At 54.2% G+C, this 461373-nt stretch carries 425 protein-coding genes, 3 tRNA genes, 11 pseudogenes and 1 other annotated feature (2 of these 440 running past the window's edge); of the genes and pseudogenes, 252 read left to right on the forward strand and 187 right to left on the reverse strand.

What is annotated here, in order from left to right:
• From P0H77_RS08775 to zapC, 5 genes are all read left to right on the forward strand, one after another.
• Positions 1-84, forward strand: the 3' portion of a protein-coding gene (locus tag P0H77_RS08775; RefSeq protein ID WP_276164509.1) for a glucosamine-6-phosphate deaminase. The gene continues 693 nt to the left of window position 1, outside the view; the window shows 84 of its 777 coding nt (coding positions 694-777); its start codon lies beyond the left edge, outside the window; the stop codon is at positions 82-84.
• Positions 77-1231 carry an amidohydrolase family protein gene (locus P0H77_RS08780; protein ID WP_276164510.1) on the forward strand — a complete coding sequence of 385 codons (1155 nt, stop codon included), beginning with the start codon at positions 77-79 and terminating at the stop codon, positions 1229-1231. Before P0H77_RS08775 ends, P0H77_RS08780 begins: the two co-directional genes overlap by 8 nt.
• A 51-nt stretch (positions 1232-1282) precedes the next feature.
• Positions 1283-2419 (forward strand): ROK family transcriptional regulator, encoded by a 1137-nt coding sequence (locus tag P0H77_RS08785; RefSeq protein ID WP_276164511.1) that lies wholly within the window; start codon positions 1283-1285, stop codon positions 2417-2419.
• A 165-nt stretch (positions 2420-2584) separates the two neighbouring features.
• Positions 2585-3595, forward strand: a complete 1011-nt coding sequence (gene pyrD / locus P0H77_RS08790; RefSeq protein ID WP_276164512.1) for a quinone-dependent dihydroorotate dehydrogenase — start codon at positions 2585-2587, stop codon at positions 3593-3595.
• A gap of 161 nt (positions 3596-3756) precedes the next feature.
• Positions 3757-4296, forward strand: coding sequence for a cell division protein ZapC (zapC, locus tag P0H77_RS08795; protein WP_276164513.1), 540 nt, complete (start codon positions 3757-3759; stop codon positions 4294-4296).
• Here zapC and P0H77_RS08800 read toward each other — a convergent pair.
• Positions 4293-5399, reverse strand: a complete 1107-nt coding sequence (locus tag P0H77_RS08800; protein ID WP_276164514.1) for a YcbX family protein — start codon at positions 5397-5399, stop codon at positions 4293-4295. The two genes, zapC and P0H77_RS08800, sit on opposite strands and share 4 nt — an antisense overlap.
• A gap of 99 nt (positions 5400-5498) precedes the next feature.
• On the opposite strand from P0H77_RS08800, the gene rlmKL reads away from it, so the two are divergent.
• From rlmKL to rmf, 6 genes are all read left to right on the forward strand, one after another.
• Positions 5499-7607 carry a bifunctional 23S rRNA (guanine(2069)-N(7))-methyltransferase RlmK/23S rRNA (guanine(2445)-N(2))-methyltransferase RlmL gene (gene rlmKL, locus P0H77_RS08805; protein WP_276164515.1) on the forward strand — a complete coding sequence of 703 codons (2109 nt, stop codon included), beginning with the start codon at positions 5499-5501 and terminating at the stop codon, positions 7605-7607.
• 12 nt (positions 7608-7619) lie between these two features.
• Positions 7620-9533 carry an ABC transporter ATP-binding protein gene (locus P0H77_RS08810; RefSeq protein ID WP_276164516.1) on the forward strand — a complete coding sequence of 638 codons (1914 nt, stop codon included), beginning with the start codon at positions 7620-7622 and terminating at the stop codon, positions 9531-9533.
• Between the two features lie 14 nt (positions 9534-9547).
• The gene (gene pqiA / locus P0H77_RS08815; RefSeq protein WP_276164517.1) at positions 9548-10804 is read left to right on the forward strand and encodes a membrane integrity-associated transporter subunit PqiA; all 1257 of its coding nucleotides are present in this window, start codon (positions 9548-9550) and stop codon (positions 10802-10804) included.
• Between the two features lies 1 nt (position 10805).
• On the forward strand, positions 10806-12446 hold the full coding sequence (gene pqiB, locus P0H77_RS08820; protein WP_276164518.1) for an intermembrane transport protein PqiB: 1641 nt from the start codon (positions 10806-10808) through the stop codon (positions 12444-12446).
• Positions 12443-13006 carry a membrane integrity-associated transporter subunit PqiC gene (gene pqiC, locus P0H77_RS08825; protein ID WP_276164519.1) on the forward strand — a complete coding sequence of 188 codons (564 nt, stop codon included), beginning with the start codon at positions 12443-12445 and terminating at the stop codon, positions 13004-13006. Before pqiB ends, pqiC begins: the two co-directional genes overlap by 4 nt.
• Positions 13007-13262: 256 nt before the next feature.
• Positions 13263-13430, forward strand: a complete 168-nt coding sequence (gene rmf / locus P0H77_RS08830; protein WP_103675379.1) for a ribosome modulation factor — start codon at positions 13263-13265, stop codon at positions 13428-13430.
• Between the two features lie 56 nt (positions 13431-13486).
• Here rmf and fabA read toward each other — a convergent pair whose 3' ends face one another.
• Positions 13487-14005 carry a bifunctional 3-hydroxydecanoyl-ACP dehydratase/trans-2-decenoyl-ACP isomerase gene (fabA, locus tag P0H77_RS08835; protein WP_276164520.1) on the reverse strand — a complete coding sequence of 173 codons (519 nt, stop codon included), beginning with the start codon at positions 14003-14005 and terminating at the stop codon, positions 13487-13489.
• A gap of 68 nt (positions 14006-14073) precedes the next feature.
• Positions 14074-15834 carry a Lon protease family protein gene (locus P0H77_RS08840; RefSeq protein ID WP_276164521.1) on the reverse strand — a complete coding sequence of 587 codons (1761 nt, stop codon included), beginning with the start codon at positions 15832-15834 and terminating at the stop codon, positions 14074-14076.
• 182 nt (positions 15835-16016) lie between these two features.
• Here P0H77_RS08840 and matP point away from each other — a divergent pair, with 182 nt between their 5' ends.
• Positions 16017-16469, forward strand: coding sequence for a macrodomain Ter protein MatP (matP, locus tag P0H77_RS08845; RefSeq protein ID WP_176920679.1), 453 nt, complete (start codon positions 16017-16019; stop codon positions 16467-16469).
• A 63-nt stretch (positions 16470-16532) separates the two neighbouring features.
• Here matP and ompA read toward each other — a convergent pair whose 3' ends face one another.
• On the reverse strand, positions 16533-17591 hold the full coding sequence (gene ompA, locus P0H77_RS08850; protein ID WP_276164522.1) for a porin OmpA: 1059 nt from the start codon (positions 17589-17591) through the stop codon (positions 16533-16535).
• A gap of 352 nt (positions 17592-17943) precedes the next feature.
• Positions 17944-18453 carry an SOS-induced cell division inhibitor SulA gene (gene sulA / locus P0H77_RS08855; protein ID WP_276164523.1) on the reverse strand — a complete coding sequence of 170 codons (510 nt, stop codon included), beginning with the start codon at positions 18451-18453 and terminating at the stop codon, positions 17944-17946.
• A 217-nt stretch (positions 18454-18670) separates the two neighbouring features.
• On the opposite strand from sulA, the gene P0H77_RS08860 reads away from it, so the two are divergent.
• Entirely contained in the window at positions 18671-19285 is a 615-nt protein-coding gene (locus P0H77_RS08860) for a TfoX/Sxy family DNA transformation protein (protein WP_276164524.1), read from the forward strand.
• Between the two features lie 198 nt (positions 19286-19483).
• Here P0H77_RS08860 and yccS read toward each other — a convergent pair whose 3' ends face one another.
• Positions 19484-21619 carry a YccS family putative transporter gene (gene yccS / locus P0H77_RS08865; RefSeq protein ID WP_276164525.1) on the reverse strand — a complete coding sequence of 712 codons (2136 nt, stop codon included), beginning with the start codon at positions 21617-21619 and terminating at the stop codon, positions 19484-19486.
• 222 nt (positions 21620-21841) lie between these two features.
• Here yccS and helD point away from each other — a divergent pair, with 222 nt between their 5' ends.
• Positions 21842-23896, forward strand: coding sequence for a DNA helicase IV (gene helD / locus P0H77_RS08870; RefSeq protein WP_276164526.1), 2055 nt, complete (start codon positions 21842-21844; stop codon positions 23894-23896).
• Positions 23897-23900: 4 nt separating this feature from the next.
• On the opposite strand, the gene mgsA is transcribed toward helD, so the two are convergent.
• Positions 23901-24359: a methylglyoxal synthase gene (mgsA, locus tag P0H77_RS08875; RefSeq protein ID WP_276164527.1), complete on the reverse strand. Its 459-nt coding sequence runs from the start codon at positions 24357-24359 to the stop codon at positions 23901-23903.
• A 176-nt stretch (positions 24360-24535) separates the two neighbouring features.
• Between mgsA and P0H77_RS08880 the strand changes: the two genes are divergently transcribed.
• Positions 24536-24949: a CoA-binding protein gene (locus P0H77_RS08880; protein WP_276164528.1), complete on the forward strand. Its 414-nt coding sequence runs from the start codon at positions 24536-24538 to the stop codon at positions 24947-24949.
• A 51-nt stretch (positions 24950-25000) separates the two neighbouring features.
• Here the strand turns inward: P0H77_RS08880 and hspQ are convergent, their stop codons facing one another.
• A complete protein-coding gene (gene hspQ, locus P0H77_RS08885) occupies positions 25001-25318 on the reverse strand; it encodes a heat shock protein HspQ (RefSeq protein ID WP_276164529.1) in 318 nt (105 codons plus the stop codon).
• A gap of 61 nt (positions 25319-25379) precedes the next feature.
• Complete coding sequence (gene rlmI, locus P0H77_RS08890) at positions 25380-26570, reverse strand: 23S rRNA (cytosine(1962)-C(5))-methyltransferase RlmI (RefSeq protein ID WP_276164530.1); 1191 nt, start codon at positions 26568-26570, stop codon at positions 25380-25382.
• A gap of 151 nt (positions 26571-26721) precedes the next feature.
• Here rlmI and yccX point away from each other — a divergent pair, with 151 nt between their 5' ends.
• Positions 26722-27015 (forward strand): acylphosphatase, encoded by a 294-nt coding sequence (yccX, locus tag P0H77_RS08895; RefSeq protein WP_194205641.1) that lies wholly within the window; start codon positions 26722-26724, stop codon positions 27013-27015.
• On the opposite strand, the gene tusE is transcribed toward yccX, so the two are convergent.
• Positions 27012-27341: a sulfurtransferase TusE gene (gene tusE / locus P0H77_RS08900; RefSeq protein ID WP_276165082.1), complete on the reverse strand. Its 330-nt coding sequence runs from the start codon at positions 27339-27341 to the stop codon at positions 27012-27014. The genes yccX and tusE overlap by 4 nt on opposite strands.
• A gap of 91 nt (positions 27342-27432) precedes the next feature.
• Positions 27433-28092: an FtsH protease modulator YccA gene (gene yccA, locus P0H77_RS08905; protein ID WP_103675364.1), complete on the reverse strand. Its 660-nt coding sequence runs from the start codon at positions 28090-28092 to the stop codon at positions 27433-27435.
• 271 nt (positions 28093-28363) lie between these two features.
• On the opposite strand from yccA, the gene P0H77_RS08910 reads away from it, so the two are divergent.
• Together P0H77_RS08910 and P0H77_RS08915 are read left to right on the forward strand one after the other, a co-directional pair.
• The gene (locus P0H77_RS08910; RefSeq protein WP_276164531.1) at positions 28364-29992 is read left to right on the forward strand and encodes an ABC transporter substrate-binding protein; all 1629 of its coding nucleotides are present in this window, start codon (positions 28364-28366) and stop codon (positions 29990-29992) included.
• 143 nt (positions 29993-30135) lie between these two features.
• Positions 30136-30223, forward strand: a tRNA-Ser gene (locus P0H77_RS08915).
• A gap of 66 nt (positions 30224-30289) precedes the next feature.
• On the opposite strand, the gene P0H77_RS08920 is transcribed toward P0H77_RS08915, so the two are convergent.
• Positions 30290-31267 (reverse strand): PDR/VanB family oxidoreductase, encoded by a 978-nt coding sequence (locus P0H77_RS08920; RefSeq protein WP_276164532.1) that lies wholly within the window; start codon positions 31265-31267, stop codon positions 30290-30292.
• A 12-nt stretch (positions 31268-31279) separates the two neighbouring features.
• Entirely contained in the window at positions 31280-32317 is a 1038-nt protein-coding gene (gene hpxD / locus P0H77_RS08925; RefSeq protein ID WP_276164533.1) for a molybdenum cofactor-independent xanthine hydroxylase subunit HpxD, read from the reverse strand.
• Positions 32318-32444: 127 nt separating this feature from the next.
• On the opposite strand from hpxD, the gene hpxR reads away from it, so the two are divergent.
• The gene (gene hpxR / locus P0H77_RS08930) at positions 32445-33368 is read left to right on the forward strand and encodes a LysR family hpxDE operon transcriptional regulator HpxR (protein ID WP_276164534.1); all 924 of its coding nucleotides are present in this window, start codon (positions 32445-32447) and stop codon (positions 33366-33368) included.
• Here the strand turns inward: hpxR and hpxO are convergent.
• On the reverse strand, positions 33360-34514 hold the full coding sequence (gene hpxO, locus P0H77_RS08935) for an FAD-dependent urate hydroxylase HpxO (RefSeq protein ID WP_276164535.1): 1155 nt from the start codon (positions 34512-34514) through the stop codon (positions 33360-33362). The genes hpxR and hpxO overlap by 9 nt on opposite strands.
• Before the next feature lie 283 nt (positions 34515-34797).
• On the opposite strand from hpxO, the gene P0H77_RS08940 reads away from it, so the two are divergent.
• From P0H77_RS08940 to uraH, 3 genes are read left to right on the forward strand one after another with little or no spacing between them, the layout of a single operon-like run.
• Positions 34798-36180 carry a nucleobase:cation symporter-2 family protein gene (locus tag P0H77_RS08940; RefSeq protein WP_276164536.1) on the forward strand — a complete coding sequence of 461 codons (1383 nt, stop codon included), beginning with the start codon at positions 34798-34800 and terminating at the stop codon, positions 36178-36180.
• Entirely contained in the window at positions 36158-36658 is a 501-nt protein-coding gene (uraD, locus tag P0H77_RS08945) for a 2-oxo-4-hydroxy-4-carboxy-5-ureidoimidazoline decarboxylase (protein ID WP_276165083.1), read from the forward strand. Before P0H77_RS08940 ends, uraD begins: the two co-directional genes overlap by 23 nt.
• Positions 36655-36978 carry a hydroxyisourate hydrolase gene (gene uraH / locus P0H77_RS08950; RefSeq protein WP_276164537.1) on the forward strand — a complete coding sequence of 108 codons (324 nt, stop codon included), beginning with the start codon at positions 36655-36657 and terminating at the stop codon, positions 36976-36978. Before uraD ends, uraH begins: the two co-directional genes overlap by 4 nt.
• Here uraH and guaD read toward each other — a convergent pair.
• Positions 36958-38283: a guanine deaminase gene (gene guaD, locus P0H77_RS08955; protein ID WP_276164538.1), complete on the reverse strand. Its 1326-nt coding sequence runs from the start codon at positions 38281-38283 to the stop codon at positions 36958-36960. The genes uraH and guaD overlap by 21 nt on opposite strands.
• Positions 38284-38384: 101 nt before the next feature.
• Complete coding sequence (locus tag P0H77_RS08960) at positions 38385-39881, reverse strand: NCS1 family nucleobase:cation symporter-1 (RefSeq protein WP_276164539.1); 1497 nt, start codon at positions 39879-39881, stop codon at positions 38385-38387.
• Between the two features lie 145 nt (positions 39882-40026).
• Between P0H77_RS08960 and P0H77_RS08965 the strand changes: the two genes are divergently transcribed.
• From P0H77_RS08965 to puuE, 3 genes are read left to right on the forward strand one after another with little or no spacing between them, the layout of a single operon-like run.
• Complete coding sequence (locus tag P0H77_RS08965) at positions 40027-40743, forward strand: GntR family transcriptional regulator (protein WP_276164540.1); 717 nt, start codon at positions 40027-40029, stop codon at positions 40741-40743.
• The gene (hpxA, locus tag P0H77_RS08970; RefSeq protein WP_276164541.1) at positions 40743-41486 is read left to right on the forward strand and encodes an allantoin racemase; all 744 of its coding nucleotides are present in this window, start codon (positions 40743-40745) and stop codon (positions 41484-41486) included. The genes P0H77_RS08965 and hpxA overlap by 1 nt, the downstream gene beginning before the upstream one ends.
• A 17-nt stretch (positions 41487-41503) precedes the next feature.
• Positions 41504-42436, forward strand: coding sequence for an allantoinase PuuE (gene puuE / locus P0H77_RS08975; protein WP_276164542.1), 933 nt, complete (start codon positions 41504-41506; stop codon positions 42434-42436).
• A 35-nt stretch (positions 42437-42471) separates the two neighbouring features.
• Here the strand turns inward: puuE and hpxZ are convergent, their stop codons facing one another.
• Genes hpxZ through hpxW form a run of 4 tightly spaced genes read right to left on the reverse strand, consistent with a single transcriptional unit; the run spans position 42472 to position 46030 of the window.
• Positions 42472-42858 carry an oxalurate catabolism protein HpxZ gene (gene hpxZ / locus P0H77_RS08980; protein WP_276164543.1) on the reverse strand — a complete coding sequence of 129 codons (387 nt, stop codon included), beginning with the start codon at positions 42856-42858 and terminating at the stop codon, positions 42472-42474.
• The gene (locus P0H77_RS08985) at positions 42855-44252 is read right to left on the reverse strand and encodes an AtzE family amidohydrolase (protein ID WP_276164544.1); all 1398 of its coding nucleotides are present in this window, start codon (positions 44250-44252) and stop codon (positions 42855-42857) included. The genes hpxZ and P0H77_RS08985 overlap by 4 nt, the downstream gene beginning before the upstream one ends.
• A complete protein-coding gene (hpxX, locus tag P0H77_RS08990) occupies positions 44249-44437 on the reverse strand; it encodes an oxalurate catabolism protein HpxX (RefSeq protein ID WP_276164545.1) in 189 nt (62 codons plus the stop codon). Before hpxX ends, P0H77_RS08985 begins: the two co-directional genes overlap by 4 nt.
• Before the next feature lie 9 nt (positions 44438-44446).
• Positions 44447-46030, reverse strand: a complete 1584-nt coding sequence (gene hpxW, locus P0H77_RS08995; RefSeq protein WP_276164546.1) for an oxamate amidohydrolase — start codon at positions 46028-46030, stop codon at positions 44447-44449.
• A 163-nt stretch (positions 46031-46193) separates the two neighbouring features.
• Between hpxW and hpxU the strand changes: the two genes are divergently transcribed.
• The 4 genes from hpxU (at position 46194) to P0H77_RS09015 (ending at position 51598) form a co-directional block, all read left to right on the forward strand.
• Positions 46194-47033, forward strand: a complete 840-nt coding sequence (gene hpxU, locus P0H77_RS09000; protein WP_276164547.1) for a MurR/RpiR family transcriptional regulator HpxU — start codon at positions 46194-46196, stop codon at positions 47031-47033.
• Positions 47034-47333: 300 nt separating this feature from the next.
• On the forward strand, positions 47334-48575 hold the full coding sequence (locus P0H77_RS09005) for an alanine--glyoxylate aminotransferase family protein (protein ID WP_276164548.1): 1242 nt from the start codon (positions 47334-47336) through the stop codon (positions 48573-48575).
• Complete coding sequence (gene hpxK, locus P0H77_RS09010; RefSeq protein ID WP_276164549.1) at positions 48572-49828, forward strand: allantoate amidohydrolase; 1257 nt, start codon at positions 48572-48574, stop codon at positions 49826-49828. Before P0H77_RS09005 ends, hpxK begins: the two co-directional genes overlap by 4 nt.
• Positions 49829-49987: 159 nt before the next feature.
• Positions 49988-51598: an FAD-NAD(P)-binding protein gene (locus P0H77_RS09015; protein WP_276164550.1), complete on the forward strand. Its 1611-nt coding sequence runs from the start codon at positions 49988-49990 to the stop codon at positions 51596-51598.
• A 21-nt stretch (positions 51599-51619) separates the two neighbouring features.
• Here P0H77_RS09015 and P0H77_RS09020 read toward each other — a convergent pair whose 3' ends face one another.
• Entirely contained in the window at positions 51620-52291 is a 672-nt protein-coding gene (locus P0H77_RS09020) for a metallophosphoesterase (protein WP_276165084.1), read from the reverse strand.
• 351 nt (positions 52292-52642) lie between these two features.
• Between P0H77_RS09020 and P0H77_RS09025 the strand changes: the two genes are divergently transcribed.
• The 9 genes and pseudogenes from P0H77_RS09025 (at position 52643) to P0H77_RS09065 (ending at position 68653) form a co-directional block, all read left to right on the forward strand.
• On the forward strand, positions 52643-54337 hold the full coding sequence (locus P0H77_RS09025) for a ShlB/FhaC/HecB family hemolysin secretion/activation protein (RefSeq protein ID WP_276164551.1): 1695 nt from the start codon (positions 52643-52645) through the stop codon (positions 54335-54337).
• Between the two features lie 10 nt (positions 54338-54347).
• Complete coding sequence (locus tag P0H77_RS09030) at positions 54348-54875, forward strand: toxin-activating lysine-acyltransferase (protein WP_276164552.1); 528 nt, start codon at positions 54348-54350, stop codon at positions 54873-54875.
• A 13-nt stretch (positions 54876-54888) separates the two neighbouring features.
• Positions 54889-63531: a hemagglutinin repeat-containing protein gene (locus tag P0H77_RS09035; protein WP_276164553.1), complete on the forward strand. Its 8643-nt coding sequence runs from the start codon at positions 54889-54891 to the stop codon at positions 63529-63531.
• Between the two features lies 1 nt (position 63532).
• The gene (locus P0H77_RS09040; protein ID WP_276164554.1) at positions 63533-63898 is read left to right on the forward strand and encodes a hypothetical protein; all 366 of its coding nucleotides are present in this window, start codon (positions 63533-63535) and stop codon (positions 63896-63898) included.
• A 277-nt stretch (positions 63899-64175) separates the two neighbouring features.
• Positions 64176-65417, forward strand: a complete 1242-nt coding sequence (agp, locus tag P0H77_RS09045; protein ID WP_276164555.1) for a bifunctional glucose-1-phosphatase/inositol phosphatase — start codon at positions 64176-64178, stop codon at positions 65415-65417.
• 546 nt (positions 65418-65963) lie between these two features.
• Positions 65964-66920, forward strand: a pseudogene (locus P0H77_RS09050) (ISAs1 family transposase); the annotation flags it as partial.
• 205 nt (positions 66921-67125) lie between these two features.
• Positions 67126-67509, forward strand: a complete 384-nt coding sequence (locus tag P0H77_RS09055) for a hypothetical protein (protein ID WP_276164556.1) — start codon at positions 67126-67128, stop codon at positions 67507-67509.
• A complete protein-coding gene (locus P0H77_RS09060) occupies positions 67469-68050 on the forward strand; it encodes a hypothetical protein (RefSeq protein WP_276164557.1) in 582 nt (193 codons plus the stop codon). The genes P0H77_RS09055 and P0H77_RS09060 overlap by 41 nt, the downstream gene beginning before the upstream one ends.
• 153 nt (positions 68051-68203) lie before the next feature.
• The gene (locus P0H77_RS09065; protein WP_276164558.1) at positions 68204-68653 is read left to right on the forward strand and encodes a hypothetical protein; all 450 of its coding nucleotides are present in this window, start codon (positions 68204-68206) and stop codon (positions 68651-68653) included.
• A 1151-nt stretch (positions 68654-69804) separates the two neighbouring features.
• Here the strand turns inward: P0H77_RS09065 and P0H77_RS09070 are convergent.
• On the reverse strand, positions 69805-70032 hold the full coding sequence (locus tag P0H77_RS09070) for a YccJ family protein (protein WP_176920730.1): 228 nt from the start codon (positions 70030-70032) through the stop codon (positions 69805-69807).
• A 20-nt stretch (positions 70033-70052) separates the two neighbouring features.
• On the reverse strand, positions 70053-70649 hold the full coding sequence (gene wrbA / locus P0H77_RS09075; RefSeq protein ID WP_276164559.1) for an NAD(P)H:quinone oxidoreductase: 597 nt from the start codon (positions 70647-70649) through the stop codon (positions 70053-70055).
• A 393-nt stretch (positions 70650-71042) separates the two neighbouring features.
• Here wrbA and P0H77_RS09080 point away from each other — a divergent pair, with 393 nt between their 5' ends.
• Positions 71043-71222, forward strand: coding sequence for a general stress protein (locus P0H77_RS09080; RefSeq protein ID WP_276164560.1), 180 nt, complete (start codon positions 71043-71045; stop codon positions 71220-71222).
• Between the two features lie 189 nt (positions 71223-71411).
• On the opposite strand, the gene P0H77_RS09085 is transcribed toward P0H77_RS09080, so the two are convergent.
• A complete protein-coding gene (locus P0H77_RS09085; protein WP_276164561.1) occupies positions 71412-71807 on the reverse strand; it encodes a lysozyme inhibitor LprI family protein in 396 nt (131 codons plus the stop codon).
• A 186-nt stretch (positions 71808-71993) separates the two neighbouring features.
• The gene (gene putA, locus P0H77_RS09090; protein WP_276164562.1) at positions 71994-75953 is read right to left on the reverse strand and encodes a trifunctional transcriptional regulator/proline dehydrogenase/L-glutamate gamma-semialdehyde dehydrogenase; all 3960 of its coding nucleotides are present in this window, start codon (positions 75951-75953) and stop codon (positions 71994-71996) included.
• 391 nt (positions 75954-76344) lie between these two features.
• On the opposite strand from putA, the gene putP reads away from it, so the two are divergent.
• From putP to phoH, 5 genes are all read left to right on the forward strand, one after another.
• On the forward strand, positions 76345-77850 hold the full coding sequence (gene putP / locus P0H77_RS09095) for a sodium/proline symporter PutP (protein WP_276164563.1): 1506 nt from the start codon (positions 76345-76347) through the stop codon (positions 77848-77850).
• A 215-nt stretch (positions 77851-78065) separates the two neighbouring features.
• A complete protein-coding gene (gene efeU / locus P0H77_RS09100) occupies positions 78066-78899 on the forward strand; it encodes an iron uptake transporter permease EfeU (protein ID WP_276164564.1) in 834 nt (277 codons plus the stop codon).
• Between the two features lie 49 nt (positions 78900-78948).
• A complete protein-coding gene (gene efeO, locus P0H77_RS09105) occupies positions 78949-80076 on the forward strand; it encodes an iron uptake system protein EfeO (protein ID WP_276164565.1) in 1128 nt (375 codons plus the stop codon).
• Between the two features lie 5 nt (positions 80077-80081).
• Positions 80082-81365: an iron uptake transporter deferrochelatase/peroxidase subunit gene (gene efeB, locus P0H77_RS09110; protein ID WP_276164566.1), complete on the forward strand. Its 1284-nt coding sequence runs from the start codon at positions 80082-80084 to the stop codon at positions 81363-81365.
• A 500-nt stretch (positions 81366-81865) separates the two neighbouring features.
• Positions 81866-82654: a phosphate starvation-inducible protein PhoH gene (gene phoH, locus P0H77_RS09115; RefSeq protein WP_176920739.1), complete on the forward strand. Its 789-nt coding sequence runs from the start codon at positions 81866-81868 to the stop codon at positions 82652-82654.
• Between the two features lie 225 nt (positions 82655-82879).
• On the opposite strand, the gene P0H77_RS09120 is transcribed toward phoH, so the two are convergent.
• Positions 82880-83782: a LysR family transcriptional regulator gene (locus P0H77_RS09120; protein WP_276165085.1), complete on the reverse strand. Its 903-nt coding sequence runs from the start codon at positions 83780-83782 to the stop codon at positions 82880-82882.
• Between the two features lie 90 nt (positions 83783-83872).
• Between P0H77_RS09120 and P0H77_RS09125 the strand changes: the two genes are divergently transcribed.
• Positions 83873-84889, forward strand: a complete 1017-nt coding sequence (locus P0H77_RS09125; protein ID WP_276164567.1) for an NADP-dependent oxidoreductase — start codon at positions 83873-83875, stop codon at positions 84887-84889.
• A gap of 207 nt (positions 84890-85096) precedes the next feature.
• Positions 85097-86044 carry a zinc-dependent alcohol dehydrogenase family protein gene (locus P0H77_RS09130; RefSeq protein WP_276164568.1) on the forward strand — a complete coding sequence of 316 codons (948 nt, stop codon included), beginning with the start codon at positions 85097-85099 and terminating at the stop codon, positions 86042-86044.
• Positions 86045-86208: 164 nt separating this feature from the next.
• Here the strand turns inward: P0H77_RS09130 and P0H77_RS09135 are convergent, their stop codons facing one another.
• From P0H77_RS09135 to P0H77_RS09145, 3 genes are all read right to left on the reverse strand, one after another.
• A complete protein-coding gene (locus tag P0H77_RS09135; RefSeq protein ID WP_276164569.1) occupies positions 86209-86991 on the reverse strand; it encodes a glycyl-radical enzyme activating protein in 783 nt (260 codons plus the stop codon).
• A 226-nt stretch (positions 86992-87217) separates the two neighbouring features.
• Entirely contained in the window at positions 87218-89500 is a 2283-nt protein-coding gene (locus P0H77_RS09140; RefSeq protein ID WP_276164570.1) for a pyruvate formate lyase family protein, read from the reverse strand.
• A gap of 350 nt (positions 89501-89850) precedes the next feature.
• Positions 89851-90537 carry a GntR family transcriptional regulator gene (locus P0H77_RS09145; protein WP_276164571.1) on the reverse strand — a complete coding sequence of 229 codons (687 nt, stop codon included), beginning with the start codon at positions 90535-90537 and terminating at the stop codon, positions 89851-89853.
• Positions 90538-91485: 948 nt separating this feature from the next.
• On the opposite strand from P0H77_RS09145, the gene P0H77_RS09150 reads away from it, so the two are divergent.
• Both P0H77_RS09150 and fruA read left to right on the forward strand, forming a co-directional pair.
• Complete coding sequence (locus P0H77_RS09150; protein WP_276164572.1) at positions 91486-92481, forward strand: tagatose 1,6-diphosphate aldolase; 996 nt, start codon at positions 91486-91488, stop codon at positions 92479-92481.
• A 416-nt stretch (positions 92482-92897) separates the two neighbouring features.
• Positions 92898-94271 (forward strand): annotated as a pseudogene (fruA, locus tag P0H77_RS09155) (PTS fructose transporter subunit IIBC); the annotation flags it as partial.
• A gap of 500 nt (positions 94272-94771) precedes the next feature.
• On the opposite strand, the gene P0H77_RS09160 reads toward fruA, so the two are convergent.
• From P0H77_RS09160 to P0H77_RS09170, 3 genes are all read right to left on the reverse strand, one after another.
• A tRNA-Ser gene (locus P0H77_RS09160) sits at positions 94772-94859 on the reverse strand.
• A 148-nt stretch (positions 94860-95007) separates the two neighbouring features.
• Complete coding sequence (locus P0H77_RS09165) at positions 95008-95685, reverse strand: isochorismatase family protein (RefSeq protein WP_276164573.1); 678 nt, start codon at positions 95683-95685, stop codon at positions 95008-95010.
• Between the two features lie 18 nt (positions 95686-95703).
• Complete coding sequence (locus tag P0H77_RS09170) at positions 95704-96564, reverse strand: pirin family protein (RefSeq protein WP_276164574.1); 861 nt, start codon at positions 96562-96564, stop codon at positions 95704-95706.
• 109 nt (positions 96565-96673) lie between these two features.
• Between P0H77_RS09170 and P0H77_RS09175 the strand changes: the two genes are divergently transcribed.
• The 4 genes from P0H77_RS09175 (at position 96674) to P0H77_RS09190 (ending at position 100690) form a co-directional block, all read left to right on the forward strand.
• Positions 96674-97585 carry a LysR family transcriptional regulator gene (locus P0H77_RS09175; protein WP_276164575.1) on the forward strand — a complete coding sequence of 304 codons (912 nt, stop codon included), beginning with the start codon at positions 96674-96676 and terminating at the stop codon, positions 97583-97585.
• Positions 97563-98114, forward strand: coding sequence for a thiol:disulfide interchange protein DsbG (gene dsbG, locus P0H77_RS09180; protein ID WP_276164576.1), 552 nt, complete (start codon positions 97563-97565; stop codon positions 98112-98114). Before P0H77_RS09175 ends, dsbG begins: the two co-directional genes overlap by 23 nt.
• A gap of 112 nt (positions 98115-98226) precedes the next feature.
• Complete coding sequence (gene uxuA, locus P0H77_RS09185; RefSeq protein ID WP_276164577.1) at positions 98227-99297, forward strand: mannonate dehydratase; 1071 nt, start codon at positions 98227-98229, stop codon at positions 99295-99297.
• Positions 99298-99355: 58 nt separating this feature from the next.
• Positions 99356-100690, forward strand: coding sequence for a gluconate:H+ symporter (locus tag P0H77_RS09190; RefSeq protein ID WP_276164578.1), 1335 nt, complete (start codon positions 99356-99358; stop codon positions 100688-100690).
• 245 nt (positions 100691-100935) lie between these two features.
• Here P0H77_RS09190 and P0H77_RS09195 read toward each other — a convergent pair.
• Positions 100936-101023, reverse strand: a tRNA-Ser gene (locus P0H77_RS09195).
• A gap of 264 nt (positions 101024-101287) precedes the next feature.
• Between P0H77_RS09195 and ghrA the strand changes: the two genes are divergently transcribed.
• The 7 genes from ghrA (at position 101288) to P0H77_RS09230 (ending at position 106865) form a co-directional block, all read left to right on the forward strand.
• The gene (ghrA, locus tag P0H77_RS09200; RefSeq protein WP_276164579.1) at positions 101288-102226 is read left to right on the forward strand and encodes a glyoxylate/hydroxypyruvate reductase GhrA; all 939 of its coding nucleotides are present in this window, start codon (positions 101288-101290) and stop codon (positions 102224-102226) included.
• Between the two features lie 84 nt (positions 102227-102310).
• Positions 102311-103048 carry a phosphatase gene (locus P0H77_RS09205; RefSeq protein ID WP_276164580.1) on the forward strand — a complete coding sequence of 246 codons (738 nt, stop codon included), beginning with the start codon at positions 102311-102313 and terminating at the stop codon, positions 103046-103048.
• A gap of 21 nt (positions 103049-103069) precedes the next feature.
• Positions 103070-103624 (forward strand): molecular chaperone, encoded by a 555-nt coding sequence (locus P0H77_RS09210; RefSeq protein WP_276164581.1) that lies wholly within the window; start codon positions 103070-103072, stop codon positions 103622-103624.
• 102 nt (positions 103625-103726) lie between these two features.
• Positions 103727-104209, forward strand: a complete 483-nt coding sequence (locus P0H77_RS09215; RefSeq protein ID WP_276164582.1) for a DUF1097 domain-containing protein — start codon at positions 103727-103729, stop codon at positions 104207-104209.
• A gap of 285 nt (positions 104210-104494) precedes the next feature.
• Positions 104495-104806 (forward strand): type 1 fimbrial protein, encoded by a 312-nt coding sequence (locus P0H77_RS09220; protein ID WP_276164583.1) that lies wholly within the window; start codon positions 104495-104497, stop codon positions 104804-104806.
• A gap of 96 nt (positions 104807-104902) precedes the next feature.
• Complete coding sequence (gene ymdB / locus P0H77_RS09225; RefSeq protein ID WP_276164584.1) at positions 104903-105445, forward strand: O-acetyl-ADP-ribose deacetylase; 543 nt, start codon at positions 104903-104905, stop codon at positions 105443-105445.
• Positions 105378-106865 carry a phospholipase D family protein gene (locus P0H77_RS09230; RefSeq protein WP_276164585.1) on the forward strand — a complete coding sequence of 496 codons (1488 nt, stop codon included), beginning with the start codon at positions 105378-105380 and terminating at the stop codon, positions 106863-106865. Before ymdB ends, P0H77_RS09230 begins: the two co-directional genes overlap by 68 nt.
• Positions 106866-106895: 30 nt before the next feature.
• Here the strand turns inward: P0H77_RS09230 and mdoC are convergent, their stop codons facing one another.
• On the reverse strand, positions 106896-108056 hold the full coding sequence (gene mdoC, locus P0H77_RS09235) for a glucans biosynthesis protein MdoC (RefSeq protein WP_276164586.1): 1161 nt from the start codon (positions 108054-108056) through the stop codon (positions 106896-106898).
• A 252-nt stretch (positions 108057-108308) separates the two neighbouring features.
• Between mdoC and mdoG the strand changes: the two genes are divergently transcribed.
• The 3 genes from mdoG to P0H77_RS09250 all read left to right on the forward strand — a co-directional run bounded on the left by mdoG (position 108309) and on the right by P0H77_RS09250 (position 112763).
• Entirely contained in the window at positions 108309-109862 is a 1554-nt protein-coding gene (gene mdoG, locus P0H77_RS09240; RefSeq protein ID WP_276164587.1) for a glucans biosynthesis protein MdoG, read from the forward strand.
• Positions 109855-112395, forward strand: a complete 2541-nt coding sequence (gene mdoH / locus P0H77_RS09245; protein ID WP_276164588.1) for a glucans biosynthesis glucosyltransferase MdoH — start codon at positions 109855-109857, stop codon at positions 112393-112395. The genes mdoG and mdoH overlap by 8 nt, the downstream gene beginning before the upstream one ends.
• 140 nt (positions 112396-112535) lie before the next feature.
• A complete protein-coding gene (locus tag P0H77_RS09250; RefSeq protein ID WP_276164589.1) occupies positions 112536-112763 on the forward strand; it encodes a YceK/YidQ family lipoprotein in 228 nt (75 codons plus the stop codon).
• Between the two features lie 30 nt (positions 112764-112793).
• On the opposite strand, the gene P0H77_RS09255 is transcribed toward P0H77_RS09250, so the two are convergent.
• From P0H77_RS09255 to P0H77_RS09265, 3 genes are all read right to left on the reverse strand, one after another.
• Positions 112794-113171: a MysB family protein gene (locus P0H77_RS09255; protein ID WP_276164590.1), complete on the reverse strand. Its 378-nt coding sequence runs from the start codon at positions 113169-113171 to the stop codon at positions 112794-112796.
• A 118-nt stretch (positions 113172-113289) separates the two neighbouring features.
• Positions 113290-114522 carry a multidrug efflux MFS transporter MdtG gene (gene mdtG, locus P0H77_RS09260; protein WP_276164591.1) on the reverse strand — a complete coding sequence of 411 codons (1233 nt, stop codon included), beginning with the start codon at positions 114520-114522 and terminating at the stop codon, positions 113290-113292.
• A gap of 195 nt (positions 114523-114717) precedes the next feature.
• Positions 114718-115638 carry a Kdo(2)-lipid IV(A) acyltransferase gene (locus P0H77_RS09265; RefSeq protein WP_276164592.1) on the reverse strand — a complete coding sequence of 307 codons (921 nt, stop codon included), beginning with the start codon at positions 115636-115638 and terminating at the stop codon, positions 114718-114720.
• Positions 115639-115859: 221 nt separating this feature from the next.
• Here P0H77_RS09265 and P0H77_RS09270 point away from each other — a divergent pair, with 221 nt between their 5' ends.
• The gene (locus P0H77_RS09270; protein ID WP_276164593.1) at positions 115860-116909 is read left to right on the forward strand and encodes a rhodanese-related sulfurtransferase; all 1050 of its coding nucleotides are present in this window, start codon (positions 115860-115862) and stop codon (positions 116907-116909) included.
• A 37-nt stretch (positions 116910-116946) separates the two neighbouring features.
• Here the strand turns inward: P0H77_RS09270 and P0H77_RS09275 are convergent, their stop codons facing one another.
• From P0H77_RS09275 to mdtH, 9 genes are all read right to left on the reverse strand, one after another.
• Positions 116947-117522, reverse strand: a complete 576-nt coding sequence (locus P0H77_RS09275) for a YceI family protein (RefSeq protein WP_276164594.1) — start codon at positions 117520-117522, stop codon at positions 116947-116949.
• A gap of 1 nt (position 117523) precedes the next feature.
• Positions 117524-118090: a cytochrome b gene (locus P0H77_RS09280; protein WP_276164595.1), complete on the reverse strand. Its 567-nt coding sequence runs from the start codon at positions 118088-118090 to the stop codon at positions 117524-117526.
• A 369-nt stretch (positions 118091-118459) separates the two neighbouring features.
• Positions 118460-119578 (reverse strand): N-methyl-L-tryptophan oxidase, encoded by a 1119-nt coding sequence (gene solA / locus P0H77_RS09285; protein WP_276164596.1) that lies wholly within the window; start codon positions 119576-119578, stop codon positions 118460-118462.
• Positions 119579-119703: 125 nt separating this feature from the next.
• Positions 119704-119958 (reverse strand): biofilm formation regulator BssS, encoded by a 255-nt coding sequence (bssS, locus tag P0H77_RS09290; RefSeq protein ID WP_194206110.1) that lies wholly within the window; start codon positions 119956-119958, stop codon positions 119704-119706.
• Between the two features lie 283 nt (positions 119959-120241).
• Positions 120242-120487: a DNA damage-inducible protein I gene (gene dinI, locus P0H77_RS09295; protein WP_176917812.1), complete on the reverse strand. Its 246-nt coding sequence runs from the start codon at positions 120485-120487 to the stop codon at positions 120242-120244.
• A gap of 71 nt (positions 120488-120558) precedes the next feature.
• A complete protein-coding gene (gene pyrC / locus P0H77_RS09300; RefSeq protein ID WP_276164597.1) occupies positions 120559-121605 on the reverse strand; it encodes a dihydroorotase in 1047 nt (348 codons plus the stop codon).
• A gap of 141 nt (positions 121606-121746) precedes the next feature.
• Complete coding sequence (locus P0H77_RS09305; RefSeq protein ID WP_276164598.1) at positions 121747-122307, reverse strand: lipoprotein; 561 nt, start codon at positions 122305-122307, stop codon at positions 121747-121749.
• Positions 122308-122429: 122 nt separating this feature from the next.
• Positions 122430-123077 (reverse strand): glutaredoxin 2, encoded by a 648-nt coding sequence (grxB, locus tag P0H77_RS09310; protein ID WP_276164599.1) that lies wholly within the window; start codon positions 123075-123077, stop codon positions 122430-122432.
• Positions 123078-123140: 63 nt separating this feature from the next.
• Positions 123141-124349: a multidrug efflux MFS transporter MdtH gene (mdtH, locus tag P0H77_RS09315; RefSeq protein WP_276164600.1), complete on the reverse strand. Its 1209-nt coding sequence runs from the start codon at positions 124347-124349 to the stop codon at positions 123141-123143.
• Positions 124350-124576: 227 nt separating this feature from the next.
• On the opposite strand from mdtH, the gene rimJ reads away from it, so the two are divergent.
• The 4 genes from rimJ (at position 124577) to murJ (ending at position 128393) form a co-directional block, all read left to right on the forward strand.
• Positions 124577-125161: a ribosomal protein S5-alanine N-acetyltransferase gene (gene rimJ, locus P0H77_RS09320; protein ID WP_276164601.1), complete on the forward strand. Its 585-nt coding sequence runs from the start codon at positions 124577-124579 to the stop codon at positions 125159-125161.
• A gap of 10 nt (positions 125162-125171) precedes the next feature.
• Positions 125172-125819, forward strand: coding sequence for a YceH family protein (locus tag P0H77_RS09325; RefSeq protein ID WP_276164602.1), 648 nt, complete (start codon positions 125172-125174; stop codon positions 125817-125819).
• 2 nt (positions 125820-125821) lie between these two features.
• A complete protein-coding gene (locus tag P0H77_RS09330; protein WP_276164603.1) occupies positions 125822-126748 on the forward strand; it encodes a Gfo/Idh/MocA family oxidoreductase in 927 nt (308 codons plus the stop codon).
• A gap of 109 nt (positions 126749-126857) precedes the next feature.
• Complete coding sequence (gene murJ / locus P0H77_RS09335) at positions 126858-128393, forward strand: murein biosynthesis integral membrane protein MurJ (RefSeq protein WP_276164604.1); 1536 nt, start codon at positions 126858-126860, stop codon at positions 128391-128393.
• Between the two features lie 42 nt (positions 128394-128435).
• Here murJ and flgN read toward each other — a convergent pair whose 3' ends face one another.
• The 3 genes from flgN to flgA form a co-directional block, all read right to left on the reverse strand.
• The gene (gene flgN, locus P0H77_RS09340) at positions 128436-128858 is read right to left on the reverse strand and encodes a flagella biosynthesis chaperone FlgN (RefSeq protein ID WP_276164605.1); all 423 of its coding nucleotides are present in this window, start codon (positions 128856-128858) and stop codon (positions 128436-128438) included.
• A 4-nt stretch (positions 128859-128862) separates the two neighbouring features.
• Positions 128863-129156, reverse strand: coding sequence for a flagellar biosynthesis anti-sigma factor FlgM (gene flgM / locus P0H77_RS09345; protein WP_276164606.1), 294 nt, complete (start codon positions 129154-129156; stop codon positions 128863-128865).
• A 90-nt stretch (positions 129157-129246) separates the two neighbouring features.
• Positions 129247-129906 (reverse strand): flagellar basal body P-ring formation chaperone FlgA, encoded by a 660-nt coding sequence (gene flgA, locus P0H77_RS09350; RefSeq protein WP_276164607.1) that lies wholly within the window; start codon positions 129904-129906, stop codon positions 129247-129249.
• A 157-nt stretch (positions 129907-130063) separates the two neighbouring features.
• Here flgA and flgB point away from each other — a divergent pair, with 157 nt between their 5' ends.
• The 11 genes from flgB to flgL all read left to right on the forward strand — a co-directional run bounded on the left by flgB (position 130064) and on the right by flgL (position 139934).
• A complete protein-coding gene (gene flgB / locus P0H77_RS09355; RefSeq protein ID WP_176917800.1) occupies positions 130064-130477 on the forward strand; it encodes a flagellar basal body rod protein FlgB in 414 nt (137 codons plus the stop codon).
• A gap of 3 nt (positions 130478-130480) precedes the next feature.
• On the forward strand, positions 130481-130885 hold the full coding sequence (gene flgC, locus P0H77_RS09360; protein WP_276164608.1) for a flagellar basal body rod protein FlgC: 405 nt from the start codon (positions 130481-130483) through the stop codon (positions 130883-130885).
• An 11-nt stretch (positions 130886-130896) separates the two neighbouring features.
• A complete protein-coding gene (flgD, locus tag P0H77_RS09365; protein ID WP_276164609.1) occupies positions 130897-131583 on the forward strand; it encodes a flagellar hook assembly protein FlgD in 687 nt (228 codons plus the stop codon).
• A 26-nt stretch (positions 131584-131609) separates the two neighbouring features.
• Positions 131610-132863 (forward strand): flagellar hook protein FlgE, encoded by a 1254-nt coding sequence (gene flgE, locus P0H77_RS09370; protein WP_276164610.1) that lies wholly within the window; start codon positions 131610-131612, stop codon positions 132861-132863.
• Between the two features lie 20 nt (positions 132864-132883).
• Positions 132884-133639: a flagellar basal body rod protein FlgF gene (locus P0H77_RS09375; RefSeq protein WP_194205740.1), complete on the forward strand. Its 756-nt coding sequence runs from the start codon at positions 132884-132886 to the stop codon at positions 133637-133639.
• A 13-nt stretch (positions 133640-133652) separates the two neighbouring features.
• Positions 133653-134435, forward strand: coding sequence for a flagellar basal-body rod protein FlgG (gene flgG / locus P0H77_RS09380; protein WP_276164611.1), 783 nt, complete (start codon positions 133653-133655; stop codon positions 134433-134435).
• A 55-nt stretch (positions 134436-134490) separates the two neighbouring features.
• Positions 134491-135189, forward strand: coding sequence for a flagellar basal body L-ring protein FlgH (locus P0H77_RS09385; RefSeq protein WP_176917794.1), 699 nt, complete (start codon positions 134491-134493; stop codon positions 135187-135189).
• Between the two features lie 11 nt (positions 135190-135200).
• Complete coding sequence (locus tag P0H77_RS09390; RefSeq protein ID WP_276164612.1) at positions 135201-136295, forward strand: flagellar basal body P-ring protein FlgI; 1095 nt, start codon at positions 135201-135203, stop codon at positions 136293-136295.
• Entirely contained in the window at positions 136295-137245 is a 951-nt protein-coding gene (gene flgJ / locus P0H77_RS09395) for a flagellar assembly peptidoglycan hydrolase FlgJ (protein ID WP_276164613.1), read from the forward strand. The genes P0H77_RS09390 and flgJ overlap by 1 nt, the downstream gene beginning before the upstream one ends.
• A 75-nt stretch (positions 137246-137320) precedes the next feature.
• Positions 137321-138967: a flagellar hook-associated protein FlgK gene (gene flgK, locus P0H77_RS09400; protein WP_276164614.1), complete on the forward strand. Its 1647-nt coding sequence runs from the start codon at positions 137321-137323 to the stop codon at positions 138965-138967.
• Between the two features lie 13 nt (positions 138968-138980).
• The gene (gene flgL, locus P0H77_RS09405) at positions 138981-139934 is read left to right on the forward strand and encodes a flagellar hook-associated protein FlgL (RefSeq protein WP_276164615.1); all 954 of its coding nucleotides are present in this window, start codon (positions 138981-138983) and stop codon (positions 139932-139934) included.
• Between the two features lie 330 nt (positions 139935-140264).
• Here flgL and rne read toward each other — a convergent pair whose 3' ends face one another.
• Entirely contained in the window at positions 140265-143585 is a 3321-nt protein-coding gene (rne, locus tag P0H77_RS09410; RefSeq protein WP_276164616.1) for a ribonuclease E, read from the reverse strand.
• 569 nt (positions 143586-144154) lie between these two features.
• On the opposite strand from rne, the gene rluC reads away from it, so the two are divergent.
• Positions 144155-145108, forward strand: coding sequence for a 23S rRNA pseudouridine(955/2504/2580) synthase RluC (gene rluC / locus P0H77_RS09415; protein ID WP_276165086.1), 954 nt, complete (start codon positions 144155-144157; stop codon positions 145106-145108).
• A gap of 170 nt (positions 145109-145278) precedes the next feature.
• Here rluC and P0H77_RS09420 read toward each other — a convergent pair whose 3' ends face one another.
• Positions 145279-145863 carry a nucleoside triphosphate pyrophosphatase gene (locus tag P0H77_RS09420; protein ID WP_276164617.1) on the reverse strand — a complete coding sequence of 195 codons (585 nt, stop codon included), beginning with the start codon at positions 145861-145863 and terminating at the stop codon, positions 145279-145281.
• Between the two features lie 143 nt (positions 145864-146006).
• Between P0H77_RS09420 and yceD the strand changes: the two genes are divergently transcribed.
• The 14 genes from yceD (at position 146007) to ptsG (ending at position 158451) form a co-directional block, all read left to right on the forward strand.
• Positions 146007-146528, forward strand: a complete 522-nt coding sequence (gene yceD, locus P0H77_RS09425; protein ID WP_276164618.1) for a 23S rRNA accumulation protein YceD — start codon at positions 146007-146009, stop codon at positions 146526-146528.
• Positions 146529-146579: 51 nt separating this feature from the next.
• The gene (rpmF, locus tag P0H77_RS09430) at positions 146580-146753 is read left to right on the forward strand and encodes a 50S ribosomal protein L32 (RefSeq protein WP_049840331.1); all 174 of its coding nucleotides are present in this window, start codon (positions 146580-146582) and stop codon (positions 146751-146753) included.
• Positions 146754-146883: 130 nt separating this feature from the next.
• Positions 146884-147918: a phosphate acyltransferase PlsX gene (plsX, locus tag P0H77_RS09435; RefSeq protein WP_276165087.1), complete on the forward strand. Its 1035-nt coding sequence runs from the start codon at positions 146884-146886 to the stop codon at positions 147916-147918.
• 6 nt (positions 147919-147924) lie between these two features.
• The gene (locus tag P0H77_RS09440; protein ID WP_276164619.1) at positions 147925-148878 is read left to right on the forward strand and encodes a beta-ketoacyl-ACP synthase III; all 954 of its coding nucleotides are present in this window, start codon (positions 147925-147927) and stop codon (positions 148876-148878) included.
• 14 nt (positions 148879-148892) lie between these two features.
• Positions 148893-149822: an ACP S-malonyltransferase gene (gene fabD / locus P0H77_RS09445; RefSeq protein ID WP_276164620.1), complete on the forward strand. Its 930-nt coding sequence runs from the start codon at positions 148893-148895 to the stop codon at positions 149820-149822.
• A gap of 13 nt (positions 149823-149835) precedes the next feature.
• Complete coding sequence (gene fabG / locus P0H77_RS09450) at positions 149836-150570, forward strand: 3-oxoacyl-ACP reductase FabG (protein ID WP_276164621.1); 735 nt, start codon at positions 149836-149838, stop codon at positions 150568-150570.
• A 210-nt stretch (positions 150571-150780) separates the two neighbouring features.
• Positions 150781-151017: an acyl carrier protein gene (gene acpP / locus P0H77_RS09455; RefSeq protein ID WP_000103754.1), complete on the forward strand. Its 237-nt coding sequence runs from the start codon at positions 150781-150783 to the stop codon at positions 151015-151017.
• 76 nt (positions 151018-151093) lie between these two features.
• Positions 151094-152335 (forward strand): beta-ketoacyl-ACP synthase II, encoded by a 1242-nt coding sequence (fabF, locus tag P0H77_RS09460; RefSeq protein ID WP_276164654.1) that lies wholly within the window; start codon positions 151094-151096, stop codon positions 152333-152335.
• 116 nt (positions 152336-152451) lie between these two features.
• Positions 152452-153267, forward strand: a complete 816-nt coding sequence (gene pabC / locus P0H77_RS09465) for an aminodeoxychorismate lyase (protein WP_276164655.1) — start codon at positions 152452-152454, stop codon at positions 153265-153267.
• A complete protein-coding gene (yceG, locus tag P0H77_RS09470) occupies positions 153264-154286 on the forward strand; it encodes a cell division protein YceG (protein ID WP_276164656.1) in 1023 nt (340 codons plus the stop codon). The genes pabC and yceG overlap by 4 nt, the downstream gene beginning before the upstream one ends.
• The gene (gene tmk, locus P0H77_RS09475; protein WP_276164657.1) at positions 154276-154917 is read left to right on the forward strand and encodes a dTMP kinase; all 642 of its coding nucleotides are present in this window, start codon (positions 154276-154278) and stop codon (positions 154915-154917) included. The genes yceG and tmk overlap by 11 nt, the downstream gene beginning before the upstream one ends.
• Positions 154914-155918: a DNA polymerase III subunit delta' gene (gene holB / locus P0H77_RS09480; RefSeq protein WP_276164658.1), complete on the forward strand. Its 1005-nt coding sequence runs from the start codon at positions 154914-154916 to the stop codon at positions 155916-155918. The genes tmk and holB overlap by 4 nt, the downstream gene beginning before the upstream one ends.
• A 10-nt stretch (positions 155919-155928) precedes the next feature.
• Positions 155929-156717, forward strand: coding sequence for a metal-dependent hydrolase (locus tag P0H77_RS09485; RefSeq protein ID WP_276164659.1), 789 nt, complete (start codon positions 155929-155931; stop codon positions 156715-156717).
• A 300-nt stretch (positions 156718-157017) separates the two neighbouring features.
• Entirely contained in the window at positions 157018-158451 is a 1434-nt protein-coding gene (ptsG, locus tag P0H77_RS09490; protein ID WP_276164660.1) for a PTS glucose transporter subunit IIBC, read from the forward strand.
• Positions 158452-158514: 63 nt separating this feature from the next.
• Here ptsG and P0H77_RS09495 read toward each other — a convergent pair whose 3' ends face one another.
• From P0H77_RS09495 to P0H77_RS09505, 3 genes are all read right to left on the reverse strand, one after another.
• Positions 158515-158943 (reverse strand): hypothetical protein, encoded by a 429-nt coding sequence (locus P0H77_RS09495; protein ID WP_276164661.1) that lies wholly within the window; start codon positions 158941-158943, stop codon positions 158515-158517.
• Positions 158944-159094: 151 nt separating this feature from the next.
• Positions 159095-161284 (reverse strand): ferric-rhodotorulic acid/ferric-coprogen receptor FhuE, encoded by a 2190-nt coding sequence (gene fhuE / locus P0H77_RS09500; RefSeq protein ID WP_276164662.1) that lies wholly within the window; start codon positions 161282-161284, stop codon positions 159095-159097.
• A 144-nt stretch (positions 161285-161428) separates the two neighbouring features.
• Positions 161429-161566, reverse strand: a complete 138-nt coding sequence (locus P0H77_RS09505; protein WP_276164663.1) for a hypothetical protein — start codon at positions 161564-161566, stop codon at positions 161429-161431.
• A gap of 64 nt (positions 161567-161630) precedes the next feature.
• On the opposite strand from P0H77_RS09505, the gene hinT reads away from it, so the two are divergent.
• The 8 genes from hinT (at position 161631) to P0H77_RS09545 (ending at position 167805) form a co-directional block, all read left to right on the forward strand.
• Entirely contained in the window at positions 161631-161987 is a 357-nt protein-coding gene (hinT, locus tag P0H77_RS09510) for a purine nucleoside phosphoramidase (RefSeq protein ID WP_276164664.1), read from the forward strand.
• Between the two features lie 5 nt (positions 161988-161992).
• Positions 161993-162370, forward strand: a complete 378-nt coding sequence (locus P0H77_RS09515) for a YcfL family protein (protein WP_276164665.1) — start codon at positions 161993-161995, stop codon at positions 162368-162370.
• 21 nt (positions 162371-162391) lie between these two features.
• On the forward strand, positions 162392-163039 hold the full coding sequence (lpoB, locus tag P0H77_RS09520; protein ID WP_276164666.1) for a penicillin-binding protein activator LpoB: 648 nt from the start codon (positions 162392-162394) through the stop codon (positions 163037-163039).
• A complete protein-coding gene (thiK, locus tag P0H77_RS09525; RefSeq protein WP_276164667.1) occupies positions 163020-163850 on the forward strand; it encodes a thiamine kinase in 831 nt (276 codons plus the stop codon). Before lpoB ends, thiK begins: the two co-directional genes overlap by 20 nt.
• 2 nt (positions 163851-163852) lie before the next feature.
• The gene (gene nagZ / locus P0H77_RS09530; RefSeq protein ID WP_276164668.1) at positions 163853-164878 is read left to right on the forward strand and encodes a beta-N-acetylhexosaminidase; all 1026 of its coding nucleotides are present in this window, start codon (positions 163853-163855) and stop codon (positions 164876-164878) included.
• 33 nt (positions 164879-164911) lie between these two features.
• On the forward strand, positions 164912-165454 hold the full coding sequence (gene ycfP / locus P0H77_RS09535; RefSeq protein WP_103678050.1) for an alpha/beta hydrolase YcfP: 543 nt from the start codon (positions 164912-164914) through the stop codon (positions 165452-165454).
• 235 nt (positions 165455-165689) lie between these two features.
• Complete coding sequence (locus P0H77_RS09540; protein WP_276164669.1) at positions 165690-166994, forward strand: NAD(P)/FAD-dependent oxidoreductase; 1305 nt, start codon at positions 165690-165692, stop codon at positions 166992-166994.
• Positions 166995-167265: 271 nt separating this feature from the next.
• A complete protein-coding gene (locus P0H77_RS09545) occupies positions 167266-167805 on the forward strand; it encodes a glycine zipper 2TM domain-containing protein (RefSeq protein ID WP_276164670.1) in 540 nt (179 codons plus the stop codon).
• A gap of 58 nt (positions 167806-167863) precedes the next feature.
• Here P0H77_RS09545 and P0H77_RS09550 read toward each other — a convergent pair whose 3' ends face one another.
• On the reverse strand, positions 167864-168499 hold the full coding sequence (locus P0H77_RS09550; RefSeq protein WP_276164671.1) for a TetR/AcrR family transcriptional regulator: 636 nt from the start codon (positions 168497-168499) through the stop codon (positions 167864-167866).
• A 238-nt stretch (positions 168500-168737) separates the two neighbouring features.
• On the opposite strand from P0H77_RS09550, the gene bhsA reads away from it, so the two are divergent.
• Positions 168738-168995, forward strand: coding sequence for a multiple stress resistance protein BhsA (bhsA, locus tag P0H77_RS09555; RefSeq protein ID WP_276164672.1), 258 nt, complete (start codon positions 168738-168740; stop codon positions 168993-168995).
• A gap of 70 nt (positions 168996-169065) precedes the next feature.
• Here bhsA and mfd read toward each other — a convergent pair whose 3' ends face one another.
• The gene (mfd, locus tag P0H77_RS09560; RefSeq protein ID WP_276164673.1) at positions 169066-172512 is read right to left on the reverse strand and encodes a transcription-repair coupling factor; all 3447 of its coding nucleotides are present in this window, start codon (positions 172510-172512) and stop codon (positions 169066-169068) included.
• A gap of 262 nt (positions 172513-172774) precedes the next feature.
• Here mfd and lolC point away from each other — a divergent pair, with 262 nt between their 5' ends.
• From lolC to cobB, 5 genes are read left to right on the forward strand one after another with little or no spacing between them, the layout of a single operon-like run.
• Positions 172775-173974, forward strand: coding sequence for a lipoprotein-releasing ABC transporter permease subunit LolC (gene lolC / locus P0H77_RS09565; RefSeq protein ID WP_276164674.1), 1200 nt, complete (start codon positions 172775-172777; stop codon positions 173972-173974).
• Positions 173967-174668, forward strand: coding sequence for a lipoprotein-releasing ABC transporter ATP-binding protein LolD (gene lolD / locus P0H77_RS09570; RefSeq protein WP_276164675.1), 702 nt, complete (start codon positions 173967-173969; stop codon positions 174666-174668). The genes lolC and lolD overlap by 8 nt, the downstream gene beginning before the upstream one ends.
• A complete protein-coding gene (gene lolE, locus P0H77_RS09575; protein ID WP_276164676.1) occupies positions 174668-175912 on the forward strand; it encodes a lipoprotein-releasing ABC transporter permease subunit LolE in 1245 nt (414 codons plus the stop codon). The genes lolD and lolE overlap by 1 nt, the downstream gene beginning before the upstream one ends.
• Before the next feature lie 17 nt (positions 175913-175929).
• Complete coding sequence (nagK, locus tag P0H77_RS09580) at positions 175930-176853, forward strand: N-acetylglucosamine kinase (RefSeq protein ID WP_276164677.1); 924 nt, start codon at positions 175930-175932, stop codon at positions 176851-176853.
• Positions 176854-176855: 2 nt separating this feature from the next.
• Positions 176856-177674, forward strand: a complete 819-nt coding sequence (gene cobB / locus P0H77_RS09585; protein WP_276164678.1) for a Sir2 family NAD+-dependent deacetylase — start codon at positions 176856-176858, stop codon at positions 177672-177674.
• A 41-nt stretch (positions 177675-177715) separates the two neighbouring features.
• Here cobB and potD read toward each other — a convergent pair whose 3' ends face one another.
• The 4 genes from potD to potA are packed head-to-tail and all read right to left on the reverse strand — an operon-like array spanning position 177716 to position 181517.
• Entirely contained in the window at positions 177716-178762 is a 1047-nt protein-coding gene (potD, locus tag P0H77_RS09590; protein WP_276164679.1) for a spermidine/putrescine ABC transporter substrate-binding protein PotD, read from the reverse strand.
• A gap of 1 nt (position 178763) precedes the next feature.
• Positions 178764-179543 (reverse strand): spermidine/putrescine ABC transporter permease PotC, encoded by a 780-nt coding sequence (gene potC, locus P0H77_RS09595; RefSeq protein ID WP_176917230.1) that lies wholly within the window; start codon positions 179541-179543, stop codon positions 178764-178766.
• On the reverse strand, positions 179540-180397 hold the full coding sequence (gene potB / locus P0H77_RS09600) for a spermidine/putrescine ABC transporter permease PotB (RefSeq protein WP_276164680.1): 858 nt from the start codon (positions 180395-180397) through the stop codon (positions 179540-179542). Before potB ends, potC begins: the two co-directional genes overlap by 4 nt.
• Positions 180381-181517: a spermidine/putrescine ABC transporter ATP-binding protein PotA gene (potA, locus tag P0H77_RS09605; protein ID WP_276164681.1), complete on the reverse strand. Its 1137-nt coding sequence runs from the start codon at positions 181515-181517 to the stop codon at positions 180381-180383. The genes potB and potA overlap by 17 nt, the downstream gene beginning before the upstream one ends.
• 254 nt (positions 181518-181771) lie before the next feature.
• On the opposite strand from potA, the gene pepT (P0H77_RS09610) reads away from it, so the two are divergent.
• Positions 181772-183010 carry a peptidase T gene (gene pepT, locus P0H77_RS09610; protein WP_276164682.1) on the forward strand — a complete coding sequence of 413 codons (1239 nt, stop codon included), beginning with the start codon at positions 181772-181774 and terminating at the stop codon, positions 183008-183010.
• Positions 183011-183143: 133 nt separating this feature from the next.
• Here pepT (P0H77_RS09610) and P0H77_RS09615 read toward each other — a convergent pair whose 3' ends face one another.
• The 8 genes from P0H77_RS09615 to rluE all read right to left on the reverse strand — a co-directional run bounded on the left by P0H77_RS09615 (position 183144) and on the right by rluE (position 190923).
• The gene (locus P0H77_RS09615; protein WP_276164683.1) at positions 183144-184265 is read right to left on the reverse strand and encodes a cupin domain-containing protein; all 1122 of its coding nucleotides are present in this window, start codon (positions 184263-184265) and stop codon (positions 183144-183146) included.
• Positions 184266-184352: 87 nt separating this feature from the next.
• Positions 184353-185819: a two-component system sensor histidine kinase PhoQ gene (gene phoQ / locus P0H77_RS09620; RefSeq protein WP_276164684.1), complete on the reverse strand. Its 1467-nt coding sequence runs from the start codon at positions 185817-185819 to the stop codon at positions 184353-184355.
• Entirely contained in the window at positions 185816-186490 is a 675-nt protein-coding gene (gene phoP / locus P0H77_RS09625) for a two-component system response regulator PhoP (RefSeq protein ID WP_276164685.1), read from the reverse strand. The genes phoQ and phoP overlap by 4 nt, the downstream gene beginning before the upstream one ends.
• Positions 186491-186599: 109 nt before the next feature.
• Complete coding sequence (gene purB, locus P0H77_RS09630) at positions 186600-187970, reverse strand: adenylosuccinate lyase (RefSeq protein ID WP_276164686.1); 1371 nt, start codon at positions 187968-187970, stop codon at positions 186600-186602.
• Between the two features lie 3 nt (positions 187971-187973).
• Positions 187974-188615 carry a high frequency lysogenization protein HflD gene (gene hflD / locus P0H77_RS09635; RefSeq protein WP_276164687.1) on the reverse strand — a complete coding sequence of 214 codons (642 nt, stop codon included), beginning with the start codon at positions 188613-188615 and terminating at the stop codon, positions 187974-187976.
• Between the two features lie 62 nt (positions 188616-188677).
• Entirely contained in the window at positions 188678-189778 is a 1101-nt protein-coding gene (gene mnmA / locus P0H77_RS09640) for a tRNA 2-thiouridine(34) synthase MnmA (RefSeq protein ID WP_276164688.1), read from the reverse strand.
• Between the two features lie 38 nt (positions 189779-189816).
• Positions 189817-190293: an NUDIX hydrolase gene (locus tag P0H77_RS09645; protein WP_276164689.1), complete on the reverse strand. Its 477-nt coding sequence runs from the start codon at positions 190291-190293 to the stop codon at positions 189817-189819.
• A gap of 12 nt (positions 190294-190305) precedes the next feature.
• Positions 190306-190923, reverse strand: a complete 618-nt coding sequence (gene rluE / locus P0H77_RS09650) for a 23S rRNA pseudouridine(2457) synthase RluE (RefSeq protein WP_276164690.1) — start codon at positions 190921-190923, stop codon at positions 190306-190308.
• A gap of 329 nt (positions 190924-191252) precedes the next feature.
• Between rluE and P0H77_RS09655 the strand changes: the two genes are divergently transcribed.
• The 3 genes from P0H77_RS09655 (at position 191253) to icd (ending at position 194027) form a co-directional block, all read left to right on the forward strand.
• Positions 191253-191696, forward strand: coding sequence for a hypothetical protein (locus P0H77_RS09655; RefSeq protein ID WP_276164691.1), 444 nt, complete (start codon positions 191253-191255; stop codon positions 191694-191696).
• Between the two features lie 4 nt (positions 191697-191700).
• Complete coding sequence (locus tag P0H77_RS09660) at positions 191701-192252, forward strand: hypothetical protein (protein ID WP_276164692.1); 552 nt, start codon at positions 191701-191703, stop codon at positions 192250-192252.
• Between the two features lie 524 nt (positions 192253-192776).
• A complete protein-coding gene (gene icd / locus P0H77_RS09665) occupies positions 192777-194027 on the forward strand; it encodes an NADP-dependent isocitrate dehydrogenase (protein WP_276164693.1) in 1251 nt (416 codons plus the stop codon).
• Positions 194028-194364: 337 nt separating this feature from the next.
• Here icd and P0H77_RS09670 read toward each other — a convergent pair whose 3' ends face one another.
• From P0H77_RS09670 to P0H77_RS09685, 4 genes are all read right to left on the reverse strand, one after another.
• Positions 194365-195480, reverse strand: coding sequence for a mechanosensitive ion channel family protein (locus P0H77_RS09670; RefSeq protein ID WP_276165088.1), 1116 nt, complete (start codon positions 195478-195480; stop codon positions 194365-194367).
• A 115-nt stretch (positions 195481-195595) separates the two neighbouring features.
• Entirely contained in the window at positions 195596-196318 is a 723-nt protein-coding gene (locus P0H77_RS09675) for a winged helix-turn-helix domain-containing protein (RefSeq protein ID WP_276164694.1), read from the reverse strand.
• Positions 196315-196707, reverse strand: a complete 393-nt coding sequence (locus P0H77_RS09680; RefSeq protein WP_276164695.1) for an amino acid-binding protein — start codon at positions 196705-196707, stop codon at positions 196315-196317. The genes P0H77_RS09675 and P0H77_RS09680 overlap by 4 nt, the downstream gene beginning before the upstream one ends.
• Positions 196700-197023 (reverse strand): antibiotic biosynthesis monooxygenase, encoded by a 324-nt coding sequence (locus P0H77_RS09685; protein ID WP_276164696.1) that lies wholly within the window; start codon positions 197021-197023, stop codon positions 196700-196702. The genes P0H77_RS09680 and P0H77_RS09685 overlap by 8 nt, the downstream gene beginning before the upstream one ends.
• 182 nt (positions 197024-197205) lie before the next feature.
• Here P0H77_RS09685 and P0H77_RS09690 point away from each other — a divergent pair, with 182 nt between their 5' ends.
• Both P0H77_RS09690 and P0H77_RS09695 read left to right on the forward strand, forming a co-directional pair.
• Positions 197206-197532, forward strand: a complete 327-nt coding sequence (locus tag P0H77_RS09690) for a four-helix bundle copper-binding protein (RefSeq protein WP_176918244.1) — start codon at positions 197206-197208, stop codon at positions 197530-197532.
• A 324-nt stretch (positions 197533-197856) separates the two neighbouring features.
• Positions 197857-198048, forward strand: coding sequence for a cold-shock protein (locus P0H77_RS09695; RefSeq protein ID WP_276165089.1), 192 nt, complete (start codon positions 197857-197859; stop codon positions 198046-198048).
• Positions 198049-198091: 43 nt separating this feature from the next.
• On the opposite strand, the gene iraM is transcribed toward P0H77_RS09695, so the two are convergent.
• Complete coding sequence (gene iraM / locus P0H77_RS09700; protein ID WP_276164697.1) at positions 198092-198430, reverse strand: anti-adapter protein IraM; 339 nt, start codon at positions 198428-198430, stop codon at positions 198092-198094.
• Positions 198431-199038: 608 nt separating this feature from the next.
• Here iraM and P0H77_RS09705 point away from each other — a divergent pair.
• Positions 199039-199272 carry a DUF333 domain-containing protein gene (locus P0H77_RS09705; protein WP_276164698.1) on the forward strand — a complete coding sequence of 78 codons (234 nt, stop codon included), beginning with the start codon at positions 199039-199041 and terminating at the stop codon, positions 199270-199272.
• Here P0H77_RS09705 and P0H77_RS09710 read toward each other — a convergent pair.
• Together P0H77_RS09710 and P0H77_RS09715 are read right to left on the reverse strand one after the other, a co-directional pair.
• Positions 199208-199603 (reverse strand): DUF488 family protein, encoded by a 396-nt coding sequence (locus P0H77_RS09710; protein ID WP_276164699.1) that lies wholly within the window; start codon positions 199601-199603, stop codon positions 199208-199210. The genes P0H77_RS09705 and P0H77_RS09710 overlap by 65 nt on opposite strands.
• Positions 199575-200099, reverse strand: coding sequence for a DUF523 domain-containing protein (locus P0H77_RS09715; protein WP_276165090.1), 525 nt, complete (start codon positions 200097-200099; stop codon positions 199575-199577). The genes P0H77_RS09710 and P0H77_RS09715 overlap by 29 nt, the downstream gene beginning before the upstream one ends.
• Before the next feature lie 174 nt (positions 200100-200273).
• Between P0H77_RS09715 and P0H77_RS09720 the strand changes: the two genes are divergently transcribed.
• Complete coding sequence (locus P0H77_RS09720) at positions 200274-200966, forward strand: CTP synthase (RefSeq protein ID WP_276164700.1); 693 nt, start codon at positions 200274-200276, stop codon at positions 200964-200966.
• Here the strand turns inward: P0H77_RS09720 and P0H77_RS09725 are convergent.
• On the reverse strand, positions 200963-202150 hold the full coding sequence (locus tag P0H77_RS09725) for a CynX/NimT family MFS transporter (protein ID WP_276164701.1): 1188 nt from the start codon (positions 202148-202150) through the stop codon (positions 200963-200965). The two genes, P0H77_RS09720 and P0H77_RS09725, sit on opposite strands and share 4 nt — an antisense overlap.
• A 63-nt stretch (positions 202151-202213) precedes the next feature.
• Positions 202214-202660, reverse strand: a complete 447-nt coding sequence (locus P0H77_RS09730; RefSeq protein ID WP_176918238.1) for a DUF441 domain-containing protein — start codon at positions 202658-202660, stop codon at positions 202214-202216.
• A 199-nt stretch (positions 202661-202859) separates the two neighbouring features.
• Between P0H77_RS09730 and P0H77_RS09735 the strand changes: the two genes are divergently transcribed.
• Complete coding sequence (locus P0H77_RS09735; RefSeq protein WP_276164702.1) at positions 202860-203630, forward strand: class I SAM-dependent methyltransferase; 771 nt, start codon at positions 202860-202862, stop codon at positions 203628-203630.
• A 31-nt stretch (positions 203631-203661) separates the two neighbouring features.
• Here the strand turns inward: P0H77_RS09735 and P0H77_RS09740 are convergent, their stop codons facing one another.
• Both P0H77_RS09740 and yeaG read right to left on the reverse strand, forming a co-directional pair.
• Positions 203662-204945, reverse strand: coding sequence for a YeaH/YhbH family protein (locus P0H77_RS09740; protein WP_276164703.1), 1284 nt, complete (start codon positions 204943-204945; stop codon positions 203662-203664).
• Positions 204946-205064: 119 nt separating this feature from the next.
• Complete coding sequence (gene yeaG / locus P0H77_RS09745; protein WP_176918235.1) at positions 205065-206999, reverse strand: protein kinase YeaG; 1935 nt, start codon at positions 206997-206999, stop codon at positions 205065-205067.
• 432 nt (positions 207000-207431) lie between these two features.
• Here yeaG and P0H77_RS09750 point away from each other — a divergent pair, with 432 nt between their 5' ends.
• Both P0H77_RS09750 and P0H77_RS09755 read left to right on the forward strand, forming a co-directional pair.
• Positions 207432-208181 carry a MipA/OmpV family protein gene (locus P0H77_RS09750; protein WP_276164704.1) on the forward strand — a complete coding sequence of 250 codons (750 nt, stop codon included), beginning with the start codon at positions 207432-207434 and terminating at the stop codon, positions 208179-208181.
• Between the two features lie 94 nt (positions 208182-208275).
• The gene (locus P0H77_RS09755; protein WP_276164705.1) at positions 208276-209127 is read left to right on the forward strand and encodes an aldo/keto reductase; all 852 of its coding nucleotides are present in this window, start codon (positions 208276-208278) and stop codon (positions 209125-209127) included.
• Positions 209128-209289: 162 nt separating this feature from the next.
• Here the strand turns inward: P0H77_RS09755 and P0H77_RS09760 are convergent, their stop codons facing one another.
• Together P0H77_RS09760 and gapA are read right to left on the reverse strand one after the other, a co-directional pair.
• Positions 209290-210174, reverse strand: coding sequence for a D-hexose-6-phosphate mutarotase (locus P0H77_RS09760; RefSeq protein WP_276164706.1), 885 nt, complete (start codon positions 210172-210174; stop codon positions 209290-209292).
• A gap of 76 nt (positions 210175-210250) precedes the next feature.
• Entirely contained in the window at positions 210251-211246 is a 996-nt protein-coding gene (gene gapA / locus P0H77_RS09765) for a glyceraldehyde-3-phosphate dehydrogenase (RefSeq protein ID WP_103677767.1), read from the reverse strand.
• 341 nt (positions 211247-211587) lie between these two features.
• Between gapA and msrB the strand changes: the two genes are divergently transcribed.
• Together msrB and P0H77_RS09775 are read left to right on the forward strand one after the other, a co-directional pair.
• Positions 211588-212001, forward strand: coding sequence for a peptide-methionine (R)-S-oxide reductase MsrB (gene msrB / locus P0H77_RS09770; protein ID WP_276164707.1), 414 nt, complete (start codon positions 211588-211590; stop codon positions 211999-212001).
• A gap of 42 nt (positions 212002-212043) precedes the next feature.
• Positions 212044-212319 carry a YeaC family protein gene (locus P0H77_RS09775; protein ID WP_276164708.1) on the forward strand — a complete coding sequence of 92 codons (276 nt, stop codon included), beginning with the start codon at positions 212044-212046 and terminating at the stop codon, positions 212317-212319.
• 57 nt (positions 212320-212376) lie between these two features.
• On the opposite strand, the gene yajD is transcribed toward P0H77_RS09775, so the two are convergent.
• The 4 genes from yajD to sppA form a co-directional block, all read right to left on the reverse strand.
• A complete protein-coding gene (gene yajD, locus P0H77_RS09780) occupies positions 212377-212721 on the reverse strand; it encodes an HNH nuclease YajD (RefSeq protein ID WP_276164709.1) in 345 nt (114 codons plus the stop codon).
• Between the two features lie 70 nt (positions 212722-212791).
• Positions 212792-213433 carry a bifunctional nicotinamidase/pyrazinamidase gene (pncA, locus tag P0H77_RS09785; RefSeq protein ID WP_276164710.1) on the reverse strand — a complete coding sequence of 214 codons (642 nt, stop codon included), beginning with the start codon at positions 213431-213433 and terminating at the stop codon, positions 212792-212794.
• 10 nt (positions 213434-213443) lie between these two features.
• The gene (ansA, locus tag P0H77_RS09790; protein ID WP_276164711.1) at positions 213444-214460 is read right to left on the reverse strand and encodes an asparaginase; all 1017 of its coding nucleotides are present in this window, start codon (positions 214458-214460) and stop codon (positions 213444-213446) included.
• Between the two features lie 53 nt (positions 214461-214513).
• Positions 214514-216367 carry a signal peptide peptidase SppA gene (gene sppA, locus P0H77_RS09795; protein ID WP_276164712.1) on the reverse strand — a complete coding sequence of 618 codons (1854 nt, stop codon included), beginning with the start codon at positions 216365-216367 and terminating at the stop codon, positions 214514-214516.
• A 166-nt stretch (positions 216368-216533) separates the two neighbouring features.
• Here sppA and P0H77_RS09800 point away from each other — a divergent pair, with 166 nt between their 5' ends.
• The 4 genes from P0H77_RS09800 to P0H77_RS09815 all read left to right on the forward strand — a co-directional run bounded on the left by P0H77_RS09800 (position 216534) and on the right by P0H77_RS09815 (position 221133).
• Positions 216534-217085, forward strand: a complete 552-nt coding sequence (locus tag P0H77_RS09800) for an NAD(P)H nitroreductase (RefSeq protein WP_276164713.1) — start codon at positions 216534-216536, stop codon at positions 217083-217085.
• A gap of 116 nt (positions 217086-217201) precedes the next feature.
• A complete protein-coding gene (selD, locus tag P0H77_RS09805; RefSeq protein WP_276164714.1) occupies positions 217202-218245 on the forward strand; it encodes a selenide, water dikinase SelD in 1044 nt (347 codons plus the stop codon).
• Positions 218246-218249: 4 nt separating this feature from the next.
• On the forward strand, positions 218250-220196 hold the full coding sequence (locus tag P0H77_RS09810; RefSeq protein WP_276164715.1) for a DNA topoisomerase III: 1947 nt from the start codon (positions 218250-218252) through the stop codon (positions 220194-220196).
• A 127-nt stretch (positions 220197-220323) separates the two neighbouring features.
• Positions 220324-221133, forward strand: a complete 810-nt coding sequence (locus P0H77_RS09815; RefSeq protein ID WP_276164716.1) for a hypothetical protein — start codon at positions 220324-220326, stop codon at positions 221131-221133.
• A gap of 39 nt (positions 221134-221172) precedes the next feature.
• Here P0H77_RS09815 and gdhA read toward each other — a convergent pair whose 3' ends face one another.
• Positions 221173-222516, reverse strand: coding sequence for an NADP-specific glutamate dehydrogenase (gene gdhA, locus P0H77_RS09820; RefSeq protein ID WP_194208477.1), 1344 nt, complete (start codon positions 222514-222516; stop codon positions 221173-221175).
• 224 nt (positions 222517-222740) lie between these two features.
• Between gdhA and P0H77_RS09825 the strand changes: the two genes are divergently transcribed.
• A complete protein-coding gene (locus tag P0H77_RS09825) occupies positions 222741-223016 on the forward strand; it encodes a YnjH family protein (protein ID WP_276164717.1) in 276 nt (91 codons plus the stop codon).
• Here P0H77_RS09825 and P0H77_RS09830 read toward each other — a convergent pair.
• Positions 222976-223389, reverse strand: a complete 414-nt coding sequence (locus P0H77_RS09830) for a pyrimidine (deoxy)nucleoside triphosphate diphosphatase (RefSeq protein ID WP_276164718.1) — start codon at positions 223387-223389, stop codon at positions 222976-222978. The genes P0H77_RS09825 and P0H77_RS09830 overlap by 41 nt on opposite strands.
• A gap of 78 nt (positions 223390-223467) precedes the next feature.
• Here P0H77_RS09830 and P0H77_RS09835 point away from each other — a divergent pair, with 78 nt between their 5' ends.
• Positions 223468-224037 (forward strand): carboxymuconolactone decarboxylase family protein, encoded by a 570-nt coding sequence (locus P0H77_RS09835; protein ID WP_276164719.1) that lies wholly within the window; start codon positions 223468-223470, stop codon positions 224035-224037.
• Positions 224030-224641, forward strand: coding sequence for a CDP-alcohol phosphatidyltransferase family protein (locus P0H77_RS09840; RefSeq protein WP_276164720.1), 612 nt, complete (start codon positions 224030-224032; stop codon positions 224639-224641). The genes P0H77_RS09835 and P0H77_RS09840 overlap by 8 nt, the downstream gene beginning before the upstream one ends.
• A gap of 42 nt (positions 224642-224683) precedes the next feature.
• Here the strand turns inward: P0H77_RS09840 and P0H77_RS09845 are convergent, their stop codons facing one another.
• From P0H77_RS09845 to xthA, 6 genes are all read right to left on the reverse strand, one after another.
• On the reverse strand, positions 224684-225982 hold the full coding sequence (locus tag P0H77_RS09845) for a rhodanese-like domain-containing protein (RefSeq protein WP_276164721.1): 1299 nt from the start codon (positions 225980-225982) through the stop codon (positions 224684-224686).
• Positions 225983-226069: 87 nt separating this feature from the next.
• Positions 226070-226702, reverse strand: coding sequence for an ATP-binding cassette domain-containing protein (locus tag P0H77_RS09850; RefSeq protein WP_276164722.1), 633 nt, complete (start codon positions 226700-226702; stop codon positions 226070-226072).
• The gene (locus P0H77_RS09855; protein ID WP_276164723.1) at positions 226703-228238 is read right to left on the reverse strand and encodes a thiamine ABC transporter permease; all 1536 of its coding nucleotides are present in this window, start codon (positions 228236-228238) and stop codon (positions 226703-226705) included.
• Positions 228211-229353 (reverse strand): ABC transporter substrate-binding protein, encoded by a 1143-nt coding sequence (locus P0H77_RS09860; RefSeq protein ID WP_276165091.1) that lies wholly within the window; start codon positions 229351-229353, stop codon positions 228211-228213. The genes P0H77_RS09855 and P0H77_RS09860 overlap by 28 nt, the downstream gene beginning before the upstream one ends.
• A 10-nt stretch (positions 229354-229363) precedes the next feature.
• Positions 229364-230044, reverse strand: a complete 681-nt coding sequence (locus tag P0H77_RS09865; RefSeq protein WP_276164724.1) for a TVP38/TMEM64 family protein — start codon at positions 230042-230044, stop codon at positions 229364-229366.
• A 15-nt stretch (positions 230045-230059) separates the two neighbouring features.
• The gene (gene xthA / locus P0H77_RS09870) at positions 230060-230866 is read right to left on the reverse strand and encodes an exodeoxyribonuclease III (protein ID WP_276164725.1); all 807 of its coding nucleotides are present in this window, start codon (positions 230864-230866) and stop codon (positions 230060-230062) included.
• A gap of 424 nt (positions 230867-231290) precedes the next feature.
• Here xthA and P0H77_RS09875 point away from each other — a divergent pair, with 424 nt between their 5' ends.
• The 7 genes from P0H77_RS09875 to ves all read left to right on the forward strand — a co-directional run bounded on the left by P0H77_RS09875 (position 231291) and on the right by ves (position 238972).
• Positions 231291-232511, forward strand: coding sequence for an aspartate aminotransferase family protein (locus P0H77_RS09875; protein WP_276164726.1), 1221 nt, complete (start codon positions 231291-231293; stop codon positions 232509-232511).
• Positions 232508-233542: an arginine N-succinyltransferase gene (gene astA / locus P0H77_RS09880; RefSeq protein ID WP_276164727.1), complete on the forward strand. Its 1035-nt coding sequence runs from the start codon at positions 232508-232510 to the stop codon at positions 233540-233542. Before P0H77_RS09875 ends, astA begins: the two co-directional genes overlap by 4 nt.
• Positions 233539-235017, forward strand: a complete 1479-nt coding sequence (gene astD, locus P0H77_RS09885) for a succinylglutamate-semialdehyde dehydrogenase (RefSeq protein WP_276164728.1) — start codon at positions 233539-233541, stop codon at positions 235015-235017. The genes astA and astD overlap by 4 nt, the downstream gene beginning before the upstream one ends.
• On the forward strand, positions 235014-236339 hold the full coding sequence (gene astB / locus P0H77_RS09890; protein ID WP_276164729.1) for an N-succinylarginine dihydrolase: 1326 nt from the start codon (positions 235014-235016) through the stop codon (positions 236337-236339). Before astD ends, astB begins: the two co-directional genes overlap by 4 nt.
• Positions 236340-236349: 10 nt before the next feature.
• Positions 236350-237318 (forward strand): succinylglutamate desuccinylase, encoded by a 969-nt coding sequence (astE, locus tag P0H77_RS09895; RefSeq protein ID WP_276164730.1) that lies wholly within the window; start codon positions 236350-236352, stop codon positions 237316-237318.
• A 327-nt stretch (positions 237319-237645) separates the two neighbouring features.
• The gene (gene spy / locus P0H77_RS09900) at positions 237646-238128 is read left to right on the forward strand and encodes an ATP-independent periplasmic protein-refolding chaperone Spy (protein ID WP_276164731.1); all 483 of its coding nucleotides are present in this window, start codon (positions 237646-237648) and stop codon (positions 238126-238128) included.
• A 286-nt stretch (positions 238129-238414) separates the two neighbouring features.
• Positions 238415-238972: an environmental stress-induced protein Ves gene (gene ves, locus P0H77_RS09905; RefSeq protein ID WP_276165092.1), complete on the forward strand. Its 558-nt coding sequence runs from the start codon at positions 238415-238417 to the stop codon at positions 238970-238972.
• Here ves and cho read toward each other — a convergent pair.
• Both cho and nadE read right to left on the reverse strand, forming a co-directional pair.
• Positions 238958-239827, reverse strand: a complete 870-nt coding sequence (gene cho, locus P0H77_RS09910) for an excinuclease Cho (protein WP_276164732.1) — start codon at positions 239825-239827, stop codon at positions 238958-238960. The two genes, ves and cho, sit on opposite strands and share 15 nt — an antisense overlap.
• A gap of 102 nt (positions 239828-239929) precedes the next feature.
• Positions 239930-240757, reverse strand: a complete 828-nt coding sequence (gene nadE / locus P0H77_RS09915) for an ammonia-dependent NAD(+) synthetase (protein ID WP_276164733.1) — start codon at positions 240755-240757, stop codon at positions 239930-239932.
• Between the two features lie 240 nt (positions 240758-240997).
• Between nadE and osmE the strand changes: the two genes are divergently transcribed.
• The 10 genes from osmE (at position 240998) to chbG (ending at position 250007) form a co-directional block, all read left to right on the forward strand.
• Positions 240998-241339, forward strand: coding sequence for an osmotically-inducible lipoprotein OsmE (osmE, locus tag P0H77_RS09920; RefSeq protein ID WP_103677743.1), 342 nt, complete (start codon positions 240998-241000; stop codon positions 241337-241339).
• Between the two features lie 287 nt (positions 241340-241626).
• Positions 241627-241947 (forward strand): PTS sugar transporter subunit IIB, encoded by a 321-nt coding sequence (locus P0H77_RS09925; protein WP_276164734.1) that lies wholly within the window; start codon positions 241627-241629, stop codon positions 241945-241947.
• An 80-nt stretch (positions 241948-242027) separates the two neighbouring features.
• Positions 242028-243386, forward strand: a complete 1359-nt coding sequence (gene chbC, locus P0H77_RS09930; protein WP_276164735.1) for a PTS N,N'-diacetylchitobiose transporter subunit IIC — start codon at positions 242028-242030, stop codon at positions 243384-243386.
• Positions 243387-243432: 46 nt separating this feature from the next.
• Positions 243433-244245, forward strand: a complete 813-nt coding sequence (gene chbR / locus P0H77_RS09935; protein ID WP_276164736.1) for a transcriptional regulator ChbR — start codon at positions 243433-243435, stop codon at positions 244243-244245.
• A gap of 512 nt (positions 244246-244757) precedes the next feature.
• Positions 244758-245135 carry a PTS sugar transporter subunit IIB gene (locus P0H77_RS09940; protein ID WP_276164737.1) on the forward strand — a complete coding sequence of 126 codons (378 nt, stop codon included), beginning with the start codon at positions 244758-244760 and terminating at the stop codon, positions 245133-245135.
• 24 nt (positions 245136-245159) lie between these two features.
• Positions 245160-246518, forward strand: coding sequence for a PTS N,N'-diacetylchitobiose transporter subunit IIC (gene chbC / locus P0H77_RS09945; protein ID WP_276164738.1), 1359 nt, complete (start codon positions 245160-245162; stop codon positions 246516-246518).
• 50 nt (positions 246519-246568) lie between these two features.
• Entirely contained in the window at positions 246569-246916 is a 348-nt protein-coding gene (gene chbA, locus P0H77_RS09950) for a PTS N,N'-diacetylchitobiose transporter subunit IIA (protein WP_276164739.1), read from the forward strand.
• 27 nt (positions 246917-246943) lie between these two features.
• Complete coding sequence (chbR, locus tag P0H77_RS09955; RefSeq protein ID WP_276164740.1) at positions 246944-247768, forward strand: transcriptional regulator ChbR; 825 nt, start codon at positions 246944-246946, stop codon at positions 247766-247768.
• A 111-nt stretch (positions 247769-247879) separates the two neighbouring features.
• Complete coding sequence (locus tag P0H77_RS09960; RefSeq protein WP_276164741.1) at positions 247880-249235, forward strand: 6-phospho-beta-glucosidase; 1356 nt, start codon at positions 247880-247882, stop codon at positions 249233-249235.
• A gap of 13 nt (positions 249236-249248) precedes the next feature.
• Positions 249249-250007 carry a chitin disaccharide deacetylase gene (gene chbG / locus P0H77_RS09965; RefSeq protein WP_276164742.1) on the forward strand — a complete coding sequence of 253 codons (759 nt, stop codon included), beginning with the start codon at positions 249249-249251 and terminating at the stop codon, positions 250005-250007.
• A gap of 224 nt (positions 250008-250231) precedes the next feature.
• Here chbG and katE read toward each other — a convergent pair whose 3' ends face one another.
• Entirely contained in the window at positions 250232-252490 is a 2259-nt protein-coding gene (katE, locus tag P0H77_RS09970; protein ID WP_276164743.1) for a catalase HPII, read from the reverse strand.
• Between the two features lie 195 nt (positions 252491-252685).
• Between katE and cedA the strand changes: the two genes are divergently transcribed.
• Positions 252686-252925 (forward strand): cell division activator CedA, encoded by a 240-nt coding sequence (gene cedA, locus P0H77_RS09975; RefSeq protein ID WP_276164744.1) that lies wholly within the window; start codon positions 252686-252688, stop codon positions 252923-252925.
• Between the two features lie 48 nt (positions 252926-252973).
• On the opposite strand, the gene P0H77_RS09980 is transcribed toward cedA, so the two are convergent.
• The 3 genes from P0H77_RS09980 to hxpB all read right to left on the reverse strand — a co-directional run bounded on the left by P0H77_RS09980 (position 252974) and on the right by hxpB (position 255900).
• Entirely contained in the window at positions 252974-254365 is a 1392-nt protein-coding gene (locus P0H77_RS09980) for an L-cystine transporter (protein ID WP_276164745.1), read from the reverse strand.
• A 136-nt stretch (positions 254366-254501) separates the two neighbouring features.
• A complete protein-coding gene (locus P0H77_RS09985; RefSeq protein WP_276165093.1) occupies positions 254502-255083 on the reverse strand; it encodes a metal-dependent hydrolase in 582 nt (193 codons plus the stop codon).
• Positions 255084-255231: 148 nt separating this feature from the next.
• The gene (gene hxpB / locus P0H77_RS09990) at positions 255232-255900 is read right to left on the reverse strand and encodes a hexitol phosphatase HxpB (protein ID WP_276164746.1); all 669 of its coding nucleotides are present in this window, start codon (positions 255898-255900) and stop codon (positions 255232-255234) included.
• Between the two features lie 149 nt (positions 255901-256049).
• Here hxpB and P0H77_RS09995 point away from each other — a divergent pair, with 149 nt between their 5' ends.
• Positions 256050-256586 (forward strand): YniB family protein, encoded by a 537-nt coding sequence (locus P0H77_RS09995; protein ID WP_276164747.1) that lies wholly within the window; start codon positions 256050-256052, stop codon positions 256584-256586.
• 33 nt (positions 256587-256619) lie between these two features.
• Here P0H77_RS09995 and yciA read toward each other — a convergent pair whose 3' ends face one another.
• The 3 genes from yciA to P0H77_RS10010 are packed head-to-tail and all read right to left on the reverse strand — an operon-like array spanning position 256620 to position 258395.
• Positions 256620-257018 (reverse strand): acyl-CoA thioester hydrolase YciA, encoded by a 399-nt coding sequence (yciA, locus tag P0H77_RS10000; protein ID WP_276164748.1) that lies wholly within the window; start codon positions 257016-257018, stop codon positions 256620-256622.
• A 49-nt stretch (positions 257019-257067) separates the two neighbouring features.
• The gene (locus tag P0H77_RS10005) at positions 257068-257607 is read right to left on the reverse strand and encodes a septation protein A (protein ID WP_276164749.1); all 540 of its coding nucleotides are present in this window, start codon (positions 257605-257607) and stop codon (positions 257068-257070) included.
• Positions 257608-257651: 44 nt separating this feature from the next.
• On the reverse strand, positions 257652-258395 hold the full coding sequence (locus P0H77_RS10010; RefSeq protein WP_276164750.1) for a YciC family protein: 744 nt from the start codon (positions 258393-258395) through the stop codon (positions 257652-257654).
• Positions 258396-258814: 419 nt separating this feature from the next.
• Here P0H77_RS10010 and ompW point away from each other — a divergent pair, with 419 nt between their 5' ends.
• A complete protein-coding gene (gene ompW / locus P0H77_RS10015) occupies positions 258815-259450 on the forward strand; it encodes an outer membrane protein OmpW (protein ID WP_276164751.1) in 636 nt (211 codons plus the stop codon).
• A 184-nt stretch (positions 259451-259634) separates the two neighbouring features.
• Entirely contained in the window at positions 259635-260267 is a 633-nt protein-coding gene (locus P0H77_RS10020; protein WP_276164752.1) for a hypothetical protein, read from the forward strand.
• Positions 260268-260548: 281 nt separating this feature from the next.
• On the opposite strand, the gene trpA is transcribed toward P0H77_RS10020, so the two are convergent.
• From trpA to P0H77_RS10045, 5 genes are read right to left on the reverse strand one after another with little or no spacing between them, the layout of a single operon-like run.
• Positions 260549-261358: a tryptophan synthase subunit alpha gene (gene trpA / locus P0H77_RS10025; RefSeq protein ID WP_276164753.1), complete on the reverse strand. Its 810-nt coding sequence runs from the start codon at positions 261356-261358 to the stop codon at positions 260549-260551.
• A complete protein-coding gene (trpB, locus tag P0H77_RS10030; protein WP_276165094.1) occupies positions 261358-262551 on the reverse strand; it encodes a tryptophan synthase subunit beta in 1194 nt (397 codons plus the stop codon). The genes trpA and trpB overlap by 1 nt, the downstream gene beginning before the upstream one ends.
• 10 nt (positions 262552-262561) lie before the next feature.
• Positions 262562-263920 (reverse strand): bifunctional indole-3-glycerol-phosphate synthase TrpC/phosphoribosylanthranilate isomerase TrpF, encoded by a 1359-nt coding sequence (gene trpCF, locus P0H77_RS10035; RefSeq protein WP_276165095.1) that lies wholly within the window; start codon positions 263918-263920, stop codon positions 262562-262564.
• 3 nt (positions 263921-263923) lie between these two features.
• Positions 263924-265519, reverse strand: coding sequence for a bifunctional anthranilate synthase glutamate amidotransferase component TrpG/anthranilate phosphoribosyltransferase TrpD (trpD, locus tag P0H77_RS10040; protein WP_176918189.1), 1596 nt, complete (start codon positions 265517-265519; stop codon positions 263924-263926).
• On the reverse strand, positions 265519-267081 hold the full coding sequence (locus tag P0H77_RS10045) for an anthranilate synthase component 1 (protein ID WP_276164754.1): 1563 nt from the start codon (positions 267079-267081) through the stop codon (positions 265519-265521). The genes trpD and P0H77_RS10045 overlap by 1 nt, the downstream gene beginning before the upstream one ends.
• 23 nt (positions 267082-267104) lie before the next feature.
• Positions 267105-267200 (reverse strand) — a sequence feature (Trp leader region).
• Positions 267201-267359: 159 nt separating this feature from the next.
• Between P0H77_RS10045 and rnm the strand changes: the two genes are divergently transcribed.
• The 3 genes from rnm (at position 267360) to rluB (ending at position 269834) form a co-directional block, all read left to right on the forward strand.
• Complete coding sequence (gene rnm / locus P0H77_RS10050; RefSeq protein ID WP_276164755.1) at positions 267360-268229, forward strand: RNase AM; 870 nt, start codon at positions 267360-267362, stop codon at positions 268227-268229.
• A gap of 9 nt (positions 268230-268238) precedes the next feature.
• On the forward strand, positions 268239-268859 hold the full coding sequence (locus P0H77_RS10055) for an L-threonylcarbamoyladenylate synthase (RefSeq protein ID WP_276164756.1): 621 nt from the start codon (positions 268239-268241) through the stop codon (positions 268857-268859).
• Positions 268860-268958: 99 nt separating this feature from the next.
• Complete coding sequence (rluB, locus tag P0H77_RS10060; protein WP_276164757.1) at positions 268959-269834, forward strand: 23S rRNA pseudouridine(2605) synthase RluB; 876 nt, start codon at positions 268959-268961, stop codon at positions 269832-269834.
• Between the two features lie 39 nt (positions 269835-269873).
• On the opposite strand, the gene cobO is transcribed toward rluB, so the two are convergent.
• Entirely contained in the window at positions 269874-270464 is a 591-nt protein-coding gene (gene cobO, locus P0H77_RS10065) for a cob(I)yrinic acid a,c-diamide adenosyltransferase (RefSeq protein WP_276164758.1), read from the reverse strand.
• Positions 270461-271222, reverse strand: a complete 762-nt coding sequence (locus P0H77_RS10070) for a YciK family oxidoreductase (protein ID WP_276164759.1) — start codon at positions 271220-271222, stop codon at positions 270461-270463. The genes cobO and P0H77_RS10070 overlap by 4 nt, the downstream gene beginning before the upstream one ends.
• Positions 271223-271454: 232 nt before the next feature.
• Here P0H77_RS10070 and sohB point away from each other — a divergent pair, with 232 nt between their 5' ends.
• Positions 271455-272501, forward strand: a complete 1047-nt coding sequence (gene sohB / locus P0H77_RS10075; RefSeq protein ID WP_276164760.1) for a protease SohB — start codon at positions 271455-271457, stop codon at positions 272499-272501.
• 43 nt (positions 272502-272544) lie between these two features.
• On the opposite strand, the gene P0H77_RS10080 is transcribed toward sohB, so the two are convergent.
• Positions 272545-272796, reverse strand: coding sequence for a YciN family protein (locus P0H77_RS10080; RefSeq protein ID WP_276164761.1), 252 nt, complete (start codon positions 272794-272796; stop codon positions 272545-272547).
• A 399-nt stretch (positions 272797-273195) separates the two neighbouring features.
• On the opposite strand from P0H77_RS10080, the gene topA reads away from it, so the two are divergent.
• The 5 genes from topA (at position 273196) to acnA (ending at position 280432) form a co-directional block, all read left to right on the forward strand.
• Entirely contained in the window at positions 273196-275793 is a 2598-nt protein-coding gene (gene topA / locus P0H77_RS10085; protein WP_276164762.1) for a type I DNA topoisomerase, read from the forward strand.
• 186 nt (positions 275794-275979) lie between these two features.
• On the forward strand, positions 275980-276954 hold the full coding sequence (cysB, locus tag P0H77_RS10090; RefSeq protein ID WP_276164763.1) for an HTH-type transcriptional regulator CysB: 975 nt from the start codon (positions 275980-275982) through the stop codon (positions 276952-276954).
• A 301-nt stretch (positions 276955-277255) separates the two neighbouring features.
• Positions 277256-277384, forward strand: coding sequence for a YmiA family putative membrane protein (locus P0H77_RS10095; RefSeq protein WP_276164764.1), 129 nt, complete (start codon positions 277256-277258; stop codon positions 277382-277384).
• A 109-nt stretch (positions 277385-277493) separates the two neighbouring features.
• Entirely contained in the window at positions 277494-277592 is a 99-nt protein-coding gene (gene ymiC / locus P0H77_RS10100) for a small membrane protein YmiC (protein ID WP_276164765.1), read from the forward strand.
• A gap of 164 nt (positions 277593-277756) precedes the next feature.
• Entirely contained in the window at positions 277757-280432 is a 2676-nt protein-coding gene (gene acnA, locus P0H77_RS10105) for an aconitate hydratase AcnA (protein ID WP_276164766.1), read from the forward strand.
• Between the two features lie 189 nt (positions 280433-280621).
• Here acnA and ribA read toward each other — a convergent pair whose 3' ends face one another.
• The gene (gene ribA, locus P0H77_RS10110; RefSeq protein WP_276164767.1) at positions 280622-281212 is read right to left on the reverse strand and encodes a GTP cyclohydrolase II; all 591 of its coding nucleotides are present in this window, start codon (positions 281210-281212) and stop codon (positions 280622-280624) included.
• Between the two features lie 181 nt (positions 281213-281393).
• Here ribA and pgpB point away from each other — a divergent pair, with 181 nt between their 5' ends.
• From pgpB to yciH, 5 genes are all read left to right on the forward strand, one after another.
• Entirely contained in the window at positions 281394-282158 is a 765-nt protein-coding gene (gene pgpB, locus P0H77_RS10115) for a phosphatidylglycerophosphatase B (RefSeq protein ID WP_276164768.1), read from the forward strand.
• A 151-nt stretch (positions 282159-282309) separates the two neighbouring features.
• Positions 282310-282615 carry a LapA family protein gene (locus P0H77_RS10120; protein ID WP_276164769.1) on the forward strand — a complete coding sequence of 102 codons (306 nt, stop codon included), beginning with the start codon at positions 282310-282312 and terminating at the stop codon, positions 282613-282615.
• A gap of 6 nt (positions 282616-282621) precedes the next feature.
• Complete coding sequence (lapB, locus tag P0H77_RS10125; protein WP_276164770.1) at positions 282622-283791, forward strand: lipopolysaccharide assembly protein LapB; 1170 nt, start codon at positions 282622-282624, stop codon at positions 283789-283791.
• Positions 283792-283970: 179 nt separating this feature from the next.
• Positions 283971-284708, forward strand: a complete 738-nt coding sequence (gene pyrF / locus P0H77_RS10130; protein ID WP_276165096.1) for an orotidine-5'-phosphate decarboxylase — start codon at positions 283971-283973, stop codon at positions 284706-284708.
• The gene (gene yciH, locus P0H77_RS10135; protein WP_276164771.1) at positions 284708-285037 is read left to right on the forward strand and encodes a stress response translation initiation inhibitor YciH; all 330 of its coding nucleotides are present in this window, start codon (positions 284708-284710) and stop codon (positions 285035-285037) included. Before pyrF ends, yciH begins: the two co-directional genes overlap by 1 nt.
• Before the next feature lie 87 nt (positions 285038-285124).
• Here yciH and osmB read toward each other — a convergent pair whose 3' ends face one another.
• The 7 genes from osmB to fabI all read right to left on the reverse strand — a co-directional run bounded on the left by osmB (position 285125) and on the right by fabI (position 292992).
• On the reverse strand, positions 285125-285343 hold the full coding sequence (gene osmB / locus P0H77_RS10140; protein WP_194208513.1) for an osmotically-inducible lipoprotein OsmB: 219 nt from the start codon (positions 285341-285343) through the stop codon (positions 285125-285127).
• Positions 285344-285597: 254 nt separating this feature from the next.
• Positions 285598-286347: a DNA-binding transcriptional regulator YciT gene (locus P0H77_RS10145; RefSeq protein WP_276164772.1), complete on the reverse strand. Its 750-nt coding sequence runs from the start codon at positions 286345-286347 to the stop codon at positions 285598-285600.
• A 50-nt stretch (positions 286348-286397) separates the two neighbouring features.
• Positions 286398-286580 (reverse strand): hypothetical protein, encoded by a 183-nt coding sequence (locus P0H77_RS10150; protein WP_276164773.1) that lies wholly within the window; start codon positions 286578-286580, stop codon positions 286398-286400.
• Positions 286581-286658: 78 nt separating this feature from the next.
• Positions 286659-288650 (reverse strand): cyclic di-GMP phosphodiesterase, encoded by a 1992-nt coding sequence (pdeR, locus tag P0H77_RS10155; RefSeq protein WP_276164774.1) that lies wholly within the window; start codon positions 288648-288650, stop codon positions 286659-286661.
• A 199-nt stretch (positions 288651-288849) separates the two neighbouring features.
• Positions 288850-290784 carry an exoribonuclease II gene (locus tag P0H77_RS10160; protein ID WP_276164775.1) on the reverse strand — a complete coding sequence of 645 codons (1935 nt, stop codon included), beginning with the start codon at positions 290782-290784 and terminating at the stop codon, positions 288850-288852.
• A 99-nt stretch (positions 290785-290883) separates the two neighbouring features.
• Entirely contained in the window at positions 290884-292020 is a 1137-nt protein-coding gene (locus P0H77_RS10165) for a carboxymuconolactone decarboxylase family protein (protein WP_276164776.1), read from the reverse strand.
• A 183-nt stretch (positions 292021-292203) separates the two neighbouring features.
• On the reverse strand, positions 292204-292992 hold the full coding sequence (gene fabI / locus P0H77_RS10170; RefSeq protein WP_276164777.1) for an enoyl-ACP reductase FabI: 789 nt from the start codon (positions 292990-292992) through the stop codon (positions 292204-292206).
• 314 nt (positions 292993-293306) lie between these two features.
• On the opposite strand from fabI, the gene P0H77_RS10175 reads away from it, so the two are divergent.
• A complete protein-coding gene (locus P0H77_RS10175) occupies positions 293307-295412 on the forward strand; it encodes an ADP-ribosylglycohydrolase family protein (protein ID WP_276164778.1) in 2106 nt (701 codons plus the stop codon).
• A gap of 193 nt (positions 295413-295605) precedes the next feature.
• Here the strand turns inward: P0H77_RS10175 and sapF are convergent, their stop codons facing one another.
• The 6 genes from sapF to pspF all read right to left on the reverse strand — a co-directional run bounded on the left by sapF (position 295606) and on the right by pspF (position 301978).
• On the reverse strand, positions 295606-296412 hold the full coding sequence (sapF, locus tag P0H77_RS10180) for a putrescine export ABC transporter ATP-binding protein SapF (RefSeq protein WP_276164779.1): 807 nt from the start codon (positions 296410-296412) through the stop codon (positions 295606-295608).
• Position 296413: 1 nt separating this feature from the next.
• Positions 296414-297406: a putrescine export ABC transporter ATP-binding protein SapD gene (gene sapD, locus P0H77_RS10185; protein WP_194208416.1), complete on the reverse strand. Its 993-nt coding sequence runs from the start codon at positions 297404-297406 to the stop codon at positions 296414-296416.
• Complete coding sequence (sapC, locus tag P0H77_RS10190) at positions 297406-298296, reverse strand: putrescine export ABC transporter permease SapC (protein ID WP_176918157.1); 891 nt, start codon at positions 298294-298296, stop codon at positions 297406-297408. Before sapC ends, sapD begins: the two co-directional genes overlap by 1 nt.
• Positions 298283-299248, reverse strand: a complete 966-nt coding sequence (gene sapB / locus P0H77_RS10195) for a putrescine export ABC transporter permease SapB (RefSeq protein WP_276164780.1) — start codon at positions 299246-299248, stop codon at positions 298283-298285. Before sapB ends, sapC begins: the two co-directional genes overlap by 14 nt.
• Entirely contained in the window at positions 299245-300891 is a 1647-nt protein-coding gene (gene sapA, locus P0H77_RS10200; protein ID WP_276164781.1) for an ABC transporter substrate-binding protein SapA, read from the reverse strand. The genes sapB and sapA overlap by 4 nt, the downstream gene beginning before the upstream one ends.
• A 112-nt stretch (positions 300892-301003) precedes the next feature.
• Positions 301004-301978, reverse strand: a complete 975-nt coding sequence (gene pspF / locus P0H77_RS10205) for a phage shock protein operon transcriptional activator (RefSeq protein ID WP_276164782.1) — start codon at positions 301976-301978, stop codon at positions 301004-301006.
• 173 nt (positions 301979-302151) lie between these two features.
• On the opposite strand from pspF, the gene pspA reads away from it, so the two are divergent.
• The 15 genes from pspA (at position 302152) to P0H77_RS10280 (ending at position 316551) form a co-directional block, all read left to right on the forward strand.
• Entirely contained in the window at positions 302152-302820 is a 669-nt protein-coding gene (gene pspA, locus P0H77_RS10210) for a phage shock protein PspA (RefSeq protein WP_276164783.1), read from the forward strand.
• Between the two features lie 52 nt (positions 302821-302872).
• Positions 302873-303097 (forward strand): envelope stress response membrane protein PspB, encoded by a 225-nt coding sequence (pspB, locus tag P0H77_RS10215; protein ID WP_276164784.1) that lies wholly within the window; start codon positions 302873-302875, stop codon positions 303095-303097.
• Positions 303097-303456: an envelope stress response membrane protein PspC gene (pspC, locus tag P0H77_RS10220; protein WP_276164785.1), complete on the forward strand. Its 360-nt coding sequence runs from the start codon at positions 303097-303099 to the stop codon at positions 303454-303456. Before pspB ends, pspC begins: the two co-directional genes overlap by 1 nt.
• 16 nt (positions 303457-303472) lie before the next feature.
• Complete coding sequence (gene pspD / locus P0H77_RS10225; RefSeq protein WP_276164786.1) at positions 303473-303709, forward strand: phage shock protein PspD; 237 nt, start codon at positions 303473-303475, stop codon at positions 303707-303709.
• Between the two features lie 184 nt (positions 303710-303893).
• Entirely contained in the window at positions 303894-305579 is a 1686-nt protein-coding gene (locus P0H77_RS10230) for a sugar phosphorylase (RefSeq protein WP_276164787.1), read from the forward strand.
• 11 nt (positions 305580-305590) lie between these two features.
• Positions 305591-306883 (forward strand): ABC transporter substrate-binding protein, encoded by a 1293-nt coding sequence (locus P0H77_RS10235; protein WP_276164788.1) that lies wholly within the window; start codon positions 305591-305593, stop codon positions 306881-306883.
• Positions 306884-306903: 20 nt separating this feature from the next.
• The gene (locus P0H77_RS10240; RefSeq protein WP_276164789.1) at positions 306904-307785 is read left to right on the forward strand and encodes a sugar ABC transporter permease; all 882 of its coding nucleotides are present in this window, start codon (positions 306904-306906) and stop codon (positions 307783-307785) included.
• The gene (locus P0H77_RS10245) at positions 307772-308614 is read left to right on the forward strand and encodes a carbohydrate ABC transporter permease (RefSeq protein WP_276164790.1); all 843 of its coding nucleotides are present in this window, start codon (positions 307772-307774) and stop codon (positions 308612-308614) included. Before P0H77_RS10240 ends, P0H77_RS10245 begins: the two co-directional genes overlap by 14 nt.
• 27 nt (positions 308615-308641) lie before the next feature.
• Positions 308642-309694, forward strand: a complete 1053-nt coding sequence (locus tag P0H77_RS10250) for a zinc-binding alcohol dehydrogenase (protein ID WP_276164791.1) — start codon at positions 308642-308644, stop codon at positions 309692-309694.
• Positions 309695-309712: 18 nt separating this feature from the next.
• Positions 309713-310501: a sugar phosphate isomerase/epimerase gene (locus tag P0H77_RS10255; RefSeq protein WP_276164792.1), complete on the forward strand. Its 789-nt coding sequence runs from the start codon at positions 309713-309715 to the stop codon at positions 310499-310501.
• A gap of 10 nt (positions 310502-310511) precedes the next feature.
• Positions 310512-311567, forward strand: coding sequence for a Gfo/Idh/MocA family oxidoreductase (locus P0H77_RS10260; protein ID WP_276164793.1), 1056 nt, complete (start codon positions 310512-310514; stop codon positions 311565-311567).
• Complete coding sequence (locus P0H77_RS10265; protein WP_276164794.1) at positions 311564-313849, forward strand: glycoside hydrolase family 65 protein; 2286 nt, start codon at positions 311564-311566, stop codon at positions 313847-313849. Before P0H77_RS10260 ends, P0H77_RS10265 begins: the two co-directional genes overlap by 4 nt.
• The gene (gene pgmB, locus P0H77_RS10270) at positions 313831-314493 is read left to right on the forward strand and encodes a beta-phosphoglucomutase (RefSeq protein ID WP_276164795.1); all 663 of its coding nucleotides are present in this window, start codon (positions 313831-313833) and stop codon (positions 314491-314493) included. Before P0H77_RS10265 ends, pgmB begins: the two co-directional genes overlap by 19 nt.
• A gap of 10 nt (positions 314494-314503) precedes the next feature.
• Complete coding sequence (locus P0H77_RS10275; RefSeq protein WP_276164796.1) at positions 314504-315589, forward strand: ABC transporter ATP-binding protein; 1086 nt, start codon at positions 314504-314506, stop codon at positions 315587-315589.
• Positions 315590-315648: 59 nt separating this feature from the next.
• Complete coding sequence (locus P0H77_RS10280; RefSeq protein WP_276164797.1) at positions 315649-316551, forward strand: OmpG family monomeric porin; 903 nt, start codon at positions 315649-315651, stop codon at positions 316549-316551.
• A gap of 40 nt (positions 316552-316591) precedes the next feature.
• Here P0H77_RS10280 and P0H77_RS10285 read toward each other — a convergent pair whose 3' ends face one another.
• The gene (locus P0H77_RS10285) at positions 316592-317602 is read right to left on the reverse strand and encodes a LacI family DNA-binding transcriptional regulator (RefSeq protein WP_276164798.1); all 1011 of its coding nucleotides are present in this window, start codon (positions 317600-317602) and stop codon (positions 316592-316594) included.
• Positions 317603-317759: 157 nt separating this feature from the next.
• Between P0H77_RS10285 and P0H77_RS10290 the strand changes: the two genes are divergently transcribed.
• The 3 genes from P0H77_RS10290 (at position 317760) to tyrR (ending at position 321890) form a co-directional block, all read left to right on the forward strand.
• Positions 317760-319157 carry a YcjX family protein gene (locus tag P0H77_RS10290; RefSeq protein WP_276164799.1) on the forward strand — a complete coding sequence of 466 codons (1398 nt, stop codon included), beginning with the start codon at positions 317760-317762 and terminating at the stop codon, positions 319155-319157.
• Positions 319154-320221: a YcjF family protein gene (locus P0H77_RS10295; protein WP_276164800.1), complete on the forward strand. Its 1068-nt coding sequence runs from the start codon at positions 319154-319156 to the stop codon at positions 320219-320221. The genes P0H77_RS10290 and P0H77_RS10295 overlap by 4 nt, the downstream gene beginning before the upstream one ends.
• A 127-nt stretch (positions 320222-320348) precedes the next feature.
• Positions 320349-321890, forward strand: coding sequence for a transcriptional regulator TyrR (tyrR, locus tag P0H77_RS10300; protein WP_276164801.1), 1542 nt, complete (start codon positions 320349-320351; stop codon positions 321888-321890).
• A 50-nt stretch (positions 321891-321940) separates the two neighbouring features.
• Here tyrR and tpx read toward each other — a convergent pair whose 3' ends face one another.
• Complete coding sequence (tpx, locus tag P0H77_RS10305) at positions 321941-322447, reverse strand: thiol peroxidase (protein WP_276164802.1); 507 nt, start codon at positions 322445-322447, stop codon at positions 321941-321943.
• 90 nt (positions 322448-322537) lie between these two features.
• On the opposite strand from tpx, the gene ycjG reads away from it, so the two are divergent.
• Positions 322538-323503 (forward strand): L-Ala-D/L-Glu epimerase, encoded by a 966-nt coding sequence (gene ycjG / locus P0H77_RS10310; RefSeq protein WP_276164803.1) that lies wholly within the window; start codon positions 322538-322540, stop codon positions 323501-323503.
• On the opposite strand, the gene mpaA is transcribed toward ycjG, so the two are convergent.
• On the reverse strand, positions 323494-324207 hold the full coding sequence (gene mpaA / locus P0H77_RS10315; protein ID WP_276164804.1) for a murein tripeptide amidase MpaA: 714 nt from the start codon (positions 324205-324207) through the stop codon (positions 323494-323496). The two genes, ycjG and mpaA, sit on opposite strands and share 10 nt — an antisense overlap.
• A gap of 138 nt (positions 324208-324345) precedes the next feature.
• On the opposite strand from mpaA, the gene P0H77_RS10320 reads away from it, so the two are divergent.
• Both P0H77_RS10320 and P0H77_RS10325 read left to right on the forward strand, forming a co-directional pair.
• Complete coding sequence (locus P0H77_RS10320) at positions 324346-325962, forward strand: peptide ABC transporter substrate-binding protein (protein ID WP_276164805.1); 1617 nt, start codon at positions 324346-324348, stop codon at positions 325960-325962.
• Positions 325963-326051: 89 nt separating this feature from the next.
• Positions 326052-326786, forward strand: a pseudogene (locus tag P0H77_RS10325) (LysR substrate-binding domain-containing protein); the annotation flags it as partial.
• Positions 326787-326810: 24 nt separating this feature from the next.
• Here the strand turns inward: P0H77_RS10325 and P0H77_RS10330 are convergent.
• Positions 326811-327800: an aldo/keto reductase gene (locus P0H77_RS10330; protein ID WP_276164806.1), complete on the reverse strand. Its 990-nt coding sequence runs from the start codon at positions 327798-327800 to the stop codon at positions 326811-326813.
• Positions 327801-327826: 26 nt separating this feature from the next.
• A complete protein-coding gene (locus P0H77_RS10335) occupies positions 327827-328678 on the reverse strand; it encodes an aldo/keto reductase (protein WP_276164807.1) in 852 nt (283 codons plus the stop codon).
• A 225-nt stretch (positions 328679-328903) separates the two neighbouring features.
• On the opposite strand from P0H77_RS10335, the gene P0H77_RS10340 reads away from it, so the two are divergent.
• On the forward strand, positions 328904-329644 hold the full coding sequence (locus tag P0H77_RS10340) for a GIY-YIG nuclease family protein (RefSeq protein WP_276164808.1): 741 nt from the start codon (positions 328904-328906) through the stop codon (positions 329642-329644).
• Positions 329645-329809: 165 nt separating this feature from the next.
• Here P0H77_RS10340 and P0H77_RS10345 read toward each other — a convergent pair whose 3' ends face one another.
• Positions 329810-330721, reverse strand: a complete 912-nt coding sequence (locus P0H77_RS10345) for a LysR family transcriptional regulator (RefSeq protein WP_276164809.1) — start codon at positions 330719-330721, stop codon at positions 329810-329812.
• A gap of 178 nt (positions 330722-330899) precedes the next feature.
• Between P0H77_RS10345 and P0H77_RS10350 the strand changes: the two genes are divergently transcribed.
• The 6 genes from P0H77_RS10350 to P0H77_RS10375 all read left to right on the forward strand — a co-directional run bounded on the left by P0H77_RS10350 (position 330900) and on the right by P0H77_RS10375 (position 335937).
• Positions 330900-331358: a cupin domain-containing protein gene (locus P0H77_RS10350; protein WP_276164810.1), complete on the forward strand. Its 459-nt coding sequence runs from the start codon at positions 330900-330902 to the stop codon at positions 331356-331358.
• Positions 331359-331370: 12 nt separating this feature from the next.
• The gene (locus P0H77_RS10355) at positions 331371-332147 is read left to right on the forward strand and encodes a carboxymuconolactone decarboxylase family protein (RefSeq protein ID WP_276164811.1); all 777 of its coding nucleotides are present in this window, start codon (positions 331371-331373) and stop codon (positions 332145-332147) included.
• A 22-nt stretch (positions 332148-332169) separates the two neighbouring features.
• Positions 332170-332907 (forward strand): SDR family oxidoreductase, encoded by a 738-nt coding sequence (locus P0H77_RS10360; RefSeq protein ID WP_004110842.1) that lies wholly within the window; start codon positions 332170-332172, stop codon positions 332905-332907.
• A 199-nt stretch (positions 332908-333106) separates the two neighbouring features.
• Complete coding sequence (locus P0H77_RS10365; RefSeq protein WP_276164812.1) at positions 333107-334315, forward strand: MFS transporter; 1209 nt, start codon at positions 333107-333109, stop codon at positions 334313-334315.
• A gap of 85 nt (positions 334316-334400) precedes the next feature.
• On the forward strand, positions 334401-335444 hold the full coding sequence (locus tag P0H77_RS10370; RefSeq protein WP_276165097.1) for an alpha/beta hydrolase: 1044 nt from the start codon (positions 334401-334403) through the stop codon (positions 335442-335444).
• A gap of 64 nt (positions 335445-335508) precedes the next feature.
• Complete coding sequence (locus tag P0H77_RS10375) at positions 335509-335937, forward strand: cyclophilin-like fold protein (RefSeq protein WP_276164813.1); 429 nt, start codon at positions 335509-335511, stop codon at positions 335935-335937.
• 170 nt (positions 335938-336107) lie between these two features.
• Here P0H77_RS10375 and P0H77_RS10380 read toward each other — a convergent pair whose 3' ends face one another.
• Complete coding sequence (locus P0H77_RS10380; protein WP_276164814.1) at positions 336108-336992, reverse strand: LysR family transcriptional regulator; 885 nt, start codon at positions 336990-336992, stop codon at positions 336108-336110.
• Positions 336993-337256: 264 nt separating this feature from the next.
• Here P0H77_RS10380 and P0H77_RS10385 point away from each other — a divergent pair, with 264 nt between their 5' ends.
• Positions 337257-338315: an alpha/beta hydrolase gene (locus P0H77_RS10385; protein WP_162872098.1), complete on the forward strand. Its 1059-nt coding sequence runs from the start codon at positions 337257-337259 to the stop codon at positions 338313-338315.
• 141 nt (positions 338316-338456) lie between these two features.
• Complete coding sequence (locus P0H77_RS10390; RefSeq protein WP_276165098.1) at positions 338457-339584, forward strand: MFS transporter; 1128 nt, start codon at positions 338457-338459, stop codon at positions 339582-339584.
• On the opposite strand, the gene P0H77_RS10395 is transcribed toward P0H77_RS10390, so the two are convergent.
• A complete protein-coding gene (locus tag P0H77_RS10395; protein WP_276164815.1) occupies positions 339581-340081 on the reverse strand; it encodes an Lrp/AsnC family transcriptional regulator in 501 nt (166 codons plus the stop codon). The genes P0H77_RS10390 and P0H77_RS10395 overlap by 4 nt on opposite strands.
• An 84-nt stretch (positions 340082-340165) precedes the next feature.
• Here P0H77_RS10395 and P0H77_RS10400 point away from each other — a divergent pair, with 84 nt between their 5' ends.
• Positions 340166-341338 carry an MFS transporter gene (locus P0H77_RS10400; RefSeq protein WP_276164816.1) on the forward strand — a complete coding sequence of 391 codons (1173 nt, stop codon included), beginning with the start codon at positions 340166-340168 and terminating at the stop codon, positions 341336-341338.
• 72 nt (positions 341339-341410) lie between these two features.
• On the opposite strand, the gene P0H77_RS10405 is transcribed toward P0H77_RS10400, so the two are convergent.
• The 6 genes and pseudogenes from P0H77_RS10405 to P0H77_RS10430 all read right to left on the reverse strand — a co-directional run.
• Positions 341411-342475 carry an alpha/beta fold hydrolase gene (locus tag P0H77_RS10405; RefSeq protein ID WP_276164817.1) on the reverse strand — a complete coding sequence of 355 codons (1065 nt, stop codon included), beginning with the start codon at positions 342473-342475 and terminating at the stop codon, positions 341411-341413.
• A gap of 23 nt (positions 342476-342498) precedes the next feature.
• Entirely contained in the window at positions 342499-343083 is a 585-nt protein-coding gene (locus tag P0H77_RS10410; RefSeq protein WP_276164818.1) for a flavodoxin, read from the reverse strand.
• A gap of 3 nt (positions 343084-343086) precedes the next feature.
• On the reverse strand, positions 343087-343854 hold the full coding sequence (locus tag P0H77_RS10415) for a carboxymuconolactone decarboxylase family protein (RefSeq protein WP_276164819.1): 768 nt from the start codon (positions 343852-343854) through the stop codon (positions 343087-343089).
• Complete coding sequence (locus P0H77_RS10420) at positions 343832-344155, reverse strand: cupin domain-containing protein (RefSeq protein WP_276164820.1); 324 nt, start codon at positions 344153-344155, stop codon at positions 343832-343834. The genes P0H77_RS10415 and P0H77_RS10420 overlap by 23 nt, the downstream gene beginning before the upstream one ends.
• Positions 344156-344219: 64 nt before the next feature.
• Positions 344220-345670: pseudogene (locus P0H77_RS10425) on the reverse strand (heavy metal sensor histidine kinase).
• A gap of 14 nt (positions 345671-345684) precedes the next feature.
• Positions 345685-345957 (reverse strand): annotated as a pseudogene (locus tag P0H77_RS10430) (winged helix-turn-helix domain-containing protein); the annotation flags it as partial.
• 64 nt (positions 345958-346021) lie between these two features.
• Here P0H77_RS10430 and P0H77_RS10435 point away from each other — a divergent pair.
• From P0H77_RS10435 to P0H77_RS10445, 3 genes are all read left to right on the forward strand, one after another.
• On the forward strand, positions 346022-346591 hold the full coding sequence (locus P0H77_RS10435; protein WP_276164821.1) for a hypothetical protein: 570 nt from the start codon (positions 346022-346024) through the stop codon (positions 346589-346591).
• Complete coding sequence (locus P0H77_RS10440; RefSeq protein ID WP_276164822.1) at positions 346560-347132, forward strand: hypothetical protein; 573 nt, start codon at positions 346560-346562, stop codon at positions 347130-347132. The genes P0H77_RS10435 and P0H77_RS10440 overlap by 32 nt, the downstream gene beginning before the upstream one ends.
• A 130-nt stretch (positions 347133-347262) precedes the next feature.
• Positions 347263-347646 carry a VOC family protein gene (locus tag P0H77_RS10445; protein ID WP_276164823.1) on the forward strand — a complete coding sequence of 128 codons (384 nt, stop codon included), beginning with the start codon at positions 347263-347265 and terminating at the stop codon, positions 347644-347646.
• 50 nt (positions 347647-347696) lie between these two features.
• On the opposite strand, the gene P0H77_RS10450 is transcribed toward P0H77_RS10445, so the two are convergent.
• From P0H77_RS10450 to P0H77_RS10465, 4 genes are all read right to left on the reverse strand, one after another.
• Positions 347697-348737, reverse strand: coding sequence for a YsnF/AvaK domain-containing protein (locus P0H77_RS10450; protein ID WP_276164824.1), 1041 nt, complete (start codon positions 348735-348737; stop codon positions 347697-347699).
• A gap of 38 nt (positions 348738-348775) precedes the next feature.
• Positions 348776-349186, reverse strand: a complete 411-nt coding sequence (locus P0H77_RS10455) for a YsnF/AvaK domain-containing protein (protein ID WP_276164825.1) — start codon at positions 349184-349186, stop codon at positions 348776-348778.
• Positions 349187-349624: 438 nt separating this feature from the next.
• The gene (locus P0H77_RS10460; protein WP_103676478.1) at positions 349625-349852 is read right to left on the reverse strand and encodes a YgdI/YgdR family lipoprotein; all 228 of its coding nucleotides are present in this window, start codon (positions 349850-349852) and stop codon (positions 349625-349627) included.
• Between the two features lie 160 nt (positions 349853-350012).
• Positions 350013-352142 carry an EAL domain-containing protein gene (locus P0H77_RS10465; RefSeq protein ID WP_276164826.1) on the reverse strand — a complete coding sequence of 710 codons (2130 nt, stop codon included), beginning with the start codon at positions 352140-352142 and terminating at the stop codon, positions 350013-350015.
• A gap of 368 nt (positions 352143-352510) precedes the next feature.
• On the opposite strand from P0H77_RS10465, the gene zntB reads away from it, so the two are divergent.
• The 3 genes from zntB to dbpA all read left to right on the forward strand — a co-directional run bounded on the left by zntB (position 352511) and on the right by dbpA (position 355354).
• Positions 352511-353494, forward strand: a complete 984-nt coding sequence (zntB, locus tag P0H77_RS10470) for a zinc transporter ZntB (protein ID WP_276164827.1) — start codon at positions 352511-352513, stop codon at positions 353492-353494.
• Between the two features lie 303 nt (positions 353495-353797).
• Positions 353798-353953 (forward strand): hypothetical protein, encoded by a 156-nt coding sequence (locus P0H77_RS10475; RefSeq protein WP_346429450.1) that lies wholly within the window; start codon positions 353798-353800, stop codon positions 353951-353953.
• Positions 353954-353980: 27 nt separating this feature from the next.
• Positions 353981-355354 carry an ATP-dependent RNA helicase DbpA gene (gene dbpA, locus P0H77_RS10480; RefSeq protein WP_276164828.1) on the forward strand — a complete coding sequence of 458 codons (1374 nt, stop codon included), beginning with the start codon at positions 353981-353983 and terminating at the stop codon, positions 355352-355354.
• Between the two features lie 46 nt (positions 355355-355400).
• On the opposite strand, the gene ttcA is transcribed toward dbpA, so the two are convergent.
• Positions 355401-356336 (reverse strand): tRNA 2-thiocytidine(32) synthetase TtcA, encoded by a 936-nt coding sequence (gene ttcA, locus P0H77_RS10485; RefSeq protein ID WP_276164829.1) that lies wholly within the window; start codon positions 356334-356336, stop codon positions 355401-355403.
• 52 nt (positions 356337-356388) lie between these two features.
• A pseudogene (locus P0H77_RS10490) lies at positions 356389-356487 on the reverse strand (hypothetical protein); the annotation flags it as partial.
• A 248-nt stretch (positions 356488-356735) separates the two neighbouring features.
• Between P0H77_RS10490 and P0H77_RS10495 the strand changes: the two are divergent.
• Positions 356736-357972, forward strand: a pseudogene (locus P0H77_RS10495) (IS110 family transposase).
• Positions 357973-358163: 191 nt separating this feature from the next.
• Positions 358164-358562, forward strand: coding sequence for a hypothetical protein (locus P0H77_RS10500; RefSeq protein WP_276164830.1), 399 nt, complete (start codon positions 358164-358166; stop codon positions 358560-358562).
• Positions 358563-359215: 653 nt separating this feature from the next.
• Here P0H77_RS10500 and P0H77_RS10505 read toward each other — a convergent pair.
• The 3 genes from P0H77_RS10505 to P0H77_RS10515 are packed head-to-tail and all read right to left on the reverse strand — an operon-like array spanning position 359216 to position 362320.
• A complete protein-coding gene (locus P0H77_RS10505) occupies positions 359216-360079 on the reverse strand; it encodes an HlyD family secretion protein (RefSeq protein WP_276164831.1) in 864 nt (287 codons plus the stop codon).
• Positions 360076-360291, reverse strand: a complete 216-nt coding sequence (locus P0H77_RS10510) for a DUF1656 domain-containing protein (protein ID WP_276164832.1) — start codon at positions 360289-360291, stop codon at positions 360076-360078. Before P0H77_RS10510 ends, P0H77_RS10505 begins: the two co-directional genes overlap by 4 nt.
• A complete protein-coding gene (locus P0H77_RS10515; protein ID WP_276164833.1) occupies positions 360281-362320 on the reverse strand; it encodes an FUSC family protein in 2040 nt (679 codons plus the stop codon). Before P0H77_RS10515 ends, P0H77_RS10510 begins: the two co-directional genes overlap by 11 nt.
• Positions 362321-362397: 77 nt before the next feature.
• Here P0H77_RS10515 and P0H77_RS10520 point away from each other — a divergent pair, with 77 nt between their 5' ends.
• Entirely contained in the window at positions 362398-363192 is a 795-nt protein-coding gene (locus tag P0H77_RS10520) for a helix-turn-helix transcriptional regulator (RefSeq protein WP_276164834.1), read from the forward strand.
• Between the two features lie 139 nt (positions 363193-363331).
• Here the strand turns inward: P0H77_RS10520 and P0H77_RS10525 are convergent, their stop codons facing one another.
• From P0H77_RS10525 to nifJ, 5 genes are all read right to left on the reverse strand, one after another.
• Entirely contained in the window at positions 363332-363661 is a 330-nt protein-coding gene (locus tag P0H77_RS10525) for a DUF2623 family protein (protein WP_276164835.1), read from the reverse strand.
• 118 nt (positions 363662-363779) lie between these two features.
• Positions 363780-364214, reverse strand: a complete 435-nt coding sequence (gene uspF, locus P0H77_RS10530; protein ID WP_276164836.1) for a universal stress protein UspF — start codon at positions 364212-364214, stop codon at positions 363780-363782.
• Positions 364215-364286: 72 nt separating this feature from the next.
• The gene (locus P0H77_RS10535) at positions 364287-364508 is read right to left on the reverse strand and encodes a KTSC domain-containing protein (protein WP_276165099.1); all 222 of its coding nucleotides are present in this window, start codon (positions 364506-364508) and stop codon (positions 364287-364289) included.
• Positions 364509-364646: 138 nt separating this feature from the next.
• The gene (gene ompC, locus P0H77_RS10540) at positions 364647-365759 is read right to left on the reverse strand and encodes a porin OmpC (RefSeq protein ID WP_276164837.1); all 1113 of its coding nucleotides are present in this window, start codon (positions 365757-365759) and stop codon (positions 364647-364649) included.
• Between the two features lie 351 nt (positions 365760-366110).
• On the reverse strand, positions 366111-369635 hold the full coding sequence (gene nifJ, locus P0H77_RS10545) for a pyruvate:ferredoxin (flavodoxin) oxidoreductase (RefSeq protein WP_276164838.1): 3525 nt from the start codon (positions 369633-369635) through the stop codon (positions 366111-366113).
• 296 nt (positions 369636-369931) lie between these two features.
• Here nifJ and P0H77_RS10550 point away from each other — a divergent pair, with 296 nt between their 5' ends.
• Positions 369932-370201 (forward strand): DUF333 domain-containing protein, encoded by a 270-nt coding sequence (locus P0H77_RS10550; RefSeq protein WP_276164839.1) that lies wholly within the window; start codon positions 369932-369934, stop codon positions 370199-370201.
• On the opposite strand, the gene hslJ is transcribed toward P0H77_RS10550, so the two are convergent.
• From hslJ to P0H77_RS10565, 3 genes are all read right to left on the reverse strand, one after another.
• Positions 370198-370635: a heat shock protein HslJ gene (gene hslJ / locus P0H77_RS10555; protein WP_276164840.1), complete on the reverse strand. Its 438-nt coding sequence runs from the start codon at positions 370633-370635 to the stop codon at positions 370198-370200. The genes P0H77_RS10550 and hslJ overlap by 4 nt on opposite strands.
• Before the next feature lie 228 nt (positions 370636-370863).
• Entirely contained in the window at positions 370864-371853 is a 990-nt protein-coding gene (locus P0H77_RS10560) for a 2-hydroxyacid dehydrogenase (RefSeq protein ID WP_276164841.1), read from the reverse strand.
• 149 nt (positions 371854-372002) lie between these two features.
• Positions 372003-373796, reverse strand: coding sequence for an EAL domain-containing protein (locus tag P0H77_RS10565; protein ID WP_276164842.1), 1794 nt, complete (start codon positions 373794-373796; stop codon positions 372003-372005).
• 280 nt (positions 373797-374076) lie between these two features.
• On the opposite strand from P0H77_RS10565, the gene P0H77_RS10570 reads away from it, so the two are divergent.
• From P0H77_RS10570 to P0H77_RS10615, 10 genes are read left to right on the forward strand one after another with little or no spacing between them, the layout of a single operon-like run.
• The gene (locus P0H77_RS10570) at positions 374077-376689 is read left to right on the forward strand and encodes a YdbH family protein (protein WP_276164843.1); all 2613 of its coding nucleotides are present in this window, start codon (positions 374077-374079) and stop codon (positions 376687-376689) included.
• Between the two features lie 8 nt (positions 376690-376697).
• Positions 376698-376889, forward strand: a complete 192-nt coding sequence (locus tag P0H77_RS10575) for a YnbE family lipoprotein (protein ID WP_276165100.1) — start codon at positions 376698-376700, stop codon at positions 376887-376889.
• A 7-nt stretch (positions 376890-376896) separates the two neighbouring features.
• Positions 376897-377220 (forward strand): YdbL family protein, encoded by a 324-nt coding sequence (locus P0H77_RS10580; RefSeq protein ID WP_276164844.1) that lies wholly within the window; start codon positions 376897-376899, stop codon positions 377218-377220.
• 45 nt (positions 377221-377265) lie between these two features.
• Positions 377266-377865 (forward strand): CDP-alcohol phosphatidyltransferase family protein, encoded by a 600-nt coding sequence (locus tag P0H77_RS10585; RefSeq protein WP_276165101.1) that lies wholly within the window; start codon positions 377266-377268, stop codon positions 377863-377865.
• Positions 377865-378782, forward strand: a complete 918-nt coding sequence (locus P0H77_RS10590; protein ID WP_276165102.1) for a phosphatidate cytidylyltransferase — start codon at positions 377865-377867, stop codon at positions 378780-378782. The genes P0H77_RS10585 and P0H77_RS10590 overlap by 1 nt, the downstream gene beginning before the upstream one ends.
• Before the next feature lie 4 nt (positions 378783-378786).
• Complete coding sequence (locus P0H77_RS10595; RefSeq protein WP_276164845.1) at positions 378787-379428, forward strand: lysophospholipid acyltransferase family protein; 642 nt, start codon at positions 378787-378789, stop codon at positions 379426-379428.
• Positions 379421-381178, forward strand: a complete 1758-nt coding sequence (locus tag P0H77_RS10600; protein WP_276164846.1) for a bifunctional alpha/beta hydrolase/class I SAM-dependent methyltransferase — start codon at positions 379421-379423, stop codon at positions 381176-381178. Before P0H77_RS10595 ends, P0H77_RS10600 begins: the two co-directional genes overlap by 8 nt.
• Entirely contained in the window at positions 381175-382452 is a 1278-nt protein-coding gene (locus tag P0H77_RS10605) for a phosphatase PAP2/dual specificity phosphatase family protein (RefSeq protein WP_276164847.1), read from the forward strand. Before P0H77_RS10600 ends, P0H77_RS10605 begins: the two co-directional genes overlap by 4 nt.
• Complete coding sequence (locus tag P0H77_RS10610) at positions 382428-382823, forward strand: hypothetical protein (protein ID WP_276164848.1); 396 nt, start codon at positions 382428-382430, stop codon at positions 382821-382823. Before P0H77_RS10605 ends, P0H77_RS10610 begins: the two co-directional genes overlap by 25 nt.
• 37 nt (positions 382824-382860) lie before the next feature.
• Positions 382861-383376, forward strand: coding sequence for a hypothetical protein (locus P0H77_RS10615; protein ID WP_276164849.1), 516 nt, complete (start codon positions 382861-382863; stop codon positions 383374-383376).
• A 59-nt stretch (positions 383377-383435) separates the two neighbouring features.
• On the opposite strand, the gene azoR is transcribed toward P0H77_RS10615, so the two are convergent.
• Entirely contained in the window at positions 383436-384041 is a 606-nt protein-coding gene (azoR, locus tag P0H77_RS10620; RefSeq protein WP_276164850.1) for an FMN-dependent NADH-azoreductase, read from the reverse strand.
• 200 nt (positions 384042-384241) lie between these two features.
• Here azoR and hrpA point away from each other — a divergent pair, with 200 nt between their 5' ends.
• A complete protein-coding gene (gene hrpA, locus P0H77_RS10625) occupies positions 384242-388144 on the forward strand; it encodes an ATP-dependent RNA helicase HrpA (protein WP_276165103.1) in 3903 nt (1300 codons plus the stop codon).
• Positions 388145-388207: 63 nt separating this feature from the next.
• Here the strand turns inward: hrpA and P0H77_RS10630 are convergent, their stop codons facing one another.
• From P0H77_RS10630 to P0H77_RS10640, 3 genes are read right to left on the reverse strand one after another with little or no spacing between them, the layout of a single operon-like run.
• Entirely contained in the window at positions 388208-389587 is a 1380-nt protein-coding gene (locus tag P0H77_RS10630) for an efflux transporter outer membrane subunit (RefSeq protein WP_276164851.1), read from the reverse strand.
• On the reverse strand, positions 389584-390666 hold the full coding sequence (locus tag P0H77_RS10635) for an HlyD family secretion protein (protein ID WP_276164852.1): 1083 nt from the start codon (positions 390664-390666) through the stop codon (positions 389584-389586). The genes P0H77_RS10630 and P0H77_RS10635 overlap by 4 nt, the downstream gene beginning before the upstream one ends.
• A gap of 19 nt (positions 390667-390685) precedes the next feature.
• Positions 390686-392332, reverse strand: coding sequence for an MFS transporter (locus tag P0H77_RS10640; protein ID WP_276165104.1), 1647 nt, complete (start codon positions 392330-392332; stop codon positions 390686-390688).
• 211 nt (positions 392333-392543) lie between these two features.
• On the opposite strand from P0H77_RS10640, the gene P0H77_RS10645 reads away from it, so the two are divergent.
• Together P0H77_RS10645 and aldA are read left to right on the forward strand one after the other, a co-directional pair.
• The gene (locus P0H77_RS10645; protein ID WP_276164853.1) at positions 392544-393332 is read left to right on the forward strand and encodes a YdcF family protein; all 789 of its coding nucleotides are present in this window, start codon (positions 392544-392546) and stop codon (positions 393330-393332) included.
• A gap of 163 nt (positions 393333-393495) precedes the next feature.
• Complete coding sequence (aldA, locus tag P0H77_RS10650) at positions 393496-394935, forward strand: aldehyde dehydrogenase (protein WP_276164854.1); 1440 nt, start codon at positions 393496-393498, stop codon at positions 394933-394935.
• A 158-nt stretch (positions 394936-395093) separates the two neighbouring features.
• On the opposite strand, the gene P0H77_RS10655 is transcribed toward aldA, so the two are convergent.
• On the reverse strand, positions 395094-396023 hold the full coding sequence (locus P0H77_RS10655) for an alpha/beta hydrolase (protein WP_276164855.1): 930 nt from the start codon (positions 396021-396023) through the stop codon (positions 395094-395096).
• Between the two features lie 189 nt (positions 396024-396212).
• On the opposite strand from P0H77_RS10655, the gene cybB reads away from it, so the two are divergent.
• The 3 genes from cybB to P0H77_RS10670 all read left to right on the forward strand — a co-directional run bounded on the left by cybB (position 396213) and on the right by P0H77_RS10670 (position 398531).
• Positions 396213-396743, forward strand: coding sequence for a cytochrome b561 (gene cybB / locus P0H77_RS10660; protein WP_276164856.1), 531 nt, complete (start codon positions 396213-396215; stop codon positions 396741-396743).
• 176 nt (positions 396744-396919) lie between these two features.
• Positions 396920-398221 (forward strand): MFS transporter, encoded by a 1302-nt coding sequence (locus P0H77_RS10665; RefSeq protein ID WP_276164857.1) that lies wholly within the window; start codon positions 396920-396922, stop codon positions 398219-398221.
• 109 nt (positions 398222-398330) lie between these two features.
• Positions 398331-398531: a hypothetical protein gene (locus P0H77_RS10670; RefSeq protein ID WP_276164858.1), complete on the forward strand. Its 201-nt coding sequence runs from the start codon at positions 398331-398333 to the stop codon at positions 398529-398531.
• A 102-nt stretch (positions 398532-398633) separates the two neighbouring features.
• On the opposite strand, the pseudogene P0H77_RS10675 reads toward P0H77_RS10670, so the two are convergent.
• The 5 genes and pseudogenes from P0H77_RS10675 to P0H77_RS10695 form a co-directional block, all read right to left on the reverse strand.
• A pseudogene (locus tag P0H77_RS10675) lies at positions 398634-398759 on the reverse strand (hypothetical protein); the annotation flags it as partial.
• 236 nt (positions 398760-398995) lie between these two features.
• Positions 398996-399448, reverse strand: coding sequence for a DUF3828 domain-containing protein (locus P0H77_RS10680; protein WP_276164859.1), 453 nt, complete (start codon positions 399446-399448; stop codon positions 398996-398998).
• 1 nt (position 399449) lies between these two features.
• Positions 399450-399812 (reverse strand): CHAP domain-containing protein, encoded by a 363-nt coding sequence (locus P0H77_RS10685; protein ID WP_276164860.1) that lies wholly within the window; start codon positions 399810-399812, stop codon positions 399450-399452.
• Positions 399813-400024: 212 nt separating this feature from the next.
• Positions 400025-400585: pseudogene (locus tag P0H77_RS10690) on the reverse strand (transposase domain-containing protein); the annotation flags it as partial.
• Between the two features lie 409 nt (positions 400586-400994).
• Positions 400995-401369 carry a terminase small subunit gene (locus tag P0H77_RS10695; protein WP_276164861.1) on the reverse strand — a complete coding sequence of 125 codons (375 nt, stop codon included), beginning with the start codon at positions 401367-401369 and terminating at the stop codon, positions 400995-400997.
• Here P0H77_RS10695 and P0H77_RS10700 point away from each other — a divergent pair.
• Positions 401348-401656: a KTSC domain-containing protein gene (locus tag P0H77_RS10700; RefSeq protein ID WP_276164862.1), complete on the forward strand. Its 309-nt coding sequence runs from the start codon at positions 401348-401350 to the stop codon at positions 401654-401656. The two genes, P0H77_RS10695 and P0H77_RS10700, sit on opposite strands and share 22 nt — an antisense overlap.
• A gap of 197 nt (positions 401657-401853) precedes the next feature.
• Here the strand turns inward: P0H77_RS10700 and P0H77_RS10705 are convergent, their stop codons facing one another.
• Entirely contained in the window at positions 401854-402339 is a 486-nt protein-coding gene (locus P0H77_RS10705) for a hypothetical protein (RefSeq protein ID WP_276164863.1), read from the reverse strand.
• Positions 402340-402674: 335 nt separating this feature from the next.
• On the opposite strand from P0H77_RS10705, the gene P0H77_RS10710 reads away from it, so the two are divergent.
• The 3 genes from P0H77_RS10710 to P0H77_RS10720 all read left to right on the forward strand — a co-directional run bounded on the left by P0H77_RS10710 (position 402675) and on the right by P0H77_RS10720 (position 405942).
• A complete protein-coding gene (locus P0H77_RS10710) occupies positions 402675-402950 on the forward strand; it encodes a metal/formaldehyde-sensitive transcriptional repressor (RefSeq protein ID WP_276164864.1) in 276 nt (91 codons plus the stop codon).
• Between the two features lie 32 nt (positions 402951-402982).
• Entirely contained in the window at positions 402983-404101 is a 1119-nt protein-coding gene (locus P0H77_RS10715) for an S-(hydroxymethyl)glutathione dehydrogenase/class III alcohol dehydrogenase (RefSeq protein WP_276164865.1), read from the forward strand.
• 152 nt (positions 404102-404253) lie between these two features.
• The gene (locus P0H77_RS10720; RefSeq protein WP_276164866.1) at positions 404254-405942 is read left to right on the forward strand and encodes a methyl-accepting chemotaxis protein; all 1689 of its coding nucleotides are present in this window, start codon (positions 404254-404256) and stop codon (positions 405940-405942) included.
• Between the two features lie 191 nt (positions 405943-406133).
• Here P0H77_RS10720 and P0H77_RS10725 read toward each other — a convergent pair whose 3' ends face one another.
• Positions 406134-407057, reverse strand: coding sequence for a LysR substrate-binding domain-containing protein (locus P0H77_RS10725; protein ID WP_276164867.1), 924 nt, complete (start codon positions 407055-407057; stop codon positions 406134-406136).
• Between the two features lie 323 nt (positions 407058-407380).
• Between P0H77_RS10725 and P0H77_RS10730 the strand changes: the two genes are divergently transcribed.
• The 3 genes from P0H77_RS10730 to rimL all read left to right on the forward strand — a co-directional run bounded on the left by P0H77_RS10730 (position 407381) and on the right by rimL (position 411244).
• On the forward strand, positions 407381-408724 hold the full coding sequence (locus tag P0H77_RS10730; protein WP_276164868.1) for a VOC family protein: 1344 nt from the start codon (positions 407381-407383) through the stop codon (positions 408722-408724).
• A 225-nt stretch (positions 408725-408949) separates the two neighbouring features.
• Positions 408950-410605 carry a glucan biosynthesis protein gene (locus P0H77_RS10735; RefSeq protein ID WP_276164869.1) on the forward strand — a complete coding sequence of 552 codons (1656 nt, stop codon included), beginning with the start codon at positions 408950-408952 and terminating at the stop codon, positions 410603-410605.
• Between the two features lie 72 nt (positions 410606-410677).
• Positions 410678-411244 carry a 50S ribosomal protein L7/L12-serine acetyltransferase gene (gene rimL, locus P0H77_RS10740; protein WP_276164870.1) on the forward strand — a complete coding sequence of 189 codons (567 nt, stop codon included), beginning with the start codon at positions 410678-410680 and terminating at the stop codon, positions 411242-411244.
• On the opposite strand, the gene ydcK is transcribed toward rimL, so the two are convergent.
• Positions 411236-412216: a YdcK family protein gene (ydcK, locus tag P0H77_RS10745; protein ID WP_276164871.1), complete on the reverse strand. Its 981-nt coding sequence runs from the start codon at positions 412214-412216 to the stop codon at positions 411236-411238. The genes rimL and ydcK overlap by 9 nt on opposite strands.
• 115 nt (positions 412217-412331) lie before the next feature.
• Between ydcK and tehB the strand changes: the two genes are divergently transcribed.
• On the forward strand, positions 412332-412928 hold the full coding sequence (tehB, locus tag P0H77_RS10750; RefSeq protein ID WP_276164872.1) for a tellurite resistance methyltransferase TehB: 597 nt from the start codon (positions 412332-412334) through the stop codon (positions 412926-412928).
• Here the strand turns inward: tehB and pepT (P0H77_RS10755) are convergent.
• Entirely contained in the window at positions 412925-414154 is a 1230-nt protein-coding gene (pepT, locus tag P0H77_RS10755; protein ID WP_276164873.1) for a peptidase T, read from the reverse strand. The genes tehB and pepT (P0H77_RS10755) overlap by 4 nt on opposite strands.
• 118 nt (positions 414155-414272) lie before the next feature.
• On the opposite strand from pepT (P0H77_RS10755), the gene P0H77_RS10760 reads away from it, so the two are divergent.
• Both P0H77_RS10760 and P0H77_RS10765 read left to right on the forward strand, forming a co-directional pair.
• Positions 414273-415865: an ABC transporter substrate-binding protein gene (locus tag P0H77_RS10760; RefSeq protein WP_276164874.1), complete on the forward strand. Its 1593-nt coding sequence runs from the start codon at positions 414273-414275 to the stop codon at positions 415863-415865.
• Positions 415866-416099: 234 nt separating this feature from the next.
• Positions 416100-416765: a DUF3313 domain-containing protein gene (locus P0H77_RS10765; protein ID WP_276164875.1), complete on the forward strand. Its 666-nt coding sequence runs from the start codon at positions 416100-416102 to the stop codon at positions 416763-416765.
• A gap of 42 nt (positions 416766-416807) precedes the next feature.
• Here P0H77_RS10765 and P0H77_RS10770 read toward each other — a convergent pair whose 3' ends face one another.
• A complete protein-coding gene (locus P0H77_RS10770) occupies positions 416808-417713 on the reverse strand; it encodes a DMT family transporter (protein WP_276164876.1) in 906 nt (301 codons plus the stop codon).
• 184 nt (positions 417714-417897) lie between these two features.
• Between P0H77_RS10770 and P0H77_RS10775 the strand changes: the two genes are divergently transcribed.
• Positions 417898-418770 carry an AraC family transcriptional regulator gene (locus tag P0H77_RS10775; protein WP_276164877.1) on the forward strand — a complete coding sequence of 291 codons (873 nt, stop codon included), beginning with the start codon at positions 417898-417900 and terminating at the stop codon, positions 418768-418770.
• Here the strand turns inward: P0H77_RS10775 and P0H77_RS10780 are convergent.
• Positions 418744-419916: a benzoate/H(+) symporter BenE family transporter gene (locus P0H77_RS10780; protein WP_276164878.1), complete on the reverse strand. Its 1173-nt coding sequence runs from the start codon at positions 419914-419916 to the stop codon at positions 418744-418746. The genes P0H77_RS10775 and P0H77_RS10780 overlap by 27 nt on opposite strands.
• A gap of 89 nt (positions 419917-420005) precedes the next feature.
• On the opposite strand from P0H77_RS10780, the gene P0H77_RS10785 reads away from it, so the two are divergent.
• Complete coding sequence (locus tag P0H77_RS10785) at positions 420006-420542, forward strand: XRE family transcriptional regulator (protein ID WP_276164879.1); 537 nt, start codon at positions 420006-420008, stop codon at positions 420540-420542.
• Between the two features lie 70 nt (positions 420543-420612).
• Positions 420613-422577 (forward strand): annotated as a pseudogene (locus P0H77_RS10790) (U32 family peptidase).
• A 145-nt stretch (positions 422578-422722) separates the two neighbouring features.
• Here the strand turns inward: P0H77_RS10790 and P0H77_RS10795 are convergent.
• The 3 genes from P0H77_RS10795 to P0H77_RS10805 are packed head-to-tail and all read right to left on the reverse strand — an operon-like array spanning position 422723 to position 425261.
• Positions 422723-422851, reverse strand: a complete 129-nt coding sequence (locus P0H77_RS10795) for a DUF2474 domain-containing protein (RefSeq protein WP_176920185.1) — start codon at positions 422849-422851, stop codon at positions 422723-422725.
• A complete protein-coding gene (cydB, locus tag P0H77_RS10800; RefSeq protein WP_276165105.1) occupies positions 422851-423861 on the reverse strand; it encodes a cytochrome d ubiquinol oxidase subunit II in 1011 nt (336 codons plus the stop codon). The genes P0H77_RS10795 and cydB overlap by 1 nt, the downstream gene beginning before the upstream one ends.
• A complete protein-coding gene (locus P0H77_RS10805) occupies positions 423861-425261 on the reverse strand; it encodes a cytochrome ubiquinol oxidase subunit I (protein WP_276164880.1) in 1401 nt (466 codons plus the stop codon). Before P0H77_RS10805 ends, cydB begins: the two co-directional genes overlap by 1 nt.
• A gap of 169 nt (positions 425262-425430) precedes the next feature.
• On the opposite strand from P0H77_RS10805, the gene P0H77_RS10810 reads away from it, so the two are divergent.
• From P0H77_RS10810 to P0H77_RS10825, 4 genes are all read left to right on the forward strand, one after another.
• Positions 425431-426840, forward strand: a complete 1410-nt coding sequence (locus P0H77_RS10810) for a PLP-dependent aminotransferase family protein (RefSeq protein WP_276164881.1) — start codon at positions 425431-425433, stop codon at positions 426838-426840.
• Between the two features lie 181 nt (positions 426841-427021).
• On the forward strand, positions 427022-428446 hold the full coding sequence (patD, locus tag P0H77_RS10815; protein WP_276164882.1) for an aminobutyraldehyde dehydrogenase: 1425 nt from the start codon (positions 427022-427024) through the stop codon (positions 428444-428446).
• 114 nt (positions 428447-428560) lie between these two features.
• Positions 428561-429079, forward strand: a complete 519-nt coding sequence (locus P0H77_RS10820; RefSeq protein WP_276164883.1) for a hypothetical protein — start codon at positions 428561-428563, stop codon at positions 429077-429079.
• 9 nt (positions 429080-429088) lie between these two features.
• Positions 429089-429535 carry a YetF domain-containing protein gene (locus tag P0H77_RS10825; protein WP_276164884.1) on the forward strand — a complete coding sequence of 149 codons (447 nt, stop codon included), beginning with the start codon at positions 429089-429091 and terminating at the stop codon, positions 429533-429535.
• Between the two features lie 59 nt (positions 429536-429594).
• Here P0H77_RS10825 and yncL read toward each other — a convergent pair whose 3' ends face one another.
• The gene (gene yncL, locus P0H77_RS10830; protein WP_072094343.1) at positions 429595-429690 is read right to left on the reverse strand and encodes a stress response membrane protein YncL; all 96 of its coding nucleotides are present in this window, start codon (positions 429688-429690) and stop codon (positions 429595-429597) included.
• Positions 429691-429881: 191 nt separating this feature from the next.
• Here yncL and P0H77_RS10835 point away from each other — a divergent pair, with 191 nt between their 5' ends.
• Positions 429882-430055 (forward strand): GhoT/OrtT family toxin, encoded by a 174-nt coding sequence (locus P0H77_RS10835; RefSeq protein WP_276164885.1) that lies wholly within the window; start codon positions 429882-429884, stop codon positions 430053-430055.
• A gap of 38 nt (positions 430056-430093) precedes the next feature.
• On the opposite strand, the gene P0H77_RS10840 is transcribed toward P0H77_RS10835, so the two are convergent.
• The 3 genes from P0H77_RS10840 to P0H77_RS10850 are packed head-to-tail and all read right to left on the reverse strand — an operon-like array spanning position 430094 to position 436480.
• A complete protein-coding gene (locus tag P0H77_RS10840; RefSeq protein ID WP_276164886.1) occupies positions 430094-432232 on the reverse strand; it encodes a virulence factor SrfC family protein in 2139 nt (712 codons plus the stop codon).
• A complete protein-coding gene (locus P0H77_RS10845) occupies positions 432229-435198 on the reverse strand; it encodes a virulence factor SrfB (RefSeq protein WP_276164887.1) in 2970 nt (989 codons plus the stop codon). Before P0H77_RS10845 ends, P0H77_RS10840 begins: the two co-directional genes overlap by 4 nt.
• Before the next feature lie 4 nt (positions 435199-435202).
• Complete coding sequence (locus P0H77_RS10850; protein WP_276164888.1) at positions 435203-436480, reverse strand: SrfA family protein; 1278 nt, start codon at positions 436478-436480, stop codon at positions 435203-435205.
• A 272-nt stretch (positions 436481-436752) separates the two neighbouring features.
• Here P0H77_RS10850 and P0H77_RS10855 point away from each other — a divergent pair, with 272 nt between their 5' ends.
• Together P0H77_RS10855 and P0H77_RS10860 are read left to right on the forward strand one after the other, a co-directional pair.
• Positions 436753-438351 (forward strand): ABC transporter substrate-binding protein, encoded by a 1599-nt coding sequence (locus P0H77_RS10855; protein ID WP_276164889.1) that lies wholly within the window; start codon positions 436753-436755, stop codon positions 438349-438351.
• Between the two features lie 15 nt (positions 438352-438366).
• Positions 438367-438600 (forward strand): DUF2526 family protein, encoded by a 234-nt coding sequence (locus tag P0H77_RS10860; protein ID WP_276164890.1) that lies wholly within the window; start codon positions 438367-438369, stop codon positions 438598-438600.
• A gap of 5 nt (positions 438601-438605) precedes the next feature.
• Here P0H77_RS10860 and P0H77_RS10865 read toward each other — a convergent pair whose 3' ends face one another.
• Together P0H77_RS10865 and P0H77_RS10870 are read right to left on the reverse strand one after the other, a co-directional pair.
• Positions 438606-439055 carry a DMT family transporter gene (locus P0H77_RS10865; protein ID WP_276164891.1) on the reverse strand — a complete coding sequence of 150 codons (450 nt, stop codon included), beginning with the start codon at positions 439053-439055 and terminating at the stop codon, positions 438606-438608.
• On the reverse strand, positions 439052-439570 hold the full coding sequence (locus P0H77_RS10870; RefSeq protein WP_276164892.1) for a GNAT family N-acetyltransferase: 519 nt from the start codon (positions 439568-439570) through the stop codon (positions 439052-439054). The genes P0H77_RS10865 and P0H77_RS10870 overlap by 4 nt, the downstream gene beginning before the upstream one ends.
• Before the next feature lie 97 nt (positions 439571-439667).
• Here P0H77_RS10870 and P0H77_RS10875 point away from each other — a divergent pair, with 97 nt between their 5' ends.
• The 3 genes from P0H77_RS10875 to P0H77_RS10885 all read left to right on the forward strand — a co-directional run bounded on the left by P0H77_RS10875 (position 439668) and on the right by P0H77_RS10885 (position 443428).
• Positions 439668-440243 (forward strand): XRE family transcriptional regulator, encoded by a 576-nt coding sequence (locus P0H77_RS10875; protein WP_276164893.1) that lies wholly within the window; start codon positions 439668-439670, stop codon positions 440241-440243.
• A gap of 65 nt (positions 440244-440308) precedes the next feature.
• Complete coding sequence (locus P0H77_RS10880) at positions 440309-441346, forward strand: NADP-dependent oxidoreductase (protein WP_276164894.1); 1038 nt, start codon at positions 440309-440311, stop codon at positions 441344-441346.
• A gap of 171 nt (positions 441347-441517) precedes the next feature.
• Positions 441518-443428: a methyl-accepting chemotaxis protein gene (locus P0H77_RS10885; protein WP_276164895.1), complete on the forward strand. Its 1911-nt coding sequence runs from the start codon at positions 441518-441520 to the stop codon at positions 443426-443428.
• A gap of 41 nt (positions 443429-443469) precedes the next feature.
• On the opposite strand, the gene pqqU is transcribed toward P0H77_RS10885, so the two are convergent.
• A complete protein-coding gene (gene pqqU / locus P0H77_RS10890) occupies positions 443470-445581 on the reverse strand; it encodes a TonB-dependent receptor PqqU (protein WP_276164896.1) in 2112 nt (703 codons plus the stop codon).
• A gap of 261 nt (positions 445582-445842) precedes the next feature.
• On the opposite strand from pqqU, the gene P0H77_RS10895 reads away from it, so the two are divergent.
• The gene (locus P0H77_RS10895) at positions 445843-446904 is read left to right on the forward strand and encodes a YncE family protein (RefSeq protein ID WP_276164897.1); all 1062 of its coding nucleotides are present in this window, start codon (positions 445843-445845) and stop codon (positions 446902-446904) included.
• Positions 446905-447057: 153 nt separating this feature from the next.
• Here P0H77_RS10895 and ansP read toward each other — a convergent pair whose 3' ends face one another.
• The 3 genes and pseudogenes from ansP to P0H77_RS10910 all read right to left on the reverse strand — a co-directional run bounded on the left by ansP (position 447058) and on the right by P0H77_RS10910 (position 450555).
• Entirely contained in the window at positions 447058-448521 is a 1464-nt protein-coding gene (gene ansP / locus P0H77_RS10900; protein ID WP_276164898.1) for an L-asparagine permease, read from the reverse strand.
• A 283-nt stretch (positions 448522-448804) separates the two neighbouring features.
• A pseudogene (locus P0H77_RS10905) lies at positions 448805-449176 on the reverse strand (MFS transporter); the annotation flags it as partial.
• A gap of 182 nt (positions 449177-449358) precedes the next feature.
• Positions 449359-450555, reverse strand: coding sequence for an L-talarate/galactarate dehydratase (locus tag P0H77_RS10910; protein WP_276164899.1), 1197 nt, complete (start codon positions 450553-450555; stop codon positions 449359-449361).
• Between the two features lie 315 nt (positions 450556-450870).
• Here P0H77_RS10910 and P0H77_RS10915 point away from each other — a divergent pair, with 315 nt between their 5' ends.
• From P0H77_RS10915 to nhoA, 6 genes are all read left to right on the forward strand, one after another.
• On the forward strand, positions 450871-451875 hold the full coding sequence (locus tag P0H77_RS10915; protein WP_276164900.1) for a LacI family DNA-binding transcriptional regulator: 1005 nt from the start codon (positions 450871-450873) through the stop codon (positions 451873-451875).
• A 60-nt stretch (positions 451876-451935) separates the two neighbouring features.
• Positions 451936-452163, forward strand: a complete 228-nt coding sequence (gene pptA, locus P0H77_RS10920; RefSeq protein WP_276164901.1) for a tautomerase PptA — start codon at positions 451936-451938, stop codon at positions 452161-452163.
• A gap of 335 nt (positions 452164-452498) precedes the next feature.
• A complete protein-coding gene (locus P0H77_RS10925; RefSeq protein ID WP_276164902.1) occupies positions 452499-453200 on the forward strand; it encodes an ABC transporter ATP-binding protein in 702 nt (233 codons plus the stop codon).
• Positions 453197-454165 carry an ABC transporter substrate-binding protein gene (locus P0H77_RS10930; protein WP_276164903.1) on the forward strand — a complete coding sequence of 323 codons (969 nt, stop codon included), beginning with the start codon at positions 453197-453199 and terminating at the stop codon, positions 454163-454165. The genes P0H77_RS10925 and P0H77_RS10930 overlap by 4 nt, the downstream gene beginning before the upstream one ends.
• 75 nt (positions 454166-454240) lie before the next feature.
• Positions 454241-455890 carry an iron ABC transporter permease gene (locus tag P0H77_RS10935; protein WP_276165106.1) on the forward strand — a complete coding sequence of 550 codons (1650 nt, stop codon included), beginning with the start codon at positions 454241-454243 and terminating at the stop codon, positions 455888-455890.
• A gap of 42 nt (positions 455891-455932) precedes the next feature.
• Positions 455933-456778, forward strand: coding sequence for an N-hydroxyarylamine O-acetyltransferase (gene nhoA, locus P0H77_RS10940; RefSeq protein ID WP_276164904.1), 846 nt, complete (start codon positions 455933-455935; stop codon positions 456776-456778).
• 56 nt (positions 456779-456834) lie between these two features.
• Here the strand turns inward: nhoA and nudI are convergent, their stop codons facing one another.
• Together nudI and P0H77_RS10950 are read right to left on the reverse strand one after the other, a co-directional pair.
• Positions 456835-457260 carry a nucleoside triphosphatase NudI gene (nudI, locus tag P0H77_RS10945; RefSeq protein ID WP_276164905.1) on the reverse strand — a complete coding sequence of 142 codons (426 nt, stop codon included), beginning with the start codon at positions 457258-457260 and terminating at the stop codon, positions 456835-456837.
• Between the two features lie 75 nt (positions 457261-457335).
• Positions 457336-457911: a TetR family transcriptional regulator gene (locus P0H77_RS10950; RefSeq protein ID WP_276164906.1), complete on the reverse strand. Its 576-nt coding sequence runs from the start codon at positions 457909-457911 to the stop codon at positions 457336-457338.
• Between the two features lie 124 nt (positions 457912-458035).
• On the opposite strand from P0H77_RS10950, the gene P0H77_RS10955 reads away from it, so the two are divergent.
• Positions 458036-459529, forward strand: a complete 1494-nt coding sequence (locus P0H77_RS10955) for a SmvA family efflux MFS transporter (RefSeq protein ID WP_276164907.1) — start codon at positions 458036-458038, stop codon at positions 459527-459529.
• Here the strand turns inward: P0H77_RS10955 and yddG are convergent.
• Complete coding sequence (gene yddG / locus P0H77_RS10960) at positions 459526-460407, reverse strand: aromatic amino acid DMT transporter YddG (protein WP_276164908.1); 882 nt, start codon at positions 460405-460407, stop codon at positions 459526-459528. The two genes, P0H77_RS10955 and yddG, sit on opposite strands and share 4 nt — an antisense overlap.
• A 224-nt stretch (positions 460408-460631) precedes the next feature.
• Between yddG and fdnG the strand changes: the two genes are divergently transcribed.
• Positions 460632-461373, forward strand: partial view of a formate dehydrogenase-N subunit alpha gene (fdnG, locus tag P0H77_RS10965; RefSeq protein WP_276164909.1) — the start only. 2306 nt of this gene lie beyond the right edge of the window; the window shows 742 of its 3048 coding nt (coding positions 1-742); it begins with the start codon at positions 460632-460634; the stop codon falls past the right edge of the window.

Here is a 461373-nt window from a genome sequence, read left to right on the forward strand (position 1 = left end):
TGCCCGGCGACGATCCTGCGCCGGCATCCCGACTGCACGCTATATACCGATGCCGATGCCTGTGCGGAGGTGACCGTTGACTAACGATGTATTGCATGCGCGTGATTACCGGACCTTACAACCGGTCGCCGTGAAAATCGCGCAGGGAAGAATCTGCGCTATCGAAGGTCTGGATACAGATGAGACCCTGCCCATTATTGCGCCCGGTCTGGTCGATCTTCAGGTCAACGGATTTCAGGGAATCGATTTTAATCATTACCCTTTTAGCGGCGAGCAGGTAGAGGAGGCTGTGCGTCTGCTGTGGCGTGAAGGGGTGACCAGCTGGCTACCGACGGTGATCACCACCGATGCACAAACCATTGGCAACGCCATGTGTGTGCTGGCCCAGGCCTGTGAGCAGCGGTCCGTGGTAGAAGAGGCGATAGCGGGTATTCATCTTGAAGGCCCGTTTTTGTCGCCGCAGGACGGGCCGCGGGGAGCTCACCCGTCCGGTGCCATTTGCGCGCCGGAATGCTCGCTATTTGACGAGTGGCAGCGCCGCGCGAACGGGCGAATTCGTCTGTTGACCCTTTCCCCGGAATGGCCGCAGGCCGCGGCGTTTATTCGCAACTATCAGCACAGCGGCGTTCGGTTTTCCATCGGCCATACCGCCGCCTCCCCGGCGCAAATTGATGAGGCGGTTGAGGCCGGAGCGCGTCTGTCTACGCACCTTGGCAACGGCGCGCATTTACAACTTCCGCGTCATCCGAATTATATCTGGCAGCAACTGGCAGACGATCGGCTGGCCTGTACCGTTATTGCCGATGGCGAACATCTGCCGGTGTCGGTATTGAAAGTATTTATGCGCGCTAAGGGAGAGCACATCATGCTGGTCAGCGATGTGACGCATTTTGCCGGGCTTGCGCCGGGAGAATATCAGGCCAATATTGGCGGACATGTCATTCTTCATCCTCACGGACGGCTGGCAATGCGCGATAACCCGCAGTTACTGGCTGGCTCGGCCCGTAGTCTGCTGGAAGGGGTTAATTTCCTGTTGACCTCAGCGCTTACCGATTTACCAACCGCGATAGAGATGGCTTCCGTTCGCCCGGCGCGGCAGCTTGGCTTACCGCAGCAGGCAGGGCTCAGCGTGGGCGCACCTGCCGATCTGATCACGCTTTTCAGGCGTTCCGACGGTGGCGTGACGCTGGCGGGGTGCTGGAAAAAAGGACAGAAAGTATGGGGTGACTAACTCAGCGCTGCTGATAGACTGGAAACATTACCGTACTAACTGAGTCCAGTCATGAAAGAAACAGGGAAAGGGCCGGCTATCCTGCGCATCAACAATGAAAAGCGAGTGATAGCCGCCCTGCGTCATCAGCAACTGACCTCCAGACAGGATCTTTCCCGCCAGCTCAGGCTGAGCAAAAACACCGTCTCGCTGATCGTTGACGATCTTATCGCGGCTGGCCTCGTTGAAGAGCGTGAACCCTTCTCCTCTTCCGTGGCCGGAAGGCGCAAAATCGGCATTGCGCTACGCCCGGAGCGGCGGTTAAGTGCGGGGATCATGGTTGAGCGGCAGCGCGTTCATCTGCGGGTATGCGATGCCTTTTCTCAGGTGCTTGAAGAACGGACCTGGCAAACGGAGACCGCCGATCCGGCGCGGTTGCTTGCTGAACTCGTCAGGCACTGTCAGCAGCTGACCCGCGACTACCCGGCTCTGATTGGTATTGCGCTTGGCTTCCCCGGGATTATCGATCCGCAGCGTGGCTGGATGCACCACTCTTCCCATCTTGGCTGGCAGGACGCCGATCTCTTCTCATCGTTGCAGCCCCAGGTTTCGGTACCGTTATTAATAATGAATAACGTCAAGGCGGCGGCGCTGCTGTCCGCCCGGCAGTTAAAATGCGATCCGACCGACAGCAATTTTTATTTGCGTATCGGCGAAGGTGTTGGTGGTGCGTTGGTTAAAGACGGAGAAATTTATACCGGCAGTAGCTGGACCGCCGGAGAGGTAGGGCATCTGGTTATCGATCCGCATGGCATCCGCTGCTCGTGTGGCCGTAGAGGATGCCTGGAAACGTTAATAAGTCAGCCAGCCATCCAGCAGCAGCTGGCAGTAAAAGCGCCCGGTCTTAGCTGGGAAAATCGTGCCAGCGCGCCTGATATTGTGAACGCGCTCATGGCGACCGCTGGCACCCATCTGGGACACGCGCTGGGGCAAATCATGCTGCTACTGAATCCCGGCGATATTGTGATCGACGGCCCCTGGAATCACCATGAAGGGTTTGTCGCCGCCGTGCGTCATAGCGCAAAGCAAAGCGCGCTGGACTTCACCCTGCAACGCACCCGCCTGCATTTTATTGAACAGCACGTTGACCCGGCCAATGGACTGGCGCTGGCGGTGCTGGAACAGCATGAGCGCGTTGATCCGCTTTAATATAGCGGGTGATCGCCCTAATACGCTTTCGAAAGGGGGGCGTGCGGCGTGAAAAGAAATCGTTTGCGTCTAAACGGTCCTTTTTTGCCGCAGGTCAATTCCCTTTCTCCTGAATATCACCCATAATACGCCCCCGGTTTGCACACCGGGAATCCAGGAGAGTTCATGTACTACCCCTTCGTTCGTAAAGCCCTTTTCCAGCTCGATCCAGAGCGCGCTCATGAATTTACCTTCCAGCAATTACGCCGCCTTTCAGGAACGCCCTTGGAAGCGCTGGTACGCCAGAAGGTACCGCAAAAGCCAGTGACCTGCATGGGATTGACGTTCAAAAATCCTCTCGGCCTGGCCGCCGGACTGGATAAGAACGGTGAATGCATTGATGCGCTGGGCGCAATGGGATTCGGCTCCGTTGAAATCGGTACGGTCACGCCGCTGCCTCAGCCAGGCAATGATAAGCCGCGGATCTTCCGGCTGGTGGAGGCCGAAGGTTTGATCAACCGTATGGGCTTTAATAATCTTGGTGTTGATAACCTGGTTGAGAACGTCAAAAGAGCGCATTTTGATGGTGTGCTGGGGATTAATATTGGCAAAAATAAAGATACGCCAGTCGAGCATGGTAAAGATGACTACCTGATTTGTATGGAAAAAGTCTATGCCTATGCCGGTTATATTGCGATTAATATTTCCTCGCCAAATACTCCCGGTCTGCGCACGCTACAATACGGTGAAGCGCTGGATGATTTATTAAGCGCGATAAAAAATAAACAAAATGAACTTCAGGGACGGCATCACAAATATGTTCCGATCGCGGTAAAGATCGCCCCGGATCTTTCTGTAGAGGAACTGATTCAGGTCGCCGATAGTTTATTACGCCATAATATTGATGGTGTTATTGCGACCAATACAACATTAGATCGTTCTCTGGTTCAGGGATTGAAACATTGTGATGAAAGCGGTGGTTTAAGCGGACGTCCATTACAGTTAAAAAGTACTGAAATTATCCATATGCTGTCGGCGGAATTAAAAGGACAATTGCCCATTATTGGCGTCGGCGGCATTGACTCGGTGATAGCGGCTCGGGAGAAGATGGCGGCGGGAGCATCGCTGGTGCAAATCTACTCCGGATTTATTTTTAAAGGTCCGCCGTTGATTAAAGACATCATTTCTCACATCTAATCCTGAATTTTGTGACCTGCCAGGGCTTTATTTTCAGCCCTGGTTGTTTTATATTCCCCTCTTGTTGCTTATTTATACGTTCTGGTCTTTTTTTATTGGAGCAACAATCGAAGCGGCAAAGGACGATGCCGAAATCAACATCTGAAGGGGACAGGAACATAATGCGTATTAAACCCGACGATAACTGGCGCTGGTATTTTGACGATGAGCACGATCGTATGATGCTCGATTTAGCGAACGGCATGCTTTTTCGCTCTCGCTTTGCCCGACGAATGCTGACGCCCGATGCCTTTGAATCCTCTGGCTTTTGTGTTGACGATGCCGCGCTTTATTTTTCCTTTGACGAGAAATGTCGCGACCTCGACCTCAAAAAAGAACATCGTGCCGAGCTGGTGCTTAACGCGCTGGTCGCCATCCGTTTCCTGAAACCTCAAATGCCGAAAAGCTGGCATTTCACCTCGCATTCCTCCCACTGGATGCCCACGATGGGCGATGCTGCCTGCGTATGGCTTAGCGATTCACTGGAGCAGGTTAATTTGCTGGTAGTTGAACCTGGCGATAATGCGACGTTGTGCCTGGTGGCGCAGCCCGGCGTGATGATTGCCGGACGTACGATGCAGTTAGGGGATGCAATAAAAGTGATGAATGACCGACTTCGTCAGGTCGACTGCGTCAGTCACTATCTGGAGCATGCCGTTTAATTTTGCAGGCGTAATGACGTTTTTGGCACACAGCTACAGCACAGGATGGTTCCGTCCTGAGCGATAGCCCCTTTCCTTAATTCGCTCACCTCGCCCTCGACCAGACGAATACGGCAGCTGCCACACAGTCCGGCACGGCAAGAGTAGGGCACGCGGATCCCCTGTTGTTCCAGTTGCTCAAGTAAAATCTGCTGATTATTACCGCTGAATTTTTGCCCCTGCCAGTCGATATCTACCACCGCATTGTCCTGCTGTTCAACGGCAATATTTTCAACGACGTCACCTGCGCCATACGATCTGGCCGGGCCGGTAGCCAGGACGGTTATCTCATCGCCCACCCGCACGACGCCGCTGTTGCGGGCAATCAGATTTTGGCCAAAGTCGACATCACCGTTGTCCGCCATACGGAACGTTTGCAGAGTCGCCAGCGGTTCACCGGAAGGATGTTTCTGGCCTCGTTCGGGGCTGACGGTAGTTAATACGCAACGGCTACAGGGTTTAACAATGTCAAAAATTACCTCGCCAATGCGAATCGTTTTCCACGTATCTTCTTCCCACGGTTGCGTGCCCGCCACCACCAGATTAGGGCGAAATTGTTCCATCTTCACCCCGGCAGAGCAGCGATTTTGCACATCGCGCAATGAGGCTTCACTGGTCAGCAGAAACGGAAAGCCATCGGCAAATGACAGCGGTACCGCGTCGAAGCGCTTAACGCGTCGCGTCGGCTCAGATCCCACCCAGCGCAACTGGACCTCACGGGCGAAAAAGCCCGAAAGCCAGCGGTTAATTTCCCCGGGGGCCACGAGTGCGGTAAAATGATTTCCCCATACTTCGGTGGGCTCGCCCTGGGCGGCAAAATCGGTAAAACGAACCAGCGCGCTGCTGCCATCCGGTGCGGTAAGATGAAGCCCGTTATGCAGAGGGGCAGGCGTAAAGCGAACCATCTGTGGATATTGACGGGCAGTAATGAACGTGCCATCAGGTTCAGTGATCATAAAGATCCGGTCAAATGCCAGGCCGCTGATATCCGCAAGGGCATGCGTCAGGCCAATGCCGCGCATGGATTTTACCGGATGAATGAAAAGTCTGGATAACGTGGCCACAACCTGCCCCTTATACGTGAAAATAAGCCCTCAACTTTATGACATAGCGTTGAGATTGGCTATAATGCGCAACAATTTTATTAGAGTAAAAGTGACGATATGAATTCTCTGTTTGCCAGTACGGCCCGTGGGCTGGAAGAGCTGTTAAAAACTGAACTGGAAGGACTTGGTGCGGTGAATTGCCAGGTGGTCCAGGGTGGTGTCCATTTTGAAGGGGACGCGCGGCTCTTATATCAAAGCCTGATGTGGAGTCGTCTGGCGTCGCGCATCATGATGCCGCTCGGAGAATGCAGCGTGTACAGCGATCTCGACCTTTACCTCGGCGTACAGGCGATCCCGTGGACTGAGATGTTCAACCCTGAGGCAACCTTCGCGGTTCATTTCAGCGGCCTCAACGACAGTATCCGCAATAGCCAGTACGGCGCGTTAAAAGTTAAAGATGCCATTGTTGACGCCTTTACCCGCAAAAATCTGCCGCGGCCAAATGTTGATCGTGAGTCTCCGGATCTGCGCATTAACGTCTGGCTGAACAAAGAAACGGCGCACATTTCCCTCGATCTGAGCGGTGAAGGCCTGCATCTGCGCGGCTATCGCGATCGTACCGGCATGGCTCCCATCAAAGAAAACCTTGCCGCCGCTATCGTGATGCGCTCCGGCTGGCAGCCAGGAACGCCGCTGCTGGATCCCATGTGTGGCTCGGGAACCCTGCTGATTGAAGCCGCTATGCTGGCGACCGATCGTGCGCCGGGTCTGCATCGCGGGCACTGGGGTTTTGGCGGCTGGGCGCAGCATGATGAGGCGCTGTGGAAAGAGGTGAAAGCCGAAGCGCAGACCCGCGCCCGTCAGGGGCTGGCCGACTATGGCTCACGTTTTTATGGCTCAGACGTTGATGGCAGAGTGATTGAACGTGCGCGCAGCAACGCCCGCCGCGCCGGCATTGGCGAGCTGATTACCTTCGAGGTGAAAGACGTCGCTCAGCTAACCAATCCGCTGCCAAAAGGGCCTTACGGCACGGTCATCAGCAACCCGCCTTACGGTGAGCGTCTGGAAAGCGAACCGGCGCTGATTGCCCTGCACAGCCTGCTGGGTCGGATCATGAAAAACCAGTTCGGCGGCTGGAATCTGTCGATGTTCAGCGCCTCGCCGGATCTGCTTAACTGCCTGCAACTGCGCGCCGATGGTCAGTTCAAAGCCAAAAACGGTCCGCTGGACTGCGTGCAGAAAAACTATCATCTCGCCGAAACCACCGCCGACAGTAAACCGGCTACGGTAGCGGAAGATTACGCTAACCGCTTGCGTAAAAACCTGAAGAAACTGGAAAAATGGGCGCGGCAGGAGGGGATTGAATGCTATCGCCTGTACGACGCCGACCTGCCGGAATATAACGTCGCGGTCGATCGCTACGGTGACTGGATCGTCATTCAGGAATATGCGCCGCCGAAAACCATCGATGAGCAAAAAGCGCGTCAGCGTCTGTTTGATATTATCGCGGCAACGATCGCCGTTCTTAATATGGCACCGAACAAACTGATCCTGAAAACCCGTGAACGGCAGAAAGGCAAAAATCAGTATCAAAAACTGAGCGAGAAGGGTGACTTCCTTGAAGTGAGCGAATATAACGCGAAGCTGTGGGTGAACCTGACCGACTATCTGGATACCGGACTGTTCCTCGATCACCGCATCGCCCGCCGGATGCTGGGGCAGATGAGCAAAGGGAAAGATTTCCTCAACCTCTTCTCCTATACCGGCAGCGCCAGCGTTCACGCCGGGCTGGGCGGCGCACGTTCAACCACCACCGTTGATATGTCACGTACCTATCTGGAGTGGGCCGAACGTAACCTGCGCCTGAACGGTCTTACCGGGCGTCAGCATCGCCTGATGCAGGCCGATGTCCTGGGCTGGCTGGCCGAAACCGATGAGCAATTCGATCTGATCTTTATCGATCCGCCGACGTTCTCTAACTCTAAACGGATGGAAGAAACCTTTGACGTACAGCGCGATCACCTGCGCCTGATGCGCGATCTCAAGCGCCTGCTGCGCAAAGGCGGCACCATCATGTTCTCTAACAACAAACGCAGTTTCCGCATGGATAACGACGGGCTGGCTGAACTGGGACTGAAAGCACAAGAAATCACCCAAAAAACGCTGTCGCAGGACTTTGCCCGCAATCGTCAGATCCACAACTGCTGGCTGATTACCGCCGCCTGAAAGGAAAAGTAAATGTCATTAATCAGTATGCACGGTGCCTGGCTGTCGTTTAGCGACTCGCCGCTGCTGGATAACGCAGAACTGCATATCGAGGATAACGAGCGTGTTTGTCTGGTTGGCCGTAATGGCGCAGGCAAATCCACCCTCATGAAAATTCTCAATCGCGAACAGGGGCTGGATGACGGCCGCATTATCTATGAGCAGGATCTGGTCGTAGCGCGTCTGCAACAGGATCCGCCGCGCAACGTGCAGGGCAGCGTCTATGATTTCGTTGCGGAAGGGATTGCAGAGCAGGCGGTGTATCTCAAGCGTTACCACGATATCTCGCATCTGGTCATGACCGATCCGAGCGATAAAAATTTGCACGAGCTGGCGAAAGTGCAGGAGCAGCTGGATCACCACGGCCTGTGGCAGCTTGAAAACCGCATTAATGAAGTGCTCGCGCAATTAGGCCTGGAGCCGGATACCGAACTGGCGGCGCTCTCCGGCGGCTGGCTGCGTAAAGCGGCGCTGGGACGGGCGCTGGTCAGCGCCCCGCGCGTTCTGCTGCTCGACGAGCCGACTAACCACCTGGATATTGAAACTATCGACTGGCTGGAAGGGTTTTTAAAATCCTTCAACGGCACGATTATCTTTATCTCGCACGACCGTTCCTTTATTCGCAATATGGCAACGCGCATTGTCGATCTCGATCGCGGCAAGCTGGTGACGTATCCGGGCAATTACGATCGGTACCTGCTGGATAAAGAAGAAGCGCTGCGCGTAGAAGAGTTACAGAATGCGGAGTTTGATCGCAAACTGGCGCAGGAAGAAGTGTGGATCCGTCAGGGTATCAAAGCGCGTCGTACCCGTAATGAAGGGCGCGTACGCGCGCTGAAAGCGATGCGTAACGAGCGCAGCGAACGCCGGGAAGTAATGGGCAGCGCGAAGATGCAGGTTGAAGAGGCCACCCGTTCCGGAAAAATTGTCTTTGAAATTGAGCATGCCAATTATCAGGTCGATGGCAAAGTGCTGGTAAACGATTTCTCGGCTCAGGTGCAGCGCAGCGACAAAATCGCCCTGATTGGGCCTAACGGCTGCGGTAAAACCACGCTGCTAAAACTGATGCTCGGTCAGCTTAAGGCGGGCAGTGGACGCATCCACGTCGGTACTAAACTTGAAGTGGCGTACTTTGACCAGCACCGGGCGGAACTCGATCCGGATAAAACGGTGATGGATAACCTCGCCGAAGGCAAACAGGAAGTGATGGTCAACGGTAAGCCGCGGCACGTACTGGGCTATCTTCAGGACTTCCTGTTCCATCCAAAACGGGCGATGACGCCGGTGCGGGCACTCTCCGGCGGGGAGCGTAACCGTCTGCTGCTGGCACGGTTATTCCTCAAACCCAGTAACTTATTGATCCTCGATGAACCGACCAACGACCTTGATGTCGAAACGCTGGAACTGCTGGAAGAGTTGATCGACGGCTATCAGGGCACGGTGCTGCTGGTAAGCCACGATCGCCAGTTTGTTGATAATACCGTGACGGAGTGCTGGATCTTCGAAGGTAACGGGAAGATTGGCTGCTACGTTGGCGGCTATCACGATGCGCGCGGTCAACAATCTCAGTCGCAGACCCAGGCACAAAAACCTGCTGCCAGTAGCAAAGCGCCGGAGCCCGCGGCGACAAAAGCGGAAAATGTTAAGCGCGGTGGTGCAAAGTTAAGCTATAACCTACAACGTGAACTGGAACAGCTGCCGCAGAAGCTGGAGAGTCTGGAGGCGGATCTGGAGTCGCTTCAGGCTCAGGTCGCTGACGCTACGTTCTTTAACCAGCCACACGATCATACGCAAAAAGTGCTGGCGGAGTTGGCCGCCGCTGAGCAGGCGCTGGAAGAGGCGTTTGAGCGCTGGGAATACCTGGAAGCGCTTAAAAACGGCGCATAACCCGAGGAACGAGTATGTGTGATAGCCATCATGCTGCGCGGCATATTTTGTGCCCGCAGTGTGATTTGCTGGTGGCCTTGCCGCCGCTGGAACACGGTCATAAAGCCACGTGCCCACGTTGCGAAACGACCCTGACGACCGAATGGTTTGCGCCACGGCAGCGTCCGACCGCCTACGCGTTGGTGGCGCTGTTCATGCTTCTGCTGTCAAACCTGTTCCCGTTCGTCAATATGAACGTGGCGGGCGTTAAAAGCGAAGTGACGCTGCTGGAGATCCCGCGCGTCATGTTCTCCGAAGATTATGCCAGCCTGGGGACATTTTTTATCGTCTTCGTTCAGTTAGTCCCCGCATTTTGTCTGATCACCATTTTACTGCTGGTGAATCGCCTTGAGATGCCGGAGCCCTTAAAGCGGCTGCTGGCACGGGTACTCTTTCAGCTTAAAAGCTGGGGGATGGCGGAGATTTTCCTCGCGGGCGTGCTGGTGAGCTTTGTTAAGCTGATGGCGTACGGCGATATTGGCATCGGCAGCAGTTTTATTCCGTGGTGCCTGTTTTGTATCGTCCAGCTGCGCGCGTTTCAGTGCGTGGATCGTCGCTGGCTGTGGGATGACATCGAACCGATGCCTGCCATTTCGCAACCGCTGACGCCAGGCGTCACCGGGATCCGTCAGGGGCTGCGTTCGTGCGCCTGCTGCACGGCTATTCTCCCTGCCGATCAAAAAACCTGCCCGCGTTGCCACACGCAGGGGCATGTGCGGCGCAAAAACAGTCTGCAATGGACGATGGCACTGCTGGTGACGTCCATCCTTCTCTATCTTCCGGCCAATATCCAGCCGATCATGATCACCGATTTGCTGGGTGACAAAATGCCATCCACTATTCTGGCCGGCGTCATCCTGCTGTGGAGTGAAGGATCTTATCCGGTCGCAGGGGTCATTTTCATCGCCAGTATTATGGTGCCAACCCTGAAAATGATCGCTATTGCATGGCTGTGCTGGGACGCCAAAGGGCATGGTCAGCGCGACCGGGAGAGAATGCACCTGATTTATGAAGTGGTGGAGTTCGTTGGCCGCTGGTCGATGATTGATGTATTTGTAATCGCAGTCCTCTCGGCGCTGGTGCGCATGGGCGGATTAATGAATATTTATCCTGCTATGGGCGCGCTCATGTTTGCGCTGGTGGTGATAATGACCATGTTCTCGGCAATGATCTTCGATCCCCGTTTGTCCTGGGATCGGGAGCCGGAAAGCAGCCATGAGGAATCATTATAAGATGGAAACAAAAAAGGGTGAGGCCCAGGTGAAGAAGGTGAAAAACTGGTCCCCGGTCTGGATATTTCCCATCGTTACTGCGCTGATTGGCGCATGGATCCTGTTTTATCACTACAGCCATCAGGGGCCAATGGTAACGCTTATCACCACCAATGCGGAAGGCATTGAAGGCGGTAAAACCACCATTAAAAGCCGCAGTGTTAACGTTGGCGTGGTAGAAAGCGCCACGCTGACCGACGATCTGACGCATGTTGAAATCAAAGCACGGCTTAACGCCGGTATGGAAAAACTGCTGCATAAAGACTCGGTCTTTTGGGTGGTGAAGCCGCAGGTCGATCGTGAAGGCATTAGCGGCCTCGGGACGCTTCTCTCCGGGGCTTACATCGAGCTTCAGCCGGGTAACAAGGGCAGCGAGCCGGAGAGCTATCAATTGCTGGACTCACCGCCGCTGGCACCGCCGGATGCGAAGGGGATCCGCGTCATTCTTGACAGTAAAAAAGCCGGACAACTCAGCCCCGGCGATCCGGTATTGTTCCGTGGCTACCGCGTCGGCTCGGTCGAGACCAGCACGTTCGATCCGCAGAAGCGCTCGATCAGCTATCAGCTGTTTATTAACGCGCCTAACGATCGTCTGGTGACCAGCAACGTTCGCTTCTGGAAAGACAGCGGGATCGCCGTCGATCTTAACTCCGCAGGTATGCGCGTCGAAATGGGCTCGCTGACCACGCTGTTTAGCGGCGGCGTAAGCTTTGACGTGCCGGAAGGACTGGAACTGGGACAGCCGGTGGCGGAGAAAAGCGAATTTAATCTCTACGACAGCCAGAAAAATATTCAGGAGTCGCTGTATACCGATCACATCGATTATCTGATGTTCTTTAAAGATTCGATTCGTGGCCTTCAGCCGGGCGCGCCGGTTGAATTCCGCGGTATCCGCCTGGGTACGGTGGGTGAAGTGCCGTTCTTTGTGCCGGGGTTACGCCAGGCGCTGAATAACGATTACCGCATCCCGGTACTGATCCGCATCGAACCCGAACGTCTGGCCAGCCAGCTTGGCGAAAATCCGGATGTGGCGGGACATCTGACGGATCTGCTTAAACGCGGTCTGCGCGGCTCGCTGAAAACCGGTAACCTGGTCACGGGCGCGCTGTATGTCGATATGGATTTCTATCCTAAAGCCACACCCGTTACCGGGATGCGTGAGTTTGGCGGTTATAAAGTCATTCCGACGGAAAGCGGTGGGCTGGCGCAAATCCAGCAGCGCCTGATGGATACGCTGGATAAGATCAACAGTCTGCCGCTTAATCCAATGCTTCAGCAGGCGACCAACACGCTTACCGAAAGTCAGGCAACGCTGCGCCGCCTGCAAACGACGCTGGATAACCTGAATAAGCTGACTGCCAGTCAATCCGCGCAGGAACTGCCGGCGGATATGCAGAAAACGCTGCGTGAACTCAATCGTAGTATGCAGGGCTTCCAGCCAGGCTCCGCCGCCTATAACAAAATGGTTTCGGATATGCAGCGTCTGGATCAGGTATTGCGTGAGCTACAGCCGGTACTGAAAACGCTGAACGATAAGAGCAACGCGCTGGTCTTTGAAGCGAAAAGTAAAAAAGATCCTGAGCCGAAGAGGGCAAAACAATGAAAAAGTGGCTGATGGTCATAATGGCACTGGCGTTAACCGCCTGCAGCAGCAGTGAGGAGAGCAAAACCTGGTATCAACTGCCTTCTTCACAGTTATTAACCCAGAGTGTTGCCAGTCAGGGAAATCGCCTGCTGTGGGTTGAGCAGGTCGCGGTGCCGGATTACCTCGCCGGAAACGGCGTGGTTTATCAGACCACCGATGTTCAATATGTTATCGCCACCAGTAATCTGTGGGCCAGCCCGCTGGATCAGCAACTGCGCACCACGCTGGTGGCGAATTTGAGTAATCAGCTTCCGGGATGGGTGGTTGCCTCACAACCGCTGGGCAGCGATCAGGACACGTTGAACGTGACGGTAACGGGCTTTCACGGCCGCTATGACGGGCATGTCATTGTCAGCGGCGAGTGGCTGTTAAACCACCAGGGGCAGATCATCAAGCGGCCATTCCACGTTGAACTGGCGCAACAAAAAGATGGTTATGACGAAATGGTGAAAATGCTGGCGCAGGCATGGGGACAGGAAGCGTCGGCTATTGCGAATGAGATCAAGCGTCTGCCATAAGTAAAATTAATACTCCTGAAACCGTACCGCGCGTTATGCCGGTGCGGTTTTTTTTTGCATTTATCTTCAATCCGTTACTGATCCTGAATCACCGATTTGTCTCAAAACCGCATTTGCATACCTTATAAATATGACATCGGTATGAAATTTGCGCATTGACGCTCAGCATTTTTCGCGGTATTCGTTAGACGTGATTGCGCGTTTAGTAATCACTGTTTTCTTTTCCACCAGACCAAAACGATGAGGGAAACGAGGCATGAAGAGACAAAAACGAGATCGCCTGGAACGGGCACACCAAAGAGGGTATCAGGCGGGTATTGCCGGACGCTCAAAAGAACTTTGCCCCTATCAGGCGCTGAATCAGAGGTCATACTGGCTTGGAGGCTGGCGAGAAGCCATGGAGGACAGGGCAGTTATCGCCTGATTCTGTCTCTTTAATAAAGAAACCTCCGCCGGGCGGAGGTTTCGCCTGCTAACCCATCAGAATGCTGATGTGTCCTGGAACAGACCCACTTTCAATTCTTTAGCAGTATAAATCAGGTGACCGTCAACCAGCACTTCGCCATCGGCAATGCCCATGACCAGGCGACGGTTTACGACGCGCTTGAAGTGAATACGGTAGGTCACTTTTTTCGCCGTCGGCAGGATCTGACCGGCAAATTTTACTTCACCAACGCCCAGCGCGCGGCCTTTGCCTTCACCGCCGAGCCAGCCAAGATAGAATCCTACCAGCTGCCACATCGCATCGAGGCCCAGACAGCCTGGCATCACCGGATCGCCAATAAAATGGCAGTCGAAGAACCACAGGTCCGGAGTAATGTCCAGCTCTGCTTCAACATACCCTTTGTCATAGTTGCCGCCCGTTTCCGTCATTTTCACGACGCGGTCCATCATCAGCATGTTTGGCGCCGGTAACTGCGGGCCTTTAGCACCAAACAGTTCTCCGCGACCAGAGGCAAGAAGGTCTTCTTTTGTATAGGATTCGCGTTTATCTACCATGTTCTCAGTAAGCCTTATTTTAGTGAAGCACGCAGGATAGCTAACACGTGTACGCTGAACAAGTCCGATCAGTTAGAACCAAAGCGGCTGAACCAGCGTAACGGCCAGGGATAGCGATGACGAGCATCCGGCTGATTGGCCTGTGCTATCCGCTCCTGAATTGTTTGCAACAGCGTGGTCTGCCCTTCACCATCCCACACCAGGCGGGTGAGCAGAGGCAGCGCATCGGTAACATCATCGACAGCCCAAATGAAAAATTGTTCCGCTTCCACGGCCTGTAATAACGTCTGCGTGAGGCTGAGGTGACGCACGTTGGCCGCCGGAATAATAACGCCCTGGCTACCCGTCAGGCCGCGCTGCTGGCAAATGGTGAAGAAGCCTTCAATTTTTTCATTCAGACCGCCAACCGGCTGGACGCGACCAAACTGGTCTACCGAACCGGTAATGGCGATACTTTGATTAATGGGCGCGCAGGACAGGGCGCTAATCAGCGCGCACAGTTCGGCCAGAGAGGCGCTGTCGCCATCGACCTCGCTGTATGATTGCTCGAATGTGAGCGATGCCGAGAAAGGAATTTGCTGGTCGAGCTCAAGCTCGGTCATCAAAAACGCCTGCATAATCATCATGCCTTTCGCATGAATGTTGCCGCCCAGTTCTGCCTTGCGCTCGATATCAGTGAATTCGCCATCGCCGACATGGACTACACAGCTAATACGCGAAGGTTCACCAAAGGCGCGCGGATGCCCCGGAAATTCAACCACCGACAGGGCGTTGATTTGACCGATCTGTTCACCTTCCGTTTCAATAAGGATTTGCTCAAGCAGGATTTCATCCTGAATGCGCTCGGCCAGGAAGCCTTCCCGCCATTCACGCTGGGCCAGCATTGCCTGAAGCTGTTCAGCCGTGAACGTCGGCTCTTCGGTAAAGGCAGCGGCTTCCCGCAGCTGGCGGGCAATCCACAGCGGACACAGTGGCAGCGTTTCCTGATCGCCGGTATACCTCACGGCTTCACGAATGAATATGGGCCAGGCATCAGCCGCCGGTTTCGGCAGCTGATAATAATCCGCCACCTGATAAATCCAGCGGCACCACCGCTGCATATCATCGGCATCCGCAATCTGGAAATTGTCTTCAAATTCGCTGTAGATGGCGTTGGCCGTCAGTTCCGGCTCCATCTCCTGAAAATCCGCCAGCGAGTCTCGCTCGCCGACCAGAATTACTTTTAAGCAGAGCGGCATAGGCGGTACGCTGACCGGCAGGGGACGTGACTCATCAAAGGCAACCCAGTCAAAGCGCTGGAGGGCGACAATCATTTTCAGACGCATCCACAGCAGAGGCTGGGCTAACAGCGTGCGCAGGGACACCATCAGTACACCGCCGTTTGCCTGATGAACCAGACCCGGATGCAGACTAACGTCGCCGTTAAACTGGCGCACGCAGCCAAAAAGCTGTTCAGCTTCAACCCAGTCGGCGCACACGATTTTTCCCGTCCCGGCAAAGTTGTCGTCCGGGGACTGCGCAGGATGTAGCGTAATATGGTGTCGATCAATCTGATAGCGAACACCGGTAAGTTGTTCTTCCGGCGGGCAGAGTTCACGGGCCGTCGCCGCCAGCAGATGCAGGTACTCGGTTTCTTCTGGCGCTTTCACCAGCATAAAAGGGGATACCGACAGCGGACGAAGTAACTGCTCAAGCGCATAGAGCAGACGGTCCTGGGTGCCGTTCAACAGCGTGTCGTCAACAGATGCGAAATCAGGCTGTGCAAACACATTCTGATAGCTTTCGGTATCAGGCGTAAGATCGCGCCAGGCAAGTTTATTTATGGTCAAAGTCGATTTTTTTAGTCAGATTCAAAGCGCGCGATTATACCGCATGCCGCAGGTGAGCACACGGATAATAGATAATCAACGTGCGGTTAAACTCATTTCGAATTTAGGGGGGCGATTTCTGCTCAGCACAACGCAAAAAAACTGTTATCCTGAATGAGTTACACGGTCACATTGAGATCGCAATGAAATATCAACAACTGGAAAATCTTGAGAGCGGCTGGAAGTGGAAATACCTGGTGAAAAAACACCGGGAGGGTGAGTTGATCACGCGTTATATTGAATCCAGCGCCGCCAGAGAAGCCGTCGATGTCTTGCTGAAGCTCGAAAATGAACCGGTTCAGGTAAACGACTGGATTGAGCAGCATATCAATCCGGATTTGTTGAACCGTATGAAGCAAACGATCCGCGCGCGGCGCAAGCGGCACTTTAATGCCGAGCATCAGCACACGCGTAAGAAATCTATCGATCTGGAGTTTGCCGTCTGGCAGCGTCTGGCGGGGCTGGCTCAGCGTCGGGGAAAAACGCTCTCCGAAACGATTGTGCAGCTGATTGAAGACGCGGAAAATAAAGAGAAGTATGCCACGCAAATGAGCAGCCTGAAGAGCGATCTTAAAGCGCTATTGGGTAAAGAATGAATGTTCACCCGGCGAAAGACATAAAAAAACCCCGCAGCGCGGGGTTTTTTATTGGACGATAACTTAAGCCTGCGGCTGAGTTACAACGTCTTTGATACCTTTAACTTCGATCTCAACGCGACGATCCGGTGCCAGGCAGTCGATCAGCGCAGCACGAGCTTTCACGTTGTCACAGGTGTTGCCGGTAACCGGGTTAGATTCGCCCATACCACGTGCGGAGATCTTGTTGGACGGGATACCTTTAGAGATCAGGTAGTCAACAACAGACTGAGCACGTTTCTCGGACAGACCCTGGTTGTAAGCGTCAGAACCGATACGGTCGGTGAAGCCCAGAACCACAACGGAACCGTCTTTCGGATCCAGGTTGCTCAGCTGGGTGTACATCTGATCCAGCGCCTGCTGACCTTCCGGTTTCAGGGTAGCTTTGTTGAAGTTGAACAGAACGTCAGACTTCAGAGTGAAGTGTTTGGTCTGTACTTCAGGAGCCGGAGCCGGAGCCGGTGCAACTACCGGTGCAGCATCTTCCTGCTGGCCAAAGCGGTAGGAAACACCTACGCTCAGCAGGCCGTTGTCCGGACGAGTACCAACGGTGTTAGCGTCGCCGATGTTGTTGGTCCACTGGTATTCCAGACGGGTAGCAACATCACGAGTAACAGCCCACTCCAGACCACCAGCAAATACCGGAGAAACGCCAGTATCGTGATCTTTGAAGGTGTCGCCGCTTACGCGAGACTGAGCTTTAGCATCTGCACGCCAAACCATACCACCCAGACGAGTATAGATGTCCAGGTCGTCAGCTACCGGGTAGCTCAGTTTGGTGGTCAGCTGGATGCCCTGTGCTTTGAAAGCACCGTTTACGTTGTCGCCTTTATAAGGCATACGGCCTAACCAGTCATAACCCAGTTCGAAACCAACGTACGGGTTAACCTGGTAACCACCGAAAGCGCCAGCGCCAAGCTGGTTTTCGTGGGTCGGACCATCGTTCGGGATAAAACCGGTATCATGGTACTGAGACCAGCCCAGTTTAGCACCAGTATACCAGGTTTCGTCTTTCGGAGCGGCTTGCGCTACGGTAGCGAAGCCAGCCAGTGCCACTGCAATCGCGATAGCTGTCTTTTTCATTTTTTGCGCCTCGTTATCATCCAAAAATCGCCATGAATATTCAATGAAACTCACGGTTAAATCCTTCACCGGGGGCGCGACTCATTAATTACATTGCCGTTATTAACGGCTTAAGACGAGCACCCCTGGCGATGTAAAGTCTACAACGTAGTTGGAAACTTACAAGTGTGAACTCTGTCAGGCATATGAAAAAAAAAGGTTGCTGAACATAATATGAAACATTTGTGTGTCATTTTTGGACTGGAGACAATGCGGGAAACCGCACCAGACAAGCATTGTCGCGAAATTTGCTTGTACAATAAAAAGGTTGCCAACAAATTAAAATATTTGCCAGGAAAAATCTTAATTGCGATTAATGATACAAATTTGAGTGAATTTTTAACCCACTTGACTGTCTGCCGCTACGATGACCCCCTCGAATGGGACGCATAACGAACCCCATCGCATGACCTTCTTCTGCTGCCTGCGCCAAAAGTGAATATTCATCAGGCGTTAACTCTTCTGAAAGCCAACCAATCACTACGCTGTAGTTTCCGGTTCGTAGCGCACGGATCATAGACGCCAGCGTATTACACGGGGACATCTGGTTGATCTGCATAACTTTGGTCAGCGGGAGACCCGCAGCCTGTACCCACTCACGCCTCAGCTTTTGCTGAGGCGTAAGCCAAAGCTGCCAGCGGGATTGTTGGCCCAGCTGTTGCAGCAGGGGCAACAGCAAAAGTTGCGTCAACATGGGCTGGTCTTCGTGGTAGACAATTTCGCTGATAAGACCCGTTGAGGATGGCTCAGTCGCAGAGTAAGCCCCGGCGGTAGACGTTGTCGAAAATGAAGAGGTACGATTTGCATGACCTGAAGTGTACATAATCAATCCAGCCCTGTGAGTTACTGTATGCATATACAGTACCCCTGCTACGTACAAAGATCAACCTCATTTTCTGAAAGCGACTCGCAAATTTGAACTTCAGTTCTGCTGAACGCGAAATTCATCTTGCCGCAGGGCGTGAAGTTGCCTATGTTCCTGATTAGCGGATCCGTTAGTAAGGTTTATAGTTTATCTACATGATTTTTAAGGAATAATCATGAGAAATATCTCATACAAACGGATTTATCAGTCGCAAGAATATCTTTCGCCGCTGGGAACGGTTCGCTACCGGGCGCTGTTTGGTGGATATAGTCTGTCGATAGATAACACGGTCTTTGCGATGGTAGCTGAAGGGGATTTGTACCTGCGAGTTTGCGAGCAAAGTGCACCTTATCGGGTCAATCATCCTACCTCGTTATTGACGCTGCAGAAAAGGGGGAGGCCAGTGTTGCTAAATTATTACCGGGTCGATGATGCGCTCTGGGGTGACCGCAAAACGCTTCTGCACCTCAGTTCATTTTCACTTCAGGCCGCACAGCAGGAAAAAGTTCGTCGTGGCGGCGTCAAGAGACTGAAGGATCTGCCGAATATTACGTTTCATCTCGAAATGCTGCTGATGGAAGTGGGTATCCGTACCGAGGAAGAGCTGCGTACCCTTGGAGCTGAGCTGGCGTGGTTAAAGATAAGGGAAAAGAAACGGTATCTGTCGGTCAGACTGCTTTATGCGCTGGAGGGTGCCATTGCCGGCATGCACGAGGCCAGGCTTGGGGTGCAACGACGCCAACAGTTGACTGACTGGTTTAATAAGTTGCCAGAGCTTAGCAATGATTAACCCGACGCCTGGACTGGGTTGAAGCAATGACCGGCAACCCTTACGGGCGGCATGCCTTAAAGGTGCCGTCCGTAAAGTTACCAGCACGTTTATTAATACGGTGAATTAACAGGGTTATGTATGTGTTCAGGTTTAGCGGCTGGTTATATTAAGCGCGGTCACGCGCCTGACCGATAAACATCAGGCGCGGATCGACGACTATCTGGAAGGTGCCGTAACCCGTTGCTGCAAGCGATTAATCTCAGGCAGTAACGCTATCAGCAACCCAATCTGTTGCAGAACCAGCGGCTCGGTGCTGCGGGTATGAGGCTCCAGATGGTGAATACGCCGGGTGAGCTCGTCCAGCGCCTCACGCACGCGAGGTTCATCGTCCGGCGCATGGTGAAAGGCGTCGTCAACGTAACACACTGCATCATCCAGTAGCGCCAGCACTTCGTCGCTGCTTAACTTCTCGCGGTGCGCGCCCAGCGCCGAAATATAGCTGGTAAAGGTATGATTCAGGCACAGCAGCCGAAAGGCATTTTCCCGCATCTGAGCGGAGGCGTCGGGCTCGGTAGACATATTCGACACCACCGACGCCAGTTCTGCGTTACGGTTGTAAGCGTCACGGCGCGCAATGCGGTACGCCAGACGGTTATCACGGCCCTGATGATACTGCTCAAGAATGGCGTCAAGATAGCGACAGTTAGCGTTAATCGACTGCTCCAGCACGCGCGGCAGATTACGAAACCGCCAGTCCGGCCAGATAAAGCTCACCGCCGCCCAGGCGATAGCACAGCCAATAAGGGTGTCAAAAATGCGCGGCAGGGCGACCTCAAATCCTTCACCGAGCAGGTTAAAGCACAGCAGGACCAGCAGAGTAATAAACATTGTCGCATGCGCATACTGTACATTTCGAAAGGCGAAAAACAGGACGCCGGTCAGCACGATCAGAATCAGTTGTCCCTCAATCGACGGCACGAAAAACAGCACCGGCAGGCCAATCGCCACGCCAATGATGGTGCCGATGACCCGCAGTGCCAGCCGGTGACGCGTGGCATTATAGTTTGGCTGGCAGACGAACAGGCTGGTCAATAAGATCCAGTAGCCATGATGCAGTCCGGTAAACTGAATAAATGCATACCCGACACACAGCACCAGCGACATGCGTACGGCATGGCGGAATAGCGCGGATTCTGGCGTGAAGTTGCGGGCTAGTCGCGTGCGAATATCGCTAAAACCATGTAGCCGATCGTCGGCCAGCAGATTTTCGGTTTCATTGTGGGATTGTTGCTGCGACTGTCCGGATTCAATGGTCGCCAGCTGGGCATCAATGGCCCGCAGGTTATTAAGCAGAAAGCCCAGCGCCTTAACCCGATCGTCCGGGACGCCCGAGGCGCGTACCCGATCCAGGGCGGCATCAAGATGGACAAACGCTTTTTCGAAGCGCGGATCGTGCTGCCACGGCGTGCGAAGGCGAATAGCCTGGGCAAGATGCTGGCAAGCCTGCGCCTGCATCGACAGCAGCCGCTGAAAACGAAACATCACATCGCTGTAGCGAAAACTGTCGCGCAGCGTCTGGTACTGAATGTGTGAGGAACTGGCGCGCTCGTGAATGTCCTGAGCGACGAAATAATAGTGCAGCGTCTGCCGCGTGCCGCGCTGTCCCCGGTCGCCACGCAGGCGCGTCAGCAGTGAGGCTTTGGTTTGATTTAAGGTCGCGACCAGTTGCCCGTTTGCCAGCGCCAGATCGTACATCGGGGCCTGGCTTTCTTCTTCAATATCCGGATCGAACAGCCGGGATTTCAGCTCCAGATAGTGGGCTAACTGCTCGTAACTGCGGGCGAGATTATCCTGTAGCGGCCTGATGGGGAAAATCAGGTGGCCGCTGAGCGTTAACAGGTTATACCAGACGGCTCCCGCCAGCAGCAGCAGCGGTTGCTGATACCAGTGGTCATACAGCGACACGCCAAGCATGGTATAGATGGCAATCAATAGCGCGCCAAAGGCAATAGTGGCGTAGCGCTGCCCCAATCCGCCCAACAGAATAAAACTGCTGGTGGAGATGGTCAGGCCAATCGCAAACAGCCACGGCCAGTCGAATAACAGTTCCACTGAGGCTGAGGCAATAAAAAAGCTCACCAAAGTAATCGCCAGATTGCGCAGTCGTCCGGTAAGCCGATCGTCAAGGTCAGCCAGCGCCGCGGCCACCACGCCCAGCGTCAGGGGAATGGTCAGTTTTACTTCTCCCAACCACCAGGGCAGAGCGGCGGTGCCGCACAGGGCGATGAAGATCCTGACGTTATAAAGCCAGACGCTGTTGCCGGTAAAACGGCGGATCAGAGGGCTGAGCATAGCGTTAGCGATCCTGTGCTGAAAGCGAGCTTGCAGGCCAAAGGAGGGCAACTAAAGACTCTCCCGGAACAAAATTGAGGATATTCAGGACGGTGCACATACAGCCTCAGTAAAACTATGGGAATAATCGTTCCCGATGATTGTAACGTTTTTTTGGCTGGAGCACCCGGTATCTGACGGTTAAACTGGGTGACAACAGGTATTGTCAGGGTCGAACGTCACATGGAACTGAAAGCCACATCGCTGGGCAAACGCATGGCGCAGCATCCTTATGATCGGGTGGAAATTCTGCACGCCGGGGTGAAAGTCTCAGGCGAGCGTCACGAATATCTTATTCCTTTCAATCAGTTAATCTCAGTTCACTGTAAACGCGGTCTGGTCTGGGGTGAGCTGGAATTTGTGCTGCCGGAAGATAAAGTAGTGCGCCTGCACGGCACCGAGTGGAGCGAAACACAACGCTTCCACAGCCATCTGCTTTCCCTGTGGGACGCGTGGAGCGCGCAGATGAGCGAGATTGCTGCTCAGGTGCTTAACGCGCAATTAGATGAAATTGCCCGCCGCAGCGGTGAAAGCAAATGGCTGACGCGTCAGCAGACGCAGGGGCTTCAGCAGCAGATCCGTAACGCGCTTGATGCCCTTCCGGTGCCCACCAGCCGCCTCGATAGCTTTGATAACTGCCGTGAGCCGTGGCGGCAATGTCAGGCGTGGCTGAAAGACAGTGAAAACTGCCGTCTGGCGCATAACCAGACCTTCACCGATACCATGCTCAGCCAGTATGCAGAATTCTTTGAGCAGGTTGAAAGCTCTCCGCTGAATCCGGCGCAGGCGCGGGCGGTGGTGAATGGTGAAAACTCATTACTGGTACTGGCCGGAGCGGGGAGCGGTAAAACCTCGGTGCTGGTAGCGCGGGCGGGCTGGCTGCTGGCGCGCGGTGACGCCGCGGCGGAGCAAATTCTGCTGCTGGCGTTTGGTCGTAAGGCCGCTGAAGAGATGGATGAGCGCATCCGCGAACGGCTGCATACCGAAGACATTTCCGCGCGCACGTTTCATTCCCTGGCGCTGCACATTATCCGCCAGGGAAGCAAAAAGGCGCCGGAAGTCAGCAAACTTGAGAACGATGCTACTGCACGGCAGAAATTGCTTACCGATGCCTGGCAGCAGCAGTGTCAGGAGAAAAAAGCGCAGGCTAAGGGCTGGCGGCAGTGGCTGGAAGAGGAGATGGACTGGAAACTTCCGGAAGGCAGCTTCTGGAATGACAAAAGCGTACTGCGTCGCATGGGCAGCCGCCTCGATCGCTGGGTAAGCCTGATGCGCATGCACGGCGGCGCACAGGCAGACATGATCGCTTCCGCGCCGGAAGAGGTGCGCGAGCTGTTTGGCCGCCGCATTAAGCTGATGGCCCCGTTGCTGAAAGCGTGGAAGACAGCGCTGAAAGCAGAGAACGCAGTGGATTTCTCGGGGCTGATCCACCAGGCCATCAACATCCTGGAAAAAGGGCGTTTCGTTAGCCCGTGGAAGCACATCCTGGTCGATGAGTTTCAGGATATCTCGCCGCAGCGCGCTGCATTGCTGGCGGCATTGCGCAAGCAAAACTCGCAAACGACGCTGTTTGCAGTCGGTGACGACTGGCAGGCTATCTATCGTTTCAGCGGTGCGCAAATGACCTTAACTACCGCCTTTAATCACCACTTCGGTGAAGGGGATCGCTGCGCGCTGGATACCACTTATCGCTTTAACGGACGTATCGGTGAGGTTGCCAACCGTTTTATCCAGCAAAACCCGCACCAGCTAAAAAAACCGCTTAACAGCCTGAAGACGGGCGATAAAAAAGCCGTCACGTTAATGGCGGAGGAGCAGCTTGATGCGCTGCTGGACAAGCTCAGCGGCTATGCCACACCGCAAGAGCGGATCCTGCTGCTGGCACGCTATCATCATCTGAAACCAGCGGTTCTTGAAAAGGCAGCTACCCGCTGGCCGAACCTGAATCTGGCATTTATGACTATTCATGCCAGCAAAGGCCAACAGGCAGATTACGTGATTATTCTCGGGCTTGAAGAGGGGCAGGAGGGGTTTCCGGCACCCGCTCGCGAGTCGGTGATGGAGCAGGCGCTGCTTCCTCAGCCAGAGGATTACCCTGATGCAGAAGAGCGTCGTCTGCTGTACGTGGCGATTACCCGGGCACGGCAGCGCGTCTGGTTACTTTTCAATAAAGACCGGCCGTCCAGCTTTGTTGAGACATTAAAGCAGCTTGACGTACCGGTCGCGCGAAAACCCTGAGGGCTTACTGCAGGCGTTCGGCAAGATAGCGTTGATAATCGGGGATCAGAATATCAATGCTGTCGTTAAACTGCGGCGACTGAATAATAAAGTCGGCGGTCGAAACATTGGTCGCCACCGGAATATTCCAGACCGTTGCCAGGCGCAGCAGCGCCTTTACGTCCGGATCGTGCGGTACGGCGTTTAGCGGGTCCCAGAGAAAAATCAGCACGTCAATTTTGCCTTCAGCAATCATCGCCCCGACCTGCTGATCGCCGCCCATCGGGCCGCTGAGCATGGCATTAACGTCAAGCCCGGTTGCCCGCTGGATCAGATTGCCCGTCGTCCCGGTGGCATATAAAACGTGCTGTGCCAGCAGAGGCTGGTGGCGCTGCACCCATTTCATCAGTGTGGTTTTGCAATGATCGTGGGCCACCAGCGCAATATGCTTACGCGGCGGGAGAGAGCGTGTTGTGAGTTCCATGGTAAATATCCGTAGTGTAATTTGCTTACAGAGTACTGAAAGTGATTGCGGCTGCAAGCCACACCGTTAAAAAATGTGAATTATTCGAGAGAGCGATTTTCAGACGTCTCCCTGGGGGTTTTGTAGTGGGTCTGCCAGGATTATCGTACACTGGCTGAAACTGCCCGGAGGATAAGATGAAAGAGCACGATATTGCAGGCATTCTGACGTCGACACGCACCATTGCGCTGGTGGGCGCGAGCGATAAACCTGACCGACCCAGCTATCGGGTCATGAAGTATTTACTGGATCAGGGTTATCACGTGATCCCGGTATCGCCGAAAGTGGCGGGAAATACGCTTCTGGGACAGAAAGGCTATGCGACACTGGCCGACGTGCCGGAAAAAATCGATATGGTCGATGTTTTCCGTAATTCAGAAGCCGCATGGGGCGTGGCCCAGGACGCGATAGCCGTTGGCGCTAAAACCCTGTGGCTACAGTTAGGGGTGATTAACGAGCAGGCGGCGGTGCTGGCGCGCGATGCCGGTCTGAACGTGGTGATGGATCGCTGCCCGGCGATTGAGATCCCCCGTCTGGGCCTGGCGAAATAAGTAAAAAGCCCGCAGCGGTGACAACCGCGCGGGCTTTTTCATATCCGGAGTTTAGTGGCAAAGTCGGGGCGACTGAAGCTGGCGACGGATGGTACGGGACAATTCGTCCATCGAAGGCTGTTCCGGGTGCTCTTCCAGCATCTCACTGCTAAGCTGCGCTTCGGCAAGATAGGTATGCACGGGCTGGCCGCTGTCGTCTTCCATTACCACATGGTACCAGGGCGCGGCGCGAAGCTCGTCATTAACCGCAAGTTCTTCGGGGGCTGGCTCTTCAAGAGAATACTCAGCGTCGACATCCACAATAACGCCCAGATAGCCCAGCAGGGTGTGGCGCACCTGCTGACCAATGCCATATTTGCTGGCAATCATTGTCACCTCCAGGGGAAAATTGCTCTACAGGTTATGTGGGGCAAAATTTCCCTTTTTCAAGTTACATGACGCGACAGGCAAACCCTTTCAGATAGAGTCCTTCCGGATAGGTAGCAATCACCGGGTGATCGGCGGCCTGACGGAACTGCTCTATAAATTGTATATCACGTCCGGCATCTATAGCGGCATCAGCGACAATTTTCTGGAATAAATCGGTGGTCATCAGACCGGAGCAGGAGAAAGTCATCAGCACGCCGCCCGGATTCAGCAGCTGGATTGCCAGCATGTTGATATCTTTATAGCCGCGGCAGGCACCCTGTAGCTGGCTTTTGTTCTCAACAAACTTCGGCGGATCCATTACGATCACGTCAAATTTCTCGCCGCTGTCGCGGTATTTACGCAGCAGTTTGAAAACGTCATCGCGCACAAATTCAGCTTTACTGAGATCGAGCTGGTTTAGCTCAACGTTCTGCTTCGCTACGTCCAGCGCTTCCTGTGAGGTATCGACGCTGATGACCTGACGGCAGCCGCCCATTAACGCAGAAACCGCAAAGCCGCCGGTGTAGGAAAAGCAGTTCAGCACGCGCGCATTTTCGACATAGCGACGGGTCGCCAGACGGCTGTCGCGCTGATCGAGATAATAGCCGGTTTTATGCCCGGCTTTGATATCCACCAGCAGCTTCATGCCGTGTTCCTGAATCGGCAGCAGGGCGGGCGGCTGCTCGCCGGTGACCGGCCCCTGCGTCAGATCCAGACCTTCTTTCTTACGCACCGCCACGTCGCTGCGATCGTAAATCGCGCATTCCGGCCACAGCGACTGGAGCGCCGAGATCAGCGCCGCACGCTGATATTCTGCTCCGGCGCTCAGCAGTTGCAGCACCAGAAAATTGCCGAAACGGTCGATGGTTACACCCGGCAGACCGTCAGATTCTCCGGCGATTAACCGCCAGGCGTCCAGCCCGTCGCGCTTCGCCAGCCAGTCACGCCAGGTCTGGGCACGCTGAAGGCGACGAATGAAAAAGTCGATATCCACTGATTCCTGCGGGTCGAATGTCCAGACGCGGGCGCGGATTTGTGAATCAGGAGAATACGCGGCGCGTGCCAGCCATTTGCCCTGATGATCGACAATATCAATGGTCTCACCCTGGCTGGCTTTGCCTTCCATCCGGGCTACGGCACCGGAGAAAATCCACGGATGGCGGCGCAACAGCGATTTCTCGCGCCCTTTTGCTAACACTAAACGTACGCTCATAGTTTACTTTTCTGTCGAATTAAGAAATTTGGCGCATTTTCCCGACTTCGCCCGGAAATTGCAACGCGTTAAGCGAAACCCCTCTTCAGTATCCTGCAATCCGGCATGTGCTGTTAAACTTAGCCTGAGGTTTTTAAACAGTGAGGTGATTATGTCTGATGAGAAATCGACCCGCTGCGTAAAATGTTGGGTTCACGGTATGGTGCAGGGCGTCGGGTTTCGCTATACCACTCAGCATGAAGCGCAAAAGCTGGGGCTCACCGGCTATGCACGTAACCTGGATGACGGCAGCGTGGAAGTGGTGGCCTGCGGCGACGGTGAGCGGGTAGAACAATTACTGGCATGGCTGAAAGCGGGAGGCCCGCGCAGCGCCAGGGTGGAGAAGGTTCTGACTGAACCTTCTCAGGGCGATCCGTCATGGACCAAATTCAGTATTCGCTATTAAATGCATTTCACCGGTTTAGGCAGGCCGGCAATTTTTGTCGCCTGCTTCGCGGGACCTTTAGGAAACAGGCGATAAAGATAGCGGCTGTTGCCTTTCTCTTCGCCAAAGGTATTCGCCATTGCTTTGACCAGCATCCGAATCGCCGGTGAGGTATTAAATTCAAGGTAAAAGGCGCGAACAAAACGGACCACTTCCCAGTGTTCCGCTGAGAGCGTTATTCCTTCCTGCCCGGCAATCACTTCAGCGAGAGGCTCGCTCCACTGGCGGGTATCCTTCAGATAGCCTTCGCTATCGGTTTCAATGTCATGGCCTGCAAAGTTAAGCATCATTTTTCACAACGTCGTTCGGTAAACTGGCGGCAGTGTAGCAAAAAACAAAGCCCCGCATAAGCGGGGCCTGGTGACAGCACGTTACCTGTTAATCCCGGCTGGCGAAGCCCAGGATGCTCAGCAGGCTGATGAAGATGTTGTACAGCGAAACATACAGGCTGACGGTCGCACGAATATAGTTGGTTTCACCGCCGCGAATAATATTGCTGGTCTCAAACAGAATTGCGCCGGATGAGATCAGAATAAACACCGCGCTAATCGCCAGGTGCAGCGCCGGAAGCTGCAGGAAAATATTGGCGACCATGCCCACCAGTACCACCACGATGCCCGCCATCAGCATACCGCCGAGGAAGGACATGTCTTTGCGCGTGGTCAGCACATAAGCGGAACAGCAGAAGAACACCAGCGCCGTACCACCCAGAGCCATCCCAATCACGTCCCCCATACCCGCGGAGAGGTAGGCGTTAAGAATTGGCCCCAGGATATAGCCGAGGAAACCGGTAAAGGCAAAAGCCGCGAGGATCCCGGAAGGCTGATTAGCCAGTTTATAGGTCAGGAACATCAGGCCATACATGCCGACCAGCGTCAGGATCAGGCCCGGCGATGGCAGCGCCAGCAGCGTACTTGCCGTAGCGGTAATCGCTGAAAACGCCAGCGTCAGGCTCAGCAGGAAATAGGTATTACGTAGCACTTTATGCGTGCTAAGCAGCGATGAACTGTCGCGGGAAACGGTAATAAAACGATCCATGAGTCACTCTCTTATGACAGATGTAATTAGCAAGAATAATAGAAAATCAAAGCCTAACGGCATATCGGTTTTACCCATCTTTACTCATTTTACGGTTTTCTGCACAGAATAAAATAATACTAAGGGCAGTAATAACAGGATGAATAAGCAAACTCAGGAGAAGACGAGATCAATATCTTATAGGTCGTTAAAAAGGTTTGCTTTGCCCGCTAACTGTCGTTAAGAGTGGAGCGAGCGCCACGAAAAGTATCCCATTGATGAGGCAAAGGAAATGAAGCGAGTTACCCATAAAATAAATAATTACACGCTGTTAGCGGCAAGTTTATTATGCATCACGACTTCGACCCTGGCGGCAACCGTCCCTCCCGGAACAGAGCTTGCTGCGCAGCAGGACGTGGTCAGAAATAATGGTAGCGAGCCAGCATCGCTGGATCCGCATAAAGTAGAAAGTGACGTTGAGTTTAATCTTATCAGCGATATGTTCGATGGCCTGGTCGGCGTTAATCCAGACGGCACCGTTGTGCCCCATCTCGCGGCGAGCTGGGAGAATAAGGATAATACCGTCTGGACGTTTCATTTGCGTCCTGGCATAACCTGGTCTGACGGCACGGCTATTACCGCGCAGGATTTTGTTTTTAGCTGGCAGCGGCTGGTGGATCCTAAAACCACCTCTCCGTACGCCAGTTATCCGGGCAATATGCATATTGTTAATGCGGCTGATATTGCGCAGGGTAAAAAAGCGCCGGATACCCTGGGCGTTAAAGCCATTAACGATAACACGCTTGAAGTCACGCTGACCCAGCCTACCGCTGCATTCCTTGCGATGCTTGCCCACCCGTCGCTGGTGCCGGTGGATAAAGTACTGATTACCCGTTTTGGCGATAAATGGTCGAGACCTGAACATTTCGTCAGCAGCGGGGCATATAAACTTTCAGAATGGGTAGTCAACGAGCGCATTGTGGCGCAGCGCAACCCGCGCTACTGGGACGACAAAAACACGGTTATTAATAAAGTGACCTATCTTCCGCTCTCTTCCGAGACCGCCGACGTCAACCGCTATCGCGCGGGGGAAATTGATATTACTTACACCGTGCCGGTCAATCAGTTTGCCCAGCTGAAAAAAACGCTGGGCGATCAGGTTAGCGTCTCGCCGCAACTCGCCACTTACTACTATCAGTTCAACACCACAAAAGCACCGTTTAACGATCCGCGCGTGCGCCGGGCGCTCAATATGGCGCTGGATAAGGACATTATTGCTCAGAAAGTCATGGGGCAGGGGCAGCGCGCGGCGTGGGTCATTAGCCAGCCGAACATCGGCGGCGTCGATCTGCAAGGGCCTGACTATGCCAGCTGGCCGCGCGAAAAACGTCTCGCCGAGGCCAAGAAATTGCTGGCCGACGCGGGCTTCGGTCCGGATCACCCGCTCTCCTTTAGTTTGCTTTATAACACTATGGAGACCCATCAGCGTATCGCCATCGCCGCCAGCTCCATGTGGAAGAAAAATCTCGGCGTGGAGGTCAAACTTCAGAACCAGGAATGGAAAACCATGCTGGACGCCATGCACACCGGCAGCTTTGACGTGGTGCGCTACGCCTGGATCGCTGACTATGACGATGCGGCAACCTTCCTCAATAACTTCCGCACCAACGACAGCGAAAATACCAGCAAGTACAGTAATGCGGCGTACGATGAGGCGCTGGCCAACGCCGCCCGGGCGGCGAATGTGAAAGCGCGCGGTCAATATTATCAGCAGGCAGAGGATATTCTGGGGCAGGACGTGCCAGCGATCCCGGTTTACCACTATGTGCGCACCCATCTTGTGAAGCCGTGGATTGGTGGGTTTACGCCTGACAGCCTGGGGTATTACTACACAAAAGACCTCTACATCAAAAAACATTAAGCGCACGGGTATCGTTTGTGTTGATTAACTGCTCAATGTGCTGTTATTTCAGCCGAATAATCACATTTTGACGTTTTTTCAGGCAAACGAACGGATTAGTGCTTTACACGGCGCATCGAGATGTTTATATTGCGCCTCAACCCGGAAGCGTGGCCGAGCGGTTGAAGGCACCGGTCTTGAAAACCGGCGACCCGAAAGGGTTCTAGAGTTCGAATCTCTACGCTTCCGCCAAATTTAACAAGGGGTTACCGAAAGGTAACCCCTTTGTTTTTTGGTCTGTTGGTATCGTTTTCGTGATTATCCTTCCTGTAAATCGATCACTACATTATCCGAATGGCTACGTGAGCAGCATAATGCGATGTACTGCCTGGCGGCGCTCTTTTCTTCTTCCGATTGCACCGTATCCCGATGGTCAACGACGCCATCAATAACCGGGGTAAGGCAGGCACCGCAGATCCCCATTTCACAGGACAACGGCACATCGACGCCATTTTCCATTAACACCTGAGCGATCGTTTTATCGCCGGGCACCGGCCATTTCTCTCCGCTGGAGCTCAGAGTGACGGTAAAGGTCTGCGTATCGACTTCACTCACCGGCGAAGGCGCAGGCTGGAACGCTTCGCTGTGGAGCCAGGCTTGCGGCCAGCCTTTGGCCGTCGCGATCTCTGTGGCGGCGGACATAAACCCCGCAGGCCCGCAGGTGTACAACCGCTCCCGCCCTTCAGGTGCGGAAATCGCGTCATTAAGGCTATGGCGCGCGCTTTCGCCTTCATCTGAACAGTGGATCAGGCAAACGCCGTTTTTTAGCGGCCGGGAGAGTTCGCGCAGAAAAGCGGCGCTGGCGCGGGTTTTAACATAATAGTGCAGCGTAAAGGGCGTGCCGACAGCCTCAAGGTGAAGCGCCATGGCATACAGCGGGGTAAGGCCGACGCCAGCCGCCAGCAGCAGGACGTGGTCGGCATCATGCAGCGGGAACAGGTTACGCGGCGGGGAAATCAGCAACGTCTGACCAGGGCGCAGGGTATCATGGACATACTGCGATCCGCCGCGTGAGGCGCTTTCTTTCGCCACACAGATAAGATAACTCTCCCGGGCGGCGCTGGCCCCGGTCAGCGAATATTGACGAATAATGCCGCAGGGCAGGTGGACATCAATATGCGCGCCCGGCTGCCAGGCGGGCAGTGGTTCGCCGTTTTCCGCCATCAGCCTGACGGCAAGGCTTTTATCCCCCTGCCGCCAGAGTCCATCAACCACTACCTTCAGCACAGCACTCATCTCTGTTCTCCGTCAAACGAGGAAAAATTCGCCAAAACCCATCTTTTTCAATCCCCGGCGATAGGCGATAGAACTCCCGTCGGCAGGAATATGCGCCTCCAGCGTGAGATCCAGCGGCAGTTTTTCCGGGCGCTGCGTCTCCACCATCAGGCGATCTTCTTCGAACACGCGTAAATTGAACGCATGGACGTCCTCAACCGGCACATGGAGGTCGAAATTACGCGCGATAGGCGCAAACATGCGGGTAATGCGCGACGACACCGGCGAGGCAGCGTTCATGATCACCAGGCGAGCCTCGCCGGGAAAATGGATGGTCAGCGTGGCGGTGAAGGGCAGATGCATTTCAAAATGGCGTAGCCACTGAAATCCTTCCGGGGCGCGAAAGTCTGAACTGGCGGGGTAATTACCCACCGAACTCCAGTAATCCGCACTAAAACCCGTCGCCGTTTCCTGTGGATGATACGCTGGCACAACCTGATTATCCGGGTCGGCGAAGGTGTCGGTGTGGATCCAGGCAAAATGAGCGACATCAAGAAAACCTTCCACCTGGCGACCGGCAAAACCATTCACCTCAAAGGCCGGGCAGTTGATCTGCTGAAAACCGTCGTCGTGCCAGTGCGGCATGGTGGGCAGCGGCACCGGGTTCTGCGGATCGAAGGCCAGACAGGCCCAGATCAGACCGTACCGTTCTTCCACCGCATAGCTTATCAGGTTGAGCTTCGCCGGAACCGGCTGATCCGGGCTGGAGGGGATACGGTTGCAGCGGCCATCCTCGCCAAAACGCAGCCCGTGATACGGGCAGATAATGCCTTCGTCATCGTGAAATCCAAGGGTCAGCGGTACGCCGCGATGCGGGCAGACATCGCGGGCGACCACGACCTGATTTTTTATCCGGTAGATCACCAGTTGTTCGTCCAGCAGCGTAGCCTTCACCGGCGCCGCGCCAATATCGCAGGCGCGGGCTACCGGATGCCAGCATTTTGCCAGGCGCAGCCAGTCTTCCGGCTCGAAGGTGCAATGGGCGGGTGGCGTGGGATGTTGTGTTTTCATGGCTGTCCTTCCTGCTCACGGAAAAGCATTTGTTTAATTGTTGTGACTTTATTGTTGCCATATTAAGGTGTTCACATCCATCACCATTAATTCACTAAGCCGTTGCAAAAAAGCGTACAGGTGGCATATGAGTCCCTTTTCCCGTTTTGCCCTCTATTTTTCCGCCGTGGCCCGCAGCGGCAGCCTGCGCCGGGCTGCGGAAAAATTGCATATTTCTCCTTCGGCGATTAATCGCCAGATCCTGCAGGCTGAGGAGGCTTTCGGCACGCCGCTGTTCGAACGGCTGCCGGAAGGGCTGCGTATGACCACCGCGGGAGAGTTGCTGTATGACAATCTGCTGCGCTGGCAAAAAGAGTTTCAGCTCACCCGGCAAAAATTTGATGAGCTACAGGGATTAAAACGCGGAACGGTCAGCGTCGGAATGGTGCAGGCGCTGGCGGAAGGCAGTTTTGCCGGGGCGCTGGCCGACATTATTGCCGACTGGGACTGGCTTGAACTGGCGCTACAGGTGGCGGACAGCTACACGGTCAGCCAGAAGGTGCGTCAGGCCGATCTTGATTTCGGCCTGATCCTCGATCCCGAAGGGCAGGCAGGGCTTAGCGTGCTGGCGTTTGCCGAGCTGGAGATGGGGGTGGTTATGCGTCCGGAACATCCGCAGGCCCGCTCCGCTGCGCTCTCTCTCGGCGCGCTCAGCCAGGAACGGCATATTGTTCCCGGCGCGCCGCTTATCGTCCACGATCGCGTGGAAATGCTCTACCGGCATTACGACTTTTACCCGGCGAATAGCATCCGTTGTAACGATATCAGGCTGATTAAATCGCTGGTGCTCAGGGGGAGCGGCGTGACGGTGCTCAGCCTGCTGGACGTTCTGGACGAGGTAAAAGGCGGTCAGCTGGTCTTTGTGCCGCTGCGCAACAAACTGCTGCGGCCTTTGACGCTGGCATTGTGTACCGCGCCATCGCGCCAGCTTTCCCGCCCGGCGCAAATGGCGATTCAGAAGCTGACGACCGTCATTGAGGAGATGCAGACCGTCGGGGGAAGGTCATCCTAACGGCCCGCCCTGAATGGTATCGCACAGGCCGTTGATGATCCGCTCGCCGGCCTCTTCTTTCAGTTCCTGATACCAGGCCTGTGTCAGCGCCATATCCTTGCCGTGCGTTATGTCGCAGCGCTTACGGGCCTTAAGCACCAGGTCGCGTACCCGATCGCAGCGCAGCGCTTCATACTGGCGCAGGGCGGCGGTGATATCACGGGTGCCGTGGAAAATATCGCCCAGCACCACCGCATCTTCCATTGCCGCGCAGCCGCCCTGACCAATGTCCGGGGTGGTGCTGTGCCCGGCATCGCCCAGCAGCGCCACTTTACCGCGTACCAGCCGGTCAAAAGGCTCAATATCGTGGATCTCGATCCGATTGGTGGTCTGCGGATTAAGCGCGGCGATCAGTTTTTGCACCTGCGGTGCCCAGCCGCTGAAGTAGCGGGTAAGATCCGCGCGCAGCGTGTCGCGGTTTTCGGCAAGGCCCGCCGGCAGGGGAACGTCGAAGAAAAAGTAAAAGCGCCCGTCGGAAACGGGCATCAGGGAGACCCGCTTGCCTTCGCCGACGAAGGTCGTCCACTGATCGGCAGGCGCAATGCTTTCATCGATCTCCACCAGGCCATTCCAGTTTACATATCCCGCGTAGCGGCGCTCCGGCGTGTAACCCAGCACAAAGGGACGCAGTGCCGAGTGGCTGCCGTCGGCGGCAATCAGGAAATCGCCCTGGGCCGTTGTACCGTCGGTAAACCACACGGTCACGCCATCGGCGTCTTCCTGCGCCCGGGTAACACGTTTGCCGAACTGCACCTTTTCGCGTCCCCAGTATTCCAGCATCTCACGCTGCAATTCGGCGCGGGAGACGGGGCAGGGGCGCCCGCCGGTGCGCTCCACTAGCGGCGCAAGGCTAAAGCGAGTCAAGGTGTCACCCCGCTGATAATCCTGATAGGCCATAAAGCGCATCGGACCGCCATAGGTTTCCATGATCTCGCCCATGCCGAGATGATTCATACACTTCACGCCGTTGGGCCAGATGGAGATCGCAGCACCGACGGGCTTAATCTCTTTTACCGCTTCAAACACCTCGCAGGCGATGCCCGCCTTTTTTAGCGCGACGGCCGCGCTCAGACCGCCGATACCCGCGCCGATGACCAATGCTTTCATTCCATTCTCCTTAAATAAACCCGGTAAGAGTCAGGAGCAATTTGCGTACCAGAATGATCGCTGCCCTGATAGCAGGGCAGAAATGCACACAATAGCGCTGATGTGCACTGTACTGGTGCGACAGAACCTGTGGATTGCCTTTTTATGAATCAAAAGTTTCTTTATTTGCTAGCAGGAATCTAATGTTTCAAAGGTGGTGATGCGTAATGAAGGATCACAGCGGACTCTGGCCTGCTTTGTGCATAGGACAAGGCACACTTGTTCATAACGGGATGGAATCACCATGTCAGAAGAAAAGAACGACACGTTATTGTACGGCCTAGAGCAGAAGATCCCGCCGCTGCCTGCGTTCTTTAGCGCACTACAGCATGTACTGGCCGGGCTGGTGGGAATCATCACTCCGCCGCTAATCATTGGTGCCGCGCTGGGGCTGGGAGAGTGGATGCCGTACCTGATTAGCATGTCGCTGCTGGCGTCGGGCATCGGCACTTTTTTACAGGCTAACCGCGTGTGGGGCATCGGGGCCGGGATGATCTGTATGCAGGGCACCAGCTTCGCCTTCCTCGGGGTGGCTATCGCTGGCGGCATGTGGGTGAAAGGTCAGGGCGGCACGCCGCAGGACATTATGGCGATGCTGTTTGGCGTGAACGCGGTGGCGGCGCTGGTGCCAATCATTGTCAGCCGCTTCATTGAGCCGCTGAAGAAAATCTTTACCTCCATCATTACCGGAAGCGTAATTGCGCTGATCGGCATCAGCCTGATTAAAGTGAGCGTGATCAACTGGTGCGGCGGCGAGCAGGCGAAGGATTTCGCCAGCATGAGCAATATCGCGCTGGGCGCGGGCACGCTGGGGGTGATTGTCCTGCTGAGCTGCGCCCATAACCGCTGGCTGCGCCTTTCTTCCGTCGTGGTGGGGATTGCCGTCGGCTGCCTTGCCGCCGCGTTTACCGGCAGGTTTCATTTCAGCGGCGCAGGCGACGTCTGGTTCCGCCTGCCCGCGCTGTTTCCGTTTGGTTTCCAGTTTAACAGCGCCATCTTTTTGCCCATCGCCCTGGTCTCGCTGGTCTGCATTCTGGAAGCGGTAGGCGATCTTACGGCGAATTGCCTGATCTCCCGGCAGTCAATTGACGACAGCGCGTTTCGCTCGCGGCTGAAGGGCGGTATTCTGGCCGACGGGATTAGCTGCCTGGTTGCCGCCATGCTGTGCGCCTTTCCGAATACTACCTTTGCGCAAAATAACGGCGTGATCCAGATGACCGGCGTCGCCAGCCGGTTTGTCGGCCGCTATATCGGCGCGATCCTGATCCTGCTGGGGCTGTTCCCGCCGTTTGGCGAGGTGCTACGGCAGATCCCAACGCCGGTGCTGGGTGGAGCGACAATGGTGATGTTCGGCTGCGTGGTCGCTGCGGGCATTCGTATCATTACGCAGAAACCGTTAACCCGCCGCGATATGCTGATTGTCGGCCTGGCGTTTGGCTTTGGAATGGGCGTGGAAGCCGTTCCGGCATTTCTCACTCATTTTCCGCCGATTATCGGCAACCTGTTTGGCTCGGCGGCCACCTGCGGCGGCGTGGTGGCTATTGTGCTGAATCTGGTCATTCCTGAAGAAAAAAGCGCGGCGACAGCGGTGGTAAGGAGCAATGATGATCGCGCTGAATCACTTTAACCAGTTATCGGCGGGTGAAGCCCTCGCCGTGTTGCAGCCCTGCGTGGCGATCCCGTCGTGGTCGGCGGCGCTGGTGGCGGCGCGGCCCTATGCCAGCCTGGCCGGGCTGCGAGAAGAGGCTTACCAACGAACGCTGGGCTGGGGGGCGGCTGAGCTTGAGGCGGCTCTCAGTGCGCATCCGCGAATTGGCGAAAAACCCGCAGGTCCGCAGACGCACGCAGCATTTTCGCGCCAGGAACAGTCCGCGGTGGATGACCGTGATGCCCGGCTAGCGCAGGCGCTGAAAGAGGGCAATGCCCGCTACGAGGCGCGCTTTGGCCGGGTGTTTTTGATCCGCGCCAAAGGACGCAGCGGCGAGGCGATCCTTGAGGCGCTGGCGCAGCGCCTGACCCACAGCGACGATGAAGAACTTCGGGTTACCCTTGAGCAGCTTCGCGAGATTACGTTATTACGCCTGGAAGGAGTGATTGGCCAATGAGCAGTCTTAGCACCCATATTCTGGATATTTCCGCCGGCAAACCCGCTGAAGGGGTAACGGTTCGCCTGGAACGCGACAATCGGATCGTTGCCGCTGGCACGACTAATGCCAACGGGCGCATCAGCGAACTCGGCGCGGATCTGCCGCCGGGCAGCTACCGGCTGGTGGCGGACATCGGCGAGTGGTTTGCTAACCACGGGCGCGTAACCCTCTTTTGCCGGGCGCAAATCGACTTTGTCATCGGTGATGCGGCAGACGAACACTTTCATCTGCCGTTTTTAATTGCGCCCGGCGGCTGGTCAACCTATCGCGGAAGCTGAAGCCTGCCATACGCGCTGGCCGTTAACCCAGGTTTCATGGATATTCCGTTCATCGCCCAGGGTCATAAGGACAAAAAGCCGTTCATAAATATCCTTACAGCGCCCGATTCGCAGGCGCTGTAACGGCGTGACCGCCGGATCGATGACCACAAAATCGGCCTCTTTACCGGGCGCAAAATTACCAATCCGATCGTCAAGACGCAGCGCACGAGCGCCGCCCAGCGTGGCATGATAAAACGCTTCGCTGGCGCGTAGCCGGTAGCTTTGCAGCTGGCATACTTTATAGGCCTCGCCCAGCGTGCGCAGCATGCTGAAGGTGGTGCCCGCCCCCACGTCGCTACCCATGCCTATTCGCACCTTGTGCTGCCAGCTTGCCGGCAGGCGAAACAGTCCGCTGCCGAGAAAGAGATTCGACGTCGGGCAGAAGGCGACGGCGGACCCGGTGTCGTGCAGGCACTGCCACTCCCGATCGTCGAGATGAATGCCGTGGGCAAAGACGCTGCGCTCGCCGGTTAACTGATAATGATGATAAACATCCAGATAACGCTCGTGCTCCGGCCAGAGATCTTTAACCCACGCCACTTCATTCGGGTTTTCGCTCAGGTGCGTCTGTAGCCAGGTTTGCGGAAATTCCTCCCTGAGTTGACGCACCGCCTCCAGTAACGCGGGGGTGGAGGTAGGCGCAAAGCGCGGGGTGATGGCGTAGCCAAGCCGTCCCTGATGCTGCCAGCGCTGAATGAGTTCCCGCGTCTGCCGGTAGCTCTCTTCGGCCGTCTCGCTCAGGTAGTCAGGCGCGTGCCGGTCCATCATTACTTTTCCGGCGATAAGGCGCATATTCAGTCGCAGCGCCTCGCTAAACAGGGCATTGACCGATTCAGGATGCAGCGTACAAAACACCAGCGCGGTGGTGGTGCCGTGGCTTAAAAGCTGTTCCACGAAAAATTGGGCTATCTCTGCCGCGTAGGCTTCGTCGGCAAACTGGCTTTCCACCGGAAAAGTATAGGTTGTCAGCCATTCCAGCAGCTGTTCGCCAAAAGCACCGATCATCTCCGTTTGCGGATAGTGAACGTGCGTATCGACAAAACCAGGAAGCAGCAGTTTACCGCGCAGATCGGTATAGCCCGTTTGCGGATGCAGATACTGCTCGCCCTCCTGCCAGGGCATCAGCGCCTGAATATGGCCATCCCGAATGAACAACAGCCCGTCATCGACATGCCGCGCGAAGCGGGCGATATCATCGGCAGTGTCGGCGGGGCGGGCGATATCAAAAAACGTACCGCGAATCGCGGCATGATAGTCAATCATGGTTTCTGCCTTAGTGGGTGTCATGCCGGGTAAACTTTAAAAGCAAAATAAATGCCAGCATTGAGATAGCCGCGACGGTACGTCGCGGCAAAGGGGAAGGGTTACTCTTTTTGCGCGGCGACGCTGGTGTTAAAACCTGCCGATGCGACGACAATACGGTCTTCACGCGCCAGCCAGCGATAGGTTCCCGCTCCCAGCAGCACCCCGATAAACCAGCTAAAATTGGCGACTTCATGCAGTGATGGGATAAAGCTGATAATCAGACCCACCGCAACGGACGGCACCAGTGCGGCGATGGCTTTCGGGTTAAAGCCGTTGCGATACCAGTACTTGCCGTTCGGCGTATCGTCAAACAGATCGTCAACGAACACTTTCCCGCGTTTAATCAGATAAAAATCGGCAACCAGGATGCCGAACAGCGGGCCGATAAACGCGCCCAGCACGTCGAGGGTGTAGTGGATAAGTTCCGGCGAGTTGAACAGATTCCACGGCGTCAGCAGAATCGAGCCGACCGCGGCGATCATGCCCCCGGTGCGGAAACTGATTTTCTGCGGCGAACAGTTTGAAAAATCAAACGCCGGGGAGACAAAGTTCGCCACGATATTGATGCCGATAGTGGCAGTAATCATCGTCAGCAGGCCAATCGCCACCGCCAGGTCGTTACCCACGCGGCTGACAGTTTCGATCGGGTCGGTGATCATCCGGCCAAACAGCGACTGCGTGCCGGAGACGATCACTACGGTCACCACCGAGAACAGCAGGAAGTTAAACGGTAAACCCCAGCGGTTGCCGCGACGAATTTCTCCCATACTCTTGCCGTAGCGCGAAAAGTCGCCGAAGTTCAGTAGCGGCCCGGAGAAGTACGACACCACCAGCGCGGTGGCGGTGATCATCTGCCAGGTCTGTTCGCCTGCGCTTAGCGATTTGCTGGCCAGGGTAAAGGAGATACCGTCAAAACCTGTCTTGTATACAATCCATCCGGCCAGCGCCAGCATAACGACATAAACCGCCGGTCCGGCAATATCAATAAAGCGTTTGATGGCGCTCATCCCATGCCAGAACACCATCGCCTGCAACAGCCACATGGTGGCAAAACACAGCCAGCCGAGATATGACAGGCCGAGGTACGCACTCTGGGTCAGCGGCGTCAGCGAAGGCCAGAATTTCAGAATGACCAGCATCAGCGCATTTGCCGCAAGATAGGTTTGAATGCCGTACCATGCAAAAGCAATCAGCCCGCGGATCACTGCCGGGATATTGGCACCGAAGACGCCGAACGCCTGACGGCAGATTACCGCGTAAGGCACGCCGGCCATCTGGCTGGGTTTTGCCACCAGGTTCGCACACAGCTGCACAATACAAATTCCCACCAGCAGGCAGAGTAAAACCTGCCAGCTTGCCAGACCGAGCGTAAAAAAGCTGGCCGCCACCACGTAGCCGCCCATGCTGTGCACGTCCGACATCCAGAAAGAGAAAATGTTGTACCAGCTCCAGTTCTGATGGCGCGTGGGGGCCAGATCGTCATTGCAAAGCCGTGGGCTGTAGCCTGCACCGGAACCCGTGGTTTTTATCTGATGCGCATTTTGTCTGTTTGGCATGAAACCTGCTCCTGTGAATGTAAACCCGCTAGAAGGGGAGTACTGATGACGTTGCAGGATCCGGGCCAGAATAATCATTTTTGTATGCAATATTTTATTTTTATGTATACGATTCGATATCAAAAAGTAAAAGGTGGAGCGGTTGATGAACGATGAAAAAAGCCTGCAGGCCGCGCCAGCGGTGCAGGACAAGGATGAATCCATTTACCAGGCGCTGATGACGGCCATTGTTGAACATCAGCTGCTACCGGGCAGTAAATTGCCGGAAGAGGCGCTGGCCGACGTGTTCGGCGTCAGCCGCACAGGGATCCGCAAAGTGCTGCAACGACTCGCCACTGTGCAAATGGTCACCCTGACGCCCAAACGTGGTGCACACGTCGCCAGCCCTTCTGTTGAAGAGGCCAGGGAGATCTTCCGCACCCGCACCTTGCTGGAAGTTGCCAACCTTCCCGACGTACTGGCTCACTGCCAGCCGCCGCACCTGGCGGCGCTGAGCGCCATCATCGGCCAGGAGCAGCAGGCACATGAAATCTATGACGGCCCCGCCGCCATACGCGCTTCCGCCGAATTTCATATTCAGCTTCAGGCCATTTCCGGGAATCAGGTGCTGACGGAGATGGTGACCAGCCTGAGCCAGCGTTCGTCGCTGGTCATCGCCGCGTGGGGCGCGCCGTGGCGACAAGGGTGTCGCTGCCACGATCATGAGCATCTGGTGACGTTGCTCCGTCAAAAAGCGCTGCAACCGTTAAGCGCGGCCCTGACACACCATTTTGAACACATCGTCGCCAGCCTGCGTTTTGAGCGCGCTGGCGTTTGTCTGCCGGATTTTGTCCGCCTGTTCGGCGATCGCAAGGAGTCATAATGTCTGCCGTTCGTATACAAGTGATTAACCCCAACACCAGTCTCGACATGACGGAAACCATCGGCGCGGCGGCGCGAGCGGCAGCCGCGCCGGGTACCGAAATCCTCGCGGTCTGTCCTGGCGACGGCGTGCCGTCCATTGAAGGCCATTTTGACGAGGCGATAGCGACCATTGGCGTGCTTGAACAGATTCATGCCGGGCGTCAGCAGGGAGTGGATGGCCATGTCATCGCCTGCTTCGGCGATCCGGGACTGCTGGCAGCGCGCGAGCTGGCGCAGGGGCCGGTCGTTGGTATTGCTGAAGCCGCCATGCATATGGCCACGCTGGTTTCGACCCGCTTTTCCGTGGTGACCACGCTGCCGCGCACGCTGATCATCGCCCGCCATCTTTTGCACCAGTATGGTTTCCACGATCGCTGTGCCGGGCTGCACGCCATCGATTTGCCGGTGCTCGCGCTGGAAGATGGCAGCGGTCTGGCACAGGAGAAAGTGCGCGCGCGCTGCCTTCAGGCGCTCCGGGAGGATGGCTGCGGCGCAATTGTGCTGGGCTGCGGCGGCATGGCCGATCTGGCGCAGGCGCTGACCCGCGAACTGCAGGTTCCGGTGATTGACGGCGTCAGCGCGGCGGTGAAGATGGTCGAGTCGCTGGTGGGGCTGGGATTGTCCACCAGTAAACACGGCGATTTAGCCTTTCCGGAAACCAAAGCCGTCAGCGGTAAGTTTGAGATGTTCAATTCATTTTAATGAGAAGGGAGAGGGGAATGACCTATTTTGAACCGCACTATCCGCGCGACCTGCGAGGCTATGCCGGACAACCGCCGCATGCCCAATGGCCCGGCCAGGCCCGGATTGCCGTCCAGTTTGTGCTGAACTATGAAGAGGGATCGGAAAATCACATTCTGCATGGCGACGCTGGCTCTGAACAATTTCTCTCCGATATCATCGGTGCCGCCAGCTATCCCGACCGCCACATGTCAATGGATTCGCTGTATGAGTACGGTAGCCGCGCCGGGTTCTGGCGCATCCACAATGCGTTCAGCGCGCGCGGCCTGCCGCTGACCGTTTTTGGCGTGGCGATGGCGCTGGCGCGACATCCTGACATCGTTGAGGCCATTAAAAGCGCAAACTACGACGTGGTAAGCCACGGCTGGCGCTGGATCCATTATCAGAATCACGATATTGAGACGGAGCGTGAGCATCTGCACAAGGCGGTGCAGGTATTAACCGATCTTTTCGGCAAAGCGCCTACCGGCTGGTATACCGGGCGCGACAGCCCGAACACCCGGCAACTGGTGGTTGAGCACGGCGGATTTGATTACGATAGCGACTACTATGGCGACGATCTGCCCTTCTGGACCGAAGTGGAGTGCGGTAACGGTTCACGCAAACCCCACTTGATCGTCCCTTATACCCTCGACGCCAACGATATGCGCTTCGCCACCGCGCAGGGCTTCAACACCGCCGAGCAGTTTTATACCTATCTGAAGGACAGTTTTGATGTGCTTTATGAGGAGGGGGAAAGCGCGCCAAAAATGATGTCCATCGGGATGCACTGCCGCCTGTTAGGCCGCCCCGGCCGTTTTCGCGCGCTCCAGCGCTTCCTTGATTATATTCAGCAGCACGATCGCGTCTGGATCTGCACCCGCCAGCAGATTGCCGATCACTGGCGTCAGGTTCATCCCTTTCAAAAATGAAGATCGTGCCCGGACGCTGCGCCGGGCAGATCGGATCACCGCATCAGACTGACCTGCGCCGCCACGATGCGCCAGCCGTCAGGAAAGCGCACCCAGGTTTGCTGCTGGCGGCCAGGAGCATCGCTGCCTTCACGGGTAAATTCGGTGCTGCATACCGCATAGTCTTCGCCAAAGGTGGTGATTTGCGTATGGCGTAACGTGCGTTGCAATCCGGCGGCGGGGCGTGCCGCGCGAAATGCGCGTATGTCGTCAATGCCGTAGAGATTTTCCCCGGCACCCAGGCGCACCGTGCGGGCGTCGTGCCAGAAGAGCTCATCGAGCACGTCGATATGGTTGTTCACCAGCGCGTCTTCATAGCGATAAAACGCCGCGGTAACCTCAGCGACAACCTGTGGACGATTAATGTCATCCCGAATCATCATACTTTCTCCAGTGCAGGACGGGCATCGGTAATGCCGCAGGCTTCCAGCACGCGGGCGGCGCGCAGGCAGGCTTGTTCATTAAACGGCGCGGCAATCAGTTGCAGGCCAATCGGCAATCCGCCAGCCGTGCGCAGCGGCACCGAGGCGACCGGCAGGCCGAGAAACGATATCGGCTGCGTCAGCATCCCCATGCTGGCGCGTACCGGAAGCATCTGGCCGTTAATCTCCATCGTTTGCTCGCCAATCCGCGTGGCGCAACGCGGTGTCGCGGGCGCGATCAGCACATCCGCGTGGGCGAACAGCGTCTTAAACGCCTCCCGCGCATGACGGCGAAAACGCTGGGCCTGGATATACCACGCCGACGGGATCATCGCTCCCGCCAGCAGGCGCTCGCGGGAGTGCGGCTCGATGCGATGCGGTTCCCGGCGCAGCGCAGGAAGGTACTGGTTGCCGCCCTCAGCAGCGCTGATAATAAACGCCGCCGAACGGGAAAGTTCCGCCTGCGAAAATACCAGTTCCTCAGTGGCATCAAGCGCGCGCGCGGCGCGGCTGACGGCTTCCCTGGCATCGTTATCGCACCAGGCGGTAAAATAGCCGCCCAGCACCGCACAGCGCAGCCCTTCCAGCCCCTGTGTCAGCAGGGTGGAGACGGGAGCATGAGGCGTATCGGCCTGAAAGGCGTCGCGGGGATCGCGCCCTTGCAGGGCGTCATACACTGCCGCAAGATCCTCAACCCGGCGGGCGAAAGGACCGATATGATCAAGGCTTGGCACAAACGGATGGCTTCCGGCGCGGGAGAGGCGACCAAAGGTCGGCTTTAGTCCGAAGATCCCGCACAGCGAGGCCGGGACGCGTATGGAACCGTTGGTGTCGCTGCCGAGCGCAAAGTGCACCAGCCCGGCGGCGACGGCGGCGGCGGAACCACCCGACGATCCACCCGCAATGCGCGTTACATCATGCGGATTACGCGTCGCGCCGTAATGGCTGTTTTCAGTGGTAAAGCCGTAGGCATAGGCGTCCATGTTCACCATGCCCGTCAGCATCCCGCCTGCGCTGTGCAACTGGCGCACCGCCCAGCTATCTGCGGTTGCCGCCGGGCGATCGCTAAACAGTTCTGCACCCGCAAGGGTCGTCTGTCCGGCCACGTCAAACAGGTTTTTCACGGCGTAAGGAATGCCGGCCAGCGGCGGTAGCGGCTGCCTGGCCCGGCGCAGGGTATCAATCGCGTCCGCCTCCGCCAGCAGGCGTGATTCGGTGACGGCGGTCCACGCGTTGATCTGCGGATTAACGCGCGCGATGGACGCCAGCGTCTGTCGGGCAATCTCGCGGGCGCTGAGATCCCCCGTTACCAGCGCCTGACGGATGTCGCTAATATGCATGTCTTGCAGCTTCATGCTTTATAGACTCCTGCAATCTCCAGACGGTCATCAACAGGGAAAGCCATCAGCGGTTCGGCCATGGCGGCAATCCGGCTGAACTGCAACCGCAGCTCCGCGCGGCGCTCATCATCCAGTTCCACGTTCAGGATCTGCGTCATCTGCGCCAGATAGGCGTCCCATTCACAGGGTTGGTTATTCATATTTTCTCCTCAAAAACCGGCGGCGGAGCCGTTGCTGCGGGGATCGAAGGCCCCTTCAATCAGGCCGTTGGGATGACGGACTATCGCGCCAGCGTGGCCCATGGCTTCGCTGAAATGCGCCAGCATATCTATCTCATGACCCGCTTCCCGCAGGCGGGTGACCGTCTGCGGCGAAAAACGGCCTTCCAGTTTTAACGTGTCCGAGCTTTGCCCCCAGGTGCGCCCCAGTAGCCAGCGCGGACGGCTAATGCTCTCCTGCAACGGCGCGCCCTGTATCACGTAGCGGGTAAAAAGGGCCGCCTGAGTTTGCGGCTGGCCGTCGCCGCCCATCGAACCGTAAACCATCACCCGTCCATCGCTCAGGCGCGCCGCGGCGGGGTTGAGCGTATGAAACGGCTGTTTTCCTGGCGACAGCGCCAGCAGATGGGCTGGGTCGAGGCTGAACGACGCGCCGCGGTTTTGCCAGACGATGCCGGTATCCGGGAGAACCACGCCGCTGCCGAATTCGTGATAAATGCTCTGAATAAAAGAAACCGCCAGCCCGCTTTCATCCACCACGCCCATCCAGACCGTATCGCCCGGTCCTTTTCCGCGACCCCACGGCGCAGCCTGGCGATCGTCAATGTGCCGGGACAGGGCGCTCAGCGCGTCGGGCTCCAGCAGGCGTTGAATATCGGTATTCAGATGACGCGGATCGGTGATATGGGCATCGCGCAGGCCAAAGGCCAGCTTAGTGGCTTCGACGATACGGTGTAGCGTGGTGGCCTCATCGGCATCGGCCATATCAGGACGGTCGGTGATGCCGAGGATAGCCAGAGAGACCAGTCCCTGAGTGGGCGGTGCCAGATTCCACACGTCGCCGTGGGTATGTCGCAACCGGAGCGGCGTTGTGCGACGGGCGCGATGCTGGTGTAAATCCGCCAGGGTGATGGGCAGGCCGTACTGCGCCATGCCGTTTGCCAGGCATTCCGCCAGCGGACCGCGGTAAAAACTGTCCAGCCCCTCGTCGGCCAGCCGCTTCAGGGTGGAGGCCAGCGCGGGCTGGCGAAAGCGGCTTCCGGCCAGCGGGGCCGCGCCTTCCACCAGCCAGGTTTCAGTAAAACCCGGCACATCGCGCAGTTCCGCCAGTTTGTCGACGGTGGCGTTGGCCTGAGACGCGGTAACCGGCATTCCGTTTTCGGCATAGCCAATGGCATCGGCAAGCAGACGGCGCAGCGGCAGCGCCCGACCGGTGAGCGACTGCGATAAGCTGAGCGCATCGTCCCAGCCGCTCACGGTGCCCGCGACGGTCAGGGCGGCGCGCGGGCCGCGATGGGGGATCTGCGACACATCGCGGTAGGCTTCCGGCGTCGCCAGCGATCCCGCCGCGCCGCTGGCGTCAATAGCAACAGGCTCGCCCTCCGGCGGCACGATAAGCCAGAAGCCGTCGCCGCCCAGCCCGTTCATATGCGGGTAGACCACCGCGATGGTTGCGGCAGCGGCGACCATCGCCTCTATAGCGCTGCCGCCTTCGCGCAGGATCGCCAGCGCGCTTTGGCTGGCAAGATGATGGGGGGCTACCACCATCCCGCTTGTCGATACGTTACTCTGCATAAGGCATCCTCATGAGCGAAAGAGCTCCTGACGTTGCAAAAGCTGTTCCACATCTGAATAAAAAGTTTCAGCCAGTGGGCTAACAGGATTTTTTGCACGACGGGTCTGCATTGTGAAAGCGTTTAGCGATATAGTGCGGTGAAACGAAAGTTACAGAGGTGATATGCAACAGCTTGATGAACGACTAAAAGAGCAGTATGCCGCTCTGACGCCGCAGGAACAGCGCGTGGCCGATTTTATTTTCGATCACTTCGACGATCTCATTAGCTATAACAGTGCCGAACTGGCAACGCTGAGCGGGGTATCGAAAGCAACGGTGAGCCGTCTGTTCAGGCGGCTGGGCTACGAAAAATATAAGGATATGCGCGATGAGCTGCGTACCCTGCGCCAGAGCGGCATGCCGCTGACCGATAACCGCGATGCGGTGCAGGGCAATACGCTGCTGGCGCGCCATTATAAACAGGAGATGGCGAACCTGACCCAGTGGGTCAACGCCCTGGATGCACAGCACTTTGCTGACGCGATAGCCAGCATGGTTGCCTCGCGGCGCATTATCATTATCGGCATGCGTAACGCCTATCCCGCCGCGTTACACCTGCGTCAGCAGTTGCTGCAGGCGCGCGGACAGGTACTGGTACTGCCGCAGCCGGGACAAAGCCTGAGTGAAGAACTGGTGGATCTCACGGCTGACGATCTGGTGGTCGTGATGGCCTTTCGTCGTCGCCCGCGCATTATTCGCCCGTTATTACAGCAGCTTCAGACTAACCGTATTCCGGTATTGCTGATGTGCGAACCGCAGGCGCACAGCCTGTTTCCGCTCACGCGCTGGCAGCTCTGCGCGCCGCTGGACAGCGTATCGGCGTTTGATAGTTACGCCGCGGTTAACAGCCTGATTAACCTGCTGGCTAACGCGCTGCTGCATGGCATTCTCGATAAAGGCCGTCCGCGCATTCATGATATCGCCACGCTCTATCAGCAACTCGACGAACTGGAGCAACGATAATGGGGCGTCAGGCTGGTGCTTTGCCTTATTCTGGTGCATTAACAGAACCGCACATTAGCGCCTTATCGCCTGCCTGCTCCCCGAAATACGTTCATTTCCCGCTATCGTGGCGTTTTCACCGTGGCGCAGCGGGTGAGTCTTATCTGGCACATTAGTTGCAAATGTCTATTTATAGAATCTTTTGTTTCACGCTAACGTAACGGGACACTCGCCGACCAACATCAGGGCTGCGCCTGACCGCCAGGAACATCATGAGGCGGCTCACCCGGGCGCGGCCTTATTAAACTAAAGGAACGTCATATGGATATCGCTCAATTTCCGCAAATTAATCCACCGCAGCGCCTGCTGATGGGACCCGGACCGATTAATGCCGATCCGCGCGTGCTGCGCGCGATGTCGAGCCAGCTTATTGGTCAGTACGATCCGGCGATGACCCACTATATGAATGAGGTCATGGCGCTGTACCGCGGCGTATTTCGCACTGAAAATCGCTGGACGATGCTGATTGACGGCACCTCGCGCGCCGGTATTGAGGCGATCCTTATTTCCGCCATTCGTCCGGGCGATAAAGTGCTGGTGCCGGTGTTTGGCCGCTTTGGACATCTGCTGTGCGAAATCGCCCGCCGCTGCCGGGCGGAGGTGCATACCATCGATGCGCCGTGGGGCGAGGTATTCACCCCGGATCAGATAGAGGACGCCATCAAACGGGTGCGTCCGCGCCTGCTGCTGACGGTGCAGGGCGATACGTCGACCACTATGCTGCAACCGCTGGCGGATCTGGGCGAGATTTGCCGTCGTCATGACGTGTTGTTCTACACCGATGCGACCGCTTCGCTGGGCGGCAACGTGCTTGAAACCGACGCCTGGCAGCTGGACGCCGTCTCGGCAGGAATGCAGAAATGTCTCGGCGGCCCGTCCGGCACCTCGCCCATCACCCTGAGCGCACGGATGGAGGAAGCCATTCGCCGCCGCAAATGCGTGGAAGAGGGTATCCGCACCGATGCACATCGTGATGGCGTTGATGAAATGGTCTACTCCAACTATTTCGATCTCGGCATGGTGATGGATTACTGGGGACCGGAGCGTCTCAATCACCATACGGAAGCCACCTCGGCGCTTTTCGGCGCACGTGAATGCGCACGCCTTATCCTTCAGGAAGGGCTGGATAACGGCATTGCGCGTCACAAGCTGCACGGCGATGCTCTCCTGAAAGGTATTCAGGCGATGGGGCTGGAAACGTTCGGCGATCTGAAGCACAAGATGAACAATGTGCTGGGCGTGGTTATCCCCTCCGGCGTCAACGGCGACCAGGTGCGTAAGCTGATGCTGGAGGATTTCGGCATTGAAATCGGCACCTCGTTTGGCCCGCTGCACGGCAAAGTGTGGCGCATCGGCACGATGGGCTATAACGCGCGCAAAGATTGCGTGATGACCACCCTCAGCGCGCTGGAGTCGGTATTAAACTACCTGAAGTTTCCCACCCTGCAGGGCGCAGCAATGCAGGCGGCATGGGATCATTATCGCAGCGAGGCGTCACAATGAGTGTGTCAGCTTCCCTGAAGATGGCTATTCAGCCAGCGGCGCGGGTCATGGCGCGCGCCGACGAGCTGGCGGCAATTAGCGAAGCGCCGGACGCGCTGACCCGGGTCTATCTTTCCTCCCAGCATCTGCAGGCTAATCAGCGGGTGGGCGAGTGGATGCGCCAGGCGGGAATGACCGTCTGGCAGGACAGCGTTGGCAATATCTGTGGACGCTACGAGGGCGAGCAGGAAGGCGCGCAGGCAATTTTATTAGGTTCGCATCTGGATACCGTGCGTAACGCCGGGCGCTACGACGGCATGCTGGGCGTACTGACCGCCATTGAAGTGGTGCACAGCCTGCATCAGCAGGGTAAACGGCTGGCGAAAGCCATTGAAGTTGTCGGTTTTTGTGATGAAGAAGGCACGCGCTTCGGCATCACGCTATTAGGCAGCCGCGGCCTGACCGGCACCTGGCCCGACGGCTGGCTGGCGCAAACGGATGCGAACGGTATCAGCGTGGCACAGGCGATGGTGGATGCGGGGCTTGACCCGGCGCGAATCCACCTTGCCGCCCGCCGGACGGAAGAGTTTGCCGCCTACCTTGAGCTTCACATTGAACAAGGCCCCTGTCTTGAACAGGAAGGACTGGCGCTGGGCGTGGTCAGGGCAATTAACGGCGCGCGCCGTCTGAACTGCCGCTTTACCGGAGAGGCGGGGCACGCGGGAACGGTGCCTATGCACCACCGCAAAGACGCGCTGACCGCCGCTGCCGAGTGGGTGATGGCGGTGGAAAGCACCACCTGCCAGCGAGGCGGCAATTTGGTTGCTACGGTAGGAACCCTGAACTGTGCGCCCGGCGCGGTGAACGTGATCCCCGGCGAGGTCACGCTGACGCTGGACATCCGCGGACCTGAAGATGCGCCGCTGGATGCGCTGTTAGAGGATCTGCTGGCGCAGGCGCAGGAAATAGCTGCCCGCCGGCACATGCACTTTAGCGCGCAGGCGTTTTACCGCATCGCCGCCACGCCGTGCGATGCGCGCCTGCAGGCGCTGCTTGCCGACGCGGTCACCAGGGTGCAGGGGCGGGCGTTGCACCTGCCGAGCGGCGCGGGACACGACGCCATCGCTATCGCTGAACGCTGGCCGACAGGCATGCTGTTTGTGCGCTGTCGGGGCGGGATCAGCCACCATCCGGCTGAATCCGTTAACGTCGACGATGTCGCGCTGGCAATAAACGCGTTCACCGGGACGGTTGAGACGCTGGCGGAACGTTAACCAGCCCTATTAATCCGGCGCAGAGAGTTTGCTCTATAAGCGTTTTCGACCACACTGTATTTGACAGGGAGTGTTTTTCAGCCCTTCTGCAAACGGTACGCGCCTGCCAGCGCGCCGACTTCCTGCAAACAGATGATCGTAAACTTCGGACAAACACTCATGAAAAAGATCGCGATAGTCGGCGCAGGCCCCACCGGTATTTATACTTTTTTCTCGCTTCTAAAAAAGAACGTGCCGCTTTCCATCACGGTTTACGAACAGGCGGATGAAGCCGGTGTGGGAATGCCGTACAGCAATGAAGACAATTCAAAAATGATGCTGGCGAATATCGCCAGCATTGAAATACCGCCCGTTTTTTCGACCTATATTGACTGGCTGCGCCAACAGGATGATGCGCATCTGGCGCGCTATCGTGTCGATCGCGCTTCCCTCCACGTCCGCCAGTTTTTGCCACGTATTCTGCTGGGGGAATATTTTCGCGACCAGTTCGTGCAACTGGTCGCCGCGGCCAGAGCGCAGGGTTTTGAGGTAAACGTACACGAGTCTTGCCAGGTTACCGATCTGGAAGCCACTGAAACGGGCGTCAAGCTGTGGGTAGAAAATGACCCTGTCGCTGAGCGCTTTGACCTGGCGGTGATTGCAACCGGCCATGTCTGGCCTGATGAGAGCACCTCGACCCGCACCTTTTTCCCCAGCCCCTGGTCAGGGTTGATGGAGGCGAATATCCGTGCCTGCAACGTCGGCGTCATGGGCACATCGCTGAGCGGCATCGATGCTGCGATGGCGGTGGTGGTCCAGCACGGCGAATTTGTGGAGTCCGACGACGGCCAGCTTCAGTTTAATCTCGACCCGCAGAGCCAGGCGCTCAATATTACGCTGATGTCGCGTTCTGGCGTGCTGCCGGAGGCGGATTTCTACTGCCCGATCCCTTACGACCCGCTGAAGGTGGTGACGGAAAACGCGATCCAGCGCGAAATAGACGCCGGTGCCGACGGGCTGCTTGACCGCGTATTCCGCCTGATAGTGCAGGAGCTTGAGCAGGCGGACCCGCAGTGGAGCGCGCGTATTGCCCTCCAGACGCTGAATGCCGATACGATTAACGAGGCATGGTTCGCCGACCGCAAAAAACACGATCCTTTTCACTGGGCGCAAGCCAATCTTGATGAAGTTGAACGCAACAAGCGTGACAAGCGCACGGTGGCGTGGCGCTATACCATCCTGCGGCTGCATGAAAAGGTGGAGGAGATTGTCCCGTACCTCAGTGAGCAGGATGTGCAGCGTTTTACATCGGGGCTGGCGCGCATTTTTATCGATAATTATGCCGCGATCCCTTCACAGTCAATTCGTCGCCTGCTGGCGCTACGCGAGGCCGGGATCATTAATATTCTCGCGCTTGGGCAGGACTACGAGATGAAAGTGGAAGAAAATCAGACGCGGATTTTTAACCAGCAACAGAGCTGGTCCTTTGACGTGTTTATTGATGCGCGCGGACAACAGGCGCTGAAGACGAAAGATCTTCCGTTCCCGACGCTGCGCCAACAGCTGCTTGCCACGGGGGAAGAGATCCCGGATGTCGGTGATGATTACACGTTACAGGAACCCGCGCTGGCTCGCGGCCATATTGCCTTTGGCGCGCTGCCTTACCTGATGCACGACAGACCGTTCGTTCAGGGGATCACCGCCTGCGCCGAAATTGGTGCGGCGATGGCAAGGGCGATAACACAACCAGCTTCGTGGTCGCGCCGCCGTCTGCCCTTTATGGAAGTTTAGCGACAACGCGGGGCGCAAAACTTACTTTTGCCTCCCGCTCTCCTGAATCGGCATCAACGTTAACACGCCGCTGAATACCGCCCCGGTATCAATATAATACTGGTTGGCGAAACGCTGCGGGACCGCGACAGGCGTGTGGCCGAAGATAAAGGTATCCGCACCGCTGATTGTTTTCCGCTGACCGCGCTGTGAGGCCGCGATCCGCTCCCGGCTCCAGACCACGCGCTCTTCATCAATCCGCTTATCCCGCTGGTAATGCTCAGCGGGGTAATCGGCATGGCAAATCACATAGCGGCCCAGCGGCGTTTCGACCTCGATAATTAACGGCAGGGCGGCGACCTGCGGCAGCAAGGTGCGTACGCGGATTTTCTCGGCATCATCAAGCGTAAAAAACCACTCTCCACCATTCATTCTCCACAAACCCGCATCGCGATGGTTTACCAGCGCATCCAGCATCATTTCTTCATGATTGCCGCGAATGGCGCGAAACCAGGGTTCGCCGATAAGCGAAAGACAGTCGACATTCTCTTTTCCCCGATCGGTGAGATCGCCGACGGAAATAAGCAAATCCGCTTCTTTATCAAAACCTATTGCCGCCAGTTTGCTGTTCAGCAACGAATAGCAGCCGTGTAAATCACCCACGACCCAGATATTGCGCCAGTCTGCGCCGCTGAGGAACTGGTAAACCGTCATCATCGCCTCCGGATTATCTGTTTGATGGCAGGTGATATCAGTATGGATGGTCATAGCCAGAGGTTTGTCACCCTGAGATTAATCTTATTTTAGAGGTGTTGGCTGTGAAGTGGTGAATAAATAAACGCTGATCAGAGGACCGCTTAGTAGAATAATTTGCATTTAACTTTATGTTTTGCAAATAAAATTTCCTTAATGGCCCGATATCTATCGCGCATGTCGCCAGGCGTCGCCCGGCGGGCTACCCATAAATAATGGTGATTGTTGCACAAGGCGGTACGTGGATAATGCGCGTAAATTTTACAGAAATTAACATTAATCACTATTTCCTTACATCACAGGGAACGTCTGATGGGCTGCTATCGAACCGCATTACGTTACGCCTTTTTCACCACGACCGGCCTGCTTCTGACGCCAGTCGTGAGCGCCGCCGACGGCATCGCCGGGGCCGATGAACAAATCATTATTCAGCAGCAGCGCCAGAAAGCGCTGGAGCAGCAGCTCACGCCGCCAAAACCCGATGTGCGCCTGTCTCCACCGTCCTCCGGCTTCGGCCGCATCAACTACCCTGCTGAAACGCCCTGTTTTCCCATTAAACACGTAGTATTGAGCGGCGAAGAAAAACTGCCGCGCTGGCTACCGATCCAGCATCTCGGTAAAGAAGCAGAAGGACAGTGCCTCGGCGCGCAGGGCATCAATTTGCTGATGAGCACCTTGCAAAACCGGCTGGTGGATCACGGCTATATCACCACCCGCGTGCTGGCCCCGTCGCAGGATCTGAACAGCGGTGTGTTAACCCTGGTGCTGGTCCCGGGCTATGTCCGCCACGTGAAACTGACGGCGGACAGCGATCGTTACATTCAGCTCTACAGCGCCTTCCCGCCGCGCGAAGGCGCACTGCTCGATCTGCGCGATATTGAACAGGGGCTGGAAAACCTGCAGCGTCTGCCCACCGTGAAGGCGGATATGGAAATCGTCCCCGGCGAGCAGCCTGGCGAAAGCGATATTGCGGTGAGCTGGAAGCAGGAAAAAATGTGGCGTATCGGCGCGTCGCTGGACGATGCCGGGACCAAAAGCACCGGGCGTTATCAGGGCGGGTTAACGCTCTCGCTGGATAACCCGTTCTCACTCAGCGATCTGCTCTATTTTTCCGCGTCCCATGATTTACAGGGCGAGGGCGGCAAGGGCAGCAAAAACTACACCGGTCACTATTCGGTGCCGTTCGGTTACTGGATGTTCTCGGTCACCGGCAACGATTATGACTATCATCAGACGGTCGCCGGGGCCAGTGAAGACTATCGCTACAGCGGCAAAAGTAAAAACCTCGACGTCCAGCTAAGCCGCGTGCTGCATCGCAGCGGCACGCAAAAAACTACCATGAGCTATGACGTGCTGGTGCGTAAAACCCGCAGCTACATTGACGACACCGAGGTAGACGTGCAGCGCCGTCAGACCTCCGCCTGGCGCATTGGCTTACAGCACCGGCACTATATCGGCCAGACCACGCTTGACGCCGGTATCAGCTATCAACGTGGCACCCGCTGGTTCGGCGCGACGCCTGCGCCGGAAGAGTACTTCGACGAAGCCACCGCGCTGAGCAAAATCCTGCAATTCAACGCGCAGCTAAACGTGCCCTTCGAGATTGGTACGCAAAACTTCCGCTACAACGTGCAGTACCAGCGCCAGATGAGCAGCACCCCGCTGACGCCGCAGGATCAGTTTGCCATCGGCAACCGCTGGACGGTGCGCGGCTTTGACGGCGAGCGCACGCTGAACGCCAGCCACGGCTGGTATGTGCGCAACGACATCGCCTGGAGCACGCCGCTGCCGTCGCAGGAATTTTACCTCGGGGCGGACTACGGCGAAGTGGGCGGTGCCGGATCGGAATATCTGGTCGGCAGGCATATGGCGGGCGGCGTCGCGGGCCTGCGCGGCTACGCGCTGAACACCGGCTACGACATGTTTGCCGGCACCCCGTTCTCGAAGCCGGACGGCTTCGACACCAGCGATTTAACCCTCGGGTTTAACCTCAACTGGGACTGGTAAGGAGCGGCAGATGCGCGTTGGTGAGTACGACATTAAAGCCCCGCTGATGCTGGGCGGGCAGGAGAGCGAAGCCGAAGTGCTCGGCGCAACGGTATGGCTGTGGATGCACTCGCCGATGCACCGCGATGCGCCGCTGCATGCGCTGCCGACGCTGCTGCTGCCGATCATCAAACGCGGCCAGTACGTGCTGGTCACCCGGCACGCGCGGCCGATCTTCTTTCTGAGCTGGGCTTGGCTTAATCCTGAATCAGAAGCCCGCTTTCTCACCCGCGCATCGATTCATATGCGGGAAGAAGACTGGGACAGCGGCGACCGGATGTGGTTCTGCGACTGGATCGCGCCGTTTGGTCATACCCGTGACATGTATCGTCTGCTGCAAAAAGAGGTCTTCCTCGATGGCTGCGCACGATCGCTGTGGCACCGGGGCCACGAGCGCGGGAAACGAGTAATGAATTTTCATGGCACGCGGGTCAGCCGTGAAGCCGCACGACAATGGCGACGCGAGCACCCGCTGGCGGTAGATCTGCCGGAAGCTTAACAAGGAAATACCCATGAACAAGAACCTGTATCGTATCGTCTTCAACAAAGCGCGCGGTATGTTAATGGTGGTGGCGGAGATCGCCCGCTCAGGCCGGGCGTCGTCAGCGCGATCTTCCGGCGTCGGACATACGCACAGCCGCCTTATCGGTAAAGTGGGGGCGTTAAGCTTCAGTCTGTGGCTGGCGATGGGCGTGATACAGCCGGTCCACGCTAACGTGGTGGCCGACGGCAGCGCACCGGCAAATCAGCAGCCCACCATCATCAACAGCGCCAACGGTACGCCGCAGGTTAATATTCAGACGCCGTCCGCCGCAGGCGTCTCGCATAATAAATACGGCCAGTTTGACGTTAATCAGCAGGGCGTGATCCTTAATAACTCGCATAAAAACGTCCAGACGCAGCTGGGCGGCATGGTGGCGGGCAACCCGTGGCTGGGCAAAGGCGAAGCCAGGGTCATTCTTAACGAAGTAAACTCCCGAGACCCGAGCCGCCTCAATGGTTACGTGGAAGTGGCCGGGAAAAAAGCCCAGGTGGTGATTGCCAACCCGGCAGGCATTACCTGTGACGGCTGCGGCTTTATTAACGCCAACCGCGGCACGCTGACCACCGGCCAGCCGCAGATGAACAACGGCCAGCTGACCGGCTATAGCGTTGAGCGCGGCGAAATCCGCATTGACGGCAAGGGGCTGGATAGCTCCCGCGCCGATTACACCGACATTATTGCCCGCTCGGTTAAGGTCAACGCCGGAGTGTGGGCGAACGAGCTGAATGTGACCACCGGGCGTAACCAGGTGGATGCGGAACATCAGCAGATCACTAAAACCAGCGACGACCCGGCGACCCGCCCGCAGATGGCGCTGGATGTTGCCAGCCTCGGCGGCATGTACGCGGGTAAAATCCGCATGGTCGGCACCGAAAGCGGCGTCGGGGTGCGCAACGCCGGGAATATCGGCGCGCAGGCGGGCAGCGTCACGCTGACCGCCGACGGGCAGATCGAGAACAGCGGCAACATCAGCGCCAGCGGCGACACGCAAATTGCCGCGACAGGCGGTATCGACAACCGCGGCGCGATTTACGCGGGTAACAACGCCAGCGTGCAGAGCGGCGGCGAGCTGAACAACCGAGGCTCGGTGGTGGCGCGCAATAATACCCGCGTCCAGGCGGCCAGCCTGACCGGAACAAAACAGGGCGTACTGGCGGCCGGGGTGCAGGATGACGGCAAACTGGCTGCGCAGGGCGATCTGGATCTCAGCACCAGTGGGCAACTGGGCGCGCACGGGCAGACGCTGGCCGGTGGCACTCTCAGCGCACGCGGGCAGGGCGTCGATCTCAGCGGCAGCCAGACGCAGGCGGATAACATCACGCTTGACGCCGGAGACGGCGATCTGAACACCTCTGATGCACTGGTCAGCTCCCGCCAGCTGACCGCCCGCAGCGGCAAATTACTGAACAACGACGGCGGCACGATTAACGCTGATGCCCTGTCCGTGCAGGCCAGTGCCCTGTCGAACCAGAAGGGTAGCCTCGTGCAGACCGGCAGCGGCGATCTGTCGCTGGATCTGCCGGGGGAGCTGAATAACCGCGAGGGGCAGATTGCCGCCAACGGCAATGTGGCCCTGCGCGCGCAGTCGCTCAATAACCGGAGCGGGCAGGTGGTAGCCGCGCAGAACGGCAGCCTGAACACAGAAATTCGTGACGGGCTGGATAACAACAGCGGTTCGCTGGCAGCCAGCGGCGACGTACGTGTGAACGCGGGCGCCCTGAACAACGACGACGGGCTGATTTCCGCGTCGGCGGGCAAGTCTGACCTCACCAGCCGCGGCGCGGCCAGTAACCGTAAGGGACGTCTGGAAAGCGCAGGCGCGCTGAGGCTGAATGCCGCCAGCCTCGATAATACGTCAGGAGAGGTGGTTGCCAGCGGCACTACCCTCCAGTTGAATGGCGGCACCCTGACGAATACCTCCGGCACGCTGTTCTCGCAGGGCGATCTGCGCCTCGACAGCGGCGCGCTGGATAACACCGCGGGCCTGATCCAGGCGGCAGGCAACAGCTGGCTGGACACCCACGGCGCGGCGCTGACCAACCGCGACAGCGGCACCACCGGCGGCATCAGCAGCGGCGGCACGCTGAACCTTGCGGCGGGCAACATTGATAACCAGCAGGGCGTGCTGGTCAGCGGCGGCGCGCTGGATCTCAGCGCCGAGACCCTGGATAACCGCCAGGGCCAGCTGGGTTCGGAGCAGGCGCTGACGGCCCGCACGGATACGCTTCTCAACATGGACGGCTCGCTGAAATCCGGCGGCGATATGGTTCTTGATACCGCCGCCAGCCTGGATAATACCGGCGGGGTGATCGGCGCAGGTAAGGCGCTGGATCTGGATGCCGCCACCCTGGCTAACCAGAGCGGCGTGCTGGTCAGTGGCAACGGCGCAGATATCCAGGTGCAGACCCTGAACAACCGCGCAGGCCAGATTGCCGCGCAGCAGGCGCTGACGCTGGGCGGCGAGACGATTAACAATGACGACGGCGGGCTGATCCAGAGCGGCGACGCGCTCAGCCTGACTGCCGGCACCCTCAGCAACCGTGACAGCGGCGATAAGGGCGGTATCACCAGCCTCGGCGACATGACCCTGACCGCCGACAGCGTGGCGAACAACGACGGCGTCCTGCTCTCGGCGAAAAACATCACGCTGAACAGCGGCACCCTGGATAACACCTCCGGCGAACTGGTCGCCACGGACGCGCTGAATCTGGCGCTGGATGGCACGCTTACCAACACCTCCGGCCTGATGCAGGGCGGCAGCGTAACGCTGGACACCGCCGGGCACGCCTTTACCAACAATGACGGCACGCTGAACAGCCTCGGCGCGCTGACCCTCAGCAGTGGGGCACTGAACAATCAGAACGGCACCCTGGCGGCAAAAGGCGCGTTCGATCTCAGCACCGCCAGCCTCGATAACCGCAGCGGCGGGCGCATCATCGGTGAGCAGGACACCACCCTGACCAGCGGCAGCCTGCAAAACGGCGGCGGACAAATTCAGTCGGTGGGCGATCTGCTGCTCGACACGGCGAAAGGGGCGATTGATAACGTCTCGGGACTTATCCGCAGCGGTGCGGACCTGACGGTCATCGCCGCAAGCTTTGCCAACCAGAACACCCAGGGCAGCAATCAGGGCGTGGAGGCGAACTCGGCGACCTTCACCACCGGCACGCTCAATAACCAGCGCGGCACTATTCTGGCGAATGATAAACTGGCCATCACTAACGGCGGTCTGCTGGACAACACCGGCGGCGCGCTGGCCTCCTCCGGCACGCTCACGCTTAACGGTGCCGGGCTGGATCTGGTGAACACCGGCGGCGTGGCAAAAGCCGGCGAGTTGCTGGATATCACCGCGCAGCGCGTCAGCGGCGACGGCGATCTGCTCTCGCTCGGCGACATGATCCTGCGCAGCAACAGCGCGCTGGACAACAGCGGATCGATTATTGCCAATGACAGCCTGCAACTGACCACGCCGGGCAGCATCAGCAACAGCGGCAAACTGCTGGCCGGGAAAAAACTGGACCTGCACGGCGGCAGCCTGAGCAACGCGGAAAGCGGCGAAATCAACGCCGGGGAAAATCACCTGACTGTCAGCGGGACGCTCACTAACTACGGACTTATCGACGGCGGCTACACGCGCATTGACGCGAATACCCTGAACAACGTTGGCACCGGGCGGATCTACGGCGACGCCATTGGCATTAACACCGTCACCTTCAACAACCTCGCCGCAGGCGGCAAAGCCGCGACGCTGGCCGGGCGCGAGCGGGTGGATATCGGCACCGGCACGCTGAATAATTATGATCACGCGCTGGTCTACAGCGGCGGCGATATGGCGATCGGCGGCCAGCTTGATGACAAAGGCAACGTGGCGGGTCGCGCCGGGGTTATCAATAACCACAGCTCGACTATTGAGTCGGCCAATAACATGTGGATCGCCGCCGGGCAGATCAACAATATCAATGACCATTTTTCCACCGAGCTGGTGACGGTGTCTCAGGAGCAGATCCGGGAATACCAGCACAGCGGTTCACCGACCCGCTGGGACGCCACTACCGAAGGCGTATTCGTCGACGGCAATTCCGCCGACCGTCTGCGCAACCTGAATACCCCGGATGACACGGGTGCGAACAACGACAACTTCAACCAGTATGACTACAACCGTACCGTTGAAGAGACGCGCATCAAGGAAACCGATCCGGCGAAGATCATTGCCGGTGGCGATATGACTATTGTGGCCGATGAACTGTTTAACGATAAGAGCCAGGTCATCGCCGGGGGCACGCTGTTCACCGATGGCATTAAAGTGACCCGTAACGAGGCGGTGGACGGAGAGCGGCACACCACGGACGTTGGTACCGTCACCCACTATTACCGTATCCGTCACAAAGGTTCAGATGAGCAGGGGCGCGATCGCACCGCTTACCAGCCGCCAACGGTGATCCAGTCGATTTCGCTCAAGCCGGGCCAGATTATCAGCCAGGGTGAAGTACAAGGCAGCAACGTGACGATTGCGCCGCTGACCACCCAGGGCACCGACGTGGCCATTGCTAAATCCGGCGCGGTAACCGGCAAAGTGGACGCCAGTACCCCTGCGCCGTGGCAGCAGACCGTCTCTGACGGCGAGCCGGTAACGCCGCCGCCGGGCCAGCAGTTTGCGGTGACGCCGGGTGAGGAGACCATCCGCATCGTCGGTCCGAACACGCAGCTGCCGGATAACAGCCTGTTTAAAATTAACCCGTCAGCAAACGAGTCGTACCTCGTAGAGACCGATCCGCGCTTCACCAATGAAAAAGAGTGGCTCGGCAGCGACTATATGCAGGACGCGCTCGGCCAGGATCAGGACAATAAACTCAAACGTCTGGGCGACGGCTACTACGAGCAGCGGCTGATCCGAGAGCAGGTGGTCGAGCTTACCGGGCAGCGCTATCTCGAAGGCTATACCAGCGATGAAGAGCAATTTAAAGCGCTGATGGACGCCGGGGTGGCTTTCGGTAAGCAGTACGCGCTCAAACTTGGCGTGGCGCTGACGCCGCAGCAGATGTCCTTGCTGACGGGCGACATTGTCTGGCTGGTCAACACCCAGGTAAAAATGCCGGACGGCTCGATGCAGTCGGTGCTGATGCCGCAGGTATACGCCAAAGTGAAACCGGGCGATATCAGCGGATCCGGGGCATTAATTGCCGGCAACAACGTGGTGATGAAACTCGACGGCGACCTGTTTAACCGCGGTACTATCGCCGGACGCCGGGTGCTGCAACTGGATGCCGACAATATCACTAACCAGGCGGGCACGATCCAGGGTGCCAGCGCCAGTCTGAACGCCCGTACCGATGTGAACAATATCGGCGGTGTGTTGCAGGGCACCGACAGCCTGCTGGTCAATGCCGGGCGGGATATCAATGCCACCACTACCACCCGCAGCGCCGAAAGCGCCGTGGGCCAGAACCGCTTCTCGCGCACTACCATTGACAGCGTATCCGGCATCTACGTGCAGGGGGATGATGGCAAACTGTCACTCAAAGCGGGCCGGGACGTCAATCTGACCGGGGCGCAGGTGATCAACAGCGGTGAGAACGGACAGACGCAAATCGGTGCCGCGCGGGATATTAACCTCGGCACGGTAACGACCTCCGCCCGCGATAGTCTGGTCTGGGATAAAGACAATACCCTTAATCAGGGCCGGGTCGATCGCGTCGGTACGCAGATCAAAACCCGGAATGAGACCGCGCTTGCCGCGGGACAAAATATTAACGTTGATGGCTCGTCGATAACTTCTGACAACGCGCTGAACCTCAATGCCGGAAACGATGTGAACATTCGCGGTGTGCTGAACAGCACCGATCTGGATGAGCGCCACAAAGTCACCGGCAGCAGTGGCTGGCTGTCGAAGAAAACGACCACCACCCGCGATACGGTCGATCGCCAGACCGTGCAGGGCAGTGAACTCAGTGCCGACCGCGTAAAAGTGATCGCCGGGAATAATATTGGCGTGGTCGGCAGCAGCATCGCGGGCACCGGCGACGTGGCGATGAAAGCCGGCAATGATTTAACCATCAGCAGTATGGCGGGTCGTAACGATGAGACTCACCTCAAACAGGAGAAGAAATCCGGTCTGATGGGCTCTGGCGGCATCGGCTTTACTATCGGCTCACGTAAAGAAACTACCGATCAGGCCAGTCAGGCGCAGAGCGGCGAAAGCTCGCTGGTCGGCAGTCTGCAGGGCGACACGGTGCTGGTGGCGGGCAACAACTACCGCCAGACCGGCAGTACGGTCTCCTCGCCGAACGGCAACGTGGTGATTGAAGGGAAAAACGTCACCATCGAAGCGGCACAGGATACCTACGCTTCGCAGTATAAACATTCTGTTGAGCAGAAAGGCTTTACCCTTGCCGTCAACGTGCCGGTAATTCAGGCCCTGGAAGCGGCGGCCGCCTCGGTTAAACGCGTGGGTGAAAGCAACGACGACCGCATTAATATGCTGGCGGCGGCGAATGCCGGATGGGACAGCGCGCGGGCGGCCAATGCGATGATGGACAGCGCCCAGGGCGTGATGCAAAACGGCGCGCAGGGCGCGGCGCAGAACGTCAGCGTTTCCCTGACCTACGGGCAAAGCAAACAGAGCAGCACTCAGGACAGCACCAGCACCAGCGCGCTGGCCAGCAAGGTTAATGCCGGGAAAAACGCCGTCGTAGTGGCGCATGGCGGTGAACGTTCGGATATCAATATCATTGGTTCGGACGTCAGCGGCAAACAGGGCACGCTGTTGCAGGCGGATAACGACGTCAATATTCGTGCCGCACAGCAGGAGCGTCACGAGCGTTCGGATAACAAATCCAGCGGCTGGAATGCGGGTGTGGCGGTGAGCTACGGCCAGGGCGGCGCGTCCTTCGGCATTACCGCCGGGGCCAATAAAGGGAAAGGCTACGGTAACGGCGATGAAGTCTCCTGGCGCAACAGCCACGTCGGCGATATGGACAGCCAGACGCAAATCGTCAGCGGCGGTGATACCACCCTGCGCGGCGGACAGGTTCTTGGCAAAGGTGTGGATATCGTCGCTGATAACCTGACTATCGAAAGTCTCCAGGACACTATGAAGTACCAGGGCAAGCAAACCGATATGGGCGGCCAGGTCACGGTGGGCTACGGCTTCGCGGCCTCGGGTAACTTCAGTAAATCGAAAGTCGATGCCGACTACGCGTCGGTCGCGGAACAGTCGGGAATTTTCGCCGGGGACGACGGCTATCAGATTGATATTAACGATCTGACCAACCTGAAAGGCGGTCTGATCACGTCTAACGAGAGCGCCGAGCAGGCGGGTAAAAACCGCTTCAGCACCGGCACGCTGACCTGGAGCGACATTGATAACCATTCTGAGTATGAAGGAACGGGCATCGGGCTGGGCGGCTCAATGAGCATGAACACCGATCTGGGGCTGGGTGACAATGCCGCGCCGCAGAGCAGCAGAACGGTGACCGATAAAAACGGCAATACGCAACTGGCGACGGGCAGAGCTTCGTCGCAAAAAGATCTCTCCTTTGGGATCGGCCACGACAGTGACAGCCAAAGCTCGGTTACCCGCAGCGGCATCAATACGTCCAATATCACTATTACCGATGCCGACGCACAGCAGCGCCTGACGGGTAAAACGGTGAACGAGACGCTGGCAGATATCAAAACCGATATCACCACCGAAAATGCGGCGGCAAACGCGGGGTATATCGAAAATAATTTCGATAAAGATAAGGTCTTTAAAGAGCTGAACCTTCAGGTCAAGGTGACGAAAGACTTTAAGAAGAATGCAAATGAACAGATAAGTTCGTATGTTGATAATAAGCAGGCAGCAGCGCGTGCAGCATTGCAAGCTGCGCTTCACGATGGCGACAAAGTGAAACAGGATGAGGCGTTAGCGGAAATCTACAAACTTCAGTATCAGCGCCGCTTCCTGCAAACGCTGGTTGGCGTAGTTGCAGGCTCGCCGGATACCGCTGTCACGCAGGGAACGCTGGCTATCGCCGCGACCAAAATGCGTGAAGAAACGATCAAGAACTCCATGCTGTTCCCGGGCGTGCTTGATGAAAACGGCAATGTCATCAACAACGTAACAGGTCCCAGCGATGGACTTTATGATGGTATTAAAGCTGGCGGCGTGCGTGTGGGCCTGGATGCGATTTGCGGCGATAACAACTTACGCTGCCTGAGGGACGAAAATAATGCGTTAATTTACGATCCTGATGGTCGCGTTCAGTATGTTGGCGATAAAGATCACCCGACGTTTAAGTCGCTTGTGGAAAGTGACGACGGGGCAGATCTCTTCGGACCGACAGGTGGTTTCCAGGCAGGTAGCGGTACTATGTTTGGTATTGATTATGGGCCGGGAAGCTTCTTTGACGATCTGGTCGAGAGTTATGCGGGAACGCACGATCTCGTTGGTGGTCAGTTGCCTGGATTCTATGACGAACTGGGTAATACTTCACGCGATCGTGGCACGTTAACTAACATTGCCGCTGAAACATGGACAATTGGTGCATTGCCCATTGCTACGCCATTTGCAATGAGCGAACTGGTATCGCCTGAGTTGCTACAATTCATATTTACTTCCACGGGTAATTAAGATGATGTCGTTAAAAAGCGTTTTTCTGCTGGCTGGTATGTTTCTCCTGACCGGTTGCCTGGTGACAAATATGGACTCCAGCAATTATAAGTTTGTTGATTATGTGCAGACGTTCCAGAAATCGACCACTATAGGGCATACCGATAGGGCACAGCGTAAAACGGATCTTTATAGCTGTGGTGTTGATAAGAACACTAACCTTGATGATGGTTCCTGGAGCGCAGCTAACGCTAAACCAGGAGACACGTTGCAGACAGTTGTCGCCCGACGTAAGAAAATTGAGCGCTGTATGGAAGGTAAGGGCTACGTTGTTTTCGGTTATGAGGCGTGCGGACCAGTCAAAGCGCCCACCGGTAAATGTAACTAGGCCCGTCTATGAATAGTCTATACTTAGCTTTTCCAGTTTCATTCAAAGGAGAAATTATGCTGACTATCGAAAAAGACGATCCGCGCGAAGCCCCGGAATCCGGTGATAAAAAACCCACCCCTGAAAAGAAATAATCGAAACAGGTCGCTATGGCGGCCTTTTTTTTGCCCTGAATACGCGCAACGTCACAGAATCGACAAGCCGGGTGCCACGGAAAGATGGCGTGTGTCATAAATCTGTCACAATTAACGAACGATTAACCTCTGAGGGGCAAGGAATGAAAAAAACACTACTTGCAGCGACCATTATGGGCTCGCTGGTCATGACCTGCGGCGCGCAGGCACAAACCGCGCCGGACGGGTACAAGCTCCAGCAGGTGCTGATCATGAGCCGTCACAACCTGCGTGCTCCGCTCGCCAATAACGGCAGCGTACTGGAACAGTCGACGCCGCAAAAATGGCCGGAATGGGATGTGCCGGGCGGTCAGTTAACGACCAAGGGCGGCGTGCTTGAAGTGTATATGGGCCACTATATGCGCGAATGGCTGGCGCAGCAGGGGATGGTGACCTCCGGCGAATGCCCGACGTCCGATGCGGTGTATGCCTATGCGAACAGCCTGCAACGCACGGTGGCAACGGCACAATTCTTCATTACCGGCGCGTTCCCCGGCTGTGATGTCCCGGTCCATCACCAGGAAAAAATGGGGACCATGGACCCGACGTTCAACCCGGTGATCACCGATAATTCGGAAGCCTTCAGCAAAACCGCCACCACCGCGATGGATAAAGAGCGCCAGCAGATGAAGCTGGCGGAAAGCTATCAGTTGCTGGAGAAGATCGTCGATTATAAAGACTCTCCCTCCTGTAAAGAGAAGCAGACCTGCTCTCTGATGGAACCGAAAGACAGCTTCAGCGCGAAATATCAGGAGGAGCCGGGCGTCTCCGGGCCGCTGAAAGTCGGCAACTCGCTGGTGGACGCGTTTACGCTGCAATACTACGAAGGTTTCCCGATGGACCAGGTGGCGTGGGGGGGAATTAAAACCGACGAGCAGTGGCGCGTGCTTTCGCGTCTGAAAAACGGCTACCAGGACAGTCTGTTTACCTCGCCGGAAGTGGCCCGTAACGTCGCCGCGCCGCTGGTGAAATATATCGATAACGCGCTGGTCAAAGACGCGAATAAAACGCCGAAGATCACACTGCTGGTCGGTCACGATTCCAACATCGGTTCGCTGTTAACCGCCCTGGATTTCAAACCTTACGAACTTCACGATCAGAACGAACGCACGCCGATTGGCGGGAAACTGGTGTTCCAGCGCTGGCATGACGAGAAGGGGAACCGTGATTTGATGAAGATTGAGTATGTGTATCAGAGCACGAAACAGATCAGGAATACCGATAAGTTAAGCCTGGAAGCGCCGCCGCAGCGCGTTACCCTGGCACTGAACGGCTGCCCGGTTGATGCCGAAGGCTTCTGCCCGATGGAGAAATTTAGTGAAGTGATGAACGAGGCGGTGAAATAAGTTGCCTGCGGTAAAGTCAATGAGGACAGGTTAACCGCGTTCACAATGAAACTGCTATAAATACCGCCTGGCGGGGAGAGGCTTTCGATGCCTCTCCCCGCTTTTTTTGTGCACAACCTTCCGGAAGGAGCTGTTTTTTGCATAAAGGAATTACGCGCCTGGCTGACGTAAAAACAGGAATCGATCAGAGCCTTCGATACTATTTATTGTTATTTATATGTTGCCGATATGATATTTAAATTTAAGGAATCAGCTTATATCAAGGGTTAGCTGTAATTGTGCTTTTTTAATTGTGCTATTTATCGTTAAATTTACGCCGTGCAGATAAATGATTCTATCAGGGCGGGGCGGTAGCGTAGGAAGTTTCTGGTATACGCGTGCAAGTATTAATAAAGTGTGGGATAATATTCATGGTGTTTATTGTTCTTTAGAAAAGCAATCTCGGTGTTTATAGTTAGCTGTTTCTGAAAGTATATCAGGTCACAAATAACCAAGGACAATATTTACGAGTATCCGTGAGCAATTTTAATGAGAATTTTTAATTTTATTGATGATAGCATTGCATGAGTCGTAAATGATATTGACAATCCAGCCTTTGAGAAGATGTTTATTGAGTAGATGCAGGTATGCCATGAAATTACTGATGGTGGTATTATAGCAATAGATGGAAAGACTATAAGAGGCTCCTACGATAAAGGAAAAAGAAAAGGAGCAATTCATATGGTGAGTGCATTCTCGACCAAAAATGGCGTTGTACTGGGGCAGGTGAAAACGGATTCCAAAAGTAATGAGATTACAGCTTTTATAGAGCTGCTTAACTTTCTGGATTTAAAGAAATGTTTGATAACCATTGACGCTATGGGATGTCAGAAAAACATCGCGTCGAAGATCAAAGATAAAAAGGCAGATTATCTTCTGGCAGTTAAAGGTAATCAGGGTAATTTACATCAGACATTTGAAGGTTATTTTTTGTTAGTCCTTTTTTCGAATTATGAAGGTGATTCATTCAGCACAAAATAAATAAGCCATGGAAGAAAAGAAACACGTTTATAAATTGTCAGCGATATAATACCTGCATTTTATGATTTGAGCTTGAATGGAAAGGTCTTAAGAAATTATGTGTGGCATTATCATTCAGGCAAAAGAAAGAGGAAAAATCAGCGGAAGGTGTAAGCATTCGATATTATATTTTTTCAAAGGATATGGGTGCTAAAGAGTTGCACATGCCATCAGATCGCACTGGCGGACGAAAACAGCCTTCATTGGGTTCTTGATGTAAAAATGAATGAAGACGCCAGTCGAATAAGAAGTGGCAACGCAGCAGAAATAGAATCCTGGATAAAGAAGATGGCTCTGAATTTATTAAGAGATTACAAAGGATTGAAGGCTGGGATGAAGAGGAAAAGAAAGAAGGCTGCGTTAAGCACATGTTACATAGAGGAAGTGCTCGCAGCCTGCGCAGAACTTGGATTTCAGTGTGAGAAAATGAAGGATTCAACATAAATTTAATTCATGCTTTGCCCTGTTTAAAGCCCTTTATGACAATGTTAAATGCAATACTTTAAAGTAGCATAGTAAAAAAATAATTGACGCTCTCATATCCGGTGGAGCAACAAAACAAGAAGCGGCAATATACATGTAAAGCTGATTAATTTTACACCAATCGAAAAATTTACTACTTTGTCTATTATTTAACCTGGAGGTTGTTATGGGTTTTAATACAAATTCAATTGATTCCATAATAGATAGATTTGCTGATGAATATCCTGTTGAATTATTACTTGTGTTATTACAGATTGTGGCTTTACCAGAGCAAGGGGGGCGCGGTTATCATATTGAAATGAATAATCCATATATCGATATGGATGGTTGGGAAGTTGATCACGAAAGCAAGACCATTTATATTGATCAGACTGGGCTAATGACTAATTATGATGTATCAGACTATGCTGAGTTATTGAAAGAAGCCATTGAAACGGAATTTTTTAGAAACAAGGATGAGTATTCTTCCCCGGATACTATGGGGAAGCGGGAAAGTTATACTGGCAGTAGTGGAAGGAGCTGTTGGTGTTATCGGCATCCTTATACCTGAACCTGGCACAACAGCCGCTGGTATTACTTGTGTTGTGCTGGCCGTTAATAATCTAGTGGATGGATTTACTCAGTTAGCAGGAACAAACCAAGGAAATGGAATAAATTTATTAGGTGAAGCATCAGGTTGGTCTGGCGCAAAAATAGTCGGTTTTTTTAATGTCGATCCTGCAACAGGTTATAGTGCCGGAAAAATGATATTTGCCGCTAGTTCACTGGCTGTAGGATCTGTTGCGTCAATTAAGATTCTTATGATCCCTGGAAGAGCTGCTATAGGAGCGGGAGTTGGTGGACAGCCTGGTGGATATTATCTGGGGAGATTGAGTGGTCTCTATAAAAGTGCTCGTGCTGGTGATGGGATGACCATCCTTAATATAGAGAACAATTCTGGACAATGGATTCTACGTTTTGTAACTCATGGAGGGAAATTAGTTGTTAATGGACGTATTGTAGGAGTGGAAAGGGTACTACAACACTCCGGTGATGCAAAAGTAGTTTTAAAAGGGCTGATTAAATTATTGGCACATGGCTCAAAATTTTGAATTCCATTCATTTTATTATTCTTTCTATTTATTTTAATAAAAATAAACTGAAATCATTATTAAGTTATAGTTTTAAAATAGCATATACAGTAACTAACTAAGTGTGCTATATTTATTATATTATCCATCAGATATAAGCTTGAGTTATTTGCCATGTATATTCCTATTTTCTCAGAATCATCCTCACCTCAGAAAAGAACAGAGGAAATTCAGTCTATTTTTTCATTGCTGAATAAACAGTTGAAACAAAAATATCCGCATGTTACTTTGCCTTTTTCCGAATGGTATTATGTCTTACTACCAGGCAGAATAGGCATGGATAATTGGATGTCGGTAGTATCTGGAGGATATCATTGCCTTTACCGTCAATCCAAAGTTCCTTTTGCAATAATCCTCCATCCAGAAGATAACTTCCAGCCAATAATTACAGATGTTTTATCATTTCAAAATGATTTTATTTATTTCATTGCATTTGCAATATCCTCACCACAGGAAGACAATCAATTATTAACATGGATTAATATATTAATGGAAAACAAATGTGTAGACAGATTGCCCCCTCATGCTTTACTGACATTTGAGTCAGGGTACTTATTATTATAAATATACACGTCATACTCCAGGTTGCAGGTGCGTTGTCTTTCCTGCAACTTGAAGTATTTAGAGTATACAGATATAAAATGTCAATGTAACCCATTAATATATTAATTAAATTTCAAATTAATACTCCACTTTATCTGACATCTTGTAGCGAGCAGACGAAAGTGGGGCAGTGTAGAAATCCAGTAACTGGGTTCTTTCCGGCCAGATTGAGAGAATGACTAAAAAAGCTCAGAATCCATAAGTGGAGCACTATTTTGAACTGCTATTTATTAATCACTACATTCTTAACATGAAACATCACCCAATTGAAGTAGTTTATAAATCCCTAACCAGTATTGTTAAACCACATACACCCGAGCCAGAAAATGTACAGGAAAAATGTTCATGCTGTGAAAGTTCTGCGAGAGAATTTAATTATCTTGTCTACAGACTGCTCAATAACTATTAACAACCCGTCATGCATTGCCCGCAATGCCAGACTTTTTTATCTCTGCACCTGATATTTTAGGACTTGAAGTTCCTAAAAAAATATCAAGTTAGCGGTTTAGTATTTGGCCTGGCGTGGGCACTCTGATTAACATACAGGGGGGCAATTCAGTGTGCTCGCTCTGGCGGAACAAATCTATACTAACTTCATTCCCGATACCGTTTCTAAAACTGATTTTTTATTTACTGCTTAATGAGCATTATGCCATGCAAAAAAATGATCTGAGATCTGAATTCATAGAGAATATGAGATGAGCGATAACGAATTAATTCTTATAATGCAAAAAACGGTTTTTCTAAAAAAAGATGGAGATATTAAAAAACTCTCAATAAGGTATTCAACATCTTTACATGAAAACGGTAACTGAACTGGCCAGACGTTTTCCATGCTCGGTATTTATGCATCTTTATGTGTTGTCAATTGTGTTATTCACGTGAAGTTACTCTAAAGAGGTTTATTTAAATCTTGGGGTTTTCGTTTTCTGTCTTATCGTCATTGATTTCTTTGCACCCTTGTCCCAGGGATACAAGGCCAGGAAAACCATAAAGGAAATACAAAAAAGCAATAAATCACAATAACGGTTTTAACGGGTTAATGATGCTACCCAAAGCAAGATGTATCGCCGGAAAAAAAGATCTCCTCCGTCTGCACGGAGGAGAGGGTGTCACACGTTCTTCCGTTCAATCGTCTGTTCACCCCAGAACAGCGAATCTTTATCGGTTTTCTCAAAGGCCCGAATCAGCACTTCGTCGTTGCCTTCCTCCCAGATTTTCTCGACCAGCGTTTCGTCGTAATCGGCCAGCTCAAAGATGGCTTCAGCGATCTCTGGTGACGTATTGCGTAAACTGGCCCATTCTCCAACGCGATGAGCTTTAGCTTCTTGAGTAGGCATAGTTATTCTCCTGTAAAAGATTAGCCGTTGAGTTTTACTACCAGTCCTGCAACGTACTCGCCCTGATAGCGAGCGATGGCCAGCTCTTCCTCACTGGGCTGGCGGGAACCGTCGCCTCCTGCGATAGTGGTCGCGCCGTAAGGCGTGCCGCCGCGTACCTGCGAGATGTCAAAAAGTTCTGCTGCCCCGTAGCCAATCGGCACAATGATCATTCCGTGATGAGCAAGTGTCGTCCATGTCGAGGTAATGGTTTGTTCCTGACCGCCGCCGGTGCCGGTAGAGCTAAACACGCTGGCGATTTTGCCGCGCAGGCTGCCGTTGGCCCATAAGCCGCCGGTCTGATCAAGAAAGGTACGCATCTGTCCGGCCATATTGCCGAAGCGGGTAGGGGTACCAAAGATGATGGCGTCATAATCCGCCAGCTCCTGTGGCGTGGCGACAGGCGCGCTCTGCTGCTTACCGCCGGATTTTTCAAACAGCTCAGCAGGCATGGTCTCCGGAACCCGTTTGAGCACGACGTCGGTTCCAGAAACGTTCTTTGCCCCTTCCACGATAGCGTTCGCCATCGTTTCGATATGTCCATACATGGAATAATAGAGCACTAAAATTTTAGCCATTGTTTTCGCTCCTCAATCTGGCCGTTATGTTTAAACGCACTCCCTTAACTCTATGTCGAGATGCTAAAAGTGCAAATTTACCGCCTTATGGATTGATTTTCGTACAGAAAAACCGCTTTCACGCAAAGAGACGCCAGGCGTAGCAAAATGAAACATTTTTCGGGGCGTTATTTTTTCAAAACATAATAGATGCTTATGTTTATGGGCGGGAAAAACGGTCGTTTTTATCTGCGATCCTGTTGCAGGATATTACTATCCGCTGGCCAACAAACCTCGTTCCACTATGCTTAATATCACGCGGCGCAGTTAAAGATTCATGTAGTTTGCCGTGGAGTGAAAGAAAACTCTTTTACTAAATGCAGTATGATGTCTAATCAATAATGGAGGTCAGTAATGACAACCCATCGTGGTGGTTCCGGTAACTTTGCAGAAGACCGAAACAGAGCATCAGAAGCAGGCCGTAAAGGTGGTCAGCAGAGCGGCGGGAATTTCAAAAACGATCCCCAGCGCGCCTCTGAAGCTGGCAAAAAAGGGGGTAAGAGCAGTCATGGCGGCGGACGTAGTAGTAGCTAGCTGACTGTTACAGAAGTGGTAGTAAGTGACTGAAGTAAGTAGTTGAAGTACTGAAGTAAGTAGTTGAAATACATAACTGAAGTGGAAGTACTGAAGTATGCAGTTCAGGTAAGTAACCTTAGTCACTCCCCCAGCCGCCGGGTTTGCGCCCGGCGGCATTTTACTTTCTGCGCTTCAGAAAAGGGTAAATCAGTTTGCAGGCGGTAGCGGGCAGCTTAAATCGCCTTCTTCACACTGCAACATCGAGCCCAGCCAGGCGTTACGCTCTTCCGTTTTTTCCGTCAGACACTGATTATGGATCAGCGGCTGCACGCTGCCGCCTTCGGTCCCGGAGGCAATCAGTTCACAGTCGGCGTCGCGCAAGGCAATCCATTTTTGCTGCGCTTTTTTCAGCAGTTCTTTTTGCGGCGCCTGAGCGCGGCTCAGCGCGCTATTCCACGTCTCGTTCAGCTTTTTATCTGCCGCCTGGTACTGTTCGGCGCTGCACTGGTTCATTTCCAGCTGCGTCGAGGCGTTGTCGCAGTTGTCGGCAAAAGCTGGAATGCTGACCAGCAGGCTGGCCATCAGTAACGTCATTCGCTTCATTATGGACCTCGAATATCTGTACCGTTTGGCCGGGGACGGCTTCGCCATTCCCGACCAGAGAATTGTTGGCAGTCCCGTTTTTCCAGGCCCGTGCAAGCGAAGCGCCGCCGGGCATCATTCCACGGTATACCGTTTTTCAACAGTTTGAGGCTCCTGTATCAGGAGCCTTGACAGAGTAACGAGTGTTTAACCGATTGTCATCAGGCTGGCGTTGCCGCCCGCGGCAGCGGTGTTAATACTCAGCGATCGCTCAAGGTAGAGACGCTCCAGCGGCAGGTCGGTCTCGCCGCGGGCAAAGCCGAGCACCGGAACGATCGCGCCTTCGCGTTCAGCGATATCGCCGCACAGCTCGCGGAGTTTATCGGAATCACCATGGAAAATAACCGCATCAAATGCCTCCGCGGTTAGCGCCCGGGCGTTAATAAATCCGATACGCGCCTGTACCCCGGCGGGTAGTTGCTGATGGAGGTTGCGATGCAGCGCTTCCTCCGGCCACAGAACGCGGCCGCCGGTTGCCAGAACGGCCGCCAGCTGGGTCAGCGCATCGTCTTCAGTATCTGCCAGACAAACCACCGTTTCGCGCGGCATCAGCGTCCAGCTGTTGCGCTCCCCGGTCGGACCGGGCAGCAGACGCTGCGTGCCGGTCTGCGCCTGCTCGCCAAAACGCTGGCACAACGCCTGTAGCGCAGGGCGGTCCGCGGCCCACGACATTAACGCCGTCAGCGGCTGCGTCAGCAAATTCCTCAGCTGGGCATCTGCCGGGCGTTCACCATCCTGACGGGCAAGGGTGATGGCTGGCGCGTTCTGCGGGCGGCTTGCCAGCAGACGATAGAGATAAAGCGGGCCACCAGCTTTCGGTCCGGTACCGGATAACCCTTCACCGCCGAACGGTTGTACCCCCACCACTGCGCCCACCATATTGCGGTTGACGTACAGATTGCCGACTTTCGCGCTGCCGGTCACCTGAGCAATGGTCTCATCAATACGCGTATGGACACCCAGCGTCAGGCCATAGCCTGCGGCGTTGATCTGCTCAAGCAGCTGCGGGAGTTCACGACGAGAGTAGCGCACCACATGCAGGACCGGGCCAAAGATCTCTTTTTTAATCTCATCCACGCTGTCGAGTTCGATCAGCGTCGGCGGAATAAAGGTGCCGCTTCGCCACTCGCGGCTGTCATCACCCACCTCGCGTGCGGCCTGGAATACGCTACGTCCTTTCGCACGCATTTCCTGAATATGACGTTCAATATTCGCCTTCGCGTCGGCATCAATAACCGGGCCGATATCGGTGCTGAGACGTCCCGGATTCCCCATCCGGCACTCGGCCATCGCGCCGCGCAGCATGGTTAACGTATGATCGGCGGCGTCTTCCTGGATACACAGCACGCGCAGCGCGGAGCAACGCTGACCGGCGCTGTCAAACGCCGAGGCCAGTACGTCGACAACCACCTGTTCCGTCAGCGCCGAGGAATCAACAATCATCGCATTAAGCCCACCCGTTTCCGCGATGAGCGGGGTCGGACGGCCCTGCGCGTCCAGGCGTGTGGCAACGCTACGCTGCAACAGGCTGGCAACGTCAGTGGATCCGGTAAACATCACCCCGCGTACGCGTTCATCAGCGGTGAGTCTTGCACCCACGGTCTCTCCACGTCCCGGCAGCAACTGAATGACGCCGGGGGGGACGCCCGCTTCCAGCAGGATTGCCACGCCCTGCGCGGCGATGAGCGGCGTTTGCTCGGCCGGTTTTGCCAGTACGCTGTTACCCGCCGCCAGTGCCGCAGCGATTTGCCCGGTGAAGATCGCCAGCGGGAAGTTCCACGGGCTGATACAGACTACCGGACCCAGCGGGCGATGCGTTTCGTTATCAAAATCATCGCGCACCTGAGCGGCATAGTAGTGCAGGAAATCTACGGCTTCGCGCACTTCCGCAATCGCATTACTGAAGGTTTTCCCGGCTTCGCGCACCAGAATGCCGATCAGCGTTTGCATCCGGTCTTCCATCAGCACGGCGGCCCGTTGCAGGATCGCCGCGCGCTCCTGCGGTGGGGTGGCGAACCAGATCGGCCCCTGATTAACCGCACTGACCAGCGCCCGATCGACTTCCGCCTCGCTGGCTTCACGGACAAAGCCGACAATATCTCCCGGTTCGGCAGGGTTGACCAGCGGGGTCATTTCACCTTCTTCTGCGGCCTCAGCCAGCACCGGCAGCGCCAGCCATTTTTGCGCCGCACTATTCAGTAACGCCGAGGAGAGCGACGCCAGGCGGTGCTCGTTCGATAAATCCAGCCCGGCGGAGTTAAGACGTCCCGCGCCGTACAGATCGCGCGGCAGCGGGATTTTCGGATGCGGCAGGCCGATTTCACCCTCTTTAACCGCCAGTTGCTCGACCGCGGTAACCGGGTTCGCCACCAGTTCGTCGAGCGGCAGGGTGCCGTCGGCGATGCGGTTAACGAAAGAGGTATTGGCACCGTTTTCAAGAAGGCGGCGCACCAGGTAGGCCAGCAGCGTTTCATGCGTGCCGACTGGCGCATAGATGCGGCACGGACGGTTCAGTTTGCCGTCGGCGATTTTCCCGACCACCTGATCGTACAGCGGTTCGCCCATCCCGTGCAGGCACTGAAATTCATATTGCCCCGGATAGTAGTTTTGCCCGGCAAGATGATAAATCGCCGCCAGCGTATGCGCGTTGTGTGTCGCGAACTGCGGGTAAATCAGATTGGGCACCGCCAGCAGTTTTTTGGCGCAGGCAAGGTAGGAGACATCGGTATAAACCTTGCGGGTATAAACGGGATACCCCTCCAGCCCCTCCATCTGCGCGCGTTTGATTTCGCTGTCCCAGTAGGCGCCTTTCACCAGGCGGATCATCAGCCGGCGGCGGCTGCGGGTTGCCAGGTCGATCAGGTAATCAATGACGAACGGGCAGCGCTTCATATACGCCTGAATCACAAATCCAATGCCGTGCCAGCCTTCCAGCTCTGGCTCGAAGCAGAGTTTTTCCAGCAGATCGAGGGAGATTTCCAGACGATCTGCCTCTTCGGCATCAATGTTGATACCGATATCATACTGGCGGGCCAGCAGCGTCAGCGACTTCAGCCGTGGATAAAGTTCTTCCAGCACGCGGTCATACTGCGCGCGGCTGTAGCGGGGATGCAGCGCGGAGAGCTTGATGGAGATCCCCGGACCTTCATAGATGCCGCGGCCGTTGGAGGCTTTGCCGATGGCGTGGATTGCCTGCTGGTAAGAGATCATATAAGCGTCAGCATCCGCCGCGGTAAGCGCCGCTTCGCCCAGCATATCGTAAGAGTAGCGGAAGCCTTTTTCTTCCAGCTTACGGGCGTTGGCCAGCGCAGCGGAAATAGTTTCCCCTGTTACAAACTGCTCGCCCATCAGACGCATCGCCATATCCACGCCCTTACGGATCAGCGGCTCGCCGCTTTTACCGATGATGCGGTTAAGCGAGTGCGAAAGATGAGATTCGTTATGGGTTGAGACCAGCCGTCCGGTAAATAACAGCCCCCAGGTGGCGGCGTTAACAAACAGCGACGGGCTGCGGCCAATGTGCGACTGCCAGTTGCCGTTGCTGATTTTATCGCGGATCAGCGCATCGCGCGTGGCTTTATCCGGAATACGCAGCAGCGCCTCGGCGAGACACATCAGCGCCACGCCTTCCTGCGAAGAGAGGGAAAACTCCTGTAACAATCCCTGAACCATGCCCGCACGGCCGCTGGCGTTTTTTTGCTGACGCAACGATTGCGCCAGCCGGTAGGCCAGCTTGTGAGACTGCTCATCAATCGCCTGCGGCAGACGCGCCTGTTCCAGCAGCATCGGGACCGCATCGGTCTCGGGTCGGCGATAGGCGGCGGTAATGGCGGCGCGGTTTACCGACTGCGGCAGGATCTGCTCGGCAAAGTCGAGAAAAGGCTGGTGGATCTCTTCAACCGGGGCGACGTTCTCCTCGTGTTCAGCGGTATTGCCCGGCAGGGCAGGGATCTCTGCAATGGGCGCATTGCTTTCCAGCTGCTCCAGATAATTAAAAATCGCCTGCTTGATAAGCCAGTGCGGCGTGCGATCAATACGATTTGCCGCCGCTTTAATCCGCTCGCGCGTGGCGTCGTCAAGTTTGACCCCCATGGTGGTCGTCCCCATGCATTACTCCTGATGTTCTGTGTGTTATGGCAAAAGACTATCGGGCATGTTGCAACTTTGTGCAACCATGTTAAATGTGACGGCGCTAACAAGGCTGAAATTCGCTTAAATGTTAATTAAAAGTTATCCGTTTTTGCCGGGCAGAGGGGATCATGAGCGCTGATACCTTGCGTTGGTTAACACTTTCTCAGGGTGCAACCCGTAAAAACGTGAGCGAGTGCAACCTAAACGAAAATCATATTTGTACTTAACGAAAAATGATGTGAATGCTGTGTTAAACCATTTGTGAATAGCAAAAGGTTACGGCAGGATACGGTCGCCTGATGATGACAGCATATTGCCACCCCGTTCCGGTGGCGCAATAACAGATAAAACACTCTGGAGATGGTTAATGGCTATGAGCACCCCAATGCTGGTGACATTCCTTATTTATATTTTTGGCATGATATTGATTGGCTTTTTTGCCTGGCGCTCGACAAAAAACTTTGGCGATTACATTCTCGGCGGGCGACGAATGGGCGCGCTGGTCACGGCGCTCTCCGCTGGCGCATCTGATATGAGCGGCTGGCTGTTAATGGGATTGCCAGGCGCAATTTTCATTTCCGGGATCTCTGAAAGCTGGATCGCTATCGGCCTGACGCTCGGCGCGTGGATCAACTGGAAGCTGGTAGCCGGACGCCTGCGGGTGCATACCGAGGTGAATAATAACGCGCTGACCTTACCGGATTATTTCACCGGGCGTTTTGAAGACGGCAGCCGTCTTCTGCGGATTATCTCGGCGCTGGTGATCCTGCTTTTCTTCACCATCTACTGCGCATCGGGCATCGTGGCCGGTGCCCGTTTGTTTGAAAGCACCTTTGGCATGAGCTACGAAACCGCCCTCTGGGCAGGCGCGGCGGCGACGATTATTTATACCTTCATCGGCGGCTTCCTGGCGGTCAGCTGGACCGATACCGTGCAGGCCAGCCTGATGATTTTCGCCCTGATCCTGACGCCAGTGATGGTCGTCATGTCCGTCGGCGGTTTTGACGAGTCACTGGCGGTTATCCGGCAAAAAAGCGTGGAAAACGTGGATATGCTGAAGGGACTGGACGTGGTCGCTATCATTTCTCTGATGGGCTGGGGTCTGGGCTATTTTGGCCAGCCGCATATTCTGGCGCGTTTTATGGCGGCGGATTCTCATCACACCATCGTTCACGCCCGCCGTATCAGCATGACCTGGATGATCCTCTGCCTGGCCGGGGCGGTGGCGGTTGGTTTCTACGGCATCGCCTACTTTACCAACAACCCGTCGCTGGCAGGCGCGGTGAATCAGAACGCCGAACGTGTGTTTATCGAACTGGCGCAGATCCTGTTTAATCCGTGGATTGCCGGGGTGCTGCTGTCGGCGATCCTGGCCGCGGTAATGTCCACATTAAGCTGTCAGCTGCTGGTGTGCTCCAGCGCGATTACCGAAGATCTCTATAAGGCGTTTCTGCGCAAAGGCGCCAGCCAGAAAGAGCTGGTGTGGGTCGGACGGATGATGGTGCTGGTGGTGGCGCTGGTTGCCGTCGCGCTGGCGGCTAACCCGGAAAACCGCGTGCTGGGCCTGGTGAGCTACGCCTGGGCAGGCTTCGGTGCCGCGTTCGGGCCCGTGATCCTGTTCTCCGTGCTGTGGTCGCGTATGACCCGCAACGGCGCGCTGGCCGGGATGATTATCGGTGCCGTGACGGTGATCGTCTGGAAACAGTTCGCCTGGTTCGGCCTGTATGAAATCATCCCCGGTTTCATTTTCGGCAGTATCGGCATTGTGGTATTTAGCCTGCTGGGCAAAGCGCCGTCGGCCGCGATGCAACAACGCTTCGCCGAAGCGGATGCGCACTATAACAGCGCACCGCCTGCACGCGTAGCGGAGTAATTTCCCTCAGAATGTACTGATGAGGCGGGGTCATACCCGCCTTTTTTATCGCTAATATTTATTTCGTAACCCGCGTTACTATTAACTCACACATCAATTTTTCCCGCCGCTTAACAAGATTTCGCTTGTTTTTCTTCCATCCGTAATGATAATCACTATCAATGTTATTTACGTTTCTTTTCAGCTATTGACCTTAATTGATATAGGGCACGCCGATGTTTGTTCCATTTCTCATCATGTTACGCGAAGGGCTGGAAGCGGCGCTGATTGTTAGCCTGATTGCCAGCTACCTGAAGCGAACCCAGCGGGGACGCTGGATTGGCGTTATGTGGGTTGGGGTGGTGCTGGCAGCGGGGCTGTGCCTCGGGCTTGGCATTTTCATCAACGAAACCACCGGCGAATTTCCGCAAAAAGAGCAGGAGCTGTTTGAAGGTCTGGTGGCCGTAGTGGCGGTGGTCATCCTTACCTGGATGGTGTTCTGGATGCGCAAAGTGTCGCGCAACGTTAAGCAGCAGCTGGAGCAGGCGGTCGACAGGGCGCTACATAATGGCAACCACCACGGCTGGGCGCTGATCCTGATGGTTTTCTTCGCCGTGGCGCGGGAAGGGCTGGAATCGGTGTTCTTCCTGCTGGCAGCCTTTCAGCAGGATCTGGGGATCTGGCCGCCGCTGGGCGCGGTGCTGGGGTTAACCACCGCCGTTGTGCTGGGTTTTCTGCTGTACTGGGGCGGCATTCGCCTCAACCTCGGCGCGTTCTTTAAGTGGACCAGTTTGTTTATTTTGCTGGTCGCGGCAGGCCTGGCGGCGGGCGCTATCCGCGCCTTCCACGAGGCCGGGCTGTGGAATCAGTTTCAGGACGTGGCGTTTGATTTAAGTAACGTACTGTCGACGCATTCGCTGTTTGGCACCCTGCTGGAAGGCATTTTTGGCTACCAGGAGGCACCGAGCGTCAGCGAAGTGGCGGTCTACTTTATCTATCTTGTTCCGGCGCTGGCGCTGTTTCTCTGGCCGCCGCGCGCTGCCGTGGCGTCCAGTACGCCTGCGCCCTGATTCGTACAATGATTATATTAGTTACAACATACTTATCAAAGGATGTGCTATGACCCTCGACGTTAGCCGTAGTGCCCTGCAACTCAGCCTCGCAGCCCTGTTTACTTCCGTCTTTGCCGTACAGGCTGCCGATGTGCCGCAGGTAAAAGTGACCGTCACCGATAAACAGTGCGAGCCGATGAACCTGACGGTGAAAGCGGGAAAAACGCAGTTTATTATTCAGAACCACAGTCAGAAAGCGCTGGAGTGGGAGATCCTCAAAGGAGTGATGGTGGTTGAGGAAAGGGAGAATATTGCGCCGGGCTTTACCCAGAAAATGACCGCCAACCTCCAGCCGGGCGAATATGACATGACCTGCGGTCTGTTGACCAACCCGAAAGGTAAGCTCACGGTGACCGGTGCGGCCACGGCAGATGCTGACAAAGGCAACGCGTTACTTTCCCTGAGCGGCGCTATCACTGAGTATAAAGCTTATGTGACGGCGGAGACGTCGGCGCTGGTGAAAGGCACTAAAGCCTTTACCGATGCGGTTAAAGCCGGTGATATTGAGAAAGCGAAAGCGCTATATGCGCCGACCCGCCAGCATTACGAGCGCATCGAGCCCATTGCCGAGCTGTTCTCCGATCTTGATGGCGCGATTGACGCCCGCGAAGACGACTATGAACAAAAAGCCGCCGATCCTAAATTCACCGGTTTTCACCGGCTGGAAAAGGCGCTGTTTGGCGATAACAGCACCAAAAATATGGATGGCTACGCCGACGGACTTTATGCCGATGTGGTTGATCTCCAGAAACGCATCGAAGAACTGGCTTTCCCGCCGTCAAAAGTGGTGGGCGGTGCGGCTGGGCTGATTGAAGAAGTGGCTTCAAGCAAAATCAGCGGTGAAGAAGATCGCTACAGCCACACCGACCTGTGGGATTTCCAGGCCAATATCGACGGTGCGCAGAAAATTGTCGATCTGCTGCGACCGCAGCTGCAGAAGGAGAATGCGGCCCTGCTGGCGAAGGTAGATGCCAACTTCAAAAAAGTGGATGGCATCCTTGCCAAATACCGTACCAAAGATGGGTTTGAAACCTATGACAAACTGACTGATGCCGATCGCAATGCGCTGAAAGGGCCGATCACCACGCTGGCGGAAGATTTGGCACAACTGCGCGGTATCCTGGGGCTGGACTAAGCGCGATGTCTGATTACGATCCCTCCGGCGTCGATGAACCGTCGCTCCGTCGTTTACTGAAGCATATCGGCGCGCTGGGTGGCGCGCTGGCCATTGGTGGGGGCTGTCCGGTTGCTCACGCGGCGAAACCGCAAAGCGCGCCGGGCACGCTATCCCCGGAAGCGCGAATGGAGACGCAGCCGTTTTATGGCCCTCATCAGGCAGGCATCCTCACCGCGCAACAGGCGGCGATGATGCTGGTGGCGTTTGATGTACTGGCGAGCGATAAAGCCGAACTGGAACGTCTGTTGCGCCTGCTTACCCGGCGGTTTGCTTTTCTGACCGCGGGAGGACCTGCGCCACAGACGCCTAACCCCCGGCTACCGCCGACCGACTCCGGCATCCTCGGTAAATTCATCGCGCCGGATAACCTGACGATGACGCTGTCGCTGGGCCAGTCGCTATTTGACGACCGCTTCGGTCTGGCGCCACAGGCACCGAAAAAGCTGCAAAAGATGACCCGCTTTCCCAATGATTCGCTGGATGCTGCGTTATGCCATGGCGATCTGCTGCTGCAAATCTGCGCCAATACTCAGGACACGGTGATCCATGCGCTGCGCGATATCATCAAACACACGCCGGATTTATTAAGCGTGCGCTGGAAACGGGAGGGCTTTATTTCCGATCACGCCGCGCGCAGCAAGGGTAAAGAGACGCCGATTAATCTGCTGGGGTTTAAAGACGGCACCGCTAACCCGGACAGTCAGGATAACGCGTTAATGGATGAGGTGGTCTGGGTGACGGCGGAGCAGGGCGAACCAGCGTGGACCACAGGCGGTAGCTACCAGGCGGTACGGATCATTCAGTTTCACGTTGAATTCTGGGACCGCACGCCGTTGAAAGAGCAGCAGACTATATTTGGCCGTGACAAAGCCACCGGCGCACCGCTGGGCATGCAGAAGGAGCATGATACGCCTGATTATGCGCAGGACCCGGACGGCGAAGTGATTGCGCTGGATAGCCATATCCGGCTGGCAAACCCGCGCACGCCACAAACCCAGTCCAGCCTGATGATGCGACGCGGCTACAGTTACTCGCTCGGCGTCACTCATTCTGGTCAGCTGGATATGGGCCTGCTTTTCGTCTGTTATCAGCACGATCTGGAAAAGGGTTTTCTGACAGTGCAGAAGCGGCTCAACGGGGAAGCGCTGGAAGAGTACATCAAGCCGGTCGGCGGCGGCTTTTTCTTCGTTCTGCCAGGCGTACAAAATGCGGAAAGTTATCTCGGCCAGGCGTTACTGGAAGCTTAAATTCTACGATCTGACGGGCGTTATGCTCGTCAGATCATAATTTTTTCCTCTTTCCCGGTCATTGTTATATTTCTGTAATATAAATATAAGAGGCTTGTGCAAACAAAAAGTTAACCGTTTTTGTTATTTTTAAGTAAAGATAATGTTGCAATTTTGGAAAGATTTGTTTTACTTCTTATAGGAACGGGAAACCACGACAGGATGTCGCTGCAACGGGAGATCGTGAATGGTAGCGTCCGGCACTGGACATTCAGCATCGATAATCTATCCCTGCATCAGTGGAGGCAGCGCCTTCGTCACCCCCTTCTTTACCACCTTATTTTCCCCATCAAGGGCAGCTAACGAGTTTACCGACGGAGCGTATGACGCAGTTGGCCGTATGTTCACGTCCGTTAAAACGCAAGTCATGGCTTACAAGGAAGCCAAACCTCAGATGTTTTTGTACATAATCGCGCCGATCGTAGCGTGTGGATGTTAATTAACAACTCAAGGTGCTATCCATGGGAAGACAAAAAGCAGTGATCAAAGCTCGTCGTGAAGCGAAACGTGTGCTGAGACGGGATTCGCGTAGTCATAAACAGCGTGAAGAAGAATCGGTCACCTCGCTTGTCCAGATGAGCGGCGTAGAATCAATCGGTATGGCGCGGGATTGCCGGGATAACTCACCGATTGAGGCGCGTAATGAAGCTCAGGCGCACTACCTGAATGCTATCGAGACCAAACAGCTTATTTTTGCTACCGGTGAGGCAGGTTGCGGTAAAACCTGGATCAGCGCGGCTAAAGCGGCTGAGGCTCTGATTCATAAGGATGTGGAGCGGATCATTGTCACACGTCCGGTCCTGCAAGCCGACGAAGATCTCGGCTTCTTACCCGGAGATATTTCCGAGAAGTTCGCACCTTATTTTCGTCCGGTCTACGACGTGCTGGTCAAACGACTGGGGGCTTCTTTTATGCAGTACTGCCTGCGCCCGGAGATCGGCAAGGTAGAAATCGCGCCGTTCGCCTATATGCGCGGACGTACATTTGAAAATGCGGTCGTTATTCTTGACGAGGCTCAGAACGTGACCGCTGCGCAAATGAAGATGTTTTTAACGCGCCTCGGGGAGAACGTGACGGTCATCGTTAACGGCGATATCACCCAGTGCGACCTGCCGTCGCATGTAAAATCAGGGTTGAGCGATGCGCTGGCACGTTTTGAAGAAGATGAAATGATTGGCGTGGTGCGTTTTACGACGGACGACTGCGTGCGCTCTGTGCTCTGTCAGCGCACGCTGCAAGCCTACTATTGATATTTATTCTGTGTGCAAAGCCCGGGAAACCGGGCTTTGTTGTTTATAACGTTAATATTGGTTATGTTCGCACATCAGTGTATTAACTGTGTCGCTGGAAGATAGATTATGTTTTTTTGGGATAATTTTATTGCAATGTTTTCTTATATAAAAAGCTGACATGAAAAGGTGGAAAACAGCATTGTCAAAAAAGAGGAAAACAAAACACTCATATTCAGAAGCTGATTAACACCCTTCAATCAGCTTATCCAGAAAAGCGCGTACTGTAGGGTTAGTCCGACGACTTTCGGGCCAGATGACAGTGATGTTATGACGTTCTACGGCGAAATCCAGCAGTACCGGGATCAGGGCCTTGCGCGCGATCAACGGGGCTGCCATAAAACTTGCTGCCATTCCAATGCCCGCACCCGCCGCCACCATCGCTATCACGGCTTCACTGGTATCAACGACGATAGAGGATGGCGGGAGTATGTCGATTTCTTTTTCGCCGACGCTGAATGGCCAGCGAAACAGCTGACCTGTACTTTGGTAGCGTAAGTTAACCGTGTCGTGATTTATCAGATCATCCGGCTGATGGGGAATGCCTTTTCGGGCCAGATAGTCTGGCGACGCATAACAACAGAGCTGCCAGGGTGCCAGACGGCGCGACAGAAGTGCTGAGTCCGGGAGATCGCCGATTCTGACGGCAAGGTCGAGACCGTCCTCTGCCAGGCTGACTATATGGTCGCTCAGCCGCAGGTCGATTGTGACGTCAGGGTAGTGTTGGCGAAACTGGGTTATTACTGGCGTTAATAGATAAAGTCCGATTGGTAGCGACGCTGCAATCTTTAACGCACCAGCCGGTTCAGCACGAGCAGATTTTGCTATCTGGCCGATTTCCTCAGCGTCACGCAGCAATTTAAGGGCACGCTCATGCAGATCGCGGCCTTCAGTCGTAAAGGTCAGGGATCGCGTTGTACGCGTAAAGAGCGAAACGCCAAGCTGCCGTTCAAGCCGCTGGATACTTTTGCTGATGGCCGAAGGGGAGACCGAGAGTGAACGCGCCGCAGCGGTATAGCTGCCCAGCGAGCCAGCGCGAGCAAAAGCGATCAATCCGGTCAGTCTTTCAAAGCCGATTTGTTCCTTCATGGCATTAGTAAAGCGAAAGTGAGCGCTATTATCAACCCGATCTCTTCGTCTTATCATTACTACACGTAATGAATGTTAAACGAGATGGCGATGACTGAGATGATGAAAGCGATACAGCTGGTTGAGTTTGGTGGCCCGGAAGTTCTGCGTTATGCCGATGCGCCCCGGCCAAAAATAAACGCCGGTGAGGTTCTTGTTCATGTTAAAGCCGCAGGTGTCAATCCACCGGACCTGTACCTGCGGGACGGCTACCGGGCTCTACCGCCACAGTGGCGGCCCGATGCCAATTTTCTACTGATTCCGGGCACGGATATGTCAGGGGTTGTTGTGGCGACAGGTGATAATGTAGATAACGTCAGGCCAGGGGATGAAGTCTATGCTATGGTGCGCTTCCCGGGGGATCTGATGAAGGGCAGCGGCACGTACGCCGAATATGTCAGCGTTCCGGCTTCAGAGTTGGCGTTGAAACCGCAGAATATCGACCATGTTCAGGCAGCAGGTGCGCCGATGTCACTACTGACGGTCTGGCAGTTTCTGATTGCAACCGGTCATCAGGAGCCAAATCCTTTTCAGTCGTTCCAGCACGTGCCAGTACCGCTTAGTGGCAGAACGGTACTGGTCAACGGTGCGGCAGGCGGTGTGGGGCACCTGGCGGTTCAGGTTGCCAAATGGCAAGGTGCGCAGGTTATTGCCGTGGCTTCCGGCAAGCATGAAACATTTTTGAAAGCGTCAGGCGCAGATGAATTTATTGACTATACCCGCGTAGCTGCCGAGTCGATCGTGCAGGACATCGATCTGGTTATTGATGCGGTCGGTGGTCCCGGGATGGATCGCTTTCTACGCACCATCAGGCCAGGCGGAGCGCTTTTTCTGGTCAATCCGTTGGGTTTCGTGGGGGAAGATGAAGCACGCAAGCGTGGCATCACAGTATCCTCAACGCAGGTACGTTCAAACGGTAAGCAGTTGAAAGAGATAGGTCATTTGCTCGACGACGGTACTTTTCGCATAGCAATAGACAGCACATGGCCTTTAGCTGAGGCAGCGGCTGCGCATGCACGAGCGGCGCAAGGAAGTATTCAGGGTAAAATTGTGTTGGTAAATGGCTGATGGTTTGCCTTCAGGGATATGACAGAGTATTCGGATCGACAAGGCTTACTTTCATACTGGCTATTCATCCGGGCTGGGTGGGAAGAACGCTGCAATGCGGTCTTCCTGACCCGGATGATATAAATGACTCCTTAAATCGCCTGCACACAGGTAAAATAACTATTCCAAACTTTACAGCATGCTTAATTAAAAACGGTTATCTTAGTTATGCATAATTCGGCAATTATTTTCAGAAAATTTGGCGAGCCTGAAAACGTACTGAATCTTGAGCGTAGTCCGTTAACGTCGCGCGCTGAAAATCATATTCGTGTCAACATGCTATTTTCGCCAGTAAATGCTTCCGATCTGATTCCTGTTACTGGCGCTTATCGTCATCGTATCCTCTTACCTGCGGTCGCAGGATATGAAGGGGTTGGAGTAGTAATTGAGGCTCCTGGGGAGGCTAAGCACCTGCTTAACAAAAGAGTATTACCACTGAGAGGAGAGGGGACATGGCAACGCTATGTTGATTGTCCTGCGGAAATGGCAATCCCGGTTCCGGATGATATCAACAGCGAACTGGCATCCAGATCCTATATTAATCCCCTTGCAGCGCAGCTTATCCTCAGAAATTTCTCTCCGATGGGAAAAACACTGCTCATCACTGCGGCAGGTTCAGATTGTGCAATGTTATTAGGGCAGTGGGCGCTGATGTGCGGTGTGGAAAAAGTATATGGTATATACCGTTCAGGCATCCACGCGCAGACAATAGCCCATTGTGGGATAATTCCGATCCAGCAAGATAATATTGCATCTGTCATCAGATGCGCATCTGAGAGTAATATTGTTTATGATGCTGTCGGAGGGCCGCTGGCTGAACTGATACTCAATTCGATGCAAAAACAGGGACAGTTTATTTCCTATGGCCTTATGTCAGGTCAACCCTATAAAATTCATAACGCGTTTCCAGCGGTGAAATGGTTCCATATTCGTAATTATCTCTCTGGAATGAATGTCGATGACTGGAAGCGTGAATTTGAGATGCTATGGCCGTTATTAAAGCATAGCTATCTTGCGCCAGCGCAGTTTTATCAACTGAAGGACTGGAAGCAAGCCATTGTTGGCTACAGAACGATGGGAAGGCGTTTTAAACCTGTTATATCGATGCAAGATTAATGGTGGGGCTTACGATGTCTGATCAATTATGTTAACGGTTTATACCACATCAAGTTTATTAAAATATTCTGTTTACGGTAGTTAAAATTAAAATACTACTGTTGTGGTTGATGCCAGCCGATCTTACAGACTGGCAACAGTGCTTTTAACAACATGAGCAGGCTTCACGACAACAGGCACGTTATCCCATTGTCAGACAGAACGCGTTGATAAGGTAATAAATCCTCTGAGTGAAGCGCTTTAACATTTGCATAAGGATAAATACGCTTTAATGCACTATATTTATTTTTACCAAGTTGATGAAACGGTAATAATTCAACTTCCTTGATTCCCATCTCATTAAAAAGTATTGAAAATTTCTTGGCATCGTCCATGCTATCATTAAAATTAGGGATCACCGGGATTCTGACTAACATAGTTTTCTCTGTAGTTAGTGCAGATTCAATATTTCTCTTGATTTTTCTGAAATCCACTCCTGTTAATGACTTATGAAGAGTGTTATCATAATGTTTTACATCAATAAGTAACAAATCGATATGTGATATAAATTCTTTGAATATATTATTCGGCGCGTAACCAGAAGTTTCAGAAGCAGTATGAATATTATTCATTTTGCATTCATCCAGTAATTGAATTGCTGAACGGTACTGACCTAAAACCTCTCCTCCAGAGAGCGTAACGCCACCATTGGATTCGTCATAATATTTCTTATCTTTTAAGATCTCCGTCATAATCTCATGTATTGAAAAGTAGTTACCAGCCATATTTTGTTGAACGCTGGAACCTTTCCACATAGGCTCAGGTTTGAATTTCTGTGACTCAGGATTTGCGCACCAGGCACATCGTAATGGGCACCCTTTAAAAAAAACAGTAGTTCTAATCCCTGGACCGTCGTGGAGGCTAAATCTTTGTATATCAAAGATACAACTTTTTCTGTCTCGTTGCATTATTCAATTCCTGCTTCTTGAATCAATGATAAATCATTTCTTAACTATTGTAATAATGAATGGCTTATAATAACCACCCTACGAGTATTTAGATGTCGCCTTGCTATAAAACTATACAAGGAAAATAGATAAAATACTTTTCGCATTACCAGGTAGGGTGGAATAAAATAAACTGGTTCGATAACCCCTACCTGTTGTTACAAATGATGAAATCACATATTAATGATTATGCTCCATACGTTACGCGGCTAATTAATTCATCCTGTACATCTTTATCTAAATGAACGAATACTGCGCTAAATCCACAAACCCTGACAATCAGATTAGGGTATTTTTCTGGATGTTTTTGCGCATCGACTAAAACGCCCTTATCAACAACGGTCACCATTAAGTGACAACCACCATTATTAAAGTATGTATTAAATAATGCCTTGATTTTATCTCTACTTTTGTTGAATAAATTTGGCGTGAATTTGATGTTCTGAACCGATCCGCCATGATATTTTGCATCGAACCTTGCTAATGAATTTAGGAGCGCTGTGGGTCCCGATTTATCAGCACCACCCTGAGGATTATTCGCCGGGTTCATGAAAACTCCTGCATGTCTACCATCAAGTGATGCCGTCGTTGTTCTTCCCCATTCAGTATTAACCTGATTATTACTGATGACGATGAGAAAATAATCCATTCCTTTTTTAATTCCACGATCTCTGTTACCTTTGGCAACGAATTCATAAAGATCATTGGCCAGGTCGTCTACGTCTTCGATGTTGTTACCATACTTATCACAATTCAACAGATCGTTCCTGATGTCCTCGAAACCTTCGAAATTATGAATTGCTGCGTTATTTAACTGTTCAAGCGTGTATTTTTTTTGCTCGAATACTAATGTTCTGATAGCGTATAGAGCATCGCTGGCGTTTATATTTCCGTAAGTTTCGTTTGTTCCGCCAAGATAACGAATGCCACCATCCAAAATCGCCTTTCCTCGCGCAATGCAATCGTTCATTAATATACTGGCGAACAGGAAGGAAACTTCTTTATTCATAACTTCATAACTGTGATATTGTGCATCAACCGACAGGTCCAGATAGTAGTTCAATAATTCTTTATACTGATGATAAAAATCTTCGAATGAAGTAAATTCTGATACATTTTTGACATTTACTGGGCCGCTTTTATTAATGTTATCGTATGGGTCAACGCCGCCATTGAGCGTCATATTTAAAATTTTTAAAAGATTTATTAATATGTTAGGTGTGCCGACGCTTTGTCCCTGAATAACAAACTCGCCGCAACCAAATGGAACATATTGCTCTGCTGTTTCTTTGCTGACGCGCATACTGTACATAACTGCGGGCACATTAACTTCATCATTATAAAGCGTTGGATACGTTGCACCTTCACCAAGGCAGTCGTAAGCTAAGTCAATAATTTCTTGAGAGGTGTGTTTAGTAATGCGCAGTGTAAATTGTGGCTCAACGTATTTACATTTTTTAGTCACTTGCAACGCTATACGTGCAAAAATATCCGCCGCTTCGGGATTTTTACGCCCATAACCCCCCACTATAATTCTGCCGTTAACAGTAGTGCGTCGGTTCTCAATTAATGTCCATAGTGAAGTTAAGTAGTCAAAAGCGTCCTGTTCAGAAATAAGGCCTGCATCAAGATCATTTTTTAAATAAGGCCCCAGTACATCATCTAAGCGCCCGTAGTTGATGCAACCAGCAAGCAGAGCATAAATCCAGAACAGTTGTATTGCCTGGTGGAAGGATTCAGGCTTTCCACTTCTGATTGTTAATAGACTCTTTTGTATGAGTTGTAATTGTTCTTTGCGATTTTCAGTGGCGCTATATTTCTGATCTGAAATTATCTCTAACTGATAGTCAATAACTTTTTGAAACAGATTTAAGCAATCAATCGACGCATGCAAGAATTTATTATGCAGATCGTTAATAATGTTTTTATTAATGATGTTCTTAAGGCCATCGATACCATTATTGAGTAAAAGATCATAATCGAGCATCATTCCACTTAATCGTGCGGTAGCCATTAACGGATAGTCACAATCAATAAATCTGCCTATCGTATCGCTGGTTAACGTATCTTTACAGAACAACGCCTTTACATCATGATCTTCCCAATATTCATATAAACGATCAACTCTATCCTTGTCTTCCTGATGATTCAGTTGTTCTTTGAATGCTGACAGTTTATTAAAAACGCAGTAATGCCCAACGCCTCCAACGGAAGTTACACATCCGAAACCAATAGGCAGAAAATCTAATCGACCTGCAATTAAATCTGTTGGCTCTATTTTCCTGAATAAAGTAGGGTATATAATATTAAGGCAATTAATCTCACGCTGCTCAATTGAGTATTCAGAAGACTCCTTATGGACTCGCGTATATTCTTCCATTATGAATAATTGCTCCTGGAGCGATTTCTCACAAGGAAGCTTAACACTGACCTCCACATTTTGAGCACCAGCTATATTTCGTTTTTTCATCAAAATTTCACCTTTCTGAATGTAGACGATAATAAACCAGCCATATAAATCATGAAAACATCATTAAAAAGCGCATTTAGCAAAAATGTTGACATTGTTTAACATGGGGCGTTTGAATTTGTAATTACAAGTTTAGGGCCACAGTAGCCCTGTTTTGGGCTAATTTTATTGATTATGATCAATAAATAGTTTTTTTAGGGATGGATTCGAATGATTTGTAGTTACAAGTGTGGGCGGTGAGGTGGCATCTGTCTGATGTCAATCGAGCGGTATACTCCCTGTACCATACTATCTTAGCCACTTCAGGGAGCAAAATGGCTTTAAAACTCATACGAGTCTGGCTATTTAAATTATCGCATTGATACCGTTGTTACATTATTTGTTGCTAACGTATCAATTGTAAGTTGTACGAGTATACCACTTTGTAAATAGACCTTATGTGTGATGCTGAGTACAACATCTCCTTGCTTTAAGTTAAGGAGCCAGGCTTCATCCGTATTAAGTGCTTTGCCCGCCCAAGTTTTAACATCGTGACTGATGAGCATTTTGCGGTTTTTTTCGATGTAATGCAGGACGGAATGATGGCAGTCTTCTTGTGAAAAATCAGGAAACAGCTCCAGAGGCATCCAGGTTTCTTCTATAGTGGTTGGATTTTTGTCAATAATCCGCATTCGTCGATAATGAATTAACTTTGCTTCATTCGTCAGTCCAAACAGCGTAGCCATTTCGTTAGATGCCCGTTGAATATCATAACTTAAAACAACATTATCCAGAGTTTGATCGTGACGAATGCGTTCAGAAATAGTGATAACGTTGTTGTCCTGGTAAAACTCAGGAGGGTTAATAAATACCCCGGAACCCTGGCGGGTATGGACAAACGATTCGCGTTTCAAACGCGCGATAGCTTTCTGAATGGTGGGGCGGCTAACGGCGTAGCGTTCTGCAAGCGCATGCTCTCCTTCAAGAGGAGAACCAGCAGAGTAAACGCCTTGTAAAATTTTATCTTTCAGTATTTGGTAGATATCAAGATATTTCATAATTTTCTTTATTGTATGCCGTGTGCCGTATGAGGTATTGAAAGGTCAAAACAGGCGATAGTTGATTCAATTTTCACCAGCTCAGGATCTGTATGTACAACAGTTTGATTCCTGTTGAATCACTTTAAGAGTGACCATCGCGACGCCCGTTATCATCGTGTTCCCTGTGGGTTGCCTTAGCATAGTCATAGCCATTGTAAGGTAAGTTTTTGATGTAGAGAAGACTATCCCATTCTCTGCGCCAGCAGAACACATTATTGATCCAGGCATTATGTCAGACAGGTTAGCCCAGAGGTATGCTCGCGTCACCTGGACTCACAATTCTGACAGAGAACACATTGTCGTATTGCCTCATTGTCAATTAAACCATTTTGCAAGAGTAATAATACTGTGATACTGCATACTTTTCATGTAATTACAAATTATTGCTTTAACCATGTTTATGAATTTCGTGTATTTTGATTTAAGTCAATTTTACTAAAAATCAATTTCGTATGAATAATAAGTGGTGATGATTGTCACAAAAACAGTCTGATATTGGCAATAATTTATATGCTAACTTTCTTTTGTGAACAAGATCACAGACATGAACATGTAATTACAAGTTAATAGTAGGCATGAAAAGGGTATGGGCTTAAAGTGAGGAGTACAAATTTTATCAATCTATCATTATTGAATTGTATCTAAAGACATTACACCTGAGGCTGGGGAATAATAGATCTAATAAGTAGTATGAGCCATTTATGTATGAATAATGTTGGAGTTGTTAAAATTAATTGTGAATATAACAATTTGATTTGTACTTCCTGAAAAGCCAGCTCAGTCTATGGGGAGAGTTATAGCCCGGATAGACCACTTTTGATATGCCTGGTTAACTATAGATGAAGGTAACGAAAAAGTTAATATTAATCTCAATTAACGTAGTCATTAGAATAAAGGAGATCGAGTATGATGGTTTATGTAAATAAAAATCGCGTAATGAGCCCTGGCAAATACCATGCGCTCAGAAGCGTAACCAGTGAACACGGTTTTTTCGAAGTTGCCGCAATGGATCACATGATTGAATTTGAAGCTGTATACGGAACTCAACCAGCTTCATTTGCACAAATAATTGATGCTAAAGCGAGATTAGCGTCAGCGTTGGGGCCACATGTTTCTGCACTTCTTCTGGACGCCCAATACGGTTTTCAGGCTCTCGCAATGGGATCCATTCCACGTAATACCGGGATCATAGCGGCGCTTGAACGCGAAGGATATGAGCCGCTGGAAGCTCCACGAAGTACTGTGATGCGTGATGGATGGAGTCCTGCAAAGGCCAGACTTGCAGGGGCGGGTACCGGTAAAGTTTGTTGGTTTTATCGTCCTGATTTGGATGCATCAATAGGAGCATCTCAACGTCAGTTAATAAGAGAAATTCAGGCAGAATGTAATGATGCGGATTTACCGTTAGTCGTTGAACCCATTTGGTTTCCTGTTCCAGGAGAGGCAACCAGCAGTAAAGAATGGCGCAAAAAACGTATTGAAGGAATTATTTCATCTGCATGTGAAGCCGAGAAAATGGGTGTTGACTTACTCAAACTTGAGTTCCCTGGCTATGTAACGACTGACGAGGAGATTGAAGAGTCTATTAAAGCCCTAAAAGAGCTCAGTAATACCCTTACTATTCCATGGGTACTGTTGTCTGCTGGTGTGAACTATGAACAATTTGCATTACAAGTTGAACTGGCAAGTAAAGCGGGGGCATCAGGTTTTATGGCAGGCCGTTCTATATGGGCTGAAGCAATGACCCTGGATCCTCAGAAACAGGAAGACGGTATTAAAATAGCTATTAATCGTCTTAATAAACTAACTGCCATTACGAGAGCCTACGGTAGGCCTTTTCTTCCTCAGCTTAGCCTTGATGAAACGATACAGGCATTACCAATCGACTGGTATAAACGGTAATAGATTAATTTTGTGATTGAATTATTGTAATGCGGTCATTTTTTTAAGAGTTTTATAATCATTTATGGAGAGCTAACAGGGATGTTTTAAAAATATTTATATTTAAGATGGTGATTCGCGCATGCTGCGTAAATACTAAAAAGTAATCACTCTATATGTGTGGAAAATATTCTGATAAATAGTCTAGTTTTGCAATCTAAGTTAATTGATTTTTATCTTTCGATAATTATTCTTACAAGTGTAAGTACAATAAAATATCCTGTATGCGTCCAATCTCAAAGATAATTTTGGTATATATTAACATTTAATTAAAAGGTGTAATCAGCATGCGTAGATGCGATGTAACCCATTTAGTGAGTCAGTCACATTATAATCACACGGTTTCCTTGTCTTCTGGTTTTGATAAGGGCAATGAACCAAAACGCGTTGTCGCCGTTACCGCTTGTCCTACTGGCGTAGCACACACTTTCATGGCAGCTGAAGCTTTAGAAACAGAAGCAAAAAAACGCGGTTGGTGGATTAAAGTTGAAACGCGTGGTTCAGTTGGCTCAGGTAATATCATTACACCTGAAGAACTCGCAAGCGCTGAACTGGTCATTGTCGCCGCAGATATTGAAGTTGATCTGACAAAATTTGCGGGTAAACCAATGTATCGTACTACAACAGGTCTTGCTCTGAAAAAGCCCGCACAGGAGTTGGATAAAGCCCTGTCCGAAGCACGCCCGTTCCAGTTAACGAGCGACGATCAGGTATCTACACCTAAAACCGATAATCCAGGCGCTTATCGCCATCTACTGACGGGAGTTTCTTATATGCTTCCGATGGTGGTCGCGGGTGGTTTATGTATTGCGCTTTCTTTTGCTTTTGGCATTAACGCCTTTAAGGAGCAGGGAACGCTTGCTGCTGCGCTGATGGAGATAGGAGGGGGCACCGCTTTTGCCTTAATGGTTCCAGTGCTTGCCGGATTTATCGCATTTTCAATTGCCGATCGTCCAGGCTTAATTCCTGGGCTTATCGGCGGCATGATCGCTAATAGCACTAATGCTGGTTTTCTTGGGGGCATAGTTGCCGGTTTCATTGCTGGCTATCTGGCAAAATATATAGCTCAAAAGCTCAAACTGCCACAAAATATACAGTCATTAAAGCCGGTACTGATCATCCCACTTTTCGCCAGTTTACTCACTGGACTGTTAATGATTTATATCGTTGGTACCCCAATAGCAAAAGTAATGGAACTTCTAACCCACTGGCTGGCGAATATGGGAACGACGAATGCAGTTCTGATGGGGGCGATTCTTGGTGCAATGATATGTACGGATATGGGAGGGCCAATAGGTAAGGTGGCCTACGCATTTGGTGTCGGTCTTTTAAGTTCTCAAACGTATACGCCTATGGCTGCCATCATGGCTGCGGGAATGGTTCCTCCTTTAGCGATGGGGCTGGCAACACTTCTTACTCGCAAGAAATTCAATAACGATCAAAGGGAAAGCGGCAAGGCTGCCCTGGTGCTGGGCTTATGCTTTATTACTGAAGGTGCGATCCCATTTGCTGTTCGCGATCCAATGCGTGTGCTGCCTTGCTGTATTGCTGGGGGGGCCGTCACCGGGGGGATTTGTATGGCGATCAATGCCAAATTGATGGCCCCGCATGGTGGCATATTTGTGTTCTTAATCCCCGGCGCAATTACCCCGGTAATGGGTTATTTGTGTGCTATTTTCGCTGGTACCATCGTTTCAGGTCTAACATATTCTATTATCAAACGCCCCGAAAATGCACTTCAGACTATTTAATAGTGCCATATAATAATTCACGTATAGAGACATAACGTGTCAGGTTATTTATCCAGAGTGTTTTACCAGGGATTTACTTACCGGTAAAAATTCATATGCCTGTCATTATGTTATTTTTGTATGAAAGAACAGGTCAGTGGCCATAACGCACTGGCCTGTTTTTGTCAGATAACAATCATGCTCATGTTTAGGTAAACTTTTATTATTCATAAGACACAATATGAACTCTTTACGACTAAAGGTTCGATGAATTACTGGTTCGGGAAATAGATATAAGCAAAAAGCCCGTACTTTCGCACAGGCTCTCAGCTTGAATATGGCGGTGAGGGGGGGATTGACTCGCTGCGCTCGCCCTGCGGGCAGCCTCCTCGCAGGCTCGTCGTCTGTCCAACGGGGTGACGCCCGTTGTTGAACCCCGGTCGGGGATTCTCATCCCCCCTGGTCTGGGGATATCTATAAGCAAAAATCCCGTACTTTCGTACAGGCTCTCAGCTTGAATATGGCGGTGAGGGGGGGATTCGAACCCCCGATACGTTGCCGTATACACACTTTCCAGGCGTGCTCCTTCAGCCACTCGGACACCTCACCATATTGTTTGTCACCGTCCTCAAGGGGGGTAACGGGGCGCTACTATAGGGAGTTGCGGGGAAACGGTCAAGCATAATTTCTGCTTTATGTTTCTTTCGGTTAAGCAATAAGCATCCCCCACGCTGTTGGCAGCGTGGGGGATAGGGTATTAGCGCTGAGAGTCCAGTTTTTCGCTGTTTTGCGCCACTTCCTGCGCTTTGGTGTAGCTTTCCATCAACAGCTGATAGGCCGGGAATATGTTGGTGTAGACTTCCGCCCACTCGCCCGCATCTTCGCGGTTCCACGTTGCCTGAAGCTCCGATGCCACGGCACCGGTATCTATCGGCACTACGCCCGCCTGCACGATGCGCGCCAGAGTAATTTCCTGCGCCATCTTGCTGTAGGTCCCGGACGCGTCGATCACGGCGAACACTTTATAGCCTTCAGCCACGGCGCTGATTGACGGGAACGCCATGCAAACGCTGGTGATGGTGCCAGCAATTATCAGCGTTTTCCGCCCGGTGGCTTTTACTGCGGCGACAAATTCCGGATTATCCCAGGCGTTAATCTCGCCTTTACGGGCCACATACTGAGCGTGCGGCGCGTTGGCGTGAATTTCCGGGATCAGCGGGCCGTTTGGTCCTTGTGGTACTGAGGCCGTAGTGATCACCGGCAGTTTCGCCAGCGTCGCGATTTTCGCCAGCGCGGCGGCGCGCGCCCGCAGCTCCGGCATTGGCATATCGCCCACGGTTTGAAACAGGCCGCTTTGATGATCGATCAGCAGCATGACTGCATCATTGGCATCAATGACCGGATGTGCACCATTAAAGTTCGCTGGGGTAGACATGGTATTCTCCTGTATCGTTTACATCTGGCCGAAGCGGCCGGTATTGAAATCACGGATGGCGTCCGCAATTTCAGCATTAGTGTTCATAACGAAGGGGCCGTAGCCGACAATAGGTTCGTTTAACGGCTCTCCCGCCAGCGCCAGCACTTTAGCGTCGCTGCTGGCACGAAGATGGATTTTGCTGCCTTCCTGACTCAGTACGATCAACTGCGATTCATGAGCGGTGGTAGCCCCGTTGACCTCAACACTGCCTTCCATAACAACCAGCGCGCTGCTCCAGCCGACCGGTTGTTCAATAGTGACTTCACGATTCTGATGTAAGGCAATATCCCACACGTTTACTGGCGAGAAGGTACGCGCCGGGCCTGACGTCCCGGCGTAATTCCCTGCAATAACGCGTAGCCGGCCGCTGTCGTCGGGAAGCCTGATAACAGGGATGACGGCGTCAGTGAGGCTCTGATACCCCGGAGAAGTCATCTTGTCTTTCGCTGGCAGGTTGACCCACAGTTGCGCCATTTTCAGTTCGCCGCCCTGGCGCGAAAATGCCTCCGAGTGAAACTCCTGATGCAGAATGCCTGAGCCTGCCGTCATCCACTGCACATCGCCGGGCCCGATCACGCCGCCGTTGCCGATTGAGTCGCGGTGTTCAACTTCACCGGCATAAACGATAGTCACGGTTTCAAACCCGCGGTGCGGATGCTCGCCAACGCCGCGCTTCATACCATCCCCGGGGAAGGTGTGCGGCCCGGCATAGTCCAGTAACAGAAAAGGACTCAGGTTTTTGCCGTGCGACTGATAAGAAAACAATGAACGAACCGGGAAGCCATCACCCACCCAGTGCGGACGTGGCGCGGTATATACACCCGTAATCTGTTTCATTTATGTCTCCTTTGTAGTGAGCTTTGATGTCAATTAGCTTATATTTGGATTTAATATTTCGGTAGATAGCTAAAATAGTTCACACTGTTGCAGAAAATGGAACGATGGGGTGGCGATGCAGAATCTGAATGATTTCGTCTGGTTTGTTCACGTGGTTGAGCATGGAGGGTTTGCGGCGGCCGGACGAGCCCTGGATATGCCGAAATCAAAACTTAGCCGTCGCATTGCGCAACTGGAGGAGAATCTCGGCGTCCGGCTGATACACCGCACGACGCGGAAATTTACGGTCACAGAAGTAGGCCACACCTTTTACCAGCACTGTAAAGCGATGCTGGTCGAGGCGGAGGCGGCTCAGGACGCGATTGCTATGGTGCGGGCCGAGCCGAGAGGAAGGGTGAAACTCACCTGTCCGGTGACGCTGCTGCATGTCCACATCGGCCCGATGCTGGCACGATTTATGATGCGCTATCCTGGGATCCATCTGCAACTGGAAGCGACGAACCGGCAGGTAGATTTAGTGGGTGAAGGTGTTGATGTCGCTATACGCGTTCGTCCCCGGCCTTTCGATGACAGTGATTTGGTGATGAAGATATTGGCCGATCGCGGACATTGCCTGGTTGCCAGTCCTGCGCTGGTACAGAAAATGGGAAAACCGCAATCGCCTGCGGATCTGAGTCAGTGGCCGGGATTGAGCATGTCGGCTGGCAAACATATTCATAAATGGGCGCTTGGCCGCACGGACGGCGCGCGAGCGGAGGTTCACTTTACACCGCGATTTATCACCTCCGATATGCTGGCGCTGCGGGAAGCGGCGATTGCCGGGGTCGGGATCGTGCAGTTACCAATCCTGATGGTTCGCGATCAGTTAGCCTCCGGCGAATTAGTTCGGGTGCTAGTTGAATGGGAGCCGCAGCGCGAAGTTATTCATGTGGTTTTCCCTTCCCGGCGCGGGCTTTTGCCGGCGGTCAGAACGTTAGTTGATTTCTTGACCGCGGAGTATGAGCGAATGGTGGAGGAATAAAAGGGGAAGTGGGATTGACTCGTTGCGGGCGTCCTCCCCGCAAACTCTGTTCCAGCGCGAATTGTACATTCCTCAGGGGCGGCAACTGTGGAAAAAGCTCAACGCTGCGCAGGGGATCAAGGAAGGTAATCCAGAGGAGAAACGGAAAATGGTGGTATTCGCCGATCCGATCTGCCCGTACTGTAAACAATTCCGGGCAGCCGCCCGACCGTGGATCAGTTCCGGTAAAGTGGAACTGAACACGCTGTTAGTGGCGGTGATTAACCCCAAAAGCGGGCAATATGCGTCTGCAATCCTTAACGCTGATGATCCTGCGAAAGCCTGGAACGACGATGAAATGTCTGACGGAAAAAAGCGTCCTGAACCGCCAGCCAGTACACCGAAAGAGACCTTCAACCTGCTGCAATGCCATAAGCAGCTTATGGACGAAACCGGTGCAGTAGCAACTCCGGCAATAGCGTCAGTTTTCTGCCACTCCATTTTTTTACCAGCCACACCCGCGCTCTCACGTCTGAACACCGTTAATTAACCCTTCTATTCATACGTTGTGTGAATCAGATCGCAAAAAGCGGCCAGCGCGCTTACTAATAGAAATACTAGTATGGTAGACGAATGTTTTTACGTTAAAGGTGGTAACAGGTATGCAAATGACAATGCGCTGGTTTGGACCAGTGGAAGATAAGATTTCGCTGGAATATATTCGACAGGTTCCCGGAGTTGAGGGGGTTGTCGGGGCGCTGTATGACGTTCCGGTTGGCGATGTGTGGTCAATGGAAAAAGTCCGCGCCCTTGCCGATCAGGTTCAACAGGCCGGGCTAAAAATGGACGTGATTGAAAGCGTGAACATTCACGATGATATCAAAATTGGTCTCCCCAGCCGTGACCAACTGATTGCTAACTACCAGCAGACGATCCGTAACCTGGCGGAAATCGGTGTTAAAGTCATCTGCTATAACTTTATGCCAGTCTTTGACTGGATGAAAACAGACATGAATTACGTCCTGCCGGATGGTTCATTGACCATGGCGTTTGAAAAAAAAGGTATCGATAAAACTCTTGATGAAGTGGTGAAAGAAGTGCTGGACAATTCCAACGGTTTTGCCCTGCCGGGCTGGGAGCCGGAACGTCTGGCGAAAGTTCAGGAGTTATTCGCCAAATATAAAGATGTTGATGATGCAAAACTGCGGGAAAACCTGGTCTATTTTCTTGAACGTGTTATTCCGGTATGTGAAGAAGTTGGTATTAAAATGGCCATTCACCCGGACGATCCGCCCTACTCCATTTTTGGATTGCCTCGTATTGTTAAAAACAGAGACGATCTCGACTGGATTTGTAATGCAGTAGATTCTGAAGCCAATGGAATTACATTATGTACTGGCTCCATTGCTGAAGATCCTGATAACGATGTTTATCAAATTCTTGCCGAATTTACCCGTCGCAAGCGTATCCATTTCGCACATGTGCGCAATATCAAATTGATTAAAGATAAAGATTTCTACGAATCCGCGCATTTATCACGCTACGGTTCTCTTGATATGTACGAGGTGATGAAAGCCCTGCATGATAACGGTTTTGACGGGTATGTCCGACCGGATCACGGACGTTTTATCTGGGGAGAAACCGGGCGTCCAGGTTATGGACTTTACGATCGCGCCCTCGGCGTCACTTACCTGCACGGCTTGTGGGAAGCACTCGAAAAACAACATCAATAATGTATGGGCCGGGGGCTTCTCCGGCTTCTTTTGACGCACCATCTGTAAGGAATGCTCTATGTCTCCGCTGTTAGCATTATTTTGGGTGCTGGTAGGTATTGCGCTCCTGGTTCTCATGAACCTCCGCTATAAATTCCACAATATTTTCGCCTTGTTGATTGCCGGTATTTTTGTCGCTGTCATGGAAGGTATTCCCCTGGATAAAATCGTCACGGTAATCCAGGACGGGTTGGGCAGTATTCTCGGTCACCTGGCGTTGATTATTATTTTCGGTGCCGTCATCGGAAAATTTATGACCGAGTCAGGTGCCAGCCAGCAGATCGCTGACACAGTTATCAAACACTGCGGTACACGATTTCTATCTGTTGGATTAATGTTTATCGGCGTTATTTTTGGCATTGCCATGTTTTATGAAGTGGCATTCCTGATTGCAATGCCGCTGGTATTGAACATCGCTAAAAAAGCAAATATCCCGTATATGAAATTAGTGGTCCCGACAGTGGTAGGGGCAACAATGGGGCATAGCCTGTTCCCGCCGCAGCCGGGGCCGGTTGCGCTTATTAGCGCCTTTAATGCCGATATTGTACAGGTCTATCTGTATGGCATTTTAGTGATTCTTCCGGCACTGTTTTGCGCGGGCATTCTGCTGCCAAAATACCTGCCCGGTATCAAAACAATTCCGCTTAATTCGCTGCTTAAACCGGTCGAGGAAAAAACCTCACGGGATTTGCCCTCCTTTGGTATCAGTATATTAATCCCGCTGATCCCGGCGGTGCTAATGATTGTGGCTTCCATCATTAAAGGGTTTATGCCCACCGGCTCAGAACTGGTGAAAGTGTGCACCTTTTTAGGCAGCGCGGAAATCAGTATGCTGCTGGCAACACTTGCCGCCGTCTGGTTTCTCGGCGTGAAACGTGGCATGACGGCGGAGGGTGTGACTCACTGCGTGAGCGACGCTATTGCAAAAATAGCTAACGTTTTGTTTGTGATAAGCGCTGGCGGCATCCTGAAACAGGTGATTGTGGTTTCCGGTGTCGGCGATCATATCGTCACGATTATGGGTGACTTACCTTTGTCGCCGTTTATTGTCGCGTGGATAATTACCGCGATTATTCGCATTCTCACCGGACAGGGCGCGGTAGCGGCTATTACGTCTGCCGGGATTGTTGCACCAATGGTCAGTGCGTTTCATCTCAATCCGGCTCTGATGTGCCTCGCCGTTGCCTGCGGCAGTAACACCATCACGCTAATGTACGATGGTGGCTTTCTGTTGTTCAAAGAAACATTTGGCATTTCAATGAAAGACACCTTCAAAACCTGGGGTCTGCTGGAGCTGATAAACTCTGTGGTCGGCCTGGGAATGGTGCTGGTGCTGAGCCTGTTTATCTCTTAATCCTTAATAATGGGTACCTGCTGGCGGTCCCATGAGCCTGTCGCTCAGGAGGTGACTTTATTCTTCATGAATAAAGACTTCTTTTAGCCGTTATCTGAACGTGACTTTTAAAGATGGCGGTGAGGGGGGGATTGACGCGCCACGCTCGCCCGTTGTCGAACCCCGGTCGGGGGTTCTCATCCCCCCTGGTCCTGAGGTATATGCAAAAAAAAGCCCGCACGTGAGTGCGAGCTCTTCTTTAAATATGGCGGTGAGGGGGGGATTCGAACCCCCGATACGTTGCCGTATACACACTTTCCAGGCGTGCTCCTTCAGCCACTCGGACACCTCACCATATTGTTGTTCCGGCATCACCGGAACGGGCGCTAATGTAGGGAAATCCGTTACATCCGTCAACGTTCTTTTTAGCCGAAGCGGTGCGTTTAGTTAAACTTGCGCCAGGTTGCTTGCAGAATAAACAAAAAGTGTCTTTTTTGTCGTCGAACGGCTTTTTACAAAACTCAACGCAGAAATTTGATATCCTCAAAACCGATACAGATCAAACAGAAACCATCGCGTCCGCTACAGGACAACCGTTGTGCAATGTCAGGAGTCTATATGGATATCATCTTTTACCATCCCACCTTTGATTTTCACTACTGGAAAGCGCAGCTGGAAAAGACACTGCCGGGCGCCACGGTACGCCAGTGGGAAGAAGGCGATCGTCACCCTGCGGATTATGCACTGGTCTGGGAGCCGCCGGTGGAGATGCTGAAAGGCCGCCCGCTAAAAGCGGTTTTTGCGCTGGGCGCGGGCGTCGATTCGATTCTGAAAAAGTTACAGGCGCATCCGGAGATGCTGGCGGAGTCGACCTCGCTTTTTCGCCTGGAGGATACTGGCATGGGCGAGCAGATGCAGGAATATGCGGTAAGCCAGGTGCTGCACTGGTTCCGGCGCTTCGACGATTATCATGCGCAAAAGCTTCAGGCGCGCTGGGAGCCGCTGGACGCCTATAACAAAGAGGATTTTACTATCGGCATTCTCGGTGCGGGCGTGCTTGGCAGTAAAGTCGCGCAGACATTACAGGCATGGGGATTCCCGATACGCTGCTGGAGCCGGAGCCGGAAATCGTGGCCCGGCGTGAAAAGCTTTGCCGGGCAGACCGAACTGGCCGGGTTTTTAAGCGGTACGCGCGTGCTAATTAATCTCCTGCCGCATACGCCGGAAACCGTTGGCCTTATTAATGCCGAACGTTTAGGCCACTTGCCGGAGGGAAGCTATTTAATAAATCTGGCGCGCGGCGTCCACGTAGTTGAGGACGATTTATTGCAGGCGCTGGAAAGCGGCAAGCTCAAAGGTGCGATGCTGGATGTCTTCAGCCGCGAACCGCTGGACCCGCAAAGCCCGCTGTGGGCGCATCCGCGCGTGGCGATGACGCCGCATGTTGCCGCCGTAACGCGCCCGCCGGAAGCCATTGCCTTTATCGCCCGTACCATTGCCGGGCTTGAGAATGGCGAAGAGGTTACCGGGCGCGTCGATCGCGAGCGCGGTTACTGAGTCGAATCCAGGCGCTGCCGGGTTTTACTTAATATCGCAGGACAATACCTGCTATCCTTGCGCAAAACATCAGAGGAGAGAACGATGTATCCTGTCGATCTGCATATGCACACTGTCGCCAGCACTCATGCGTACAGCACGCTTAGCGACTACATTGCGCAAGCAAAGAGTAAGGGAATTAAGCTCTTTGCGATCACCGATCACGGCCCGGACATGGTCGATGCACCGCATCACTGGCACTTTATTAATATGCGCATCTGGCCGCGAGTTGTGGATGGCGTCGGCATTTTACGCGGCATTGAAGCCAATATTAAAACCACCCCCGGCGAGATTGACTGTACTGGTCCAATGCTGACCTCGCTCGATCTGATTATCGCCGGTTTTCATGAGCCGGTATTTCCGCCGCAGGATGAAGCTACCCATACCGAAGCGATGATCGCGACCATGGCCAGCGGGTCGGTGCATATCATTAGCCATCCCGGAAACCCGAAATACCCTGTCGATATCCCGGCTATTGCTGCTGCGGCTGCGAAATATCATGTGGCGCTGGAGATCAATAACTCGTCATTTGTGCATTCTCGTAAAGGCAGTGACGCGAACTGTCGGGCGGTAGCGGCTGCGGTTCGCGATGCGGGCGGCTGGGTCGCTCTGGGTTCGGATTCGCATACCGCGTTTACGCTGGGCGATTTTAGCGAATGCCGTAAAATCCTCGATGAGGTTCACTTCCCTGAAGATCGTATCCTCAACGTTTCGCCCCGGCGTTTACTTGATTTTCTGGAGTCGCGCGGCATGGCTCCCATCCCTGAATTTGCCGACTTTTAATCATCATACTGGAATTAATGCATGAACGAGTTTTCAATCCTGTGCCGCGTCCTCGGTTCGCTCTATTATCGTCAGCCGCAGGATCCGCTGCTGGTGCCGCTGTTCACCCTGATTAAAGAAGGCAAACTGGCCGCCAGCTGGCCGCTGGAACAGGATGAACTGCTGGCCCGCCTGCAAAAAAGCGTCGATATGGACGCGCTGACCGCCGACTACAACGCCCTGTTTGTCGGTGACGACTGCCGCGTTGCGCCGTTCCGCAGCGCGTGGGTGGAAGGGGCGACGGAAGGCGACGTGCGCGCGTTCCTCAGCGCTCGCGGTATGCCGCTGGGGGAAAGCCCGGCAGATCATTTCGGTACGCTGCTGCTGGCGGCTTCCTGGCTGGAAGATCAATCTGCTGAAGACGAGAGTGAAGCCCAGGATACCCTGTTTGGCGAATTCTTACTGCCGTGGTGCGATACTTTCCTGGGCAAGGTCGAAGCGCATGCGCAAACGCCATTCTGGCGCACGCTGGCGCAACTGACGCGCGAGGCGATCGCGGCCATGTGGGAAGAGTTGCAGGAAGAAGATGCTGAGTAAGTGTGATTTAAATCACAAATAAAATGTAATGAAGTGAGAAAAGTTGCATAAATTGTGCAGCAGATCTCTTTTGTTTGGTGCGCATCTGTTATGATGCGCGCCATGAGCACACTTCTCGCTATCGCAATCACCACAGGCATCCTCTCAGGGTTATGGGGCTGGGTAGCCGTCTCCTTAGGTTTGTTGAGCTGGGCCGGGTTTCTTGGCTGCACGGCGTACTTCGCTTGTCCGCAAGGTGGCCTGAAAGGGCTGGCTATTTCAGCCTGCACCCTGATAAGCGGCATAATCTGGGCGCTGGTGATTATTCACGGCAGCGCGCTGGCACCGCATCTGGAAAGTGTGGGCTATGTAATGACCGGTATGGTGGCGTTTTTGATGTGTATCCAGGCGAAGCAGCTTTTATTGTCCTTCGTACCCGGCACGTTTATGGGGGCCTGCGCAACCTTTGCCGGGCAGGGCGACTATAAGCTGGTGGTCCCTTCCGTCATGCTGGGTCTCGTTTTTGGCTATGCCATGAAAAACAGCGGCCTATGGCTGGCGTCCCGCGCGGCTAAAAAGCGCTTTCCGCTGAACGTACCTGAATAACAGCGCTAGGTTTACGATTAAAATAGTACTGTTTCTTTTGCAACAAATTCCTGACGATGTTGCCCGTCTCCCTCTCTATTCTTATTTATCACCAGTGCGCTATAAGTTTGCATTAATATATTCATTTGCTGAATATAATTGTATTAAAAATTACCTGCTTGTGAAAATAAATAGTAATTTAGTTAATACGTATTTCTTTCATTGTTAATATAGAGTAATAAAGATAATTAAATGTTCAGCTGTATTTCCGGTTTCAGACGCGTTTTCTGACAGAGGGGAGTGACCATGAAATTATCTTTTTACGTTCTTTTGGGCGTAATGGCCGCGGGGATATCGGCTGACGCAGTCGCTGGCGATCGTACCACGGGCGGGGTGATCCATTTTCAGGGACAGATTGTCGAACCTCCCTGTGAAGTCACCAATACCTCTCGTGATATTGCGGTGACATGTCAGCGTGAAGGGAAAACCTGGACATTGCATCGCGCTTTAGGCAATGCGCCGCAGCAGGAAATTGTTCACGACTTATTTGACGCCACATCGCTGGAATACCTTAATCCGCAACGAACGCTTGCGGTCTATACCCTTCAGTATCGTTAACATAGCGGCGCGTTCCTGCCTTTTCACGGAACGCGCATTTCTCCTGGCACCGAAGTAAGATAAAGTAAATGCCAACGGTGCCAGCAGGAGAAAATTATGCAATCACGCATTCACGTTGTTCGGGGAGACATCACGACCATGCAGGTGGATGTCATCGTTAATGCGGCCAACTCTTCTCTGATGGGCGGCGGCGGTGTGGATGGCGCCATCCATCGCGCGGCCGGGCCCGCGTTGCTGGACGCGTGCAAGGTGGTACGCCAGCAGCAGGGAGAGTGTGCGCCGGGCCATGCGGTGATCACCCTCGCCGGCAACCTTCCGGCAAAAGCGGTCATTCATACCGTGGGGCCAGTCTGGCGCGGGGGGGAGCACAATGAAGCCCGGTTGCTGGAAGATGCATACCGCAACAGTCTGCAGCTCGCCCGCGATAACGATTTTCACTCCATCGCTTTCCCGGCAATCAGTACGGGTATTTACGGTTATCCGAAAGCCGCTGCCGCAGAAATCGCAATTAGTGCCGTTTCGGATTACATTACCCGGCGTCCTCAGCCAGAGCAGATATACTTTGTCTGTTATGATGAGGAAAATGCAGGACTTTATGAGCGATTACTCACCCGGCAGGGAGACGAGCCAGTCGCATAATACGCGACTGGGGCGAGCAATCGCCCCGGCCCGTGCGGCGCATCCTGACCTTTGTGGCCTTTTACCCCTTGATGATAGCCTTGATGCCTTTGCTGCACGTTACCGGCTGGCGCAGATGGCGGAACGCACTCTGGATGTGCAGTACTATATCTGGGAGGACGATATGTCCGGTCGCCTGCTATTTCGCGTGCTGGTTGAAGCGGCGGAGCGTGGCGTTAAGGTGCGGCTTTTACTGGATGACAACAATACGGTCGGGCTTGACGATACGCTGCGCCTTCTCGACGCCCACCACAATATTGAAGTACGTCTGTTTAACTCCTTTTCCTTTCGCACGCTGCGTATCCTCGGCTATCTGACGGACTTCGCACGCCTTAACCGCCGGATGCACAATAAAAGTTTCACCGTCGATGGCGAAGTCACCATTATTGGCGGCCGAAACGTAGGCGACGCCTATTTTGGCGCGGGCAAGGAGCCGTTATTTACCGATCTGGACGTTATGGCGCTGGGCGAGGTGGTTCAGGATGTGGCGGAGGATTTCCAGCGTTACTGGGAATGCAAGTCGGTCTCGACGCTCCAGCAGGTGCTGGATATTTCGGAAGAGGATATTACCCGACGGGTAGAGATCCCCGATGAATGGCTCAATGACAAATATGCCCAACAGTACCTGCATAAACTCAAAACTACCTCCTTCGTTTCGCGTCTGGAGTCTGGCACACTGCCTCTGCTCTGGGCGCATACCCGCCTGCTGAGCGACGATCCGCGCAAAGGGCAGGGGAAGGCCCGCAAGCGCACGCTGCTGCCGCAGCGCCTGATGAACGTCATGGGCGCCCCGGAAACGCAAATTGATATTATCTCTTCATACTTTGTCCCGGGTCGCGCAGGAGTGGCGATGATCCTGCAAATGGTGCGACGCGGCGTTAAAGTGGCGATACTGACCAACTCGCTGGCGGCAAACGATGTGGCTGTGGTGCACGCGGGCTATGCTCGCTGGCGTAAAAAGCTGCTGCGTCATGGCGTGGAGCTTTTCGAATTAAAGCCCACTTCTAAACCCGCGCCGGGTCTGCACGATAGCGGGCTTACCGGGAACTCGGGCTCCAGTTTGCACGCTAAAACCTTCAGCGTGGATAACAGCAAGGTCTTTATCGGCTCGTTTAACTTCGATCCGCGTTCGGCGATGCTGAATACCGAAATGGGCTTTGTCATCGACAGCGAGCCGCTGGCGCAGAAGATCCACCATAATTTCCTGAAAAGCCAGCGACATGCCGCCTGGCAACTCAAGCTGGATCGCTGGGGAAGAGTAAACTGGATTGAAGAACAGGATGGAAAAACTATCGTGCTAAAGAAGGAGCCGAATTCACGCTTCTGGAAACGTCTTCTGGTGCGTCTGGTCTACCGGTTACCGGTCGAATGGTTGTTATAAGTTGCCCCCTTAATGACAGGGGGCAGTTTATTAACGGGCCGCCACCTGAGATTTATCCTGCTTCGTCTGCGGTTTGCCTGAGAACAGGAAACGCAGCAGCGGAATACGCAGGTGAATTTCGTAAAGCACCAGCGCGCAACCCACCACAAACACCAGTCCGGTAAAAAAGCCCAGCGTATTAGAGCTGATTTGCGGCGTAATATACGCGCCGAAAAACAGCGTTAACGGGTGGTGCACCAGATAAATAAACAGGGATGCGTTAACGAAATAGGTCACCCGCGCCGACTGGAAATTGAGCAGCCGGTGTCCGAAGGAAAAGACCACGTTTACCATCCACAGGCCAAATACCATCGTAATGACCGACTCGGTTTCATACATCCAGGCGTCACCGCTGCCGTAGCGCTGATTAAGTAAATAGGCGGCAAATCCTGCAATCGCACCGAGCATGCACCACGGCGAAGGCGTTATGAAAAGATCCTTCAGGCGGGGGTTAATAAAGGCCAGCGCGCCGAGCACAAAGAAAGGAATATAAAACAGGGTCTGCATGACCACGAAGTTAAACAGGCCGTCGCTAAGGATTGGTGAGTAAACTATCAGCAGCGTGCGGCGCAGGGTGGCGTAAGCGATACCGAGCAGCAAAAATACCAGCGTCAGTTTGCCGAGCGTCAGGCTGGCGAACAGGACGCCTTCCTGCTGCTCCTGGCGTCGACGAAGCACGCTAAACAGCCACAGACCCGCAGTGGTCATGATGGTCAGAACCAGTAAAAACCACAGGTGCGAAGTCAGTTCCCAGACCAGGGTATTGTACTTTTCATACAACGAGAGCGTGTGCCAGGTTTCGGTTTTACCTTTGACATATTGCAGCATCATAAACTGCGGCAGCGTTAATAAAGGTATGGCGGTGAGCATTGGAATACCGACGCGCTCGACGCGGACTTTCCACCATTTCTTTAATGGATAGCGTAGAAATAGCATGTATGAAAAATAACCGGAAATAACAAAGAAAACCTGCATCCGGAAGGAATGAATAAAATCGTTAAACAGGGTAAGCCACCACGACGCCTCTGCACTATTAACGTGCCAGGTATGGCTGGAATAGATTAACGAGATATGAAAGGGGATCCCCAAAAGCATCAACCATGCGCGAATGGAATCGAGGAAATATTCACGTTGTGCGGGTACTTTACTCATATAATTGTTTGCATTCTCAGACTTTTCGTCTTATCACCAGACGCGATAATGTTAACATCCGCTGCAACCCTACACTAAGTCCGAAAACCTGTCTCCAGGATAAGCACGTAAAGTGCAAAAGGTCGTTTGCGGTTGCTCAAACCCTAAGCCGCTGGCTGAACAAAATGGGGATTATGTTGTCGGATTGCCAGAGTTTCCATTAAAATGGATCGGATCGATTTAAGCACACAAAGGGGGAAGTGCTTACTTATTATGAAAAATAAATCACAGATGATGAAAATGCGCTGGTTAGGCGTAGCCATAACGTTGTCCCTGTGCACCTCATCTGCATGGGCATTCTCCATTGATGATGTGGCAAAGCAGGCACAGTCACTGGCAGGTAAAGGCTATGAGGCTCCTAAAAGCAATCTGCCCTCCGTCTTCCGCGACATGAAATATGCGGATTATCAGCAGATTCAGTTCAACCACGACAAGGCTTACTGGGGCAAAATCAAGACTCCATTCAAGCTCGAATTTTATCATCAGGGGATGTACTTTGATACGCCGGTGGCCATCAACGAAGTGACCTCCAACGCCGTGCGTAAGATTAAATACAGCCCGGATTACTTCAATTTCGGCAATGTTCAGCACGATAAAGACACCGTAAAAGATCTGGGCTTTGCAGGTTTTAAAGTGCTTTACCCGGTTAACAGCAAAGACAAGAACGACGAAATCGTTAGCATGCTTGGGGCAAGCTACTTCCGCGTGCTGGGGCAGGGACAGGTTTACGGCCTTTCCGCGCGTGGTCTGGCCATTGATACCGCGCTGCCGTCAGGCGAGGAATTCCCGCGTTTTCGTGAGTTCTGGATCGAACGTCCAAAACCGACGGACAAGCGTCTGAATATCTATGCACTGCTGGATTCTCCGCGTGCCACCGGCGCGTACCGCTTCACCATTATGCCAGGCCGCGATACCGTCGTTGACGTACAGTCGAAAGTCTATCTGCGTGACAAAGTCGGCAAGCTCGGCGTCGCGCCGCTGACCAGCATGTTCCTCTTTGGGCCGAACCAGCCCTCTCCAACCACTAACTTCCGCCCTGAACTGCATGACTCCAACGGTCTGTCGATTCATGCCGGTAATGGCGAGTGGATCTGGCGTCCGCTTAATAATCCGAAACATCTGGGTGTAAGCAGCTACGCAATGGAAAACCCTCAGGGCTTCGGATTGTTACAGCGTGGTCGCCAGTTTAGCCGCTATGAAGATCTCGACGACCGTTACGATCTGCGTCCAAGCGCCTGGATCACGCCGAAAGGTGAGTGGGGCAAAGGCAAGGTTGAGCTGGTCGAAATTCCGACCAACGATGAAACCAATGATAACATCGTGGCTTACTGGACGCCGGATCAGCTGCCTGCTGCCGGGAAAGAGATGAACTTCAGTTACACCATCACCTTCAGCCGTGATGAAGACAAGCTGCACGCGCCGGATAACGCGTACGTGACGCAGACTCGCCGCTCGGCAGGTGATGTTAAACAATCTAATCTGATCCGTCAGGCGGACGGAACGCTGGCCTTCGTGATTGACTTCGCCGGTCCGGAAATGAAAAAACTGCCTGCGGACACCCCGGTCACTGCGCAAACCAGCATCGGTGACAACGGTGAAATCGTTGAGAACAGCGTGCGCTATAATCCTGTCACCAAAGGATGGCGTCTGACGCTGCGCACCAAAATCAAAGATCCTAAGCAGACCACTGAGATGCGCGCCGCGCTGGTTAACGCTGACCAGACGCTGAGTGAAACCTGGAGCTATCAGCTACCTGCCAATGAATAATACAACGAAGTATATCGACGCTCTGCCGCTTACGGATGCTGAAAAAGCGGCACTTCCTGCCGATATGGATATCCGCGCAGTCCACGAAGCGCTTGATCCTGAGCATCAGCGATTCGAGCCTGAAGATGACGCTCCGCTGGGGTCAGTCAAGTCACGTCTGGAACATAGCTGGCCTGAGTCGTTGCACAACGATCAGCTGATCAAAGACGATCTGGGCCGCACACAGTTGCACGCGATGCCAAAGGCAAAGCGTTCCTCAATGTTTCCCGACCCGTGGCGTACCAACCCGGTTGGCCGTTTCTGGGACCGCCTGCGCGGTCGTGAACAGCAGCCGCGTTATCTTTCACGTCTGACCAAAGAGCAGCAGGTCAGCGAACAACAGTGGCGTTTGATGGGGACGATTCGTCGCTATATTCTGCTGGTGTTAACGCTGGCGCAAACCGTGGTGGCAACCTGGTATATGAAAACCATTCTGCCATACCAGGGCTGGGCGCTGATCAACCCGGGCGACATGATGGGCCAGGATTTGCTGGTCTCCTTCATGCAGCTTCTGCCTTACATCCTGCAAACCGGGATCCTGATCCTGTTTGCGGTGCTGTTCTGCTGGGTTTCTGCCGGCTTCTGGACCGCGCTGATGGGTTTTCTCCAGCTGCTTATCGGGAAGGATAAATACAGTATATCCGCCTCGACGACCGGCAATGAGCCGCTCAACCCCGGGCACCGTACGGCGCTGATCATGCCTATCTGTAACGAAGATGTGGATCGGGTTTTCGCCGGACTCCGGGCGACCTGGGAGTCTGTGAAAGCCACGGGCCAGCAGCAGCACTTTGACGTTTACATCCTCAGCGACAGCTACAATCCGGATATATGCGTTTCCGAGCAGAAAGCCTGGATGGAGCTTATCGCGGAAGTGCATGGCGAAGGGCAGATCTTCTATCGCCGCCGCCGCCGTCGCGTGAAGCGCAAAAGCGGTAACATTGACGACTTCTGCCGCCGCTGGGGCAGTCAGTACAGCTATATGGTGGTGCTGGATGCGGACTCGGTAATGACGGGTGACTGCCTGACCGGTCTCGTGCGCCTGATGGAAGCGAATCCCAACGCGGGTATCATCCAGTCGTCGCCGAAAGCCTCCGGCATGGACACGCTGTACGCGCGCTGTCAGCAATTTGCTACCCGCGTTTATGGTCCGCTGTTTACCGCTGGTCTGCACTTCTGGCAGCTGGGTGAATCGCACTACTGGGGACATAACGCGATTATTCGCGTGAAGCCGTTCATTGAGCACTGCGCGCTGGCACCGCTGCCAGGCGAAGGCTCCTTTGCCGGGTCGATTCTGTCGCACGACTTCGTGGAAGCGGCGCTGATGCGTCGTGCAGGCTGGGGCGTGTGGATTGCCTACGATCTGCCGGGTTCTTATGAAGAGTTGCCGCCAAACCTGCTGGACGAGCTGAAACGCGACCGCCGCTGGTGTCACGGCAACCTGATGAACTTCCGTCTGTTCCTGGTAAAAGGGATGCACCCGGTTCACCGTGCGGTGTTCTTAACCGGCGTTATGTCCTATCTCTCCGCGCCGCTGTGGTTTATGTTCCTTGCGCTTTCTACCGCGCTTCAGGTGGTACACGCCCTGACGGAGCCGCAATATTTCCTTCAGCCGCGTCAGCTGTTCCCGGTATGGCCGCAGTGGCGTCCGGAGCTGGCGATTGCGCTGTTTGCGTCGACGATGGTGCTGCTGTTCCTGCCAAAACTGCTCAGTATCATTCTGGTGTGGTGTAAAGGGCCGAAAGAGTACGGCGGTTTTATTCGCGTCACGCTTTCTCTGCTACTGGAAGTGCTGTTCTCGGTGCTGCTGGCACCGGTGCGTATGCTGTTCCATACCGTGTTCGTGGTCAGCGCGTTCCTCGGCTGGGAAGTGGTCTGGAATTCACCGCAGCGTGATGATGACTCAACTTCATGGGTAGAGGCGTTCAAGCGTCACGGCTCGCAGATGTTGCTGGGTCTAGTGTGGGCGGTAGGCATGGCATGGCTGGATCTGCGTTTTCTGTTCTGGCTGGCACCGATTGTCTTCTCGCTAATCCTCTCGCCGTTTGTGTCGGTCATTTCCAGCCGTTCGACGGTAGGGCTACGCACTAAGCGCTGGAAACTGTTCCTGATCCCGGAAGAGTATTCGCCGCCGCAGGTATTGATCGACACCGACCGTTTCCTGGAACTGAATATCCAGCGCTCGCTGAAAGACGGCTTTATGCATGCGGTATTCAACCCGTCCTTCAACGCATTGGCCACGGCGATGGCGACGGGACGTCACGGTAAAGGCAACATCCTTGAAATTGCCCGCGACCGCCATGTTGAGCAGGCGCTGAATGAAACGCCGGAAAAACTCAGCCGCGACCGTCGTCTGGTATTGCTGAGCGATCCGGTCACCATGTCACGGCTGCATTACCGCGTGTGGAGTTCGCCAGAGCGCTACTCTTCATGGGTGAATTCGTATCAGCAACTGGCGTTAAATCCGCTGGCGCTGAAGACAACATCATCTACTTAAGGTAGGGTAAACACAGCACTATGGTGCGCAGGAGGGGTAAGCGAAGCGTCACCCGGCATTACAAGGCACCCAACCATAGATACTGTTATCCGTTCAATACCGGCCTCAGGGCCGGTATTTTTTTAGAGCAGGGGAAAATCATGAGAATGGTACTGGTCGTTCTGATGTCGATAATGCTGTGCGGCTGCGGCAGTGTTATTAGCCGTACCATTCCCGGACAGGGGCATGGTAATCAGTATTATCCTGGCGTGCAGTGGGACGTGCGTGATTCTAGCTGGCGCTGGCTGACCGTTCTGGACCTGCCCTTTTCACTGATTTTTGATACGCTGTTATTACCGCTGGATGCCAGTCACGGGCCTTATGAATAACAGGCCCGTGATGAACGACAGGGTTAGACGTTAATCACGAATATCCCATTCGTCAGCCGCTGCCTGGCCTTCTTCGGTATCCAGCGGCGGCGCAAGCTGAAACTCGCCGTCATCCCATTCATGCAGCGTATTTTCTTCCAGCCACTCCTGACGAAGTTCGATTTCGTCGTAGTCGTCGTCAAATACGCTTTGCGCTGCTTCACCGCTTAAGACAGGCAGACAGTCGCCAGCTTCACCTTCCTCAGCAAAGAACTCGGCTTGCCACATGATGTCGCCATCCTGTAACACATACTTCTGGATGCTTAACTGCTGGATATTGGCCTCTTCCTCTTCAACACCGGGGGCATTGGCAAGAAACTCTTCGCGCGCCGCATCAATGGCTTCTTCGAGTGTGGCATACATAGTCATTGGTATCTCCCTGTGATTCGACGTGGTGTTCAGGGAAAAGAATAGCTGAATATTGGCCGGTGCAAGGTTGAACAGCAAAAAATCATTCACATCACGTATAACATGGTGAAAAACCCGCCTAATCAACCGGTTGTTTGGGGGCCCTGGCGGGGCGTCGGCGACGCAGACTGAAGGTCGAGTAGATAACGTTAAATAGCACTACGCCAGCGGTGACCAGGAAGACAGCACGGAAGCCATAGCTGGCGGAGACGGCTGCACCGATCAGCGGGCCGGTAACGTTGCCGATATCGCGGAATGACTGGTTGTAGCTAAAAATACGCCCGGCAATTTGGTTGGTGGAATTATACACCAGCAGCGTCTGTACGGCGGGTAGCAGCGCACCATCGGCAGCACCGAGCAGGAAACGTAAAATAGCGAGCTGAAGCGGCGTTTGCACCAATGACATCGGGATCAACAGCAGTACCGATATGACAAGTGCCGCAATCAGAATTTTCTCCGGACCGATGCGGTCACCCAGCTTGCCCAGCCGGGGAGCGCTTAACAGCGCCGCGACGCCGGGCACAGAGGCGATCATTCCGCTGATAAAGGCGATGTTGCTGACGTTGCCTGCCAGTTCGCGCACGTAAAGCGTCAGAATCGGCGCAATCGAACCGGTGGCGACCTGAATAATCAGGGTGGTGATAAACAGGCTCAGCACCAGCCGCGGACTTTTCAGGGAGGCAATGACCTGGCGGGCATTGAGCATCTCTTTTCTGGTAACCGGGACAAATTGTTCACGAATATAAAACAGCGTCAGCAGGAAACACAAAAACAGCACGCCAGCGGTCATAAAAAATACCGGACGCAGGCCGTAGCTGTCTGCAAGCAGGCCGCCTGCCAGAGGGCCTAACAGCGCGCCGCTGACCGCCCCCGTTGAAAGCGTGCCCAGTGCCCAGCCGCTTTTGTTACGTGGAATTTGTGTGGCTATCAGCGCATTAGCATTTGGAATAAAGCCGCCGAGTAGCCCCAGCAGCGCACGCAGGATCAGAAACTGCCAGATGTTTTGCGCCATTCCCATCAGCATCATCACTATCGCCATACCGAGAGCAGAGCGCAGCAGCATAATTTTGCGCCCTTTACGGTCGGCCAGACCGCCCCATAGCGGTGAGGCAATGGCAGAGAAAAGAAAGGTGATGCTGAATACCAGTCCCGACCACATATTCAGCGCGCTGTGATCGGTGATACCGAGTTGTTCGACGTAGAGTGGCAGAAAGGGCATGACCAGACTAAACGCGGCACCCGTCAAAAAACAGCCAAACCAGGTGACCGTAAGATTACGTTTCCAGTTGATCGGAATATCTGAAGAGGGCATAGGCTCCCACAACGCAGCACAGAATAGACTAAGTTTAGCTAAAAATATGATAAGCCCGCTAATTATGCGCCCGGCCACGAAGGGCTGCAAACGGGATAGCTTTTAAAGCTTAGGATGCGGGATGGGGGGATTGAGCACAGGCCCGGCAAGCTTGCGCCGCCGGGCAGGTCGGGGTAAAAGCGCTGGCGCGCGGCATCAATAGCGGGAAGGAACACCCTCAGGACGCGTTTTAAAACGACGGTGCAGCCACATATATTGCTCGGGGGCCATCATGATGCACTTCTCGACGATCCTGTTCATCCACGCGGCGGTGGTTTCGGCGTTGTCCAGAGGAGGATTGCATTCCGGTTCAAGGGCGATAAGCTCATACCCTTTGCCATCGGGTTTACGCCGCGGGACAAACGGCGCAACGCAGGCTTTTGACGTACGGGCCAGCATCCAGGTGCCAGACGTGGACGCCGCCTGTTCAACCGCAAAAAAAGGCACAAACACGCTGGTGCGCGGGCCGTAGTCGTGGTCAGGAGCGTACCAAATCACTTCACAATTTTTCAGCGCGCGGATCATGCCTTTAACGTCTTTACGGTCAATCATATCTTTGTTGGAGCGCATCCGTCCCCAGGTCTGCAACCAGTCCAGCACCGGATTATCATTAGGGCGATAAACGCCAATGCCCGGAAGATGCATACCAAAAATACGCGCCCCCATTTCCAGGGTCAGAAAATGGACGCCGATCAGTAAGATCCCGCGACCCTGGGCGATTTGCTCTTTAATCGCATCCATGCCGCGCTCCTCGGTCCAGCGCGCCATCCGGCGATCCGACCAGAACCAGGCCATGCCGGTCTCAAGTAATCCCATGCCGACAGATTCAAAATTTTTATGCACCATCTCGTCGCGCTGCGCCTGGCTCATCTCAGGGAAGCAGAGCTCCAGATTACGCTCGGCAATTTTAACCCGGCGTTTCATAACGCGCTGTGCCAGATGACCAAGACTGTGTCCAAGGCGATAAAGAACCGGGTAGGGTAGCTGAACCACCAGCCATAACATGCCAATGCCCAGCCAGGTTAACCAGTATCGCGGATGAAGCAGCGCCACGGTGAATTTTGGTAAATGCGTCATGTCATTCCTGTGATTTAATTTGCAACCGGCTCTATTGTCGCATTTTTTTAACTGATGCCAACATGTTACACGACGAAGTGAGTAGTAAAACAGCAGTTGTGGATTAGAAGTTTTGTAGATGATGCAAATGTAGCTAAAAATGTAGGGATGTAAATTGGCAGTTATTGCTATATGATGCCGCCCGTTTATCTTATTCACTCACGATTGCAGGAACGTACACCATGCCAGTGTTACACAACCGCATTTCGAATGAGGAACTGAAGGCGCGGATGCTGGCCGAGACCGAACCGCGCACGACGATCTCATTCTATAAATATTTCACCATAGCCGATCCCAAAGCGACGCGCGACGCGCTGTATACCGCCCTGACTGAACTCAACGTCTTTGGCCGTATTTATCTGGCGCACGAAGGGATTAACGCCCAAATCAGTATTCCGCAAAGTAAAACTGACGCGCTGCGGGCGCTGCTGGAAACCGTCGATCCGGCGCTTCAGGGGTTGCGCCTGAACATTGCCCTCGACGATGACGGTAAATCATTCTGGGTGCTGCGCCTGAAAGTGCGCGAGCGTATTGTTGCTGACGGAATCGAAGACGCCAGTTTTGATGCCAGCGATGTCGGTGACTATCTCAAAGCCGCCGACGTTAACGCCCTGCTCGACGATCCGGACGCCCTGTTTATCGATATGCGCAACCACTATGAATATGAAGTGGGGCATTTTGAAAACGCGCTGGAAATCCCTGCCGACACGTTCCGTGAACAGTTGCCGAAAGCCGTCGAAATGATGCAGGAGCATAAAGATAAAAAAATAGTCATGTATTGCACCGGCGGGATCCGCTGCGAAAAAGCCAGCGCCTGGATGAAACATAACGGCTTTAACAAAGTCTCGCATATTGAAGGCGGCATTATTGAGTACGCGCGCCGGGCGCGTGAACAGGGATTACCGGTACGGTTTATCGGTAAAAACTTCGTGTTTGACGAGCGAATGGGCGAGCGTATTTCTGATGATGTCATTGCCCATTGTCACCAGTGCGGTACGCCCTGTGACAGCCATACCAACTGCCTGAACGACGGGTGCCATCTGCTGTTTATTCAGTGCCCGAGCTGCGCCGAAAAATATTCCGGATGTTGCAGTGAAGCGTGCCAGACGGAAAGGGCGTTACCCGAGGAACAACAGCGCCAGCTCCGCGCGGGGCGTGAAAACGGTAACAAGATCTTTAATAAATCCAGGGGACGTCTGAATACTAAATTGGGTATTCCTGACCCGGAATAACAGGTCAGCCCGGCAGCCTGCGCTGCCGGGCTAATCATTACTTCTGCTGTACGCCTTCCACCGAAATAATCAGCTCTACATCCTGCGATGCCGGGCCAAGATCGGTTTTGATGTTAAACTCTTTCAGGCTGATTTTACCTGCCGCCTCAAAACCGGCGCGTTTGCCGCCCCACGGATCGTCACCCTGACCGATCATCTTCGCCTTCAGCGTCACCGGTTTGGTTACCCCGTTTAGCGTCAAATCGCCAGTCACATCCAGCGCATCGCCGTCTGCTTTAACCGCGGTCGATTTGAACGTCGCCTGCGGGAATTTTGCCACGTTCAGGAAGTCGGCGCTGCGCAGATGCTTATCGCGCTCTGCATGGTTGGTATCCACGCTATTGGTATTCAGCGTCACGTTGACTTTATCGGCAGACGGGTTCTTTTCGTCAAAGGTAAACGTACCGTCGAAATCGCGGAAAGTACCGTACAACCAGCTATAACCGAGGTGCTGAATGCGGAAATTGACGAAGGCGTGCTGACCTTCTTTATCAATTTTATAATCTGCGGCGATGGCTGAACCGGCAGTCAGCAGCAGACTTCCCAGTAACAATCCTTGCAGGCTTTTTTTCATATTACGCTCCAGAGTCAGGGGACGATTTTCCCAGCATGCGGCGCAGGGTATCGTCTTTATCGATGAAATGGTGTTTGAGGGCGGCAAGCGCGTGCAGGACCGACAGTACCACTACGCTCCATGCCAGCCATAAGTGCAGATTGCCCGCCAGATCGGCCTGTACCCCCGCGTCGGTCAGCGTGGCGGGCACCTCGAAAAGGCCAAAGACGCTGATCGGTTGACCGTCAGCCGTGGAGATCAGATAACCGCTAATCACAATGGCAAACAGCAGCAGGTACAGCGCGATATGGGCCAGCACTGCGCTGATGCGGGTGAGTTTTGAGTAATGGCTTAATGCGGCCGGAGCCGGAGAAACGGTGCGCCAGATCAGGCGAACCACCAGCGTAAGCATCAATATAATACCGATGCTTTTATGTAACTCCGGTGCTTTGTGATACCAGCCGTCGTAATAGCTGAGCGTGACCATCCAGAGGCCCAGGGCAAACATTCCATAGACCGCAATAGCCACCAGCCAGTGCAACGCAATTGAAACAAATCCATAGCGATATGAAGAATTACGCAGGTTCATGCCCGGCATCTCGTAACGGTATTAAGAGTGCTTACAATGCTGGGCGATAAACTATATTGCAACATCAAATTAGCATAAATTTATAACTATTTTAACTTGTTCAGTAATGTTGAATAAAGTTGAGGTTTTAATTCAGGATGTTCGCGTTTTTAGCGGGCTACTATCGAATTGGCAGGGTTATTTAATCAACACTTTCGTTCAAAATTTTATGACTAATTTTATATTTTTATCAACCTGTGTCAGTTTTTGTCAGTTAACCGCGCTGCTGAAAATACATTACCACGCAAAGTAAGCCTGCTAAGTAAATAATGTCCTTTACCACAATACAAACTCAGGAAATAAGCTGCGGCCAGAAAGACCGCAACCAGATTAATGTTGAAAGCGGGCCAGGGAGAAAGGCGATAAATCGAATTCGCTGGATTCGCCTTTAGCAAATTGTACGGCAATCTCGCCCAGCGCCGGGGCGAACTTGAAGCCGTGTCCGCTAAGTCCGGTGATTAACAGCGTATTTGGATGATCGGGGAGGGTATCGATAATGAAATCCTCGTCCGGCGAATTATCATAGGTACAGGCTTCACCGTGCAGGCATCCGCCGATGCCCGGCAGGATCTGACGCAGGAACGAAAATGACTCAGCGCCGTCGCTTGCGATGGTGCCAAAAGGTTTACGTTCTTGTGGAGAATGAATGACCTGCCCACCGTTGTGTTTGCCTATTTTGAGGGCGTTATCGTCGGCCGGAAAACCATAAAATTGATCGCCATCAGGCAGCTCGCCGGTAAACGCCGGGAAATTATTTTTGCTGCTGTAGCGCCCGTCGGCCTGGTGCCAGGCGAAAATCTTGCGTACCGGTTGCAGCGGCAGCGACGGCACCAGTTTTGTCACCCAGGTTCCGGCGCTAATGAGCGCTCTGCGGGCATGGTATTCGCCATCGGCAGTGGCAATGGTGAGGCCAGCGTCATGATGATGAATGGCCGTCACCGGGCAGTTAAATAACTGCGCGCATCCCGCTTCGCGCGCCCGCTGCACCCAGGTTTTGATCGCCAGTTCGCTGCGCAGCACGCCTGAATTAGCTTCAAAAATGCCGATATAATTTTCCGGCACGCGAATCTCCGGCCAGCGCGTCGTAATGGCGGCAGCATCAAGCTGCTCCGTCGCCAGGTGCCAGCGCTGAGCGCTGCTGGCGACGTTTGCCAGAAAGGGGGAGTCTGCCGGACCCAGGTTAATTACCCCGGTGCGTTCGAATACCGGCTCGCCGCTTTCCGCGGCAAATGCCTCCCACAGCGCCTGCGCGCGCAGTACCAGCGGTACGTATTTTTCACCTTCGCCATAGGCGTGGCGCATCAGCCGCGTATCGCCGTGGTGACTTCCTTCCTTGTGCGGGGGCAAATGGGCATCGGTCATTAGCACGTTCAACCCGGCGCGCGAAGCATAATAGCCCGCTGCCGCCCCGACGGAACCACTGCCAATAATTACCAGATCGTATTGCATAGCGCTCCCGTAGAATGATATTAAATAACAACGGGTAGCATACGTTTTTTATGGTTTAGCGCAAATAAGAAAGGCACCCTGCGGGTGCCTTTTGAGTGAATGTACAGCATTACATCGGTGTGATATTAATGCCTGCGATACTCATTTTCCTGGTAGTCGCCGGATTCAATTTTAGCGATACCTGCTTCTAAAATAGAAATAAACTGACGTGCAACATCAGTTGTCAGCCATAGTGTCTGACCGATCTCTGCATCCTCGGTCTCGGGCTGATTGGGGGTCTGGTAATGTAAACGCAGCATCAGCGCATCGTAGCTGTCCACGGTGCTGATGTCCCATCCAACAAGGGGATGGGTCTGGATGACTTCATTATTTTTTTCCATCATGACCCCTTAGTAAGCGTGAAAAAACAATAGCTGCTGGGTTCAATGCGTGTTTTTTTGAAGCAACTTAAGTATATCAATAAAAAGATAAAATGTTCCAATAAATATATTTTCGCTGGAATATTTTTTCATAGCGTGTCTTTTTTGAACAATTAAGCGCGGGATTGTTCTTTAATTTTTATTAAGTATTACGATCAATAAGAAAGTGACTAAAAAATCAGCAGGAAAAAGATGAAAAAAAGCCGGGGCGACCCGGCAAACATGCACAATGAGGGAGCAAAAATTAGTCGGTAATGAACCAGTCGTCAGCGCTTTCCCAGGTCTCCTGGAGAATTTCACTGATGCGATCTTTGTCTTCTTTAAGCCCACCAAACACGGAAAGGTTATTGGCAGCAGCATAACGCACGCTGACGTTACCGTCACAATCAGGGAAATGAGTGAGAACCCGCCGGGACAGTTCGCCAGCAAGGGCGTCCAGCGCACCGGGCGGTAAGGATGTTGTTCTGGCGATAGTGACTTCAATACGCATAATTGCCCCCCTGTGTAATGCACTGTATATTTATACAGTTTAGCGTACTAACTTACAACAGGGGGAGTAAATTATTTTACCACCGTCCAGCGCACGGTTTCGCCTGCAAGGAAGGGAATAAGCGTATCGTCAGGCAGGGCGATAGAATCGACGACCTGGCTTTCCTGGCGAACCAGCTCAACAAACGTGTCGTTCACCGGCAATTGATAGAAGCGCGGACCGTTAAGGGAACTAAATGCTTCCAGGTGCGCCAGCGCGTTCATCTCTTCAAACACGGTTGCATAGCTGGCAAGCGCGGTCGGGGCGCTAAAACAGCCTGCGCAGCCGCAGCTGGCTTCTTTACGATGACGCGCATGTGGCGCAGAGTCGGTGCCGAGAAAAACGCGGTCAAAACCGCTGGCTACCAGCTCTCGCAGCGCCTGCTGGTGGATGTTGCGCTTGAGGATCGGCAGACAGTAAAGATGAGGCCGCACGCCGCCCACCAGCATATGATTACGGTTAAACATTAAATGCTGGGGAGTGATGGTCGCCGCCAGCCGTTCATTGCCTTCACGCACGTAATCCGCCGCATCTTTGGTGGTGATGTGCTCAAATACCACTTTCAGCCCCGGTAAGCGCTGGCGCAGTGGTTCCATAACGGTTTCAATAAACCGTGCTTCACGATCAAAAATATCAATATCCACATGGGTGACTTCGCCATGCACCAGCAGCGGCATACCCAGCGTTTCCATCCGCTCCAGCACCGGCATAATGGCATCAATGCTGGTGACGCCGTGGCTTGAGTTGGTGGTGGCATTGGCAGGATATAGTTTGGCGGCGGTAAATACGCCTTCGTTAAAACCACGCTCCAGCTCTGCCGGATCGAGAGAATCGGTCAGGTAACAGGTCATCAGGGGGGTAAAAGTATGCCCGGCAGGAACGGCATCCAGAATGCGCTGACGGTAGGCTATCGCGGCGTCAACCGTTACCACAGGCGGTGCCAGATTGGGCATGACAATCGCACGACCATAAATTTCGCTGGTATAAGGTACGACGGTTTTCAGCATTTCTCCGTCGCGCAGATGGAGGTGCCAGTCGTCAGGGCGGCGGATCTTAAGTACTTGCGGTTGGTCAGTCATTAGAGCGCTCCGGCGGGTATCAGGGCTGTTTTTTGCCGGGCACTAAGGATAAGCGGAAACGTTTTCGTTTGCACTCTTTTATTGTATGACGCAAGCCTGAAAGCGCACTTTGCAGACTTGCGTGAGAGGAGGATAAAGCGATTAATGGGTGAAAGGAATAACGATTTCCCCCGGCTTCACTTCAATACCTTTTGCATATTTTTTGGCCAGCGCTTCCCCTTTGCCGCCATCATCTTTGAGCATATAAGCGGGCTGATGATTGAAGTAGTTGCGCAGTGACTGGTTCAAATAGGGGAGCAGGGTTTGCACCACCGGCTGCATTTTGTCTGGCTTGACGTCAGCATTCACCACTTCCATTTCCTGCAGGTAAATCGCGCCCTGCTCTTTATTAAAGGCGGGAAGCGCTTTCAGCTTCAGGGTGATGGTGGCTTTCTGACTGCCGAAAAGGGAGTTCATATCCAGAAACGCATCGCCGCTCAGCGTGACTTTATCTGCCTCTTCACGGCCAATGGCGCTGGTAAGGTTGTTCAGGACAATATGTGCATCGGCCACGCCCGGCAGACCAATATCTTTGGAAAAATTATTTCGTTTTTGTAGCGCCTGATTAATTTCCGACTCGCTGACGGTGTACTGAGTCAGCTGGTTACATCCGACAATCAGGCCGCTGACGATCAGGGCGGCGGCAATAACGATCTTCTTCATGGGTTTCCTCTGCATCATGCCTGTCATCTATCCTGACACAAGCAGCATGTACTGTCAGCACAGAAATTAACAGAGGAAAAAGCTTAAAAGGAGTGGCGGACGGATTTCCGTCCGCCAGACGGTCACGATGCGATAGAGGAAAGGAGATTGATTTGTGTCTGTTTCGCCATGTTATCGCGGTAATCAGCCACCCTGGTCGGCCAGTTGATCCCGGCGACGATGGTCAGATTTCGTAATAGCGGAAACAGATGGATGTCATCTTCAGAAAGCTCACCATTCACCGCGTTGGGTTTGACAATGTGCTTATCCAGAATGCGCAAATCGTCGCTGATATTCTTAATAAGCCCGGCGGAATGGGCAAGATGATCGGCAAAGCTGCCCAACTGGGCCTCTTTTTTCTCCGTGAAATATCGACGCGCTTCCGGGGTGGAAAATTCATCAAACGGTGATTTCGCAAAACGCGGGATCAGCAAACGGTTAACGTAGCCGTTCACCTTGCGCAGCCACTCTTCAATGGCTGGATTGCGATTTCCGGTCAGCAGGGGTTTTCGGTCAACGTTATCGACGTAATGTACGATATCAAGGCTTTCGGGCAGATAACGGCTGTCATCTTTTTGCAGGATGGGGGCCATCTTCTGGCCGATCATTCTCGTCGGCGTTGCCTCGTCGTCGCTGAGCAACGTGTTTAGCTCAACGGGGATGTTTTTGAGGCCGAAGATCATTCTGGCTTTCACACAGTAAGGGCAGTGGTCGTAAATATAAAGCTTCACGTTTCTCCTCCAGGTATTACCGTCCAGACTTTCAGTATGGAAGAGAAACAGAGGCTAATCAAATCAGGTCCGCGGCTCCAGCATGCCGGGTGCCGTATGCTTCGGGCTAAATTGCCACCACAGGGCCAGCAGGGTGATCAGGCCAATCATCCCGAGCATAAACCAGGGAAGCTCGGCCTGACCGGAGGCTTTACCGGCGTCAAACAGCCAGCCGCCGCCAGCGTAGCCCAGCGCGCCGCCAAAGGCTAATCCCAGACGGCTGAAGCCCATATAGCTGCCGCGTGCACGGGCATCCGCCAGTTCGGCACTCAGCGTTTCGCGCGCCGGTTCGGCGATAATCGAGCCGATATAGAAGGTGCAGATCAGCGAGAAAAGCTGTTGCAGGCTGCTCACCAGCCCGATGGGCAGCATACTGAGCGTCATGATCAGCAGGCCCGCCATTAAGCGGTGTTCGAGACGAAACCGTTTTTCGCTCCAGCGCGCCAGAGGGTAAAGCAGGCTAAGCGACAGCGTGGCTTCAATCGCATACATCCATTTCACCGCTGAGGGAGTCCCGGCAATATCGTTGACCATAATCGGTAGCATCAGCATCACCTGGACGGCCAGCATATAGTAACCGGTGAGGGTCAGAACATAGGTGACAAAACGCTTGTCGCGCAGCACGCGAGCCAGCCCTTCACGCACCGGTACTTTTACCGTTGACAGCTTCCAGGCAGGAAGATACCAGGCATTAAACGCAGCGCAGGCAACAAACAGCACCGCACCGACGCTGCACACCAGACTAAAATTATATTGTAAAAGCCAGCTGCCCAGCAGGGCGCCAGTCACCGCGCCTGCGCTATCCTGCATCATGAGGATGGAAAAAAAGCGACCGCGCTGATGCGGGCGGACTAACTTCACTACCAGCGCCGAGCGCGGCGGGTCGAACAACGTGCCGCCCAGACCCGAAAGCAGACAGGAGAGCCACAGCATCCACGGCTCCTGCGCGATTGCCATGGTGGCAAACCCGGCGGCGCGCATCAGCATTCCGGTGACAATCATGGGTTTTGCCCCAAAGCGGTCGGCAATGGCTCCGCCAAAAATACCCAAACCCTGCTGGATAAGCTGGCGTAAACCGAGCGCAATACCGACCATCAATGCGGCCCAGCCCATTTGATCGACAAAGCGAATCGAAATCAGCGGAAAGACCACAAAAAAGCCGAGCACGACCAGCATGTTATCTATTAGCAGGAAATATTTACCCAGGCTCCGTGCCTGCGAGATACGGGACATTTCCCCTCCGGGAAATAAAAAGGCGAGTACCCGCCTATTTTGCGGCCCGGCCGCTCTTTTTCCCACCTTTTGCGCGACGATATTTTTTCATCAAACGGCCGCTTTGATTGATACCTTTCATCGAAAAACGGACCTGGCGCAGAAAATGGTATGTTGTTGTTTTCACACCGGCCCTGTGGGCAGGTATAGTGAAGTGACCAGGGCAAGAAGTAAGTGAAGGAGTCTACATGTTTGGCTATCGCAGTAACGTGCCGAAAGTACGCCTGACCACGGACCGGCTGGTCGTGCGTCTGGTCCACGACCGTGATGCCTGGCGGCTGGCGGATTATTACGCGCAGAATCGCCAGTTTTTAAAACCCTGGGAGCCGGTGCGCGATGACAGCCACTGTTACCCCTCAGGCTGGCAGGCGCGGCTTGGCATGATTAACGAATTCCACAAACAGGGCACAGCGTTTTATTTCGCGCTGCTCGATCCGGAAGAAAAAGAAATTATCGGCGTGGCTAACTTTTCCAACGTGGTCCGCGGATCGTTCCACGCCTGTTATCTCGGCTACTCGATCGGGCAGAAATGGCAGGGGCAGGGGCTGATGTTCGAGGCGCTTACCGCCGCTATCCGCTATATGCAGCGGACCCAGCATATACATCGCATCATGGCCAATTACATGCCGCATAATCAGCGCAGCGGCGGCCTGCTGGCGCGGCTGGGTTTTGAGAAAGAAGGTTACGCTAAAGACTATTTGTTAATTAACGGCGAGTGGCGCGATCACGTGCTGACGGCACTGACCACCCCGCAATGGACCGCAGGTCGCTAAGGAGACAAAGATGAAATATGAACTCAACGCAGCGGAAGCGCGCGTTATTGGTTGCCTGCTGGAAAAACAGGTGACGACCCCTGAGCAGTACCCCTTGTCCGTTAACGCGGTCGTTACCGCCTGCAATCAGAAAACCAACCGCGAACCGGTGATGTCGCTTAGCGAACAGGAGGTTCAGGCGGTGCTGGATGCGCTGGTGAAACGCCATTATCTGCGCACCGTCAGCGGCTTTGGCAACCGGGTGACTAAATACGAGCAGCGTTTTTGTAATTCCGAATTCGGCGATCTGAAATTGTCTTCGGCAGAGGTTGCTCTCATCGCCACGCTGCTGTTACGCGGCGCGCAGACGCCGGGAGAATTACGCAGCCGCGCCCAGCGAATGCACGAATTCAGCGATATGAACGACGTAGAAAATGCGCTGGAAAAACTGGCCAGCCGGGAAGATGGTCCTTTTGTTGTGCGGCTGGCCCGCGAGCCGGGACGGCGCGAAAGCCGTTTTATGCATCTGTTTAGCGGGGAGGTCGACATCGCCACGGCAGCGCCTGACGCCGCCCCTGCGGCTTCTGACGATCTCTACGCCCGTGTTGACGCGCTGGAGGGTGAAGTTGCCGAACTTAAACAGCGGCTTGAATCGCTGCTGGCGCATTTGGGAGAGTAAACGTGACCACTACATTACGCATTGGCGTGGTCGGGCTGGGCGGGATCGCCCGGAAAGCCTGGCTACCGGTATTAAGCGCGGCGACGGACTGGACGCTTCAGGCGGCGTGGTCGCCAACGAAAGAAAAGGCGCTACGGATCTGTGAGAGCTACCGTCTGCCCTGTGCGGATTCGCTCCCACAGCTGGCAGCGCAATGTGACGCCGTGTTTGTCCATACCTCCACCGCCTCGCATTATGCGGTGGTCAGCGAACTGCTCAACGCGGGCGTTCACGTCTGCGTGGATAAACCGCTGGCAGAAAACCTGCAGGATGCTGAGCGGCTGATCGCCCTGGCTGAGCATAAGCATCTGACATTAATGGTCGGTTTCAACCGTCGTTTCTCTCCGCTCTATCGTGAGCTGAAAGAAAGCATGGGCGCGGCGTTCTCGTTGCGGATGGACAAACACCGCAGCAACAGCGTCGGCCCGCACGATTTACGCTTTACCCTGCTGGACGATTATCTGCACGTGGTGGATACCGCGCTGTGGCTGGCGGGCGGTGACGGAGCGCTTAAAAGCGGAACGCTGCAAACGACACCGCAGGGCGAAATGCTGTACGCCGAGCACCATTTCAGCCACCGTCATTTGCAGGTGACCACCAGTATGCATCGCCGCGCGGGGAGCCAGCGCGAAGCGGTACAGGCGGTGACCGACGGCGCGCTGATCGATATCACCGATATGCGCGAATGGCGGGAGGAGCGGGGCGCTGGCATCATTACCCGGCCTGTTCCCGGCTGGCAGACGACCCTGGAACAGCGCGGCTTCGTCGGTTGCGCGCGTCATTTTATTGAGTGCGTGCAAAATCAGACCGTTCCGCAAACGGCAGGCGAGCAGGCCATTCTCGCTCAGTCCATCGTCGAAAAATTATGGCGCGAGCAGATGCAGGGATAATCCGCTGTAACATCTGGCAGTAGTAATTCACGGCAATCCAGGTAGACTAATCGCCTTTTCCAGCGCCTGCACTGCAGGCGTTCTGCTCTGTGTTGTGGAAAACACATTCATGAACCTATTAAAATCGCTGGCCGCTGTCAGCTCTATGACCATGTTCTCTCGCGTGCTGGGATTTGCCCGCGATGCAATCGTGGCGCGCGTTTTTGGCGCGGGTATGGCAACGGACGCCTTTTTTGTCGCCTTTAAATTACCCAACCTGCTGCGGCGCATTTTTGCCGAAGGGGCATTTTCGCAGGCGTTTGTCCCCATTCTCGCAGAATATAAAAGCAAGCAGGGTGAAGAGGCGACGAGAGTCTTCGTGGCCTATGTTTCGGGATTGCTGACGCTGGCGCTGGCGATTGTCACCGTGGTCGGGATGCTGGCTGCGCCATGGGTGATTACTCTTACCGCACCCGGCTTCGCGGATACCGCCGATAAATTTCTGCTCACCACCCAACTGCTAAAAATTACCTTTCCCTATATTTTACTGATTTCACTGGCCTCACTGGCAGGCGCGATCCTCAATACCTGGAACCGTTTCTCGGTACCGGCGTTTGCGCCGACGTTCCTGAACGTCAGCATGATCGGTTTTGCGCTGTTTGCCGCGCCGTACTTTCATCCGCCAATCCTGGCGCTGGCTTGGGCGGTGACGGTCGGCGGCGTATTGCAGCTGTTTTATCAACTGCCGCACCTGAAGAAAATCGGTATGCTGGTGTTGCCGCGTCTCAATTTCAAAGATGCTGGTTCAATGCGGGTGTTAAAACAGATGGGACCGGCGATCCTCGGCGTATCGGTCAGCCAGATTTCCCTGATCATCAATACTATTTTCGCTTCTTTTCTGGTCTCCGGCTCGGTCTCCTGGATGTACTACGCCGATCGCCTGATGGAATTTCCCTCCGGCGTGCTCGGCGTGGCGCTGGGGACGATTCTGCTGCCGTCGCTGTCTAAAAGCTTCGCCAGCGGCAATCACGATGAGTACAACCGACTGATGGACTGGGGGCTGCGCCTGTGCTTCCTGCTGGCGCTGCCAAGCGCGGTGGCGCTGGGTATTCTGGCCAAACCGCTGACCGTTTCCCTGTTCCAGTACGGTAAGTTCACCGCCTTTGATGCCGCGATGACCCAGCGTGCGCTGGTCGCCTATTCGGTTGGCCTGATGGGATTAATTGTGGTGAAGGTGCTGGCGCCGGGATTTTATTCGCGCCAGGACATCAAAACGCCGGTCAAAATTGCCATTGTGACGCTGGTCATGACCCAGTTAATGAACCTGGCGTTTATTGGCCCGCTGAAACATGCCGGCCTGTCGCTCTCAATTGGTCTTGCCGCCTGCCTTAACGCCAGCCTGTTGTACTGGCAGCTGCGCAAGAAAAAAATCTTTACCCCGCAACCGGGCTGGGGCAGCTTCCTGCTGCGCCTGATTGTTGCGGTTGTGATTATGGCGGCGGTGCTGCTGGGCGTGATGCATATCATGCCAGAGTGGTCGCAGGGCGGCATGCCGGTGCGCATATTGCGTCTGATGGGCGTGGTGGTAGCGGGCGTCGTCGCTTACTTTGCGACGCTTGCGCTGCTGGGCTTTAAAGTAAAAGAGTTTGCTCGCCGGACGGCGTAAGTGGCATTCAGGGAGTGGCCCGGCTGGCCGCTCCCGATACCATTAAATAGAGAACTTTTTGCCGCCGCGACTGGCGGAGGAAGCCTGTCCATCCGCGCCATACAGGCCTGGCTCCTGGTGCGGTTTAAGCACCTCAAGCGCCTGCTGATTACGCACGATCTGCCCTTCGAGCAGCCAGCCGTTATGCTGGTTTAATTCGCGCAATTGCAGCGTTTTTTCGGTAATACTCTGCCAGCGATCGGCCACATCATCATTGGCACTACGCTGCGTGTCCTGCTCATGCCGACGCTGGCTTTCAAGATAATCGAGCGTCGCCAGCAGCGAGCTTTTTTGCTCAGTAATACGCTGTAATGCGCTGCCGTTGACGCTGCCAACGGAAAGCTGCTGCTGCTCGGCATCCATAACGCCTTTAAGGGCATTAAGGGTGACGGTCATTTGGTCCAGTATTTCTGGCAGACGACTCATACGGTTATTTACTCTGCCAGTCACTCTGTGCTTCACGGATCAACGCGTCGGCAATTTTGCCGGTATCCATCTTCAGTTCGCCGTTACGAATAGCCGTTTTCAGCGCTTCGACGCGTTCAACGTTGATGTCATCTTTGCCTGCCTGCGTCAGTCTGGTCTGCGCATCACTCAGCGTGACGCTGGTGCTGTTAGCGGCGGTGGATTTCTCCGCGCGTGCTTTCGGCGTGGCCATATCGCTGGTTTCGCGAGGCTGAACGGTATTTACTGGCTTCAGGGGCGATGTACGATCAATGCTCATTCTGTTGTCCTCATCGAGGTTATGGTGCAGCTGCCATCTATATCAATTGTTAGCTAATTATCGGCAACGGTCGTTATTTCTTTAAAAAGATTATAGGTTAATCAGAACATTCCCGTCCGCGTTCACCGTGCCGCTCACCACCTGGCCTGAGGACATCCGCACCCTGGCATTCTGGGCAATAGCGGCATTGTTGAGCGCCTGACCTTCACTATTAATGCTGAAACCGTCCCCGCTGGCGATGACCTGTACCCGCTGCCCGGCTTTGACCCGCCAGGACTGGCGCAGCATAAATTGCTGCACGGGCTGGCCGACCGCCAGATCGCGTAATACCACCGCATCCTGCACCTGATTCATCTCCAGCAGGGTGCGCGGCGGTAATTGATCGAGGCGTCCGCGTTTTAGCGTCACGCTGGCGGGAGATAGTGTACTTCCCCGGGCCAGCGGCGCGGCGGCAACCACATAATTACCGGTCGCCTGAACCAGGACCTGGATATAACGCTTCTCACCGCCGCACTGGGCCAGCACGTTCACGTTGCCCCACAATTTGCTGTTGCCCTGAACGCTTAGCGCGGGCTGCTCGCAGGGTGGCAACAGGTTGCTCGCCGTTTTGACCTTCACCACCACCTCATCGCTGAATCCGGTCAGGCGCTGGGCAAAAAATGCCGACAGTTGGGCATTAAGATCCTGCGCCTGTGCCAGTGGACACAGCACGAGCAGTGCAGCAGTAAGAGTGCCTTTCAGGGTGGGCATCGCGAACTCCAGCCGGTTAAGGAATGCAGGGATTTTACCCGTTGTCGCTTTCTATCAACGCAACAAATAGCGACGCATTATGCGTTTATTCCGTCGATAACGCGCGCGTAAGGAGAATTAAGCTACTGGCTGAAATTTTGCCATCAGCGGAGGAGATATGCTCGATAGACTCGACGCCGCGTTACGCTTCCAGCAGGAAGCGCTGAACTTACGGGCGCAGCGTCAGGAAGTCCTGGCGGCCAACATTGCCAATGCGGATACCCCAGGGTATCAGGCGCGCGACCTGGATTTTGCCAGTGAACTGAATAAAGTCATGGAGCGTGGACGCCCTGAAGCTTCCGGGATGCAGCTGGCGGTGACGTCGGCGCGTCATATCCCTGCCCAGACGCTCTCTGCCCCTTCTGTTGACCTGATGTACCGAATTCCCGATCAGCCTTCGCTGGATGGCAACACTGTCGATATGGATCGCGAGCGGACGCAGTTTGCTGATAACAGCCTGCAATATCAGACCGGGCTGACGGTATTAAGCGGACAAATTAAAAGCATGATGAGCGTGCTTCAGGGGAACTAATTTATGGCGTTACTGAATATTTTCGACGTCGCTGGCTCCGCGCTTACCGCGCAGTCGCAGCGGCTTAACGTGGCGGCCAGTAACCTGGCAAACGCCGACAGCGTGACGGGTCCGGACGGCGAACCTTACCGTGCGAAACAGGTGGTTTTTCAGGTAGATGCAGCGGCGGGGGCGGCGACAGGCGGCGTCAAAGTTGCCAGTGTGATTGAAAGTGATGCCGCCGACAAACTGGTGTATGAGCCGGGGAATCCGCTGGCTAACGCGCAAGGCTACGTGCGTATGCCTAACGTGGATGTGGTGGGCGAGATGGTCAACACCATGTCCGCTTCCCGCAGCTACCAGGCCAACGTAGAAGTGCTGAACACCGTTAAAAGCATGATGCTGAAAACCCTGACGCTCGGACAATAAAGGAAACGCCCATGTCTATCGCTGTAAATGTAAACGATCCAACCAATACTGGCGTCAGTACGACCAGTACGGCAACCAGCACCAGTACGGTGACGGGTAACAGCTCCGCCGACCTGCAAAGCAGCTTTTTGACGCTGCTGGTGGCGCAGTTAAAAAATCAGGATCCGACCAACCCGATGGAAAACAACGAGCTGACCACCCAACTGGCGCAAATCAGTACCGTTAGCGGCATTGAAAAGCTCAATACCACCCTCGGCTCGATTTCCGGACAGATTGATAGTAATCAGTCTTTACAGGCCACAACGCTTATCGATCACGGCGTGATGATCCCCGGCACCACCGTACTTTCCGGTAATAGCACTACCACTCCCTTTGGCGTGGAGCTTCAGCAGGCGGCAGATAACGTTACCGCCACCATTACCGATAAGAGCGGCAAAGTGGTGCGGACCATTGATATCGGCGCGTTAACCGCTGGGGTGCATACCTTTAGCTGGGACGGCACCGCAACCGACGGGACTGCGGCACCGGAAGGCTCTTATAACGTTAGCATCGCCGCCAGCAACGGCGCGACGCAGCTGGTGGCTCAACCGCTGCAATTTGCACTGGTGCAGGGCGTGACCCGCGGCGATAACGGTAGCCTGCTGGATCTGGGTACCTACGGCACCACCACACTCGACGAAGTTCGGCAGATTATCTAAGCCTCTTTACTTATCAGGAGTAAGTTATGGCCTTTTCTCAAGCGGTTAGCGGCCTGAATGCTGCGGCCTCCAACCTCGATGTCATTGGTAACAACATCGCCAACTCCGCCACTTATGGCTTTAAGTCGAGCACGGCGTCGTTTGCCGATATGTTCGCCGGCTCTAAAGTCGGTCTGGGCGTAAAAGTGGCGGGTATCACTCAGGATTTTAACGACGGCACCACCACCAATACCGGGCGTGGTCTGGACGTGGCCATCAGCCAGAACGGTTTTTTCCGTATGGTCGATACCAACGGTTCGGTTTACTACAGCCGTAACGGCCAGTTCAAACTGGATGAAAACCGTAACCTGGTGAACATGCAGGGACTTCAGTTGACCGGCTATCCGGCAACCGGCACGCCGCCTACCGTCCAGCAGGGGGCAAACCCGACCGGTATTTCTATTCCTAATACGCTAATGTCGGCCAAAACCACCACCAGCGCCGCGATTCAGATCAACCTGAACTCCTCGGATGCGGTACCGGCGAAGACCACGTTCAGCGCCAGCGATGCCGACACCTACAACAAAAAAGCGGCGATCACCGTCTTTGATACCCAGGGTAACGCCCACGACGTCAACGTGTATTACGTTAAGACAGCGGAAAACAAATGGGATGTCTGGACTCAGGATTCCAGCGTGGCTGATGCGGCGGTCGTGAAAGCCGCGCAGATGAACTTTGACAGCAATGGTCAACTGGAAGGCGTGTACAACTACGCTGCCAACGGCACGCTGAACGAGGACGCCAATCAACAGCCGCAGATTGAAGTCACTACCGGCGCGATGAACGGGGCAACCCCGGCGGCCTTCGCCCTCAGCTTCTTTAATTCCATGCAGCAGAACACCGGCGCGAACAACGTTGTTGCCAGCTCGCAGAACGGCTACAAGCCAGGCGATCTGGTGAGCTATCAGATTAACGACGACGGCACCGTGGTGGGTAACTACTCCAACGAGCAGTCGCAGGTACTGGGACAGATCGTACTGGCTAACTTTGCCAATAACGAAGGTCTGGCGTCTCAGGGCGATAACATCTGGGCCGCGACCCAGGCCTCCGGCGTGGCGCTGCTGGGCACCGCCAACAGCGGTAACTTTGGTTCGCTGACCAATGGCGCACTGGAAGCCTCCAACGTCGATCTGAGTAAAGAACTGGTGAACATGATTGTCGCCCAGCGTAACTATCAGTCCAACGCGCAGACCATCAAAACCCAGGATCAGATCCTCAACACGCTGGTTAACCTGCGCTAAGCGCCTGACGGGATAGCTTAATGGATCACGCAATATATACCGCGATGGGCGCGGCCAGCCAGACCATGAATCAGCAGGCGGTCACGGCCAGCAACCTCGCTAACGCGTCAACGCCGGGCTTTCGCGCCCAGCTTAACGCCCTGCGCGCGGTGCCGGTTACCGGGTTGTCTCTGGATACCCGTACGCTGGTGACCGAATCCACGCCCGGCGCGGATATGACGCCCGGCCAGATGGACTACACCTCGCGTCCGCTGGACGTGGCGGTGCAGGAAGAGGGCTGGCTGACGGTGCAAACCGCCGATGGCGGCGAAGGGTATACCCGCAACGGTAACATCCAGGTCAGCCCGACCGGCCAGTTAACCATTCAGGGTCACCCGGTGATTGGTGAAGCGGGTCCGATTGTGGTGCCGGAAGGGGCAGAAATTACCATTGCCGCCGACGGTACGCTTTCCGCTCTCAATCCTGGCGATCCGGCCAACACCATTGCGCCAGTAGGAAAGTTAAAGCTGGTGAAAGCCGACGGCAACGAAGTCCAGCGCGGCGATGATGGCATGTTCCGTCTGACGCAGCAGGCCCAGGAAACGCGCGGTGCCACGCTTCAGGCCGATGCCGGTATCCGCGTCATGTCCGGCGTGCTGGAAGGCAGCAACGTGAAACCGGTGGCGGCGATGACAGATATGATCGCCAGCGCGCGACGTTTTGAAATGCAGATGAAGGTTATCAGCAGCGTGGATGAGAACGCGCAGCGGGCTAACCAGTTGCTGTCAATGACCTAATAGCAGGATACCTATGAACAGTTCTTTATGGATCGCCAAAACCGGCCTCGACGCGCAGCAAACCAATATGGATGTCATCGCCAACAACCTGGCGAACGTCAGCACCAATGGTTTTAAGCGCCAGCGTGCGGTTTTCGAAGATTTGCTGTACCAGACTATTCGCCAGCCGGGCGCGCAGTCCTCTGAGCAGACTACGCTGCCGTCCGGTTTACAAATCGGTACCGGCGTGCGTCCGGTCGCCACCGAACGTCTGCATAGCCAGGGCAACCTGTCACAGACCGACAACAGTAAAGATGTCGCCATTAAAGGCCAGGGTTTCTTCCAGGTGATGTTGCCGGACGGGACTTCTGCTTATACCCGCGACGGATCGTTTCAGGTCGATCAGAATGGTCAGCTGGTGACGGCAGGTGGATTTCAGGTTCAGCCTGCGATCACCATTCCGGCCAATACCCTGAGCATTACCATCGGGCGTGACGGCGTGGTGAGCGTCACCCAGCAGGGGCAGGCAACGCCGGTACAGGTGGGGCAGCTTAACCTGACCACCTTTATGAATGACAGCGGTCTGGAAAGCCTCGGCGAGAATCTGTATGCCGAAACGCAATCCTCCGGCACGCCGAATGAAAGTACGCCGGGCCTGAACGGTGCGGGACTGCTTTACCAGGGCTATGTTGAGACTTCGAACGTCAACGTGGCGGAAGAACTGGTCAGCATGATCCAGGTCCAGCGCGCCTATGAAATCAACAGTAAGGCCGTGTCGACGACCGACCAGATGCTGCAAAAACTGACGCAACTCTAAGAGGCGGCCAATGTGACATTGTCACATTGGCGCTCTGATTTTAAAGATGAAAGCAATGCAAAAATACGCGGCGTACCGTTATTCACTCCTGGCTGTACTGGCCATGTCCGTCACTGGCTGTGCTCTGATCCCTTCGACACCGCTGGTGCAGGGCGCGACGTCGGCACAGCCCGTCCCCGGACCGTTGCCGGTAGCCAACGGCTCCATTTTCCAGTCGGCACAGCCGGTGAACTATGGCTATCAGCCGCTTTTTGAAGATCGTCGCCCGCGTAACGTCGGCGATACGCTGACTATCGTGCTCCAGGAAAACGTCAGCGCCAGCAAAAGCTCGTCGGCGAACGCCAGCCGTGATGGTAAAACCAATTTTGGCTTTGATACCACGCCGCGTTACCTGCAGGGGCTGTTTGGCAATGCCCGTGCGGATGTGGATACCTCCGGCGGCAATACCTTTAACGGTAAAGGCGGGGCCAATGCCAGCAATACCTTTAGCGGTACGCTGACGGTGACGGTAGATCAGGTGCTGGTCAATGGCAACTTACACGTAGTGGGTGAAAAACAGATCGCCATTAACCAGGGCACTGAGTTCATCCGCTTCTCCGGGGTGGTCAACCCGCGCACCATCAGCGGCAGCAATACGGTTGCTTCAACGCAGGTGGCGGATGCGCGTATTGAATATGTCGGCAACGGTTATATCAACGAAGCGCAGAATATGGGCTGGCTCCAGCGTTTCTTCCTTAATTTATCGCCGATGTAAGCGAGGTGGTTATGTTTAAATCCCTGATGGGTATTGCCCTGATCCTGGTGGCGGGCGTGACGCAGGCCGAACGTATCCGCGATCTGACCAGCGTGCAGGGCGTGCGCGACAACTCCCTGATCGGCTACGGGCTGGTGGTAGGGCTCGACGGAACCGGCGATCAGACAACGCAAACGCCATTTACCACCCAAAGCCTGAATAACATGCTCTCGCAGATGGGCATCACCGTGCCTGCGGGGACCAACATGCAGCTTAAAAACGTGGCGGCAGTCATGGTGACGGCGAAATATCCGCCGTTCGGTCGTCAGGGGCAGGCAATTGATATTGTCGTTTCCTCAATGGGCAACGCCAAAAGCCTGCGCGGCGGTACGCTGCTGATGACCCCGATGAAAGGGGTCGATAATCAGGTTTACGCGCTGGCGCAGGGTAATGTTCTGGTCGGCGGTGCAGGCGCGGCGGCTGGTGGCAGCAGCGTGCAGGTTAACCAGCTCAACGGCGGACGCATCACCGGCGGCGCGGTGATTGAGCGAGAGATCCCGACGCAGTTTGGCTCCGGTAATACCATCAATCTCCAGCTTAACGACGATGATTTCTCATTGGCTCAGCAAATCGCCGATACCATCAACCGTAACGGTGGTTATGGCGCGACCGCGCTGGATGCCCGTACCGTGCAGGTCAGGGTACCGGCAAGCAACAGCTCTCAGGTGCGGGCGCTGGCGGACATCCAGAATATGAGCGTCAACGTCATGGCGCAGGATGCCAAAGTGATCATCAATTCCCGTACCGGATCGGTGGTCATGAACCGTGAAGTGACGCTGGATAGCTGCGCCGTTGCGCAGGGCAATCTGTCGGTCACGGTTAACCGGCAGGCTAATGTCAGCCAGCCGGATACGCCGTTTGGCGGCGGTCAGACGGTGGTCACGCCGCAAACGCAAATCGATCTGCGCCAGAGCGGTGGATCGCTGCAAAGCGTCAACGCCAGCGCTAACCTGAACAGCGTGGTGCGCGGACTCAATGCGCTGGGCGCAACGCCGATGGAACTGATGTCAATTTTGCAGTCAATGCAAAGCGCTGGCTGCCTGCGGGCCAAAGTGGAAATCATCTGATGCTGAGCGATAGCAAACTTCTCTCCAGCGCCGCCTGGGATGCGCAGTCGCTGAACGAACTGAAAAACAAAACCGGTCAGGATCCGCAGGCGAATCTGAAGCCGGTGGCGCGTCAGGTCGAAGGGATGTTTGTCCAGATGATGCTGAAAAGTATGCGTGAGGCATTGCCGAAGGACGGGCTGTTCGGCAGCGATCAAACGCGGCTTTACACCAGTATGTACGACCAGCAAATTGCCCAGCAGATGACCGCAGGCAAAGGGCTGGGACTGGCTGAAATGATGGTTAAGCAAATGGCGGCGGGGCAATCCCAGCCGTCAGAGCAACCCACGCAGACGCCGATGCGCTTCGACCTTGAAACGGTGACCAGTTATCAGAATCAGACGCTGACGCAGATGGTGCGTAAAGCGTTGCCGAAAGTACCGGAATCTTCAGATACGGCTCTTTCCGGCGACAGTAAAGATTTTCTGGCACAGCTTTCGCTCCCGGCGCGGCTGGCGAGCGAGCAGAGCGGGATCCCGCATCACCTGATTCTGGCGCAGGCGGCGCTGGAATCGGGCTGGGGGCAGCGGCAGATCAAACGTGAAAACGGCGAACCCAGTTTCAACCTGTTCGGTGTGAAGGCGACCTCCAGCTGGAAAGGGCCGGTAACCGAAATTACCACCACCGAATTTGAGAATGGCGAAGCCAAAAAGGTCAAAGCTAAATTCCGCGTTTATAGTTCGTATCTGGAAGCGCTTTCTGATTATGTCGGGCTCCTGACCCGCAACCCACGCTATGCAGCGGTGACGACCGCGTCCAGCGCAGAGCAGGGCGCGCAGGCGTTGCAAAATGCCGGTTATGCCACCGACCCGGCCTATGCCCGCAAGTTGACCAGCATGATCCAGCAGATGAAAGCGATGAGCGACAAGGTCAGTAAAGCCTACGGTAACGATATCGAAAATCTGTTCTGAAACGACTCAAGTTCAGTGACGTCCTGCCGATAACTGTTAACGGGACTCATGTCTGAAAGTGTAAAAGGAACCTCCATGTCCAGTTTGATTAACAGCGCCATGAGCGGGCTTAGCGCAGCGCAGGCCGCGCTTAATACCGTCAGTAACAACATCTCCAGCTATAACGTTGCGGGCTATACCCGTCAAACGACGGTATTTGCCCAGGCGAACAGCACTCTGGGTGCGGGCGGCTGGATCGGCAACGGGGCCAATGTCTCCGGCGTGCAGCGTGAATACGATGCCTTCATTACCAATCAGCTGCGCTCTGCGCAAAATCAGAGCGCCGGGCTGACCACGCGTTATGAGCAGATGTCGAAAATCGACGACATGCTTTCCAGCAGCACCAATACACTTTCAACGACGCTGCAAGATTTCTTTTCCTCGATGCAGACCCTGGTGAGCAACGCGGAAGATCCTTCTGCGCGTCAGGCCGTGATCGGCAAAGCCGACGGGCTGGTTAACCAGTTTAAAGTCACCGACCAGTATCTGCGTGACCAGGATAAACAGGTCAATATCGCGGTCGGCTCCAGCGTTGAGCAGATCAACAACTACAGCAAGCAGATCGCCAATCTTAACGATCAGATTTCGCGTCTGACCGGGGTGGGCGCGGGCGCATCGCCTAACGATTTGCTGGATCAGCGCGATCAGCTGGTGTCCGAGCTGAATAAAGTGGTCGGCGTCGAAGTGAGCGTGCAGGATAGCGGCATCTATAACGTGACGATGGCGAACGGCTATACGCTGGTGCAGGGTTCCACGGCGCGTCAGCTGGCAGCCGTACCGTCCAGCGCCGATCCATCACGCACCACGGTGGCATATGTTGACCCAACCGCCGGAAAAATCGAAATTCCTGAGAAACTGCTGACCAGCGGTTCGCTCGGCGGCATGCTGACCTTCCGCTCGCAGGATCTGGATCAGACGCGTAATACGCTTAACCAGATGGCGCTGACCTTTGCTGATGCTTTTAATCAGCAGCATGCGAAGGGTATTGATGCCAATGGCGATGAGGGCGGCAATTTCTTTAATATCGGTAAACCAGCGGTGATCGGTAACACCCGCAATACCGGTAGTGCAGCGCTTAGTGCGGCGGTCAGCGACAGCACCAGCGTGCAGGCAACCGACTACAAAGTGACCTATGACGGCAGCAACTGGCAGGTGACGCGTCTTGCTGATAATACTTCTTTCACCCCAACGCTGGATAAAAGCGATAACTCGCTCAGCTTTGATGGCCTGAAAGTCACCGTCAGCGGCAATGCCGCAAAAGATGACAGCTTTACGGTGAAACCGGTGAGCGACGCCATCGTTAATATGAGCACCGCGATTAAAGATCCGGCCAAAATCGCCATGGGCCTCGACGATAGCGAAAGCGGCGAGAGCGATAACCGTAACGGCCAGGCGCTGCTGGATTTACAGAGTGCGAAAAAGGTCGGCGGCAGCAAAACCTTTAACGATGCCTATGCCACGCTGGTGAGCGATATCGGTAATAAAACCTCAACGCTTAAAACCAGCAGCACCACCCAGACCAACGTGGTGACTCAGCTGAGCAATCAGCAGCAGTCCATTTCCGGGGTTAACCTCGATGAAGAGTATGGCAACCTGCAACGTTACCAGCAGTATTATCTGGCGAACGCGCAGGTGATGCAGACCGCCTCGACGTTATTCGACGCGCTTCTCAACATGCGCTAAAGGAACCTGAACAATGCGTGTTAGCACTCAAATGATGTACGAGCAAAATATGCGCGGCATCTCCAGCTCGCAGACCGAATGGCTGAAGTATGGTGAGCAGATCTCCACCGGCAAACGGGTGACCAAACCGTCTGACGACCCGATTGCCGCCTCGCAGGCGGTAGTGGTTTCACAGGCGCAGGCGCAGAATAGCCAGTATGGTCTGGCGCGTACCTTTGCGACTCAGCGTGTATCTCTGGAAGAAAGCACGCTCGATCAGGTGACGAAAGCCATCCAGAGCGCGCAGGAAAAAATCGTCAATGCCGGAAACGGCACGTTGAGCGATGACGACCGCGCCTCGCTGGCGACGGATTTGCAGGGGATCCGCGACCAGATCATGAACCTGGCCAACTCCACTGACGGTAACGGACGTTACATTTTTGCCGGCTATAACACCGACAAAGCGCCGTTCTCGCAGGAGGATGGCACCTATACGGGGGGCAATACCAGCGTTACGCAGCAGGTCGATGCCGCGCGTTCAATGGTCATCGGCCATACCGGCACGCAGGTTTTTGCCAGCCTCACCAGTAATGCCGTTGCCGAGCCGGACGGATCTGCCTCCGAGAAAAACATTTTCTCTATGCTGGATAGCGCCATTGCTGCTCTGAAAACACCGGTAGCGGATGATGAAGAGGCGCAGGCCCAGTCACAGGCCGCGGTTGATAAGACCAACCGCGGTCTGAAAAACTCGCTTAACAACGTCCTCAGCGTGCGTGCGGAACTCGGTACTCAGCTTAATGAACTGGACGCGCTGGATGCGCTGGGCGACGATCGTACCGTGTCCCAGGCGCAGCAGATGAGCGATCTGGTTGACGTGGACTGGAACTCGGCCATCTCGTCTTACATGATGCAGCAGGCCGCACTTCAGGCATCGTACAAAACCTTCAGTGATATGCAGGGGATGTCCCTGTTCCAGCTAAATAAATAATCGCCACTTCGCTCCGGTTCGCCGGAGCGTTTTTTTTGGGTGCGCTACGCGTGGCAATGATCATGTGGCGCGTAGCCATAAATCGCATCGCCAGCGCAATAATCCCCATCACCGTTGCCACCACTCTCCCCAGCCCGTCTGTTACAAACGTTGTTATGCCTGGCGGCGGCTTCGCCTTACCCGGCCTGTGTTATTTTATTATCAACGGATTACGTGCTAATTGTAGGCCCGGTAAGCGAATGCGCCACCGGGCAAAGGCGTACGGGGCAGGCGCTTTCTGGATGTGGTTAGCGGCCGTAAAAAAGCCGACCCTGAGGTCGGCTTTTTGGTTTACTCCGCTGACTGCGGTCGCGTTGGTGCGGCCGTAGCGTGGTGGGTGGCGCTGTGACCACCCGCTGAGCCTTTACCATCAAAGTCGAACGATGGGCGAACCCAGTCGCTCTGACGTGGTGCTTCCGGCGTATAGTCCGGCGCAGGAGCGCGGGTCATCGGCGCGGTGGCGTGGCTGCGAGCTTTCTTCAGCTCAGCGCTGGATGTAACGGTGGCCGGTTTAGCCGCCGGTACTGGCTCAACGACGGGTTGCGGCTCGGCAATCTCAACAGGCGGCTTAGCGACAGGTGCTGGCTCGACAGCCTCCACCGGCGCTTGAGCCACTTCCGCTGGTTCTGCCACAACGTCTGACCCAACCTCAGGTTTGGCAACCGGAGCATCAACTGCAGGCGGTTGTTCAGCCACTGGCGCAGCGGGTTTTTCCACGGCAGGCGTTGCTTCAACAGGTGCCTCTTCCGCTACGGTCGCTTCCACCACCGGTTCAGCAGGCGTTGCCGCCGCCGCAGTTTCTTCCGCAGTGGCTTCATCGGCATCGGCAATCAGCTGTGGCTGTTCGTTGACCGGTGCAGCAATCACTTCCGGATGCGTCGTTTCAACGGCTGGCGTCTGCGGTTCAGCAACCGGAGCCTGTGGCTCTGCAACCTCTACCGCTGCTTCAGCCTGGGCTTCTTCGATAACGGCCACGATAGCCTGTTCAACTTCAGCGACAATCGGTGCGGATGCATCCTGCTGCTCCGTCTCACTTTCCTGCGCGCGGGCAACCGGATAACGGATCCACACTTTACCTGATGCCATTTCTGGCGAGGCACAGGCAACGGTCAACGGCATCGGCGACTGGGTCGGATAACGCTCATCACGATAGCGACGACGACGCTGACCACTCACGCGCAGGTGGCGCGGTGAACGGCGTGAACGACGTGGCATACCGTTATTATCGCGGTTGTCTCCATTTTCATCCTGCTGCTCTGAAGCGGTTTCAACCACCGCTGGCAGGTCAATTTTCGCCAGTTCGGTACCCTGAGCCGGTGTGTTCTGCACGTGCTCAGCAGCGGCAGAAGGCTGTGCGGTAGCAGCGGCTGGCTGTTCAGCCGTTTCAACCGCGTCCGGAGCGACGTCAAAACGCACTTTCTGATTCAGCTGGCGCTGTTTACGGCGCGGCATCGTCTGAACGCGTTCTTCCTGCTCGGCTGCCTGAACCGGCTGTTGTTCGCGGTTAAGCTCGTTAACATCCTGCTGATTCTGACGCTTATCGTCATTACGGCGGCGGTTACGCTCACGACGAGGCTGTTGCTCGTCACGCGCTTTTGGCTTCTCAGCTTCATTGCTTGCCGCTGGCTGACGTGCATCGCGTGTCTCGGCATTCTGCGGTTTTTCACGACGGTTGCGACGGTTATCTTCGCGCGTTTCACGGGCTTCACTGCCGTCGTTACGTTCATTACGGTTGTCGCGACGATCGTTGCGGTCATTACGATCGCGACGGTTGTTCTGACGCGGCTTACGGCGTTCCTGAGGACGCTCCTTTTTTTCTTCCACCTTCACTGGCGGTTGCTCAACAGGTTTGCTCTCTTCTTCACCGGCAAACATTTTTTTCAATGCGCTGATAATGCGTGAGAACAGTCCCGGGCCTTCAGCGCTCTGACGGGCGGCTGGCGCAGGTTGCGTTGCCGGGGCCGCTTTGACCGTTTCTTCAGGTACCGGTGGCGCAGGAGGAATATCCGGCATGGCAAACGTTGCCAGCGCAGGTTGTTCCGGACGTTTACGCTCCGGCGTGTCTTCTTCAGACGGCAGCGCCATCGCTTCTTCGTGCAGCTTCGGCAGCAGGTAGCTGAGCATCGGCGTTTCTTCGCCTTTACGCACGCGCAGAACCGAGTAATGCGGCGTTTCCATCTGATCGTTCGGCACGATCACGCAGCGCACGCCGTCCTGGCGGGTTTCAATGGCATTAACCGCGCTGCGTTTTTCATTCAGCAGGTAGGAGGCAATGGGCACCGGGACAATGGCGTGCACTTCCTGAGTGTTTTCTTTCAGCGCTTCTTCTTCAATCAGACGCAGAATCGACAGCGACAGGGATTCGTTATCACGCACGGTGCCGGTACCGCTACAGCGCGGGCAAACGTGGTGGCTGGATTCACCCAGAGACGGGCTCAGACGCTGACGCGACATTTCCAGCAGCCCGAAGCGAGAAATATGGCTAATCTGAATGCGCGCACGGTCCTGACGCACCGCTTCACGCAGACGGTTTTCAACCGCGCGCTGGTGGCGAACCGGGGTCATATCGATAAAGTCGATGACAATCAAACCGCCGAGGTCGCGCAGACGCAGCTGGCGGGCAATTTCATCAGCCGCTTCAAGGTTAGTATTAAATGCGGTCTCTTCGATATCACCGCCGCGGGTCGCGCGGGCAGAGTTGATATCAATAGCCGTCAGCGCTTCCGTGGAGTCGATAACAATTGACCCACCGGACGGCAGACGCACTTCGCGCTGGAAAGCAGATTCGATCTGCGATTCAATCTGGTAGTGGCTGAACAGCGGGATTTCACCGGTGTACAGTTTGATTTTGCTGCTGAAATCCGGACGGCCCAGCGCAGAGATATGCTGACGCGCCATCTCCATCACTTTCGGGTTATCAATAAGGATTTCGCCAATGTCCTGACGCAGATAGTCGCGGAACGCGCGAACAATAACGTTGCTTTCCTGGTGGATCAGGAACGGGGCAGGGCGGCTGTCGGCGGCCTTTTTAATGGCTTCCCAGTGCTTCAGACGGAAGCTCAGATCCCACTGCAACGCTTCGGCAGATTTACCAACGCCCGCAGTGCGCACGATGAGGCCCATGCCATCCGGCAGTTCAAGACTGGCCAGCGCTTCTTTCAATTCGGTACGGTCGTCACCTTCGATGCGGCGTGAAATACCCCCTGCACGCGGGTTATTCGGCATCAGCACCAGATAGCTACCCGCCAGACTGATAAAGGTGGTTAACGCTGCGCCTTTATTACCGCGCTCTTCTTTATCGATCTGAACGATAACTTCCTGGCCTTCGCGCAACACATCTTTAATATTGGGGCGGCCATGAGAGCTGTAGCTGGCTGGGAAATACTCGCGAGCGATCTCTTTGAGGGGAAGGAAACCATGTCTTTCAGCGCCATAATCAACAAACGCGGCTTCAAGGCTGGGTTCAATGCGGGTGATTTTACCTTTATAGATGTTCGCTTTTTTCTGTTCGTGGCCCGGGCTTTCGATATCCAGGTCGTACAGGCGCTGCCCATCTACAAGGGCAACACGCAACTCTTCCTGCTGAGTTGCGTTGATTAACATTCTTTTCATCGTAACTTACTCATTATTCTTACATTGACGACTAAGCTACGGGCAGAGTGTTGCCTTTCCGGGGATGACCGATGGCCTCGTGACTGTTCACGTCGCCAACCTCACGGTTGTCGCTCGCTTAAGAGGCGCAGAGTGTCGGTTGCCTGTCTTTCATACGGAAACACAGCGCAATTAACTGGGAAACAGCCTGGGGAAACTCTCCAGGGACGAATCCATTTACCGGTAAGGACTACAACCCGTAGCCCGCTAACTGTCTGAAAGGCCAATACGTCTTACGCCATTGCTGCGTTGATGACCGGACAGACAAAACTGGTAATTCCGCAAAATTCCTTGGCTTAACAAGATTCAACACGGAAAACGGCATCATTATTCCATTGCTAACCTTATTATAGCAAGCTGGCTTTTACCTTTTATCACCCGGTTACTCACAGTTTTTACACGTCAGGGTCAGATTGTTCTAATAACAACCACACCAACATCATGTAAACCCGATGAGATCGGATGATGTTAAATATAAGCACAGAAAAATGAGTGGCGCTAATGAGGATGGCTATTTAAAATCGCCGACTATGAAAAATGAGAATCCATCCGTAAAAATGGTTGCCATTACCGCTGACGAAGCCGGGCAACGAATCGACAACTTTTTGCGCACCCAGTTAAAAGGGGTGCCAAAAAGCATGATTTACCGCATTCTGCGTAAAGGCGAAGTGCGGGTGAATAAGAAGCGCATTAAGCCTGAGTACAAACTGGAAGCGGGGGACGAAATTCGTATCCCTCCGGTGCGCGTTGCTGAACGTGAAGAAGCGGCCGTCTCGCCGCGCCTGCAAAAAGTAGCCGCGCTGACGGATGTCATCCTTTATGAGGATGAGCATATTCTGGTGCTCAATAAACCCTCGGGAATGGCGGTACACGGCGGTAGCGGTCTGAGTTTTGGCGTGATTGAAGGTCTGCGAGCCCTGCGCCCGGAAGCGCGCTTCCTTGAGCTGGTACACCGTCTGGACCGCGACACCTCCGGCGTGCTGCTGGTTGCCAAAAAGCGCTCGGCGCTGCGTTCACTGCATGAGCAACTGCGCGAAAAAGGCATGCAGAAGGATTATCTGGCGCTGGTACGCGGTCAGTGGCAGTCGCATATGAAAGTCGTTCAGGCTCCGCTGCTGAAAAATATTTTGCAAAGCGGTGAGCGTATTGTGCGGGTGAATCAGGAAGGCAAGCCGTCCGAAACGCGATTCAAGGTGGAAGAACGTTACGAACATGCCACGCTGGTGCGCTGTAGCCCGGTGACCGGGCGTACACACCAGATCCGCGTGCATACGTTACATGCGGGCCATCCGATTGCCTTTGACGATCGCTATGGCGACCGTGAGTTTGATAAGCAACTGGCGGGAACCGGCCTTAACCGTCTGTTCCTGCACGCGGCAGCGCTGAAGTTTACCCATCCTGCCACGGGAGAGGTGTTGCGTATTGAAGCGCCGCTGGATGATGAGCTAAAGCGGTGTTTGCAGGTATTGCGTAACGCGAAGTAAGCCCGGTGTCGCCATGCCCGGAGGCGCTGCGCTTACCGGGCCTACGATCAAGTCTCAGCCGCACGGTACAAAGCCGAACAATACCGCCATTTGTAGGCCGGATAAGGCGAAGCCGCCATCCGGCAGATAGTGCACCGCAGCCGGATATCACCACCATAGCCGCAGTTCTTTTATCTCAACAGCGGGTTCATCTCTTCCCGGCGCAGCATCTGACACAGTGCAATCAGCGGCAACCCGACCAGCGTATTAGGATCGCGTCCCTCCAGCCTTTCAAACAGCGCAATCCCTAACCCTTCGCTTTTAAAACTGCCCGCGCACTGAAGGGGATTTTCTTTGCGTAAATAGTCACCAATTTCCTGCTCACTCAGATGACGAAAATGAACATCAAACGGCTCACATTCAGTTTGTAAATGTCCGGTCGCCGAATTATAAAGTGCCAGCCCGGTATAAAAGGTGACGATATTGCCACTGGCCTGCATTAATTGTCGTCGTGCACGTTCTTCGGTTAACGGTTTACCGGCTATTTCACCGTCCAGTACGCATACCTGATCCGAACCAATGATCAGATGCTGAGGAAAACGTTCGGCCAGCGACTGTGCTTTAGCCTGCGCCAGACGCAGCACCAGATGGCGCGGCGTTTCGCCAGGCAGCGGCGTTTCATCGGTGTCCGGCGCGGCACATTCAAAGGTCAGGCCAAGCTTTTCAAGGAGCATACGCCGCCAGGGCGACGTAGAAGCAAGAATAAGACGGGTCATATATTTTTTCATTCAGATATAGCGTATCGGATGGCCTCATTTTAAACTAAAGGCCGCAATGTGTGCGAATTATTGGCAAAAGGCATCCTGAGGTTGCCTTTTTCTTTGACTCTATGACGTTACAAAGTTAATATGCGCGCCCTATGCAAAAGGTAAAATTACCCCTGACTCTTGACCCGGTTCGTACGGCTCAAAAACGCCTCGATTACCAGGGCATTTATGCTCCCGATCAGGCAGAGCGTGTCGCCGCGTCTGTAGTCAGTGTGGATAGTGATGTAGAATGCACGATGTCGTTCGCTATCGACAACCAGCGCCTCGCGGTGATTACCGGCGATGCAAAGGTCACGGTAACGCTCGAATGTCAGCGTTGCGGGAAACCGTTTATTCATCACGTTCACACAACGTATTGTTTCAGTCCGGTCCGTTCCGACGAACAGGCTGAAGCACTCCCGGAAGCGTATGAACCGATTGAGGTTAACGATTTCGGTGAAATCGATCTGCTGGCGATGGTTGAAGATGAAATCATCCTCTCCTTGCCGGTAGTTCCGGTGCATGATTCTGAACACTGTGAAGTGTCCGACGCGGACATGGTCTTTGGCGAACTGCCTGAAGAGGCACAAAAACCAAATCCATTTGCCGTATTAGCCAGCTTAAAGCGTAAGTAATAGGTGTTTCCCGCGAGCGCGGGGAGAAGCCGTAATTAAGGAGTAAGGTCCATGGCCGTACAACAAAATAAACCAACCCGTTCCAAACGTGGCATGCGTCGCTCTCATGACGCTCTGACCGCAGTTACCAGCCTGTCTGTAGACAAAGCGTCTGGTGAATCCCACCTGCGTCACCACATGACTGCCGACGGTTTCTACCGTGGCCGCAAGGTCATCGCTAAGTAATCACGCGATACTCAACGACTTTCGCGTTGCCGTTGCGGTAGCGTGAAAGACGAAGAGTAGAAGCGTGGTGAAGCTTAGTGAGGAATTCCCCGTGCAGACGGGGATAACCAAACCGGGCAGCGACGATACCTTGACTCATCTGACCCTGGCGTTAGATGTCATGGGGGGCGATTTTGGCCCTTCCGTGACAGTGCCTGCAGCTTTGCAGGCACTGAACTTTAATTCGCAACTCTCACTCCTCCTGGTCGGCGATCCCGACGCTATCACGCCATTACTTGCCAGAGCTGACTTTGAACAACGTTCGCGTCTGCAGGTTATTCCTGCGCAGTCAGTTATTGCCAGTGATGCTCGTCCCTCTCAGGCTGTGCGTAACAGCCGGGGCAGTTCCATGCGCATTGCGCTGGAGCTGGTGAAAGAAGGTCGTGCCGAAGCCTGCGTCAGCGCGGGCAATACCGGTGCGCTGATGGGGCTGGCGAAATTACTGCTCAAGCCGATCGACGGTATTGAGCGCCCGGCGCTGGTGACTATCCTCCCTCACCAGCAGAAGGGAAAAACGGTGGTGCTCGATCTGGGAGCTAACGTAGACTGCGACAGTAAAATGCTGGCGCAGTTTGCCGTGATGGGTGCCGTGCTGGCAGAAGAGGTCATCGGTATCACTCAGCCTCGCGTGGCGTTGCTGAATATTGGTGAAGAAGAAGTCAAAGGACTTGATAATATTCGCCAGGCGTCCGAACTGCTGAAAAAAGTGCCCTCGATCAACTATATTGGCTATCTTGAAGCCAATGAACTGTTGACCGGGAAGACCGATGTTATGGTCTGCGACGGATTCACAGGCAATGTCACATTAAAGACCATGGAAGGTGTTGTAAGAATGTTTCTTTCGCTGCTGAAGTCTCAGGGTGAAGGTAAAAAAAGGTCGTGGTGGCTGTGGTTATTAAAACACTGGTTACAAAAAAGCCTGACAAGGCGATTCAGTCACCTCAACCCCGACCAGTATAATGGTGCCTGTCTGTTAGGATTACGCGGCACGGTGATTAAGAGTCATGGTGCTGCCAATCAGCGAGCCTTTAGCGTGGCGATTGAACAGGCAGTGCAGGCGGTGCAGCGACAAGTCCCCCAGCGGATTGCCGCTCGCCTGGAATCTGTATTAGCAAAAAGTGACTGAGCGTACATGCATACGAAGATTATGGGTACCGGCAGCTATCTGCCCGAACAAGTGCGAACTAACGCCGATCTGGAAAAAATGGTCGACACGTCTGACGAGTGGATTGTCACCCGTACAGGTATTCGTGAACGCCGTATCGCCGGGCCGAATGAGACCGTTGCCACAATGGGCTTTGAAGCTGCAAAACGTGCGCTTGAGATGGCGGGCGTTGACGCCGAACAGATCGAACTGATTATTGTTGCCACCACCTCGGCAAGCCATGCGTTTCCAAGCGCGGCCTGTCAGATCCAGAACATGCTGGAGATCAAAGGCTGCCCGGCTTTTGATATTGGCGCCGCCTGCGCAGGTTTTACCTATGCACTGAGCGTGGCCGATCAGTATGTAAAATCCGGCGCGGTGAAACACGCGCTGGTGATTGGTTCTGACGTGCTGGCACGTACCTGCGATCCCACCGATCGCGGTACCATCATTATCTTTGGTGACGGTGCGGGTGCTGTAGTGCTGAGCGCGTCTGAAGAACAGGGGATTATTTCTACCCATCTTCATGCTGATGGCCGCTACGGTGAGCTGTTGAGGCTGCCAAACCTCGATCGTGTGCATCCGGAAAATTCCACTTACCTGACGATGACCGGAAATGAAGTCTTTAAGGTCGCGGTCACGGAACTGGCGCACATCGTTGATGAAACACTGGAAGCCAATAATCTGGACCGCTCGCAGCTGGACTGGCTGGTGCCGCATCAGGCTAACCTGCGCATCATTAGCGCGACCGCGAAAAAGCTCGGTATGTCGATGGACAACGTGGTAGTGACCCTTGATCGCCATGGCAACACGTCGGCCGCCTCCGTGCCTTGTGCGCTTGATGAAGCCGTGCGCGATGGGCGCATCAAGGCGGGACAACTGGTGCTACTGGAAGCCTTCGGCGGTGGTTTCACCTGGGGTTCGGCGCTGGTTCGTTTCTAAATAAGGATAATAACATGACGCAATTTGCATTCGTTTTTCCGGGACAGGGCTCGCAGACCGTTGGGATGCTGGCTGATATGGCCGCTGCTCATCCGGTTATTGAAGAGACATTTCACGAAGCCTCTGCGGCGCTGGGTTACGATCTCTGGGCACTGACCCAGCAAGGGCCCGCAGAAGAACTGAACAAAACGTGGCAGACGCAGCCTGCGCTACTGGCAGCCTCGGTTGCACTGTATCGCGCATGGCAGCAGCAGGGCGGCAAAACGCCGGCGCTGATGGCAGGTCATAGCCTGGGTGAATATTCGGCGCTGGTCTGTGCGGGCGTGATTGATTTCGCTGACGCGGTACGTCTGGTTGAACTGCGCGGTAAGTTTATGCAGGAAGCCGTACCGGCGGGTACCGGCGCGATGTCTGCCATCATTGGCCTTGACGATGCGGCGATTGCTAAAGCCTGTGAAGAATCAGCGCAGGGTGAAGTTGTCTCTCCGGTAAACTATAACTCGCCGGGCCAGGTGGTTATTGCCGGGCATAAAGACGCCGTTGAGCGCGCTGGCGCAGCCTGTAAAGCTGCCGGAGCAAAGCGTGCGCTGCCGCTGCCTGTCAGCGTTCCGTCTCACTGTGCGCTGATGAAACCCGCCGCAGAAAAACTGGCGGCCGAACTGAAGAACATCACTTTTAACGCGCCGTCCGTGCCCGTCGTCAACAACGTTGACGTTAAGTGCGAAACCGCGCCGAATGCCATCCGCGATGCGCTGGTTCGCCAGCTCTACAGCCCGGTACAGTGGACGAAAAGCGTAGAATTTATGGCTTCACAGGGCGTTGAACACCTCTATGAAGTCGGTCCAGGCAAGGTGTTGACCGGCCTGACCAAACGTATTGTTGACACCCTGACCGCATCGGCGCTTAACGAGCCGGAAGCGCTGTCAGCGGCGATTGCACAATAAAAAGAGGAATATCATGAGTTTTGAAGGAAAAGTCGCACTCGTAACGGGCGCAAGCCGTGGCATTGGCCGCGCAATTGCTGAAACTCTCGTTGCACGCGGTGCAAAAGTGATCGGTACCGCGACCAGTGAGAATGGTGCACAGGCGATCAGCGACTATCTGGGCAGCAACGGTAAAGGTTTGATGCTGAATGTGACCGATCCTGCATCTATCGAATCTGTGCTGGGAAATATTCGCGCAGAGTTTGGTGAAGTCGATATTCTGGTGAATAATGCCGGCATCACGCGTGATAACCTGTTAATGCGCATGAAAGATGACGAATGGAATGAGATCCTGGAAACCAATCTTTCATCGGTTTTCCGTCTGTCAAAAGCAGTATTGCGCGCTATGATGAAAAAGCGTCATGGGCGTATCATCACCATCGGTTCTGTCGTTGGAACCATGGGAAATGCAGGTCAGGCCAACTATGCTGCGGCAAAAGCGGGTCTGATTGGCTTCAGTAAATCGCTGGCGCGTGAAGTCGCGTCCCGCGGGATTACTGTAAACGTTGTTGCTCCGGGCTTTATTGAAACGGACATGACGCGTGCGCTCTCTGATGAGCAGCGTGCGGGTATTCTGGCGCAAGTTCCGGCGGGTCGTCTTGGTGATGCAAAAGAGATTGCCAGCGCGGTTGCATTCTTAGCGTCTGATGAAGCAGGTTACATCTCTGGTGAAACTCTGCACGTCAACGGCGGAATGTATATGGTTTAACCACGATACGCCTGAAATGCTCAGGAACCGCGCAAACCGCACGTTTTAGAGCATAATCAGGTGCAAAATAGTTTGCGTTATTGAGGGGTTCACCCGCAAAATAGCGTAAAATCGTGGTAAGAACTGCCGGGATTTAGTTGCAAATTTTTCAACATTTTATACACTACGAAAACCATCGCGAAAGCGAGTTTTGATAGGAAATTTAAGAGTATGAGCACTATCGAAGAACGCGTTAAGAAAATTATCGGCGAACAGTTGGGCGTTAAGCAGGAAGAAGTGACCAACAATGCTTCCTTCGTTGAAGACCTGGGCGCAGATTCTCTTGACACCGTTGAGCTGGTAATGGCTCTGGAAGAAGAGTTTGATACTGAGATTCCGGACGAAGAAGCTGAGAAAATCACTACCGTTCAGGCTGCCATTGATTATATCAACGGCCACCAGGCGTAAGTGAACATCTCCAGGCGGTCGTTCGACCGCCTGAGTTTTATCTGGCACTTTTTTTTTCCCTCCCTGGAGGACAACCGTGTCTAAGCGTCGTGTAGTTGTGACCGGACTGGGCATGTTGTCTCCTGTCGGCAATACCGTAGAGTCTACCTGGAAAGCTCTCCTTGCCGGTCAGAGTGGCATCAGCCTGATCGACCATTTCGATACTAGCGCCTATGCAACGAAATTTGCTGGCTTAGTAAAGGATTTTAACTGTGACGACATTATCTCGCGCAAAGAACAGCGCAAGATGGATGCCTTCATTCAATATGGAATTGTTGCAGGCTGGCAGGCCATGCAGGATTCTGGCCTTGTTGTAACGGAAGAGAACGCAACACGTATCGGTGCCGCTATCGGTTCTGGTATTGGTGGTCTCGGTCTTATCGAAGATAACCACACCTCGTTGGTGAACGGCGGTCCGCGTAAGATCAGCCCGTTCTTCGTGCCGTCTACAATTGTTAACATGGTGGCGGGTCATTTGACCATCATGTTCGGCCTTCGTGGTCCAAGCATTTCTATTGCTACCGCCTGTACTTCCGGCGTGCATAACATCGGCCAGGCCGCGCGGATGATCGCTTATGGCGACGCTGACGCCATGCTGGCAGGTGGGGCTGAAAAAGCCAGTACGCCGCTGGGCGTGGGTGGTTTTGGCGCAGCGCGCGCGTTGTCTACTCGCAACGATGACCCGCAGGCGGCAAGCCGTCCGTGGGACAAAGACCGTGACGGTTTTGTACTTGGTGACGGTGCTGGCCTTATCGTTCTTGAAGAGTATGAGCACGCGAAAAAACGCGGCGCGAAGATTTATGCGGAAATCGTTGGTTTCGGTATGAGCAGCGATGCGTATCACATGACGTCACCGCCGGAAAATGGCGAAGGTGCCGCACTGGCGATGGCGAACGCTATTCGCGATGCGGGCATTGACGCAAGCCAGATCGGCTACGTGAACGCGCACGGTACGTCTACACCCGCTGGCGACAAAGCTGAAACTCAGGCAGTGAAAACGGTCTTCGGTGATGCAGCACGTCGCGTCATGGTGAGCTCGACCAAATCCATGACCGGCCACCTGTTAGGTGCCGCAGGTGCAGTAGAATCTATCTACTCCATCCTTGCGCTGCGCGATCAGGCGATCCCGCCAACCATCAACCTGGATAACCCGGATGAAGGTTGCGACCTGGATTTCGTTCCACACGAAGCCCGTCAGGTCAGCGGACTGGAGTACGCGCTGTGTAACTCCTTCGGCTTTGGCGGGACTAACGGTTCGTTAATCTTCAAAAAGATTTAATGGAACGCTAGCGCTTCCTCTTAAAGGCCCGCTTCGGTGGGCCTTTTCAATTCAGTTTTCTCCGCTTGTTCTTCGTCAATCATCCTGCCAAACTGTCCGGCCAAAAAGGAGCCTTTATGTTCTTGATTAATGGCTGTGAACAGAACACCTTAGCGGCGGCAGACCGGGCAACGCAGTATGGCGATGGCTGCTTTACCACCGCGAGGATCGCCGCGGGCTGCATTGCGCACTTTGATGCTCACGTGCAGCGATTGCGCGTCGCCTGCGAACGGCTGTGGATCCCGTTTCAGCAATGGGACTTGCTGGTTCAGGAAATGCAGCAGCTTGCCGCGGTAAAGGGCGATGGCGTACTTAAAGTGATTATCAGTCGGGGAACGGGTGGACGTGGTTACAGCGCCGCTGCATGCCACAGCCCGACGCGCCTTCTCTCTGTTTCCGATTATCCTGCCCACTTTGCCCGCTGGCGCGAAGAAGGTATTACGCTAACCCTCAGTCCGATACGGCTGGGGCGCAATCCGCATCTGGCCGGGTTAAAACATCTTAATCGCCTTGAGCAGGTGCTTATTCGCACGCATCTTGAGCAGACAGCGGCTGACGAGGCGCTGGTGCTTGACAGCGAGGGGTGGTTAACGGAATGCTGTGCCGCCAATGTGTTCTGGCGTAAAGGACAGCAGGTCTTTACCCCGCGTCTCGACAATGCCGGCGTGGCAGGGATCATGCGTCAACGCTGTCTCGATCATCTGGTTGCATCGGCCTATCACGTCGTCGAATCAGAGGCACCGGTTACGGCGCTGCACGAAGCCGATGAAGTCATTATTTGCAACGCGCTGATGCCGCTGGTGCCGGTTCGTCGCTGGGAAGATACCGTCTGGTCGTCGCGCGAGCTTTATCAATTTTTAGCCCCACGTTGTGAGCCATCGATTACATCATGAAGAAAATGTTGCGTTTTATTCTCCTGTTACTGGTTGTGTTGGGTATTGCGGCGGGAGTGGGTATGTGGAAAGTTCGCCATCTGGCGGACAGTAAATTGCTTATCAAAGAAGAAACTATCTTCACTCTCAAAGCAGGCACGGGCCGACTGGCGCTGGGCGAACAGCTTTATAAAGAGAAAATCATTAACCGTCCGCGCGTCTTCCAGTGGCTGCTGCGCCTTGAGCCGGAGCTTTCGCACTTTAAAGCGGGGACCTACCGTTTGACGCCGGGGATGAACGTTCGCGAGATGCTGAAACTGCTGGAAAGCGGTAAAGAGGCCCAGTTTCCGCTACGTCTGGTGGAGGGGATGCGCGTCAGCGATTACCTGCGCCAGCTTCGCGACGCGCCCTATATTAAACATACGCTGAAAGACGACAGCTACGCCACCGTCGCCGCGGCATTAAATATGGAGCATGCGGACTGGGTCGAGGGCTGGTTCTGGCCGGATACCTGGATGTATACCGCCAATACCACGGACGTGGCACTCCTTAAGCGCGCACATACTAAAATGGTGGCCGCCATTGATAAAGCCTGGGAAGGGCGAATTGACGATCTACCCTACGCGGATAAAAACCAGATGGTGACCATGGCTTCGATCATTGAAAAAGAGACTGCCGTTGCCAGTGAGCGCACCAGGGTCGCCTCGGTATTTATCAACCGTTTACGTATCGGAATGCGGCTGCAAACCGATCCGACCGTCATCTATGGCATGGGGGAAAGTTATCGTGGCAATCTGACGCGTAAAGATCTGGAGATGCCAACCGCGTATAATACTTATGTCATCGCGGGATTGCCGCCGGGACCTATTGCCGTGCCGGGCGAAGCGTCGCTTAATGCCGCGGCGCATCCGGAAAAAACGCCGTATCTTTATTTTGTTGCCGACGGGAAAGGCGGGCATACGTTTAATACCAACCTTGCCAGCCACAACCGCTCAGTGCAGGACTACCTGAAAGCACTTAAGGAAAAAAATGCGCAGTAAATATATCGTCATTGAAGGGCTGGAAGGCGCGGGGAAAACCACCGCGCGTGACGTCGTGGTGCAAACGTTGCAACAGCAGGGTATCAGCGACCTGCTGTTTACCCGTGAGCCCGGCGGTACGATTCTGGCTGAGAAACTGCGCAGTCTGGTGCTGGACATTCAGTCTACGGGCGATGAAAAAATTGATGTTAAAGCCGAAGTGCTGATGTTCTACGCGGCCCGCGTTCAGCTGGTTGAGACGGTAATAAAACCGGCACTAGCGAACGGGCAGTGGGTTATCGGCGACCGTCACGATCTCTCCACCCAGGCTTATCAGGGAGGAGGACGAGGCGTTGACCGTACGATGCTGGCCACTCTGCGCGATGCGGTGCTGGGCGATTTTCGCCCGGACCTCACTCTGTATCTTGATGTCACGCCTGAAGTGGGACTTAAACGCGCCCGTGCCCGCGGTGAACTGGATCGCATTGAGCAGGAGTCGCTGAACTTTTTCAACCGTACCCGCGCGCGCTATCTGGAACTGGCGGCGCAGGATGCCAGTATTCGCACTATCGATGCGACACAACCGCTGGAGAAGGTGATGAGCGATATCCGTGACACCATTATTGCCTGGGTCAGGGAGCAGGTGGCATGAAATGGTATCCATGGTTGCGCCCGCATTTAGAATCGCTGGTCGCCAGCTATCAGGCCGGGCGCGGCCATCATGCATTACTGATCCACGCCTTGCCGGGGATGGGCGCGGAGTCGCTGATGTATGCCATCAGTCGCTATTTGATGTGCCAGCGCCCGGAGGGACATAAAAGCTGCGGCCAGTGCCACAGCTGCCAGTTAATGCAGGCGGGAACGCATCCGGATTATTACGCGCTGGCTCCGGAAAAAGGCAAAAGCTCGCTCGGTATTGATGCGGTTCGCGAACTGAGTGAAAAGCTGTATGAACACGCGCGGTTGGGCGGGGCAAAAGTGGTCTGGTTAAGCGACGCGACGCTACTGACCGATGCGGCCGCCAATGCGCTGCTGAAAACGCTGGAAGAGCCGCCAGCGAATACCTGGTTCTTGCTGGCCTGTCGTGAACCTGTGCATCTGCTGGCCACCTTGCGCAGCCGCTGCCGGATGCATCACCTTGCACCGCCCACGGAGCCATACGCGCTGGCCTGGCTGGCGCGGGAAGTGGCGGCGTCACAAGAAATGCTGCTGACGGCGCTGCGCCTGAGCGGTAACGCGCCAGCCGCGGCGCTTCAGCTTTTGCAGACCGACGCCTCGGCAGCTCGCCAGCAGCTCTGTCAGGGGCTGGAAAATGCGTTAACCCGCCGTGACTGGCTATCGCTTCTGCCGGTACTGAATCACGAAGATGTCGCCTCGCGCCTGCACTGGCTGGCGACGCTGATGCTTGATGCGCTGAAAGTGAACCAACATATCACCCGCCTGACCAATGCGGACGTTGTGCCGTTGGTCAGTCTTCTGGCGCGGGACCTTACCGGAGCCAGATTGCGAACCCTGGCGCAGGAAATCTGCGCATGCCGTCAACAGTTATTAAACGTGACGGGCCTTAATCGCGAATTGACGCTCACCGATTGCTTGCTGCGCTGGGAACACTACCTGCAACCCGGCGTAACGCTTCCTGTTTCACACCTCTGAGAGAGACATTATGTTTTTAGTCGACTCACACTGCCATCTTGATGGCCTTGATTATCAATCCCTGCATAAAGACGTCGATGACGTGCTGGCGAAAGCCGCCGCCCGCGATGTGAAATTCTGCCTCGCCGTCTCGACCACGCTGCCGGGCTATCGTGGTATGCGCACGCTGGTGGGCGATCGCCCGAACGTGGTGTTCTCCTGCGGCGTTCACCCGCTTAATCAGGACGAGGCGTATGACGTTGAAGAACTGCGTGCGCTGGCGGCGGAAGAAGGCGTGGTAGCGATGGGGGAAACCGGCCTTGATTACTTTTACACTCCAGAAACCAAAGCGCAGCAGCAACGCTCTTTTCGCGATCATATCCGCATCGGACGCGAGCTGAATAAGCCAGTGATTGTCCATACCCGCGATGCGCGCGCCGACACGCTGCAAATCCTCAGTGAGGAAAAAGTGACGGATTGCGGCGGAGTACTACACTGTTTTACAGAAGATCGTGAAACGGCTGGCAAGCTGCTGGACATGGGGTTCTATATCTCGTTTTCCGGCATCGTGACCTTCCGTAATGCAGAACAGCTGCGCGACGCCGCGCGCTACATTCCTGTCGATCGTTTGCTGGTGGAGACGGACTCACCTTACCTGGCCCCCGTTCCGCATCGGGGCAAAGAAAACCAGCCCGCGATGACCCGCGATGTAGCCGAATATATGGCCGTGCTAAAGGGGGTGACGGTTGAACAACTGGCGCGGCAGACTACGCAAAACTTCGCCAGCCTGTTTCACATCGATCCGCTTCGCCTGCAGTAAGTCTGATTCTCTATTTTTTTAGTGCTCGTAATTAATGCCAGAAGCGAGTAAAGTCCACCGCCTGAAAACGGGCGGCGGAGCCGATCAATCCGCTTTTTTGCCATCAAAATTGTAAATATATGAAAAGTTACTAATCATTGATGGTGGAAACGTGATTGCCGTCAAACAAAAATCGTATGAATTATTTTACTCTGTGTAATAAATAAAGGCCCTAAGAGGCCTGGTTAACGATGAGGCTCTCCCCCCTCATCCAGGCGCGAAAGCGTAAAAAAAGCACAAATACTCAGGAGCACTCCAATTATGTTTAAGAATGCATTTGCTAACCTGCAAAAGGTCGGTAAATCGCTGATGCTGCCAGTATCCGTACTGCCTATTGCAGGTATCCTGCTGGGCGTCGGGTCGGCAAACTTCAGCTGGCTGCCAGAAGTGGTTTCGCACGTTATGGCGGAAGCAGGCGGATCTGTTTTTGCTAATATGCCTCTGATCTTCGCCATCGGCGTGGCGTTGGGTTTCACTAATAATGACGGTGTTTCTGCTCTGGCTTCCGTTGTCGCTTACGGCATCATGGTTAAAACCATGGCTGTGGTTGCACCGCTGGTGTTGCATTTGCCCCCAGAAGAAATCGCGGCTAAACATCTGGCGGATACCGGCGTATTAGGCGGTATTATTGCGGGTGCGATTGCGGCATATATGTTCAACCGCTTCTACCGTATTAAGCTGCCTGAGTACCTGGGCTTCTTTGCCGGTAAACGTTTTGTGCCGATCATTTCTGGCCTGACGGCGATCTTCCTGGGTATCGTGCTTTCCTTCATTTGGCCACCTATCGGCACGGCTATTCAGACCTTCTCGCAGTGGGCTGCTTACCAGAACCCGGTAGTGGCTTTCGGTATCTACGGCTTCATTGAGCGTTGCCTGGTGCCGTTTGGTCTGCATCATATCTGGAACGTTCCTTTCCAGATGCAGATTGGTGAATACACCAACGCAGCAGGTCAGGTATTCCACGGTGATATTCCGCGCTACATGGCCGGTGACCCGACCGCGGGCAAACTGTCCGGTGGCTTCCTGTTTAAAATGTACGGTCTGCCTGCTGCTGCTATTGCTATCTGGCATTCTGCGAAGCCTGAAAACCGCGCGAAAGTCGGCGGTATCATGATCTCCGCGGCGCTGACCTCATTCCTGACCGGCATCACCGAACCGATTGAATTCTCCTTCATGTTCGTTGCGCCGATCCTGTATGTGATCCACGCGATTCTGGCCGGTCTGGCTTTCCCAATCTGTATCCTGCTGGGAATGCGTGACGGTACTTCGTTCTCACATGGTCTGATCGACTTTGTGGTTCTGTCTGGTAACAGCAGCAACTTGTGGCTGTTCCCGGTTATCGGTATCTGCTATGCGATTGTGTACTACACGATTTTCCGCGTACTGATCAAAGCGCTGAACCTGAAAACGCCGGGTCGTGAAGACTCAAGTGAAGACGCTAAAGCGGGCGCGACCAGCGAGATGGCGCCGGCGCTGGTAGCCGCGTTTGGTGGTAAAGACAACATCACCAACCTCGATGCCTGTATTACCCGTCTGCGTGTCAGCGTGGCGGACGTGGCTAAAGTCGATCAGGCTGGCCTGAAACGTCTCGGGGCGGCAGGTGTTGTGGTAGCAGGCTCTGGCGTGCAGGCTATTTTCGGCACCAAGTCTGACAACCTGAAAACTGAGATGGACGACTATATCCGTCACAGCTAAGCCGTCAGTTGGGGAGATAAAAGGCAGCGGAAACGCTGCCTTTTTTACGTCAGGATCGGGAGGTTATTTACCTTCCTGCTCCAGATAATCCGTCAGGAAATGCTCGGCATTGCCTTCCTGTGATAGCGATTGACTATAAGCTACCCAGGTTGATGAAGACTCGCCGGGAAGATAAAGCTCGCCCGAGCCATCTTTAACCCGCAAAAGCTCCCACGATTTGCCGTCGATTTGCGTTTTATAACTGGTGGCGCCGCCGCTTGCCGGTTCTACTTTGCAGCGAATGATTTTCTTATCCAGCGCGTTATCAACATTGGCAATTTGCACTAACGATTCGTTGGCCTCTTTAGGTCCAATACGCAGCGTCCAAACCTGAACGCCTTCCTGACCTTCATAGCCTTTGACGTATTTAGCGATTTCAGGACGGGTCGCATCGGCGAAGGCAGATTGCATAATCATTAACGAGCCGAGAATAGCCATAATAAAGCGAAACATGTTTTCTCCTGTTGAAGTTGATCCCTGCACAACGATGAGTCAGAGCAGGGAAGTATCCCCTGAAAATATAAATCGGAACAATGTCAAAAATTGGTGGGCAGTCAGGGCTTGAAAAGCAGGGAGCCGGGCGGCCCCCTGTGAAGGATGGAAATCAGAAGCTGTAATTGGCGGTAACGGAGAAGTTACGCGGTTCGCCGTAAACGATGCCGCGGCTGTTTACATTGGTATCGTATTTCTTGTCGAACAGGTTATCGAGGTTAGCCTGCACCGAGAACGCTTTGGTGACGTTGTAACGGGCAAACAAATCGACCAGCGCGAAGCTGCCTTGCTCTGAACGATAGGTGCCGCCAGGAACCGCTACGTCAGACCAGACGTGGTTTTGCCAGTTGACGCCGCCGCCCACGGTAAGTGCCTGCAGCTCAGGAATACGATAGCTGGTAAATAGTTTGGCGCTGGTGCGCGGCAGATCCGGGTTAACGGCGTCGCCTTCACCATCTTCAGCCACGTAGCGGGTGATGCCAAAGGTCATCTGCCAGTTGTCGGTCAGCGCACCGTTCACTTCAAACTCCACGCCTTTACTGACCGTTCCGTCGACTTCTTTATAGGCTGTTTCACCGCTGGTACCAGGGATAAGGGCCCCGGTAGACTGCGCCAGATGGTCCTGTTCAATCCGGAAGACGGCCAGAGAGGTGGTCAGACGGCTGTTCATCCAGTCGCCTTTCAGACCCGCTTCATAGTTGTTGCCGGTGATCGGCGACAGGTATTTCTTCTCAATATTACGCTGGGTCTGCGGTTTGAAGACCGACGTATAGCTGGCATAGGTAGACCAGGTATCGTTAATATCGAAAATAAGACCGGCATACGGAGAGGTATTGTTTTTCTCCAGCTGCTGATTCAGCGTATCCAGATTGTATTTAGTGTAACGCGCCCCGAGGATCATGTGCAGCGGATCGGCCAGGGAAATACGGGTCGCCATATAGGCCGATTTCTGATGGATGGTATCGTTTTGCGCAAGGCTTAACGGGTTCCATGCCGTTTCAGGGAAGTTTTGGTCATAGGCATAATAGCTGCCCAGTTCGGTATCGCCGATATTGGCCCACGAACTGTAATAGGTGTTGTTTTGTCGACTGTAGCTGGTGCCAATCATCAGTTCATGCTGACGGCCAAAGAGTTCATACGAGCCATTGGCGTAGGTATCAAGCGCATCAACTTTACGCTTACCGGTGTTATAGCCAGTGCCGCCAACATACGGGTAGGATGCGCCATACGGGCTTACCATGATCCCGGTGGTTTTATCTACCAGCCCGTCAAGATAGAGCTGCTGGCTGTCGAGGTTCATCTCGGTGTGCGTACCGTTAACGGTCAGCTGCCAGTCGCCGCCCAGTTTCTGATTCAGCGTGGCGAAGGTCCTTTTCGACTCTTTATCGTTATAGGCCCAGTCAGGCGCGGCGCTGTAGCGGCGATCTGGATTCACTTTGCTGCCGTCAGTATACCAGCGCGGCGCACCGCCCCAGGTCGGGCTATCAACGTTGGTTTCCTGGTAGTCGTAACCGACGGAGAAACGGGTAGCCTCAGTCAGATCAACATCCACGACGCCATAGAAGAATTTTTTCTTCTGGTTGTAGTTATCAAGCCAGCTGTCGTTATTCTGATAACCGGCGACCATACGACCACGAATTCGACCATCTTCTGTCAGAGGGGTAGAGAGATCCGCCACATAACGCTGCTTATTCCAGCTACCGTACTCTGCGGAAACATTGGTTTTGAACTCACGGCTGTCGGCGTGTTTACGCACCATGTTAATGGCGGCGGAGGGGTTACCTGAACCGGTCGTCAGGCCGTTCGCGCCGCGCACGACCTCGATACGCTCATAGATGGCGGTATCGGAAAGGGCATCACCCAGATTCCAGCGGGATTCAAACAGGGTCGGAATACCATCAACCATATAGTTGTCGATCGCAAAGCCACGGGCGTAATAACTTGCGCGATCCGAGTCGGCAAAGCTCTCGCTAATACCGGTGGTATTTCTCAAAACATCCCCCAGGGATTGCAGCTGCTGATCTTCCATGCGCTGCTCGCTAATAATGCTCACCGACTGCGGAATATCACGCTGTACCAGCATCATTTTCGTTCCGGCGGTACTGGCTTTAACGCTGTAATCCTGATCCTGCGTGTCTGCTGCGGCCTGAGCGGCAGCATCAACCACAATGGTATCTTCTTTTTTGGTATCAGCAGCGAAAACGGCGGAAGGCATCAGCGCAAAGGCGATGCAGGCGGCCAGACGAGTTGGGCTGGTGGCAGGCGTATGCTGGTCATCCCTGGTTGAATGAGTGAAAGACATGTTAAACCCTTTGTTATGTTTACTTTTTGCCCTAATGCCGATGCGGTGCCAGCATTAAGTACAATGTAATAATTCTGAATTGCATTTGCGCATGTAAATGCAAATGCGAAATATACGCATTTATGTTCAAGCTGTAAACAGATGTTACGCCGCTTTCAGAACGTTGTTTTGATCGCACGGGGCATGTTTCGACGAGATTTCTGCCTGAACCAGCAGCGCCTGAACGAGAAGGGGGAAAGAAAACGTCGGATAAAGTTGAAAGAGCTGAAGTAAGTCGCTCATACTCTTATGGATGTTGTATTCTGTATGTCAGGTTTGCGCACTCATAATGAATTAAGGAAATGTCATGGCCGAAGAGACCATTTTTAGTAAGATTATCCGCCGCGAAATCCCGTCGGATATCGTGTATCAGGATGAACTTGTCACCGCGTTTCGTGACATCTCTCCGCAGGCTCCTACCCATATTCTGATTATCCCCAACATTCTGATCCCGACGGTGAATGACGTGACGGAAGCGCACGAGCAGGCTCTGGGCCGGATGATCACCGTCGCCGGCAAAATTGCTCGCGATGAAGGGATTGCTGAGGATGGCTATCGACTGATCCTGAACTGTAACCGTCATGGCGGGCAGGAGGTATATCACATCCATATGCACCTGCTGGGTGGCCGCGCGTTGGGGCCTATGCTGGCGCATAGAGGCTAACTATCATGAGAAGAGGACGTTATGCTGCGTTGCTGACGATAGCGCTGCTGGCTGGCTGCAGCTCACCGCGTCCGGAGATTCCGGTCGGTGATAACCAAACGCTGGTTATGGAAGCAACGGTGCTGGCCGCCGGGATCAGCGCTCAGCCGCCTGAACTTAAAAATTCTGATATCCAGGCGATGGCGTCCTCTGCTCTGTTTAATGAACGGCGCGAACCGGTTACCGTACACTATCGTTTTTACTGGTATGACGGTCGGGGTCTGGAAATGCACCCGCTGGAGGCACCGCGCAGTGTGACCATTCCCGGTAATTCCGGCGTCACGCTGTTTGGAACGGCGACGGGACTGGGTGCTGAGAAAGTCAGACTTTATCTCTATTTATAACAATATAACGGGGTAACCTTGATGATAACAATGCGACGTTTCGCGCTGATTAGCGCCCTCGCGATTTTTCTGGCAGGGTGTGTGACCAAAGAGCAACAACCTGCCCCGGTGGACACCGCCCAGCCGGGCGCGCAGCCGCAACCGACCCAGCCGCAGCAGCCGGTGCCGGTTGTGCCGACGGTGCCGACCATCCCTGAACAGCCAGGACCGATTGAGCATCAGGATGATACGGCCGCACCGGCACCGCGTGAGCGCCACTACGACTGGAACAGCGCGATTCAGCCGCTGGCCGGGAAAATGCTCCAGGCGGACGGCGTTAACAGCGGTAGCGTCCTGCTGGTAGACAGCGTCAACAACCGCACGAATGGTTCCCTTAACGCGAGTGAAGCGACCGACGCGCTGCGCAATGCGCTGGCTAACAACGGTAAATTCACGCTCGTTTCCGCTCAGCAGTTATCGGTGGCAAAACAGCAGCTTGGCTTATCACCGCAGGACAGCCTCGGAAGCCGCAGTAAAGCGATTGGCATTGCCCGTAACGTTGGCGCGCATTATGTGCTGTATTCAAACGCGTCGGGTAACGTGAACGCGCCGACGCTGCAGATGCAGCTGATGCTGGTGCAGACCGGCGAGATTATCTGGTCGGGCAAAGGTGCGGTTCAGCAGCAGTAAGCTGTCGCGTGACCAGCTACTGTCACGCTTTTTTCCGCAGTATCATCCCGTCGCGCCGGAGTCCCCCTCCGGGTTAGGCGGCGGGAGTTGCATCATTGAGAAGGGCATACAGCGACGGGTGCTGCGTCAGCACCACGATCCGCTGGCGCCTGAATTTCACTTTCTGCGCCAGTACCATGCGCTTCGCCGCCTGCCAGCCACCCTCGCGCCGTCGGCGTGTTTTTACACGCGCGGATGGATGGTTGTTGATTATCTGCCCGGTGAGGTAAAAAGCACATTGCCCGCAACTGCCGAACTGGTGCAGGTGCTGTATCATCTGCACCAGCAGCCGCGTTTTGGCTGGCGCATAACTTTATTGCCGCTGCTGGAGTATTACTGGCAGAACAGCGCCAGCGAGCGGCGCACGCCGTTCTGGCTCAGGCAGTTACAACGGTTAAAGCGCAGCGGCGAACCGCAGCCATTGCGGCTGTCGCCGCTGCATATGGACGTCCACCCTGGTAATATCGTGCATACTCCTGGCGGCCTGCGGCTGATTGACTGGGAATATGCCGGCGATGGCGATATTGCACTGGAGCTGGCGGCAGTGTGGATGACAGGACAGGCGGCAAGACGCCAGCTTGTCAATGAATATGCAGCCGCGGCGCGCATCGCGCCGTCGTTGCTCTGGCGACAGGTCAGACGCTGGCACCCGTGGGTGCTGATGCTGATGGCGGGCTGGTATGAGCGCCGCTGGCAGCAAACCGGTGACGGGCAGTTTATCGTCCTCGCCGATGAAACATGGAAACAGCTACATAAAATACAGGAGAGATAAGCGTGGGACCGGTAATGTTGGATGTCGAAGGTTTTGAACTGGATGCGGAAGAGCGTGAGATTCTGGCGCATCCGTCGGTAGGCGGATTAATTCTTTTTACCCGCAACTACCACGATCCCGCGCAGTTGCGCGAGCTGGTGCGCCAGATCCGTGCCGCCTCGCATCATCGGCTGGTGGTTGCCGTCGATCAGGAAGGTGGACGCGTTCAGCGTTTTCGCGAGGGCTTTACCCGCCTGCCTGCCGCCCAGTCTTTTGCCGAATTGCACGGTCTGGAAGAGGGCGGCGTGCTGGCAGAAGAGGCGGGCTGGCTGATGGCGAGCGAAATGATCGCCATGGACATCGATATCAGTTTCGCCCCGGTGCTGGACGTCGGCCATATTAGCGCCGCTATCGGCGAGCGCTCTTATCATGACGATCCGCTGAAGGCGCTGGCGATGGCCCGCCGGTTTATAGACGGTATGCACGCGGCGGGAATGAAAACCACCGGCAAACACTTCCCCGGGCACGGCGCGGTGACCGCGGACTCGCATAAAGAGACGCCGCAGGATCCGCGCACTGAAGCGGAAATTCGCGCCCGGGATATGACCATCTTCCGTACCCTGATCGACGAAAAGCGTCTCGACGCCATTATGCCCGCGCATGTGATCTACACGCAGGTCGATCCCCGTCCGGCCAGTGGGTCGGCGCACTGGCTGAAAACTGTCCTGCGCGGTGAACTTCATTTTGACGGCGTGATTTTTTCTGACGACCTTTCGATGGAAGGTGCCGCGATCATGGGAAGCTACGCCGAGCGCGGTCAGGCATCGCTGGATGCAGGTTGCGATATGATCCTGGTCTGCAATAATCGTAAAGGAGCGGTCAGCGTTCTGGATAATCTGTCGCCGATCAATGCACAGCGTGTTACGCAATTGTATCATAAAGGGACGTTTACTCGTCAGGAACTGATGGATTCTGCCCGCTGGAAGACGATAAGTGCGCAGCTGAATCAGCTGCACGAGCGCTGGCAGGAACACAAAGCAATCCATTAATCCCTGCGAAATAAAGAGTATGGTGAGGATGCGATGATTATTTATTTACACGGTTTTGACTCAAACAGCCCGGGCAACCATGAAAAGGTATTGCAGCTGCAGTTTATCGACCCGGATGTGCGACTGATTAGCTACAGTACGCGTCACCCGAAGCATGATATGCAGCATCTGCTGAAAGAAGTCGACAAGATGCTCCAGTTGAATGCGGACGATCGCCCGCTGATCTGCGGCGTCGGGCTTGGCGGTTTCTGGGCCGAACGCATTGGCTTCCTCTGCGATATTCGCCAGGTGGTATTTAACCCGAACCTGTTTCCGGCGGAAAATATGGAAGGCAAAATCGATCGCCCGGAAGAATATACCGATATTGCCACCAAGTGCGTCAGTAACTTCCGCGAGAAGAACCGCGACCGTTGCATGGCGATCCTGTCGCGTCGGGATGAGGCGCTTAACAGCCAGCGTAGCGCAGAGATTTTGTGCCCGTGGTATGAAATCGTCTGGGATGAAGAGCAGACCCACAAGTTCAAAAATATCTCGCCGCATTTACAGCGTATCAAGGCGTTTAAAACGCTCGGATAATCGTTTTACCAGTTAAAGGGTCAGCCAACGGGCTGGCCCTTTTTTTTGCCTGTGTCTACAGTTGTTCATCTTTTCAGCGGCAAAACTTGATGTACATCAATTTTGGTATGACCAATGACCCTGACGTGTTATTCTCATGGAGGTGGTACGATTTCATAGCGGTAACTTGTTGTTAACTAAAAGTTATTTTCATAACCTTTAGTTAACAATTGGTTAATAATTTTAGGGGGTCACGTTGACTACACCATTGAAGAAGATTGTGATTGTAGGCGGTGGTGCTGGCGGTCTTGAGCTGGCAACGCAACTGGGCAAAAAGTTAGGGCGAGGTAAGAAAGCCAAAATCACTCTCGTCGACCGCAACCACAGCCACCTGTGGAAGCCGCTGCTGCATGAAGTGGCGACGGGCTCACTGGATGAAGGTGTGGATGCCCTGAGCTATCTGGCGCATGCGCGAAATCACCACTTCCAGTTCCAGCTTGGGTCGGTTATCGATCTTAATCGCGAAAGCAAAACGTTGACCCTGGCTGAACTGCGCGATGAAAAAGGCGAATTACTGGTGCCTGAGCGCAAGCTGGCTTACGACACGCTGATCATGGCGCTGGGCAGTACCTCTAACGACTTCAACACGCCAGGCGTTAAAGAGCACTGTATTTTCCTCGACAATCCGCATCAGGCGCGTCGTTTCCATCAGGAGATGCTTAACCTGTTCCTCAAGTTCTCGGCGAATCTGGGGGCTAACGGCAAGGTCAATATCGCGATTGTCGGCGGTGGGGCCACCGGGGTTGAGCTGTCTGCAGAGCTGCACAATGCGGTGAAACAGCTCCACAGCTACGGCTACAAAGGGCTGACCAATGAAGCGATCAATGTCACCCTGGTGGAAGCGGGCGAGCGTATTCTGCCTGCGCTGCCGCCGCGTATTTCGGGTGCGGCGCATAACGAACTGACCAAACTCGGCGTGCGTGTGCTTACCCAGACGATGGTGACCAGCGCCGACGAAGGTGGATTGCATACTAAAGAAGGCGAGTATATTAAAGCTGATTTGATGGTCTGGGCCGCAGGCATTAAAGCGCCGGACTTTATGAAAGAGTTGGGTGGACTGGAAACAAACCGCATCAACCAGCTGGTGGTCGAGCCGACGCTGCAAACGACGCGCGATGCTGATATTTACGCCATCGGCGACTGCGCCTCCTGCGCTCGTCCGGAAGGCGGATTTGTCCCGCCACGCGCCCAGGCCGCGCACCAGATGGCAACCTGCGCGCTGCATAACATCCTGGCGCAGGTGAAGGGGAAACCGCTAAAAGCGTATCAGTACAAAGATCATGGTTCGCTGGTATCGCTGTCTAACTTTTCGACCGTCGGTAGCCTGATGGGGAACCTGACCCGCGGCTCCATGATGATCGAAGGACGCATCGCACGCTTTGTATATATTTCGCTATACCGTATGCATCAGATTGCCCTGCACGGCTATTTTAAAACCGGTCTGATGATGCTGGTGGGCAGCATTAACCGGGTGATCCGTCCGCGTCTTAAACTGCACTAAGGCATACCCCAGGCCGAGCGCCGCAAGCTCGCCCGGCCTGTGAATTATTACAACCTAAGCCTGAATACCCGTAGACCCGATACGCGCAGCGCCATCAGGCAATTTCCCTCTCTGGCAAAATATAATCCTGTCAAACAGGCGTATGGCCCTAAGACTCCTCTGAATCATTCTGCTTTACCCTCAGATCCCGCGTTTTTAGGCGCAGTTCTGATTGGCGAAATATCCTCTTGATTGCAAAATTATGACCAATAGCAACGAAGGAGGAGCTCCCGTGAATAAATCAATGTTGGCGGGTATAGGGATTGGCGTAGCCGCTGCGCTGGGTGTGGCAGCCGTGGCCAGTCTGGACGTCTTTGAACGTGGCCCGCAGTATGCGCAGGTGGTTTCGGCAACGCCGATTAAAGAAACGGTTAAAACACCGCGTAAAGAGTGTCGTAACGTCAGTGTCACGCACCGACGTCCGGTTCAGGACGAAAACCGTATAACCGGTTCCGTGCTTGGTGCGGTCGCAGGCGGCGTTGTAGGCCACCAGTTCGGCGGCGGACGTGGTAAAGACATTGCCACCATCGCGGGCGCGCTGGGCGGCGGCTATGCCGGTAACCAGATCCAGGGCTCAATGCAGGAATCGGACACGTACACCACCACGCAGCAGCGTTGCAAAACGGTGTACGACAAATCGGAAAATATGCTTGGTTATGATGTGACCTATAAAATCGGCGATCAGCAGGGGAAAATCCGCATGAAAGACGATCCGGGAACACAAATCCCGCTCGACAATAATGGTCAGCTGATCCTGAATAACAAAGCGTAAAAAAAGCGTTATCTACTGTTTGCCCCTCATCGCTCAGGCTGAGGGGCTTTTTTGTGGCTTATAGGGTAAGCATCTTTGGCCACAGGCAGAAGGTAGTACGAATGATCTGCTGCAAATCCTCAAGGCTGGCGCCTTCACGAGCGCTAATCGACATGCCCTGTAAAATACAGTTCAGAAACTGCGCCAGCGCCTGAACATCTTTTTGCTCAGGAAGTTCACCGCGCTGCTGTCGGGAAAGCAGAAACGTGCAAAGCGTCTGCTCCTGCTGCGCATGACGGGTTTTCAGCGTGCGGGCAATCTCTTTTGACGAGGCGGCAAGCGTCGCCGAGGTGTTAATCATAAAGCAGCCCGCCGGGGTTTCTTTGCTGGTAAAGCAGGTAGCGACCGCCATGAAATAGGCTTCCAGCGCCTGCTCTACGGATTGTTCCTCGTTGAACAACGCTGCCTCATGGCGGGCAGCGAAGCGCGAGATATAGCGATCGAGTACCGCCCGAAACAGGCCCTCTTTGTTAATAAATTCTGCGTAGAGCGTCGGGGCTTTAGCACCCGTCGCTTCTACCAGATCGGCAAGCGAGGTCGCTTCATACCCGTGCTCCCAGAAGAGTGTCATGGCCTTATCCAGCGCCGCGTCCCTGTCGAACACTTTTGGTCGGCCACGGCTTTTTTTTGTGCAACTTTGAACGTCAGCTGTCATGGTGCCGTTGTACCTGAGTCAGTTAAGTGAATAACCATTATAAAAATAAATGTATCGCGGTGCTACCTTGAAAACAATAAAAAATTAATAAGCTTATGTTAATGAAAGATAAGGGTTTTCATTTATTAATAACGATCGTTATAAAATAAACTTGACTGTGACATTGATCACACTTATGATTTACCTATCGATCGTTAATTAAATGTGATCCACCGTTCATCTGCATAAGGTCATTATTATGAAAAACATTAAAACCCTCATCGCCGCCGCTGTACTGAGTTCACTTTCTTTTGCAAGCTTCGCTGCCGTTCAGGTGCAGTCCACCCCAGCCAATCAGCAAAAAGCGGGCGTGATTTCCGCTGATGCCGGAACAAACCTTGGCTCGCTGGAAAATCAGCTGGCGCAAAAAGCGGATGCTATGGGCGCGAAATCTTTCCGCATCACTTCTGTAAGTGGTCCTAACACCCTGCACGGCACCGCTGTGATTTATAAATAAGATAACCCTCTGCCTGGTATTTACAGGAAGCCCCACGGTGATTACCGTGGGGCTTTTTTTATGAGCCTGCTCAGGCTATCGCATTTTCCTCAAGCTGGCGCATAAAGTTGCGCACCCAGTCCATACGGGTTTTTCGCTCGTTGAGATCCTGGAAAAACTTCAGCCGCGTCGGGCCATCAAGCCGGAAATGCTGCGGCTCCTTCTGCAGCAGGCCAATCAGCCAGGCAGGGTTAACGTGGTTATTTTCCGCGAATTCGATCTGCCCGCCTTTATCATTGCCTTCCAGCTTGCGGATCCCCAGCCGCTGCGCCTGCTGGCGCAGGCCCGCAATATCCAGCAAATTACGCGCCGCATCAGGCAGCAGACCAAAGCGATCGATCAACTCGACTTTAATCTCTTCAAGCGCATTCTCATTTTTGGCGCTGGCAATACGCTTATAGAAGGAGAGACGGGTGTTAACGTCCGGGATAAAGTCATCCGGCAGCAGCGACGGCATTCGCAGTTCGACCTCCGTTTGCTGGCTGGTGAGATCCTCAAGCGACGGCTCGCGTCCCGCTTTCAGGGCGTCTACCGCGTTTTCCAGCAGATCCATATACAGCGAGAAGCCGATGGTCTCCATTTGTCCGCTCTGATCTTCCCCCAGCAGTTCACCCGCGCCGCGAATTTCCAGATCGTGGGTGGCCAGCGCAAAGCCCGCGCCTAAATCCTCCAGCGAGGCAATGGCTTCCAGCCGTTTCTGGGCGTCGGTGGTCATGGCTTTCGGGTGCGGCGTCAGCAGCCACGCATAGGCCTGATGATGCGAACGGCCGACGCGCCCGCGTAGCTGATGCAGCTGTGCCAGACCAAAATGATCGGCGCGTTCAATGATGATGGTATTGGCGGTCGGAATATCAATCCCGGTCTCAATGATGGTGGTACACACCAGCACGTTAAAACGCTGGTGGTGGAAGTCGTTCATCACCCGTTCCAGCTCGCGCTCGCGCATCTGGCCGTGACCGATGGCAATGCGCGCCTCCGGCACCAGCTCGGCGAGGCGCGCGGCCGCTTTCTGGATATTTTCAACGTCGTTATAGAGATAATAGACCTGCCCGCCGCGCAATACTTCACGCAGGATCGCCTCGCGGACCACCAGATTATCGTACTCGCGCACGAAGGTTTTCACCGCCAGACGGCGTGCGGGTGGGGTGGCGATAATCGACAGATCGCGCATTCCGCTCATCGCCATATTCAGCGTACGCGGGATCGGCGTGGCGGTGAGGGTCAGAATGTCCACGTCAGAACGCATCGCTTTAATGCGCTCTTTATGCCGCACGCCAAAGCGGTGCTCTTCATCGACAATCAGCAGCCCCAGATCGCGCCATTTGACATCCGCCTGCAGCAATTTGTGGGTGCCGATTAAAATATCGATTTTTCCTTCGGCCGCCTGTTCAAGGATGAGCGCCTGTTCTTTGGCGCTGCGAAAGCGTGACAGCATTTCGATGCGCACCGGCCAGTTGGCGAAACGGTCGCGGAAATTGTCAAAATGCTGCTGGGCGAGCAGGGTGGTGGGCACCAGTACCGCCACCTGCTTATTATTTTCAATCGCGAGGAAAGCGGCGCGCATGGCGACTTCCGTTTTGCCAAAACCCACATCGCCACAGACCAGGCGATCCATCGCCAGCGGCTGACACATATCACTCAGCACGGCGTTGATCGCCAGCGCCTGATCGGGCGTGGTCTCAAAAGGGAAGCTGTCGCAAAACAGCTGATACTGTTCACGGTTATGCTTAAAGGCAAAACCTTTTTTCGCCGCGCGCTGGGCATAAATGTCCAGCAGTTCGGCCGCCACGTCGCGTACGCGCTCGGCGGCTTTCTGCCGCGCGCGGGTCCAGGCGTCGCTGCCCAGTTTATGCAGCGGGGCATTCTCTTCTGCACCGCCCGCATAGCGGCTGATCAAATGCAGGGAGGAAACCGGAACGTACAGTTTGGCGTCGTTGGCGTAGGTCAGCATCAGGTATTCCGCGGTGATGCCGCCCGCTTCCAGCGTGGTCATGCCCGCGTAGCGGCCCACGCCGTGTTCCAGATGCACCACCGGCTGACCGGTATGCAGCTCGGCGAGGTTACGGATCAGCGTGTCCGGATTAATGGTGCGGCGGCTATCCTGACGACGGCGCGCCACCCGCTCGCCCAGCAGATCGCTTTCACAGATCAGGGCGCGGTTGCGCAGGGTATCAATATACCCATGCTCAGAGGCGCCAATCATCACGTAGCGCCCTTTGTCAGCCGCTTCATCCAGCCGCAGGATGCGTTTTGGCGACAGCTTGATCCGCGCCACCAGTTCGCTGAGGGCTTCACGGCGTCCTTCACTTTCCACCGAAAAAATTACCGGACCGTCAAACGATTCCAGAAATTTACGCAGATTGTCGAGCGGCGACTTTTGCTGCGCCTGTACTGACAGGTCCGGCAAGGTACGGTAGCCCAGATTAGTAAACGCGGCTTTATCGGCCAGACTCTTGGTTTTTAACTGTACGCGCGGCCAGCGTTTTAACTCGCCGAGCAGTTCATCGGTGCGCATCCACAGTTGTTCTGGCGGCAGCAGGGGGCGCATCGGATCAACGCCCCGGTTCTCATAGCGGGCATGGGCATCAGCCTGAAAACGGATGGCGCTCCCTTCAACGTCACCCGTATTGATAATCAGCGTACTGGCCGGGAAATAGCTGAACAGCGGCGACAGCGGCTCGCTAAAAAACAGCGGCTGCCAGTATTCGATCCCGGCAGGCAGCGTCCCTTTACTCACCTGCTGGTAAATATGTTCGGCATCGCGTTTCACATCGAATTTGTCGCGCCACTGGCTGCGGAAAAGTTCAATCGCCGCTTTATCCGTCGGAAATTCGTGCGCGGGCAACAGGTTGATAGCGTCGACTTCTTCCAGCGTGCGTTGGGTATCGGCATCAAAAAGGCGCAGGCTGTCGATTTCGTCATCAAAAAAATCCAGACGATAGGGTTGAGCACTACCCATTGGGTAGAGATCCAGCAGTGCGCCACGCGTGGCATATTCACCGTGCTCCATGACCTGATCGACATGGCGATAGCCCGCGGATTCAAGCTGCGCGCGCAGCGCATCGCGCGACAGCCGCTGCCCTTTTTTCATCACCAGCGCATGACCGTGCAGATAACTGTGCGGGCAGACGCGCTGCATCAGCGTATTCACCGGCAGGATCAACACGCCGCGCTGCATGGTGGGAAGCTGATAGAGCACCGACAGACGCGAGGAGATGATCTCCTGGTGCGGCGAAAAGCTATCGTAAGGCAGCGTTTCCCAGTCGGCGAGATTGATGACCAGGTTATCTGTAAACTGGGTGATTTCGTCATGCAGGCGCAGGGCATTTTGCATGTCGGGCGCAACCAGCACCACCGGGCCTGGATGGCGCTCGACAATCGCAGCGATCTCTGTCGCACAGGCCGCGCCGGTTAACTCACCCAGTTGGCGTTGGTCGCCTGCTTTGACAGGCAAAGAATAACGGTGTTGTTCAGGCATAGGTCGTGTCGGGGTCTCTGATAGGTTTGCCCAGAAGATATGGGGACAACGTGCTGATTCTCAATGCAGATTATTATCCGCGTTCATTTTACATAAGCAAATGGTAGATCAATCTGCGTCTGCGCGCGTGAATCAATAATAGCAAATTGATTTATCAGATCTTTTTGACGGTCCGATGACGAACTCTTACGGTTTCCCTCATTTACGCTGTGCGCTTTCGCTTATATACTTCCTCTTCTGCCACAGCAACCAGACGGATTACATGTACCAACCTGTCGCACTATTTATCGGCCTGCGCTACATGCGTGGGCGCGCAGCGGACCGCTTCGGTCGCTTTGTCTCATGGCTTTCCACTATCGGTATTACGCTTGGCGTGATGGCGCTGGTAACGGTGCTTTCCGTCATGAACGGCTTTGAACGCGAGCTGCAAAACAATATTCTGGGGCTGATGCCGCAGGCCATTCTTTCTTCCACGCAAGGGTCGCTGGACCCGCAAAAAATTCCTGAAAAGGCGGTGACGCTTCAGGGCGTAAATCGTGTTGCGCCCATCACCACCGGTGACGTGGTATTACAGAGCGCGCGCAGCGTGGCGGTGGGCGTGATGCTGGGCGTCGATCCGGCGCAAAAAGATCCGCTCTTGCCGTATTTAGTTAATGTAAAGCAGACCGATTTGCAGCCTGGACGCTACAACGTCATTCTCGGCGAGCAGCTGGCCGGGCAACTGGGACTTAATCGTGGCGATTCATTGCGTATTATGGTGCCGTCGGCCAGCCAGTTTACGCCGATGGGGCGCATTCCCAGCCAGCGCCTGTTTACGGTGATTGGCACCTTTGCCGCCAACAGCGAAGTCGACGGCTATCAGATGCTGGTCAATATTCAGGACGCGTCACGCCTGATGCGCTACCCGTCGGGGAATATTACCGGCTGGCGTCTGTGGCTTAACGAACCTTTACAGGTGGATACCCTCAGTCAACAACCATTGCCGCCGGACACCAAATGGCAGGACTGGCGCGAGCGTAAAGGCGAGCTATTCCAGGCCGTGCGGATGGAAAAAAACATGATGGGCCTGCTGCTCAGTCTGATTGTCGCCGTCGCCGCTTTTAACATCATCACTTCGCTGGGACTGATGGTAATGGAGAAGCAGGGCGAAGTTGCCATTCTGCAAACCCAGGGCCTGACGCCACGGCAGATCATGGCGGTGTTTATGGTACAGGGAGCCAGCGCCGGGATTATCGGCGCGCTGCTGGGTGCCGCGCTGGGCGCGCTGCTCGCCAGCCAGCTCAACAATTTAATGCCGATTATCGGCGCATTTCTGGACGGCGCGGCGCTGCCGGTGGCGATTGAACCGCTGCAGGTGATTGCTATTGCACTGGTGGCGATGGCGATTGCGCTGCTGTCCACGCTTTATCCTTCATGGCGCGCTGCCGCCACTCAACCCGCTGAGGCTTTACGTTATGAATAAGATCCTGTTGCAATGCGACAACCTGTGCAAACGCTATCAGGAAGGCAGTGTGCAAACCGACGTGTTGCATAATGTCAGTTTCAGCGTGGGCGAAGGGGAGATGATGGCAATTGTCGGCAGCTCCGGCTCCGGGAAAAGTACGCTGCTGCACCTGCTCGGCGGGCTGGATACGCCCACCTCCGGCGACGTGATTTTTAGCGGTCAGCCGATGAGCAAACTGTCGTCGGCGGCAAAAGCGGAACTTCGTAATCAGAACCTCGGCTTTATCTATCAGTTTCACCACCTGCTGCCTGATTTTACCGCGCTGGAAAACGTCGCGATGCCGCTACTGATCGGCAAAAAGCGTCCGGCGGAGATCAACCAGCGCGCGCGGGATATGCTGAAAGCGGTGGGACTCGATCATCGCGCCAGCCACCGTCCGTCTGAATTATCCGGCGGCGAACGTCAGCGCGTGGCGATTGCCCGTGCGCTGGTGAATAACCCGCGTCTGGTGCTGGCCGATGAGCCAACCGGGAACCTGGATGCGCGTAACGCCGACAGTATTTTCCAGCTGCTTGGCGAGCTGAACGCCTCGCAGGGCACCGCATTTTTGGTGGTGACCCACGACCTGCAACTGGCACGGCGGATGTCCCGCCAGCTGGAGATGCGGGATGGTCACCTGAATACCGAACTGAGCCTGATGGGAGCTGATTAATGGCCTCGCCTTTATCCCTTCTTATCGGGTTGCGTTTTAGCCGTGGCCGCCGCCGTAGCGGCATGGTATCGCTGATTTCGATTATTTCTACCATCGGCATTGCGCTGGGTGTCGCAGTGCTGATTATCGGCCTGAGCGCGATGAACGGTTTTGAGCGTGAGCTGAACAACCGTATTTTAGCGGTGGTGCCGCACGGCCAGATCGAGCCGGTAAATCAGCCGTGGAACGGCTGGAACGACAAGCTGAGCAAAATTGAAAAAGTGCCCGGTATTGTCGCTGCCGCGCCTTACGTCGATTTCACCGGGCTGGTCGAGAGCGGCGCGAATATCCGCGCGATTCAGGTGAAGGGCGTCGATCCGCAGCAGGAAAGCCGTCTTAGCGCGCTGCCCCAGTACGTGCAGGGCAATGCCTGGGCTAATTTTAAGGCGGGCGAACAGCAGATTATTATTGGCAAAGGCGTTGCCGACGCGCTGCATGTGAAGCAGGGCGATTCAGTCTCGATTATGATCCCCAACGCCAGCGCCGATCATAAGCTGCTCCAGCCAAAACGTATCCGCCTCCACGTCACCGGCATTCTGCAACTTAGCGGTCAGCTCGATCACAGCTTCGCAATGATCCCAATGCAGGATGCGCAGCAGTATCTGGAGATGGGCAGCAGCGTGACCGGCATTGCGCTGAAGGTCAACGACGTCTTTAACGCGCCGGCGCTGGTGCGCTCGGCGGGTGAAGTAACCAATGATTACGTCTATATCAAAAGCTGGGTAGGGACCTACGGCTATATGTATCGCGATATTCAGATGATCCGCGCCATTATGTACCTGGCGATGATTCTGGTGATCGGCGTGGCCTGTTTTAATATCGTCTCCACCCTGGTAATGGCGGTAAAAGACAAAAGCAGCGACATCGCGGTTCTGCGCACCCTCGGCGCGAAAGACGGCCTGATCCGCGCGATTTTCGTCTGGTACGGACTGCTCGCCGGGCTCTTTGGCAGCCTTATCGGGGTAGTTATCGGCGTGATTGGCGCGTTACAGCTGACAGCGATTATTGAGTACATCGAAAAGCTGATCGGCCATCAGTTCCTGTCCGGCGATATTTACTTTATTGACTTCCTGCCGTCAGAATTACACTGGCTGGACGTGCTATATGTTCTGGTGACGGCGCTGCTGTTGAGCCTGCTGGCAAGCTGGTATCCGGCGCGACGCGCGAGTAACATTGATCCTGCAAGGGTATTAAGCGGGCAATAATTTCAAAAGGAGTGGCGATGTATTACGGATTTGATATTGGTGGCAGTAAGATTGCGCTGGGCGTTTTCGATAATAAGCGACATCTGCAATGGGAAAAGCGCATCGCCACCCCACGAGACAGTTATGAATCCTTTTTACAGGCGGTCACCGGGCTGGTCGCTGAAGCAGATGCCCGTTTCGCCTGTAAAGGTACGGTCGGCATTGGCATTCCCGGTATGCCGGAAACCGATGGCGGCACGCTTTATGCCGCCAACGTGCCCGCCGCCAGCGGCAAACCGCTGCGCGCCGATCTCAGTCGGTTGCTGGACCGCGATGTGCGTCTGGACAACGACGCTAACTGCTTTGCGCTTTCCGAAGCCTGGGATGACGAATTTATTCAGTATCCGCTGGTAATGGGTCTGATCCTCGGGACCGGCGTCGGCGGTGGCCTGGTCATCAACGGCAAGCCCATCACCGGGCGCAGTTACATCACCGGTGAGTTTGGTCATATTCGCCTGCCGGTCGATGCATTTACCCTGATGGGCTTAGATTTCCCGCTACGTCGCTGCGGCTGCGGCCAGATTGGCTGCATTGAAAATTATCTCTCCGGCCGTGGTTTTGCCTGGCTATATCAGCATTATTATCATCAGCCGCTTGATGGCGAGGAGATTGTACGCCTCTGGCAACAGGGCGACGAGAACGCGCGTCAGCACGTGGAGCGTTACCTTGACCTGCTGGCGGTATGCCTCGGTAATATCCTGACAATTATCGATCCTGATTTAGTGGTGATCGGCGGTGGATTGTCTAACTTTAGTGCTATAGCTGAAGGACTCGCGGCGCGTTTACCGCGCCATTTGTTACCGGTAGCCAGCGTGCCGCGTATTGAGCGCGCACGGCACGGTGATGCAGGAGGAATGCGCGGCGCGGCGTTCCTCCATCTTACTGACACACCCCAGAGGTAATTATGCAGTCGCGCCGCCTACATCGATTAAGCCGTTTTCGCCGTAACAAACGCCGACTGCGCGAGCGTCTGCGTCAACGCATTTTCTTCAGAGACAGGGTGCCAGAAGAGATGGATAAACCAAGAGTCGTGGTTCTGACCGGTGCCGGAATATCAGCCGAGTCAGGGATCCGCACCTTTCGTGCGGCGGATGGCTTATGGGAAGAGCATCGGGTCGAAGACGTGGCGACGCCGGAAGGTTTCGCCCGCGATCCCGCGCTGGTTCAGGCATTTTACAACGCCCGTCGTCGGCAGCTTCAGCAGGCTGAAATTATGCCAAACGCGGCTCATCTGGCGCTGGCTAAGCTTGAAGAGGCGCTCGGCGATCGCTTTCTGCTGGTGACGCAGAATATTGATAATCTGCATGAGCGCGCGGGTAATAAACATATCGTGCATATGCACGGCGAACTGCTGAAAGTCCGCTGCTCGTGGAGCGGGCAGGTGCTGGAGTGGACCGGTGACGTCACGCCGGACGATAAATGCCACTGCTGCCAGTTTCCCGCGCCGCTGCGCCCGCACGTAGTATGGTTCGGTGAAATGCCGCTCGGCATGGACGAAATTTACAGCGCGCTGGCAATGGCGGATGTTTTTATCGCCATCGGCACTTCCGGGCACGTTTACCCGGCGGCGGGCTTTGTCCACGAAGCCCGCTTACACGGCGCGCATACGGTAGAGCTGAATCTCGAACCCAGCCAGGTCGGTAGCGAGTTTGAAGAGAAGCATTACGGGCTGGCGAGCGAAGTGGTGCCGGCGTTTGTGGAGAAAATGCTGAAAGGTTTATAAAGCACTTTTCAGGCGGAGCGGGTTGCTCCGCCTGACGGTTATTAACGTCCCGCTTTCAGCTTCTGATAATACTGCTCGTAAATCGCGCTGGCGTCGCCGACGTCGTTCTGCCACTCACCCTTGCTGATGGTCTCAGCATCCGGATAAAGCGTTTTATCGTTCGCGACGTCCGGGCTCAGCAGCTTGCGCGCGGCGAGGTTAGGCGTCGGATAACCGATGGTTTCCGCCACTTCTTTCGCCACGTCCGGGCGCAGCAGGAAGTTGATCAGCTTCAGCGCGCCTTCTTTGTTTTTCGCGTTAGCCGGAATGGCAAGACTGTCCATCCAGAAAATACCGCCTTCTTTCGGCCAGACTACCTGCAGCGGCGTCCCCGCCTGACGGGCGACGTAGGCTGAGCCGTTCCATACCATCCCCAGGTTCACTTCGCCTTCCATATACGGGTTGGCCGGGTTGTCGGAGTTGAACGCGGCGACGTTTGGCATCAGCTTTTGCAGCTCTTTATAGGCGGCTTCGATCTCTTTAGGATCGGTGGTATTGCCGGAATAACCGAGTTTGCGCAGAGCGATCTGGAAGACTTCGCGTGCGTCATCAGTCAGCAGCAGACTGCCTTTATACTCCGGTTTCCACAGGTCGGCCCAGCTGGTCACGCTTTTCGGATCGACTTCGTCGCTGTTAATACCAATCGCGGTCGCGCCCCAGATGTAAGGAATGGAGTAGTCATTATTCGGATCGAATGGTTTATTCAGCACTTCCGGATCGAGATTTTTGAAGTTGGAAAGCTGGGATTTGTCGATCTTCTGGATCATCCCTTCTTTGCGCATTTTATCGACGAAATAGGTGGACGGGACCACCAGATCGTACGCGCCGTCTTTATAGGTCTTCAGTTTGGCATACATGGTTTCATTCGACTCATAGGTCGAATAGATAACCTTAATCCCGGTCTCTTTGGTGAACTGCTCCAGCAGGCCCGGCGGTACATACTCGGTCCAGTTGTAGAAATACAGCGTTTTGGCGTCGTCGGCGTGGGCGGCGCTCATGCCGAAGGCCAGTGCGCCCGCAGCCAGCAGGTGGCGTGACCATTTAATCATCTTAACGTCCCCTTGTTTTATCACGTGCAATAAGCTGGCTGGCAATCACCATAACCAGCGACAAAACCAGTAAAATCGTCGCCAGCGCATTCACTTCAGGTGATACGCCAACTTTGACCATCGAATAAATTTTCAGCGGCAGAATTTCATAGGCCGGACCGGTCACAAACGACGATACCACAACGTCATCCATCGACAGGGTAAAGCTGAGCAACCAGCCAGCGGCTACCGCGGGCATTGCCAGCGGCAGAATGATTTTACGCAGGATCGTCATCTCGCTGGCCCCCAGGTCTTTCGCCGCTTCCAGCATCCGCACATCAAACCCTTTCAGGCGTGAATAGACCGTCACCACCACGAAGGGCAGGCAGAAAGTGATATGCGAAAAGAGCAGCGACCAGAATCCCAGCTCGATCCCCAGCATCATAAACAGCACCAGCAGGGAAATCGCCATTACAATATCCGGCGACATCATCACGACAAACAGCATCCCGCTAACGAAAGGCTTGCCGCGAAAACGGTAGCGATACAGCGCCACGGCAGTCAATGAGCCAATCAGCGTCGCCAGGGTTGCCGAAAACACCGCCATGGTCAGCGAATGCTGTGCCGCCTGTAACAGGCTGTCATTATTTACCAGCAGGCTATACCATTTGGTGGTAAAACCCTGCCAGTTGATACCGAAGCGCGAACTGTTAAAGGAGTTCACGATCAGAATAATGATCGGAATATATAAATAAGCATAGATGGCGGACATAAAACCGCCGCGCAGCAGTCGACCGATCATTCCAGTTCCACCTTCTTATTCAGCAGGCGCGAGGCACGCCAGTAAACCAGCAGCATCAGTCCCATCACTACCGTCAGGGTAATGCTGGTGGCAGACCCGAACGGCCAGTCGCGAATATTGAGGAACTGGCTCTTAATGACGTTACCGATCAGCAGGTTTTTCGCGCCGCCCATCAGATCTGAAACGTAAAACAGCCCCATCGCTGGCAGCATCACCAGCAGACAACCGGCAATAATACCCGGCATGGTCAGCGGCAGAATGATGCGTACGAACGTTTGCATTTTATTAGCGCCCAGATCTTTCGCTGCTTCCAGCAACGGTTTATCCAGCTTCTCAATACTGGAGTACAGCGGCATCACCATAAACGGCAGCAGGATATACACCAGGCCGATAATCACCGCGCTGGGGGTAAACATAATTCGGATGGGGGTTTCAATAACGCCCAGCCACAGCAAAAACTCGTTCAGATAGCCTTTGGTGCTGAGAAAAATCTTCAGGCCATAGATGCGGATCAGCGAATTGGTCCAGAAAGGAACAATCAGCAAAAAGAGCAGCAGCGGACGCACCTTTTGCGGCAGCCTCGCCAGGAACCAGGCAAACGGATAGCCCAGTGCGAGGCAAGCGACGGTGGCGATCAGCGCCATATTCAAGGAGTGCAGCAGCACCTGAAAATAGAGCGGGTCGACCAGTCGGGCATAGTTGTCCAGCGTAAAGACCAGCTTAACGAAGTTCGCGTCGTCGCGAGTCAGGAAGCTGGTGGCGATGATCATCAGGTTGGGCAGAAAAACAAACAACACAAGCCAACCAACGATAGTGGCAATCACCACATTCTGGAATTTACTTGTGTTCTTCATCAGCCAGTACAACCTCCCAGCTCTCTACCCAGTTAATCGCCATTTTCTGATCCAGTGAGTGATCGAAATCCGGATCGTCTTCGTTGAAGAACTCACTGACCAGCACCATCTTGCCATTTTCCAGCTCGACCACGGACTCCAGGGTCATGCCTTTGTAGTTACGCTCGCGTACGTAACCTACCAGCCCTTCGACCTCGCTGCCGTCGTTAATCTCTTCAACGCGCAGATCTTCCGGGCGCAGCAGGACGTTCAGATTCTGGCCTTTGTCGACGGCAAAGTTGACGTCGATATTACATTCCCGGCCTTCAACGCTGGCACGCACGCGGCGTTCGTCGAGACGCTCGATGACCGTGGCATTAAATATATTGATTTCGCCAATGAAACTGGCGACGAACAGGTTCTTCGGCTCTTCGTAAATTTCACGCGGCGTGCCGTCCTGCTCAATGCGCCCGTCGCGCATCACTACGATGCGGTCTGACATGGTCAGGGCTTCTTCCTGATCGTGGGTGACAAAGACAAAGGTGATCCCGAGCTTGCGCTGAAGGGCTTTAAGTTCATTCTGCATCTGCTTGCGCAGCTTGTAATCCAGCGCGGAAAGCGATTCATCCAGCAGCAGCAGGCGAGGCTTGTTGACCACCGCGCGGGCGATAGCCACGCGCTGCTGTTGTCCGCCGGAGAGCTGGTGTGGTTTGCGCTGGGCAAACTCTTCGAGTTGCACCATATGCAGCGCTTCGGTGACGCGGGGCGTGATTTCAGCGGCAGGCGTTTTTTGCATCCGCAGACCAAATGCCACGTTTTCAAAAACGGTCATATGCGGGAAAAGCGCATAGCTTTGAAAGACGGTATTGACGTGGCGATTTTCAGCCGGAACATCGGTAATATCCAGATCTTCCAGACGAATGCGGCCGGTATCGACATTTTCCAGCCCGGCAATCAGGCGCAGAACGGTTGTTTTACCGCAGCCAGAGGGGCCAAGGAGGGTAAGGAATTCGCCGTTGTTGATGGTCAGGTTAAAATCTGCGATAACCTTCTTACCATCAAAGCTTTTATTAATTCCCGCCAGTTGCACCAGTGGTGAAAGCGAACGCGGTTGTGTATTCAATTTATGACTCTGTCCCATGTAGACGTACCGGGAAGCTGACCGATACGGGGTTTGTGATTAACCACCTTTGGGTTCTGCACACGATTAAGGGCTGGCATTCTACGGCAAACCATTGAAATCGCCAATCCTTGATACGTAATGGTACGCTACCTTTATGACGGTGGTGGACGTAACGAAAAATATTCTCGTTTGCCCGCCTAAAAGTGACCTGACGCAATATTTGTGTTTTCGTGCTTATTGATAATGTTGTCACAAAAAGTGAGGGTGACCGCATGGAAAAATTACTTGAGCGTTTTTTACAGTACGTTTCTCTGGATACGCAATCGAAGCCTGGCGTGCGTCAGGTGCCGAGTACCGAAGGACAATGGAAGCTGTTGCATTTGCTCAAAGCCCAGCTTGAGGAGATGGGGCTGGTTAACGTTACCCTTAGTGATAAAGGCACCGTGATGGGCACGCTGCCTGCTAATATTGATGGCAATATCCCGGCAATCGGGTTTATCTCCCACGTCGACACATCGCCGGATTTTAGCGGAAAAAACGTCAATCCGCAGATCATCGAAGGTTATCGGGGTGGAGATATCGCGTTGGGCATTGGTGATGAAGTATTGTCTCCAGTGATGTTTCCAGTGCTGCATCAGATGCTGGGCCAGACGCTGATCACGACCGACGGTAAAACGCTGCTCGGTGCGGATGACAAAGCGGGTGTGGCTGAGATCATGACCGCACTGGCGGTGCTGAAGGGCAAAAATATCCCTCACGGCGATATCCGCGTAGCCTTTACGCCGGATGAAGAGGTCGGCAAAGGTGCGAAGCATTTTGACGTCGACCAGTTCGGCGCGCAGTGGGCCTATACCGTTGACGGCGGCGGCGTGGGCGAACTGGAATTCGAAAACTTCAATGCGGCCTCGGTGACGATCAAAATCGTCGGCAATAACGTGCATCCGGGGACGGCGAAAGGGGTGATGGTCAACGCCCTCTCGCTGGCGTCACGCATTCACGCAGAAGTGCCTGCTGAAGAAAGTCCTGAACATACCGAAGGCTATGAAGGTTTTTATCATCTTACCAGCATAAAAGGCAGCGTTGATCGTGCTGAAATGCACTACATCGTGCGCGATTTTGACCGTAAGCAGTTTGAAGCCCGCAAGCGCAAGATGATGGAAATCGCCAAAAAAGTCGGCAAGGGGCTGCATCCGGATTGCTACATTGAGCTGATCATTGAAGACAGTTATTACAATATGCATGAAAAAGTGGCTGAACATCCGCATATTATTGATATCGCAAAACAGGCGATGCTTGACTGCCATATCGAACCGGACATGAAGCCCATTCGCGGCGGCACCGACGGCTCCCAGCTCTCCTTTATGGGACTACCGTGCCCGAACCTGTTTACCGGCGGCTATAACTACCACGGGAAACATGAATTTGTATCGCTCGAAGGAATGGAGAAAGCGGTACAGGTGATTGTGCGAATCGCGGAATTAACAACCAGGCACAGCGCTAACGTGGCCTGACAGTACGTCAGGGCTGGTGGCTTGAATGCCTGATGGCGCTGCGCTTATCAGGCCTACATTGAGGCTGGTGTGTGGACTTTGTAGGCCGGGCAAGCTTGCGCCGCCCGGCAAGTTTGAGGAAAGAGGTTAAGCTTTAATCCTCGAAGAACCAGTATCCGCTATTGACCAGCGCGGCCAGCATTGCGAGGAAAGAAGGGTCTTCCAGCGCGTCGCCAAAATGTTCACCGCTCAGCACAATACGGCTGGAAAGCGCTTCGAGCGCCGGACGGTGAGGGGAGTCGATTTTTTCACCGTTGGCAAACACTTCGTCACCAATCCGCAGCACGCGCAGGCCGCCAAGGCGTACCAGCTTGTCGCCCTGCTTCAGTGCGTCGTAAATTTCGTCCGGCTGGTAAGGCGGCTCCGGCGGAGCAATATCTAGCTCGTGACGCGCCTGGGTGATAAACTCACCAAACCACTGGCTGAAATGCTCCGGCTGGTTAATCAGATCCAGCATCATACCGCGCAGCTTATCCAGCTCTTGCGGCAGAATATCTGCCGGATGATCGCGCGAAGGTATCTCCGGATCGCTGTAGCGGAAACTGCCCAGTTCACGTTGCAGAACATAATCGGCAAACCCGCTGATCAGCTCGCGGGCATTGGGCGCATGGAACCCCACCGAATAATTCATCGAGTTTTCCAGCGAATAACCCTCATGCGGGAATCCTGGCGGAATATACAGAATATCGCCGGGCTCCAGTTCCTCGTCGATAATCGCTTCGAATGGATCGACCTGCAGCAGGTCAGGATGCGGACAGTGCTGCTTCATTGGCACTTTCTCGCCGACGCGCCAGCGGCGGCGGCCGGTACCCTGGATAATAAACACATCATACTGATCGAGATGCGGACCCACACCGCCACCCGGTACGGAAAAGGAGATCATCAGATCGTCCACGCGCCAGTCGGGGAGAGCACGGAAAGGACGCATCAGCGCCGCAGTCGGCTCATGCCACTGATTGACGGCCTGCACCAGCAGCGACCAGTCATTTTCACCCAGGTGATCGTAGCTTTCAAAAGGGCCGTGGCTGAGCTGCCATTTACCATCCTGGTGACTGACCAGACGGCTGTCGACTTCGTTTTCCATCGCCAGACCGGCCAGCTCGTCGGGAGAGATAGGATCCACAAAATTGGCGAAACCCCGTTTCAGCACTACCGGGCGTTTTTGCCAGTAGCGTTCAATAAAATCGGGCCAGTTTAATGCTAATTGATAGTCCATAATAGTTTCCCGCAGGCTCGTAACTGAAGCGATTATAACGGATGGCGGGCAGTTACGATGCAGGAGAAAAAAAGAAAAACGCGGGCGTTAACCGTTTTGATTACCCGGATGCTGTCGACCAAAGATGATTTCCATCCGCGCGCCGCCGAGCAAACTTTCTTCGGTGACAATTTTACCATCGTATTGTTCGACGATTTCCCGCGCAACAGAAAGCCCCACGCCCTGGCCAGGACGTAACGTATCAATGCGCTGCCCGCGATCGAACACCAGTTCGCGTTTGCTTTGCGGAATGCCGGGACCATCATCTTCAATAATAATATGCAGGTGTTCCTCCGTCTGGCGAGCGGAGATTTCAACAAACTCGAGGCAGTATTTGCAGGCGTTATCCAGTACATTGCCACACACTTCCATAAAATCGTTTTTTTCACCGACGAAACTGATTTCCGGTGAAATATCCAGCGAAATACTGACCCCTTTGCGTTGATAAACTTTGTTCATCGCAGACGTCAGGTTATCCAGCAGCGACGCCACCGGATGCAGTTCGCGGCTCAGCATAATATTGCCACCGCGCATACTGGCGCGATGCAGAAAATAGCCAATTTGCTGTGAAATGCGGCTGATTTGATCGAGCATCACCGGCTCAGCCTCGGCAACGCTGATTTTTTCGCTACGCAAAGATCGCAGCGTACTTTGCAGCACGGCGAGCGGCGTTTTTAAACTGTGCGTCAGATCGGTAAGAGTGGTACGGTACTTTTCGTTACGCTCGCGCTCCGTCTTCAGCAAGCGGTTAAGGTTGCGCACCAGATGAGTAAGTTCACGCGTGGTTTCAGGATTCAGCGCCTCGCGGTGATGTTCCTCCAGTTCGCGAACCTCTTTCGCCAGCGCCTCCAGCGGGCGTAAACTCCACCATGCCGCGACCCAGAGCAGCGGGATCACCAGCAGTAAGTTGGCAATCAGCACATAGAAGAACCAGTTCCAGACCATATAAGAGCTTTTTAGCTCAATCGGAATGGTGTCGACGATGACAATGGTTAATCGTGGCATTCTGGCGGTGGCCGGATAAATATTGACCGCCACCGAGTGCGTCATTTCATCGTCCGGATCGGCTTCGCGACGTATTTCCTCAAGCTTATCTCCCACCTCCCGATCGTCACGCAGCAGACTGCTACTGAAATCCACATTCGCTTCGATTTCCTGAAATCCGTTGGTTTTGAGCCACTCCGGGCGGATGCGCTGGATGAGCCAGGGAAGGTTATGCTGCGCCCAGAGCAATGTGCCTTTATCGTCATAAATCAGCGCGACAGATGGACTTTGCTGCGCCAGATTTTCCGGCAGGTCAATGCTTAGCGTGCCGTTCTCCCACCTTGCGAGGGTATAAAATAAATTGCTCTCCCCACGCAGCAGGCGATAGGTGGTTTTATCAAAGCTGACGCTATAGCCGACCAGCGCCACCATGCCGTAGGCCAGAGAGAGAATTAATACGATAGCCGCCGTTGCCAGCAAAAAGCGGATACGCAGGGAAAGCGGCAAAAAATGCCGTAGCAGACGGTTCATTCCGGAAGTTCGAAACGGTAGCCCTGGCCGCGCACGGTGGTAATGACGTCGTGCGGGTAGCGGGTCTGAATTTTTTTGCGCAGCCGGCCCATCAGCACATCAATCGTATGGCTTTCACGCAGTTCCGCATCCGGATAAAGCTGGAGCATTAGCGCATCTTTGCTGACCACTTTACCGTGATTGCGGATCAGCGTTTCCATAATCGTATATTCAAAGGCGGTAAGTTTGATGGTTTCATCACTGACGGAGAGCTCACGGCGGGAAAGATCGACCTGGAACGGCGGCAGAGAAATCACCTGCGAGGCCAGCCCGCTATTTCGCCGTAACAGCGCCTGCATTCTGGCGGCCACTTCCTCGATATGAAACGGTTTGGTGACGTAATCATCCGCGCCTGCGCTTAACACTTCGACTTTATCCTGCCAGCCTTCACGGGCGGTCAGCACCAGCAGCGGGAGGGAAACGCCATGGCTGCGCCAGCGTCGGATTAACGACAGGCCATCTTCATCCGGCAATCCCAAATCGACAATGGCAATGTCAGGAACATGCTCACCAAGATAATAATCCGCCTCGCGGGCATCTTCGGCAGCATCGACCTGATGGCCCATCTCCTGAAGCTGGACTTTAAGATGATGACGCAGCAGCGGATTATCTTCTACAACGAGTACGCGCATAACTCTTTCCTCACATGACGATCGGCAACAGTGTAACGCAAAGAGATAAATAGTGGTTCAACCAGCGGATAATAACCCCTCTCTCCGGGCAGAAAGAGGGGACAGGACATTATTTTAGCTCATCAACCATGGTGGCGGCACGACCAAGATAATTGGCCGGGGTCATAGCTTTCAGGCGGGTTTTCTCTTCTTCCGGTAAGGCCAGACCGTCGATAAACTGTTTCATACCTTCCGCATCGACGCGTTTGCCGCGCGTCAGCTCTTTCAGTTTCTCATACGGTTTTTCAATGCCGTAACGGCGCATCACCGTCTGGATTGGCTCAGCCAGCACTTCCCAGTTGTGATCCAGTTCGTCCAGCAGACGCTCGCGGTTCACTTCCAGTTTGCTGACGCCTTTCAGGGTAGATTGATACGCAATCAGCGCGTAGCCCACGCCAACGCCAAGGTTACGCAGAACGGTGGAGTCGGTCAGGTCGCGCTGCCAGCGGGAGACTGGCAGTTTGCTGGCCAGGTGCTGCAGGACAGCATTGGACAGGCCCAGATTGCCTTCGGAGTTCTCAAAATCAATCGGGTTTACTTTGTGCGGCATGGTGGAAGAGCCGATTTCACCGGCGATAGTTTTCTGCTTGAAGTGATTGAGCGCCACATAACCCCATACGTCGCGATCGAAATCGATCAGGATAGTATTGAAACGTGCGATGCAGTCAAACAGTTCGGCAATATAGTCATGCGGTTCGATCTGAGTCGTGTACGGGTTCCACTGAATGCCCAGCGACGTGACGAACTCCTCGCTGAACTGGTGCCAGTCCACTTCCGGATAGGCCGCAATATGCGCGTTATAGTTACCCACCGCACCGTTAATTTTGCCAAGGATCTCGACCTGGCTAAGCTGGCGGTATTGACGCTCCATCCGGTACGCAACGTTCGCCATCTCTTTACCCAGCGTGGACGGCGTAGCCGGCTGACCGTGGGTGCGGGAGAGCAGGGGAATATCGCGATACTGGACGGCAAGATCTTTAACCGCATCAATCAGCTTGCGCCAGTAGGGCAGGATCACCTCGTCGCGCGCGGTTTTCAGCATCAGCGCGTGGGAGAGGTTATTGATATCTTCAGACGTACAGGCGAAGTGAATGAACTCGGAAACCGCATGCAGCTCCGGCACGCTGGCGACTTTTTCTTTGAGGAAATATTCAACCGCTTTTACATCATGATTCGTGGTGCGTTCGATGGTTTTGATGCGCGCTGCGTCTTCTTCAGTAAAGTCAGCAACGATTTTATCAAGGTAACCGTTTGCGTCGGCAGCAAATGAAGGAACTTCCTTAATCGCTGCGTGCGCGGCCAGTTTTTGCAGCCAGCGTACCTCGACCTGGACGCGGAATTTCAGCAAACCGTATTCGCTGAAAATGCCGCGCAGCGCGCTGACTTTATCGCCATAGCGTCCATCGACGGGGGAAACGGCGGTCAGTGAGGATAATTCCATAGATCACAACTCCGGAGTTAAATGAGCGAGAATGTGTTTGGCCTGAGTTAGCAGGCGCTGACGAGAAAACATGAGTTGCAGGCGGCTACCGCCAACCTGGTGCCAGAGTACCGCTGCGCGGATACCGGCAAGCAGCGAGGCGCGAACCCTGGCCTGCACCTGCGCGCTTTGCAGCACGGCAGGGGAGCCTGTGACCTGAATGCGCGGCCCCAGCGGGCTGATGACGTCGACATAAATGCCCGCCATGGCGCTCAGTAAAGTCTCAGACTGAAGATCGAAATGGTCGAGCTGGCGCTGTAAACCAGCAATGCTGGTGCCAAGCGTATCCATTGCGCCTTTTGCTTTAGCGAGCTTACGCTCGAGCACCATCAGGCTAAGGGTATAACGAGTGAGTTCAGCGTTCAGGCCCTGACGGCTGCTGGCGTTCAGCACACCGAGCAGCGTTTCAAGACCGAGGCGGAGATTGGCTTCGCTACCACCGAAAACCCCCAGCGTTGAATCCGGGTTGAGATCGATGATGCTGTTCAGCGAAACGTGCAGGGCGTCGCTATCGCAGTGGCCCTGGTGGGCCAGTTGTTGCACCAGACGTGCAGACTGGCAGATGCCTGCCAGCGCCAGGGTGATGTCATAATAGTTCTTCGCCACACTCACTCCTTGTTAATCCTGCGTTTCCACGACCCGCAGGATATACGTAATCAAATGCTTTATTACAGCGGCAGGCGCTGCTCGATAATACCGCCGCCGAGGCACACTTCGCCGCTGTAGAAGACGGCGGACTGACCCGGCGTAACGGCCGCAACCGGTTCATCAAAGTGAACCTCAATGCGATCGTTATCCAGCGCGGTAATGGTGCAGGGAATATCGGTCTGACGATAGCGGGTTTTCACCGTGCAGCGCAGCGTACCGGTTAAAGGCTGACGATCGACCCAGTGCAGCTGCTGGGCAATCAGCCCGACGGACATCAGACGCGGATGATCATGCCCCTGGGCCACGATAAGAATATTGTTCTCAACGTCTTTATCCACCACGTACCACGGATCGTCGCTACCCTCTTTGGTCCCGCCGATGCCCAGCCCTTTACGCTGGCCGAGGGTGTGGTACATCAGCCCCTGATGCTGGCCAATGTCTTCGCCGTCAACGGTCAGGATTTTACCCGGCTGAGCGGGCAGATAGCGACCAAGAAACTCGCGGAATTTACGCTCGCCGATAAAGCAGATACCGGTGGAGTCTTTTTTCTTCGCGGTGATCAGATCCAGCTCTTCCGCAATCTTACGCACCTGAGGTTTTTCCAGCTCGCCTACCGGGAACAGGCTCTGGGCGATTTGCTCATGACCGAGGGTATACAGGAAGTAGCTTTGATCTTTATTGCCGTCCAGACCGCGCAGCAGGCGGCTTTTGCCGTCAACGTCCGCACGACGCACGTAGTGACCGGTTGCGATATAATCCGCACCCAGATCTTCGGCGGCAAATTCAAGGAAGGCTTTAAATTTGATTTCTTTATTGCACAGAATATCCGGGTTCGGCGTGCGGCCTGCTTTATATTCTTCGAGGAAATGCTCAAAGACGTTATCCCAGTATTCTGCGGCAAAGTTTACGGTGTGCAGCTCAATGCCGAGCTTATCGCAGACCGCCTGCGCGTCGGCTAAATCGGCCGCAGCGGTGCAGTATTCCTCGCCATCGTCTTCTTCCCAGTTCTTCATGAACAGGCCCTCTACCTTATAGCCCTGTTGCAGGAGCAAATAAGCAGAAACGGAAGAGTCGACACCGCCGGACATACCGACGATCACTTTTTTTGGGCTATCAGACATAGGAATACTCACGACATTGAACTTCAAGGCGGCGTATTTTAGCACGCCCCCCCTGACTTGACACCCTCTGTAAACGGCCAGTTAAATTCGCCGATCAGTGCCAGCGGGTATTTCTGCCCGTTTTGCCAGCTGCGAATACTCTCCGCTACCAGCGGCGAACGCAGGTTCGCCGCGTTGAGGATCTCATCGGCACTGACCCACAGGCAACGGTCAATATCGCTGTCGTGCGGCTCTCCAGGGCACATTTCGTTAAGTTCAATGGCAAAGAGGAAGCGCAGAAACGGCGTCTTGTCCGGGGCAATCCATTGATGCAGGCGGATAAAATGCTGCGGCTCGGCTACGATCCCCGTTTCCTCCCACAGCTCGCGCTTTGCCGCCTGCACCAGCGTTTCATCTGCTTCCAGGTGGCCTGCGGGCTGGTTCCACAATACTTTGCCGTTTATGGTCTCTTCAACGACGAGAAATTTGTCCTCTGCATGCACGATGCAGGCGACGGTGACGTGCGGTTTAAACATGTTCTCTCCTTATTATCTGGCGTCTCGCCATTCACCGTTGGCAAGGTTATCCAGCGTATAGTCACCCATCGCATAGCGGATCAGGCGCAGTGTGGGATAGCCAACATGGGCCGTCATCCGGCGAACCTGGCGGTTACGGCCCTCATAAAGCGTCACTTTTAGCCAGCGTGTCGGAATCGACTTCCGTTCGCGGATCGGCGGGTTACGCGGCCACAGCCAGTCTGGCTCTGGCACGACCTCGATGCCCGCGGGCAGGGTGGGGCCATCATTGAGCGTAACACCATCACGCAATGCTGCCAGCGCTTCCTCTGAAGGTTCACCCTCAACCTGAACATAATAGATTTTACCGGTGCGCTTACCCGGCTGGGTTAGCCGTGCCTGTAACGCGCCATCGTTGGTCAGGACCAGCAGACCTTCGCTATCCCGATCCAGACGCCCGGCGGCATAAACCCCGGCAACAGGGATAAAATCTTTCAACGTGCTGCGTCCCGCTTCGTCGGTAAACTGCGGCAGCACATCATAGGGTTTATTGAACAGAATAACCCGCTGCGGCTGGTCTTTGCGTTCTTTCCTGGTGGCTCGTTGTGAGCTGAATTTGTTAATGCGCTGATACGTCGATTTTTTGTGCATATGTTTCCCGGTCGGTGCCGTAGCTGCATAAAGCGATACCAGGCGTGGCAGAGAGCGTATTCTTTCAGAAATCTTCTTTCTTCGAAAGGCGCGTTTAACTTGTAGGATCCTGTGGCCTTCACAATGAATTTCAGGCCTCATAATGCTGAACAGATGCAGGTAAACTTTCAACATAAAGAGAGTGAGATGAATCGCTGGAGGACACTGTCAGCCTTTGCGGGGAAACAGTTGCTTACGTTTTAGTCCGGGGGTAAAATAAATTCTTAAGAAAGTTTTATATGTTATCTTTTTGCGGTTTATGGATGATTTGTTAAAAAGGATGCCTTAATATGACAATAAAAAGTTTTTCTTTTTCCCAACTGGCTGATATGAGAATTGAAGGGGTGGGCATACATGCCAGCTACTCTATTGATATCGTTATCAAAGATGAAAATTCATCAAGCGGTAAAAATGTTTACATATCTGCTACTGGTAAAAGCAATGCAGCAAGAGCGGCAGGTACTGGAAGCCTTTTATTTTGGTGTAAAGTGAGAGATCTACTCAGTAATAAAATATATTCTCTTGAGAGAAAAAAAGGGGAAGGTTTTGCTGTGGGTTTCGATGATTTTGTCATTGGATCAATAATGTTTCACATACCCTATAACTCTTCATCAGCACCCAAAATAGAGTTAGAGGCAGGTTATTTATATGATGCAGGTTATGCAGGGACAGTTATACCATTTCCCAGGAGCCTAAAGAGAGTCATAGCTTTAACGCAATTCAACAGGAGATGAGTTAGTGACTATACAAAAAATTATCGGCGCTGCATTGCTCTTCATGGGAATGGCAAATGCCTGTGCGGAAGAGGTATATGCTGATATCCCGACAAAACAGGCTTCGGAGTTGGTCACGAAGTACACACTTGCTGACACGAAAGAGAAGAAAGTTGTACAGGATAAATTAAATTGTCTTTCAAAACACAATCCCAACAATAATAACGTAATACGAGCATATTCAAGTATTTTAATTTCTGAGGGGGATTATAGTGAAGCTGTCAGTTTACTTAATAGATACAATGCCAAAAATAATGATTCATCCTTAAAATTACAAGAGTGCATGCTGAAAGAACGTACAGGAGAGCATGATACATTATGTTATAAACACGTTATTTCACTTGCAGAAGGTAAAGGTATTAAAGATACTGACTATTTAATGGCTTTATTTTTCACAGATGATAAGCGATTCACTAAAGAAAAAGAAGGTTATATCGCCCGGACTGGTTTTGAACGGGATCTCGATATATTTAATAAAAGTAAAAGTGAAGTTCTACAAATATTTTATCCAAATTAGAAATAACGGTTTCTCAATAGTTTTGCAACACCCCTTGCTTTTTATCACGTAATATTATCCAGATTTATATGGATAGGAGCTTTTTTTAGCCACATGTGAATACCATTCAGATTACGCAAATTGCGCAGCTTATCTCTCCGTTAGCAGGTCATCTCGCTACAGCACGGCCTGATGCGTAACCACCCTTCCTGGCTTTACTTCAGGCTTTAGCAATCAGAGCTTGAAAGGCTGAAACGATACACCTGATATGAAAATGCAAAAAGTCTGTCAGGTGACAGTGCAGTAAGTTTGCAATGTCATCATAATCTATTGATTTTTTAAGTGTGTTTATCACATTGTAGACAAATGTTAAGCATTATCTAAAGAAGTTTTACGCATAGTATTTTCAGAAGTTATCAATTGCCGCATTATAGCGTAATGATCAATGCCTTTCATGGAACCAAACTATCAGGTAGTATTGATGGGCTTATTACAAATCATTAACAAAAATCAGTAACAACCAGAAGCGCTCGAAGGAGAGGTGAATGGAAAGCAAAGTAGTTGTTCCGGCGGAAGGTAGTAAAATCACCCTGCAAAACGGCAAGCTGAACGTTCCGAATAACCCGATTATCCCCTTCATTGAAGGTGATGGTATCGGTGTTGACGTCACGCCAGCAATGCTGAAAGTGGTCGATGCCGCCGTGGAAAAAGCCTATAAAGGCGAGCGTAAGATCTCCTGGATGGAGATTTATACCGGTGAAAAATCGACCCACGTTTATGGCCAGGATGTCTGGCTGCCCCCTGAAACACTTGATCTGATCCGTGAATACCGTGTGGCTATCAAAGGGCCACTGACGACCCCGGTTGGCGGTGGTATTCGCTCTCTGAACGTGGCGCTGCGTCAGGAGCTGGACCTTTATGTCTGCCTGCGTCCGGTACGTTATTACCAGGGCACGCCAAGCCCGGTTAAACACCCTGAACTGACTGATATGGTTATCTTCCGTGAAAACTCCGAAGATATCTACGCCGGGATCGAATGGAAAGCCGACTCTGCCGACGCGGAAAAAGTGATTAAATTCCTGCGTGAAGAGATGGGCGTGAAAAAAATTCGCTTCCCGGAACATTGCGGCATTGGTATCAAGCCGTGCTCAGAGGAAGGGACCAAACGTCTGGTACGTGCAGCGATTGAATACGCTATCACTAACGACCGCGATTCCCTGACTCTGGTTCACAAAGGCAACATCATGAAGTTCACTGAAGGCGCGTTCAAAGACTGGGGCTACCAGCTTGCACGTGAAGAATTCGGCGGTGAACTGATTGACGGTGGCCCGTGGCTGAAAATCAAAAACCCGAAAACCGGTAAAGATATCGTCGTTAAAGACGTGATTGCCGATGCCTTCCTCCAGCAGATCCTGCTGCGTCCGGCCGAATACGACGTTATCGCCTGTATGAACCTCAACGGCGACTACATCTCTGACGCCCTGGCGGCACAGGTAGGCGGGATCGGTATCGCGCCAGGCGCGAACATCGGTGATGAATGCGCGCTGTTTGAAGCCACGCACGGTACGGCACCGAAATATGCCGGTCAGGACAAAGTGAACCCGGGTTCAATCATTCTGTCCGCTGAGATGATGCTGCGTCATATGGAATGGTTCGAAGCGGCTGACCTGATCGTTAAAGGCACCGAAGGCGCTATCGCGGCTAAAACCGTGACCTATGACTTTGAACGTCTGATGGAAGGCGCTAAGCTGCTGAAATGCTCAGAGTTTGGCGACGCGATCATCGAGAATATGTAATTTCTGATGGTGTAAACAAAAACGGGAGCTGAAGGCTCCCATGAGGTTGATGACAAACCGTCCGTGGAACACGGGGCGACCACCGGGTTGGGCCTCCCTCCGGGAACCCAATCCCGGTGTTTCCCCTCACTACCCACTTTGTCAGCAGTCTGACGGGAGCCTGAATGCTCCCGTTTTTATTTTAAAGAGTTATCAAAATCGCTTACGGCTCATTGTTTATGACACAAAATGAGCGTCACAGCACTTAAGAGTGCCTGCGTCTCCTGAGGTAATCATTTATACAAAAAGCCCTTCATTACGTCCCTGTATCACAGTAAATGACAATTCGGAGATCCATTTATGCAGATTGACGCTCCGGCATCTGACGCGACGCTTTATTGCTTGCCAGTTGCACCGGTGATCTCACGACCAGGCTTGGCAGCGCCAGTTCAACGTCTTTCTCCAGCAACTGCTCGATAATACGAATATTAATTTCCTGCTGAATATCCATGTATTTGTTGTAATCGGCAGTATTGACGATATGCACCACTTCAAAGGTCAGCCGGTCCTGGTTAAACGCCAAAAGATGCGCGCGGTCGAATTTGGTTTCGCCGACGTCTGTAATGATATTTTTCACCATATCACCAATGGTGCGTAGCTTTTCCGGCGGGGTAGAAGTGGCAACGCCGAAGGTAAAAACAATACGCCGTGTCTGCATTCGTTTGTAATTATGAATCGTTTGCTGGAGCAGCTGCGCATTTGCACAGACAATCTGCTCACCGCTGAGGCTGCGAATACGTGTGGTTTTCAGCCCAATATGTTCTATCGTACCTGCAACGTCATTAAAGACCACGAAATCGCCGATTTCAAAGGGCTTATCAAATCCAATCGACAGCGAGGCGAAGACATCGCTTAATACGGTCTGAACCGCCAGCGCGATGGCAATCCCGCCCACTCCCAGACTTGCTACCAGCGCGGTAATATCAACACCTGCATTCGCCAGAATTGAGAGCAGCATCATTGACCATACCAGCACCCGCATGATCATTCCCAGGATCACCAGCGTTACCGGATTTTTATTGGTCCCTGGCGCATAAAGCAAATGCCGCATCCAGGACTGCACGCTTTGATCGAGCCAAATCGCCATTTGTATTGCCACAACCAAAAACCAGGCGTGAGAGATGGTCGAAAACAAGCGATCCGGTAAGGCGATAAAACGTAAGCTGAAGAGAAAAGCAGCGAAAAGGATAAGGGCTTTATTGGTTTTTTTCAGCATGTCAAAAACAATAAATCGAAGACGTTCGTCGTGACCTTCGTGCTTATTGGAATTTTGAAAGGTTTTATAGACAAAGCCGAGTAATCGATTGATAACCCAGTAGGTTATTGCGGTTATAAAAAATACTAACGCGAGATTTATCCAGAAAGCAGTCGACATCAGCACCGTAACGATATTCAGTCTTGCCAGATACTCCATTTTACCTCCGAAAAAACGCAAATGAATCCACAGTATAGACCCCATGCGTTAGCACATGCCGGTGATTACTTTCCAATGCAGCATCCGGAGGTGTGTATCTGGTTGATAATGACGTTTAGCGTGAGGTCGTGGTTGGCGTTATTGAGAACCATTTTTGCAAGGCGGCCTCTCCCTTCGCCGTCACCGTCAGCTCCCGGTAACCTGGCGTCCGGCGTAACCATTCTTTATCAACTAACAACCGTAGCAGCGCTGCCCCAGCCTCGCCACCAAGATGAAAACGCCTTTCGCTCCAGTCCAGGCAAGGGCAGCAGGGTTTACGTCTGGAGCCAGGCGTGAACGTCACCCCTAAATCATGAAAACGCGTCAACCCTATGGGGGTCAGCGCATTGCCATCCTCCTCAAGCCAGTTTCCCTGTTGCATGAATTCATAGAGACTGACTGCAATTTCACCGGCCAGATGATCGTAACAGGTTCTGGCATATCGCAAATGGACAGGTGTACTGCAAGCCGGGGATGACCGTGAGATCGCAGAAATATCCATTAAATTTTCCAGCAATCCGGCGATTTCATGTCCGGTAAGGCGATAGTAACGGTGCCGTCCCTGCGAGAGACAGACGATTAATCCATTGCTGAGCAGTTTTGCCAGATGACCGCTGGCTGTCGGAGGGGCAACATCTGCAATAACGCTAAGTTCAGTTGCGGTCCAGGCACGTCCGTCCATCAGCGCACAAAGGATACTGATCCTCGACGGGTCAGCAATGGCGGAGGCGACGGCAGACATGGCGGCTTCCAGCGGCGGGGATGCGGAAATCTGGCATGCGGTGCGAGTGGATGTCATGGCGGCGTAATCTCCCACGCTGTTGTTAATTGTGCTGCCCGGTCGTTATCATCCGTCAAAAGAATAAGGCGGTTACTGTGATCGCTATATTGCACCATAATATTCACTCCCCCTTGCGCAATAATATCCGCTATTTCCCCTAATTCACCAGGCCGCTCCTGGCGTAGCTTTCTAATCAACGGCGTAGACACGGCTCTGACATCAAACCCGGCGGTCAGCAGAACCTCACGGGCTTTTTCACCGTCGGCCACCAGAAAATGAGCATGGCTTTCCGTTGCCACTGTAAAAACGCCTCCGCCCTCCAGACCTGTACCGTTCTGACCTAAGGTTTTTCCTAAAGCAGCCAGCGAGCCTGGCGTATTGCTGAGCACAACATGAATATCATACATCGTTACGTTTACCTGTATCAGAGGAGTAATCCCGCAGTACATCAGCGATGCGTATACGGTAAAAAGAGAAAATGGCGATTTTTCCTTCCGCCTGAGCGGCCTGGTGGTGGCTATTTTGTTTCCAGCACAACACTGATTCTTCATTCTCCCACCATGACAGAGACAATATTTTGTCAGGTGTGGACAGGCTTTGAAAACGCTCAAGTGAGATAAATCCCGGCATGGTTGCCAGCAGCGGCTTCAGCTCTGCGGCAAGCTCCAGATATCGCTGTTGTGCATCGGGTAACGCAGTGGCTTCAAACAGGACCGCTATCATGCAATGACTCCCTCGTTAATGTTCCGGCGCATCTTAAATCAGTGAAAAAAGGATGCTTCGGTCATCAACGAAATAAGGCATCCTGACGACAGGTTCCGTCGGCTAATCGTCTTGCGGCGCTTGCTATATCCCTTTCTTTGTCCAGACTTATCACATCTATGATGAAAAAAATGAGGTGAGGTATGCATCAGGATGCCCTGAAATGTATAGAGTTATGCTACAAGTGTGCGGCGATGTGTGATTTTTGCGCCGCGTCTTGCCTGAAGGAAGAAAATCCTGGAATGATGACCGATTGCATTCGGCTGGCCGTACAGTGTGCCGGTATTTGTCGGCTGTCAGCCCAGTTCATGAGTCTCGACAGCGACTATTTCAAGCAGACATGCCGTATCTGCGTGGATATTTGTAAAGCCTGTGCAGAAGAGTGTGCCAAGCATCAGAGCGATCACTGCCAGCGCTGCGCCAAAATATGCCGAAACTGCGCCAATGCCTGTTTGCGGATGGTGGCCTGATTTTTAAGTTTTTTTATGGTCAAGCGGGGTTGCTGGAATAAATTGAACGGTCATGACCAGTTGCCCCGGAAAAAAAAGTCGGCGTTTTTTTAAAAATAGACTAGCGAAGCAGGAATTTGGGGTTGCTGATTAATAACGTAAATAAGCCTTGTGTTAATGTTCGAATCATGCGTAAATAGAGTGTAGGTTTGATACACAGACAACCTTTTGAGTAGTTTACTAAAGCAGTTCTCATCAAAGATATCCTCTCTTGAGTCTCCATCTGAAGCTTCGATTCGCATCTGTATTCAAACCATGAATGCCATAAGGCGCTTATGTAAGGAAATAATTTTGAAAATACAATTCAGATGCCCGGCTTGTCACGGGTCGCAGTACAGAACGTCACCCTATGATGTGACGGAAAAAAATCGCTTCGGTGCAAAATGCATTTTTTGTAAATCCGCGATGGTAGCAGGCGATGACGTTAGTCACCTGGCAATCAGCAGCGCACCGAAACTGGCGGAATACCGCCGTTAACCGTTGAACCGGACTTGCGCGTCCGGTTAATACCTGAACCTGCTTAATCGGATTTTGCGCCATACGGGCACAACGTAAAAACACACTCTTTATAACGATGGCAAACAGTTAGTGTTGGATCGTCATTGCCCGGGCATGAAATTCTATTTTTAAAGGTATTCCATAGCGCACCTGAGTAATGGAAGGTATGAATAATCGCTATTGATGTTCTCCTTCCATTTACTATTACGCCAAAAGGACTATGGGTAAGAATATTACCTTTACGTAAAAAGTAGTTTCCTTTATACCAAAGTATTAGCTTCATGTTTTTTACAGCAGAGGCGATGGCAAATCCGGTCCCGGTAACGGGGCAAACGAGGGTGTGTTCAATTTCCCAATCCATTAACAAAAAACTCCTTGTCGACGCTTTTTAATAAAACTCTATAATGTGTCCTTAACTTAAATATATCGGCATAATCAGATTTGTCTAATATGATTAATTAACTATGACAAAAAGAAGTTATTATGTCTTTTCTTTTCGATTATTTACATTAGCGTTTAATTAATAGACAGAGTGACAGGCTCTAATTAATATGATGAGCGAGCCTGCGTTTATCCCTCATTCTGATAACGTATTTCTCATTACCACCAGCCAAGCTGGGTGCCTGCGACGGCGACAATTGCCACAATCAGCATAATAATCGTTGTTTTTTTCATCACATTAGTCCTGTTATTTCACGGTGCAGAGAAACATGGCGTTTGAAAAGGCATTTTCTTGTTACAGCCATAGTAAAGCACGGTTGGATAAAATTTGATATATTTGGCTTATCAGGCGGGCGCCAGACAAAAAAAAGCCCCGTAGCGAGCAGCGGGGCGAAAGTATCAATTACGGAATGATTTGCTCTCTGGTCATGAAGAGAGCATCTCTACACTAAACGAAGAGTGCCCGTGGAAAATGAAGAAATCGTGAAGATCGACTTCAGGTCTTCGGGAATGAGACAAGGAGAGACGATGAAACTAATTAGCCTGTTGTTACCGCTGGCGCTGGTGGGATGTACCAGCGAGCAAAGCTCGCCACCGGAGGCAGGGCTGGCAAACCCGGCGGCGGTATGGTGTCTGAAACAAGGCGGGACGCGTGAGCCGGTGCAGAGTCCTCAGGGCGTGCGCACAGAATGCCGACTCAGCGATGGCCAGACCGTCGATGAGTGGGAACTGTGGCGTCGCGATCATCCTTCAACGCATTAAGCCAGTCCGCCAGAATGAGCGCATGATTCTGGCGGGTGTTTTTCGCGGCGTAGAGCAGGGTGAGATTTTGCTCACCGGCCTGGCAAAGAAGGCGTAATCCTTCTTCATGGCATGCGGCCAGTTCGTCGCGGTAATGCTGGCTGAAAGTGGCAAAGTCAATCACCTCGCTGTGCAGTGCTTTGCGTAGTTCACCTGAAGGGGCGAGTTCTTTACACCACTCATCGCACGGCAGCGCCTCTTTTTTAACCCCGCGCGGCCAGAGCCTGTCGACCAGTACGCGATAACCGTCATTCGAACCGGGATCATCGTATACGCGTTGACACTGGATCATACTCCGCCTCCGTTTTCTCCATCCATGCAATGAGCGCCGGGATCTGCCGTTCGGAAAAAACCGCGATCCCATGTTCAAGCAGCAGCGCAGCAGCGACGCCCATACCTGCTTTACGGATACCACTGAAGCTACCGTCATAAATAAACTGGCTGCCGCAGGTTGGGCTGCCATCGGTCAGCAGCGCTGCGCCGCAGCATTGTTCAATTGCCGTTTGCAGCGCCAGCCAGGCGGCCAGCTGATAATGGGCGGTAACATCATGACCATCACTTTCAATAATGCGCGCCTGATGAGCCATCACATCCATACCGTCGGCAGAGGCGATTTCTGCCGGCAGGCGGGGCGTGGGCAGCCCGGCCGCCAGTTCCGGGCAGTGAATGACGACCCGTCCCTGATGCTGCCAGCGGGCGAATTGTGCCGTCAGGTTGGCTTTTTCGCTGCCATTGTAGCGAACGTCAAATCCCATCAAACAGGCGCTGACCAGTAATTTATTTTTCATTCCGCGTCCGGCAATGTCATACATGACCTCAAGAGTAGTACATCCCGTACGCACAATACAGCGCCACGGCCCGGCGCCGACCGCCTGAATTAAGGTATTGTCTTTAAGTGAAAAGATCGCTAATGTGAGGTTCCTTGTGTTGTCCGTTTTCCGTTCAGACATAAGGTACTCCTCATGAATTCCTCTCTGCGTATTGCACTTGTCGGCGATTATAATGCCGATGTCATTGCTCATCAGGCGATCCCGCTGGCTATTGATGATGCCGCTGCCGTGCTGGATATGGCTGCGCAATATCACTGGTTAGCCACCCGGGATATTAAAAGCGAAGACGATCTGGCGGAATATGATGCTATCTGGCTGGTGCCAGCCAGCCCCTATGAAAATATCGACGGCGCGCTGCTCGCTGTGCGCTATGCCCGGCAAAATGCGATCCCCTTCCTCGGAACCTGCGGCGGTTTTCAGCATGCCATTCTGGAATACGCGCGCAACGTGATGGGCTGGGAGGACGCCGCTCATGCCGAAGTGGATAACGAAGGACGTATGGTCATTGCGCCTTTGGCCTGTTCGCTGGTCGAAAAAAACGATGTTATTGAGCTGCGTGCCAATACTCATATCGCGCGGGCTTATGGCAAAGAGAGCATTGAAGAGGGATATCACTGCAACTACGGCATCGCGGCAGATTTCGCGCTGGCGCTGGAAAATGAGCCTTTGCATGTGACCGGCTGGGATGAAGAGGGGGAAATCCGGGCGGTTGAACTCGTCACCCACCCGTTTTTTGTTGCCACGCTCTTTCAGCATGAGCGCAATGCGCTGGCAGGGCGTCCAGCTCCGTTGGTTCAGGCGCTGCTATATGCCGCCAGCCATTAATTCACGCTAATTTCCCGCTCGCGCCCGGCGCAGGCGCCGAAAACGGCCATCGCGATGGAGAGCACCGCACAGGCCAGCAGCGGTACATGCCAGTTGCCGCTGGCATCGTGAATTTTCCCCATCAGCGGTGGGCCGCAGGCCGCAAGCAGATAACCCACCGCCTGCGCCATGCCGGAAAGTGCTGCCGCCTGGTGTGCCGAGCGGGTGCGAAGGCCAATAAAGGTTAAGCCAAGGATCATCGTGGCACCGGACCCAAAGCCAAAAAGCAGGGTCCACAGCACGGCGCTTTGCGGAAAGAACCAGTAACCCGCGGCGCTGATCGCGCACAGCAAAGCCACCAGCGCCGCGATCCCACGATGGTCGCGAAGTTTATGTAAAATCAGCGGAATAGCCAGACCCGGCATCGCCGTTGCCAGTTGCAGCAAGCCGTGCAGCGATCCCGCCTGCGCTTCGCTATAACCCTGGCCAATCAGGATGGCGGGTAGCCAGCCGATGATGACATAATAAATCAGCGAGTTAATGCCTAAAAATAGCGTTACCTGCCAGGCGAGTGCCGAACGCCAGATCCCCCGGCTGTGCTGCATCCGTGAGGACGTTAAGGAGACAGGCTGCTGTTGACGCCATTGGGGGAGCCAGAGCAAAAACGCCAGCAGAGGAAACACCATCAGCATCAGCAGCGCACCGCGCCAGCCAAAACCGCTTAACGCCAGCGGCACCACCAGCGCCGAGCCTAATGCGGCGGCACCGCCCATGGTCAGGGAATAAGCGCCGGTCATTTTTGCCACGTGCTGCGAGAAATCACGCTTGATAAGCCCCGGCAGCAGGACGTTACCCAGTGCAATCCCGCAGCCAATAATCGCCGTTCCGGCGAACAAAAACAGAGGCGACGGCAGGGAGCGGATGGCGATCCCGGCGCAAATCAGCAGCATCGCGGCAAACAGGCTACGCTCCATGCCGAATCGACGCGCCACGCCTGCGGCCAGCGGGGAAATGAGGCCAAAGGCCAGCAGCGGAAGCGTGGTGAGGAGGCCAGTCTGCGCGGTCGTGAGGCCATATTCCGCGTGGATAGCGTCAAGCAGCGGTGCCGCGCCGGTAAAAGTGACGCGCAGTGTGGTCGCAATCATCAGAATACCGACAATCAGCAGGATCCCGCGTTGGCCTGAAGTATGAAGATCAGAAGACATAAATTTCTCAACAGATAAAACCAGGGCGTAATCCAACCTGACTACGCCAGAGATGAAAAGGGACTACTGCTTTCCAATGACCAGCGAGACCAGTCCGGCGGCGATCAGCGGCCCCACCGGCACGCCGCGAAACAGCGCCACGCCCAGTACCGTTCCCACCAGCAGGCCGGCGACCAGTTGCGGTTGGCTCCCCATCAGCGTTACGCCGCGCCCGCCCAGCCAGGAAACAAACACTCCTACGGCGATGGCAATCAGCGATTTCCAGTTCACAAACGAGTGAAGCAGCGTGGACGGCGGCAGAGTGCCGCTGGCAATAGGGGCCATAACGCCAATGGTCAGGATGATAATTCCGATGGTCAGTCCCTGTTTTTCAATCCACGGGAAAAAAGTGCTCAGCGGCGTTACCCGGACAATAATCAGCACCAGAATAGAAACGGCGACGGTAGTGTTATGGCTGACAAACCCCAGAGCTGCCAGTCCCAACAGGACGAGCAGTGTGACATCAAACATCGTAGTTTTCCTTGCCGAAAAATAATAAGCATGCTCATTTTACGCACATACCCGTGAGTAAACAGGCTTTTTTTACCCGCTGACATTTCTGGTGGAATAATCAATCGACGGTCATTCCAGCAAAATAAAAATCATTCTCATTTTATCGCTACGCTGTTAATGTTGTATTTATTATGCATCTTATGGTGGAGAGGGATGAATGAGCACTCATGAAAAAGCAGGGCATACTTTTCTGGCCAGCCTCGGCAAAACGCGTTTGCGTCCCGGCGGTACAGAGGCGACCGAATGGCTATTCAGCCAGGCGCAATTAACACCGGAAAGCCGCGTTCTTGAAGTGGCCTGTAATATGGCGACGACGGCGATTGAGCTGGTGCAACGCTATGGCTGTCACGTCACGGCCGTGGATATGGATAAAGACGCGCTGGCAACGGCGAAGGATAACGTCGCGGCGCAGGGGCTTGAGGATAATATTCAGGTGATGCCCGCCAACGCGAATAGTCTGCCCTTCGCCGATAACAGCTTTGACGTGGTAATTAACGAAGCTATGCTGACGATGTACGCTGACAAAGCCAAAGCGAAATTGCTCGCCGAATATTATCGGGTGTTAAAGCCCGGCGGGCGTTTGCTCACCCACGATATTATGTTTACCGCCGGGCGGCTGGCTGAGGCGCAGCAAAATCAGCTTCAGCAGGTGGTGAAATCCAATGTTAGTCCAATGACGAAAGAAGGCTGGCGGGAGATTCTACTGGCAACGGGTTTTGCCGGGGTGACGCAGCATCAGGGGGAAATGTCGCTGATGTCACCGCAAGGGTTAATTCGCGATGAAGGGCTGAAAGGAGCAATCAGAATTGTTTTTAACGGATTGCGCTGCCGCGAGAACCGCAGCCGCTTTCTGGGAATGTTTCGCTTTTTCCGATCGCAGCGCAGACACCTCAATTATATCGCCTGCTGTTCTGTAAAAGGGCGGTAATGCACCCCGCGCATCGGCGCGGGGCGTAATGCTAATCGCTTGAGGTGACGCTTTGCTTATGGAACAGCTCGCGAAACACCGGATAAATATCTTCCTGCTCGCGAATGTGCTGAATAGCGAAATTATCAAACGATGCCTGAAGATGTTCATACTCCCGCCACAGCGTTTGATGCGCTCGCCGGGTGATCTCGATATAGCTGTAGTAACGCACCACCGGCAGAATTTTCTTCGCCAGGATCTCGTGACATAGCGGTGAGTCATCCGCCCAGTTATCGCCGTCAGATGCCTGCGCGGCATAGATGTTCCACTGCGCCGGATCGTAACGCTCTTTCACCACTTCATCCATCAGCTTCAGGGCGCTGGAAACGATGGTTCCCCCGGTCTCCTGCGAGTAGAAAAACTCATGCTCATCCACTTCTTTTGCCTGAGTATGATGGCGAATATACACCACATCAACGTTCTTATACGTTCGGCTCAGGAACAAATAGAGCAGAATATAAAAGCGTTTCGCCATGTCCTTGGTGGCCTGGTCCATCGAGCCAGAAACGTCCATCAGACAGAACATCACCGCCTGACTTGAAGGTTCAGGACGTTTTTCATAGTTCTTGTAGCGCAGATCGAAGGTGTCGATAAACGGCACGCGTTCAATTTTTGCCCGCAGTTCGGCGATCTCTTTGCGCAGCCGTTCTTCTTCGAGCAATTGTGCCGGTTCGCTTTTGCTCACCGTATCCAGACTGGCTTCCAGCTCCCGCAACTCACGGCGTTTACCTGCCGTCATTGCCGTGCGGCGGGCCAGTGAATTTTGCAGCGAACGCACTACGCTAATGTTGGCAGGCACGCCGTTAGAGGTATACCCGGCACGATGCGTTTTATATTCATTCATCTGCCGGTGCTGATTTTTCTTCAGATTGGGCAGCGCTAAATCTTCGAAAAGCAGATCCAGGTACTCATCTTTGGAAATCTGAAAAACAAACTCGTCCTGGCCTTCGCCATCCTGACTCGCCTGGCCTTGCCCGCTACCGCCACCACCGCCGCCGCCCTGAGGACGTTCAATGCGATCGTTCTGAACGAAATGGTCATTTCCGGGATGCACACGGCTCCGCTCGCCGCCACGCCCCTGATGGAACATGGGTTCGTTAATATCGCCTGCCGGAATGGAGACGGATTCGCCGCTGTCGACGTCGGTCACCGAACGCTTGTTTATCGCTTCGGAAATAGATTGCTTAATCTGTGCTTTATAACGGCGTAAAAAGCGCTGACGGTTTACCGCGCTCTTATTTTTACCGTTCAGTCGTCGGTCAATGAACCAGGTCATATGCCCCCCGTACTGCTTTTGCCAACTTCACGCTGCGTCTCAGGAACCGGCAGGTTGTCCGGTCCTGAGATCGCATCTTTATTCAGGCCCGGCGAGCATCACGCTGCCGGGCATTAGTATTATGATGATTTACGCACCCGCAGATACCATTCGCACAGCAGGCGAACCTGTTTGCGGGTATAGCCTTTCTCCATCATCCGGTCGACAAAGTCGTCATGCTTTTTCTGCTCGTCGGTTGAGGTCTTGGCATTGAACGAGATCACCGGCAGCAGCTCCTCGGTATTAGAGAACATTTTCTTCTCAATAACCGTGCGCAGTTTCTCGTAGCTGGTCCAGTTCGGATTACGTCCGCTGTTATTCGCTCTGGCGCGCAGTACGAAGTTAACGATTTCATTACGGAAATCTTTCGGATTACTGATCCCGGCAGGTTTCTCGATTTTTTCCAGCTCGGCGTTAAGCGATTCACGGTCAAAAAGCTGGCCGGTATCGGGATCGCGATACTCCTGATCCTGGATCCAGAAATCCGCATAGGTGACATAACGATCGAAAATGTTCTGCCCATATTCAGAGTAGGATTCCAGATAAGCGGTCTGGATCTCTTTGCCGATAAATTCGGCATATTTCGGGATCAGATACCCTTTGAGGAATTCAAGGTAGCGCTCTGCCAGCTCCTGCGGGAACTGCTCACGTTCGATCTGCTGCTCCAGGACATAGAAAAGGTGTACCGGGTTCGCCGCCACTTCCGCGTGATCAAAGTTGAAGACGCGAGAGAGGATTTTGAAGGCGAAACGGGTCGAGAGACCGTTCATGCCTTCGTCCACTCCGGCGTAATCGCGATATTCCTGATAAGACTTCGCTTTCGGATCGGTATCCTTCAGACTTTCACCATCATAGACGCGCATTTTTGAATAAGTGCTGGAGTTTTCCGGCTCTTTCAAACGCGACAAAATAGTAAAGCGGGCCAGCGTTTCCAGCGTACCCGGTGCGCACGGCGCATGGGTCAGCTCACTGTGATTAAGCAGTTTCTCGTAGATTTTGATCTCTTCAGAGATCCGCAGGCAATAAGGCACCTTAACGATGTATACACGGTCAAGAAACGCCTCATTATTCTTGTTGTTACGGAACGTCACCCATTCAGATTCGTTCGAGTGGGCGAGGATAATCCCGTTAAACGGCAGGGCGGAGATCCCCTCGGTACCGTTGTAGTTACCTTCCTGCGTTGCCGTCAGCAATGGATGCAGCACCTTAATTGGCGCTTTAAACATTTCGACGAATTCCATAATCCCCTGGTTGGCCCGGCACAGCGCTCCGGAATAGCCGTAGGCATCAGGATCGTTCTGGGCGTGGTTCTCCAGTTTACGAATGTCCACTTTCCCGACCAGCGCCGAAATATCCTGATTGTTCTCGTCGCCAGGTTCAGTTTTGGCAATCGCAATCTGTTCCAGAATGGAAGGCCAGACTTTGACTACGCGGAACTTCGTGATATCGCCGCCAAATTCATGCAGGCGTTTCGCGGCCCACGGCGACATAATGGTGCCGAGATAGCGACGCGGGATGCCATACTCTTTATCGAGAATTTGCGCGTCTTCCTGTGGGTTAAACAGGCACAGCGGATGATCGTTAACCGGGCTGCGTTCACCGTCAGCGCTGAGCACGTAGATCGGCACGCGCTGCATAAGCGCTTTCAGCCGTTCTGCCAGCGACGATTTACCGCCGCCAACCGGCCCCAGCAGATACAGGATCTGCTTTTTCTCTTCCAGGCCCTGAGCGGCATGTTTCAGGTACGAAACGATCTGCTCAATAGCCTCTTCCATTCCGTAAAACTCCTCAAAGGCCGGATAGCGAGCGATAACCCGGTTCGAAAAGAGACGAGATAGCCGTGGCTCCTGAGCAGTATCAACCATCACTGGCTCACCGATTGCCGTCAATAGCCGCTCCGCCGCATTGGCGTAGGCGCTACGATCCTGGCGGCAAATAGTAAGAAATTCCTGCAGTGTGAACTCTTCGTCCTTGGCAGCTTCATAACGCTGGCGGTAGTGATCGAATATATTCATGGCATGCCGTCCTTTCGTTTTAGCACAGGTAAAAGAGCCGTTCATATGAATAGTAGAGGCTCCCGGAAGAGGTAGGCTGAGCCACGCTCATTCACACTCCAGCAACCATTATGCCAGGTTAGAGGAGGCCAAAAGACGATGTGCCCGGCGATACACCTTCTCAATAAAGCGTAGATGGCATTTGCAAAACTTGCCTGCGAGCCGGGCCCAATTTCAATGACATATCAATAACTCATCCTTAAAAAATTTACGCGAGGCGGAATAACGCTGGTCTTGCGTCATCGGGGTGTCACGACTATGCAAACCTGCTGTCATATGTGGCTATCATGCTAAAACATTTGTCTGAGTAAGGTTCTTGTAAATAATTTGGGTTGTGAGTCAAGGACGGTTACACTCCTTCAGCGGATAATTTGATACAGGAAAGAGCGAATTGTGACTAAATTCAAACTTGTGGCACTGGGTGTGCTAATTGCTTCTTCGGCTTCCGTTGCGCAGGCAGCAGCAGGCCCCTGGACAGTGGGCGCGGGTGTCGGCGTCGTTCAAAACCCCTACAAACAATATGATGACGATGTTTATCCTGTACCGGTAGTCGCTTATGAGGGCGATGATTTCTGGTTCCGTGGCCTTGGCGGCGGTTACTATCTGTGGAATGACAAAACCGACAAACTCTCCATTACAGCGTACTATTCGCCGCTGCATTTCAAACCTCACGACAGTGACAACAACCAGCTGCGCCAGCTCGATCGCCGTCGTTCGACGGTAATGGCGGGACTGACCTACATCCATGAAACGTCATACGGCTTCCTGCGTACGACATTTGCGGGTGATACCTTGGATAACAGCAACGGCTTCACCGGTGATGTGGCATGGCTTTACCGCTACACCAACGATCGCCTGCATATCACTCCAGGTATCGGGGTGGAATGGAGCAGTGAAAACCAGAACGACTACTACTATGGTGTTTCCGGTAAGGAATCTCGTCGTAGCGGGCTTAAGAGCTACAATCCTGACGATAGCTGGAATCCGTACGTCGAACTGGCGGTTAGCTACAGCCTGACGGATAACTGGAATATCTACGGCTCCGGACGCTATACGCGCCTGTCAGACGAAGTGACCGACAGCCCGATGGTTGATAAATCCTGGTCCGGGCTTTTCTCTACCGGGGTGACGTACAATTTCTGATAGTGCAAACTAACAGGGCATATTGTGCAACACGACAGGGCGATTACGCCCTGTTTTGCATTATGGTGGTGCAGTAAAAATCTCAGGAGGAGTTATGACAAAATCAATTCACTTTCGTCATCAGGCCACGTTGCCGGCAATCGGTCAGGGCACGTGGTATATGGGAGAGAGCCGAAGCCAGCGTGCGGCTGAAGTCGCCGCTTTACGGGCTGGGGTGGAGCAGGGACTTACGCTGATTGATACCGCGGAAATGTATGCTGACGGCGGTGCTGAAGAAGTGGTGGGCGAAGCGCTGAAGGGCATTCGCGATAAGGTCTTTCTGGTTTCAAAAGTCTATCCATGGAATGCGGGGGGCAAAAAAGCCATCGCCGCCTGCGAAGCCAGCCTGCGTCGTCTGGGCACCGACCATCTCGATTTGTATCTGCTGCACTGGCGGGGAAATTATTCGCTGGCGGAAACGGTGGAGGTGATGGAAACGCTCATCGCGCAGGGAAAAATCGCCCGCTGGGGCGTGTCAAATCTGGACAGCGATGACATGCAGGAGCTGTGGCAGGTTGACGGCGGCCAACAGTGCGCTACCAATCAGGTGCTCTATCATCTGGCCTCGCGCGGTATCGAATATGATTTACTGCCCTGGTGCCAGCAACAGTCGCTGCCGGTAATGGCTTATTGTCCACTGGCGCAGGCTGGCCGTCTGCGCAACGGATTGCTGAATAACAACGCGGTGCTGGAGATTGCCCGTACGCATAATGCCAGCGCGGCACAAATTCTGCTGACGTGGGTGATCAGTCATCAGGGTGTGATGGCGATCCCGAAAGCGTCGAGCGTGGCGCACGTTAAAGAGAATGCCGCCGCGCTGAATATTTCGCTGAGTGCGGACGATCTGGCAAAGCTGGATCGCGCCTTCCCGGCCCCGCAGCGCAAAATGCCGCTGGACGTGGTTTGATCCGCCGGGGTAATAGTGCGTCGCCGTCGGATTGTCGATGAGTGTGATACCGTGGAATTATGCCTGGCGGCGCTTCGCTTGCACAGGCCTACGGGAGGCGAATAACGTGGTGTTTTATAGGCCGGGTAAGGCGAAAGCCGTCACCCGGCAATTAACGCAGACTCAGCGTTTAGCCACACGAATAGTCTGGGCCAGACGAGAAGGCTTCTCTTCGCTGGCTTTCTGCTTCGTCGTCGCGCACGCCGTTTCAACGCAAACAAAGGTTTTATAGCCGTCATCCGGCATATCGCCCATGCTGACGGAAAGCGCCGGACCCGGATTCCAGCCCACTACATCGCAGTAATGGTGGTGGATCACGTCGATTTTACGGTTAAGCGCCGCATCGTGGATCACGCTACAGGCTTCCGGATTGATGTAGACGCGGTCGGTACGGTCGGGGAAAGTTTGCACCCCATCCGCCAGCACGCCTTCCTGTGCGTCATTCACTTTATCAATGTAGCGATCGCCAAGGCCGCTAACGCTGACCGCGCTGATATCGCCAACGTTAAAGTACGTATGCAGGGCGGAGGTTGTTTCAAACTCGCCGTGGGCTTCCAGCTCGATTTCACAGGTTTTACCCAGTTTGTAGCGGGCGTAAAGTGTGAAATCATGCGGCCAGTACTGACGCGTCGCATCGCTGCTTTGCAGTTCAAAGGTCAACACAACGCCATTGTCGTCTTCATTGTGTGCCTTCAGCGTCCACGGCAGATTGCGGGCAAAACCGTGAGAGGGCAGACCTTTCTGTTCAGCCGGACCAAACCATGGCCAGCAAACAGGGACGCCGCCGCGCAGCGCCACACCGTTTTTAAACGGGGTATTGCCGCTTAACCACAAAACCTCTTCTTCGCCCGCAGGTTTCCAGGAAAGCAGGTGCGCGCCCTGAAGGGCGAAGGAAGCCTTAACCTGCGGGTGGTCAACAACGATGATTTCCAGCTCGTCAAGCTGGCGTTGGGAAAGAACCGGGGTTATCTGTTCGACTACAGGTAGAGCAAAAATTTTAGCAATCATTTAACGCAATCCTCTGTCTTCAAAACAAAAAAAGAGCGACCGAAGTCGCTCTTTTGGAATCATGTCTCATCTCAACTTATTTGGAGATGTGAGCAATCAGGTCCAGAACTTTGTTGGAGTAACCAGTTTCGTTGTCGTACCAGGAAACCAGTTTCACGAAGTTGTCGTTCAGTGCGATACCGGCTTTAGCATCGAACACGGAAGTGCAGATTTCGCCGTTGAAATCGGTGGAAACCACGTCATCTTCGGTGTAACCCAGAACGCCTTTCATTTCGCCTTCGGAAGCTGCTTTGATGGCTTTCTTAATTTCTTCGTAAGAAGCCGCTTTTTCCAGACGAACGGTCAGGTCAACAACGGATACGTTCGGAGTCGGAACGCGGAACGCCATACCAGTCAGTTTGCCATTCAGTTCAGGCAGTACTTTACCTACAGCTTTAGCAGCACCGGTAGAGGACGGGATGATGTTCTGGGATGCGCCACGGCCGCCGCGCCAGTCTTTGTGAGACGGGCCGTCAACGGTTTTCTGAGTAGCGGTGGTCGCGTGAACAGTGGTCATCAGACCTTCGATGATGCCGAAGTTGTCGTTGATAACTTTTGCCAGCGGAGCCAGGCAGTTGGTGGTGCAGGAAGCGTTGGAAACGATGTCCTGGCCTTCGTATTTGTCAAAGTTAGCGCCTTTAACAAACATCGGAGTGTTGTCTTTGGACGGGCCAGTCAGAACCACTTTTTTCGCGCCAGCAGTGATGTGCTTACGAGCGGTTTCGTCGGTCAGGAAGATACCGGTAGCTTCAGCAACAACGTCAACGCCGATTTCGTTCCATTTCAGGTTAGCCGGGTCTTTTTCTGCGGTAACACGGATGGTTTTGCCGTTAACAACCAGATGGCCGTCTTTCACTTCTACGGTACCGTTGAAACGACCGTGAGTGGAGTCATATTTCAGCATGTACGCCATGTAGTCAGCGTCCAGGAGATCGTTGATGCCAACGATTTCGATGTCAGAACGTTCCTGAGCAGCACGGAAAACAATGCGACCGATACGGCCAAAACCGTTGATACCTACTTTGATAGTCATATATTCCACCAGCTATTTGTTAGTGAATAAAAGGTTGCCTGTAAAATTACAAAAACCTTACGCAGCGTCAAGCGGAATCGTGTCAATCATTGCGACAAATCAATCCTCTGCCTAACCTTTGGACGACTGACTCGCTCCACTTTTCCTTTGGGCTGAAAACCACATGGGGGCTGCGCCCGGAATTTTAAAGGGCTAGCCGGATAAAAATGTGAACGCCATCACAATAATCAGGGTAACCCCGCACACCGGATAAGTTTAGAACAAATAGCCGGACCTTGATGTTAATGTTTTGTTAGAATAGGCTTATAAATGTAAGTGCGACTACCGCGAGATGTGAGAAAATGGCCAATAAACCCTCCCCGGAAACGCTAAAAAATTCGCTGAGCGAAATGCAATTTTACGTGACGCAACACCATGGTACCGAACCGCCTTTTACCGGTCGTTTATTGCATAATAAACGCGAAGGGGTTTATCACTGTCTGGTCTGCGACGCGCCGCTGTTTAATTCGCAATCAAAATACGAGTCCGGCTGCGGCTGGCCCAGTTTTTATGAACCGGTTAGCGAAAGCGCGGTGCGTTCGCTAAATGACTACTCGCACGGCATGCAGCGTATCGAAATTCGTTGTGGGAACTGCGACGCGCACCTTGGACACGTCTTCCCGGACGGCCCTCAGCCCACCGGCGAGCGTTTCTGCGTTAATTCAGCCTCCCTGAGCTTTACCGATGATGACGGTGGCGAGCAAATTAAGGGCTAAAAAATCGATTCAGCAAATTATTCCACCAGCAGGAGCGACAGCATGGATCTCAACAGCGTTATTGAGAGCATGACCCCGGAAGTGTATCAACGTCTGGTAACCGCCGTAGAGTTAGGCAAATGGCCTGATGGCGTGGCGCTGACGCCCGAGCAAAAAGAGAACAGCCTGCAACTGGTGATGCTCTGGCAGGCGCGTTACAACACTGACGCGCAGCATATGACTATCGACACGCGCGGTCAGATGGTGATGAAAACCAAACAGCAGCTAAAAGAAGAGTTTGGTATCGCGCCGCAACCGATCGCAACGTTCAAATCCTGACCCTGAGCAGGGCAGGTTTTTGCCCGGTAAGCCTGTGCTACCGGGCGGATACGACGCTTACTTCTTATTCATCATCGACTTAAGATCGGCGAACGGGTTATATTTCGCTGCGCCCACGCTATCCTGCGCGTCTTCACCTGCCACCACCGTGGAACCATACTGGTCAGCCTCAGTATATTTTGAGTGCTCATGGTCGTGACAGTACAGGCACAGCATCTCCCAGTTACTGCCATCTTCAGGGTTATTCGAGTGATCGTGATCGATATGGTGCACGGTCAGTTCACGAAGATTTGAATACACAAACTCGCGCGAACACCGTCCACAAACCCACGGGAAAAGCTTTAGCGCTTTCTCGCGATAACCGACTTCAAGCCGGGCGTAGTTTTTGGGGATAAATGCCATCGTTCAGAGCCTTTCGCAGTAATAATGATGCAATGGGGTAGCAAGCATCCTGTCAGGATGGGAAATCGCGCTACCCTTGCGTTTCTGTCCAGTCTGCCAGAGTATACAGCGTGGCACCCGCAACCGACATCTCCATAAATGCGTGCGCGCCGTCCTGGGCATTCAAATCAACCGCGCGACAGCCGTCGGTAATCACATTCACCTGATAACCCAGCTGCAGCGCATCCAGTACGGTGAATTTGACGCAATAATCCGTTGCCAGACCCATCACGATCACCTCGCCAATCTCGTGTTCCCGTAGCCAGCTATCCAGCCCGGTTTGCTGGCGGTGTTCGTTATCGAAGAAAGCACTGTAGCTGTCGATCAGCGGATGTTGCCCTTTGCGAAAAACCGCTTCGATTGCATCATGCTTCAGTAGCGGGTGCAGCTCTGCGCCTTCGCTCCCCTGAACGCAGTGATCGGGCCAGAAGGTCTGTGGAATGCCATCCAGCACGCCCTCGCTAAAAGGCTCGACGCCATGCTGGCTGGCAAAACTACCGTGATCCGCCGGGTGCCAGTCCTGGCAGGCAACGATCCTGATACGGCGGCTGCGGCACCAGTCAATCAGCGCGTTGGCGATATCAACGGTACTGTCGCCTTCCGGTACGGCCAGCGCGCCGCCAGCACAAAAATCATTCTGCATATCAACCAGTAACAGTGCGCGTTTAGTCATGATTATTTCCTCATTCATCCGGCGTCAGTTCGCCACGCAAGTTTTGCATCATGGCGGTACGAATCGCATCGGTGCTCAGCCCCTGGCTTAGCAGGTAGTGAAGCTTGGTCAGCGTGGCTTCTACCGTCATATCAAACCCGCTGATCACGCCCGCGTGCGCCAGCGCATTGCCGGTGGCATAACCGCCCATATTCACTTTGCCTGACATGCACTGGGTAAGGTTGATCACCACAATCCCACGCTGGCTGGCGTCGGCCAGCTCCTGAAGAAACTCGGCGTTTTGCGGTGCGTTCCCCACGCCGTAAGAGCGCAGGATCAACGCCTTGACCGGTTGACGCAGAAAGTTACGCACCACATCCGCCGAAATCCCCGGATAAATCGTTACCACACCGATGGGCTGCGGCGTAATGGGATGAACAACCAGTTCCCCGGTTCCGCGCGGAGAGGGCGGGGTGCCCAGGCGGCGAATGTGGATGCCTGCTTCAAGCAGAGGTGCCAGATTCGGCGAAGCAAACGCATCAAACCCATCAGCGTGCGCTTTGGTGGTGCGATTACCGCGATAAAGACGATTATTAAAAAACAGCGCCACTTCACAGATGGGATAGTTCGCCGCGACGTACAACGCATTCAGCAAATTAATCTGTCCGTCAGAGCGCAGTTCCGCCAGCGGAATTTGTGACCCTGTCACAATTACCGGTTTACCGAGATTCTCCAGCATAAAGGAGAGAGCCGAGGCGGTGAACGCCATGGTATCGGTGCCATGCAGGATCACGAAGCCGTCATAATCGTCGTAATTCGCCCGGATATCGTCTGCGATGTGCTGCCAGTCCTGTGGCGTCATATCTGAAGAGTCCATCAGCGGCTGATATTCATGAATGGCAAAATCCGGCATTTCCGGACGATGAAACTCAGGCATCTGTGATAGCTGCTGCTGGAGATGACCGGATACAGGGATATAACCCTGCTCGGAGCGCTGCATACCAATGGTTCCGCCGGTGTAGGCGACGTAAATGGATTTCTTTTGCATGATGTCTTTGAATCAGGAACGCTCCCCTCCGCCAGGCGGAGGGGAGACAGGGGTTAACGAATATTCGCGCAGGTTAAACAAAACGCGTAGCGGTTTTGCGGATCGTTAAAGGCCGCGAGTTTATCGCTTTCTTCTTTCACTACGCTTGCCGCCCCCGCCAGCGGAGCCGGAAGATACGCCTGCATTGCCTGCGGCAGCATAGCGCGAACCGAACCGGTCAGGCTATCAACCATCATGTTGAAGACGCCTGGCTCTTCCACCAGATAATCCAGCTGCCACTGCTTGAGCTTCGCCAGCTCGGCCGCTTTGGCAACCGCATCGTCAAAGTCGCCGAGGCTGTCGACCAGACCGTTATTTTTTGCATCCTGACCGGTCCAGACGTGGCCCTGAGCAATCTTATCGATTTGCTCCGGCGTGCTCTTACGGGCCGCGGCAACCAGCGAAATAAAGCGCTGATAACCATTCTCGATGCTCATCTGCATGATCTGCTGAACTTCCGGCGGCAGATTTTTCGTAATAGAAACGTCTGCCAGCGGCGAGGTCGCCACGCCATCGGTGTGGACGCCAATCGAATCAAGGCTGTTTTCGACGGTGTTGATCACCCCGAAGATACCGATAGATCCTGTTAGCGTACTTGGGTTAGCCACGATATAGTCCGCCGGCGTTGAAATCCAGTAACCGCCGGACGCAGCCATACCGCCCATGGAGACAACCACCGGCTTGCCTGCCGCTTTGGCCGCCGCCAGTTCTGAGCGAATCACCTCTGAGGCGCTGACGCTGCCGCCAGGGCTGTTAACGCGCAGTACGATAGCTTTCACATCGGCATCGAGACGCGCTTCGCGGATCTGGGAAGCGGTGGTGTCACCGCCTACGTTACCCTGAGTTGCTTCACCATCCATGATCGCGCCGTTCGCGAAGATCACCGCAATTTTACCACCGTCCTGTGCCGGTTTTTTCAGCGCATAGTCATACATGCTGATGGCGCTGAAATCTTTCTCTTTATCGCTCCAGCCAAACTGTTTGGTCAGCGCTTTTTCCATATCGGCGCTGGAGCCCAGTTCATCAACCAGTTTGTTATCCAGCGCGTATTTCGCCGTATCGCCACCGGCCTTACGCAGTCCGTCAAGCACACCCTGCGCGCCGGGGAAGACCTGTTGCGCGGTGATGTTTCGATTGGAGGCGATGGTAGAAAGATAGTTCTGCCACAGCTCGCCGATCCAGCGGCTGTCCGCTTCACGCGCGGCAGGGGACATATCATCACGAATAAACGGCTCGACCGCGGATTTGTACGTGCCGACGCGGAACACGTGGGTCGACACTTTCAGCTTATCCAGCAGCGATTTGTAATACAGGCCGTTAGTGGCAAACCCGTGCAGATCGACCGTGCCCTGCGGCGAGAGCCAGATTTTATTCGCGAAGCTGGCGAGGTAATACTGACCCTGCGTGTAGCTGTCGCCAACGGCATACACCGGTTTGCCACTGTCGCGGAACTCGCGCAGGGCTTTACCGATGTACTGCATCGACGGCTGATCGGCCCCGGCGAAGTTTTTCAAATCCAGCACGATGCCCGTGATATTACGGTCTTCTTTTGCCTGACGAATCGAATGCACGATATCAAATAGCGAGTTTTCCTGCAGGCGATCGGAGTTGGCACCAAACAACTGGCGGGTCACCGCGCTCAGTTTACTGGTGGGAGACGGGTTATCGACAACGACACCGGTGATATCCAGCAGCAGCGCGCCGCGCTGGGTGTTCTCTTCCGGACCGCTGGTAAGCTGCATCCAGATCCCGACGCACACCAGCAGCAGGAAAATAAACACCACGTTGAGAACGAGCTGGCGTACAAAATTCAGTAAACGCCATGTCCACTTAAAAAATCCGGCAATATATCGCCAAAGGGTTCGCATGCAATCTCCCTGACCAAACAGAATGAAAAATTTGCCGTGTCGGCAAAATCGTGTGGCTATCCTAAATACACCGCCGCCACTTGTCAGCAGGAATCGCCGCCGGTGCTGTAACAAAACGCCCGTACATGTTAATTTTGTGAAGAATTAACATAACAGGAGTTAATTAATGGACGCACTTGAACTGCTCGTCAACCGCCGCAGTGCTTCACGGCTGATCGACCCGGCTCCGGCAGGCGATCAACTGGAGAATATCTTACGCGCCGGGATCCGCGCACCGGACCACGGTACGCTGCAACCGTGGCGATTTTTTATTGTAGAAGGTGAGGCGCGTCAGCGCTTCGGTGAGCTGCTGGAAAAAGGCGCAATCGAGGCCGGATCGGACGAAAAAGCCATCGACAAAGCGCGTAACGCGCCGCTTCGTGCCCCAATGATTATCGCGGTAGTGGCAAAATGCGAGGAGCACCATAAGGTGCCACGCTGGGAACAGGAAACGTCTGCCGGCTGCGCGGTAATGGCCATGCAAATGGCGGCGCTGGCGCAAGGGTTTAACGGTATCTGGCGCAGTGGTCCGTTAACCGACAACCCGGTGGTGCGCGAAGGGCTGGAATGCCGTGCGCAGGATAAAATCGTCGGTTTCCTCTATCTGGGTACGCCGCAATTAAAAGCCTCAACCACCATTGAAATGGCCGATACGGCGCCGTTTGTGCGCTATTTTTGATTGCAGGGTAAAAACTGTCTGGATTATGAGCGAAAGCAGCGTGATTCAGACAGTAGTACTTATCACTGGCCGCTTCTGGCGCTACCATAGCGGCAGTGCAATGACAGGAGAGGTCCATGAGCGCGCAAGCTATTCGTTTAACGCAATACAGCCACGGAGCGGGTTGCGGTTGTAAAATTTCCCCTAAAGTGCTGGAGACGATCCTGCACAGCGAACAGGCAAAGTTTATCGACCCCAACTTGCTTGTCGGCAATGAAACCCGCGACGATGCGGCGGTCTATGATTTGGGTAACGGCACGTCCGTTATCAGCACCACCGATTTCTTTATGCCAATCGTTGATAACCCCTTCGATTTTGGCCGCATTGCCGCAACGAACGCCATCAGCGATATTTTTGCCATGGGCGGAAAGCCGATTATGGCCATCGCTATTCTTGGCTGGCCGATTGAGAAACTGGCTCCGGAAATCGCCCGCGAGGTGATCGAAGGCGGGCGTCATGCGTGTAAACAGGCGGGTATTGCTCTTGCAGGCGGCCACTCTATTGATGCCCCGGAGCCTATTTTCGGGCTGGCGGTGACGGGCATCGTGCCGACCAAGCGCGTGAAGAAAAACAGTACTGCGCAGGCGGGATGCAAACTGTATCTGACCAAGCCGCTGGGGATTGGCGTGTTAACGACCGCCGAGAAAAAATCCCTGCTTAAGCCGGAACATCAGGGTCTGGCGACGGACGTCATGTGCCAGATGAACCTTGCCGGCGCGGCGTTTGCCAACCTTGACAGCGTAAAAGCCATGACCGACGTCACCGGTTTCGGTTTGCTGGGGCACCTGAGCGAAATGTGTCAGGGCGCAGGCGTACAGGCACAAATCCGCTTTGAAGCGGTGCCGAAATTACCGGGTGTGGAAGAGTATATCCTGCTGGGCGCTGTGCCGGGCGGAACCGGGCGCAACTATGCCAGCTATGGTCATCTGATGGGTGATATGCCGGAAGCATGGCGTAATTTGCTGTGCGATCCGCAAACCTCCGGCGGGCTGCTGCTGGCGGTGACCGAAGAAGGCGAAGCGGAAGTACAGGCCGCGGCTGCGGAATTTGGCATCCACCTGAGCGCCATTGGCGAACTGGTGTCGGCACGCGCGGGACGACCGATGATCGAGATCCGTTAAGTCGATGCGGCTGTTTATTGCGGAAAAACCAAGCCTTGGTCGGGCGATTGCCGATGTGTTGCCTAAACCACATCGCAAGGGCGATGGCTTTATTGAGTGCGGAAATGGCCAGGTAGTGACCTGGTGTATCGGCCATCTTCTCGAGCAGGCGCAGCCTGACGCCTACGATGGCCGCTACGCGCGATGGAATCTGAACGATCTGCCCATCGTGCCAGAAAAATGGCAGCTCCAGCCGCGACCGTCGGTGACCAAGCAGCTCAACGTGATTAAGCGTTTTTTGCACGAGGCCGAAGAGGTGATCCACGCGGGGGACCCGGATCGCGAAGGGCAACTGCTGGTGGATGAGGTGCTGGATTACCTGCAGCTCGCCCCGGCAAAGCGCCAGCAGGTGCAGCGCTGCCTGATTAACGACCTCAACCCGCAGGCCGTCGAGCGTGCCATTTCGCGCCTTCGTGCCAACAGCGAGTTTATTCCGCTGTGCGTCTCCGCGCTGGCGCGGGCTCGAGCCGACTGGCTGTACGGTATCAATATGACCCGCGCTTACACCATCCTCGGGCGCAACGCGGGCTATCAGGGCGTGCTGTCCGTGGGGCGAGTGCAGACGCCGGTGCTCGGGCTGGTGGTCAGACGCGATGAAGAAATCGAAAACTTTGTCGCCAAAGATTTTTTCGATGTCAAAGCGCATATCGTTACGCCAAAGGACGAGCGTTTTACCGCTCTGTGGCAGCCGAGCGAAGCCTGCGAACCGTATCAGGATGAAGAAGGGCGTCTGCTCCACCGTCCGCTGGCCGATCATGTGGTGAGCCGGATTGCCGGGCAGCCCGCCATCGTCACCTCGTATAACGATAAACGGGAATCAGAACCCGCGCCGCTGCCGTTTTCCCTCTCGTCACTGCAAATTGAGGCCGCCAGGCGTTTCAACCTCAGCGCGCAGAACGTGCTGGATATCTGTCAGAAGCTCTATGAAACCCACAAGCTGATCACCTACCCGCGTTCAGACTGTCGCTATCTGCCGGAAGAGCATTTCGCCGGGCGTCAGGCGGTCATGAACGCGATCGGCGTTCATGCGCCTGACCTGCTGCCACAGCCGGTGGTTGATCCGAACAAACGCAACCGCTGCTGGGATGATAAAAAGGTGGATGCCCACCATGCGATCATCCCGACAGCGCGCAGCGCCTCCGTCAATCTTAACGACAATGAAGCAAAGGTCTACGGTCTGATTTCCCGCCAGTATCTGATGCAATTTTGCCCGGATGCCGTGTTCCGCAAATGCGTCATTGAACTTGAGATCGCCAACGGTAAGTTTGTCGCCAAAGCGCGCTTTCTGGCCGACGCGGGCTGGCGCACGCTGCTGGGTTCGAAAGAGCGCGATGAAGAGAATGACGGCACGCCGCTGCCGGTGGTGGCCAAAGGCGATGAGCTGTTGTGCGAAAAAGGTGAGGTCGTTGAGCGGCAAACCCAGCCGCCGCGCCACTTTACCGACGCCACGCTGCTCTCTGCCATGACCGGCATCGCCCGTTTTGTGCAGGATAAAGATCTGAAGAAGATCCTGCGCGCCACCGATGGCCTTGGCACCGAAGCCACTCGCGCCGGGATCATCGAACTGCTGTTTAAACGCAGCTTTCTGCATAAGCAGGGGCGCTATATTCACTCATCGGAGGCGGGGCGCGCGCTGATCCACTCTCTGCCCGAAATGGCAGCACGGCCAGATATGACCGCGCACTGGGAGTCGGTGCTGACGCAAATCAGTGAGAAACAGTGCCGCTATCAGGATTTTATGCAGCCGCTGGTTTGCACGCTTCATGATCTGATTCACCAGGCCCGCAGCACGCCGGTACGTCAGTTCCGTGGCATTGTTGCGCCGGGTACGGATAAGAAAAAAGCCTTCCGTAAACGCAGTAGCAAAAAAGCGGCGTCGTCCGATAAAGGCGCGGATACCGCAACGTCTTAATATATTCTGAAAAATGCCGTTGACAGCATATGGCTTAACGGCATTTTTTTTAACCCTGATATTATTCCCGCCGACATTGGGGAAATATCCCAAAAAATAAGGGATAGATATATATCGGGTTAACAATATGGATAAAAAAACCGTTTTTGCGGCACTATTTTTCTTTTCTGCCTTATCAAATGCGACTACTGACGGCGGCGTAAATCAGCATCCGTTTCGTCGGGCGACGCTGGAGGAAACGACGTGGCTGAATCAACAGCCGAATTTGCATTCCGTTCACTGCGCAGATATATACGTTGCCAGCGAGATCCAGTCGGTAACGGAATATGCCCTTGCACCCGTGATTATGACCTTTTCATCCCGCCCGTTATTTCCGCAGGGAAGAATAACCTGCCAGATCACCGGCAGTCGTAATGTACCTGCCACCCTCGATCTCTTTGCTAAAGAGGAGGGCAGCCTCGGCAATACCCACTATACCCTGACGCATACCGGGGTGAATGCCGATGGCTTTATCGGTAACGATAATGATGGCTGGCATTTCGCCTGTGAAACCCGGGAAAGCATTGATGATAACGACGCCGATTTTCACGGCTGTTTTATCAATGAAGAAAATTTTTATATTCAGAAAGTCCCGGAGTTAACCGCGCTGGAGGTGCCTGAAGGGTATTTAATTACCGTTGGAAAAATGCGCTTTAATCCTATTTCGCAGCTGCGCATTGGTAAATCTGAGTTTATTACCGCCGCTGACTTCCCTTTCATTTACGGTGACAACGCCGCGCAAGCGATCGCTAAACTGGACAGCAACGTGCGCGTAAGCTGGTCATGGGGCGAATTACGCTCCAGTCGGGTCAGGACCAGCACCCTGCCACCCCACAGCGTGGCGATTGCCCAACCGGCGGTTGAAGTGTTAGATCGCGCCTGGGCAGGTTATCAGTAATGAAACAGAGCGCCTCGCTTTACACGAGGCGCATAACGCTTAAATTACACCCTGCGCCAGCATGGCATCCGCAACTTTGACGAAGCCAGCGATATTTGCGCCACGTACGTAATGCGTCTGCTTGCCTTCCCCGCCGTATTCGACGCAGGCATGGTGGATATCAAGCATAATATGGTGCAGGCGGGCATCCACTTTCTCGGCTTTCCAGCCCATGCGCGCCGCGTTCTGCGCCATTTCCAGACCCGATGTCGCCACGCCACCTGCGTTGGCCGCTTTACCCGGCGCAAACAGGACGCCAGCGTCCAGGAACAGATCGGTCGCTTCGATGGTGGTCGGCATGTTGGCACCTTCCGCCACCGCTTTTACGCCGTTGGCGATAAGCTGGCGAGCCGCATCAACATCCAGTTCGTTCTGGGTGGCGCACGGCAGGGCGATGTCTACCGGTACGTTCCATGGCTGCTGGCCTTCAAGGTAGGTTAAGCCAAACTCTTTCGCGTAGGCGGCTACGCGGCCATCGCGGCTGGCTTTAATTTCCACCAGACGCGCCAGTTTTTCAGCGGTAAAGCCCGCTTCATCGACGACCGTGCCGCTGGAGTCGGAGGCGGTAATCACCCGGGCGCCCAGCGACATGGCTTTTTCAATAGCATACTGCGCAACGTTGCCGGAACCGGATACCGCGACGCGCATGCCTTCGAAACCAAGGCCATGACGCTTCAGCATCGCATCGGTGAAGTACACCAGCCCGTAGCCGGTCGCTTCCGGGCGGATCAGGCTGCCGCCAAACGAGAGACCCTTGCCGGTAAAGACGCAGGCGGTGTTGTTGGAGAGCTTCTTCATCATGCCCGCCATAAAGCCGACTTCGCGTCCTCCCACGCCGATATCACCTGCCGGAACGTCAGTATCCGGGCCAAGGTGGCGATACAATTCGGTCATCAACGCCTGGCAGAAGCGCATGACTTCCCCATCGCTTTTACCTTTCGGATCGAAATCGCTACCGCCTTTCCCCCCGCCCATCGGCAGAGTGGTTAGCGCATTTTTGAACGTCTGTTCAAAGCCGAGGAATTTCAGAATGGACAGGTTTACGGTCGGATGGAAACGCATACCGCCTTTGAAAGGGCCGATGGCAGAGCTGAACTGCACGCGCCAGGCGCGGTTGACCTGAACCTGATTGCGGTCATCAACCCACACGACACGAAACTGAATCACGCGTTCGGGTTCAACCAGTCTTTCCAGCAGCGACATGTCGCGATAGCGGGGATTCTGTTCCAGGAACGGCCATAACGTTGTCATAACTTCACGCACGGCCTGAGCGAATTCTTTTTGCTCTGGATCGCGCTGCTGTACGCGGGCAAGAAAAGTTTCCAGAGAGCGTGTCTGATCCATAGATATAAGATCCTCTTATGATGTGGTGGGTTGTATTTATTATGGTTGCGCTTAAAAAGTGACTGCTTTTCGACTATAACATTCGCGCCCGTGCGGGTTGCAAGAAAAAAATCTATCAGAGGGCAAATTTATAATGGCAAGGACATCATAATAAAAAGTGATGACAGCATATTTATCTGCCTTTGGTTATAGTAAGTAATAAATACATTTGGGAATTAAATAATATGAAGACTATTATCGCTGTCGCGCTTTTTGCCCTGAGCAGTACTATAACGCTGGCAGACCAGCGAATTCGCCCTGATGTCGAGGTGAATGTACCTCCTGAAGTCTTCAGCTCCAGCGGTCAACGTGCGCAGCCCTGCAACCAGTGCTGCATCTATCAGGATCAAAATTATTCTGAGGGCGCGGTGATTAAAACCGAAGGGGTATTGCTCCAGTGCCAGCGCGATGAAAAGACCCTCAGCACGCATCCGCTGGTCTGGCGGCGCGTAAAAGCATAAACGCCTCTAATAATGGAATGTCGGCAGGTGCCAGCGGGTAGTCCCGCGCCTGCTCAGGCGTGCACCAGATCAGCGTCTGGTGTTCGTAAGCGGTTAAGGTGCCGCTAAACTGCGGGACGTGCCAGCCATGAAGGTGGATCATCCGGCCTGCGACGTCGCGCTGATGACTGGCGACATACCTTCCCACCGTTGCATCAATCCCCAGTTCTTCCCGCAGTTCACGAATCAGGGCCTGCGGCTGCGTTTCGCCCGGCTCAACTTTTCCGCCTGCAAATTCCCACAACCCCGCTTGATCGGCGTTTTCAGCGCGCTGCGCGAGCAAAATTTTGCCATCACGTTCAATAATGGCAGCAACCACGTCGAGAATTTTCATCGTCTTCGTCAATGTTTAACAGCAGAAAAAAGCATAGTATCGTTATCTTTGCTTGACCTGAAGTCTCTGGAGTACGCGTTGAACGATCCACACCCGTGGGTAAGCCCACTGAACCACATTCCCGCCAGTCTTAAGCCTCTGACAATGACCCAGAAAAAGCATTACGGCGACGTGTTGCATCCGACACGCTGGTGGGGAAGAATGCCGTTCCTGTTCTGGCTGGTGGCGCTATTCGTTGGATTTCTGGAACGCAGGCGCGCCCGCCTGACGCCGGTCATGCGAGCGTTGCTGATGACGCGGGTATCTCAGGTATGCCGCTGCGCATTTTGCATTGATGCCAACAGTCTGCGACTGGCACAACGGTGCGGCGCGACCGAGAAAGTGTTCGACGTGGCGAGGTGGCAGGGATCTTCCCTGTTTAGTGACGATGAGCGCGTGGCGCTGGCCTACGCCGATGCCATGACCGCCACGCCACCCTGCGTGAATGAGACGTTAAAAGCGAGAATGAAACAGTACTTTTCAGATGATGCGATTGCGGAAATGACCGCGCTTATCGCTTTTCAGAATCTCTCCGCCCGCTTTAATGCCGCGCTGGATATTCCTTCGCAGGGGTTATGCGACAGCATAACAGGAGCGCCGGATGCTTGACCGTCATCTTCATCCGCGCGTCAAACCGTTTTTGCACCGTTGCGCGACGTTAATCGATAAACCCGGGATCACCCCGGATGGAATAACGCTGACCGGCTTTGCGATTAGCGTACTGACGCTGCCATTCCTGGCATTGGGCTGGTATCCGGCAGCGCTGGTCACCATTATCCTGAATCGTCTGCTGGATGGACTGGACGGTGCGCTGGCGCGGCGCAGAGGGTTAACCGACGCGGGCGGGTTTCTGGATATTACCCTCGATTTTCTCTTCTACGCGCTGGTGCCGTTTGGCTTTATTCTGGCGGATCCCCTGCACAATGCGCTGGCGGGAAGCTGGTTACTGTTTGCCTTTATCGGTACCGGCAGCAGTTTTCTGGCGTTTGCCGCGCTGGCGGCTAAGCATCAGATTGATAACCCCGGCTACGCGCACAAATCGTTTTACTACCTTGGTGGACTGACCGAAGGCACGGAGACCCTGTTGTTGTTTATCCTCAGCTGTCTCTTTCCTCACTATTTTGCGGTGCTGGCGTGGATTTTTGGCGCGCTGTGCTGGCTCACGACATGTAATCGGCTATGGGCAGGGTATGTAACGCTGAGAGCATATTAAGCCGCGCTCGCCGGGAGTTTGCCTCCCGGCTGACGCCGTTAACTAGTCCGGTTGACGTGCGCCGGTGACGACCGGATTTTTCGGATCGCTGCTCCATTCATACCAGCCGCCGTCATACACCGAAATGTGTTTCCAGCCCATTGCACGGGCATACATAAAGGTTTCAGAGGCGCGCCAGCCGGTGCCACAGTAAAAGGCCACCTGTTGATCCGGCGTAATATTCCATTGTTTCCACATCGCTGCAACATCCTCCGCGCTGCGCATGGTGCCGTCAGGATTATGGAAATCTTCCATATGGGTGGAGTCGCTTCCCGCATGGCCCCAGCGCGCCCCGGCAATCTCACCTTTGGGCTTGATGTAGCTGTAGCCGCTGGTGGTGCCGATAAATTCAGGCCACGAGCGAATACTGACCAGCGAGGCATCCTGGCGATGGAGCAGGCCGCGCGCCTGTTCCATGTTCAGCATCAGCTGCGGCGCGCCCGGAATGGTGATGCCAAAATCAGGCTCGGGTTTGACCCGGGCCGGGGTACCGCGTTTTACCGGCAGCCCGGCATCGGACCAGGCTTGCCAGCCGCCGTCGAGCAGACGGACATCTTTTACGCCGGCATAAAGCATAATTTGCGCTACGCGCGCGGCGGCATAGACATCGCGACCATAGAGGATCACCGTCGTGTCATGCCGAATACCGTGTTTAGCCAGCACCGTCTTCAACTGGTCATCGGAGACTTTATTCCACAGTGGTTCGCTTTCGACTTCGTTAGTATCGATATATCCGGCACCCGGGATGTGGCTCAACAGATAATATTTCGGCGCTCCCCAACCCGCTTCGATGACTTTCCAGTCTCCGGCAGGTTTGGCTACCACGCTCTTGCCCTGCTCCAGGTCGTATAGCCACTGCGGATAGACCAGCTGTTCAAAGTGCGGCAGTTTTTGCAGCCGGGCGGGGTTCTGTAAGGCGTCGCTTAACGTCACGATGTGGTTCAGACCGGCTTTTTGCAGCCGCGCCTTCACCGCCTGAATATCATTATCACTGCCATACAGCGCGACAGGGGCGGTGGCTGTTAATTGATGCTGCTGCACCCAGGCGCTGAGCTGCTGGTCGCTCATATTATCGAGCCAACTGGCGGACAGATTAAGCGCTGTGGGTTCATGCCCGGAAGGGCCGTTCAGCGATTGTGGCCAGCCGTTATAAAAGGCGCTGGGGCGAGTATCGATAACCGTCCCGTGCTGTTGCCCGAGTTGGTTAACATTGAGCGTCTGCGTCATTTCAGTAGCCCAGGAAGACGCGCAGGCAAGACCTGAAGCGAAGGTCAGCGCGGTCAGTTGAGAAACACGTTTCATCGAAAAGCCTGACAGTAAAAAACCAGGGCGTTATTCTGTGCCTGCTTTCCACCCAAAACATTGCGTTAACGCAGTTTGTCAGCATATTCATGCCCCGCTCATCCTGTGGATCACCTGGCCGCCAGCGGGAATGTCTTGTTGGTCATGGGTAACCTGCAACACCGGAATACGCAGCCGGCGCACCTCGTCAAAAACCCACTGCCGAAAATCTGCGCGCAGTGCGCTGTCGAGACGGCTGAAAGGCTCATCGAGCAGCAGCGCCCGGGGCTGAGCCAGCAGGGCGCGTAGCAGGGCAATCCGCGCCCGCTGCCCGCCGGAGAGTGAAGCCGGATCGCGCGCGTAAAACCCGGCCATTCCGGCGCGCTCCAGAGTCTGTTGAACGCTGTCGCGCCGTGCGGCCCCCTTCACGCTGGCAGGCAGCGCCAGCAGCAGATTTTGCCCAACGCTGAAATGATCAAACAACAGCGCATCCTGAAATAAAATGCCAATCTGCCGTTGCGCGGTCGGCAGAGGGTCAATGCGTTGGTGATTAAGCCACAGCTCGCCGCTGGCCTGAAACTGCGGCGGAAGCGCACCCACCATCCAGGCCAGTAGCGTGGATTTGCCGCTGCCGGACGGTGCCATCAGGGTCGCAATATCACCGTTTTCAACCGTGAAGCTCAGGTTGGTAAGCAGCGGCGCAGGACCAAGGTGCAAGGAGAAATCGTGAAGGCGGAGCATTTAGCGGAGTCCCTGTCGTTTTGAGCCAATCCAGGTTGAGAATAACGCCACCAGCGCGAACACCAGCAGCGGTAATAACAACTGTGCCAGGGCCTGCGTTGCCAGTAGGGTATTGCTGCCACCGCTAGTAAGCGCCACCGCCTCGGTGGTGAGCGTGGGAAAATGTCCTGCCCCGAGCCATAAAGTGGGCATATATTGCGCGATGCTGACCGAGAAGCCCACGGCGAAGGCCAGCAGCGCCGGGCGCACCAGCAGCGGGCATTTCACGCAGCAGAAGATCCTGCTGCGCGACCAGCCGAGGGTTTGCGCCACCAGGATCAGGCGCGGATCCATCCGTTGCCAGGCCGGTTTAAGTGCAAAGAGCATCCACGGCAGCACCCACAGCAGATGCCCCCAGATAACGGTCAGAAACAGGCCGTCGCGATTGAACCACAGCGCCAGATGGTATTGCCCGGCCACCAGCGGCAGGGCGGGAAGAATGACGGGCAGCCAGACCCAGCGGTGGCCGCGCTGCGGTCCCCATTCCAGCCAGAGCAAAATCACCAGCAGACCAGCCATACTGGAGGCGAGCCCTGCTTGCAGGCTATTCACAAACGCGTCGGGATTGATCGACGAAACCTGAGCCATGAATGCCAACAGCGCAATGCACAGCACGCCAGCCAGCGGCAGCAGCAGCGAGAGCGCTGTTCCCGGTAGCGGCGATGAACTACGGTGGCGCACGCCGCGGGGTGTCGCAGCGATCCGCCGCCAGCCGCGCCACAGCAGATAGCCGACCAGCATGAGCGCACCGAGTAAGAAGATCAGCAACAGACTGCCCAGCGTGCCTTTGACCTGCTGCCCGGCATCGCCCTGGTTCAACCATTGCCAGCACAATACGGCAAGCGTCGGCGGATTACCCGGCCCAAGAATAATTCCCACATCCACCGCAGACAGTGACCAGGCAGCGATCGCCAGCATGACGGCACCCAGCGCTGGCGCAACCGACGGTAACAGCAATACATTAAGACCTTGCCAGCGACTATAGCCCAGGGAATCCAGTACGATTACCTGCTGCAAAAGCCGTTTCTCACTGAGCAGTGCGGCGAGGATCCACATCACAAAGGCGCTCTCTTTCACCGCCAGCGTCAGGCCCAGTCCAACACCATAGCGATCTTCAGGCGCGGTGAAAAAGGGGAGGATGCGATACCATGCTCCACCTTCCGCAAACAGCAGCAGTGCGCTGGTGGCAAACGCCACGTGGGGAACCGCCATGAGCCACGGCAGGCGGGTATGCAGCCGCTGCCAGCGTGCGCCGGGCCAGAGCGCGACAACCACCACCAGCGCGATAAGCAGGGCACCCGCCGCGGCAATAATTGTCGAGACGAGCGTAGCCAGCAGCGCCTGCGGCAGTTGCGGATCGCTAAATAGCGCCTGCCAGTGTGCCATCGACAGCGCGGGAACCATAAGGGAAGAAATCGCCGGCAGCAGCGGCGAGTAAATTACCGCCATGATGCCCCACAGCAGCAAAATTAACGGGAACCGTAGCGCCGCAGCCATTCTTGCTCCAGCGCATCGACCCAGCCAGCGTGGGGCTCAGGCAGTACAGCGGTTGATTGGGCAGGCATAAACGCGCGTAACGCTTTCCGCTGCGCGTCCGGTAATGTTTGCGCGTCAAGAACCGACGGATCGCCCCAGTATGCCGGATCGGCTTTGCGCAGCTGCGCATCGGGCGACAGCAGAAAATTAGCGACTACTTTTGCCCCGGCGCTGGCACTGGCGTTGGCCGGAATGGTGACGAAATGAACATTGCCCATCATTCCGCTGGAAAAACCAAAACTGTAGCTGGTGTCGGGCAGCTCGCCGGACGTTATTTTTTGCCGCGCATGGGCTGGATTAAAGGTCATCGACACACGCAGCGTACCGGCGTTAAGCAGAGCATCCATTCGTGCCGGAGAAGATGGAAAGTCCTTGCCCTTACGCCACAGATGAGGATGCAGCGCGTCGAGATAAGCCCACAGTGGCGCGGTAACCGTCGCGAAGCTGGCCTCGTCTGGCGCGCGGGTTAACGCGTCCGGCTCCGTGGTTAATGACAGCAGCAACTGCTCAAGAAACGCCGTGCCGGTAAAATCTGGCGGACGGGGATAGGTGACGGTGCCCGGATGGTCTTCAGCAAAAGCCAGCAACGCCTGTGGCGTCTGCGGCGGTTCAGGCAGGGTAGCCCGATCAGCGATAAACGTTAGTTGCGCGCCGCCCCATGGCGATTCCGCCCCGTCTGTCGGAATGGCAAAATCGGTGCTGACCGGTTGCTTTTTATCGACATACCGCCAGTTTGGCAGCGTCTGCGCCCAGCCGGTTTTAAGTAACCCGGCCTGTTTCAGGGTGCGAAAGTTTTCCCCATTGATCCAGAGTAAATCGACCGAACCGTGAGTCTTCCGTCCGGCGCTGGATTCTGTCTGAATACGTTTTACCGCATCGGCAGCATCGGAGAGATGGACAACTTTAAGGGTAATGGCGTAATGCGTTTTCATTTCGCCACTGACCCAGTCCAGATACTGATTAACGGCATTGTCGCCGCCCCAGGCGTTGAACCATACCGTCTGGCCCTTAGCCTCATCTTTTACGGCCTGCCAGCTTTCAGCGGCATGAAGATGGCCTGTCAACAGCAAACTCATCAGCAACACGTTACAACGCATGATTTCTCCCGGAAAAACGCGCAACCATCCAGCGTGACGCCAGCGGTAACAGCCCCAGCAGGGCAAAGGCCGCCAGCATAGCGGGAGAAATAATACTGTGCATTGATGTCAACTGGCTTAACTGACATCCGGCGTTGAGATAAATCAGCGTTGCCGGCAACATCCCTGCCTGACTGACCCACCAGAAGCGGCGCACGCTGACGCAGGTCAACCCGGACAGCATATTGACCAGGAAAAACGGAAACAGCGGCGTTAAGCGCAGAGCGAAAAGGTAAAAAATGCCGTCGCGTGCCATTCCCCGGTCGACCATTGCTATCCGATCCGGGAAGCGTTGGGCAACCCAATGGCGCAGCAAATAGCGGCTGATCAGCATTGCCAGCGTGGCGCCAAGGGTGGAGGCAAAAGACACCAGTAGCGCGCCTTCCCACAAGCCAAACAGTGCGCCAGCAAGCAGCGTAAGCAGCGTCGCGCCAGGAATCGACAGGGCAGTCATCAGGGTATATATCAGGAAAAAGATCCCGGCACTCAATAGCGGCGTCTGGTGCTGCCAGTGTGCCAGCGCCAGATGCGCGTGTTTAAGGTTATCCAGGGTCAGCGAACCCGGGGGCAGAGTGCACACCGCCCCGGCAATAACGATGACCAGCAAACCTGAGAGCAGGCGTTTTTTCACAATTATTCTGGTTCGTTAGACCTTAAACGTTGCCCATACCGGCGCATGATCTGAGGGTTTTTCCATGCTGCGGATCTCATAATCAATGCCCGTCTCCACGCAGCGCTCGGCCAGCGGGGTGCTTGCCAGCAGCAAATCAATGCGCAGGCCGCGATTATCATCAAAGCCTTTTGAGCGATAATCAAACCAGGAGTATTGATCGGTCGTTTCCGGGTTCGCCTGACGGAAAGTATCGACCAGACCCCAGCCCAGCAGGCGCTGCATCCACTCGCGCTCTTCCGGCAGGAACGAGCATTTGCCGGTGCGTAGCCAGCGTTTGCGGCTGTCTTCGCCAATGCCGATATCCAGATCGGTGGGGCTGATATTCATATCCCCCATAATCAGCACCGGTTCCTCCTTCTTCAGTTCGTTCTCCAGCAGATGTTGCAGGTTCTGATAGAACTGCGCTTTGGCGGGGAATTTAAGCGGATGATCGCGACTTTCTCCCTGGGGAAAATAGCCGTTAATCACCGTCACGTTGCCCAGCGGTGAAGGGACTTCAGCAATGATGATCCGGCGCTGGGCCTCTTCATCGTCATTCGGGAAGCCGCGACGTACCGAGACCGGTGTCTCTTTGGTCAGTAACGCGACGCCGTAATGTCCTTTCTGCCCGTGATAAAACACGTTGTAGCCCAGCTTCGCCACCTCTTCGAGGGGAAACATATCATCATGGACCTTGGTTTCCTGCAGGCCAATCACATCAGGCTGATGCTTTTCGATAATCGCGGCAAGCTGGTGAGGGCGGGCGCGCAGGCCGTTGATATTAAAAGAGACAAATTTCATAGTCGCTGCCACTGTACTGGATGAGTAGAGCTGCGATGGTAGCAGAAATTACGCCTGATGGCGCGGCATTGCGTTGTCTCATCCGGCCGCGTGCAATTAGTGCCCGATCCCGGTGCGTGACGCCCCGTTTTGAGGCACAAATCTACGAGAAATTTCGCAGACGATCACATTTCCAGAATTATATTTTACGTATGAATAATATTTCTGATTATCACGCTGGAAAACCCTCTTTTAGACTATATATGCACTTTATATGCAAAAGTAGTGCATAGCGTCAGGTTGTAACTCCTTGATATTTCGTTTCTCCAATCATTTTATGCATTTTTTTCGCTGGCTGGCACGATGCCTGCAATCTACATTTACAGCGCAAATGCTCATGAAATTTAACATTTCATAAACTTTTCATTTACCGGATGAGGTCGCTATGTCGCAGTCAATAACGCGTAATAATTTTGATGAATGGATGATGCCTGTCTACGCACCGGCGTCTTTTATTCCGGTACGCGGCGAAGGCTCCCGCCTGTGGGATCAGCAGGGTAAGGACTATATCGATTTTGCGGGCGGCATCGCGGTCAACGCGCTGGGACATGCGCATCCGGCACTGAATCAGGCGCTGAAAGCGCAGGCGGATAAGTTCTGGCATACCGGTAACGGCTATACCAACGAACCCGTCCTCCGGCTGGCGAAACGCCTGATTGACGCCACTTTTGCCGATCGTGTTTTCTTCTGTAACTCCGGGGCGGAAGCGAATGAGGCGGCGCTCAAGCTGGCGCGTAAATACGCTCACGATCGTGTTGGGCCGCACAAAAGCGGCATAGTAGCGTTTAATAATGCGTTTCACGGTCGCACCCTGTTCACGGTCTCCGCCGGCGGACAGCCTGCCTATTCACGGGATTTTGCGCCATTACCTCCGGACATCCGCCATGCGGTATTTAACGATCTGGCGTCGGCCCTTGAGCTTATCAACGACGATACCTGCGCGGTGATCGTCGAGCCGATTCAGGGCGAGGGCGGCGTAGTGCCTGCCGAACCGGCTTTTCTGCGCGGCCTGCGGGAATTGTGCGATCGCCATCATGCGCTGCTGATTTTTGATGAAGTCCAGTCTGGCGTAGGACGTACCGGGGAACTGTATGCCTACATGCATTATGGCGTTACGCCTGATTTACTGACCACCGCCAAGGCGCTGGGCGGCGGCTTTCCGATTGGTGCGCTGCTGACGACCGAGGCCTGCGCCAGCGTCATGACCGTCGGCACTCATGGCACCACCTACGGCGGTAATCCGCTGGCCAGCGCGGTTGCCGGAGAAGTCCTGTCCCAGATTAACCGTGAAGAGGTGCTGAACGGCGTGAAGCAGCGTCACCAGTGGTTCAGCGAACGGCTACAGGCCATCAGTCAAAAATCGGGACTCTTTAAACAGATCCGCGGCCTTGGCCTGCTGATCGGCTGCGTACTTGATGAACGTTACGCCGGACGAGCCAAAGAATTGAGCAACCTGGCGGCTGACGAAGGGGTGATGGTGCTGATTGCCGGGGGCAACGTGGTGCGCTTCGCGCCGGCGCTGATCATCAATGAAGAAGAGATTGCCACCGGTCTGGACCGCTTTGCCCGCGCCTGTGAACGTTTTGTGTCTGGAGGTTCATCATGATGATCATTCGTCCGGTTACCCATGACGACCTGCCCGCGCTGGTGGCGCTGGCCGGTAAAACAGGCGGCGGCCTAACCTCGCTTCCTGTCGATGAAGCGACGCTTTCAGCGCGTATTGAACGCTCACTACACACCTGGCAAGGCACCATTGAGCGTGGCGAGCAGGGGTACGTTTTTGTGCTGGAAGACACTGACAGCGGCGACGTTGCCGGAATTTGTGCCATTGAAGTCGCGGTTGGCTTAAACGATCCCTGGTATAACTATCGTGTAGGTACTCTCGTTCATGCTTCCAAAGAGCTGAACGTATATAACGCACTTCCGGCGCTCTTTTTAAGTAATGATCACACCGGCAGCAGCGAATTATGCACCCTGTTTCTCGACCCCGACTGGCGTAAAGACGGTAACGGCTACCTGCTGTCAAAATCCCGCTTTCTGTTTATGGCGGCGTTTCGCGACCATTTCAATGAAAAAGTGGTCGCTGAAATGCGCGGCGTGATCGACGACAACGGCTATTCCCCGTTCTGGGAAGGCCTCGGCAAGCGTTTTTTCTCAATGGAGTTTGCGAGGGCGGACTACCTGTGCGGCACCGGGCAAAAAGCCTTTATTGCTGAATTGATGCCCAGGCATCCTATCTATACCGATTTTCTGCCAGCGGAAGCGCGGGCCGTGATTGGCGAAGTGCATCCACAAACTGCCCCGGCCCGCGCGGTACTGGAAAAAGAGGGCTTTCGCTACCGGGAGTACATCGACATCTTTGACGGTGGCCCGACGCTGGAATGCGATATCGACCGCGTGCGCGCCATTCGCAAAAGTCGACTGGTAGAGGTGGCAGAAGGTCAGCCCGCCGCGGACGAGCAGCCGGTGTGCCTGGTCGCGAACGAACAATATCATCACTTTCGTGCCATGTTGATCAAGGCCGACCCGCAGAGCGATCGGCTGATCCTGACGGCGGCACAGATGGACGCCCTGAAATGTCATGCGGGTGATCGTGTCCGGGTAGTGCGTCTGTGCGCTGAGGAGAAAAAACAATGAGCCAGTGGATCAACGGTGACTGGGTAACGGGTCGCGGCGAGCGCCGCGTTAAATCCAATCCGGTATCAGGCGAGGTAGTGTGGCAGGGTTATGATGCCGATGCAGAACAGGTCCGCGAGGCGGGGGACGCGGCGCGCGCGGCGTTTGCTGGCTGGGCCAGGCAATCATTCAGCGCCCGCCAGGCGATCGTTGAACAATTTGCCTCGCTGCTGGAAAGTCATAAACAGGCTATGACCGAAACCATCGCCAGAGAAACCGGAAAGCCGCGCTGGGAGGCGGCGACCGAGGTGGCGGCGATGATCAATAAGATTGCGATCTCGGTAAAATCCTATCATGTCCGCACCGGCGAACAGCGTACCGATCTGCCAGACGGCGAGGCCACGTTACGCCACCGTCCGCACGGCGTGCTGGCGGTTTTTGGTCCCTATAACTTTCCGGGGCATCTGCCGAACGGCCATATCGTGCCCGCGCTGCTGGCTGGCAATACGGTGATTTTTAAACCCAGCGAGTTGACGCCCGCCAGCGGCGAGGCGGTAGTTAAGTTGTGGGAAGCGGCCGGTTTACCTCCCGGCGTGCTGAATCTGCTACAGGGGGGCAGGGAAACCGGCGCCGCGTTAAGTCAGCTTCCTGCCATCGACGGCCTGTTATTCACCGGCAGTTCCACCACCGGCGCGCAGTTGCATCAGCAGCTGGCCGGGCAGCCGCAGAAAATTCTTGCCCTCGAAATGGGCGGTAATAACCCGCTCATCGTTGATGAGCCTGCGGATATTGACGCCGCAGTGCATCTTACCATTCAGTCTGCGTTTATTACCGCCGGGCAGCGCTGCACCTGCGCACGACGGCTACTGGTGAAGCGGGGGGAGCAGGGCGATCGTTTTCTGACCCGGCTGGTGGACGTTGCCCGTCGACTGACACCCGGCGCATGGAATGCTGAGCCGCCGCCGTTCATGGGCGGGTTGATTTCAGAGCAGGCCGCGCAGCACGTTGTTCAGGCGTGGAAGCAGCACATAGGCAACGGCGGCGTGGCGTTGCTGGAACCGCGCTTGCTTCAGCCGGGCACCTCGCTACTGACGCCGGGGATTGTTGATGTTACCGACGTGGCCGGGACGCCGGATGAAGAGGTCTTTGGCCCGTTACTGTGCGTCTGGCGTTATGACGAATTTGATGACGCCATCCGCCTGGCGAATGCCACACGCTACGGGCTGGCAAGCGGGTTGATCTCCGGCGATCGGGAGAAGTTTGAGCAGCTGCTGCTGGAAGCGCGAGCGGGGATCGTCAACTGGAATAAACCGTTGACCGGCGCAGCCAGCACCGCACCCTTCGGCGGCGTCGGCGCGTCCGGCAACCACCGGCCCGGGGCGTGGTACGCCGCCGATTACTGCGCGTGGCCAATGGCAAGTCTGGAATCTTCTGCGTTAACCCTGCCAGCCACCCTCAGTCCGGGACTGAATTTTGACCGCGAGGAACAGTCATGAACGCCAGGGAAGTGAATTTTGACGGGCTGGTGGGCCCCACTCACCACTATGCGGGCCTTTCGTTTGGGAATCAGGCGTCGACAAAACATCGTCTGCAACTGTCGAATCCTAAGCTGGCGGCAAAGCAGGGCTTATTAAAGATGAAGGCGCTGGCCGACGCCGGGTTTATGCAGGCGGTGATCCCGCCGCAGGAAAGGCCGAATATTGCGCTGTTGCGGCAGCTGGGGTTTAGCGGTGGTGATGAAAAAATTATGCAAACCGTCGCCGCGCAGGCCCCTTGGATGCTGTCGTCGGTGAGTTCTGCCTCGTCAATGTGGGTGGCGAATGCCGCCACGGTGTGTCCTTCTGCGGATGCGCTGGACGGCAAAGTTCACCTGACGGTAGCTAACCTCAATAACAAATTCCACCGCGCCAGCGAAGCGCCCACCACCGAAGCGTTACTGCGCGCCATTTTTCCCGATACTTCCCGGTTCGCGATCCATTCAGCCCTGCCGCAGGTGGCACTGTTTGGCGATGAAGGCGCGGCAAACCACAACCGTCTCGGCGGGGAGTATGGAAAGCCCGGCATCCAGCTTTTCGTCTACGGGCGTGAAGAGGGCGGCGCGGCGCGACCGGAACGTTACCCGGCGCGCCAGACGCTGGAGGCCAGTCAGGCGGTGGCGCGGCTGAATCAGGTCAACCCGGAGCAGCTTATTTTCGCCCGGCAAAACCCGGCGGTCATCGACCAGGGCGTGTTTCATAATGACGTGATCGCCGTGAGCAACCGCCAGGTGCTGTTCTGTCATGAGGAGGCGTTTGCCGATCAGCCTGCGCTAATGGCCACGCTGCGCCAGCGCATTCCCGGTTTTATGCCGCTTCAGGTGCCGTCCAGTGAAGTCAGCGTCGATGAAGCTGTCGCCACCTATCTTTTTAACAGCCAGCTTTTGAGCAAAGACGATGGCTCAATGCTGCTGGTGCTGCCGCAGGAGTCGCAGCAGCATCCGCGCGTCTGGCGTTATCTGACCCGGCTGCTGGAAGAAGACAATCCTATCAGCGAGCTGAAGGTCTTTGATTTGCGTGAAAGCATGGCGAACGGCGGCGGCCCGGCCTGTCTGCGTCTGCGGGTGGTTCTGACGCATGAAGAACGTCAAAAAGTAAATCCGGCCGTTATGATGAATGATGAACTGTTCAACTGCTTAAACGGCTGGGTAGATCGCTATTACCGCGACCGGCTGGTGCAGACCGATCTGGCCGATCCGCAATTGCTGCGCGAGGGGCGTGAGGCGCTGGACAATCTGACGCAAATTCTCCATCTCGGATCTGTCTATCCCTTCCAGCGCTAACGGGGGCGAAATGAAGCATTTTTTAGCATCAACGCTGTCGGCTACGGCGCCACTGGCGACGCGGGGAGAAACACCCTGGTTCCGCTGGCGCTGGTTGGGTGAGGGCATACTGGAGCTGTCGCCGCATCAGCCGGTAGCACGGGCGCTGGTTCTCTCAGCCGGAATTCACGGAAACGAAACCGCGCCGGTCGAAATGGTCGATCACCTCCTTACAGCATTAATGGCAGGAGAGATCCCGCTGCGCTGGCGGCTACTGGTGATCTTCGGCAATCCTGCCGCGCTACGGACTGGTAAACGCTACCTGCAGGCCGATCTCAACCGGATGTTTGGCGGACGCTGGCGGCAATTTCCGCAGTGCGATGAAACTGCGCGTGCCGCGCTGCTGGAAGAGACGGTCAGCCGCTTCTTCCTGGAGGATGAACGAGCGCAGTGCTGGCATCTGGATATGCATACCGCTATCCGCGGTTCGCACCACCTGCGTTTTGGCGTGTTGCCCGCCAGATCCGCACCCTGGGATGCGTCATTTCTACAGTGGCTGGGCGCGGCCGGACTGGAGGCGCTGGTTTTTCATCAGCATCCGGGGGGGACTTTCAGCCATTTCAGCGGCGAACGCTTTTCGGCACTGGCCTGTACGCTGGAACTGGGTAAAGCGTTGCCCTTTGGTGACAATAATCTGTCGCTTTTCGCCACCACGGCGCGGGCACTCGCCAGTTTGCTCGCCGGAGAGCCGACGGCCACCTGCTACACAGCGCCGCTACGCTATCAGGTGATACAGCAGCTGACCCGGCACGACAGCCGTTTTACCTTATACATGTCAGCCGAAACGCGTAATTTCACTTCTTTTGCCCCCGGCACGCTGCTGGCGGAAGAGGGGGATCGCTGTTGGCGGACAGGCGATGAGACCGAATACGTTCTTTTCCCGAACCCTGATGTCGCGCCGGGCCTGCGCGCGGGTTTAATGTTAAAGCGTCTGCCCTGAGGTAAATAGTATTCCGCCCGGTATCAGTATATTACTGATGCCGGTATTATCATTTCAGGGGCAATGCAGACTTATCTGAGTAAAATGCTTTATTAATAATCAGTGCTGATTTATACTTCTGCATAATCTCTTCGTAATCAATGAATTATTTATTTTTGTTATCACTCTCCATCTTTTTTCCATATTTTCTTCATAATTGGCGATAAAACGTTTTTTACACTTTCAATGCTTTACTCATGCACTCACTTATTGACGATAAAGCGCGTAGAGTTAATATCGTCAACACGGCAAACACGCCGAAAGAATAACTGAAAGAAGGATAAAACCATGCGTAAATTAACTGCTCTGTTTGTTGCCTCCACCCTGGCATTTGGCGCGGCTAACCTGGCTCATGCCGCTGACACGACGGCTGCTGCGACTACCGCGAAAACAGCGCCGCAGCATAAAGGTCCGATGGGCCCGCATCATGACATGATGTTTAAAGATCTGAATCTGACCGACGCGCAGAAACAACAGGTTCGCGACATCATGAAAGCCCAGCGTAGCGAAATGAAGCGCCCGTCAGTTGAAGAGATGCGTGCAAACCACGATCTGATTGCCAGCGATACCTTTGATAAAGCGAAAGCTGAAGCGCAGATCGACAAAATGGCGGCGCAGCACAAATCGCAGATGCTGGCCCGAATGGAAGCACAGAACAAGATTTACAACATTCTGACCCCGGAACAGAAAAAACAGTTTAATGCCAATTTTGAGAAGCGTCTGACAGAACATCATGCGCGAGACGGTAAAATGGCCCCGCCAGCTGAATAATTCAGCCGACAAAATTCAAGACCGCCGGTCTTGCCCATAGCCGATAACAGGCCGTGGGCAGGCCCGGCGGTTTTTCATTTTATCCCTTGCCTGCGGCCACTAACGCGGTATTCTGCAGAAGCGGGTGCATTATCATGATCTTAGGTTGCATCACCGTCTTTTTTTAATTTTATTATAACGTTGCGCTAAGGCCCGTCATTCTGCTGCCGATAAATAACGAATAATCGAAAGCCGCTGATAGCCACAGGCGGCCTGGTGATACGCACCGTGCCTTTCTGGAGTGATGATGGATTATTTTGATATGCGCAAAATGGCGGTCAATTTATGGCGTAACGGGGCAGGCGAGACGCGGGAACTGTGCTCTTTCCCTCCGGCCACCCGCGACTTCAACTGGCGGGCCAGTATCGCCTCTATTGCGGCGAATGGCGAATTTGCGGTTATTCCAGGAACGGATCGGGTGATTACGTTGCTTGAGGGTGGGGAAATGACGCTTGACGGCGGAAAGGCGTTCCGCCATACGCTGCGACAATTTCAGCCCTTCCGGTTTTCCGGCGAGCACAAGGTACGGGCGCAGCTTACCGAAGGGCATATGTCGATGGACTTCAACGTCATTACCCGTCGCGATCGTTGTCAGGCAAAAGTACGGGTAGCCGACCGCACCTTTACCACCTTTAATTCGCGTGGCGGGGTCGTTTTTGTCTTAAACGGTGCATGGCAGCTCGGTGATAAATTGCTCACCGCCGAACAGGGCGCGTACTGGCAGGACGGGTGTCATACCCTGCGCTTACTCAAAAGCGAAGGTCAGCTTCTGTTCAGCGAGATCACCTGGTTACCAGGACATTAATTCGCTGATTTCGAAATTTCCCGCGATCAACGGCTTGCAGAGGATCTTATAGCCGTCCTGATCGAACCCGGCAGGTGTGCGTACTAATGACGACGCCTCGTCCGGACTGTTTACCGATCCCAGCCACAGCCAGTTATCGATAATATGATACTGGGTCATATCCGGGCCGCTTTCTTTCATTGCTACCGGGCCCTGCCACGGCCAGCAAACGATCTGCAGCCGCGCCAGAGCGTCATACAGCCGCTGATTATGTTCTTCGATGCTTTCTTTCCCACAGCAGGCTCCCGCGCAGCGGTGCAGGGCAGACCGGAAGCAGCCCCGCCCGCGGGTCACGGATTCCAGCCCGAGCAGCCCGTAACATAACTTGTGTTCATCGGCGATGCTTTGCAGCGCGCCAAGCGCCGTACGTCGATTGGCAAACAAACCAAACAGCCCCGGCTGGTGGGAAAAATCGACTTCACGGGCATAAACGATTTGCGGTTTTCCGTCCACCATCAGTAATGAACAGAGCTGGCGATTGCGCCGCAGACGTTTATTAAACAGCGGTTGCTGCTCTTTAATCAGCTGTGCCTCCAGCAATAACGCGCCGACTTCACCTGCGGTACGCACCCAGGTGATCCTGCGGGACTGGCGCAGCATCGCGGCTTCAGCAGGCGTGCGTAAATGCGAGAGCACGCGGCTGCGAATGTTGATGCTTTTACCGATGTAAAGCGGCATTGCATCGCTTTCGCCATGAAAAAAATAAACGCCGGGCAATTTGGGCAGAGCCTCAAGCCAGGGACGTAAATGCTCGGGATATTCATAAATTGCCGCCGCTTCGAAATCGAGGCGGGGGGCTGAGGGACGCCTGGCCACATTCGCTCCTGATACTGTGTACACATACAGTATAGCAAGTTAAATCTGGCGAAAAAAGAGGCGAAAAGAACGGACCGGAAAATTTGCCCGGTCCGCAGGTGATTATTTCTTCCAGAAATCGTCGAATACGGTGATTGGCGGGCGACGTTTGTGTTCGGTTTTCAGATACCAGCCCTCAATAATGCGGGCGGTGCCTTCATCAACCGGTTTGCCTTCGAGATAATTATCAATATCTTCATAGGTCACGCCGAGCGCCGCTTCGTCAGGCAGCGAAGGACGGTCATCTTCCAGATCTGCCGTAGGCAGTTTCTTATACAGATGTTCCGGGCAGCCAAGCTGCGCCAGTAGCTGTTTACCCTGACGTTTATTTAAACGGAACAGCGGATTGATATCCGTACCACCATCGCCATATTTGGTGAAGAACCCGGTCAGCGCCTCAGCGGCATGGTCGGTACCTACAACCACACCTTTGGTCATGCCAGCAATACTGTACTGGGCTTTCATCCGCTCGCGGGCTTTTTCGTTGCCGCGGACAAAATCGCTCAATTCGATGCCTGCGTCGCGCAGTGCCTGCTCGCTGGCTAATACTGCACCTTTGATATTAACCGTCAGCACGCGATCGGGCTGGATAAACGCTATAGCGTCCTGGCAGTCCTGTTCGTCTGCCTGCACGCCGTAGGGCAGGCGTACCGCGATAAATTGCAGATCCTCGTTGCCCCCTTCGGCTCGCAATTCATTAATTGCTGTCTGACACAGCTTCCCGGCAAGGGTGGAATCCTGCCCGCCGCTGATCCCCAGGACCAGGGATTTGATAAACGGATAGGTGGTCAGGTAGGATTTGAGAAAGTCCACGCTGCGGCGAATCTCTTCTTCCGCATCGATCTGTGGTTTAGCGCCAAGCGCACGAATAATTTCTTGTTGCAGAGCCATGTCACCCCCGTAGTAAAGTCTGCTGAGTTATCAACATTGCTGGACGATACCTTTAACCTACCTCTTCGGGGCTTAAACGACAACAATTGACCGGGCAGAACAGAATGATTGACGCTTTTTCGCTCTCCGTAGCTGTTTTTTAAGGATATTTCCGAAAGAAAGAGGATTTTCTCAAGCAAGTTGAAAAATTCGGATTTGTATTCCAGGCTTATAACACGCTGATAAACAAGAGGACGGAATATGAACAAGAATGTAGCAGGAATTTTAAGTGCAGCGGCAGTACTGACTATGTTGGCTGGTTGTACGGCCTACGATCGTACTAAAGACCAATTTACACAGCCAGTCGTGAAAGATATTAAGAAAGGGATGACGCGTCAGCAGGTACAGCAGATCGCCGGACGTCCTTCTTCTGAAGTGTCAATGGTCCATGCTCGCGGTACGTGCCAGACCTATATTCTGGGTCAACGCGACGGTAAAACAGAAACCTATTTCGTAGCGCTGGATGATACCGGTCGCGTACTCAACTCTGGTTACCAGACCTGTGCCGAGTACGACACCGATCCGCAGGCTCCGAAGCAGTAATTTCCTTTCTATGCCTGAGCAAAAAAAGAAACCGGCCCTTGTGTCGGTTTCTTTTTGTCCACATCATTCTTTTTTAGCATCGCGAATTATTTGATCGAAATGTGAGGATGGTCAAAGCATGATGTCAATGAAGGACAATTCATGCACTTTACGCATTATCACACCCCTACGTAAAATCGTATACTCCCCCCTAAGGCAAAACAATATCTTCCACAATTGCCTGCAAAGGCAGGATGAGATTAATAATTCGCCGTATAAAATTTGTTCGTAAAATTATGGAGGGTTTTATGAAGAAGAAAAAAATCTATTTGTTTTGTTCCGCAGGGATGTCCACTTCTCTGTTAGTATCAAAAATGCGCGCCCAGGCAGAAAAATATGAAGTACCAGTTATCATCGACGCATTCCCCGAATCGCTGGTTGCAGAAAAAGGCCCTGAAGCGGATGTTATTCTCATTGGTCCGCAAATTTCTTATCTGCTGCCAGATATTAAAACTGCCGTTCCCAACAAGCCTGTTGAAGTGATTGATTCCATTTTGTACGGAAAAGTCGATGGATTAGGTGTATTAAAATCCGCCGTCACAGCCATTAAAAAAGCAGCAGTACATTAAATTTATTTATTTACCCGTCAAAGAGTTATTTCATATTTCGTCGCCGCAATTTCAGGTTGTGGCATTACAGGGTGCTATTTATGAGCAAAGCAATTGATTCACTTGAAAGGGTTCTACTGCCCTTTGCTGTGAGATTAGGCAAACAGGTGCATGTTAATGCAATTAAAAATGGCTTTATCCGGTTGATGCCATTAACGCTTGCAGGCGCAATGTTTGTTCTGATTAATAACGTATTCTTGAGCTTTGGTGAAGGATCATTCTTTTTCTCATTGGGGGTAAGACTTGATGCTTCAACAATTCAAACATTAGAAGGTTTCAAGATTATTGGCGGCAGCGTATATAACGGTACGCTGGGTATTATGTCGCTGATGACGCCGTTCTTTATCGGTATGGCGCTGGCGGAAGAACGTAAAGTCGATCCGCTGGCCGCTGGTTTACTGTCGGTAGCATCTTTTATGACGGTCACGCCGTTTAACGTAGATAAAGCTTATGCGGTTGGCGCAAACTGGCTTGGCGGGCAGAATATTATTTCCGGTATTATTATCGGGCTGGTGGTGGCGGAAATCTTCACTTTTATTGTTCGTCGCGACTGGGTGATTAAACTGCCGGATAGCGTGCCTGTTTCAGTTTCCCGCTCATTCTCTGCGCTGATCCCGGGTTTCATTATTCTGTTGATTATGGGGTTCGTCGCATGGGGCCTGTCGCTTATCGGCAGTAACTTCCATCAAATCATTATGGACAGCGTTTCTAAACCGCTGGCATCAATGGGGAGCGTCGTAGGCTGGGCTTATGTGGTGTTCAACGCGCTGCTGTGGTTCTTTGGTGTTCATGGCGGACTGGCGCTGACCGCGCTGAACAGCGGTATTCTCGGTCCCTGGGGGATGGAAAACATGGCGACCTACACCCAGTATGGGTCGGTGGACGCGGCCATCGCTGCCGGTAAAACCTTCCATTTCTGGACAGGACCGATGCTGGAATCGTATATTTTCCTCGGCGGTACCGGTGCCACATTAGGTCTGATCCTCGCGATTTTCATTGCTTCACGCCGCGCGGATCACCGCCAGGTAGCGAAGCTGGCGCTGCCGTCAGGGCTGTTCAATATCAACGAACCGATCCTGTTTGGTATGCCGATTATCATGAACCCGCTGATGATGATCCCCTTCGTAATGATTCAGCCGATTCTGGCGGGTATCACGTTGGCGGCTTACGCTATGGGTATTATTCCGCCGTCAACCAACTTTGCGCCATGGACCATGCCGCCTGGACTCGGTGCCTTCTTCAACTCTAACGGCAGCATAGGTGCGCTGGTCCTTGCTCTGTTCAACCTGGCGGTGGCAACGCTGTTCTACCTGCCGTTCGTGATCATCTCCAACAAAGCACAAACCGTGATTGAAGAAGAAGAAAGCGAAGAAGACATCCGGAACGCTCTGTCGTTTTAACCCACAGCAGACTCAGCTGAATGAGAACGTGCAAAAGGAGAGTGCGATGGAAATCCAGACGGTACGCGCAAGTCAATTTTTGAACAGTGAAGATTTTCATATATTCATTCTGGATAAGGTTGAAAGCGTCAGCGGATTACATCAGCACGACTATTACGAGTTTACCATTGTTCTGACGGGCAGCTGTTATCAGGAGATCAATGGTAAACGGGTACTGCTGGAGCGAGGGGATTTTGTCTTCGTTCCCATCGGTTCGCACCATCAGACCTTTTATGAATTCGGCATGACGCGTATTTTAAATATGGGGATCAGCCGTTCTTTTTTTGATGAGCATTATCTCTACCTGTTACCTTTTTGCTTTGTCGCCTCGCAAAAGTATCATATTAAGAAAGAGTTTCTCATCTACATTGAGTCAACCATTGCCTCGCTGAATTTTCGCGATGATGAATTCGATGAGTTCAATAAGCTGTTGACGTTTTATATTGTTAACCGTTTACAGCATTATAAAGAGCAGGTGGAGGATGATGATATTCCCGTCTGGCTGCGGCGGACCGTGAAGGAGATGCATGATAAAACCATGTTTGGTGAGAACGCGCTGGAGAAGATGATTGCAATTTCCGGGAAGAGTCAGGCATACCTCACGCGCTCCACGCAAAAGTACTACAATAAAACCCCGGTGCAAATTATTAACGAGATCCGGATTAATTTTTGCAAGAAGCAGCTTGAAACCACCAATTTCTCGGTAACCGATATTGGTTATGACGCCGGATTTAGCAGCCCCTGTATTTTTATTAAGACCTTTAAAAAACTAACGGCGTTTACGCCGGGCTCTTACCGCAAAAAGCATTGCGGCGGCTAATTCCATATTATTCACAGCCTGCGTCAGTGGAGGGTGGCAAAGGCGGGCGTGCCGCTGAACGGCTTTAAAACGCTGGATCGTCAACTTCACTAACCCGGCCGGGATGGTGACCGGGGGGGTGTATCTCACACCAACTTTATGTGAAGCCGGCGAAGCTGGAGCTCCGGCTGGTCAATTTCAGCGATCTGTAAAAGAACACCGCAGCCCTGGGCGAGTGGCGCGCCGCCAGGCAAATTCCGTGGTATAGCGTTTGTCAGCAGTTTGAAGCCCGACGCCCCCATCGGGCTTTTTGGTGGTCGCCTGTGCTTATTTAATTGCGCGAAATATTTTGAGCAAAGTGTGAAGAAAATCATAACGCGAGGTCAATGAGAGACGATTTCTTGCCAGGATGGATTTTTCTGAGCCAAAGAGATGCCGTATACTCGACTCATAAACAGAAGGTCATCATAACGAGTGAGAGGCAATGAAACATCGTTCAGTGATGACATAATTCATAAGTTGAGGAAGCGAGAATGGAAAAGAAATATATTTATCTTTTTTGCTCTGCAGGGATGTCTACATCTTTGTTGGTATCCAAAATGCGCGCGCAGGCTGAGAAATATGATGTGCCTGTGGTAATCGAAGCGTTTTCTGAAGCCTTCGCTGCGGAAAAAGGTCCGCAAGCCGATGTTATCCTCCTTGGTCCGCAAATTGGCTACATGTTGCAGGATATTCAAAAAATTCTACCGAACAAACCTGTCGAAGTTATTGATTCAACGCTTTATGGCAAGGTCGATGGTTTAGGCGTACTTAAAGCAGCCGTTGCTGCTATTAAAAAAAGCTGCTGCGCAGTAATTTTTTATTATTTTTCCCGTCAAAGAGTTATTTCATTATTAAACGCCGCAAATTGATTGCGGCCTTTAAGGGTAACCATTATGAGTAAAGTGATCGATTCGCTTGAAAAGGTGCTGCTTCCTTTTGCTGTAAAAATAGGCAAGCAACCGCACATCAATGCCATTAAAAATGGCTTTATTAAATTAATGCCGTTGACCCTTGCAGGGGCCATGTTCGTTCTTATCAATAACGTATTTTTGAGCTTTGGCGAAGGCTCTTTCTTTTATTCAATGGGAATACGGCTGGATGCATCAACTATTGAAACCTTAAATAGCTTTAAAGGCATTGGCGGCAACGTCTACAACGGCACCCTCGGCATTATGTCGTTGATGGCTCCCTTCTTTATTGGCTCCGCGCTTGCTGAAGAACGCAAAGTCGATCCCATGGCGGCAGGGTTACTGGCGGTGGCGGCGTTTATGACCGTGACGCCTTTCAGCGTCGGAGAAGCCTATGCTGTTGGGGCGAACTGGCTGGGTGGTCAGAATATTATTTCAGGCATGATCATTGGTCTGGTCGTGGCTGAAATGTTCACCTTCGTCATTCGTCGTAACTGGGTAATCACACTGCCAGATAGTGTGCCTTCCTCCGTATCCCGTTCTTTTTCCGCGCTGATCCCAGGCTTTATTATTCTCTGTATTTTCGGGGTTATCTCCTGGCTGCTGGCTTCTTACGGCAGCAACTTCCATCAGATCATCATGGATTCCATCTCGAAGCCGTTGGCAGCGATGGGCGGCGTCGTTGGTTGGGCATATGTCATATTCAACACGTTACTGTGGTTCTTTGGTGTGCATGGTTCCCTGGCGCTGACCGCGCTGGATAACGGTATTATGACGCCGTGGGCACTGGAAAACATTGCGCTGTATAACCAGTACGGTTCGGTTGACGCGGCGATAGCGGCAGGACACCAGTTCCACTTCTGGGCTAAACCTATGCTGGACTCTTATGTTCTGCTGGGCGGTTCTGGTGCCACATTGGGTCTGATCATTGCCATCTTCATCGCCTCTCGTCGCGCGGATCACCGCCAGGTCGCAAAACTGGCGTTGCCGTCGGGTATCTTCCAGATCAACGAACCGATTCTTTTTGGCCTGCCGATTATTATGAACCCGGTTATGTTCATACCGTTCGTGCTGGTTCAGCCAATACTGGCTGCGGTTACCCTTGCCGCCTATTCGATGGGTATTATTCCTCCGGTGACTAACCTTGCGCCGTGGACAATGCCCACTGGTTTGGGAGCGGTCTTCAACAGTAACGGCAGTGTCGCAGCACTGTTAGTCGCCCTGGTCAACTTAGCTATCGCAACGCTCATTTACCTGCCGTTTGTCATGGTTTCGAATAAGGCGCAGGCAGTTATTGAGGAAGAAGAGAGCGAAGAAGATATCGCGAATGCACTGAAATTCTGATGACACGCGGTATGGGGAAGCCCATACCGCCATCGTAAAAAGGAAAATGTATGTTTGATCTGGACAATATCACCGCAGAACCAGTACAGGAAAATGACCTCGAAGAAGTCGTGATGGGGCTAATTATTAATTCAGGTCAGGCGCGTAGTCTGGCTTATACGGCGTTAAAGCAAGCCAAGCAGGGCGATTTTACGGCAGCGAAACAAACGATGGAGCAATCGCGCATTGCCCTGAATGACGCGCACCGGGTACAGACCCAGCTCATCGAGAGTGATGAAGGCGAGGGGAAAATGAAGGTGAGCCTGGTGCTGGTTCATGCGCAGGATCATCTTATGACGTCGATGCTGGCCCGCGAGCTGATTGCTGAATTGATCGAACTTCATGAGAAGGTACAATAGGTTATCGACACACTAAGGCAGCCGAAGATGATGACCATGGAAATTAACACCGCACGGGAACAGCAACTGTTTAACGGCCGCAATTTTCATGTCTTCATCTACAACAAAACGGAAAGCGTGAGTGGTCTGCACCAGCACGACTACTATGAGTTCACGCTGGTGCTTACGGGGCGCTACTACCAGGAAATCAACGGTAAGCGGGTTCTGCTTGAACGAGGTGATTTTGTGTTCATCCCGTTAGGTTCGCATCACCAGAGCTTTTACGAGTTTGGGGCGACGCGCATTCTGAATGTGGGGATAAGCAAAGATTTTTTTGCCACTCACTATCAGCCGTTGATGCCATACTGCCTGGTAGCTTCGCAGGTTTACTCTGTTAAAAATTCGTTTCTCAACTATATCGAATCAGTAATTGCCTCGCTGCATTTTCGCGAAACTGAATTTGATGAGTTCATAGAAGTTGTGTCTTTTTATATTATTAACCGCTTGCGGCATTATCGTGAAGATCAATCGCAGGATGTGATTCCACAGTGGCTTAAAACAACCGTAGAAGCCATGCACGATAAAATGAAGTTTGGCGAAGGTGCGCTTGAAAATATGGTTGCGCTTTCCGGGAAGTCTCAGGAGTATTTAACGCGCGCAACGCAGCGTTACTATAGTAAAACGCCAATGCAGATCATTAATGATATCCGCATTAACTTTGCCATGAAACAACTGGAAATTACGAATTACTCCGTCACCGATATTGCCTATGAGTCGGGATACAGTAGCCCAAGTTTGTTTATTAAAACATTCAAAAAGCTGACGTCCTTTACCCCAAGCAATTACCGCAAGCGACTGACGGTTATCAAGTAAAACAATTCACGCGCTACGGTATTTTCCGTAGTTATGCGACAGTAAATTACTATCCGCGCTGAATGTGGAGGCGTTATTGCATTCATCGGAATGGAACATGAGGAAGAAAGAATGAGCGAGAAATTAAAAGTTGTCACCATTGGCGGTGGCAGTAGCTATACGCCGGAATTACTGGAAGGTTTTATTAAGCGCTATCACGAACTGCCGGTAAGCGAACTGTGGCTGGTGGATGTGGAAGAAGGCCAGGAGAAACTCGATATTATTCACAGCCTGTGTCAGCGGATGGTGGAAAAGGCGGGCGTGCCGCTGAAAGTCTTTAAAACGCTGGATCGCCGCGAGGCGCTGCAGGGCGCAGATTTCGTCACCACCCAGCTACGCGTCGGCCAGCTGAAAGCGCGTGAAAAGGACGAGCGTATTCCGTTAAGCCACGGCTATCTGGGCCAGGAAACTAACGGCGCGGGTGGCCTGTTCAAGGGCCTGCGTACCATTCCGGTTATCTTTGACATCATTAAGGATGTTGAAGAAATCTGCCCGAACGCGTGGATCGTCAACTTCACCAACCCGGCCGGGATGGTGACCGAGGCGGTGTATCGTCACACCAGCTTTAAACGCTTTATCGGCGTGTGCAACGTGCCTGTCGGCATGAAAATGTTTATTCACGACGTGCTGAAGCTGGAAGACAACGACGATCTGTCGCTCGATCTGTTCGGTCTGAACCATATGGTGTTTATAAAGGATGTGCTGGTCAACGGTCAGTCGCGTTTTGCCGAGCTGATCGACGGCGTGGCCTCCGGGACGCTGACCGCGAGAACCGTCAAAAATATCTTTGGTCTGCCGTTCAGTGAAGGGCTGATCCGGTCGCTTAACCTGCTGCCGTGCTCCTATCTGCTGTATTACTTCAAGCACAAGGAGATGCTGGCGATTGAGATGGGCGAATTCTATAAAGGCGGCGCGCGGGCGCAGGTCGTGCAGCAGCTGGAAAAACAGCTTTTCGAACTGTATAAAGATCCGCATCTGAATGTGAAGCCGGCGGAGCTGGAGCAGCGCGGCGGCGCGTATTACTCCGATGCCGCCTGTGAAGTCATTAACGCGATTTACAATGACAAGCAGACGGAGCATTACATTAATATTCCGCACCGGGGAAGCGTGCAGAATATCCCGCAGGACTGGACGGTGGAGATGACCTGCCTGCTGGGCCGCAACGGCGCGACGCCGCACCCGCGCATCACCCAGTTTGATGAAAAGGTGCTGGGGCTGATCCACTCCATCAAATGTTTTGAAGTTGCAGCCAGCAGGGCGGCGCTGAGCGGCGAATTTAACGATGCGTTACTGGCGCTGAACCTGAACCCGCTGATGCGTTCCGACAACGATGCTGAAGTGCTGGTCCGCGAACTGCTGCTGGCGCATGAGGCGCATCTGCCGCAGTTTGCGAAAGCAATTGCCGCCATCAAATCATCGCAGCAATGACAGGAGGTACCAGGTGCAACGTTTATTGATCGTCAACGCGGATGACTTTGGATTAAGCAAAGGCGTGAATGCCGGCATTATTGAGGCCGCGCGGAATGGCGTGGTGACGTCCACCACGGCAATGATGAATGCGCCGGCGGTGGAACACGCCGCAGAACTCAGCGCGCAGACGCCGCACCTTGGCGTCGGGCTGCATTTTGTGCTCAGCTTTGGTTGTCCTCTGACCGACATGCCGTCGCTGGCGCGGGACGGCAGGCTGGGGAAATGGGTCTGGGACGTGGCAGAGCAGGGCGCGTTAAATCCGCAGGAGGTTGAGCGCGAACTGGCCTGCCAGTATCAGCGTTTTCTGGATGTTTTTGGCCGTGCGCCCACGCATATAGACAGCCATCATCATGTCCATCTGATCCCCCAGGTGTATGCCATTGTCGCTAAATTTGCCGGTGAGAAAGGGCTGCCGGTGCGTATCGACCGGGAGGTGGCGGTGCAAAACGCAATCAGGCTTACCGACGAGCGCAGCAGTGACAGCTTCGCCAGCACCTTTTATGCGGAAAACGTCAGCGAGGCATTTTTCCTCACCCTGCTGGACGAGGCGGCGGCGCGCAATGACCGGTCGACTGAAATCATGTGTCATCCCGGCTTTGTCGACAAGCTGCTGCAGGAGAGCAAATATTGTTATCCGCGTCTGGAAGAGCTTGAGGTATTGACGGCACCGTCGTTAAAAGCGGCGGTGACCGCGCGGGGCTTCCGGCTGGGCAATTTCAGCGATCTGTGAAAATAAAACCGCAGCGCCAACACGCTGCGGTTCAAATAGCTGACAAACCTGTTTGCCAATGTATGCGCCGTTTTGCCGGGTGGCGGCTTCGCCTTACCCGGCCTACGAAAACCATCAATATCAACGCATTATTCATAACCCGTAGGCCTGTGCAAGCGAAGCGCCGCCAGGCATAATTCTACGGTATAACTAAAACCGCAGCGCCAGTGCGCTGCGGTTTTTCCTTACGCCGGGATACTGGCGATTTTGCTGCTGCGTGACCACACACGGTGCGCGGCCAGCAGGGTAATGAGTTCTTTTACCGTCGCCGCAGAAATCGTGTCGGCTTCGATAATTCCCTCTTCCCCCTGATCATCAACGTTCAGCGTCGCTTTAAACTCACGCGCATCCCCTGCCAGCACGATAGGCTTGAGGTGCTTATAGGCTTCCAGCAGATAGTAATTCGCTTCGCCGCTGGCCTTCAGACTGGTCAGATCGCCCCCGGGCACAATCACCGCATCAACGGTCAGCGACGGCGCACCAGCAAAGGTTGCCATCACGTTCAGCGCGCTGCCATCGTCAGCTTTAATCTCGCCCATACGCGAATAAAGCAGTTTAGCGTGTACGCCTTCCGCCTTCAGGCCCTTCAGCAGTGCCAGCAAATCAGCCGACTTCACCTTATCGTTCAGCAATACGCCTACCACGCGTCCTTTAACGCTGCCGCCAGGAATGGCGTACAGGCTCAGCGACGGGTCCTTTTTCAGTCCGTTGACATCGGCTGGCGGCGTCACTGCCAGCTGTTCATCGGTCAGGGTCAGGCCCAGATTTTCGGCCACGGCCTGTGCCAGTTTGAGATCGATACGGACCAGCTGATCCACCACGCGCTCGCGGATATAAGGACGGCTCACTTTGCCAAGTTCAAAGCTAAAGGCGTCAATAATATGCTGCTGCTCAACCGGCGTCTGGCTGTTCCAGAACAGACGGGGGTGGGAGTAGTACTCGCCGAACGACGGGCTACGCTCGCGGACTTTATTACCGTCAACACGCTCCTGATAGCTCTCAAAACCGCCACGCTTCGCCGCCGGAGGCGTTTCACGCGGCCAGTTATCGTTGATGGAGTTGGGCTCGTAGTTCGCCGGATTGGTATCAATATCCATGCGGTGCATGCCGTCACGCTGGAAATTGTGGTACGGGCAGGTCGGACGATTGATCGGGATCTCGTGGAAGTTTGGCCCACCCAGACGACTGATTTGCGTATCGGTATAGGAGAACAGACGGCCCTGCAACAGAGGATCGTTTGTGAAATCGAGTCCGGGGACAATATGCCCTGGGTGGAACGCTGCCTGCTCGTTTTCAGCAAAGAAGTTATCCGGGTTACGGTTAAGGACCATTTTACCGACCAGTTGTACCGGCACTAACTCTTCCGGGATCAGCTTGGTCGGGTCGAGCAGGTCGAAATCAAATTTAAACTCATCTTCTTCCGGGATCAGCTGGAATCCCAGTTCAAATTCCGGATAATCGCCCGCTTCAATCGATTCCCACAGTTCGCGACGGTGGAAGTCAGGATCGCGACCAATCAGCTTTTGCGACTCGTCCCACACCATTGAGGCTTTACCGGCCACCGGTTTCCAGTGGAAACGGACAAACGTCGCTTTCCCCTCAGCGTTGATCAGACGGAAGGTATGAATGCCGAAGCCTTCCATCGTGCGCAAACTGCGTGGCAGGCCGCGGTCGGACATTGCCCAGATAACGTTATGCAGGGTTTCAGGTTGCAGAGAAATATAGTCCCAGAAGGTATCGTGCGCGGTCGCACCCTGAGGGATCGCCCAGTGTGGTTCAGGTTTAACCGCATGAACAAAGTCCGGGAATTTATGCGCATCCTGAATAAAAAACACCGGCGTGTTATTCCCTACCAGGTCAAAAATACCCTCTTCGGTATAGAACTTGGTGGCAAAACCGCGAATGTCACGCACGGTATCTGCCGATCCTGCTCCCCCCTGAACGGTCGAAAAGCGCACGAACACCGGCGTTTTCTTTTGCGGATCGCTAAGGAAGTCTGCTTTAGTGATATCGCTTAAATCTTTATAGGGCTGGAAGTAGCCGTGTGCTGCGGAACCGCGTGCATGGACGATGCGCTCGGGGATCCGCTCATGGTCAAAATGGGTGATCTTTTCGCGCAGGATAAAATCTTCCAGCAGCGTTGGGCCGCGGTTTCCGGCACGCAGCGAGTTCTGGTCGTCGGCAATTTTGACGCCCTGGTTAGTGGTTAGCGCCTGGTTTTCGCTGCCTTTACGGAAGCTCTCCAGCGCCGTCAACTTCTCGCTTTCGATATCAGGCGCTTTCAGGCTGCCGGAAGCGGTGGGTTGTTCACCGGGAGCGGTAGGTTTGGGATCCGGCTGATGGGAGCCATCTTTCGGCGCCAGAGAATCCAGACCCGGCTGCGCTTGTTTTTCATCATGGACGGGAGAAGGGTGATTTTTGCTATTTTTATCATCTTTCGACATTGCGTAGGCCTCTTGTTTTCATCTCTGAAAGAGTGGGTGCTTAAAGAAAAACCTCTCTAACTATAGAACAATCTCACCGATGGGCAGGGTGAGAGGCTATAAAGAAGGGAAGACCGCACTCGCCTGACGCGACGTCGGGGGGCCATTTCGGCTATCATAGTTTTTTTGCTGTGATCTTTAGTGAATTAACTGCTTATGAAAACGCTTCGACAACAAAATCGTCCTGTCATCAGCTACGTGCCTCGCATCGAGCCCGCGCCGCCTGAACATGCGGTGAAGATGGAGGGTTTTCAGGACGTCTGGCTTCTGCGCAACAAGTACGTCGCTTTTGTGCTTGTAGGCGAAAAATTTGAGCGTTCGCCGTCCTTCGGCGTACCGGAAGCGGCCCAGCGCTGGGCGACGCAGATGCGTCAGGAAGGGGAAATTATCGGGTAAGGCCAACCGGGCGGTAAGCGTAGCCGGGCAGGGCGCCCGGCTCAGGGTTTAGCGATGTGCCAGTTCTACTTCATCTTCGCTGTTCAGGACGGTTTTATCCGTCTGTTTCAGCCACTGGCTTGTCAGTGTCCCGGCGGTCATGGAACCGCTGACGTTCAGTGCCGTACGCCCCATATCAATGAGCGGCTCAACCGAAATCAACAGGGCAACCAGAGTAACCGGCAGCCCCATCGCAGGCAGAACAATCAGTGCGGCAAAGGTAGCTCCGCCGCCCACGCCTGCAACACCTGCAGAGCTTACCGTGACAATCCCGACAAGCGTTGCAATCCACATCGGATCCAGTGGATTGATCCCCACAGTAGGTGCGACCATCACCGCCAGCATTGCCGGATACAAACCAGCACAGCCGTTCTGGCCGATAGTGGCACCAAACGACGCCGAGAAGCTGGCGATGGATTCCGGCACGCCCAGACGACGCGTTTGCGCTTCAACGTTCAGCGGAATGCTGGCGGCGCTGGACCGGCTGGTAAAAGCGAAGGTCAGCACCGGCCATACTTTGCGGAAGTAGCGCAGCGGGCTGACGCCATTGACGCCAAGCAGAATGGCATGTACGGCGAACATGATTGCCAGGCCCAGATAAGAGGCAATAACGAAACTGCCCAGCTTGATAATGTCCTGAAGGTTTGAACCCGCCACCACTTTGGTCATCAGCGCCAGCACGCCGTATGGCGTGACCTGCATCACCAGGCGTACCAGTTTCATTACCCAGCTTTGCAGGGTATCAATGGCCGTCAGAACGCGCTGGCCTTTCTCCACGTCGTCTTTTAGTAACTTCAGCGCGGCCACGCCGAGGAAGGCGGCGAAGATGACCACGCTGATAATTGACGTTGGGTTAGCCCCGGTCAGATCGGCAAACGGATTTTTCGGCACAAAAGAGAGAATAAGCTGCGGTACGGTGAGGTCAGCAACTTTACCTGCATAGTTACTTTCGATGGCGTTAAGACGCGCCGTCTCGGCCGCACCCTGCACCAGCCCTTCGGCGGAAAGGCCAAACAGATTGGTGACCAGGACGCCGACTAACGCCGCAATCAGGGTGGTAAATAATAATGTACCAATCGTCAGTACGCTGATTTTGCCGAGCTGTGCGGCATTGTGCAGACGGGCCACCGCGCTCAGTATTGAGGCAAAGACCAGCGGCATAACAATCATTTGCAGCAGCTGAACGTAACCGTTGCCGACGACGTTAAACCACTGGATCGAACTTTTAAGTACCGGGCTGTCATCGCCATAAATAAACTGCAATGCCAGACCAAAAATGACGCCCAGCACCAGACCAGCCAGCACTTTTTTTGCCAGACTCCACTGTTTGTGGCGGGTTTGCCCCAGCACAAACAGCAACGCGACGAACACGATAATGTTCGCGATCAATGGAAAGTTCATCCCCGTTCTCCTGTTTATTATGGTCGGCTTAGGAACGCCGACTCAGATGGCGCAAGAGTAGCAGAAGTGTGATGGGGGTCTTATATCCAAATGGAATGGCTTATATCAAAATGTCTGATGCAGACGATAATTAATACTAGTAGTGGTGGATTAAACGATAAAAACTGGTTTGCAGCGCGGTAATCATCCCCGAAGACCAGCGTACCGCACTGTTATCAGGAAGATTTTGCGGCATCCAGACGGCCCACACAAAGAGCGCCATGCACAGTACGCGTTCAAGCTGATTACCTTTACGCGGTGCAAGGATCGGCAGGCGGAAGCGCCAGCGGCAGGGCCACAGTAATGGAACTCCCGCCGGGGTAAGCATATCGGCAAGAATATGGCTTAAATAGCCCAGCACCAGCCCCTGCACAGCGTCTGCCGGGATCACCCAACTCTCCGGTATTTTTAGATAGCAGAGCGTCAGACCGCAAAACACGACCAGCAGGCTGTGGGTAAAACCCCGATGTCCAAAGGCTCTGGCGATGGGTTTAGAGATCCATCGCAGGCGCTGACCGAGAAAGGACTGGGGATGATCGATATCCGGCAGCAGACAGGTCAGGATCGCTGAAGGGATGATATGCCACCAGTCCCCTTGCGCGAGCACAGGCGTAAGCTCGGCATTTTTGGCAAAAACCGCGCAGGCAATTGAAAAAAGAAGATGGCCTTCCGCCGTCATGATAATCATTGGACTCGCTAAACTGTCGATTCATCCAGTATAGGGTTTTTATACAGTATGCGAAAGAGGTGACGTTGTAACTCAATGTCACAATTTGCATATTCGAGGGGGAAATTGAAAGGGCGCTCAATCTGAGCGCCCAACGGGCTCAGCCGCGCAAATGCTGGACGGTCAGATTGTGCAGAGAGGATAATTTAACGTTTGCCATAACATAACGCGGATCGTGCTGAACTTCCAGCGCCGGGACAACAATCGAGCGCATCCGCGCGGCTTTGGTGGCGATCATGCCGTTGACGGAGTCTTCAAGCGTAACGCACGTTAATGGATCAACCCCGAGTTTTGCCGCACAGTCGAGGTACACCTGCGGGTGCGGTTTGCTGTAAGGCAATTTTTCCGCCGAGGCCAGCGCGTCAAAATCATCTCGCAGGCCAAACATGGTGAGCACATTTTCCAGCATAGCGAGCGGAGAGGCAGACGCCAGCCCGATTTTCAGCCCTTCGGCTTTACACAGCGCCACGGCTTCACGCACGCCGGGCAATAGCGGACGCGCATCCTCCACCAGATTCATTGTACGGCTGATAATACGTGCGGTGACCTCATCGCGACCGGGGCCGTTCCACGGCTGCTGTGCGTACCACAAATCCACCACCATATCGATACGCAGTCCGAGCAGGTCGGGCAGCTCATCACGTCGGGAAACATCCACCCCAAGGCTTTCCATCACCTCCAGTTCAGCCCGATCCCACAGGGGTTCAGAATCAATTAATAACCCATCCATATCAAAAATTGCGGCGAGAATTTGTCGCTGAACCGTCATTGCATCCCTCCTCAGGAGTTCACTCTTAAAATGTTTACCACATGAAAGCTATGCGTTGTTATAGCATATTGCTTTTAAAAATCGGGCGAAAAGTGGCAGTAGCGGGTAGAATTAGCAGCGATAACAAAGCGTCTCTAAAAGGGGAATCCATGACGTATCAACAGGCTGGACGCATCGCAATTATTAAACGGATTGCGGGTTGGGTAATATTTATTCCAGCAGTCGTTTCTACCCTAATTTCGGTTCTGAAATTCATGTACGCGCACAGTGAAAAACAAGCAGGGATCAATGCGGTCATGCTGGATTTTGCGCACGTGATGATTGAAATGATGCGTTTCAATACGCCGTTTCTCAATTTTTTCTGGTACAACTCACCGCAGCCGGAGTTTAGTCACGGCCTCAACCTGATGTTCTGGATTATCTTCGCCTTGATCTTTGTCGGGCTGGCGCTGCAATCTTCCGGGGCGCGAATGAGCCGCCAGGCGCGTTTTCTGCGTGAGGGGGTGGAAGATCAGATGATCCTCGAAAAAGCCAAAGGGCCGGATGGGATGACGCGCGAGCAGATTGAGTCACGTATCGTGGTACCCCGGCATACGATTTTCCTGCAAATTGTGCCGCTGTACATCATGCCGGTGATTGTCTTAATTATTGGCTACTTTTTCTTTTCGCTACTGGGCTTTATTTGACCGCGTTCGCCCGGTATTACGCCGGGCGAAACCTTATGCTGCAGGCAGTGGCCGCGGTTTGCCGTCGTTGTCTACCGCCACATAAATAAACAGCGCTTCGGTGGCCTTATAGCGCTGGCCAATCGGCTCGGACGATACTTTTTTAACCCACACCTCAACGTTAATATTCACCGACGTCGTGCCGCGCTTAACGCAGCGGGCGTAGCAGCACACCACATCGCCGACCGCCACCGGGCGCAGGAAAGTCATCCCATCCACCCGAACCGTCACTACGCGGCCCTGAGCAATTTCTTTTGCCTGGATCGCACCGCCCATATCCATCTGCGACATCAACCAGCCGCCGAAAATATCGCCGTTGGCATTGGTGTCGGCTGGCATTGCCAGCGTGCGTAAAACCAGTTCGCCCTGCGGCGCATCGTTGGTGGTTGTCATGATCGTTCCAGTAAGTGAATAAAAAACCCGGTCGGAACCGGGTAAAAAATCAGGGTTTATCATCCTGCGGCATGTGCCGGTAGATATACACGCCGCTCAGCAGGGTAAAGACCAGCGTCAACGCGGTCAGGCCGAACACTTTAAAATTGACCCAGATATTTTGCGGCAGCCAGAAGGCAATATAGATATTTGCCAGCCCGCAAAGAAGAAAGAACAGCGCCCAGGCGATGTTAAGCTTTGACCAGACCGCGGCCGGTAACGTCAGTTCTTTACCCAGCATGCGCTGGATCAGCGGCTTTTTCATGACCCATTGACTGAACAACAGCGCTCCGGCAAACAGGGCATAAATCACGGTGACCTTCCACTTAATAAATTCATCGTTATGGAAGAAAAGCGTTAATCCGCCAAACACGGCAACCAGTACAAAGGTAATCAGCGCCATTTTTTCAACCCGCCGATAGCGCAGCCAGCTGTAAATCAGCACCACCGCCGTCGCGATAATCAGCGCGGTGGTCGCCATGTAAATATCGTACAGCTTGTAAAAGGCAAAGAAGACAATCAGCGGTAAAAAATCAAGAAACTGCTTCATACAACGATTCCGTAGTAATGTCGCTCGCCAGGCGAGCGACAGGGTTAAGGGCGAATGAGCATGTACAGACGAAACAGATAAATGAGCAGCATCGCGGAAATCAGATTGCTCAGCGTGTTCGCCACCACGGCCCCCAGCAGCGGCGTTAATGCGGCAAAATGCGAAGCCAGCATCAGAAGCAGCGTTTTTGCCAGCAGCCAGCAAATGATGGCTGGTGCGACAACGCGCATGTTGGCCCACGCCAGACGCGTGCTGCTGCGCATTGAGGCAAATATCCCCATTTTATCCTGAATCAAAATAACCGGAGCAAAGGCCAGCACGATAGCCAGAATGACGCCCGGCACCACGATCAGCATTATGCCTATCTGTACCAGAAAAGTGGTCAGGAGAATCAGTAAAAACAGTCTGGGCAACACGGGAGCGCTGGCACCAATCGCACGCAGCGCGCTGACGCGTTGTCCGGCAGAGATCATCTGGATCATCAGCAGCACGCCACCCGCTAACAGCGCGTTGCCTACCAGTCCGGTAAAGGTGGATAAGGCTGAAGCGCGAAGTAAAACCTGCTGCTGTTCTGGCGTCATGCTCTGCACCAGTTCAAACAATCCGCCGCTTCCGGCCAGATTGTCACCCTCACTGAGGATCGAAAGCTGCTCTTCACTGGGTGAAAAAGCATGGCCAAGCACCACCGTGATAAATGCACACAATAAAGCAATCAGCAAAATGGTAATGAACTGATTACGAAAAAAATTACCCGTGTCACGGTAAACGGACTTCGCCGTGATAGACATGCACTCTCCTTGCGTTTTGCAGGCGTTATTAAGCGGACGATTGTACCCTGGATAATGCATCAGTGGCAGCATCCGTAAAGGTCAGTCTTTGTAAAAAAGGTATTGACCATGCTTATCTTTCATCGCGCTTAAAACGCCTGCACCGCCGCATATCGCCGGTCATCATCGCCCTCTTTATCAACACAGACACGTTTTTCATCAGCTTTGTGAATGGTAGCGGTCTGAGAACCGGCGTTTTATGCGTAAATTTTACGAAAATTGATGTGGTTATGAAAATAAGGTTAGCGTGTAGTACGTAAAAATTAATCCAGATCAATAAAGGTTAAATCTCAGGATTAAATGTGATCTAAGTTGGATCACTTTTACTGCTTTGTAGGTATATTTGCCGCGCCTGATAAAACCATAACGAAGGAGTGGATATGAAAAAAATTGCGCTGGCGGCATTAATCTTAAGCAGTCTCTCTGGTGGAGCATGGGCGCACGAGGCGGGTGAGTTCTTTATTCGCGCCGGTTCAGCAACGGTTCGACCGACGGAAGGGTCGGATAACGTACTGAACAGTCTCGGCGGGTTTAATGTTGATAACAATACCCAGCTGGGCCTGACGTTTACCTATATGGCGACGGATAATGTCGGGGTAGAATTGCTGGCGGCGACGCCATTTCGGCATAAAGTGGGCACCGGGCCGACCGGCAATATTGCCACCGTCCATCAACTGCCACCGACGTTAATGGCCCAGTGGTACTTCGGCGATGCCAGCAGTAAAGTGCGGCCCTACATTGGCGCAGGCGTCAACTATACGACGTTCTTTGATGAAAGCTTTAACGATAACGGTAAGGCCGCGGGGCTGTCCGATCTCAGCCTGAAAAACTCCTGGGGCGCAGCGGGACAGGTCGGGCTGGATTACCTTATCAACCGCGACTGGCTGATCAATATGTCCGTCTGGTACATGGATATCGATACCGAAGTGAAGTTTAAAGCGGGTGGGGTACAGCAGAACGTGGATACCCGCCTCGATCCGTGGGTGTTTATGTTCTCAGCGGGCTATCGCTTTTAATTCTTTGTTACAAACTGGCCGACTGCGGCCAGTTCCTTGCGTTGTCGCCCTTCAAAGTTAACTATAAAAGCTTTTTATGCGATGCATCGCATCGCAGGCACACTTAGATAATGCGCATTTATCCAAAAGGGTTATTATCGCTGCCTGAGAGTTTCCTTAATTTGTCCTTAAGTAGCGACGGCATATGACACTGAAAACGCAATTTTCCGCAGCAGCATTTTTTTTGCTCCTGCTGGCGGTCCTGTTTCCCTTCACGGCAGATTTGCATTTGCCATTACTTCACGGCGAAGTTGTGGAATGGATAGAAAATGGCCAGGCACTGTGGCTATTGTTTGGCGCGGTCTTTACTGCACTTTATATCAAGCCGCTATCGCTTGAAACGGGTTCCAGGCAATTCTGGTTGTGGGCTGTCGTGTGGTGGCTGGTATTGCTGGGAAGAAGCACAAGCTGGGGACGAGACTATTTTCCCCATGAGCCCAAAATGCTGTTCAGGACGATTTCGGTGATCCTGATTGCAGCGCTGGCGCTGCCGCTGATCCTGTCCTCCACGTTGCGCAAAGAAATTGCGTTGAAATTCCGCACGGCGGAGGTGCCACTGTGGATGGTGCTTATCGTGGTCATTACGTTCCTGATCTCTGATTCCGTAGAGCATCATCGGCTCATCGCACCGCTCTTTTTGCACGTCAGACAGTATCAGGATTTGATTGAAGAACTGTATGAAATCCCCTTTATGGTGGGTCTGTTCTTAATCACCTGGGATCTGATGAAGAGCGAAAAACGGGAGACCGCGCTTTCCGTCGCCCACGCCAGCCGCTAAAAAAAAGCCCGCCGTAAAGGCGGGCAAGTCATACTGGAAGCAATGTGAGCAATGTCGTACCGAATACCTGAGTATTTCGCTCAACTATTCGGTAGTGAGAAAGATAATCTTTATCATCTTCAGAATCAACCCCTTCTTTTGTACGGACGTTAAGACAGCGTAAACACCGTGCGTTTTTTACTGTCGTTAAGGGCAGGGATCTCAGTCACGGTACGTAGCGGATATGTCGATAGCGTAATGGAAGCGAAACCGTCCAGCCCGCAAGCCGGACGGTCCTGAGATCAGGCGTGCGGCGTGGCGGCCTTCATTTTTTGTACAAACGCTTTTAGCTCGCTCAGCATTTGCTCAGGCGCATCCAGGTTGTTTTCAATGATTTTGACGATGGCCGAGCCGGAAATGGCCCCCGCCGCGCCAGCGCCTATTGCGGCCGTAACCTGCTCCGGTGCGGAGATGCCAAAGCCCTGAAGCGGCGGCGCGGCATGATACTCGCTCAGCTTCTCGACCAGATGGTGCAGCGGCAGGGCGGCCTGATTTTCCGCGCCGGTGACCCCCGCGCGGGAGAGCAGATAGGTATAGCCACGGCCATGGGAGGCGATCAGGCGCAGAAGCTCATCGTCCGCATTCGGCGGACAGATAAAAATGGGCGCAATATTATGCCGCATCGCGGCCTGGCGGAAGGGCGCAGACTCTTCGACCGGCACATCCGCGACCAGCACCGAATCCACACCAACGCGTTCGCAGGTCGCGTAAAACTCATCAATACCGCCGCTAAACACCAGATTGGCGTACATCAGCAGACCAATGGGGATATCCGGATACTTCTGGCGAATGGTGCCCAGCATTTCAAAGCACTGGCCCGGCGTTACGCCAGAAGCGAAAGCGCGCAGGGTGGCATTCTGAATGGTCGGGCCATCGGCCAACGGATCGGAGAAAGGGATCCCCAACTCAAGCGCGTCGGCGCCCGCTTCGATCAGCGTATCAATAATTTTTAGCGACTGTTCCGGCGAAGGATCGCCGAGGGTAACGAAGGGAACAAACGCCCCTTCCTGACGGTCTTTCAGTCTGGCAAATAACTGCTCATAGCGTTCCATCAGATTTCCCCTCGCGCTTTCAAAATATCGTGTACGGTAAAAATGTCTTTATCGCCGCGGCCGGACAGGTTAACCACCAGCAGCTGCTCTTTTTGTGGATTTTCGCGCATCATTTTTAGCGCGTGGGCCAGGGCATGAGACGACTCCAGCGCCGGGATAATCCCTTCTTCACGGCACAGTGCCTTGAAGGCTTCCAGCGCTTCGTCATCGGTGATCGAGACATAATCGGCGCGTCCGGTGCTGTTCAGGTAAGCATGCTGCGGGCCGACGGACGGGAAATCCAGACCGGCAGAGATCGAGTACGACTCTTCGATCTGCCCATCGTCGGTCTGCATCATCGGCGATTTCATGCCGAAGTAAATACCCACGCGGCCATGTTTCAGCGGCGCACCGTGCTCGCCGGTTTCAATACCGTGGCCCGCAGGTTCAACGCCAATCAGGCCGACGCTGGCTTCTTCGATAAAGTCGGCAAACATACCGATGGCGTTTGAGCCGCCGCCCACGCAGGCGATGACCGCATCCGGTAGACGGCCCTCTTTTTCGCGGATCTGCGCTTTGGTCTCTTCACCGATCATCCGCTGGAATTCACGCACGATAGTCGGGAACGGATGCGGACCTGCGGCAGTGCCCAGCATGTAGTGCGCGGTGTCATAGCTGCCGGACCAGTCGCGCAGCGCCTCGTTACAGGCATCTTTCAGGGTTGCGGAGCCGCTATACACCGGGATCACTTCCGCGCCCATCAGCCGCATACGGAAGACGTTCGGCGACTGACGTTCTACGTCTTTGGCACCCATATAGATACGGCACTTCAGCCCCAGCAGTGCGCTGGCCAGTGCCGAGGCCACGCCATGCTGGCCCGCGCCGGTCTCGGCGATGATTTCGGTTTTGCCCATCCGTTTTGCCAGCAGCGCCTGACCCAGCACCTGGTTGGTTTTATGCGCGCCGCCGTGGAGCAGATCTTCACGCTTGAGATACAGGGTGGTCTTTGTGCCAGCGGTGAGATTCTGGCATTTGGTCAGCGCAGTAGGGCGACCGGCATAGTTTTTCAGCAGGTCAGTAAACTGAGCCTGAAACTCAGGATCTTTTTGCGCGCTGACAAAGGCTTCTTCCAGCTGGCGCAGGGCAGGCATCAGGATCTGCGGAACGTACATTCCACCAAATTCACCGAAGTACGGGTTTAATAATGTTGTCATCATCTCTTCCTTAATAGGCGCGTAGCGTCTGAAAAACCGAGGCCAGTTTGCTGGCATCTTTACGACCCGGTGCAGACTCTACGCCGGAATTGAAATCAAGCCCGGCACAGCCGGTACCGGCGGCGGTGACGCAGTTGTCGGGACCAAGCCCGCCCGCCAGCAGAACATTGCTCAGATCCTGGCCCGCCAGCAGCGTCCAGTCGAAGGACTGACCGCTCCCGCCCTGACCGTTATCCAGCACGTATTTATCGACATGGTTGAGGTTGCGCGCGGGCAAACTGTGGCTGACGCTCAGCGCTTTCCAGATTTCCACGCCTGACGGTAACTGAGCACGCAGGGTGGTGATGTACTCCTGATTTTCATCGCCGTGCAGTTGAACGGCGGCGAGGTTAAGGTTTTGCGCTGTGGCAACAACGTCGGCGATTTCCGCATTGCGGAACACGCCGACGTAACGCAGCGGGGCGCTGGCTATTACTTCACGCGCCTGGCTTTCATCTATCGCACGGGGTGACGAAGGAACAAAAATCAGCCCGCCGTAAATGGCACCCGCCTGGTAAGCGGCCTGCGCATCGTCGGCGCGTGCAAGACCACACACTTTGTTTTCACCCAGCAGGACTCGCAGCACCGCGGCGTTAAGATCGTCATGCGACATCAGCGCCGAGCCAATCAGAAAACCATTGGCAAAACGGCTCAGTTCGCGGATCTGGGCGTGGGTCGTAATGCCCGATTCGCTGATCACCGTTACGCCGTGCCCGAGGCGCGGAGCCAGCTCACGGGTGCGGTTAAGATCGATAGATAAATCACGCAGGTCACGGTTATTGATGCCGACGACCTTCGCTTCCAGCGCAATCGCCCGCTCCAGCTCTTCCTCATTACTGACTTCGGTCAGCACGCCCATCTTCAGGCTATGGGCTACGGCGGCAAGCTGACGATACTGTTCGTCATCCAGTACCGAGAGCATCAGCAGGCAGGCATCGGCCTGGTAAAAACGTGCCAGGTATATCTGGTAAGGATCGACAATAAAATCCTTACATAAAATCGGCTGCGGCGCGATGCCGCTGACAACGGGCAGAAAATCAAAACTGCCCTGGAAATATTTTTCGTCGGTTAATACCGAAATGGCGGAGGCGTGATGTTTGTATACGCCAGCGATACGCGCGGGATCGAAATCGTCGCGGATCACGCCTTTTGACGGCGACGCCTTTTTGCATTCCAGAATAAACGCGGTGCGTGTGCCCTGTAAGGCCGCGTAAAAATCACGCTGGCTGGCAACCACGTCGTTCTGAAAGCTTTCCAGCGGCTGTTGCTGTTTACGGTTTTCTACCCATATCGTCTTGTCGGCGACGATTTTCGCTAAAACGGTTTGCATCATTTACCCTCTTGCTGCCAGTGCGGTCACGCGATCGTAGGCCGCGCCGCTGCGCAATACACCCAATACTTTTTGTACGTTAGCCTGTAAATCTTCTTCACCGTGCAGGCGCATCAGCATCGCGACGTTCGCCGCCACGGCGGCCTGGTGCGCGGTGTCACCTTTACCTTGTAGTAAGCGTGTTAAAATGTCACGGTTTTCTTCCGGCGTCCCGCCCGCCAGTTCTTCCTGATGATACGGCGTCAGGCCAAAGTCAGCGGCGGTAAGCTGATAATTTTTGATTTCCCCATTGTGCAGCTCCGCGACTACCGTCGGGGCATGAAGGGACACTTCATCCATCCCGCCGCTGTGAACCACGGCGGCCCGCTGGTAGCCCAGTACGCGTAGCGTTTCGGCAATCGGCAGCACCAGTTCCGGACTGTAAACGCCAATCAGCGCCAGCGGCGGATGCGCCGGATTGATCAGCGGCCCCAGCACGTTAAATAAGGTGCGGGTCTTTAACTGCTGACGGACCGGCATCGCATGGCGAAAACCGGTGTGGTATTTCGGCGCGAACAGGAAGCAGACGCCTAAATCATCCAGCGCTTCACGCGACTTATCCGCATTCATATCCAGATTAATGCCGAAGGCGGCCAGCAAATCCGACGAGCCGGATTTGCTGGAAACGCTGCGGTTACCGTGCTTCGCCACTTTCAGGCCGCAGGCCGCGGCAACAAAGGCGCTGGCGGTGGAGATATTAATGCTGTTGCTGCCATCGCCTCCGGTGCCCACAATGTCGGCAAACGGATAATCGGGACGCGGGAAGGGCGCGGCGTTTTCCAGCAGCGCGGTGGCCGCACCGGCGATTTCATTCGGATGCTCGCCGCGAATTTTCATGCTCACCAGCGCGGCAGCCAGTTGCTCTGGCTTCAGCTCGCCGCGCACCACGGCGGAGAAAAGCTGGTGGCTTTCCTGCTGGCTCAGGGTCTGCGCCTGGTAAAGTTTTTCCAGCACCGGTTGCAGAGTATGGGTCTGCTCCAGTTTTTGCATCGCCCATGCCAGGGTTTGTTCCAGCAGACGAGCGCCCTGGGTGGTGAGGATCGACTCCGGATGGAACTGGAAGCCGCAGACCCGGTCAGCATCGTGACGGACGGCCATGACCATGCCGTCAAAGTGAGCATTGATGGTCAGCCCCGCCGGAATATTGCTGCCAACCAGCGAGTGATAGCGTGCGACCGGCAGCGGGTTGGACAGCCCGGCGAACATCGCCTGACCGTCATGTTCAATACTGGACGCTTTACCGTGCAGAATTTCACCCGCCTGACCGACATAACCACCATAGGCTTCAACAATCGCCTGATGGCCAAGGCAGATACCAATAATCGGCAGCTTGCCGCGCATGCGGATCAGCAGTTCAGGCATGCAGCCCGCTTCGCTCGGCGCACCGGGACCGGGGGAGAGCATCAGTACCGGGTTATCCATGGTCGCCAGACGATCGATTAAGGTCTGCGCCGGGACGTGATTACGGTAAATCACCACGTTATGCCCGCTGGAGCGTAGCTGATCTGCCAGGTTATACGTAAACGAATCAATGTTATCGAGCAGCAGAATATCAGCCATCAGAAAATCTCCTGTGCGTGGTGAGCGGTAGCGATGGCGCGCAGTACCGCGCGGGCTTTATTGCGGGTTTCATCGGCTTCAGACTGCGGGACGGAATCCAGGACCACGCCAGCCCCGGCCTGAACGGTAGCAATGCCGTTCTCAACGAAGGCGGAGCGAATGACGATGCAGGTATCCAGCGAGCCGTGGGCGGTGAAGTAGCCGACCGCGCCCCCGTAGCTGCCACGACGTTTACCCTCGGCCCCGGCAATTAACTGCATCGCCCGCACTTTCGGCGCGCCGCTCAGGGTGCCCATATTCATACAGGCGCGGTAGGCGTGCAGGGCGTCAAGATCGTGACGCAGTTCGCCGACTACCCGTGACACCAGATGCATCACAAACGAGTAGCGGTCAACTTTCGTTAAGTCAGCGACGTAACGGCTGCCCGGCGTGCAGATGCGTGCCAAATCGTTACGAGCCAGATCCACCAGCATCAAATGCTCTGACAGCTCTTTATGGTCGGTACGCATTTCCAGTTCGATACGGCTGTCGAGATCGCGGTCGAGGCTGCCATCCGCGCGACGGCCGCGAGGACGCGTCCCGGCAATCGGGTAAATTTCAATCTGCCGTGAATCGGCGTCGTACTTCAGCGAGCTTTCCGGTGATGCGCCGAACAGGGTAAAGTCGTCATCCTGCATAAAAAACATATACGGGCTGGGATTGCTTTTCTTCAGCACGTCGTAGGCGGCCAGCGGCGACGGGCAGGGCAGCGAAAACTGGCGGGAAGGCACCACCTGGAAGATTTCGCCGGCGCGGATCGCTTTCTGCATCTGACGCACCACCGCGCCATACTCTTCATCGCTCTGATTACAGGTGCTGCGCATCTGCTCCATTTTCTCTACCGGGAGTGGCTGCGGCGGGGTATTCAGCAACTGACGCAGTTCGTCGATGCGCCGGGTCAGGCGCATCTTCTCTTCGCTCAGTGGCGTAAACAGGCTGCACTGAATACGCGTTTTTTTACTCTGATGATCGATAACCAGCAGCGTCTCGGCAAGGTAGAAGCAGTAATCCGGGCAGGCGGTATCGCTCTTAAGCTGCGGTAAATCTTCAAAACCGGCTACCAGATCATAGGCGAACAGGCCGCCGAAAAACATCGCTTCGCGCTCGTCCGCTGGCACAATTACCAGCTCCTGCAACAGGCGGAACGCGTCGAAGACCGACAGCGAACACAGCCGGGCGTCTTCATCTAATAAGGTGCTTACCGCCGGGAAGCGCAGCGTGCGGCCGTTTGCCCGCGGGGTGTTTTCAATGCCGGCTGGCAGCGCCGTATCAAGCAGCGCCAGCAATGCCGCGCCATTGTCGCTCAGCGCGGTGATAGTGACAGTGTCACCCAACGCGGAAATGCGCAGCGCGCTGTCCACCAGCAGCAGGCTTTTCAGATCGTCTTTGCTGTCGATATCCGCGGATTCCAGCAGCAGCGTGGCCGGACGCGCGTCACAGAGCTGGTGGAAAAGCGCAGTAGGATCTTCGCGGTATACCCCGTCGCTGGTCAGAAGTTCGAGAGTGTGTTTTTGCGTTTGCATTGTTATTCTCATTTATTCTGGTCAAAAAAAAGCCCGCTTATGTGGCGGGCCTGGTATCTGTTTGCAAAGTGCAGACGTGATAGTACAGCCCGTTAACAGGGAGTACGCCACCAACCGTGCAGAGTAAAAATGTCTTTCATCTCAGATACCTTTTCTTCGTGAACTTTCGTACTAGTTAACTAGTTCATGAAAATAATGTCAAGCGCTGATTTCAGAAAATCCTCGCCAGCCGTTATGATGGGCCGTGAAACACTTTTTATCTCTGACGGAGCCGTTTTTTGAGCGAGACCAATTACGCGATTATTTATGATCTGCACAGCCATACTACCGCCTCTGACGGCATGCTGTCGCCTGAAGCCCTCGTTCACCGCGCCGTCGACATGCGTATTGGCACGCTGGCTATTACCGATCACGACAGTATTGACGCAATCCCTGCCGCGCAGGCGGAAATTGCCCGCGCCGGGCTGGCGCTGCGGCTGATTACCGGCGTGGAAATTTCTACCGTCTGGGAAAATCATGAAATCCATATTGTCGGCCTGAATATTGATATTCACCATCCGCGGATGATCGCCTTTCTGGCGGAGCAAAAAGAGCGCCGCCAGCAGCGCGCGAAACTGATCGCCGAGCGGCTGGAAAAAGCGAACATCCCCGGCGCGTGGGAAGGGGCGTCAGCACTGGCGGCGGGCGGCGCGGTCACCCGCGGTCATTTTGCCCGTTTTCTGGTGGAGGCGGGCAAAGCCAGTAATATGGCCGACGTCTTTAAAAAGTACCTGGCGCGCGGGAAAACCGGATACGTTCCTCCTCAGTGGTGTACAATAGATCAAGCTATTGATGTGATTCATCATTCTGGCGGCAAAGCCGTTGTTGCCCATCCGGGGCGCTACGATCTTTCCGCTAAGTGGCTGAAAAGACTGCTGGCGTACTTTGCCGAACGCGGTGGGGATGCGATGGAGGTCGCCCAGTGCCAGCAGGGTCCCAATGAGCGCACGCAGCTTGCGGCGTACGCGCAGCAGTTTGGTCTGCTGGCCTCACAGGGCTCGGATTTTCACCAGCCCTGCTCGTGGATCGAGCTTGGACGCAAACTCTGGCTACCCGCGGGCGTGGAAGGCGTGTGGCATCAGTGGGAACAGCCGCAGAACACCGATTGAGAGGGAAGTATGAGTCAGTTTTTTTATATCCATCCGGATAACCCGCAGCCACGTCTGATCGCCCAGGCGGTAGAGATTGTTCGTAAAGGCGGCGTCATTGTCTATCCGACCGATTCCGGCTACGCGCTGGGCTGTAAGATCGAAGATAAAGGCGCGATGGAGCGTATATGTCGTATTCGTCACCTGCCCAACGGCCACAACTTTACCCTGATGTGCCGCGATTTGTCGGAGCTGTCGACCTATTCGTTCGTCGATAACGTGGCGTTTCGCCTGATCAAAAACAATACCCCGGGCAACTACACGTTTATCCTCAAAGGTACCAAAGAGGTGCCGCGTCGCCTGTTGCAGGAGAAGCGTAAAACTATCGGCCTGCGCGTTCCTTCAAATCCCATCGCGCTGGCGCTGCTTGAGACGCTGGGTGAACCGATGCTCTCCACGTCATTAATGCTGCCGGGCAGTGATTTTACCGAGTCCGATCCGGAAGAAATTAAAGATCGTCTGGAGAAGGTGGTGGATCTGATTATTCACGGTGGCTATCTCGGCCAGCAACCGACGACGGTGATTGATTTGACCGATGATTCACCGGTGGTCCTGCGCGAAGGCGTGGGCGATGTTAAACCTTTCTTATAGTAGCGCGAGTCGCTATACTACGCGGCCTTAAAATGGCGCTTTATTGCGCCATCATCATCCAGTCGACGCCTGGGAAGGCGACACCTAAAGGAAAGCTCTATGAGCGAAAAGCTACAAAAAGTGCTGGCGCGTGCTGGCCACGGCTCCCGTCGTGAAATCGAATCCATCATTGAAGCCGGACGCGTTAGCGTGGACGGTAAAATTGCCACCCTTGGCGACCGCGTTGAGGTGACTCCCGCGTTAAAAATTCGCATTGATGGTCATCTTATTTCGGTAAAAGAATCTGCCGAACAAATTTGTCGCGTGCTGGCGTATTACAAGCCGGAAGGCGAGCTTTGCACCCGTAACGATCCGGAAGGCCGTCCGACCGTATTTGACCGCCTGCCGAAACTGCGCGGCGCGCGCTGGATTGCCGTAGGTCGTCTGGATGTCAATACCTGCGGTTTGATGTTATTCACTACCGACGGTGAGCTGGCGAATCGCCTGATGCACCCGAGCCGTGAAGTGGAACGTGAATATGCCGTGCGTGTATTCGGCCAGGTCGATGACGCGAAAGTGCGCGATCTCGGTCGCGGCGTGCAGCTGGAAGACGGTCCTGCAGCGTTTAAGACCATTAAATTTAGCGGCGGCGAAGGCATCAACCAGTGGTATAACGTCACGCTGACCGAAGGTCGTAACCGTGAAGTGCGTCGCCTGTGGGAAGCTGTGGGCGTGCAGGTTAGCCGCCTGATCCGCGTGCGCTACGGTGATATTCCGCTGCCGAAAGGCCTGCCGCGCGGTGGCTATACCGAGCTGGATTTGCCGCAGACCAACTATCTGCGTGAGCTGGTAGGTCTGAAGCCGGAAACCGAGTCCAAAGTGGCGGTGGAGAAAGATCGTCGCCGGATGAAAGCGAACCAGATCCGCCGGGCGGTGAAACGCCACAGCCAGGTGGGCGGCGGGCGTCGCTCTGGCGGCACGCGCAGCAACGGTTAAATCCTGTGGCCCGTGGCATCACGCTGCGGGCCAGCTTACTCAGTAGTCAATCCCCATCTGCGCTTTGATCCCCGCGTCAAAAGCATGTTTCACCGGACGCAGTTCGCTGACGGTATCCGCCATCTCCAGAATATCCCGATGACACCCGCGACCGGTGACAATCGCCGTTTGATGTAACGGGCGAGCACGTAGCGCGTTAAGCACCTCCTCCAGCGGCAGATAATCATAGGCCACCATGTAAGTCAGCTCATCCAGCAGCACCATATCCAGCGAGGCGTCGGCGAGCATGCGCCGGGCGTGTTGCCAGACCTCAAGACAGGCGGCGGTATCGGCAGCGCGATCCTGCGTATCCCAGGTAAAACCGGTCGCCATCACCTGAAACTCCACGCCGTGCGGCTCCAGCAAATTACGCTCGCCGTTGGGCCAGGTACCTTTAATAAACTGCACCACGCCAACTTTTTTGCCGTGACCGACGGCGCGGGTAGCCGTACCGAAAGCGGCGGTAGTTTTGCCCTTACCATTGCCGGTGAAGACCATAATAATGCCGCGTTCATCCTGCGCCGCGGCCACCCGGGCATCAACCTGCTCTTTCACGCGTTGCTGACGTTGCTGATAGCGTTCTTCACTCATTGTGAGATCCCCGGTTTGCGCCCCGGCTGGGCATCGAAAGTCATCCCGGTTTTACGGCGGCTGTCATCGCCCATTAACCACAGGTATAACGGCGTGATATCGGCAGGGGTTTTCAGTTTGAGCGGATCTTCGTCCGGGAAGGCGCTGGCGCGCATACCGGTCCGCGTCCCGCCTGGATTGATGCAATTCACACGCAGAGGAACGTTTTGATACTCCTCAGCCAGCACCTGCATCATGCCTTCGGTGGCAAATTTTGAGGCGGCATATGCGCCCCAGTGCGCACGACCCTGACGGCCAACGCTTGAGGAAGTAAATACCAGCGAACCGGCCTCGGATTTGAGTAATAAAGGAAGCAATGCCTGAGTCAGCATAAACGTGCCGTTGACGTTTACCTGCATGACCTGCTGCCAGACGTCCGGTTTTTGTTCGCTCATCGGCACCACGTCGCCCAGCAGACCGGCATTGTGCAGTACGCCATCGAGACGGGGGTAGTTCACCGCGATTTTTTCCGCCAGTTGCTGACACGCCTGCGGTGTACAGGTCAACAGATCAAGGGTAAACCACGCGGCCGGAATGCCGCCTTCCCCGGTGATGCGCGCGGCAACGGCACGCAGCTTCTCCTCACTGCGCCCGAGAAGGATCACTCTGGCTCCATAGCGGGAGTAGGTCAGCGCCGCTTCACGACCAATGCCGTCGCTGGCCCCGGTGACGAGGATAATATGATTTTGTAGTAAGTCGCGTTGCGGTTGATAGTGCACGACGTTTCTCCTGCTTACGGCGGGTCATAAAAGGGGTTTATGCCTTAAAAGGCGCGTGAATTCAATCAGCCAGAGGGAGAGCCTGCCATCCCATTTACACTTTGCAACCATTTCATTCGCGGGAAAATTTTTCTGAAGCCGCCTCGCAACGAGCACTGACGATCCGCGACGAGGCGGAAAGGGTGTTGTACACTGGGGCCAGACGTTAAATGATTTTAACCAAGGTGGAAGCGTGGAATTACTCTCTCAATATGGCCTGTTTTTGGCAAAAATCGTCACGGTCGTGGTGGCGATAGCCGTTATAGCGGTACTGATTGTCAATTTGACGCAGCGCAAACGTCAGCGTGGGGAATTACGCGTGACGAACCTCAGCGAGCAGTATAAGGAGATGCAGGAAAATATGTCAGCGTCGTTGCTGGATGAACATCAGCAAAAACAGTGGCATAAAGAGCAAAAGAAAAAGCGTAAGCAGGAAGCGAAAGCTGCCAAAACGAAGGCGAAGCTGGGCCAGACGCCCGCTTCCGGCAAACCGCGCGTGTGGGTGCTGGATTTTAAAGGCAGTATGGATGCCCACGAAGTGAACTCGCTGCGTGAAGAAGTTACTGCCGTGCTGGCCGTCGTTAAGCCGGAAGACCAGGTCGTTTTACGTCTCGAAAGTCCGGGGGGCGTGGTACACGGCTACGGGCTGGCGGCTTCTCAGCTGCAGCGTATTCGCGATCGGCAGATCCCGCTGACGGTGGCAGTGGATAAAGTCGCGGCCAGCGGCGGCTACATGATGGCCTGCGTCGCCGATAAAATTGTCAGCGCGCCCTTTGCGATTATTGGTTCTATCGGCGTGGTGGCGCAGGTGCCTAACTTCAACCGCTTCCTGAAAAGCAAAGACATTGATATCGAACTGCATACCGCAGGCCAGTACAAGCGCACCCTGACGTTGCTCGGTGAAAATACCGAAGAAGGACGACAGAAATTCCGTGAAGATCTGAACGAAACGCATGTGCTGTTTAAAGATTTCGTTAAGCGGATGCGTCCGACGCTGGACATCGAGCAGGTCGCAACTGGCGAACACTGGTACGGCACGCAGGCGCAGGGCAATGGTCTGGTTGACGCCGTGAGTACCAGCGATGAACTGCTGCTGGGGCTGATGGAAGGGCGAGAAGTATTGAACGTCCGCTTCCTGCAACGTAAAAAATTGATGGACCGCTTTACCGGCAGCGCGGCAGAGAGTGCCGATCGCCTGCTGCTGCGCTGGTGGCAGCGTGGGCAACAGCCGCTGAACTGATCGTCAGGCCGGGCGGCGTAAACCGCCCGGCACTCAGACCGCACTAATCAACCAGGTGATATTTCTCTGACAGCTCGTGCGCCAGGTATTTAAACATGTTAAATACCGCGGTACTTTTGCCGGTTGGCAGGCCCTGCTCATCAAGGTAATACTCGCCGCTAAACACCAGCACGCCGTTACGTTGGGTGACCCCTGTGGCTTCGATGCCTGCCATCGTATCATCGTGTTCACGGATCAGCTGATTTGCTTTTGCGAGCAGCGTCTGGCGATCGATAGGTTGTGTTTCACTTTTCATTTTTTACTCCTTAGCAAACTGGCGATAGTCTACGTCCTGCGCGGCTCGCGGGCAAATATTCCCCCAGAAAAACAGGGGGATCTGCAGTGCTATCAGCTGGCGAGATTTGTTTTTGCATGCTAATAAAGTTGCGTAACGTATTTTATCAGGTACAGTGAGACCCTTTCGATAATCTGGCAACAGATTTGCTTGACATTCGACCGAAAGTTCGTCGTGCTATATCACCGTAGCGTAGAAAAACGATGTAACTCAGCCACCTGTGACAGCGTACGTTTCAGGCTGTAGGGCTGAGGGGTTGATCTCTGCTGGACGAGCCGCAATATCAACGGCTCATTGTCTTCAGTACGTGAATCAACGTGCGATGTATTCCTGGAAGAATCAAATTAGGTAAAGGTGAATATGGGTAAAGCTCTCGTTATCGTTGAGTCCCCGGCAAAAGCCAAAACGATCAATAAGTATCTGGGTAATGACTACGTGGTGAAATCCAGCGTCGGTCATATCCGCGATTTGCCGACCAGTGGCTCAGCCGCCAAAAAGAGCGCTGACTCTGCCTCCACCAAAACGGCCAAAAAGCCCAAAAAGGATGAACGCGGCGCGCTCGTCAACCGCATGGGCATTGACCCGTGGCATAACTGGGAGGCGCAATATGAAGTGCTCCCGGGGAAAGAAAAGGTTGTCGCTGAACTGAAACAGCTGGCTGAAAAAGCCGACCACATCTATCTCGCAACCGACCTTGACCGCGAAGGGGAGGCCATCGCCTGGCACCTGCGGGAAGTGATCGGTGGAGATGACAAACGCTACAGCCGGGTAGTGTTTAACGAAATTACTAAAAACGCGATCCGCCAGGCGTTTGATAAGCCGGGCGAACTCAATATCGATCGTGTTAATGCTCAGCAGGCGCGTCGTTTTATGGACCGCGTAGTGGGCTATATGGTCTCTCCGCTGCTGTGGAAAAAAATCGCCCGTGGCCTGTCGGCTGGACGCGTACAGTCCGTCGCCGTGCGTCTGGTGGTTGAGCGCGAGCGTGAGATCAAAGCGTTTGTCCCGGAAGAGTTCTGGGAAGTCGATGCCAATGTTGCTACCCCAGGCGGTGATTCCCTGCCGCTTCAGGTGACGCATCAGAATGACAAATCGTTCCGTCCGGTAAACCGCGAAACCACCATGGCGGCGGTCAGCGTGCTGGAAAAAGCGCGCTATAGCGTGCTGGAGCGCGAAGATAAACCGACCAGCAGCAAGCCCGGCGCGCCGTTTATCACCTCCACGCTACAACAGGCGGCCAGTACCCGTCTGGGCTACGGGGTGAAAAAAACCATGATGCTGGCACAGCGCCTGTATGAAGCGGGCTATATCACCTATATGCGTACCGATTCTACCAACCTGAGTAAGGATGCGGTGGACATGGTTCGTGGTTATATTGATGATAAGTTTGGCAAAAAATATTTGCCCGCCGATGCTAATCAGTACGCCAGCAAAGACAACTCGCAGGAAGCACACGAAGCGATTCGTCCTTCCGATGTGGCGGTTGAAGCTGACGCCCTGAAAGACATGGAAACTGACGCGCAAAAGCTGTATCAGCTGATCTGGCGTCAGTTCGTTGCCTGTCAGATGACGCCTGCACAGTACGATTCCACCACGATAACCGTAAAAGCCGGTGATTTCCGCCTGAAAGCGCGGGGCCGTATTCTGCGTTTTGACGGCTGGACCAAAGTCATGCCAGCGCTGCGTAAAGGCGATGAAGATCGTATTCTGCCTGCGGTCAATCAGGGCGATGAACTGTCGTTGATCGACATCGTTCCTGCACAGCACTTTACCAAGCCGCCGGCACGCTTTAGCGAAGCGTCGCTGGTTAAAGAACTGGAAAAACGCGGTATCGGTCGTCCGTCCACGTATGCCTCTATTATTTCCACCATCCAGGATCGTGGCTATGTGCGGGTTGAAAGCCGCCGTTTCTACGCCGAGAAAATGGGTGAGATTGTTACCGACCGTCTGAAAGATAATTTCCGCGAGCTGATGAATTTCGATTTCACCGCGCAAATGGAAGACCGGCTCGATCAGGTCGCCCGCCACGAAGCCGAATGGCAGAAGGTGCTGGATATCTTTTTTGCCGAGTTCAGCGAACAGCTTCAGACTGCCGAGAAAGATCCGGCTGAAGGCGGAATGCAGCCTAATCAGATGGTGCTGACCAGCATCGACTGTCCGACCTGCGGTCGCAAAATGGGTATTCGTACCGCCAGCACCGGCGTTTTCCTTGGCTGCTCCGGTTATGCGCTATCGCCAAAAGAGCGCTGCAAAACCACTATTAACCTGGTGCCGGAAAACGAAGTTCTCAACGTGCTGGAAGGTGACGACGCGGAAACCAACGCGCTGCGTGCTAAACATCGTTGCCAGAAATGCGGCACCGCGATGGACAGCTACCTGATCGATCCGAAACGCAAACTTCACGTATGCGGTAACAACCCGACCTGCGACGGTTATGAAATCGAAGAGGGCGAGTTCCGCATCAAGGGGTATGACGGTCCGATTGTTGAGTGTGAAAAATGTGGATCTGAAATGCACCTGAAAATGGGGCGTTTCGGCAAATACATGGCCTGCACCAACGAAGAGTGTAAGAACACGCGTAAGATCCTGCGTAACGGTGAAGTGGCTCCGCCGAAGGAAGATCCGGTACCGCTGCCGGAGCTGCCGTGCGAAAAATCGGACGCGTATTTTGTTCTGCGTGACGGTGCGGCTGGCGTCTTCCTCGCGGCTAACACCTTCCCGAAATCACGCGAAACGCGTGCGCCGCTGGTGGAAGAGCTGTACCGCTTCCGCGATCGTATGCCGGAGAAGCTGCGTTATCTGGCCGATGCGCCGCAGCAGGATCCTGAAGGCAACAAAACGGTCGTCCGTTTCAGCCGTAAGACTAAACAACAGTATGTTGCAGCAGAAAAAGAGGGTAAAGCGACCGGCTGGTCGGCCTTTTTCATCGACGGTAAGTGGGTAGAAGGTAAGAAGTAAATCTCATTACTCCGCTGTAACACCTCTCAAAAGGGCCGCTTGTCGGCCCTTTTATATTTCTCGTTATTATTTTTTAATCATATCTATACAGTGTGGCTATAAATGATATAGTGGTTATAGTTAGCTCCTTTTTTAGTCTTAAATCGTCTTAAGCGATTGACCCTGCGTTTACCGGGATGGCGCGTCATGAAACTACAACAGCTTCGCTATATCGTTGAGGTGGTCAACCACAATCTCAACGTCTCTTCCACGGCGGAAGGGCTTTATACCTCGCAGCCAGGCATCAGTAAGCAAGTACGGATGCTGGAAGATGAGTTAGGGATCCAGATTTTTGCCCGTAGCGGTAAACATCTGACTCAGGTGACGCCCGCCGGTCAGGAGATTATCCGCATTGCCCGTGAAGTGCTGTCGAAGGTGGATGCCATCAAATCCGTTGCCGGAGAGCACACCTGGCCGGATAAAGGTTCGCTGTATGTGGCGACCACGCACACTCAGGCACGCTACGCGCTGCCAGGGGTCATCAAAGGTTTTATCGAACGTTACCCCCGCGTGTCGTTGCATATGCATCAGGGATCGCCGACGCAAATCGCTGAGGCGGTATCGAAAGGCAATGCCGATTTTGCGATTGCCACCGAGGCGCTACATCTTTATGACGATCTGGTTATGTTGCCGTGCTATCACTGGAACCGCTCGATTGTTGTAACCCCGGAGCACCCGCTGGCCTCCAAATCTTCAGTCACTATTGAAGAACTGGCCCAGTACCCGCTGGTAACCTATACCTTTGGCTTTACCGGCCGCTCGGAACTGGATACGGCCTTTAACCGCGCCGGATTAACCCCGCGTATCGTATTTACCGCAACCGATGCGGATGTCATCAAAACGTACGTCAGGCTGGACCTGGGCGTTGGGGTGATTGCCAGCATGGCGGTGGATCCGGTGTCCGATCCCGACCTGGTTCGCCTGGATGCGCACGGTGTCTTTAGTCACAGCACGACCAAGATTGGTTTTCGCCGCAGCACGTTTCTGCGTAGTTATATGTATGATTTTATTCAGCGCTTTGCTCCACATCTGACGCGCGACGTCGTCGATACCGCCGTCGCGCTGCGCTCGAATGAAGATATTGAAGAGATGTTTAAAGACATTAAATTGCCAGAAAAATGATCTACGCCTGACGATGGTCTCTTCATTGAGGAGACCATTTTGCAGGCAAAGCATTATTGCCTTAATGTTATTATGGTCTTTTCCACCTGAACTTAACAAAGTAGTAACAATTTTGCCATCCCGCCAGTTTGTCCTTTCGATTATTTATTTCATGTCAAAGATTAAATAATTCCATTGATCCCACAGGTAATTTCGCTGGATTTTTCGGCCAATATTGATTAGGATTTATCTCAATTAAGATTGCTTACGCCGATTGCTGGTGCTGAAAATGATAAGTAGTACCGATTTTACGAGGTTAGTAATGTCATCTGGAAGTGAGCAGCCGAAAAGAGATCCGCAGCTTAAGCGCAAAGCCTGGCGTGCCGTCTTCGTAGGCTCGGCCTTGTTTTGGGTGGCGCTGGCACTGCTGATCTGGAAATTTTGGGGCTAGTCATAGCTCCGGATGCGCGTCTTTTAATAACATTATAAAAAAATACACCACAGCAATATAAGCCTGCCCGTAAGGGCAGGGGCAATAAATCACTTTTATGGTGTAAAAAATGAATCACGATAGCGATACAAAATACTGGTCATGGCTGGGAGTGCTTTCGTTCTCTCTGCTCTTCTGGGCGCAGTTGGCCTGGATGTTGACCTACTGATCTTTTGAGACCCGGCTTCTGCCGGGTTTTTCTCTTTTATTCCCCCCATTTTGCCTGTTTATCAATTTGAGTTGTTATCAAAACGTTACGACATGTTTGTGTTATCTTTAATGCAACCCTGGAAAAAATCAGGGAATCGCAATCCCTGTCATTAAGGAGGAGCTATGTCGTTAACCCTACGCGAAGCCAGTAAGGATACATTAACGTTACAAGATAAAACGTGGCATTTTTACAGTCTGCCGCTGGCTGCGAAAGAGGTCGGGGACATTTCCCGACTTCCCAAGTCTCTGAAAGTCTTACTCGAAAACCTCCTGCGCTGGCAGGATGATGATTCTGTTACCGCTGACGATATTCATGCCCTGGCCGGATGGCTCAAAACTGGCCATGCCGACCGTGAAATTGCCTGGCGTCCTGCCAGGGTATTAATGCAGGATTTCACCGGCGTTCCGGCGGTGGTGGATCTGGCCGCAATGCGCGAAGCCGTAAAGCGTCTCGGTGGCGACACCGCTAAAGTAAACCCGCTTTCTCCTGTCGATCTGGTTATAGACCACTCGGTGACCGTCGATCATTTTGGTGACGACGATGCCTTTGGCGAGAACGTGCGCCTGGAAATGGAACGTAACCATGAACGTTACATTTTTCTGCGCTGGGGCCAGCAGGCTTTCAGCCGTTTTAGCGTCGTTCCGCCGGGTACGGGCATTTGCCATCAGGTCAACCTTGAGTATCTCGGAAAAGCCGTCTGGAGCGAGCTTCAGGATAAAGAATGGGTGGCCTATCCCGACTCGCTGGTTGGCACCGATTCCCATACCACGATGATCAACGGCCTTGGCGTGCTGGGCTGGGGCGTTGGCGGCATCGAGGCAGAGGCTGCGATGCTGGGTCAGCCTGTGTCAATGCTGATTCCGGACGTGGTGGGTTTTAAACTGACCGGAAAGCTGAATGAAGGCATCACCGCCACCGATCTGGTATTAACCGTCACTCAGATGCTGCGTAAGCATGGCGTGGTCGGTAAGTTTGTTGAATTTTACGGCGACGGACTGGACTCTCTGCCGCTCGCCGACCGCGCTACAATCGCTAATATGGCGCCGGAATATGGCGCGACCTGCGGCTTTTTCCCAATCGATGGCGTGACGCTTGAATATATGCGTCTCAGCGGACGCAGCGATGAGCAGGTTGAACTGGTTGAAGCCTACGCCAAAGCGCAGGGGATGTGGCGAAATACCGGTGACGCACCTGTATTTACCAGTACCCTCGAACTGGATATGGGGGAGGTGGAAGCCAGCCTGGCCGGGCCGAAACGTCCTCAGGATCGCGTCGCGCTTGGCGACGTTCCTAATGCGTTCGCCGCCAGCGCCGAGCTCGAGGTTAATACCTCGCATAAAGATCGCCAGTCCGTCGACTATACGCTGAACGGGCATCAGTATCAGTTGCCCGACGGCGCGGTGGCCATTGCGGCCATTACGTCCTGCACCAATACCTCAAACCCCAGCGTGCTAATGGCCGCAGGGCTACTGGCGAAAAAAGCCGTTAAGCTCGGACTGAAACGTCAGCCCTGGGTGAAGGCCTCGCTGGCTCCCGGATCAAAAGTCGTCTCTGACTATTTGGCCCACGCGCGTTTGACGCCGTATCTTGATGCCTTAGGTTTTAATCTGGTTGGCTATGGCTGTACCACCTGTATTGGCAACTCCGGTCCGCTGCCTGAACCGATTGAAGTGGCAATTAAAAAAGGCGACCTGACGGTCGGTGCGGTCCTCTCCGGCAACCGTAACTTTGAAGGGCGTATTCATCCGCTGATTAAAACCAACTGGCTGGCCTCGCCGCCGCTGGTGGTGGCCTACGCGCTGGCCGGGAACATGAACATCAATCTGACCACCGATCCGCTGGGCCACGATCGCAAAGGCGATCCGGTCTATCTTAAGGACATCTGGCCGACCGGGCGTGAAATTGCCCGCGCGGTAGAAGAAGTGTCAACGGAGATGTTCCGCAAAGAGTACGCGGAAGTGTTCGAGGGTACGCCGGAGTGGAAATCCATACAGGTGGAAAGCTCGGATACCTACGACTGGCAGAGTGATTCAACGTATATTCGCCTGTCTCCGTTTTTTGAAGATATGCTGGCCGAACCAAAGCCGGTTGAGGATATTCACGGTGCGCGGATCCTGGCGATGCTCGGCGATTCGGTCACTACCGACCATATTTCTCCGGCCGGCAGCATTAAACCGGACAGCCCGGCAGGACGCTATCTGTTAAGCCATGGCGTAGAGCGCCGCGAGTTTAACTCGTACGGCTCGCGCCGTGGTAATCATGAAGTCATGATGCGCGGTACGTTTGCCAATATCCGTATTCGCAACGAAATGGTGCCCGGCGTTGAAGGGGGGATGACGCGTCATTTGCCAGGGACCGAGGTGATTTCCATCTACGATGCGGCGATGCGCTATCAGCAGGAAGGTACACCGCTGGCGGTGATCGCCGGGAAAGAGTATGGTTCCGGCTCCAGCCGTGACTGGGCGGCAAAAGGGCCGCGACTGCTTGGTATCCGCGTGGTCATCGCGGAGTCTTTCGAGCGTATCCACCGTTCTAACCTGATTGGGATGGGGATCTTACCGCTGGAGTTCCCGCAGGGCACGACGCGCAAAACGCTGGGCCTGACCGGAGAAGAACGCATTGATGTGGCCGGGTTGCAGAACCTTAAACCCGGCGCGGATATTGCGGTAAATCTGACGCGTGGGGATGGCTCGTCTGAGGTCATACATTGTCGTTGCCGTATTGATACGGCAACGGAGCTGACCTATTACCAGAACGATGGGATCCTGCACTACGTGATCCGTAATATGCTTAATTAACCCGCTGTAAAACTGCCCGGTGGCGCTGCGCTTACCGGGCCTACGATAATTGTGTAACCCGCTGATATTGTGAGGGTTGTAGGCCGGGTAAGGCGAAGCCGCCACCCGGCACAATCACTCACCGGGGCCATTATTGACTCTCCGTAGGCATCCAGGCTCCCGCAACACGCTCAACCATCGCGTCACATCCTACTTACCCAACAAATGCCCCATCTTGGCCGCTTTAGTATCCAGATAATGTTCGTTATTTGGATTACGTCCGACAATCAGCGGAACGCGCTCAACAATATTTATTCCCGCCTCGGTTAAAATCTCCACTTTCAGGGGATTATTGGTCAGCAGGCGAACTTCATCAACGGCGAGGAGTTTGAACATATCGGCACATAAGGTAAAGTCCCGCTCATCGGCAGCAAACCCTAACTGATGGTTGGCTTCTACCGTATCGTAACCCTGATCCTGCAACGCATAGGCGCGAATTTTATTCAGCAGCCCAATATTACGTCCTTCCTGCCGATGGTAGAGCAGCACGCCACGGCCTTCTTCGGCAATATGCGTTAACGCCGCTTCCAGCTGAAAGCCACAGTCGCAGCGCAAACTAAAGAGGGCGTCCCCGGTCAGGCATTCTGAATGGACCCGCGCCAGCACGGGTGTCTGCCCGGAAATATCGCCATAGACCAGGGCAACATGATCCTGTCCGGTTGCCAGTTCTTCAAATCCCACCATCAGGAAATCGCCCCAGGGGGTTGGCAGTTTGGCTTCTGCCACTCGTTTAAGCTGCATGTGATTCTCCAGATTATGCGGACACCTTTCGTGTCTTCTGTATGTCGCTATTTTGCCACAATGTTTTCTACTTCACCTAATTACCCATTTTTGAACGCACATTAAGCGAACAAACACGCGATTCGCGCCGCATCGCTGAATTTCAGTTATGATTTGTGCAGCCATTTTAAAAGGAGTGACTATGTTTTCCATCGCCAGACGCACGTCAGCAGGCGCCGCCTTATTACTCATCATGCCTGTGGCGGTATGGCTCTCAGGATGGCGGTGGGAGCCGGGGCTGAACACATGGTGGTTAAAAACCCTCTACTGGGTTACGGAGACGGTCACTCAGCCCTGGGGAATCATTACGCATGTGGTACTTTGCGGATGGTTTTTCTGGTGCCTGCGTTTTCGGTTACGTCCGGCCATTATGCTGTTCGCTATTCTCGGCGGCGCAATCCTAATCGGTCAGGGAGCGAAATCGTGGGTAAAGCAGCAGGTGCAGGAGCCACGCCCCTTTGTGCTGTGGCTGGAAAAAACCCATCATATTCCGGTGGATGAGTTCTACACTTTAAAACGTAAAGCGCGCGGCGCGATGGTGAAAGAATTGCTGACGGAACAGGACAATATTCCTCCTTTTTTGCGTAAACACTGGCAAAAAGAGACCGGTTTTGCCTTTCCCTCCGGGCATACTCTTTTTGCCGCTAGCTGGGCATTGCTGGGCGTAGGGCTGTTATGGCCGCGCCGTCGCAGGATCACCATCGCCGTATTGTTGCTCTGGGCAACGGCAGTGATGGGAAGTCGTATGCTGCTGGGGATGCACTGGCCGCGTGATTTGGTCGTCGCTACCCTGATTTCCTGGTTGCTGGTGACCTTCGCCGTTTGGCTGGCGCAGCGTATCTGTGGCCCGCTGACGCCGCCAGGTGAAGAAGCCCGGGAAATCAAAGAACGAGAGCAGAAAAGCTAAGCAGGGTTGAAAATCTGTTCGTTCGCCCTTAAATCCAGCACTGGTGTGACGCTTTTCCATTTCGTCTATAGCATGAAAATGGTACTTTATAAGGCTGGAAGCGCCAGGCTGCATACTATTTAAACGCTCACGCCACATAACGGGAAGTAATGTGAAATATTTACTCATTTTCTTATTGGTATTAGCGATTTTCGTCATCTCGGTCACGTTAGGTGCACAAAACGATCAGGTGGTGACTTTCAACTATTTGCTGGCCCAGGGAGAGTTCAGAATCTCCACGTTGCTGGCAGCGCTCTTTGCTGCGGGCTTTGCCATCGGCTGGTTAATCTGCGGCCTTTTCTGGCTGCGCCTTCGCGTCTCGCTGCTGTATGCTGAACGAAAACTCAAACGTCTGGAAAATCAAACCCTGACCACGCCAGTGCCGACAGAGCCGGGCGTACCGGTAGCGAAGGAATAACCATTTATGCTGGAGTTGTTGTTTCTGCTTTTACCCGTTGCGGCTGCCTATGGGTGGTACATGGGGCGCAGAAGTGCACAACAGTCCAAACAGGACGACGCGAATCGCCTGTCACGTGACTACGTGACTGGGGTTAACTTCCTGTTAAGCAACCAACAGGACAAGGCGGTGGATCTGTTCCTCGACATGCTGAAAGAGGATACCGGCACCGTCGAGGCCCATCTTACCCTCGGGAACCTGTTTCGCTCCCGCGGTGAAGTCGATCGCGCCATTCGTATTCACCAGACCTTAATGGAAAGCGCGTCGCTGACTTACGATCAGCGCCTGCTGGCGGTACAGCAACTTGGTCGCGATTACATGGCGGCAGGGATGTACGATCGCGCCGAGGATATGTTCAGCCAGCTGGTTGATGAAACCGATTTTCGCATCAGTGCACTACAACAACTGCTGCAAATCGCGCAGGCGACGAGCGACTGGCAAAAAGCCATCGACGTTGCCGAGCGTCTGGTGAAGCTGGGAAAAGAAAAACATCGTGGCGAAATTGCCCATTTTTACTGCGAGCTTGCGCTACAGCAGATGGGCAATGACGACATGGACAAAGCGATGACGCTGCTGAAAAAAGGCGCGTCGGCCGATCGTAATAGCGCCCGCATTTCCATCATGATGGGACGCGTATTCATGGCTAAAGGCGACTATGCAAAGGCGGTTGAAAGTCTGCTGCGGGTCATTGATCAGGATAAAGAACTGGTTAGCGAAACGCTGGAGATGCTGCAAACCTGCTATCAGCAGCTGGGCAAGCATGAGGAATGGGCTGCGTTCTTACATCGCTGTGTAGAAGAGAACGTCGGTGCGACGGCAGAACTGATGCTGGCCGATATCGTTGAGCAACGCGAGGGGCAGGAGAATGCGCAGGTTTATGTTACGCGTCATCTACAGCAACACCCGACGATGCGTGTTTTTCATAAGCTGATGGACTATCACCTCAATGAAGCGGAAGAAGGCCGGGCTAAAGAGAGCCTGATGGTGCTGCGTGATATGGTCGGCGAGCAGATACGCAGCAAGCCGCGGTTCCGCTGTCAGAAATGCGGTTTTACGGCCTACACGCTTTACTGGCATTGTCCGTCCTGCCGGGCCTGGTCGACGGTTAAACCTATTCGCGGGCTTGACGGGCAATAAAAAAAACACCACTTTAGTTACAACATACTATCGTTGTTTTATCTGCGTAATTTCCAACTCCGTGCTCATGTCGCCTGGCAGCCAAAATGCAGCCTGTTCATTTTGCGCTGTCGCAGGTAGAATGCTCGCCGTTTACCTTTTTTGCGCCTCTCACGCGCCATCATCAGGAAGGTTCGGTCATGACGTCTACAGCTTCATCCTCTTCACGCTCCTCCACACGTTCACCCGTCGTGGTGGCACTCGATTATGATAACCGTGACAACGCGCTGGCATTTGTTGACCGTATCGACCCGCAGGATTGTCGCCTTAAAGTGGGCAAGGAGATGTTTACCCGCTTTGGCCCGCAGCTGGTCCGCGATCTCCAGCAGCGCGGCTTTGATGTGTTTCTCGATCTGAAGTTTCATGATATCCCCAACACCACCGCCAGGGCCGTTGCGGCGGCGGCCGATCTTGGCGTCTGGATGGTCAACGTCCATGCAACGGGCGGGGCGCGGATGATGAATGCCGCACGCGAAGCGCTGCTGCCGTTTGGTAATGATGCGCCGCTGCTTATTGCCGTTACGGTACTGACCAGTATGGAAAGCAGCGATTTGGCCGATCTGGGCGTGACGTTGTCACCAACCGACTATGCCGCGAAGCTTGCTCATCTGACGCAGCAGTGTGGCCTGGATGGCGTCGTCTGTTCCGCACAGGAAGCGGTGCGCTTTAAGCAGGAGTTAGGCCGCGCGTTTAAATTGATTACGCCGGGGATCCGCCCGCAGGGTAGCGATGCCGGCGATCAGCGCCGAATTATGACGCCGGAGCAGGCACAGGCTGCGGGCGTGGATTATATGGTGATTGGTCGCCCGGTGACCCAGTCCGCCGATCCTTTACATACTTTACGCACTATCAATGCATCGTTACGTACGGAGGCATAATGAACGATTCTGCTAACTCCCGGCTGGTATATTCTACAGAAACGGGCCGTATTAATGAGCCTGCTGCCGCACCCGAGCGGCCCAAAGGGGATGGTATTGTGCGCATTCAGCGCCAGACCAGCGGACGCAAAGGCAAAGGCGTATGCGTAATTACCGGCATTGATGCCGATGACGCAACGCTGAATAAACTCGCCGCTGAGTTAAAGAAAAAATGCGGTTGTGGCGGCGCGCTGAAAGAGGGCGTCATTGAAATCCAGGGTGATAAGCGGGATCTGCTTAAATCGCTTCTTGAAGCGAAAGGAATGAAAGTCAAACTGGCAGGCGGGTAATGAAACGACCGAACCACGGTATAAAACCGTGGTTCGTATATAGGATGCGTTATTTGCGATAAAATAACGCAGAATATATCAGCACTATTATTTGCTGACCTGATGACCGATAACACCACCCACTGCTGCGCCGCCCAGCGTACCCAGTGCGCTGCCGTCAGAGAGTACCGCACCACCGATAGCACCCGCACCGGCCCCCAGAGCCGTATTACGGTCGCGTTTAGACCAGTTCGAACATGCGCTCAGAGATATTGCTACGGTCACAGCCAGAACCACAGCGGCCATTTTTTTACTCGTTAAGTTCATCATACCTTCTCCTGAATAATTGATTCATGGAAGAATTTCCCTTTTATTATAGCTGCTAGCCATAATATTGGGGCCGTCCATGAGTATTGTTGTGCAGGTGTAAAAAAATCACGCAGGTGATCGTTCTGGCCTGTCGTTTCGTTAAGCTAATTCTAGGTGTTTCCCCTTGATCAGACAGGTAAAAACTCTTAATTAGCGTCCAGGATAAATCTTAGAGAAGGGCAGCAGCCCGCCTTCAGGCAGGCTGCAGGCAATCAGGCATGATTAACGATATCGACGTGCAGACCAGACTGAACTAACTGAAGGCGCATTTCTTCGCTCAGACCGGCGTCTGTCACCAGCCGGTGAAGATGTGTGGACGGACCTAATGGATAGGGATGGATGGCACCAAACTTTGAACTATCAGAAAGAACGATCGTTTCACCGCCTTTTTCCAGCACCGCGTTCACAACATCTGCCCGCATCATATCGCGTCCGGTGAAGCCCGTATCGGGATGCCAGCCGTCAATACCAATAAACGCTTTATGAAAGTGGACGTTCTGCGCATAGAAACGCGTGAGAGGGCCAACCATACTTTCACTGGTCTTCTGATAAATGCCGCCAAGAAGGATGACTTCGCCGGGGCTGTCTTTCAGCAAGTGTGCAATATAGCTACTCACCGTTACAATAGTGGTTGCTTTAGTCTCAGCCAGAATACGTGCCAGTAACGCGTTGCAGCTTCCGTTTTCAATAAACACTGTCTCGCCGGGCGCCACCAGTGAAGACGCAAACTCGGCTATGTCGTGTTTCTGGGAGAAATTACTGAGCATGCGCGTTTCGACATTATCATTATCAAGCGGTACAGCGGCACCGTGCTGTCGGCGCAAATAACTCTGCTTTTCCAGTAATGTCAGATCATGGCGAATAGTGACTTCCGAGACGTTAAGCGTTTTTGCGAGTTCAGAAACGCTCATTCGTCCCTTATCGGTGACCATTTGAATAATATTGTGTTGTCGGGCATTCATAGTCGTAACGTCACGTCCCTTGTTATGTATTCAGCATGAGTAGCCTGATGTTAAATTTCCCAGGGTGATTTTGGCGAGCCTTGTTCACCAGACTGTTCGCGATTCGACTGTACCAGCAGCTCAGCTTTAAGAATTTCTAAGTTATGGATAGCCGAGTGGTAATCACCAGCAACCAGGATATCAAGCACGGTATCAATACGCTGTGCCACATTCTGCAGATTAAGATCGGCCATGATGTAACCTTTATCAAAAAGTGAGTAAATTTAATGATGCAAAAATTGAGGATAAAAGAAAAGTAAAAAAATCTTCTATTAATGGATAACTCTTGTTTGATACTCCTGATACCATTTTTCAAATGCATCCGCTGGCATGGGTCTGGCAAATAAGAACCCCTGTCTTTCGTTGACACCATTTCGGGTGAGGAAAATATCCTCCTTTTTGGTTTCCACCCCTTCAGCAATAACCCGCAGCTGAAGCGCCTGGGCGAAGGCGATAATGGCTCTGACCAACGATTGCGACACCGCCTGTTTATGCACATTGCGAACAAAACTTTGATCCAGTTTGATGGCATTAATAGGAAAATGCGCAAGTTTAGAAAGGGATGAATACCCTGTACCAAAATCATCAAGATGGATTTGCGCCCCTAACTGGCTGAATTGCTCAATGACCGAGTGGGCCTGCTCGGCGTTTTCAATCAGGCAGCTTTCGGTAAGCTCGACATCAATCGGGCAGTCGTCAAAATGAAATTCTTTTAACGCCTGAATAAGGTCGCTAAAAATCGACTGATCCGCTAACTGGCGAGCCGAAACGTTGACCGCGACGCGCAGATGAATGCCCTTATCACGCCAGGCCGCGACCTGGCGTACGACCTCCAGCATAACCCAGCGCCCCAGAGGCACAATAAGACCAGACTCTTCGGCATAGGTAATAAACTCCTGCGGCGGGATCGGTCCACGCTCAGGCGACTGCCAGCGGACCAGCGCCTCCAGACTATGCACCTCACCATCCCAGTCAATTTTGGGTTGATAATGAATATGCAACTGCATACTATCCAGCGCCTTACGCAGGTTAGTATCCAGCCATAAATATTCAAATACCCGCTGATTCATTTCCGGGGCGAACACGCAGAATTTACCCCGGCCATTCTCTTTCGCGGTATACATGGCGGTATCGGCATTGCGGATCACGTTTTCGCGATCTTCTCCGTGCTGCGGTGCAATCGCAATGCCCAGTGAACAACTGGTATAAACCTCTATCAGGCCGATGCGGAAGGGCTGCTGAAGCTGCTGCAGAATACGCGATGACATGGCTTCCAGTGCGCCCTGTGACGTATTGGTCGCCAGAACAATAAATTCATCGCCGCCCAGTCGCGCCAGTAGCTGATCTTTCTCCAGACAGCTTAAAATAGCCAGCGATACGGCCTGAAGCAGCCGGTCACCAAACATATGGCCGTACGCATCGTTTATTTTTTTGAAGTTATCGAGATCCAGATAAACAATACCCACTTGCGTACTACCACGCAGTTCGATGGCTTCGGCAATCAACGCCTGAATAGCGTTGCGATTCGGCAATCCGGTCACGCTGTCGGTATTAGCCAGTACCCGCAAATGCTCCTGAGCACGCCGCTCTTCAGTAATATCGGTGCCGGAACAGATAAGAAAAATTTCATTTTTACCGCTACCGCTGTGGACGAATTTATTACGAAACAGAAACAGTCGTTGCCCTTTACGGGTGTTGATCCAGCGCTCTACCTCATAAGAACTGCCGTTATTAAAAAAATCGTTAATATACTCTCTGGAGGCATTCGCTTCGCCCGGCGTCATAAAAAGATTAAAAACGCTCTGTCCTATAACTTCATGTTCTTTCTTACCAGCATATTCTTCACTGAGACGATTAAAACGCTGAATATTACCGTGGCGGTCAAGGATAACAATAACCGAGTTAGCTTCAGACACCACCTGCTCCGCAAAGGAAAGACTCTGCGCCAGATCGCGTGCGACGGAGGACGTGTCATTCCACGCTGAACATGTGCCAGCCCATTCATCAGCGCTGACTTTCCGGCCAACCAGATGAATAGGGGTCTCACAGTTATAGAGAGTAAGCGTGACCTTCAGGCTGGACGTGATTACGCTGAGTTCACGTATCCGTGCCGCCTGCTCGGTGGAAAGGGTAATTACCTGAGTGAGCGCGGCGCTTTCATGGGCCGTCAGATGAAGCGTGTTACTGTGCGCTTTAAAGCGCCAGTGCGGGCTGGAACTCCCTGTTAAACGGGACAGAAGATTATGCTCAGGCTCGTTTTTCATATCCTCTCCGCACAATAAATATGTCTCAATTAAGCGTATTTATGCCCGGCACGGTACGTGTCGACTCTTTCAGTGTGAACGCATTTACTTTTTTTTGGCGGAAAATTTTAGAGAAATGGCAGGAACATCGCATTTGGTGGATGAATAAAAAAACGGCTTCCCGTTTTCACGGTAAGCCGTTTTATGACGCTTTCAGTAATCAGACGGCTGGACGCGCGATAACGCTGCGGGTTTCCAGACGGACTTCAGCGATGGTCACGTCAATGACCTCGGTGACTTTAAAGACCACTTCACCTTTGATTTGCACGGTGCCGTTTTCCTGGCTGCAAACCAGTTCGTCACGCACGGCATGCAGGAACGGTGCCGGAATAAACGCGACCGCGCCGTTATCCACCAGACGCACGCGCATACCGCCACGGCTGATATCGATGATCTCTGCGGCAAAGCGAGTATTCGTCCCGGCGCTATCCTTCAGGAAGCGGGCATACAGCCAGTCGCCGACATCGCGTTCTGCCATGCGGTTCAGACGACGGCGTTCCGCCATCTGTACGGTAACATCCGCTTGCGGGCGGTCAACGGATGCGCCTTTGATTACCGCTTTCAGCAGGCGATGGTTGATCATATCGCCATACTTACGAATCGGTGAGGTCCAGGTGGCATAGGCATCGAGGCCGAGACCAAAATGAGGGCCCGGTTCGACGCTGATTTCCGCGTAAGACTGGAAGCGACGAATACGGCTGTCGAGGAAGCCGGTTGGCTGGGCGTCCAGCTCGCGACGCAGCTTGCAGAAGCCTTCCAGGGTCAGCACTTCCTCGGTATCTACATGCATACCGTGCGTTTTCAGCAGGGCAGCAAGCTGCTCGCCGTTCGCCGGATCGAAACCGGTATGAACGTTGTAGATACCAAAGCCGAGCTTATCACGCAGCACGCGGGCGGCGCAGATGTTGGCGGCAATCATCGACTCTTCAACAATGCGGTTGGCAATACGGCGAGGCTCGGCCACGATATCCAGCACTTCACCTTTCTCGCCCAGCACAAAGCGATAATCCGGACGATCTTTAAACACCAGCGCATGGTTGTGACGCCATTCGCCGCGTTTCAGGCAAATCTGGTTTAACAGGGTAATTTGCCCGGCAATACCTTCACCCGGCGGCTGCCAGCTGCCTTTACTTTCCAGCCAGTCGGAGACATTGTCATAGGCCAGCTTTGCTTTGGATTCGATGGTTGCCGCGAAGAATTCAATGTCATCTTCAATGGCGCCCTCTGCATTAACGATCATCCGGCAGGCCAGCACCGGACGAACTTCGTGTGGGCGCAGGGAGCAGAGATTATCCGACAGTTCACGGGGCAGCATCGGAATATTAAAGCCCGGCAGGTAGTTGGTAAATGCGCGCACTTTAGCGGCTTCATCCAGTTTACTGCCTTCGGCGATCCAGGCCGTCGGATCGGCTATCGCCACGGTTAATTGCAGCTTGCCGTCAGCCAGCGCTTCCGCATATAACGCATCGTCCATATCTTCGGTGCTGGCACTGTCGATGGTCACGAAGTCCAGCGCGGTTAAATCATGGCGCTCAAGACCTTCGTCCATTATTTCAGTGGCGCTGCCTTGCGGCGCGTCTTTTTCCAGATTATGGCGCGCCAGGGTGACCCACCACGGAACGAAATGATCGTCACCAAAGGTAATAAACTGCGTCAGTTCGGCATAGAAACTGCGGTCGCCCTTAAGCGGATGGCGGCGCATCTCGGCCACAGCCCAGTCGCCATTCTGAAAATCGTGCGCCACGCCGCGTTCGGCGCGACACGGAATCGCATCTTTCAGCAGGGGATGATCGGGAATAATAGAAAGACGGTCATCTTTCTTCTGAACTTTGCCGACGAAGCGGGTCAGAAAAGGCTCAACAAGCTCTTCCGGCTCCGCGTTTTCACGATCTTTTTCACTATGAATAACGGCAATAACACGGTCGCCGTGCATGACTTTTTTCATCTGCGGCGGCGGAATAAAGTAGCTTTTTTGCGCGTCGACTTCGAGGAAGCCAAAGCCCTTTTCCGTGGCTTTAACGACCCCTTCAGCACGCGGGGTCTGGGAATGTAGTTGCTGTTTAAGCTGCGCGAGCAGCGGGTTATCCTGAAGCATAATGGTGTATTTTCGTGGCCTAAGAGCGGTTGACAGTTTTACGCGAATCTGACCCTTCCAGCAAGCGCTGTTTGCCCCTTTCCCCTGAACAATGTCGGGTTAAGCCGTTTCGCCCAGCGCAATCCTTAGCCGATTCAGCCAGCCGCATAAACCGCTCCATGCAAGCAGGTTAACCGCTTGCTCAACGGAGAAGCCCTGTTCGGTAAGCGGGTTAAACTGAGCCGCGCTAAAGCGGTCTGGCGCGCGGGTCAATAACTGAACGGCCTGAATGATAGCCTGCTCGGTAGGGCGGTGTTGACTCCAGAAGGCTAACGCTTTTTCATCCCCGAAAGGGTGCTCTGTTGCGCCATCCACGTTGCCGCGCCAGGCGTTGAAACAGCTTACGCTGCCATTGATACGGGCCGTAATTAGCGCGGCCAGTCCGCTAAACGAATCCGATGGCAGGGCGCTAATGATCCTGGCCGTCGCATCAAGCGTGCGGCAATCATACACCAGTAGAGGAACCAGCCCCTCCAGCGGCGGTAGCGCCTGCCATTTCTTCAGCGTCGCAGTCTGTTCTGCGCTGGCGTGATGAGGTTCAATACCACTTATGGTGGGGCGCCACTGCGCATCCCGATCGGCAAAACGCGTCGCCAGGGCATCTTCCTGCACCGGCATGCCGGGAAGCCAGCGTACCGGGTGACCGAGCAGCGCCTGGAAGACAGACAGTACCCGTGCCTGAAAACCGATAAAGCCGGTGATTTGATTAATCAGCACGATATCGTGAGTCGTTAGTCCCACATCTTCGAGCTGCGTCCTGGCCTGCGGGGTAATGACCGACGGCGAGCTGGCAAGTTGACGAGCATACTGGGTAGTCTGCGCCAGGCGATGATTACTTTCACGGGAAGAGTCAGGGCCAGGTAACGGGGCCAGTCGTGCGGCATAGTGATTGCATAACCGCTGTACGCCGTAGACCTGGGCAACGGTTAAGGCGGTACTCAGACGATCGTAGGCGCTGAACGTTTGCAGGCGGGTGACCGCCACGCTATCGGGGAAAAGCAACCTTGTCAGTTCTCTGGCCGGGGCGATCCAGCTTTCACAGGCGGCAAGAAGCGACGCGGGAAGCGTAAGCTCAAGCAGGAAGCGGTCCTCAACGTGAGCGGCTTCAGGGACTAACGGCAGAACGTCTGCCGGACAGGTACTGGACTGAGTCTCATGGTACCAGTGGCTTTTGCCGGAAACGCGGCGTTGCTCCATGGGCTTTCCTTGATCTGAAGGTGGCGACCCGCGCGAATGCAGACGCTGTGCAACGGATCGTTTTAACCTGGATATCCTGGCGTAAGCGCGTGAGGGGATAAAAGAATGAAGGGTGATATTTAATAGCAGATCGGAATATAGAAGGGAAAACCCTCTCCGCGCGGGGCGAAGAGGGCAGAGAACTTATTTAAGTTCCAGTTCGTTCATTGCGGCGATGCTGAAACCGCCGTCAACGTGAACCACTTCACCGGAGATACCCGCGGAGAGGTTAGAGCACAGGAACGCAGCGGAGTTACCCACGTCTTCAATGGTCACCGTACGGCGAATCGGGGTAACCGCTTCACAGTGTGCCAGCATCTTACGGAAATCTTTGATGCCTGATGCCGCCAGAGTACGGATTGGACCAGCAGAGATAGCGTTAACACGTACGCCTTCCGGGCCCATCGCGTTTGCCATATAGCGCACGTTGGCTTCCAGGGACGCTTTAGCCAGACCCATTACGTTATAGTTAGGGATCGCACGTTCTGCGCCCAGATAAGACAGGGTCAGCAAGGCAGAATCCGGGTTCAGCATGTCACGGCAGGCTTTCGCCAGCGCCACAAAGCTGTAGGCGCTGATATCGTGGGCAATCTTAAAGCCTTCACGAGTCACGGCGTTCACATAGTCGCCGTCCAGCTGGTCGCCAGGGGCGAAACCGATGGAGTGAACAAAACCGTCAAATTTCGGCCAGCTTTTCGCCAGTTCGCTGAACAGCGCGTTAATGCTCTCATCTTCAGCTACGTCACACGGCAGCACAATGCTGGAGCCCAGCTCAGCGGCAAAACCTTCCACGCGGCCTTTCAGTTTATCGTTCTGGTAGGTGAACGCCAGTTCAGCCCCTTCACGATGCATAGCCTGTGCGATACCGTAGGCAATGGAAAGTTTACTGGCGACGCCAGTGATCAGAATGCGCTTACCGGTAAGAAAACCCATAGCTTAAGTCCTTATTTGATTGGTGCTTATTTTGCCTGACGTCAGGCGATGTGTTGCTTAAATAAGCGGTACGAAACCACAAACGGCCATTATAAGCTACTCCATCAGAGGAGGCTATAGGGGAGGCAGTGGATAGAGCAGTGACAGTGTCACTTAATGATTGCCCTGCCGGCTTATCCTCATACGGGAATGGCGCGTAAGCTCACTGATTCGGACATTTATGGGTGGTGTAATGTGATCTCTCTCTGATTTTCGTCCCTGCCTACTCAGTACTATTGCACGCCTGAAATGGACCACACAACGAGACAGGGATTATGCCATTACCATCAGATTATTATCAGCGCGTCTACGCTGGCGTATTGGGGAAATTGATCGGCGTTTATCTGGGCCGACCCTTTGAGGGCTGGACCTGTCAGCGGATTATGCGGGAGCTGGGGCCGATAAATTATTATGTCCATGACCAGTTTAACCGCCCGCTGGTGGTGACTGACGACGACGTGGCCGGAACGTTTACCTTTATTCGCGCCCTGGAAGACTACGCTTTACCGCCAGACCTCACCGCAGAGCAACTGGGTCAGTGCTGGCTGAACTACATCATTGATAAACGCACTATTCTCTGGTGGGGCGGCCATGGTAATTCCACCGAGCATACCGCCTGGCTGAACCTCAAAAAGGGGATCGTTGCGCCGCTAAGTGGCGCGATCGCCACCAACGGTAAAACCATCGCTGAGCAAATCGGCGCACAAATTTTTATCGACGGCTGGGCGCTGGTCGCGCCAGGCCAACCGTTGCTGGCCGCCTCGCTGGCGCAAAAGGCCGCCAGCGTCAGCCACGACGGGGAGTCTGTGTATGCCGCGATGCTATGGGCAGCCATGGAGGCGCAGGCGTTTATTTGTCAGGATATTGAAACGCTTATCGCCACCGGACTGTCGGTTATTCCTGCGGAGTGTGAGATTGCCCGGGTTATTGCCGACGTGTGCCGCTGGCGCAAAGCGGACAACGACTGGCTCTGTACTCGCCAGCGCATTGAAGAGCAGTACGGCTATCAAAAATACCCCAGCAACTGCCATGTGATCCCTAATCACGCCATTATGATTATGGCGATCCTCTACGCGCCGGATGATTTTCAGCAGGCGCAAATGATTATCAACACGTCCGGCTGGGACACGGATTGCAACGCGGGTAACGTCGGCTGTCTGTCGGGCATTATGCTGGGGTTGCAGGGCATCGATGCCGGGCCGGACTGGCGCGGACCGCTGGCGGACCGGATGCTAATCTCCTCCGCCGACGGCGGGTTCTCCATCAATAACGCCGTGCGGGTGACGGATTATCTTGTCGCGCTTGGTCATAAAATTGCCGGGCAGGAGCCGCCCGCTGCGCCAAAACAGGGAGCACAGTATCATTTCTCGCTTCCCGGCAGCGTGCAGGGTTTCCGCTTGCTGGCAGAAGAGAGCAATACCTCCGTTGACATCAGTAACGAGCAACGGGGTGGAACGCACTACTTAAGCCTGCGCTACGCGAATCTTACGGAACGGCCACGCTGCGTGACGACGCCAACGTTCGCACCGCCGGAAATCGTTGAAATGCACTCTTACGAACTGATGGCTACGCCGCTTATTTATGCGGGACAGCATTTGCAGGCCCACGTATTGATGCCGGAAGAGATAACCGGGCCTGTTTCCGTGCGCCTGTGCTACCGGGTTTATGACGAGAACAGTCAGCTACGGATCTGCTACGGTGAAGCGCAGACGTTACAACCCGGCAGTGACGTTACGCTAAGTATGATTATTCCTGATAATCACGGTCAGCCGATCGGTGACGTGGGGGTTTCCCTTGCCGCCGTTGACGGGAGCGTAAACGGTCGGGTTCTGGTTGACTTCCTGCGCTGGGACGGTGCACCCACACTAACGCTGACAAAACCCGGGGGCGAGAGTGATTTCTGGTGGCGGTCGTGGGTGAACGGTGTGGATCTGATCTCCCGTCATTATCCGTCCCGTTTCCGCATTTCAAAAGAGTATGGTGAAGGCATCGTCAGCCATGGAACCCGGCAGTGGGATGATTACCGGGTACAAAGTCAGATCACGCTGCACCTTGGCGATTATGGCGGGCTGGCGTTCCGCATTCAGGGGATGCGGCGCTATTATGCGCTGCGGGTAACGCGGGAAGAAAAAATCCAGCTTATTCGCGTCCGTGACGACAGCGTGACGGTACTGGCTGAGCAGGGGTTGAAAGACGTCTATGAACGCGAGATCGCCTTCGACGTGGTCATTGAGGGATCTACCATTACCGCCACGGTGGACGGTATAACCCTGCATGCCGAGGATGCCTCGACGCAACGCCTTGCCGACGGTGCCGTGGGTCTGCTGATCTGTGCCGGCGCGCTGTCTACCGCCGCAATAAAAATTGCTCCGGTGGCGTGAGCGAACGCCAGAAAGTGCTGAGCTTATCGCCTCACGTTAATCTGCCCGGTGGCGCTGCGCTTACCGGGCCTACGATGTGCTGTGTAGCCAGAGCCGATTTTATTGTAGGCCGGGCAAGGCGAAGCCGCCTCCCGGCATCACGCGCGCTTTAGCCAGGGCCGTTCTTAACGCCCCCTCTGGCCACGCGTCACCATTACTTATCTTTGCGCCAGGCATCGGCGGTCAACGCTTCACCAAAATGGCCGGCGATGAGCCGTTTGGTTAAATCATGCAGCGGAGCGGCGAGAACATCGGCGGTGCTGCCGCGCTCCACCACTTCCCCCTGATGCATCACCAGCACCTGATCGCTGATATGCTTCATCATCCCCAGATGCTGGGTAACGTAGATATAAGCAATCCCCTGTTTTTCCTGCAATTCCAGCATCAGATTAATCAACTGCGAGCGCATTGACATATCCAGCGAGGCCAGCGCTTCATCGGCGATGATCACCTGTGGGCGCAGGATCAGCGCCCGCGCCAGTCCCAGACGCTGTTTTTGCCCCGGTGCCAGCATATGCGGGTAGTAGCTAACGTGATCGGGAAGCAAACCCACCATGCGCATAGTTTCGATGATGCGCTTGCGCCGTTCTTCCGGTTGCAAATCGGTGTTCAGGCGCAGCGGAAAATCAAGAATCTGCGAGATACGCTGGCGCGGGTTGAGCGAGGTCGACGGATCCTGAAAAATCATGCGAATACGCTGGCTGCGAAAAGAGTAATCGCCATAGTGCAGCGGATAATCATCAATTAGCAGTTCGCCGGTGGTCGGCTCCACCATCCCCGCCAGCATTTTCGCCAGCGTCGATTTACCGGAACCGTTTTCGCCAATGATCGCCAGCGTCTGCTTCTCACGCAGGGTGAAACTGAGCGGTTTTACTGCCTCTACCGTCTGACGGTGAAACCAGCCGGTGCGGTAGCGGAAGGTTTTGCTCAGGTTGCGAACTTCCAGCAGGGTTTCAACCATCTTACTCTTTCTCCATATTCAGCGGGAAATGACAGGCATACAGATGGTTTTTAGCCCCTGTCAGACGAGGCGTTTCAATACACTTACGCTGTGCATACGGGCAGCGAGGCCCCAGACGACAGCCGATAGGCAAATGCTCCAGCAGTGGGATCGCACCGGGCATGGTATTCAGGCGGCTTTTATGCGGCATCGCGCTACCAAAATCCGGGATCGCGCGGATCAGCGCCTGGGTATAGGGATGATGCGGCGTGGCGATCAGCTCCTCGCTGGGCGCGGTCTCTACCGTCTGCCCGCAGTACATTACGTTAATCCTGTCAGCCCATTTGCTCAGCATTTGCAGGTCGTGGCTGATTAACAAAATGGTGGTGTTATTATTTTGATTCAACCGGCTCAACAGGCGGAAAATTTGCGCCTGAGTGGTAGGCTCCATCGCATTGGTGGGCTCATCGGCAATCAGCAGCCGCGGCTGATTCGCCAGCGCAATGGCAATCATTACCTTCTGGCATTCGCCGTCGGTCAGCTGATACGGAAAACTGCGCAGCACGTCTTTATGATCTTTAATCCCCACCCGATGAAGCAGTTCAATGGCGCGTTGCTTGCGCCAGCCAAAACGCCACCACCAGCGGCCTTTGAAGGTCCAGCGGGGAATATTCTGCATGAGCTGAGTGCCAATGCGCTCGGACGGATCGAGACAGGACTGCGGCTCCTGAAAAATCATCGACACGTTATGGCCCACCAGCTTGCGCCGTTCGCGCACGGAAAGCCGTAGCAGGTCGATATCATCAAAACGCATACGGTCGGCGGTGATCCGCCAGTTATCTTTGGCGACGCCGCAAATGGCTTTGGCAATCAGACTTTTGCCGGAGCCGGATTCGCCTACCAGCCCGCGGATTTCCCCCTCGGCAAGGGTCATGCTGACGCGATCGACCGCCTTAACCCAGCCCTCGCTGGTTTTGAACTCAATGGTCAGATTGCGGATATCTAATAGCGGCATTATTCCACCCCCGCGTTGATCGCCCGGCGCAGGCCGTCACCCAGCAGGTTGATCAGCAGCACGCTGACCATAATCGCTGCCCCCGGCAGCATCACCGTCCACGGCGCCACGTAAATCAACTCCAGCGCGTCGCCCAGCATGGCGCCCCATTCCGGAGAGGGAAGCTGCGCGCCGAGGTCGAGAAAGCCCAGCGCGGCAATATCCAGAATCGCCATTGACAGGGCGCGGGTGATCTCGGTGACCATCCCGGCGGTGATGTTAGGCAGTACCGCAAACCACAAAATATTCAGCGTCGTCGCCCCGTCCAGACGGGCGGCCACGACGTACTCTTTTTCCAGCTCATCGTGCACCATGCTGTAGACCGAACGCACCATCCGCGGCAGCAGGGCCAGCCAGACGGCAAACATTGCATGGGACAAATGCGGGCCAGCGAACGCCACCACGATAATGGCCAGCAGCAGTGACGGAATAGACAGCAGCGTATCCAGGATATGATTTAACGTTGCAGAACGCAGGCCGTGGGTGGAACCGGCGACCACGCCGAGCACCAGCCCGCACAGCGTCGCCGCCAGCGTCACCAGAAACGCGCCGCCGACGGTGGGCGTTGCGCCGCTGAGCAGACGGCTCAGTACATCGCGCCCCAGGTCATCGGTGCCGAGAAAGAATGACACTTCACCATAGCGCGACCAGGACGGCGGCAGCAGTTGATAGCCTAAAAACTGCTGATTAATCCCGTAGGGCGCGAACCAGCCACCGAATAAACACAGCAACAGCAGCGCGCCGCAGCCGTAAAGACCGATCATGGCGGTGGTGTCGCCGTAGAATTTGCGCCACGCGTTGCGCAGCGTGCCCGGCGAGCGTTTTTCGCTGTAGACGCTATCGTAAGGCATACCATTCCTTATGTTTCAGAGGGTTAGCCATAGCACCCAAAATATCAGAAATCATGTTAACAATAATGACCAGGGCGCCAATCACCATCACGCCCGCCGAGATCGCCGCATAATCCTGCTGGCGAATAGCATTAATCAGCCAGCGGCCCAGTCCCGGCCAGCTAAACACCACTTCTGTTATCATCGCCAGCGTCAGCATGGTGGAGAATTGCAGCCCGAGGCGGGGGATCACCGGCGGCAGCGCGTTGTGTAGTACATGACGCCAGAGGATCGTTCGCCGCGATACCCCACGCGTGGCCGCCGCTTTAATGTAATTTTGATCAAAAACCTCAATGGTGCTGATGCGCATCAAGCGAATGACTTCGGTGGTAGGCGCGACCGCCAGCGTCAGCACCGGCAACACCATATGCCTGAGCGCGCTGATCACCATTTCATGCCGCCACGGTGAATCGGAAAGCCAGGCGTCAATAATGGCGAAACCGGTAACGTTTTTAACTTCATACAGCAGGTCAAAGCGCCCCGAGACCGGCAGCCAGCCGAGGGTCAGCGAAAAAAACAGCGTAAGCAGCAGCGCCAGCCAGAATACCGGAATGGAAAAACCAAGCAGCGCCAGCGCGCTGATGACGTTGTCCTGCCATTTATTGCGGGTGATCCCGGCCAGCATGCCCACCGGAATGCCGATCAGCAGGGCAAAGGTGAAGGCGAGGATACAAAGCTCCATGGTGGCCGGAAACACCTCTTTTAACTGCTCGGAGATTAACTGGCCGTTGATACTGGAGACGCCGAAATCCCAGTGCAAAATACCGTTAAACCAGAACACCCAGGCGTTCCACAGCGATGCGCCCTGCAGCGGTGCGTGAGGGGTAAAGTAGCTCAGACTAAAACCGATAAACGTCAACAAAAACAGCGTAACCAGTAACAGCAGCAGGCGGCGCAATGTAAAAATAATCATGGTTTTTGCACCTCTTCTTTTTCGCGCGAGACGCCCGCAAAAGAGGCGTTACCGAACGGACTGAGCACTAATCCTTTCATGTCATAGCGATACGCCTGCAGGCGTAGCGATGAGGCCAGCGGCAGCACCGGGAGTTCGCTGGCGAGGATACGCTGCGCTTCATCGTAGGCATCAATGCGTGACGCCAGCTGCTGCGACGACAGCGCTTTTAGCAGCACGTTGTCAAACTGGCGATTGCACCAGTGGGCATAGTTGGTTTGCGAGCTGATGGCGGCGCAGCTCAGCAGCGGGCGGAAAAAACTGTCCGGATCGTTACTGTCAGTCGCCCAGCCCGCCAGTGTCAGGTCGTGATTCATGTCCATCAGCCGCGCCTCCTGGAAACGCCCCTCGACCGGCATAATAGTGACCTTTACGCCGATGTGCGCCATGTCTGCCTGAATGAGTTCTGCCATTTTCAGCGGGCTGGGGTTCCAGGCCTGCGACGAGGTGGGAACCCAAAGCTGAAGCGACAGTTTTTCTATTCCCAGCGCTTTAAGCTGCGCGCGGGCTTTGCCCGGATCGTATTCGGTAATTTTCGCTTCGTTGTCATAAGCCCACGAGGCGCGCGGCAGAATCGAGGCCGCGGTTTCCGCCGTACCGTAATAAATCGACTGCATTAATCGTTCATTATTAATGGCCAGCGCCAGCGCATGACGCACCGCCGGATTATTCAGCGGTGCTTTATTGGTATTAAAGGCCAGGTAGGCAATGTTCATTCCCGGGCGCAGCGTCAGCCGCAGGCGCGGATCGTCGCGCAAAATGGACAGTTGGCTGGCGGCAGGCCAGGCCAGCACATCACATTCACCGGTTAACAGGCGCGAGAGGCGGCCCGTACCGCCGGAACCCAGATCCACCACCACCTGCGGCATTAGCGGCTGGCCGCGCCAGAAATGGGGATGGCGCTGCAGGCGGATATATTGACCAGAGCGGTATTCGCTAAGCTGATAAGGCCCGGTGCCAACCGGCTGGCGATCCAGCTGTTCCTGACGATCGGTTTTGGTTAACGCGGCGGCATATTCTGCCGACATGATGGAGGCGTAATGGGTTGCCAGATGCCAGAGAAATGAGGCGTCCGGCCGGGTCAGGCGAAACTCAACGGTGCGATTATCCAGCTTGCGCACGCTCTGCACCGTATCGGCAAACTGCAGGCTGTCGAAGTAGGGGAAGCCACTACCGTTAACGTTGTGCCACGGATGATGGCGGTTAAAGATGCGCTGGAAGGTAAATACCACATCGTCGGCATTCAACGTGCGGCCAGGTTTAAACCACGCGGTATGTTGAAAAGCGACGCCGCTGCGCAGATAAAAGCGGTAGGTTGCGCCGTTATCGAGGACTTCCCAGCGTTCAGCCAGTTCAGGCACCAGGCGATAGGTATAGGGATCGACCTCCAGCAGGCGATCGTAAAGCTGGTCGGCCAGCGTATCCACAATCAGACCGCTTCCCGCTTTTTGCGGGTTAAAGGTGCTCACCTGTCCGTTAACGCAATAGACAAAGCCGCTATCACGGATATCGGAAACAGGCGAAGCCGGTGGCACAGGCGCGGCATGAGCCAGGCCGTAAAACAGGCCGGCTGCGGCGACCAAAGATGACAAAACCAGGCGCATAATTTTCAGGGTTTTCAGATTCGATCTGCAAAGTGTATCGCACTTATGTCTGCTGCGTAAAAATGTCTGCGGACAAACGCTGTAAATCTCGCCAGTTTTGCCATTCCGGGGGCTAAATTTGATGTTTTTTGAGCAATGCCCGCAGCTGATGATAGGTCAGCCCCAGCAGTTCAGCCGCGCGTTTTTGATTAAACCGGCCCTGTTGCAGGCTTTTTTCCAGTAGCGCCCGCTCTTGTTGCTGTTGATACTGACGCAAATCAAGCGGCAGGTCGGGAAGGGCATCTGGCTGGCGTTGCGAAGGCGATGGCGGCAGGGTGCGGGCAAAGGGATCGATAATAATCTCATCTAATGGCTCGTCGCTGGTGCCGTGACGGTACACAGAGCGCTCCACGACGTTTTTCAGCTCACGAATATTGCCCGGCCAGCGATAGCCCTGTAACGTCTGACTAGCGCGTTCGGTAAAGCCCGGAAACAGCGGCAGACCGATTTCGCGGCACATCTGGATCGCGAAATGATCGGCCATCAGCATGATATCGCTATGCCGCTCGCGCAGCGGTGGAAGCTGTACCACGTCAAAAGCCAGCCGGTCGAGCAGGTCAGCGCGAAACGTACCTTCCTCAACCATGGCGGGCAAATCCGCATTCGTTGCGCAAACCAGCCGCACATTCACCTGCAAGGGTTGACTGCCGCCCACGCGCTCCAGCTCACCATACTCGATGACGCGCAGCAGCTTCTCCTGCACCAGCATTGGCGCGGTTGCCAGCTCATCAAGAAACAGGGTGCCGCCGTCGGCGCGTTCAAAACGCCCCGGATGACGTTTTTGCGCCCCGGTAAACGCGCCGGCTTCATGACCAAAAAGCTCAGAGTCGAGAAGGTTTTCATTCAGCGCCGCGCAATTGAGCGAGACAAAAGATCCCTGCCAGCGGGGGGAAAGAAAGTGCAGGCGACTGGCGATCAGCTCTTTCCCCGTACCGCGTTCACCGATAATCAGCACGGGCTTGGTCAGCGTAGCGAGCCGTGAGACTTGTTCCAGCACGTCAACGAAGCTGTTCGCTTCACCCAGCAGGTTATCTTTGTATTCAGCCATGATGAAATTCACCATATGTTAGTGTGATTCACCAGTAAACTGTATATGCGTATCGGTGGTAAATCAATCAACTCCCGATAAAACAATAACATAAAAATGTGGCACGCTGATTGCACATAGCTATTCAGCAGGGCACTGCTCGATATAATGAACATTATTGTGAGGATCGAATTATGGGTATTTTTTCTCGTTTCGCCGACATCGTGAACGCCAACATCAACTCGCTGCTGGAAAAAGCGGAAGATCCGCAGAAGCTGGTGCGCCTGATGATTCAGGAAATGGAAGATACGCTGGTCGAAGTTCGCTCCACCTCCGCCCGCTCTCTGGCAGAGAAAAAGCAGCTCACCCGCCGTATTGAACAGGCGACCGCCCAACAGGCAGAATGGCAGGAAAAAGCTGAACTGGCGCTGCGTAAAGATAAAGACGATCTGGCTCGCGCCGCGCTGATTGAAAAGCAAAAGCTGACCGATCTAATTGCGACGCTGGAAGATGAGAGCACGCTGGTCGATGAAACCCTGACCCGCATGAAAAAAGAGATTGGCGAGCTGGAAAATAAACTGAGCGAGACCCGTGCGCGCCAGCAGGCATTAGCGCTGCGTCACCAGGCCGCAAGTTCTTCCCGCGATGTGCGCCGTCAGCTGGACAGCGGTAAAATTGATGAAGCCATGGCGCGTTTTGAATCTTTCGAGCGCCGTATCGATCACATGGAAGCCGAAGCGGAAAGTCATGGCTTTGGCAAACAAAGAACGCTGGATCAGCAATTTGCCGATTTGCAGGCCGACGATGAAATCAGCGAGCAGCTTGCGGCGCTGAAAGCCAGAATGAAGCAGGATAATCAATAATTATTTGGCGGTGCCCGAACGCACCGCCGCTCAATATCTGTAAGGAGTACACATGAGCACGCTTTTCCTTGCTATACCGCTAACCCTGTTCATTTTGTTTGTTCTGCCGGTCTGGCTGTGGCTGCATTACAACAACCGTTCCAGAAACGGCACGCTCTCTGCTAATGAACAGCAGCATTTGGTTCAGTTGAGCGATGAAGCGAAAAGAATGCGGGAACGTATTCAGGCACTGGAAGCCATTCTTGATGCGGAACATCCAAACTGGAGAGATCGCTAATGGCAACGATTGATTTGAATAAAAAATTATGGCGACTTCCCCAGCAGGGCATGGTGAAGGGCGTCTGCGCCGGGATCGCCCATTACTTTGATGTGCCGGTGAAGCTGGTCCGTCTCATCACCGTATTAGCGATGGTTTTTGGGCTATTCTTCTTTGTGGTGGTGGCCTACATCATCATGACCTTCATGCTGGATCCAATGCCAGAAGGGGAGATTGACGGTGAGCGAACCCCGTCAAACAGCGAATTACTGGCTGTGGTGGACGGTGAACTGGCGGATGGCGAAAAGCGCCTGCGCGACATGGAGCGTTATGTCACCTCGGATACCTTCTCGCTTCGCAGTCGATTTCGTCAGCTTTAATGAACAGGAGCCTGACATGAACAGTAAGTGGCAAAAAGCGAGCACCCGCGTGAAACCCGGCCTTAAGATCGCCGGCAAGCTGGTGCTGCTGACCGCGCTGCGCTACGGTCCGGCAGGCGTGGCGGGGTGGGCGATTAAGTCGGTTGCCCGCCGTCCGTTAAAAATGCTGCTGGCACTGGCGCTCGAGCCGTTACTAAACCACGCCGCCAAAAAAGTGTCTCGCCGCTACGCAAAGCGTCAGACCCCACGGTGACCCTTCCGGTCACCGTAACAACCCTTTCACATATTCTCCCCTGAATTTGCGGCAGCTCACAAATTACAAAATTACCCCGCTAAAATTCCTGGTTTCGCCTCGTATGACTCATGCGCTGGATTGACAGCTAATTTTCACAGGAGTAGTCTCCTTTTTCGTGGGACCGCTACCATGGAAAAGTGAAATGAAGGAAAAAATTAATCAGTTGCTCACCGATGTTTACGCCGACGCATTTTCAGAGGCACATCGTGAGGCATTATTTACTGCCATCGACCACAGTAAATTATTAATTGCGCAACAGCGTAAGCAGGGGTGGGATGAAAGTGATGTGGTGTTAATCACCTATGCAGATCAGTTTCACCACGCTGACCAAAAACCGCTGGCAGTATTTAATCAATTTTACCAGAAATGGTTTAAGTCCGTTTTCTCGCACGTTCATCTATTACCTTTTTGCCCGTGGTCATCAGACGACGGTTTCTCCGTGGTGGATTATCATCGGGTTGACCCGGAAAGCGGAGACTGGAATGATATCGCTGAATTAAAAACCCAGACGAAATTAATGTTTGATTTTGTCTGCAATCATATGTCGGCCAAAAGTGAATGGTTTAATAACTATTTACAGCAGAAACCGGGTTTCGAGAATTTCTTTATTGAGATGGATCCCGGGACGGATTTATCCGCGGTAACGCGTCCTCGTGCATTGCCACTGCTGACGCCTTTTACCCTGAGCGATGGCTCAGTACGTCATCTGTGGACCACCTTCAGTGAAGATCAGGTTGACCTCAACTATGCCTGCCCGCAAGTGCTGTTGGCGATGGTGGATGTGCTGCTGCATTATCTGTTGCAGGGCGCGGACTATATCCGTCTTGATGCGGTCGGATTTATGTGGAAAACGCCGGGCACCAGCTGCATTCACCTTGAAAAAACGCACCAGCTCATCAAACTGTTCCGCGCTATCGCTGATGCAGTAGCGCCGGGAACGGTGATCATTACTGAAACCAACGTGCCGCACAAAGACAATATCGCTTATCTTGGCAATGGCAGTGATGAAGCGCATATGGTTTATCAATTCTCTTTGCCACCGCTGGTATTACACTCGGTACTCAGTCAGGATGCTACCGCGCTATGTCGCTGGGCGCAGAGCCTCACGCTGCCTTCGGATAAAACGACCTGGTTCAACTTTCTGGCCTCGCACGACGGGGTTGGCTTGAATCCGCTGCGCGGGATTTTGCCGGAAGACGACATTCTGCGGCTGGTCGATAAACTTCAGCAGCAGGGTGCCCTGGTTAACTGGAAAAATAACCCGGATGGCAGCCGTAGCCCTTACGAAATCAACGTGACCTATATGGACGCGCTGAGTCGCCGGGATGACAGCGACGATGAGCGTCTGGCCCGCTTTACGCTGGCGCACGCGATTTTACTGACGTTTCCTGGCGTTCCGGCGGTATATATCCAGAGCATTATGGGATCGCGTAACGATTATGCGGGCGTAGAAAAACTGGGATATAACCGCGCTATTAATCGCCAGAAATATGACGCCGCTGAAATAGAGCAGCAGCTGTTTGCATCTGACTCGCTGCGCAGCAGAGCATACCATATCCTTTCTCAACTGATCGTGCTACGTCGCCAGCATAAAGCATTTCATCCAGATAGCCAGTTTACTATTCAGACGCTTAATCCCAGCGTACTGTTAATTACCCGTACGGCTAATAATGGCGAGGAAATTACGGCGCTGTTTAATATTAGCGATAAAGAACAGCACGTCGATGCACACGTACAGGGTGGTTTTGATTTAATGAATAAACATACCGTTATGGAAAAATCGGTAACATTGCGTCCGTGGCAGGTTACCTGGATCAAAAAACAATAAAGGAACGTCTTATGAATAAATCAAAAATAGCGCTGTTAGCAGCGCTGGTTTCCTGTACGCTCATTTCCGGCTGTGATGATAATAATAAGCATAAAGTAGCTATCGAATTCATGCACTCATCTGTTGAGCAGGAACGTCAGGCCGTTATTATCAAACTGATTGAACGCTTCGAGAAAGAAAATCCGGATATTACGGTTAAACAAGTTCCGGTAGAAGAAGATGCTTATAACACCAAAATTATCACCCTGGCTCGTTCCGGATCGCTGCCGGAGGTGATCGAAACCAGCCATGACTATGCCAAAGTGATGGATAAAGAGCAGTTGATCGACCGCAAAGCCATTGCTGAGGCCATTAACGCGGTGGGTGAAGATCAATTCTATGACGGCGTTCTGCGTATTGTCCGCACTGAAGACGGTACCGCCTGGACCGGCGTGCCGATTAGCGCCTGGCTACAGGGGATCTGGTATAAGAAAAATGCGCTGGCGAAAGCGGATATTGCTGAGCCACACAACTGGCAAGACCTGCTGGCCGCAGCGCAAAAATTTAACGATCCGGCGCAGAAAAAATACGGTATCGCGCTGCCCACCGCCGAAAGTGTCATGACAGAACAGGCATTCTCCCAGTTTGCCTTGTCTAATCAGGCCAACGTGTTTGACGCCAGCGGCCATATCACGCTCAATACACTCGAAATGGCGCAGTCACTGGCGTTTTATCGTGACCTGGCTGCAACCACTATGCCGGGCTCGAATGACGTCATGGAGATCAAAGACGCCTTCATGAACGGCTCCGCGCCGATGGCAATGTACTCCACCTACATCATCCCGGCGATTTTCAAAGAGGGCGAACCTGCAAACCTCGGTTTCATGGTGCCGACTGAAAAATCCGCCGCCGTGTACGGCACGATCACCTCTCTGACCATCAGTAACGGCCAGACCGAAGATGAAACCGCCGCCGCCGAGAAATTTGTCGCCTTTATGGAGAAAGCGGACAACGCCGCCGACTGGGTCATGATGTCTCCGGGTGCTGCGCTGCCGGCCACCAAAAATATTGTGAATACCCCACAGTGGAAAGATAACGAGGTCATCAAAGCCTTTGGCACGCTGCCAACTGAACTGATTGCGCAATATCCACATATGCAGGTCTTTGGCGCCGTCGCTGACAAAAACTTTACCCGCATGGGCGATGTTACCGGCTCTGGCGTCGTCAGCTCCCTGGTGCATAACGTGACCGTCGGTCAGAAAGATTTACAGCAGACCCTGACGGACAGCCAGGCGAAGCTCGATGACCTGGTTAAACAACGTTAATGGCGAAAATGGACAGTAGTATGAAAAGGTTGTTTTCGGGCCGTTCGGATATGCCTTTTGCCATGCTGCTGCTGGCCCCCAGCTTATTATTGCTGGGCGGCCTGGTAGCCTGGCCGATGATATCCAATATAGAAATCAGTTTCTTACGTTTGCCGCTGAACCCGCGTATCAGTTCGACCTTCGTCGGGCTGGACAACTACATCCGCATTCTCGGCGACCCGGGATTCTGGCATTCGCTGTGGATGACCGTCTGGTATACCGCCCTGGTCGTTATTGGCAGTACGGCGCTGGGGCTGGGCGTGGCGATTTTCTTTAACCGCGAATTTCGTCTGCGTAAGACCGCACGCTCGCTGGTGATTTTATCCTACGTCACGCCGTCAATTTCGCTGGTTTTCGCCTGGAAATATATGTTCAACAACGGCTACGGCATTGTGAACTACCTCGGTGTCGATCTGCTGCATCTCTACGATCGGGCACCGCTGTGGTTTGACAATCCCGGCAGCAGCTTTGTGCTGGTGGTGTTGTTTGCCATCTGGCGTTATTTCCCGTACGCCTTTATCTCTTTCCTGGCGATTTTACAGACCATCGATAAATCGCTGTATGAAGCGGCGGAGATGGACGGCGCGAACGCCTGGCAGCGGTTCATGATCGTCACCCTTCCGGCCATCATGCCGGTGCTGGCAACGGTCGTGACGTTGCGGACCATCTGGATGTTCTACATGTTTGCCGATGTGTATCTGCTCACCACCAAAGTCGACATCCTCGGTGTGTATCTCTACAAAACGGCATTTGCCTTTAACGACCTTGGCAAGGCAGCGGCGATCTCCGTCGTGCTGTTCGTCATCATCTTTGCGGTCATATTGCTTACCAGGAAGCGGGTGAATCTCAATGGCAACAAATAAACGCACGCTAAGCCGTATCGGCTTTTATATCGGGCTGGCGGTCTTTCTTATCATCACGCTGTTTCCGTTTTTCGTGATGCTGATGACCTCGTTTAAAGGTGCAAAAGAGGCGATCTCCCTGAACCCGACGCTGTTACCGCAGCACTGGACGCTGGAGCACTATGTCGACATTTTTAACCCGCTGATTTTCCCGTTTGTGGATTATTTCCGTAACAGCATGGTGGTGTCGGTCGCCTCCTCGGTCATTGCCGTTTTCCTGGGCACGCTGGGCGCCTATGCGTTATCCCGTCTGCGTTTCAAAGGGCGGATGACCATCAACGCCAGCTTTTACACGGTGTACATGTTCTCCGGGATCCTGCTGGTGGTGCCGCTGTTCAAAATCATCACCGCGCTCGGGATTTATGACACTGAACTGGCGCTGATCATCACCATGGTGACCCAGACGCTGCCAACGGCGGTCTTTATGCTGAAAAGCTACTTCGACACCATCCCGGATGAGATCGAAGAGGCGGCAATGATGGACGGCCTTAACCGCTTGCAGATTATCTTCCGCATTACCGTCCCGCTGGCGATTTCTGGTCTGGTATCGGTGTTTGTGTACTGCTTTATGGTGGCATGGAACGACTATCTCTTTGCGTCCATTTTCCTCTCCAGCGCCAGCAACTTTACGTTGCCGGTCGGCCTGAACACGCTGTTCAGCACGCCGGACTATATCTGGGGACGCATGATGGCGGCATCGCTGGTCACCGCGCTGCCGGTCGTCGTCATGTATGCACTTTCCGAACGTTTTATTAAGAGTGGGTTGACCGCTGGTGGCGTTAAAGGCTAAGGCGGCCTGTTTAATAAGGATATTGTAATGAAGAAGTTAGTAGCGACTGAACCGCGCGTAGCGGCCCTTGTTGAGTATGAAGACCGCGCTGTGGCGGCCAGTGAAGTGAAAATCCGCGTGATGTTCGGCGCGCCGAAACACGGTACTGAAGTGGTGGATTTCCGCGCGGCCAGCCCGTTTATTGATGAAGACTTTAATGCGGAATGGCAGATGTTTATGCCGCGTCCGGAAGGGGCGGCACGTGGTATTGAGTTCGGTAAATTCCAGCTGGGCAACATGGTGGTGGGTGAGATCGTCGAAAAGGGTGACAGTGTCACCGATTATGCGATTGGCGATTGCGTCTGCACCTATGGGCCGCTGTCTGAGACGGTGATCGTTAACGCGGTCAACAACTATAAGCTGCGCAAAATGCCGGCAGGTGCCTCGTGGAAAAACGCGGTGTGCTACGACCCGGCGCAGTTTGCGATGAGCGGCGTACGCGATGGCAACGTCCGCGTAGGTGATTTTGTGGTGATCATCGGCCTCGGCGCGATTGGTCAAATTGCCGTCCAGCTGGCGAAAAAAGCGGGCGCGTCCGTTGTCATTGGCGTCGATCCGATTGAACATCGCTGCGAGATCGCCCGCCGCCACGGCGCGGACTACTGCATGAGCCCCATCGGCACCGATGTCGGTATGGAAATCAAAAAAATCACCGGCAAGCAGGGCGCTGACGTCATCATCGAAACCAGCGGCTATCCCGATGCGCTGCAATCCGCGCTGCGCGGCCTGGCCTACGGCGGCACTATCTCTTACGTGGCCTTCGCCAAACCCTTTAGCGCAGGCTTCAACCTCGGGCGTGAAGCGCACTTCAACAACGCGAAAATCGTCTTCGCCCGCGCCTGCAGCGAACCGAACCCGGATTATCCGCGCTGGAACCGTAAGCGTATCGAAGAGACCTGCTGGGAACTGCTGATGAACGGTTATCTGGACTGTGACGATCTGATCGAACCGGTCGTAACTTTTGCGACCAGCGCTGAAAGCTACATGAAGTATGTCGATCAGCATCCGGATCTGAGCATCAAAATGGGCGTGACATTTTAAGGTTAAGGACAACAGCAAATGAAAATCGGAACACAGAATCAGGCGTTCTTCCCGGAAAATATCCTGGAAAAATTCCGCTATATCAAAGCAATGGGTTTTGACGGCTTTGAAATCGACGGCAAACTGCTGGTCAACAATATCGAAGAAGTCAAAGCAGCGATCAAAGAAACCGGCCTGCCGGTGACCACCGCCTGCGGCGGCTATGACGGCTGGATCGGCGATTTTATTGAAGAGCGTCGTCTGAACGGCTTACAGCAGATTGAACGCATTCTGGAAGCGCTGAGCGACGTCGGTGGTAAAGGCATTATTGTGCCAGCCGCCTGGGGGATGTTTACCTTCCGTCTGCCGCCCATGGTGTCACCGCGCAGCCTTGAAGGCGACCGCAAAATGGTCAGCGATTCGCTGCGCGTACTGGATAAGGTGGCGGCCCGTACCGGCACTACCGTTTATCTGGAGCCGCTGAACCGCTACCAGGATCATATGATCAATACCCTGGCCGACGCGCGTCGCTACATTGTGGAAAACGATCTCAAACACACGCAGATCATCGGCGATTTTTACCATATGAACATCGAAGAAGATGATATGGCAAAAGCGCTGCACGACAACCGCGATTTGCTGGGGCACGTGCATATTGCCGATAACCATCGCTACCAGCCGGGTACCGGTACGCTGAATTTCAAACAGCTGTTCGATCAGCTGCGCAGCGACAATTATCAGGGCTACGTGGTCTATGAAGGGCGCGTGCGGGCGGAAGATCCGGCCGAAGCATATCGTCAGTCTCTCGCCTGGCTGCGTCACTGCTAAGAGGTCACACGTGAAGAGTACAACGAAAACTTCTCCGCTGCGCGTCGCCATTATTGGGGCCGGGCAGGTAGCGGATAAAGTTCACGCCTCGTACTACTGCACCCGTGACGATCTGGAACTGGTGGCTGTCGCAGACAGCCGCCTTTCCCAGGCGCAGGCGCTGGCAGAGAAATACGGTAATGCCCAGGCCTGGGACGATCCCGAGGCTATGCTGCGTGACGTTCGCCCGGATATCGTCAGTATCTGCTCGCCCAATCGCTTTCATCATGAACATGTGATGCTGGCGCTGGCGGCAGGCTGTCATGTGATGTGTGAAAAACCGCCGGCCATGACGCCAGAACAGGCGGAAGAGATGTGCCAGGCCGCGCGCCGGGCGGGCAAAGTGCTGGCCTATGATTTCCATCACCGTTTTGCTGAGGATGCGCAGCTTCTGCGCCAGCAGGTGATGGACGGTACGCTGGGCGAAATTTATGTCACCAATGCCAGAGCCTTGCGCCGCTGCGGCGTGCCGGGCTGGGGCGTCTTCACCAATAAAGCACTTCAGGGCGGCGGACCGCTGATCGATCTTGGCGTGCATATGCTGGATGCGGCAATGTACGTGCTGGGGTTCCCGGCGGTAAAACACGTGACGGCCCACAGCTATCAGAAAATAGGCACCCGCAAAAACAACGGTCAGTTTGGTGAATGGGATCCTTCGGCGTATACCGTGGAAGACGCGCTGTTCGGCACCCTTGAATTTCACAACGGCGGCATCTTACGCCTTGAGACTTCTTTTGCGCTCAATATTCCGGAACAGTCGATCATGAACGTCTCTTTTTGCGGCGATCGGGCTGGTGCGACGCTGTTCCCGATGCATATTTACGACGATTGCAACGGCGAGTTACGTACGCTGTCCAGGCGCGAGCAGGCCGACGATCGCCGTCACTTCCGCAGTATGGACGCCTTCGTCCGCCACGTGCAGGGCGAGCCGATCACCATCGCAGATGCTGAGCAGGGACGCATCATTCAGCAACTGGTGGCCGCATTGTATCAGGCCGCCGAAACAGGGAAATGTGTAGAGTTATGATGTACGCCACAACGCTTAACGAACCGGGTTTCAGCCCGCACAGCCTGAATAAATACGCCTCTCTGATGGCGTCAGGCAATGGCTACATGGGCGTCCGGGCAACGCATGAAGAAGATTACACGGTGCAGACCCGCGGGATGTATCTTGCGGGGCTGTATCACCGGGCAGGAAAGGGGGAAACCAACGAGCTGGTTAATCTGCCGGACGTGGTCGGGGTGCAAATTGAACTGAACGGCGCGCCTTTCTCTCTGCTCAGCGGACACCTTGAACAGTGGCACCGCGAACTGAACTTTGCTACCGGTGAGCTTCATCGTTCCGTGGTGTGGCAGGCACCGTGCGGTGCGCATTTCGCTATCGAAAGCCGGCGTTTTGCGTCTGCCGCCCAGCCGGAACTGTTCGCGCTGCGCTTAACCATTACGCCGCTGGATACAGCAGCCCGTATCTCGCTCAGCACCGGCATTGACGCCACGCAAACCAACACCGGACGCCAGCACCTGGATGAAACCCAGGTCCGGGTTTTCGGCCAGCACTATCTGCAGGGCGTATACACCACCCAGGACGGCGCGGCGGAGGTGGTTATCTCTTCGTTTTGCCATATCAGCGGTGAAGCGCAAAGCAACGTTACGGCGAAGAACCGCCGTCTGCTGCAAAACAGCGCACTGGAGGTGGCAGCTGGTGAACGCGTGACCCTTGAGAAAATAACCTGGATAACCTGGTCTGACGATAGCCGTCGCGAATCAGCAACCCTGAGTGGACAAAGCCTGCAAGCGCTTCGCGAATGCGCCTCGCGGGGTTATGACAGCCTCTTTAGCGCATCGAAAAGCGCCTGGCGTCGTTTCTGGCAGCGTAGCCGCGTTGAAATCGAGGGCAGCGATCCGCGCGATCAGCAGGCGCTTGATTACGCGCTCTATCATCTGCACATCATGACGCCGGAACATGACGAGCGCAGCAGCATTGCAGCGAAAGCGCTGACCGGAGAAGGTTACAAAGGGCATGTTTTCTGGGATACCGAAGTGTTCCTTCTGCCTTTTCATCTGTTTACCGCCCCTGACGTTGCCCGCCAGTTGCTGCGCTACCGCTGGCATAATCTGCCCGGCGCACGTGAAAAAGCGCGGCGTAACGGCTGGCAGGGCGCGCTGTTCCCGTGGGAAAGCGCCCGCCGTGGTGAGGAAGAAACGCCGGAATTTGCCGCGATCAATATCCGCACCGGCGTGCGTCAAAAAGTGGCCTCTGCGCTGGCAGAACATCATCTGGTGGCAGACATCGCCTGGGCGGTGATCGCTTACTGGCACGCTACCGGTGACGAACGTTTTATGGCGCACGAAGGGGTGGATTTGCTGATTGAGACGGCGACGTTCTGGATCAGCCGGGCCACAGAGTGCAACGGGCGTCTGGAAATCCACGACGTTATTGGCCCGGACGAATATACCGAGCACGTCAACAATAACGCCTACACCAACTACATGGCGCATGATAACGTCGCGCAGGCGGTACATGTTGCCCGCCATTTTGCGCGGGGAGACGAGGCGTTCTATGCCAGCGCCGCGGCGTTTTTACAGCATCTGTGGTTACCTGAATGCGATGAAAATGGCGTCCTGCCTCAGGATGACACCTTCCTCGCAAAACCAGCTATTGATCTCACCCGGTACAAGGTGAAAGCCGGCAAGCAGACGATTTTACTGGATTACTCCCGCGCCGAAGTCAACGAGATGCAGATCCTCAAGCAGGCGGACGTGGTCATGCTGAATTATATGCTGCCCGATCGCTTCACCCGCCGCGAGTGTCTGGCAAACCTGGCGTTCTACGAACCCCGCACCATTCATGACTCCTCATTAAGTAAAGCGATTCACGGAATTGTGGCGGCGCGTTGTGGGGATGTGCCGCAGGCGTATCAGTTCTGGCGCGACGGTATTGATATTGACCTGGGCGAGGAGCCGCACAGCAGCGACGACGGGATCCATGCTGCGGCAACCGGCGCCATCTGGCTGGGGGCGATTCAGGGCTTTGCCGGGCTGAGTCTGCATCAGGGAGGCGTAAAACTCGCGCCGCGCCTGCCGGCCCACTGGCAAAAAATGACTTTCCCGCTGCACTGCCAGGGCGTCGCCATGCGCTGCACGTTGACGCATCAGCATATCAATATTGAAGCGGCGGCTTCCGTCAGTTTCTGGCTGTACGACCAGTACGTCACCGTGGAAGGTGAGGCGAGCTTTGCGTTAAGCGATTTTATTTTATCTGCGGCTGGGACCGCGACCACGGAGGGGCTATGCAGCCGGAAGCCGTAATTTTTGATTTGGACGGCGTCATTACCGACACCGCACATCTGCATTTTCATGCCTGGCGGCAGGTCGCCAGTGAGATTGGTATTGAGATTGACGAGGCGTTTAACAATGCCCTGAAGGGCATCAGCCGTGGCGAGTCACTGCGGCGCATTTTGCACTTCGGCGGGCGCGAAGCGGACTTTTCTCAGGCGCAGCGTGACGAACTGGCCACCCGTAAAAACAGGATTTATGTCGGGTCGCTTAACCAGCTTACGGCGCAATCCATTCTGCCGGGCATCCATGACCTGCTGCTGGAACTTAAGCAGCGCGGGATCCCCACCGGCCTGGCTTCGGTTTCGCTGAACGCTCCCACCATCCTGAACATGCTGGGCATTACCGAACTGTTTACGTTCTGTGCCGACGCCGGAAAGATCGCCCGCTCAAAACCGGACCCGGAGATTTTCCTCGCGGCCTGTCGCGGGCTGGGCGTCTGCGCCTCACACTGCATTGGTATCGAAGACGCCCAGGCGGGAATTGACGCTATTAATGCCAGCGGCATGCGCTCCATCGGTATTGGTACGGATCTCCAGCATGCCGGGCTTCGACTTCTCTCAACCGAACAACTTACGTGGCCGTGCTTATCGGCATTCTGGCAACGCGCAAAATAAGGAAATTACGATGGCACAACTTTCGTTACGGCATATCCAGAAGATTTACGACAACCAGGTGCATGTCGTTAAAGACTTTACTCTGGAAATTGAAGATAAGGAATTTATCGTTTTCGTCGGGCCGTCAGGCTGTGGTAAATCAACCACTCTGCGTATGATTGCCGGTCTGGAAGAGATTAGCGCGGGCGATCTGATGATCGACGGCGTGCGGATGAACGATGTCCCGGCCAAAGCGCGTAATATCGCGATGGTCTTTCAAAACTACGCCCTGTATCCGCACATGACCGTGTACGACAACATGGCGTTCGGTCTGAAGATGCAGAAAATCGATGCCAAAGTCATTGATGAACGCGTGAACTGGGCTGCCAACGTGCTGGGTCTGCGTGACTATCTGAAGCGTAAACCGGGCGCACTCTCCGGCGGACAGCGTCAACGCGTGGCGCTGGGCCGCGCGATTGTCCGCGAAGCGGGCGTGTTTTTGATGGATGAACCGCTGTCGAACCTGGATGCCAAACTGCGCGTTCAGATGCGGGCGGAGATCAGCAAACTGCATCAAAAACTGAATACCACCATGATCTACGTCACCCACGATCAAACCGAAGCCATGACCATGGCAACGAGAATTGTGATCCTGAAAGACGGTATCGTACAGCAGGTTGGGGCACCCAAAACGGTATATAACCAGCCAGCCAATATGTTTGTCGCCGGATTCATTGGTTCACCGGCGATGAATTTTATTCGCGGTGCAATTGACGGCAATATGTTTGTGACGGAAACGCTGAAATTAACCATTCCGGAAAATAAGTTGGCCGTGTTACAAAAGCAGGGATATGAACATAAAGCGGTGGTAATGGGGATTCGCCCGGAAGATATTCATCCTGACGAAACCCGGCAGGCCAATTGTATTGCGGCAAAAATCAGCGTCGCCGAATTAACCGGCGCTGAATTTATGCTCTATACCACCGTGGGGGGGCATGAGTTAGTGGTCCGTGCCGGAGCGATGAATGATTATCATGCCGGAGAAAAAATTAATATTCATTTTGATATGTCCAAGTGCCATTTTTTTGATACTGAAAGCGAAATAGCAATTCAGTAATTTAGCTGCGCCGGGAATAGTGCCCCGGCATTATCTCGATTGTACAAGGAATCTGGATTATGAGTACTCTACTTAAGGGCATCGCGCTGGCGATGTGCGCGGGTATAACCTGCGGGCAGGCGGCTGAAAATAATGACTGGCATTTTAATATTGGTGCCATGTACGAAAGTGAAAACGTCGAAGGTCAGGCTGATGATATGGACGGACTGGCGGAACCGTCTATTTATTTTAATGCGGCGAACGGACCGTGGCGAATTGCCGTGGCATATTATCAGGAAGGTCCGGTAGATTATAGCGCGGGGAAACGAGGAACCTGGTTTGACCGTCCTGAACTGGAAGTACACTATCAATTTCTGGAAAGCGATGATTTCAGTTTTGGTTTAACCGGGGGATTCCGTAATTACGGCTACCATTATGTAAATGAAGACGCGGATACTGCCAATATGCAGCGCTGGAAAGTCGCGCCGGACTGGGATGTGAAACTGTCGGACGATTTGCGCTTCAGCGGCTGGTTTGCGATGTATCAGTTCGTCAACGATCTGAGCACGACCGGCTATTCCGACAGCCGTGTGGAAACGGAAACGGGTCTGAATTATACCTTCAATGAAACCGTTGGCCTGACGGTAAACTATTATCTTGAACGTGGGTTTAATCTCGCCGGGAACCGCAATAACGGGGAGTTTTCCACGCAGGAGATCCGCGCCTACGTGCCGATTTCTCTCGGCAATACAACGCTGACGCCGTATACCCGGATTGGCCTGGATCGCTGGTCTAACTGGGACTGGAGAGACGATCCGGATCGCGAGGGGCATGACTTCAACCGTCTCGGCCTGCTTTATGCTTATGATTTCCAGAACGGCCTTTCAATGACCGTGGAATACGCTTACGAATGGGAAAATCATGATGAAGGGGAACGCGATCGCTTCCACTATGCAGGTGTTGGTGTGAACTATTCTTTCTGATAATTCCCGGCCCGGTAGCCAGCATCTGCCGGGCTGGTATTCAGGCCAGCGAGGCGGTAAGGGATATTTGCGTTTTCACCGTGATCGCCTGCGGACTGGCTTTGCCGGCGATCCGCTTAAACAGCACGTCGCAGCTTTGCTCCCCTAGTTCGCGGCTGGGGACATCAATCCCTCCTGGCGATGGTGTCAGTATGAATGAGAGCATTTCATTACTATAGCCCACTACCGCAAGCTGCTGGGGAATGCTTATATTCTTCTCCGCGGCGACGCGATATAAACTCATTATTTTAAAACTGTCGGTAGCAAATACAGCGTCAGGCAACTGCGGCTGGTTTAATAACGTTCGCGCCGCGTCAAGTGCACTCTCGTGGGTATATCCTGCATCGATGATCCATTGCGACCGCAGCGGGAAATGATGCTTTTCCAGACTGGTTTTATAGCCATTAAGACGGTCGATTGAAACGTGGTAATCAAGAGGCGCATGCAGGCAGGCAATATTTTTATGACCGCGCTGGATCAACGCATCGGTCAGGGCAATGCTATCGCGGAAATTATCGGTGTCGACAGAGCAAATGTGTTGATATTGCCCCTCAACTTTTCCAATCACGACCACCGGAACATGATAACTGTCCAGCCGGGCAAAAAAGGACTCATCAGCCGGGGAACTGAGCATAATAATGCCTTTGATCATTTTCTGCTTAATTTTACTTTCGCATTTCTGTAAATCGTCTTCAGAACTGTGCGAGGTCTGTAAAATAACGTCAAATCCTTCGTCTTCAGCCTTTGCCGTGATAGCGTGGAGCACCTCTGAAAAGAAAGGGTTGCCTGCCGTGGTTTTCGCTGAGCGGGTAGAAATAACCATTATCGCATCGAAACCCGAGGAGGTTAGCGCTCGTGCCAGTTTATTTGGCTGGTAGTTTAATTGTTCAATGGCTTGCAGAACTTTTTCCCGCGCTTCGGGTGAAATGTTGGTCTGCTTATTCAATACGCGGGAAACCGTCGATTTCGACACGCCGGATACGCGGGCAATATCATAAATAGTGGGTGACATACTTCCAGACTGCTCCGTCATAGCGTCTAAATTGTGACTATCTTACTGGAGATGGGTCTGATTACAATAACAGTGGTTGGATTAACAACAACCTGACCCCATTTTGTATACTCAGGCTACACCGCCTGGCAGCAGCGACAGACAGAAAGGGAAGGGAATGAAGCGACTTAAAAACGAATTAAACGCGCTAATGAATCGTGGTGTGGACCGGCACCTGCGTCTGGCGGTAACCGGCCTGAGCCGCAGCGGTAAAACGGCGTTCATTACCTCGATGGTCAATCAGCTTCTGAACCTCCATGCAGGGGCGCGGTTGCCGCTGCTGAGCGCCGCGCGTGAAGAGCGGCTGTTAGGCGTAAAGCGGGTACCGCAGCGCGACTTCGGCGTTCCCCGTTTTACCTATGATGAAGGACTGGCCCAGCTCTACGCCTTGCCGCCGACCTGGCCGACGGCGACCCGTGGGGTTAGCGAGATCAACCTGGCCCTGCGCTTTCGCTCAAACGATTCGCTGCTGCGTCACTTCAGAGAAACCTCAACGCTGTATCTGGAAATCGTTGATTATCCTGGAGAATGGCTGCTCGATCTGCCGATGCTGGCGCAGGATTATCTGAGCTGGTCCCGGCAGATGACCGGCTTACTACAGGGACAGCGTGCGGAGTGGTCGCTGAAATGGCGCGAGCTTTGTCAGGGTCTTGATCCGCTGGCCCCCGCCGATGAAAACCGGCTAGCGGAGATTGCCGCCGCCTGGACCGCGTATTTGCACCAGTGCAAAACCGAAGGGCTGCATTTTATCCAGCCCGGACGATTCGTGCTGCCCGGCGATATGGCAGGCGCCCCCGCGCTCCAGTTTTTCCCGTGGCCAAACGTTGATGAGACTGGCGAATCCGCTCTGGCGCAGGCAGGGCGACAGACTAACGCGGGCATGCTGCGCGAGCGGTTTAATTATTACTGTGAGAAGGTGGTTAAAGGCTTTTACAAAGAGTACTTCCTGCGCTTTGATCGGCAGATTGTGCTGGTGGATTGTCTGCAACCGCTCAATAGCGGCCCGCAGGCGTTTAACGATATGCGCCTGGCGCTGACGCAATTAATGCAGAGCTTTCATTACGGTCAGCGCACGCTGTTCCGCCGCCTTTTTTCGCCGGTGATTGATAAACTGCTGTTCGCCGCCACCAAAGCCGATCATGTGACTCTCGATCAGCACGCCAATATGGTGTCGCTGCTACAACAGCTGATTCAGGACGCCTGGCAGAACGCGGCCTTTGAAGGTATTGCGATGGACTGCCTTGGTCTCGCCTCGGTGCAGGCGACGCAAAGCGGGGTGATCGACGTAGAGGGTGAAAAAGTGCCTGCGCTACGGGGACATCGTCTTGATGACGGTACGCCGCTGACGGTCTATCCGGGTGAGGTTCCCGCCCGGCTGCCGGGCCAGGCGTTCTGGCAGCAGCAGGGGTTTCAATTTGGAGCGTTTCGCCCGCCGGTGCTGGACGTCGATAAGCCGTTACCGCACATCCGCATCGACGCGGCACTGGAATTTTTAATTGGGGATAAATTGCGATGACTGAACCACTCAAGCCGCGTATTGACTTTGCCGGCCCGCTGGAAGCCGAACGGGAAGAGTCGTTCAGGGCGTCCCGCCACTTTAACGATGTCGACTCACAAACGTTTGCTCCGGCAGTCGCGGACGATCCGCTCCTTGATGAAGGGCCAGCAGAAGCCGCCGTGACGGCGGTACTGCGTCCAAAACGCAGCCTGTGGCGTAAGATGGTGATGGCGGGTCTGGCGCTGTTTGGCGTCAGCGTGGTCGGGCAGGGCGTCCAGTGGGCGATGAACGCCTGGCACACCCAGGACTGGGTGGCGCTTGGGGGGTGTGCCGCCGGAGCGCTGATCGTCGGCGCGGGCGTTGGCTCAGTTGCAAGCGAATGGCGACGTTTGTGGCGGCTGCGCCAGCGGGCGCACGAGCGTGACGAAGCGCGTGAGTTACTTACCAGTCATGGAACCGGTAAAGGGCGCGCGTTTTGTGAAGCGCTGGCGCGCCAGGCGGGTATTGACCAGTCACATCCTGCCTTACAGCGCTGGTATGCTGCGATCCACGAAACGCAAAACGACCGGGAGATTGTCAGCTTATATGCCCATCTGGTGCAGCCGGTACTGGATGTGCAGGCGCGGCGTGAAATCAGCCGTTCGGCGGCTGAGTCTACTTTGATGATTGCCGTTAGCCCACTGGCGCTGGTGGATATGGCGTTTATTGCCTGGCGTAACCTGCGCCTTATCAATCGTATTGCTGCTCTGTACGGTATTGAACTGGGGTATTACAGTCGCCTGCGCCTGTTTCGCCTGGTGCTGCTGAACATGGCCTTTGCCGGTGCCAGTGAGCTGGTGCGGGAAGTGGGAATGGACTGGATGTCTCAGGATCTTGCCGCCCGGCTGTCAACCCGGGCCGCGCAGGGTATCGGCGCGGGATTACTCACCGCCCGGCTGGGTATTAAGGCCATGGAACTGTGCCGTCCATTACCGTGGATTGACGATGATAAGCCGCGTCTGGGCGATTTTCGCCGTCAACTTGTCGGTCAGCTGAAAGACACCCTCCAGCGCAACAAAACGCCGGGCGACCGCTCACAATAAGCACATAATTACGCTCCCACACGTCACTTTTCCACTAAGCTGTCAATATTTGTTGACAGCTATCTTCCCGATTGCCTGCGGGTAGCTTATTATTCTTATCATCGTTGACTGTTCAGGGAAAAATCCCATGCGTCTTGAAGTCTTTTGTGAAGATCGTCTCGGTCTGGCTCGCGAATTGCTCGATCTGCTGGTGTTGCGCGGTATCGATTTGCGCGGCATTGAGATCGACCCCGTTGGGCGTATTTATCTTAACTTTTCCGAACTGGAGTTCGACTCTTTCAGCCGTCTGATGGCGGAGATCCGCCGCATCGCCGGGGTGACCGATGTCCGCACCGTGCCGTGGATGCCCTCTGAGCGAGAACATCTGGCGCTTAGCGCGCTGCTCGAAGCCATGCCTGACCCGATGATGTCGCTGGATACCAAAAGCAAAATTGAGCTGGCTAACCCGGCCTGTTGTCAGCTGCTGGGGCAGAGTCAGGAGCGTTTGCGCAATCACAATATTGGTCAACTGATTGGCGATTTTAACTTCCTGCGCTGGCTGGAAAATAAGCCCACCGACTCTCATACCGAACATGTGGTGGTAAACGGGCAAAATTTCCTGCTGGAGATCACCCCGGTCTTCCTTGAAGGGGAAGATGCTCAGCCGCTGCTGACCGGCGCGGTGGTGATGCTACGCTCTACCGTGCGGATGGGCCGTCAGTTGCAAAATGTCAGCGCCCAGGATGTCAGCGCCTTCAGCCAGATTGTCGCTGTCAGCCCGAAAATGCGCCATGTGGTTGAGCAGGCGCGCAAACTGGCGATGCTGACGGCGCCTCTGCTGATTGTTGGCGACACCGGGACCGGGAAAGATCTGATTGCCCATGCCTGTCACCAGGCCAGCCCGCGCGCCGCGAAGCCTTATCTGGCGCTCAACTGCGCCTCAATCCCTGAAGATGCGGTGGAAAGCGAGTTGTTCGGCCACGCGCCGGAAGGCAAGAAAGGCTTTTTCGAGCAGGCTAACGGCGGCTCGGTCCTGCTGGATGAGATTGGCGAGATGTCGCCGCGAATGCAGGTAAAACTGCTGCGGTTTCTCAATGACGGCACCTTCCGCCGCGTCGGAGAGGATCATGAAATTCACGTCGATGTGCGGGTGATTTGCGCCACGCAAAAAAATCTTCAGGAACTGGTGCAGAAGGGGCTATTCCGCGAGGATTTGTACTACCGTCTGAATGTCCTGACCCTGAACCTGCCGCCGCTGCGTGAGAGAACGCAGGATATCATGCCGCTGACCGAGCTATTTGTCGCCCGCTTTGCCGATGAGCAGGGGCTTGCCCGGCCAAAACTTGCCGCCGATGTCAGCGCGGTTTTGACCCGCTATGCCTGGCCCGGTAACGTGCGCCAGTTAAAGAATGCTATTTATCGCGCGCTGACCCAGCTCGAAGGCTATGAACTGCGCTCGCAGGATATTCTGTTACCGACGACCGATGTCCAGCTTGAGTTGCCGGGGGAAGAGGCGATGGAAGGCACGCTTGACGATATTACCAGCCGCTTTGAGCGTTCTATTCTCATCCGGCTCTACCAGAGTTACCCGAGCACCCGCAAGCTGGCGAAACGCCTGGGCGTGTCGCATACCGCGATTGCCAATAAACTGCGTGAATATGGGCTGAGCCAGAAAAAAGGCGAAGAGTAAAAATTAAAGGCCCATAGTCGTTATGGGCCTTTTTTCATGAAACGCGACGCTTAGGCTTTCAGCGTTTCCAGCGCCGCCGCGTAGTCAGGCTCAGTGGTGATTTCATTTACCAGCTGGCTGAAGACGACTTTATCGCTTTCATCAATGACGACCACGGCACGGGCAGCAAGCCCTTTCAGCGCGCCTTCCTCAATGCCAACACCATAATCCTGCAAAAACTCAGGGTTACGCAGGGTGGAGAGGGTGACTACATTGCTGAGACCTTCGGCACCGCAGAAACGCGAATGAGCGAAGGGCAGATCCGCAGAAATACACAGCACTACGGTATTATTCACTTCGGTCGCAAGTTGGTTAAACTTACGCACAGAAGCGGCACACACGCCGGTATCAATACTTGGAAAAATGTTCAACACTTTGCGTTTACCCGCGTACTGAGCGAGCGTGACATCGGAGAGATCTTTTGCGACCAGTGTGAAAGGCTGAGCCGGAGTGCCAGCCGCAGGAATAGTACCGGAAACCGCGACCGGATTGCCCTGGAAATGCACGAGTTGTGACATGATTTTCTTCCTGTTTACATATAATTAACGCCGACGCTAGTGTATGACATCAGCCGTTAACACAGCAAACGCTTTTAGCGAGGATCAGTAATGAGAAGCCTGAGAGTTTATGAGGAAGCCTGGCCGCTACATACGCCGTTTGTTATCGCCCGAGGCAGCCGCAGTGAAGCGAAAGTGGTGGTGGTTGAAATTGAAGACGACGGTGTGAAAGGCGTCGGCGAATGTACACCGTATCCTCGCTACGGTGAAAGTATTGCCTCAGTCATGGCGCAGATCATGACGGTTCATGAACAGCTGGAAGCAGGCGCGACGACGCAGCAAATCCAGCACATGCTGCCCGCAGGCGCGGCGCGTAACGCCGTTGACTGTGCCTTATGGGATCTGGCCGCGCGCAAAGCGGGGCAAACCCTGGCCGGTTATCTCAACGTCGCACTGCCGCATCAGATTCTGACGGCGCAAACGGTGGTCATCGGTGCGCCGGAACAGATGGCCGCCAGCGCCTCAACGCTGTGGCAAAAGGGGGCGCGTCTGCTGAAAGTTAAAATGGACGATCACCTGATCAGCGAACGTATCGTGGCTATCCGCGCCGCCGTTCCTGAGGCGACGCTGATTGTCGATGCCAACGAATCCTGGAGTAGCGAAGGGTTAGCCTCACGCTGTCAACTGCTGGCGGATCTGGGCGTCGCGATGCTGGAACAGCCGCTTCCCGCCGGAGAGGATGAGTCGCTGGCAAACTTTATTCATCCGCTGCCGATTTGCGCCGATGAAAGTTGCCACACCCGCGACAGCCTGGACGGGCTGCGTGGTCGCTATGAGATGGTCAATATCAAACTGGATAAAACCGGCGGCCTGACTGAGGCGCTGGCGCTGGCACAGGACGCGCGCGAACAAGGATTTGGCCTGATGCTGGGCTGTATGTTGTGCACCTCGCGGGCAATAACGGCCGCGCTACCGTTGGTTAATCAGGTACGCTTTGCCGATCTGGACGGCCCCACCTGGCTTGCTGCCGACGTGGAGCCGTCATTGCATTTTACTACCGGTGAACTTCACCTCTGAGATTGCCAGCGAAGCAGATCGGTCATAGCTGATAAATATTTCTCGCTGGCTTCATCGCTGGAGATCGGCGGGAATTCAGCGGTAATACAGGGCAGGTTAATGTCTGCACACCAGCTACCAAACGATCCAGGGGTGTCGTAGCCCACGCTGCCCACCAGCGGAAGGGCAAACGCCTCCGCCAGCCATTCTCCGAGTGCCGAATGGCCCGGATCCTCAATGCAGGCCAGCGGATCGTGAAAGGAAACTACCCACGCAGGGTGGATCTGCTTGATCAGCTGGCAAAGCGCCCGGGTTTCCGGTTCTGAACCCGGCGCGTCGCCGGTCAACAACACCACATCGCGCTGCTGCGCTGCGCTGTTCCAGCGATAGACCGTTTCGCCTGCCTTCCAGTTTGCCGCCGGGAAATTGCGGTTGAGATCGACCCCGTTAGCGTTTGCCCGTAACCCGAGCTGGCAGCCATCCGGATTAACCGTCAATACCACATGATGACGCCGCAGTTCAGGGGCCAGAGTACGCAACGCGCAGGAGAGGGTGACAATAGATGCGTTTTCATCGCCATGGGTTCCGGCAATAATTAATCCGCTGTCGCGCTCGGCCAGCGGCGCAGGAAACCACAGTAGCGGTGCGCCAAGTAATGAGCGTCCATAGTGCAGGGTACCGGGCGGAAACGCACCGCGTTCGGTACGGGGGCGAGTTATTGTCATCGTTCACCTCAAACAATCCATTTGCTCTCACAGTATAGTAATTTGTGGCAACGTCAATTTCCTGACATAAGTCGTTTGCATTTCTATTAAGCAAAACAAATAATTAATTCAATCTGTTTTCAATTGCCGGGGAAGCTCATGAAGTATCCTGTTTCATTAACCTGCTGTGCGCTGTGTTTTAGTTCGCTTTCATTTTTTTCATTTGCTGCGGAGATCCCGCCTGGCACGGTGCTGGCTGAGAAACAGGAACTGGTGCGCCATATTAAAGATGAACCCGCGACGCTGGACCCGGCAAAAGCCGTTGGACTGCCGGAAATACAGGTTATCCGCGATCTGTTTGAAGGTCTGGTTAATCAAAATGAAAAAGGAGAGATTGTCCCTGGCGTCGCAAGTAAATGGCAGTCCAGTGATAATCGGGTCTGGACATTTACATTACGTGATAATGCCCGCTGGTCGGACGGGACGCCGGTAACGGCGCAGGATTTTGTTTACAGCTGGCAGCGGCTGGCCGATCCTAAAACGCTGTCTCCCTTTGCCTGGTTTGCCGCGCTGGCAGGAATTAATAACGCGCAGGCGATTATCGACGGCAAAATGACGCCAGATAAACTGGGCGTGAGCGCTGTCGATGCCCATACGTTCCGCGTTCAGCTGGATAAACCGCTTCCCTGGTTTGCAAGCCTTACCGCCAGCTTTGCGTTTTATCCGGTGCAAAAAGCCAATGCCGAAAGCGGCAAAGAGTGGACCCGCCCCGGTAAACTCATCGGTAACGGCGCGTATGTGTTAAAAGAGCGGGTGGTTAATGAGAAACTGGTGGTTGAGCCGAACAGCCACTACTGGGATAACGCCAATACCGTTCTCAGAAAAGTCACTTTTATGCCGATTAACCAGGAATCAGCGGCCACCAAACGCTATCTGGCTGGCGGCATTGATATTACCGAATCCTTCCCGAAAAACCTGTATCAGAAGTTGCTTAAGGATATTCCAGGTCAGGTTTATACGCCGCCGCAGCTTGGAACCTATTACTACGCTTTTAATACCGAGAAAGGACCGACTGCCGATGCGCGGGTTCGTCTGGCCCTGAGCATGACTATTGACCGTAGTCTGATCGCGGAGAAAGTGCTGGGTACCGGCGAAAAACCGGCATGGCATTTTACCCCAGACGTCACGGCAGGCTTCACGCCGCAAAAAACGCAGTTTGAACAGATGAGTCAGGCGGAACGTAATGCGCAGGCGAAAACGTTGCTTCAGGCGGCAGGTTACGGCCCGGATCGTCCGCTTAAGCTGACGCTGCTTTATAACACCTCTGAGAACCACCAGAAAATTGCGATTGCCGTGGCATCGATGTGGAAGAAAAACCTCGGCGTGGACGTTAAGCTGCAAAATCAGGAATGGAAAACCTATATTGATTCGCGTAATACCGGTAATTTTGACGTGATCCGCGCATCGTGGGTAGGGGATTACAACGAACCTTCCACCTTTTTGTCGCTGCTGACGTCAACGCACAGCGGAAATATCGCCCGCTTCAAAAAACCGGCGTACGATAAAATTATCAAGCAGGCGACGCTGGAAACGACGGCGGCGGCGAGAAATGCCGATTACAACGCCGCTGAGCATATTATCGCGGAGCAGGCCCCGATTGCACCTGTCTATCAGTACACCAATGGACGATTGATTAAACCGTGGCTGAAAGGCTATCCGATCAATAATCCGGAAGACGTCGCCTATAGCCGGACGATGTATATTATTAAGCACTGATCGGTACTGGTTTCTTGTTAACGCAGGGTAATCACGGATAAACCCGGAGCTGGCGCGGCTTATTGCGCCAGGTTTTCCTTCTGGCCAGCACGACCCGAAGCGTTGCCCCTACGGAAGCCGGTGAGAGAATTATTGCCTGCCTTGAACCGCGTATTGCCGATCTTGAGCAGGAGCTGGAATCGCTTGTTCAACTGAACGGCACCGCCTCCGGCAATATTCGTTTATCTGCCGGGGAGCATGCCGCGCGAAGTCTTGTATGGCCGAAGTTAAAACCCTTCCTCAGGGAATACCCGGAAATCAATCTCGAACTGGTGGTGGATAACGGCTTTGTCGATATTGTTGAGGGGCGTTTTGATGCCGGGATCCGGCTGGGTGAAAGCGTGGATAAGGACATGATTGCGGTAAGAATTGGCCCGGACATGAGAATGGCCGTAGTGGGGGCACCATCTTATTTCGCTGCAAACCCTGCGCCTGAAACGCCGCATGAGTTACAAAATCATCGGTGTATTAATATGCGCCTGCCGACTGTCGGTGGGCTTTACCACTGGGAATTTGAGAAGGAAGGGAAACCGTTAAGGGTCAGAGTGGAAGGGCAGGTCACGTTTAATCTGCAGGCGGAAAGGATTGATGCGGCGTTAGCCGGTTTTGGTATCGCCTGTATACCTGAGGACAGGGTGGAGGATTCTATAAAGTCAGGAGAGCTTATTCAGGTTCTGCAGGACTGGTGCCCCTCTTTTCCCGGATATTATCTTTACTACCCGAGCCGCAAGCAGCATCCGCCCGCGTTTGCATTGATGATCGATGCACTTCGCTACCAGGAATAGCGGGTCCGTAGACCCGTCCGGGTATTAACGGCCCACGCGAGCCTGATGTTCAGGAGAGTAACGTTCGCCGACGATTTCAATGGTTTCAAGCGCCTGGGTTATCTGGCGTAAACCATCCTGCGACAGAATGATGTCGGCGGCCCCCAGGTTTTCCTCCAGCCGGTGCAGTTTCGTGGTTCCAGGGATAGGCACAATCCACGGCTTTTGTGCCAGCAGCCATGCCAGCGCGATTTGTGCAGACGTCACGCCTTTTTCTGCCGCCAGTTCACCCAGCAATGAGACCAGCTTTGCATTGGCTTCAATCGCCTGCCCGGCGAAACGCGGCACGGTACTGCGGTAATCATCCTTGCCAAAAGTGGTTCCTGGCTTGATCGATCCCGTCAGGAAGCCTTTGCCTAATGGGCTGAAGGGCACAAAACCAATACCCAGTTCCTCCAGCAACGGCAGGATCTCTCGCTCAGGCTCGCGCCACCACATGGAGTATTCGCTTTGCAGGGCCGTGACAGGTTGTACGGCATGCGCACGACGAATGGTTTGCGCACCCGCTTCGGACAGCCCAAAATGTTTAACTTTGCCTTCAGCGATCAGGTCTTTTACCGTACCCGCAACATCTTCAATGGGTACATCCGGATCGACACGGTGTTGGTATAGCAGGTCAATGACATCAGTGTTAAGACGGCGTAATGATCCTTCCACCGCTTCACGGATATGCTCCGGACGGCTGTTTAAAATCTGCTGCTTGTTGTCGTCGCCAAAAGTAAAACCAAACTTGGTGGCGATGACCACGCGGTCACGAAATGGTTTTAAGGCTTCACCGACAACCTCTTCATTAAGGAAGGGACCATACACTTCAGCGGTATCGAAGAAGGTGACGCCACGTTCAACCGCTGCGCGAATGAGCTCGATAGCCTGTCGGGTATCGGTCGCCGGGCCGTAGCCGTGGCTTAAGCCCATGCAGCCGAGCCCAGGCGCGGAGACTTCGAGTCGGGATTGACCCAGATAACGTTTTTGCATTGAATGAATACCTCTTTTATCGCGACTTAAACATCCAGTTTGCGGCCGGCCAACCATTCAACTCTGGCAGGATCGCGGTGGGAGAAGAAAGCGCTGGTGGCGGTATCGATAGCGGCAATCTGCAGCATATCTTCAGCGCTGAGTTCAAAATCGAGAATATTGATGTTCTCTTTCATACGTTCTTTGCGCACCGATTTCGCCAGTGAAACGATGCCTCGCTGGAAGATCCAACGCAGCACAACCTGACCCACGCTTTTGCCGTACTGCTGACCAATCGCCGTTAACACGGGATGCTGGAACACGCCATTTTTACCCTCAGCAAACGGAGCCCAGGCTTCCGGCTGAATGCCACGGCTTTGATTCCATGGAACCGCATGCAGCTGCTGGTTGAAGGAATTCACTTCAATCTGGTTCACCGCAGGGGCGATTTTGTTGAAAGCGATAAGGTCGGCCAGTCGGTCAGGATGGAAGTTGCTGACGCCAATGGCGCGAATTTTGCCTGCCTGGTGCAGTTCTTCCATAGCACGCCATGCCCCATGGACATCGCCATAAGGCTGATGAATCAGGTACAGGTCAACGTAATCAAGCTGCAGCCGGTTCAGAGAACGTTCGAACTGGGCTTTAGCACCTTCATAGTTCGTATCCTGAAGCCAAAGTTTGGTTGTGACAAAAAGTTCGTTACGGGCGATACCGGTCTGTTTCAGTGCGTCCCCGACCTGGGTTTCATTCTGGTAAGACGCGGCGGTATCGATCAGGCGGTATCCCGTATCGATGGCATCAATAACCGCTCTTTCGCATTCGGCGGCATCCGTCATCTGGAAGACACCAAAGCCCAGCAGGGGCATTTCAATCCCGTTATTCAGTTTTACAGTTTGCATGACGTTATCCTTCAGCTGTTGTGTTGGAAAAGCATAACGCAAACTGATTTATTCGATTAGATGGGGTAATTAGCTAGGGTTTATTAGATGTGTTCATTAATTTAGAGGGGGAAGGAAGGTCGGCTTTGTGCCAGAAGCGGACCTCACTGACATCAAACTTTGTTAAGCTACGATGAGGAGTTCAGTATGTATAATGTTTTTACTCTCCCCATATGGAACCCTAACATGAATCGTTTGACCAAGATTGGTTTTATCAAGGTAGGATTCTGGCAGATTATAGACGGCAGCCTGAAGTACCATCTCGATGACAGATTCACAGATGTTAAGAACAACTTCTATGCATTTGTTTGTGATGGTGAGGTAAAGTACGTTGGTAAAACTACTCGTCTACTACGTAACAGGATGTACCATTATTCACTTCCAGGCCCTTCCCAATCTACGAATATAAAAAATAACGCTAACATCATTGAGATGCTATCTAATAATGTTGCCGTTGATATCTTAGTGCTTCCAGACTCAGGACTAATGCACTACGGGCAATTTCACTTGAACCTTGCTGCTGGTCTTGAGGATTCGATCATTAGTACCATTAGTCCTGAATGGAATGGAATTCAGAGGCCAGAACTGAAGAGTGAGGAAGTAATATCAACTGAATCTGAAATCATCACACATAGTAGTATTAAACAATTCATTTTCAACATGACAGATACATACTGGCGTCGAGGATTCTTCAATGTGCCGGTAATAAGTTCTCAAAAATTTGGTAAAGACGGTGAGAATATCAAGATTGTTCTTCGTGATGGTATGTCTTCTATCACTGCAATGATTAACCGAACTGCCAATCAGTCGGGTTCACCCCGCATTATTGGTGGCGTCGAGCTTAGACAGTATTTTCAACTCAATTACACAATTGGTGATGTTGCACCTTTTGAGGTAATCACACCAAACATGATGAAGCTAAAATAAAAGAGCATTTCTTTCTTCTTACGGTCATATCAACCTAAAAAGTTAGTTGAGTGTGACCTGTTCGCCGTCAATTAAATGCGCAGATATTACCAAAGCACATCCGGTAGTAGTAAACAGCGAAGGTCCGCTTCTCGCTCATAGCTGACCGTCATTTATCAGGAAAGATTAACTCTGATGCTTCTCGCGTGTTGAATAGCGAAGTTCATCAACTAGAAGGCTAAATGCTGGAGTGGGTTGTCGGTGGCCTGGATAGTAAAGATGATATCCAGAGTAAGGTTCACACCAATCCTCAAGTACGCGAACAAGAGCCCCGGATGCTATATAGGGTTCAAGCTGCCCTTCTGGTAGATAGGCTAGCCCTCGACCCTCAAGCGCCGCTTTCAGTATCATACTTCCCGTATTAAAAACCAGTTGACCATCAACTCGCACATTCAGCTCTCGCCCGTCCTTTTCAAACTCCCATGCATAGAGTCCTCCATGCCCGGAAAGGCGCAGGTTTATACAACAGTGTTCTGTCAATTCCTGTGGAGTAATGGGCACATGCCTGTTACTGAAATAATCTGGAGATCCCGCCACTGTCATCCGCATATCTGGCGCAATACGAACGGCAATCATGTCTTTGGCAATAGTTTCTCCGGGACGTACACCGGCATCAAAACGATCTCTTACGATGTCAGTCAGCCCATAATCTGTAAGAATTTCGACTTTAATATCGGGGTATTTTTTTACGAGACGCGACACTGCTGGCCAGAGTATTGACTCTGCTGCATATTCTGTTGCGGTAAGTCGTATTGTACCGGCTGGCTTATCACGTAATTCACTCAGCACCATTAACTGCCGCTGAATATCCTCTATCTGAGGTCCGACTGAAGCGATTAAACGTTCCCCTGCTTCAGTTGGGACAACTCTTCTGGTCGTTCGGTTAAGCAACCGGATCCCGAGTTGTGCTTCCAGAACACGAACAGTCTGACTGAGCGCTGACTGTGAAACACCCAGACGTTTTGCCGCTCGCGTGAAATTCTGTTCCTTAGCCACCACCATAAATGCAGCAAGGGCATTCAGATTATCATCAGCCATTTAGAGGTTCTCCTTATAATTTCAATCTCATTTTACCATCTAATCACTTAATGCGTCCTCAGATATACTTTCTTCGTTCACTAAATAACCATTCCTCCCGGCAAAAGGCGTTTTCATTTGCAGGGAATTTATGTAATCCGCTACGCCATTTAGCCGAAAGTAACCAGCGAGGTGAAATATGAAAGCGATTATTGCTGCTGCAGCCATATCCGTACTGGGGGCCGCCCAGGTTTCTGCCGAAGGCATTGAAATTCGCCGTAACGGGCAGACACCTTCTGTTGTCGGCAAGGCCGATAACTTCTCGGGTCATGCTGTTGTCAGCCCGTTATTCCCACCAAACGAGTCCACGCGTGCCAATCTGGGCCAGGTGGATTTCGCCCCGGGTGCGCGTACGGCCTGGCATACTCATCCTGCCGGACAGTTGCTGATCGTTACGGCCGGTAAAGGCTGGGTTCAGGAAGAAGGTAAGGCTCGTCAGGATATCGCCCCGGGTGACGTTGTCTGGATCCCTGCCACCGTACGCCACTGGCATGGCGCCACGGCGACGTCCCCCATGAGCCATCTGGCCATGACGTATATGGTGGACGGTAAAAACGTGGACTGGCAGGAGCTCGTCTCTGACAAACAGTATCAGTAATCCGGAGGTCAGATGAAAACTTCAACGGCAGTGGCACTGGCGCTTTCTCTGGGTTCGGGGGGCGCCATCGCCGAAACAGGAGCACAGAGGGGCCCGTTATCGGATAGCGATATACAGGTGGTCTCTCCTGCTCTCGGGCGTTATGCCAGCACCAGGCTGGCAGGAGAACTGTGGAAACGAAACGATCTGTCGCCACGCGATCGCAGCCTCGTTACCGTTGCCGCGGTCATTGCCCGGAACCAGACCGTACTTTTACCGGAGCAACTGGAGCTGGCGCTGAAAAACGGTGTCAAGCCGGCGGAGCTTTCTGAGACCATCACGCAGCTGGCGTTCTATGCTGGCTGGGGCAATGCCATTACGGCCGCAGCAGTTACGAAAGAGATATTCCTGCAAAAAGGAATTAACGCTGAACAGCTTCCTCGCGCGGAGGAGACGCTTCTGCCGATCGATGAAAAAGCAGAAGCAGAGCGCGCTGCCCGTGTGGAACAGAGTATCGGTAGCGCGGCGCCGGGGCTTGTCAGTGATACCACCGATGTGCTTTTCCAGGAATTGTGGCTTCGCCCTGGGCTTGCACCACGGGACAGAAGTCTGGTGACCGTGTCTGCCCTTATTGCAAACGGGCAGATACAGCAAATACCGCCGCACCTTAACCGGGCAATGGATAACGGCCTGACCCGGCAGCAGGCTTCAGGCGCACTGAGTCAGCTTGCGTATTATGCCGGGTGGCCTAATGCTTTCTCAGCAGCGCCGGTTTTCAAAACGGTGTTTGAGCAGCGTGAATCGAAATAACCATTCCTTACAGGAGGACAGTATGTCTCAGGGTATCGAAAACAAAATCATCGTCATCACCGGTGCCAGCAGCGGCCTGGGAGCAGAAACAGCCCGACACCTGTCGAAACTGGGCGCAAAGGTGGTCCTGGGCGCGCGCCGTATGGAGAAGCTTGAGCAACTTGCCGGCGAACTGGGGCTGGATGCCAGAGCCATACTCCGCACCGACGTGACGGACCGTACACAAGTCCAGTCCCTTGTTGACCGGGCGGTAGAGCTGCACGGCCGTATTGACGTCATCATCAATAACGCCGGCTTAATGCCGAGTTCCATGCTCGACAAGCTGAAGGTGGATGAATGGGACCGGATGATCGACGTGAATATTAAGGGCGTACTTTACGGTATTGCCGCCGCTCTGCCGTATATGAAAGCCCAGAAGTCCGGACAATTTATCAACGTGTCATCAGTAGCCGGACACAAAGTTGGGCCCGGCGGAGCTGTCTATGCCGGTACCAAATGGGCCGTACGGGCTATTTCAGAAGGCCTGCGTCAGGAAGTGAAGCCCTGGAATATCCGCACAACTATTGTTTCTCCCGGCGCGGTAGATACCGAACTGACTAAAACCATCACCGACGAAGATATAGCGAAAGGTATGTCGAAAACCTACGAGAATGCGATCCCGGCAGAGGCTTTTGCGCGGGTCGTTGCATTTGCCATCAGCCAGCCTGACGACGTGGATGTTAACGAAATACTTTTCCGGCCGACCGTACAGGTTTATTGAAACACAACCAGGCGGGTAGCTGACATCTGCCTTATTTCCGGATGGTTTATATCATCCGGATATAAAAAAAGCATTACCAGATAACGCATCTTTCAACACAGGAAATTCAAACCTGAATTTTTTGCGGGCTACTTCGCGCCCAAAAATCACATACGCGTATACGACATTCTGTTCATTAAAAGGTAAGGGGCTGCATTATATGCCTGTAAAACATTCGCAAAATAATTCCGGTGCCCGGGTTGTCGCAGCGCTGATGCCGGTAATGGCCGCGGTTCTGGTCGGTTTTATCATTATCGGCGTCGCGCTGCCCGTCCTGCCGTTGCATGTCAAAAATGACCTGGGCTTCGGGACGTTTATCGTGGGCCTGGTTGCCGGGGCACAGTTTGCGGCATCGCTGATTTCCCGGGTGTGGTCCGGAAGTTATTCAGACAAGCGCGGCGCCAAAAAGGGCGTGGTGGCCGGGCTCATCGCCGCGGCCGTTTCAGGGCTACTGTACCAGGTGTCGCTCTGGCTGGTCGGCATGCCGGTACTGTCAGTGGGTGTACTGCTTGCCGGGCGCGCGATCCTTGGTGGGGCAGAAAGCTTCATCATTACCGGCGCCGTGGCATGGGGTCTGGCCCTCGTGGATAAAGAGCACGCAGGTAAGGTTATCGCCTGGGTGGGCACCGCAATGTTTGCTGCTATGGCACTCGGCGGGCCGGTGGGCACTATGTTGTTTGAAGCCTTCGGCTTTGAGGCGATCGCACTGCTGACGTTTCTGCTTCCTTTACTGGTACTGGCGTATCTTGCTCGCATGCCCGCAGTTGCGCCCCATCCACATGCCGCGCAGGCAACCTTTGGCTCGGTCATGCACGCGGTCTGGTTACCCGGACTGGGCGCCGCGCTTGCCAGCACGGGCTACTGTACCATCCTGGCCTTCAGCTCACTGTATTACAGCGCCATGAACTGGCAGCCCGTCTGGATGGCATTCACTGCCTTTGGCGTTGCGCTGATTGCTGCCCGGACCGTTGCTGGCCATCTGCCAGATCGCTTTGGTGGCGCGCGTATTGCGCTGATTTTTGTGCTCGTACAGGCCGCCGGGCTGTTCCTGATATGGCTTGCCGGTACGTCCCTGATTGCGACGACAGGTGCTGCCTTAGCCGGTTTTGGCTACTCACTGGTTTACCCGGGCCTCGGTATTGAAGCCATCAGTGGTTCAACACCCCAGAACCGCGGCATGGTGATGGGCATCTACACAGCATTTCTTGACGTGGCGATGGCGATCGGCAGTCCTGCGCTCGGCTGGATAGGAAGCCACCTGGGACTGAACGCGATATTCCTGGCCGGCGCGCTGGCAGTGCTGTCCACCGCTGTGGTGGCGTTCCTGCTGTTAAAACGCCCGGGCCAGAGAAAACAAAATTCGGCCTGAATAGGTCCTGCTGTCCGGAGATTTATTGTTCTCCGGATTTTTCACTCCGTTTGTCTTAACACCTTTATTTAATTCAGGAGGTAATATGAAATTGCATTCAAAAGGGAAATTAAAAACCCTGGCCGCGCTGGCGATACTTAGCGTCGCTCTGGGTATGGGGGCAAACACAGCTGTCGCGGCGGATATGTCCCACGGTGCGGATAATTTCTATAAAAGCGATAAGGTGAAGACTGAAACCGTTAAATTCAAAAATATTTACGGTATGGAAGTTACCGGCACGTTATTTACTCCACGCAATATGGAAGCCGGTAAAAAATATGACGCCCTTATTGTCGGCCATCCTTTTGCTGCAGTAAGACAGCAGGCTGCTAACCTCTACGCAACCAAAATGGCGGAAGCCGGTTTTGTTGCGCTGTCCTTCGACCAGTCTTTCTGGGGTGAGAGTGCGGGTACGCCGCGTGGGGCCGTGCTGCCTGATGTCTATGCAGAAAACTTCAGCGCTGCCGTTGATTTCCTCGGAACCCGTACGTTTGTAGACCGTGAAAAAATTGGTGTAATCGGCATCTGTGGTAGTGGCGGCTTTGCCATCGCCGCGACAAAAATGGATCCCCGCATCAAGGCGCTCGCCACCGTCAGCATGTACGACATGGGTGAATATTTCCGTACCGGTCTGAACCATGAGCGGACCGTGGAGATGAGAAACAAGGACCTGGCGATTGCCGCAGAACAACGCTACAAAACCGCTGAAACCGGCCAACCCGTTTATGGTCCGGGCCAAAACGATCCGGTGTTCATCGAAGGTAAAGAGTCTAATGACTTTTATCAGACGGAGCGCGGTAAGGTGGCATCCAACGATCGCCGGTCAACGCCGTCGACCTATGCGAAGTTCATGAACTTCCATCCGTTTATCGATATCGAGTCCATTTCACCGCGACCAATACTCTTTGTCGTGGGTGATGCTGCACCATCCCGCACCTATACCGATACAGCTTACAAAATGGCCGCAGAGCCGAAAGAGCTCGTGGAGATTAAGGGGGCTAACCGTATCGACCTGTATGACCGCACTGAACTCATCCCGTGGGACAAGCTGGTCTCATTCTTTAACACCAATTTGAAATCAGATAAATAATGTTTCTGAACGGCACTATTGCAGTGCCGTTATTCCTGAAAATATAAAAACAACGGAGAGTTTTATGTTCAAACCAGTCATGCTTGCTCTAGCCTCCCTGACGGCGGTGTCATTTTCATCTTTGGGGGCTGAGGCCGAAGGTATCCGGGTCAAGATCACCGCAGGTGACCAGGTGATGACGGCAACGTTTTATGACAATGCCACCACCCGGGCGCTGGTCTCTCGCTTTCCGCTGACGCTGCCCATGGAAGATCTTTACGGACGCGAAATGTGCTACCGGTTCCCGGATGCCCTGCCTGCAAACGAAGCGCAGACCAGCGGTTATGAAGTGGGCGATGTTGTTTACTGGGCTCCCCGCCACAGTTTCGTGATCATGTACGAACAGAACAATGAACGGATAGGTAACCTTCAGAAAGTGGGTCGTATCCACTCTGGAGTTGGGATTTTCAGGCATACGGGTAATATTGATGTGACATTTGAGATGGCACATTGATTGCAATTCAATTTCGATAATTTGATGCAGTAACATTATTTGTCTTCATTGAGCATAACTTAGGTGTCCGGGTCAGCGTCCGCTTTTCGCTCAAAGCAGACCTTGGAATTGAAAGCAGAGGGACTACCTGACACAATTTTGTACAGTGAAGAGTCGGTCGTTGTTAACGTTCAGATTTTCAATGTATCAATGACCATCCGCAGGGCGGGGGAGACGTTGCGATGAGGGTAATAGAGAAACAATCCTTTCATTCGCAGGCTGTAACGCTGTAATACCCTGATAAGCTTACCGTGTTCTAAATCATCGTCGACCAGTTCAACAGGGACATAGGCTAACCCGAGGCCCAGCCGGGCGGCTTCTGCTTCCATATAGCTGTCGGATAGAGCCCATTGCCCTTCAGGCCGGTGGGTAATTTTTTTATCATCCTGATTGAGTTCCCACTGGTATACGCTGCCGTCGGCAAACTGATAGGCGATACAGGGATGTGCCTTTAAATCAGTCGGGGTTTGCGGAAAACCATAGCGACGAAAATGTTCCGGAGTCCCCACCATCGCCATCTCCATATCCGGCGTAATGCGTACTGCGACCATGCCCTGGCCGACTTCAGGCCCCAGACGGACGCCGGCATCGAATCTTTCCTCGATGATATCGACGAACCGGCTCTCATTCATCAGTTCAAGCCTGATATCAGGATAGCGCTGTTTAAATACCGCCAGCTTTGGCAGCAGGCATTTATCAATCGCGTGCTGGCTGGCATTGATACGTACCGTACCGGAGGGCGTCTCTCGATAGTGCGCCAGCGTGGCAAGCCCAAGATCTAACGTATCAAATCCAGATGCCGTCTTCTGGTAGAGCTGCTCGCCTGCTTGCGTCAGCGATAGTTTACGCGTGGTGCGCACCAGCAGCTGGACGCCCAGCCTTTCTTCAAGCTCGCGAACAGAACGGCTGACTCCTGACTGAGCAAGCCCCAGCCGCTGAGCCGCTGCGGTAAAGCTGCCTTCCCGCACCACCTGCATAAACAGGTACAGCTCGTTGTAGTTCTCCCTTTTCGCCATTGAAAAATCCCCCCGGAATGACAGCAAATTCAGTATTAATTTATAACAATATGATATCAATCTTAGCAGTAATCGCCCCCTAATCAGCACTAATTCTGCTTACTATAATGACCCCATCAAAGCAAAGCACCGCAGCGTTGTCCGTCGGAAACCTGTATCTCTCTGTTGTTTTTTATGGGGATTTTTATGAAAGCCTTCACCCGAACGCTAAAAACCGCGATGCCGGCCATGCTGTTATTCGCATCATTAAGTGGAGTCACGACAATGAGTTATGCTGATTCAACCAATCCTAATGCCCCTGTGTCCATGACAGATAAATGGGATAAAACGTTCGCCGAGAGCCAGAAAGTCGAACATCGTAAAGTCTCGTTCCCGAACCGATATGGCATCACCTTAGTGGGCGATCTTTACCTGCCTAAAGACCGTGGCGATCGCAAGCTGGCGGCGATTGCGGTCAGTGGGCCATTTGGCGCGGTGAAAGAGCAATCCAGCGGCCTGTATGCGCAGACGCTGGCGGAACAAGGGTTTGTTACCCTGGCGTTCGATCCTTCTTACACCGGGGAAAGCGGCGGCTATCCGCGAAACGTCGCCTCACCGGATATCAACACTGAAGATTTCAGCGCGGCGGTAGATTTCTTAGGGCTGCAAAAAGAGGTGGATCGCAACCGTATCGGGCTGCTCGGTATTTGTGGCTGGGGCGGCATGGCGCTGAACGATGCCGCGATGGATACCCGCGTTAAAGCGGTGGCTACCAGCGTGATGTACGACATGAGCCGGGCGATGGGCCATGGTGTGGGGGATGGCAAAGACCGTTATTCCACCGCCGACCGTCGTGCTGTTCTGCAATATCTGAATGAACAGCGCTGGAAGGATGCGCAGAGCGGCACGTTCGCACACGGTGCTCATGATATTAGCGTCGACAGCAACGGCAAGGTCAGCGCGGGCGAGCGCGTTCTGCCAGAAACGCTGCCGGCAAATCCACATCCGGTACTGAAAGAGTTCTTTGACTACTATCGCATGCCGCGCGGCTTCCACGAACGTTCCGTTAACTCGACCGGGGCGTGGACGGCAACGATGCCGCTATCATTTATGAATATGCCGCTGCTGAGCTACGCCAGTGAAATCACCATCCCGACGCTGATTGTGACTGGTGAAAAAGCGCATTCACGCTATTTTGCTGAAGATGCTTACAAGGCGGTCGGTAGTAAAGACAAAGAGCTGGTGGTGGTGCCTGGGGCAAATCACGTGGATCTGTACGATAACGTGGCCGGAAAAATACCTTTCGCGAAATTCGAACAATTTTTCCAGACCAAACTGAAATAAACCCTCTCCTGAATTGATGCAAAGCCACCGGCCTCTGGCTGGTGGCTTTTATCCTGGCCTTCGTGAAATTTCACTATGTCGACGCTAAACCAAACACCATCACCTCATCATCAGCGCGCATACTGGGGCGGTATTTTTGCCATGACCCTGTGCGTGTTTGTGCTGATTGCTTCTGAATTTATGCCCGTCAGCCTGCTCACGCCGATTGCCCGCGATTTAGGCGTGACGGAGGGATTGGCTGGGCAGGGGATTGCTATCTCCGGCGCACTGGCGGTTCTGACCAGCCTGACGCTTTCAACGCTAGCAGGAAAGATGAATCGTAAATTCCTGCTGCTGGGAATGACGGTTCTGATGGCCGTATCGGGGCTTATTATTGCGCTGGCTTCCAGTTATCTGATGTATATGATCGGTCGCGCGATGATCGGTATGGCGATTGGCGGATTCTGGTCGATGTCTGCGGCAACGGCGATTTGTCTGGTGCCACAGCAACAGGTCACGCGTGCGCTGGCGATTTTTAATGCCGGTAATGCGCTGGCGACGGTCGTGGCCGCGCCGCTGGGAAGCTATCTGGGTGCCACGGTCGGATGGCGAGGCGCTTACTTGTGCCTGGTGCCCATCGCGGTGGTCGCCTTTATCTGGCAGTGCATCAGCCTGCCCAGTATGGATGCGAATAAAAGCCGCACGTCACCTGGCGATGTATTCCGCATACTTAGCCGCCGCGTGGTTGCGGTTGGCATGCTGGCCTGCGGCCTGTTTTTCATGGGCCAGTTTACGCTATTTACCTATGTGCGCCCGTTCCTGGAGACCGTGACGCGGGTTGATTCCTCAGGCTTGTCGTTGATTTTGCTGATTATCGGCGTAGCCGGTTTTATCGGCACGCTGGTTGTTTCGACATTCCTCAACAGAAAATTCTACCCTACGCTGATGGCCATACCTGGGTTGATGGCCGTCATTGCCATCGGCCTGATGCTGACCGGGCATCTGGTCTGGACGGTTTCGTTGCTGTTAGGGCTCTGGGGCATGCTGGCCACCGCTGCGCCAACCGGATGGTGGACATGGATTGCGCGTACGTTGCCTTATAACGCAGAAGCCGGAGGCGGGCTCATGGTCGCGGTGATTCAGCTCTCCATCGCCCTTGGATCAACGGCAGGAGGCATCGTGTTTGACCTCCTCGGTTGGCAGAGCACGTTTGCCATGAGTAGCGTGCTGCTCCTTTGCGCGGGCGTACTGACCTTTTTTACAGCACGCCAGAAGGCCGGTGCGCGTTAATCCGGCGAGGGCCCGCGCTCCAGAAAAGTGGAAAGCGCAATATAGCTGCGTACGGAACGTACGCCTTCAAGGCTCTGAATCTCCATCAGGAAATTCTCCAGCGATTCAGTATCGTTAGCACGTACTTTGATAAATACGCAGCCATCCCCGGCAACGGTGTGCAACTCTTCCACTTCCTTGCGGCTGGTGAACTGCAAAAGGGCGCGCGTTGCCTGATAGCTACTGGTGTCGATAACCAGGAACGTTAACAGCGTCCGTCCCAGCTTGCAGCCATCCAGGACCGCCACGGTACCCTTGATCACCCCATCGCGCTTCAGTCGTTTTACGCGATCGTGAACCGCCGGGGCTGATAAGTTCACAATCTCACTCAATTCCGTGTAGCTGCGACCTGCGTCCTCCGCCAGAGCACCTAATATTTTTCGGTCAATAGCATCCAGTTCCGCCGGTTTATGTCTTGTCTGCCGAATACCATCTTTTTCTTTATCAAATGCGCTCACAGGGCTTCTCAATCTGAATGAAAGTATGAATATACTTAATTCTACCTAATATTATTAAGCCACAAAACAAATAATGGAGTTGCAATGCCTATCGCACTTTTCGCCCTCGCCGTGGGCGCATTTGGTATCGGCCTGACGGAATTTGTCATCGCCGGGATCCTCCCACAAATTGCCGCAGAATTTAGCGTCAGTATCCCGAAAGCGGGAATGATGGCAACGTCATACGCGCTGGGCGTATTTATTGGTGCACCGCTGTTAACGATTGTCGGCGTTAGGATCCCCCGCAAGGCCATGCTGATTGCGCTGGCGGGTATCTTTACGATCGGTAATATCATTACGGCCATCGCGCCGACAATGGAGATAGCGATTGTCGGCCGTATTATCACCTCATTTAATCACGGGGCCTTTTTTGGTATCGGCTCGATTATTGCCGCATCGCTGGTGGCGCCAGGACGTCAGGCAAGCGCGATTGCCTTTATGTTTTCGGGGCTGACATTAGCCAACCTGCTTGGCGTTCCGGCGGGTACCTGGCTTGCGCAAACCTTTAGCTGGCGGCTGGTATTCCGGATCATTGCCGGTATCGGGGTGCTGACGATGGCAAGCATAGCCGTGCTGGTTCCGCATATTGCGAAAGGCAAAGCGATTGCTTTACGTAACGAACTGAGAGCCTTTGTTGACCCGCAGGTGCTGTTGGTCATGGGGATCACGATTTTCGGCCCGGCCGCCTTTTTCACCTCGATTACCTACATTGCGCCAATGATGGTACAGGAGGCCGGTTTCTCCGCAGGCGGCGTGGCTGGGTTAATGGTGCTGTTTGGTCTGGGGCTTGCCGTCGGTAACTGGATTGGTGGGCGCTTCGCTGACCGCTCTCTGTTTGGCACGCTGTTCGTTACCCTCGCGGCTCAGGGGTTGGTGCTGCTGGTCTTCTGGGCGGGTGTTGAAAGCCAGTGGGTTGCCAGCATCTCAGTATTTCTGATGGCGGCCTTCGGCTTCGCGACGGTCTCACCGATTCAGAAACTGGTGATGGAGCGCGCCAGCCATGCGGGAGCCCCGACAATGGCGGCTTCGGTCAATATCGGCATGTTTAATCTGGGAAATGCGCTGGGGGCATGGGCCGGTGGGGTAACCATTGCTGCGGGTTTTGGACTGGCTTCTCCCAACTGGGCGGGCGCGATTCTGTCCTTTATTGCGTTGGGCCTCGCTGTTCTTGCGTGGCAAAGTGCGCGTAAAGGTTATATTTTTCCGGTACTTGAATAAGTTACACAAGGTGATGAGCGCCCACTATGGGTGGGCGCTCTTTTAAACGATTCAGGTGATTTTCTAAAACGGCTACTGCAGATTTTTCTCTTTCAAAAACTGACTCACCAAATCAGCAATCTGCACATTATTGAGATCAGAGAACGGGAAGTGAGTATTCCCTTTGATTCCCACTTCAGGCAAATGCGTCACCGTCACATCCCCGCCATGCTTGTTCACCACGTCGCGCCACTCCCGAGCCATCGCAAGGCGTACGCGCCAGCTGTCCTGCGCGGGCATGGCGACAGGTTTATCCGGTATGTTATCGCCGTAAATAATCAGAATCGGGATTTTGGTCAGCGCCATAAACTGCTCCATCGGAACAGGCTCACCCTTCAGCGTGTCGAACGCGCCTGGCATAGGGGCTGAGAGTTCTTTTTCCGGGAAGACAAAGCTGCTGCCAGGCTCGAAGGCGACAATGGCTTTGACCTTGTTGTTTTTCATCGCCGTGTACCAGCCTGGTCCGCCGCCCTGAGAGTGGGTGAAGAGGATAGCGGGGCCGGATTTATCAACTACTGCGGACATCGCATCAGAGATGACATTGAAATCAAACGGCCCGGTATTTGGGGTCATCTGACGGAAATACTGATTCAGTGCTTCTTTGTCGTGAGAGAACTGAACGCCCTTAAAATATTCTGGCCACACGCCAACGCGGAACTGGTTGAACCACACCTGTTCATCCGGTTCAGGCGTGACAGTACCTTCTACGGTAGTGCGCCCGGCGCTGCCCCGTCGTGGCTGATCGACAAGATAGGTTGAGAACCCGCGACGCAGGAATATATTCTGGAACCCTTCACGACCATCCGGCGTGCTTTCCCAGGTGCGGGAGAACTGACCTGCTCCGTGCAGCATGACGATAGGGTATTTATGCGGACTTTCCGGAATTTGGTAGAACACTGAGGTATGATCGCCATGATAAGTTTGGCCAGCAGAATCCAGCGGCTTTTTCGCGTCAAATGTTCCTGGGGCGGTGATGATAGTACCACCTGCAGAGAATCTTCCCTGTTCCTGAATGACCAGCGGCTCGGCGTATACCGACTGAGTCACCAGGCCACCCGCCATTACGCAGATGGCCAGCGTTTTTAAAATTGTCTTCAAGGGTATCTCCTCTTATTAATAAATCAGCTGCGTACCGTTGCTAACCAACGAGTGACCGTTTCAGTCGTTCTTCGCTCCTGGTCGCATTCAATAACCAGCGGTTTTTCCCGGCGTGCAGTGGGGGCGAGACGGGTAAGGATGTCGTCGCAGTCTCCTTTACCGTAGCCACCGTGAGTAATGAAGGGGATAAGTAATTTGACCGCAAGGTTGTGGCTGCTGAGAAATGCTTGCACGACAGGCGGCACGCTGGTCCCCCAGATCGGAAAGCCTAAATACACGGTCTCGTAGCGTGAGATATCTGCAACGCTATTTTTTAATGCCGGTTTTACGCCTCGCTCACGCTCATTTTTCGCCTGTTCAACAGTCTGAAAATAGTCTTCCGGATAAGGCGTAGCCGGTTCGATTTCAAACAGATCGGTATTCAGGCTGCGGTGAATGACGCCCGCAATGACGCGTGTATTTCCGCTGCGAGAAAAGTACGCCACCAGAACAAGGCTTTTACCCTGCACGTTTGCGGTTCCGGTCGCAGCTGATGCCAGAGATACGTTTGCCAGCGTGAGACCGGCAAGTGCGGTGATTAACATTCTGCGGTTCGGATCATGCTCCATAACTCACCCCTGATGGTTTGCGAGCGCCTGCTGCAGCGCCTTTTCAGCTCGCGTTGCTGCATCATTTTCGCCATATTCACGCAGAACCTGTGCCAGCTGGCGCAGCTGCGCTGCCGTCAGGCCGACCCGCATGCTGGCTCGCGTATGCGACAGCAGTTGTGATTCGACGCCCGGCGTGGTCGCTAATGCGCCAACCGTTGCCAGCTCGCGGCTTTGCCAGTCGAGGTTATCGCGGGCGAAAATGTCACCGAAAAGATGCGTTTGCAGGAACTGGTTAATCACCGGGGCAAAATCAAACAGCGGGCCCTGGACGGGAGCGCCTGAGATTTTTGTCTGGTTTGCGGTACCGATGCGGCGAAGCTCATCCCCAACAGGGATCGGGGCAACCGGTTCTTTACCCTCAACGTCTTTGATACCACGTTGTTTACGTGCTTCGACGACCTTCATCAATTCACTAAGCGCATTCAGGCTACGGGGGAAGCCCGTACAGGCATAAAGCTGGACAAGAATCTCTTTGGTTTCGTTTATCGTGAGTCCGGCGTCAAGACCCTGATTCAGGGCTGCATTCAGCTTATCCATCTGACTGCTGGCCATCGATGCCGCAATCAACGGGATGGCCTGTTGGCGGGCTGACAGCGTATCTGAAACCCTTTGTTCGTGGTTCATTTCTGAGGCTCCTTTATTGACGGGAGCAGCATGTGCCGTAAGACCAAAACCAAAGGTCAGCAGTACCGCTGCCGCTAATGCTTTAATGGGCGTGGTATTGTTCATCTGTCACTAACTCCTTCCAGTTAACGCTTTTGCCATCCACAATCCCGGTGATCGCCAGATGCGTATGCCGGGCGGAACGAGCGCCGGGTTCAAAGGTGACATAAGCCCCGGAAACAGGGATGTCGTTATCCGGTTTGAAGAGAGGATCAACCCTAACGCGACCGGTAAAGTTCTCGGCTGACCCGAACACCGCATTCTGACTTCCTGCGGCGGCGATATGGACAGCAGGATTTTGCTCCGCTGCCCTGGATGAAAATGTAATAGGCAGTAACAGCCCGAGGTAACGTAAATGTCCGATCATGCAAAGCGTCCTTATCAATGAAGAGGGGATTGCCTGCGATGATTTTATCGAGGGGGTGATGACGTCAGGCTGACGCCCCCCTGACAATTCTGTCAGTTAACCCTGGCCCCGGCTCAGTGCCGGAGTGAGCGTTGCCCGCCGCTTTATCCGCTTGCATCGCAAAGGTGAGGCCAAATGTATTGATGCCAGCTTCACTACGGGCAAATACACCTCCCCGGTGCATAATGGCGACGGCACGCACGATCGACAGGCCCAGCCCGTTATGGGTATCACTCCTGGCCCGGGAGGTATCAACGCGATAGAACCGCTCGAAAAGCCGGTGTAAGTGCTCTGGTGCTATCGGATCGCCCGGGTTTGAAACTTCAACACAGGCCTGATGACCGGTTTCGCTTAACCGCACCGTGATCGTGCTGTTGCAGGGCGAGTGTCTTGCGCTATTTTCCAGAAATTAGCCAGTGATCGGTGGAACAGTCGGCGGTCGATGTGCGCTGTGACGTCGCCCTGGACATCCAGAGAGAGCTGTTTTTCAGCAAAAGAGGGTTCCACATACTCCGCTGTTTTCAGGGTTTCTTCCCGCAGGGAGACCTGCGTAAGCTGGGACGCATGTTCACCTGCATGGGACAGGAACAGCATGTCGTTAACGATAGACGTCATGCGTTCAAGTTCTTCCAGATTGGAACCCAGTAACTCTTCCAGTTCATCCTGTGAACGTCGGCGCGCGAGGCCCAGCTGCGTCTGGCCAATCAGGTTAGTCAGCGGAGTCCGGAGTTCATGCGCAACATCGGCATTAAAGCTTTCGAGCTGCCTCCAGGCGACCTCTTGCCGTACCAGCACGCCATTAAAAGATGATGCTAACTGCTGTAATTAGTCAGGTAATGCTTGGGTATTCAGGCGCTGACCATGGTCCCCGGGAGCGAGTTGCCGGGCCTGTTTACTGAGCGCCCCAACGGGACGAAGACCGATCCTCGAAACGACGTATCCCAGTAAGGCGACAACCACGACGCCCAGTGCGGTAATGATCAGCAATGTACGCGTGAACGCATCGAGTGTGCCCATGTACGGCGTAGAGTCGATGGCAACCACATAGCGAAGCTCAGGCCTTTCACCGTTGGCGGGGATCGTTTTCACTAACAGAAACAGCGAGCAGGCACCTTCTGATGCGCCTGGCACTTTATTAAAACCTTCCTGTAAAGAAGACCACTGGACACCCACCGGGGGTGTTCCCCCCATGCTGAAGCGTGGGTCATCGCTTACTATCCAGTAGCGAACGCGTTCACCTTCAGAATTGGTTAATACGGTGAATTTATTGGCAAGCGTCGACCAGCCGTCAGCCGAAGTTCGCGCGGTGATCCACGGACTCATTAATGATTCCCGGAATAGCAGCTCATTGTGCATCTGCTTTTGCAAAGAGTCATGCAAAGAGCCTTTGAGCAGGATGCCGATAACGGACACAATCAGCAGCGCGGATAAGGCAAACATCAGCGCCAGGTGAACGAAGATGGAACGCTCAGGCATGCTATCCCCTTCATTTATGCGGACCGGACTTCAAGGACATACCCCATGCCTCGAACGGTATGTAACAGCTTGATATCGAACGGGGCATCCACTTTGGCCCGCAGGCGTTTAATGGCCACTTCAACCACATTGGCATCGCTGTCAAAATTCATGTCCCATATCTGCTCCGCAATCATCATCTTTGACAGGATCTCCCCCTGATGCCGGGCCAGAAGGCTCAGCAGGGAAAACTCTTTCGCAGTTAGCTCCAGTCGCGTTCCGGCGCGAAATACCCGGCGAGCCAGCAGGGTTGTTTATCACGCTGTTCACTTCAATCTTCAGGACAGCAACGACCAGTTGCGGGCAGGATATATGGATGCGTTCCAGGGATTAGCGCAGTTTACTGACAGCCAGAAAACGCTCACCCAGGTAATCGGCCAGACGGTACCGCTGATTGATGCGCAGACCAGCGACCAACGTAAGATTGATGAGGCTTCATTGGCCCTGGGGGCTTATCTGAAGATGGTCACGGATATCGTCAGCCAGGCCAGTGGAGCCCGTAGCCTGCGAGTCACCCATCAGGATGCAAACTGCACTCTTGCGACAGAAACCTGGCGCTTTTGCATCGCTGAAAAAAGCGTAACGGTGAATATCAATTCGCAGAACAGAACCGTGTGGGTAGTGACGTTAACTTCCGCCGATGGCGAGCCAACCGGGCTGAGTGATTATCCTGCTGTGCAGATTGCGGGCTATCAGCCACTCTTTATTCCCGAATTGAGCGACTCCACCGCAGGACGTTACGCCTGGTACTATCAGAACGAACATGGGGAGCCCCTGACGGCTGACATTGCGCAAAGTCTGGCAGCGCGTACCGTGGAGTTGCCCGGGATGCAGATTCTGGAGCGGCAGGATGCGGTCTCAACGGTGTATAATTACCCGTAATGAAGATATCGGCGGCAGGATCAACGAGCCCTTTGTCTTCACCACGCCGGATGTCTCGTTTGGCAACCCGTTACATCCGACTCTGCGGTCCGCACAGCGTGTGAATATCGCGACGCTGGGAAGGCAGGATGGACAACCGGTGCAACGCTTGCTGGAGCAGCACCTTTCCGTGCTGTTTAACGCGCTGTTCGAAACCGATTTCAGTATAAGCAGTACACTGCAGGTGAACGTAACCTACGTTTATACCCTGGCATCCACGTTGACGGAGATGTCCATTTCGTTACCGCTGGCGGTGATGCCGCCGCTTGAGGTCAGCACCAACCAGCACAACGACCGTACGCTTTCGCTGAAGACGATGGTTGGAACCTTAAGCGAAGCAATAACGACCTGGGCGCGGAAGTACCGTCCTTCTGAACTGGGAGCCTATCTGGCCTTCGAAGTGACCATTATGTCGAACCTGACGGTAAACCCGATGCCTTTGCTTGAACTTTCAAATCTGGTATTGCCGGTGCAATATATCGTTCCGGCGCTTAAGTCGTAGGTGGCGTGAAGAGTCATAAATCACGATCCTCGTGTACGGGGATCGTGACGCGACCAACTATTCTCACTTATGGTAATAATATCTGCGAGGATATTGCACAAAAACACGAAATTACGTGAAGAGGTTTACGATGAAAATTGCCCATATCGCCATATGGACCCAAGACCTGGAGCAACAGGCGCGTTTCTGGGTCGAATTTTTCGGCGGTAACATCAACGACAAATATTGCAGTAAAACGAATCATGGATTTGAATCTTATTTCGTCACTATCAACGACACGATTGCCATTGAATTAATGACCAAACCTGGACTCACTCGGGTGAAACCTGAGAATAATATGACCGGATGGGTTCATCTGGCGATTTCACCTGGCAGTAAGCAGGCGGTAGATGACATGGCGAGGCGGGCAGAAGAGCAGGGCATTCTGGTGTCGCCGCCGCGGACGACAGGGGATGGCTATTACGAGGCGGTGATTAGCGATCCGGATGGCAATTTAATTGAGATAGTTGAATAAACGTTCAGCCCCCGGCAGGCGGGGGCTGAAGTTAGACCTGAAAGGCCAGCTTAGAATTTCTTATCGTCATCAAAACGATCTTTATCTAACAGGCGGTCTTTATCGGAAGCGGATTTATCGACTTCGACTTCCTGACGACGCACGGTATCACGTACAGTTTCGGTGCGCTCAGTTCGCTCGGTATCAATACCGACTTCTTCACGAATATGCGCCGTTTTATTTACTACCGGCACTTCATGAGACTCTTCAACTTCAATCGTTTTATCTGACCAGTCAACATCGTGCAGATAGGCTGGTTCGTCCACCGCCGAACGGAAAACATTGGCGTGATGCTCGGTCAGCGAAATATCTTCAGACACATCTTCTTCGGTCGTATAACGGCGCAGACGAATTTTACCGTCGCTAACCCGGCGTTTACTGATATCGACTTCTTCTTCAGCCAGTTTCAGCGTCTCACGATTAACATCATCTGACAGGGCGCGGTCACGGGTAAGATCGCGGTTATCAGAGAGGTCGTCGGTATCGGTAATATCATCAGACGAACTCCAGTCGCGAGTCCGTTCTGAGGCACTGAGGGTGTCAGGATCAACGGCACGGACGCCACCCACGTTTGGCGGGATGTTACCCGTTGGGGCTACGCCGCTTACTCCACCTGTACCGACACCGGAAACGGGATTATCGACCGGGCGTACGCCGCCGATGTCCGCTGCGGTAGTGCTGTCAACTTCACCAAGATAATCGCGCTCGGTGGTCGGATCGTATGACCCGCGCAGGGAAGAGTAGTCGCTGGAATAGCTATCAAGCAGTGCTTCAACGCGATCCGCATCGTCTTTATCTACACGGGCAGTAAGAAGCACGCCGCCAAGCTGGATGGCTTTGTTATATTCGGTGGCGTAGTCGTCATCGACATCGTCCCCGAAAAGGCGCTGCCAGAAGCTCGGATGGCGAATTTCTTTATCTTCAACGCGTAATCTTTCGCCCGATATGATATCAATATGACTTTCCGGGATACCTTCAGCGATCAATTTTTCTTTCGCTGCTGCTGCCTGCTGGGGTTGCTCGAAGGCGGTAACGATTTTTTCATGAGCCATCAGAGATTCTCCTCGTGCTTAGGTTACGGGGTATGTTATTAATCTTCCTTATCCGTGGAAATATCTAATTCCTGACGTCTTAATTCGACGCTTTCCTGAAAATGTTCGCTGGTAAGAATTTTTTTTACGTGAATCTCCTCTACCAGAACCTGACGGCGTATTATTTCCACCTCTTCCCGAATCACCGGAATGATATAAATATCACCCTCCTGTCGGGCCGTGGGGATCTTATCAGGTTGTATAATCTCATTTTTACTAACGCGATGAATTATTGCCTCTTCACGGCTAAGTTCGGTTTCGATGAGCTGCTCATCAGTAACCGTCTTACGAGAAATCTGAATGCGACGATCGACGATTTTTTCTTTCGATACAGTAATTCTTTCTTCCGCTAGCGGCATCGTTTTATCTGGCGTTGACGTAGTATTATTTATAGCATCTTTATTTCGCATATAACGTTTAAGCCTGTGATTTTAAGAATGTTCTTTGTTTAGCTAAATAATCGTCTGTCGTTGCTGTCAATGTATTTAAGCATAGACCAAACGGTATTTTTCGCCGCGTTGTAATTATGTAAAAATGTTAACAGATAATTTTTAGGCACTTAAGCGTTTGCACGTTGCTGTGCAAGGGAGAGGGGAAAGTAAGCAATGATTTCAGTGAAGGGCAACGTAAAAAAACTCTCAGGAACATGAAATCCAGATGTTCCTGAGAGAATGCAATGTGCATTATCATTACAAGAAAGGCTAATTTAAGGGATAAACAGGCAAAAAGATAGGCTATTAATAACTTTATCATTTTTGCTGTTTATGAGTTTGTTTCTAATGAAGGTTTAAGCCAGGATGGCAGGAGTGGAAACGCGGTAGCTACAGCCCCTTGCGGGGCTGCTCATCTCAATGCGGGACTTCAGAGACGTTCTTAACTTCAGATTTGTTAATCTGTTGCTTCACGCCGTTAGCGTCTTTATAGCCCAACAGCCCGGTTTCAGATTCCTGCGGTTTACCATCGCTAATAATGGTCCGACCATCATTGGTATGAATGGCATAGCTTGTACGCGTGCAACCAGAAAGCGCTGCGGCAGCCAGCAGAACACTAAGGGGTATAATTAACGCTTTTTTCATGTTTATCCTCGCTACTCTGTTGTTTTGTCAGAACTAAAGTATAGCAGCGAGATAATAGTTTGCAGGGCAACTACAAAAATTAGCAGGATCTCAGACTACTGACAGAGTGGGGCGCCCCCTTGTTTCACGCACGGTTTGCCATCAAGCTCAGGATCTGCGTTTACATTTGGTTTTTTATCCCGGGCAACAGGGGATCGATAAGCGCGGGCTGATGGGTCACCACGGCAGTCGGTACCTGACGCTGAAGCAATTCTGCTATGTCACTGGCTGGTACAGGGCGCGCCAGTAAAAATCCCTGTAAATAGTCACAGCCAAGGCTGGATAATAAATGCTTTTGCTCCACCGTTTCGATGCCCTGTGCCACCACGCTCATATGCATGGAGTGTGCAACCTCGATAATGTTAGACACAATGGCCATATTTTTGCCGTTATAGCGGATATCTTTGATTAGACTCCGGTTAATTTTCAAGTGCTGGACGGGTAAATCTTTTAACAGCATGACATTGGCATAACCCGTTCCAAAATTATCAATCGCCAGCGTTAGTCCTGAACGCATAAATGCCATCAACGTCCTCAGACTGCGCTCGGGATTAGTCAGCGCAATGGACTCAACAATTTTGAGCGTCAGCCGGGCGGGAGCGACCGAATATTTTTCTAACATCGAGCAGACCAGCGTATGAATCTCTTCCTGCTCAAACTGGCTGGCAGAAAGCGTAATGGACAACGTCAGTTCGTCATGGCCTTCCTCGCTCCATGCATTAAGTTGACGGCAGGCTTCTTCAATTACCCATTGTCCAACGGGCAGGATCTGGCCGTTTTTTTCCAGCGCGGGAAGAAATGCATCCGGCATCACAATGCCATTGACCGGATGACGCCAGCGCAATAGCGCTTCGAAGCCATACAGTGCTTCAGTTCCGTTGCTGTAGATCGGCTGGTACCATAATTCGAACTGCTGTAACGCCAGCGCCTGGGTGATGTCCTGCTCAAGCGTAAGCGCGGTATTACCTTGCTGCATGGTGCGCGCATTATACATTGCCCAGTTATTGTGGCCCTCACGCCTGGCGCTATTTATCGCCGTGGCAGCATTCATTTTAAGTTGATGCGAATTCTCACCGTCGCGCGGGAACATCGCCACGCCGGCGCTAAGCGAGAGATTGAGTAACTGCCCGGCTTCATAAACCGGGCGGCGTACTGCATCAAGGATCCCCGCGATAAGATCGGTCGCTTCACCTTCGCTGGTATCAGGCACCAGCAGCATAAACTCGTCATCTCCCAGCCGCGCCAGCAGCATTTTTGGTCTTAAGCGAGCGCTGATACGGTTGGCGACCGCCATTAATAGCCGGTCACCCGCAGCATGGCCCAGCGTATCGTTAATACGTTTAAAACCATCAAGATCCATTACCATTACGGCGAACGTGGCGCGAACGTCCCGGGCGCTGAGCAGGCATTCTTCAAGACGCACATCCATCTGGATACGGTTTGCCAGCCCGGTGAGCGCATCGTAGCGTGATTGCCGTTCCAGTTGCAGGTTCAACTGTTCAAGATCTTCCGTCAGACGGGTAGTGCGCACCTGAGAATCGATAATGGAAAATATGAGCATACATCCTAACAGCAGCAGCGTTGTGGCCGTTACCCACAGGGAAAGACCGTGCTCACTTAATCCGTCCGCAAGACCAGCACCATGGCCGCCAAAGGTTGCCGCACCCATGCCGATATAATGGACGGCGGCGACGGCGAGGCCCATCACTATTGCCGCGAGAATACGATGCGAAAGCCTGTTTTTATGCCGTTGCCGCAGGCTAAATGTCAGCCACAGGGCAATACCGCAGGCAGCAAACGCGACGAGCACTGACAGGGCAATCAGCGGCTTACTCCACACAATTGACCCGTGAAATCGTAGCGCAGACATCCCGGTATAATGCATGGTGACCACGCCGCCGCTGAGAATGCCCGTCGCCAAAATCCATCGTTTGGGCGCGAGCGCGCTGGAGGAAACCGCAATAGTAATCGCGGCGATAGCACTGCCAATAGCCACCAGCAGCGAAATTAAGGTGAGCGAGAAGTCGTAGCGCATCGGCATCGTCATCCTCATGGATAACATGCCGATAAAATGCATTGACCAGATCCCAAGGCCCAGCGTCGCACCGGCGGAAAATCGCCAGAAGAAATCCGTTTTACGTTGTGAAACGGTAATTTTCGCGGCGCAATCAAGCGCCACAAAGGAAGCCATGAAAGCAACAATAAAAGAGACCCCGATCAACATCGGATCCCATGAGACGAGGACCATCATACCGTCCAGAATAAAATAAGATAAGTCTAATTTAGCAGTTAAATCGCGTTTTGCGTTACTCATTTGCCCGTCAGGAAAAAATATATTTTCCTTTACACAGGGCGGTCTTAGCCCATCCTGGACGCCAGTTTAAGGCGAAGATGATTTTAGTGGAGTTTGCCAGTTCGTTAGCAGGTTAATTAATTCATCACACAACATACCTTTTAAAATTATTTCGCTGGCTGCCGTAGCGCTTATTTATAAAAGCCGCTCTATTCAGTTATTTGCCAGACGTCACTTAAGTAAAACCAATTATCCTTTCGCTTACAGTTGCTTAACGTCGGCATATGGCTAGACTAACCACAAGAATGATGAATAACGGAGGCGCTGTGGACGTCTTAAAGGGATCGGATGTTAATGTGCCTGATGCGGTATTCGCCTGGCAACTGGATGGTAAAGGTGGGGTAACGCCCCTGCAAAATGGCGATCGTATTGATGGACATCATCCGTGCTGGCTCCATTTGAACTACACCCACCCTGATAGCGCGCAATGGCTTTCAACCACGCCACTGTTGCCCAATAACGTGCGTGATGCGCTGGCAGGGGAAAGCCTGCGCCCACGCGTCAGCCGTCTGGGGGAGGGAACGCTTATTACGCTGCGCTGCATTAATGGCAGTACCGACGAGCGCCCCGATCAACTGGTGGCGATGCGGGTCTATATGGATGAGCGGCTGATTGTCTCAACGCGTCAGCGTAAAGTGCTGGCGCTGGATGATGTGGTGAGCGACCTCCAGGAAGGCACCGGCCCCACCGATTGTGGCGGGTGGCTGGTTGATGTCTGTGATGCCCTGACCGATCATGCCAGTGAGTTTATTGAAGAGCTGCATGACCGGATTATCGATCTTGAAGACAATTTGCTCGATCAGGAGATCCCCCCGCGAGGGTTTCTGGCGCTGCTGCGTAAACAGCTTATTGTGATGCGCCGTTATATGGCACCTCAGCGCGATGTTTTTGCCCGTCTGTCCAGTGAGCGTCTGCCGTGGATGAATGACGATCAGCGGCAACGAATGAAGGATATTGCGGACCGCCTGGGACGCGGGCTGGATGAAATTGACGCCTGCATTTCACGCACGGCGGTGATGACCGATGAAATCACCCAGATCACCCAGGAATCACTGTCGCGGCGAACCTATACCATGTCGCTGATGGCAATGGTGTTTTTGCCAAGCACCTTCCTGACCGGCCTGTTTGGCGTCAACTTGGGAGGCATTCCTGGCGGCAACTGGCATTATGGTTTTGCGGCCTTTTGTATCATGTTAGTTATCTTAATTGGTGGCGTTACATGGTGGTTACATCGTAGTAAATGGCTGTAAAAATTAACTTTTTTAACATAAATTGAACATAAAAACGGCTGTTTTATTGCGCGAAGTCAAAAAAGCATCTACCCATTAGGTGCAATATAACTCCCGCAGGTGAATGCAACGTCAAGCGATGGGCGTTGCGCTCCATATTGTCTTACTTCCTTTTTTGAATTACTGCATAGCACAATTGATTCGTACGACGCCGGCTTAGATTAGTCGGCTTTTTTTTTGCCTCCTGCACCACAGCATCTACCTTTAAAGAGGTGTTCCGTAACTGAGGAGTTAAAAATGTCGAGTCTCTCGCTACTTTTTCTTATCCCGTCTGCGCAATCCGATCCAGTGCCCGTCGATCCGGTCCCCGTTCCCGATCCCATTCCGCGTCCACAACCTATGCCGGACCCGCCGCCGGATGAAGTACCGATTAAATTGTCGCATCACAGCCGCAGATCTGCGAGGATACGCGCCTGCTGATTGCTCCCTTTTTAATGAGATGAGATTGTGACCGCTTTTTCAACGCTGAATGTTTTGCCTGCCGCCCAGCTCGGGAACCTTGACGAGCTGGGGTATCTTTCGATGACGCCTGTCCAGGCCGCGGCATTGCCCGCTATTCTGGCAGGCAAGGATGTCCGGGTGCAGGCAAAAACTGGCAGCGGTAAAACGGCTGCGTTTGGCCTCGGCCTGCTACAGCACATCGACGCCACACGTTTTGAAACACAGTCGCTGGTGCTGTGCCCGACGCGTGAACTGGCGGATCAGGTCGCCAGTGAACTGCGGCGTCTGGCGCGCTTTCTGCCCAATATCAAAATCCTGACGCTGTGCGGTGGTCAACCCTTCGGTGCGCAACGGGATTCCCTGCAACATGCGCCGCATATTATCGTCGCCACGCCGGGCCGCTTGTTGGATCACCTGCAAAAAAACACCGTTTCACTGGACGCACTGCAGACGCTGGTGCTGGATGAAGCGGACAGAATGCTGGATATGGGGTTTAGCGAGGCGATTGATGAAGTCATTCGTTTTGCCCCGGCATCCCGGCAGACGCTATTATTTTCCGCTACCTGGCCTGCGGCCATTGCCGCCATCAGCGGCCGGGTACAACGCGATCCGCTGGCGATAGAAATTGACAGCGTCGATGCGCTGCCTGCCGTAGAGCAGCAGTTTTATGAAGTTTCACGCGGCGCTAAAATTCCGCTGCTGCAAAAATTGCTGAGTCAACATCGTCCCGCTTCCTGCGTTGTGTTTTGTAATACCAAAAAAGATTGTCAGGCGGTCTGCGACACGCTGAACGACGCCGGACAGAGCACGCTGGCGCTGCATGGTGACCTCGAACAGCGCGACCGCGATCAGACGCTGGTTCGCTTTGCCAACGGCAGCGCTCGCGTCCTGGTGGCAACCGACGTTGCCGCGCGCGGGCTGGATATTAAATCGCTGGAACTGGTCATCAACTACGAACTGGCATGGGATCCGGAAGTGCATGTGCATCGTATAGGCCGTACCGCACGCGCCGGCAACAGCGGTCTGGCCATCAGCCTCTGTGCCCCTGAAGAAGCACAGCGAGCCAATATTCTTGCAGAGATGTTGCAACTTAAACTTAACTGGCTGAGCGCCCCGACGGGCATCAGTATCGCTCCGTTAGAAGCCGACATGGTCACGCTGTGCATTGACGGCGGCAAAAAAGCCAAAATGCGGGCAGGGGACGTACTGGGCGCGCTGACTGGCGACATGGGACTGACGGGGGCGGACATCGGCAAAATTGATGTGCATCCGGCGCATGTCTATGTCGCCGTTCGCCAGAACGTGTCGCGTCAGGCGTGGAAGCAATTACAGAATGGGAAAATCAAAGGGAAATCGGTCCGCGTTCGTTTATTGAAATAAACCGTTTTCTGCGGCTCAGGCATTTTCATGCCTGAGCACGCCTTAATCACTTCACTTCGACCACGTTTAAGCGCAACTCATCACGCAATGCGTCTTCTTCTTCCGGCTGCCATCCCGCCGGTTGCAGTGGAATATCCTCGCGATCAAACGCCAGATCGCCGCCGTCAACCACTTCAGCACCGTGCTGAATACCTTTGAAATCAAACAGACTGGTATCGCTCAGGTGCGAAGGTACAACGTTCTGCATGGCGCTGAACATGGTTTCAATCCGCCCCGGATAGCGCTTATCCCAGTCACGCAGCATATCGCCAATGATCTGCCGTTGCAGGTTAGGCTGCGAACCGCACAGGTTACACGGAATAATAGGGAAGTCTTTAGCCTCAGAGAAACGGATAATATCTTTCTCGCGGCAGTAAGCCAGCGGGCGGATCACAATATGCTTGCCATCATCGCTCATCAGCTTCGGCGGCATGCCTTTCATCTTGCCGCCATAAAACATGTTGAGAAACAGCGTCTGTAAAATGTCATCGCGATGATGACCCAGCGCGATTTTAGTCGCCCCAAGCTCGGTCGCCGTGCGGTACAGAATGCCGCGACGCAGACGCGAGCACAGTGAGCAAGTGGTTTTGCCCTCAGGGATTTTCTCTTTCACAATCCCGTAAGTATTTTCCTCAACAATTTTATACTCGACGCCCAGTTGCTCCAGGTACGCCGGCAGAATATGTTCCGGAAAGCCCGGCTGCTTCTGGTCGAGGTTAACCGCAACCAGCGAAAAGTTGATCGGCGCGCTTTGCTGAAGATTGCGTAAGATCTCAAGCATGGTATAGCTGTCTTTACCCCCGGACAGGCAGACCATAATCCGGTCGCCTTCTTCAATCATATTGAAATCAGCGATGGCTTCGCCCACGTTGCGGCGCAGACGTTTCTGGAGCTTGTTGAGGTTGTACTGTTCTTTCTTACTTACGTCTTGATTCTGACTCATTGACTCGCTACTCAAGTATGGAAGGCGCAACCGGCTGGTAGCACGGCTATCTATGGCGTGTATGGTACGGATTACGGCGGCGAATGCCAGCACGTTTTACCGTAGCGTTCTACCGGTACCCAATACTGTTACGGAGAAGAGTTGCGTAAGGGCTTGGTCTGGTTTGAGCGAAATATAGACTTTCATACCCTGAAAGTTACGCTATTAGGCGATTCAGGGTATGCACTTGCTGGTTACGAATATTGAGCGAGAATCATGCGATGATCACCGCTTTTCTTTCGAGCCAGTAAGTGCTCCACGTTCGTTAACGAATACTCAGGGCATGCAGACAAACTGCTGACTATATTTCTTTCTAAGAACGTGGAATGCATACCAATCCCCGATAAAAAGGAGTTGGTGATGACTGCGATAAATCAATTTGCTGCTCATGTTGGCCTCGACTGGGCGGATAAAAAGCACGATGTCTGTGTTCAGTTTAACAATGGTGAACGAGTCTTCCACGTCATTGAACATACGCCAGAAGCACTTGATACTTGGCTGAAAGCGTTGCACAAAAAAGTGAAAGGCAGGATCGCCGTCGCCATTGAACTTAAAAAAGGCCCAGTGGTTTTCGCGCTACAAAAATACCCGTTTATCACTGTTTTTCCTGTTCACGCGTTATCACTTGCTCGCTACAGGCAGACCTTTTGGCCCAGTGGGGCAAAAGACGATCTGCAGGATGCAGAACTGGCGCTGGAACTGATGCTACGTTATCCCAAAAAGATCAAAGCCATTGAACCCCACAATGCGGATATTCGATTACTTCAACAGCTGGTTGAACAGCGTCGACAACTCATTGAAGACAAACGTCATTTTGTGAACAGGTTAATCAACACTCAAACAATATTATCCTCAACTTCTGGCATGGTTCTCACATCGGGGTAGCTTACTACTGGGTGAACTGATTATAAGATGGCCCAGTCTGCAACAACTGAAACGCGCCAGACGCGACACGATCCGCAACTTTCTTAATGCCAAAGGTGGCCGTGCAACAGCCCTTACCGAGCAACGTGTTGCGAGTATCGATAATGCTATCCCGCTGACGACTGACCCGAGTGTTATAGAGGCTAATGCCTTGATGGCAACAGCACTGGCGACACAAATCAAAGTCGTGAGTGAAATCATCAAAACCTATGACGAACGAATCGAAACGTTGTTTGACACATTGCCAGATGCAGGTCTGTTCATATCGCTTCCAGGCATGGGCCCGTGTATGGGCCCGCGGATGCTTGCAGCACTGGGTGATAACCGTGACCGGTTTAACAGCGCAGAAGAAATTCAAAACTACGCAGGTATAGCACCGGTAACAGAGCGAAGTGGCCAGAAATCCTGGGTTCACTGGCGATGGCAATGTGCCAAATTTGTTAGACAGACCTTTGTTGAATGGGCTGCCAAGACGGTCAACTCATCATACTGGGCCAGGCTGTATTATCACGGACAGCGAGAAAAAGGAAAATCTCATCAGTCAGCAATCCGGGCTCTGGCATTCAAATGGATAAGGATCATTTACCGCTGCTGGAAGACCAGAACCCGGTACGACGAAGCGAAATACTTGCTGGCACTGGAAGCGCGAAAGTCGCCCTTACTGAAGCCATAAAAAGCTTGTCGAATGTCTCAGGGCGTGAAGCGGACATTTACTGATAACGACTGAACTTTCATCACATTAAACATAACATCCCGGTTACGAATCAAAACCTTGAGTACAATAACGCCGATCAGCAAGCACACGTTAAAGCAACCGCCTGGTCTGCCGATATTTATTTTTTCACTGGAAAACAAGGAAGAAAAATGAGTTGGTTAGATTTGAAATGGTTTTTAGAGGATACTTACGGTTCTGTATCAGATGCCGTTAGTGATGGTATAGGTGCCGTAACTGACTTCATTGGTGAGAACCCCAAAACCTCGATAGCAATTGGTGTCATTGCAGGTATAGCCACCGCAGGTGTAGCTGCGCCAGCGATAGGGGCAACAGGCGCACTCGGTGCTACTGCAGGAGGCACTGTAATAGCCGGACTTGAAGGCGCAGCTTTATCAAGTGCATCTCTTGCTGCGTTAGGCGGAGGCTCTCTCGCAGCTGGAGGAGCTGGCATGGCTGGCGGGACTTGTGTAGTGGCAGCTGGAGGCGGTGTACTTGCGGGTAGAGTATCTGCAGGCTGCGTTGTAACTACAAAGAAACTTAAAAGCTAATCTGTAATCTGACGGCAACTCAAAACACCTTATATTTTGGGCTGCTACTAAAACAGCTCTATTTACTATAGCATCTCACACATGCCATCCATAAGCAGTTCTGCTCTATAGTATTACCTACAGAATTTCACTAATTAAATAGGACTCAGAAATGACAACAGTGCATCTTTTCGCCGCCACATGTTTTCTTGCAGTTATTCCACTTGTTTTCAATCTTATAGATGCGTTTCGCGTAAAAGAAACCGGCTTATTCAGAATTGCATCGATAGTCTGCAATGGTTTGATTGGTTTATTCTCCATCTATCTTTTTGTTGTTGGCCTAAATTAGAAGCCTATTTAACATAACAGTACTTGCCCGCACCGCGAAAACGGTTTCAGGGCGATCCTGACGCAAGCGGGTCGTTTTCGGCACCTTTTCCTGTCCATATCGTGAAATACGCGCCTGAGGATTTCGGCGCGTCTGCATGGCTATGCAGTGAAATCTGTCCTCCAAGGATTAGTGTATGCAGAGGTTAGAAACATCCGCTTCTGGCACAAACCGTGTATACAGGCAATGTGATGTACCAGACCGGGTTGCTCACGCTATATTTATCGCAGCATCGTCACACAAACCAGTCTTCCAGTATGCCCGCCGCCAGGACGCTCAAAAACGGTTAAGGCATAATGGAAACGCTGGCGGATAATCCTGCCACCAGTTCAATTCCTTCCGGTATCTTATCTAACTGGATACGTACAGGTACGCGCTGCGCAAGACGCACCCAACTGAAGGTGGGATTGACATTCGGCAGCCCAAGTCCGCCCGTCTCGTCATTGCTGTCATCGATTCCCCGGCCAATACTCTCCACATGCCCCGTAATAAGCGGGTCGAACCCTGTCAGGGAAATTTGTGCGGTGCTCCCGATACGAATATGACGCAGTTTGGTCTCTTCAAAATAGCCCACCACCCAGAAACTGTGTGCATCGACAATGGCGACCTTTGTTTCACCCATTGTGGCGTAGTCGCCCGGGCGAAGCCGAAGATGCGTGACGTAACCGGTAACCGGTGCGCGCACGGTAGCATGAGATAAATTAAGCTGCGCCAGTTCCAGTGCAGCCAGCGCCCCCTGATAATTGGCCGCCGCGACGAGTGCTGCGCTGCCTGTTTGCTGGATGTCTTCGCCGGAAATGACTCCTTTTATGAGCGCACGCCGCCTGGCCGCATCCTGGCGCATCACCATCTCATGACGCTTTGCCTCAACGTCGGCCTGCGCGCTGAGCACGGCCAGCTTCAGCCAGCGCGGGTCTATAGCATAAAGCTCATCGCCACGGTTAACCCACTGATTATCCCGGACGGCCACGCTGCTTACCGGGCCGGAAACATCCGGCGCAATCTGCACGACATCTGCGCGAACCCGTCCATCGCGCGTCCAGGGCGTCTGCGCATACTGTTTCCAGAAAATAAACGCCACGAAAGCAGCTACCGCCACTGCGATTAACGTCAGCGCATAACGACCAGCTAAAGAGAGCAAAGATTTCATGCGAATAACCCCAGTATGGTCAGGCCCTGCAAGAGCAGGAAATAGGTCACGATATAAGTTGAGACATCAATCAACGGGCGTAAGGGCAAACGGCGGTAAAGCCTGCTGACAGAGAAAAGCGGCACGAGTAAAAGCGTACAGACCAGGGCAATGAGCGCGGTCACTAGCAGGCCGGGGATAAAAACTCCCCCGATATTGATGTCATTGATCATGAGTTGGCTCCTTGTTCTGCGCCCGTAACGCGCAATGCAGATCAACCAACCTGTCGACAAACTGGCATGATTGTTCATCCGTCGCAGGCAGGCAGAGATCCACCATGGTGACAATGCGCTCTCGTAAGGCTTCGGTCTCCGTTGTGCGGGTAAGACCATAAAGTACCTCGTCGATACCGTTGCCGGGGAGCGTTCCGCAACGGCGCAGGCGCATCACACAGAGGCCAATGCGCAAAAAGTGCAGCAGATGTTCAAGCGCCCGCGCGGATGACCGTCCGCTGCGCGGCAAGCGTGGCAGCAGCAGAGCGGCCCGGTCGATCATCAGATTGGTCCAGTGCGTTTCATCGCCTTTGAACACGCCGTTCTCGCTGCGGCGGATATCTCGCTGGCAAAGTTTCAGCAGTCGGTTTATCGCCGCGTCAGCCTGTACGGTTTGCAGGAGACTCATGCCGATAACCGCAAAGCCGGTCGCAAAAAACAGAGCGATGGCGGTGTTGGCCGCCGCGGCGAAGTCGCCGCTGTAGTGCGCGCCCAGCTCGCAGAGAACGGGCAGCGTCAGGGTGATCCCCATCGCCATAAAGGTGGTGGGGGGCCGCGCCTGCAACGATCCGGCAAGCAGATAAACCGGGGCAAGCACCGCCACCAGTACGGGGAAATCGCTGAGCGGAGGAAGCAGGGCGAAGCTATAGATAAGGCTTATCAATACGCCCCAGACAGAGCCGATAATGTATTTCACAATGTGCGGTGCCGGCGTGTCAAAACTGCCAAACAACGTACAGCAAACCCCAAGAATCGACACCGCCGTACCCCCATCGGGCCAGGCAGAGTAAATCCAGAGCAGGCAACCGCTCAGAATGATGACAAAAGCGCCCAGCGCGATCCGGGCTGCACTAAGGGGATCGCGATGGAAAACATATCCTTTCGCCGCATGATGTTCCGCCTGCACTGGCGCGGATTTTGCGCGATGGATGACATCCGAGAGGCGTTCACACTGTTGCAGGAGAGTCATCGCCTCAGCAATGTAGCGTAAGAAATTTACCCGCAGCGCATCATCAAACGTCAGCGCCTGCGCAGAGAGCCGCTGCGCTAACTTCTCGCTGCGTTGTTGTAACGTATCTGCTGTGGTTTTGCGTTTCCCGGTATCGTCGCAGGTTAGCCAGGCCTGAACGTCATCCTGTAACGCCTGCATCCCGGCGGGCATCCCGGCGATTGTCTGCAAACGATCGCGTAATTCGCCGTTAACAATGACCAACCGCGCCAGCCTGTCGTGGAGCGCTTTCCTGGCCTGGCGGACCGGAACCGAAAGGGCAAAATCATACGGGATATGGTGGCTGATACCCTGCAGAAACTGGAGCGCCAGCGCCAGATGCAGAGGATCTGACTGCGCATCGGACTTTCCTGCCAGGGTGTCGGCAATCCGCTGACGCACGGCGTGCAGCGTCTGGGCTAATTTGCTGTTGAACAGCACGGATATCCGGACAGGTAAAATGTAGCGGTGAATTAACGCGGCGCAGACGATACCGATCGCGATCTCCTGTACCCGAATGATGGCGATGTTAAACACCGTGCCGGGATCGGCGACGGCGGGAAAACCAATCAGGCTTGCGGTATAACCAGCCAGCACAAAGGCATAGGCGCGGGGCGTGCGTTCAAGCAGGGATAACCAGAGGCAAAAAGTGATCCAGCCTGCCAGAATCACGCTGCATAAAATCGGCGTATTCACAAACGTGGGCACAATCAACACCGTGGCCGCCGCGCCAGCCACGGTACCCGCCAGGCGATATAGGCTTCTGCTCAAGGATGCGCCTGACGAGGTTTGCGAAACGATGTAGACGGTGATAATGGCCCATGAGGGCCGTTCAAGGCCAATCGCCAGGGCAATATAATATGCGAGCATCGCGGCGGCAAAACTCCTGGCGGAATAGAGCAGGGCATGGGCGTCGCTCAGCAGCGCGGGAGAGCCTGTGCAGCCTGACCACCGGCTTATCGCGTGCATAATACGGCTGTGATGGAACGTGAACTTATTCATGCCGGGAATTATTCCCGCTTTGCACATGTCCTTAAATACTTTATTCTGCCAAAAAATACCTGAATGTTGCCAATAAGATGCCGTCCAGACTCGCTCATACGCTGTTTGATCCCGATAGCGTGCCGTGTCCTGCCGTCGCGCGAAATATTGATTTCGTTGATTATGCGGCAGAAGTCCCGGTTCATACTCACTGCAAAGGGCAACTGATCGTTGCGCTGTATGGGGCAGTGATTTGCCGCGCGGAAAACGATATCTGGATAGTGCCGCCAGACTGCGCGGTGTGGATCCCCGGCGGCATCCCCCATAGCGCCAAAGCGACCTGGAATGCGCATCTCAACTATTTGTTTATTGAACCCGGCGCCGCCGCGCTGCCTGAGAAATGCTGTACGCTGGCGATTTCGCCGCTGCTTAAAGCGTTAGTTGATCGCTTAGCGGGCGAGGGCGTTGATTATGCAGCGGAGAGCCATGTCGGCAGGCTGATCAGGGTGACGCTCGATGAACTGGCCATTATGCCTCAGCAGAAATTGAGTCTGCCGGTTTCGGCACACCCTAAGATCCGCGCCATGGCAGATGCGCTGGTCAGCCACCCGGAAGATCGCAGCACGTTTAAAGTCTGGGCGAAACGGCTGGCGCTCAGCGAGCGTTCATTAGCACGCCTGATGCTGCGGGAAACCGGGCTGACCTTCGGGCGATGGCGTCAGCAGCTGTATTTGATCATTGCGCTCCGGGAGCTGGCAAGCGGCATATCGGTGCAAAACGTCGCGGCTAATCTGGGATATGAGTCGGTAAACGCGTTTATCACCATGTTCAGAAAAACGATGGGGAGCACGCCCGCGCACTATTTTGCCGATCGAAGACCGGCAGATCCCTGAGCGGCACACAAGCTGGATACCGTACCAACCGGATCAATGACGTGTATGGTGCGGATTACGGCAGCGAATGCCTGCGTCAGGCGGATGAGAAAATCAGGCGCGGAAGGGAGCCACGCAGGAAGGAAATATCGCCAGAAACTTATCCGCGAAGGTGAGCGTTCCGGACAAGGGAGCGGGCAGCGTTCAGACATTCCTGGTATCCCTGACGGAAATAATGCAGATACTCGTCAGAGCCAAATTCAGTGAAAAATTCCATCATTGTATTTTTATCAAGCTGATACTGACGGGTCAACAAGCCCGCCTGCCATGCGGCCAGCACTTTTTCTCCGCACTGTTCCCGAAGCTGGTGGCAATATCCCAGAATGTAGCCGCGCTTATAATCATCATTAAACGCGCTGAAATCGGCCACCTTACGCGGATGCTGCCCTTTAAGGCCCTCGACGATCCCTGTTCCAAAATAGTTAGTCACTGGAAACCTCATCATTCGTTATATAAATCATTATATAACGATAGGGAAAAATGTCTCTACCTAAAAATAAGTAAATCAGGGGGCAGGCGGCCCGCAGCAGGCGCGCGGGCCGGGAAGTTTACCGGACAACCAGTACCGAACATGTTGCGTGACGTACCACCGCAGCCGCGTTCGAGCCGAGCAGGTATGTTGAAATATCAGGACGATGTGAGGCGAGGATGATCAAATCAGCATGGAGCGTTTTCGCCAGCTCAAGAATTTTGTCTTTTGGCGAGCCTTCCGCAATATGCGTCTGTTTGCGGTCATCAGGGATTTGAAACCGGGCGGCAATTTCCTCAAGCTTACGGATGGCTTCACGCTGTAAATCATCCATTGAGGGAAGCTGTCCCGATTGCGCAAGCCCCAGCGAAGCATAGTAGGGAAAGGAGGGAACGACGGTTAAAAAATGCACCTGCGCATCATCAATACGCGCCTGAGATTCGACGTGGGAGACGATACGCTGGGTTAAATCGCTGTCAGATACATCAATGGGGACAAGAATTGTTCTGTTCATAACAATCTCCTCGTTAAGTACCTGCTTAAAGTTTAGTCAATCCTCTGCCTCTGCAACGGTAAAGTTATGTCTTTAGTGACGTCCGTTACGTTTTTTTTCCGGATATTTGCCCTTAATCACACCGTCATAAAAACGACCCTTTGACACCACGACAAGAAAATTACGGAAAATGCGTTCAGGTACACCCTGATATTGAATAACATCGTTATTACGGAAAGCGATTTCCAGCGTGGAGGACGTTTCGTCCCAGGCAATAGAAGTGATTCTGGATGATTTGACGGGATGATGTTCCATGATGCGCACCTCTACAACCGAATATTGATGATTGATATCATCCATCACCCGGAGACGATCGCGCAACTGATTACTTATGGTAATAGAAATATTGCTGACAGAGAGAAGCCGCCCGCTGAAAACAGCGGGCGATAAAGATTAGAACTGGTAAACCATGCCCAGTGCCACTACGTCATCGGTATTGATGTCGTTTTTAGCATAGAAATTGTCATCGTTGTCCAGCAGGTTGATTTTGTAATCAACGTAGGTAGAGAAGTTTTTGTTGAAGTAATAGGTAGCGCCAACGTCCGCGTATTTCACCAGGTCTTTGCTGGTGTCTGCGTTGCCGTTAAGATCCTGGCCTTTAGACATCAGGAAAGAAACGGCCGGACGCAGACCGAAGTCGAACTGATACTGGGCAGTGACTTCAAAGTTGTGCGTTTCGTTTGCAACGCCCGCATTACCGTAAGGCGTCATGTTACGGGTTTCAGAGTACATGCTTGCCAGGTAGATATTGTTGGCATCATATTTCAGACCCACGGTCCAGGCATCAGCCTCGTCACCGCCTGCAACTTTACCGCCAGCATTAACCTGATCGTTGGTGCGATCGGAGGTGGTGTATGCCGCACCAAAGCTTGCGCCCATGCCTAAATCATAGGTGGTGGAGATACCGAAGCCGTCACCGTTTTCGTTACGCATGTCGCGGCCGTTATTGGTGCCTTCCTGATTGTTGCTGCTGGATTCGTTATTCCCCTGGTATTGCAGGGCAAAGTTCAGACCGTCTACCAGACCGAAGAAATCGTTGTTACGGTAGGTGGCAACGCCATTCGCGCGGCCGGTCATGAAGTTGTCAGCCTGGGTGTAAGAGTCGCCGCCGAACTCTGGCAGCATGTCGGTCCAGCCTTCAATATCGTACAGCACGCCATAGTTACGACCGTAATCGAAAGAGCCGTACTGGCCGAATTTCAGGCCGGCAAAGCCCAGACGGGTCCAGGCGTTAGAGCCGTCGCTTTCGGTGGTGTTAGCCTGAACGTTATATTCCCATTGACCGTAACCGGTCAGCTGGTCGTTAATCTGCGTTTCGCCTTTGAAGCCAAAACGAACATAAGTCTGATCGCCATCAGCGTTATGGTTATCAGAAAAATAATGCAGACCGTCTACCTTGCCGTAAACGTCTACTTTATTGCCGTCTTTATTATAAACTTCTGCGGCATTAGCTGCGCCTGCAATTAATAACGCAGGGATCATGAGGGCCAGTACTTTTCTTTTCATTAAAGTAATCCTTTAGTTGTTTTTTTTTGCGCTTACTTCCTTTGAAGGAAGCGAAGACATGCTAAAGGAGACTATTCTTATATGGTAAATATCATTTGTTACCTGATAAGTAAAATCTTAAGGATATATATCGAGAATTACAGTGATAATTTTGGTGAATGATTAGTTGCGAAGTATACAAAATAAAAATTATACACCGCCATTGCAGTTCCGTATTATAGCGGCGTTATATGCCTTTATTGTCACTGCTTTATTAACCAGTTCACCTGTTCGTCAGGTAAACGGTACTTATGACAAGCCCGAATGTGAATTCGGGCTTTTTTTTATGTTAGTGGCGAGGGAATACTGACATTATTCGCTGGAGGTTTTTTCCGCTTTTCCTGCCAGTTGTGCGAGAAAATCATAGCGCTTCTGCAAATCGGCTGCGGCGTCTTTCCAGAGCTGTTCTGCCACCTCAGGCTGCTGAGCATTAAGGCGACGGAAGCGTTGCTCATTAAGCAGCGTTTCTGCCAGCGCGTCTGACGGCGGACGTGAGTCCAGCGCCAGCGGGATCTTACCTTCCTCTGCACGACGTGGATCGAAGCGGAAAAGCGGCCAGAACCCGGTGGTAGTGAGCTGGCGCATCTGATCGTGGCTGAGCGCCAGATCGTAACCGTGTTCTTCACACGGGCTGTAGGCGATGATCAACGAAGGCCCCGGATACGCTTCTGCTTCCTGAATCGCTTTCACCGTCTGGTTAAGCTGTGCGCCAAGCGAAATTTGCGCCACGTAAACATGACCGTACATCATCATGCTGACGCCGAGATCTTTACGTGCCTTACGCTTACCGTGCTCGCCAAATTTGGTGACGGCGCCAAGCGGGGTGGCTTTCGAAGCCTGGCCACCGGTGTTGGAATAACACTGGGTATCCAGCACCAGAATATTGACGTTTTCCGTCAGGCTCATCACGTGGTCAAGCCCGCCAAAGCCAATATCATAAGCCCAGCCGTCACCGCCAATCAGCCAGATGGATTTCTCCACCAGCGCGTCGGCATCGGTTAACAGTTGTTCTGCGCCGTCGACACCGGTCAGATGTTGACGCAGTTCAGCGATCTGCTCACGGCGAACCTCCGGCGTGGCATCCGCGTGTAACGCCGCATTCAGTTCAGACGGCAGTTGCCCGGCAAAGGTATCCAGCAAGCGCATCACGCGCTGACGATGCTGATCGACGGACAATCTGAAGCCCAGGCCAAACTCGGCGTTATCTTCAAACAGCGAGTTCGCCCATGCAGGACCGCGACCGTTGGCATCGGTGGTATACGGCGTTGAGGGCAGGTTACCGCCATAAATAGACGAGCAGCCGGTAGCGTTGGCGATCATCATCCGATCGCCGTAAAGCTGGGTCAGCAGCTTGATATAGGGCGTTTCACCACAGCCGGAACAGGCTCCGGAGTATTCAAACAGCGGGGTAATCAGCTGCGAAGTACGAATGTCGATACGTTCCAGTTTGCTGCGGTCAATTTCCGGCAGTGCAAGGAAATAGTCATAATTCACTTTTTCCTCTTCCACGTGCTCAAGGCGCGACATCATGTTGATGGCCTTGATCTCAGGATCCTGGCGATCTTTAGCCGGGCACACTTCCACGCACAGGTTACAGCCGGTGCAATCTTCCGGCGCGACCTGAAGAACATATTTCTGTCCGCGCATATCGCGGGATTTTACATCCAGCGACTGCAGGGCATCAGGCGCGTGTTCCATCGCCTCGGGTGAAACCACTTTCGCACGAATCGCCGAGTGCGGGCAGGCGGCGACGCAGTGGTTACACTGGGTGCAGATTTCAGGTTTCCAGATGGGGATCTCTTCGGCAATATTGCGCTTTTCCCACCGGGTGGTGCCCACCGGCCAGGTGCCGTCTGGCGGCAGGGCGGAGACGGGGAGCGCATCGCCCAGGCCCGCCAGCATCGCGGCGGTGACCGTTTTGACGAAATCCGGCGCGGCGTCCGACACAATAGGCGGACGGCTGGCGCTATTGACGTCAACCTCCTGCACCGTGACTTCAGCGAGCGACTCGCGGGACATCGCCAGCGCCTGCCAGTTGCGTTCCACCAGCTCCTGACCTTTGCTGCTGTAGCTTTTGGCAATCGCGCCCTGTAGCGCGTTCAGCGCAGTATCGCCCGGCAGAATATTGGTCAGATGGAAGAAGGCCATTTGCATCACGGTGTTGATACGCGCGCCGAGACCACATTCACGGGCAATCTTCGCCGCGTTCACCACCCAAAAGCGGGCATTCTTCTGTTTTAATACCGCCTGTACTTCCTGCGGCAGCCGCGACCAGACCTCGTCCGCTGCATAAGGCGTGTTCAGCAGGAAAATGCCGCCGGGTTTTAAGCGCTCAGCCATCTGATATTTGTCAATAAACTGCAACTGGTGGCAGCCGACAAAATCGGCATGTGAAATCAGATAGGCCGAGCGAATAGGGTGCTCACTGACGCGCAGATGGGAAACGGTCAGACCCCCGGCTTTTTTCGAGTCATAGACGAAATAGCCCTGCGCGTACCACGGCGTCGCGTTACCGATGATCTTGATGTTGTTTTTTGTGGCGGAAACGCTACCGTCACTGCCCAGCCCGTAAAACAGAGCTTCGAGTTTGGCTTCTGCGGGGAGCGTATTCTCCGGCAGCGCTAAAGACAGGTTGGTCACATCATCATAAATGCCGACCGTGAAGCGCGGCTTCGGTTTTGCCGCGCTAAGTTCGTTAAACACTGCCAGCACGCAGTCCGGGCCAAATTCTTTTGACGAAAGACCGTAGCGGCCACCGATAACGCGCGGTAACGTCTCACGCTCGCCGCCGTTAAACGCTTCGGCCAGCGCGGTCATCACATCCAGATACAGCGGTTCGGCATGCGCACCGGGTTCTTTGGTGCGATCCAGAACGGCGATGCTGCGCGCGCTTTCTGGCAGGGCGCGCAGCAGATGCGCGGCGGAGAAGGGACGGTAGAGGCGCACTTTCAGCACGCCTACTTTTTCGCCGCGCGTCAGCAACGCATCGACCACTTCCTCGCAGGTGCCGATAGCCGAGCCCATCAGCACCACCACGCGTTCTGCCTGCGGATGACCGTAGTATTCGAACGGCTGGTACTGTCGCCCGGTGGCGCTGGCGAAATCATTCATCGCCTCTTCGACGCGATCGTACACCGCGTTATACCAGGGGTTGGTCGCCTCGCGCGACTGGAAATAAGTATCCGGATTGGCGGATGTCCCGCGGATCACCGGATGCTCCGGATTCAGCGCCCGCGCGCGATGGGCATCAATTTCCGCCTGCGGTAAAAGCTGGCGGATGGTCTCATCGGCCAGCGGCACGATTTTATTAATTTCGTGCGAGGTGCGGAAACCATCGAAAAAATGAATAAACGGCACGCGGGATTTTAGCGTGGCGATGTGGGAAATGAGCGCAAAGTCCTGCGCCTCCTGTACATTTGCCGCGCAGAGCATCGCACAGCCGGTCTGGCGTACCGCCATCACGTCAGAGTGATCGCCGAAAATAGACAGTGCGTGTGTCGCCACCGTGCGCGCTGCCACGTGCAGAACAAACGGTGTCAGCTGACCCGCGAGTTTATACAGCGTCGGGATCATTAACAGCAAGCCCTGCGATGAGGTAAAGGAGGTAGACAGCGCCCCGGTTTGCAGCGCGCCGTGAACCGCGGCAATCGCTCCCGCTTCAGATTGCATCTCCACCACGCGCGGTACATCGCCCCACACGTTTTTTAAGCCGTTTCCCGCCCATGCATCGGCCTGCTCAGCCATTGTTGAACTGGGGGTAATCGGATAAATGGCGATAACTTCACTGGTGCGGAACGCCACCGAGGCGGCTGCACCATTACCGTCAATTGTGATCATATGACCTCATACATTGCTCAAAAGGGGGAACGCGTAAAACGCCGACGAATCCCGAAATTATTTCCTTAGTTTAGCAAAGGCTAAAGGGCACCATTTTCGCTTTTGTGTCCATGGCATCGCTTTCATCCGGGATGACATGGCTTTCAGCAGGAAAAATTGGCAGAAAATGTTTCATCGTCCGGAAATGCGCGTTTCATCTCTCGACGAACCGCGTCAGGGTGCCTATGATGCTGGGGCGACGTTTGCGATGAATGCAGGGCGGCGCTTTGTTTTGGCCTAACGACAGGGGAGAAAAGATGCGAGCAGCTTTTTTAATCGGATTTGCCGCGATGGTACTTACGGCGTGCAGTAGCAATGAGCCTGTTCAGCAGGCAACGGCGGCGCACGTTGCACCAGGCATGAAAGCGGCGATGTCCAGTTCAGGCCAGGCAAATTGCGCCATGATTGGCGGTTCGCTTTCCGTTGCTCGCCAGCTTGACGGCTCCAGTTCAGGGATGTGCGCTTTGCCCAATGGCAAACGCTGCACCGAGCAGTCGCTTGCCAGCGGCACCTGCGGCAGCTATTAACTTGCTGAGCTGACGCGTTTAAAGGTCAGCGTTTGATCGGCTGTCGCCAGCGTTAACTGGTCACCGGTTAAATCCACTTGTGCTCCGGCGCTAAGCATCGCACTTAGCGTGTGATCCAGCGTGTTCAGCTGCGGATCGCTGCACATCATGCGCGTCATCGCCAGTTCTTTTACCGTCAGCTCACCGGCGGACATTTTGCCTGCGCCGGTGAATCGGTTACACATTGAGCCTGAAATCTGCACTCTTTCCAGGGCTGTGGTTTTTTCACCGAATGCCAGTTCCAGCGGTTTGTCGCTGGCGTTAACTGGCTCACCGTTTGCGGTTTCCAGCACAAAACGCTGCTGTTGTAATTTTTCTGCTGTCACCGAGGTGTCTTTATCGGTAACGCAGCCTGCCAGCATTAGCGCGCAAAGCAGCGCAATACTCTTCTTCATGGTTCTGTACCTGCATCTTTCTGTAACGTATATCACTGCTATTGTAGGGAGATTACGCGCGAGGTCTTCGGGGTTATTCTGAAAGTGCCCGCCCGCAGGGGAGCACTGCGGTTGATGAAAAACCAGTTTAGCTATTTAAGCGCCGTTTTGCCGGGTGGCGGCTTCGCCTTACCCGGCCTACGCATGTGAGCCTGTGCAAGCGCAGCGCCGCCAGGCATCATTCCGCGGTTACACGAGGGCGTTAGCGCAGGTGTCGTTTTTCTCCAGCTGGCGAAGATTTTCCAGCGTGGTTTCAGAAATACTGATCAGCGCCTCGGCGGTGAGGAATGCCTGATGCCCGGTAAACAGTACGTTATGACAGGCGGAAAGACGGCGGAACACGTCATCCTGGATCACGTCGTTGGACTTATCCTCAAAGAACAGATCGCGCTCGTTCTCATAGACGTCCATACCCAGCGCACCAATTTTCTGTGTTTTCAGCGCGTCAATGGCGGCCTGGGAATCAATCAGTCCGCCACGGCTGGTGTTGATGATCATTACGCCATTTTTCATTCTGTCGAAAGCGCTTTGATTAAGCAGATGATAATTTTCAGGCGTCATCGGACAGTGGAGCGAAATCACGTCCGATTGAGAAAGCAGGGTATCCAGATCAACATACTCGGCCCCGATATCCAGCACGGCAGCATTCGGATAGGGATCCACCGCCAGTAAACGCATGCCGAACCCTTTAAGGATACGCAGCGTTGCCAGGCCGATTTTGCCGGTACCAATAACCCCGGCGGTTTTACCGTGCATGGTAAAACCGGTCAGCCCTTCAAGAGAAAAGTTGGCGTCACGGGTGCGCTGATAGGCGCGGTGAATGCGGCGATTGAGGGTCATCATCATGCCGACAGCATGTTCTGCCACCGCTTCCGGAGAATAGGCGGGAACGCGGACCACGCGCAATCCCAGCTCTTTCGCCGCATCAAGATCGACGTTATTGAAACCCGCACAGCGCAGCGCGATAAATTTCACCCCGTGCTTTTTGAGTTCTTCCAGCACCGGACGGCTGGCATCATCGTTAACGAAAATACACACGCCCTCACAGCCATTGGCCGTTTTTGCGGTTTTTTCCGTCAGCAGGAAATCAAAAAATTCCAGTTCGAAGCCATAAGCGTCATTAACCTGTTGCAGATACTTTTTATCGTACTGTTTGGTACTGTAGACGGCGAGTTTCATAAGACTTTCTCCAATGATTTTCTGCGATCAGATTAACATTTTTAAAATAATCTGACAAATTATAAAAAATAATTGAATCGACGGTTTTATCCTTCAATTTTAGTCGAGTCAGCAGAAAAATGGCCGTATACAGGTGGTAACAACTGCCATTAAGGGCGCAATTTGTCCGGCGTTGGGTTCGCCGCAATCCACGCCGGAATATCCTCCGGCGGCATCGGCATTGCAAAGTAATAACCCTGCGCTTCATCACAGCCAAATGCTTTTAACAGCAGGGCCGTTTCACGATCTTCCACCCCTTCCGCCAGCACCGTGTAATTCAGCTCTTTAAGCATCACCACCACGTTACGGGCGATAATTCGGCTACCCGGATCGGAAGTTACCTGGCTTATGAGGGATCGGTCGAGCTTGATAGTATCGACAGGAATACGGCGCAGATAATTAATATTGCTGTTACCGGCACCAAAATCATCGAGCAGAATTATGAAGCCGATAGATTTCAAAATATCCAGTTCATTCAGCGCCGCCGGGCTTTCCAGCATTTTCTCAGTTTCCAGGCACTCAAGGCGGATATCCGCAGGCGTGAGGCCAGCGGCAATAATTTGCCGGGTTAACCTGAGCGAAAAACCGGCGCTGGAGAGATCGCTGACCGTCACGTTAATCGACACCGGGATCTTCACGCCGTTTGCCCGCCACACGGCGATCTGGGCCAGCGTTCGCCGGATCACCCACTGCGTAATCTCTGCCATCAGGCTGGTACGCTCTGCGAGGGCAACAATAATCGCCGGAGAGATATTGCCAAGCGTCGGGTGCTGCCAGCGCAGCAGCGCTTCAACCCCCTGGATCTCGCCATCGATCAGTGAAATTTTAGGTTGGTACGCCAGATAAAGCTGTCCTTCGCTTTTTAACGCCTCGCCCAAATCGTAAAGCAGTCTGAACTCCTGATTTCTTTTTTCATCCATCCCCGGATCAAATGCTCTGACCGGGGCATTCTGACGAATAGCCTCATGCAGGGCGCTGACCGTTTTGCGCAGCACTTCCTGGGCATCCATCACGGCGGGATCGAAAGTGAAATAACCCACGTGCATATTCAGCGATATCTCGATATCACCAGTGATTTTGGCTTGCGTTGCCGGAAAGCCCACCGCTTGCTGAATTAATTCGTCGGCCAGATCTTCTTTCATTAACAGGGCATAACGCGCGGTTGCAAAGGCATAAAGAATAACGGAGGGATCAAGGTCGAGTCTGATGCGCAATAAGGGAGCAAAATTGCGCAGCATATTCTCGACGGCAGCAATGCCCAGATAGCGGGAAAGCTCATAGGTTCGGTTAATATCAATACAGTCGAAAATAATAAGCGTGTAATTACCGACGTTTTTCATTCGCGTCAGGCTATTCACTTCTTCAAGCAGGCTTTGCCGGTTGGGCAGGGCGGTCAGGGCATCCATGCGGCCCACTGAATACCACGATTCCAGATAAGCGCTTGCCAGCGCGGCTAACTGTAAAAATTGCTCGATCTGTTCTGGCGTCGGTACCGCAGGATTGGCATCACAAACGCACAGGGTGCCCAGCACAAAATTGTCTTTGGTTTTCAATGGGGCAGCAGCATAGAAAGCAATCGCGCCTTCGACCACCAGCGGGTGACGAACAAAGCGTGGGTCGAGACGGGCGTCAGGACAAATAACCGGCTGGCAGGTGCCAACGGAATATTTGCACATCGTCTCATCGGCTGGCAGCGTTTCCGGAACCGACGAGAGATTAAAGGCATATTTGATGTATTGGTACTTATCATCGAAGATGGTGACGAAACAGCCCGAAACGCCGATAAGCTGCCTCGCCAGTTGGGCGAAACCGCCGAGTGTCTGATCCCGCGGCGCACTTTTTTTGCGCAGCAGTTCGAATGCAGCAAGCTTTTTGGTTTCGTTTTCATTTAACCCAGAGAACATGCATTGCTCCTGCGCGAAGGATAAACCCTCTTTTTGCCGTCACCCGTCAGGCTTTATTAACAAAATAATGACATAAAAACCACATTTACGCTGATGTAATGGTCTTTATTTCTATAAAGCCGGGCCGAACACAAATTAAGCCAGACGCCAAAAGCCGCATATACTCAATATTCAGCAGCAGGGTAACCGCCGTGCTTACGGGTTCATCTCATTGGCTATACGTGTCACAATGCGCCAATACTGGACGACAAAACGCGAATAATCAGGATATTAATTGCCCATGAAGGGTAGGTATAAAGCAGCACTTGCGCTCCTCTTACTCATTATACTTCTGCCCCTCGCGCTGGTAATGACGCTTGGCTGGTGGGTTCCGAAGCTGGCAGGCATCTGGCTACCGGCCGGGACGCGCATTGCGCTTGAAGGCCCGCCTGAGCTCTCCTTACACGCGCTGCGCATCCCCGATCTGCGCTATATCGTCGCGGATTGCGAACTGGCGCACCTCCGTCAGGGTGAGTTAACCCATCCCAGTCGCTGGCGTCTTAACATCGGTGAACTGGCAATCAACTCCGCCTGCCTGAGCAAACTCCCGCAGGCGGAACAGTCCGCAGCGGCACCCCGAACGCTGGCGCAATGGCAGTCGTTGCTGCCTTATAGCTGGGTAACGATCGATCGCCTGACGCTGTCACCCTGGCAGCAGTGGCAGGGTAAACTCGCCCTTGATATCACGCCGCGAAAACAGACTGTGCGTTATCAGGGAGAGAACATTACCCTCTCAGCGCAATTGCAGGGCCAGGCGCTGGTGGTTGATGAATTTGCGCTGCAGCTTCTCGCCGATCGACCACCGATCGCGCTTAGCGGGCAGTTTGTGATGCCGCTGGTGCCGGATGGCCTGCCGGTAGAAGGGCAGACGCGTACGACCTTACACATCCCTGGCATCGCCTCTCCGGTTGACGTCGAATTAGCGTGGCGTGAAGGAGAAGGGCAGCTTATCGCCCTTGACCGTGAAACAGGCGAGCCGCTTCTCGACCTTCCGTGGCAGCTAACGCCCCGGCGCTTCACTATCAGCGACGGTCGCTGGAGCTGGCCGTATCAGGGCTTTCCGCTCAGCGGGCGACTGGGCGTCAACGTTGACGGCTGGAAACAGGGACTGGATAACGCGCTCATTAGTGGACGGATAAACGTGATCACCACGGGTAAAGCCGGGAAAGGTAACGCGGTACTGAATTTTGGACCGGGGAAACTGGATCCCGCTGCCAGCGATATGCCGATGCAGCTCACCGGCGAGGCAAAGCATGACGATCTGATTTTCTACGCCGTGCTTCCGGCACACCTCCGCGGGTGGCTGGACGATCCGCAGCTGGCCTTTATGCCGGGTGCGCTGTTGCGCTCGCATGGGCGGGTAATTGAATCGCTTAATCTGGATGAAATTCGCTGGCCGCTGGCGGGCGTTACGCTTTCCCGGCGTGGCGTCGATGGCCGACTTCAGGCGATCCTGAGGGCCCATGAGCAACAAATGGGGGGCTTCCTGCTGCACCTGGATGGCAAAGCGCAGAATTTTCTGCCGGATAACGGCCTCTGGCAGTGGCGCTACTGGGGTGAGGGCGACTTTACGCCAATGCAGGCGCGCTGGGATGTTGCCGGAACCGGCGAGTGGCGGGATCAGCGCATTACCCTGAATACGCTTTCCACGGGGTTTAATCAGTTACGCTACGGCACCATGCAGATGCGTCAACCGCGTCTCACGCTGGATAAACCTGTCGTCTGGCGGCGTGATCCACAGCATCCACAGTTCAGCGGGGCGCTGACCCTGGAAGCGGGACAAACCACCTTCAGCGGCGGCAGCGTTTTGCCATCCTCCGTTCTCAACTTTAGCGTGGAAGGCAGCGACCCGACGTTATTCCAGTTTAAAGGCGATCTGCATGCGCAGGCCATTGGCCCGGTGCGGGTTAACGGGCGCTGGGACGGGGAACGGCTGCGTGGACAGGCGTGGTGGCCGAAGCAGTCGTTGACCGTTTTTCAGCCGCTGCTGCCGCCGGACTGGAAACTGGATCTCCGCGAGGGAGAGCTATATGCACAAATTGCGTTTTCTGCCGCGGCCGATCAGGGATTCACCGCAGGCGGACACGGCGTAGTCAAAGGCGGTAGCGCGTGGCTGCCGGATAATAAAATCAACGGCGTCGATTTTATTTTGCCGTTCCGCTATGGCAACGGTAACTGGCAACTCGGCACGCATGGACCGGTATCGCTGCATATCGCGGAGATCGAAAACCAGGTCACGGCGACAAACTTCACCGCCAGTTTACAGGGGCGCTGGCCGTGGAGTGAAACCGATCCGCTGATCTTAAGCGATGTCAGCGTCGATGTGCTGGGAGGCAAAATTACCCTGCTGCAATTGCGAATGCCGCAGCACGATCCGGCGCTACTGCGGGTGCAGAATATCTCTTCCAGCGAACTGATTAGCGCCATTAATCCAAAACAATTTACGATGTCCGGCCCGGTGAGCGGCGCGCTGCCGTTGTGGCTGAATAATGAAAAATGGATCATTAAAGACGGCTGGTTAACCAATCCCGGCCCGCTAACGTTGCGTATTGATAAAGACACGGCGGATGCGATTGTCAACGATAACATGGCGGCTGGCGCGGCGATTAACTGGCTGCGCTATATCGAAATATCCCGTTCGTGGACCAAAATTAACGTCGATAATCTGGGATTACTCACGCTTCAGGCAGCAATTAGCGGTCTGAGCCGCGTTGAAGGAAAAAGTAATGCTATCACTCTACACTATAGCCACCAGGAGAATATTTTTACCCTGTGGCGTAGTCTGCGCTTCGGCGATAATTTACAGTCATGGCTTGAAAAGAATGCGACGCTGTCAGATAAAAAAGGAAAATGAGGAACATGATGAAAACTGCGATCGCGTTATTACCGCTACTGGCCGTCACCCTGTTAACCGGCTGCACCCCACGCATTGAAGTGGCAGCACCTGAAGCGCCGATAACGATCAACATGAATGTCAAAATTGAACATGAAATTCATATAAAGGTAGATAAAGACGTCGAAACGCTTCTGAAGTCACGCAGCGATCTGTTCTGAGGTAATAATGAAAAAATCGTTAATATTGCCGCTTCTGGCGCTGAGTCTGATAAGCCCCCGCGTTTTTGCGCTCAGTCTCAACGACGCGCGCAGCGAGGGGCGGGTCGGTGAGACCTTGAGCGGTTATATTGCGCCGCTGCGTCAGGACACCGATACTCTGGCGCTGGTGAAGCAGATCAATCAGGCGCGCAGCGAGAGTTATCAACGTCTGGCAGAGGCCAACAATTTGCCGGTCGATGAGGTGGCAAAAATGGCCGGGCAAAAACTGGTTGAGCGCGCGTCGCCTGGCGAGTATGTTCAGGGCATCAACGGGAAGTGGTTACAAAAATAGTGTGCTCTTATTCTGTAGTTAATCATGTTCAGGGAGAAGGTCATGATAACGCTTTACGATATAAAACCCCGCTTTCAGGCGCTACTCCGGCCATTGTTACATCGCTTACATACCATGGGGATCAGCGCTAATCAAATCACGCTCTTCGCGCTGGCGCTGTCTGTTATAACGGGCCTGTTTCTGGCAATCGTGCGCGAGCCGTTCTGGTTTATCGTATTACCGGTCGTGTTGTTTATTCGTATGGCGCTTAATGCGCTTGATGGAATGATGGCGCGGGAATACCACCAGCAAACGAGGCTGGGCGCTATCCTCAACGAAACGGGCGATGTGCTGTCGGATATTGCGCTTTATCTGCCGTTTATTTTCCTGCCGCACAGCAATGTGCCGCTGATCCTGACGATGCTGTTTTTCACGGTAATGAGCGAATTTTGCGGCGTCCTCGCGCAAACCATTAACGCGGTGCGCAGCTATGCCGGGCCATTTGGCAAAAGCGACAGAGCCCTGGTATTTGGTGGCTGGGGACTGGTAATCGCGCTGTGGCCACAGTTCAGTGCCTGGAATAATGTCGTGTGGGGCGCAGCGACGCTGTTACTTCTCTGGACGGCGATCAACCGCTGCCGTTCGGTATTGCGGGAGCCAAACTGATGCCGCTACTGTTTACCGCGCTGGCGGTGATTTTCTCGCTGCTTATCGTTGCCTCGCTCATTAATTGGCTACTGGTCTGGCGTCGGCCGGAAAAAGACTGGCGTGAGCTCACCCTGCGTATTCGCACCTGGTGGGTGATTATTCTCTTTTTCTCACTGGCGATGATAAGTCCTCGCTGGCTGGCCCTGACGCTGTTCGCGCTGGTCAGCTTTCTGGCCTTAAAAGAATTTTTAACCCTCATTCCTTCCCGGCGCTCCGACCGGATGCCGCTGCTGTGGATGTTTTTGTCTATTCCGCTGAACTACTGGCTGATTGGCTGCAACTGGTACGGGATGTTTATCATTTTCATCCCGGTGTACGCCTTCCTGTTCCTGCCCGCGCGAATGGTTCTGACCGGCAATACCGAGGGCTTTTTGCGCACCGCTTCCCAGCATCACTGGGCGTTAATGACCACCGTATTTGCGTTCGGTCATGTGAGTTATCTGCTGGTATTGCCCAACGATAGCGCGCACACCGGGGCCTTACTGGTGCTGTTTCTGGTCGGCTTAACCGAATTTAACGACATTGCCCAATATCTGTGGGGTAAATCCCTGGGGCGCATTAAAGTCACGCCTCGCGTAAGCCCGAATAAAACCCTTGCCGGACTGATTGGCGGCGTTGCCAGCACCGCAGTCATTGCCCTGTTCCTCGGCCCGCTGATGACGCCGATGAGCTGGTGGATGGCACTGGCGGCCGGCCTTATCATTGGTATCACCGGTTTTTGCGGCGACATTGTGATGTCGGCAGTAAAACGTGATATTGGCGTCAAAGACAGCGGCACGCTGCTGCCAGGGCACGGCGGCATTCTGGATCGGCTGGATTCGTTGATCTTTACCGCGCCGGTATTCTTCCATTTCATCCGTTATTTTTATTATTAAGCCTATGGGTAAAAAAGCGCTACGCCTGTTATTTACGATGACGATTGTCTGGCCGGTGATCTGGCTGTGGCTTGGCCTGCGGGTTAAGCATCGGCATCTTATTCCCACCACGGGACCGGCGATTGTGGTGGCTAACCACAACAGTCATATGGACGTTTTTGCGCTGCTGTCGCTCTTTTCATTGCGCACTCAGCAGCAGGTGCATCCGGTTGCCGCGGCCGACTATTTTTTGCGTAACCGGTGGCTGGCATGGTTCACCTTAAATATTCTGAATATTATCCCGGTGGTACGCACCGGTGGAGATACCGATCCGCTGGCAGGCTGTGAGCAGGCGCTGCGACAGAATAAAATTCTGATCCTGTTCCCGGAAGGATCGCGGGGCGAGCCGGGAAAACTCTCGCCGCTGAAGTCCGGCATCTGGCATCTGCTCCAGCGCGTACCTGAAACCACGGTGATCCCGGTATGGCTGTCGGGCACGGAAAAGGTACTGGCGAAGGGGAATCGTATTCCGCTGCCGCTGTTTATTGATGTCTGCGTGGGGGAAGCACTCGGTACCCACCTGGATAAACCTGGTTTTATGGATTCGCTGTTGCAGGCATTACTGCATTTGCAACCACATTTACAGGGACCTGAAAAACATGACTAACCTCCGCACGCCTGAAGAAAATACTTTTCTGACCAGCGATCGCCAGGCGCTGTTTTATCGCCACTGGCCTGCGCAAAGCGATACACCTGTGCGTAAGGTCATTGTCCTGTTTCATCGCGGACATGAGCATTCCGGGCGGTTGCAGCATATCGTTGATGAACTGATGATGCCAGATACCGCCTTTTACGCCTGGGATGCCCGCGGTCACGGGCGAACGGAAGGTGCGCGCGGCTACAGTCCGTCGCTGGCCCGCTCGGTGCAGGACGTTGACGAATTCGTTCGCTTTGCCGCGGCGGACAGCCAGCTTACGCTGGACGAGGTGGTTGTGGTGGCGCAAAGCGTCGGGGCCGTACTGGCCGCAACGTGGGTGCATGATTACGCGCCGCAGCTGCGCGGCTTAATCCTGGCCTCACCAGCGTTTAAGGTGAAATTGTACGTCCCGTTCGCCCGTCCCGGTCTGGGACTGATGCAGCGTTTTCGCGGTCTTTTCTACGTTAACTCTTACGTCAAAGGCAAATATCTGACTCACGATCCGGCACGCGTCGAGAGCTTCAACCACGACCCGCTAATTACCCGCGCCATCGCGGTCAATATTTTGCTGGAGCTGTACAAAACCTCAGAGCGTATCGTCAGCGACGCGGCTGCCATCGTCGTCCCGACGCAGATGCTGGTATCGGGTGAAGATTTTGTGGTGCATCGCAAACCACAGCTGGACTTTTACCAGCGCCTGCGCAGTCCGCTGAAAGAGCTGCATATCCTGCCGGGGTTTTATCATGACACCCTCGGCGAGCAGGACCGCCATCTGGTGTTTGATAAAATGCGCGCCTTTATTGACCGTCTTTATGCCAGCCCGCTGGCGCAATTTGATTATCGTGAAGAAGACAGCCACAGTCCCGGCGCAGACGCCTGGCGCATTCTCAGCGGCGGGCCGGAGCCGTATTCCATTGAAGACCTGTCATTTCGGACATTGCGTTATGGCATGAAAGCGCTTGGCTCCCAGTCCACCGGCGTGAAACTGGGGTTTGATACTGGTTTCGACTCCGGTAGCACGCTGGATTATGTTTATCGCAACCAGCCGCAGGGCAGCAGCGTGCTGGGGCGGATGATCGACAAAAACTACCTCAACAGCGTCGGCTGGCAGGGGATTCGCCAGCGTAAAATTCATCTCGATACGCTTATTAAGCAGGCGGTGGATCGTCTGGTCGGGGAAAATAAACCGGTGCGAATCGTGGATGTCGCCGCCGGGCATGGTCGCTACGTGCTGGATGCTCTCCAGGGAAATACTGCCGTAGACGCCATTCTGCTGCGCGACTACAGCGAACTGAACGTGAGCAAAGGTCAGGAGATGATTGCCCGGCGGGGTATGGCGGGTGTCGCACGATTTGAACGCGGTGATGCTTTCAACCGCGATGAGCTGGCGGCGCTTGATCCCACTCCCACGCTGGGTATTGTTTCGGGATTGTATGAACTGTTTCCGGAAAACGCGCCGGTACGCGCGTCGCTTGCCGGGTTAGCGGCCGCTATTCCGCCCGGCGGCGTGCTGATCTATACCGGGCAGCCCTGGCACCCGCAGCTGAAGACGATTGCCTGGTCACTTACCAGCCACAAGGACGGAAAAGCGTGGGTGATGCGCGTACGTTCGCAGGGCGAGATGGATGCGCTGGTGCGTGAAGCCGGATTCGATAAATGCGCCCAGCTTATCGACCAGTGGGGCATTTTTACCGTCTCCATGGCGGTACGTCGCGCATGATAACCGTGGATCGTCGCATTCTGCTTCAGGGGCTTGGCTGGATAGCCCTGCTGGGGCCGGTTTTCTTTTTGACCTACGGGCAGGTGAATATCTATACCGCCAGCCGGAGTGATGTAGGCAGTATGGTCTTCTCCTGGGAGCACCATATTCCTTTTATTCCGCTGAGTATTATCCCGTACTGGAGTCTGGATCTTCTCTACGGGCTGTCGTTGTTGTGCTGCCGTACCCTGAGTGAACAGCGTCGGCTGGCGTGCCGGTTATTACTCGCCTCGCTGCTGGCCTGCCTGGGGTTTCTGCTCTTTCCGCTGCGTTTTACCTTCACGCGTCCGCACGTAGACGGCGCTGCAGGGTGGTTGTTTGGCCAGCTTGAGCAGTTCGATTTACCGTTTAATCAGTCGCCGTCGCTGCATATCATTCTCTGCTGGATCATCTGGTGGCATTTTCACCAGCGGCTTTCCGGCGGCTGGCAGAAACTGTGCGACGGCTGGTTTCTGCTGATCGCCGTATCGGTAGTTACCACCTGGCAGCATCATGTGATTGATGCGATCACCGGTCTGGCGGTCGGAATGCTGATTAGCTGGCTGATACCGGATCGGGGAAAGTGGCGCTTACGCCGTCCTGATGCCGGGCGCAGAAAACTGGCTCTGCGTTATTTTGCCGGGGCGCTGTTGTGTCTGGCAACGCCGTGGCTGAGCTGGGCCGCGATTTCGCTGCTCATGGTGACGCTGGGCTATATGGCGTTTGGCGCGTCGGCGATGCAGAAAGATGCTGAAGGGCGCATTGCCCCCGCTGCATACTGGCTGTTGCTTCCCTGGCGCCTGGGCACGCATCTCTCTGCCCTCTGGTTTACCCGCAACGTGCCTACCGTCGCTCCCGTCACCGAAGGCATTTTTCTCGGCAGCTATCCCCGTCAGCCAACGGAACCGCGCGCCGTTCTCGATCTTACCTGCGAATTCCCCCGCGCGGCGGCAACCGCACACCAGGTTTATTACAGCGTGCCGATGCTTGATCTGGTGGTGCCGGAAGAGGAGCAGCTGACGCTGGCCGTTAATCAGCTTGAACAGCTGCGCGCTGAGTATGGAACGGTGCTGGTTCACTGTGCGCTGGGGCTGTCGCGCAGTGCGCTGGTGGTTGCGGCCTGGCTTTTACGTACCGGCAAGGCGCGGACGGCTGAAGAGGCGGTGGCAACGATCCGCGCCTGTCGCCAGCAGATTGTGATTAAACCCGGCCAACTGGAGGCACTGCACCAATGGCAGAAGACCGTGACGACCTGACAAGCGCGGCGCTGCTGACGCATTCGCTGGCAAGCTGGAAATTCTTTTTGCCGCTGGGGGCGCTGCCGTTGCTGTGGGCTATAACAGCGTTACCCGCTGGTTGGCTGCAAATCATACTGGTCGTCAACGCAGGTTATATTGCGTTTGGCTGCTGGCGACTGTGGCTGGACGAAGGCTATTTCAGAATGCTTAATCATGACTGCCATGCAGCGGCGGGAGAAACGCTGGCCTTTATCTGGCGGCGTGAACGCCTCAATACCTTAACCCCGACAGAGCGGAAGCAGGGTGCCCGGCGGCAGCTGCATCTGACGATGAAAGCAACGATGCTGGCGTGGGCACTGTGGGTATTTGCGCTGATTATTACGCTCTGAGAACGTCGATACTCAATTCTCGGTCAGGAAAACAACCATGAAACTATACGCCTCTCTGATCGGCATACTGCTTTTAAACGCAGCCCAGCCAGACGCTTTTGCCGCCGGCACAACGAAAAGCCTGTGGGAGATCATGACGCTTCTTCGCAGCGAATCGGCCATGACGCGCGAGAGTATTGCCCGGGATTTGTCTGCCGAACTGACCTTAAAAAACCAGAATCAATACACGTTGTTTTATGCAGGCGCTGGTCCTCAGCTCAACGATAATCTGCGTATTGCTAATATCGATTTTAGAGTGCCCACACCCGGCGCTTCGCCGCGTGGCAGCTTTCTGGTGCTCAGTCTGGAAGGGAAAGGGTGTATCACTCTGGATGATGTTAAGCAGCATTATGCTGGCTTAACCCTCGGTCAGGTGCCGCACGGACATTCGCTGGAAGAGGAAACCGGATACCGCACCACGTTTAACCACTGGAAGCTGGCGTTTGGCTTTAAAGAAAAACGCCCGGCGTGCCTGGCGAGCGTGGTATTTGATTCTGCAGAAGAGCATCAGTAACGACGTAGGTTGCTCAGGGTTGATAAGCCCTCCCGCGAAGAGGCGGGAAGGCTGAGAACTTACGCTGCTACCAGACCATCAATCGCCGCTTTCGCGTCATTCTGCGCCTGCGCGGCTACGTCCGGACCGTAAGCGATACCTTCGGCAAAGACGAAATTCACATCGGTGATACCGATAAAGCCGAGGAACAGCGTCAGGTAAGGCGCAACCAGATCCGTTGGGGTATCTTTATGGATGCCGCCGCGGCTGGAGAGGATCACGGCGCGTTTGCCAGTGACCAGACCTTCCGGCCCTTTTTCGGTGTAGCGGAAGGTCACGCCAGCACGGGCGACCAGATCAAAATAGTTTTTCAGCTGGGTCGGAATATTGAAGTTATACATCGGCGCGTTGATAACAATCACATCGTGAGCCTGCAGCTCTGCAATCAGCTCGTCGGAAAGCGCCAGCGCTTCCTGCTGACGTGGGGTCAGCGGTGCATCGCTCGGACGCAGCGCGCCAACCAGTTCGCCATCCAGCACCGGAACGGGATTTGCCGCCAGATCGCGGACGGTCACTTCATCACCCGGATGTTTTTCACTCCACTGCGCAACAAAGTAGTCAGATAGCTGACCAGACTGTGAATACCCTGCCAGGATGCTCGATTTAAGAACCAATACTTTGCTCATGGGTGTTTCCTTTTATGTGTTTGAAGGGGGATAGCCCGCTACTTGTTGACACTCTATTCACAATTGCCGCCCAGTGATAGCGCAATATATCGAATTCTATATTCGATTTTTTTGAATAAGGCGGTTAAACCAGCAGTGTGTTACCCTATACCTATCATAAAAGTACCTTTATCTCAGGCATATCATTGCCACATAACATGATGACAGAACAACAGAAATTGACGCCAGCGCACCTGCATCAGCAGCTTGACGAGCTGATGCTGCGCGACAAGCAGCGCTTCGCGAAACGGCTTCACGGCGCGAAGAAGGTTAAAAATCCTGAAGCTCAACACGGTATCCTTACCACGCTCGCGGGTGAAATCCAGCAGGCGGCGGGGAGAGTTGCGCTCCGGGTGGCGGCCCGCCCGCAGATAACGTACCCGGAAAATTTGCCGGTCAGCCAGAAAAAACAGGCCATCCTTGAGGCCGTGCGCGATCACCAGGTCGTCATTGTCGCGGGGGAGACCGGCTCCGGTAAAACGACGCAGCTTCCCAAAATCTGCATGGAACTGGGGCGCGGTATTAAAGGCCTGATTGGTCACACTCAGCCACGTCGTCTGGCGGCGCGAACCGTTGCCAACCGTATTGCCGAAGAGTTGCAAACCGAGCCGGGTGGCTGCGTCGGCTATAAAGTCCGCTTCAGCGATCGCGTCAGTGATAACACGATGGTTAAGCTGATGACCGACGGCATTTTGCTGGCCGAGATCCAGCAGGACCGGCTGCTGATGCAGTACGACACCATCATTATTGACGAAGCGCATGAACGCAGCCTGAACATTGATTTTCTGCTCGGCTACCTGCGCGAGCTGTTACCGCGCCGTCCGGATCTGAAGATCATCATCACCTCGGCGACCATCGATCCGGAACGTTTCTCGCGCCACTTTAATAATGCGCCGATCATTGAGGTCTCCGGACGCACCTATCCGGTGGAAGTGCGCTATCGCCCGATTGTAGAAGAAGCGGATGATACCGAACGCGACCAGCTCCAGGCTATCTTCGACGCGGTGGACGAGCTGGGACGGGAAAGCGCGGGCGACATCCTGATCTTTATGAGCGGTGAGCGCGAAATCCGTGATACCGCCGATGCACTGAACAAACTCAACCTGCGCCACACCGAGGTGCTGCCGCTGTATGCCCGCCTGTCGAATAGCGAGCAGAACCGCGTTTTTCAGCCGCACGGCGGGCGGCGTATTGTGCTGGCAACCAACGTGGCGGAAACCTCGCTAACGGTGCCGGGTATCAAATACGTTATCGATCCCGGTACGGCGCGTATCAGTCGTTACAGTTTCCGCACCAAAGTCCAGCGCCTGCCGATTGAGCCAGTGTCGCAGGCGTCTGCCAACCAGCGTAAAGGGCGCTGCGGCCGCGTGTCGGAGGGGATCTGCATCCGTCTTTATTCGGAAGACGATTTCCTGTCACGCCCGGAATTTACCGATCCGGAAATTCTGCGTACTAACCTGGCGTCCGTTATTCTGCAAATGACCGCGCTGGGGCTGGGAGATATCGCCGCGTTCCCGTTTGTTGAAGCGCCGGAAAAACGCAACATTCAGGATGGCGTGCGTCTGCTGGAAGAGTTGGGGGCCATCACCACCGACGAGCAGCAAACGGCCTATAAGCTGACGGCTCAGGGCCGCCAGCTATCGCAACTGCCAGTCGATCCGCGTCTGGCACGGATGGTGCTGGAAGCGCAAAAACATGGCTGCGTGCGCGAAGCGATGATCATCACCTCCGCGCTGTCCATTCAGGATCCGCGCGAGCGTCCGATGGACAAACAGCAGGCGTCCGACGAGAAGCATCGCCGCTTCCACGATAAAGAATCCGATTTCCTCGCGTTTGTGAACCTGTGGAACTACCTCGGCGAGCAGCAGAAGGCGCTCTCCTCGAACGCTTTCCGTCGCCTGTGCCGCACCGATTACCTTAACTATCTGCGCGTGCGTGAGTGGCAGGATATTTATACCCAGCTGCGCCAGGTGGTGAAAGAACTGGGCATTCCGGTAAACAGCGAGCCTGCGGAGTACCGCGAAATTCATATTGCGCTGCTGACCGGGTTACTCTCGCATATCGGCATGAAAGACGCCGACAAGCAGGAATATACCGGCGCACGCAACGCGCGTTTTTCGATCTTCCCCGGTTCCGGCTTATTCAAAAAGCCGCCTAAATGGACGATGGTCGCTGAGCTGGTGGAGACCAGCCGCCTGTGGGGACGCATCGCTGCGCGGATCGATCCAGAATGGGTTGAACCGGTGGCACAGCATCTGTTGAAACGCTCGTACAGCGAACCCCACTGGGAGCGGGCGCAGGGCGCGGTAATGGCGACGGAAAAAGTCACCGTCTACGGCTTGCCCATTGTTGCCGCGCGAAAAGTGAACTACAGCCAGATTGACCCGGCGCTGTGCCGCGAGTTGTTTATTCGTCATGCGCTGGTCGAAGGTGACTGGCAAACGCGTCACGCCTTCTTTCGCGAGAATCTGAAGCTGCGTGCCGAAGTGGAAGAGCTGGAGCACAAATCCCGTCGCCGCGACATTCTGGTCGATGACGAAACGCTGTTTGAATTTTACGACCAGCGCATTAGCGTGGATGTTATTTCTGCCCGCCATTTCGACAGCTGGTGGAAAAAGGTCAGCCGCGAGACGCCGGACCTGCTCAACTTTGAAAAAAGTATGCTGATTAAAGAGGGCGCGGAGTCGATTAGCAAGCTCGATTATCCGAACTTCTGGCACCAGGGCAATCTCAAACTGCGCCTGAGCTACCAGTTTGAGCCGGGGGCGGATGCGGACGGTGTCACCGTGCATATTCCGCTGCCGTTGCTGAACCAGGTCGAAGAAGCCGGTTTCGAATGGCAGATCCCCGGCCTGCGCCGTGAGCTGGTGATTGCGCTGATCAAATCGTTACCGAAACCCGTTCGCCGCAATTTCGTGCCTGCGCCCAACTATGCCGAGGCATTTCTGGGCCGCGTGACGGCGCTGGAATTGCCGCTGCTGGAGGCGCTGGAGCGCGAACTACGGCGGATGACCGGCAACACCATCGACCGTGACGACTGGCACTGGGATCAGGTACCCGATCATCTTAAAATCACTTACCGTGTGGTGGATGATAAAAACAAAAAACTGCTCGAAGGCCGCGATTTAACGGCGCTGAAAGAGAGTCTGAAAGGCAAAGTCCAGGAGACGCTTTCGGCAGTAGCGGACGATGGTATCGAACAAAGCGGCCTGCATATCTGGAGCTTTGGTACTCTCGCGGAAAGCTACGAGCAGAAGCGCGGCAACTATAAAGTGAAAGCGTGGCCTGCGCTGGTCGACGAGCGCGATAGCGTGGCGATTAAACTGTTCGATAACCCGCTGGAGCAGCAGCAGGCAATGTGGCGCGGGCTGCGGCGTTTACTGCTTCTCAACATCCCGTCGCCGATCAAATATCTGCATGAGAAGCTGCCGAATAAAGCCAAACTGGGACTCTATTTTAACCCGTATGGCAAGGTGCTGGATCTGATCGACGACTGCATCTCCTGCGGCGTCGATAAACTGATTCATGAAGCGGGAGGCCCGGTGTGGACCGAAGAGGGCTTCGCCGTCCTGCATGAAAAAGTGCGCGCTGAACTGAACGACACCGTCGTGGAGATCGCTAAACAGGTCGAACAAATCCTCACCGCCGTGTTCACCATCAACAAACGGCTTAAAGGCCGGGTGGATATGACCATGGCGCTGGGGCTGTCGGATATCAAAGCGCAGATGAACGGGCTGGTGTATCGCGGTTTTGTTACCGGCAACGGCTTTAAACGCCTTGCCGACACGCTGCGTTATTTACAGGCGATTGAAAAACGGCTGGAGAAACTGGCGGTCGATCCGCATCGCGACCGGGCACAAATGCTGAAAGTGGAGCAGGTCCAGCAGGCGTGGCAACAGTGGCTGAATAAACTGCCGCCCGCGCGTCGTGAAGATGAGGACGTGAAAGAGATCCGCTGGATGATCGAGGAGTTACGGGTCAGCTACTTCGCTCAGCAGCTGGGCACGCCGTACCCGATATCCGATAAGCGTATTTTACAGGCGATGGAGCAGATTAGCAGTTAACATTCCCCGTTAATGTACTGTGCTTATAAACCCGGTTTGCGTAAAAACAGCCGGGTTTTACTTTCACCCCTCTTTCCATCCCCCACCCAGCGCCCGGTACAAATCAATTTGCGCCTGTAATACGTTGTTTTTCACCTGCACCACATTCAGCTGGGTTGAAAACAGCGTGCGCTGGGCATCCAGCTCATCCAGATACGACGAATAACCGTTGCGATAGCGGTTTTGCGCAATGCGTAACGTCTCCTGCGCCACGGCTTCCTGACCTTCCAGCTCCTGTAACTGTTCCTGCAAACGGCGGATAGCATCGAGACTGTCATTCACCTCTTTGAAAGCGTTACGCACCGTACTCTCGTAGCTGTAAAGCGCCTGATTGCGCTGTGACATGGAAATATCAACCTGTGCATTCAGCGCCTGACGGTTCAGCAGCGGCGCGAGAATACTGCCACCAAGACTCCAGAGCTGGAGCGGATTATCAAGCAGGCCGGGCAGGGTACGGTCCTGCACCGAGCCGGTGGCGGTCAGATTGATGGACGGTAGCAATTGCGCGCGCGACACGGCCAGCGTGGCATCGGCGGCGACAAGCTGGCGCTCGGCCTGGGCAATATCCGGACGCCTGTTCAGCAACGTCGATGGTAGCTGGGAAGGAAGGGTAAGCGGCGTCAATTGATCGAATGCGCCGCCGCGCCCGACGCTCTGCGGATTCTGGCCCAGCAACAGGCTGAGAGCATTTTCCTGCTCGGTGATTTGATGGCGAATTTGGGGCACCTGCGCGCGGGTGGAGCGCAGTTCGGAATCGGCCTGCATCAGTTCAAGACGCGAACTGTAACCCGTCTCAAACTGACGCCGGGCGAGGCGAAATGACGCTTCGCGCGCTTCCAGCGTAGCCTGGGTCACTTTCAACTGCTCATCAAGCGACAGGAGCGTCACGTAGCCACTCGCCACCGACGCTGCAACGGTCAGATCTGCGGCAGCGGCGGCGGCCTTTTGCGCTTCCAGCCCGGCTTCGGCGGCCTCGGTGGCGCTGCGATTCGCTCCCCAGATATCAACATCGTAACTGGCTGTCAGGTTGCCTTTGTATAACGTGCTGTAAACCGGCAGTCCGGTCGCGGCAGACTGCGAGCGGGCACGCGTGCCGCTCAGCCCGGCGTCCAGGGTGGGGAAAAGATCGCCCTGAGTGGCATACACTTGCGCCTGATATTCGTTAATCCGTTCGCGGGCAATCAGCACATCGCTGTTATATTGCAGCGCCTGCTCGACATAGCGATTAAGTGCGCTGTCGTGAAAATTACGCCACCAGACCCCTTCAACCGGACTCGTCGGACCGATGTTCTGGCGCCACTGCGGCGGGATTTGCAGCGAGGGTTTGGCGGGTTTGACGTCAACCGACTGGCAGGCGACAAGCAGTAATGATGCTAATAGCAGGGCAAGAGGATGCCGTCTCATTGCTGATCCTCGCGAGTATCAATCGTGACCTGCACCGACATTCCCGGTCGCAGATGCGAGAGTTCTTCAGGACTGCCTGACACTTCAATGCGTACCGGAATACGCTGGGCGATTTTGACGAAGTTACCGGTGGCGTTGTCCGGCGAAATGGCGCTGAACTCGACGCCGGTTGCCGGAGAGATGCTCTGTACCCGGCCCTTAAAGCTGCGGTTATTGAGCGCGTCAACGCTAAACTGCACCGGCTGACCAATGCGGATCTCTGCCAGCTGGGTCTCTTTCACATTGGCAATAACCCAGTGTTGCGCGGGAACCAGCGAAGTCAGATGGGTGCCCGCGGCAACGTAGGCGCCGAGGCGCACGGCAATTTGTCCGAGCTGACCATCCTGCGGCGCGATGATTTGCGTATTTTGCAGATCGATTTGCGCCAGTTCGAGCGCGGCTTTCGCATTTTCAACGTCGGCTTCCAGCGAGGCGCGATTCACGATGGTGGTTTGCAGATCCTGGCGAGACATTTCCAGCGTGGCCTGAGCCTGCGCTATATCAGCGTTGCCCTGTGCCGCGCTGGCGAGCGCCGCATCGCGTTCGCGAATCGACAGAGAACCATCGGCGGTCAAATCCTTCACCCGGCGTAAATCCGCCTGCGTTTTCTGGCTCTGCGCCCGGGCATTTTGCAGCGCCGCCTGATTACGGGCGATGACCGCTTCCGCACTTTTACGCTGCTGGAGGTTGTTGTTGAGGGCAGCGATTTTCATATCCAGCTGCGCCTGCGCCTGATGAACGCGCTGCTTATAAATACGGTCGTCAATCTGCATCAGCACGTCGCCGCGCTTCACCTGCACAAAATCCTGCACCTTTACCGCAGTGACATAACCGTTAACCTGTGGGCTAATAAACGTCGTTTGTCCGCGCACGTAGGCGTTATCGGTGAATTGCGTATGGCGGGTGAATGGCGGCAACTGCCAGGCGTACAGGATCGCCAGGACCCCGACAATAGCAATCGCGGCAGCGGCAAAAATAGAGACTACACGCACATTGCTGCGCGTATTTGCCCGCTCTTTGGCGGCGTCCTGCTGACTCATAACCTCTCCTGAAATAGCATTATTTTTTTCCCGTAGCCCGTTTCAGGCCGATCCGCGCCGTAATGCGCAGGCGCAGCAATCGCCAGAAAATCCATAGCATCGTTGCAGCCGCAACTGACGCAGTTAATAAGTAAGTATCGTTATACGCCAGAATATTTGCTTCCAGCGTAGAGGCATTTTGTAATTGCAGGTTAGCCTGAACGCTAAGTAAATTGCTGTCGCCAATCAGGCTCTTATACATCTGGCTGTATAGCTGCAGACGTTCGTTAACCAGCGGATTCAGGGTGGTTAACTGGTCGGCGAGCAGACTGGAGTGGTATTTTTCGCGCCAGGTCTGAAATGTCCCGAGAATAGCAGAACCGAGCAGGCCTCCGATGTTCTGGCTCATCCCGAAAAGCACTGAGAAACTGACCAGATTGCGTGGTTCAGCGACCACGCCACCGATGCCGGCCAGCATGGCAGGGGCGAGAAAAAAAGCGCTGCTAAAGCCCAGTAAAAACTGACTGAAGAGTAACTGGTTGGGGCGCGTCAGGCTGGTGGAATGGCTGTCCAGCCAGGAGGCGATAATCATCAGCGCCAGCGAGGTGAGGATCGGCCACGCCAGCCGCTGCGGTTTGATCGTCAGGCAACTGGCGATGATGCCACACACTATCCCGGCAAAAATCGACCACGCCAGCGAAGTCATCTGTTCGTTTTGCAGACCGACATACTGCAGCCAGCCGATCACCCCGGTATTCTGTTCCGCCAGTACAATGCGGATCAACAGCATAATCAGCCCAAGACGTAAGATACTGCCGCTCGAGAGCCAGCGCGTATTGAGCAGCGGGTTTTGGCGATTATGTTCGAATACAATGGCAGAGACAATCAGCACCAGTGAGCCAGCCAGCGCCCAGCCGATCCACGGGGTTTCAAACCACCATTCCAGCCGTCCGAGCGAGAGCACCGCGCAGAGCAATGCCATGCCGGGGGCCAGCAGAATAAAGGTCAGAAAATCTTTCTTCTCAAACACCTTTTTACGATCGCCTGGCGGGAGTTTAAGCAATATCACACAGGCCAGCGAAATCAGCGCCAGTCCCAGCTCGAAAAAATAGAGCCCGCGCCACTCGTCCAGTTGCAGCAGGTCGCTGGAAAAAAGACGCGCCAGCGGGATCGCCAGCGAGGAGCCGGTAATGCCAATCGTCAGGGCCTTAAGACGATGACGTGCGGGCCAGGCCTGAATCTGATAATAAATCCCCAGTGAGCTTAGCGCTGCCGCCACCATCCCATGCGCGGCACGCACCATCATTGCCGAACTGAGATCGTTGACGAACAGGTGAAAAAAGGTCACCAGCACATAAAGCACCAGAAACCCTTCCGTAAACGCGCGCAGGCCATACTGCTGGCGAAATTTCACCAGCAGCAGATTGATGGACACGTTGGTCATCACATATACGGTAGGGAGCCAGGCAATCTCCGTCGACCACGCGGCAAAGGTGCCCTGCAAATTTTGCAGGTTGGCAGTGACGACCGCATTACCCAGCGCCCCGGTCAGGCAGACCAGCAGACCAACGATGCCATACGCGATCCGTTTAGGCGTACTGTGCAACGGCGTCGACGGCGAACCCAGCAGCATAGGCTTTTCATGAGGTGCCCATTCGCGCGGCGCGTAGGGATCACGTCCTGGCAGGCGCATAATGATTTTCCACCTTATATAACAGTATCTTCAGCACCCGGCGTTCGAGTGTACAACCGGTATCATTCATAATTCAAGTGAATGAAAATATAGACCAGCGGCGCGGGAAAGCGGAAAGGATTACACTGCGGCTTTAAGATAGATCCGCTGTGAAGGCGCGTGACAGATGTTACGCTCCAGGGAGTCAAATCAAGGAGTAATAAGCATGACAGGTATTTTTCCACAACTGCCCGCGGCCACCCTTCAGGCGGCGAATCTGCTGGGGCAATGGCTGGCGCAGAACGAGTCTGTCGACGGGCATGTTGATCTGGTGGTGCTGGCGGGGAACGCGGTTATTCCCAGTATTGACGCGGCCTGTGAAATTGCTGCGGCAAAATCATGCCCCTTACTGATCAGTGGCGGTATTGGCCATTCGACGACTTTTTTATATGCCGCTATCGCCCGTCACCCCCGCTATAACAAGGTGCAAACCACCGGGCGCTCAGAGGCTGACATCCTGGCGGAGATCGCCCGGCAGTTCTGGGATATTCCGACAGAACGGGTATTGATCGAGAGTACCTCCACCAACTGCGGGGAAAATGCGCACTTTACCCGTCAGATGCTTGATGTGACTGGCCTGGCGCATGCCAATACCGTGGTGGTTCAGGACCCCACGATGCAGCGTCGTACTATGGCGACATTTGCCCACGAGTTTCGCGACCGCAAAACGCCGCCGCGCCTGACGAGCCATCCCGGCATCGTGCCGCAGCTGCATAATAGCGAGAAGGGGCTGGCGCTGGTGGATAACCAAAAAGGTCTGTGGCCGGTCGAGCGTTATCTGTCACTGATCCTCGGCGAGATCCCGCGCCTGCGTGATGATGCGCAGGGGTACGGCCCTAATGGAAAAGGATTTATCAGCCACGTCAATATTCCGGCCGAGGTAGAACAGGCATGGCATACCCTCACAGAGGATGGATTACTGATTGACGCGCTGAAAACCCGCTCGCTACTGTAATGCGCTGCCCGTTGTTATATCAGCGGGCATATCCATTTCATTTCATTCGCTTTTATGCGTTGTCTCACAGAACCCGTCTCCGACAGTAGGAATTCCTGCCTGTGATTGTATTGTTTTAACAATGCGTTTACTTGTTGAGAACAATATAATCACAGGAGCAATCATGACAGCACCAGTGCAGCACGCAATGTATATCGATGGTCAGTTCGTTAGCTGGCAGGGCGATAACTGGATCGACGTCATCAATCCGGCAACCGAAGCGCTGCTATCGCGTATTCCGGATGGTAGCGCTCAGCAGGCAAAAGAGGCCATCGATGCGGCGCACCGGGCGCAGCCGGGCTGGGAGGCGTTACCGGCCATTGAACGTGCGGGCTGGCTGAAAAAAATGGCGGCGGGTATTCGTGAGCGGGCCAGTGAAATTAGCGCGCTGATCGTTGCCGAAGGTGGCAAAATCCAGCAGCTTGCCGACGTGGAAGTCGCTTTTACCGCTGACTATATCGACTATATGGCCGAGTGGGCGCGCCGCTATGAAGGGGAGATCCTGCAAAGCGATCGCCCCGGTGAAAATATCCTCATTTTTAAACGCGCACTTGGCGTCACGACCGGTATCCTGCCGTGGAACTTCCCGTTTTTCCTTATCGCCCGCAAGCTGGCGCCAGCGCTCATTACCGGCAACACCATCGTTATCAAACCCAGCGAATTTACGCCCAATAACGCTATTGCCTTTGCGGAAATCGTCCATGAGATTGGCCTGCCGAAAGGGGTCTTTAACCTGGTGCTGGGGCGCGGCGAAACGGTCGGTCAGGAGCTGGCGGGTAACCCTAAAGTGGCCATGGTCAGCATGACCGGAAGCGTAGGAGCCGGGGAAAAAATCATGGCTGCGGCTGCGAAAAACATTACCAAAGTCTGCCTGGAACTCGGCGGCAAGGCTCCGGCTATCGTCATGGATGATGCGGATCTGGATCTGGCGGTAAAAGCAATTGTCGATTCCCGGGTGATCAATACCGGGCAGGTGTGTAACTGCGCCGAGCGGGTGTATGTGCAGAAAGGGATATACGATCGCTTTGTCAACCGGCTGGGCGAGGCGCTGAACGCGGTAGAATATGGCGATCCGGGCCAGCGCAACGATATTGCAATGGGGCCGCTGATTAATGCCGCCGCGCTGGAGCGCGTGGAGCAGAAAGTCGCTCGCGCGGTGGAAGAGGGCGCGAAACTGGTTATGGGTGGTAAGGCTGTGGAAGGCAAGGGCTACTTCTATCCGCCGACGCTGTTGCTGGATGTGGATCAGAAAATGACGATTGTTCACGAAGAGACCTTTGGTCCGGTGCTGCCGGTGATCGCGTTTGATACGCTTGAAGAGGCGCTGGCGATGGCCAACGATAGCGATTATGGTCTGACATCGGCGGTGTACACCCAAAACCTTAATACGGCGATGAAAGCGATTAAGGGGCTGAAGTTTGGCGAAACTTACATCAACCGCGAGAACTTCGAAGCCATGCAGGGTTTCCACGCAGGCTGGCGCAAATCGGGTATTGGCGGAGCCGATGGTCGTCACGGGCTGGAAGAGTATCTGCAAACGCAGGTGGTGTATTTGCAATCCTGACGGGGGTTTTGTGCCGCTCAGCCCGGTGGCGCTGCGCTTACCGGGCCTACGAGATGGATGAAACGCGATCTTGTGGGAAGCTAACCGTTTTAAAATCCACCCCGTAGGCCGGGTAAGGCGAAGCCGCCACCCGGCATTAACCCGCCGGACCGCGCTCACTACAAAAATGTAGTGCCAATCCAGTCCATCATCAATTCAGGCCACACCGAGACCGGTAACCCCTGCGCATCGCGGATACCGAACCCGTGCTTACCCTGCTCAAACAAATGCATCTCCACCGGCACGCCGCGCTGGCGCAATGCGGTAAACATCTCCACGCTGTTTTCCACTTTCACAGTCGGATCGTCAACCGCGTGAAGCAAAAACGTCGGCGGCGTCTGGCTGTCGACCCGTTGTTCCAGGGAATAATGTGCGATCTGCGCGGCATCCGGTTGCGAGCCGATCAACGCCAGGCGCGATGCCGGATGGTCAATCTCCTCGCGCATGGTGATCACCGGATAAACCAGTGCCATAAACGCCGGACGGGCGGGGAGGGCGTCAATCTCATCCAGCGGCGGATAAACCTGCTCCGCAAAGCGCGTGCCGAGGCTTGCCGCCACATGTCCCCCGGCAGAAAAACCCAGCACACCCAGACGATCTGCATCCAGTTGCCATTGCGCCGCGCGAGCCCGTAGCGTGCGCATCGCACGCTGCACATCCGCCAGTGGGGCATCGGCTCCTTCAGCGTGACCGTCATCGGGCATACGGTAGGTCATCACAAACAGCGTATAGCCGCGGGCATTAAAAAACGGTGCCAGCGCGCTGCCTTCTTTATCCAGCACCGCGCGCTTGTAGGAACCGCCCGGTGTGACCAGAATGCCGATCCCGTTCGGCTCGGCAGGGGCATAAACCGTGATTTGCGGAGCGCGAACGCCGGTCACGGAACGATCAAACGCGGAACTGCCCGTATGATTCTCTTCCAGCACAAACTGGACGCGACTGGTCACCGCGCCTGGCGCCTCGCCCTGTGGCCAGACAGAGAAGGTGCCTGCTTTGCGGGTAGCTTCCGCCATCATCTGCACCAGTTCGTCGGGGGGAATGGACAACATACCGTTTCTCCTGTGAAGGGCAAAATGGGGTTATAGCACAGCGCGACGGTAAAAATGTTAAGCCCGCCAACAAAATAAGCTGTTGTTTCAAAATCAAACGCGGGTTAATACGCTTCATTAAAAGTTAATGAATGTTTGGCTAAATCCCGCTATGTTGTTCTTTTAGTATGGATATTTCGGGAAAATCTCATGGGTAATAAGTATTCCGGCGTGCAAATCGTCATTCACTGGCTGGTGTTTTTGTTAGTTGTGGTGGCGTACTGCGCGATGGAATTTCGCGGTCTGGCCCCGCGAAGCGCCCGCCTGTGGTTTAACATGGTGCACGTCTCCTGCGGCATTTCCGTGCTGGTGCTGATGCTGGCTCGCCTGCTGCTGCGTCTTAAATATAAAACGCCGGCGATTGTGCCTAAGCCCAGACCAATGATGACCGGCATGGCCCACCTCGGGCATCTGATCATTTATCTGCTCTTTATTGTGCTGCCGATCCTCGGTCTGGTAATGATGTATAACCGCGGCCACCCGTGGATGGCGTTTGGCGTGGTGATGCCGTATGCCGCAGAAGCCAATTTTGACGTGGTGGATGTGGTCAAGGACTACCATATTTTGCTGGCAAAACTGGGCTACTGGGTCATTGGCCTTCATGCACTGGCCGCACTGTTGCATCATTATTTCTGGAAAGACAACACGTTACTGCGCATGATGCCCAAAAAACGCAGCTGAAAATACGGGTACTTGCCCCGCCACGGCGGGGCTTTTTTATGGCCGCAAAATGTGATCGGCACGGGTTTTCCGGATCACACCTTTGCGGACGGTCACATTTTACTCTCTTCCTGCTGGGCAAATAATCGCCGGTCAGTGTAAAAGTATATCTATAATAGAAACACCTTGAGGTGATTATGACCATAATAAGTAAAGATCGCCCGGTTCCGGTTGAAAGAAAACTCCGCAAAGTGTTGCTCGCAACTGGCGTGGGGCATTTCGTTGAATGGTTTGATTTTGGTCTTTACGGTACGCTGGCGGCGATTATCGGCCTGCAATTTTTCCCCTCCACCGATCCGGCCGTGGCGTTGCTCTCCTCATTTGCCGTTTTTGGCGCGGGTTTTATTATGCGTCCTCTCGGCGGGTTATGGTTTGGTTCGCTGGGAGACCGGGTAGGGCGGCAGAAAGTACTGGCAACAGTGATCCTGCTGACCTCTGGCGCGACGTTTGCCATGGGGTTATTGCCCTCTTATCACGCCATTGGCATTACCGCCACGATACTGCTGGTCATTACGCGTCTGATCCAGGGCTTCGCGGCTGGCGGTGAAAGTTCCGGAGCGACCACTTATCTGGCGGAATATGCTCCCGTCGCCCGCCGCGGGTATTTCACCTGCTGGATCGATAACTTTGGTTTTATGGCCTTCGTTGCCGGATCGGGACTGGTATTCCTGCTGACGGCCTCGCTCGGTGATGACGCCATGAATGAATGGGGCTGGCGCATTCCGTTTTTGATTGCCGGTCCGTTGGGCTGGACTGGACTTTATCTGCGCCAGCATCTCGAAGATTCACCCGAATTTAAAGCGGTTGCCGCAACAGGAAAAACCGAGGCTGCGCCGCTTCGTGCTGCGGTCACCAAAGCGTGGGCCGCACTGCTGTTTTGCGTGGGTTTTGTGGTTCTTAAGGCGGTAGGACACTGGACGCTGCAAACGTTTATGCCCAGTTATCTGGCGACTGAACTGCATTTTTCCCGTCTGAACGCCTACGCTATTACCACCATCGGCTTGTTTGCGATTGCAGTTATGGTGCCGTTTATGGGCTTTCTGTCCGACCGCTTTGGTCGCAAGCCGCTAATGCTGGCAGGCTGTAGCGGATTTATTCTGTTCAGCTATCCGGCGATGATGGTGATGGCGCAGGGCGATGTGCTCTCCGCTGTTTTCGCCATGTTAATGCTGGGAGCCTTTATTGCCGCCTTCGACGGTGCCTGTAGCGCAGCCATGGCTGAGCTATTTCCCACCAGCGTGCGCTACGGCGGCCTGTCGATTGCCTATAACTTTGCGGTGGCGTTCTTTGGCGGTATCACGCCGTGGTTTTCGGTATGGTTAATCACCACTACCGGCGATAAATTCTCACCCGCCTGGTATGTGATGGGGGCGGCATTTATCACGCTTCTGACGGTACTACGGGCGAAAGAGACCGCCGGACTGCCGCTTAAACGATAATGCTCCCGACGGGCGGCGATCCGAAGCGGCAGCTGGAAAATCTCTCGTTATCAGCCACACTTATCGTACCCGGTCTCTGTTTATCCCGACTGATTTATAGAGAGGAATTATGAATAAAGTGTTTATCGCAGGCGTTCTGTTCACCCTGGCGGGTTGCTCGCACACCACCTACACGGAAGCCACGCGTTCTGATAATCAGACGGCGGCAGAGCATGCCGCTCCTGCTCCCGGCACGAAAATCACCTCGGCAGCAGGCGGATGCGTTGACTCCACCGGCGCACCGGCTTCATGCCCGACGCCGGGAATGTAGTGGTTAACGTTCGTCCACTGGCTGAATTAACTCGCTGCGCTGATTATGTACGTTACCGACAGCCCGCGTGACAGGATGCCAGATAAAGGCATCCGCTGGTGCCGTCCCCGGTGCCACGTTGTAGCGCCCGATTGGTTCGGGTTCGTAGGGGACGTTAAACGCCTCCCTGTTAACGAACACTGCAAGATAGTCTTCACGGTTTTTTGATTGCGCAAAGTGCACAAAGATAGCCATTCCCCGTCAACAGATAAAGAACGCTTACGACAGAGAACGGTAAAACTCACACAAGCGGGTTAAGATGGGTAACAAAACTGATTTTACTATTGTGTACGCCGTTTTGCCGGGTGGCGGCTTCGCCTTACCCGGCCTACGAAAAGGATTAATATCAAGGAGTTATTCGCAGTGTATAGGACTGTGCAAGCGAAGCGCCGCAGGCATCATTCCGCGGAATAACATTTGCCAAATTATTTCAGGCTCACGTTCCTCAATATTTCCTGACCAGCAACAGACTGGACCTTCCAGACTCCATCCTCTTTCACCATGCAGTCAATAACGGTGTGCTTCTGTTTTGCACCGAACGAAACGTAGACCTGCATACAGACTGGATCGTAGTCCGATGACACGATCTCAATCTGCTGCCAGTCATCGTCCCAATCCTGTGCTTTTATAAACATATCTGCGTCAGGGGTGTCTTCGATGTTAGGGTCTGCTGAGTTTGATTTTTTTAGAGCCAGAATTGTGTTTGATGTAACGTAGGGGCGAAGCCCTTCGTAGTCGCCCTCCGGATATTTATCCTTTGAAAGCTGAGACATGTACCAGTGATTGAATTTGAGTGCCGCTGCCTCAGGTCCATCAGGGGGTACACCTGCAAAAGCGGTGGGACAGATTAACAAGCCGATAATGATTAAGCTTTTCATGTCAGTAATGCCTGTAGAGTTGGAAGGCCGGAGATGCCGTGCCCCACGCTCCCCCTGGATATATGGTTTGCTGTTTGAAATCTGAATACCAGTGTCCATGTCCGTCATAAATGCATGCGTGACCCCACGGGTGTCCGGGGATAGGTTGAATAACAGCAACATCCCCCTCAAGCGGTGAACCTGACACTGCGCGGAAACCAGCAGCGTATAGATTTGTGCCCATGTCCTTTGCGTAGTGAGTATTGATTAGCCTGGCACCACCAGCGCGGATCGCTTCTGAAACAAAATGTGCGCATTTGTGCTGGCTTGAGTTTCCTGCATGCATGCGTGCGTATTCGACTGCTCTGTGTTTGTCCCATGACATAAAATTACCTTATTTATTCAACATTAATAAAGAAATGGTACGCCGAAAATTTAATGCTTTTTGTAATTAATTTTGTGTCTGTATTAACCATTATCTGGTTTTTTTATATATTATAAATAATAAATTCACGAAATGAATTTTCATGCTTTGTGGATCTATGAGAAAAATATAATTTTTTGATGTAGTAAACGGAGTGAGAATATCTGTCAGGTTTCATTGACGTCGTAGCGGTCAAACTCACTACCCTGTATCAGGTGGCTGCTCAGCTCTATCAGACACACCATTTTCAACTGCGGATATCCTGTTTCTCCATGCTGGTTTGCCGCTTTCCCGAAAGCCTCGCTATTTTCCGCCGTGTCCTGCGTTCGCCATACCACGCCATCAACGCCACAGAGCTTCAGCCCGTGCCAGTGCGGATGGTTTGCCTGCACATGCCAGTATTGCTGAGTGAGTTTAATCAGTGTTTTTACGGCATTCTCCCCCAGCATCTTACGGCGCTGAATGACGGGGCTTCTGGCGGTAAAAGGCGAGCCGGAATCGTCCGCGATATCCATCAGATTGACAATCTCAGTCAGTGGGCGGTTGTAAAAAAAAGACATACCGACAACGAGCCATGTCATTGACTCAGGAGGGAGTTTTCGTTTACGCAGCGTGACGGTATCGGAGAGGTTAAGGGCCTGACGAATAAGGTCTTCAGGGATAAGGTCGGCCAGATTTCGGGCCTGCTCAGGTGAGGTAAGATTGATGATGCCGAGGGCTTGTGAGAGTTCCATGAAAAAGGGGCCATGCAGAGACATGAACCCTTTTTACATCAACCAAATAACGCCCGGAGACGGCCGACTAAATTTTAAAAATTATGCCAATGGCCTGTGTCCTGATTCTCTAATGGCATCAGGAAGATCCTGGATATCAGCGTCTGGGCTGCGGGCGAACCTGTAAAGAAGTCCCGGGGGCATCTCATGATTCCCGGATTTATAAAAAATTTCTCGTCCGTTATCCATAGCGATCAAATCACCGCTATTGTTTACATCGCGTATTGTACGCTTCCAAGGCCCACCAATAAATAAAACCTGAGGCATAGCTACATTCTCTGTATTAACTGCGTTTTACTGCGGGACAGATTATTTGACAAAAGCGCGAGAATTTGTTGCTTTGTAGTGCTAAATTCAGGCGTCGTATTACCTATGCCATATGCATTACATCCATCTGGTCGATTTCTGCCAGACGACGCAGATCGTAATCTGCGTTAATCTCCGTTCTCAGGTCATGCTGCTCAGAGATGCTTTTTTGCGCTTTGGGTTTTGCCAGCAGCTGCGCGGCAATTCTGTTGGCGTATTTTACACCGCCTACCATCCGTATAGTCCCTTGAGTAGCGTTTAAATCGACGAGATACTCTCGACAGAATACCCCTTGTTTGTCGGTAAGCATTGTTCTCTCCATTATGGAGGTTTGTTCATGATCGTCGACAAAGTTATAAATCTCGAATAGCTCTAGGATTTCCTCGGCTTTTTTGCCAATTGATCGAGAGGTTCTCTGTGAATCGTCAAACTGTTTCATCTTCAAATATTCATTCTATTGGGTACGATCCGGTCAGCCACACTCTGGAAATTGTTTTCCTCAGCGGTGGCATTTATCAGTGTCGGGGACTTCCTGTGACGGTATATCAAGCCCTGATGACAGCAGCATTTAAAGGCTCGTATTTTTACGTATCACATTCGCAATGTTTATCCAATCGTGAGGATTGGTTAATTATTAGGCGGGGAAACCCGCCTCTTTTCAATATAGCGAATATCTATCATGCCCTTGAGTCTTGCGTCGCTCAATTGCAGGCCACTATAGGATAAGAGTGATCTTGTCCAACAGTGTCGGACAATGAGCCATGTAGTTAAAGACCACTATAGAAGAACACAACCTTTTACCTCACTTCTATAGGAAAAATTATGCCCCAAAAAATTATCTCACTGCTGATAGCCTTTGCTCCAGCGATTAACGCAATAGTAGAACTCGTTTGCAAAATCATCGCAAAGCGACTCTAAATGCGCTAAAGGCCATTTACGGGGCATGTAGAAAGTGTCCCGGTAGAATCAATACAGTCACCGTTCGCTATGGTAATTTTAGTACCGGGCGCAATCGTGACGTGTTTGACGCTGCTGCCGTCTGCCCGGGTTGCCTCTGTATAAGATGAATGTGAGCAGCTTACCAGCGCACAGAACGCGACGGCCAAGAGGATTTTTTTCATAAATCCCTCAATTCGGATAAATCGCGGCTGGTAGTTGAAAATGCGGCCCATCTTTCTACGTTCTATTAAACACATGTACGGCGGACGCCGCCCGGGCGCAACATCAGCTATATTAATAATGCCGCTAAAATTGATTGCAGTAACAGTGCCATCAACAAAAAAAACATCACCGAACGCTACGTCACCGACAAAGAAATCGCCGCAGGCAGTGTCCTGATCAGCGGCGACAATATAACACTGATTGACGAAGCAGGGCAGCAGGTCCGCACTGGTCAAGATACCGTGCAAACTATATCCGGCTGAAGTTTCTATAACCAGGCTATTCCCGTCTATCTGACAGATTATCTCCGGGGAAATTGTGCGCTCGACGTAATCGCAAGTGGGACTGGGAAAAGAGCTTATTTTCAATTCTGGAAAGCTCTTCGCAAATCTTAAAGCTAAAGGTATTTCAGGGGGCAAAAAAGCATTTGAGGCAACTTTGGGGGCATTAAAAAGTCCGCATATGTCCTCACATGTCCGCAACACGCCAATACTATCTTACTGAAAAGCAATAAATTATTTATTTTACAATAAGATAAAAAGTTTGTTACCATACCCCCCTATAGTATAATCCCGGAGTTCTCATGCCGCAGTCACCCGAAGATAAAAAACGCGCATTAACCCGCGTCCGGCGCATCCGTGGTCAGGTCGAGGCGCTGGAAAGGGCGCTGGAGTCTGGCGAACCCTGCATTGCCATCCTGCAACAGATCGCGGCCATTCGCGGTGCGGCGAATGGGCTGATGGGGGAAATGGTCGAAATTCACCTTAAAGACGAGCTGGTCAGCGGCGAGACAACACCCGATCAGCGCGCGGTGCGAATGGCAGAAGTCGGCCATTTACTCCGTTCCTATCTAAAATAAATGCTTAACATCGCAACAGGGGAAGAAAGAATATGAAATCACGTGCAGCAGTAGCTTTTGGCCCAGGCCAGCCGTTAAAAATCGTTGATATTGATGTCGCGCCGCCGAAAAAAGGTGAAGTGCTGGTCAAAATTACCCACACTGGCGTATGTCATACCGATGCTTTTACCCTCTCCGGCGACGATCCGGAGGGCGTTTTCCCGGCGGTGCTTGGTCATGAGGGCGGCGGTATTGTGGTTGAAGTCGGCGAGGGCGTCACCAGCCTGAAAGCGGGCGATCACGTGATCCCGCTGTATACCGCAGAATGCGGTGAATGTAAGTTCTGTAAATCGGGTAAAACTAACCTCTGCCAGGCGGTTCGCGCCACGCAGGGTAAAGGGCTGATGCCGGACGGTACCACCCGCTTCTCTTATAATGGCGAGCCGATTTATCACTACATGGGGACCAGTACCTTTAGCGAGTACACCGTCTGCGCTGAAATTTCGCTGGCGAAAGTGAATCCGCAGGCTCCGCTGGACAAAGTCTGTCTGCTGGGCTGTGGCGTGACCACCGGTATCGGTGCGGTGCATAACACGGCGAAAGTGAAAGAGGGCGATACCGTCGCCATTTTTGGCCTCGGCGGTATCGGTCTTGCCGCGATCCAGGGCGCGGTCCAGGCGAAGGCGGGGCGCATTCTTGCCATCGACACTAACCCGGAAAAATTCAAACTGGCAAAAGAGATGGGTGCCACCGATTGCATCAACCCGAAAGATCACGACCGGCCGATTCAGGAGGTCATCGTTGAACTCACCGACGGCGGCGTGGATTTCAGCTTTGAATGTATCGGTAACGTTAACGTCATGCGCGCCGCGCTGGAATGCTGCCACAAAGGCTGGGGCGAAAGCGTGATTATCGGCGTTGCCGGTGCCGGTCAGGAGATCAGTACCCGTCCGTTCCAGCTGGTGACGGGCCGAGTATGGCGCGGTTCGGCCTTTGGCGGAGTGAAAGGGCGTTCGCAGCTGCCCGGTATGGTGGAAGATGCAATGGCGGGTAAAATTAAACTCGACCCGTTTATTACCCATCGCTTGCCGCTGGCGCAGATCAACGACGCCTTCGATTTAATGCATGAAGGCAAATCCATCCGGACCGTTATCCATTTCGGCGATAACTGATTCATCTGCCAGCGGTTCTCGCCGCTGGCATTCCCCTTAATGTTGTGAAATGTGAGCCAGGTATCGCTTTTCACGGTAAGCAATTGCGCTTAAATGCCGATGACTATCAGACGGGCGTGTTTATACGCTTCTTTCAATGAGAGTCGATAGCCATGGACAATAAAACAGCGCTGCAACCTGCGCACAAGCTGAGTTTTCTACACCATATCCGTCTGGTTCCTCTGTTTTCGACCATTCTTGGCGGCATTCTGCTGTTATTCGCACTAAGCGCGGGACTGGCCGGCTATTTTTTAATGCAGGCCGACCACGATCAGAAAGATGTGACCGAAGAAATTCAGGTCCGTATGGGACTTTCCAATAGCGCCAACAACCTGCGTACCGCGCGTATCAATCTTATCCATGCCGGAGCCGCCAGCCGTATTGCCGAAATGGATGCAATGAAGGCGAACATTGCCGAAGCAGAAAAACGCATCAGGCAATCGCAGGATGGTTTTGCTGTTTATATGAATCGCACGGTCAAAACGCCTGCCGATGAAGCGCTGGACGGCGCTTTGAACACCAGCTTTGCCGCCTACATTAAAGGCATGCAGCCGATGCTCAAATTTGCAAAAAACGGCATGTTTGAGGCGATTATTAATCACGAAAATGAGCAGGCGCGACCGCTGGATAATGCCTATAACGACGTACTGCTAAAAGCGATTGAATTAAGAACCGAGCGGGCGAATAGCCTGCGCGAACAGGCGCACCATCGCAGCCAGCTGGGCATGGCATTCATGGCAGCCGCGTTTGCTATTGCGCTGGTATTAACGCTTCTTACCTTTATCGTGTTACGCCGCACGGTGATTTCGCCCTTACAGCGCGCCGCGCAGCGTATTGAGAAGATCGCCGCAGGCGATTTGACGCTGGCCGATGAAGTGACTGGTCGCAGCGAAATTGGTCATTTGAGCCGCGATTTACAAAAAATGCAGCATTCGCTGGCGCGCACCGTTGGCACCGTTCGCATGGGGGCGGATGAAATCTACCGTGGCACCAGCGAAATTTCAGCGGGTAATACCGACCTCTCATCACGCACTGAGGAGCAGGCTGCGGCGATTGAACAGACGGCCGCCAGCATGGAGCAGCTCACCGCTACGGTGAAGCAGAATGCGGATAATGCTCATCATGCCAGCAAACTGGCGGAAGATGCTTCCGGTAAAGCCAGCCGGGGTGGGCAAATTGTCTCGGGCGTGGTGACTACCATGGGCAATATCTCCACCAGTTCGAAGAAAATTTCCGAGATTACCGCCGTTATTAATAGCATTGCCTTCCAGACCAATATTCTTGCGCTGAACGCGGCGGTGGAAGCGGCACGCGCTGGCGAGCAGGGCCGTGGGTTTGCGGTCGTCGCCAGCGAAGTCCGGACCCTGGCCAGCCGCAGTGCGCAGGCGGCGAAAGAGATTGAAGGTTTGATTAGTGAATCCGTCACGCTGATTGAACGCGGCTCGGGTGAAGTGGTTGCCGCAGGTGGCACCATGAAAGAAATCGTTGAGGCAGTGAAACGCGTGACGGACATTATGCTCGAAATCGCCGCCGCCTCGGATGAGCAAAGCCGGGGAATAACCCAGGTTAGCCAGGCGATCAGCGAAATGGACAACGTGACGCAGCAAAATGCCTCGCTGGTGGAGGAAGCTTCCGCCTCCGCCGCCTCCCTGGAAGAGCAGGCCGCTCGCCTGACAGAAGCCGTCGGGGCCTTCCGCCTGCAAACCGGTACCAGTGAGCGCCGCACACCCGCGGTACAAACGCCGGTGTTGGCTACGCAGAGACCAGCGGTCGTGTCCGGAGATAACTGGGAGACGTTTTAACCAGGCCGGTTGTGGTCACGTAAAACGCCGGGGCTTCGGCGTTACAGACTGACAACAAACTACTATTGACGCGCCGTTTTGCCGGGCGGCGCTTCGCTTACCCGGCCTACAAAAGCATTAATATCAATAGGTTTATCATAGGTCTGTACTAACTCTACACTGCCGTGTTATACGGGGCATCGGAAAGAATATTACTCCGGCAGCGTTTTACGAATCGCACTTAGCAGCGTTTGCGCCCCGGGCGACAAATTTCCGTCAATCCGGGTTAAAATGCCGATGGGCTCTCCGGTTCCCTGCGTGGTTACAGGCAGCGCCACCAGGGTACCGACCCGCAAATCATCCTTCACCGCGCCGGACGGCACAAACCAGACGTAGTTATAATCCACCGTTAACTGACGTGAAAGCGAGGCGGAAAGCGTCTCAATACAGCCCGCGGGCATTTTGCATCCCTGACTGAGCAATAATTCTTCCGCATTCTGTCTTGGCGTGGTCCCCCGGGGAGTGACCACCACCGGCCATTCCAGCACGCGGCTAAAAGTAATATTTTCCTGAAGCAGCGGATGACCGGGACGGACTACCAGCTTCAGCGATTCAAGAAACAGCAGTTCGTAGTTCAGACCGCTCATCAGTTCGGGATCGGACATCCGTCCCACGCCCAGGTCGATTTCGCCTGACTTTAGCGCCGCCAGCAGCATCGGATTGCTCATGGTAGCAACCTGTAAGGTGATGTCTTTTTGCTGCTTATGAAACTGACCGATCACCGCCGGGAGGATGCCCAGCGCCGCCGTCGGTAGGGCACCAATACGCACAATATCGTTATTTACCCCTTCCTTGCGGTTCAGCGATTGCCCGGCGGTATTTAACGCATCCAGTACCTTCATGGCGTGGGTAAGAAATTGTTCCCCGACCAGGGTTAAATGCGCGCCGAGTCGCCCACGGTCGAAAAGCCGCACACCGGTCAATTGCTCAAGTTCATTGAGCGTTTTTGACAGTGCCGGCTGGCTGAGGTTGAGGGTTTCAGCCGCACGCCCCAGCGTCCCCTGTTGAGCGACGGCAACGAACGTATGCAGGTGGCGCAACCGAATGCGCTGATTAAAAAGGCCATTTTTTTCCATAACCGAATGTTAAAAACAGAGCGCAATAGTGACAAGTAAAGTTATCTAATTTTGATAACTTGCTAGCAAAATTTTATTAACATTTTCGTGTTAGGGTTAATCAGCGAATTAGTCTAAAAATCAGTCGATTGTCAAAGAATGCCAACGAGAGAGGTTAATTTTAAGTAAAACTCCAGGCCACCTTCCATAAGCCTGGGTCATGTAATAGGTAAATAATCAACCCGCAGAAGGAAGATCGGCAGCGATCACAAATCGCAAATTCTTCCCCCAGCTTCAGAGGCGCTTTTCTACACTCCAGAGAGTATTCACTGGAGGCAGACATCATGGCGAACACCATCACGGCTGATGAGATTCGGGAACAATTTTCGCAGGCTATGTCGGCAATGTACCAGCAGGAGGTGCCGCAGTACGGTACGTTACTGGAACTGGTGGCAGATGTGAATCTGGCGGTACTGGAAAATAATGCGGCGCTACATGAACAACTGGCGAACGCGGATGAACTGGCACGATTAAACGTGGAGCGGCACGGCGCGATCCGCGTCGGCACGGCCAGAGAACTCAGCACGCTGCGGCGGATGTTCGCCATTATGGGGATGTTTCCCGTCAGCTATTATGACCTGTCGCAGGCGGGCGTTCCCGTGCATTCCACGGCATTCCGTCCGGTGGAGGATGCTGCGCTGGCGCGTAACCCGTTTCGTATTTTCACCTCACTACTGCGACTTGAACTGATTGAAGACGCCAGACTGCGTGAGCGGGCGGCGGCAACGCTTGCACTGCGGGATATTTTTACCCCGCGTTGCCGGGCGCTGCTGGACCGATTTGACGAGCAGGGTGCCTTTACCCGGGCGGAGGGCGAGGAATTTGTACACGAAGCGCTGGAAACGTTCCGCTGGCACCGGCACGCCACCGTTGATGAAGAAACCTATCATGCGCTTAATCAGGAGCACCGACTGATTGCCGATGTGGTGTGTTTTCCCGGTTGCCATATCAACCATCTTACCCCGCGCACGCTGGATATCGATCGGGTGCAGGCGCTGATGCCGGGTTGCGGCATCGAACCTAAAACGCTGATTGAAGGCCCGCCGCGCCGCGAGGTGCCGATTTTACTCCGCCAGACCAGTTTCAAAGCGCTGGAGGAACCGGTGTTGTTTGCCGGAAGCCATCAGGGAACCCACACTGCGCGTTTTGGCGAAATTGAGCAGCGCGGGGTGGCGTTAACGCCTAAAGGGCGCGAACTTTACGATCGCCTTCTCGGTGAAGCGGGAACGGGCAAAGACAATCTGACCCATCAACAGCATTTACAGGACGTCTTTAAACGCTTTCCCGATAGCGATATTTTCCTGCGCCGGCAGGGGCTGGCCTATTACCGCTATCGGCTGACGCCGTCAGGGGAGGCGCATCGTAAAGCCATTCATCCCGGCGACGATCCACAGCCGCTGATTGAACGCGGCTGGGTCGTGGCGCAGCCTATTATTTATGAGGATTTCTTGCCGGTCAGCGCCGCCGGTATATTTCAGTCTAACCTCGGAAACGAAACCCAGGCTCGCCGTCACGGCAACGCTTCGCGTCAGGCCTTTGAGCAGGCGCTGGGGTGTCCGGTGATGGATGAGTTTACGCTTTATCAGCAGGCGGAAGATCGCAGTAAAAAGCGCTGCGGACTGCTGTGAAACACCTGTCCCCATTTAATGACAGAGAGGGGGATATTTCATACATAACTTTACCGATGATTCAGCCTGGTCTCATTGGCAGCCTGTTTTTTGCGCCTGACGCAGTTTTTCCACCGTCAACAATTGGTTTATTAACGGATTTTGTCTAAAGTGGGCGCTTTCGGGCGCGCTGCCGTCATCGGCACGGGCGGCTCCATTTGCTGACCAAAGGACGTTTTTCGAGGCATGAATCGCAGAAGATTTCTTAAAAATACAATGGCGGTCGCCGCTGTGTGCGGCACTTCCGGGATTTCGACGCTGTTCTCGCGGGCAGCCTTCGCTGAAGAGTCGGATATCGCCGATGGCCAGACCCGGCCTTTTGACTTCTCCGTCCTTCAGTCTACCGCCAGCGACATGGCAAAGCAGCCCTGGGTCGGTGCGCCGCGTCCGCTGCCCAATACCCTGGCAACGCTGACTCCGCAGGCTTATAACAGCATTCAGTATGATGCAGCGCACTCCCTGTGGAATAACGTGGAAGGCCGCAAGCTGGACGTGCAGTTTTTCCACGTCGGGATGGGCTTCCGCCGCCGGGTGCGGATGTTTTCGCTGGATTCCGCGACGCAGCGAGCGCGGGAGATCCACTTCCGCCCGGAACTGTTCCAGTATAACGATGCAGGCGTTGATACCCGTCAGTTAGTGGGCCAGACCGATTTAGGTTTTGCCGGGTTCCGCGCATTTAAAGCGCCTGAACTGGCGCGTCGCGATATCGTTTCCTTCCTCGGCGCGAGCTATTTCCGCGCGGTGGACAGCACTTACCAGTACGGCCTTTCCGCGCGCGGTCTGGCCGTCGATACCTTCACCGATACGCCGGAAGAATTTCCTGATTTCACGTCATTCTGGTTTGAAACCGTCAAGCCGGGAGCCACCACATTTACCGTTTATGCCTTGCTGGACAGCGCCAGCGTGACCGGGGCGTACAAGTTCGTGATCCACTGCGAAGACAGCCAGGTCATTATGGATGTGGAAAACCACATCTATGCGCGCAAAGACATCAAGCAGCTCGGTATCGCGCCGATGACCAGTATGTTTAGCTGCGGCAATAACGAGCGTCGGATGTGCGACACTATCCATCCGCAAATCCACGACTCTGACCGCCTGGCGATGTGGCGCGGTAACGGCGAGTGGATCTGCCGTCCGCTCAACAATCCGCAGAAGTTGCAGTTCAATGCTTTCGTGGATAACAATCCGAAGGGCTTTGGACTGTTACAGCTCGATCGTGACTTCACCCACTATCAGGATGTGATGGGCTGGTACAACAAGCGCCCGAGCCTGTGGGTTGAACCGCGCAGCAAATGGGGGAAAGGGGCCGTCAGCCTGATGGAGATCCCGACCACCGGTGAAACGCTGGATAACATTGTCTGCTTCTGGCAGCCGGAGAAAGCGATTCGTGCCGGTGATACGCTGGACTTCAAATACCGTCTTTACTGGAGCGCTCAGCCGCCGGTCCGTTCACCGCTGGCCCGCGTCATGGCGACGCGCACCGGTATGGGCTCATTCCCGGAAGGATGGGCGCCGGGGGAACATTTCCCGGAAAAATGGTCGCGCCGCTTTGCCATTGACTTCGTCGGTGGCGACCTGAAAGCCGCCGCGCCGAAAGGCATCGAGCCGGTGATCACGCTCTCCAGCGGCGAGGCGAAGCAGGTTGAAATTCTCTACGTCGAACCTTTCGACGGCTACCGTATTCTGTTTGACTGGTATCCAACCTCCGACGCCACCGATCCGGTGGACATGCGCCTGTTCCTGCGCTGCCAGGGCGATGCGATCAGCGAAACCTGGCTGTATCAGTATTTCCCTCCGGCAGCGGATAAACGTAACTACGTTGACGACCGCGTCATGCGCTAAAGCCGGGCCTGCCGGACGGCGTTATGCTGTCCGGCAGGTTGCTTCGCCGTAAATGCTATCAAGAGGTATTCGATGACTGCTTCAACTGACCTGCAACTTGACATGATCCCGGTTAACGACACCATTACCCTGCGCGCGGTGGATGACGTATTCGTCGCACCGTTGTATCAGTTAACCCAGAAAAACAGGGACTGGCTACAACAAAGCCTGAACTGGCCGCAGTTTGTCAATGACGAGGCTGACACGCGTAAAAATGTGCAGGGCAACGTGATGCTGCACCAGCGCGGCTACGCCAAAATGTATCTGGTTTTTTATCATCAGGCGCTGGTCGGCGTGCTCTCGTTTAATCTGATCGAGCCGCTCAATAAAACCGCCTATATTGGCTACTGGCTGGATGAAGCGGCGCAGGGGAAGGGGATTATGTCGCAGGCGCTTCAGGCGCTGATGCAGCACTATGTCAACCGTGGCGAGCTTCGCCGCTTCGTCATTAAATGCCGCGTCGATAATGTCAGAAGCAATCAACTGGCCTTGCGGAACGGCTTCGCGCTGGAGGGCTGTCTGAAGCAGGCCGAGTTTCTGAACGGGGCGTATGAAGATCAGAATATCTACGCCCGTATTTTTGATGGCACCTCAGAGTAAGCCTGGCAGCGGTGTGCGAGTAATATGCTGCGTGCCGTTAATGACTTTATGATCGCGCAGATGCAGCATGTCGCCGTCAGACGCTTCAATCACCGCATCATCGGTTAGCTCAATAAAATGCTCAATAATGACGTCGCCGCTAACCCTGGCGCGTCCCTGGATCACCACGTTATCGTCGATAAGCACAGGGCCGCCCCGTAGCCAGGCTTCGCCGCCGACCAGCACATGATGCTTCAGCACGCAGTTACCTTCGACTACCGCATTCTCCGCCACCCGGGAGCTGTAGCGCAGCGTCGGGATCGCATCCTCTTCCGTCCCGGCAATCAGCCGTGCATGGCCGTACACTTTGGCGCAGTCGCATACCCAGACGTTGTTTTCTTCATTGCCTTCCAGCAGTGCGAAATCAAACACTTCGGCGCGGTGCTCAATAAAGGCGTATTTAACCATGGCATCACCGTAAATCTGCGCCTGATGAACAATGTGCGATGCGGTGACGGTGGCGCGGTCGTAAATTTGCAGCAGCCGATCGCGTTCGCGCGTCAGACCGCGTACCGCAATAATTTCGCTGTGATGTAAAATCCGTGCCTCGCCGCTAATCAGGCATTCGCCGCGCACGGAAGAGCGCTGAACAGTGACGTTGTCACGTATTACTGCCCGCTGACTCACCTCTGCCGCGTCCAGCCAGGCGTTATCTTTCACCACCGCCTCATGACTGACCACACAGCACCGGGTAAGACGGGCGTTATCTTCAATGCGCGCCCCGGCAAATACCGCACTGTTAACGTCGTAGATCCAGCAGTCGCCAGACTGACTGAGCGCCGCTTCGCTGTCTATCCAGCCGCCTTCGCTGCCTGCGGCGACATCAGCAAAGTCGCGCAGCGCGATAATCTGGTACAGGGTCACGCGACGGGTTTCCCCGTCTTGCTGCCAGCTATAAACGCGCGTTTCCTCGCTCAGACGGTATTTTTGCATGTTTTTCTCCCGGTTCACCTTAGATAAAGGTAGCAGAGGTTATAGCGCTGGCTATTAAGAACGGATTTTCTTAAAATGCATAAAAAATACATCTTATAAATGTGCAGGAAGAAACATGAACGTACGTGATGAAAATTACTTCACTGAAAAATATGGTTTGACCCGAACTCATTCAGACGTCGTCGAAGCCGCCAGCCATATGTCGCCGGGGAAAACGCTGGATCTGGGCTGCGGCAACGGTCGTAACAGCCTGTGGCTGGCCGCGAACGGCTATGATGTCACTGCCTGGGATCGTAACCCGATGAGCATTAAAAATCTCGAGGCCATCCGGGCGGCGGAAGGGCTGGAAAATCTGCGTACCGGCATTCAGGATCTGAACACCCTGCGCTTTGATGGCGAATACCATTTTATTCTTTCCACCGTGGTAATGATGTTCCTCGAAGCAGAAACTATTCCAGGCCTGATAGCCAATATGCAGCGTTGCACCGTGCCCGGCGGCTATAACCTGATCGTGGCGGCGATGGATACCGATGATTACCCTTGTACCGTCGGTTTCCCTTTTGCCTTCAGGCGCGGCGAACTTCGTGATTACTATACCGGCTGGGAACTAGTGAAATATAACGAAGACGTCGGTGAACTGCACCGCACCGACGCCGAGGGTAATCGTATCAAGCTGCGTTTTGCCACTATGCTGGCGCGTAAAAGCGCTTAGCGGGCGGCCAGCAAGCAGAGTTGCAGGGCAACGTTATATGAGGCCTCGAAGGATTTCAGCGGCAAAAACTCAAACTTTGAGTGGAAGTTATGCGCGCCGGTGAAAAAGTTCGGGGTCAGCAAGCCCTTTGCAGAAAGCGCAGCCCCGTCGGTGCCGCCGCGCATCGGCGTCGGTTTTGCAGGAATGCCGAGGGTTTGCATCGCGTCAAACATCAGATCCACCGCCCGGCGGTCCTCACCAATCGCGTTACTGATATTGCTGTAAATATCGCTTATAGTGTATTCCACCTTTGCCGTCGGGTAACGCTCACCTATTTTATGCGCCACCTCGCCGATCTGCTGCTTGCGCCGTTCAAAGCTGGCGAGGTCGAAATCACGAATGCTTGCCTGTAGCACCGCATAACTTTGCACCGCCTCCATACCGTTAAACCAGACGTAACCTTCGCGCTCGGCGGTATGCTCTGGCGTCTGCTGGCGATCGAATTCGTTAATAAAATCGCAGGCCATCAGCAGCGGGTTGACCAGCACGCCCTTCGCCGACATCGGGTGCGCCGTCACGCCGGTAAAACGGATCTCAGCGGACGCGGCGTTAAAGTTCTCATACACAATCTCGCCGAGTTCGCAGCAGTCGATGGTCCAGGCGAAATCCACCGCAAAGCGTTGCAGATCCAGCGCTTTCGCTCCGCGTAGACCTACTTCTTCATCCGGTACGAACGCCACCACGATATCGCCGTGGCGGTGTTCCGCGGTCAGGTTTTCCAGCAGGGTCATCACCACCGTTACTGCCGCTTTATTATCCGCGCCCAGCACGCTGGTGCCGTCGCTGAAAATAATCTCTTCACTCGGATAGGCCAGAATTTCCGGATGCTCATTCACCCGCAGCCAGATATCTTTCTCAGCGTTCAGACAGAGATCTTCACCAGTAAAACGCAGGATCTGTGGATGAATATCCGGCGACAGCCCGACGTCAACGGTATCGATATGGGTAATAAAGCCAACGCGCGGCGCACCGGGCACATTGCCTTTTTTCACCGCCGTGACCGTGGCATGTTCATCGATAACGATATCGTCGAGTCCATACTGCGCCAGTTCGCTCGCCAGCGCCCGCGCCATCTCGTGTTGCCCCGGTGTGGTGGGAAGGGTGGTCGCCGCAGGATCGCTCTGGCTGCTGATGGCGAGATAGCGGAAGAAGCGTTGGGTTAATTGACTGGCTAGCGGCGAAGACATGGTTTTTCCTTCTTTATTTGTGTTATCAGGTGCTTGCAAGGCGTTTTTAATGTTATCTATGAGTCAGCAAACGACATGTACGTCGTCCGCCTCTGGCTCAAGAAAACAGGAAAAAGTGATGAAAAGCAAATTCTCTACCCTTGCTCTGGCGCTTGCTGCACTGACGGTAAGTTCAACCGTGGCGGCGAAAACGCTGGTGTATTGCTCGGAAGGATCGCCGGAAAACTTTAACCCGCAACTGTATACCTCCGGCACCAGCGTGGATGCCAGTGCCGTCCCGGTGTATAACCGGCTGGTGGATTTTAAAGTCGGCACCACGGAGCTGGAACCGAGCCTGGCGGAACGCTGGGAGGTCAGCGAGGATGGTAAAACCTACACCTTCCACCTGCGCAAGGGCGTGAAGTTTCAGAGCAATAAATATTTCAAGCCGACGCGGGACTTTAACGCCGATGACGTGATCTTCTCGTTTATGCGCCAGAAAGATCCCAACAATCCGTATCATAAGGTTTCCGGCGGCACCTATTCCAACTTTGAAAGCCTCGAGTTTGGCACGCTCATTACCAGTATTGATAAAGTGGACGACTACACGGTTCGCTTTAACCTCGCTCACCCGGAAGCGCCGTTTGTTGCCGATTTGGGCTGGTATTTTGCTTCCATCCTCTCCGCCGAATATGCCGACGCCATGCTGAAAGCGGGAACCCCTGAGCGGGTTGATATGCAGCCGGTCGGCACCGGGCCGTTTACGCTGACGCAGTATCAGAAGGATTCGCGCATTCTTTTCACCGCGTTCCCGGAATACTGGGGCGGCAAAGCAAAACTGGATCGGCTGGTGTTCAGCATCACCCCGGATGCCTCGGTGCGCTTCGCTAAACTGGAGAAAAACGAGTGTCAGGTGATGCCGTTCCCCAATCCAGCCGATCTCCCGCGGATGAAAGCCAACAAAGACCTGAACCTGATGAGTAAAGCGGGGCTGAACACCGGTTTCCTCGCCTTTAACACCCAGAAAGCGCCGCTCGATAACGTCAAGGTACGGCAGGCGCTGGCGCTGGCCATCAACAAGCCAGCGATCATTGAAGCGGTATTCCACGGCACCGGCACGGCGGCTAAAAATCTGCTGCCGCCGGGGGTATGGAGCGCCGACAGCGAACTGAAAGATTACGATTACGATCCGGAAAAAGCGAAAGCGCTGCTGAAAGAGGCGGGTTTAGCGAACGGCACCACCATTGATTTGTGGGCTATGCCGGTGCAGCGTCCGTATAACCCGAACGCCAAACGCATGGCGGAGATGATTCAGGCCGACTGGGCGAAAGTGGGTGTGCAGGCCAAAATCGTGACCTACGAATGGGGCGAATACCTGAAGCGCGTGAAGGGCGGGGAGCACCAGGCGGCGTTAATGGGCTGGACCACCGCCACCGGCGATCCGGACAATTTCTTCGGCCCGCTGTTTACCTGCACCTCAGCGGACGGCGGCTCCAACTCGGCGAAGTGGTGCTACAAGCCGTTTGACAAGCTGATTGCCGATGCAAAAGTCATCACCGACCAGGATAAACGCACCGCGCTGTACAAACAGGCGCAGCAGATGATGCACGATCAGATGCCCGCGGTGATGATTGCCCACTCGACAATTTTCGAGCCGGTGCGCAAAGAGGTGACGGGCTATGAAATCGATCCGTTCGGTAAACACATTTTTTATCAGGTAGATATGAAGTAACACCTGCGCCAGGTTCGCCCGAGCCTGGCGCGGAGCCTGAAAATGGTCGGTTTCACGCCGCCTGATGCGCCTGAGATTTAGCGTCTGGTTAGTGGGTGAACCGGCCCATATCCAGCCGTTTCTCGTCTGAACACGTGTGCTGGTTTATTTTCGCCAACCCCTTTTTTGTCACAACATCCGCTTGCCTTTTTGCTATAACTTAACATGTTGAATAATCAATTCAGGGACCTATTCATGCGTACTCAAGCTTTTTTCAAAGTCGCCGCCCTTTGCGGTATGCTGGCGTTGGCGGGTTGTGCATCTAAAGTGACGCAGCCTGAGAAGTATTCCGGCTTTTTGAAAGACTACTCTGGCCTGCAGGAAACCACATCGGCAACCGGGAAACCGATTTTGCGCTGGGTTGCACCGGATTTTAATGCGGCGAACTATGACAGCATTGATTACCGTCCGGTCACGTATTATCCCATTCCAAAACCGACGACGCAGGTGGGTAAAGATGTCCTGGATGGGCTTCTGACCTACACCAACACCAAATTAAAAGCGGCGGCGGCGGAACACAAACCTCTGGTCGTTACACCCGGACCGCGTACGCTCATTTTCCGTGGGGCCATTACCGGTGTGAACGCCAGTAAAGAAGGGCTACAGTTCTATGAAGTGATCCCGGTCGCGCTGGTGGTTGCGGGAACGCAAATGGCAACGGGACATCGTACCATGGATACGCATCTCTATTTTGAAGGCGAGTTAATTGACGCTGCCACTAACAAGCCGGTAGTAAAAGTGGTCAGGATGGGCGAGGGGCAAAGTCTGAGCAATGAAAATACGCCAATGACCGCCGATACGCTAAAACAGGTTGTCGACGATATGGCGACCGACGCCACCATGTTTGACGTAACAAAATAAAGAGAAAAACCCGGCTACATCCTGCCGGGTTTTTTTGCAGCCTCACGCGTGACGTTGTAACTTTCTAAAGCCTGCGATGCGCAGGGGTCTGGCGAACATCACCAGATTGCCGGTGAGAATTAACCCTAATCCCAGCACCGCGTTCAGATGCCATACATAGCCTTCATAGAACGTGGAGAGGGTTAGCGCGACCAGCGGAAAAAGCAGTGTGCTGTAAGCCGCGTTGCCGGCCCCAATGCGGCCTACCAGCGTAAAGTACGCGCCGAAGGCAATCACTGAACCGAATATAGCCAGGTAAATCATCGCGCCGAGATAGCTTACCGTCCAGTCAGGAGTAAAGTTGTCCCCGCGGAACAATGCGATGACGCCCATGATCAGCGTGCCCCATAACATTGCCCAGGTATTTGTGGTCATTGTCTCCAGCCCTTTACGCTGATGGCGAAGGCTTATCATATTGCCCAATGAAAATCCCCAGGTTCCCAGCAGAGAAAGGCCCGCGCCGAAAAGCAGGGTGCGGCTCACTCCCGTCGCCGTCAGATCCTGCCAGAAAAGGGTGACAATCCCACCCAACCCCAGCACGGCGGCAATGTAAAAGCGGCGCGACGGCTTCTGTCCAAAAAACAAAAAGCTATTGAGGGCGTTAAACAGCACCGCCATGGAGAAAATAACCGATTCAAGACCGGTATTAATCCACGCGGCGGCGGTATAAAAACACCAGAAGTTAAAGCCGAAAACGCAGCAGCCCTGGAGCACGCAGAAAAGTTGATCGCGCAGGGCCAGCCTGCGCAGCCGGCGGCTCAGGCTTAACACAATGAACAGCGTCAGGCTGGCGACGGCGAAGCGCCAGAAAATCGATACTGGCGCGGGAACATCGCCCTGTTGAAGAAAAATAGCAATCCAGGTCGTGCCCCAGATCGCCACTACCAGTCCGTAAAGCAGTGCGTTCATACGTGGTTCTCTGTTATGTTGAATGCACGCAGTATGCGCCGTACCCGGCGCGTCAGCTTGCAGCAGGCTGCGGACGACTTGCAAATTCTTGCGCTTTTTTAACGAGGGACGGTGGCCGGATCTGGTATCTCATAAAGCCTGTCCATAGACTGAAACAATGATCCCCCACAGGTGATGTAACGCGATGGCAGAAACCTACGGTGCATTTGAAAATCTGCGAAACCATAAAGCCGTATTGCACGATACCGTGGCGCTGAATTCCGGTATCCGGCTGGCCGCATGGTCGAATAAACGCGACAACATCACGCAATATTGTGACCATCATACGCTGAGCCTGTATGTCGCTGACGGCTATGAGAGCTACCATAAAACGGCGGGCGGCTGGAAAAACGGCGGCGGCCCGGACCGGTTCTGCCTGATGCCGAAAGAAAGTGAATCAAGCTGGGATATTCGCGATGATCTGTCGTTTGTTCATCTTTACTGTACCGATGCCCACCTGCGTGATATTGGCGAGAAGATTTGGGATCGGAGTCCGCATTCCCTGACGCTGGATGAAAAAACCTTTGGCAGCGATGCGCAGATCACAACCGTGTACCGGCAGTTTTTGCTTGGCAACAGCTGGCGCGAGCAGGCAAATCAGATGACGCTCAGCACCGCCTCAACGCTGCTGCTGACCCATTTAATTCGCCACTACAGCAACGTGCAGTGGCGGTTGCCCACGGTAAAAGGCGGGCTGGCACCGTCGGTATTACGCAATGTGTTAGCCTGGATCGATGCCAACCTGTCGCAGCCGCTGACGCTCAACGACCTGGCGGGCATCGCCTCCCTGAGTGAATACCATTTTGCGCGGATGTTCCGCCAGTCGATGCAGATGGCACCTTATCAATATGTGATGCAGCGGCGAATGGATCGGGCGCTTCAGCTGGTGCAGCATTCAGCGACGCCGCTCACTGATATCGCGCTGGCCTGCGGGTTCAGTTCGGCCAGCCATTTCAGCAACCGCGTCAAAAGCGCGATCGGCATGACGCCGTCACAGCTCCGCGCGGCGCAGGCGTGACGTTAATGCCATACAGGCGCCTCCCAGAATTAACCCCCAAAAGGCGGAGCCGACGCCGAAAAGCGTAATGCCGCTGGCCGTCAGCAGAAAGGTGATCATCGCCGCATCACGCTCACGTTCGTGGATCAGCGCCTGATGTAAACTCCCGCTAAGCGTGTTGAAAAGCGCCAGCCCCGCCAGCATCTGAACCCAGCTTGTCGGTAATGCAGCAATCAGCGCGGTGATCGAGCCGCCGAAAATGCCCGCCAGCAGATAGAAAACTCCGGCAGCAGCAGCGGCCAGCCAGCGCTTATTTTTATCGGGATGGGCGTCCGGGCTCTGGCATATCGCGGCGGTGATGGCGGCGATGCAGATGGAATAAACGCCGAAAGGCGACAGCAGCAGCGCCATCCCGCCGGTAAAGACCATCAACGGAGAGACCGCGACGGAATATCCCGCGGCCTGCATCGTGGCGACGCCCGGCGCATTTTGCGAGGCCATTGTCACCAGAAACAGCGGCAGGCCAATGCTCATCAGTGCCGACAGAGAAAAATGCGGCGCGATAAACGTTGGCACCACGAGCGCAAGGGGGGCGTTTATTGTGACAACGTCACCTTTGAGAAAGGCAACGATGAGACCGACGACGAGCGTGACGATGATGGCATAGCGTGGCGCAATGATCCGCACACTGCACCAGGCGAGAAACATACTGCCGCACAGCAGGATATTCTGCGGCAGCGGTATAAACATTTGCAGTCCAAAGCGCAATAAAATGCCTGCCAGCATCGCTGCCGCCAGCCCCGGCGGCACAATTTTCATCAGACGGGCAAACAGTCCGGTAAGGCCGCAGAGCAGGATCAGCGCGTTGGCAAAAATAAAAATCCCCACCGCTTCGTTCAGCGTCACGCCTTCCAGGCTGGTGGCGAGAAGCGCTGCGCCGGGTGTGGACCAGGCGGTCAGTACCGGCGTTTTATACCAGAGCGTCAGCGCCAGAGTGCTGATCCCCATGCCGATGCCCAGAGCGGTCATCCAGCCAGCGATTTGCACATCGTTAGCGCCAGCGGCAGCCGCCGCCTGCCAGATAATTGCCGCCGAGCTGGCGTAGCCAACGAGGACCGCCACGAACCCCGCCAGTAGCGGGTGAAAAAAGAATGACAAACGGCGCATAGCTGCCTCGTGCGTTATAACGTCCATAAAATCTAACACTGTGCGCTATAGCGGACAAGTGCTAAACTGCTGGCTTCAGAGGAGAGATAATGGATATTGCAGATTATCTGGCGACAACCTTAAAAACCCTGCGCCAGCAGCGGGGATGGAGCCTTTCACGTCTCGCGGAAGAAACGGGCGTCTCGAAAGCGATGCTCGGTCAAATCGAACGCCATGAATCCAGTCCGACGGTGGCTACCCTGTGGAAAATCGCCACCGGGCTGAACGTGCCGTTTTCGGTATTCATCGTGCCTGAACAGGCTGAACTGCGCCCCGTTTACGATCCGCAGCAGCAGGCGATGGTGATCACGCCGCTCTTTCCTTTCGATGAGGCGCTGCGCTTCGATCATCTGTCAATCACCCTTGCGCCTGGCGCATTCAGCGAATCTACGCCGCATGAAAAAGGGGTTATTGAGCATGTGGTAGTGATAAGCGGCGTTTTAGAGTTGCGCATTGACGACCGGTGGCAGACCGTTACCGCTAACCACGGCATCCGCTTCGCAGGGGACCAGACGCACGCCTACCGCAACAGCACGGAGGAAACGGTGCTGTTCCACTCGCTTATTCACTACGCGCCAATGGCGTAAAAACCATTTCGAAACTGTGGGCTTCTGACTACAATAGCCGTCAATTCTTTTTCCGGATAACGTCGATTGTATGCGCCTGCAACCTCATCATCTTGAACTGTTAAGTCCTGCCCGCGATACCGCTATCGCCCGCGAGGCAATCCTGCACGGCGCGGACGCCGTTTATATCGGCGGTCCCGGTTTTGGCGCGCGACACAATGCCAGCAATTCGCTTCGCGATATCGCAGAACTGGTGCCGTTTGCCCATCGCTATGGCGCGAAAATTTGCGTTACCCTGAATACTATCCTTCATGATAATGAGCTCGGGCCTGCGCAAAAGCTGATTAGCGATCTGTACCAGACCGGCGTGGATGCGCTGATTGTGCAGGATATGGGCGTTCTGGAGCTGGATATCCCGCCGATTGAACTTCATGCCAGCACCCAGTGCGATATTCGCAGCGTCGAAAAGGCGAAATTTCTCGGCGACGTTGGTTTCAGCCAGATCGTGCTTGCCCGCGAGCTTAACCTGGCGCAAATCAGCGCGATCCACCAGGCCACCGATGCCACCATAGAGTTCTTTGTTCACGGCGCGTTGTGCGTCGCCTATTCCGGACAGTGTTATATCTCTCATGCCCAGACCGGGCGCAGCGCCAACCGTGGCGATTGCTCGCAGGCCTGCCGTTTGCCGTACACCCTCAAGGACGATCTGGGACGCGTTGTCGCCTATGAAAAACATCTGTTATCGATGAAAGATAACGATCAGACCGCCAACCTGGCGGCGCTGATTGAGGCGGGCGTGCGCTCCTTCAAAATTGAAGGGCGCTATAAGGATATGAGCTACGTAAAGAATATCACGGCCCATTACCGGCAGATGCTGGATGCCATTATTGAAGCACGCGGCGACGTGGCGCGCGCTTCGGCGGGGCGTACCAAACATTTCTTCATTCCTTCAACCGAGAAAACCTTTCATCGCGGCAGTACCGATTACTTCGTCAACCAGCGCAAAGGCGACATCGGCGCGTTTGATTCGCCCAAATTTATCGGCCTGCCGGTAGGCGAGGTTTTAAACGTTGCCAGAGATCATCTGGATGTCGACGCGACCGTGCCGCTGGCCAACGGCGACGGCCTTAATGTGATGATCAAGCGCGAGGTCGTTGGATTCCGGGCGAATACCGTGGAGAAGCTGACGCAAAATCGCTATCGCGTCTGGCCGAATGAGATGCCCGTGCAAATGCAGACCCTTCGTGCGCCTTATCCGCTTAATCGCAACCTCGATCACAACTGGCAGCAGGCGCTGTTAAAGACTTCCAGCGAGCGACGGATCGCGTTGGATATCTAACTTGGCGGCTGGCAGGAACAGCTTATTTTAACCCTGACCAGCGAGGATGGCGTCAGCGTGACGCATACGCTAGAAGGGCTGTTCGAAGAGGCTAACAACGCGGAAAAAGCCCTGACCAGCCTGCATGATGGCCTGGCAAAACTCGGGCAAACGCGCTACTACGCGCAGGATGTCGCCATTACCTTGCCGGGAGCGTTATTCGTCCCGGCAAGCCAGCTCAACCAGCTACGCCGCGAGACGGTTGCGTTGCTGGACGAGGCGCGGCTGGCGAGCTACCAGCGCGGGCAGCGCAAAGCGGTAGCAGAGCCTGCACCGGTTTATCCAGAAACGCATTTGAGCTTTCTGGCGAACGTCTATAACCATAAAGCGCGGGCGTTTTACCAGCGCTACGGGGTGACGTTGATTGACGCGGCATATGAGGCGCATAAAGAGAAGGGCGACGTGCCGGTGATGATCACCAAACATTGCCTGCGGTTCGCCTTTAATCTGTGCCCGAAACAGGCAAAAGGCGTGACCGGCGTTAAAGGCGGGCGCGCCACGCCGATGCAGCTGGTGCATGGCGATGAGGTGTTAACCCTGCGTTTTGACTGTAAACCGTGCGAGATGCACGTGGTGGGTAAGATCAAAAATCACATTCTGAAAATGCCGCTGGCGGGGAGTGTGGTGGCATCGGTCAGTCCCGAAGAGCTGATGAAAACGCTGCCGGGGCGAAAATAATCCAGGCCCGCGCCGTGTTGCCCGGTGGCGCTGCGCTTACCGGGCCTACGATTGTTATGTAACTTCTTAATATTGTGGATTTTGTAGGCCGGGTAAGGCGCAGCCGCCACCCGGCATTACCACTATACGGGGCTAATCCCCCATCTCAATGCGACTTAAACCCCGCAGCCGTCATCAGCAGGCGGAAAAACATTCCTACTACGGCGAGCGCCAGCACGCTGCCGCCCCAGATCACCACCAGCCAGAACAGGCGTTTTAATAACGGTTGCTGCATCAATGGTACCCCTCGCCGTGCTGTACTTTGCCGCGGAACACGTAATAACTCCAGAACGTATACACCAGGATCACCGGAATAATCAGCAGCGCGCCCACCAGCATAAAGCCCTGGCTTTGCGGCGGTGCCGCGGCCTGCCAGAGCGTAATAGACGGCGGAATAATATGCGGCCAGATGCTGATCCCCAGCCCGCTAAAGCCGAGGAACACCAGCCCCAGCGTCAGCAAGAAAGGCCGGGTGTGGCTGTGCGGATCATTCAGGCAGCGCCACTGCCAGAAACTGAACAACAGCACCAGCAGCGGCACCGGCAACAGGAAGAACAGATTCGGCAACGTGAACCAGCGCCCGGCAATAGCGGGATGCGTCAGCGGTGTCCATGCGCTGATCACCGCAATCACCACCAGCAGCGCCAGCAGTAATTTTTTCCCGACGTAGCGCATCCGGTCCTGAAGAGGGTTGCTGCTTTTCATCACCAGCCAGGTTGCCCCGAGCAGAGCGTAGGCCACCACCAGCCCCAGACCGCAGAACAAATTAAATGGCGTCAGCCAGTCCAGCGCGCCGCCGCTGTAGCTACGTCCGGTCACCTGGAAACCGTTGATCACCGCGCCCACGGCCACACCCTGACTGAAAGTGGCCAGAATGGAGCCGCCGATAAAGGCTTTATCCCAGAAAGGCCGATGCGACGGCGTCGCTTTAAAACGGAACTCAAATGCCACGCCGCGAAAAATCAGGCCAATCAGCATCAGCGTCAGTGGCAGCGTGAGCGCGTCAATAATCACCGCATACGCCAGTGGAAACGCGCCAAAAAGCCCCGCGCCGCCGAGCACCAGCCAGGTTTCATTCCCGTCCCACACCGGGGCGACACTGTTAACCATCACATCGCGATCCTGCGCACTACGGACGGCAGGAAACAGAATGCCAATCCCCAGATCGAAGCCATCCATCACGATATACATCAGGGTGGCAAAGACGATAATCACAAACCAGATAATAGAGAGATCGATACCCATCATACTTTCTCCTTCGTATCAAACTCTTCACCCGCCGCCGAGAGCGGACGGGCAGGGGTGCCCTGTGTCGGAAGTTCGTCGAACGGCTGCGGTCCTTTTTTGATCATACTGCCGATATAGGCGTAACCGACGCCAAACACCGATGAGTAGACGACAAAGAATGCCAGCAGCGTCAGGCTCATGTGCAGCTCGCCATGCGCGGAAACAGCGTCAATGGTGCGCTGGAAACCGTAAACCACCCACGGTTGCCGCCCCACCTCGGTGGTGATCCATCCGGCGAGCAGGGCAATCAAACCCGCAGGCCCCATCCACAGCGCAAAACGATGAAAGGTTCTGGACTCATAAAGCCGGCGTTTATAACGCAGCCAGAGCGAGAGCACGCCAAGCAGCATCATCAGCAGGCCCATCGCCACCATCACGCGAAACGACCAGAAAACAATTGTCGAATTAGGGCGATCCTCTTTCGGGTAATCTTTCAGCGCCGGAACCTGCTTATCCAGGCTGTGCGTCAGGATCAAACTGCCCAGCGCCGGAATTTCCACGCCATAGCGGGTGCGTTCCTGTTCCATATCCGGCAGGCCGAACAGCAGCAGCGGCGTGGCTTCGCCAGGACGGTTCTCCCAGTGTCCTTCTATCGCGGCGATTTTAGCGGGCTGATGCTCAAGCGTATTGAGGCCGTGCATATCGCCAATCAGCGCCTGAATCGGCGCGACAATCAGCGCCATCCACAGCGCCATTGAAAACATCGTGCGGATAGCGGGAGTATTATTTCCCTTCAGCAGATGCCAGGCGGCGGACGCGCCGACAAACAGGGCGCTGCTCAGAAAGGCGGCGATGGTCATATGCAGCAGGCGATACGGAAATGAGGGGTTAAAAATCACCGCGAACCAGTCTACCGGCACGACCTGGCCGTTAACGATTTCAAACCCCTGTGGCGTATGCATCCAGCTATTCGAGGCGAGGATCCAGAATGTCGAGACAATCGTCCCCAGGGCCACCATGCAGGTAGAGAAGAAATGCAGCCCCGGGCCGACTTTGGTCCAGCCAAACAGCATCACGCCGAGAAAGCCGGCTTCGAGGAAAAAGGCGGTGAGCACTTCATACGTTAACAGCGGCCCGGTGATGCTGCCCGCAAACTGGGAAAAGCCGCTCCAGTTAGTGCCGAATTGATAGGCCATCACCAGACCGGACACCACGCCCATGCCGAAATTGACGGCGAAAATTTTCAGCCAGAAATGATACAGAATACGCCAGACCGGGTTTTTAGTTTTAAGCCATAGCCCCTCAAGTACCGCCAGATAGCTGGCAAGGCCGATAGTGATGGCCGGAAAAAGAATATGAAAGGATACCGTGAAGGCAAACTGGATCCTCGCGAGGTGAAACGCATCGAGACCAAACATGGACTACCCCGAAACAGAATAACGATGATCATAGGGTAGACAGTACAAGCGGCAACTGTCAGACACAGATGCGTTCTTTTTATCTATAACAGTTACTACAAATGCTTTATTTTCCGGCAACTGATATAATTTATTCTTAACGATTCACCCACTGGCTTATCATTTTGCGATGAAAAAGTATCAGCGTCTGGCACAGCAGCTTCTTGAACAAATGGATTTAGGCGTCTGGCAGCCTGGCGATCGCCTGCCGTCCCTGCGCGAGCAGGTGGTGAGCAGCGGAATGAGTTTTATGACCGTCAGCCATGCCTATCAGATGCTGGAGAGCCAGGGGCGGATCGTGGCGCGCCCGCAGTCGGGCTACTACATGGCACCGCACACCGTCAGCAAACAACCCGCCCCCCCGGCGCGGGTGATGAGCGACGAATCGGTGGACATCAATACCTGTATTTTTGAGGTGCTTCAGGCCAGCCGCGAAACCTCGGTGCTGCCTTTCGCCTCTGCCTTTCCCGATCCGCATTTATTTCCGCTGCGCCAGTTAAATCGATCGCTGGCTCAGGTCAGCAAAACCGCCAGCGCGATGAGCGTGATTGAAAACCTGCCGCCGGGAAACAGTGAGCTGCGCCATGCCATCGCCCGTCGCTACGCTTTGCAGGGCATTCCGGTGTCGCCTGACGAGATCGTGATCACCGCCGGGGCGCTGGAGGCGTTGAACCTCAGCCTACAGGCGGTGACGGAACCTGGCGACTGGGTGATCGTTGAAAACCCCTGTTTTTACGGTGCGCTTCAGGCGCTGGAGCGTCTGCGGCTGAAGGCGCTGGCGGTGGCAAGCGACGTGAAAGAGGGGATCGATCTGGAGGCGCTGGCACAGGCGCTGGCGACTTACCCGGTCAAAGCCTGTTGGCTGATGACCAACAGCCAGAACCCGCTCGGCTTTACCCTGAGCGCGGCTAAAAAAGCCCGGCTGGTGGCGCTGCTGGCGGCGCATAACGTGGTGCTGATTGAAGATGATGTCTACAGCGAGCTCTACTTTGGCCGCGAGAAACCGCTGCCCGCGAAAGCCTGGGATCGCGATGACATGACGCTGCACTGTTCCTCGTTTTCCAAATGTCTGGTGCCAGGATTTCGCATTGGCTGGGTGGCGGCGGGGAAACACGCCCGGCGTATTCAGCAACTGCAGCTGATGAGTACGCTTTCCAGCAGTTCGCCGATGCAGCTGGCGCTGGTTGATTATCTCTCCACCCGGCGCTATGACGCCCACCTTCGACGGCTGCGTCGCCAGCTGGCCGAGCGTAAACAGCTGGCGTGGCAGGCGATGCTGCGCTACCTGCCGCCGGAGGTAAAAATTCATCATAATGACAGCGGCTATTTTCTGTGGCTGGAGCTGCCTTCGCATCTTGACGCCGGGGAGCTTAGCGAGCGGGCGCTGGCGCACCATATCAGCATCGCGCCGGGGAAAATGTTTTCTACCTCCGGCGCCTGGCGGCCTTTTTTTCGCTTTAATACCTCCTGGGGCTGGGGAGAAAAAGAGGATAGCGCGGTGCGCACCCTCGGCGTACTCATCCGTCAGATGATGGTGTAACGTCCTCCGTTGCACTGCGGATGTGCATCACTGTTCAGTTATGTGGCGTCGTTAACACTCTGCGCGCCTCACACCTTCCGGTTGCCATCTATCCTTTTATCAATGTCGACGTGTCGTTAACACCTGGCACGCTTGCTGCATTTTGATGTACAGGATCCCTCACTTTGAACAGGACAACACTATGCAACATCATTTATTGATTAATGGCGAACTGGTGGCCGGTGAAGGCGAAAAACAGGCGGTGTATAACCCGGCGACGGGCGAGGTGATCCTGGAGATCGCCGAAGCGTCTGCCGCACAGGTGGATGCGGCGGTAAAGGCGGCAGATGCGGCTTTTGTCCAGTGGGGGCAAACCACACCCAAAGCCCGTGCGGAATGTCTGTTAAGGCTGGCGGAGGTCATTGAGCAGCACGCTGACCGCCTTGCCCGTCTCGAGTCACAAAACTGTGGCAAGCCGCTGCATGCTGTGATCGGCGATGAAATCCCGGCGGTGGTGGATGTATTCCGCTTCTTCGCTGGCGCGGCGCGTTGTCTGAACGGACTGGCCGCCGGAGAATACCTTGAAGGACACACGTCGATGATCCGCCGCGATCCGGTGGGCGTGGTGGCCTCTATTGCGCCATGGAATTATCCGCTGATGATGGCGGCCTGGAAGCTGGCTCCGGCGCTGGCGGCCGGTAACTGCGTGGTGATCAAACCGTCTGAAATCACGCCGCTTACTGCCCTGGCGCTGGCGGAACTGGCAAAAGATATCTTCCCGGCGGGCGTGATCAACGTTCTCTTCGGGCGCGGGAAAACGGTAGGCGATCCGCTGACCGGGCATGAAAAAGTGCGGATGGTCTCGCTGACAGGCTCTATTGCGACCGGGCAGCATATCATCAGCCACACCGCGTCGTCGGTAAAACGGACGCATATGGAGCTGGGCGGCAAAGCCCCGGTGATCGTTTTTGACGACGCTGACCTGGATGCGGTGGTTGAAGGCGTGCGCACGTTTGGTTTTTATAATGCCGGGCAGGACTGTACCGCTGCCTGTCGCCTTTATGCGCATGAAGCCATTTATGACGCGCTGGTGGAAAAACTGGGCGCGGCGGTTGCCAGCCTGAAAATGGGCGCACCGGATGAGGAAACTACCGAGCTGGGGCCGCTCAGTTCACAGGCTCACCTTGACCGGGTCAGCGCCGCCGTTGAAAAAGCCAAAGCGCTCGACCACATTCAGGTTGTTACTGGCGGCAGCAAAGCCGATGGCAAAGGGTATTATTTCCAGCCAACGCTGCTGGCGGGAGCGCGACAGGAAGATGACATTGTTCAGCATGAAGTCTTTGGTCCGGTGGTCAGCGTCACTGCCTTTCGCGATGAAGATCAGGTCCTGTCGTGGGCCAACGATTCACAGTATGGGCTGGCCTCTTCCGTCTGGACCCGCGACGTTGGGCGGGCGCACCGGATAAGCGCCCGCCTGCAATATGGCTGCACCTGGGTGAATACGCATTTTATGCTGGTCAGCGAAATGCCTCACGGTGGACAGAAACTCTCGGGCTACGGCAAAGACATGTCGGTATACGGTCTTGAAGATTATACCGTAGTGCGCCACGTTATGATTAAACACTAATTTTCATCCGCTTACGGGGTCTGAATGGCGCCCGTAAGCGCAACGAAATTTCACCGCTTTTCGACTTCTGAGCCATACTTTCATTACGTCAGGTCACTTTTACAGGCTTAGTGGATGCGTAAAGATAGCTCGATAATTCATCGTCATGCTTCCCGACCAGTGCAGGAAAATGACATCTGGCTGCGCTTTGAAGCGGGCTGCCGCCGGTGGGGATTTTTACTGCTGGTATTGATTATAGTGGCGGGCGTCTGCGGCCTTTTCTCCAGTGGAATATTCAGTAAAACCTCAGCCACCAGCCCGGCTAATCGCATTTCCGTAGAATATGAACGCTTCGGCAGGCAAACCAGCGATATCTCCATCAAAGTGATCGTCCGCGGTGAACCGGGCCGCGGGTTTACGCTTGCCCTGGAGGGCGATTTGATGGAACGCTATGAGATCCGCACGCTGCAACCGCAGCCGCTGCGTACCCTGAGTCAGAACAATAGTTTGATCCTCGAGTATCCGGGAAAAGGTGGGCCGGGGGAACACAGCGTCTGGATTGGATTAGAACCGCTTAATCCGGGAAACCGGCATAATAAAATTACCCTTAATAACACTGAAACCGTGACTTTCTCACAATTTATTTATCCGTAGGAACAAAATATGGACATGATCGTCAGAGCGGTAGCCATTTATCTGGTGCTGCTGGTGGTATTTAAAATCGCCGGACGGCGCACGCTATTACAGATGACCTCATTTGATTTGATCTTGTTGCTTATCATCAGTGAGGCCACGCAGCAAGCGCTGCTGGGTAATGATTTTTCTGTCACTGGCGCGGCCTTAACCATCATCACGTTAGTGGTGGTGGATATGATTTTTAGCATGATTAAAAAGTATATGTCGGGTGCCGAATCAATGATTGACGGCTCGCCGGTCATTCTGGTGGAGAATGGCGAATTACTGCATGAGAAAATGAAACTGGCTGATATTTCCTGCGACGATATTATGGCCTCAGCGCGAAATAATCAGGGAGTCTATAAAATATCTGATATTAAATTCGCGATCCTTGAACGCAATGGTCATATATCCATTATTACCAAAGAGTCATAGGGCAGAATGATGAACGCCCGGCGTTTGCCGGGCGTTGCGTCACTGAAGTGACAAAATCTTCAGAGGAACCATCCAAAACGCAATGAAAGCAGGCTGAAAAGGCCAAGCGCTGCAAAAACATTAATCATCACCACTGTTTTGTCCGAAACTTCCATAGTGTTGTAACCCTCAAAAGTTTGACCAAATGGTAGCTTGCGCACAGAAAAATCGGGTCGAAAACCCAATACTTTTGTTTGCGCAGATTTGATTTTAGTTTGGGTTTGGGAATTTGTGCCAGAAAAACTTGATGTGGATCAAAAAAAAGAGCATATTCGCGGCATTTTTCTCCAGGGAGGAGACATTGGTTATGACGTTTTATCAAAAAATGCTGATTTTTTATATGGTCATGGCGGCGATCTGCGCCGTGATCACCTGGTTTCTGACGAAAGACAAACCCGGCATTCGCCTGCTGGCGGCGCTGCTGGTAGGAGCCACCTGGCCCTTTAGTTTTCCCATGGCGCTACTGTTATCGCTTTTCTGACCTTCACGGCGTGCCCGGCGCCAGGCGCCGGGCAACAATTAAGATAATAATGCCCGGAGTCGCTCCCGGTCCGCTGGCGTGACGTCATGCGGATTCTGGTAGTCCTGGTTTTCACTGGCGCGGGTATACAACGCCACCAGCCAGTCGTAGACGTAGCGGGTGGCAGCATGAACGGGCTGCTCTGCCAGACGATCCAGTCGGGTCATGGCGACGGTTTCTGTAGGAGCAAAAACCACGCTGCCTTTGGCTATCCGGCTTGCCGGACGCTGCGCCAGCGGCACATCGGCATAGCCGAGCCAGGTTATAAAATTGCCCACCACCGCCTGTAATTGCGCCGCACTGGCACGATCATTTTGCATCGCCGCGTGGAGCTGCGCCGGCAGATCCAGGCGGTAACTGGTGGTGATCAGACAGTCGGTCAGCTGCTGCAAGATAGCCGGTGCCAGCGCCAGTCGCTGTGCATTCTCGTTTCGGCGGCTCCACTGGCGCAGATGTTTCACCCATATGGCATGCGCCCGATGGCCGACATTTTCTCCCCGATCGTACGCGCTGGACGCAACGTTATCCGTGGCGAAGAGATCGATAGCCTCATTAAACAGGCCGCTGACCTTTTCTTCGCGGGGGAGTTGCACGTGCCAGATCTCCTCAAACAGGGCAATATCCGGCAGCAGTCCTGCCAGCATTTCTCCCTGCACGGAAGCGTGACGTTGTAACGTTTTAATCATGTCGGCGAGGCTGGCGTCAGCGGTATTCTCCGCCGTCGTCCGCCAGGGCTGCATCAACGCCTCAAGCTGCTGACGATAACGTTCGCCAAGCGCTTCAAAACGGGCATGGCGTAACGCAGGCGCCGTTGCCTGCGAGAGCCACTCGACAAGACGCTGTACGCTGCTGGCATCCAGAGCCTGCAGCGTGCCCCAGCGCTGGCCGGGTTTACCCAGTAATTGCTGGACACCCTCATCAAGATTGCGCTTGCGGGTAAATCTCTCATCCTGGGGCGTAATCGCCCAGACCAGCCCGGGCAGGGACGCTTCTTCGCCTGACTGCGTTTCATCCACCCACTGACGCAGCGTTTTCGCCATCGTCGGCGTTTGCGCGCGTTCGTCGATGGCATTGCAGATCACCAGTACGTCTGGCTGAAGATGCTGACGATAGCGATCCACTAGCCAGCGACACTTGCTCAGCCACAGCGGCGGCGCGCTCTGCGGTGCGGGCGCGGGGATATCAATGATATCGACCTGCGCCAGCGCGCTGCTTTCCAGCGGCAGGATCAGTTCGCAGGTCAGCAGAGCCAGGGCAGAACCCGGCAGGCTGATAGCCTTGTGCAGCAGGTCTTCTGACCACGGATGAACGACCACGTCGTCCTGTGCATCACTTTCTGCCGTTAAAAATCCCTCGGCTGGCAGCGCAAACTGATCCACCAGCAAACTTAGCGGCGCAGCCAGTTCGCGGGCGTTGCCAGTCTGATGGAGAACCTGCGCCAGCGCCAGCCACTGCTGCGTCAGCTCCTGCTGTTCGCCCCATAATAACGACCAGGCGCTTGCCCGGGTGCTGAGATCCAGCGAAGGCAGCAGGTCGGCAAACTGCGACCAGAGAGTATCATCGATTTGCTGCCGGGAAGATGGCACCACACCACGCCAGAAACGCGCAATGGACGCCACGTCGCTGGCATTCAGTCCTGGCACCGTCTGCGTCTGACGCAATGCTCGCCAGGCATGAAGCCGGGCCTCGATAACCGAGCGCCCGACCACGCGTAAATCTGCCTGCGACTGCGCATGAACAATAAATAACTGCACCAGTTCGGATTCTGATAGCAGCACCAGGCGCAGCGGGAAGGCTTCATCCGGCGTGGCGCGATGATGGCTGAAACGCAGGGCCATCCGGGTTAACTGATGACCCGGATTAATATGGCTAAAATAATCGAGCGTCTTCGCGCCGGGGCGGACCATCAGGCGTCCGCTGTCGTTACCGCACAACGCTGCCAGCAGGTGCGCTTTTGCCGCCTGCGAATGCCCATACAGCGCCACGCTTGCCCCCGTACTTTGGGCCTGCGCCAGCCTTCGCGATTGTGCCATTAATCCGGCAACGGCGGACTGCAACGCATCGGCGTCAGTATCAAGCGCTGCCGAACGCTGGCGGGCGGACGCGATCCACTCACTCACTGCCTGTAATTGATTCATTTTAAATAGATGCTCCCGCTGTCGATCCAGTAATGGCTGCCACTATGACGCCGGTCGGCCAGGGTATTCAGCTTGAGGGTGAGCGCATCGGCCGCCACCGGCGTGCCGTCCTGCAACCAGGCATCGCTGAGAATAAACGCTTCCGGCCCCTGCGTTTTACTGCCACCGGTTAATTGCAGGCGCACATTCAGCACCCCGTCGCCTGCGATAGCTTTTGCCAGTTCGGGAGAGTTGATGCTCAGGGTATAGAGCGGCGTGGCGGGCCAGCGGGTATTGGCCAGCTGGCGAAAGCCCAGCGTCACGTTGCCGCGCAGCGGGAAGTGCAGACGGGCGTCAAGCTTGCTGCCGCCTTTGTCCAGATCGATATCGTGATACCAGACGTTTTCATCACGCAATGTATTGACGGTGTTATCCAGAACGCCCAGATAGCGCACCGTGGAATAAGCGCCGATATCCGCGGCCTTAAAGTTAAAACGCGGCAGACGCAGGTCAAGTGCGAGGCTGCACAGCATTGCGCCTACTGCCGCCGTGGATTTGGGATTACCAATGCGTCCCTGCTGGCTGAACGGATACCATTCATGAACCCGGTATTGATCCAGCCACACCATCCGGTTTATCGGCACCGGCTGAAGGTGGCGGATCAGCGCCTGTACGCCGGGCAGACAGCCCGGACGTCCGGTAATTAGCAGCACGTCGCAAACATAATGTGAAATGGCTTCACAGACGGCGTGCAGCGGGGCGGCCAGCGTAAATTCGCCCGCCAGCATCGCCCGCTGTAGTTCGGCGAAATTGACCGCCAGCGGGACCGCCAGGATGTCGAATGCCGTTTCCCCTGCAGGCAGCGCATGTTCAATGGCCTGGGTGAGATAGTTCATCACATTACGCCCCGGCGGCTGGTCAAGCAGTTCGCCAAAGGTGGCGTGCAATCCCGCCAGCGGATCGTTGATATCACTCTGTTCCCAGGCGGAGAGGATCGCGTGCCCGACAGGCATAAACAGTTGCAGGGTGGTTTGCTGACGCAGTACCGCCTGGGTGTCGATGCGCCCGGAATCGCCAAACAGCGTCGCCATCAGCGCCGCGGCATCAGCGATTCCTGACTTTTGCAGCTGGGTTTGCAGCGCCGGCAGAATATAACGCTGAATGATATCCAGCAGCACATCGTCACCCGCGACTTTAAAGCCCTCGCGAAACAGCAAATGCGGGGTAATTTTGACGTTGCTGCCTGTGCCATCATCAAGTTGATAATGGGTGATTGCCATATCCGTGGTGCCACCGCCAATATCAATCGACGCCACTCTCAGCGTGCGATCTGCCTGCGTTGCCCGATCGGGGCGAATGCGGGAGGCAAAAAAGGCTTCCGTTTGCCCGCCGAAATGCGACATCGCTTCGTTATACAGCCATACCAGTTGTCCGCAGCTGGCTTCGTCCCACTCCATCTGAATTTCCGGCACCGGAATCAGACTTTTATCGCGCTGCTTCTGACTGGCAAAATCCTCATCCTGCGGATGCCAGCCCATTGCTTTCCACACCAGCGCGATGGCTTCGAACATCCGGCGGCGAAAAATTTCCCGCTCCTGCTTAGGCATCGCCGACGGCAGCGTGAGTATGATCGTGCGCAGCTGGCGGGGGGAGGCCGGAAAGCCCAGACGCAGGCGCGTGGCGACACTGTTAATTTGCCCCAGCGCCTGCGCCAGTAGCTCACAGAGCATATGCGTCATCAGCGTGCTGCGGCTGTAGAGCGGCGAAAAGACCGGCAGACGCTCGTCCTGCGGCAGGGTAAACAGCGGCTGACCGTCGTCATTCATCAGGTTCATCAACGGGAAGGCGGTGGCCAGCGGTTCACGATGCGTTTTCGCATTCATCTGGCTGAAACGCCAGTCCTGTAGTACCGGGGATTCATCCCACAGATAGCGGCGTGGGCTGGAAATACCGCTATTGCCTTCTGTCCCCAGCCGCTGCATCGCCAGTTTACGTGCCTCATCGCCAACGCGGACAATCGACGGCCAGACAAACGCATCTTCACGACCGCTCTGCACCGAAAAATGTTGCTTGCCAAAACGCGCCCCGGAAAACTCGAGGCGGCTGGTAAATAACGGATCGTTAAAAAACTGCGGCTCGCTCAGGGAACGCACCTGTAATTCTGCCGTCTGGCGCAGGCCATCGTTCGCATCGCCATGATCTTCAATAATCACACCGCAGGTATGGGTGTTCCCCACGTCGAGGATCAAATCGACCGGGATGGCGGGCGTACTGAGGGTGGCGGTGACCAGCCTGACTTCCGGCACGCTGAGCTGCTCGCCCAGCAGGGCGAGTAAATTGAGCCAGTGTCCCTGATACTCAAAGCTTCTCAGCGCCTGAGCAATTTCGGTCTCGCTGCGTTTTTCCTGTTGGGTAACGTACTGCGTGAAGACTTCGCGCAGCCAGCCGTCGATCCAGGTCTGGTCGAGAAAATCGGCCAGTTCGTCATCCTGCCACGCCAGCGCAAACCGGGTGCCGTTAAGGAGATCGTTTTCCACCGGGGCAAGGGCCGCAGGCGAGCGATCGCTAATCTGCGTATCCAGCGCCAGCGTGAGGCGGTGAGTATTGCCTGCGCTGTCCGGCTCGTGGAGTTTGCGGATCTGCATCCGACCCCAGTTATCCGGGCCTTCAACAAACGTGCGCGGCGGATTAAAGCGCAAAAAAGGCAGCGGCAGCCAGACGCCATCCAGCAGCGCAAGAGAGTGGGTCAGCGGCAGGGTGCTTTCGGGTTTTACCACTTCCGGCTGCATGCCGTCGCGTCCGGCAAGCGTATAGCGTCCGCTTGCCAGATCGTAGCCCAGACGCAGTAGCGGACCATTGGCGGTTTTACGCACGAAGCGACCGCCATGTGGCGCATCCAGCGGCGTCAGACCAAAATCAAGAAACTGCACGCCACTGTTGGCTATTAATGTGACGCTCTGTTTGTAATTGCAGAGATTTACCAGCATGGGATCAGGCACCTATTTTTCGGAACGTCACGGGAACGGCGTGCGCAGTATCGTAGCGCGCAACGCATTCGGCTACATCATTGATACCCGCTTTGCAGGCGATCTCCGGCATCGGGTAGCGGGAGCCATCGTTACAGCGGGCGTTGTTGCGGCTTTTGATCATCAGCTCGCCGCTTTGATGCAGACCGGAAAAGATCTCCGCACGGCAGACAATATTTTTGCCGTGGGTCAGTCGCGCCGTCCCTTTATTATTCTGGATCTGAAAGCGTAAGCCGGGGGCTTTACCGGTCACCGGATCCTGAATGGCGATCTGAACCTGCCAGTTACCGTTCAGGAAACGGGTCATACCGGCCCTGACCTGGCTGGCGTCCATGACCAGTGCTTCTTTCGGAATGGCCGCAATGACGACCGGCTTGCTGGCCACCACCTCCGGCTGCGCGGGTTTAACGACCTCAGCCTGATGAAGGGGAAGGGCAGCGATGATTTCCGGCAACGGCGTGGTGGATTGCACCACCGGCGCAGTGCCCTGCGGCGCCGGGCGGGACATCAGTAACGGCGTGGCGGCAACCGCAATTAACATCGCAGCCAGAGGCGCTATCCAGAGTGGGACGCGGCGGCGCGGCGTGACGCTGGCGGCTGGTGGGATGATTTCTGGCTTTGCGGCAGGCAGCGGTTCTGCGGGCAGAGGCGGCGGCAACAGGGGCTCGTCCGCCTGTGTAAAGGTCACGATAACGGGCGCGTCTTCTTCCTCGTCCTCTTCCTCTTCAACAGGTAGCGATAGCAGGGTGGGTTCGATGGTCGCGGGCTGGCGCAGGCAGTCGAGCACATCGTCACGGGCGTTTTCGTTAAGATTGACGAATCCCCAGAAGGTGATCACCGGTTTACCATCCACCAGATACAGGTGATTTTCACCCGGAAACTGGATCGCTTTTTCCAGCAGGGAGCCAAAAAGCTGCTGAGCAGTTTTACCTGATTGCAGGCATTTGCGGCTGAGCGCGGTCGCCGCATCCAGCGTCGTTTCAAGATAGCGCAGGGCGCGGGAGCGGGTTTCCGCATCCGCAGCCAGCCAGGCAACAGGCTGGCCTTCGACGGGTGAGTACCAGTTCACACGGTCGCCGTCGTCATTGACCTGCGGGATCGCCAGACAGTCGACCATCGCCAGCTGTTTACGCAGGCGTAGCGTCTCGCGGATTTGCAGCGCCGAATCAAAAACGGCCTGGCCACCACCACCCACCGCCTGAAAATCGTCTAAGTCGCCGCTGCGTAAAAGAGTTTTTGCCACGTTTTCATCTCACTGACTTTTCACCGCTCTACTTTACGCAAAGCACCCGCAGATAAACGGTGGAAGAGAGACTAAAACTGGGTAATTCTCGTGGCATTGACGGCGGGTAAGGCGTCTGGTTTACCTCGCGCATGATTTTCTCGCGTCCGATGCTTATTATTCCAGCGAAAAACGTGGCTTTAGCATAACCTGATAGTGATTTGTTATTTGCCAGTTGCAGATCGCTATGCTGTTATTAAGCTCCATATAATAAAACCGAAAGGCTTATAACCATGTCGATGGGAAAAACGCTGCTCGCGCTGACGTTGAGCACTTTATTACCGGCAAGCGCCGCCTGGGCGGCGAATAACGATACCCTGATTTACTGTTCCGAAGCGTCTCCGGAATCCTTCAACCCGCAGATTGCCAGCTCCGGCCCGACCTTCGTCGCCAGCTCGCAGGTGCTGTATAACCGCCTGATTAATTTTGATCGCGAGAAAAATACGCCCATTCCGTCACTGGCAACGGAATGGACCATTTCGCCTGACGGTAAGACGTATACCTTTACTCTGCGTCAGGGCGTCAAATTCAACAGCAATAAATTCTTCAAGCCAACGCGCGATTTTAACGCGGATGATGTCATTTTCTCCGTGATGCGTCAGAAAGACCCTAAGCATCCCTACCATAATGTGTCGCAGGGTAATTACGAATACTTCAACGATGTCGGGCTGGATAAGCTGATTACCGACGTGAAGAAGATCGATGATTATCACGTCCAGTTCACCCTCAGCGAACCTAATGCTGCCTTCCTGGCCGACTGGGGGATGGATTTTGCGTCGATCCTGTCTGCCGAATACGCCGATGCAATGCTGAAAAAAGGCACGCCGGAAAACGTTGATACCTGGCCTGTCGGCACCGGACCTTATGTCCTGCAACAGTACAAAGTCGATTCGCTGATCCGTTATATCGCCAACCCGAATTACTGGGACGGTGAGGTGCCAACCAAACACCTTATCTTCTCGATTACTCCTAACGTCGAAACGCGTCTGGCGAAGCTGCAAACCAACGAGTGCCAGATTATTCCTGCGCCGTCGCCGGTTCAGTTTGAGGCGATCAAAAAGAACAAAGACCTGACGCTGCACTCCGTTGATGCTCTGAACGTGGGGTATCTGGCGTTCAATACCGCGAAAAAACCGTTTGATAATGTGCTGGTACGTCAGGCGCTAAACTACGCCACCGATAAACAAGCCATTATCAATGCCGTCTTTATGGGCTCGGGAACGGTAGCGAAATCGCCGATCCCGCCAAATATGATGGGCTTTAACAAAGACCTGAAAGATTATGGCTATGACGTACAAAAGGCCAAAGATCTGCTGAAACAGGCCGGGCTGGAGAAGGGCTTTGAAGCGACCCTGTGGTCAATGCCGGTTCAGCGTCCGTATAACCCTAACTCGCGTCGTATCGCTGAGATGATCCAGAGCGACTGGGCGAAAGTCGGCGTCAAAGCCAAAATCGTCTCTTATGAGTGGGGGGAATATCTCTCCGGGATGCGTAAGGGCGAGCACGATACCGCGCTGTTCGGCTGGATGTCCGATAACGGCGATCCGGATAACTTCGCCGATGTGCTGCTGGGCTGCAACAGCATCAAAACCGGCTCCAACGCCGCGCGCTGGTGCGATAAAGGCTATAACGATCTCGTGCAAAAAGCGCGTCTGACCAGCGTCCCGGAAGAGCGGGCTAAGCTCTACGGCCAGGCGCAGGAGATTTATTATCAACAGGCTCCGTGGATCGCGCTGGCTAACGGCAAAACATTCTATGCCACCCGCAGCAACGTGACCGGGTATAGTGTTAGTCTGATGGGCAGTGATTTCTCGAAAGCTAAACTGAACTGATACGAAGGAGAGTATATGTCGCACCTGGATGAGGTTCGCGCCCGCGTTGATGCCGCGATTGCGGAAGACGTGATCACCCATATGAATGAGCTGCTGGTGGAACTCAGCGATGATGCGGTGCTGGAGCGCGAAGAGCGCTATGCCCAGCAGCAGCGCTTACGTAATGCCATCGCCCATCATGGGCATCAGCATAAGGAAGACCGGGAAGCGCGCCGCGAACAGTTGACTAAGGGCGGCACGATTTTGTAGTGGGTTCAGAACTGGCGTCTGGCCACCAGCCAGACGCCAACCACCAGCAGTACCGCACCACAAACCGGCCCCGCCAGCTCCCGCCACGTCACGCCGTGACTTTTGATGACATCCAGTACCAGCCCGCCAATTAACTGACTGGCGACCAGCACGGCAATGGTCGTGGCCGCGCCGACATACTGATAGCCGCTGATGCTGGCAAAAACAAAAAACGATCCCAGCAGGCCGGGGATGAGCGTCCACCAGCGCACGTTCGCCGCCAGTTCACTGAAGCCGGCGACGCCGTGTTTGATCAGCAGAATGCTGACAAACAGCACGATGCCGACCAGCGAGTTAAGCAGCATGGCGATCAGTACCGTGGACGAGGACTGGGTAATGCGCACCATCAGCGTGTTTTGCACCACCAGCCCGATGCCCGCCGCCACCAGAAAAGTGAGGGTCAGCGTCTGGTTCATGCGACGCCGTCCGGATCGCTGCGCTGGTCCAGCTGAAGTTGCATAAAGGTCAGATCCAGCCAGCGGCCAAATTTGGTGCCAACCTGCGGCATCTGCCCGGTGGTGATAAAGCCGAGTTTGCTGTGCAGGCGTAGCGATGCCTGATTTTGCGATTCAATACCTGCCACCATCACGTGTTTGCCGATACGCTGCGCCTCGACGATTAGCTGTGCCAGCAGTTCGCGGCCCAGCCCTTTGCCCTGATGATCGGGATGGACATACACCGAATGTTCGACGGTATGGCGGAAACCATCAAATGCGCGCCAGTCGCCAAACGAGGCATAGCCGGTAACCACGCCATCTTCTTCACTCACCAGCACCGGGTAGCCCGCCAGCTTACGTGCCTCAAACCAGGCGATACGGTTATCCACATCTACCGTCTTGTCATTCCAGATAGCGGCAGTGTGCAGCACCGCGAGGTTGTAAATTTCAGCGATGGCCGCGCAGTCATCCTGACAGGCGTAACGAAGAGACATTTTTCACCTCAACTGTTGTACACTATAGTAGTACGATATTATTACAATACTGTACGCAGGGTTGTCATTCTTTTTTACGCCTGAAACGTGGAGCGCCATGAATATTCCTGAAGACACGATTAATCAGCGCATCAGCACCCGCATTCGCATTGAACGGGAGTCGCGTAGCTGGTCGCTCAGCGATCTGGCGGAGCGGGCGGGCGTCTCGCGGGCGATGATCCACAAAATCGAACGTGGAGAAAGCAGCCCCACCGCGACGTTACTCGGGCGATTGTCCGGCGCGTTTGGCATCAGTATGTCAACGCTCATCGCCAGGGCAGAGATGCAGGAAGGCAAGCTGTTACGGGTGGAAAACCAGCCGGTGTGGCACGATCCGCAAACCGGTTATTTGCGGCGTCATGTTTCTCCCCGCAGCGATCTCCCCCTCGATCTGGTGCAAATCGAACTGCCCGCCGGGAGCGACGTCCCAATGCCCGCCTCATCTTATGCGCTGGCCCGTCAGTTAATCTGGTTGCAGCAGGGAGAACTGGTGTTTATTGAAGGGGATACCCGCCACAACATGCGCGCGGGTGACTGCCTTGAACTGGGGCCGCCGAACGACTGCCGGTTTATCAATGAATCGGCGGTACCCTGCGTTTATCTGGTGGTGCGCTTAAACCCTTCTGCCGCGTAAAGTAAAGCGACACTCCCGTTCACGGTCTAGTATCAAGGGATGCATTTAACCAGAAGGAGCGATCTATGAGTCAACAACCGCAACGTAACCGCCGCTGGGTCCTCGCCTCTCGCCCGCACGGCGCGCCGGTCGCCGATAACTTTCGCCTGGAAGAAGATCAGGTTCCCACGCCGGGAGAAGGGCAACTGCTGCTGCGCACCGTTTACCTTTCTCTCGATCCCTATATGCGCGGGCGCATGAGCGATCAGCCCTCTTATTCTCCGCCGGTGGAGATTGGCGCGGTAATGGTGGGGGCCACCGTCAGCCGGGTTGAGCAATCCAGCCACCCTGATTTCTCAGAAGGCGACTGGGTGCTCGGCTACAGCGGCTGGCAGAAATATGAGATTTCAGATGGCAAAGGGTTGGTCAAACTCGACGACACTATTCCCCGACGCTCCTGGGCGCTGGGCGTGCTGGGAATGCCTGGCTTCACCGCGTATATGGGGCTGCTGGATATCGGCCGTCCAAAGGAAGGGGAGACGCTGGTGGTGGCCGCTGCGACCGGGCCGGTGGGCGCGACGGTAGGGCAGATCGGCAAGCTAAAGGGGTGTCGGGTCATTGGCGTGGCGGGCGGTCGCGAGAAGTGTCGTCATGCTAAAGAGGTACTTGGTTTTGATGAGTGTCTCGATCACCATGCGGAAGACTTCGCCGACCAGCTCGCCGCCGCCTGTCCGGACGGTATTGATATTTATTATGAAAACGTCGGCGGTAAGGTTTTTGATGCGGTGCTGCCGCTGTTCAACACGTCCGCTCGCGTACCGGTCTGCGGTCTGGTAAGCGGTTATAATGCCACCGATCTGCCGGAAGGGCCGGATCGGCTGTCATTGTTGATGGGCACGATCCTCAAAAAACGCATGCGCGTGCAGGGTTTTATCATCGCCCAGGATTATGCGCACCGTATTGATGAATTCCAGCAGCAGATGAGTGAGTGGGTGAAAGCGGAAAAAATTCACTACCGCGAAGAGATCACCGGGGGACTGGAGAATGCGCCGCAAACGTTCATCGGCATGCTGCAGGGGAAAAATTTTGGCAAGGTGGTTATGCAGGTCTCCGACGACTCCTGATTCTGCGTATTGACTGACACAATGCCGCGCAGCGTTGCGCGGCATTGTGTGATCCTGCTCGCGTTCTGCGGGTGCGGATTGCTTTTTCAGCGAATGATGCTGAATTAACCATTAACCCTGCCGATAACAAGGGAAGATTTCGTTTGTCACTTGTTATCCAGGGAGTACGGGATGTCCGGTTTTCGCCAACGATTACGTAATATCACAATCAGTAAAAAACTCGCGACGGGATTTGGCGTGGTCCTTTTGCTGGTGGCTATCGCTACTACGCTGAGCGTCATCCGCTTTCGCGAAATACGCGATGTCTATGAAAAAACCAATCTGATTTATAACATTAATATTGAGGTGTTTCAGGCCAAAATTAATCGCCTGAAATACTTCTACAGCAGCGATGAAAAATCAGGTCAGGTAATGGCGGATTACGTCAATCATGCCGCAGAACTCACCGCTTCAGCACAACATCTTGAGTGGACCCCGGCTGAAAAAGCCGTCATCAATACCATGAGCGGTCATCTCGACGATTTCAGAAACAGCGTCGCGGTGATGCAAAAATCCACCGCCAATCTGCTGGCGCTGAGGGGCGCGCTGGATCAGGCGGGGACGGAAGATCTTCAGGCTCGGTATGCCGCGCTTATTCGCACACCGCTTGAGGATACTGCGCTTAGCTATCAACTATACGATCTCCTGTTTGCGCTGGGCAATCTGCGCGACCGGGCGCTGGCGCTGCGCTTTAGCGCCACTCAGGAGGCTCGGGACGCGCTGGAGAAACAGTCTGCGACGACGCAAAGCGCACTTGAGAGCCTGAAGCCACAACTGCCAGAAGAGGCGCAAACCCAGCTGCAGTCGCTGTGGGAAGAGAGCACCAGCTACCGTGATAACAGTCTGTACTACTATCAGTCCGTGCAGGATCTGAAGCTGGCTGAAGATAAGGTGAAAACGGCGGGCGACCGTTCCAGCGCCGCGATTAAAGAAATTATCGCCCTGGTGAAAGCGCATAACGATAACCTTGCTAATACCTCGTCCACCATTGCGGCGCTGGTCGGGCTGATCGCTATTCTGCTGGGGATTGCGGTTTCCTGGTGGGTGACGCGGCAGATTACCCGCCCGGTACGTGAGAATCTCCACCTCGCTGAGCGCATCGCCAGCGGCGATTTGAGCGCCAATATTCAGGCGCGCAGCGCGGATGAGTTCGGTAAACTCACCGCCGCAATGGGCGTGATGAACAGCAAGCTGCGGGCTATGATCGGTGAGGTACGCCACAGCGTCACGCGCGTCACCAGCGCCGCCTCGGAAATTGCCGATGGCAATACCGACCTGTCATCGCGTACCGAGCAGCAGGCCGCCGCGGTGGTGCAGACCGCCGCCAGTATGGAGCAGCTTACCGCCACGGTGAAAAACAACGCCGATAACGCCCGTCATGCCAGCAAACTGGCGGCGGAAGCCTCGCAGACCGCCAGTCAGGGTGGCAACGTAATGCGCGATATGGTGGCGACGATGGGGGATATTAATACCAGTTCGCGCAAAATCGCCGATATTACGGCGGTAATCAACAGCATCGCGTTTCAGACCAATATACTCGCGCTTAACGCGGCGGTGGAAGCGGCGCGGGCTGGCGAGCAGGGGCGCGGATTTGCGGTGGTCGCCAGCGAAGTGCGCAGCCTTTCACAGCGGAGTTCGCAGGCGGCAAAAGATATCGAACATCTTATCGCTGAGTCAGTGTCGCGCATTGATACCGGCAGTCATCTGGTGGTAAAAGCCGGGCAAACGATGGAGCAGGTGGTGCATTCAGTGACCCGGGTTAACGATATCATGGGCGAGATTTCCTCGGCCTCGGAGGAGCAGAGCCGGGGTATTGAGCAGATCGCCCGCGCAGTGTCGGAACTGGATAGCACTACGCAGCAAAATGCCTCGCTGGTAAATGCCTCGTCGCTGGCGGCCGGATCGCTGGAAGAGCAGGCCAGGGTGCTGGAAGAACTGGTTGCCGCGTTCCGCCTGGATGACAGCGTTCGTGTTCAGCGCGCTGCCCGTCAGCCAGCATTAGCGGCTGGCGGCGTAGCGGAAGGGAACTGGACAACATTCTGAGCAAACGCCCGGCGACCTGTGCCGCCGGGCGAAATACCCGATCAGAACTGCCAGGCCACGGATAAGCCGACGCCATAATTACGGCCCGGGGCCGGTTCGTAGTAGCGACCATTGGATTCATTCACGATCACCGATCCGACATACTCGCGGTCGAATAAATTATCCACCCGGCCAAAAATATCCATCATCCAGTGACCGTAATTAAATTTATACCCGGTATTCAGGCCGACTACCGTCCATGACGGCGCTTTGGCCGTGTTCTCATCATCCGCCATAATGTCGCTCATATAGCGAATATCACTTCCGGCATACCAGCCCGTTTCCGGTTCATATCCCAGCGAGGCAAAGCCCATATTCCGCGCGATGCCCGGAATACGGTTGCCATTACAGCTATCTGTGCCACAGGCATTGGTGCGGTAGGTAGCATCAAGCCAGGTCCATGACGCTTTAGCACGCCAGTTTTCGGCAAACTGCTGATCGAGCGAAAGCTCAGCCCCCTGACGGCGAGTTTTACCCGCGTTTTTGTAACTGGTGCGTCCGCCGCTGCTGGCATCCACCACGATCTCATCATCGGTATCGGTCTGGAATAGCGCGGCGGTGACAAGACCATTGCCGACGCGGGTTTTACTGCCGATTTCCACGGTGTCATTCGTCGAGGGCTTAAGGTTGAAATTCAGCCCGCTTTGATTATCGGAGCGGTAAGAGAGTTCGTTGATGGTCGGCGTTTCAAAACCGCGTCCCGCAGAAAGATACACATTCCACGCGTCGGTAACGGCATATTTAAGCGAGCCTGCCGGCAACCATTTATGGTAGCTGGCGTCGCCGCTGTCATCGCCATTGGCCGCGGTAATATAATGATCGTTTGAGTCAAACCACACTGAGCTATAACGCACCCCCGCATCCAGGGACAATTTCTCGGTTAACTGCCAGCTGCTTTGCAGGTAGGGGTCGAGATTCCACATCAGATTGCGTTCATCGCGACGCAGCGCGCCTTTCTGCCCATACTCCGGTGCGCCGTTGACCATCACAAAGTTCTCATAGCCTTTGCGGTTCTCACTCATGTTTTCGTAATCAAGCCCGGTGGTGAAGGTCACCGGAACCAGCATTTCGCCGCGGTGGGTCCAGCGGGTATCAATGCCCTGGTAATTACGGTTGAGATCGATAACCCCCCCGGCATGGTTCGGATTAAGCTGCGGGGCGCGCGGAATGGACTGATACTGCGTGGTTTCACGCTCGCCGGCGTACATCATGACGCTAAGATCGTCATCGGCGCTAAGCTGGCGCTCATAACGTAATCCGGCCTGGGTTTGTTTCGTATCTTTACGGGTATTGTACTGATCGCCGCGCGGCGACTGGCGCGGATTATCGTGCCATTCCGCGCTGCTCAGACCGCCAGGATCGTTGGCTTTGATATCGACGCTGTTCAGCAGCAGGGTTAGCTTACTGACGTCATCGATGCGCACGCCCAGTTTGGCGTTGGCGAGATTTTTACGCGCGCCGCTGTGATCGCGATAGCCATGGGTGGCAAAACGGCTGCTGGAAACCGTGTAATCCACATCGCCTGCCTGGGTACCGTCGCCGGTCGCCCCCGTGGCTTTCAGGCCGTAGCGCCAGCTACCGAAACTACCGTAATAGCTGCTGGCTTCAAGGGTGGCAGGCTGCTCACCGGTTTGGGTGGTGATGTTCATCACGCCACCGGAGGAGTTGCCGTATAACGCCGAGAAGGGTCCGCGAAGGACATCCACGCTCTCTACGCTGTTGATATCAATATTGGACGTTTGCCCCTGACCGTCCGGCATAGTGGCAGGAATACCGTCTACATACAGCCGCAGGCCGCGCACGCCATAGGTTGAACGCGAACCAAAACCACGTATCGACAATTGCAGATCCTGCGCGTAGTTCTGCCGGTTCTGCACCTGCAATCCCGGTACCGCCCCCAGCGATTCGGAAAGATTCACCCGCGGCGCAGCGTGGCGCATCTCCTCGCCATTGACCACGCTCACGGCGGCAGGGGTGTCCAGTTCGGAGACGGCGTGGGGCGCCGCGGTAACAATCAGGGTCTGATCGTCTGCGGCAACGGACAGGGTGGGCAAGGTCATAACGGGTAATAGCAGCACCGGAAATGCGGTCTGACGGGCGATCGGGATTTTCATTAATAAGACTCTTACAGGCGAACTTAAGTGAACAAACGCCGTTATGTTAAAGCTTTTGTAAATAATTGAAAATCAAAACGGCACGTTACGTTAAATGCAAGTATAGGAAGTAAATCAGTTTTTGCCGGAAACGTAAAAATTAACACTCCACATTCAGGTAAATAATGATTATTATTCGCATTTAAAACAAGGGCGAAATGATAAGTTTGCCCGGGGAAGCCTGTGAAGCAGTATTAACATTGCTTATTAAAGGGAGTCATTATGTCTTTACGTCAAGTATCCGCGCCGCGCCTGCGCCACTCTATCCTGTTTGCCTCTCTGCTGCTGGCAGGGTCGTTTACCGTTCACGCTGCCGATGAGATGCTGCGTAAGGCGGTCGGTAAGGGTGCGTATGAGATGGCTATCAGTCCGCAGGAAAATGCCCTGTGGGTCGCCACGGTGCAGAGCCGCAAGACCGATAAGGGAGGCGTTATCTATCGTCTTGATCCGGCTACCCTTGAGGTGACTCAGGCGATCCATAACGATCTCAAACCGTTCGGTGCGGCGATCGACAATCAAACCGGCACGCTATGGTTTGGCAATACCACTAATGGCGCGGTCACGGCGGTCGATGCCAAAACCGGCGAGGTAAAAGGCCGGCTGGTGCTGGATGCGCGTAAACGCTCTGAAACCGTGCGTCCGCTTCAGCCGCGTGAACTGACCGTTGATGAAACCACCAATACCGTTTACATCACCGGACTGGGTAAAGAGAGCGTCGTGTGGGTGGTGGATGGAAAAACGCTGAAGCTGAAAACCACCATCACCAGTACTGGCGCTATGGGCACCGGGCTGGCGCTGGATGCGCCGGCGAAACGCCTTTATGTCACTAATGCCGACGGCGAGCTGATTACCATTGATACCGCCAGCAATAAGATCCTGTCGCGTAAAAAGCTGCTGGATGATGGCAAGGATCATATGTTCCTCAATATCAGTCTGGATGTGAAAGGACATCGCGCGTTTATTACCGATTCAAAACAGCCGCAGGTGCTGGTGGTGGATAGCCGTGATGGTAAGGTGATTGAGAAAATCGATGCGCCAGAATCGCTGGCAGTATTGTTCAACCCGGCCCGTAATGAAGCGTATGTGACCCACCGTAAGGCGGGTAAAGTCAGCGTTGTGGACGCGAAAAGTTACAAAGTGGTGAAGACCTTTGACACACCCACCTTCCCGAACAGCCTGGCGCTCTCCGCCGATGGTCAGGTGCTGTACGTCACGGTGAAACAGGAATCCACCCGTGAGAAAGAAGCGACCCAGCCAGATGACGTGATCCGTATTGCGCTGTAAACGCCAGCGCCGTAACCCATATGCCCGGTGACGCTGCGCTTACCGGGCCTACGATTATGCTGTAAAGCGCTGATGATGTGGGCGCAGGCCGGGTAAGGCGAAGCCGCCACCCGGCAAAACGCGTTGCCAGGGCTGGCAACGCGGACAGTCACGTTATTTTGTCGTCGTTTCGTTGCCCGGCGCCAGGCTGTGGATCGCCTGTACGCGTTTACGCACGCCAAACCATCCTGCGACCAGCAGCACGGCAATCAGCGGAATGGAAGCGATGGTGTACGTGCCATTCGGGTAATCAAACGCCATCAGCACCAGCACGCTCAGCAGGAACAGCAGGGTGAGCCAGGAGGTGAACGGTGCGCCGGGCATTTTAAAGCCAACGTCAGGCGTTTTTCCTTCATTAATTGCCTTGCGCAGGCGCATCTGGCAGACCACGATGAATCCCCATGACGCAATAATGCCCAGCGACGCGACGTTAAGCACAATCTCAAACACCTGCGACGGTACCAGATAGTTGAGAAACACCCCAATCACATAGATGAACAGCGTTGCCAGAATACCGGCGTAAGGCACATGCTGGCGGCTCATTTTCGACATAAACTTCGGCGCGGAACCGCCCATCGACATCGAACGTAAAATGCGCCCGGTGCAATACAGACCGGAGTTAAGACTGGAGAGCGCCGCCGTCAGCACCACAATATTCATAATGCTGCCGATATACGGCACGCCGAGCTTTGAGAAGAAGGTGACAAACGGGCTTTGCCCCGCCTGATAGGCATTCCACGGCAGCAGCAGCACCAGCAGTACCACTGAACCTACGTAGAACAGGCCGATACGCCAGATCACGCTATTGATCGCTTTTGGCACCATGGTCTGCGGATCTTTACATTCACCCGCCGCCGTTCCTACCAGTTCAATAGAGGCAAAGGCGAAGACCACGCCCTGCACCAGCACCAGCGCAGGCAGAAGGCCGTGCGGGAAAAAGCCGCCGTTATCGGTGATTAAGTGAAAACCTGTTGCGCCGCCATCCAGCGGTTTGCCGCTGCCGAGAAACACGGTGCCGACGACCAGGAAGATCACAATGGCCAGTACTTTGATCAGCGCAAACCAGAACTCCATTTCGGCGAACCATTTTACGCCGATCATGTTCATGGTGCCGACAATGGCCAGCGCACCGAGGGCAAACACCCACTGTGGCACATCACCAAACGCGCCCCAGTAATGCATGTACAGTGCTACAGCGGTGATATCGACAATGCCGGTCATCGCCCAGTTGACGAAGTACATCCAGCCCGCCACGTAAGCCGCTTTTTCCCCGAGAAACTCGCGCGCGTAAGAAACAAAACTGCCGCTGGAAGGGCGATGGAGTACCAGTTCGCCCAGCGCACGCAGAATAAAGAAAGAGAAGATGCCGCAAACCAGATAGACGATCGCCAGCGACGGTCCGGCCATTTGCAAACGGGCGCCTGCGCCTAAAAACAAACCGGTACCGATAGCGCCGCCGATAGCAATCATCTGTACCTGACGGTTGCCCATTGCTTTGTGGTATCCCTCTTCATGCGAGTTCAACCACCGGCGTTTGGCAGCATGCTGCTCCGCCGGAGTGTGACGTGTTGTGTTCATGTATTTTCCTGTTTTTCCTGTCCAAATCCTGCAAGGATTGCCGATGCCGTTTCAGGCATGCCGTCCGGTCCTTCTCATTATTCTGATGTAGAGATAACACCGGAGGGGGCGAGGCATCCTACACTCATCCGCAGGATGCCGTAAAGATAGTCAGCCGCCTGAAGAGGATGATGACACGCGACAACATCAGCAGTTGCTGGTATATCGGGGTGCGGGCAGGGAAATAAAAAAGCGCTGTTCCGGAGAGTTCAGGCCCGGAACAGCGTGGCGAAAGGTCGCCATATCAGGATCGGGCGGCCGAAGGCGTTAAGGTAATACGATCCAACGGGCCAACAATAAACAGGTAAGAGATCAGGCCGATCAGCCCCATCGACCCCACGTACAAAATGGCGTAGTCAAAGGAGTGGGTATTGGCGATGATCACGCCGATCACCAGCGGTGTGACGATGCTCGCCATATTGCCGCACATGTTAAACACCCCACCAGCTATCCCCAGCACTTCTTTGGGCGACGTGTCGCTCAGTACGCACCAGCCCAGATTGCCAAAACCTTTGGCAAAGAACGCCAGGCTCATTGCGCCAATCACCACCACTTCTGAAGAGGTGTAGTTGGCGACGACGATAACGCAGGAGAGCAGCATGCCGCAAATTACCGGAAATTTGAAAGCGTGGCGCGGTCAGCATAATTAAATACGGTAGCCAAAAATAAAAATAATAATATGCCGTAACGCACTCTGGTGCGTTGAATAAATGCCGTCATTACCAACTCCTTAACAGGGTTGAGTTTTATTTTGTAGGGTAGAGGAGCGGGAAGATGATTCCCGCCTGTCGTTAAAAATTAAGGGCGTTTACCAAATTCACAGGTGAGCTGTGTCCAGTGGCGGGTCTGTTCGCTGATGCTAAAACCAAGGCCGTGACGCTCTGAGATCCACATTCTTCCGTCGCGTAACTCCAGTTGCTCATTAAATAGCGGGTTCAGCCACTCGAAATGCTCCAGCCACGGCTCCAGCGGGTAGGCGGCGGAGAGATGCAGGTGGACTTCCATCGCGAAGTGGGGAGCCAGCTTGCGACCATGTTTAGCGGCGAGATCCATAATCTTCAGGAACGGCGAGATACCGCCGACGCGCGGGGCGTCTGGCTGAACGTAATCGCTGGCGTTGCCGAGGATCAACTGCTCGTGCTCACGGAAGCTGGTCAGCATTTCCCCGGTGGCAATCGGCGTATCCAGGGCGGCAGCCAGCTGCGCGTGACCTTCAACATCGTAAGCGTCCAGCGGCTCTTCGATCCAGACCAGATTAAACGGCTCCATTTTGCGGCCCATGCGGATCGCCGTTTCACGATCCCACTGCTGGTTAGCATCAACCATTAACGGGAAATCATCTCCCAGCGCGTCGCGTACCGCCGTCAGGCGACGGATATCTTCTGCCGTGTTTGGCTGACCCACTTTAATTTTGATGCCGCCGATGCCATTTTCCTGGGAGATCACCACGTTTTTCAGCACCTGATCCAGCGGCGTATGCAGAAAACCGCCGGAGGTGTTGTAGCACTGAACGGAGTCGCGGTGTGCGCCAAGCAGTTTTGCCAGCGGCAGTCCGGCACGTTTGGCTTTCATATCCCACAGGGCAATATCGATAGGGGAGATGGCCTGTACCGCCATGCCGCTGCGGCCTACGGATGCGCCAGCCCACAGCAGTTTGGTGTAGATTTTGTCGATGTCGTTAGGATCTTCGCCCAGCAGGTTATCGGCAATTTCTTTAGCGTGCGCATAAATCCCCTGGCCGCCCGCCCGTTTTGAATAGCTGAAGCCGACGCCTTCAAAGCCGTCGCGGCTGCGGATTTCGGCAATGATGATTGCCACTTCCGTCAGCGGTTTCTGGCGTCCGGTCAGCACTTTTGCGTCGCTGACCGGCGTTGCCAGCGGCAGGAATGCCAGCGACAGTTTTACCCATTCTATACGGTCGCCGGTTTCAGCGGCGGTTTTGACACCCGACACGCGGGCATAGGAGACTGCATCGGAATTGGCACTTGCGGTCATTTTTTTCTCCTGGTGAATTAAAATGTTTGCGCTAACATTTCTATCTCTGGCGGAAGAAGGTTGCCAGCATTATGCTGCGTTTATGTACAACCGATCACAAATGACGGTGAAAAAGGCGCAATTTTTATAATCACGATCACATTCCGAACCTCTCTGGGAAAATGCCCAATCAATAATGATAGCGATAACATTTTCCGGGGATGTAAACAGGTAACAGGTTGATTTGCGGCTAAAAATCGGGCGGTGTCTGGCAATGGGACGGAGCATCATGAATAATGCCGTGATGATAACAACAATCCTCAAAAGGGCTTTGTGGTGAAAAGTTCGAAACTGACGCGCGCGCCGACGCTCGACGATGTTGCCCGCACGGCGGGGTTATCCTCAATGACGGTCAGCCGGGCGCTGAATACGCCGCATCTGGTACGTCCGAAAACGGTGGAAAAGGTCCTGCAGGCGGTGCGGGTTACCGGCTATATTCCCAATGCGCTGGCGGGGGGGCTGGCCTCCCGGCGCAGCAGGCTGATTGCCGTGGTGGTGCCGCAAATCAACAATAATATGTTTGTCGATACCATTCAGACGCTGAGTGACGAACTGGCGTTACGCGGGTATCACATGCTGTTGTGCGTGGCGGGTTATACGCAGCAAACAGAGTCCGAGCTGGTGTCGACACTATTATCCCGTCGACCGGATGGCGTGGTGCTGACCGGTATTCATCATTCGCCGGAGCTGAAGAAGATCATTCTTAACGCGGCCATTCCGGTGGTGGAGATCTGGGATCTCACGCCAACGCCGCTGGATATGCTGGTGGGGTTTTCTCACGAGAAGATTGGCATCGCCACCGGAGAATATCTTTACCATAAAGGCTATCGTCGGCCTGGATTATTGTGGGCCGGTGACCAGCGCGCCACGCAGCGTAAACGCGGGCTGTGCGAGGTGCTGAACCGCTACGGCATCGGCGAGCCGGGGCAGGTTGATGTCCCGCTGCCTGCGTCACTGGCGCTGGGCCGCAGTGGGCTGACGCAGCTACTGGCGCAGGATGACTATGACGTCATTGTCTGTAGTTCGGATACCCTCGCACAGGGGGCAATTATGGAAGCGGAAAGCCGGGGTATGAGCGTGCCTGGCCATTTGGCGGTGATTGGCTTTGGCGATTTAGACTTTGCGGCCAGTAACCGTCCGGCGATCACCACGATCAGCGTGGATCGTCGGGCGATTGGCTGTCGCGCCGCCACGCTGCTGGCCGACCGTATTGAAGGCGTTGAGCAGCAAGAAAGTATTGTGGATATCGGCTTTCATCTGATCGAGCGCGAGTCGGCGTAATGATAAATCGCCGCGGATTTTTTATGCTAGCGTTAAGGTCCATTACCAAAGGAGAAGACTATGCCGCACATTGATATCAAATGCTTTCCCCGCGATTTGAACGACGAGCAGAAATCGGCGCTGGTCGCCGATATCACCGAAGTGATTATTCGTCATCTGCAAAGTAAAGAGCAGTCGATCTCGGTGGCACTTAATGAAGTTGAACAAGAAAAATGGCAGCAGGTCTGGGACAGTGAAATTGCCCCGCACATGGACGAGTTGATTAAAAAACCGGGCTACAGTATGTGACCATAGTGCCCGGTGTTTGCATCTGCGCCGTCCCCCGGCTGCCCGGTGGCGCTGCGCTTACCGGGCCTACGATTTTGGTGTAAATCGCTGATATCATGAATTTTGTAGGCCGGGTAAGGCGAAGCCGCCACCCGGCAGCGCGGCCCTTCGGCTCCCACAGTAAATCGCCATCAAACTGTCATTTAACCGTCACGCACTCCCCCTATAGTCATCGCCAGATAAAGTCCCAAAGAGGATAACAATATGATGGCTCCCCTGTGTTTCTCACAGGTGAGTGTGGCCCGGCGGGTGTTGACCGCAGGGATTATCACGCTGTCCGTGACGGGAGGGCGCTGATGCACGCATTCACCTCAATCTCTCTGCGAGGCGTTTCGTTTGCCTTCGGCACGCAAACCGTGCTCAATCAGATCGACCTGCATATTGAACCTGGCAGCATTGTGGCGCTACTTGGCCCTTCCGGCTGCGGCAAAAGCACGCTTTTACGTTTACTGGCCGGACTTACGCAGCCCGCCGACGGCGAAATCTTCTTCGGCGAACGGCGGGTGGCGAAACAGGGATGGTCGCTACCTCCGGAAGCGCGGGATATCGGCATGGTGTTCCAGGACTATGCCCTGTGGCCGCACATGACGGTGGCACAGAATGTCGCCTTTCCGCTGCGCATGCGCGGTGTGCCGCGAGCAGAACGCGAACGTCGGGTTGAGCTGGCATTACAGCGCGTAGGGCTGGCAGCCTTTGCCGGGCGGAAACCTGCCGGGCTGTCGGGCGGTCAACAACAGCGGGTGGCGCTGGCAAGAGCGATCGTTGCTGAACCGCGCGTGCTGCTGTTTGACGAACCGCTTTCCAATCTCGACAGCGAACTCCGCGAGTCGCTGTGTCGGGAAATGAGCCAGCTATTGCGCCAGTTGGGTACCACGGCGGTTTACGTTACCCACGATCGTCGTGAAGCAGAGCTGCTGGCCGATCGCATCGTGCATCTTTCAGGCGGCAGCATTGCCGCCATTCGTTTTGTTACTTCATCCTCAGGGGAAGCCGTATGACATCCGTACTGTCCGTTAAGAAAGGAGTTGCGCTAGCCATTATGTTGTCATCTGCCATGATTTCCAGCGCTCATGCGCTGACGGTGTATACCGCCGGACCAGGCACGCTGGCGAAAAATCTTGCCAGCGGTTACGAAAAGAAAACCGGCGTGAAGGTGAATATTTTCCAGGCCACCACCGGTAAAGTGATGGCCCGGCTGGAAGCGGAACAGGCCAATCCGCAGGCCGATATTCTGATTTCGGCCTCATGGGATACGGCGGAAGATTTGCATCAGCGCGGCTGGCTGCTGCCCTATCAGAGCGCCAGTGCCGCTAACGTGCCGGCTAATCTTAAATCGGCTGATTTTATCGCCCAGGGCGTGTCGGCGCTGGGCATCGTCTGGAATAGCAAGAGCGGTACACCCGAGCCAAAAGAGTGGCAGGATCTGACCGGTCCGGCATTCAAAGATAAGGTTACGACGCCGGATCCGGCGCTGTCGGGGGCCTCGCTGGATCTGCTGATCGGTCTGCAAAACGGCATGGGTGAAAACGCCTGGAGCCTGTTTGACGCGCTGAAAAACAACGGCATGGTGGTCAGCGGGCCGAATGCGCAGGCGGTAACGCCGGTCATGCAGGGAGCAAAAGCGGCGGTCTTTGGCGCAGTGGATTATGTCTCCTATGGCAATATCAGTCAGGGTGAATCGCTGAAAGTGATTTTCCCGGCCAGCGGAACGGTGATTGCACCGCGCCCGATGATGATCCTCAAAACCAGTAAACAGGTGAATGAGGCCAAAGGCTTCATTGATTATGTGCTGTCACCGGAAGGACAGACGCTGGTGGCAGAGGCCTGGCTGATGCCTGCCCGCAGCGATGTGAAAGCAAAACGCCCGCTACTGGATGAACTGAAAATCCTGCCGACCACCAGTGACGGCAGCAGTGAACGTAGCCGCGTTCTCACCCGCTTTAATAAACTCTTCGTGCAATAACGCTATCGGCGGGGGAAACCCCGCCTGCAGGACAGACTCGTGAAACAAAAACTCATTCCGGCCTTTACGCTGGCGATGCTCGTGCTGCTGGTCGCCTTACCGCTGCTGTTTATTATTTTGCAGGCTATCTTTCCCCATTTCAGCAGCGGTGCCTGGCAGGATGCCTTTGCGGGCGTTTCCCCACTGCTGGATGACCCACAGCTGCCCGCCATGCTGGGTGGAACGCTGATGATTGCGGTCGGAGTGGCGATATTGAGTGCCTTCATTGGCCTGCCGCTGGGCGTAGCTCGCGGCGTGTTCAGGTTACCGCTGGCGAAACTATGGGATGTTTTATTTTTAATCCCGTTTCTGACGCCGCCGTATATTGCCGCGCTCTCGTGGATGCTGGTGCTGCAAACGCAGGGTTATCTTCAGCAGTTTACCGGCATTAACCTTAACGATCTGCTGTTCAGCCGCAGCGGGATTATTCTGGTGATGACGCTGAATATTTTTCCGGTGGTCTATTTTGCCGTGTCGCGCAGCTTGCTGGCCAGCGGACAGCGTCTGGCGCTGGTGGGGCGGGTGCACGGCGCTACCGCGTGGCGGGCTTTCTGGCATATTACCTTACCGATGGTATCTCCGGCGCTGGCGGCGGGGATGCTGCTCGCCTTTACACTTGCCATTGAAGAGTATGGGGTGCCTGCCGCACTCGGTTCACGGGCAGGCGTGGTGATGCTCACGGTCGGCATTGAGAAAAAACTGGCGGACTGGCCCATCGATCTTCCCGGCGCGTCCTTGCTGTCGCTGGTGTTAATCGCCGTGGCACTGGGCGGCTGGTGGCTTCAACGTCGGCTGGTGGGTGATAAAGATGTGACCAGTATTACCGGCAAACCTGCGGAAAACCGCGGTGCGCATCCGGGCGGGTTTTTGATCCCGATTATCATTGCCATGAGTCTGGTTGCGCTACTTGCTGTAGGTTTACCGGGAATGTCGATGGCACTGACGGGCATGATGTCCACATTGTCCGGCGGCGTCTCCCTGGATAACGTGACGTTGTCACACTATGCGGCATTATTCAGCCAGCAGGGCGATGCGCTTTCGGCCCTCGGTACCAGTTTGTCGCTGGCATTTTGCGCGGCGCTGGTGACCGGGCTGGTAGGGCTGCTGGCCGCCTGGCTGGTGGTGGTACAGAAGATCAAAGGGCGCAGCCTGATTGATGCGCTTTCACTGATGCCTGCCGCACTTCCGGGAATCGTTGTTGGCGTGGGGCTGATCCTGCTCTGGAACCGGGCTTTCTGGCCCGTTTCCCCCTACAACACCTGGGCGATTTTGCTGTTATCGTATTGCTGCCTGCTGTTGCCGTGGCCGGTACGCTATGTCGGCAGCGCGCTGCGCCAGCTGGGTGGCAATCTGGAGCCCGCGGCGCGGGTGCACGGCGCGTCTTCGCTGCAGGCGCTGCGGTTAATTGTCCTGCCGCTGGTATTTCCGGCGATGCTGGCCGCCATGCTGATGGTATTTGCTATCGCCTCACGCGAGCTGGTGACGTCACTGCTGCTTGCGCCTGCGGGAACGCAGACGGTGGCGGTGTTTATCTGGCGGCAGTTCGAGCAGGGTTCTCCCGGTCAGGGAATGGCGATGGCGTCGCTCACCCTGGTCACCGGGCTGGGGTTAATGTCTGGCGCAATGGCGTTGATGCAGTGCGCAGAGCGACCTGCGATCGCACAAATTCGCCGCCATAAAAAATAATCCAGGGTATAAAGGAATAAACGTTTTTTGCCGGAGCCTTTCATGACCCCGTTTTTGCACGCGTATTTATCCCGACTGGCGTGGGAAGAAGTTCCTGACGTTACTATTGAAACGCTGCGGGCAGTGCATTTGCAGCATAACTGTACCATTCCCTTTGAAAATCTTGATGTGCTTCTGCCGGGCGAGATCCTGCTCGATGAGCAATCGCTGGAAGATAAACTGGTCACCGCCAGGCGGGGTGGCTACTGTTTCGAACAAAACGGCCTGTTAGAGCGGGCGCTGGCGGACATTGGCTTTCGTGTGCGCAGCCTGCTCGGACGAGTGGTGCTGGCTAATCCGCCGCAAATGCCGCCGCGCACCCACCGGTTATTGCTGGTGGAGCTGGAGGGCGAATTATGGATTGCCGATGTTGGCTTTGGCAGCCAGACCCTGACCGCGCCAGTCCGCCTGCTGGCGGATATAGAGCAAATCACGCCGCACGGTCGTTACCGGTTACAGCAGGACGGAAGCGACTGGATTTTACAGTTCTGGCACCATGAGCGCTGGCAGTCGATGTATCGTTTCGATCTTACCGAGTGCTATCTTGCAGACTTTATGATGGGCAATTTCTGGTCCGCCCACTGGCCGCAATCGCATTTTTTGCATCACCTGCTGATGTGCCGTCATCTACCGGATGGCGGCAAGCTGACGCTGACCAATTTCCATTTTACCCACTGGCAGCACGATCGCGCCGTCGAGCAATTCACGCTGCCGGATGTCGCGGCCCTGTATGAAACCGTGCAGACACGTTTTGGGCTGGGGGTGAGCGATCACCGCTACGGTTTTAGCCTCGATGCGCTGGCCGCGGTGATGGCCGGATTTGATACTCATCCGCAGGCCGGGAAGTAGTTTTTCTCACGGTTAACGCTGGAGTCACTCCCCGCCCGGGGAGTGACATTACATGGCTATAGCAACCCTTTTTGCGCGAAAGTGATCCTGGTGGCGTCGTTAAGGTCCATCGCTTTGATCATGTCAGGGGATACCCAGGCGATCTCCTGAAATTCCTCGTTGAAGGTAATGGTCCGGTTGGCACTGAGGCAGTCAAAGATAAGATAAATCATGTAAATCTCTTCGCAGGTGCCATCCGCATACTGTTTGATGAGGATATCGTCCCGGAAAGCCCAGGGTTTAACCTCCACAATCTCCAGCGCATCGCCCAGCTCTTCCCGAATTTCTCGCCTGAGAGCTTCCTCCATGGTTTCGCCCGGCTCCATTCCTCCGCCGGGCAAGGCCCATTGACCGGGAAACACGCCGCGGTCGTCAGCCATTTTACATAGCAAATAGTGCCCGTCGTTTTGAATAACCGGGCAGGTAATTATTCTCTGGCGCATCTTATCTCCGTAATATTAACAGTCCATAAGCGGGTTATTTGCTAAGGATACGCCTCTTTAGAGCAGAAAGATTATCTATCCCAGCTCCAGCGTAATCATTTTTGCCAGATGGCGTTCAAAGGCCGTTTGATCGAGGCTTGCCATCCCCAGAACGGCGATACCGTCCAGGCCGCAGACCAGCGAAATCAGCCGCCAGGCAATATTTTCAGGGCTGTCGGAGAGGGTAAATTCACCCGCCTGACAGCCCTGATGAATAATCTTCACCGTTTCGTCGTGCCACATTTCCATCGTCAGGATGTAGGCACCTTTGATGTCGTCATCTTTGGCCGCGAGGATCTGCGCTTCCCGCCACAGGCGAATGTATTTTTCGAACCGTTCATCATTACTGCCGAGCATCATGTGCAGCTGCTGATGCCAGTCAGCCTGCCCATGCAGGATGTCCACATCAAGCAGCGCGCGGATCACGCGGATAAAGGCCAGCGATTTCAGTTCCGCGCCGGAGGTGAAATGATGGTGTACCTGACCGGTTGCTACGCCTGCTTCGCTGGCAATACGCCGGACGGTCATGGCGGTAAAGCCGTCATCCAGCGCCACGCGCATCGCGGCCTGCAAAATATGCTCCCGGCGTTCTTCGCGATTGAGATAGCTCATTGCCTTCTTTTTCCTCAATAAATCCTCTGTAGTAGAGAATATCAAAAAAGCTGGACAAGTGTTCAACTTTCCGTAGGATCGGCGAAGTTGGACATTAGTCCAGTTTTGAAATGAGGATGTTTTTATGTCTCGTCAATGGCTGACGTTAGTGATTATCGTGCTGGTTTATATTCCGGTGGCGATTGATGCCACGGTACTGCATGTCGCCGCGCCGACCCTGAGCGTGACGCTGGGCGCGAGCGGTAATCAACTGCTGTGGATCATTGATATTTACTCGCTGGTGATGGCAGGGCTGGTATTGCCGATGGGCGCGCTGGGCGACCGCATCGGCTATAAGCGGCTGTTAATGCTGGGTAGCGCACTATTTGGCGTGGCGTCGATGCTGGCGGCGATTGCGCATAGTGCAGAGTGGCTCATTATGACCCGCGTGTTACTGGCGGGGGGCGCGGCGATGATCCTCCCGGCGACGCTTGCCGGGATCCGCACCACCTTTACTCAGGTACGTGAGCGCAATATCGCGCTGGGGATCTGGACCGCCGTCGGCTCAGGCGGTGCGGCATTTGGTCCGCTCATTGGCGGCATGGTGCTGGCGCAGTTCCACTGGAGTGCGATCTTCCTGATAAACGTGCCCATTGTCCTGATCGTGCTGCTGTTGGGCGCGTATTTGTTGCCGCGTCAGGCCGGGCGTCGGGAACAGCCGCTGGATCTGGCGCATGCGCTGGTGCTGATTACGGCGATCCTGCTGCTGGTCTATGGCATTAAAACCGGCATGAAAGGGCAGCTTGCCGTCGGTATCGTGCTGGCAATTTTGTTGGCGGGCGCGGCGCTACTGGCCGTTTTTATTCGTCTGCAGTTACGGGCGGTACGACCGATGATTGACCTGAGCCTGTTTACGCACCGCATTATTTTAAGCGGGGTGGTCATGGCGATGACGGCGATGATAACGCTGGTGGGATTTGAATTACTGATGGCGCAGGAGCTGCAGTTTGTCCACGGGATGACGCCGTTTGCCGCCGGATTATTTATGCTGCCGGTCATGGTGGCGAGTGGTTTCAGCGGACCTGTTGCTGGTGTGCTGGTGTCACGCCTGGGATTACGTTATGTGGCGACGGGGGGCATGACGCTCAGCGCGCTGAGTTTTCTCGGGTTGTCGATGACCAGCTTTAGCGCGCAGCCCTGGCAGGCATGGTGCCTGATGGCGCTGCTGGGATCCAGCGCCGCCAGCGCCTTACTGGCCTCGACGGCAGCGATTATGGCGGCGGCACCGAAAGAAAAAGCCGCGGCGGCAGGGGCAATTGAGACGATGGCTTATGAGCTCGGGGCCGGGCTGGGCATTGCGCTCTTCGGCGTGATCTTAAGCCGCAGCTATGCCGGGTCCGTCACGCTGCCCGGTGGCTTAACGCCGGAGCAGGCCGGGCAGGCAACGTCTTCCATTGCCGAAGCAATCCAGGTTGCCGGGACGCTGGATGACGGTATGGCGCAGGCGCTGATCGCTGCGGCGAGAGAGGCATTCATTACTTCACATAGCGTGGCGTTGTACTCTGCCGGTGGCATGCTGCTCTTACTGGCCGCCGGGATCTGGTTTGGTCTGGCAAACGCACCAAAAACGCCCGCCTAACGCTGGCGGGTGGCATACCAGCTTAGCAGGGAGCCTGCGCAGACCATGCAGGCTCCCTGCCAGAAAGCCCATGACAGGGACGCATTAAGCAACAGGGCGGCCAGGGCCGAGGAGAGCACCGGGGTAAAATAGGACGCGGTCGCCAGAATGGTCACATTACCGTGAAGGATGCCGACGTTCCATGCGGCATAGCCAAAACCCAACGCCAGGGCAACCAGGCCGAGCCTGAGCGTTACCGGCCAGCTAAAGAGCATCGGCGGCTGTTCAGAAAGCACATATTTTAACCACAAGGTTACGGCGGTGAGTAAAATAAACAGCGTGATCCCGTTGTTCCCCCGGGCATATTTACGGGTTACGGTACAGTAAGCGGCCCAGATAATCGCGCCGCAAAACGCCAGAATATAGCTCAGCGGACTGGATTTAACGTTGCTGACTATATCATCAATGCTGAATCCGTTATCGCCACCCAATACCCAGCCGACGCCGATAATACACAACAACAGGCCGGGGATTATCCATCCATTTGTGCGCTGGCCGTTAAACAGAATAGCAAACAAAATAGTCAGCCCAGGCCAGAGATAATTAACCATTCCCGCTTCAATCGCCTGGTGGCGTGTGGCGGCATACCCCAGCGACAGCGCAAGGCAAATTTCATAGCACACGAACAGCACGCTACCCGCGATAAGATAGCGCCGGGGGAAACGGCGGATATCGGGAAAACCAACGGTAACCAGCAGTAAAAGCCCGCTGAGGCTGTAAATCATCGCCGCACCGCCTACGGGACCGAGACCCTCACTGACTCCCCGAATAAGCCCGACCATTGTACTCCACAGGATAATAGCCATCAGTCCGATAAGCGTTGCGCGTTGTTTTGTCATGGTCAGTCAATATGCCCAATAAAATGCCAAACGGCAGTTATACCATTTTTGTTCCATCGTGCCGAATTAATCACCAGCATTATTACTTCCAAAGGATTAATAAAACTCGCTCGCCACGACTATTAAGAGGGCGTCAACGGGCGTAATTGATTTGACGCAAAAAATTCAGGGGCTTTGCTGTTAGTTTCCGTGCCGCATGACATTTCAGAATAATGAGGAAGGCAATGAACGTCAGTCGCAGAAAGTTTTTTAAAATCTGCGCGGGCGGTATGGCCGGGACGACGGCAGCGGCGCTGGGGTTCATCCCCAAAATGGCGCTGGCTCAGGCGCGAAATTATAAATTGCTGCGCGCGAAAGAGATCCGTAATTCCTGCACATACTGCTCCGTGGGGTGTGGGCTATTAATGTACAGCCTCGGTGATGGGGCAAAAAATGCGAAACAAGCGATTTATCATATTGAAGGCGACCCGGACCATCCGGTCAGCCGCGGGGCGCTGTGTCCGAAAGGCGCGGGCCTGCTGGACTATGTTCATAGCGATAATCGCCTGCGTTATCCCGAGTATCGTGCCCCGGGTTCCGACAAATGGCAGCGTATCAGCTGGAACGACGCGTTCGATCGCATTGCCCGCCTGATGAAGGCCGACCGCGACGCCCATTTTATTGAGAAAAACGAACAGGGTGTTACGGTTAATCGCTGGTTGTCCACCGGCATGCTGTGCGCATCGGCCGCCAGTAATGAAACGGGTATGCTGACGCAAAAATTTGTCCGCTCGCTGGGGATACTGGCAGTTGATAACCAGGCACGCGTCTGACACGGACCAACGGTAGCAAGTCTTGCTCCAACATTTGGTCGCGGTGCGATGACGAACCACTGGGTTGATATCAAAAACGCCAACGTGGTGATGGTGATGGGCGGTAATGCCGCCGAAGCGCATCCGGTGGGATTCCGCTGGGCGATGGAAGCCA

It is taken from the genome of Superficieibacter sp. HKU1 (assembly GCF_029319185.1).
Lineage (GTDB): Bacteria > Pseudomonadota > Gammaproteobacteria > Enterobacterales > Enterobacteriaceae > Superficieibacter.

What these genes read in the sequence shown, in the direction of transcription:
- flgE (WP_276164610.1), top strand. Translation starts at nt 131,610, where the DNA reads ATGGCCTTTTCTCAAGCGGTTAGCGGCCTGAATGCTGCGGCCTCCAAC.
- hpxR (WP_276164534.1), top strand. Translation starts at nt 32,445, where the DNA reads ATGAGTCCCTTTTCCCGTTTTGCCCTCTATTTTTCCGCCGTGGCCCGC.
- hpxD (WP_276164533.1), bottom strand. Translation starts at nt 32,317, where the DNA reads ATGAAAACACAACATCCCACGCCACCCGCCCATTGCACCTTCGAGCCG.
- rmf (WP_103675379.1), top strand. Translation starts at nt 13,263, where the DNA reads ATGAAGAGACAAAAACGAGATCGCCTGGAACGGGCACACCAAAGAGGG.
- topA (WP_276164762.1), top strand. Translation starts at nt 273,196, where the DNA reads ATGGGTAAAGCTCTCGTTATCGTTGAGTCCCCGGCAAAAGCCAAAACG.
- P0H77_RS10465 (WP_276164826.1), bottom strand. Translation starts at nt 352,142, where the DNA reads ATGATGGTCCTCGTCTCATGGGATCCGATGTTGATCGGGGTCTCTTTT.
- P0H77_RS09250 (WP_276164589.1), top strand. Translation starts at nt 112,536, where the DNA reads ATGAGAATGGTACTGGTCGTTCTGATGTCGATAATGCTGTGCGGCTGC.
- pqiC (WP_276164519.1), top strand. Translation starts at nt 12,443, where the DNA reads ATGAAAAAGTGGCTGATGGTCATAATGGCACTGGCGTTAACCGCCTGC.
- P0H77_RS10845 (WP_276164887.1), bottom strand. Translation starts at nt 435,198, where the DNA reads ATGCTGGTAAATCTCTGCAATTACAAACAGAGCGTCACATTAATAGCC.
- rluC (WP_276165086.1), top strand. Translation starts at nt 144,155, where the DNA reads ATGAAAAATGAGAATCCATCCGTAAAAATGGTTGCCATTACCGCTGAC.
- yceD (WP_276164618.1), top strand. Translation starts at nt 146,007, where the DNA reads ATGCAAAAGGTAAAATTACCCCTGACTCTTGACCCGGTTCGTACGGCT.
- P0H77_RS10290 (WP_276164799.1), top strand. Translation starts at nt 317,760, where the DNA reads ATGAAGCGACTTAAAAACGAATTAAACGCGCTAATGAATCGTGGTGTG.
- P0H77_RS10765 (WP_276164875.1), top strand. Translation starts at nt 416,100, where the DNA reads ATGCGTACTCAAGCTTTTTTCAAAGTCGCCGCCCTTTGCGGTATGCTG.
- ydcK (WP_276164871.1), bottom strand. Translation starts at nt 412,216, where the DNA reads ATGCAAAAATACCGTCTGAGCGAGGAAACGCGCGTTTATAGCTGGCAG.
- P0H77_RS09760 (WP_276164706.1), bottom strand. Translation starts at nt 210,174, where the DNA reads ATGATTGCTAAAATTTTTGCTCTACCTGTAGTCGAACAGATAACCCCG.
- osmE (WP_103677743.1), top strand. Translation starts at nt 240,998, where the DNA reads ATGAACAAGAATGTAGCAGGAATTTTAAGTGCAGCGGCAGTACTGACT.
- chbC (WP_276164735.1), top strand. Translation starts at nt 242,028, where the DNA reads ATGAGCAAAGCAATTGATTCACTTGAAAGGGTTCTACTGCCCTTTGCT.
- yncL (WP_072094343.1), bottom strand. Translation starts at nt 429,690, where the DNA reads ATGGAAGTTTCGGACAAAACAGTGGTGATGATTAATGTTTTTGCAGCG.
- P0H77_RS10655 (WP_276164855.1), bottom strand. Translation starts at nt 396,023, where the DNA reads ATGTTGTCCATTCCCCCCGACGAACTGGTGCAGATGATGGCGGAAGCT.
- P0H77_RS10280 (WP_276164797.1), top strand. Translation starts at nt 315,649, where the DNA reads ATGAGTACTCTACTTAAGGGCATCGCGCTGGCGATGTGCGCGGGTATA.
- fabI (WP_276164777.1), bottom strand. Translation starts at nt 292,992, where the DNA reads ATGGGTTTTCTTACCGGTAAGCGCATTCTGATCACTGGCGTCGCCAGT.
- spy (WP_276164731.1), top strand. Translation starts at nt 237,646, where the DNA reads ATGCGTAAATTAACTGCTCTGTTTGTTGCCTCCACCCTGGCATTTGGC.
- P0H77_RS10370 (WP_276165097.1), top strand. Translation starts at nt 334,401, where the DNA reads ATGAAATTGCATTCAAAAGGGAAATTAAAAACCCTGGCCGCGCTGGCG.
- P0H77_RS09215 (WP_276164582.1), top strand. Translation starts at nt 103,727, where the DNA reads ATGAGCACACTTCTCGCTATCGCAATCACCACAGGCATCCTCTCAGGG.
- phoP (WP_276164685.1), bottom strand. Translation starts at nt 186,490, where the DNA reads ATGCGCGTACTCGTTGTAGAAGATAATCCGCTGCTGCGTCATCATCTT.
- P0H77_RS10535 (WP_276165099.1), bottom strand. Translation starts at nt 364,508, where the DNA reads ATGGAACATCATCCCGTCAAATCATCCAGAATCACTTCTATTGCCTGG.
- pepT (WP_276164873.1), bottom strand. Translation starts at nt 414,154, where the DNA reads ATGTCTTCGCCGCTAGCCAGTCAATTAACCCAACGCTTCTTCCGCTAT.
- fhuE (WP_276164662.1), bottom strand. Translation starts at nt 161,284, where the DNA reads ATGTCTTTCACTCATTCAACCAGGGATGACCAGCATACGCCTGCCACC.
- yciH (WP_276164771.1), top strand. Translation starts at nt 284,708, where the DNA reads ATGAACGATTCTGCTAACTCCCGGCTGGTATATTCTACAGAAACGGGC.
- P0H77_RS10550 (WP_276164839.1), top strand. Translation starts at nt 369,932, where the DNA reads ATGCGAGCAGCTTTTTTAATCGGATTTGCCGCGATGGTACTTACGGCG.
- bhsA (WP_276164672.1), top strand. Translation starts at nt 168,738, where the DNA reads ATGAAAAACATTAAAACCCTCATCGCCGCCGCTGTACTGAGTTCACTT.
- P0H77_RS10515 (WP_276164833.1), bottom strand. Translation starts at nt 362,320, where the DNA reads ATGAATAAGTTCACGTTCCATCACAGCCGTATTATGCACGCGATAAGC.
- P0H77_RS10795 (WP_176920185.1), bottom strand. Translation starts at nt 422,851, where the DNA reads ATGCAGCAACCGTTATTAAAACGCCTGTTCTGGCTGGTGGTGATCTGG.
- ompW (WP_276164751.1), top strand. Translation starts at nt 258,815, where the DNA reads ATGAAAAAAATTGCGCTGGCGGCATTAATCTTAAGCAGTCTCTCTGGT.
- P0H77_RS10610 (WP_276164848.1), top strand. Translation starts at nt 382,428, where the DNA reads ATGGCAGAAGACCGTGACGACCTGACAAGCGCGGCGCTGCTGACGCAT.
- P0H77_RS10145 (WP_276164772.1), bottom strand. Translation starts at nt 286,347, where the DNA reads ATGAATGCCCGACAACACAATATTATTCAAATGGTCACCGATAAGGGA.
- hslJ (WP_276164840.1), bottom strand. Translation starts at nt 370,635, where the DNA reads ATGAAGAAGAGTATTGCGCTGCTTTGCGCGCTAATGCTGGCAGGCTGC.
- chbC (WP_276164738.1), top strand. Translation starts at nt 245,160, where the DNA reads ATGAGTAAAGTGATCGATTCGCTTGAAAAGGTGCTGCTTCCTTTTGCT.
- rluE (WP_276164690.1), bottom strand. Translation starts at nt 190,923, where the DNA reads ATGCACAAAAAATCGACGTATCAGCGCATTAACAAATTCAGCTCACAA.
- P0H77_RS09995 (WP_276164747.1), top strand. Translation starts at nt 256,050, where the DNA reads ATGACGTATCAACAGGCTGGACGCATCGCAATTATTAAACGGATTGCG.
- P0H77_RS10565 (WP_276164842.1), bottom strand. Translation starts at nt 373,796, where the DNA reads ATGTTCTCTGGGTTAAATGAAAACGAAACCAAAAAGCTTGCTGCATTC.
- aldA (WP_276164854.1), top strand. Translation starts at nt 393,496, where the DNA reads ATGACAGCACCAGTGCAGCACGCAATGTATATCGATGGTCAGTTCGTT.
- putA (WP_276164562.1), bottom strand. Translation starts at nt 75,953, where the DNA reads ATGGGGACGACCACCATGGGGGTCAAACTTGACGACGCCACGCGCGAG.
- P0H77_RS09645 (WP_276164689.1), bottom strand. Translation starts at nt 190,293, where the DNA reads ATGTTTAAACCGCACGTCACCGTCGCCTGCATCGTGCATGCAGAGGAC.
- P0H77_RS10250 (WP_276164791.1), top strand. Translation starts at nt 308,642, where the DNA reads ATGAAGAAGTTAGTAGCGACTGAACCGCGCGTAGCGGCCCTTGTTGAG.
- yddG (WP_276164908.1), bottom strand. Translation starts at nt 460,407, where the DNA reads ATGACAAAACAACGCGCAACGCTTATCGGACTGATGGCTATTATCCTG.
- P0H77_RS10835 (WP_276164885.1), top strand. Translation starts at nt 429,882, where the DNA reads ATGACGTTTTATCAAAAAATGCTGATTTTTTATATGGTCATGGCGGCG.
- murJ (WP_276164604.1), top strand. Translation starts at nt 126,858, where the DNA reads ATGAACCTATTAAAATCGCTGGCCGCTGTCAGCTCTATGACCATGTTC.
- mnmA (WP_276164688.1), bottom strand. Translation starts at nt 189,778, where the DNA reads ATGTCTGATAGCCCAAAAAAAGTGATCGTCGGTATGTCCGGCGGTGTC.
- P0H77_RS10330 (WP_276164806.1), bottom strand. Translation starts at nt 327,800, where the DNA reads ATGCAAAAACGTTATCTGGGTCAATCCCGACTCGAAGTCTCCGCGCCT.
- lolD (WP_276164675.1), top strand. Translation starts at nt 173,967, where the DNA reads ATGAATAAGATCCTGTTGCAATGCGACAACCTGTGCAAACGCTATCAG.
- nudI (WP_276164905.1), bottom strand. Translation starts at nt 457,260, where the DNA reads ATGCGCCAGAGAATAATTACCTGCCCGGTTATTCAAAACGACGGGCAC.
- ansP (WP_276164898.1), bottom strand. Translation starts at nt 448,521, where the DNA reads ATGAACACAACACGTCACACTCCGGCGGAGCAGCATGCTGCCAAACGC.
- trpA (WP_276164753.1), bottom strand. Translation starts at nt 261,358, where the DNA reads ATGGAACGCTATGAGCAGTTATTTGCCAGACTGAAAGACCGTCAGGAA.
- P0H77_RS10935 (WP_276165106.1), top strand. Translation starts at nt 454,241, where the DNA reads ATGCTCGTGCTGCTGGTCGCCTTACCGCTGCTGTTTATTATTTTGCAG.
- P0H77_RS09210 (WP_276164581.1), top strand. Translation starts at nt 103,070, where the DNA reads ATGAACGAGTTTTCAATCCTGTGCCGCGTCCTCGGTTCGCTCTATTAT.
- P0H77_RS08940 (WP_276164536.1), top strand. Translation starts at nt 34,798, where the DNA reads ATGTCAGAAGAAAAGAACGACACGTTATTGTACGGCCTAGAGCAGAAG.
- sapD (WP_194208416.1), bottom strand. Translation starts at nt 297,406, where the DNA reads ATGCCGCTATTAGATATCCGCAATCTGACCATTGAGTTCAAAACCAGC.
- P0H77_RS10230 (WP_276164787.1), top strand. Translation starts at nt 303,894, where the DNA reads ATGAAGGAAAAAATTAATCAGTTGCTCACCGATGTTTACGCCGACGCA.
- P0H77_RS09495 (WP_276164661.1), bottom strand. Translation starts at nt 158,943, where the DNA reads ATGTTTCGCTTTATTATGGCTATTCTCGGCTCGTTAATGATTATGCAA.
- P0H77_RS09850 (WP_276164722.1), bottom strand. Translation starts at nt 226,702, where the DNA reads ATGCTCCGCCTTCACGATTTCTCCTTGCACCTTGGTCCTGCGCCGCTG.
- P0H77_RS10095 (WP_276164764.1), top strand. Translation starts at nt 277,256, where the DNA reads ATGTCATCTGGAAGTGAGCAGCCGAAAAGAGATCCGCAGCTTAAGCGC.
- trpD (WP_176918189.1), bottom strand. Translation starts at nt 265,519, where the DNA reads ATGGCTGATATTCTGCTGCTCGATAACATTGATTCGTTTACGTATAAC.
- P0H77_RS08920 (WP_276164532.1), bottom strand. Translation starts at nt 31,267, where the DNA reads ATGAGTGCTGTGCTGAAGGTAGTGGTTGATGGACTCTGGCGGCAGGGG.
- ompC (WP_276164837.1), bottom strand. Translation starts at nt 365,759, where the DNA reads ATGAAAAGAAAAGTACTGGCCCTCATGATCCCTGCGTTATTAATTGCA.
- mdtH (WP_276164600.1), bottom strand. Translation starts at nt 124,349, where the DNA reads ATGTCCCGTATCTCGCAGGCACGGAGCCTGGGTAAATATTTCCTGCTA.
- P0H77_RS09255 (WP_276164590.1), bottom strand. Translation starts at nt 113,171, where the DNA reads ATGACTATGTATGCCACACTCGAAGAAGCCATTGATGCGGCGCGCGAA.
- lolC (WP_276164674.1), top strand. Translation starts at nt 172,775, where the DNA reads ATGTACCAACCTGTCGCACTATTTATCGGCCTGCGCTACATGCGTGGG.
- P0H77_RS09960 (WP_276164741.1), top strand. Translation starts at nt 247,880, where the DNA reads ATGAGCGAGAAATTAAAAGTTGTCACCATTGGCGGTGGCAGTAGCTAT.
- tmk (WP_276164657.1), top strand. Translation starts at nt 154,276, where the DNA reads ATGCGCAGTAAATATATCGTCATTGAAGGGCTGGAAGGCGCGGGGAAA.
- P0H77_RS09550 (WP_276164671.1), bottom strand. Translation starts at nt 168,499, where the DNA reads ATGACAGCTGACGTTCAAAGTTGCACAAAAAAAAGCCGTGGCCGACCA.
- hpxW (WP_276164546.1), bottom strand. Translation starts at nt 46,030, where the DNA reads ATGCAGAGTAACGTATCGACAAGCGGGATGGTGGTAGCCCCCCATCAT.
- P0H77_RS09980 (WP_276164745.1), bottom strand. Translation starts at nt 254,365, where the DNA reads ATGAACTTTCCATTGATCGCGAACATTATCGTGTTCGTCGCGTTGCTG.
- yeaG (WP_176918235.1), bottom strand. Translation starts at nt 206,999, where the DNA reads ATGAATATATTCGATCACTACCGCCAGCGTTATGAAGCTGCCAAGGAC.
- P0H77_RS10725 (WP_276164867.1), bottom strand. Translation starts at nt 407,057, where the DNA reads ATGGAAAAAAATGGCCTTTTTAATCAGCGCATTCGGTTGCGCCACCTG.
- P0H77_RS09875 (WP_276164726.1), top strand. Translation starts at nt 231,291, where the DNA reads ATGTCGCAGTCAATAACGCGTAATAATTTTGATGAATGGATGATGCCT.
- P0H77_RS08880 (WP_276164528.1), top strand. Translation starts at nt 24,536, where the DNA reads ATGAAAGAGCACGATATTGCAGGCATTCTGACGTCGACACGCACCATT.
- potB (WP_276164680.1), bottom strand. Translation starts at nt 180,397, where the DNA reads ATGAAGAACACAAGTAAATTCCAGAATGTGGTGATTGCCACTATCGTT.
- P0H77_RS08860 (WP_276164524.1), top strand. Translation starts at nt 18,671, where the DNA reads ATGAGAAATATCTCATACAAACGGATTTATCAGTCGCAAGAATATCTT.
- P0H77_RS10240 (WP_276164789.1), top strand. Translation starts at nt 306,904, where the DNA reads ATGAAAAGGTTGTTTTCGGGCCGTTCGGATATGCCTTTTGCCATGCTG.
- P0H77_RS10505 (WP_276164831.1), bottom strand. Translation starts at nt 360,079, where the DNA reads ATGAAATCTTTGCTCTCTTTAGCTGGTCGTTATGCGCTGACGTTAATC.
- rlmKL (WP_276164515.1), top strand. Translation starts at nt 5,499, where the DNA reads ATGAATTCTCTGTTTGCCAGTACGGCCCGTGGGCTGGAAGAGCTGTTA.
- P0H77_RS09130 (WP_276164568.1), top strand. Translation starts at nt 85,097, where the DNA reads ATGCATAATTCGGCAATTATTTTCAGAAAATTTGGCGAGCCTGAAAAC.
- P0H77_RS10630 (WP_276164851.1), bottom strand. Translation starts at nt 389,587, where the DNA reads ATGAGACGGCATCCTCTTGCCCTGCTATTAGCATCATTACTGCTTGTC.
- P0H77_RS10350 (WP_276164810.1), top strand. Translation starts at nt 330,900, where the DNA reads ATGAAAGCGATTATTGCTGCTGCAGCCATATCCGTACTGGGGGCCGCC.
- P0H77_RS10570 (WP_276164843.1), top strand. Translation starts at nt 374,077, where the DNA reads ATGAAGGGTAGGTATAAAGCAGCACTTGCGCTCCTCTTACTCATTATA.
- tusE (WP_276165082.1), bottom strand. Translation starts at nt 27,341, where the DNA reads ATGCTTAACTTTGCAGGCCATGACATTGAAACCGATAGCGAAGGCTAT.
- mdoG (WP_276164587.1), top strand. Translation starts at nt 108,309, where the DNA reads ATGAAAAATAAATCACAGATGATGAAAATGCGCTGGTTAGGCGTAGCC.
- P0H77_RS10410 (WP_276164818.1), bottom strand. Translation starts at nt 343,083, where the DNA reads ATGGAGCATGATCCGAACCGCAGAATGTTAATCACCGCACTTGCCGGT.
- flgJ (WP_276164613.1), top strand. Translation starts at nt 136,295, where the DNA reads ATGCTGAGCGATAGCAAACTTCTCTCCAGCGCCGCCTGGGATGCGCAG.
- P0H77_RS09375 (WP_194205740.1), top strand. Translation starts at nt 132,884, where the DNA reads ATGGATCACGCAATATATACCGCGATGGGCGCGGCCAGCCAGACCATG.
- P0H77_RS10160 (WP_276164775.1), bottom strand. Translation starts at nt 290,784, where the DNA reads ATGCTTCAGGATAACCCGCTGCTCGCGCAGCTTAAACAGCAACTACAT.
- P0H77_RS10810 (WP_276164881.1), top strand. Translation starts at nt 425,431, where the DNA reads ATGAAAAAGTATCAGCGTCTGGCACAGCAGCTTCTTGAACAAATGGAT.
- P0H77_RS10005 (WP_276164749.1), bottom strand. Translation starts at nt 257,607, where the DNA reads ATGAAGCAGTTTCTTGATTTTTTACCGCTGATTGTCTTCTTTGCCTTT.
- mdoH (WP_276164588.1), top strand. Translation starts at nt 109,855, where the DNA reads ATGAATAATACAACGAAGTATATCGACGCTCTGCCGCTTACGGATGCT.
- hpxK (WP_276164549.1), top strand. Translation starts at nt 48,572, where the DNA reads ATGAGTGTGTCAGCTTCCCTGAAGATGGCTATTCAGCCAGCGGCGCGG.
- P0H77_RS09165 (WP_276164573.1), bottom strand. Translation starts at nt 95,685, where the DNA reads ATGTCTACCCCAGCGAACTTTAATGGTGCACATCCGGTCATTGATGCC.
- P0H77_RS09855 (WP_276164723.1), bottom strand. Translation starts at nt 228,238, where the DNA reads ATGGCTGCGGCGCTACGGTTCCCGTTAATTTTGCTGCTGTGGGGCATC.
- P0H77_RS09120 (WP_276165085.1), bottom strand. Translation starts at nt 83,782, where the DNA reads ATGAAGGAACAAATCGGCTTTGAAAGACTGACCGGATTGATCGCTTTT.
- sapF (WP_276164779.1), bottom strand. Translation starts at nt 296,412, where the DNA reads ATGGTTGAAACCCTGCTGGAAGTTCGCAACCTGAGCAAAACCTTCCGC.
- lapB (WP_276164770.1), top strand. Translation starts at nt 282,622, where the DNA reads ATGCTGGAGTTGTTGTTTCTGCTTTTACCCGTTGCGGCTGCCTATGGG.
- P0H77_RS09740 (WP_276164703.1), bottom strand. Translation starts at nt 204,945, where the DNA reads ATGACCTGGTTCATTGACCGACGACTGAACGGTAAAAATAAGAGCGCG.
- iraM (WP_276164697.1), bottom strand. Translation starts at nt 198,430, where the DNA reads ATGGATTGGGAAATTGAACACACCCTCGTTTGCCCCGTTACCGGGACC.
- P0H77_RS09265 (WP_276164592.1), bottom strand. Translation starts at nt 115,638, where the DNA reads ATGACGCATTTACCAAAATTCACCGTGGCGCTGCTTCATCCGCGATAC.
- yciA (WP_276164748.1), bottom strand. Translation starts at nt 257,018, where the DNA reads ATGACAACCACCAACGATGCGCCGCAGGGCGAACTGGTTTTACGCACG.
- P0H77_RS10385 (WP_162872098.1), top strand. Translation starts at nt 337,257, where the DNA reads ATGAGTTATGCTGATTCAACCAATCCTAATGCCCCTGTGTCCATGACA.
- pqiB (WP_276164518.1), top strand. Translation starts at nt 10,806, where the DNA reads ATGGAAACAAAAAAGGGTGAGGCCCAGGTGAAGAAGGTGAAAAACTGG.
- astD (WP_276164728.1), top strand. Translation starts at nt 233,539, where the DNA reads ATGAGCCAGTGGATCAACGGTGACTGGGTAACGGGTCGCGGCGAGCGC.
- P0H77_RS10450 (WP_276164824.1), bottom strand. Translation starts at nt 348,737, where the DNA reads ATGGCTCATGAAAAAATCGTTACCGCCTTCGAGCAACCCCAGCAGGCA.
- P0H77_RS09390 (WP_276164612.1), top strand. Translation starts at nt 135,201, where the DNA reads ATGTTTAAATCCCTGATGGGTATTGCCCTGATCCTGGTGGCGGGCGTG.
- P0H77_RS10870 (WP_276164892.1), bottom strand. Translation starts at nt 439,570, where the DNA reads ATGTCTCTTCGTTACGCCTGTCAGGATGACTGCGCGGCCATCGCTGAA.
- wrbA (WP_276164559.1), bottom strand. Translation starts at nt 70,649, where the DNA reads ATGGCTAAAATTTTAGTGCTCTATTATTCCATGTATGGACATATCGAA.
- cobB (WP_276164678.1), top strand. Translation starts at nt 176,856, where the DNA reads ATGCAGTCGCGCCGCCTACATCGATTAAGCCGTTTTCGCCGTAACAAA.
- hspQ (WP_276164529.1), bottom strand. Translation starts at nt 25,318, where the DNA reads ATGATTGCCAGCAAATATGGCATTGGTCAGCAGGTGCGCCACACCCTG.
- mdoC (WP_276164586.1), bottom strand. Translation starts at nt 108,056, where the DNA reads ATGAGTAAAGTACCCGCACAACGTGAATATTTCCTCGATTCCATTCGC.
- P0H77_RS08810 (WP_276164516.1), top strand. Translation starts at nt 7,620, where the DNA reads ATGTCATTAATCAGTATGCACGGTGCCTGGCTGTCGTTTAGCGACTCG.
- P0H77_RS10560 (WP_276164841.1), bottom strand. Translation starts at nt 371,853, where the DNA reads ATGAAACTCGCCGTCTACAGTACCAAACAGTACGATAAAAAGTATCTG.
- rlmI (WP_276164530.1), bottom strand. Translation starts at nt 26,570, where the DNA reads ATGAGCGTACGTTTAGTGTTAGCAAAAGGGCGCGAGAAATCGCTGTTG.
- uspF (WP_276164836.1), bottom strand. Translation starts at nt 364,214, where the DNA reads ATGAACAGAACAATTCTTGTCCCCATTGATGTATCTGACAGCGATTTA.
- flgK (WP_276164614.1), top strand. Translation starts at nt 137,321, where the DNA reads ATGTCCAGTTTGATTAACAGCGCCATGAGCGGGCTTAGCGCAGCGCAG.
- P0H77_RS08910 (WP_276164531.1), top strand. Translation starts at nt 28,364, where the DNA reads ATGAAGCGAGTTACCCATAAAATAAATAATTACACGCTGTTAGCGGCA.
- P0H77_RS10345 (WP_276164809.1), bottom strand. Translation starts at nt 330,721, where the DNA reads ATGGCTGATGATAATCTGAATGCCCTTGCTGCATTTATGGTGGTGGCT.
- P0H77_RS10925 (WP_276164902.1), top strand. Translation starts at nt 452,499, where the DNA reads ATGCACGCATTCACCTCAATCTCTCTGCGAGGCGTTTCGTTTGCCTTC.
- katE (WP_276164743.1), bottom strand. Translation starts at nt 252,490, where the DNA reads ATGTCGAAAGATGATAAAAATAGCAAAAATCACCCTTCTCCCGTCCAT.
- pspF (WP_276164782.1), bottom strand. Translation starts at nt 301,978, where the DNA reads ATGGCTGAATACAAAGATAACCTGCTGGGTGAAGCGAACAGCTTCGTT.
- flgN (WP_276164605.1), bottom strand. Translation starts at nt 128,858, where the DNA reads ATGAGTCGTCTGCCAGAAATACTGGACCAAATGACCGTCACCCTTAAT.
- rimJ (WP_276164601.1), top strand. Translation starts at nt 124,577, where the DNA reads ATGTTTGGCTATCGCAGTAACGTGCCGAAAGTACGCCTGACCACGGAC.
- P0H77_RS09325 (WP_276164602.1), top strand. Translation starts at nt 125,172, where the DNA reads ATGAAATATGAACTCAACGCAGCGGAAGCGCGCGTTATTGGTTGCCTG.
- mpaA (WP_276164804.1), bottom strand. Translation starts at nt 324,207, where the DNA reads ATGACAATAACTCGCCCCCGTACCGAACGCGGTGCGTTTCCGCCCGGT.
- P0H77_RS10860 (WP_276164890.1), top strand. Translation starts at nt 438,367, where the DNA reads ATGTCGCACCTGGATGAGGTTCGCGCCCGCGTTGATGCCGCGATTGCG.
- P0H77_RS09140 (WP_276164570.1), bottom strand. Translation starts at nt 89,500, where the DNA reads ATGAAAAAACGAAATATAGCTGGTGCTCAAAATGTGGAGGTCAGTGTT.
- mgsA (WP_276164527.1), bottom strand. Translation starts at nt 24,359, where the DNA reads ATGGAACTCACAACACGCTCTCTCCCGCCGCGTAAGCATATTGCGCTG.
- P0H77_RS09305 (WP_276164598.1), bottom strand. Translation starts at nt 122,307, where the DNA reads ATGAAGAAGATCGTTATTGCCGCCGCCCTGATCGTCAGCGGCCTGATT.
- cedA (WP_276164744.1), top strand. Translation starts at nt 252,686, where the DNA reads ATGAAAACGCTTCGACAACAAAATCGTCCTGTCATCAGCTACGTGCCT.
- P0H77_RS10340 (WP_276164808.1), top strand. Translation starts at nt 328,904, where the DNA reads ATGAATCGTTTGACCAAGATTGGTTTTATCAAGGTAGGATTCTGGCAG.
- P0H77_RS10415 (WP_276164819.1), bottom strand. Translation starts at nt 343,854, where the DNA reads ATGAACAATACCACGCCCATTAAAGCATTAGCGGCAGCGGTACTGCTG.
- P0H77_RS10580 (WP_276164844.1), top strand. Translation starts at nt 376,897, where the DNA reads ATGAAAAAATCGTTAATATTGCCGCTTCTGGCGCTGAGTCTGATAAGC.
- P0H77_RS09145 (WP_276164571.1), bottom strand. Translation starts at nt 90,537, where the DNA reads ATGAAATATCTTGATATCTACCAAATACTGAAAGATAAAATTTTACAA.
- zapC (WP_276164513.1), top strand. Translation starts at nt 3,757, where the DNA reads ATGCGTATTAAACCCGACGATAACTGGCGCTGGTATTTTGACGATGAG.
- solA (WP_276164596.1), bottom strand. Translation starts at nt 119,578, where the DNA reads ATGCAATACGATCTGGTAATTATTGGCAGTGGTTCCGTCGGGGCGGCA.
- P0H77_RS09730 (WP_176918238.1), bottom strand. Translation starts at nt 202,660, where the DNA reads ATGTTTGATGTCACACTGCTCGTCCTGTTGGGACTGGCAGCTCTGGGG.
- P0H77_RS10390 (WP_276165098.1), top strand. Translation starts at nt 338,457, where the DNA reads ATGACCCTGTGCGTGTTTGTGCTGATTGCTTCTGAATTTATGCCCGTC.
- hxpB (WP_276164746.1), bottom strand. Translation starts at nt 255,900, where the DNA reads ATGACGGTTCAGCGACAAATTCTCGCCGCAATTTTTGATATGGATGGG.
- P0H77_RS10500 (WP_276164830.1), top strand. Translation starts at nt 358,164, where the DNA reads ATGAGTTGGTTAGATTTGAAATGGTTTTTAGAGGATACTTACGGTTCT.
- pncA (WP_276164710.1), bottom strand. Translation starts at nt 213,433, where the DNA reads ATGACTAAACGCGCACTGTTACTGGTTGATATGCAGAATGATTTTTGT.
- yccA (WP_103675364.1), bottom strand. Translation starts at nt 28,092, where the DNA reads ATGGATCGTTTTATTACCGTTTCCCGCGACAGTTCATCGCTGCTTAGC.
- P0H77_RS10910 (WP_276164899.1), bottom strand. Translation starts at nt 450,555, where the DNA reads ATGACCGCAAGTGCCAATTCCGATGCAGTCTCCTATGCCCGCGTGTCG.
- P0H77_RS09015 (WP_276164550.1), top strand. Translation starts at nt 49,988, where the DNA reads ATGAAAAAGATCGCGATAGTCGGCGCAGGCCCCACCGGTATTTATACT.
- ves (WP_276165092.1), top strand. Translation starts at nt 238,415, where the DNA reads ATGGATTATTTTGATATGCGCAAAATGGCGGTCAATTTATGGCGTAAC.
- astE (WP_276164730.1), top strand. Translation starts at nt 236,350, where the DNA reads ATGAAGCATTTTTTAGCATCAACGCTGTCGGCTACGGCGCCACTGGCG.
- P0H77_RS10575 (WP_276165100.1), top strand. Translation starts at nt 376,698, where the DNA reads ATGAAAACTGCGATCGCGTTATTACCGCTACTGGCCGTCACCCTGTTA.
- P0H77_RS10010 (WP_276164750.1), bottom strand. Translation starts at nt 258,395, where the DNA reads ATGTCTATCACGGCGAAGTCCGTTTACCGTGACACGGGTAATTTTTTT.
- P0H77_RS10685 (WP_276164860.1), bottom strand. Translation starts at nt 399,812, where the DNA reads ATGTCATGGGACAAACACAGAGCAGTCGAATACGCACGCATGCATGCA.
- tpx (WP_276164802.1), bottom strand. Translation starts at nt 322,447, where the DNA reads ATGTCACAACTCGTGCATTTCCAGGGCAATCCGGTCGCGGTTTCCGGT.
- P0H77_RS10320 (WP_276164805.1), top strand. Translation starts at nt 324,346, where the DNA reads ATGAAGTATCCTGTTTCATTAACCTGCTGTGCGCTGTGTTTTAGTTCG.
- P0H77_RS09985 (WP_276165093.1), bottom strand. Translation starts at nt 255,083, where the DNA reads ATGACGGCGGAAGGCCATCTTCTTTTTTCAATTGCCTGCGCGGTTTTT.
- P0H77_RS09025 (WP_276164551.1), top strand. Translation starts at nt 52,643, where the DNA reads ATGGGCTGCTATCGAACCGCATTACGTTACGCCTTTTTCACCACGACC.
- rne (WP_276164616.1), bottom strand. Translation starts at nt 143,585, where the DNA reads ATGAAAAGAATGTTAATCAACGCAACTCAGCAGGAAGAGTTGCGTGTT.
- ptsG (WP_276164660.1), top strand. Translation starts at nt 157,018, where the DNA reads ATGTTTAAGAATGCATTTGCTAACCTGCAAAAGGTCGGTAAATCGCTG.
- P0H77_RS10420 (WP_276164820.1), bottom strand. Translation starts at nt 344,155, where the DNA reads ATGATCGGACATTTACGTTACCTCGGGCTGTTACTGCCTATTACATTT.
- yajD (WP_276164709.1), bottom strand. Translation starts at nt 212,721, where the DNA reads ATGGCATTTATCCCCAAAAACTACGCCCGGCTTGAAGTCGGTTATCGC.
- P0H77_RS09275 (WP_276164594.1), bottom strand. Translation starts at nt 117,522, where the DNA reads ATGAAAAAAAGCCTGCAAGGATTGTTACTGGGAAGTCTGCTGCTGACT.
- P0H77_RS10715 (WP_276164865.1), top strand. Translation starts at nt 402,983, where the DNA reads ATGAAATCACGTGCAGCAGTAGCTTTTGGCCCAGGCCAGCCGTTAAAA.
- msrB (WP_276164707.1), top strand. Translation starts at nt 211,588, where the DNA reads ATGGCCAATAAACCCTCCCCGGAAACGCTAAAAAATTCGCTGAGCGAA.
- fabA (WP_276164520.1), bottom strand. Translation starts at nt 14,005, where the DNA reads ATGGTAGATAAACGCGAATCCTATACAAAAGAAGACCTTCTTGCCTCT.
- ymiC (WP_276164765.1), top strand. Translation starts at nt 277,494, where the DNA reads ATGAATCACGATAGCGATACAAAATACTGGTCATGGCTGGGAGTGCTT.
- P0H77_RS10055 (WP_276164756.1), top strand. Translation starts at nt 268,239, where the DNA reads ATGAGTCAGTTTTTTTATATCCATCCGGATAACCCGCAGCCACGTCTG.
- rpmF (WP_049840331.1), top strand. Translation starts at nt 146,580, where the DNA reads ATGGCCGTACAACAAAATAAACCAACCCGTTCCAAACGTGGCATGCGT.
- sapB (WP_276164780.1), bottom strand. Translation starts at nt 299,248, where the DNA reads ATGATTATTTTTACATTGCGCCGCCTGCTGCTGTTACTGGTTACGCTG.
- P0H77_RS09230 (WP_276164585.1), top strand. Translation starts at nt 105,378, where the DNA reads ATGATGAGGAAAATGCAGGACTTTATGAGCGATTACTCACCCGGCAGG.
- P0H77_RS08985 (WP_276164544.1), bottom strand. Translation starts at nt 44,252, where the DNA reads ATGAAGCTGCAAGACATGCATATTAGCGACATCCGTCAGGCGCTGGTA.
- P0H77_RS10875 (WP_276164893.1), top strand. Translation starts at nt 439,668, where the DNA reads ATGAATATTCCTGAAGACACGATTAATCAGCGCATCAGCACCCGCATT.
- sppA (WP_276164712.1), bottom strand. Translation starts at nt 216,367, where the DNA reads ATGCGAACCCTTTGGCGATATATTGCCGGATTTTTTAAGTGGACATGG.
- pabC (WP_276164655.1), top strand. Translation starts at nt 152,452, where the DNA reads ATGTTCTTGATTAATGGCTGTGAACAGAACACCTTAGCGGCGGCAGAC.
- P0H77_RS09690 (WP_176918244.1), top strand. Translation starts at nt 197,206, where the DNA reads ATGCATCAGGATGCCCTGAAATGTATAGAGTTATGCTACAAGTGTGCG.
- P0H77_RS10520 (WP_276164834.1), top strand. Translation starts at nt 362,398, where the DNA reads ATGCCGTCCAGACTCGCTCATACGCTGTTTGATCCCGATAGCGTGCCG.
- ghrA (WP_276164579.1), top strand. Translation starts at nt 101,288, where the DNA reads ATGGATATCATCTTTTACCATCCCACCTTTGATTTTCACTACTGGAAA.
- pspB (WP_276164784.1), top strand. Translation starts at nt 302,873, where the DNA reads ATGAGCACGCTTTTCCTTGCTATACCGCTAACCCTGTTCATTTTGTTT.
- hinT (WP_276164664.1), top strand. Translation starts at nt 161,631, where the DNA reads ATGGCCGAAGAGACCATTTTTAGTAAGATTATCCGCCGCGAAATCCCG.
- ycjG (WP_276164803.1), top strand. Translation starts at nt 322,538, where the DNA reads ATGAGAAGCCTGAGAGTTTATGAGGAAGCCTGGCCGCTACATACGCCG.
- P0H77_RS10710 (WP_276164864.1), top strand. Translation starts at nt 402,675, where the DNA reads ATGCCGCAGTCACCCGAAGATAAAAAACGCGCATTAACCCGCGTCCGG.
- P0H77_RS10820 (WP_276164883.1), top strand. Translation starts at nt 428,561, where the DNA reads ATGCGTAAAGATAGCTCGATAATTCATCGTCATGCTTCCCGACCAGTG.
- P0H77_RS09810 (WP_276164715.1), top strand. Translation starts at nt 218,250, where the DNA reads ATGCGGCTGTTTATTGCGGAAAAACCAAGCCTTGGTCGGGCGATTGCC.
- P0H77_RS10275 (WP_276164796.1), top strand. Translation starts at nt 314,504, where the DNA reads ATGGCACAACTTTCGTTACGGCATATCCAGAAGATTTACGACAACCAG.
- sapC (WP_176918157.1), bottom strand. Translation starts at nt 298,296, where the DNA reads ATGCCTTACGATAGCGTCTACAGCGAAAAACGCTCGCCGGGCACGCTG.
- mdtG (WP_276164591.1), bottom strand. Translation starts at nt 114,522, where the DNA reads ATGCCCTCTTCAGATATTCCGATCAACTGGAAACGTAATCTTACGGTC.
- nhoA (WP_276164904.1), top strand. Translation starts at nt 455,933, where the DNA reads ATGACCCCGTTTTTGCACGCGTATTTATCCCGACTGGCGTGGGAAGAA.
- P0H77_RS10285 (WP_276164798.1), bottom strand. Translation starts at nt 317,602, where the DNA reads ATGTCACCCACTATTTATGATATTGCCCGCGTATCCGGCGTGTCGAAA.
- P0H77_RS10775 (WP_276164877.1), top strand. Translation starts at nt 417,898, where the DNA reads ATGGCAGAAACCTACGGTGCATTTGAAAATCTGCGAAACCATAAAGCC.
- flgL (WP_276164615.1), top strand. Translation starts at nt 138,981, where the DNA reads ATGCGTGTTAGCACTCAAATGATGTACGAGCAAAATATGCGCGGCATC.
- P0H77_RS10615 (WP_276164849.1), top strand. Translation starts at nt 382,861, where the DNA reads ATGAAACTATACGCCTCTCTGATCGGCATACTGCTTTTAAACGCAGCC.
- P0H77_RS10955 (WP_276164907.1), top strand. Translation starts at nt 458,036, where the DNA reads ATGTCTCGTCAATGGCTGACGTTAGTGATTATCGTGCTGGTTTATATT.
- pspC (WP_276164785.1), top strand. Translation starts at nt 303,097, where the DNA reads ATGGCAACGATTGATTTGAATAAAAAATTATGGCGACTTCCCCAGCAG.
- P0H77_RS10595 (WP_276164845.1), top strand. Translation starts at nt 378,787, where the DNA reads ATGGGTAAAAAAGCGCTACGCCTGTTATTTACGATGACGATTGTCTGG.
- xthA (WP_276164725.1), bottom strand. Translation starts at nt 230,866, where the DNA reads ATGAAATTTGTCTCTTTTAATATCAACGGCCTGCGCGCCCGCCCTCAC.
- potD (WP_276164679.1), bottom strand. Translation starts at nt 178,762, where the DNA reads ATGATTAAATGGTCACGCCACCTGCTGGCTGCGGGCGCACTGGCCTTC.
- purB (WP_276164686.1), bottom strand. Translation starts at nt 187,970, where the DNA reads ATGGAATTATCCTCACTGACCGCCGTTTCCCCCGTCGATGGACGCTAT.
- P0H77_RS09065 (WP_276164558.1), top strand. Translation starts at nt 68,204, where the DNA reads ATGTATATTCCTATTTTCTCAGAATCATCCTCACCTCAGAAAAGAACA.
- P0H77_RS09170 (WP_276164574.1), bottom strand. Translation starts at nt 96,564, where the DNA reads ATGAAACAGATTACGGGTGTATATACCGCGCCACGTCCGCACTGGGTG.
- pqqU (WP_276164896.1), bottom strand. Translation starts at nt 445,581, where the DNA reads ATGAAAATCCCGATCGCCCGTCAGACCGCATTTCCGGTGCTGCTATTA.
- flgB (WP_176917800.1), top strand. Translation starts at nt 130,064, where the DNA reads ATGCTCGATAGACTCGACGCCGCGTTACGCTTCCAGCAGGAAGCGCTG.
- P0H77_RS09005 (WP_276164548.1), top strand. Translation starts at nt 47,334, where the DNA reads ATGGATATCGCTCAATTTCCGCAAATTAATCCACCGCAGCGCCTGCTG.
- pgpB (WP_276164768.1), top strand. Translation starts at nt 281,394, where the DNA reads ATGTTTTCCATCGCCAGACGCACGTCAGCAGGCGCCGCCTTATTACTC.
- P0H77_RS10670 (WP_276164858.1), top strand. Translation starts at nt 398,331, where the DNA reads ATGAATAAAGTGTTTATCGCAGGCGTTCTGTTCACCCTGGCGGGTTGC.
- phoQ (WP_276164684.1), bottom strand. Translation starts at nt 185,819, where the DNA reads ATGAACCGTCTGCTACGGCATTTTTTGCCGCTTTCCCTGCGTATCCGC.
- rluB (WP_276164757.1), top strand. Translation starts at nt 268,959, where the DNA reads ATGAGCGAAAAGCTACAAAAAGTGCTGGCGCGTGCTGGCCACGGCTCC.
- P0H77_RS10600 (WP_276164846.1), top strand. Translation starts at nt 379,421, where the DNA reads ATGACTAACCTCCGCACGCCTGAAGAAAATACTTTTCTGACCAGCGAT.
- ompA (WP_276164522.1), bottom strand. Translation starts at nt 17,591, where the DNA reads ATGAAAAAGACAGCTATCGCGATTGCAGTGGCACTGGCTGGCTTCGCT.
- P0H77_RS09670 (WP_276165088.1), bottom strand. Translation starts at nt 195,480, where the DNA reads ATGGAGTATCTGGCAAGACTGAATATCGTTACGGTGCTGATGTCGACT.
- efeU (WP_276164564.1), top strand. Translation starts at nt 78,066, where the DNA reads ATGTTTGTTCCATTTCTCATCATGTTACGCGAAGGGCTGGAAGCGGCG.
- P0H77_RS10020 (WP_276164752.1), top strand. Translation starts at nt 259,635, where the DNA reads ATGACACTGAAAACGCAATTTTCCGCAGCAGCATTTTTTTTGCTCCTG.
- P0H77_RS10265 (WP_276164794.1), top strand. Translation starts at nt 311,564, where the DNA reads ATGATGTACGCCACAACGCTTAACGAACCGGGTTTCAGCCCGCACAGC.
- P0H77_RS10665 (WP_276164857.1), top strand. Translation starts at nt 396,920, where the DNA reads ATGACCATAATAAGTAAAGATCGCCCGGTTCCGGTTGAAAGAAAACTC.
- P0H77_RS10365 (WP_276164812.1), top strand. Translation starts at nt 333,107, where the DNA reads ATGCCTGTAAAACATTCGCAAAATAATTCCGGTGCCCGGGTTGTCGCA.
- pspD (WP_276164786.1), top strand. Translation starts at nt 303,473, where the DNA reads ATGAACAGTAAGTGGCAAAAAGCGAGCACCCGCGTGAAACCCGGCCTT.
- dsbG (WP_276164576.1), top strand. Translation starts at nt 97,563, where the DNA reads ATGAGCGAATGGTGGAGGAATAAAAGGGGAAGTGGGATTGACTCGTTG.
- P0H77_RS10400 (WP_276164816.1), top strand. Translation starts at nt 340,166, where the DNA reads ATGCCTATCGCACTTTTCGCCCTCGCCGTGGGCGCATTTGGTATCGGC.
- bssS (WP_194206110.1), bottom strand. Translation starts at nt 119,958, where the DNA reads ATGGAAAAAAATAATGAAGTCATCCAGACCCATCCCCTTGTTGGATGG.
- P0H77_RS10165 (WP_276164776.1), bottom strand. Translation starts at nt 292,020, where the DNA reads ATGGAGCAACGCCGCGTTTCCGGCAAAAGCCACTGGTACCATGAGACT.
- P0H77_RS10895 (WP_276164897.1), top strand. Translation starts at nt 445,843, where the DNA reads ATGTCTTTACGTCAAGTATCCGCGCCGCGCCTGCGCCACTCTATCCTG.
- P0H77_RS10950 (WP_276164906.1), bottom strand. Translation starts at nt 457,911, where the DNA reads ATGAGCTATCTCAATCGCGAAGAACGCCGGGAGCATATTTTGCAGGCC.
- P0H77_RS09685 (WP_276164696.1), bottom strand. Translation starts at nt 197,023, where the DNA reads ATGATAGCGGTCCTGTTTGAAGCCACTGCGTTACCCGATGCACAACAG.
- P0H77_RS10730 (WP_276164868.1), top strand. Translation starts at nt 407,381, where the DNA reads ATGGCGAACACCATCACGGCTGATGAGATTCGGGAACAATTTTCGCAG.
- P0H77_RS09860 (WP_276165091.1), bottom strand. Translation starts at nt 229,353, where the DNA reads ATGAGTTTGCTGTTGACAGGCCATCTTCATGCCGCTGAAAGCTGGCAG.
- icd (WP_276164693.1), top strand. Translation starts at nt 192,777, where the DNA reads ATGGAAAGCAAAGTAGTTGTTCCGGCGGAAGGTAGTAAAATCACCCTG.
- sulA (WP_276164523.1), bottom strand. Translation starts at nt 18,453, where the DNA reads ATGTACACTTCAGGTCATGCAAATCGTACCTCTTCATTTTCGACAACG.
- P0H77_RS10735 (WP_276164869.1), top strand. Translation starts at nt 408,950, where the DNA reads ATGAATCGCAGAAGATTTCTTAAAAATACAATGGCGGTCGCCGCTGTG.
- tyrR (WP_276164801.1), top strand. Translation starts at nt 320,349, where the DNA reads ATGCGTCTTGAAGTCTTTTGTGAAGATCGTCTCGGTCTGGCTCGCGAA.
- P0H77_RS09825 (WP_276164717.1), top strand. Translation starts at nt 222,741, where the DNA reads ATGAAGACTATTATCGCTGTCGCGCTTTTTGCCCTGAGCAGTACTATA.
- hpxO (WP_276164535.1), bottom strand. Translation starts at nt 34,514, where the DNA reads ATGAAAGCATTGGTCATCGGCGCGGGTATCGGCGGTCTGAGCGCGGCC.
- trpCF (WP_276165095.1), bottom strand. Translation starts at nt 263,920, where the DNA reads ATGCAAACCGTTTTAGCGAAAATCGTCGCCGACAAGACGATATGGGTA.
- P0H77_RS09755 (WP_276164705.1), top strand. Translation starts at nt 208,276, where the DNA reads ATGACAAAATCAATTCACTTTCGTCATCAGGCCACGTTGCCGGCAATC.
- P0H77_RS09190 (WP_276164578.1), top strand. Translation starts at nt 99,356, where the DNA reads ATGTCTCCGCTGTTAGCATTATTTTGGGTGCTGGTAGGTATTGCGCTC.
- cydB (WP_276165105.1), bottom strand. Translation starts at nt 423,861, where the DNA reads ATGGGTATCGATCTCTCTATTATCTGGTTTGTGATTATCGTCTTTGCC.
- P0H77_RS10805 (WP_276164880.1), bottom strand. Translation starts at nt 425,261, where the DNA reads ATGTTTGGTCTCGATGCGTTTCACCTCGCGAGGATCCAGTTTGCCTTC.
- holB (WP_276164658.1), top strand. Translation starts at nt 154,914, where the DNA reads ATGAAATGGTATCCATGGTTGCGCCCGCATTTAGAATCGCTGGTCGCC.
- selD (WP_276164714.1), top strand. Translation starts at nt 217,202, where the DNA reads ATGAGCGCGCAAGCTATTCGTTTAACGCAATACAGCCACGGAGCGGGT.
- uraD (WP_276165083.1), top strand. Translation starts at nt 36,158, where the DNA reads ATGATCGCGCTGAATCACTTTAACCAGTTATCGGCGGGTGAAGCCCTC.
- efeB (WP_276164566.1), top strand. Translation starts at nt 80,082, where the DNA reads ATGTCTGATTACGATCCCTCCGGCGTCGATGAACCGTCGCTCCGTCGT.
- rimL (WP_276164870.1), top strand. Translation starts at nt 410,678, where the DNA reads ATGACTGCTTCAACTGACCTGCAACTTGACATGATCCCGGTTAACGAC.
- flgD (WP_276164609.1), top strand. Translation starts at nt 130,897, where the DNA reads ATGTCTATCGCTGTAAATGTAAACGATCCAACCAATACTGGCGTCAGT.
- P0H77_RS09040 (WP_276164554.1), top strand. Translation starts at nt 63,533, where the DNA reads ATGATGTCGTTAAAAAGCGTTTTTCTGCTGGCTGGTATGTTTCTCCTG.
- fabD (WP_276164620.1), top strand. Translation starts at nt 148,893, where the DNA reads ATGACGCAATTTGCATTCGTTTTTCCGGGACAGGGCTCGCAGACCGTT.
- P0H77_RS09680 (WP_276164695.1), bottom strand. Translation starts at nt 196,707, where the DNA reads ATGTATGATATTCATGTTGTGCTCAGCAATACGCCAGGCTCGCTGGCT.
- uraH (WP_276164537.1), top strand. Translation starts at nt 36,655, where the DNA reads ATGAGCAGTCTTAGCACCCATATTCTGGATATTTCCGCCGGCAAACCC.
- P0H77_RS09705 (WP_276164698.1), top strand. Translation starts at nt 199,039, where the DNA reads ATGAAACTAATTAGCCTGTTGTTACCGCTGGCGCTGGTGGGATGTACC.
- azoR (WP_276164850.1), bottom strand. Translation starts at nt 384,041, where the DNA reads ATGAGCAAAGTATTGGTTCTTAAATCGAGCATCCTGGCAGGGTATTCA.
- P0H77_RS09845 (WP_276164721.1), bottom strand. Translation starts at nt 225,982, where the DNA reads ATGAAACGTGTTTCTCAACTGACCGCGCTGACCTTCGCTTCAGGTCTT.
- lpoB (WP_276164666.1), top strand. Translation starts at nt 162,392, where the DNA reads ATGATAACAATGCGACGTTTCGCGCTGATTAGCGCCCTCGCGATTTTT.
- P0H77_RS10885 (WP_276164895.1), top strand. Translation starts at nt 441,518, where the DNA reads ATGTCCGGTTTTCGCCAACGATTACGTAATATCACAATCAGTAAAAAA.
- P0H77_RS10295 (WP_276164800.1), top strand. Translation starts at nt 319,154, where the DNA reads ATGACTGAACCACTCAAGCCGCGTATTGACTTTGCCGGCCCGCTGGAA.
- P0H77_RS10380 (WP_276164814.1), bottom strand. Translation starts at nt 336,992, where the DNA reads ATGGCGAAAAGGGAGAACTACAACGAGCTGTACCTGTTTATGCAGGTG.
- P0H77_RS09280 (WP_276164595.1), bottom strand. Translation starts at nt 118,090, where the DNA reads ATGAACCTGCGTAATTCTTCATATCGCTATGGATTTGTTTCAATTGCG.
- acnA (WP_276164766.1), top strand. Translation starts at nt 277,757, where the DNA reads ATGTCGTTAACCCTACGCGAAGCCAGTAAGGATACATTAACGTTACAA.
- trpB (WP_276165094.1), bottom strand. Translation starts at nt 262,551, where the DNA reads ATGACAACATTATTAAACCCGTACTTCGGTGAATTTGGTGGAATGTAC.
- P0H77_RS09085 (WP_276164561.1), bottom strand. Translation starts at nt 71,807, where the DNA reads ATGAAGCGAATGACGTTACTGATGGCCAGCCTGCTGGTCAGCATTCCA.
- P0H77_RS10360 (WP_004110842.1), top strand. Translation starts at nt 332,170, where the DNA reads ATGTCTCAGGGTATCGAAAACAAAATCATCGTCATCACCGGTGCCAGC.
- P0H77_RS09715 (WP_276165090.1), bottom strand. Translation starts at nt 200,099, where the DNA reads ATGAAAAATAAATTACTGGTCAGCGCCTGTTTGATGGGATTTGACGTT.
- yccS (WP_276164525.1), bottom strand. Translation starts at nt 21,619, where the DNA reads ATGCTCAGCCCTCTGATCCGCCGTTTTACCGGCAACAGCGTCTGGCTT.
- P0H77_RS09030 (WP_276164552.1), top strand. Translation starts at nt 54,348, where the DNA reads ATGCGCGTTGGTGAGTACGACATTAAAGCCCCGCTGATGCTGGGCGGG.
- P0H77_RS09150 (WP_276164572.1), top strand. Translation starts at nt 91,486, where the DNA reads ATGATGGTTTATGTAAATAAAAATCGCGTAATGAGCCCTGGCAAATAC.
- P0H77_RS10235 (WP_276164788.1), top strand. Translation starts at nt 305,591, where the DNA reads ATGAATAAATCAAAAATAGCGCTGTTAGCAGCGCTGGTTTCCTGTACG.
- P0H77_RS10150 (WP_276164773.1), bottom strand. Translation starts at nt 286,580, where the DNA reads ATGGCCGATCTTAATCTGCAGAATGTGGCACAGCGTATTGATACCGTG.
- P0H77_RS10680 (WP_276164859.1), bottom strand. Translation starts at nt 399,448, where the DNA reads ATGAAAAGCTTAATCATTATCGGCTTGTTAATCTGTCCCACCGCTTTT.
- P0H77_RS09720 (WP_276164700.1), top strand. Translation starts at nt 200,274, where the DNA reads ATGAATTCCTCTCTGCGTATTGCACTTGTCGGCGATTATAATGCCGAT.
- hrpA (WP_276165103.1), top strand. Translation starts at nt 384,242, where the DNA reads ATGACAGAACAACAGAAATTGACGCCAGCGCACCTGCATCAGCAGCTT.
- helD (WP_276164526.1), top strand. Translation starts at nt 21,842, where the DNA reads ATGGAACTGAAAGCCACATCGCTGGGCAAACGCATGGCGCAGCATCCT.
- dinI (WP_176917812.1), bottom strand. Translation starts at nt 120,487, where the DNA reads ATGCGTATTGAAGTCACTATCGCCAGAACAACATCCTTACCGCCCGGT.
- P0H77_RS10865 (WP_276164891.1), bottom strand. Translation starts at nt 439,055, where the DNA reads ATGAACCAGACGCTGACCCTCACTTTTCTGGTGGCGGCGGGCATCGGG.
- P0H77_RS09775 (WP_276164708.1), top strand. Translation starts at nt 212,044, where the DNA reads ATGGATCTCAACAGCGTTATTGAGAGCATGACCCCGGAAGTGTATCAA.
- P0H77_RS10175 (WP_276164778.1), top strand. Translation starts at nt 293,307, where the DNA reads ATGCCATTACCATCAGATTATTATCAGCGCGTCTACGCTGGCGTATTG.
- P0H77_RS08965 (WP_276164540.1), top strand. Translation starts at nt 40,027, where the DNA reads ATGAACGATGAAAAAAGCCTGCAGGCCGCGCCAGCGGTGCAGGACAAG.
- P0H77_RS08785 (WP_276164511.1), top strand. Translation starts at nt 1,283, where the DNA reads ATGAAAGAAACAGGGAAAGGGCCGGCTATCCTGCGCATCAACAATGAA.
- patD (WP_276164882.1), top strand. Translation starts at nt 427,022, where the DNA reads ATGCAACATCATTTATTGATTAATGGCGAACTGGTGGCCGGTGAAGGC.
- P0H77_RS09440 (WP_276164619.1), top strand. Translation starts at nt 147,925, where the DNA reads ATGCATACGAAGATTATGGGTACCGGCAGCTATCTGCCCGAACAAGTG.
- P0H77_RS09725 (WP_276164701.1), bottom strand. Translation starts at nt 202,150, where the DNA reads ATGTCTTCTGATCTTCATACTTCAGGCCAACGCGGGATCCTGCTGATT.
- P0H77_RS09735 (WP_276164702.1), top strand. Translation starts at nt 202,860, where the DNA reads ATGAGCACTCATGAAAAAGCAGGGCATACTTTTCTGGCCAGCCTCGGC.
- cysB (WP_276164763.1), top strand. Translation starts at nt 275,980, where the DNA reads ATGAAACTACAACAGCTTCGCTATATCGTTGAGGTGGTCAACCACAAT.
- ycfP (WP_103678050.1), top strand. Translation starts at nt 164,912, where the DNA reads ATGATTATTTATTTACACGGTTTTGACTCAAACAGCCCGGGCAACCAT.
- cobO (WP_276164758.1), bottom strand. Translation starts at nt 270,464, where the DNA reads ATGAGTGAAGAACGCTATCAGCAACGTCAGCAACGCGTGAAAGAGCAG.
- guaD (WP_276164538.1), bottom strand. Translation starts at nt 38,283, where the DNA reads ATGATTGACTATCATGCCGCGATTCGCGGTACGTTTTTTGATATCGCC.
- P0H77_RS09940 (WP_276164737.1), top strand. Translation starts at nt 244,758, where the DNA reads ATGGAAAAGAAATATATTTATCTTTTTTGCTCTGCAGGGATGTCTACA.
- potC (WP_176917230.1), bottom strand. Translation starts at nt 179,543, where the DNA reads ATGATCGGTCGACTGCTGCGCGGCGGTTTTATGTCCGCCATCTATGCT.
- yccX (WP_194205641.1), top strand. Translation starts at nt 26,722, where the DNA reads ATGTCTGATGAGAAATCGACCCGCTGCGTAAAATGTTGGGTTCACGGT.
- flgA (WP_276164607.1), bottom strand. Translation starts at nt 129,906, where the DNA reads ATGCCCACCCTGAAAGGCACTCTTACTGCTGCACTGCTCGTGCTGTGT.
- P0H77_RS10445 (WP_276164823.1), top strand. Translation starts at nt 347,263, where the DNA reads ATGAAAATTGCCCATATCGCCATATGGACCCAAGACCTGGAGCAACAG.
- chbR (WP_276164736.1), top strand. Translation starts at nt 243,433, where the DNA reads ATGGAAATCCAGACGGTACGCGCAAGTCAATTTTTGAACAGTGAAGAT.
- P0H77_RS10840 (WP_276164886.1), bottom strand. Translation starts at nt 432,232, where the DNA reads ATGAATCAATTACAGGCAGTGAGTGAGTGGATCGCGTCCGCCCGCCAG.
- P0H77_RS08960 (WP_276164539.1), bottom strand. Translation starts at nt 39,881, where the DNA reads ATGCCAAACAGACAAAATGCGCATCAGATAAAAACCACGGGTTCCGGT.
- P0H77_RS10455 (WP_276164825.1), bottom strand. Translation starts at nt 349,186, where the DNA reads ATGCGAAATAAAGATGCTATAAATAATACTACGTCAACGCCAGATAAA.
- P0H77_RS10855 (WP_276164889.1), top strand. Translation starts at nt 436,753, where the DNA reads ATGTCGATGGGAAAAACGCTGCTCGCGCTGACGTTGAGCACTTTATTA.
- pptA (WP_276164901.1), top strand. Translation starts at nt 451,936, where the DNA reads ATGCCGCACATTGATATCAAATGCTTTCCCCGCGATTTGAACGACGAG.
- pdeR (WP_276164774.1), bottom strand. Translation starts at nt 288,650, where the DNA reads ATGAAAAACGAGCCTGAGCATAATCTTCTGTCCCGTTTAACAGGGAGT.
- tehB (WP_276164872.1), top strand. Translation starts at nt 412,332, where the DNA reads ATGAACGTACGTGATGAAAATTACTTCACTGAAAAATATGGTTTGACC.
- P0H77_RS10770 (WP_276164876.1), bottom strand. Translation starts at nt 417,713, where the DNA reads ATGAACGCACTGCTTTACGGACTGGTAGTGGCGATCTGGGGCACGACC.
- P0H77_RS10510 (WP_276164832.1), bottom strand. Translation starts at nt 360,291, where the DNA reads ATGATCAATGACATCAATATCGGGGGAGTTTTTATCCCCGGCCTGCTA.
- pyrF (WP_276165096.1), top strand. Translation starts at nt 283,971, where the DNA reads ATGACGTCTACAGCTTCATCCTCTTCACGCTCCTCCACACGTTCACCC.
- hpxA (WP_276164541.1), top strand. Translation starts at nt 40,743, where the DNA reads ATGTCTGCCGTTCGTATACAAGTGATTAACCCCAACACCAGTCTCGAC.
- flgC (WP_276164608.1), top strand. Translation starts at nt 130,481, where the DNA reads ATGGCGTTACTGAATATTTTCGACGTCGCTGGCTCCGCGCTTACCGCG.
- P0H77_RS09020 (WP_276165084.1), bottom strand. Translation starts at nt 52,291, where the DNA reads ATGACGGTTTACCAGTTCCTCAGCGGCGCAGACTGGCGCAATATCTGG.
- flgG (WP_276164611.1), top strand. Translation starts at nt 133,653, where the DNA reads ATGAACAGTTCTTTATGGATCGCCAAAACCGGCCTCGACGCGCAGCAA.
- P0H77_RS10720 (WP_276164866.1), top strand. Translation starts at nt 404,254, where the DNA reads ATGGACAATAAAACAGCGCTGCAACCTGCGCACAAGCTGAGTTTTCTA.
- P0H77_RS09080 (WP_276164560.1), top strand. Translation starts at nt 71,043, where the DNA reads ATGACAACCCATCGTGGTGGTTCCGGTAACTTTGCAGAAGACCGAAAC.
- P0H77_RS10080 (WP_276164761.1), bottom strand. Translation starts at nt 272,796, where the DNA reads ATGAAAAGTGAAACACAACCTATCGATCGCCAGACGCTGCTCGCAAAA.
- P0H77_RS09800 (WP_276164713.1), top strand. Translation starts at nt 216,534, where the DNA reads ATGGACGCACTTGAACTGCTCGTCAACCGCCGCAGTGCTTCACGGCTG.
- P0H77_RS09710 (WP_276164699.1), bottom strand. Translation starts at nt 199,603, where the DNA reads ATGATCCAGTGTCAACGCGTATACGATGATCCCGGTTCGAATGACGGT.
- yceG (WP_276164656.1), top strand. Translation starts at nt 153,264, where the DNA reads ATGAAGAAAATGTTGCGTTTTATTCTCCTGTTACTGGTTGTGTTGGGT.
- hpxU (WP_276164547.1), top strand. Translation starts at nt 46,194, where the DNA reads ATGCAACAGCTTGATGAACGACTAAAAGAGCAGTATGCCGCTCTGACG.
- P0H77_RS09655 (WP_276164691.1), top strand. Translation starts at nt 191,253, where the DNA reads ATGACAATAAAAAGTTTTTCTTTTTCCCAACTGGCTGATATGAGAATT.
- pepT (WP_276164682.1), top strand. Translation starts at nt 181,772, where the DNA reads ATGGAAAAATTACTTGAGCGTTTTTTACAGTACGTTTCTCTGGATACG.
- P0H77_RS09485 (WP_276164659.1), top strand. Translation starts at nt 155,929, where the DNA reads ATGTTTTTAGTCGACTCACACTGCCATCTTGATGGCCTTGATTATCAA.
- P0H77_RS09385 (WP_176917794.1), top strand. Translation starts at nt 134,491, where the DNA reads ATGCAAAAATACGCGGCGTACCGTTATTCACTCCTGGCTGTACTGGCC.
- P0H77_RS10245 (WP_276164790.1), top strand. Translation starts at nt 307,772, where the DNA reads ATGGCAACAAATAAACGCACGCTAAGCCGTATCGGCTTTTATATCGGG.
- gdhA (WP_194208477.1), bottom strand. Translation starts at nt 222,516, where the DNA reads ATGGATCAGACACGCTCTCTGGAAACTTTTCTTGCCCGCGTACAGCAG.
- flgM (WP_276164606.1), bottom strand. Translation starts at nt 129,156, where the DNA reads ATGAGCATTGATCGTACATCGCCCCTGAAGCCAGTAAATACCGTTCAG.
- P0H77_RS10780 (WP_276164878.1), bottom strand. Translation starts at nt 419,916, where the DNA reads ATGCGCCGTTTGTCATTCTTTTTTCACCCGCTACTGGCGGGGTTCGTG.
- gapA (WP_103677767.1), bottom strand. Translation starts at nt 211,246, where the DNA reads ATGACTATCAAAGTAGGTATCAACGGTTTTGGCCGTATCGGTCGCATT.
- puuE (WP_276164542.1), top strand. Translation starts at nt 41,504, where the DNA reads ATGACCTATTTTGAACCGCACTATCCGCGCGACCTGCGAGGCTATGCC.
- P0H77_RS09055 (WP_276164556.1), top strand. Translation starts at nt 67,126, where the DNA reads ATGGGTTTTAATACAAATTCAATTGATTCCATAATAGATAGATTTGCT.
- chbA (WP_276164739.1), top strand. Translation starts at nt 246,569, where the DNA reads ATGTTTGATCTGGACAATATCACCGCAGAACCAGTACAGGAAAATGAC.
- P0H77_RS09615 (WP_276164683.1), bottom strand. Translation starts at nt 184,265, where the DNA reads ATGGACTATCAATTAGCATTAAACTGGCCCGATTTTATTGAACGCTAC.
- potA (WP_276164681.1), bottom strand. Translation starts at nt 181,517, where the DNA reads ATGGGACAGAGTCATAAATTGAATACACAACCGCGTTCGCTTTCACCA.
- pyrD (WP_276164512.1), top strand. Translation starts at nt 2,585, where the DNA reads ATGTACTACCCCTTCGTTCGTAAAGCCCTTTTCCAGCTCGATCCAGAG.
- P0H77_RS10255 (WP_276164792.1), top strand. Translation starts at nt 309,713, where the DNA reads ATGAAAATCGGAACACAGAATCAGGCGTTCTTCCCGGAAAATATCCTG.
- P0H77_RS10635 (WP_276164852.1), bottom strand. Translation starts at nt 390,666, where the DNA reads ATGAGTCAGCAGGACGCCGCCAAAGAGCGGGCAAATACGCGCAGCAAT.
- hpxX (WP_276164545.1), bottom strand. Translation starts at nt 44,437, where the DNA reads ATGAATAACCAACCCTGTGAATGGGACGCCTATCTGGCGCAGATGACG.
- P0H77_RS10825 (WP_276164884.1), top strand. Translation starts at nt 429,089, where the DNA reads ATGGACATGATCGTCAGAGCGGTAGCCATTTATCTGGTGCTGCTGGTG.
- ribA (WP_276164767.1), bottom strand. Translation starts at nt 281,212, where the DNA reads ATGCAGCTTAAACGAGTGGCAGAAGCCAAACTGCCAACCCCCTGGGGC.
- agp (WP_276164555.1), top strand. Translation starts at nt 64,176, where the DNA reads ATGAAAAAAACACTACTTGCAGCGACCATTATGGGCTCGCTGGTCATG.
- P0H77_RS09270 (WP_276164593.1), top strand. Translation starts at nt 115,860, where the DNA reads ATGCCAGTGTTACACAACCGCATTTCGAATGAGGAACTGAAGGCGCGG.
- astA (WP_276164727.1), top strand. Translation starts at nt 232,508, where the DNA reads ATGATGATCATTCGTCCGGTTACCCATGACGACCTGCCCGCGCTGGTG.
- hpxZ (WP_276164543.1), bottom strand. Translation starts at nt 42,858, where the DNA reads ATGATGATTCGGGATGACATTAATCGTCCACAGGTTGTCGCTGAGGTT.
- P0H77_RS09135 (WP_276164569.1), bottom strand. Translation starts at nt 86,991, where the DNA reads ATGCAACGAGACAGAAAAAGTTGTATCTTTGATATACAAAGATTTAGC.
- P0H77_RS09505 (WP_276164663.1), bottom strand. Translation starts at nt 161,566, where the DNA reads ATGAGCGACTTACTTCAGCTCTTTCAACTTTATCCGACGTTTTCTTTC.
- pqiA (WP_276164517.1), top strand. Translation starts at nt 9,548, where the DNA reads ATGTGTGATAGCCATCATGCTGCGCGGCATATTTTGTGCCCGCAGTGT.
- P0H77_RS10440 (WP_276164822.1), top strand. Translation starts at nt 346,560, where the DNA reads ATGCGGTCTCAACGGTGTATAATTACCCGTAATGAAGATATCGGCGGC.
- acpP (WP_000103754.1), top strand. Translation starts at nt 150,781, where the DNA reads ATGAGCACTATCGAAGAACGCGTTAAGAAAATTATCGGCGAACAGTTG.
- P0H77_RS09220 (WP_276164583.1), top strand. Translation starts at nt 104,495, where the DNA reads ATGAAATTATCTTTTTACGTTCTTTTGGGCGTAATGGCCGCGGGGATA.
- P0H77_RS10760 (WP_276164874.1), top strand. Translation starts at nt 414,273, where the DNA reads ATGAAAAGCAAATTCTCTACCCTTGCTCTGGCGCTTGCTGCACTGACG.
- pspA (WP_276164783.1), top strand. Translation starts at nt 302,152, where the DNA reads ATGGGTATTTTTTCTCGTTTCGCCGACATCGTGAACGCCAACATCAAC.
- P0H77_RS09925 (WP_276164734.1), top strand. Translation starts at nt 241,627, where the DNA reads ATGAAGAAGAAAAAAATCTATTTGTTTTGTTCCGCAGGGATGTCCACT.
- P0H77_RS10045 (WP_276164754.1), bottom strand. Translation starts at nt 267,081, where the DNA reads ATGCAAACGCAAAAACACACTCTCGAACTTCTGACCAGCGACGGGGTA.
- P0H77_RS09840 (WP_276164720.1), top strand. Translation starts at nt 224,030, where the DNA reads ATGCTTGACCGTCATCTTCATCCGCGCGTCAAACCGTTTTTGCACCGT.
- P0H77_RS09515 (WP_276164665.1), top strand. Translation starts at nt 161,993, where the DNA reads ATGAGAAGAGGACGTTATGCTGCGTTGCTGACGATAGCGCTGCTGGCT.
- P0H77_RS10355 (WP_276164811.1), top strand. Translation starts at nt 331,371, where the DNA reads ATGAAAACTTCAACGGCAGTGGCACTGGCGCTTTCTCTGGGTTCGGGG.
- ttcA (WP_276164829.1), bottom strand. Translation starts at nt 356,336, where the DNA reads ATGAGTCAGAATCAAGACGTAAGTAAGAAAGAACAGTACAACCTCAAC.
- P0H77_RS09035 (WP_276164553.1), top strand. Translation starts at nt 54,889, where the DNA reads ATGAACAAGAACCTGTATCGTATCGTCTTCAACAAAGCGCGCGGTATG.
- pyrC (WP_276164597.1), bottom strand. Translation starts at nt 121,605, where the DNA reads ATGACTGACCAACCGCAAGTACTTAAGATCCGCCGCCCTGACGACTGG.
- P0H77_RS10695 (WP_276164861.1), bottom strand. Translation starts at nt 401,369, where the DNA reads ATGAAACAGTTTGACGATTCACAGAGAACCTCTCGATCAATTGGCAAA.
- putP (WP_276164563.1), top strand. Translation starts at nt 76,345, where the DNA reads ATGGCTATGAGCACCCCAATGCTGGTGACATTCCTTATTTATATTTTT.
- P0H77_RS09815 (WP_276164716.1), top strand. Translation starts at nt 220,324, where the DNA reads ATGGATAAAAAAACCGTTTTTGCGGCACTATTTTTCTTTTCTGCCTTA.
- mfd (WP_276164673.1), bottom strand. Translation starts at nt 172,512, where the DNA reads ATGCCTGAACAACACCGTTATTCTTTGCCTGTCAAAGCAGGCGACCAA.
- P0H77_RS09125 (WP_276164567.1), top strand. Translation starts at nt 83,873, where the DNA reads ATGACTGAGATGATGAAAGCGATACAGCTGGTTGAGTTTGGTGGCCCG.
- ymdB (WP_276164584.1), top strand. Translation starts at nt 104,903, where the DNA reads ATGCAATCACGCATTCACGTTGTTCGGGGAGACATCACGACCATGCAG.
- nifJ (WP_276164838.1), bottom strand. Translation starts at nt 369,635, where the DNA reads ATGATCACAATTGACGGTAATGGTGCAGCCGCCTCGGTGGCGTTCCGC.
- P0H77_RS10785 (WP_276164879.1), top strand. Translation starts at nt 420,006, where the DNA reads ATGGATATTGCAGATTATCTGGCGACAACCTTAAAAACCCTGCGCCAG.
- P0H77_RS09420 (WP_276164617.1), bottom strand. Translation starts at nt 145,863, where the DNA reads ATGACCCGTCTTATTCTTGCTTCTACGTCGCCCTGGCGGCGTATGCTC.
- cybB (WP_276164856.1), top strand. Translation starts at nt 396,213, where the DNA reads ATGGGTAATAAGTATTCCGGCGTGCAAATCGTCATTCACTGGCTGGTG.
- P0H77_RS09070 (WP_176920730.1), bottom strand. Translation starts at nt 70,032, where the DNA reads ATGCCTACTCAAGAAGCTAAAGCTCATCGCGTTGGAGAATGGGCCAGT.
- P0H77_RS09205 (WP_276164580.1), top strand. Translation starts at nt 102,311, where the DNA reads ATGTATCCTGTCGATCTGCATATGCACACTGTCGCCAGCACTCATGCG.
- ansA (WP_276164711.1), bottom strand. Translation starts at nt 214,460, where the DNA reads ATGCAAAAGAAATCCATTTACGTCGCCTACACCGGCGGAACCATTGGT.
- P0H77_RS10335 (WP_276164807.1), bottom strand. Translation starts at nt 328,678, where the DNA reads ATGCAAACTGTAAAACTGAATAACGGGATTGAAATGCCCCTGCTGGGC.
- P0H77_RS10375 (WP_276164813.1), top strand. Translation starts at nt 335,509, where the DNA reads ATGTTCAAACCAGTCATGCTTGCTCTAGCCTCCCTGACGGCGGTGTCA.
- osmB (WP_194208513.1), bottom strand. Translation starts at nt 285,343, where the DNA reads ATGAACTTAACGAGTAAAAAAATGGCCGCTGTGGTTCTGGCTGTGACC.
- P0H77_RS10590 (WP_276165102.1), top strand. Translation starts at nt 377,865, where the DNA reads ATGCCGCTACTGTTTACCGCGCTGGCGGTGATTTTCTCGCTGCTTATC.
- pgmB (WP_276164795.1), top strand. Translation starts at nt 313,831, where the DNA reads ATGCAGCCGGAAGCCGTAATTTTTGATTTGGACGGCGTCATTACCGAC.
- efeO (WP_276164565.1), top strand. Translation starts at nt 78,949, where the DNA reads ATGACCCTCGACGTTAGCCGTAGTGCCCTGCAACTCAGCCTCGCAGCC.
- uxuA (WP_276164577.1), top strand. Translation starts at nt 98,227, where the DNA reads ATGCAAATGACAATGCGCTGGTTTGGACCAGTGGAAGATAAGATTTCG.
- P0H77_RS10930 (WP_276164903.1), top strand. Translation starts at nt 453,197, where the DNA reads ATGACATCCGTACTGTCCGTTAAGAAAGGAGTTGCGCTAGCCATTATG.
- P0H77_RS09675 (WP_276164694.1), bottom strand. Translation starts at nt 196,318, where the DNA reads ATGACATCCACTCGCACCGCATGCCAGATTTCCGCATCCCCGCCGCTG.
- nadE (WP_276164733.1), bottom strand. Translation starts at nt 240,757, where the DNA reads ATGGCTCTGCAACAAGAAATTATTCGTGCGCTTGGCGCTAAACCACAG.
- lolE (WP_276164676.1), top strand. Translation starts at nt 174,668, where the DNA reads ATGGCCTCGCCTTTATCCCTTCTTATCGGGTTGCGTTTTAGCCGTGGC.
- P0H77_RS10460 (WP_103676478.1), bottom strand. Translation starts at nt 349,852, where the DNA reads ATGAAAAAAGCGTTAATTATACCCCTTAGTGTTCTGCTGGCTGCCGCA.
- P0H77_RS10605 (WP_276164847.1), top strand. Translation starts at nt 381,175, where the DNA reads ATGATAACCGTGGATCGTCGCATTCTGCTTCAGGGGCTTGGCTGGATA.
- astB (WP_276164729.1), top strand. Translation starts at nt 235,014, where the DNA reads ATGAACGCCAGGGAAGTGAATTTTGACGGGCTGGTGGGCCCCACTCAC.
- chbR (WP_276164740.1), top strand. Translation starts at nt 246,944, where the DNA reads ATGATGACCATGGAAATTAACACCGCACGGGAACAGCAACTGTTTAAC.
- nagK (WP_276164677.1), top strand. Translation starts at nt 175,930, where the DNA reads ATGTATTACGGATTTGATATTGGTGGCAGTAAGATTGCGCTGGGCGTT.
- fabG (WP_276164621.1), top strand. Translation starts at nt 149,836, where the DNA reads ATGAGTTTTGAAGGAAAAGTCGCACTCGTAACGGGCGCAAGCCGTGGC.
- P0H77_RS10880 (WP_276164894.1), top strand. Translation starts at nt 440,309, where the DNA reads ATGAGTCAACAACCGCAACGTAACCGCCGCTGGGTCCTCGCCTCTCGC.
- sapA (WP_276164781.1), bottom strand. Translation starts at nt 300,891, where the DNA reads ATGCGCCTGGTTTTGTCATCTTTGGTCGCCGCAGCCGGCCTGTTTTAC.
- matP (WP_176920679.1), top strand. Translation starts at nt 16,017, where the DNA reads ATGAAATATCAACAACTGGAAAATCTTGAGAGCGGCTGGAAGTGGAAA.
- phoH (WP_176920739.1), top strand. Translation starts at nt 81,866, where the DNA reads ATGGGAAGACAAAAAGCAGTGATCAAAGCTCGTCGTGAAGCGAAACGT.
- P0H77_RS10645 (WP_276164853.1), top strand. Translation starts at nt 392,544, where the DNA reads ATGACAGGTATTTTTCCACAACTGCCCGCGGCCACCCTTCAGGCGGCG.
- P0H77_RS09830 (WP_276164718.1), bottom strand. Translation starts at nt 223,389, where the DNA reads ATGAAAATTCTCGACGTGGTTGCTGCCATTATTGAACGTGATGGCAAA.
- P0H77_RS10435 (WP_276164821.1), top strand. Translation starts at nt 346,022, where the DNA reads ATGGATGCGTTCCAGGGATTAGCGCAGTTTACTGACAGCCAGAAAACG.